General features: G+C 62.9%; 417 protein-coding genes, 12 tRNA genes, 6 rRNA genes and 3 pseudogenes (2 of these 438 cut by a window edge). 229 read left to right on the forward strand and 209 right to left on the reverse strand.

All coding sequences use genetic code 11. The annotated features are described in order from the left end of the window. Nucleotides 1-124 carry the start of a M20 family metallopeptidase gene (locus AB3G31_RS01565; RefSeq protein WP_367848484.1) on the reverse strand. It extends 1,355 nt beyond the left edge of the window, so only the first 124 of its 1,479 coding nucleotides appear in the window; it begins with the start codon at nt 122-124; the stop codon falls past the left edge of the window. A 30-nt stretch (nt 125-154) separates the two neighbouring features. Next, nucleotides 155-1,588, reverse strand: a complete 1,434-nt coding sequence (locus AB3G31_RS01570) for a methyl-accepting chemotaxis protein (protein WP_367848485.1) — start codon at nt 1,586-1,588, stop codon at nt 155-157. Between the two features lie 162 nt (nt 1,589-1,750). On the opposite strand from AB3G31_RS01570, the gene AB3G31_RS01575 reads away from it, so the two are divergent. Beyond that, on the forward strand, nt 1,751-2,176 hold the full coding sequence (locus AB3G31_RS01575) for an RbsD/FucU family protein (protein ID WP_367848486.1): 426 nt from the start codon (nt 1,751-1,753) through the stop codon (nt 2,174-2,176). Between the two features lie 27 nt (nt 2,177-2,203). On the opposite strand, the gene AB3G31_RS01580 is transcribed toward AB3G31_RS01575, so the two are convergent. Then, on the reverse strand, nt 2,204-3,703 hold the full coding sequence (locus tag AB3G31_RS01580) for a PLP-dependent aminotransferase family protein (protein WP_367848487.1): 1,500 nt from the start codon (nt 3,701-3,703) through the stop codon (nt 2,204-2,206). Between the two features lie 107 nt (nt 3,704-3,810). On the opposite strand from AB3G31_RS01580, the gene AB3G31_RS01585 reads away from it, so the two are divergent. Next, nucleotides 3,811-4,470: a pyridoxamine 5'-phosphate oxidase family protein gene (locus tag AB3G31_RS01585; RefSeq protein WP_367848488.1), complete on the forward strand. Its 660-nt coding sequence runs from the start codon at nt 3,811-3,813 to the stop codon at nt 4,468-4,470. Between the two features lie 90 nt (nt 4,471-4,560). On the opposite strand, the gene fusA is transcribed toward AB3G31_RS01585, so the two are convergent. The 3 genes from fusA to AB3G31_RS01600 all read right to left on the reverse strand — a co-directional run bounded on the left by fusA (nt 4,561) and on the right by AB3G31_RS01600 (nt 8,121). After that, nucleotides 4,561-6,555, reverse strand: a complete 1,995-nt coding sequence (fusA, locus tag AB3G31_RS01590; protein ID WP_367848489.1) for an elongation factor G — start codon at nt 6,553-6,555, stop codon at nt 4,561-4,563. Between the two features lie 393 nt (nt 6,556-6,948). Next, the gene (locus AB3G31_RS01595; RefSeq protein WP_315188151.1) at nt 6,949-7,623 is read right to left on the reverse strand and encodes a response regulator transcription factor; all 675 of its coding nucleotides are present in this window, start codon (nt 7,621-7,623) and stop codon (nt 6,949-6,951) included. Nucleotides 7,624-7,647: 24 nt separating this feature from the next. Then, complete coding sequence (locus AB3G31_RS01600) at nt 7,648-8,121, reverse strand: MarR family winged helix-turn-helix transcriptional regulator (protein ID WP_367848490.1); 474 nt, start codon at nt 8,119-8,121, stop codon at nt 7,648-7,650. Nucleotides 8,122-8,254: 133 nt separating this feature from the next. Between AB3G31_RS01600 and recA the strand changes: the two genes are divergently transcribed. Next, entirely contained in the window at nt 8,255-9,349 is a 1,095-nt protein-coding gene (gene recA, locus AB3G31_RS01605; protein WP_367848491.1) for a recombinase RecA, read from the forward strand. Between the two features lie 54 nt (nt 9,350-9,403). Beyond that, nucleotides 9,404-9,877, forward strand: coding sequence for a recombination regulator RecX (recX, locus tag AB3G31_RS01610; protein WP_367848492.1), 474 nt, complete (start codon nt 9,404-9,406; stop codon nt 9,875-9,877). Here recX and AB3G31_RS01615 read toward each other — a convergent pair. The 5 genes from AB3G31_RS01615 to AB3G31_RS01635 all read right to left on the reverse strand — a co-directional run bounded on the left by AB3G31_RS01615 (nt 9,874) and on the right by AB3G31_RS01635 (nt 15,825). Next, nucleotides 9,874-11,127, reverse strand: a complete 1,254-nt coding sequence (locus AB3G31_RS01615; protein WP_367848493.1) for a sugar ABC transporter permease — start codon at nt 11,125-11,127, stop codon at nt 9,874-9,876. The two genes, recX and AB3G31_RS01615, sit on opposite strands and share 4 nt — an antisense overlap. Nucleotides 11,128-11,136: 9 nt before the next feature. After that, nucleotides 11,137-11,946: an ATP-binding cassette domain-containing protein gene (locus tag AB3G31_RS01620; protein ID WP_367848494.1), complete on the reverse strand. Its 810-nt coding sequence runs from the start codon at nt 11,944-11,946 to the stop codon at nt 11,137-11,139. Nucleotides 11,947-11,964: 18 nt separating this feature from the next. After that, nucleotides 11,965-13,038: a sugar ABC transporter substrate-binding protein gene (locus AB3G31_RS01625; protein ID WP_367848495.1), complete on the reverse strand. Its 1,074-nt coding sequence runs from the start codon at nt 13,036-13,038 to the stop codon at nt 11,965-11,967. A gap of 109 nt (nt 13,039-13,147) precedes the next feature. Continuing rightward, nucleotides 13,148-14,728, reverse strand: coding sequence for an FGGY-family carbohydrate kinase (locus tag AB3G31_RS01630; protein ID WP_367848496.1), 1,581 nt, complete (start codon nt 14,726-14,728; stop codon nt 13,148-13,150). Between the two features lie 2 nt (nt 14,729-14,730). After that, nucleotides 14,731-15,825 carry an alcohol dehydrogenase catalytic domain-containing protein gene (locus AB3G31_RS01635; protein WP_367848497.1) on the reverse strand — a complete coding sequence of 365 codons (1,095 nt, stop codon included), beginning with the start codon at nt 15,823-15,825 and terminating at the stop codon, nt 14,731-14,733. Between the two features lie 173 nt (nt 15,826-15,998). Here AB3G31_RS01635 and AB3G31_RS01640 point away from each other — a divergent pair, with 173 nt between their 5' ends. Continuing rightward, nucleotides 15,999-17,009 (forward strand): LacI family DNA-binding transcriptional regulator, encoded by a 1,011-nt coding sequence (locus AB3G31_RS01640; RefSeq protein ID WP_367848498.1) that lies wholly within the window; start codon nt 15,999-16,001, stop codon nt 17,007-17,009. A gap of 124 nt (nt 17,010-17,133) precedes the next feature. Here the strand turns inward: AB3G31_RS01640 and AB3G31_RS01645 are convergent, their stop codons facing one another. The 6 genes from AB3G31_RS01645 to AB3G31_RS01670 form a co-directional block, all read right to left on the reverse strand. Continuing rightward, nucleotides 17,134-18,303: a phospholipase A gene (locus tag AB3G31_RS01645; RefSeq protein ID WP_367848499.1), complete on the reverse strand. Its 1,170-nt coding sequence runs from the start codon at nt 18,301-18,303 to the stop codon at nt 17,134-17,136. Then, complete coding sequence (locus AB3G31_RS01650; protein ID WP_367848500.1) at nt 18,300-18,749, reverse strand: hypothetical protein; 450 nt, start codon at nt 18,747-18,749, stop codon at nt 18,300-18,302. The genes AB3G31_RS01645 and AB3G31_RS01650 overlap by 4 nt, the downstream gene beginning before the upstream one ends. Continuing rightward, nucleotides 18,746-20,845: an ATP-dependent helicase gene (locus tag AB3G31_RS01655; RefSeq protein WP_367848501.1), complete on the reverse strand. Its 2,100-nt coding sequence runs from the start codon at nt 20,843-20,845 to the stop codon at nt 18,746-18,748. Before AB3G31_RS01655 ends, AB3G31_RS01650 begins: the two co-directional genes overlap by 4 nt. A gap of 174 nt (nt 20,846-21,019) precedes the next feature. Beyond that, on the reverse strand, nt 21,020-21,502 hold the full coding sequence (locus AB3G31_RS01660; RefSeq protein ID WP_367848502.1) for a hypothetical protein: 483 nt from the start codon (nt 21,500-21,502) through the stop codon (nt 21,020-21,022). Nucleotides 21,503-21,507: 5 nt separating this feature from the next. Beyond that, nucleotides 21,508-22,710, reverse strand: coding sequence for an MFS transporter (locus AB3G31_RS01665; RefSeq protein ID WP_367848503.1), 1,203 nt, complete (start codon nt 22,708-22,710; stop codon nt 21,508-21,510). 69 nt (nt 22,711-22,779) lie between these two features. Then, entirely contained in the window at nt 22,780-25,044 is a 2,265-nt protein-coding gene (locus tag AB3G31_RS01670; RefSeq protein WP_367848504.1) for an FUSC family membrane protein, read from the reverse strand. A 214-nt stretch (nt 25,045-25,258) separates the two neighbouring features. Here AB3G31_RS01670 and AB3G31_RS01675 point away from each other — a divergent pair, with 214 nt between their 5' ends. Both AB3G31_RS01675 and AB3G31_RS01680 read left to right on the forward strand, forming a co-directional pair. Then, complete coding sequence (locus AB3G31_RS01675; protein WP_367848505.1) at nt 25,259-27,013, forward strand: hypothetical protein; 1,755 nt, start codon at nt 25,259-25,261, stop codon at nt 27,011-27,013. Nucleotides 27,014-27,146: 133 nt separating this feature from the next. Next, complete coding sequence (locus AB3G31_RS01680; protein WP_367848506.1) at nt 27,147-27,248, forward strand: CDGSH iron-sulfur domain-containing protein; 102 nt, start codon at nt 27,147-27,149, stop codon at nt 27,246-27,248. 187 nt (nt 27,249-27,435) lie between these two features. Here AB3G31_RS01680 and AB3G31_RS01685 read toward each other — a convergent pair whose 3' ends face one another. Next, nucleotides 27,436-28,002 (reverse strand): YdeI family protein, encoded by a 567-nt coding sequence (locus tag AB3G31_RS01685; protein WP_367848507.1) that lies wholly within the window; start codon nt 28,000-28,002, stop codon nt 27,436-27,438. Between the two features lie 42 nt (nt 28,003-28,044). After that, on the reverse strand, nt 28,045-28,284 hold the full coding sequence (locus tag AB3G31_RS01690) for a hypothetical protein (RefSeq protein WP_367848508.1): 240 nt from the start codon (nt 28,282-28,284) through the stop codon (nt 28,045-28,047). A gap of 87 nt (nt 28,285-28,371) precedes the next feature. Here AB3G31_RS01690 and AB3G31_RS01695 point away from each other — a divergent pair, with 87 nt between their 5' ends. The 4 genes from AB3G31_RS01695 to AB3G31_RS01710 all read left to right on the forward strand — a co-directional run bounded on the left by AB3G31_RS01695 (nt 28,372) and on the right by AB3G31_RS01710 (nt 32,173). Further along, nucleotides 28,372-29,583 (forward strand): Fic family protein, encoded by a 1,212-nt coding sequence (locus tag AB3G31_RS01695; protein ID WP_367848509.1) that lies wholly within the window; start codon nt 28,372-28,374, stop codon nt 29,581-29,583. A gap of 122 nt (nt 29,584-29,705) precedes the next feature. After that, nucleotides 29,706-30,503 carry a tRNA-uridine aminocarboxypropyltransferase gene (locus AB3G31_RS01700; RefSeq protein WP_367848510.1) on the forward strand — a complete coding sequence of 266 codons (798 nt, stop codon included), beginning with the start codon at nt 29,706-29,708 and terminating at the stop codon, nt 30,501-30,503. Between the two features lie 244 nt (nt 30,504-30,747). Further along, complete coding sequence (locus AB3G31_RS01705; RefSeq protein WP_367848511.1) at nt 30,748-31,590, forward strand: transglutaminase family protein; 843 nt, start codon at nt 30,748-30,750, stop codon at nt 31,588-31,590. Between the two features lie 31 nt (nt 31,591-31,621). Further along, nucleotides 31,622-32,173, forward strand: a complete 552-nt coding sequence (locus AB3G31_RS01710; protein ID WP_367848512.1) for a DUF1439 domain-containing protein — start codon at nt 31,622-31,624, stop codon at nt 32,171-32,173. A 14-nt stretch (nt 32,174-32,187) separates the two neighbouring features. Here AB3G31_RS01710 and AB3G31_RS01715 read toward each other — a convergent pair whose 3' ends face one another. Continuing rightward, entirely contained in the window at nt 32,188-32,427 is a 240-nt protein-coding gene (locus tag AB3G31_RS01715; protein ID WP_367848513.1) for a hypothetical protein, read from the reverse strand. Between the two features lie 240 nt (nt 32,428-32,667). Here AB3G31_RS01715 and msrA point away from each other — a divergent pair, with 240 nt between their 5' ends. Together msrA and AB3G31_RS01725 are read left to right on the forward strand one after the other, a co-directional pair. Continuing rightward, the gene (msrA, locus tag AB3G31_RS01720) at nt 32,668-33,345 is read left to right on the forward strand and encodes a peptide-methionine (S)-S-oxide reductase MsrA (protein WP_367850274.1); all 678 of its coding nucleotides are present in this window, start codon (nt 32,668-32,670) and stop codon (nt 33,343-33,345) included. A gap of 136 nt (nt 33,346-33,481) precedes the next feature. Continuing rightward, nucleotides 33,482-34,174: a glutathione S-transferase N-terminal domain-containing protein gene (locus AB3G31_RS01725; protein WP_367848514.1), complete on the forward strand. Its 693-nt coding sequence runs from the start codon at nt 33,482-33,484 to the stop codon at nt 34,172-34,174. Here the strand turns inward: AB3G31_RS01725 and AB3G31_RS01730 are convergent. The 3 genes from AB3G31_RS01730 to tsaB are packed head-to-tail and all read right to left on the reverse strand — an operon-like array spanning nt 34,171 to nt 36,085. Further along, the gene (locus tag AB3G31_RS01730) at nt 34,171-34,911 is read right to left on the reverse strand and encodes a uracil-DNA glycosylase (RefSeq protein WP_367848515.1); all 741 of its coding nucleotides are present in this window, start codon (nt 34,909-34,911) and stop codon (nt 34,171-34,173) included. The genes AB3G31_RS01725 and AB3G31_RS01730 overlap by 4 nt on opposite strands. After that, nucleotides 34,908-35,384, reverse strand: a complete 477-nt coding sequence (rimI, locus tag AB3G31_RS01735; protein WP_367848516.1) for a ribosomal protein S18-alanine N-acetyltransferase — start codon at nt 35,382-35,384, stop codon at nt 34,908-34,910. The genes AB3G31_RS01730 and rimI overlap by 4 nt, the downstream gene beginning before the upstream one ends. Then, entirely contained in the window at nt 35,381-36,085 is a 705-nt protein-coding gene (gene tsaB / locus AB3G31_RS01740; protein WP_367848517.1) for a tRNA (adenosine(37)-N6)-threonylcarbamoyltransferase complex dimerization subunit type 1 TsaB, read from the reverse strand. The genes rimI and tsaB overlap by 4 nt, the downstream gene beginning before the upstream one ends. Before the next feature lie 81 nt (nt 36,086-36,166). On the opposite strand from tsaB, the gene dacB reads away from it, so the two are divergent. From dacB to AB3G31_RS01755, 3 genes are all read left to right on the forward strand, one after another. After that, nucleotides 36,167-37,606 (forward strand): D-alanyl-D-alanine carboxypeptidase/D-alanyl-D-alanine-endopeptidase, encoded by a 1,440-nt coding sequence (gene dacB / locus AB3G31_RS01745; RefSeq protein WP_367848518.1) that lies wholly within the window; start codon nt 36,167-36,169, stop codon nt 37,604-37,606. Nucleotides 37,607-37,720: 114 nt separating this feature from the next. Next, nucleotides 37,721-38,917, forward strand: coding sequence for an SGNH/GDSL hydrolase family protein (locus AB3G31_RS01750; RefSeq protein WP_367848519.1), 1,197 nt, complete (start codon nt 37,721-37,723; stop codon nt 38,915-38,917). 31 nt (nt 38,918-38,948) lie between these two features. Continuing rightward, nucleotides 38,949-39,617, forward strand: a complete 669-nt coding sequence (locus AB3G31_RS01755) for an OmpW family protein (RefSeq protein WP_367848520.1) — start codon at nt 38,949-38,951, stop codon at nt 39,615-39,617. Nucleotides 39,618-39,695: 78 nt separating this feature from the next. Here the strand turns inward: AB3G31_RS01755 and AB3G31_RS01760 are convergent, their stop codons facing one another. The 4 genes from AB3G31_RS01760 to purE all read right to left on the reverse strand — a co-directional run bounded on the left by AB3G31_RS01760 (nt 39,696) and on the right by purE (nt 43,412). Next, nucleotides 39,696-40,673 (reverse strand): GDSL family lipase, encoded by a 978-nt coding sequence (locus tag AB3G31_RS01760; protein WP_367848521.1) that lies wholly within the window; start codon nt 40,671-40,673, stop codon nt 39,696-39,698. Between the two features lie 77 nt (nt 40,674-40,750). Beyond that, on the reverse strand, nt 40,751-41,752 hold the full coding sequence (locus tag AB3G31_RS01765) for an L-threonylcarbamoyladenylate synthase (RefSeq protein ID WP_367848522.1): 1,002 nt from the start codon (nt 41,750-41,752) through the stop codon (nt 40,751-40,753). Next, nucleotides 41,752-42,912, reverse strand: a complete 1,161-nt coding sequence (locus AB3G31_RS01770; protein ID WP_367848523.1) for a 5-(carboxyamino)imidazole ribonucleotide synthase — start codon at nt 42,910-42,912, stop codon at nt 41,752-41,754. Before AB3G31_RS01770 ends, AB3G31_RS01765 begins: the two co-directional genes overlap by 1 nt. Then, the gene (gene purE / locus AB3G31_RS01775) at nt 42,909-43,412 is read right to left on the reverse strand and encodes a 5-(carboxyamino)imidazole ribonucleotide mutase (protein WP_367848524.1); all 504 of its coding nucleotides are present in this window, start codon (nt 43,410-43,412) and stop codon (nt 42,909-42,911) included. The genes AB3G31_RS01770 and purE overlap by 4 nt, the downstream gene beginning before the upstream one ends. 58 nt (nt 43,413-43,470) lie before the next feature. On the opposite strand from purE, the gene trxA reads away from it, so the two are divergent. After that, complete coding sequence (trxA, locus tag AB3G31_RS01780) at nt 43,471-44,430, forward strand: thioredoxin (protein ID WP_367848525.1); 960 nt, start codon at nt 43,471-43,473, stop codon at nt 44,428-44,430. Between the two features lie 552 nt (nt 44,431-44,982). Here trxA and phnE read toward each other — a convergent pair. The 6 genes from phnE to AB3G31_RS01810 form a co-directional block, all read right to left on the reverse strand. Then, nucleotides 44,983-45,804 (reverse strand): phosphonate ABC transporter, permease protein PhnE, encoded by an 822-nt coding sequence (gene phnE, locus AB3G31_RS01785; RefSeq protein ID WP_367848526.1) that lies wholly within the window; start codon nt 45,802-45,804, stop codon nt 44,983-44,985. Then, nucleotides 45,801-46,640: a PhnE/PtxC family ABC transporter permease gene (locus AB3G31_RS01790; RefSeq protein WP_367848527.1), complete on the reverse strand. Its 840-nt coding sequence runs from the start codon at nt 46,638-46,640 to the stop codon at nt 45,801-45,803. Before AB3G31_RS01790 ends, phnE begins: the two co-directional genes overlap by 4 nt. After that, entirely contained in the window at nt 46,631-47,458 is an 828-nt protein-coding gene (locus tag AB3G31_RS01795) for a phosphonate ABC transporter ATP-binding protein (protein ID WP_367848528.1), read from the reverse strand. Before AB3G31_RS01795 ends, AB3G31_RS01790 begins: the two co-directional genes overlap by 10 nt. A gap of 41 nt (nt 47,459-47,499) precedes the next feature. Continuing rightward, nucleotides 47,500-49,368: an ATP-binding protein gene (locus tag AB3G31_RS01800; RefSeq protein ID WP_367848529.1), complete on the reverse strand. Its 1,869-nt coding sequence runs from the start codon at nt 49,366-49,368 to the stop codon at nt 47,500-47,502. A gap of 102 nt (nt 49,369-49,470) precedes the next feature. Further along, on the reverse strand, nt 49,471-50,325 hold the full coding sequence (locus tag AB3G31_RS01805; protein WP_367848530.1) for a putative selenate ABC transporter substrate-binding protein: 855 nt from the start codon (nt 50,323-50,325) through the stop codon (nt 49,471-49,473). Nucleotides 50,326-50,384: 59 nt separating this feature from the next. Beyond that, entirely contained in the window at nt 50,385-51,227 is an 843-nt protein-coding gene (locus AB3G31_RS01810) for a nucleotidyltransferase domain-containing protein (protein ID WP_367848531.1), read from the reverse strand. Nucleotides 51,228-51,392: 165 nt separating this feature from the next. Here AB3G31_RS01810 and AB3G31_RS01815 point away from each other — a divergent pair, with 165 nt between their 5' ends. Next, on the forward strand, nt 51,393-51,953 hold the full coding sequence (locus AB3G31_RS01815; protein ID WP_367848532.1) for a hypothetical protein: 561 nt from the start codon (nt 51,393-51,395) through the stop codon (nt 51,951-51,953). Nucleotides 51,954-51,959: 6 nt separating this feature from the next. On the opposite strand, the gene AB3G31_RS01820 is transcribed toward AB3G31_RS01815, so the two are convergent. From AB3G31_RS01820 to AB3G31_RS01855, 8 genes are read right to left on the reverse strand one after another with little or no spacing between them, the layout of a single operon-like run. Further along, nucleotides 51,960-52,325 (reverse strand): ribbon-helix-helix domain-containing protein, encoded by a 366-nt coding sequence (locus tag AB3G31_RS01820; protein ID WP_367848533.1) that lies wholly within the window; start codon nt 52,323-52,325, stop codon nt 51,960-51,962. Between the two features lie 53 nt (nt 52,326-52,378). Then, entirely contained in the window at nt 52,379-52,960 is a 582-nt protein-coding gene (locus AB3G31_RS01825; RefSeq protein ID WP_315188062.1) for a DJ-1/PfpI family protein, read from the reverse strand. A gap of 60 nt (nt 52,961-53,020) precedes the next feature. Beyond that, nucleotides 53,021-54,232: a cytochrome P450 gene (locus AB3G31_RS01830; protein ID WP_367848534.1), complete on the reverse strand. Its 1,212-nt coding sequence runs from the start codon at nt 54,230-54,232 to the stop codon at nt 53,021-53,023. After that, the gene (bioD, locus tag AB3G31_RS01835) at nt 54,229-54,915 is read right to left on the reverse strand and encodes a dethiobiotin synthase (RefSeq protein WP_367848535.1); all 687 of its coding nucleotides are present in this window, start codon (nt 54,913-54,915) and stop codon (nt 54,229-54,231) included. Before bioD ends, AB3G31_RS01830 begins: the two co-directional genes overlap by 4 nt. Continuing rightward, a complete protein-coding gene (gene bioF, locus AB3G31_RS01840; RefSeq protein WP_367848536.1) occupies nt 54,908-56,113 on the reverse strand; it encodes an 8-amino-7-oxononanoate synthase in 1,206 nt (401 codons plus the stop codon). The genes bioD and bioF overlap by 8 nt, the downstream gene beginning before the upstream one ends. Beyond that, nucleotides 56,079-57,437 (reverse strand): adenosylmethionine--8-amino-7-oxononanoate transaminase, encoded by a 1,359-nt coding sequence (bioA, locus tag AB3G31_RS01845; RefSeq protein WP_367848537.1) that lies wholly within the window; start codon nt 57,435-57,437, stop codon nt 56,079-56,081. Before bioA ends, bioF begins: the two co-directional genes overlap by 35 nt. A gap of 10 nt (nt 57,438-57,447) precedes the next feature. Then, a complete protein-coding gene (locus tag AB3G31_RS01850; protein ID WP_367848538.1) occupies nt 57,448-58,341 on the reverse strand; it encodes a phosphoribosylaminoimidazolesuccinocarboxamide synthase in 894 nt (297 codons plus the stop codon). Nucleotides 58,342-58,399: 58 nt separating this feature from the next. Next, a complete protein-coding gene (locus AB3G31_RS01855; RefSeq protein ID WP_367848539.1) occupies nt 58,400-59,035 on the reverse strand; it encodes a LysE family translocator in 636 nt (211 codons plus the stop codon). A gap of 79 nt (nt 59,036-59,114) precedes the next feature. Here AB3G31_RS01855 and AB3G31_RS01860 point away from each other — a divergent pair, with 79 nt between their 5' ends. Continuing rightward, nucleotides 59,115-60,065: a helix-turn-helix transcriptional regulator gene (locus AB3G31_RS01860; protein WP_367848540.1), complete on the forward strand. Its 951-nt coding sequence runs from the start codon at nt 59,115-59,117 to the stop codon at nt 60,063-60,065. Between the two features lie 123 nt (nt 60,066-60,188). Here AB3G31_RS01860 and metW read toward each other — a convergent pair whose 3' ends face one another. The 3 genes from metW to AB3G31_RS01875 are packed head-to-tail and all read right to left on the reverse strand — an operon-like array spanning nt 60,189 to nt 62,521. Beyond that, on the reverse strand, nt 60,189-60,773 hold the full coding sequence (gene metW / locus AB3G31_RS01865; protein ID WP_367848541.1) for a methionine biosynthesis protein MetW: 585 nt from the start codon (nt 60,771-60,773) through the stop codon (nt 60,189-60,191). Continuing rightward, nucleotides 60,770-61,903, reverse strand: coding sequence for a homoserine O-acetyltransferase (locus tag AB3G31_RS01870; protein WP_367848542.1), 1,134 nt, complete (start codon nt 61,901-61,903; stop codon nt 60,770-60,772). Before AB3G31_RS01870 ends, metW begins: the two co-directional genes overlap by 4 nt. Before the next feature lie 3 nt (nt 61,904-61,906). Continuing rightward, complete coding sequence (locus AB3G31_RS01875) at nt 61,907-62,521, reverse strand: glutathione S-transferase N-terminal domain-containing protein (RefSeq protein WP_295953127.1); 615 nt, start codon at nt 62,519-62,521, stop codon at nt 61,907-61,909. A gap of 110 nt (nt 62,522-62,631) precedes the next feature. On the opposite strand from AB3G31_RS01875, the gene purB reads away from it, so the two are divergent. Then, the gene (purB, locus tag AB3G31_RS01880) at nt 62,632-64,035 is read left to right on the forward strand and encodes an adenylosuccinate lyase (RefSeq protein ID WP_367848543.1); all 1,404 of its coding nucleotides are present in this window, start codon (nt 62,632-62,634) and stop codon (nt 64,033-64,035) included. A gap of 73 nt (nt 64,036-64,108) precedes the next feature. Further along, the gene (locus AB3G31_RS01885) at nt 64,109-64,669 is read left to right on the forward strand and encodes a YaeQ family protein (protein ID WP_315227939.1); all 561 of its coding nucleotides are present in this window, start codon (nt 64,109-64,111) and stop codon (nt 64,667-64,669) included. 53 nt (nt 64,670-64,722) lie between these two features. On the opposite strand, the gene AB3G31_RS01890 is transcribed toward AB3G31_RS01885, so the two are convergent. Further along, nucleotides 64,723-65,157, reverse strand: coding sequence for a DUF3717 domain-containing protein (locus tag AB3G31_RS01890; protein WP_367848544.1), 435 nt, complete (start codon nt 65,155-65,157; stop codon nt 64,723-64,725). A gap of 281 nt (nt 65,158-65,438) precedes the next feature. Between AB3G31_RS01890 and AB3G31_RS01895 the strand changes: the two genes are divergently transcribed. Together AB3G31_RS01895 and AB3G31_RS01900 are read left to right on the forward strand one after the other, a co-directional pair. Beyond that, nucleotides 65,439-66,131 (forward strand): TerC family protein, encoded by a 693-nt coding sequence (locus AB3G31_RS01895; RefSeq protein WP_367848545.1) that lies wholly within the window; start codon nt 65,439-65,441, stop codon nt 66,129-66,131. Between the two features lie 41 nt (nt 66,132-66,172). Beyond that, on the forward strand, nt 66,173-66,505 hold the full coding sequence (locus AB3G31_RS01900) for a phage holin family protein (protein WP_367848546.1): 333 nt from the start codon (nt 66,173-66,175) through the stop codon (nt 66,503-66,505). Here the strand turns inward: AB3G31_RS01900 and AB3G31_RS01905 are convergent. Further along, nucleotides 66,502-67,914 carry a M48 family metalloprotease gene (locus AB3G31_RS01905; protein WP_367848547.1) on the reverse strand — a complete coding sequence of 471 codons (1,413 nt, stop codon included), beginning with the start codon at nt 67,912-67,914 and terminating at the stop codon, nt 66,502-66,504. The genes AB3G31_RS01900 and AB3G31_RS01905 overlap by 4 nt on opposite strands. Before the next feature lie 232 nt (nt 67,915-68,146). On the opposite strand from AB3G31_RS01905, the gene moaC reads away from it, so the two are divergent. Both moaC and AB3G31_RS01915 read left to right on the forward strand, forming a co-directional pair. After that, nucleotides 68,147-68,635 (forward strand): cyclic pyranopterin monophosphate synthase MoaC, encoded by a 489-nt coding sequence (moaC, locus tag AB3G31_RS01910; RefSeq protein WP_367848548.1) that lies wholly within the window; start codon nt 68,147-68,149, stop codon nt 68,633-68,635. 62 nt (nt 68,636-68,697) lie between these two features. After that, complete coding sequence (locus AB3G31_RS01915) at nt 68,698-69,780, forward strand: adenylate/guanylate cyclase domain-containing protein (protein WP_367848549.1); 1,083 nt, start codon at nt 68,698-68,700, stop codon at nt 69,778-69,780. Between the two features lie 38 nt (nt 69,781-69,818). Here the strand turns inward: AB3G31_RS01915 and AB3G31_RS01920 are convergent, their stop codons facing one another. From AB3G31_RS01920 to sucC, 10 genes are all read right to left on the reverse strand, one after another. Beyond that, nucleotides 69,819-71,330, reverse strand: a complete 1,512-nt coding sequence (locus AB3G31_RS01920) for a PglL family O-oligosaccharyltransferase (RefSeq protein ID WP_367848550.1) — start codon at nt 71,328-71,330, stop codon at nt 69,819-69,821. 11 nt (nt 71,331-71,341) lie between these two features. Then, nucleotides 71,342-73,006 carry a Wzy polymerase domain-containing protein gene (locus AB3G31_RS01925; RefSeq protein ID WP_367848551.1) on the reverse strand — a complete coding sequence of 555 codons (1,665 nt, stop codon included), beginning with the start codon at nt 73,004-73,006 and terminating at the stop codon, nt 71,342-71,344. 166 nt (nt 73,007-73,172) lie between these two features. Then, nucleotides 73,173-73,628 carry a pilin gene (locus tag AB3G31_RS01930; RefSeq protein WP_367850275.1) on the reverse strand — a complete coding sequence of 152 codons (456 nt, stop codon included), beginning with the start codon at nt 73,626-73,628 and terminating at the stop codon, nt 73,173-73,175. A gap of 226 nt (nt 73,629-73,854) precedes the next feature. Next, complete coding sequence (locus tag AB3G31_RS01935) at nt 73,855-74,646, reverse strand: 3',5'-cyclic-nucleotide phosphodiesterase (RefSeq protein ID WP_367848552.1); 792 nt, start codon at nt 74,644-74,646, stop codon at nt 73,855-73,857. 11 nt (nt 74,647-74,657) lie between these two features. Further along, nucleotides 74,658-76,868 carry a CHASE2 domain-containing protein gene (locus tag AB3G31_RS01940; RefSeq protein WP_367848553.1) on the reverse strand — a complete coding sequence of 737 codons (2,211 nt, stop codon included), beginning with the start codon at nt 76,866-76,868 and terminating at the stop codon, nt 74,658-74,660. Nucleotides 76,869-76,935: 67 nt separating this feature from the next. Next, a complete protein-coding gene (locus AB3G31_RS01945; RefSeq protein WP_367848554.1) occupies nt 76,936-77,631 on the reverse strand; it encodes an FHA domain-containing protein in 696 nt (231 codons plus the stop codon). A gap of 49 nt (nt 77,632-77,680) precedes the next feature. Continuing rightward, the gene (locus AB3G31_RS01950; RefSeq protein ID WP_367848555.1) at nt 77,681-78,466 is read right to left on the reverse strand and encodes a Stp1/IreP family PP2C-type Ser/Thr phosphatase; all 786 of its coding nucleotides are present in this window, start codon (nt 78,464-78,466) and stop codon (nt 77,681-77,683) included. Between the two features lie 236 nt (nt 78,467-78,702). Continuing rightward, a complete protein-coding gene (locus AB3G31_RS01955; RefSeq protein ID WP_367848556.1) occupies nt 78,703-79,404 on the reverse strand; it encodes a TerC family protein in 702 nt (233 codons plus the stop codon). Nucleotides 79,405-79,581: 177 nt separating this feature from the next. Then, nucleotides 79,582-80,478, reverse strand: coding sequence for a succinate--CoA ligase subunit alpha (gene sucD, locus AB3G31_RS01960; RefSeq protein WP_315188012.1), 897 nt, complete (start codon nt 80,476-80,478; stop codon nt 79,582-79,584). Nucleotides 80,479-80,487: 9 nt separating this feature from the next. Continuing rightward, nucleotides 80,488-81,657, reverse strand: coding sequence for an ADP-forming succinate--CoA ligase subunit beta (gene sucC / locus AB3G31_RS01965; RefSeq protein ID WP_367848557.1), 1,170 nt, complete (start codon nt 81,655-81,657; stop codon nt 80,488-80,490). 163 nt (nt 81,658-81,820) lie between these two features. Here sucC and argC point away from each other — a divergent pair, with 163 nt between their 5' ends. Beyond that, on the forward strand, nt 81,821-82,735 hold the full coding sequence (gene argC, locus AB3G31_RS01970) for an N-acetyl-gamma-glutamyl-phosphate reductase (protein WP_367848558.1): 915 nt from the start codon (nt 81,821-81,823) through the stop codon (nt 82,733-82,735). 62 nt (nt 82,736-82,797) lie between these two features. Here argC and AB3G31_RS01975 read toward each other — a convergent pair whose 3' ends face one another. After that, on the reverse strand, nt 82,798-84,330 hold the full coding sequence (locus AB3G31_RS01975; RefSeq protein WP_367848559.1) for a UxaA family hydrolase: 1,533 nt from the start codon (nt 84,328-84,330) through the stop codon (nt 82,798-82,800). A gap of 15 nt (nt 84,331-84,345) precedes the next feature. Next, a complete protein-coding gene (locus tag AB3G31_RS01980) occupies nt 84,346-85,056 on the reverse strand; it encodes a FadR/GntR family transcriptional regulator (protein ID WP_367848560.1) in 711 nt (236 codons plus the stop codon). Between the two features lie 168 nt (nt 85,057-85,224). Between AB3G31_RS01980 and AB3G31_RS01985 the strand changes: the two genes are divergently transcribed. The 10 genes from AB3G31_RS01985 to AB3G31_RS02030 all read left to right on the forward strand — a co-directional run bounded on the left by AB3G31_RS01985 (nt 85,225) and on the right by AB3G31_RS02030 (nt 96,052). Next, the gene (locus AB3G31_RS01985; RefSeq protein ID WP_367848561.1) at nt 85,225-85,959 is read left to right on the forward strand and encodes an SDR family oxidoreductase; all 735 of its coding nucleotides are present in this window, start codon (nt 85,225-85,227) and stop codon (nt 85,957-85,959) included. A gap of 18 nt (nt 85,960-85,977) precedes the next feature. Then, nucleotides 85,978-86,826: a fumarylacetoacetate hydrolase family protein gene (locus AB3G31_RS01990; protein ID WP_367848562.1), complete on the forward strand. Its 849-nt coding sequence runs from the start codon at nt 85,978-85,980 to the stop codon at nt 86,824-86,826. A 250-nt stretch (nt 86,827-87,076) separates the two neighbouring features. Continuing rightward, the gene (locus AB3G31_RS01995) at nt 87,077-87,736 is read left to right on the forward strand and encodes a TetR/AcrR family transcriptional regulator (protein WP_367848563.1); all 660 of its coding nucleotides are present in this window, start codon (nt 87,077-87,079) and stop codon (nt 87,734-87,736) included. A gap of 32 nt (nt 87,737-87,768) precedes the next feature. Continuing rightward, nucleotides 87,769-89,565, forward strand: a complete 1,797-nt coding sequence (locus AB3G31_RS02000; protein WP_367848564.1) for an acyl-CoA dehydrogenase C-terminal domain-containing protein — start codon at nt 87,769-87,771, stop codon at nt 89,563-89,565. A 119-nt stretch (nt 89,566-89,684) separates the two neighbouring features. Beyond that, nucleotides 89,685-90,113 carry a DUF2147 domain-containing protein gene (locus AB3G31_RS02005; RefSeq protein WP_367848565.1) on the forward strand — a complete coding sequence of 143 codons (429 nt, stop codon included), beginning with the start codon at nt 89,685-89,687 and terminating at the stop codon, nt 90,111-90,113. A gap of 15 nt (nt 90,114-90,128) precedes the next feature. Then, nucleotides 90,129-92,543 carry a 3-hydroxyacyl-CoA dehydrogenase/enoyl-CoA hydratase family protein gene (locus AB3G31_RS02010; RefSeq protein WP_367848566.1) on the forward strand — a complete coding sequence of 805 codons (2,415 nt, stop codon included), beginning with the start codon at nt 90,129-90,131 and terminating at the stop codon, nt 92,541-92,543. 64 nt (nt 92,544-92,607) lie between these two features. Then, nucleotides 92,608-93,033: an endonuclease domain-containing protein gene (locus tag AB3G31_RS02015; protein WP_367848567.1), complete on the forward strand. Its 426-nt coding sequence runs from the start codon at nt 92,608-92,610 to the stop codon at nt 93,031-93,033. Continuing rightward, nucleotides 93,030-94,235, forward strand: coding sequence for an acetyl-CoA C-acyltransferase (locus tag AB3G31_RS02020; protein ID WP_367848568.1), 1,206 nt, complete (start codon nt 93,030-93,032; stop codon nt 94,233-94,235). Before AB3G31_RS02015 ends, AB3G31_RS02020 begins: the two co-directional genes overlap by 4 nt. A gap of 4 nt (nt 94,236-94,239) precedes the next feature. Further along, on the forward strand, nt 94,240-95,001 hold the full coding sequence (locus AB3G31_RS02025; protein ID WP_367848569.1) for an enoyl-CoA hydratase: 762 nt from the start codon (nt 94,240-94,242) through the stop codon (nt 94,999-95,001). Between the two features lie 31 nt (nt 95,002-95,032). After that, the gene (locus AB3G31_RS02030; protein WP_367848570.1) at nt 95,033-96,052 is read left to right on the forward strand and encodes a Bug family tripartite tricarboxylate transporter substrate binding protein; all 1,020 of its coding nucleotides are present in this window, start codon (nt 95,033-95,035) and stop codon (nt 96,050-96,052) included. 63 nt (nt 96,053-96,115) lie between these two features. On the opposite strand, the gene gph is transcribed toward AB3G31_RS02030, so the two are convergent. The 3 genes from gph to ctlX are packed head-to-tail and all read right to left on the reverse strand — an operon-like array spanning nt 96,116 to nt 98,508. Continuing rightward, complete coding sequence (gph, locus tag AB3G31_RS02035; protein WP_367848571.1) at nt 96,116-96,814, reverse strand: phosphoglycolate phosphatase; 699 nt, start codon at nt 96,812-96,814, stop codon at nt 96,116-96,118. Further along, nucleotides 96,786-97,538 carry a dienelactone hydrolase family protein gene (locus AB3G31_RS02040; RefSeq protein ID WP_367848572.1) on the reverse strand — a complete coding sequence of 251 codons (753 nt, stop codon included), beginning with the start codon at nt 97,536-97,538 and terminating at the stop codon, nt 96,786-96,788. The genes gph and AB3G31_RS02040 overlap by 29 nt, the downstream gene beginning before the upstream one ends. A gap of 37 nt (nt 97,539-97,575) precedes the next feature. Next, complete coding sequence (ctlX, locus tag AB3G31_RS02045; RefSeq protein WP_367848573.1) at nt 97,576-98,508, reverse strand: citrulline utilization hydrolase CtlX; 933 nt, start codon at nt 98,506-98,508, stop codon at nt 97,576-97,578. Nucleotides 98,509-98,630: 122 nt separating this feature from the next. Between ctlX and AB3G31_RS02050 the strand changes: the two genes are divergently transcribed. Then, nucleotides 98,631-99,053, forward strand: a complete 423-nt coding sequence (locus AB3G31_RS02050) for an Lrp/AsnC family transcriptional regulator (RefSeq protein ID WP_315187978.1) — start codon at nt 98,631-98,633, stop codon at nt 99,051-99,053. 7 nt (nt 99,054-99,060) lie between these two features. On the opposite strand, the gene AB3G31_RS02055 is transcribed toward AB3G31_RS02050, so the two are convergent. After that, entirely contained in the window at nt 99,061-99,582 is a 522-nt protein-coding gene (locus tag AB3G31_RS02055) for a superoxide dismutase family protein (RefSeq protein WP_367848574.1), read from the reverse strand. 144 nt (nt 99,583-99,726) lie between these two features. On the opposite strand from AB3G31_RS02055, the gene AB3G31_RS02060 reads away from it, so the two are divergent. Further along, nucleotides 99,727-100,689 carry a GAF domain-containing protein gene (locus tag AB3G31_RS02060; protein WP_367848575.1) on the forward strand — a complete coding sequence of 321 codons (963 nt, stop codon included), beginning with the start codon at nt 99,727-99,729 and terminating at the stop codon, nt 100,687-100,689. Between the two features lie 17 nt (nt 100,690-100,706). Here the strand turns inward: AB3G31_RS02060 and AB3G31_RS02065 are convergent, their stop codons facing one another. Further along, nucleotides 100,707-101,888, reverse strand: a complete 1,182-nt coding sequence (locus AB3G31_RS02065) for an HPP family protein (protein ID WP_367848576.1) — start codon at nt 101,886-101,888, stop codon at nt 100,707-100,709. Between the two features lie 66 nt (nt 101,889-101,954). On the opposite strand from AB3G31_RS02065, the gene AB3G31_RS02070 reads away from it, so the two are divergent. After that, the gene (locus AB3G31_RS02070) at nt 101,955-102,389 is read left to right on the forward strand and encodes a MarR family winged helix-turn-helix transcriptional regulator (protein ID WP_367848577.1); all 435 of its coding nucleotides are present in this window, start codon (nt 101,955-101,957) and stop codon (nt 102,387-102,389) included. Here AB3G31_RS02070 and acnA read toward each other — a convergent pair. The 4 genes from acnA to AB3G31_RS02090 form a co-directional block, all read right to left on the reverse strand. Further along, on the reverse strand, nt 102,386-105,142 hold the full coding sequence (gene acnA, locus AB3G31_RS02075) for an aconitate hydratase AcnA (protein WP_367848578.1): 2,757 nt from the start codon (nt 105,140-105,142) through the stop codon (nt 102,386-102,388). The two genes, AB3G31_RS02070 and acnA, sit on opposite strands and share 4 nt — an antisense overlap. Nucleotides 105,143-105,211: 69 nt before the next feature. Then, on the reverse strand, nt 105,212-107,293 hold the full coding sequence (locus AB3G31_RS02080) for a protein-disulfide reductase DsbD family protein (protein ID WP_367850276.1): 2,082 nt from the start codon (nt 107,291-107,293) through the stop codon (nt 105,212-105,214). Between the two features lie 269 nt (nt 107,294-107,562). Then, nucleotides 107,563-107,874 carry a DUF167 domain-containing protein gene (locus AB3G31_RS02085; RefSeq protein WP_367848579.1) on the reverse strand — a complete coding sequence of 104 codons (312 nt, stop codon included), beginning with the start codon at nt 107,872-107,874 and terminating at the stop codon, nt 107,563-107,565. Nucleotides 107,875-107,884: 10 nt separating this feature from the next. Then, complete coding sequence (locus tag AB3G31_RS02090; RefSeq protein ID WP_367848580.1) at nt 107,885-108,523, reverse strand: LysE family translocator; 639 nt, start codon at nt 108,521-108,523, stop codon at nt 107,885-107,887. 208 nt (nt 108,524-108,731) lie between these two features. Between AB3G31_RS02090 and AB3G31_RS02095 the strand changes: the two genes are divergently transcribed. Continuing rightward, a complete protein-coding gene (locus tag AB3G31_RS02095; protein WP_367848581.1) occupies nt 108,732-109,325 on the forward strand; it encodes a CBS domain-containing protein in 594 nt (197 codons plus the stop codon). A 125-nt stretch (nt 109,326-109,450) separates the two neighbouring features. On the opposite strand, the gene AB3G31_RS02100 is transcribed toward AB3G31_RS02095, so the two are convergent. Continuing rightward, nucleotides 109,451-110,578, reverse strand: coding sequence for an alpha/beta fold hydrolase (locus AB3G31_RS02100; protein ID WP_367848582.1), 1,128 nt, complete (start codon nt 110,576-110,578; stop codon nt 109,451-109,453). Between the two features lie 206 nt (nt 110,579-110,784). Here AB3G31_RS02100 and argG point away from each other — a divergent pair, with 206 nt between their 5' ends. After that, entirely contained in the window at nt 110,785-112,122 is a 1,338-nt protein-coding gene (gene argG / locus AB3G31_RS02105) for an argininosuccinate synthase (protein WP_367848583.1), read from the forward strand. Here the strand turns inward: argG and AB3G31_RS02110 are convergent. Beyond that, nucleotides 112,119-112,499 carry a hypothetical protein gene (locus AB3G31_RS02110; protein WP_367848584.1) on the reverse strand — a complete coding sequence of 127 codons (381 nt, stop codon included), beginning with the start codon at nt 112,497-112,499 and terminating at the stop codon, nt 112,119-112,121. The genes argG and AB3G31_RS02110 overlap by 4 nt on opposite strands. Nucleotides 112,500-112,679: 180 nt before the next feature. Here AB3G31_RS02110 and AB3G31_RS02115 point away from each other — a divergent pair, with 180 nt between their 5' ends. Next, nucleotides 112,680-113,471 (forward strand): SDR family oxidoreductase, encoded by a 792-nt coding sequence (locus AB3G31_RS02115; RefSeq protein ID WP_367848585.1) that lies wholly within the window; start codon nt 112,680-112,682, stop codon nt 113,469-113,471. Nucleotides 113,472-114,405: 934 nt separating this feature from the next. Here the strand turns inward: AB3G31_RS02115 and AB3G31_RS02120 are convergent. Beyond that, a complete protein-coding gene (locus tag AB3G31_RS02120; RefSeq protein ID WP_367848586.1) occupies nt 114,406-115,875 on the reverse strand; it encodes an NAD-dependent succinate-semialdehyde dehydrogenase in 1,470 nt (489 codons plus the stop codon). 12 nt (nt 115,876-115,887) lie between these two features. After that, nucleotides 115,888-117,195, reverse strand: coding sequence for a 4-aminobutyrate--2-oxoglutarate transaminase (gene gabT, locus AB3G31_RS02125; protein ID WP_367848587.1), 1,308 nt, complete (start codon nt 117,193-117,195; stop codon nt 115,888-115,890). A 73-nt stretch (nt 117,196-117,268) separates the two neighbouring features. On the opposite strand from gabT, the gene AB3G31_RS02130 reads away from it, so the two are divergent. Next, the gene (locus AB3G31_RS02130; protein ID WP_367848588.1) at nt 117,269-118,756 is read left to right on the forward strand and encodes a PLP-dependent aminotransferase family protein; all 1,488 of its coding nucleotides are present in this window, start codon (nt 117,269-117,271) and stop codon (nt 118,754-118,756) included. A gap of 133 nt (nt 118,757-118,889) precedes the next feature. On the opposite strand, the gene AB3G31_RS02135 is transcribed toward AB3G31_RS02130, so the two are convergent. Beyond that, the gene (locus AB3G31_RS02135; RefSeq protein ID WP_367848589.1) at nt 118,890-119,270 is read right to left on the reverse strand and encodes a VOC family protein; all 381 of its coding nucleotides are present in this window, start codon (nt 119,268-119,270) and stop codon (nt 118,890-118,892) included. 122 nt (nt 119,271-119,392) lie between these two features. On the opposite strand from AB3G31_RS02135, the gene AB3G31_RS02140 reads away from it, so the two are divergent. The 5 genes from AB3G31_RS02140 (at nt 119,393) to AB3G31_RS02160 (ending at nt 122,501) form a co-directional block, all read left to right on the forward strand. Continuing rightward, nucleotides 119,393-119,818, forward strand: coding sequence for a DUF1801 domain-containing protein (locus tag AB3G31_RS02140; protein ID WP_367848590.1), 426 nt, complete (start codon nt 119,393-119,395; stop codon nt 119,816-119,818). A 117-nt stretch (nt 119,819-119,935) separates the two neighbouring features. Beyond that, entirely contained in the window at nt 119,936-120,409 is a 474-nt protein-coding gene (locus AB3G31_RS02145) for a hypothetical protein (protein ID WP_367848591.1), read from the forward strand. A 122-nt stretch (nt 120,410-120,531) separates the two neighbouring features. Continuing rightward, a complete protein-coding gene (locus AB3G31_RS02150; RefSeq protein ID WP_367848592.1) occupies nt 120,532-120,822 on the forward strand; it encodes a type II toxin-antitoxin system RelE/ParE family toxin in 291 nt (96 codons plus the stop codon). Further along, nucleotides 120,822-121,118, forward strand: a complete 297-nt coding sequence (locus AB3G31_RS02155) for an addiction module antidote protein (RefSeq protein ID WP_367848593.1) — start codon at nt 120,822-120,824, stop codon at nt 121,116-121,118. The genes AB3G31_RS02150 and AB3G31_RS02155 overlap by 1 nt, the downstream gene beginning before the upstream one ends. Before the next feature lie 909 nt (nt 121,119-122,027). Then, the gene (locus AB3G31_RS02160; RefSeq protein WP_367848594.1) at nt 122,028-122,501 is read left to right on the forward strand and encodes a hypothetical protein; all 474 of its coding nucleotides are present in this window, start codon (nt 122,028-122,030) and stop codon (nt 122,499-122,501) included. A 28-nt stretch (nt 122,502-122,529) separates the two neighbouring features. On the opposite strand, the gene AB3G31_RS02165 is transcribed toward AB3G31_RS02160, so the two are convergent. Then, entirely contained in the window at nt 122,530-123,459 is a 930-nt protein-coding gene (locus AB3G31_RS02165; RefSeq protein WP_367848595.1) for an HTH-type transcriptional regulator ArgP, read from the reverse strand. A gap of 99 nt (nt 123,460-123,558) precedes the next feature. Between AB3G31_RS02165 and AB3G31_RS02170 the strand changes: the two genes are divergently transcribed. Next, entirely contained in the window at nt 123,559-124,191 is a 633-nt protein-coding gene (locus tag AB3G31_RS02170; RefSeq protein ID WP_367848596.1) for a LysE/ArgO family amino acid transporter, read from the forward strand. A 103-nt stretch (nt 124,192-124,294) separates the two neighbouring features. Here AB3G31_RS02170 and AB3G31_RS02175 read toward each other — a convergent pair whose 3' ends face one another. From AB3G31_RS02175 to hemN, 3 genes are read right to left on the reverse strand one after another with little or no spacing between them, the layout of a single operon-like run. Continuing rightward, the gene (locus AB3G31_RS02175; protein ID WP_367848597.1) at nt 124,295-125,113 is read right to left on the reverse strand and encodes a creatininase family protein; all 819 of its coding nucleotides are present in this window, start codon (nt 125,111-125,113) and stop codon (nt 124,295-124,297) included. 10 nt (nt 125,114-125,123) lie between these two features. Further along, the gene (locus tag AB3G31_RS02180) at nt 125,124-125,801 is read right to left on the reverse strand and encodes a sulfite exporter TauE/SafE family protein (RefSeq protein ID WP_367848598.1); all 678 of its coding nucleotides are present in this window, start codon (nt 125,799-125,801) and stop codon (nt 125,124-125,126) included. After that, nucleotides 125,801-127,189, reverse strand: a complete 1,389-nt coding sequence (gene hemN / locus AB3G31_RS02185) for an oxygen-independent coproporphyrinogen III oxidase (protein WP_367848599.1) — start codon at nt 127,187-127,189, stop codon at nt 125,801-125,803. Before hemN ends, AB3G31_RS02180 begins: the two co-directional genes overlap by 1 nt. Nucleotides 127,190-127,316: 127 nt before the next feature. On the opposite strand from hemN, the gene fnr reads away from it, so the two are divergent. Continuing rightward, nucleotides 127,317-128,036 (forward strand): fumarate/nitrate reduction transcriptional regulator Fnr, encoded by a 720-nt coding sequence (gene fnr / locus AB3G31_RS02190; RefSeq protein ID WP_367848600.1) that lies wholly within the window; start codon nt 127,317-127,319, stop codon nt 128,034-128,036. On the opposite strand, the gene AB3G31_RS02195 is transcribed toward fnr, so the two are convergent. The 9 genes from AB3G31_RS02195 to AB3G31_RS02235 form a co-directional block, all read right to left on the reverse strand. Next, nucleotides 128,014-128,265 carry a hypothetical protein gene (locus AB3G31_RS02195; protein ID WP_367848601.1) on the reverse strand — a complete coding sequence of 84 codons (252 nt, stop codon included), beginning with the start codon at nt 128,263-128,265 and terminating at the stop codon, nt 128,014-128,016. The two genes, fnr and AB3G31_RS02195, sit on opposite strands and share 23 nt — an antisense overlap. A 9-nt stretch (nt 128,266-128,274) precedes the next feature. Beyond that, complete coding sequence (locus AB3G31_RS02200; RefSeq protein ID WP_367848602.1) at nt 128,275-128,532, reverse strand: FixH family protein; 258 nt, start codon at nt 128,530-128,532, stop codon at nt 128,275-128,277. 11 nt (nt 128,533-128,543) lie between these two features. Then, nucleotides 128,544-129,962: a cytochrome c oxidase accessory protein CcoG gene (gene ccoG / locus AB3G31_RS02205; RefSeq protein WP_367848603.1), complete on the reverse strand. Its 1,419-nt coding sequence runs from the start codon at nt 129,960-129,962 to the stop codon at nt 128,544-128,546. A gap of 3 nt (nt 129,963-129,965) precedes the next feature. Next, on the reverse strand, nt 129,966-130,874 hold the full coding sequence (gene ccoP, locus AB3G31_RS02210; RefSeq protein ID WP_367848604.1) for a cytochrome-c oxidase, cbb3-type subunit III: 909 nt from the start codon (nt 130,872-130,874) through the stop codon (nt 129,966-129,968). A gap of 15 nt (nt 130,875-130,889) precedes the next feature. Continuing rightward, nucleotides 130,890-131,027 (reverse strand): cbb3-type cytochrome oxidase subunit 3, encoded by a 138-nt coding sequence (locus AB3G31_RS02215; RefSeq protein WP_367848605.1) that lies wholly within the window; start codon nt 131,025-131,027, stop codon nt 130,890-130,892. A gap of 15 nt (nt 131,028-131,042) precedes the next feature. After that, nucleotides 131,043-131,732 (reverse strand): cytochrome-c oxidase, cbb3-type subunit II, encoded by a 690-nt coding sequence (gene ccoO, locus AB3G31_RS02220; protein ID WP_367848606.1) that lies wholly within the window; start codon nt 131,730-131,732, stop codon nt 131,043-131,045. Between the two features lie 9 nt (nt 131,733-131,741). Then, nucleotides 131,742-133,199: a cytochrome-c oxidase, cbb3-type subunit I gene (gene ccoN / locus AB3G31_RS02225; protein ID WP_367848607.1), complete on the reverse strand. Its 1,458-nt coding sequence runs from the start codon at nt 133,197-133,199 to the stop codon at nt 131,742-131,744. A gap of 61 nt (nt 133,200-133,260) precedes the next feature. Then, nucleotides 133,261-133,398 (reverse strand): cbb3-type cytochrome oxidase assembly protein CcoS, encoded by a 138-nt coding sequence (gene ccoS / locus AB3G31_RS02230; protein WP_315190988.1) that lies wholly within the window; start codon nt 133,396-133,398, stop codon nt 133,261-133,263. An 84-nt stretch (nt 133,399-133,482) separates the two neighbouring features. Next, nucleotides 133,483-135,729 carry a heavy metal translocating P-type ATPase gene (locus tag AB3G31_RS02235; protein WP_367848608.1) on the reverse strand — a complete coding sequence of 749 codons (2,247 nt, stop codon included), beginning with the start codon at nt 135,727-135,729 and terminating at the stop codon, nt 133,483-133,485. Between the two features lie 101 nt (nt 135,730-135,830). Here AB3G31_RS02235 and AB3G31_RS02240 point away from each other — a divergent pair, with 101 nt between their 5' ends. The 3 genes from AB3G31_RS02240 to AB3G31_RS02250 all read left to right on the forward strand — a co-directional run bounded on the left by AB3G31_RS02240 (nt 135,831) and on the right by AB3G31_RS02250 (nt 137,652). Next, a complete protein-coding gene (locus AB3G31_RS02240; protein ID WP_367848609.1) occupies nt 135,831-136,274 on the forward strand; it encodes a universal stress protein in 444 nt (147 codons plus the stop codon). A 171-nt stretch (nt 136,275-136,445) separates the two neighbouring features. Continuing rightward, complete coding sequence (locus AB3G31_RS02245; RefSeq protein ID WP_367848610.1) at nt 136,446-136,838, forward strand: DUF805 domain-containing protein; 393 nt, start codon at nt 136,446-136,448, stop codon at nt 136,836-136,838. Nucleotides 136,839-136,854: 16 nt separating this feature from the next. Continuing rightward, nucleotides 136,855-137,652, forward strand: a complete 798-nt coding sequence (locus AB3G31_RS02250; protein WP_367848611.1) for an NRDE family protein — start codon at nt 136,855-136,857, stop codon at nt 137,650-137,652. Between the two features lie 93 nt (nt 137,653-137,745). On the opposite strand, the gene AB3G31_RS02255 is transcribed toward AB3G31_RS02250, so the two are convergent. Further along, nucleotides 137,746-138,624, reverse strand: coding sequence for an MBL fold metallo-hydrolase (locus tag AB3G31_RS02255; protein WP_367848612.1), 879 nt, complete (start codon nt 138,622-138,624; stop codon nt 137,746-137,748). A 110-nt stretch (nt 138,625-138,734) separates the two neighbouring features. On the opposite strand from AB3G31_RS02255, the gene AB3G31_RS02260 reads away from it, so the two are divergent. Beyond that, complete coding sequence (locus tag AB3G31_RS02260) at nt 138,735-139,640, forward strand: LysR family transcriptional regulator (RefSeq protein WP_367848613.1); 906 nt, start codon at nt 138,735-138,737, stop codon at nt 139,638-139,640. A gap of 61 nt (nt 139,641-139,701) precedes the next feature. Here the strand turns inward: AB3G31_RS02260 and AB3G31_RS02265 are convergent, their stop codons facing one another. From AB3G31_RS02265 to AB3G31_RS02285, 5 genes are all read right to left on the reverse strand, one after another. Next, nucleotides 139,702-140,016 (reverse strand): YkvA family protein, encoded by a 315-nt coding sequence (locus AB3G31_RS02265; protein WP_367848614.1) that lies wholly within the window; start codon nt 140,014-140,016, stop codon nt 139,702-139,704. 91 nt (nt 140,017-140,107) lie between these two features. Next, nucleotides 140,108-141,040 (reverse strand): PhzF family phenazine biosynthesis protein, encoded by a 933-nt coding sequence (locus tag AB3G31_RS02270; RefSeq protein ID WP_367848615.1) that lies wholly within the window; start codon nt 141,038-141,040, stop codon nt 140,108-140,110. Continuing rightward, the gene (locus AB3G31_RS02275) at nt 141,040-142,212 is read right to left on the reverse strand and encodes a PLP-dependent aminotransferase family protein (RefSeq protein ID WP_367848616.1); all 1,173 of its coding nucleotides are present in this window, start codon (nt 142,210-142,212) and stop codon (nt 141,040-141,042) included. Before AB3G31_RS02275 ends, AB3G31_RS02270 begins: the two co-directional genes overlap by 1 nt. 37 nt (nt 142,213-142,249) lie before the next feature. Further along, nucleotides 142,250-142,840, reverse strand: coding sequence for a LysE family translocator (locus tag AB3G31_RS02280; RefSeq protein WP_367848617.1), 591 nt, complete (start codon nt 142,838-142,840; stop codon nt 142,250-142,252). A gap of 15 nt (nt 142,841-142,855) precedes the next feature. Next, complete coding sequence (locus tag AB3G31_RS02285) at nt 142,856-143,776, reverse strand: DMT family transporter (RefSeq protein WP_367848618.1); 921 nt, start codon at nt 143,774-143,776, stop codon at nt 142,856-142,858. Nucleotides 143,777-143,898: 122 nt separating this feature from the next. Here AB3G31_RS02285 and AB3G31_RS02290 point away from each other — a divergent pair, with 122 nt between their 5' ends. Continuing rightward, nucleotides 143,899-145,302 carry a PLP-dependent aminotransferase family protein gene (locus tag AB3G31_RS02290; RefSeq protein ID WP_367848619.1) on the forward strand — a complete coding sequence of 468 codons (1,404 nt, stop codon included), beginning with the start codon at nt 143,899-143,901 and terminating at the stop codon, nt 145,300-145,302. Between the two features lie 110 nt (nt 145,303-145,412). Then, on the forward strand, nt 145,413-145,991 hold the full coding sequence (locus tag AB3G31_RS02295; RefSeq protein ID WP_367848620.1) for a hypothetical protein: 579 nt from the start codon (nt 145,413-145,415) through the stop codon (nt 145,989-145,991). Here AB3G31_RS02295 and AB3G31_RS02300 read toward each other — a convergent pair. The 12 genes from AB3G31_RS02300 to flgB all read right to left on the reverse strand — a co-directional run bounded on the left by AB3G31_RS02300 (nt 145,988) and on the right by flgB (nt 157,667). Further along, nucleotides 145,988-147,199 (reverse strand): HDOD domain-containing protein, encoded by a 1,212-nt coding sequence (locus AB3G31_RS02300; protein WP_367848621.1) that lies wholly within the window; start codon nt 147,197-147,199, stop codon nt 145,988-145,990. The two genes, AB3G31_RS02295 and AB3G31_RS02300, sit on opposite strands and share 4 nt — an antisense overlap. A gap of 22 nt (nt 147,200-147,221) precedes the next feature. Further along, nucleotides 147,222-148,493, reverse strand: a complete 1,272-nt coding sequence (flgL, locus tag AB3G31_RS02305) for a flagellar hook-associated protein FlgL (RefSeq protein ID WP_367848622.1) — start codon at nt 148,491-148,493, stop codon at nt 147,222-147,224. Nucleotides 148,494-148,507: 14 nt separating this feature from the next. Then, the gene (gene flgK, locus AB3G31_RS02310; RefSeq protein ID WP_367848623.1) at nt 148,508-150,409 is read right to left on the reverse strand and encodes a flagellar hook-associated protein FlgK; all 1,902 of its coding nucleotides are present in this window, start codon (nt 150,407-150,409) and stop codon (nt 148,508-148,510) included. 9 nt (nt 150,410-150,418) lie between these two features. Beyond that, nucleotides 150,419-151,273 carry a glucosaminidase domain-containing protein gene (locus AB3G31_RS02315; RefSeq protein ID WP_367848624.1) on the reverse strand — a complete coding sequence of 285 codons (855 nt, stop codon included), beginning with the start codon at nt 151,271-151,273 and terminating at the stop codon, nt 150,419-150,421. Then, the gene (locus AB3G31_RS02320) at nt 151,273-152,409 is read right to left on the reverse strand and encodes a flagellar basal body P-ring protein FlgI (RefSeq protein WP_367848625.1); all 1,137 of its coding nucleotides are present in this window, start codon (nt 152,407-152,409) and stop codon (nt 151,273-151,275) included. The genes AB3G31_RS02315 and AB3G31_RS02320 overlap by 1 nt, the downstream gene beginning before the upstream one ends. 206 nt (nt 152,410-152,615) lie before the next feature. Continuing rightward, nucleotides 152,616-153,311 carry a flagellar basal body L-ring protein FlgH gene (locus tag AB3G31_RS02325; protein ID WP_367848626.1) on the reverse strand — a complete coding sequence of 232 codons (696 nt, stop codon included), beginning with the start codon at nt 153,309-153,311 and terminating at the stop codon, nt 152,616-152,618. A 10-nt stretch (nt 153,312-153,321) separates the two neighbouring features. Next, nucleotides 153,322-154,104 (reverse strand): flagellar basal-body rod protein FlgG, encoded by a 783-nt coding sequence (flgG, locus tag AB3G31_RS02330; protein WP_367848627.1) that lies wholly within the window; start codon nt 154,102-154,104, stop codon nt 153,322-153,324. Nucleotides 154,105-154,119: 15 nt separating this feature from the next. Continuing rightward, nucleotides 154,120-154,860 (reverse strand): flagellar basal body rod protein FlgF, encoded by a 741-nt coding sequence (locus AB3G31_RS02335; protein ID WP_367848628.1) that lies wholly within the window; start codon nt 154,858-154,860, stop codon nt 154,120-154,122. 17 nt (nt 154,861-154,877) lie between these two features. Then, nucleotides 154,878-156,101, reverse strand: a complete 1,224-nt coding sequence (flgE, locus tag AB3G31_RS02340) for a flagellar hook protein FlgE (RefSeq protein WP_367848629.1) — start codon at nt 156,099-156,101, stop codon at nt 154,878-154,880. Nucleotides 156,102-156,140: 39 nt separating this feature from the next. Continuing rightward, nucleotides 156,141-156,794: a flagellar hook assembly protein FlgD gene (locus AB3G31_RS02345; protein WP_367848630.1), complete on the reverse strand. Its 654-nt coding sequence runs from the start codon at nt 156,792-156,794 to the stop codon at nt 156,141-156,143. 43 nt (nt 156,795-156,837) lie between these two features. After that, nucleotides 156,838-157,242 (reverse strand): flagellar basal body rod protein FlgC, encoded by a 405-nt coding sequence (gene flgC, locus AB3G31_RS02350; protein ID WP_367848631.1) that lies wholly within the window; start codon nt 157,240-157,242, stop codon nt 156,838-156,840. Nucleotides 157,243-157,253: 11 nt separating this feature from the next. Next, nucleotides 157,254-157,667 (reverse strand): flagellar basal body rod protein FlgB, encoded by a 414-nt coding sequence (gene flgB, locus AB3G31_RS02355; RefSeq protein WP_367848632.1) that lies wholly within the window; start codon nt 157,665-157,667, stop codon nt 157,254-157,256. 181 nt (nt 157,668-157,848) lie between these two features. Here flgB and flgA point away from each other — a divergent pair, with 181 nt between their 5' ends. From flgA to AB3G31_RS02370, 3 genes are all read left to right on the forward strand, one after another. Then, nucleotides 157,849-158,556, forward strand: coding sequence for a flagellar basal body P-ring formation chaperone FlgA (flgA, locus tag AB3G31_RS02360; protein WP_367848633.1), 708 nt, complete (start codon nt 157,849-157,851; stop codon nt 158,554-158,556). 95 nt (nt 158,557-158,651) lie between these two features. Continuing rightward, a complete protein-coding gene (gene flgM / locus AB3G31_RS02365) occupies nt 158,652-158,975 on the forward strand; it encodes a flagellar biosynthesis anti-sigma factor FlgM (RefSeq protein WP_367848634.1) in 324 nt (107 codons plus the stop codon). Between the two features lie 49 nt (nt 158,976-159,024). After that, nucleotides 159,025-159,417 (forward strand): hypothetical protein, encoded by a 393-nt coding sequence (locus AB3G31_RS02370; protein WP_367848635.1) that lies wholly within the window; start codon nt 159,025-159,027, stop codon nt 159,415-159,417. 104 nt (nt 159,418-159,521) lie between these two features. Here the strand turns inward: AB3G31_RS02370 and AB3G31_RS02375 are convergent, their stop codons facing one another. The 9 genes from AB3G31_RS02375 to motA form a co-directional block, all read right to left on the reverse strand. Continuing rightward, on the reverse strand, nt 159,522-160,238 hold the full coding sequence (locus AB3G31_RS02375; RefSeq protein ID WP_367848636.1) for an RNA polymerase sigma factor FliA: 717 nt from the start codon (nt 160,236-160,238) through the stop codon (nt 159,522-159,524). Then, nucleotides 160,238-160,999 (reverse strand): hypothetical protein, encoded by a 762-nt coding sequence (locus AB3G31_RS02380; RefSeq protein WP_367848637.1) that lies wholly within the window; start codon nt 160,997-160,999, stop codon nt 160,238-160,240. Before AB3G31_RS02380 ends, AB3G31_RS02375 begins: the two co-directional genes overlap by 1 nt. Beyond that, the gene (gene flhF, locus AB3G31_RS02385) at nt 160,992-162,404 is read right to left on the reverse strand and encodes a flagellar biosynthesis protein FlhF (RefSeq protein ID WP_367848638.1); all 1,413 of its coding nucleotides are present in this window, start codon (nt 162,402-162,404) and stop codon (nt 160,992-160,994) included. Before flhF ends, AB3G31_RS02380 begins: the two co-directional genes overlap by 8 nt. Beyond that, nucleotides 162,401-164,482, reverse strand: coding sequence for a flagellar biosynthesis protein FlhA (gene flhA / locus AB3G31_RS02390; protein ID WP_367848639.1), 2,082 nt, complete (start codon nt 164,480-164,482; stop codon nt 162,401-162,403). The genes flhF and flhA overlap by 4 nt, the downstream gene beginning before the upstream one ends. Then, on the reverse strand, nt 164,479-165,636 hold the full coding sequence (locus AB3G31_RS02395; RefSeq protein WP_367848640.1) for a flagellar biosynthesis protein FlhB: 1,158 nt from the start codon (nt 165,634-165,636) through the stop codon (nt 164,479-164,481). Before AB3G31_RS02395 ends, flhA begins: the two co-directional genes overlap by 4 nt. A gap of 81 nt (nt 165,637-165,717) precedes the next feature. Continuing rightward, complete coding sequence (locus tag AB3G31_RS02400; RefSeq protein WP_367848641.1) at nt 165,718-166,338, reverse strand: protein phosphatase CheZ; 621 nt, start codon at nt 166,336-166,338, stop codon at nt 165,718-165,720. Continuing rightward, on the reverse strand, nt 166,335-166,733 hold the full coding sequence (gene cheY / locus AB3G31_RS02405) for a chemotaxis response regulator CheY (protein ID WP_367848642.1): 399 nt from the start codon (nt 166,731-166,733) through the stop codon (nt 166,335-166,337). Before cheY ends, AB3G31_RS02400 begins: the two co-directional genes overlap by 4 nt. Nucleotides 166,734-166,793: 60 nt before the next feature. Beyond that, a complete protein-coding gene (motB, locus tag AB3G31_RS02410; RefSeq protein ID WP_367848643.1) occupies nt 166,794-167,756 on the reverse strand; it encodes a flagellar motor protein MotB in 963 nt (320 codons plus the stop codon). 17 nt (nt 167,757-167,773) lie between these two features. Then, nucleotides 167,774-168,634, reverse strand: a complete 861-nt coding sequence (motA, locus tag AB3G31_RS02415; protein WP_367848644.1) for a flagellar motor stator protein MotA — start codon at nt 168,632-168,634, stop codon at nt 167,774-167,776. A 203-nt stretch (nt 168,635-168,837) separates the two neighbouring features. Between motA and AB3G31_RS02420 the strand changes: the two genes are divergently transcribed. The 8 genes from AB3G31_RS02420 to AB3G31_RS02455 are packed head-to-tail and all read left to right on the forward strand — an operon-like array spanning nt 168,838 to nt 180,176. After that, nucleotides 168,838-174,906 carry a tetratricopeptide repeat protein gene (locus AB3G31_RS02420; RefSeq protein WP_367848645.1) on the forward strand — a complete coding sequence of 2,023 codons (6,069 nt, stop codon included), beginning with the start codon at nt 168,838-168,840 and terminating at the stop codon, nt 174,904-174,906. Beyond that, nucleotides 174,903-175,673, forward strand: coding sequence for a glucose-1-phosphate cytidylyltransferase (rfbF, locus tag AB3G31_RS02425; RefSeq protein WP_367848646.1), 771 nt, complete (start codon nt 174,903-174,905; stop codon nt 175,671-175,673). The genes AB3G31_RS02420 and rfbF overlap by 4 nt, the downstream gene beginning before the upstream one ends. Next, a complete protein-coding gene (gene rfbG / locus AB3G31_RS02430) occupies nt 175,673-176,722 on the forward strand; it encodes a CDP-glucose 4,6-dehydratase (protein ID WP_367848647.1) in 1,050 nt (349 codons plus the stop codon). Before rfbF ends, rfbG begins: the two co-directional genes overlap by 1 nt. 57 nt (nt 176,723-176,779) lie before the next feature. Further along, on the forward strand, nt 176,780-177,361 hold the full coding sequence (gene rfbC, locus AB3G31_RS02435; protein WP_367848648.1) for a dTDP-4-dehydrorhamnose 3,5-epimerase: 582 nt from the start codon (nt 176,780-176,782) through the stop codon (nt 177,359-177,361). After that, nucleotides 177,354-178,193, forward strand: coding sequence for an NAD-dependent epimerase/dehydratase family protein (locus AB3G31_RS02440; RefSeq protein WP_367848649.1), 840 nt, complete (start codon nt 177,354-177,356; stop codon nt 178,191-178,193). The genes rfbC and AB3G31_RS02440 overlap by 8 nt, the downstream gene beginning before the upstream one ends. Next, a complete protein-coding gene (locus AB3G31_RS02445) occupies nt 178,180-178,935 on the forward strand; it encodes a cephalosporin hydroxylase family protein (protein ID WP_367848650.1) in 756 nt (251 codons plus the stop codon). The genes AB3G31_RS02440 and AB3G31_RS02445 overlap by 14 nt, the downstream gene beginning before the upstream one ends. Before the next feature lie 9 nt (nt 178,936-178,944). After that, nucleotides 178,945-179,691: a TylF/MycF/NovP-related O-methyltransferase gene (locus AB3G31_RS02450; RefSeq protein ID WP_367848651.1), complete on the forward strand. Its 747-nt coding sequence runs from the start codon at nt 178,945-178,947 to the stop codon at nt 179,689-179,691. Further along, complete coding sequence (locus AB3G31_RS02455) at nt 179,688-180,176, forward strand: DapH/DapD/GlmU-related protein (RefSeq protein ID WP_367848652.1); 489 nt, start codon at nt 179,688-179,690, stop codon at nt 180,174-180,176. Before AB3G31_RS02450 ends, AB3G31_RS02455 begins: the two co-directional genes overlap by 4 nt. Nucleotides 180,177-180,316: 140 nt before the next feature. Here the strand turns inward: AB3G31_RS02455 and AB3G31_RS02460 are convergent, their stop codons facing one another. Next, complete coding sequence (locus AB3G31_RS02460; protein WP_367848653.1) at nt 180,317-181,546, reverse strand: flagellin; 1,230 nt, start codon at nt 181,544-181,546, stop codon at nt 180,317-180,319. Nucleotides 181,547-181,787: 241 nt separating this feature from the next. Between AB3G31_RS02460 and AB3G31_RS02465 the strand changes: the two genes are divergently transcribed. From AB3G31_RS02465 to AB3G31_RS02480, 4 genes are all read left to right on the forward strand, one after another. After that, nucleotides 181,788-183,014 (forward strand): flagellin, encoded by a 1,227-nt coding sequence (locus tag AB3G31_RS02465; protein ID WP_367848654.1) that lies wholly within the window; start codon nt 181,788-181,790, stop codon nt 183,012-183,014. A gap of 181 nt (nt 183,015-183,195) precedes the next feature. After that, on the forward strand, nt 183,196-184,674 hold the full coding sequence (gene fliD / locus AB3G31_RS02470; RefSeq protein WP_367848655.1) for a flagellar filament capping protein FliD: 1,479 nt from the start codon (nt 183,196-183,198) through the stop codon (nt 184,672-184,674). Between the two features lie 108 nt (nt 184,675-184,782). Continuing rightward, nucleotides 184,783-185,193 (forward strand): flagellar export chaperone FliS, encoded by a 411-nt coding sequence (gene fliS / locus AB3G31_RS02475; RefSeq protein ID WP_367848656.1) that lies wholly within the window; start codon nt 184,783-184,785, stop codon nt 185,191-185,193. Between the two features lie 28 nt (nt 185,194-185,221). Further along, nucleotides 185,222-185,521, forward strand: a complete 300-nt coding sequence (locus tag AB3G31_RS02480) for a flagellar protein FliT (RefSeq protein ID WP_367848657.1) — start codon at nt 185,222-185,224, stop codon at nt 185,519-185,521. Between the two features lie 199 nt (nt 185,522-185,720). Here the strand turns inward: AB3G31_RS02480 and fliE are convergent, their stop codons facing one another. Further along, the gene (fliE, locus tag AB3G31_RS02485; protein WP_367848658.1) at nt 185,721-186,038 is read right to left on the reverse strand and encodes a flagellar hook-basal body complex protein FliE; all 318 of its coding nucleotides are present in this window, start codon (nt 186,036-186,038) and stop codon (nt 185,721-185,723) included. A gap of 230 nt (nt 186,039-186,268) precedes the next feature. On the opposite strand from fliE, the gene fliF reads away from it, so the two are divergent. From fliF to fliR, 13 genes are all read left to right on the forward strand, one after another. Beyond that, nucleotides 186,269-188,008 (forward strand): flagellar basal-body MS-ring/collar protein FliF, encoded by a 1,740-nt coding sequence (gene fliF, locus AB3G31_RS02490; protein ID WP_367848659.1) that lies wholly within the window; start codon nt 186,269-186,271, stop codon nt 188,006-188,008. A 9-nt stretch (nt 188,009-188,017) separates the two neighbouring features. Then, a complete protein-coding gene (gene fliG / locus AB3G31_RS02495) occupies nt 188,018-189,013 on the forward strand; it encodes a flagellar motor switch protein FliG (RefSeq protein ID WP_367848660.1) in 996 nt (331 codons plus the stop codon). Beyond that, nucleotides 189,000-189,743 carry a FliH/SctL family protein gene (locus AB3G31_RS02500; protein ID WP_367848661.1) on the forward strand — a complete coding sequence of 248 codons (744 nt, stop codon included), beginning with the start codon at nt 189,000-189,002 and terminating at the stop codon, nt 189,741-189,743. Before fliG ends, AB3G31_RS02500 begins: the two co-directional genes overlap by 14 nt. Continuing rightward, nucleotides 189,733-191,157, forward strand: a complete 1,425-nt coding sequence (fliI, locus tag AB3G31_RS02505) for a flagellar protein export ATPase FliI (RefSeq protein ID WP_367848662.1) — start codon at nt 189,733-189,735, stop codon at nt 191,155-191,157. Before AB3G31_RS02500 ends, fliI begins: the two co-directional genes overlap by 11 nt. A gap of 16 nt (nt 191,158-191,173) precedes the next feature. Next, nucleotides 191,174-191,647 (forward strand): flagellar export protein FliJ, encoded by a 474-nt coding sequence (gene fliJ / locus AB3G31_RS02510; protein WP_367848663.1) that lies wholly within the window; start codon nt 191,174-191,176, stop codon nt 191,645-191,647. Further along, on the forward strand, nt 191,637-192,896 hold the full coding sequence (locus AB3G31_RS02515; RefSeq protein WP_367848664.1) for a flagellar hook-length control protein FliK: 1,260 nt from the start codon (nt 191,637-191,639) through the stop codon (nt 192,894-192,896). The genes fliJ and AB3G31_RS02515 overlap by 11 nt, the downstream gene beginning before the upstream one ends. A 142-nt stretch (nt 192,897-193,038) precedes the next feature. Further along, nucleotides 193,039-193,611: a flagellar basal body-associated protein FliL gene (gene fliL / locus AB3G31_RS02520; protein ID WP_367848665.1), complete on the forward strand. Its 573-nt coding sequence runs from the start codon at nt 193,039-193,041 to the stop codon at nt 193,609-193,611. 22 nt (nt 193,612-193,633) lie between these two features. Further along, a complete protein-coding gene (gene fliM, locus AB3G31_RS02525; protein WP_367848666.1) occupies nt 193,634-194,641 on the forward strand; it encodes a flagellar motor switch protein FliM in 1,008 nt (335 codons plus the stop codon). Next, nucleotides 194,628-195,053, forward strand: a complete 426-nt coding sequence (gene fliN, locus AB3G31_RS02530) for a flagellar motor switch protein FliN (RefSeq protein WP_367848667.1) — start codon at nt 194,628-194,630, stop codon at nt 195,051-195,053. Before fliM ends, fliN begins: the two co-directional genes overlap by 14 nt. Nucleotides 195,054-195,064: 11 nt before the next feature. Continuing rightward, nucleotides 195,065-195,397, forward strand: a complete 333-nt coding sequence (locus AB3G31_RS02535) for a FliO/MopB family protein (protein WP_367848668.1) — start codon at nt 195,065-195,067, stop codon at nt 195,395-195,397. Beyond that, nucleotides 195,390-196,136 (forward strand): flagellar type III secretion system pore protein FliP, encoded by a 747-nt coding sequence (fliP, locus tag AB3G31_RS02540; protein WP_367848669.1) that lies wholly within the window; start codon nt 195,390-195,392, stop codon nt 196,134-196,136. Before AB3G31_RS02535 ends, fliP begins: the two co-directional genes overlap by 8 nt. 11 nt (nt 196,137-196,147) lie before the next feature. Next, nucleotides 196,148-196,417 carry a flagellar biosynthesis protein FliQ gene (gene fliQ, locus AB3G31_RS02545; RefSeq protein WP_367848670.1) on the forward strand — a complete coding sequence of 90 codons (270 nt, stop codon included), beginning with the start codon at nt 196,148-196,150 and terminating at the stop codon, nt 196,415-196,417. Nucleotides 196,418-196,433: 16 nt separating this feature from the next. Then, a complete protein-coding gene (fliR, locus tag AB3G31_RS02550; RefSeq protein ID WP_367848671.1) occupies nt 196,434-197,204 on the forward strand; it encodes a flagellar biosynthetic protein FliR in 771 nt (256 codons plus the stop codon). A gap of 73 nt (nt 197,205-197,277) precedes the next feature. On the opposite strand, the gene AB3G31_RS02555 is transcribed toward fliR, so the two are convergent. Both AB3G31_RS02555 and AB3G31_RS02560 read right to left on the reverse strand, forming a co-directional pair. Next, nucleotides 197,278-197,907: a response regulator gene (locus AB3G31_RS02555; protein WP_367848672.1), complete on the reverse strand. Its 630-nt coding sequence runs from the start codon at nt 197,905-197,907 to the stop codon at nt 197,278-197,280. Then, a complete protein-coding gene (locus AB3G31_RS02560; RefSeq protein WP_367848673.1) occupies nt 197,904-199,019 on the reverse strand; it encodes a response regulator in 1,116 nt (371 codons plus the stop codon). Before AB3G31_RS02560 ends, AB3G31_RS02555 begins: the two co-directional genes overlap by 4 nt. A 182-nt stretch (nt 199,020-199,201) precedes the next feature. Between AB3G31_RS02560 and AB3G31_RS02565 the strand changes: the two genes are divergently transcribed. From AB3G31_RS02565 to AB3G31_RS02595, 7 genes are read left to right on the forward strand one after another with little or no spacing between them, the layout of a single operon-like run. Then, nucleotides 199,202-199,648 carry a hypothetical protein gene (locus tag AB3G31_RS02565; protein ID WP_367848674.1) on the forward strand — a complete coding sequence of 149 codons (447 nt, stop codon included), beginning with the start codon at nt 199,202-199,204 and terminating at the stop codon, nt 199,646-199,648. Between the two features lie 51 nt (nt 199,649-199,699). Next, nucleotides 199,700-200,062, forward strand: a complete 363-nt coding sequence (locus AB3G31_RS02570) for a response regulator (protein WP_295954435.1) — start codon at nt 199,700-199,702, stop codon at nt 200,060-200,062. 24 nt (nt 200,063-200,086) lie between these two features. Further along, nucleotides 200,087-202,186, forward strand: a complete 2,100-nt coding sequence (locus tag AB3G31_RS02575; RefSeq protein WP_367848675.1) for a chemotaxis protein CheW — start codon at nt 200,087-200,089, stop codon at nt 202,184-202,186. 37 nt (nt 202,187-202,223) lie between these two features. Beyond that, nucleotides 202,224-202,706, forward strand: coding sequence for a chemotaxis protein CheW (locus tag AB3G31_RS02580; RefSeq protein ID WP_367848676.1), 483 nt, complete (start codon nt 202,224-202,226; stop codon nt 202,704-202,706). A gap of 14 nt (nt 202,707-202,720) precedes the next feature. Then, a complete protein-coding gene (locus tag AB3G31_RS02585) occupies nt 202,721-203,575 on the forward strand; it encodes a CheR family methyltransferase (RefSeq protein ID WP_367848677.1) in 855 nt (284 codons plus the stop codon). A gap of 49 nt (nt 203,576-203,624) precedes the next feature. After that, entirely contained in the window at nt 203,625-204,377 is a 753-nt protein-coding gene (gene cheD / locus AB3G31_RS02590) for a chemoreceptor glutamine deamidase CheD (RefSeq protein ID WP_367848678.1), read from the forward strand. 9 nt (nt 204,378-204,386) lie between these two features. Then, nucleotides 204,387-205,490 (forward strand): chemotaxis response regulator protein-glutamate methylesterase, encoded by a 1,104-nt coding sequence (locus AB3G31_RS02595; RefSeq protein WP_367848679.1) that lies wholly within the window; start codon nt 204,387-204,389, stop codon nt 205,488-205,490. A gap of 59 nt (nt 205,491-205,549) precedes the next feature. Here the strand turns inward: AB3G31_RS02595 and AB3G31_RS02600 are convergent, their stop codons facing one another. Further along, entirely contained in the window at nt 205,550-207,457 is a 1,908-nt protein-coding gene (locus tag AB3G31_RS02600; protein WP_367848680.1) for an ATP-binding cassette domain-containing protein, read from the reverse strand. A gap of 573 nt (nt 207,458-208,030) precedes the next feature. On the opposite strand from AB3G31_RS02600, the gene AB3G31_RS02605 reads away from it, so the two are divergent. The 10 genes from AB3G31_RS02605 to rrf (AB3G31_RS02650) all read left to right on the forward strand — a co-directional run bounded on the left by AB3G31_RS02605 (nt 208,031) and on the right by rrf (AB3G31_RS02650) (nt 219,140). Continuing rightward, nucleotides 208,031-209,567: ribosomal RNA gene (locus tag AB3G31_RS02605) — 16S ribosomal RNA — on the forward strand. Nucleotides 209,568-209,690: 123 nt separating this feature from the next. After that, nucleotides 209,691-209,767 (forward strand) — tRNA-Ile (locus AB3G31_RS02610). A gap of 27 nt (nt 209,768-209,794) precedes the next feature. Then, nucleotides 209,795-209,870, forward strand: a tRNA-Ala gene (locus AB3G31_RS02615). A gap of 397 nt (nt 209,871-210,267) precedes the next feature. Continuing rightward, a 23S ribosomal RNA gene (locus tag AB3G31_RS02620) occupies nt 210,268-213,149 on the forward strand. Between the two features lie 143 nt (nt 213,150-213,292). Further along, nucleotides 213,293-213,405 (forward strand): 5S ribosomal RNA (gene rrf, locus AB3G31_RS02625). Between the two features lie 360 nt (nt 213,406-213,765). Further along, nucleotides 213,766-215,302 (forward strand): 16S ribosomal RNA (locus AB3G31_RS02630). Between the two features lie 123 nt (nt 215,303-215,425). Continuing rightward, a tRNA-Ile gene (locus AB3G31_RS02635) sits at nt 215,426-215,502 on the forward strand. A 27-nt stretch (nt 215,503-215,529) separates the two neighbouring features. Further along, nucleotides 215,530-215,605: transfer RNA gene (locus tag AB3G31_RS02640), tRNA-Ala, on the forward strand. A gap of 397 nt (nt 215,606-216,002) precedes the next feature. Continuing rightward, a 23S ribosomal RNA gene (locus tag AB3G31_RS02645) occupies nt 216,003-218,884 on the forward strand. Between the two features lie 143 nt (nt 218,885-219,027). Further along, a 5S ribosomal RNA gene (rrf, locus tag AB3G31_RS02650) occupies nt 219,028-219,140 on the forward strand. Together the 16S, 23S and 5S rRNA genes with 4 tRNA genes alongside form the textbook arrangement of a ribosomal RNA operon. A 63-nt stretch (nt 219,141-219,203) precedes the next feature. Here the strand turns inward: rrf (AB3G31_RS02650) and AB3G31_RS02655 are convergent. Beyond that, nucleotides 219,204-219,377 (reverse strand): transposase, encoded by a 174-nt coding sequence (locus tag AB3G31_RS02655; RefSeq protein WP_367848681.1) that lies wholly within the window; start codon nt 219,375-219,377, stop codon nt 219,204-219,206. 718 nt (nt 219,378-220,095) lie between these two features. Between AB3G31_RS02655 and istA the strand changes: the two genes are divergently transcribed. After that, nucleotides 220,096-221,628 (forward strand): IS21 family transposase, encoded by a 1,533-nt coding sequence (gene istA, locus AB3G31_RS02660; protein WP_367848682.1) that lies wholly within the window; start codon nt 220,096-220,098, stop codon nt 221,626-221,628. Then, entirely contained in the window at nt 221,621-222,526 is a 906-nt protein-coding gene (gene istB / locus AB3G31_RS02665) for an IS21-like element helper ATPase IstB (RefSeq protein ID WP_367848683.1), read from the forward strand. Before istA ends, istB begins: the two co-directional genes overlap by 8 nt. Nucleotides 222,527-222,815: 289 nt before the next feature. On the opposite strand, the gene AB3G31_RS02670 is transcribed toward istB, so the two are convergent. The 26 genes and pseudogenes from AB3G31_RS02670 to AB3G31_RS02795 form a co-directional block, all read right to left on the reverse strand. Continuing rightward, nucleotides 222,816-222,891 (reverse strand) — tRNA-Phe (locus tag AB3G31_RS02670). A 23-nt stretch (nt 222,892-222,914) separates the two neighbouring features. Beyond that, the gene (locus AB3G31_RS02675) at nt 222,915-223,598 is read right to left on the reverse strand and encodes a response regulator (RefSeq protein ID WP_367848684.1); all 684 of its coding nucleotides are present in this window, start codon (nt 223,596-223,598) and stop codon (nt 222,915-222,917) included. 47 nt (nt 223,599-223,645) lie between these two features. Continuing rightward, nucleotides 223,646-225,934 (reverse strand): ATP-binding protein, encoded by a 2,289-nt coding sequence (locus AB3G31_RS02680; protein WP_367848685.1) that lies wholly within the window; start codon nt 225,932-225,934, stop codon nt 223,646-223,648. Continuing rightward, on the reverse strand, nt 225,931-226,449 hold the full coding sequence (locus AB3G31_RS02685) for a DUF4390 domain-containing protein (protein ID WP_367848686.1): 519 nt from the start codon (nt 226,447-226,449) through the stop codon (nt 225,931-225,933). The genes AB3G31_RS02680 and AB3G31_RS02685 overlap by 4 nt, the downstream gene beginning before the upstream one ends. A gap of 73 nt (nt 226,450-226,522) precedes the next feature. Further along, nucleotides 226,523-227,833 carry a 16S rRNA (cytosine(967)-C(5))-methyltransferase RsmB gene (gene rsmB / locus AB3G31_RS02690; RefSeq protein WP_367848687.1) on the reverse strand — a complete coding sequence of 437 codons (1,311 nt, stop codon included), beginning with the start codon at nt 227,831-227,833 and terminating at the stop codon, nt 226,523-226,525. 45 nt (nt 227,834-227,878) lie between these two features. After that, nucleotides 227,879-228,439 (reverse strand): LemA family protein, encoded by a 561-nt coding sequence (locus AB3G31_RS02695; protein WP_367848688.1) that lies wholly within the window; start codon nt 228,437-228,439, stop codon nt 227,879-227,881. Between the two features lie 134 nt (nt 228,440-228,573). Beyond that, the gene (gene rpoC / locus AB3G31_RS02700) at nt 228,574-232,797 is read right to left on the reverse strand and encodes a DNA-directed RNA polymerase subunit beta' (protein WP_367848689.1); all 4,224 of its coding nucleotides are present in this window, start codon (nt 232,795-232,797) and stop codon (nt 228,574-228,576) included. Nucleotides 232,798-232,823: 26 nt separating this feature from the next. Continuing rightward, a pseudogene (gene rpoB, locus AB3G31_RS02705) lies at nt 232,824-236,937 on the reverse strand (DNA-directed RNA polymerase subunit beta). Nucleotides 236,938-237,203: 266 nt separating this feature from the next. Beyond that, nucleotides 237,204-237,575 carry a 50S ribosomal protein L7/L12 gene (gene rplL / locus AB3G31_RS02710; protein ID WP_348113705.1) on the reverse strand — a complete coding sequence of 124 codons (372 nt, stop codon included), beginning with the start codon at nt 237,573-237,575 and terminating at the stop codon, nt 237,204-237,206. A gap of 92 nt (nt 237,576-237,667) precedes the next feature. Next, a complete protein-coding gene (gene rplJ / locus AB3G31_RS02715; RefSeq protein ID WP_367848690.1) occupies nt 237,668-238,216 on the reverse strand; it encodes a 50S ribosomal protein L10 in 549 nt (182 codons plus the stop codon). Nucleotides 238,217-238,451: 235 nt separating this feature from the next. Next, nucleotides 238,452-239,147 carry a 50S ribosomal protein L1 gene (rplA, locus tag AB3G31_RS02720; RefSeq protein WP_367848691.1) on the reverse strand — a complete coding sequence of 232 codons (696 nt, stop codon included), beginning with the start codon at nt 239,145-239,147 and terminating at the stop codon, nt 238,452-238,454. Further along, a complete protein-coding gene (gene rplK, locus AB3G31_RS02725; protein ID WP_315228776.1) occupies nt 239,148-239,579 on the reverse strand; it encodes a 50S ribosomal protein L11 in 432 nt (143 codons plus the stop codon). 142 nt (nt 239,580-239,721) lie between these two features. Then, complete coding sequence (gene nusG, locus AB3G31_RS02730; RefSeq protein ID WP_295960174.1) at nt 239,722-240,309, reverse strand: transcription termination/antitermination protein NusG; 588 nt, start codon at nt 240,307-240,309, stop codon at nt 239,722-239,724. Then, nucleotides 240,309-240,692, reverse strand: a complete 384-nt coding sequence (gene secE, locus AB3G31_RS02735; RefSeq protein ID WP_367848692.1) for a preprotein translocase subunit SecE — start codon at nt 240,690-240,692, stop codon at nt 240,309-240,311. Before secE ends, nusG begins: the two co-directional genes overlap by 1 nt. 109 nt (nt 240,693-240,801) lie before the next feature. Beyond that, nucleotides 240,802-240,877: transfer RNA gene (locus AB3G31_RS02740), tRNA-Trp, on the reverse strand. A gap of 6 nt (nt 240,878-240,883) precedes the next feature. Beyond that, entirely contained in the window at nt 240,884-242,074 is a 1,191-nt protein-coding gene (tuf, locus tag AB3G31_RS02745) for an elongation factor Tu (protein WP_367848423.1), read from the reverse strand. 88 nt (nt 242,075-242,162) lie between these two features. Beyond that, nucleotides 242,163-242,237 (reverse strand) — tRNA-Thr (locus AB3G31_RS02750). A 65-nt stretch (nt 242,238-242,302) separates the two neighbouring features. Then, nucleotides 242,303-242,376, reverse strand: a tRNA-Gly gene (locus AB3G31_RS02755). A 98-nt stretch (nt 242,377-242,474) separates the two neighbouring features. Then, a tRNA-Tyr gene (locus AB3G31_RS02760) sits at nt 242,475-242,560 on the reverse strand. A 127-nt stretch (nt 242,561-242,687) separates the two neighbouring features. Beyond that, the gene (locus tag AB3G31_RS02765; RefSeq protein WP_367848693.1) at nt 242,688-243,428 is read right to left on the reverse strand and encodes a uracil-DNA glycosylase; all 741 of its coding nucleotides are present in this window, start codon (nt 243,426-243,428) and stop codon (nt 242,688-242,690) included. Nucleotides 243,429-243,438: 10 nt separating this feature from the next. Further along, nucleotides 243,439-244,233: an indole-3-glycerol phosphate synthase TrpC gene (trpC, locus tag AB3G31_RS02770; protein ID WP_367848694.1), complete on the reverse strand. Its 795-nt coding sequence runs from the start codon at nt 244,231-244,233 to the stop codon at nt 243,439-243,441. Nucleotides 244,234-244,287: 54 nt separating this feature from the next. Then, complete coding sequence (locus AB3G31_RS02775) at nt 244,288-245,043, reverse strand: transglycosylase domain-containing protein (RefSeq protein ID WP_367848695.1); 756 nt, start codon at nt 245,041-245,043, stop codon at nt 244,288-244,290. 4 nt (nt 245,044-245,047) lie between these two features. Next, on the reverse strand, nt 245,048-245,872 hold the full coding sequence (gene aroE / locus AB3G31_RS02780) for a shikimate dehydrogenase (protein WP_367848696.1): 825 nt from the start codon (nt 245,870-245,872) through the stop codon (nt 245,048-245,050). Nucleotides 245,873-245,910: 38 nt separating this feature from the next. Further along, nucleotides 245,911-246,777, reverse strand: coding sequence for an energy transducer TonB (locus tag AB3G31_RS02785; protein ID WP_367848697.1), 867 nt, complete (start codon nt 246,775-246,777; stop codon nt 245,911-245,913). Beyond that, nucleotides 246,774-248,840: pseudogene (locus AB3G31_RS02790) on the reverse strand (ribonuclease catalytic domain-containing protein). The gene AB3G31_RS02785 and the pseudogene AB3G31_RS02790 overlap by 4 nt, the downstream one beginning before the upstream one ends. Before the next feature lie 31 nt (nt 248,841-248,871). Beyond that, entirely contained in the window at nt 248,872-249,486 is a 615-nt protein-coding gene (locus AB3G31_RS02795) for a YqiA/YcfP family alpha/beta fold hydrolase (RefSeq protein ID WP_367848698.1), read from the reverse strand. A gap of 112 nt (nt 249,487-249,598) precedes the next feature. Between AB3G31_RS02795 and AB3G31_RS02800 the strand changes: the two genes are divergently transcribed. From AB3G31_RS02800 to AB3G31_RS02820, 5 genes are all read left to right on the forward strand, one after another. Further along, a complete protein-coding gene (locus AB3G31_RS02800; protein WP_367848699.1) occupies nt 249,599-251,173 on the forward strand; it encodes a GGDEF domain-containing protein in 1,575 nt (524 codons plus the stop codon). Nucleotides 251,174-251,209: 36 nt separating this feature from the next. Further along, on the forward strand, nt 251,210-252,364 hold the full coding sequence (gene rodA, locus AB3G31_RS02805) for a rod shape-determining protein RodA (RefSeq protein WP_367848700.1): 1,155 nt from the start codon (nt 251,210-251,212) through the stop codon (nt 252,362-252,364). 61 nt (nt 252,365-252,425) lie between these two features. Then, nucleotides 252,426-253,898 (forward strand): metalloprotease TldD, encoded by a 1,473-nt coding sequence (gene tldD / locus AB3G31_RS02810; protein WP_367848701.1) that lies wholly within the window; start codon nt 252,426-252,428, stop codon nt 253,896-253,898. 226 nt (nt 253,899-254,124) lie between these two features. After that, the gene (locus AB3G31_RS02815) at nt 254,125-255,246 is read left to right on the forward strand and encodes a 3-deoxy-7-phosphoheptulonate synthase (protein WP_367848702.1); all 1,122 of its coding nucleotides are present in this window, start codon (nt 254,125-254,127) and stop codon (nt 255,244-255,246) included. 66 nt (nt 255,247-255,312) lie between these two features. Beyond that, nucleotides 255,313-256,323, forward strand: coding sequence for a hypothetical protein (locus AB3G31_RS02820; RefSeq protein ID WP_367848703.1), 1,011 nt, complete (start codon nt 255,313-255,315; stop codon nt 256,321-256,323). A 71-nt stretch (nt 256,324-256,394) separates the two neighbouring features. Here the strand turns inward: AB3G31_RS02820 and mpl are convergent, their stop codons facing one another. Continuing rightward, nucleotides 256,395-257,765 carry a UDP-N-acetylmuramate:L-alanyl-gamma-D-glutamyl-meso-diaminopimelate ligase gene (mpl, locus tag AB3G31_RS02825; RefSeq protein ID WP_367848704.1) on the reverse strand — a complete coding sequence of 457 codons (1,371 nt, stop codon included), beginning with the start codon at nt 257,763-257,765 and terminating at the stop codon, nt 256,395-256,397. Nucleotides 257,766-257,828: 63 nt separating this feature from the next. Between mpl and AB3G31_RS02830 the strand changes: the two genes are divergently transcribed. The 7 genes and pseudogenes from AB3G31_RS02830 (at nt 257,829) to AB3G31_RS02860 (ending at nt 262,804) form a co-directional block, all read left to right on the forward strand. Continuing rightward, on the forward strand, nt 257,829-258,419 hold the full coding sequence (locus tag AB3G31_RS02830) for a hypothetical protein (RefSeq protein WP_367848705.1): 591 nt from the start codon (nt 257,829-257,831) through the stop codon (nt 258,417-258,419). Beyond that, on the forward strand, nt 258,416-258,946 hold the full coding sequence (locus AB3G31_RS02835) for a TlpA family protein disulfide reductase (protein ID WP_367848706.1): 531 nt from the start codon (nt 258,416-258,418) through the stop codon (nt 258,944-258,946). The genes AB3G31_RS02830 and AB3G31_RS02835 overlap by 4 nt, the downstream gene beginning before the upstream one ends. A 137-nt stretch (nt 258,947-259,083) precedes the next feature. Next, a complete protein-coding gene (gene accB, locus AB3G31_RS02840; RefSeq protein WP_367848707.1) occupies nt 259,084-259,536 on the forward strand; it encodes an acetyl-CoA carboxylase biotin carboxyl carrier protein in 453 nt (150 codons plus the stop codon). A gap of 21 nt (nt 259,537-259,557) precedes the next feature. Continuing rightward, entirely contained in the window at nt 259,558-260,907 is a 1,350-nt protein-coding gene (accC, locus tag AB3G31_RS02845) for an acetyl-CoA carboxylase biotin carboxylase subunit (protein ID WP_367848708.1), read from the forward strand. 11 nt (nt 260,908-260,918) lie between these two features. Then, complete coding sequence (prmA, locus tag AB3G31_RS02850; RefSeq protein WP_367848709.1) at nt 260,919-261,803, forward strand: 50S ribosomal protein L11 methyltransferase; 885 nt, start codon at nt 260,919-260,921, stop codon at nt 261,801-261,803. Nucleotides 261,804-261,856: 53 nt separating this feature from the next. Beyond that, nucleotides 261,857-261,922 (forward strand): annotated as a pseudogene (locus AB3G31_RS02855) (zinc-ribbon domain-containing protein); the annotation flags it as partial. A gap of 285 nt (nt 261,923-262,207) precedes the next feature. Then, the gene (locus AB3G31_RS02860) at nt 262,208-262,804 is read left to right on the forward strand and encodes a DUF3426 domain-containing protein (RefSeq protein ID WP_367850277.1); all 597 of its coding nucleotides are present in this window, start codon (nt 262,208-262,210) and stop codon (nt 262,802-262,804) included. A gap of 54 nt (nt 262,805-262,858) precedes the next feature. Here AB3G31_RS02860 and AB3G31_RS02865 read toward each other — a convergent pair whose 3' ends face one another. From AB3G31_RS02865 to AB3G31_RS02900, 8 genes are all read right to left on the reverse strand, one after another. Beyond that, nucleotides 262,859-263,443 carry a histone gene (locus tag AB3G31_RS02865; protein WP_367848710.1) on the reverse strand — a complete coding sequence of 195 codons (585 nt, stop codon included), beginning with the start codon at nt 263,441-263,443 and terminating at the stop codon, nt 262,859-262,861. A gap of 173 nt (nt 263,444-263,616) precedes the next feature. Next, nucleotides 263,617-264,816 (reverse strand): ribonucleotide-diphosphate reductase subunit beta, encoded by a 1,200-nt coding sequence (locus AB3G31_RS02870; RefSeq protein WP_367848711.1) that lies wholly within the window; start codon nt 264,814-264,816, stop codon nt 263,617-263,619. Nucleotides 264,817-264,961: 145 nt separating this feature from the next. Further along, the gene (locus AB3G31_RS02875; protein WP_367848712.1) at nt 264,962-267,886 is read right to left on the reverse strand and encodes a ribonucleoside-diphosphate reductase subunit alpha; all 2,925 of its coding nucleotides are present in this window, start codon (nt 267,884-267,886) and stop codon (nt 264,962-264,964) included. Between the two features lie 376 nt (nt 267,887-268,262). Next, a complete protein-coding gene (gene ampD, locus AB3G31_RS02880) occupies nt 268,263-268,874 on the reverse strand; it encodes a 1,6-anhydro-N-acetylmuramyl-L-alanine amidase AmpD (protein ID WP_367848713.1) in 612 nt (203 codons plus the stop codon). Continuing rightward, nucleotides 268,855-270,240: a sigma-54-dependent transcriptional regulator gene (locus tag AB3G31_RS02885; RefSeq protein WP_367850278.1), complete on the reverse strand. Its 1,386-nt coding sequence runs from the start codon at nt 270,238-270,240 to the stop codon at nt 268,855-268,857. Before AB3G31_RS02885 ends, ampD begins: the two co-directional genes overlap by 20 nt. A 77-nt stretch (nt 270,241-270,317) precedes the next feature. Then, nucleotides 270,318-272,024 (reverse strand): PAS domain-containing sensor histidine kinase, encoded by a 1,707-nt coding sequence (locus AB3G31_RS02890; protein WP_367848714.1) that lies wholly within the window; start codon nt 272,022-272,024, stop codon nt 270,318-270,320. After that, nucleotides 272,021-272,242, reverse strand: a complete 222-nt coding sequence (locus AB3G31_RS02895; protein ID WP_367848715.1) for a PP0621 family protein — start codon at nt 272,240-272,242, stop codon at nt 272,021-272,023. Before AB3G31_RS02895 ends, AB3G31_RS02890 begins: the two co-directional genes overlap by 4 nt. Further along, the gene (locus AB3G31_RS02900; protein ID WP_367848716.1) at nt 272,239-273,039 is read right to left on the reverse strand and encodes an inner membrane protein YpjD; all 801 of its coding nucleotides are present in this window, start codon (nt 273,037-273,039) and stop codon (nt 272,239-272,241) included. Before AB3G31_RS02900 ends, AB3G31_RS02895 begins: the two co-directional genes overlap by 4 nt. A 123-nt stretch (nt 273,040-273,162) precedes the next feature. Here AB3G31_RS02900 and ffh point away from each other — a divergent pair, with 123 nt between their 5' ends. The 4 genes from ffh (at nt 273,163) to AB3G31_RS02920 (ending at nt 280,078) form a co-directional block, all read left to right on the forward strand. Continuing rightward, on the forward strand, nt 273,163-274,536 hold the full coding sequence (gene ffh, locus AB3G31_RS02905; protein WP_367848717.1) for a signal recognition particle protein: 1,374 nt from the start codon (nt 273,163-273,165) through the stop codon (nt 274,534-274,536). A gap of 419 nt (nt 274,537-274,955) precedes the next feature. Then, nucleotides 274,956-276,497: a methyl-accepting chemotaxis protein gene (locus tag AB3G31_RS02910; RefSeq protein WP_367848718.1), complete on the forward strand. Its 1,542-nt coding sequence runs from the start codon at nt 274,956-274,958 to the stop codon at nt 276,495-276,497. Nucleotides 276,498-276,850: 353 nt separating this feature from the next. Beyond that, entirely contained in the window at nt 276,851-278,431 is a 1,581-nt protein-coding gene (locus AB3G31_RS02915) for a methyl-accepting chemotaxis protein (protein WP_367848719.1), read from the forward strand. Nucleotides 278,432-278,509: 78 nt separating this feature from the next. Further along, nucleotides 278,510-280,078 (forward strand): methyl-accepting chemotaxis protein, encoded by a 1,569-nt coding sequence (locus AB3G31_RS02920; protein ID WP_367848720.1) that lies wholly within the window; start codon nt 278,510-278,512, stop codon nt 280,076-280,078. A 118-nt stretch (nt 280,079-280,196) separates the two neighbouring features. Here the strand turns inward: AB3G31_RS02920 and AB3G31_RS02925 are convergent, their stop codons facing one another. After that, on the reverse strand, nt 280,197-282,878 hold the full coding sequence (locus AB3G31_RS02925; protein ID WP_367848721.1) for a zinc-dependent metalloprotease: 2,682 nt from the start codon (nt 282,876-282,878) through the stop codon (nt 280,197-280,199). A 115-nt stretch (nt 282,879-282,993) separates the two neighbouring features. On the opposite strand from AB3G31_RS02925, the gene AB3G31_RS02930 reads away from it, so the two are divergent. Continuing rightward, nucleotides 282,994-283,599 (forward strand): tRNA-uridine aminocarboxypropyltransferase, encoded by a 606-nt coding sequence (locus AB3G31_RS02930; protein ID WP_367848722.1) that lies wholly within the window; start codon nt 282,994-282,996, stop codon nt 283,597-283,599. 61 nt (nt 283,600-283,660) lie between these two features. Here the strand turns inward: AB3G31_RS02930 and priA are convergent, their stop codons facing one another. The 5 genes from priA to apaG form a co-directional block, all read right to left on the reverse strand. Then, on the reverse strand, nt 283,661-285,760 hold the full coding sequence (gene priA / locus AB3G31_RS02935; protein WP_367848723.1) for a primosomal protein N': 2,100 nt from the start codon (nt 285,758-285,760) through the stop codon (nt 283,661-283,663). 301 nt (nt 285,761-286,061) lie between these two features. Beyond that, on the reverse strand, nt 286,062-287,150 hold the full coding sequence (gene hemE, locus AB3G31_RS02940; protein WP_367848724.1) for a uroporphyrinogen decarboxylase: 1,089 nt from the start codon (nt 287,148-287,150) through the stop codon (nt 286,062-286,064). A gap of 129 nt (nt 287,151-287,279) precedes the next feature. Beyond that, nucleotides 287,280-287,702, reverse strand: coding sequence for a CoA-binding protein (locus AB3G31_RS02945; protein ID WP_367848725.1), 423 nt, complete (start codon nt 287,700-287,702; stop codon nt 287,280-287,282). A gap of 43 nt (nt 287,703-287,745) precedes the next feature. Continuing rightward, on the reverse strand, nt 287,746-288,729 hold the full coding sequence (gene thiL, locus AB3G31_RS02950; protein WP_367848726.1) for a thiamine-phosphate kinase: 984 nt from the start codon (nt 288,727-288,729) through the stop codon (nt 287,746-287,748). A gap of 1 nt (nt 288,730) precedes the next feature. After that, the gene (gene apaG, locus AB3G31_RS02955) at nt 288,731-289,129 is read right to left on the reverse strand and encodes a Co2+/Mg2+ efflux protein ApaG (protein ID WP_367848727.1); all 399 of its coding nucleotides are present in this window, start codon (nt 289,127-289,129) and stop codon (nt 288,731-288,733) included. Nucleotides 289,130-289,178: 49 nt separating this feature from the next. On the opposite strand from apaG, the gene rpe reads away from it, so the two are divergent. Continuing rightward, on the forward strand, nt 289,179-289,862 hold the full coding sequence (gene rpe, locus AB3G31_RS02960) for a ribulose-phosphate 3-epimerase (RefSeq protein ID WP_367848728.1): 684 nt from the start codon (nt 289,179-289,181) through the stop codon (nt 289,860-289,862). Between the two features lie 34 nt (nt 289,863-289,896). Continuing rightward, the gene (locus tag AB3G31_RS02965) at nt 289,897-290,157 is read left to right on the forward strand and encodes a YfhL family 4Fe-4S dicluster ferredoxin (RefSeq protein ID WP_367848730.1); all 261 of its coding nucleotides are present in this window, start codon (nt 289,897-289,899) and stop codon (nt 290,155-290,157) included. Here AB3G31_RS02965 and pth read toward each other — a convergent pair. From pth to AB3G31_RS03000, 7 genes are all read right to left on the reverse strand, one after another. Next, nucleotides 290,154-290,765: an aminoacyl-tRNA hydrolase gene (gene pth, locus AB3G31_RS02970; protein WP_367848731.1), complete on the reverse strand. Its 612-nt coding sequence runs from the start codon at nt 290,763-290,765 to the stop codon at nt 290,154-290,156. The two genes, AB3G31_RS02965 and pth, sit on opposite strands and share 4 nt — an antisense overlap. Before the next feature lie 63 nt (nt 290,766-290,828). Then, entirely contained in the window at nt 290,829-291,479 is a 651-nt protein-coding gene (locus AB3G31_RS02975) for a 50S ribosomal protein L25/general stress protein Ctc (RefSeq protein ID WP_367848732.1), read from the reverse strand. Between the two features lie 97 nt (nt 291,480-291,576). After that, nucleotides 291,577-292,551 (reverse strand): ribose-phosphate pyrophosphokinase, encoded by a 975-nt coding sequence (locus tag AB3G31_RS02980; RefSeq protein ID WP_367848733.1) that lies wholly within the window; start codon nt 292,549-292,551, stop codon nt 291,577-291,579. 64 nt (nt 292,552-292,615) lie between these two features. Next, nucleotides 292,616-292,692 (reverse strand) — tRNA-Gln (locus tag AB3G31_RS02985). Between the two features lie 32 nt (nt 292,693-292,724). Continuing rightward, nucleotides 292,725-293,570 (reverse strand): 4-(cytidine 5'-diphospho)-2-C-methyl-D-erythritol kinase, encoded by an 846-nt coding sequence (gene ispE / locus AB3G31_RS02990; RefSeq protein WP_367848734.1) that lies wholly within the window; start codon nt 293,568-293,570, stop codon nt 292,725-292,727. A 2-nt stretch (nt 293,571-293,572) separates the two neighbouring features. After that, nucleotides 293,573-294,064 carry an outer membrane lipoprotein LolB gene (locus AB3G31_RS02995; protein ID WP_367848735.1) on the reverse strand — a complete coding sequence of 164 codons (492 nt, stop codon included), beginning with the start codon at nt 294,062-294,064 and terminating at the stop codon, nt 293,573-293,575. Next, nucleotides 294,061-295,788 carry a tetratricopeptide repeat protein gene (locus AB3G31_RS03000; protein WP_367848736.1) on the reverse strand — a complete coding sequence of 576 codons (1,728 nt, stop codon included), beginning with the start codon at nt 295,786-295,788 and terminating at the stop codon, nt 294,061-294,063. Before AB3G31_RS03000 ends, AB3G31_RS02995 begins: the two co-directional genes overlap by 4 nt. A 121-nt stretch (nt 295,789-295,909) precedes the next feature. Here AB3G31_RS03000 and mutM point away from each other — a divergent pair, with 121 nt between their 5' ends. Genes mutM through mutY form a run of 3 tightly spaced genes read left to right on the forward strand, consistent with a single transcriptional unit; the run spans nt 295,910 to nt 299,779 of the window. Then, nucleotides 295,910-296,725, forward strand: coding sequence for a bifunctional DNA-formamidopyrimidine glycosylase/DNA-(apurinic or apyrimidinic site) lyase (mutM, locus tag AB3G31_RS03005; protein WP_367848737.1), 816 nt, complete (start codon nt 295,910-295,912; stop codon nt 296,723-296,725). Nucleotides 296,726-296,769: 44 nt separating this feature from the next. After that, nucleotides 296,770-298,710: a dynamin family protein gene (locus AB3G31_RS03010; RefSeq protein ID WP_367848738.1), complete on the forward strand. Its 1,941-nt coding sequence runs from the start codon at nt 296,770-296,772 to the stop codon at nt 298,708-298,710. Between the two features lie 7 nt (nt 298,711-298,717). Then, the gene (gene mutY / locus AB3G31_RS03015; protein WP_367848739.1) at nt 298,718-299,779 is read left to right on the forward strand and encodes an A/G-specific adenine glycosylase; all 1,062 of its coding nucleotides are present in this window, start codon (nt 298,718-298,720) and stop codon (nt 299,777-299,779) included. Nucleotides 299,780-299,827: 48 nt separating this feature from the next. Here the strand turns inward: mutY and rapZ are convergent, their stop codons facing one another. The 3 genes from rapZ to AB3G31_RS03030 are packed head-to-tail and all read right to left on the reverse strand — an operon-like array spanning nt 299,828 to nt 303,281. Continuing rightward, entirely contained in the window at nt 299,828-300,730 is a 903-nt protein-coding gene (gene rapZ / locus AB3G31_RS03020) for an RNase adapter RapZ (RefSeq protein ID WP_367848740.1), read from the reverse strand. After that, complete coding sequence (recN, locus tag AB3G31_RS03025) at nt 300,727-302,370, reverse strand: DNA repair protein RecN (protein WP_367848741.1); 1,644 nt, start codon at nt 302,368-302,370, stop codon at nt 300,727-300,729. The genes rapZ and recN overlap by 4 nt, the downstream gene beginning before the upstream one ends. A 17-nt stretch (nt 302,371-302,387) precedes the next feature. Next, nucleotides 302,388-303,281: an NAD kinase gene (locus AB3G31_RS03030; RefSeq protein WP_367848742.1), complete on the reverse strand. Its 894-nt coding sequence runs from the start codon at nt 303,279-303,281 to the stop codon at nt 302,388-302,390. A 74-nt stretch (nt 303,282-303,355) separates the two neighbouring features. On the opposite strand from AB3G31_RS03030, the gene hrcA reads away from it, so the two are divergent. After that, entirely contained in the window at nt 303,356-304,360 is a 1,005-nt protein-coding gene (hrcA, locus tag AB3G31_RS03035; RefSeq protein ID WP_367848743.1) for a heat-inducible transcriptional repressor HrcA, read from the forward strand. A gap of 34 nt (nt 304,361-304,394) precedes the next feature. Continuing rightward, nucleotides 304,395-304,471: transfer RNA gene (locus AB3G31_RS03040), tRNA-Ile, on the forward strand. Nucleotides 304,472-304,521: 50 nt separating this feature from the next. On the opposite strand, the gene AB3G31_RS03045 is transcribed toward AB3G31_RS03040, so the two are convergent. Together AB3G31_RS03045 and AB3G31_RS03050 are read right to left on the reverse strand one after the other, a co-directional pair. Continuing rightward, nucleotides 304,522-305,529, reverse strand: coding sequence for a tyrosine-type recombinase/integrase (locus tag AB3G31_RS03045; RefSeq protein WP_367848744.1), 1,008 nt, complete (start codon nt 305,527-305,529; stop codon nt 304,522-304,524). After that, the gene (locus AB3G31_RS03050; protein ID WP_367848745.1) at nt 305,516-306,010 is read right to left on the reverse strand and encodes a hypothetical protein; all 495 of its coding nucleotides are present in this window, start codon (nt 306,008-306,010) and stop codon (nt 305,516-305,518) included. The genes AB3G31_RS03045 and AB3G31_RS03050 overlap by 14 nt, the downstream gene beginning before the upstream one ends. Nucleotides 306,011-306,323: 313 nt before the next feature. On the opposite strand from AB3G31_RS03050, the gene AB3G31_RS03055 reads away from it, so the two are divergent. The 11 genes from AB3G31_RS03055 (at nt 306,324) to AB3G31_RS03105 (ending at nt 313,978) form a co-directional block, all read left to right on the forward strand. Beyond that, the gene (locus AB3G31_RS03055; RefSeq protein ID WP_367848746.1) at nt 306,324-306,518 is read left to right on the forward strand and encodes a hypothetical protein; all 195 of its coding nucleotides are present in this window, start codon (nt 306,324-306,326) and stop codon (nt 306,516-306,518) included. A gap of 133 nt (nt 306,519-306,651) precedes the next feature. After that, the gene (locus tag AB3G31_RS03060) at nt 306,652-307,065 is read left to right on the forward strand and encodes a hypothetical protein (RefSeq protein ID WP_367848747.1); all 414 of its coding nucleotides are present in this window, start codon (nt 306,652-306,654) and stop codon (nt 307,063-307,065) included. A 4-nt stretch (nt 307,066-307,069) separates the two neighbouring features. Continuing rightward, a complete protein-coding gene (locus AB3G31_RS03065) occupies nt 307,070-308,254 on the forward strand; it encodes a phage/plasmid replication protein, II/X family (protein WP_367848748.1) in 1,185 nt (394 codons plus the stop codon). A gap of 10 nt (nt 308,255-308,264) precedes the next feature. Further along, nucleotides 308,265-308,585 (forward strand): single-stranded DNA-binding protein, encoded by a 321-nt coding sequence (locus AB3G31_RS03070; RefSeq protein ID WP_367848749.1) that lies wholly within the window; start codon nt 308,265-308,267, stop codon nt 308,583-308,585. Nucleotides 308,586-308,707: 122 nt separating this feature from the next. Then, nucleotides 308,708-308,884, forward strand: coding sequence for a hypothetical protein (locus AB3G31_RS03075; protein WP_367848750.1), 177 nt, complete (start codon nt 308,708-308,710; stop codon nt 308,882-308,884). 46 nt (nt 308,885-308,930) lie between these two features. After that, nucleotides 308,931-309,146: a hypothetical protein gene (locus AB3G31_RS03080; protein WP_367848751.1), complete on the forward strand. Its 216-nt coding sequence runs from the start codon at nt 308,931-308,933 to the stop codon at nt 309,144-309,146. 193 nt (nt 309,147-309,339) lie between these two features. Next, complete coding sequence (locus AB3G31_RS03085) at nt 309,340-310,653, forward strand: hypothetical protein (protein ID WP_367848752.1); 1,314 nt, start codon at nt 309,340-309,342, stop codon at nt 310,651-310,653. A gap of 7 nt (nt 310,654-310,660) precedes the next feature. After that, on the forward strand, nt 310,661-310,948 hold the full coding sequence (locus AB3G31_RS03090; protein WP_367848753.1) for a DUF2523 family protein: 288 nt from the start codon (nt 310,661-310,663) through the stop codon (nt 310,946-310,948). Between the two features lie 31 nt (nt 310,949-310,979). Next, the gene (locus tag AB3G31_RS03095; RefSeq protein ID WP_367848754.1) at nt 310,980-312,053 is read left to right on the forward strand and encodes a zonular occludens toxin family protein; all 1,074 of its coding nucleotides are present in this window, start codon (nt 310,980-310,982) and stop codon (nt 312,051-312,053) included. Beyond that, nucleotides 312,050-313,285: a type II secretion system protein GspD gene (locus AB3G31_RS03100; protein ID WP_367848755.1), complete on the forward strand. Its 1,236-nt coding sequence runs from the start codon at nt 312,050-312,052 to the stop codon at nt 313,283-313,285. Before AB3G31_RS03095 ends, AB3G31_RS03100 begins: the two co-directional genes overlap by 4 nt. A 189-nt stretch (nt 313,286-313,474) precedes the next feature. Beyond that, the gene (locus AB3G31_RS03105) at nt 313,475-313,978 is read left to right on the forward strand and encodes a hypothetical protein (protein WP_367848756.1); all 504 of its coding nucleotides are present in this window, start codon (nt 313,475-313,477) and stop codon (nt 313,976-313,978) included. A 301-nt stretch (nt 313,979-314,279) separates the two neighbouring features. Here the strand turns inward: AB3G31_RS03105 and AB3G31_RS03110 are convergent, their stop codons facing one another. Both AB3G31_RS03110 and AB3G31_RS03115 read right to left on the reverse strand, forming a co-directional pair. Further along, nucleotides 314,280-315,224: a retron St85 family RNA-directed DNA polymerase gene (locus tag AB3G31_RS03110; protein WP_367848757.1), complete on the reverse strand. Its 945-nt coding sequence runs from the start codon at nt 315,222-315,224 to the stop codon at nt 314,280-314,282. Further along, nucleotides 315,221-316,159 (reverse strand): retron St85 family effector protein, encoded by a 939-nt coding sequence (locus AB3G31_RS03115; protein ID WP_367848758.1) that lies wholly within the window; start codon nt 316,157-316,159, stop codon nt 315,221-315,223. The genes AB3G31_RS03110 and AB3G31_RS03115 overlap by 4 nt, the downstream gene beginning before the upstream one ends. A gap of 1,166 nt (nt 316,160-317,325) precedes the next feature. On the opposite strand from AB3G31_RS03115, the gene AB3G31_RS03120 reads away from it, so the two are divergent. Next, on the forward strand, nt 317,326-318,015 hold the full coding sequence (locus AB3G31_RS03120) for an NYN domain-containing protein (RefSeq protein WP_367848759.1): 690 nt from the start codon (nt 317,326-317,328) through the stop codon (nt 318,013-318,015). 101 nt (nt 318,016-318,116) lie between these two features. Continuing rightward, a tRNA-Ile gene (locus tag AB3G31_RS03125) sits at nt 318,117-318,188 on the forward strand. Nucleotides 318,189-318,892: 704 nt separating this feature from the next. On the opposite strand, the gene AB3G31_RS03130 is transcribed toward AB3G31_RS03125, so the two are convergent. Beyond that, nucleotides 318,893-320,038: an alkene reductase gene (locus tag AB3G31_RS03130; protein WP_367848760.1), complete on the reverse strand. Its 1,146-nt coding sequence runs from the start codon at nt 320,036-320,038 to the stop codon at nt 318,893-318,895. A 129-nt stretch (nt 320,039-320,167) separates the two neighbouring features. Here AB3G31_RS03130 and AB3G31_RS03135 point away from each other — a divergent pair, with 129 nt between their 5' ends. Then, entirely contained in the window at nt 320,168-321,043 is an 876-nt protein-coding gene (locus AB3G31_RS03135; protein WP_367848761.1) for a LysR family transcriptional regulator, read from the forward strand. Between the two features lies 1 nt (nt 321,044). Here the strand turns inward: AB3G31_RS03135 and AB3G31_RS03140 are convergent, their stop codons facing one another. Beyond that, the gene (locus AB3G31_RS03140; protein WP_367848762.1) at nt 321,045-321,755 is read right to left on the reverse strand and encodes a TetR/AcrR family transcriptional regulator; all 711 of its coding nucleotides are present in this window, start codon (nt 321,753-321,755) and stop codon (nt 321,045-321,047) included. A 269-nt stretch (nt 321,756-322,024) separates the two neighbouring features. Between AB3G31_RS03140 and AB3G31_RS03145 the strand changes: the two genes are divergently transcribed. Genes AB3G31_RS03145 through AB3G31_RS03205 form a run of 13 tightly spaced genes read left to right on the forward strand, consistent with a single transcriptional unit; the run spans nt 322,025 to nt 334,220 of the window. Next, the gene (locus AB3G31_RS03145; RefSeq protein WP_367848763.1) at nt 322,025-322,453 is read left to right on the forward strand and encodes a VOC family protein; all 429 of its coding nucleotides are present in this window, start codon (nt 322,025-322,027) and stop codon (nt 322,451-322,453) included. A gap of 45 nt (nt 322,454-322,498) precedes the next feature. Further along, nucleotides 322,499-323,617, forward strand: coding sequence for a sugar ABC transporter substrate-binding protein (locus AB3G31_RS03150; protein WP_367848764.1), 1,119 nt, complete (start codon nt 322,499-322,501; stop codon nt 323,615-323,617). A 48-nt stretch (nt 323,618-323,665) separates the two neighbouring features. After that, nucleotides 323,666-325,249: a sugar ABC transporter ATP-binding protein gene (locus AB3G31_RS03155; RefSeq protein ID WP_367848765.1), complete on the forward strand. Its 1,584-nt coding sequence runs from the start codon at nt 323,666-323,668 to the stop codon at nt 325,247-325,249. Beyond that, a complete protein-coding gene (locus AB3G31_RS03160; RefSeq protein WP_367848766.1) occupies nt 325,246-326,220 on the forward strand; it encodes an ABC transporter permease in 975 nt (324 codons plus the stop codon). Before AB3G31_RS03155 ends, AB3G31_RS03160 begins: the two co-directional genes overlap by 4 nt. Further along, entirely contained in the window at nt 326,217-327,173 is a 957-nt protein-coding gene (locus tag AB3G31_RS03165) for an ABC transporter permease (RefSeq protein WP_367848767.1), read from the forward strand. Before AB3G31_RS03160 ends, AB3G31_RS03165 begins: the two co-directional genes overlap by 4 nt. 37 nt (nt 327,174-327,210) lie before the next feature. Next, on the forward strand, nt 327,211-328,284 hold the full coding sequence (locus AB3G31_RS03170; protein WP_367848768.1) for an SDR family oxidoreductase: 1,074 nt from the start codon (nt 327,211-327,213) through the stop codon (nt 328,282-328,284). A gap of 19 nt (nt 328,285-328,303) precedes the next feature. After that, a complete protein-coding gene (locus AB3G31_RS03175; RefSeq protein WP_367848769.1) occupies nt 328,304-329,089 on the forward strand; it encodes an SDR family NAD(P)-dependent oxidoreductase in 786 nt (261 codons plus the stop codon). A gap of 11 nt (nt 329,090-329,100) precedes the next feature. After that, nucleotides 329,101-329,889 carry an SDR family NAD(P)-dependent oxidoreductase gene (locus tag AB3G31_RS03180; RefSeq protein WP_367848770.1) on the forward strand — a complete coding sequence of 263 codons (789 nt, stop codon included), beginning with the start codon at nt 329,101-329,103 and terminating at the stop codon, nt 329,887-329,889. Between the two features lie 49 nt (nt 329,890-329,938). Next, entirely contained in the window at nt 329,939-330,727 is a 789-nt protein-coding gene (locus AB3G31_RS03185; RefSeq protein ID WP_367848771.1) for an SDR family NAD(P)-dependent oxidoreductase, read from the forward strand. 19 nt (nt 330,728-330,746) lie between these two features. Next, nucleotides 330,747-331,550 carry an SDR family NAD(P)-dependent oxidoreductase gene (locus tag AB3G31_RS03190; RefSeq protein ID WP_367848772.1) on the forward strand — a complete coding sequence of 268 codons (804 nt, stop codon included), beginning with the start codon at nt 330,747-330,749 and terminating at the stop codon, nt 331,548-331,550. Between the two features lie 45 nt (nt 331,551-331,595). Continuing rightward, the gene (locus AB3G31_RS03195) at nt 331,596-332,702 is read left to right on the forward strand and encodes an S-(hydroxymethyl)glutathione dehydrogenase/class III alcohol dehydrogenase (RefSeq protein WP_367848773.1); all 1,107 of its coding nucleotides are present in this window, start codon (nt 331,596-331,598) and stop codon (nt 332,700-332,702) included. After that, nucleotides 332,702-333,592, forward strand: coding sequence for an S-formylglutathione hydrolase (gene fghA / locus AB3G31_RS03200; protein ID WP_367848774.1), 891 nt, complete (start codon nt 332,702-332,704; stop codon nt 333,590-333,592). The genes AB3G31_RS03195 and fghA overlap by 1 nt, the downstream gene beginning before the upstream one ends. Before the next feature lie 19 nt (nt 333,593-333,611). Beyond that, on the forward strand, nt 333,612-334,220 hold the full coding sequence (locus AB3G31_RS03205; protein ID WP_367848775.1) for a glutathione S-transferase family protein: 609 nt from the start codon (nt 333,612-333,614) through the stop codon (nt 334,218-334,220). 90 nt (nt 334,221-334,310) lie between these two features. On the opposite strand, the gene AB3G31_RS03210 is transcribed toward AB3G31_RS03205, so the two are convergent. Next, entirely contained in the window at nt 334,311-335,504 is a 1,194-nt protein-coding gene (locus tag AB3G31_RS03210) for an L-dopachrome tautomerase-related protein (protein ID WP_367850279.1), read from the reverse strand. A gap of 113 nt (nt 335,505-335,617) precedes the next feature. Here AB3G31_RS03210 and AB3G31_RS03215 point away from each other — a divergent pair, with 113 nt between their 5' ends. After that, on the forward strand, nt 335,618-336,517 hold the full coding sequence (locus tag AB3G31_RS03215) for a LysR family transcriptional regulator (RefSeq protein WP_367848776.1): 900 nt from the start codon (nt 335,618-335,620) through the stop codon (nt 336,515-336,517). 289 nt (nt 336,518-336,806) lie between these two features. Here AB3G31_RS03215 and AB3G31_RS03220 read toward each other — a convergent pair whose 3' ends face one another. Continuing rightward, a complete protein-coding gene (locus AB3G31_RS03220) occupies nt 336,807-337,697 on the reverse strand; it encodes an intradiol ring-cleavage dioxygenase (RefSeq protein ID WP_367848777.1) in 891 nt (296 codons plus the stop codon). 116 nt (nt 337,698-337,813) lie between these two features. Between AB3G31_RS03220 and AB3G31_RS03225 the strand changes: the two genes are divergently transcribed. The 11 genes from AB3G31_RS03225 (at nt 337,814) to galE (ending at nt 351,064) form a co-directional block, all read left to right on the forward strand. After that, nucleotides 337,814-338,737, forward strand: a complete 924-nt coding sequence (locus AB3G31_RS03225) for a LysR family transcriptional regulator (protein ID WP_367848778.1) — start codon at nt 337,814-337,816, stop codon at nt 338,735-338,737. A 332-nt stretch (nt 338,738-339,069) separates the two neighbouring features. Beyond that, complete coding sequence (locus tag AB3G31_RS03230; RefSeq protein ID WP_367848779.1) at nt 339,070-339,378, forward strand: Dabb family protein; 309 nt, start codon at nt 339,070-339,072, stop codon at nt 339,376-339,378. A 2-nt stretch (nt 339,379-339,380) separates the two neighbouring features. Then, nucleotides 339,381-340,442 carry a maleylacetate reductase gene (locus AB3G31_RS03235; protein WP_367848780.1) on the forward strand — a complete coding sequence of 354 codons (1,062 nt, stop codon included), beginning with the start codon at nt 339,381-339,383 and terminating at the stop codon, nt 340,440-340,442. A gap of 74 nt (nt 340,443-340,516) precedes the next feature. Continuing rightward, nucleotides 340,517-341,602, forward strand: a complete 1,086-nt coding sequence (locus tag AB3G31_RS03240) for a Gfo/Idh/MocA family protein (protein WP_367848781.1) — start codon at nt 340,517-340,519, stop codon at nt 341,600-341,602. Then, complete coding sequence (locus AB3G31_RS03245; RefSeq protein ID WP_367848782.1) at nt 341,599-342,477, forward strand: sugar phosphate isomerase/epimerase family protein; 879 nt, start codon at nt 341,599-341,601, stop codon at nt 342,475-342,477. Before AB3G31_RS03240 ends, AB3G31_RS03245 begins: the two co-directional genes overlap by 4 nt. A gap of 23 nt (nt 342,478-342,500) precedes the next feature. Then, entirely contained in the window at nt 342,501-343,496 is a 996-nt protein-coding gene (gene iolG / locus AB3G31_RS03250) for an inositol 2-dehydrogenase (protein WP_367848783.1), read from the forward strand. A 165-nt stretch (nt 343,497-343,661) separates the two neighbouring features. Continuing rightward, nucleotides 343,662-344,624, forward strand: coding sequence for a D-xylose ABC transporter substrate-binding protein (xylF, locus tag AB3G31_RS03255; RefSeq protein ID WP_367850280.1), 963 nt, complete (start codon nt 343,662-343,664; stop codon nt 344,622-344,624). Nucleotides 344,625-344,713: 89 nt separating this feature from the next. Next, a complete protein-coding gene (locus AB3G31_RS03260; protein WP_367848784.1) occupies nt 344,714-345,904 on the forward strand; it encodes a sugar ABC transporter permease in 1,191 nt (396 codons plus the stop codon). Next, the gene (locus AB3G31_RS03265) at nt 345,901-346,680 is read left to right on the forward strand and encodes an ATP-binding cassette domain-containing protein (protein WP_367848785.1); all 780 of its coding nucleotides are present in this window, start codon (nt 345,901-345,903) and stop codon (nt 346,678-346,680) included. The genes AB3G31_RS03260 and AB3G31_RS03265 overlap by 4 nt, the downstream gene beginning before the upstream one ends. 256 nt (nt 346,681-346,936) lie before the next feature. Beyond that, the gene (locus tag AB3G31_RS03270; protein ID WP_367848786.1) at nt 346,937-349,972 is read left to right on the forward strand and encodes a transglycosylase domain-containing protein; all 3,036 of its coding nucleotides are present in this window, start codon (nt 346,937-346,939) and stop codon (nt 349,970-349,972) included. Between the two features lie 75 nt (nt 349,973-350,047). Further along, nucleotides 350,048-351,064, forward strand: a complete 1,017-nt coding sequence (gene galE / locus AB3G31_RS03275; RefSeq protein WP_367848787.1) for a UDP-glucose 4-epimerase GalE — start codon at nt 350,048-350,050, stop codon at nt 351,062-351,064. Between the two features lie 139 nt (nt 351,065-351,203). On the opposite strand, the gene AB3G31_RS03280 is transcribed toward galE, so the two are convergent. Both AB3G31_RS03280 and metK read right to left on the reverse strand, forming a co-directional pair. Further along, nucleotides 351,204-352,427: a multidrug effflux MFS transporter gene (locus AB3G31_RS03280; RefSeq protein WP_367848788.1), complete on the reverse strand. Its 1,224-nt coding sequence runs from the start codon at nt 352,425-352,427 to the stop codon at nt 351,204-351,206. Between the two features lie 132 nt (nt 352,428-352,559). Further along, complete coding sequence (metK, locus tag AB3G31_RS03285; protein ID WP_367848789.1) at nt 352,560-353,747, reverse strand: methionine adenosyltransferase; 1,188 nt, start codon at nt 353,745-353,747, stop codon at nt 352,560-352,562. A gap of 136 nt (nt 353,748-353,883) precedes the next feature. On the opposite strand from metK, the gene AB3G31_RS03290 reads away from it, so the two are divergent. Beyond that, entirely contained in the window at nt 353,884-354,732 is an 849-nt protein-coding gene (locus AB3G31_RS03290; RefSeq protein WP_367848790.1) for a lysophospholipid acyltransferase family protein, read from the forward strand. 33 nt (nt 354,733-354,765) lie between these two features. Beyond that, the gene (locus AB3G31_RS03295; protein WP_367848792.1) at nt 354,766-355,632 is read left to right on the forward strand and encodes a lysophospholipid acyltransferase family protein; all 867 of its coding nucleotides are present in this window, start codon (nt 354,766-354,768) and stop codon (nt 355,630-355,632) included. 64 nt (nt 355,633-355,696) lie between these two features. Here AB3G31_RS03295 and yihA read toward each other — a convergent pair whose 3' ends face one another. After that, nucleotides 355,697-356,362: a ribosome biogenesis GTP-binding protein YihA/YsxC gene (gene yihA, locus AB3G31_RS03300; RefSeq protein ID WP_367850281.1), complete on the reverse strand. Its 666-nt coding sequence runs from the start codon at nt 356,360-356,362 to the stop codon at nt 355,697-355,699. 234 nt (nt 356,363-356,596) lie between these two features. On the opposite strand from yihA, the gene AB3G31_RS03305 reads away from it, so the two are divergent. The 5 genes from AB3G31_RS03305 to AB3G31_RS03325 all read left to right on the forward strand — a co-directional run bounded on the left by AB3G31_RS03305 (nt 356,597) and on the right by AB3G31_RS03325 (nt 362,536). Then, nucleotides 356,597-357,235 (forward strand): cytochrome c, encoded by a 639-nt coding sequence (locus AB3G31_RS03305; protein ID WP_367848793.1) that lies wholly within the window; start codon nt 356,597-356,599, stop codon nt 357,233-357,235. Between the two features lie 117 nt (nt 357,236-357,352). After that, nucleotides 357,353-359,473 (forward strand): cytochrome c biogenesis protein ResB, encoded by a 2,121-nt coding sequence (locus AB3G31_RS03310; RefSeq protein WP_367848794.1) that lies wholly within the window; start codon nt 357,353-357,355, stop codon nt 359,471-359,473. A 1-nt stretch (nt 359,474) separates the two neighbouring features. Beyond that, nucleotides 359,475-360,824: a c-type cytochrome biogenesis protein CcsB gene (gene ccsB, locus AB3G31_RS03315; protein ID WP_367848796.1), complete on the forward strand. Its 1,350-nt coding sequence runs from the start codon at nt 359,475-359,477 to the stop codon at nt 360,822-360,824. Between the two features lie 61 nt (nt 360,825-360,885). After that, complete coding sequence (gene msrP / locus AB3G31_RS03320; RefSeq protein ID WP_367848797.1) at nt 360,886-361,875, forward strand: protein-methionine-sulfoxide reductase catalytic subunit MsrP; 990 nt, start codon at nt 360,886-360,888, stop codon at nt 361,873-361,875. Nucleotides 361,876-361,882: 7 nt separating this feature from the next. Further along, nucleotides 361,883-362,536 carry a sulfite oxidase heme-binding subunit YedZ gene (locus AB3G31_RS03325; RefSeq protein WP_367848798.1) on the forward strand — a complete coding sequence of 218 codons (654 nt, stop codon included), beginning with the start codon at nt 361,883-361,885 and terminating at the stop codon, nt 362,534-362,536. Nucleotides 362,537-362,539: 3 nt separating this feature from the next. Here AB3G31_RS03325 and AB3G31_RS03330 read toward each other — a convergent pair whose 3' ends face one another. From AB3G31_RS03330 to AB3G31_RS03340, 3 genes are all read right to left on the reverse strand, one after another. Continuing rightward, nucleotides 362,540-363,802: an alanine racemase gene (locus AB3G31_RS03330; RefSeq protein ID WP_367848799.1), complete on the reverse strand. Its 1,263-nt coding sequence runs from the start codon at nt 363,800-363,802 to the stop codon at nt 362,540-362,542. 55 nt (nt 363,803-363,857) lie between these two features. After that, nucleotides 363,858-365,132: a diaminopimelate decarboxylase gene (gene lysA, locus AB3G31_RS03335; RefSeq protein ID WP_367848800.1), complete on the reverse strand. Its 1,275-nt coding sequence runs from the start codon at nt 365,130-365,132 to the stop codon at nt 363,858-363,860. Nucleotides 365,133-365,266: 134 nt separating this feature from the next. Beyond that, nucleotides 365,267-365,416 carry a lipoprotein gene (locus tag AB3G31_RS03340; RefSeq protein WP_367848801.1) on the reverse strand — a complete coding sequence of 50 codons (150 nt, stop codon included), beginning with the start codon at nt 365,414-365,416 and terminating at the stop codon, nt 365,267-365,269. A 62-nt stretch (nt 365,417-365,478) separates the two neighbouring features. Here AB3G31_RS03340 and cyaY point away from each other — a divergent pair, with 62 nt between their 5' ends. After that, nucleotides 365,479-365,808: an iron donor protein CyaY gene (gene cyaY, locus AB3G31_RS03345; RefSeq protein WP_367848802.1), complete on the forward strand. Its 330-nt coding sequence runs from the start codon at nt 365,479-365,481 to the stop codon at nt 365,806-365,808. On the opposite strand, the gene AB3G31_RS03350 is transcribed toward cyaY, so the two are convergent. Continuing rightward, entirely contained in the window at nt 365,809-368,202 is a 2,394-nt protein-coding gene (locus tag AB3G31_RS03350; protein ID WP_367848803.1) for a penicillin-binding protein 1A, read from the reverse strand. It lies immediately after the preceding gene. A 223-nt stretch (nt 368,203-368,425) separates the two neighbouring features. Between AB3G31_RS03350 and AB3G31_RS03355 the strand changes: the two genes are divergently transcribed. The 12 genes from AB3G31_RS03355 (at nt 368,426) to AB3G31_RS03410 (ending at nt 380,372) form a co-directional block, all read left to right on the forward strand. After that, nucleotides 368,426-369,505 carry a pilus assembly protein PilM gene (locus AB3G31_RS03355; protein ID WP_367848804.1) on the forward strand — a complete coding sequence of 360 codons (1,080 nt, stop codon included), beginning with the start codon at nt 368,426-368,428 and terminating at the stop codon, nt 369,503-369,505. Continuing rightward, nucleotides 369,502-370,116, forward strand: a complete 615-nt coding sequence (locus AB3G31_RS03360; RefSeq protein WP_367848805.1) for a PilN domain-containing protein — start codon at nt 369,502-369,504, stop codon at nt 370,114-370,116. The genes AB3G31_RS03355 and AB3G31_RS03360 overlap by 4 nt, the downstream gene beginning before the upstream one ends. A gap of 10 nt (nt 370,117-370,126) precedes the next feature. Further along, nucleotides 370,127-370,798: a type 4a pilus biogenesis protein PilO gene (locus tag AB3G31_RS03365; RefSeq protein ID WP_367848806.1), complete on the forward strand. Its 672-nt coding sequence runs from the start codon at nt 370,127-370,129 to the stop codon at nt 370,796-370,798. Then, entirely contained in the window at nt 370,795-371,340 is a 546-nt protein-coding gene (locus AB3G31_RS03370; RefSeq protein ID WP_367848807.1) for a pilus assembly protein PilP, read from the forward strand. The genes AB3G31_RS03365 and AB3G31_RS03370 overlap by 4 nt, the downstream gene beginning before the upstream one ends. A 26-nt stretch (nt 371,341-371,366) precedes the next feature. After that, nucleotides 371,367-373,478: a type IV pilus secretin PilQ gene (pilQ, locus tag AB3G31_RS03375; protein ID WP_367848808.1), complete on the forward strand. Its 2,112-nt coding sequence runs from the start codon at nt 371,367-371,369 to the stop codon at nt 373,476-373,478. Between the two features lie 27 nt (nt 373,479-373,505). Then, entirely contained in the window at nt 373,506-375,386 is a 1,881-nt protein-coding gene (locus AB3G31_RS03380) for a beta strand repeat-containing protein (RefSeq protein ID WP_367848809.1), read from the forward strand. Next, nucleotides 375,383-375,904 (forward strand): shikimate kinase, encoded by a 522-nt coding sequence (locus AB3G31_RS03385; RefSeq protein ID WP_367848810.1) that lies wholly within the window; start codon nt 375,383-375,385, stop codon nt 375,902-375,904. The genes AB3G31_RS03380 and AB3G31_RS03385 overlap by 4 nt, the downstream gene beginning before the upstream one ends. A 49-nt stretch (nt 375,905-375,953) precedes the next feature. Further along, the gene (gene aroB / locus AB3G31_RS03390; RefSeq protein ID WP_367848811.1) at nt 375,954-377,072 is read left to right on the forward strand and encodes a 3-dehydroquinate synthase; all 1,119 of its coding nucleotides are present in this window, start codon (nt 375,954-375,956) and stop codon (nt 377,070-377,072) included. 81 nt (nt 377,073-377,153) lie between these two features. Beyond that, nucleotides 377,154-378,275 carry a deoxyguanosinetriphosphate triphosphohydrolase gene (locus AB3G31_RS03395; protein ID WP_367848812.1) on the forward strand — a complete coding sequence of 374 codons (1,122 nt, stop codon included), beginning with the start codon at nt 377,154-377,156 and terminating at the stop codon, nt 378,273-378,275. Nucleotides 378,276-378,296: 21 nt separating this feature from the next. After that, entirely contained in the window at nt 378,297-378,947 is a 651-nt protein-coding gene (locus AB3G31_RS03400) for a hypothetical protein (protein ID WP_367848813.1), read from the forward strand. A gap of 2 nt (nt 378,948-378,949) precedes the next feature. Then, nucleotides 378,950-379,519 (forward strand): DUF1415 domain-containing protein, encoded by a 570-nt coding sequence (locus AB3G31_RS03405; protein WP_367848814.1) that lies wholly within the window; start codon nt 378,950-378,952, stop codon nt 379,517-379,519. Continuing rightward, the gene (locus AB3G31_RS03410) at nt 379,500-380,372 is read left to right on the forward strand and encodes an SAM-dependent methyltransferase (RefSeq protein ID WP_367848815.1); all 873 of its coding nucleotides are present in this window, start codon (nt 379,500-379,502) and stop codon (nt 380,370-380,372) included. Before AB3G31_RS03405 ends, AB3G31_RS03410 begins: the two co-directional genes overlap by 20 nt. Before the next feature lie 7 nt (nt 380,373-380,379). Here AB3G31_RS03410 and AB3G31_RS03415 read toward each other — a convergent pair whose 3' ends face one another. Then, complete coding sequence (locus AB3G31_RS03415) at nt 380,380-380,817, reverse strand: helix-turn-helix domain-containing protein (RefSeq protein ID WP_367848816.1); 438 nt, start codon at nt 380,815-380,817, stop codon at nt 380,380-380,382. A gap of 76 nt (nt 380,818-380,893) precedes the next feature. Here AB3G31_RS03415 and AB3G31_RS03420 point away from each other — a divergent pair, with 76 nt between their 5' ends. Both AB3G31_RS03420 and AB3G31_RS03425 read left to right on the forward strand, forming a co-directional pair. Continuing rightward, complete coding sequence (locus AB3G31_RS03420) at nt 380,894-381,886, forward strand: aldo/keto reductase family oxidoreductase (RefSeq protein WP_367848817.1); 993 nt, start codon at nt 380,894-380,896, stop codon at nt 381,884-381,886. A 9-nt stretch (nt 381,887-381,895) separates the two neighbouring features. Continuing rightward, a complete protein-coding gene (locus AB3G31_RS03425; protein WP_367848818.1) occupies nt 381,896-382,291 on the forward strand; it encodes a heme-binding protein in 396 nt (131 codons plus the stop codon). Between the two features lies 1 nt (nt 382,292). On the opposite strand, the gene AB3G31_RS03430 is transcribed toward AB3G31_RS03425, so the two are convergent. Continuing rightward, entirely contained in the window at nt 382,293-382,655 is a 363-nt protein-coding gene (locus AB3G31_RS03430) for a YXWGXW repeat-containing protein (RefSeq protein ID WP_367848819.1), read from the reverse strand. Between the two features lie 148 nt (nt 382,656-382,803). Between AB3G31_RS03430 and AB3G31_RS03435 the strand changes: the two genes are divergently transcribed. The 15 genes from AB3G31_RS03435 to hisD all read left to right on the forward strand — a co-directional run bounded on the left by AB3G31_RS03435 (nt 382,804) and on the right by hisD (nt 399,418). Continuing rightward, nucleotides 382,804-383,502 carry a transposase gene (locus AB3G31_RS03435; protein WP_367848820.1) on the forward strand — a complete coding sequence of 233 codons (699 nt, stop codon included), beginning with the start codon at nt 382,804-382,806 and terminating at the stop codon, nt 383,500-383,502. A 180-nt stretch (nt 383,503-383,682) separates the two neighbouring features. Next, entirely contained in the window at nt 383,683-388,413 is a 4,731-nt protein-coding gene (locus AB3G31_RS03440) for a glutamate synthase-related protein (protein ID WP_367848821.1), read from the forward strand. Nucleotides 388,414-388,429: 16 nt separating this feature from the next. Continuing rightward, the gene (locus tag AB3G31_RS03445; RefSeq protein WP_367848822.1) at nt 388,430-389,908 is read left to right on the forward strand and encodes a glutamate synthase subunit beta; all 1,479 of its coding nucleotides are present in this window, start codon (nt 388,430-388,432) and stop codon (nt 389,906-389,908) included. 304 nt (nt 389,909-390,212) lie between these two features. Continuing rightward, complete coding sequence (locus AB3G31_RS03450; protein WP_367848823.1) at nt 390,213-391,049, forward strand: ABC transporter ATP-binding protein; 837 nt, start codon at nt 390,213-390,215, stop codon at nt 391,047-391,049. After that, nucleotides 391,046-391,828: a lipid asymmetry maintenance ABC transporter permease subunit MlaE gene (mlaE, locus tag AB3G31_RS03455; protein WP_367848824.1), complete on the forward strand. Its 783-nt coding sequence runs from the start codon at nt 391,046-391,048 to the stop codon at nt 391,826-391,828. Before AB3G31_RS03450 ends, mlaE begins: the two co-directional genes overlap by 4 nt. 9 nt (nt 391,829-391,837) lie before the next feature. Continuing rightward, a complete protein-coding gene (gene mlaD / locus AB3G31_RS03460; RefSeq protein ID WP_367848825.1) occupies nt 391,838-392,329 on the forward strand; it encodes an outer membrane lipid asymmetry maintenance protein MlaD in 492 nt (163 codons plus the stop codon). A gap of 62 nt (nt 392,330-392,391) precedes the next feature. After that, nucleotides 392,392-393,060, forward strand: coding sequence for a VacJ family lipoprotein (locus tag AB3G31_RS03465; protein WP_367848826.1), 669 nt, complete (start codon nt 392,392-392,394; stop codon nt 393,058-393,060). 97 nt (nt 393,061-393,157) lie between these two features. Beyond that, nucleotides 393,158-393,799 (forward strand): phospholipid-binding protein MlaC, encoded by a 642-nt coding sequence (locus AB3G31_RS03470; RefSeq protein WP_367848827.1) that lies wholly within the window; start codon nt 393,158-393,160, stop codon nt 393,797-393,799. Between the two features lies 1 nt (nt 393,800). Next, nucleotides 393,801-394,073, forward strand: coding sequence for a lipid asymmetry maintenance protein MlaB (locus AB3G31_RS03475; protein WP_367848828.1), 273 nt, complete (start codon nt 393,801-393,803; stop codon nt 394,071-394,073). A 48-nt stretch (nt 394,074-394,121) separates the two neighbouring features. Next, the gene (locus tag AB3G31_RS03480) at nt 394,122-395,141 is read left to right on the forward strand and encodes an ABC transporter ATP-binding protein (RefSeq protein WP_367848829.1); all 1,020 of its coding nucleotides are present in this window, start codon (nt 394,122-394,124) and stop codon (nt 395,139-395,141) included. After that, on the forward strand, nt 395,138-395,893 hold the full coding sequence (locus tag AB3G31_RS03485) for an ABC transporter permease (protein WP_367848830.1): 756 nt from the start codon (nt 395,138-395,140) through the stop codon (nt 395,891-395,893). Before AB3G31_RS03480 ends, AB3G31_RS03485 begins: the two co-directional genes overlap by 4 nt. Before the next feature lie 5 nt (nt 395,894-395,898). Continuing rightward, complete coding sequence (locus AB3G31_RS03490) at nt 395,899-396,141, forward strand: BolA family protein (RefSeq protein WP_367848831.1); 243 nt, start codon at nt 395,899-395,901, stop codon at nt 396,139-396,141. Between the two features lie 21 nt (nt 396,142-396,162). Beyond that, a complete protein-coding gene (gene murA, locus AB3G31_RS03495) occupies nt 396,163-397,443 on the forward strand; it encodes a UDP-N-acetylglucosamine 1-carboxyvinyltransferase (protein ID WP_367848832.1) in 1,281 nt (426 codons plus the stop codon). Then, entirely contained in the window at nt 397,440-398,090 is a 651-nt protein-coding gene (gene hisG / locus AB3G31_RS03500) for an ATP phosphoribosyltransferase (protein WP_367848833.1), read from the forward strand. Before murA ends, hisG begins: the two co-directional genes overlap by 4 nt. Nucleotides 398,091-398,095: 5 nt before the next feature. Beyond that, nucleotides 398,096-399,418 carry a histidinol dehydrogenase gene (gene hisD / locus AB3G31_RS03505; protein ID WP_367848834.1) on the forward strand — a complete coding sequence of 441 codons (1,323 nt, stop codon included), beginning with the start codon at nt 398,096-398,098 and terminating at the stop codon, nt 399,416-399,418. An 89-nt stretch (nt 399,419-399,507) separates the two neighbouring features. Here hisD and AB3G31_RS03510 read toward each other — a convergent pair whose 3' ends face one another. Both AB3G31_RS03510 and AB3G31_RS03515 read right to left on the reverse strand, forming a co-directional pair. Beyond that, on the reverse strand, nt 399,508-401,187 hold the full coding sequence (locus AB3G31_RS03510) for an asparagine synthetase B (protein WP_367848835.1): 1,680 nt from the start codon (nt 401,185-401,187) through the stop codon (nt 399,508-399,510). Between the two features lie 25 nt (nt 401,188-401,212). Next, the gene (locus AB3G31_RS03515) at nt 401,213-402,367 is read right to left on the reverse strand and encodes a hypothetical protein (RefSeq protein WP_367848836.1); all 1,155 of its coding nucleotides are present in this window, start codon (nt 402,365-402,367) and stop codon (nt 401,213-401,215) included. A gap of 149 nt (nt 402,368-402,516) precedes the next feature. Here AB3G31_RS03515 and AB3G31_RS03520 point away from each other — a divergent pair, with 149 nt between their 5' ends. Next, nucleotides 402,517-403,749, forward strand: coding sequence for a glycosyltransferase (locus AB3G31_RS03520; protein WP_367848837.1), 1,233 nt, complete (start codon nt 402,517-402,519; stop codon nt 403,747-403,749). Here AB3G31_RS03520 and AB3G31_RS03525 read toward each other — a convergent pair. The 8 genes from AB3G31_RS03525 to argH all read right to left on the reverse strand — a co-directional run bounded on the left by AB3G31_RS03525 (nt 403,688) and on the right by argH (nt 412,127). Beyond that, nucleotides 403,688-405,025, reverse strand: a complete 1,338-nt coding sequence (locus tag AB3G31_RS03525; protein WP_367848838.1) for an ATP-binding protein — start codon at nt 405,023-405,025, stop codon at nt 403,688-403,690. The two genes, AB3G31_RS03520 and AB3G31_RS03525, sit on opposite strands and share 62 nt — an antisense overlap. Further along, the gene (locus AB3G31_RS03530) at nt 405,022-405,681 is read right to left on the reverse strand and encodes a response regulator (protein ID WP_367848839.1); all 660 of its coding nucleotides are present in this window, start codon (nt 405,679-405,681) and stop codon (nt 405,022-405,024) included. The genes AB3G31_RS03525 and AB3G31_RS03530 overlap by 4 nt, the downstream gene beginning before the upstream one ends. Before the next feature lie 39 nt (nt 405,682-405,720). Next, on the reverse strand, nt 405,721-406,164 hold the full coding sequence (locus AB3G31_RS03535; RefSeq protein WP_367848840.1) for a universal stress protein: 444 nt from the start codon (nt 406,162-406,164) through the stop codon (nt 405,721-405,723). 231 nt (nt 406,165-406,395) lie between these two features. Continuing rightward, a complete protein-coding gene (locus tag AB3G31_RS03540) occupies nt 406,396-407,007 on the reverse strand; it encodes a DUF2894 domain-containing protein (protein ID WP_367848841.1) in 612 nt (203 codons plus the stop codon). Then, nucleotides 407,004-407,660 (reverse strand): OmpA family protein, encoded by a 657-nt coding sequence (locus AB3G31_RS03545; protein WP_367848842.1) that lies wholly within the window; start codon nt 407,658-407,660, stop codon nt 407,004-407,006. The genes AB3G31_RS03540 and AB3G31_RS03545 overlap by 4 nt, the downstream gene beginning before the upstream one ends. Beyond that, entirely contained in the window at nt 407,657-409,876 is a 2,220-nt protein-coding gene (locus AB3G31_RS03550) for a DUF802 domain-containing protein (RefSeq protein ID WP_367848843.1), read from the reverse strand. Before AB3G31_RS03550 ends, AB3G31_RS03545 begins: the two co-directional genes overlap by 4 nt. Before the next feature lie 13 nt (nt 409,877-409,889). Then, nucleotides 409,890-410,654 (reverse strand): DUF3348 domain-containing protein, encoded by a 765-nt coding sequence (locus tag AB3G31_RS03555; protein WP_367848844.1) that lies wholly within the window; start codon nt 410,652-410,654, stop codon nt 409,890-409,892. A 69-nt stretch (nt 410,655-410,723) separates the two neighbouring features. After that, nucleotides 410,724-412,127, reverse strand: a complete 1,404-nt coding sequence (gene argH, locus AB3G31_RS03560) for an argininosuccinate lyase (RefSeq protein WP_367848845.1) — start codon at nt 412,125-412,127, stop codon at nt 410,724-410,726. Nucleotides 412,128-412,194: 67 nt separating this feature from the next. Here argH and AB3G31_RS03565 point away from each other — a divergent pair, with 67 nt between their 5' ends. The 6 genes from AB3G31_RS03565 to AB3G31_RS03590 all read left to right on the forward strand — a co-directional run bounded on the left by AB3G31_RS03565 (nt 412,195) and on the right by AB3G31_RS03590 (nt 416,685). Next, complete coding sequence (locus AB3G31_RS03565; RefSeq protein WP_367850282.1) at nt 412,195-413,229, forward strand: histidine kinase; 1,035 nt, start codon at nt 412,195-412,197, stop codon at nt 413,227-413,229. Continuing rightward, on the forward strand, nt 413,226-413,969 hold the full coding sequence (locus AB3G31_RS03570; RefSeq protein ID WP_367848846.1) for a LytR/AlgR family response regulator transcription factor: 744 nt from the start codon (nt 413,226-413,228) through the stop codon (nt 413,967-413,969). The genes AB3G31_RS03565 and AB3G31_RS03570 overlap by 4 nt, the downstream gene beginning before the upstream one ends. Nucleotides 413,970-414,050: 81 nt before the next feature. Beyond that, on the forward strand, nt 414,051-414,359 hold the full coding sequence (locus tag AB3G31_RS03575; RefSeq protein WP_367848847.1) for a helix-turn-helix domain-containing protein: 309 nt from the start codon (nt 414,051-414,053) through the stop codon (nt 414,357-414,359). After that, complete coding sequence (locus AB3G31_RS03580) at nt 414,359-415,729, forward strand: type II toxin-antitoxin system HipA family toxin (protein ID WP_367848848.1); 1,371 nt, start codon at nt 414,359-414,361, stop codon at nt 415,727-415,729. The genes AB3G31_RS03575 and AB3G31_RS03580 overlap by 1 nt, the downstream gene beginning before the upstream one ends. A gap of 13 nt (nt 415,730-415,742) precedes the next feature. Beyond that, nucleotides 415,743-416,132 (forward strand): VOC family protein, encoded by a 390-nt coding sequence (locus tag AB3G31_RS03585; protein WP_367850283.1) that lies wholly within the window; start codon nt 415,743-415,745, stop codon nt 416,130-416,132. A 13-nt stretch (nt 416,133-416,145) separates the two neighbouring features. Beyond that, a complete protein-coding gene (locus AB3G31_RS03590) occupies nt 416,146-416,685 on the forward strand; it encodes an NYN domain-containing protein (protein ID WP_367848849.1) in 540 nt (179 codons plus the stop codon). Nucleotides 416,686-416,743: 58 nt separating this feature from the next. On the opposite strand, the gene AB3G31_RS03595 is transcribed toward AB3G31_RS03590, so the two are convergent. Both AB3G31_RS03595 and norR read right to left on the reverse strand, forming a co-directional pair. Continuing rightward, nucleotides 416,744-417,229, reverse strand: a complete 486-nt coding sequence (locus AB3G31_RS03595) for an acyl-CoA thioesterase (protein WP_367848850.1) — start codon at nt 417,227-417,229, stop codon at nt 416,744-416,746. Between the two features lie 32 nt (nt 417,230-417,261). Next, the gene (gene norR, locus AB3G31_RS03600; protein WP_367848851.1) at nt 417,262-418,812 is read right to left on the reverse strand and encodes a nitric oxide reductase transcriptional regulator NorR; all 1,551 of its coding nucleotides are present in this window, start codon (nt 418,810-418,812) and stop codon (nt 417,262-417,264) included. 148 nt (nt 418,813-418,960) lie between these two features. Between norR and hmpA the strand changes: the two genes are divergently transcribed. The 3 genes from hmpA to AB3G31_RS03615 all read left to right on the forward strand — a co-directional run bounded on the left by hmpA (nt 418,961) and on the right by AB3G31_RS03615 (nt 423,515). Beyond that, nucleotides 418,961-420,142: an NO-inducible flavohemoprotein gene (hmpA, locus tag AB3G31_RS03605; protein WP_367848852.1), complete on the forward strand. Its 1,182-nt coding sequence runs from the start codon at nt 418,961-418,963 to the stop codon at nt 420,140-420,142. A gap of 103 nt (nt 420,143-420,245) precedes the next feature. Next, nucleotides 420,246-421,577: an NAD(P)/FAD-dependent oxidoreductase gene (locus AB3G31_RS03610; protein WP_367848853.1), complete on the forward strand. Its 1,332-nt coding sequence runs from the start codon at nt 420,246-420,248 to the stop codon at nt 421,575-421,577. Between the two features lie 102 nt (nt 421,578-421,679). Then, a complete protein-coding gene (locus AB3G31_RS03615) occupies nt 421,680-423,515 on the forward strand; it encodes a methyl-accepting chemotaxis protein (protein ID WP_367848854.1) in 1,836 nt (611 codons plus the stop codon). 87 nt (nt 423,516-423,602) lie between these two features. Here the strand turns inward: AB3G31_RS03615 and AB3G31_RS03620 are convergent, their stop codons facing one another. After that, nucleotides 423,603-424,397: an IclR family transcriptional regulator gene (locus AB3G31_RS03620; protein WP_367848855.1), complete on the reverse strand. Its 795-nt coding sequence runs from the start codon at nt 424,395-424,397 to the stop codon at nt 423,603-423,605. A gap of 144 nt (nt 424,398-424,541) precedes the next feature. Here AB3G31_RS03620 and AB3G31_RS03625 point away from each other — a divergent pair, with 144 nt between their 5' ends. Next, a complete protein-coding gene (locus tag AB3G31_RS03625; protein ID WP_367848856.1) occupies nt 424,542-424,991 on the forward strand; it encodes a type II 3-dehydroquinate dehydratase in 450 nt (149 codons plus the stop codon). Nucleotides 424,992-425,026: 35 nt separating this feature from the next. Next, on the forward strand, nt 425,027-426,169 hold the full coding sequence (locus AB3G31_RS03630) for an ABC transporter substrate-binding protein (RefSeq protein WP_367848857.1): 1,143 nt from the start codon (nt 425,027-425,029) through the stop codon (nt 426,167-426,169). 26 nt (nt 426,170-426,195) lie between these two features. Here the strand turns inward: AB3G31_RS03630 and recJ are convergent, their stop codons facing one another. The 3 genes from recJ to AB3G31_RS03645 all read right to left on the reverse strand — a co-directional run bounded on the left by recJ (nt 426,196) and on the right by AB3G31_RS03645 (nt 429,537). After that, entirely contained in the window at nt 426,196-427,920 is a 1,725-nt protein-coding gene (gene recJ, locus AB3G31_RS03635; RefSeq protein ID WP_367848858.1) for a single-stranded-DNA-specific exonuclease RecJ, read from the reverse strand. Nucleotides 427,921-428,157: 237 nt separating this feature from the next. After that, nucleotides 428,158-429,111: a phosphoglycerate mutase gene (locus AB3G31_RS03640; RefSeq protein ID WP_367848859.1), complete on the reverse strand. Its 954-nt coding sequence runs from the start codon at nt 429,109-429,111 to the stop codon at nt 428,158-428,160. 117 nt (nt 429,112-429,228) lie between these two features. Continuing rightward, nucleotides 429,229-429,537, reverse strand: coding sequence for a BON domain-containing protein (locus tag AB3G31_RS03645; protein ID WP_367848860.1), 309 nt, complete (start codon nt 429,535-429,537; stop codon nt 429,229-429,231). Between the two features lie 291 nt (nt 429,538-429,828). Between AB3G31_RS03645 and AB3G31_RS03650 the strand changes: the two genes are divergently transcribed. Beyond that, nucleotides 429,829-430,374 (forward strand): 2'-5' RNA ligase family protein, encoded by a 546-nt coding sequence (locus AB3G31_RS03650; RefSeq protein WP_367848861.1) that lies wholly within the window; start codon nt 429,829-429,831, stop codon nt 430,372-430,374. Between the two features lie 97 nt (nt 430,375-430,471). Here AB3G31_RS03650 and AB3G31_RS03655 read toward each other — a convergent pair whose 3' ends face one another. Further along, nucleotides 430,472-430,780, reverse strand: coding sequence for a BON domain-containing protein (locus tag AB3G31_RS03655; protein WP_367848862.1), 309 nt, complete (start codon nt 430,778-430,780; stop codon nt 430,472-430,474). Between the two features lie 337 nt (nt 430,781-431,117). Next, the gene (locus AB3G31_RS03660) at nt 431,118-431,759 is read right to left on the reverse strand and encodes a glycine zipper 2TM domain-containing protein (RefSeq protein WP_367848863.1); all 642 of its coding nucleotides are present in this window, start codon (nt 431,757-431,759) and stop codon (nt 431,118-431,120) included. 317 nt (nt 431,760-432,076) lie between these two features. Between AB3G31_RS03660 and AB3G31_RS03665 the strand changes: the two genes are divergently transcribed. The 6 genes from AB3G31_RS03665 (at nt 432,077) to AB3G31_RS03690 (ending at nt 436,044) form a co-directional block, all read left to right on the forward strand. Next, the gene (locus AB3G31_RS03665) at nt 432,077-432,763 is read left to right on the forward strand and encodes an SOS response-associated peptidase (protein WP_367848864.1); all 687 of its coding nucleotides are present in this window, start codon (nt 432,077-432,079) and stop codon (nt 432,761-432,763) included. Next, a complete protein-coding gene (locus tag AB3G31_RS03670; RefSeq protein WP_367848865.1) occupies nt 432,760-433,224 on the forward strand; it encodes a TIGR02594 family protein in 465 nt (154 codons plus the stop codon). The genes AB3G31_RS03665 and AB3G31_RS03670 overlap by 4 nt, the downstream gene beginning before the upstream one ends. Before the next feature lie 80 nt (nt 433,225-433,304). Then, nucleotides 433,305-433,895 carry an NAD(P)H-dependent oxidoreductase gene (locus AB3G31_RS03675; RefSeq protein WP_367848866.1) on the forward strand — a complete coding sequence of 197 codons (591 nt, stop codon included), beginning with the start codon at nt 433,305-433,307 and terminating at the stop codon, nt 433,893-433,895. A 67-nt stretch (nt 433,896-433,962) separates the two neighbouring features. After that, nucleotides 433,963-434,880, forward strand: a complete 918-nt coding sequence (locus tag AB3G31_RS03680; protein ID WP_367848867.1) for an L-lactate dehydrogenase — start codon at nt 433,963-433,965, stop codon at nt 434,878-434,880. Between the two features lie 222 nt (nt 434,881-435,102). Then, nucleotides 435,103-435,606 (forward strand): tetratricopeptide repeat protein, encoded by a 504-nt coding sequence (locus AB3G31_RS03685; protein ID WP_367848868.1) that lies wholly within the window; start codon nt 435,103-435,105, stop codon nt 435,604-435,606. Nucleotides 435,607-435,630: 24 nt separating this feature from the next. After that, nucleotides 435,631-436,044 carry a DoxX family protein gene (locus tag AB3G31_RS03690; protein ID WP_367848869.1) on the forward strand — a complete coding sequence of 138 codons (414 nt, stop codon included), beginning with the start codon at nt 435,631-435,633 and terminating at the stop codon, nt 436,042-436,044. Between the two features lie 134 nt (nt 436,045-436,178). Here the strand turns inward: AB3G31_RS03690 and AB3G31_RS03695 are convergent, their stop codons facing one another. Further along, complete coding sequence (locus AB3G31_RS03695; protein WP_367848870.1) at nt 436,179-436,802, reverse strand: 2-dehydro-3-deoxy-6-phosphogalactonate aldolase; 624 nt, start codon at nt 436,800-436,802, stop codon at nt 436,179-436,181. Nucleotides 436,803-436,804: 2 nt separating this feature from the next. After that, nucleotides 436,805-437,728: a 2-dehydro-3-deoxygalactonokinase gene (locus AB3G31_RS03700; RefSeq protein ID WP_367848871.1), complete on the reverse strand. Its 924-nt coding sequence runs from the start codon at nt 437,726-437,728 to the stop codon at nt 436,805-436,807. A gap of 187 nt (nt 437,729-437,915) precedes the next feature. On the opposite strand from AB3G31_RS03700, the gene AB3G31_RS03705 reads away from it, so the two are divergent. The 4 genes from AB3G31_RS03705 to AB3G31_RS03720 all read left to right on the forward strand — a co-directional run bounded on the left by AB3G31_RS03705 (nt 437,916) and on the right by AB3G31_RS03720 (nt 442,335). Continuing rightward, a complete protein-coding gene (locus tag AB3G31_RS03705; protein ID WP_367848872.1) occupies nt 437,916-438,716 on the forward strand; it encodes a FadR/GntR family transcriptional regulator in 801 nt (266 codons plus the stop codon). 105 nt (nt 438,717-438,821) lie between these two features. Then, nucleotides 438,822-440,552, forward strand: a complete 1,731-nt coding sequence (locus AB3G31_RS03710) for an IlvD/Edd family dehydratase (RefSeq protein WP_367848873.1) — start codon at nt 438,822-438,824, stop codon at nt 440,550-440,552. 10 nt (nt 440,553-440,562) lie between these two features. Next, on the forward strand, nt 440,563-441,324 hold the full coding sequence (locus AB3G31_RS03715) for an SDR family NAD(P)-dependent oxidoreductase (RefSeq protein WP_367848874.1): 762 nt from the start codon (nt 440,563-440,565) through the stop codon (nt 441,322-441,324). A 126-nt stretch (nt 441,325-441,450) separates the two neighbouring features. Beyond that, entirely contained in the window at nt 441,451-442,335 is an 885-nt protein-coding gene (locus tag AB3G31_RS03720; protein ID WP_367848875.1) for an SMP-30/gluconolactonase/LRE family protein, read from the forward strand. Here the strand turns inward: AB3G31_RS03720 and AB3G31_RS03725 are convergent. Next, nucleotides 442,332-442,688 carry a hypothetical protein gene (locus AB3G31_RS03725; protein WP_367848876.1) on the reverse strand — a complete coding sequence of 119 codons (357 nt, stop codon included), beginning with the start codon at nt 442,686-442,688 and terminating at the stop codon, nt 442,332-442,334. The two genes, AB3G31_RS03720 and AB3G31_RS03725, sit on opposite strands and share 4 nt — an antisense overlap. Nucleotides 442,689-443,091: 403 nt before the next feature. After that, complete coding sequence (locus tag AB3G31_RS03730) at nt 443,092-444,564, reverse strand: PLP-dependent aminotransferase family protein (protein WP_367848877.1); 1,473 nt, start codon at nt 444,562-444,564, stop codon at nt 443,092-443,094. 170 nt (nt 444,565-444,734) lie between these two features. On the opposite strand from AB3G31_RS03730, the gene AB3G31_RS03735 reads away from it, so the two are divergent. After that, on the forward strand, nt 444,735-445,076 hold the full coding sequence (locus AB3G31_RS03735) for a hypothetical protein (protein WP_367848878.1): 342 nt from the start codon (nt 444,735-444,737) through the stop codon (nt 445,074-445,076). Between the two features lie 11 nt (nt 445,077-445,087). Here AB3G31_RS03735 and AB3G31_RS03740 read toward each other — a convergent pair whose 3' ends face one another. Further along, the gene (locus AB3G31_RS03740; RefSeq protein ID WP_367848879.1) at nt 445,088-445,891 is read right to left on the reverse strand and encodes a class I SAM-dependent methyltransferase; all 804 of its coding nucleotides are present in this window, start codon (nt 445,889-445,891) and stop codon (nt 445,088-445,090) included. Nucleotides 445,892-446,072: 181 nt separating this feature from the next. Between AB3G31_RS03740 and AB3G31_RS03745 the strand changes: the two genes are divergently transcribed. Next, a complete protein-coding gene (locus AB3G31_RS03745; protein WP_367848880.1) occupies nt 446,073-446,381 on the forward strand; it encodes a BON domain-containing protein in 309 nt (102 codons plus the stop codon). A gap of 148 nt (nt 446,382-446,529) precedes the next feature. Then, nucleotides 446,530-446,949 carry the 5' end (the start) of a lipoprotein-releasing ABC transporter permease subunit gene (locus AB3G31_RS03750; RefSeq protein ID WP_367848881.1) on the forward strand. Its footprint extends 837 nt past the window's final position, so only the first 420 of its 1,257 coding nucleotides appear in the window; it begins with the start codon at nt 446,530-446,532; its stop codon lies off the right edge, out of view.

Genomic DNA, 446,949 nt, shown 5'->3' on the forward strand with positions numbered 1-446,949 from the left:
GCGATTTGGCGGGGATGGCGATGTATTCGCTGAGCTGGCGGACGATGTCACCGTCCCAGGCGGCCGTGGCGTGGGCCAGCACCTGGGCGGGGTTCAAAACAGAGGCGGGGACACGGGCGTTCATGGGGGCTTCCTGCAATGCAAAGCCCACAGCTTACGCCGATCGGAACACTTCCACCGCCTCCACCAGTCTTTGGGCCTGGTCGCGCAGGCTCTCGGCGGCAGCCGCCGATTGCTCCACCAAAGCGGCGTTTTGCTGGGTCATCTGGTCCAGCTGGGTGATGGCCTGGTTGACCTCGGAGATGCCGTCCGACTGCTCGCTGGACGCGGACGTGATCTCGCCGATGATGTCGCTCACCCGTTTCACCGACTGGACGATCTCGGCCATGGTGCTGCCCGCGTGGTGCACCAGCCGCGAGCCGGAATCCACTTTCTCGACCGATGCGCTGATCAGTGCCTTGATTTCCTTGGCGGCATCGGCGCTGCGCCCGGCCAGGGACCGCACCTCGCTGGCCACCACGGCAAAACCCCGCCCCTGCTCGCCCGCGCGGGCGGCTTCGACGGCGGCGTTCAGCGCCAGGATGTTGGTCTGGAAGGCGATGCCGTCGATCACGCCGATGATGTCGGCGATTTTTTTGGAGCTTTGGTTGATGTCGTCCATGGTGGCCACCACCTCGCCCACCACCGCACCCCCCCGTGCCGCGACGGCGGCGGCAGAGGCGGCCAGCCCGTTGGCCTGGTGGGCGGCATCGGCCGACTGTTTGACGGTACTGGTCAGGGCTTCCATGCTGCTGGACGTGCGCTGCAAGTTGCTGGCGGTCTGCTCGGTGCGCACGCTCAGGTCCTGGTTGCCGGTGGCGATTTCGCTGCAGGCGCTTTCAATGCCTGCAGTGGCACCGCGTACCGTGGACACCGCCCCGTCCATGCGTGCCAGCGCGGCTTGCAGGGACTGCGCCACCGGGCTGCGCAAGGCAAAGTGGCCCGCGCCCAGCGCGATGCCGTCGGCCCGGTCTACGCTGCCCACCAGCGCCACCAGTTCTTCGGCCTGGCGGGCGGTGCGGCCCATGCCCACGGCCAGCACCACCTCCAGCGCGGTCTGTATCACCACATAGGTGGCATGCAGCAGGATGCGCAAGAAGTCGGGGGCCGTGGTGCAGTAAAAGCCCAGGCCTGCCGCCTGCAGCCGGTCAAACACCACGTGGTGCACCGCAAACAGCGCCGCCCCAAAGACGATGGGTTTCCAGTCCAGGTACACCAGCAGCAGTGCCAGCGTGACGAACACGCCAAAGTGCAGCTCGATCATGCCGCGCGCCAGCTGGATGTGCAGGGCCACCAGTGATACCTGCACAAAGGCCAGCACCAGCCGCGAGGCCATGGTGCCCTTGGCGGTGGCATACGCCAACCCCGCCACCACCAGCAACAGCAGCGATGCCCCCATCGCCAGACCCGCATCGACAAACTGGAAGCCCAAAACAACAGCGGCGATGGCACTGAGTACGATCGCCGCCAACATGACCCTGTCGCCCAGCAGGGCCTGGGAAAGGTGTTGGGGGACCAGCGGGTGGTTTTGCGAGCGAATATCGGCCATGGGGCTCACCTTTATTGTTGTGATTTTGTAACGATACTCCCGCCTATTGCCATTAAGTGTAACTTTATGTATTAAAAATGCTGGGTTTACCCGCGCCCCAAGGCCGCTTGGATGCGCCAGTACAGGTTCTAACATCGGCTCTTTTCCCCAACGGTGTGCTCCATGCTTAAAAACCTTTCCCCTCTGCTCAGCGCCGACCTGCTGCACGTGCTGGCCTCCATGGGCCATGGCGACGAAATTGCGCTGGTGGATGCCAACTTTCCGGCCACCACCAATGCGCGCCGCCTGGTGAGCCTGCCGGGCGTGGATGCCACCCGCGTGCTGGATGCCGTGCTGTCGGTGCTGCCACTGGACGACTTTGTGCCCGACGCCGCCTGCACCATGCAGGTGGTGGGCGATGCCAGCGCGGTGCCGCCTGCGGTGCAGGATTTCGCCGCCACCCTGGCGCGCCACGGTGAAAAGCCCCCTGCCTCGCTGGAGCGCTTTGCCTTCTACGCCCGCGCCGCCCAGGCCTTTGCCGTGGTGGCGACGGGTGAGACCCGGCTGTACGGCAATATCCTGCTGAAAAAGGGCGTGGTGCGGTCTTGAAGGACTTGCTGCTTTTTTTGTAGCTGCTTACGCCCATTCCATCAGCGCCGGGGGGCGATTTCCTCCATAAGTTTGTGCGTGCACGATGCGGGCCAGTTTTTCCACCGCCGCATCCATGTGCTCGGCGGGCACCTGGGCATAGCCCAGCATCAGGCCATTCCATACCGGGCCGCCCGTGCCCACGGCATGGCTGCTCAAAGCGTGGGCCACGATGCCGTGCTGCAGGGCCTGGGCGCTGACCCGCACGTCGGAAACAGCGGCATCCAGCCGCAGTGCCAGGTGCATGCCTGCCGAGCCGCCCACCACCGCCACGTCCGGGCCAAAGTGCCGCAGCAGTGCGCTGCGCAGGGCATCGCGCCGTTGCCGGTACAGGCGGCGCATGCGGCGCAGGTGGGTGGCGAACTGGCCGCTGCGCAAAAACGCGGCCAGGGCCAGCTGGTCGGCGGCGCGGCCCTGGGGCACGGACGATGCCAGCAACCGCTCCAGCGGGGCCGCCAGGGGCTGCGGCACCACCATGAAGCCGATGCGCAGCGCCGGGAACAGGGTTTTGCTGAATGTGCCCAGGTACAGCACCGGAGCAAAGGGCAGCAGGCCCTGCATGGCGGCCAGGGGCGGGCCGTCATGGCGAAATTCGCTGTCGTAGTCGTCCTCGACCACCAGCGCGCCGCAGGCCTGGGCCTGGGCCAGCAGCGCCAGCCGCCGTGGCAGGCTGAGCACGCTGCCCAAGGGGTACTGGTGCGACGGCGTCGTGTAAATCAGCTTGGGCGGGTGCTGTTGCCAGTCGGCGGCGCCGGGGGCCAGGCCGTCGGCATCTACCGGGATGCCGTGCACCTGCAGCTCGGCGGCCTGGAAGGCGGTGAGCGCGCCGCGGTAGCCGGGGTTCTCCAGCCACACCGTGTCGCCCGCGTCGGCAAAGGCGTGGGCGCACAGGTTCAGGCTGCTTTGGGTGCCGTCGGTGATGAATACCTGGCGCGCGTCGCACACCACGCCGCGGGAGGCGCGCAGGTGCGCGGCAATGGCTTCGCGCAGCAGCGGCTGGCCTGCCGGTGCGCCGTAGTTGAGCTGCACCGTGGACAGGTTGCGCCAGGCATGGTCGACCTGCCTGCGCCAGGCCGCCAGCGGGAAGTCGGCCAGCGCGGGCACACCGGGCACGAAGGCGCCCATCCAGTGCGCCTCGGGTAGGGGTTCCAGCCGGGGCGGGGCGGGCTGGGCGCGCCGCGACAGCACGGGCGACGGGCCCGCAGGCAGGGCCCGCGCCGGGGTCGGCCGGGGCACCAGGTCGGCCACCCGGGTGCCGCGCCGGTCGGGCTGCACATAGCCTTCGGTGGCGAGCTGGGCGTAGGCATAGAGCACGGTGTTGCGCGCCACGCCCAGGTCGGCCGCCAGCTGCCGCGTGGCCAGCAGCCGTATGCCCGGGGCCAGGGTGCCGCTGCGGATGGCCGAGCGCAGGCAGGCATGCAGCTGCTGCTGGCGCGGGCCGCCTGGGTGGGCCTGGGTGTACTGGGCCAACAGCAGCGCGTAGTCCATAGGGGTGGGTTCTGGGTGGTTCTAAAAAATGCCTAGTTTATGGCTCTAACGGTAGGGCCAGGCAAACCTATAGTGCGCACACTTTCCACTGCTTCCGGATATTTGCCATGACCGCCTCCGCGCCCCCCACCGCCCGCACCCGCATCCGCCGCATCGCCGAAAACGCCGACTACCAGCGCAGCACGCTGCACGCCATCCTCGACGCGGCCTACGTGTGCCACGTGGCTTTTGCCGACGACAAGGGCACGCACAACATCCCCACCGCCTGCTGGCGCACGGGCGAGCACCTGTACCTCCACGGCTCCAACGGCGGGCGTTTGCTCAAGCTGCTGGCGGGCGGCACCCAGGCCTGCGTGGCCATCACCCATGTGGACGGGCTGGTGCTGGCGCGTTCGGCCTTCAACCATTCGATGAACTACCGCTCGGCGGTCATTTACGGCCAGTTCGAGCGGGTGGTGGCCGATGCCGACAAGCGCGCCGCGATGGACGCGTTCATGGACAAGGTCGCGCCGGGCCGCAACGCCGAGATCCGCCGGGGCAGCGACAAGGAGTTCGCCGCCACCACCGTGATGCGCATCGCGCTGGACGAGGCCGTGTGCAAGCTGCGCACCGGCCCGCCTGTGGACGACGCAGAGGACATGGGCATTCCGGTATGGACCGGCGTGCTGCCGCTGGTACAGACCCGTGCCGCGCCTGTGGTGGACGCACCGGGGCCGGGAACCGTGCCCGGCTATGTGCAGCAGTGGCAGGGGGTTGCTATTGTTTAAATAGCTGCTTACGCTCATCCAATAAGCGCCAGGCACCGATTTTGTATAAAAAAAGGGCGAACCCATGGGTTCGCCCTTTTCAGCGTGGCATCAGCCTTGCCGCGGTGCCACGGCGTAGTGGTCCAGCTGCATGGTGTAGCTGGCCCGGCCCGCGGTCAGGGCGCGCAGGCTGCCGATGTAGCCAAACAGCGTTTGCAGCGGCACCATGGCCTGCACCACGGCGGCGTTGCCACGCTGGTCCTGGTGGCGCACCTGGCCGCGGCGGCGGTTCAGGTCGCCGATCACGTCGCCCACATGGTCCATGGGCGTGGTCACTTCCACCGCCATCACCGGCTCCAGCAGCGTCGGCCCGGCTTCGCGCTGGGCCTGCATGAAGGCCTGCAGGCCCGCCACCTCGAAGGCCAGGGTGGACGAGTCCTTCTCGTGGAAGCTGCCGTCTTCCAGCACCACCCGCACATCGGTCACCGGGTGGCCCGCCAGCACACCCGCCAGGGCGGCACGGCGCACGCCTTGCTCCACGCTGGGGATAAATTCCTTCGGAATCGCCCCGCCGGTGATGGCGCTCTCAAACTGCAGGCCCGCACCGCGCTCCAGGGGCTCCACGCGCAGCGCCACCTCGGCGTACTGGCCGGGGCCGCCGCTTTGCTTTTTGTGCAGATAGCGCACGTGGGCCGCATGGGCGATGGTTTCGCGCAGGGCCACTTGCGGTGGGCCGGTGCGCACGGTCACGCCGAAGCGGCTGCGCAGCTTTTCCAGCGTCACTTCCAGCTGCAGTTCGCCCACGCCAGACAGCAGGGTCTGGCCGGTGTCGCCGTCCTGGCCCAGGCGCAGGCTGGGGTCTTCGTCCACCAGGGTGTGCAGGCCGCGCGAGAAGCTGTCCTGGTCGTCGCGCGAATGCGGCTCCACCGCCATCGACAGCACCGGCTCGGGCGCGTGGATTTCCTCCAGCACCACGGGCTGGGCCGGGTCGCTCAGGGTGTGGCCGGTCTTGCTGTTTTTCAGACCGGCCACGGCCACGATGTCGCCCGCCTGGGCCAGCGCCAGTTCTTCGCGGCGGTCGGCGTGCATTTGCACCACCCGCGACAGCCGCTCGCGCTGGCCGGTGTGGGTGTTCAGCACCGGGGTGCCCGCATGGGCTTCGCCGCGGTAGACGCGCAGGTAGCTCAGCGTGCCGTGCTCGTCGTGCACCACCTTGAAGACCAGTGCGGCAAAGCCGTCACCGGGCGGCAGCGCCAGCGGGCGGTCTTCGGGGGCGGGCAGGTAGTCCACCACCGCGTCGAGCAGGGGCTCGATGCCCTTGTTCTTCAGCGCGGCCCCGGCCAGCACGGGCACAAAGGCCCCTGCCAGCGTGCCCTTGCGGATGCAGGCGCGCAGCACGTCTTCCGGCACGGTTTGGCCGTCCAGGTAGGCGGTGAGGGCTGCGTCGTCCTGCTCCACGGCCAGCTCCACCAGGCTGCGGCGGGCGGCTTCGGCGGCGGCTAGCAGCTCGGCGGGCACGGCGGCGCGCGTCAGCGTAGGCTGGCCCCGGTCGTTGGGCGGCCAGTACAGGGCCTGCATGCTGAGCAGATCGACCACGCCTGCAAACCCGGCCTCCTGGCCGATGGGCAGCTGCAGCACCAGCGGGGTGACGGCCAGGCGCTCGGCGATCATGGCCACCACGCGGGCAAAGTCGGCCCCGGTGCGGTCCAGCTTGTTGACCAGCGCAATGCGCGGCACGCCGTAACCGTCGGCCAGGCGCCAGTTGGTCTCGGTCTGCGGCTCGACCCCGGCCACGCCGTCAAACACCACCACCGCGCCGTCCAGCACGCGCAGCGAGCGGCTCACCTCGATGTTGAAATCGATGTGGCCGGGCGTGTCGATCAGGTTGATCTGGTGGCCGCGCCAGGCCACGGTGGTGGCGGCGCTGTTGATGGTGATGCCGCGCGCCCGCTCCTGCGGGTCGTAGTCCATGGTGGCATTGCCGTCGTGCACTTCACCGGTGCGGTGGATTTCGCCGGTGGTGAACAAAATGCGTTCACTCACCGTGGTTTTGCCCGCGTCGACGTGGGCGATGATGCCAATATTGCGAAGTTTTCTCGTAGTCATACGATGTTCCTTAAAGACAAAAACCCTGGCCCGCATGCTGCTGACCAGGGTTTCAAAAGGCCTCACATCCGAGTGAGGCCCTTAAAAATTCCCGCAGCTAGGGAGTTATGTCTTGCGCCATGGATGCCGCACCAATGGACGAGCGCAAGCCCACCATCCACTGGTGCGGATGAATCGTGGCGATCAGCTTGTCATAGGTACGCATAAGAACTTTCAGGCTCCAGAAAACAAAAAACCCCGGTCAAACATCTTTGCCGGGGTGGGGGAGTTCGTTCCGGCAAGGCACAGCGCCTTCCGAATAATCGGAAGGTGTCTAAAGGATCAATGCTTTGTTTATCGATGTCATGGTGTCGATTATAAAAACTAAACTCTGCACTGTCCAGTGGCTGCCATTCACGGCGCAATTTTTTCCAGGCAATAGCCCAGCCCGCGCACGGTGGCGATGCGGATCGGGCCTTTTTCGATTTTCTTGCGCAGGCGGTAGATGTAGACCTCGATGGCGTTGACGCTGACCTCTTCGCCCCATTCGCACAGGCGCTCGATCAGCTGCTCCTTGCTCACCAGCCGCCCCACGCGCTGCAGCAGCACCTCCAGCAGGCCCAGTTCGCGGGCCGACAGCTCCAGTGTCTTGCCGTCGATGCTGGCCATGCGCCCGGCGTGGTCGTACAGCAGCGGGCCGTGCTGGATGCTGCTGCTGGCCCCGCCCGCGCCGCGCCGCGCCAGGGCGCGCACCCGGGCCTCCAGCTCCTGCAGGGAGAATGGCTTGGCCATGTAGTCGTCGGCCCCAAAGTCCAGGCCCTTGACGCGCTCTTCCACGCTGTCGGCTGCCGTCAAGATCAGCACCGGCAGCGACGAGCCGCGGGCGCGCAGGCGCTTTAAGACCTCCAGGCCGTGCATCTTCGGCAGGCCCAGGTCGAGGATCAGCAGGTCGAATTCGCGGTTGGTCAATAGCGCCGCATCGGCCTCGGTGCCGCTGGCCACGTGGTCCACCGCCGCCCCCGAGGCGCGCAGGCCGCGCAGCAGGCCATCGGCTAGTACCTGGTCGTCTTCTGCAATGAGGATGCGCATGCGTGTCTCCTTGTTTTTTCGCGATTATGTCGCGTAGGCTTCCAAACCCAGCGCTACCACCGTGGCTACTTCGGTGCCGACGGCCTGGTGGAACTCGTCCTCGGCCTGCGCCACCGCGTCCTGGAAGGCTTTCAGCCAGGCCAGCCCGGTGGCGGTAAACACCACCCGCCGGGCCCGCGCGTCCAGCGGGTCGGGCTCGCGGGCCACCATGCCCCAGGCGGCGCACTGGTCCACCAGGTCGCCCATGGCCTGTTTGCTCATGCCTGCCTGGGTGGCCAGCTCGGTGAGCCGCGCGCCTTGTAGCGGCAGGTGCCGGGTGATGTGGATGTGGGCCGCGCCCACCTGCGCCCGCGCCGCCAGGTTGCCCAGGGCCAGCGGCACGTCCACATTGCGGGCCATCAGCTCCAGCACGCGGGCATCGAAGCGGCGCAATGCGGCGGCCATCAAGCGGCCCAGATGGGTTTCGCGCCAACCTTGCTCGGCGGTCAAATTCAACATTTTTCGATAGTAAGCCAAACTGACTAAAAAATCTATTGCAGAACTATGGTGTCGCCGTAAACTACTGTTCAAGCATCCAGCCTGTAGTTAACCGCAGGCAATCCCGTCCTCCATTTTTTGAAAGACCCGCCGCATGAACGCCGTCGCCAAAGCCCCTCCCGTCGCCCCCACCCCCGCCGCGCTGGCCGAAAAAGCCAAGGCCCTGCAAGCTGCGCTGGCGCAGATCGAAAAGCAGTTTGGCAAAGGCACCATCATGCGGCTGGGCGAGGGCGAAGTCATTGAGGACATCCAGGTGGTGTCCACCGGTTCGCTGGGCCTGGACATTGCGCTGGGCGTGGGCGGCCTGCCCCGTGGCCGCGTCATCGAGATCTACGGCCCCGAGTCCAGCGGCAAGACCACGCTGACCCTGCAGGTCATCGCCGAAATGCAAAAGCTCGGCGGCACCTGCGCCTTTGTGGATGCCGAGCACGCGCTCGACACCCAGTACGCCCAGAACCTGGGTGTCAACCTGCAAGAAATGCTGATCAGCCAGCCCGACACCGGCGAGCAGGCCCTGGAAATCGTCGATTCGCTGGTGCGCTCTGGCGCGGTTGATCTGATCGTGGTCGACTCGGTGGCGGCTCTGACCCCCAAGGCCGAGCTGGAAGGCGAAATGGGCGACAGCCTGCCCGGCCTGCAAGCCCGCTTGATGAGCCAGGCGCTGCGCAAGCTCACCGCCCACATCAAGAAGGCCAACTGCATGGTCATCTTCATCAACCAGATCCGCATGAAGATCGGCGTGATGTTCGGCTCGCCCGAGACCACCACCGGCGGCAACGCGCTGAAGTTCTACGCCTCGGTGCGCCTGGACATCCGCCGCACCGGCACCATCAAGAAGGGCGATGACTCCATCGGCAACGAGACCAAGGTCAAGGTGGTGAAGAACAAGGTGGCGCCCCCGTTCAAGACGGCCGAGTTCGATATTTTGTTTGGCGAGGGCATCAGCCGCCAGGGCGAAATCATCGACATGGGCGTGGAAGCCAAGGTGATCGAAAAGTCGGGTGCCTGGTACGCCTACCAGGGCGAGAAAATCGGCCAGGGCCGCGACAACGCCCGCGAATTTCTGCGCGAGAACCCCGGCCTGTCCATCGAGATTGAAAACAAGGTGCGCGAGTCGCTGGGCATCCCGCTGGTGCCGGTGGCTGCCGAGCCCGCCAAAGAAGGCAAGAAGGCCAAGGTTGAGGCTTAAATCGGGCTCTGGCGCTTATTCCATCAGCGTGACAAGCTATTAGGTTTGTAGCAAATGGCTTTCGCACCGTCCAAGGGCCTGGTGCCCATCAGCCTCAAGGGCCGGGCCTTGCGCCTGCTCAGTGGCCGCGAACACTCGCGTGCTGAGCTGGAGCGCAAGCTGACGCCCTACGAGGAGGTGCCCGGCACCCTGGCCCAGGCGCTGGACGAACTCCAGGCCAAGGGCTTCATCAACGAGCAGCGGGTGGTGGATTCGGTGCTGTACCGGCGTGCCGCCAAGCTGGGCACGGCCCGCATCCGGCAAGAGCTGCAAAGCAAGGGCCTGGACCCCGGCATGGTGCTGGACGCGGTGGCCAGCCTGCAAGACACCGAGCTGGCCCGCGCCCGCGAGGTCTGGCGCAAGAAGTTCGGCACCCCGCCGCTGGATGCCGCCGCCCGTGGCAAGCAGCAGCGCTTTCTGCTGGCCCGGGGCTTCTCGGGCGAGGTGGTGCGCAAGGTGGTGGCGGGCGGGGATGACGACTTTGACTAAGCCCTGCCGTGGGATACGCGGGATTGGCGGGCCAGGGAATCGACGATCACCGCAATCGCCAGCACCGCACCGGTGATCATGTAGCGCAGCGACGACGACAAGTCCAGCAGCGTCAGCCCGCTGGAGATCGACTGGATCACGATGATCCCCAGCAGCGCCGAGTACGCACTGCCGCGCCCGCCAAACAGGCTGGTGCCGCCAATCACCGCAGCGGCAATCGCATTCAAATTCACATCACCCGTACCGGCCTGCTGGCTGGCCGAGGCCAGGCGGGCCGAGGCCATCACGCCGCCAAACGCGGCCAACGAGGCGCACAGCACGAACACGCTGGCGTAGATGCTGCGCACCTTGATACCGGCGCGGCGGGCCGCCTCGCGGTTGCCGCCCACGGCGTGGACCATGCGGCCCCACTGGGTGCGGGTGAGTGCGTAGTCCAGCCCCACCACCAGGGCGATGAAGATGCCAAACATCCACGGAATCCCCCGGTCCTGGTAGAAGTACAGCGCAATCAGCTCCAGCACCACGGTGAGCACGGCAGTGCGCAGCACCAGGCGGCCCATGGATTCGGCAGACAGACCGGCGGCGCGGCGGCGGGCGGCGGTTTTGGCACCCGCTACCGCCATCACCAGCCCGGCCATCGCCACCACGCCGTAGGCCACCCAGGCGGGCATGAACAGCGACTGGCCCAGGTTCACCAGTGGCGAGTCGTAGGGCAGGTTGATGGAGCCGGTGCCGCCCAGCACATACAGCTGCGCACCCAGAATGGCCAGCAGACCGGCCAGCGTGGACACAAAGCTGGGCATGCCAAAGCGGTTGAACAGCTGCGCGTAGACCAGGCCGATCACCGCGCCCGTGGCCACTGCCGCCGCCACCGCCCAGCCCACCGGCCAGCCGTGGTTGACCCACAGCACGCCGACGATGGCCGATGCAAAGCCGCTGACCGAGCCCACCGACAGGTCGATCTCGCCGACCATCAGGATGCAGATGATGCCGAGCGAGATCACCCCGATGGTGGATGCGTCGAACAGCATGTTGATCAGGTTGGTGCTGGACAGAAAGATCGGGTTGATGCTCTGGAACACCGTCCAGATGACGGCCAGGCCGACAATCACGGGCAGCGAGCCCAGATCCCCGGCTTTCACCTTGTCGATGAAGGTGCGGATAGCGCCGCCCACGCCGGTTTCGACCTGGTAGCGTTCGTCGCTGCGGTCCAGCAGCGGTGGGGCTTTCGCCACGGAGTTAGTGGACATGGGGATGCCTTATGCGGTGTGGGTTTGGAGGGTTTCACGTCGCGTGGAGCGGCGTGAAACAGAGTTGTCGGCAGCCCCGGTGATGGCTCCCACCAGTTCGTGGTTGGATGCATCGGGCAGGAACACGCCGTTGTTTTTGCCCAGGCGCAGCACCACGATGCGGTCGGCCACGGCGCGCACGTCTTCCATGTTGTGGCTGATCATGACCACGCCCAGGCCCTTGTCGCGTACCCGTTCGATCAGGTCCAGCACCTCGGCGGTCTGGGCCACACCCAGGGCGGCGGTGGGCTCGTCGAGCAGGATCAGCTTGGGCGAGAGCAGCAGCGAGCGGGCAATGGCCACCGTCTGGCGCTGGCCGCCCGACAGCGATGCCACCGGAATGCGCACGCTGGGGATGCGGGCCGACAGCTCGTTGAGCAGCTGCCAGGCCTTGACCTCCATGTCCACCTCGTTCAGGTGGAAGGGGCTGAGTTCCTTGCCCAGGAAGATGTTGGCCACCACGTCCAGGTTTTCGCACAGCGCGAGGTCCTGGAACACGGTGGCAATGCCCAGTGCCAGCGAGGCACCGGGGTCGGCCAGCGTGACCGGCTGGCCGCAAAAGGCCATGCTGCCGGAGGTCGGCTGGTGCACCCCGGACAGGATCTTGACCAGGGTGGACTTGCCGGCACCGTTGTCGCCCACCAAGGCCACCACCTCGCCCGCATGCACGTCAAGGTCGATATCGGTCAGCGCGGCCACGGCGCCAAAGCGCTTGGTGATGCCACGCAGGCTCAGGACCAGCTCGCGTGCTGGCGTAGTAGGGTTTGGTTGGGTTGTCATGGCGCTGTACCTGCAGGCTTACTTGGTGATGCCGAGCTTCTTGCAGCCGTCGGCGTAGCGGTCGACGCACAGCACGGCCGCGGTCTGGATCGGCTTGCCGCTGACCGACTTGTCGATGATTTCCGCCTTCAGGTTGTCGGCCACCACCACGGCGGGGGTGAACAGCTGCGAAGGGGTGTCGTACAGCATCATTTCGGCCTTGGGCGTTTCGCCTGCCAGCAGCTTGACCACGACCTGGGCGGCGGCGGCGGCCACGATTTCGCTGGGCTTGGAGATGGTGTTGTACTGGTCACCGGCAATGATGAGTTGCAGTGCGGCGATGGTGGCGTCGTTGCCCGACACCGGGGGCACGGGGTTCACGCCTGCGGCCTTGAAGGCGGCAATGGCGCCGCCACCGGTGCCGTCATTGGCGGCCACCACGCCCACGATCTGCTTGCCGAAGCGCGCAATCTGGCCGCTCACCCACTGCTGGGCCTTGGCGGGCACCCAGTCGGGGGTGTCGTACTCGGCCAGAATTTTGTAGCCGCTGTTGTCCAGCCCGGCGTGGATGCCCTTCTTGATCAGGCCCGCCGCCGCATCGGTGGGCGAGCCGTTGACCTGCAGCACACCGCCTTCGCCGGGCTTCACGCCTGCGGCCTTGAGGCGCGCCACCAGCGAGTCGGCAATGGCCTTGCCGATGCCTTCGTTGTTGAACGACACGTAGTAGTCGGCCTTGGCTGCGGGGATGGGGCGGTCATAGGCCACCACCTTGATGCCCTTGGCCTGGGCCTGCTTGACCAGCGAGGCGGCGGCGGTGGAATCCACCGGGTCCAGCACGATGGCTTTCACGCCCTGCGAGATCATGGCGTTGAACTGCTGCTGCTGGCGCGAGGCGTCGCCGTCGGCGTTTTGGTAGAGCACTTCGCAGGCGGCGCAGAGCTTTTTCATCTCGGCTTTGAAGCCGGGGCTGTCGTGCTCTTCGTAGCGGGTGGACGATTGGTCGGGCATCAGGAACGCCACCTTGGCGGGGGCGATGGTCTGGGCATACAGAGCCGTGCTGCCCAGGACGAGGGCGGTCAGGGATGCAAGGCGGGTCAGGGTACGAATGGTCATGTCTATCTCCGGTGATTTAGTTGGTTTTCTCAAAGGCGGTACGTGGGTTAGTCACTGCATGGGCGGGTCATTCCTTCCATAGTTGGGTAGTCGCACAATCGATTGAGCTTCAAGACAAAATAACGGGCTTGGCAGCGGTGTCCACACTGATCTGGCGCAGCTGGTGCATCACCGGTTTCAAGGTGGGGTACAGCGCCACATACAGCTGGAACAGGGCGGCGTAGGTGCTGCGGGCGGGCTCCTGCGGCTGGGCGCGGGGGGTCAGCTGCACCCAGCCCTTGCGCACCGTGGCGGCATCGATCAGGCCCACACCAAAAGCCGCCAGTTGCGCCGCCCCCAGCGAGGCTTCGACTTCTTCGGCGATGGTGAACACCGGGCGGCCGGTCACGTCGGCAATGATCTGCATCCACAGGTCGGATTGGCTGGCGCCGCCCACGATGGTGATGGCCTCGTCCAGCGGGTGGCCGTCCAGCGTGCCGGTTTCGATGTTGTGGTGCAGCGCGTAGGCAATGCCCTCCAGCACGGCGCGGTACAGGTGGGCGCGGCCATGGTGCAGGCCCAGGCCGATGAAGGCACCGCTGGCCTTGGCATCCCACAGGGGGCTGCGCTCGCCCATCAGGTAGGGCAAAAACAACAAAGCATCCGAGCCGCTGGGCAGGCCGCTGGCGGCGGCCTCCAGCAGCACGTGCGGGTCCACGCCCTGGGCGCGCCCGGCGGCGATCTCGGCCTGGCAGAAGTTTTCGCGGAACCAGCTCACGCTGGCCCCGGCGGTGATGGCGCCGCCAAACACGTACAGGTCTTCCATGCCGTTGAACACATGCGGCATGCTGATCAGGCCGTGGCGTGCGTCCACCTGCTGGCGGATGGTGCCCCAGGCCATGCTGGTGCCAATCATGCCGACGTGGTTGCCGGTTTGCGTGGCACCGGCGGCCAGGGTGGCCACGGCGGCATCCACGCCCCCGGCGATCACCGGCAATCCCACCGGTAAACCCAATGCTTCGGCCCAGTGGGGCAGCAGCGGGCCGACCACGTCGCTGGATGCCACCAGGCGGTCGGGCATCATGCGGCGCGGAATGCCCAGCATGGCCAGGGCCTCGTCGGACCAGCAGCGCTTGGCCAGGTCGTACACGCCGCCGATGTTGCCCGCCGAGCTGTGGTCTGCCGCCACCTGGCCGGTGAGGGCGGCGTTGATGAAGCTGTTGGGCGGCAGAAACTGTGCGGTGTGGGCCCACACCGCGGGTTCGTTGTCGCGCAGCCAAAGCATTTTGGTGTAGCCGTAGTAGCTGTCTACGCCGTTGCCGGTAATGTCGAACAGGCGCTCAAGGTCTACGTTGCCACGCACCCAGTCCACCTGTGCCTGGGCGCGGCGGTCCATCCAGATCAGGCAGGGGTAGAGGGCCTTGCCGTCGGCATCCACCGGGATTCCCGAGCCGCCGTACAGGCTGCTGATGCATATACTTTTGATAGCAGTCTGTGCGCTATCCACCTGCGCCAGCACCCCTTTGATGCATACAACCACCGCGTCCAGCCAGACGCTGGGCCACTGCTGCGCCCACAGCGGCGCGGGCGTTTCCACTTGGTAGCCCTGGCTGTGCGTGGCGACGATGTGGCCATCGGCGCGCACCAGCACGGCCTTGGTGCTTTGGGTGCCTACGTCGACACCGATGACGTACTGCTCTGGGTGCGCCATGCTCACACCTTGCCGGGTTGCAGCAGCACTTTGATCGAGTCCAGCGAGTTGGCCAGCGCAAACGCCGCCTCCCAGTCGCTGAGCGCAAAGCTGTGCGTGACGATGCCGCGCGAGGTGAGCAGGCCGCGCGCCATCAGGTCGATGGCCACTGGGTAGCAGTACGGGCCCAGGTGGGCACCGCGCACGTCCAGTTCCTTGCGGTCGCCGATGATGGACCAGTCGGCGCTGGTTTCCTTGCCAAACACGCTGAACTCCACAAACCGGCCCAGCTTGCGGATCACGTCCAGGCCCTGGGTCACGCCTGCGGGCACGCCCGTGGTTTCGATGTACACGTCGCAGCCGTAGCCTTCGGTCAGGCCGTGGATGATCTCCTTGGCGTTCTGGGTGGCGGGGTTGATCACCACGTCGGCGCCAAAGGCCAGGGCCAGCGCCAGCCGCTCGGGCACCAGGTCGATCACCACCAGCTTCCTGGGGGTCTTGAGCTTGGCCACCTGCACCATGCCCAGGCCCAGCGGCCCGGCACCGGCGATGACCACCACGTCGTCGAGCTGGATGTCGCCGCGGTTCACCGTGTGGATGGCGCAGGCCATGGGTTCGATCATGGCCGCGTCGTTGAGCGAAATGCCGTCGGGGATCTTGTGCACCCGGGCCGTGGCAGGCAGGCGCATGAAGTCGGCCATGCCGCCGTCGGCCACGATGCGCTGGAAGCCAAAGATGTTGTGCACTTCGCACATGTGGTACTTGCCCGAGGTGCAGTAGCGGCACTTGCCGCAGGGCACGATCTGCTCGGCAATCACCCGGTCGCCCAGGGCCACGCCAAAGTGGGCTTCGGCACCCGGCCCGGCTTCCACCACGTAGCCAAAGAATTCATGCCCGGCCACCACCGGCGGCTTGACCCACGACGGCTGGCCGTTGCCGCCCCAGAACATGGCCGCGCCCGAATGGCATTTGCAGTCGCTGGCGCAGATGCCGCAGGCGGCAATCTGGATCACCAGCTCGTGCGGACCTGCGGTGGGGGTGGGGATGGTCTCCAGGCGGTAGTCTTTGGGGCCGTGGCAGACCACGGCTTGCATGGCGGCGGGGGAGGGGTTTGTCATGGGGAACCTTTGGTTCGGGAGAGTTGCACAATCGATGGTGCAATCTTAGGCATTGCAACAATTTGTGCACCCGGCATTTACCCTTAGAGCCGAAAAATAGTTTCCCGCCGGGTTTTGGCGGGCTGCGCCGGGCAGGCGGTTATGCTCGAACCCGCCCTATCTCTGCACCCTCCATGGCCACCCGCAAATCCACCATCTACGACCTGGCCAAGCTGGCCGACGTGTCGGCCTCCACCGTCAGCGCCATCCTCAACGGCACCTGGAAAGAGCGCCGCATCGCCGCCAAAACCGTCGAGAAAGTGCAGCAGCTGGCGGCCGAGCAGCGGTACACCCTGAACCGCCAGGCCAGCGGCCTGCGTACCAGCAAGTCCGGCCTGATCGGCATGCTGATACCGCTGCACGACAACCGCTTTTTCAGCAGCATGGCGCAAACCTTTGAGACGCTGGCCCGCGCCCGCGGCCTGTACCCCATCGTGGTCAGCACCCTGCGCGACCCGGCACTGGAGGTGCAGACGGTGAGCGCGCTGATCTCCTACCGCATCGAGTCGCTGCTGGTGGTGGGCGCCACCGACCCCGACGCGGTGAGCCGCCTGTGCGCCAGCCACGATGTGGCGCACGTGAATGTGGACTTGCCCGGCACCCTGGCCAGCTCGGTCATCAGCGACAACTACTGGGGCGCGCAACAGCTCACCGCCTGCCTGGTGGCCCATTCGCAGCCGCAGCGTGCGGCGCGGCGCAACAAGCTGTATTTCTTGGGCGGTGTGGCCAGCGACTACGCCACCCGCCGCCGTATCGACGGCTTTACCGACACGCTGGCGGCCGAGTTTGGCCCCGTGGACCCGGCGCAGATCGTGGCCTGCGGCTACGAGGCGCACCTGGCCGAAGCGGCCGCCCGCGCCCTGTACCAGCGCCTGGGTGGCCTGCCGCGGGCGCTGTTTGTCAACTCGACCATCGCACTGGAAGGCGTGACGCGTTTCCTGAAAACCCTGCCCGATGCCGAGCTGGCGCGCAGCACCTTTGGCTGCTTCGACTGGGACCCGTTTGCCGCCTACCTGAGCTTTCCGCTGTGGATGGTGCGCCAGGACATCGAGGGCCTGCTGGGAGGGGCGTTCGAGATTCTGGACGCAGGCAGCTACGCCGAGGGGCGGGTGGTCGAGATCAAGCCCGCGCTGCTGAGCATGTAGATGCTCCATTTTTGGGCCATTTTTCAGGCACCAAAACGGCTGCTAGCGCTTATTTAATAAGCGTGAGCAGCTCCTGTTTTTAACTATCAAAACAGAAGCAAACCCTGGTTTGAGGTCCCGGCGCTTAAAAGTCCACCAGGCTCAGGCCCACGCTCAACACCGTGCGCCGCACGTTGTAGTCGATCAGGCTGTCGCCGTAGCCGCTGAACACCTGGGTGTGCAGGCGCAGGGCGTTTTTGTGGCCGCCGTCGCCGGCCAGGGTGCGCAGCCATTCCAGCCGCACCGAGCCGCGGCCATCCTGGCGCAGGGCGTGGCGCAAGGTCATGCCCAGGGTGTTGTCCTTGTTCACGTTCCAGCCCACGGTCAACTCGCCGCGGCCGATGTAGTCGGCGATGTCGGGGTTGTCGTCGTTGCCGTCGCTTTCGTGGATGCGCTGCCAGGCGCGGGCCTGCACGCGCCACTGGTCGGCTTTTTCAAACCCGGCCATCACGTAGACGCGGTTCCAGCTGCGCGACAGCGGCAGGTTTTGGCCGTTGGACTGGTGCACCAGGCCCACGCCGGTGTAGCGCAGCTTCCAGTCCCCGGGCAGGGCCAGGGTGCTGGGGTAGACGTAGATGACTTCGGGCGTGTGGTCGGTACTGCGGAAAGGGCGCGACAGGTCGGGGCTGAACAGCTGCCAGTACGACTGCTGGGTGTAGCCAAACCACAGCGAATCCTTCAGGCCGGGGCTGCCCTGGGTCAGCAGGTTCTGGGCGACCTTGGTCCGCATCGACACCTGGATGCGGGTTTCGGTGCGCTTGTAGTCGATGGCCGTGGCGGCGGTGTGGCCTGCGGCGGGGCTGCTGGGCTGGTCATTGACGCTGCTGCGCCCCACCAGCGACAGGCTGATCGGGTGGAAGCTGCGGATGCCAAAGGTGCCGCAGTCGCTGCCTTCTTCCAGTTCCCAGAAGCGCGAGGTTTCCGAGTAGCGGGTGTCCTTGCAGCCCTGGTCGGCGGCGAGGGCCAGGGCCACGGCCACGGGCTGGGGCGGCACCACCGGCAGCGCGGCGGCGGCGGTGGTCAGCAAGGCAGGGGTCGGGGCGATGGGGGCGGTGGTCTGCTGCGCCAGTTCGTCAAAGCAGGCCAGCCGGGCGGTCTTGTCGTTGGTCAGGCGGCTGCAGGCCAGCCAGGGGGCCGATGCGGTGGCCTTGGCGATGGCCGTGGCCGTGTCGGTGGCACTGACCAGCTGCGCCTGCGCGCCGCCGCACAGGGTGGCCACCAGCAGGCTGAAGGCAAGCCGAGGGTGAGAACTCATTCCCAGCCCCCCTGTTTGCGCAGCACGAAGGGGCGCGTTTGGTCGGTGAGTGCGTTGGTCCATATTCCCTTGATTTCTTTACCACATGAGGCCGCTACGACCTGGCCGCTCCAGGTGGCGCTGATGCGCACACCGTCGTCGGATTCTTCCAACTGAAAGTCGCCGTGCTGCAGGTCGCCCGCCAGCAGGGCCGGTTTGGCCTTCGCCCCATCGCGCTGGATGCTGCCCACCAGGCTGTCGTCCTGCTCGGGGTCTTTTTGCAAGCGCACGCTGGCGCCGCCCGGTTCGCCGTCGATCTCGGCGCGCCACAGGCCGTACAAATGCACGGCGCCCAGGGCTTCCGGTGCCAGGCAGGGGGCGGGGGTGGATTTAGAGGCGTTTTGGGCGTTGACGCCCGTGCAGAGGGCGCAAGCAGCTATTAAAAGTGTAGTGAAGCGAAGTGTCATGGATTCTGCGCGGCCCGGGCGGCGGCGGCATTGACTTGCGATTTCTGGGCGAATTCGGCGCGCAGCGCACGCAGCTTTTCGCGCGGATCCTCTTTGACCGTGGCCTGGTCCAGCCCCATCTCCTTGATGAAGCGGCTGGGCTGGGCGGCCACGGTTTCGCGGCCTTTTTTCTTCTTTTTGGTCCAGCTCACGGCCAGGCTGCGCTGGGCGCGGGTGATACCCACGTACATCAGGCGGCGCTCTTCCTGCAGGCGCTGGGTAATGTCATCGGCCACCACCTGCTGGCGGCCTTCGTCGTCGTCCAGCTTGAAGGGCAGCATGCCCTCGGTCACGCCCGCCAGCATCACGTGTGGCCATTCCAGCCCCTTGGAGGCGTGCAGGGTGGAGAGCGTCACCACGTCGGCATCCTTTTCGCGCTGGTTGATGGTGGACAGCAGGGCGATGGTCTGGGCCACTTCCAGCAGGCTCTTGGTTTCACGGATGGTGGTGGTGCCCGAATCTTCGTCGGTCTGGCCACCGGCGCGGGCGGCCATCCAGTCGCAAAACTCCAGCACATTGGTCCAGCGGGCGGCGGCCACCTTTTCGCTGTCTTCACCGTCGTACAGGTGCTTCTCGTAGTCGATGTCCTTGAGCCACTGCAGCATGAAGGCCAGCGAGTCTTCGGCGCCGATGGTGCGCCGGGCCTGGTATTCCAGATCCGTCACGTAGCGGCCAAATTCGTGCAGGCCGTCCAGCGCCTTGGCGGGCAGCAGCGCGCCCAGCGACGCGGTGAACAGCGACTCGAACAGGCTCAGTTTGTACTGCGTGGCAAATTCGCCCAGCTTGCCCAGCGTCTGGTGGCCAATGCCGCGCTTGGGCGTGGTGATGCAGCGCAGAAAGGCCGGGTCGTCGTCGCTATTGATCCACAGGCGGAACCAGGCGCACAGGTCCTTGATCTCGGCCCGGTCAAAAAAGCCGGTGCCGCCGGACACCTTGTACGGAATCGCCGCTTTGCGCAGCGCCTTCTCAAAGGGCTTGGCCTGGTGGTTGGCGCGGTACAGGATGGCGAAGTGGCGAAACTCCTGGTACTGCGGCCCCTGCACCACCGCCGCCGTACCGGCGCGCAGGCTCTGGATGCGGGCCACGGCGCGCTCGGCCTCGTGCTCTTCGTTGTCGGCATCCACCACCCGCACCGGCTCACCTTCGCCCAGCTCGCTGAACAGGGTTTTGGGGTACAGCTTGGGGTTGGGGCCGATCACATTGTTGGCCGCGCGCAGGATGGCGCTGGTGGAGCGGTAGTTTTGCTCCAGCGTGATGACTTTCAGCTGCGGAAAGTCGATGGGCAGCTTCTTCAGGTTGTCCAGTGTGGCGCCGCGCCAGCCGTAGATGGACTGGTCGTCGTCGCCCACGGCGGTGAAGTGCGCGCGTTCGCCCACCAGGTACTTCAGCACCTCGTACTGGGTGGCGTTGGTGTCCTGGTATTCATCGACCAGCACGTGGTTGAGCACGCGCTGCCACTTGGTGCGCACCTCTTCAAAGTCGCGCAGCAGGCGCAGCGGCAGGCTGATCAGGTCGTCAAAGTCCACGCTCTGGTAGGCGGTGAGGCGCTCTTCGTACAGCGCCATCACGCGGGCGGTAATGGCTTCGCTGTCGTCCGCGGCCTGGGCGGCGGCCTGCTCGGCGTTCAGCCCCATGTTTTTCCACTTGCTGATGGTCCACTGCCAGGTGCGCGCCGTGGCCACATCCACACTGCCACCGGCGTCTTTCAAAATGCCGGTCACGTCGTCGGCATCCAGGATGCTGAACTGGGGCTTCAGGCCCAGCAGCTTGCCGTCTTCGCGCACCATGCGCACGCCCAGGGCGTGGAAAGTGCTGACCACCACGTCCTTGGCATCGCGCCCGATCAGCGCCTTGGCCCGGTCGCGCATTTCCATCGCCGCCTTGTTGGTAAAGGTGATGGCCGCAATGCTCTTGGGCGGCACGCCGGATTCGATCAGCCGCCCGATCTTGTGCGTGATCACCCGCGTCTTGCCCGACCCCGCCCCCGCCAGCACCAGGCAAGGGCCGTGCAGGTAGTTCACAGCTTCTTGCTGGGCGGGGTTCATTCCGGCGGACATGGTGTGGGGGGAGGCTTTAGACAAAGCGGTGGATCATACAGAGCGGGGCTGGCGGGGCGGGGTATGGGGTTATTTTTTGGATGCAAAAAGTGCTGCCGGTGCTTATCCAATAAGCACAAGAAGCTATAAATTTAGTAGTGGTGGTAAAGGCGCTACGGACGGTAGCCCAGTGGGCTACCGCGGCTTCGCAAACCCACCATCGGCCCACGCCACCGCCGTGCTGCGGTTCAGCTTGAAGCTGGCCGCCACCTTGACTTCCGCCAGGGTTTCGCCGCCGTCGTCTTGGGCACTCAACATCGCGTAGGGGTTGTCGTCGTCGGGCACGATGTCCAGGTTCACCGTGACGCGGCCTGCCTCGGCCGTCACGGTAATGCTCTGGTGCAGGGTGGCGTGGAGTTGCTGCTCGTGGCGGCGCACGAACTCGTTGGCGGTTTTGACCAGGGTGCTGAAGGCGTTTTGGTCCAGCGGCTTGGGGTTTTTCTTGTCGCGGCCCATGGTCCAGGGCCCCACCAGCGCGGGCTCGGGCTCGCCGTCTTTCACCATCGCCACCGCCCAGCCGTCGTCGTCTTCGTTCTTGATGACCCGCGCCGTCCAGCCGTCGCCGGTCCACAGGCGGGGTTCCTGGATTTTGGGGGTGTCTTCGGGGGTATCGGTCAAAGCAGTCAATCAGGGGGAGGGGGGCGCGATTTTAAAGGCCGCCAGGCCAGCACCAGCAGCGCCAGCCCACACAAGCCCGCCCCGGCGTAGAACGTGGCCGACGCGCCCAGCCGGTCCCACAGCAGCCCGGCCAACACGCTGGCCAGCAGCAGGGCCAGGCCGCTGGCCAGGTTGAAGAAGCCGTAGGCCGTGCCGCGCAGCGCGGGCGGGGCGGTGGCGGCCACCATGGTGGCCAGCAGGCCCTGGGTGATGCCCATGTGCACGCCCCACAGGGCCACACCGGCCAGTACCACGCCCCAGTGGCTGCTATAGGCCAGTACCAGGTCGGCGGCCACCAGCACCACCAGGCCCAGCGCCAGCAGTTGTGTGTGGCCCATGCGGTCCGACAGCTTGCCAAACGGGTAGGCCGAGGCGGCGTAGACGATATTCATGGCCACCATCACCAGCGGCACCAGGGCCAGGGGCATGCCGCCCTGCTGCGCCCGCAGCACCAGAAACGCCTCGCTGAAGCGCGCCAGCGTGAACACCGCGCCCAGGCCCACTACCCACCAGTAGGCCGGGCCCAGGCTGCGCAGGTTGTGCCGGGTGATGGGGTTGCTGCGCTGGGCTCCTGCCTGCGCGGGCGGCTCGTGCAGGCCGAAAAACAGCAGCGCCACCGCCAGCAGGCCCGGCACCACCGCCACCCAGAACACCGCCCGGAAGTCGTTGGCCCACAGCAGCATCAGCCCCACCGCCAGCAGCGGCCCGGCGAACGCACCCACCGTGTCCAGCGACTGGCGCAGGCCAAAGGCGGCACCGCGCAGGTGGGCGGGCGCGATGTCGGCCACCAGCGCATCGCGGGGCGCGCCGCGGATGCCCTTGCCCACCCGGTCCAGCAGCCGGGCGGTGAGCACCATGCCCATGCCGGGCGCGATGGCAAACAGCGGCTTGGTCAGCGCGCCCAGGCCGTAGCCCAGCAGCGCCAGGCCCTTGCGGCGGCCCAGGTAGTCGCTCAGCGTGCCGGAAAACACCTTGACGATCAGCGCCGTGGCCTCGGCCAGCCCCTCGACCACGCCCACCAGCAAGGCGCTGGCCCCCAGCGTGGTCACCATGAACAGCGGCAGCAGGCTGTGCACCATCTCCGACGAGATGTCCATCAGCAGGCTCACAAACCCCAGCACCCAGATGCCACGGGGAATCTGGCGCAAAGTACTGTGGGATGGGGCCATGGTGGATGTATAAAAAATAAGCCGCTTGTGCTGATGGGACGGGCGTAAGCAGCTACTGATTCAATAGCGTCAGGCTTGTGCCTTGCGCTGTTGGGCCAGGCTGGCGGCCTGCTGCAACTCGCGCGCCATGGCCGTGGCCAGGGTCAGCCGCCGCAGCAGCCAGGGGGTGAGGTCGTCCACCGCCGTGGGGTCGGGCCGGGGCTGGAAGGGCTGGGCGGCGGCGGAGGGCACCTCCTCATCTACCTTCACTTCCTGCCAGGCCGGGGCGGTTTCCTTTTTGGGCGCGGCGGTCAGCTCCAGGGTGATCTGCCGCGCTGCCTCTTGCAGCGCCGGGGTGGCCACGGCCATGTCGAGCTGGCTGCGGCGCAGCAACAGCAGCGACTTGATGGCCGTCAACTGCGCCAGCAACTGGTAGCTGCGCGCCTGCACTGCCTCCAGCGGGGCCAGCGGCGGGCGCACCTCGTCGGGTTCGGCCAGGCTGCGCTGGGTGGCCAGGGTCAGGGCCGACAGGCTGTCGTAGGCCTCGCGCCGCGCCAGCCGCCAGGGCAGGTCGGATGCCTGCGCGGGTTCGCCCAGCTCCAGCGCCAGCTTGGCGTGCTGCAGTTGCGCCTGCAGGCTGCGCCGCACCAGGCCCGGCAGCTGGCTGCGCTCCCAGGCGGGCAGCACGTAGCTGAACAGCCAGGCCAGGGCCGCGCCCAGCAGCGTGTCGCCCAGCCGTTCAAAAATCGCAAACGTGGGGGCCACGCCCACCAGCAACAGGTGCGCCTGCAGCAGCCCGGCCAGCGTGGCAAAAATGCAGGTGAACAGGTAGCGGCGCAGCGCAAACGCGTGGGCCAGCCCCATGCTCAGCGCAATCACCAAAAACAGTGTGCGCGCACCGGGGTGGGTGGCCAGCAGCGCCATTACCAGCACACAGCCCAGCAGCGTGCCCGCCACCCGCGCGTCGCGCCGCTGCAGCGTTTGCGCCAGGTTGCCGCGCATCACCACCACGATGGTGGTCAATATCCAGTATTTGTGCGCCGCCCAGGGCAGGTGCAGCGACACCAGGTAGCCCGCCGCCATGGCCAGCGTGGCCCGCAGCGCGTAGCGCAGGGTGGGCGCGCGCCAGCCCAGTTGCCCCAGCAGCGGTGCCCAGGCCCAGCGCGTGGGGCTCACAAACAGCTGCCACTGTGTGCGCACCGCCGCCAGCTCCGGGCTGGCATCGCCCCGCGCCAGCGCGGCCAAGTGCACGGCCTCGTCATTGATGTGGCCAATGCGGTCGGCCATGTTGTGCAGCAGCGCGCTGGTGTCTGGCGTGCCCACGGCCAGCGGCTCGGGCAGGGGTTGGGCCTCGGGCCGCAGCGGCAGCACCCCGGCCAGGGCGGCGCGCAGGTTGGCAATGGGTGCAATCGCCTGCATGCTGCGCCCCAGCAGCAGCGACAGGCTCAGCGCCTCCAGTTGCTGGGCGGTGGTGTTGAGCACGTGCTGCAGCGCGGGCAGGGTGGCGCTGCTGCCGGGGTGCTGCAACAGTGTGTCCAGGTCCAGGTCGCAGGCCAGTTGGTGGTCGCGCGCCTCCAGCAGGCCCAGCAGCATGGCCGCCAGCCGCGTGCGCGCCGGGGTGGTGGGCGACTCCAGCACCACGTCGCGGGTGCTTTGCAGATAGTCGGCAAAGGTGGCCTGCTGCTCCAGCATCCGGGCCAACAGCGCTTGCGGGTCGGCATGCGGCGCAAAACGCTGCGCCTGGGTGCGCAAAATCTGCGCAAAACTGTGCAGGCACTCGGCCAGCAACTGGGTGCGAAAACGGTTGTTCAGCCAGTGCGTGGTCAGCACGCCCCACAGCAGGTACAGCCCCGCCCCCAGCGCAAACCAGCCACCGTGCTCGGCAATCATCTCCAGCGACGCAGGGGGCGGGGCCGCCATGGAGAACAGCATGGAAAACAGCAGCGCAAACGTGATCGGCCCGCCGCGCTTGCCCCAGGCCATCACCATCACCGCCAAAAACGTGCCCGCCACAATCACCACGCCCAGCAGCAGCACATCGGCCCGCACTAGCTGCACCAGCATGAACAGCGGTATCCCCAGCAGCGGCGCAGGCAGCATCTGCATGAACTTGCGCCGCCGCGGCGCCGGCACGTCCGGCATGCTGGTCACCATCACCCCCAGCGCCGCACTCGACGCCCCCGCCAGCCCGGCGGATTCGAACACCAGCAGCATGATCACCACCAGGCCCAGGGTGACGCTGAGGCCGTTGGTGACGTACTGGCTCAGGGCGACGCGGAGGAAGCGGTCGGTGTGGGCGAGGAGGCGGTCGGCTAGGGTGGGCTTGGTGGGGGCTAGGGGGCGTGCTGGGGGCATGCGGGGCAATTTAGCAGAGTGGGGTGAGGGCGTGCATTTTGGCTATAGCAATTTAGGAGCTTCATGCATTTTGGGGATAGAGGTATTAGGCGTTCTTGGAGTTAGAGTGCAAAATGTAACGAAATATGTCATTATTAACTCGCTAAATTAGGGTTTTGTGGTAAGTGATGGTTTAGGTTTTATGAGTTCTGAAAAATAACACGATTGATTAAAAATGAATTTCGATGAAAAATCTGATGACAAATTTATTGCGGCAGGAATTAATAAGGTTTTCGAGCATAGAAAAAATTATCTTGTTATTGGATTCACTGGGCGAACGGGAAGTGGCTGTTCGACTGCAGCTCAAGTTCTATCCACTAAGATTTTTTCTGGGCTGAGACTGCCAACAATTAAAAATCCGCCCATACACCATGAAGATCGAAAACTACGAATCGTGAAAATTTGGGCGGAAAAGCATTGGCAGCCTTTTGTGATAGTTGGTGTCACTGCTTTAATACTTGCACTTGCTCTTGAGGAAGGGGTGGAGTCCTTTATCGGAATAATAAAGGAAATGGACGAAAAACATGATGTGAATGAGTTGCGATTGAAGTTGTCTGATTTTGAGGTAAAAGTAAAAAAAGCTTTTTCTATCGCAAGAAATGTGCGTGACCAGTCTGATGATTTAAGTGATATTACGGAAGCGGTTTGGGTATTAACGGAGGGATCTAAAGAGGCACTTTCTGTTGTCAAGAGTGCATTTGGGGTCGGAAGTGCAACTTATACGAAGCTTTTTCAAAAGCTTGGAAATAATGTTCGGCGCTCCGGCTCACCAACTAGGGGGGATATAGATTCTGAAAAAATATTTACAATTCCGGAAACTATAGAGGTAACGATAAGACTAATCAGACGTTCATTTGAACTGAGCGGTGTGGAGCAAAAATATATTGCAATTGATGCACTCAGGCATCCGTATGAAATTAGATATTTACGAGAACGCATCTCGTCTTTTTATACCGTTGCAGTAAGCACAACAGAGCAAGAGCGGATTAGACGACTTCATAGTTTGCAGTTTACTGACACTGAAGTTAAAGATTTGGATGCGCTTGAGTATCCGAATGCTATTGCTAAAAGTAAAGATTACTCACATCTCGTAAAGCAGAATATCCAAGCGTGTTTGGAGTTGGCTGATATTTATATTTCGAATGCAGGTCATGGCGAGGAAAGTAAGCAAGAACTTTCTCGTCAGATTGTGCGTTATGTTGCACTAATGCAGCACCCGGGATTGATCACTCCAACAGCGGTTGAGAGATGCATGCAAGTGGCAATTGTTGCAAAAGTAAATTCTGGTTGTATATCTAGGCAAGTTGGTGCCGTTGTAACTGACTCTAGCTACTCCGTAAAAGCTATTGGTTGGAATGACGTACCTCAAGGGCAAGTTCCATGTGTTTTGCGAAATGTTTCACATTTAACTCAGGGAAATTATGATGTCGATGCATACAGTGAATATGAAAGTACAACGCAGAAATTTAAAGATACTGTCGTAAAAACTTACGGATTTAATGAAAATATCGATAATTTTGAGGGAAGAAATCTAAGTTATTGTTTTAAATCTGCATACAATAAATTGGAGAATGTTGATAATCAAGTTCATACCCGATCTCTTCATGCCGAAGAAAATGCATTTCTTCAAATAGCAAAGTATGGTGGGCAGTCAATATTTGGAGGAAATCTATTTACTACCGCTAGCCCGTGTGAGTTGTGTGCAAAGAAGGCATATCAACTTGGCATTAAAAAAATATACTATATTGATCCCTATGCGGGAATTGCTACAAATCATGTATTGGCTTCAGGTACGGCAAAGCCAGAGTTGAATTTATTTGAAGGCGCAATTGGAAAGTCTTATCATGATTTATACCAGCCGGTAATGGCCTATAAGGACGAATTGCCTAAGCTTCTTGCAGGGGCTCGAGGTAGTAGGGATATTGATTAGTAATCAAAGCCAATGTCCTTCGAGTTGCGGCACATTTATTGAAAAATTGCACGTCGTGTGGTGCCTCGGCAAGGCCATGCGCTATGTGGCGACTCTTCGCGACGGGTCGAACCAGAGCGGCCCATTCAGTCCCATGAAGTACAGCGTCACCACCAGCCATGAGGTGTACCTCTGCGACTGCAAGGAGTCCGCCTACAAGCCGCTATGCGACGGCAGCCACAACCAGCGGGTTTGAATTCACCGAAGACCCACCCGGCTGGCGCGATGGCTCGGTGGGCTAGCTCTACCTACCCTACCTGCGCTCCCTGCCCAAGGCATGACGCTACTTATTCAATAGCTGCTTGAGCGTATTCCACATGAGCTGCACGGCAATTGGGCTCACAAAACTAGCGCATACACGCCCCTCGCGCTGACCGCAAATTTCAAGGACTTTCGCCGCGCCCCAACTTCGCCAGCAACTCCACCATCCGCCTCTGCCGGGTTTCGGGGCGCTTGGCGCTGTGCAGCCGGTGGTAGATGGTGAACAGGCTCTGCCGCTTGAGGGTGGCGTAAAAAGCGTGGGCAACGGGGTCTTGTCGCAGCGCCGCCAAAAAGTCTTCGGGCACCACCATGGTGGCGCTGCCGGCGTAGGCGGTGGCCCAGCGGCCATCGCTGCGCGCGGCCTCTACGTGCGCCAAGCCGGCGGCTTGCATGTGCCCTTGCGCTATCAGCCGTTCGGCATGCTGCACGTTTTTTTGCGACCAGTTGGAGCGTGCGCGGCGTGGGGTCAGGCGTTGCAGAAACGAGGTGTCGTCCAAGGCCTTGCGCAGCCCGTCGATCCAGCCCCAGCAAATAGCGGCCACCACGCAATCGTCCCAGGTGACGGAGGGCTGGCAGGTGGCCTTTTTGAAGATGCGCACCCACAGCTCGGTCTCGCTGGCGTGGTTCACCCGCAGCCACGCGTGGAGCTGCTCAGACGTTTCAAAGGTGTGGTGCGATGGTTTGCTCATGATTTGATAGCCGCCAGAGGATATTTCACCTGCGCTAGCGGCCTATTGGACTTGTAGCGCATACCCCGTGTTCCTTCCCTCACCCGCCAGCCTGCGCAGCACCCTCCGCTCCACCAAATCATTGATATCCCGTAGCGCCGTATCCGCCGAGCATTTACCGACGGCGGCCCATTTCGCATTCGTGAGCTTGCCGTCCATACCGTCCAGCACGTGGTTCAGCACCAGGGTTTGCCGGGCGTTCATCGGCGTGCCTTTGGCGCGGGCCAGGGCCATGTCACCCACGGCGCGGCTCCCAGTGCATATCCACCATGGGCCGTAAATTCCAAAATACGGCTCAAATATTGAGTCGTATTGTCTAAAATGAGGCTCATGCCCTCTTCGCATCCCCCCTCACGCCAGCCCCCGTTCATCTGGCAGCACGCCGACTGGCCCACGCTGCGCGTGGACTTGTCTGCGCTTGCCCCCGCGCTGGAGTCAGCACGGCTGGAGCAGGGCCGCTTGCTAGGCTTGCTGGATGCCATCGGTCTGATGCCAGCGCAAGAGGTAGCGCGTGAACTGTGGGTGCAAGAGGCGCTGGCCACGGCGGAAATCGAAGGGCAGCGGCTGGACCTGGCGGCGGTGCGGTCGTCGGTGGCGCGGCGGTTGGGGTTGGACGTAGCGCCTGGTCCGGCCAACCGCTCGGTGGATGGGCTGGTGGATGTGATGCAAGACGCCGTGCTGCATTGCGCCGCGCCGCTGGATGCCGACCGGCTGGGGCGTTGGCAGTCGGCCTTGTTTCCAGGGGGAACCTCGGGCGTGCAGCGGATTGTGGTGGGACGCTGGCGCGAGCACTTGGACCCTATGCAGATCGTCAGCGGCACGCTGGGCCGCGAGGTGGTGCACTTTGAAGCGCCTCCTTCGCAGCAGGTGCCTGCCCAGATGGCGCGGTGGCTGGCCTGGTTTGAAGCGACCCGTCCGTTGTCGGGTGAACCTGCTGCGCTGAATGGTCTGGTGCGTGCAGCCCTGGCGCATCTGTGGTTTGAAACCGTGCATCCGTTTGAAGACGGCAATGGCCGCATTGGCCGGGCGGTGGTGGACATGGCGCTGGCGCAAGACCTGGCTGCGGGGCACGCGCTGCAGTTTTCGGCACCCATTTTTGGCATGGCGCGGCGCATGTTGGCGCAGCGGGCGGCGTATTACGACGCGCTGAATGCCGCACAGCGCGGCAGTTGCGATGTCACACCGTGGGTGCAGTGGTTTGTGCATGCTTTTGCGCAGGGTTGCGTGGCGTCGCAAGCTGTGGTGCGGCAGGCGGTAGACAAGGCGGCCTTTCGCGCCCGCATGGCCGGGGTCGGCGCGAACCCCCGGCAGGCCAAGGTGCTAGAGCGCTTGCTGGCTGCGGGCAGTGTGGAGCTAGGTGGTGTTTTTTTGGGCGGGCTCACCGCCGACAAGTACACCAAACTCGCCAACACCAGCAAGCCGACTGCCACGCGGGATCTGACCGATTTGGTAGCCAAGGGCTTGCTGCAGGTTACCGGGCAGGGTAAGGGGACGCGTTATGCGATTGCCGTACCAGGGTGGACGCAGCCTGTGGTGGAGTAGCGTTGTCGTGCGGCCTGTGTAGCACTGGCGAACCAACTGCGCAGGCAGTCAGAGGGGTGTCACCGGTGGATGTCTTCCGTGCGGCGAATAAGCAGGCCCACCACCGCAGGGACAATACTCCCATGCCCCACGCCACATCCCTCGCCTCACCTCACGCCCCCCACGCCGTCTCCCGCCTGCGCACCGCTCGGCTCGCGCGCAGCGCCAAGCCCTTTCTGGCCCGGGGCGGCTCCAAGGTGGAGCGCTGCACCGGCTGCCGGCTGGCACCCAGCCACTGCATGTGCGCGCTGCGGCCGGTGCTGCCCCGGCTTGCGAACCAGGCCGGGGTGTGCCTGCTGATGGCTGATATTGAGCCGCTCAAGCCCAGCAACACCGGCTGGCTGATTGCCGACGTGGTGGCCGACACCTGGGCTTTTGGCTGGGCCCGCACCGTGGTGGACCCGGACCTGCTGGCGCTGCTGGCCGACCCGCAGTGGCAGCCGTACCTGGTGTTTCCGGGTGAATTTGTGGCCCCCGAGCGGGTGGTCACGGCGCTGTTGCCACCCGTGGGCCCCGCCGAGGGCAAGCGCCCGCTGTTTGTGCTGCTGGACGCCACCTGGCCCGAGGCGCGCAAGATGTTCCGCAAAAGCCCCTACCTCGACCGGCTGCCGGTGCTGAGCCTGCAGGCCGACCGCATCTCGCAGTACAAGCTGCGCCGGTCGCGGCGCGACGACCACTTTTGTACCTCCGAGGTGGCCGCCCTGTGCCTGGAGCTGGCCGACGAGCCGCACGCCGCGCAGACGCTGGAGGCCTATCTGGACATCTTCACCCACCGCTACCTGCAGGCCAAACAGCAGGTGCCTGCCGATGCCGACAACGCGGCGCACCAGCGCTTGCGCGGCCTGCAGGCCGTGGGTGCCGCTGCACCGATTAAAAAATGATAGCTGCCAGCGCTGGTGCTGTCTGCGCTGGCGGCTGTTTTTGTGGAAATGGGCCCATCGGGCCGGCCGACATGGCTTACAACTTGCGTAGGCGTTGTCTGGCACGATAGCGCTTACTCTCTGACAGGGCTACGGGCCCCCGGCCGCTACTTTGGGGTGGCGCATCCCGGCACAGTGGGTGGTATGGCTTTGAATTTTTTGAGGCCGCAATCCATCTTCCCTCTGACTTCTGACCGGACTCCCCATGTACATCAAAATTGGTTTCGACATCGAGCTCGCCATCTCCGCACCGATGGCCCTGATCCACCTGCTGCATGTGCATCCGTCCCGGCGCGGCGATCTGCTGGCGCCGCAGGTGGTGGAGGTGCTGCCAAACCTGGCGGTAGAGGATTATTTTGATGGCTTTGGCAACCTGTGCAGCCGGGTGAATGCGCCCCTGGGCGTGACGCAGGTGGGGTTTCGCAGCGAAGCCATCATCCGCGACTCGGGCCTGCCCGACGAGGTGAACTGGGGCGCCTGGCAGCACGACCCCACGGTGCTGCCGTCGGCCACGCTGACCTACCTGCTGCCCAGCCGCTACTGCGAGGTAGACAGCGAGCTGCTGCAATTTGCCTGGAACCAGTTTGGCAGCACGCCGCTGGGCTGGGCGCGGGTGCAGGCCATCTGCGATTTTGTGCACAACCACATCCGCTTCGACTACATGGCTGCCCGCGCCACCCGTACCGCCGTGGAGGGCTTCCGCGAGGGCACCGGCGTGTGCCGCGACTACACCCACCTGGCCGTCACGCTGTGCCGCTGCATGAACATTCCGGCCCGCTACTGCACCGGCTACCTGGGCGACATCGGCATACCGCCAGTGCGCTACCCGATGGACTTCAGCGCCTGGTTCGAGGTGTTTCTGGGCGACCGCTGGTACACCTTTGACGCGCGCCACAACACGCCGCGTATCGGCCGTGTGGTGATGGCCCGGGGCCGCGACGCGGGCGACGTGCCCATCACCATGGCCTTTGGCCCCAACACGCTGCAGAAGTTCGAGGTCACCACCTACGAGGTGGATGCCTTCGGCAACGCCATCTTCACCGTGTAACCGGTGGATGGCGGGAGCACAATGCCGCCCCATGCAACGTAGACTTTTATGGCATGCCCTGCTGGCCGGTACGGCGCTGCTGGCCCTGCCCGCCCAGGCCCAGCCGGGCTACACCGTGTCTGCCGCCCAGTTGCAGCAGGCCGTGGCCCAGCGCTTTCCCCTGCGCTACCCGGTGCCCGGCGTGCTGAACCTGGACCTGCAAGCCCCGCAACTGCGCCTGCTGCCCGCCCAGAACCGCCTGGCTGCGCAAATGGCCGTGGAGGCCGCGGGCCCGGCCCTGCGGCGCAGCCACAGCGGCAGCATCACGGTGGACTTTGCCCTGCGCTACGAGCCCAGCGACCGCACGGTGCGCGCCGTGCAGCTGCACTTCCAGAACCTGCAATTCCCCAGCCTGCAGCCCGCCGTGGTGGAACTGCTGACCACATACGGCCCGGCCCTGGCCGAGCAGGCGCTGCAAGAGGTGGTGCTGCACCAGCTCAAGCCCCAAGACCTGGCCCTGCCCGACACCATGGGCCTGCAGCCCGGCAGCATTACCGTGACAGAGCAAGGGCTGGTGGTAGGGTTTGTGAATAAGCCGCTGTAGGCAACAGGGCTGGGTTACTTCTTCATGGCTTCGCCGGCCATGTCGTCTTTTTTCATCACCATGTCGTCCTTCTTCACCATGGTGTCCTTTTTGGCCATGGCGTGCTTCTTCATGGGGTGTTTTTTGGCCATGGCGTGGGGGGCCATGCCGTCTTTCATCATTTCGTCTTTCTTCATCATGCCGTCTTCGGCCATGGCACCGGCGGTGGCGGCCAGCAGGCAGGCGGTGATCAGGGTGGTGGTAAATGTACGCATGGTGTTTCCTGGAGGTTGTGGGTTGTGTTCCAAGCGCGGCCACGGCGTGGCCACTGCTTGTACGCTTTGGTCGGCTGGGCCACAAAAACCTTACAAGCCCGGCGCGTTATTTTTTTGGCGTAAGGTTCGGCGCGGTGGACCGACCAACTACAAATCCACCCCCCAAGGACACACACCATGACACGCTCCGTTGCCCCGCCCACTTCCCGTTTTTCCCGCATCAAGACGAACCTGCTGCTGATGGCCGGTGCGGTCGTTGTGGCGGCGCTGTATTGGAGCCCGAACGCGGTGGCCGAAAAGGCGGTGGCGATTCCGGCCCCCTCGGCCCAGGCCCTGGCGGGCATCGCCCCCAGCACGCAAGCCACCGAGACGGTGGTGTTTGCCGGGGGCTGCTTCTGGGGCATCCAGGCGGTGTTCCAGCACACCAACGGCGTGCTGGAAGCCGTGTCGGGCTACGCGGGCGGCAAGAAGGGCGATGCCCAGTACGAGACCGTCAGCGGCGGCGGCACCGGCCATGCCGAGGCGGTGCAGGTGCGGTTTGACCCCACATTGGTGAGTTACGCGCAGCTGCTGCAAATCTACTTCTCGGTGGCCCACGACCCGACCCAGCTGAACCGCCAGTACCCCGACGTGGGCCCGCAGTACCGCTCGGCCGTGTTCACCACCACGCCGGCGCAGAAGCAGCTGACCGAGCGCTACATCGCCGAGCTGAACGCGGCCAAGGTGTTCCCGGCCAAGATCGTGACCCAGCTCGGTGCCCTCACGGCTTTTTACCCCGCCGAGAAGTACCACCAGAACTACGCCACCCTGCACCCGGACGCACAGTACATCGCCCAGTTCGACCTGCCCAAGATCGCCCACCTGAAAGAAATGCTGCCCGCGCTGTACCGTGCGCAGCCGGTGCTGGTGGCCAACTGAGCGCCAGGAGATTTGCTATTGAAATAAGAGCTGCTTACGCCTATGCCATGCGCGTGGGAGGCCAATTGGGCTTACAAGCAGCAGGGATGGCCGGTTGCGGTCAAAATGCCGCAGCGCTTCATTCCCAAGGAACCCCATGACCCACCCGATCCAGCAAAAATGGCCCGCCCAGCACCCCGAACGCCTGCAGCTCTACTCGCTGCCCACGCCCAACGGCGTGAAGGTGTCCATCCTGCTGGAAGAAATTGGCTTGCCCTACGAGCCGCACCTGGTCAGCTTCGAGACCCACGACCAGATGTCGCCCGCGTTCTTGTCGCTCAACCCGAACAACAAGATCCCGGCCATCCTGGACCCGAACGGCCCCGGCGGCCAGCCGCTGGCGCTGTTTGAGTCGGGTGCCATCCTGCTGTACCTGGCCGAAAAAACCGGCCAGTGCATCCCGCAGGACGCGGCGGGCCGCTACGAGTGCATCCAGTGGCTGATGTTCCAGATGGGCGGCATCGGCCCGATGTTTGGCCAGCTGGGCTTCTTCCACAAGTTTGCAGGCAAGGACATTGACGACAAGCGCCCGCGCGACCGCTACGTGGCCGAGTCCAAGCGCCTGCTGGCGGTGCTGAACCAGCGCTTGACCGGGCGGGCCTGGATGATGGGCGATGCCTACACCATTGCCGACATCGCCATCTTCCCGTGGGTGCGCAACCTGATCGGCTTTTACGGCGCGGGGGACCTGGTGGGTTTTGCCGACTACCCCGAGGTGGCACGGGTGCTGGCGGCCTTTGTGGAGCGGCCCGCCGTGGTCAAGGGCCTGGGGATTCCGGCCCGGGGCTAAGCCACCACGCCCAACGCCAGGCACAAGTCCGCCCAGGCCTTGGCCTTTTCCGGACGGTTGCGCAAAAGCGTGGCGGGGTGGTAGCTCACCACCACCGGTACGCCGTGGTAGCGGTGCACCCGGCCCCGCATCTGGCCCAGCGGGGTGCTGTCTTGCAGCAGCAGCTGGGCCGCAAACGGGCCCAGCGCCAGAATGACCTTGGGCTGCAGCAGGGCCACGGCGCGGCGCAGGTGGGGGGCGCTGTCGGCCACCGGGTCGGCGTTGGCATCCAAACGCAGCTTTTGCACGCTGGTGATGCAGGCCGAGGGCGCGCCTTCCTTGCGTGCCGGGGTGATGCCCACGGCGTGCAGCATGTTGCCCAGCAGTTGCGCTTCGGGCGCATCCGGCACCGCAAAGGGCCGGGCCGCGTCGTCGGCAATGCCCAGCGCCTCGCCCAGCACCAGCCAGTCGGCCGGGCCGCCGGGGGCGGCGTTCAGCCACACGCTGGCCAGTGCCGCAGGCCAGTCCAGCGTGGCAGTGTTTTCAGTGACATTTGTGCTGCCAGCGCTGATGGAATGGGCGGGAGAAGCTACTAATTCAGGAGTGCGGTCCAGCACCTGGGCGATGCTTTGCGGGGCCGACTTGCGCGGCGCGGGGGCTTCTACCGGTGGGGCCTCCGCTTCGGGCTCTGCTTGCGGCCACCACACGGGGCTGTGCATCTCGGCCAGCATGGCGCGCTGGCGGGGGTCCAGGCTCATAGGGGCATGCTCATGACGATGGCGTGTTCGCGCTGGCCGGGGCCGTTGGGGTAGTAGTCTTTGCGCATGCCCACGCGGTTGAAGCCGTAGCGGGTGTAGACGTGCAGCGCGCGGTGGTTGCCCACGCGGGCTTCCAGCCACAGCCACTGGGCTTTTTGGCCGCGCGACCACAGGGCCAGCGCATCCAGCATCAGGTGCGACCAGCCCTGGCCCTGGTAGGCGGGGGCCACGGTGATGTTGAGCAGGTGCACCTCGTCCACGCCCTGCATGGCCACGAAGTAGCCCAGAATGGTGTCGTCCGCCAGCAGGATTTGCGCCTGGTAGCCTGCGGCCAGTGCGTCCTGGAAATTGGCCCGCGACCAGGGGTGGGCGTAGGCCGCCTGCTCCACCGGCAGCACCGCGTCCAGCCAGTCCGGGGTGAGCGTCTCGAAGCGCACCTCGGAGGCGTCGGGCGGGGCCAGCAGGGCGCTCATGGTTGGGCGGCCACCAGGGCCAGTGCCGCTTTTTCGGCCATGCGCTCGTCGGTGGTTTTGGCCACTTTGTCGCGGATGTAACGCGGCAGCGCCTGGTCGGCGGGCACGGCACCACCGGCGGCCAGCAAGGCCGGGGCCAGGCGCAGCATGGCCGTGGCGGTGGGCAGGGCGGTGGTGCGCAAGCCGTCGCTGGCAGGGATGCGGTCAACGTACACGGTGAATGGATTGCCCGCCTGGGCCCAGCCGGCCTCGTGTTGCAGATGCTCGGGCCGCAGCAGCTGGAAGTCGTCGCGCTGGACCCATTGGCCGTCCTGGTAGCGGTAAAAGCCGGTATAGACCTCGTCCATGCGCGCGTCCAGCAGCGCCTGCACCTGCAGCACACCGTGCTGGTGCCGGGCTTCTTCGGCCACGGCCATCAGGGTGTCAATGGGCAGCACCGGCACATTCGCCCCAAACGCCAAGCCTTGCGCCACCGAGCAGGCCGTGCGCAGCCCGGTGAACGAGCCGGGGCCGCTGCCAAAGGCGATGGCTTCCAGCTGGTCCAGCCGCAGCCCGGCCTGGGCCAGCAAGGCCAGAATCGCCGGGATCAGCGTGCTGGAGGCCTGCGCCCCGCCCGGCCCGGCGTGCTGCCACACCTGCACGCCATCGGTGGCGGCGATGGACAGGGTGTCGGTGCTGGTGTCGAAGGCTAACAAGTTCATGGGGCAGATTTACATAAGAAAGTGGCTGTCAGCGCAGGATTATCTAGCGCAATCAGCTACCATTTCTATAGCTGATAACCTATGACCTATTCCACACACTCCCCCCGATTCTGGCGCAGCCTGTGCGCTCTTGCTTTGTGGGCCGCATCCAGCCTGGCGCTGGCCCAGCGCCTGCCGCCCGATGTCGCCAACGCCCTGGCCCGGGCCAAGGTGCCGCAAGACGCCGTGAGCCTGTATGTGGCACGCGCCGATGGGTTGGGCTCGCCGCGCCTGAGCCACCGGGCCAGCGTGCTGGTGAACCCGGCCTCGGTCATGAAGCTCGTCACCACCTTTGCCGCGCTCGACACGCTGGGGGCCGACTACACCTGGAAAACCCGCTTCTACGCCGACGGCCCGCTCAAGGACGGCGTGCTCTACGGCAATTTGTACATCCAGGGCGGTGGCGACCCCAAGCTGGTGCTGGAGCGCATTGCCGCCACCTTTGCCGCCCTGCAAACCCGCGGCGTGCAAAAAGTGCGCGGCGACATCGTGCTGGACCACCACCTCTTCGAGCCCGAAGCCCGCGACCCGGCCGAGTTTGACGGCCAGGCGCTCAGCCCCTACAACACCGCCCCCGACGGCCTGCTGGTCAACTTCAAGTCGCTGATCTTCACCTTCACCCCCGAGCCCGACAGCGGCATTGCCCGCATCCGCAGCGAGCCGCCGATTGCCGACGTGCAAATGGACGCGCAGGTGCCGCTCAGCACCCAAAGCTGCAACGACTGGCGCGGCGCGCTGCAGGCCGAGTTTGCCAACCCGGACCAGGTGCATTTCGGGGGCAGCTACCCGGTCAAATGCGGCGAACGCGTCTGGCCCGTGGCCTACACCGACCCCGCCAGCTACGCCCGCCGGGTGCTGCAGGCCATGTACCTGGGGCTGGGCGGCAGCTTGACCGGCGTGGTGCGCGATGGCCGTACGCCAGGAGACGCCACCTGGCTGATGGACGCGCCCTCGCTGCCGCTGGGCGAGCTGATCGCCGATGTCAACAAATTCAGCAACAACGTAATGGCGCAGCAGATGTTCCTGACGCTGGGTCTGCAGGCGGGCCGACCCGGCACCTTTGCCGCGTCGCGCGCCGCCGTGGCCGCCTGGTGGCCGCAGGCCATTGGCCGCAACGTGCCCGTGCCCACGCTGGAAAACGGCTCCGGCCTCAGCCGCGACGAGCGCACCAGCGCCAGCGCCCTGGGCCAGTTGCTGCGCCGCGCCGCCGCCCACCCGCAGGCGGCGGTGTTTGCCCATTCGCTGTCCGTGGCCGGGGTCGACGGCACTGCCCAGCGCATGCGCGACCGGGGCCTGGCCCCCGAATCCATCGGCAACGCCCAGCTCAAAACCGGCACCTTGCGCGACGTGGCCTCGGTGGCCGGCTATGCCACCGGGCGCAGCGGCCAGCGCTACGTGGTGGTGGGCATCGTCAACCACCCGCTGGCCCCGGCGGCGCGCCCGGCACTGGACGCGCTGGTGGAGTGGGCAGTCAAAGAGTAACAAATGTTATTTATCTCTGCGCGTTGGTAGTAACCCTTTGTGACTCGCGCGGGCTCCGGCGTACCATTTTAGTTACAAACGAACGACCGTTCTTTTTTTAAACAGGAGTGAAAAATGCGTTGGATGCCCACAAAAATGGCTGTGCTGGTGGCTTCGGTCTCGGCGGCGTTGGTTTTGTCTGCCTGCGGAGGCGGCGGTAGCGACACGTCCACCAGAGTCACCTACACCTCGCTGGTGTCCTTCGGCGACAGCCTCAGCGATGTAGGCACCTACAAGGTGGGGGCCATTGCCGCCGTGGGGGGCGGCCGCTGGACTGTCAACGGCACCACCACCGGCCCGGTCAACTGGACCGAGCTGCTGGCGGGCGAGTTCAGTGTGGCGGCGCCCTGCCCGGCCCAAACCGGTTTGCTGTCCAACGTCCCGCAGATTCCGCTGGTGGCGGTGGTCAACAATGCGAACTGCACCAACTACGCCCAGGGCAGCTCGCGCGTGAGCCTGCCCTTTGGCCCCAACGCGGTGGCATTGCAGCCCTACATCGCCCCGGCCACCAATATCGGCCTGATGGCCGTGCCGGTGAAGACCCAGTTCACAACCCACCTGGCGGCGCATGGCAACTACACCGGCAACGAGCTGGTCACCGTCTTGGCCGGTGCGAACGACATCTTCATGTATGCCAATGCCGTGTCCGCAGCGGCGGCCGGGGGCGCGGGCGCGGTGGGCGCCGCCGCGCTGGCGGGCTGGACACCGACCGAGCAAAACGCGGTTGCCGCTGGCGGGGCCGCGGCCGTGAACGCCGCCGCCACCGCCGCCGTGACCCACGCGGCCCAGGATGCTGCCGTGCTGGCCACGGCCATCAAGGATTCGGTGACCGGCATGGGTGCCAAGCATGTGGTGGTGGTCAATGTGCCCAGCATCGAGTTCACGCCGTTTGGCCAGGGCTCCGGCGCGGGCGCGTTGCTGCGCTCCATGGTGACCACGTTCAACGGCACCTTGAAAAACGAATTGGCCGGTGTGTCCACGGTGCTGATAGTGGATGCCTACACCCAGGGTATCGCCCAGTACAACGACCCGGCACCGTACGGCATCAAAAACGTGACCGATGCGGCCTGCAGCAGCGACGCCCCCAGCGCCACCAATCCGGCGGGCAACATCCTGCTGGGTTCCTCCCTGGCCTGCACCGTCAACAACACCCTGGCCGGAAAGGATGTCAGTGCCTACTTCTACGCCGACTCCGTCCACCCCACGCCCGCAGGCTACAAGTTGTTGTACCGCTACGTTGCCAAGCAAATGGCTATTGCTGGCTGGCTCTAATTGGTTGGATGAAGCCCTTTAAGGACACATGATGAAATTTAACTCTCTTGGCATGGCCTGTGCCCTCTTGTTGGCTGCAGGCGCAGCCCACGCCCAAACGGCAGGCACCTGGATGCTGCGTGGCGGCCTGATGAATATCACCCCCAAGGTCGATAGCGGCGACCTGTCGGCGTCCAGCCTGCCGGGTACCAAGATCGACTCCAACGGCAACACCCGCCTGGCGGGCGGCATCACCTACATGGTTACCGACCAGTGGGCGCTGGACCTGCCCCTGGCTTTGCCATTCAAGCACACGCTGACCGGTGCCGGGGCCATCCAGGGCGTGGGCAAGATTGGCGAAACCAAGGCGCTGCCCATGTCGCTGTTTGGGCAGTACCGGTTTGGCGAAGCCAGTGCCCAGTTTCGCCCGTATGTGGGCGCGGGCCTGACCTATGCCAAGTTTTTCAAGGAGCGCGGCAACGCCACCCTGACGGGCATCACCGGCGGCACCGCCAGCAACCCGACCACGCTGAAGCTGGAATCCAACCTGGCCCTGTCCATCCAGGCCGGTGCCACCGTGGCCCTGAACGACCGCTGGTTTGTGGAAGGCTCCGTGGTCAAGACCTTCCTGAAAACCAAGGGCACCTTGTCTACCGGCCAGACGATCGACGTGACCCTCAACCCCCTGACGCTGGCCTTGAGCCTGGGCTACCGCTTCTAAGCCGCCCACGCGCCCATTAAAAAACCGACCCTTGGGTCGGTTTTTTGTTGCGTCGGGTTTTAACCCACCGCCCCGCGCTTACCAGCGCAGGTGGATCCGGCCATAGGCGTACAGGCCAAACAGGCGCTGCGCAATCGGCGTGAAGTACAGGTTGTCGGCAAACAGGTACTGGTCATAGGTCACACCGGCCGAATTGGCGGTGATGGCCGGGTTGAGGGTGCTGGGGGAGCACTTCGAAGCGTTGACCTGCCCCGTGCCGGTGCCGATGCCCGCACCCGAATCCACCGAGCTGCAGGCCAGACCGGTGACGTTGGAGATCGCGTAGTTGTTGTGGTCGGTACCGGCCAGCAGGTTGAAGTAGTAGGCCGCGTCGATGTAGAGCACGTTGGCACCCAGGTCAGCGACAGACACCAGCATGGCATTGTTGAAGTTGCTACTGGCGCTTTGCAGCAGTCCAGACTGGTTCAGCGAAGCCGCCCAAGGGTTGACTCCCAGGTTGTAGGTTCCCACCACCACCACGTGCTTGCCACCAGCGGCCACCAGGCGGCGCACTTGCGCGCCCAGGTCCTTGCCGTACTGGGTGGCGTTGGCCACCATCGTGGCCGAGGTTTCGGTGCCTGCGTTCACGGCATTCATCTCCACCACCAGGTCGCTGATGCCGGCGTTGATGGTCACGATGTCGTTGTCGCCCAGGGCCACGCCACTGGCCAGGAAGGTGTCGATCTGCTGCGTCACGGTTTGGGTGGTGGTGCTACCGGCGGCATCGGGCGTGAGTTTGATGCGGGCATTGGGCTGCGCGTACACATAGCCGCCGCTGGCCACGGGCGCCACGGTCATGCCGTAGCTGCTGGCGATTTGGCCCAGCCAGGTATTGATGGCGGAGTCGTTGACGGTGAAGCTGGCGCCGGGGGTGACCACGCTGAAGGCATCGCCAAACGCAATGATGCGGTTGGGCTTCAGCTGCGACTCGACGCTGCTGGAGCCGCAGGCGGCCAACAAGACGGCCGAGGCGCAGGCCAGCCCCAAAACGGCGCGGCGCAAGCTAAAAACGGACATAGGTAACTCCAAAAAAAACAATAGATAAGTTTAACGAGGCAATCCAGCCGCGCCGGGTAAAGAAGCGTAAGCCCTCTTTATGCGACCGAAGCGCGCTGCAACCGGTCGCGCACGCCTTCCCATTCGGGGGTGTCGGGGGGCGTTTCCACCCAGATCAGGCGCACGCCCAGGGCATCGAAATCGCGCAGCGCGGCAAACAGCGCCTGGGCCGCGGCGGCAGCGTCCGTGGGCATGGGCTTGCACACCACCTGGGCCGAGCGGCTGCGCATCGGCTGGCGGGCGTACACGGCAATCGCTACCGACTGGCCGTCCAGGCCGGTGCCCAGGAGGTCCAGCGCGGTTTGCAGCGCGGCAGCGGTCATCAGCCGCACTTTGGCCGTGGGCGCGTAATGCGCCTCCAGCGTGCCGGAGGCGCGCGGGGCGTTGGCTACCGCGTCCTTGTCGCGCAGCGGCTGGCCGCAGGCGGCTTCGATCTGTTCGCGGCCAATGCTGCCGGGGCGCAGCAGCACCGGCACGCCCCGGGTGCAGTCCACGATGGTGGACTCGATGCCCATGGTGCACGGCCCGCCGTCCAGTACCAGCAGGTCGGGGCCGAACTCGGACTGCACATGGGCCGCCGTGGTGGGGCTGACGCGGCCAAACTGGTTGGCGCTGGGGGCTGCCAGCCCGGCCACGCCCAGGGCGGCGCAGGCTTGCAGCACTGCCTGGGCGACCGGGTGGGCCGGGCAGCGCAGGCCGATGCTGTCTTGCCCGCCCGCCGCCGCGGTGCCCACGCCAAGACGGCGCGGCAGGATCAGCGTCAGCGGGCCGGGCCAGAACGCGTCCATCAGCGCCTGGGCAAAGGCGGGTACCTGGGACGCGAAATGCGCCACGCCATCCCCGCCAGAGGCGATGTGCACGATCAGCGGGTGGTCGCTGGGGCGGCCCTTGGCGGTGAAGATCTTGGCCACCGCCGCGTCGCTGGACGCGTCAGCCGCCAGCCCGTACACCGTTTCGGTGGGCAGGCCCAGCAGCGCACCGTGGGCCAATGCCTGGGCGGCTTGCTGGATGGCCGCGGGGTCCTGGCCGGACAGCAGCATCAGAACGCCTCGATGCCGAGCAGCGCCGCGGCCTGCAGGGCGGTGGCGCGCACGGCGGACGCGGTGGGGCCGGTCAGCGTCAGGTGGCCCATTTTGCGGCCCTTGTTGGCGCTGGCCTTGCCGTACAGGTGCAGGTGCGCGCCGGGCAGGGCCAGCACGTCCGCCCAAGGGGGCGTGGCGGCTTGCTCGGAGCGCACAAACCACAGGTCGCCCAGCAGGTTCAGCATGATGGCCGGGCTGTGCTGGCGCGGCTGCACCAGCGGCAGGCCGGTGAGGGTGCGCACCTGCAGCTCGAACTGCGACACATCGCAGCAGTCCATGCTGGCGTGGCCGCTGTTGTGCGGGCGCGGGGCGATCTCGTTGACCACCAGGCTGCCGTCTTGCAGCACGAAAAACTCTACGCACAGCACGCCCACGTACTGCAACTCGTTTGCTATGGATTTTGCAGCTGCTACCGCTTGTTCCATCAGCGGTAGAGGCATATTTTCTTCATAGACTTCGGTGACGGCCAGAATGCCGTCGCGGTGCAGGTTGCGCTGGGGTGGCAAGTGCACCATCTGGCCGTCGGCACCGCGCGCCACGATCACCGAGCACTCGGCCTCCAGCGGCAGCATTTTCTCCAGCACGCAGGGCACGCTGTGCATGTCGGCCCAGGCCGCGGCCAGCGCGGCGCGGTCGGCCACGCGGGCCTGGCCCTTGCCGTCGTAGCCCAGGCGGGTGGTTTTCAGGATGCCGGGCAGCAGCGTTTCGTCCACTGCAGCTAGTTGCTCTGGCGTGTCGATCACCGCATAGGGCGCGCAGGGCACGCCGCAGCGCACGAAATGGGCTTTTTCGGCCGCGCGGTCCTGGGCGATGGCCACGGCCGACGCCGCGGGCGACACCGTGGTGTACACCGCCAGGCGGGCCAGGGCCGACGACGGCACATTTTCAAACTCGGTGGTGATGGCGTCGCAGGTCTCTGCCAACTGGCCCAGGCCCGGCGCGTCCAGGTAGCCGGCCTGGATATGGTGGTGGCTGACGCGCCCGGCCGGGCTGGCCGGGTCCGGGTCGAGCACGGCGGTGAAATAGCCCATGCGCTGGGCCGCGTGGATGAACATCCGGCCCAGTTGGCCGCCGCCCATCACGCCCAGCGTGGCCCCGGGAAGGATGGGGCCGCTCATAGCACGGGCGGTGCAGGCGGCACGGTCATGTTGCGGGCCACCTCGGTCTGCGCAGCGCGGAAGGCTTCCAGTTGCGCGCGCAGGGCCGGGTTTTCATTGGCCAGCAGGGCCACGGCAAACAGGGCGGCGTTGGCCGCGCCCGCGTTGCCAATGGCAAACGTGGCCACCGGGATGCCCTTGGGCATCTGCACGATGCTGTACAGCGAATCCACGCCGCTCAAATGCTTGGTACCCACCGGCACGCCCAGCACCGGCACGGTGGTTTTGGCCGCCAGCATGCCCGGCAGATGGGCGGCACCTCCGGCACCTGCGATGATGGCCTTGAGCCCGCGCCCGGCGGCGGCTTCGGCGTAGGCAAACATATCGTCGGGCATGCGGTGGGCCGATACGACGCGTGCCTCATGCGCAATGCCAAACTGTTGGAGAATCTGCACCGCATGCTGCATGGTGTCCCAGTCGGAGCTGGAACCCATCACCACACCAATTTGAATAGAAGTCATAGGGCTTTGTTCTGTTTAACCCCGAATTTTACTTTTTGCCTTGCGGCAACACCCCAAAATGATCGACGTTACCTTTGCCAACTTTGAAACCGAGGTCATTGCCGCCTCCATGACCACCCCGGTGCTGGTCGATTTCTGGGCCCCGTGGTGCGGTCCGTGCAAGGTCATCGGCCCCATGCTGGAGAAGCTGGAGGCCGACTACGCGGGCCGCTTCAAGCTGGTCAAGATCGACTCCGACCAGGAGCAGCAACTGGCGGAAGCCTTCGGCATCCGCAGCATCCCCACCTGCATTTTGGTGGTCAACGGCCAGCCGGTGGACGGCTTCCAGGGCGCGCTGCCCGAGGGCAAGATCAAGGAATTCCTCGACAAGCATGTGCCCGAGGGCGCGCCGCTGGATGCCGAGCCGTCTGAGGCCGAACAAGCCCTGGCCCTGGCCGAGGCGGGCGACACCGACGCCGCCCTGGCCAAGCTGGCCGATGCCCTGGCGCTGGACCCGGCCAACGACGATGCCCGCTTTGACTACGTCCGCCTGCTCACCCAGGCCGGCCACCTGGAAGAGGCCGAAGCCGCACTGCAACCCACCCGCAAATACATCCCCTTGCAGTTGCGCTTTGAAGCCCTGTTACAGTGGATTGGTGCTCTTAATTTCGCAGCTATCCACGCCGATGGAACGGGCGATACAGCCGAATTTGACGTAAAAATCGCCGCCAACAAGCGCGACTTCGATGCCCGCTTTGCCAAAGGCCGCATCCTGATGGCCCAGGGCGAATGGACCGCCGCCATGGACGAGCTGCTGGAAATCATCATGCGCGACAAGAAGTGGAACGACGAAGCCCCCCGCAAGGCCTTCATCGCCATCCTGGAGCTGCTCACCCCGCCCAAGCCCAAAGCCAGCGCGGATGCAGGCAACAAGACCGCAGGCGGGATTGAGCTGTCTGGCAACTCCGTAGCAGCCCAAGACCCGCAGGCGCAGTTGGTGGCTACCTATCGTCGGCGGCTGAGCATGGTGCTGAATTGAGGGCTGTTTGACGTGTGGATAGCGCCAAGGGTGACTGCAATTTTGAGTTCTGTTTTATCTGTTGCTGCATTTGCGGCAGATGCATGTCCACCCTCACCAGCAAGTGGATTGGCTTTTCAGTTCGAGATTCGAGAAGGGTATGCAAATGACCTTCAGTCGGGTCTTGTGCCTGCGAGCCAACGTGGTTGCGCCCATGTCAGTAGCCCGTTTGTTGTGGAATTGCGCAACACCAGTGCCGTCTTGCGGGAGTTATCTGGCTACAACGCGAGAGCTCATGGTTTTTCTATGGCGTATACCCCGACCGTTCCGCTGGGTTCATATCGCCTCCAGCTCTGCTTGGCTGAGCTGCCTCGGACGGTGAACGGGTCATCCCCGCTCCGCGTTAGTGCGCTTGAAGTCAACAAACCACCAGGGGTATGCGGCAAAGTGGATGGGCAGGTGTTTGTTGAGCGTAATCAATGGCAGAGCATTGCAAGCGAGATGGATGCGCGTGCTGAAGCTCCAGAGCGCGGGGCATATGCTGTCCAGTTCCGGCTAGTGTCAGATTAGGTTTTAACGCATCAACACCCAGCGCACGCCGCTGCTCAGCCCGTCCACCAGCGCCACCAGCACCAGCATGGCCACCAGCACCGTGCTGGTCTCGGGCATCTGGAACAGGCCCATGTGGAAGGCCAGCATCTGGCCCAGGCCGCCCGCGCCCACCACGCCCAGCACGGTGGCGGCGCGGATGTTGTTTTCCCAGCGGTACAGGGTGTAGCTCACTAACTGCGGCAGCACCTGGGGCAGGCAGGCGTACAGCAGCACTTGCACAGCACCCACACCACGCGCGCGCAGGGCCTGGGCCGGGCCGTCGGGGGCGTTCTCCAGGCTCTCGGCAAACAGGCGGCCTAGCACGCCGGTGGTGTGCAGGGCCAGCGCCAGCGTACCGGCAAACGGCCCCAGCCCGGCGGCGACCAGCAGCAGCGTGGCCCACACCAGCTCGGGGATACTGCGCAGCGCATTCAGCAGCGCCCGCGTGGGGCCGCGCCACAGCGCCTTATCCTCGGCGTGGGTTTTGCTGGCGGGCAGGGCCAGCGCCAGGCCGCAGACCACCGCCAGCAGCGTGCCCAGGGCCGACATGGCCAGGGTCTCCAGCGTGGCGGTCAGCAGCTTGCGCAGAAAGGCCGGTGTGGTGTTGGGCACCAGCAGCTCGGCCACAAAGCGGCCCATGCGCTGCAGCGCGTCGGTGGAGAGGAATTTGGCCCACTGCAAATCCAGCGTGGCAAAGCTGGCCCCCACCAGTGCCACCACGCCGAGGACGAACCACAGGGCCTTGGAGCGGGCGTGGAACAGTGCCGGGGGCAGCTTGTAAGTCTCGTTGGCGGCAAGTTTCACGCGAGCCCTTTGCGCAACCACGCACTGGTGCAATCCGCCAGCCACACCAGCACCATGAACACCAACAGCATGGTGCTGACTTCGGAGCCGTTGAACATCTTCATCGACGCGTCCATGTGCTGGCCCAAGCCGCCTGCGCCCACAAAGCCCAGCACGGCAGACGAGCGGATGGCGCACTCCCAGCGGTAGACGGTGTAGCTGGTCAGCTCGCCCGCGTTTTGCGGCAGCAGGCCGTAGAAGAAGGCTTGCAGCCGCCCGGTGCCATGGCGCAGCAGGGCCTGGGTGGCGGCGGGCTCACCGGATTCCAGAATCTCGGCGTAGACCTTGCCCAGCATGCCCGCGTAGGTCAGCGCAATGGCCAGCACGCCCGAGGTGGGGCCCAGGCCCACCACGCGCACAAACACCAGCGCCCAGACCAGCTCGGGCACGCTGCGCAGCAGCACCAGCAGCCAGCGCACCGCCAGCCGCACGCCCGCGCCCAGCGGAGCCATGCGGCCCGTCAGCGCAGAAATCGACAGCACCCGTACCGATAGCAGCGTCAGCGGCACCGCCAGCAGCAGCGCCAGGGTGATGCCTGCGGTGGCCATGGCCACGGTGCGCCAGGTTTCCTGGGCCACGGTCCACAAAAAGGCGGGCTCCAGCTTGGGCGGGAAAAAGTCGCCCACGAAGCGCAGCGTGGGCCGCAGGCTGTCGGGCTGCAGCAGCACCCAGGGCTGGAATTCGGTGAGCACCAGCAGCGGCCACAGCAGCACGGTGGCGGCCAGCAGCCAGAACAGGCGGCTGTGCCAGGCGGGGTCGCGGATGGAGTCGCGGGGAAGATGGGGGCTTATCGGCAATGCATCACCACCGGGGCACTGACCAGCGCAGGCATAGGCTCGGGCGCCGGCCCGGTCAGCTCGTCCAGGTGCTGGGCGTACAGCCTGTGCAGCCGTTCGCGGTTCACCTGCGCGGCGGGCAGGTCGAACACGATGGCCCCCTCGCGCAGGCCCAGGATGCGCGGGAAGTGCGCCAGCGCCATGTCCACGTGGTGCAGGCTGGCCACCAGCGTGGTGCCGCGCGCCTGGGCGGCCTGGGTCAACGCCAACATGGCCTGCTCGGCACGGGCCGGGTCCAGGGCCGACAGGGGTTCGTCCACCAGCCACAGCCGGGCGTCGGCCACCAGTGCCCGGGCCAGGCCCACGCGCTGGCGTTCGCCACCCGACAGGCGGTCTACCCGCTCAAACAATTTATCGGCCAGGTCGAACTGCGCCAGCGCCGCCTCGGCCGCCGGAATGTCCACCGGGTAGAACAGGCTGCGCACGCTGCGCCACAGCCCCATGGACGGCAGTTGCCCGGCCAGCACGGCAGTGACGACCCGCTGGCGCGGCGGCAGCGGCGGCACCTGCGGGGCGATGAACAGCTGGCGGCGCAGGCCTTGCAGCTGGGCCCGCGCCAGCGCCCAGGGGTCGCGCCCGTCCAGCAGTACCTGACCCACAGCGGGCCGCAGCGCGCAGCCCAGCACGTGCAGCAGCGTGGTCTTGCCCGCCCCTGATGGCCCGATCACCGCCATCTGTTCCCCGGCGGCCAGCGCCAGACCGACCGCACGCAGAGCGGCAGGGGCGTGCGCGGCAGCAGCAGGGTGGCGGGCCGAGGTGTCCAGGAGTTGGAGTTGCATATAAAAAGAGCCTCTAGCGCATGTACTACCTGCGCGAGCAGCTATTTATTTTGTAGTGTTAAGTCAGGCAGGGTGTAACGCTGATCTGGATGGTTTTCCATGGCGGGGATGGTGTAGGCCAAAACGCCTTCGGCCACCATGGGGGTGAGGTGGTTGCGCAGGATTTTCTTATGGTCTTGCTTGCCCAAAATAAAGGCAATTTCACGGGAACTTGACGGCTGCCACTGGCATATATCCGTAATCAATGATCGCAAAATCTCTTTTCTGGGGCGCATCCCCGTCGCCGCAATGCGGGCTTTGAGTCCATCCGGGAGTGAGGGGGACTGGTGCCCATCCGTGAGGGGGTGGTGCCCATCCGTGAGGGGGTGGTGCCCATCCGCTGTGGACTGATGCCCATCCGCGGGCATCAGCATCACATCCCCTGGCACGTAATACGTACGGCTGCCACTGCCTTTCATATCCACCAAACCCAGGTCGCGCAGTCGGCGTAGATGGGCTGAGGCGTTCAGGGTGTCGGTACGATTAATGGCGCGGTAGGACGAATTGTCGATGGCCCCCACCTCACGCACAAAAACCAGCGCGCGGGCTTCTTCGTCTGAGATGGTCTCGCTGGTCAGGCGGCGCAGCCACACCAGATCATCGGGACCTAAAAAGTGGTGGAACAGAAAGGTGGCCACGAATTGGTCGGGCCTGCGTGACGACTCCAACGTGGGCGGTAACAGGTCGTGGCTCAGCATCAGTTCGCGCATGGCGCGGATGCCACTGCCCTTGGTTTCTGCCATATTGACTTCGTGCAGTACAGCGGCAATGTGGGGGTTGCGGGTTTCCGAACCTGGCTCACCCAGTTGCTCCTCTGCTTTGATGGAGTGGCCGGGGTTACGGATTTCCAGCCGATTGGCGTAGCGGATGATCTGGATGGCACCATGAATGCGGTAACTGCGGTGCATTACCGCGTTGACAATCGCCTCGCGAATCACCCGCAGAGGCAAAGTAGGCGCATCTTCTCGCACCAAAGAACCTTCGGGCACGGTGCCGGACTGCAGCAACTCGTCGCGCACGGTGTTGGTGGCACGGCGAATGGCCGTGAACAAGGGTGCGCGTATTTCCAGCGTATCGAAACGGTGGTTGGGGTCTTCCACCCATGTTCTTCCCGCTACACGGATGTAGTCGATGCGCATCATCGGAAAGCAGCGACGCAACGCCAAAGCGGTACCAAACAACAAGATGCCTGCGACGGTGGGCAAGAGCCGGATGCCCGCACGGGTGTTCTGATTTTTAACGCAGCCTAATGCACGCAATAAATCGGGGTCGGTCCAGGTCAACTCTTCGGCACTGGGGTTGATTTGGCCGCGCAGCTTGCGATAGTCCTCGATGGCCAAGGGGTCGATGTCTTCCAAACTGGCATCTTCCAGTACCACTGCATCGTAGGTATCCACTTGGTGGCCTGCATACAAGGCGATGAGGTCGTCTTCCGTACCCTCTTGGTCGGTCGGGCCAATGCGCCGGTACGCACCACGCGGCAGGCCCAAATTTGACAGATAAATAGGCTTGTCAGCGGGGGCTGCCTCGGGAACAAAAACCACGACAACCGTTTTATCACCTAGTGTCTCCACCGAAATGCGGGGTCGCACGGGCCGATTAAAAACACTGGCGCATTGGCTCGCCAAGTCGGATTGCAACTTGTCCGGATTGGCGATGCCTAGGGCTTGGTAGGCATTGCCGAAAAGGTCCTGTGGGTCACGCTCCACACCCAGCAGCAAGTAGCCGCCTCCCAGACCAGGCTCATTGGCAAAGGCACATACGGTTTCCATGACCGAGCGATCCACCTGCGTGCAGCGCTTGGCCTCGATGCCGTGTGATTCATCGAGGGCAAGCAACTCTTGCATCAAGTCTTCGGCAGTGCGCATCATGGCGCAGACTTTCTGGGCGGGTGATAGAGCATGGGTTTATATAAAAAGAGCCTCTTGCGCTTATTCCATCAGCACGAGCAGCTATTTATTTTGTAGTGCGGCCTATTTCAGCAAACCGGCGCTGCGGGCTGCGGCTTCGATGCCCTTGTAGTTGGCGGGCTGGGTGGGGATGAAGCGGGTGGCGCGTTGCAGTTCCAGCACTTCTTTGCCCTCGGGGGTGGCGCTGCTCAGGTCCAGAAAGGCTTTGGCCAGCTTCTCGCGCAGGGCCACGGGCATGTCGGCGTGCACGCTCCAGTTGTAGTCGAAGTAGGGCGGGGTGGTGTAGAACACGTGGACCTTGACGGTGTCGACCTTTTTGTCGGCCACAAACTTGTCCCACACCGAGATGTTGAGCGCGCCCGCGTCCACTTTGCCCGCAGCCACGGCGGCGATGGTGGCATCGTGTGCGCCCGAGAAGGCCAGGCGTTTCAGGTCCTTGTCGGGGTCGACCTTGGCTTCCAGCAAAAAGCTGCGCGGCATCAGGTGGCCGGAGGTGCTGGACGGTGCGCCAAAGCTCAGGGTGTGGCCTTTCAGGTCGGCCAGCGCCTTGATGGCCGGGTCGGCGGTGATGAAGACCGAGCGGAATTTGGTGTCCTCCTCGCGCTGCACCAGCGGGATGATCTTGCCGCCCGAGCGCTCGTTGGCCTGCACAAAGGTGAAGCCGCCAAACCAGGCCACGTCCACCTGCTTGTTGACCAGCGCCTCGACCGCCGCCGCGTAGTCGCTCACCGGGGTGAACTCGACCTTCATGGAAAGCCGGCCCTCCAGGTACTTGACCAGCGGCGCGGCCTTGCGGGCCAGCTCGGTGGGGGCTTCGTCGGGGATGGCCGTCAGGCGCAGCACCTGCTGGGCGCTGGTCAGCCCGGCAAAGCACAGGGTGGCCACGGCCAGGGCGGTTTGGAGGAAAGAGCGTTTCATGGGGCGGTACCGGGTGGATGGGGGTGGGTGCGAAACCCGGTATTAGACCCCAGCGCCCTTCAGTCCAATTGCAGCAGCTGCGCAAACCCCTGCGTCCGCAACAGCGCATCCAGGCGGTCCAGCAGGCGGGCCACTGGGGGCAACACCACCGTGTCACCCTGGCCTGCGGCGGCCAGCACCGCGTGCACATCGGCCTCCATCGTCTGCGGCAGCAGGGCGCAGCGCTGCTGGGCGTGGGCCAGCAGGCGCTTTTCGCCCGGGTGCAGTTGGCCATTCAGCGCAAAAATAATGTCGAAATAGCTGGCCAGCAAGGCTGTGGTTCGGTGGTGCACGCTGAAGGCGTCGCCGCGCTGGCAGGCCTTGGCCAGTTGGTTGGCGTAGCTGGGCATGACCCGGCGCAGCACGGCGTGGTTTTTCACCAGGATCGCGTCGCGCAGGGCCGCAGGATAGGCACCGCCAAAGCGCTGGCGCAGGTCGGCGAACCAGCCCGACCGGTCCCACAGCACGGTGGAGCGCTGCACCGTGTGCCAGTGCGCCGTGCTGTAGCCCAGGCTGGCACGGTGTTGGTGGGCCACCTGCTCCAGCAGCCCTTCGATCCAGTCCGTGCCCCAGTACATCGCGTCCAGATGGATGCCGGTCTGGGTATCGACCCACTCATCGCCCACGTCCCAAAACCGCATGTCCAGCTCCGCGTGCTGGGTGCCCAATGCCTGCACGATGGCCTGGCGCTGGCCCAGCGGCACTTCGGCAGTGGTGTAGATGTACAGGTCGATATCTGACAAATCGTCGTTGAGGCCGGTGGCCCGTGAGCCTCCCATGGCGATGGCCTGGACCATGGGAAGCTGGGAAAAAGCGGTGGCTATGCGCTGGGTGAGTGCCGCGGGCGTGTGGTTGAAGGTCATGGAATAGGGCGTGAAACTGGGCTGTAGAACGGGAATACCCCATAGGGCGTTACCCGTGAGCGTGGTGACCGCATCATAAAAATGAAAATATAATTGTATACAAAGATTTTGGATTTATAAATACAGGCTAGCTTACTTGTAACAATTCGTAGAGACCCAGACACCATGTCAGAACTCCATTCGCTGTATGTCCGCGTCCATTTATCCAAAAGGGCTTACCAAAAATTCATGGACAGCCGGTGTGCCAACGCCAATGTCTTTGGCGACTGGATGGAGTGGCTTGGCGGTATTGAGCTGGTGAGCGGCCCCATGACCCCAAAGCGGGTGGCCGAGTACGCCCGGCGCGGGGGGCCAGACGTGTCGGTGGGTACCTTTGTCGCACAGTGGTGTGCCGAACCCGAGAACGCCGCGGCGTCCCGCTATGACGAGGCCACCGAGACCTGGCAGTTCTGCGTACTGCAGTTTTCCGAGAACTACGGCGAATTTCTGGAGTTTTTGCCCTCGATGCGGGCCGCCTGCTTCTTCAAGGACCGCCCGGGCGACGACTTTCTGGTGGTCTACCCGTTTATCTGGGATACCGGCCACACCGTTTGTTTCAGCATCGACAGTGGTCACAGCCGTTTTTTGCCCGATTTCGCCCCCGCCTGGCACACCGAGGCCAATACCGAGTTAGGCGCCCTGATGGACGATCTGGGGGTAATGGGTTCCGACTTCGTGGATCTGTAGCCCCCGCTACGCCGCCCGCGCCAACAGGCTGCGGTGCCCCTCGGTGGCCAGCACCTGCTGGGCGTTCAGGCTGCGAATGGAAATGCTGGCATCTTGCGGAATGCCGCCCGACAGCTGCAAGGCCAGGTAGCGGCCACAGCTGACGCGCAGGAACGAGGCAAAGTTGTCCACCTCGCCGCGCTGCGCCACCAGCTCGTCGTACAGCTTGGCACACAACTGGGGCACGCCCATGCCGTCGCGCTGGGCGATCTCGGTCAGCACCTGCCAAAACAGGTTTTCCAGCTTGATGCTGGTTGCTACGCCATGCAGCCGCACCGAGCGGGCGCGGCTGTCGTACAGGTGGGGGTCGGCGCTGATAAATACTTGGCACATGGCGATTTCCGGTGGGGAGCAATCTGCCATCATCCGACGGCAAGCCACCCGTGTCAAAGGCTGATTTTGGTGCCCAGAAGGGTCAAAAACTGCGCAATCCAGGCCGGGTGGGCGGGCCAGGCGGGGGCGCTGACCAGGTTGCCCTCGGTGATGGCCGCGTCGATGGCGATCTCGGCATAGGTGCCGCCCGCAATCTCCACTTCCATGCGGCAGGCCGGGTAGGCCGAGCAGGTACGGCCCTTGAGCACACCGGCCCCGGCCAGCAGCTGGGCACCGTGGCAGACGGCAGCCACGGGCTTGTTGGCTTCAAAGAAGTGCTTCACCGCCGACACGACCGCCGGGTAGGTGCGCAGGTACTCGGGGCCACGGCCACCGGGAATGACCAGCGCGTCGTAGCTGGCGACATCCAGGCCCGCAAAGGTGGCGTTCAGGGTGAAGTTGTGGCCGGGCTTTTCGCTGTAGGTCTGCGCGCCTTCGAAGTCGTGGATGGCGGTTTTGATGTGGTCCCCGGCCTTTTTGTCGGGGCAGACCGCGTGCACCGTGTGGCCCACGGCCAGCAGCGCCTGGAATGGCACCATGGTCTCGTAGTCTTCGCAGTAGTCGCCGCAGATCATCAGAATCTTTTTCGCTGCCATGGCTGTCTCCTCAAAGGTAGTTGGTAAGCCATTGTGGGCAGCGAAAAGAGGTGGTGGGTGTTAGCCGGTTACTACATCCAGCGCCACCAGCCCCCGGTAGGCCGGGTTGTCGGCCCATTGCGGCGGCGCATCGGCCAGGCGCAGGTTGGGCCAGCGCTGCAGCACCTGGCGAAAGGTGATTTCGGCCTCGATGCGGGTCAGCAGGGCGCCGATGCAAACGTGGGCGCCGCTGCCGAAAGAGATGGAAGCACCATCGCGCCCGGCCACATCCAGCTTATCCGGCTCGGGGTGGCGGGCCGGGTCGCGGTTGGCGGAGCCGATCAGGGGCACCACCAGGTCGCCCCGGCACAGGGTGTGACCGTGCAGTTGCAGATCGGTGGCGACGCGGCGGCCTGTGTACTGCACCGGGCTGTCGAAGCGCAGCAGCTCGCGCACGGCACTGGGGACCAGGCTGGGGTCTTGTTGCAGGCGCTGCCACTGGTCCGGGTGGGCCAGCAGGGCCTGCAGGCCGTTGCCCAGCAGGTTGCGGGTGGTTTCATGGCCCGCAAACAAGAGCATGGCGCACTGGGCCAGTAGCTCGGCGTGGTTGTGCAGCGCGCCATCGGCCTCGGCCTGCAGCAGGCGGCTGACCAGGTCGTCGCCAGGGTTCTTACGGCGTTCGGCGATTAATTTCTCGAAATACCGGCCCATGGCCAACAAACTGGCCTGGGCGCGGCGGGCTTGCTGGTGGGTGGCCAGCGGTGCGCCGATAAACACCGCCAGGTCGTCGGACCAGACCGCAAAGTCGGCATTGGCCGCCTCCTCGATACCCATCATCTTGGCGATGACGCGGGTGGGCAATTGGCGGGCCACGGCCTGCATGAAGTCGAAACGGGGGGCATCGCCCACCGCGTCCAGCAGTTCGGCCACGGTTTGGGCGATGAACGGCTCCAGCGCCTGGATCTGGGCGGGTTTGAAACCGGCGTTGAGCACCTTGCGGATGCGGGTGTGGTCGGGCGCGTCCAGGAACAGCATGGCGCGGGCAAATAGCTGCTGGAAACCGGCCAGCTCGCCCTTGGTTTCCTCGCGGTCGGTCACCCAACCGCCTGTGCGCTGGGCCGAAAAGCGCGGGTCGCGCAGCACCTGCTCCACGTCGGCATGGCGGGTCAGCAGCCAGGCCCCGCCGAAGAATTCGGTGCTCCAGTGCAGCGGCCCGGCCTCGCGCAGGGCCTGGTAGGCCGGGTAGGGGTTGGCCAGAAAGGCGGCATCGACAAAGGGGGCGGTGGCATTCATGCGGTAAAGATCTTGTGCAGGGCCGCAGCATCCAGATAGGTGGTGGCAGATGCGTTACCAATCAGACGCGGAACCACGCCCAGGCAGGGAGCCTGGTGGCGGCGCTGGAATTCATGGCGCAGGGTGTCGATATTGGCTTGCAGCTGGGCCATTTGCGGGTCGATGGTGTTGGCGATCCAGCCCGCCAGCAGCAGGCCGCGTGCGCGGATGGCCTCGGCCGTCAGCAGCGCGTGGTTGATGCAGCCCAGGCGCAGGCCGACCACCAGGATGACGGGGTAGCCCAGCGCCACGGCCAGGTCGGCGGTGTCTACCTCCGGCCCCAGCGGCACGCAGAAGCCGCCCACGCCTTCCACCACCAGCACGTCGGCGCGGGCAGCCAAGGCCCGGGCTTGTTGCACCAGCGTGGCCATGGCTATGGTTTGTCCTTCGAGCGCCGCCGCGATGTGTGGGGCGCAGGCTGCCTGGAACTGCAGCGGGCCGACTTCGGCGCGGGTCAGGGGCAGCGAGCTGGCAGCGAGCAGCATTTGCACGTCTTCGTTCACGCCGTCTGCGTCCAGCCCGGCGGCCACCGGCTTGAAGCCTGCGCTGCGCCAGCCTTGTTGGGCGCACCAGTGCAGAAGAGCGGCGCTGCAGCAGGTTTTGCCGACTTCGGTGTCGGTACCGGTGACGAAGACGTTACGCATGCAACTCCTTCGCGGCCACGGCCAGTCCGTCGACCAGGCGCTGCACGTCCTGTGCGCTGTGGGCGGCGCTGAGTGTGATGCGCAGCCGCGCCGTGCCCACGGGCACGGTGGGCGGGCGGATGGCGGGCACCCACAGGCCTTGCGCGTCCAGCGCGGCAGACAGGGCCAGCGCGGCGGCGTTGCTGCCCACGATGAGCGGCTGGATGGCAGTAGCTGAATCGGCCAGAGACCAGCCCAGATCGGCGTGGGCAGCTATTAATTTTGACAACTCACCGCGCAGTTGGGCGACCAGCGCGTGCAGGTGGGCGCGGCGCTGCTCGCCCTCGGGCCCAGCGATCAGTTGCAGGCTGGCGCTGAGCGCATGCGCGATGGCGGGCGGCGCGGCGGTGGTGTAGATATAGGGCCGGGCGGTTTGCACCAGCCACTCGATGATGGTGGGGTGCGCGGCCACAAAGGCACCGCCCACGCCTGCGGCCTTGCCCAGCGTGCCCATGGTAATCAGCCGTTCGCTGCGCAGGCCGAAGTGCGCCAGGCTGCCCCGGCCCTGGGTGCCGAGCACGCCGAAGCCGTGTGCGTCGTCCACCACCAGCCAGGCATCGAACCGCTCGGCCAGCGCCAGCAGAGCGGGCAGGTCGGCCAGGTCGCCGTCCATGCTGAAGACGGCGTCGGTGACGATGAGTTTGATCTCGGTATCGCAGGCACTGAGTTGCCGCTCCAGCACCGCCAGGTTGCGGTGGGCGTAGCGGTGCAGCCGGGCCTTGGACATCAGCGCGCCATCGACCAGCGAGGCGTGGTTTAGCTTGTCTGCAAAAATCGTAGCGCCTTGTGCAGACAGGGCGGGCACAAGCGCCATATTGGCCATAAACCCGGTGCAGAAGTACAGCGCCCGCGCATTGGGGATGCAGGGGGCCATCCAGGCGGCAAGCTCTTCTTCCAGCGTGGCATGCGCCCGCGAGTGGCCGCTGACCAGGTGGGATGCGCCGCTGCCCGCGCCAAAGCGGCGCGCGCCCTCGGCCAGGGCCTCCACCAGCGCGGGGTGGTGGGCCAGGCCCAGATAGTCGTTGCTGCAAAACGCCAGCAGGTCGCGGCCATCCACTGTTTGCCGCGGCGCGCAGGGCGACTCGGCAGTGCGGCGCGTGCGGGTCAGGGCCTGGTCGGCGCGCTCACGCAGTTGGCGGTTCAGGTGGTCTATCAGCATCGGTGGGGGCTTGGTTCAGGGTGTCGTCCAGCGTGGCCAGGACCTGGCGGGCCAGCCATTCTGAAAGTGTGGCCTCCAGCAAATACGGCGGCAGCAGATAGACGGTGCGGCCAATCGGGCGGATCAGCAGCTCGCGGGCCCGGCCCGCCAGGTGGAAGCGCTCGGCAAAGCGTGGCCCGGGGTCTTTGACATCAAAGGCCCAAATCATGCCGACGTGGCGGAAGTTCTCCACCCGCGGGTCGGACTGCAGCGGGGCCAGCGCCGCGCTGAGGGTCGCCGCCTGCAGGCGGTTGTGGGCCAGCACGTCATCGAAGTCAAACCGGTCCAGCACCGCCAGCGCGGCACGGCAGGCCAGGGCGTTGCCGGTGTAGGAGTGCGAGTGCAGAAAGCCCCGCGCCACGTTGTCGTCCAGAAAGGCCTCGTACACGCTGTCGCGCGACAGCACCAGCGACAAAGGCAGGTAACCGCCGCTGATGCCCTTGGACAGGCACAGCAGATCCGGCCAGATGCCGGCCTGCTCCACCGCGAAAAAGGTGCCGGTGCGGCCACACCCCACGGCGATCTCGTCGGCGATCAGCAGCACCTGGTACCGGTCGCACAGCGCCCGCACGGCCTGCAAATACACCGGGTCGTACATGGCCATGCCCGCTGCGCCCTGCACCAGCGGCTCCAGGATGAGGGCGGCGATCTGGCCGTGGCGGGCTTGCAGCAAGCTGTCGACTTCGGCGGCGGCACGCCGGGCCACGTCGGCGGCGGTTTCCCCGGGCAGGGCCTGGCGCGCATCGGGCGACATCACCTGGTGCGAACGCATCAGCAGCGGGTCGTAGGCATCGCGGAAGATCTGCACGTCGGTCACGGCCAGCGCGCCCAGGGTTTCGCCGTGGTAGCCCTGGCGCAGGCAGACGAATTCGCGCTTGTCACCCAGGCCCCGGTTGCGCCAGTGGTGGAAGGCCATCTTCAGCGCAATCTCCACGGCAGACGCGCCGTCGCTGGCAAAGAAGCAGTGGCCCAGCACGCCGCCCGTGCGGGCCGACAAACGTTCGGCCAGTTCCACCGCCGGGGCGTGGGTGCAGCCCGCCAGCATCACATGCGGCAAGGTGTCGAGCTGGTCCTTGATGGCGGCGTTGATGCGCGCATCGGCATGGCCAAACAAATTGACCCACCAGGAGCTGATGGCATCGAAGTAGCGCTTGCCATCTTCGCCATAGAGCCACACGCCCTGGCCGCGCACGATGGGCAGTGGCGGCACCTCGGCGGCGCGCTGCATCTGGGTGCAGGGATGCCAGATGTGGGCCAGGCTGCGGGTGACGAGGGAGGAGGTCATAGCCAGAGGCCTACGCCGTCAACCGCTCCAGCGCCTCCTGGTACTTGGCGGCGGTCTTGGCGATCACGTCGGCGGGGACGCGGGGCGCGGGTGGGGTTTTGTTCCAGGGCTTGCCGTCGATCTGCACCTGCTCCAGCCAGTCCCGCACGAATTGCTTGTCGTAGCTGGGGGGATTGCTGCCTTCCACGTAACCTTCCACCGGCCAGAAGCGCGAGGAGTCGGGGGTCAGCACCTCGTCCATCAGCACCAGGGTGCCGTCGGTGTCCAGGCCGAACTCGAACTTGGTGTCGGCAATGATCACGCCCTTGGTCAGGGCGAAGGCGGCGGCTTCTGAGTAGATTTGGATGCTCAAATCGCGGATGCGCCCGGCCAGGTCGGCGCCAATCATCTCCACGCTGCGAGCGAAGGTGATGTTTTCGTCGTGGTCGCCCACGGCTGCCTTGGCCGCCGGGGTGTAGATGGGGGCGGCCAGCTTGGAGGCGTTGCGCAGGCCCGCAGGCAGGGGCACGCCGCAAACCGATTGGCTGTCCTGGTACTCCTTCCAGCCGCTACCGGCCAGGTAGCCGCGCACCACGGCCTCGATGGGCAGGGGCTTGAGGCGCTTGACCAGCATGGAGCGGCCGGTGACCTGGGGTACTTCTTCCGGCAGCACGGCGCTCTCGGGGGCTTCGCCGGTGAGGTGGTTGGGGCAGATGTGGCCCAGCTTGGCAAACCAGAACAGCGCCATTTGCGTCAGCAAAATGCCCTTGCCGGGAATCGGCTCGCCCAGGATCACGTCAAAGGCACTCAGACGGTCGCTGGCCACCATCAGAATGCGATCGGTCCCCACGGCATAGTTGTCGCGAACCTTGCCGCGCGCCAGCAGGGGCAGGCTGTGGATGGAGGAAGTGTGGACTGTGGTCATGGGGGCGTTCTCAAGAGGAAATTGGGCGGGGCGCAACCCTAGAGTGTAAAACGCCACGCTAAATGGAGTTCCATCCCTGCACCGCCGTCCAGACCGCCCCCAGCACCAGCACCCCGCCCACGCCACGGGCCATGGCGTTTGCGGCGCGGGGGCGGGACTCCAGCCAGGCCCGCGAACTGCCCGCCGCCAGCGCCCACAGGCCGTACACCACGGTTTGCGTCAGCGCGATGATGCCGCCCAGCACCACGGCCTGTACTGCTATGGACCCATATTCCACGCGCAAAAACTGCGGAAAGATGGCCAACATGAACAAATAAGCCTTGGGATTCATCAGGCAGGTCAGCAGGGCCCGGCGAAAAATCACCCTGGGCGGTGGCGTGCCGACGGCGGGCAATGGCCCGATGGCTGACGCACTGCGCAACACCGCCACGCCAATCCAGGCGATATAGGCCGCCCCGGCCTGCAACAAGATGTTCAGCAGGCCCGGCACCCAGCGCAGCACCAGCCCCAAGCCCAGCACCCCGGCGACCACATGGCACACCCCACCGGCCACGATGCCCGCCACCGCAACCAGGCCGGATGTACGCCCTCCCACCAGGGCATTCGACAGCACAAAGGCCATGTCCATACCGGGCAGGGCAATGATGCCGAATACCATCAAGAAGAAGAGCCAAAGGTGGGCGTAGTGGGTCATGGTGCAGGGTCTCGGTGGATGCTAAAACCCCACTCTAAAACCGTATCCGGGCGGTATTGGCCCTGATTAAACTCAGACCATGTATTCACCCACCACCCGCGTGTTGGCCGTGCTGGAACTCCTGCAGGCCCATGGCCGCCTGAGCGGCCCGGACCTGGCCCAGCGGCTGGCGGTGGACGGGCGCACGCTGCGGCGCTACATCCGCCGACTGGAAGACCTGGGCATTCCCGTGCTGTCCGAGCGTGGGCGCTACGGCTGCTACAGCCTGATGCCCGGCTTCAAGCTGCCGCCCATGGTGTTCACCGACGACGAAGCGCTGGCCATCGCCTTGGGCCTGGTGGCAGCCCGTGGGCTGGCGGTGGCGGGCGCGGCGGTGGAAAGCGCGCAGGCCAAGCTGGAGCGGGTCATGCCTGGCCCCTTGAAGCAGCGCGTGCGGGCCCTGGGCGAAACCGTGGCCCTGGACCGCCAGCCCTCCACCCCCCTGCAAGACAGCCAGACGCTGATGGCTTTCAGTCTGGCCTGCTACCAATGCCAGCAGGTGCATGTGCACTATGGTTCGGCGCAGTTGGAGACCACGCAGCGGGATTTCGACCCCTACGGCCTGGCCTACCGGGGCCACCGGTGGTACGTGGTGGGTTACTGCCATTTGCGCGGTGCGCTGCGCTCTTTGCGGCTGGACCGGGTACAGGCTATCGAGCCGCGTGCGCAGCGCTTTGTGGCCCCGGCCAACTTTGATGCGGTGCGCCATCTGGCGCTGGGCGTGGCCAGCATCCCCCGGGCGGTCCAGATCGAGGTGCTGCTGCACACCGACATGGAGACGGCGCGCAGGGCGCTGTTTGACAGCATCGGCCTGCTCCACCCTGCCGACGGCGGTGTCGTGCTGCACAGCCAGGCCGATGATGTGGACTGGTTCGCCCGCGAACTGGCACGCCTGCCGTTTAGTTTTGAGATCCGCCAGCCAGCGGCCTTGCGCGCCGCCCTGGCAGCATGGGCGCAGCGCTTGCAACAACTAGCGGCGGTGGTGCCGTAGAGCAGGAGAGATGCAGCGCTATGCTACGATTTTTAGCATCAAAATAAATAGCTGCTCACGCCCATTCCATAAGCACAGGCTGCCATTTTCATGCTGAAAAAATGCCCTTGCCGGGCGGCACACTCAGCCCTTTTGGAACTTGAACACCGCCGTGCCTGCCAGCATGTTGGGCAGGAAGCGCACCTCGCGGCCCTCTTGCAGGCCGAAGGCATCGAGGATGTGCAGGTCGTTCTTGCCGGCCAGCACCTCGAAGTCCTTGAAGGTGCCGACGCGGATGTTGGGCGTGTCGTACCACTGGTAGGGCAGGCGCTTGGTGACCGGCATGCGGCCGCGCAGAATGCTCAGGCGGTTGGGCCAGTGGGCAAAGTTGGGAAAGGCCAGCACGCCCATGCGGCCCACGCGCGCAGTTTCGCGCAGCATGACTTCGGCGTTGCGCAGGTGTTGCAGGGTGTCGATCTGCAGCACCACGTCAAACGACGCGTCTTCGAACAGGGCCAGGCCCTCGTCCAGATTCAGCTGCACCACGTTCACGCCGCGCTGCACGCACTTGAGCAGCTTGGCATCGTCGATTTCCACGCCGTAGCCGGTGCAGCCGCGGGTGGCCTGCAAATGGGCCAGCAGCGCGCCGTCGCCGCAGCCCAGGTCGAGCACGCGCGAGCCCACGGGCACCAGGCGGGCAATGGATTCGAGCATCGATTGGGCGCTCATGGCATCACCTCCGCCGCGATGCGGTCAAAGTAGGCGCGTACGGCGGCCATGTAGCGGGCATCGTCGAGCAAAAACGCATCGTGGCCGTGGGGCGCGTCGATTTCGGCGTAGCTCACGGTGTGGTGGTGGTCGAGCAAGGCTTTGGCGATTTCGCGGCTGCGCTGGGGCGAGAAGCGCCAGTCGGTGGTGAAGCTGACCAGCAAAAACTTGGCCTTGACCTGGGCAAACGCCGCGCTCAGGCTGCCGCCGAAATTCCGCGCCGGGTCAAAGTAGTCCAGCGCGCGGGTGATCAGCAGGTAGGTGTTGGCGTCGAAGTATTCGCTGAACTTGTCGCCCTGGTAGCGCAGGTAGCTTTCGATCTGGAACTCGGCGTCCTGCGTGGTGTAGCGGTAGTTGCCATGGATGAGCTGGCGGCCGAACTTGGTGTTCATCACGTCGTCGCTCAGGTAGGTGATGTGGCCAATCATGCGGGCGATGCGCAGGCCGCGCTGGGGCACTACGCCGTGGCGGTAGAAGTGGCCGCCGTGGAAATCGGGGTCGGTGGTGATGGCGCGGCGGGCAACTTCGTTAAATGCGATGTTCTCGGCGGTGAGGTTGGGCGCGCTGGCAATCACCACCGCGTGCCGCACACGCTCTGGAAATTGTAGCGTCCAGCCCAGCGCCTGCATACCGCCCAGGCTACCGCCCATCACGGCGGCGAGGGTCTGGATGCCCAGCTGGTCGAGCAGCCGGGCCTGGGCGTTGACCCAGTCTTCCACGGTGACCACCGGAAAGTCGGCACCGTAGACCTGGCCGGTGTCGGGGTGGATGTGCATTGGCCCGGTGGAGCCAAAGCAGGAGCCCAGGTTGTTCACGCCGATGACGAAGAAGTGGTTGGTGTCCAGCGGCTTGCCGGGGCCGACCATGTTGTCCCACCAGCCTGCCGATTTAGGCTGGCCTTCGTAGGTGCCCGCCACGTGGTGTGAGGCGTTCAGCGCGTGGCAGACCAGCACAGCGTTGGAGCGGTCGGCGTTCAGCGTGCCGTAGGTCTCATAGGCCAGGTCGTAGGCGCGGATGGAGCCGCCGCCTTGCAGGGGCAGCGGGTCGGCAAAGTGGTGGTATTGCGGTGTGGCGATCAAGGGCTTACCCACGCCCTAAACCGGCTTTGTGTCGATAAAACTCTGGCGCTGCATCAGCTTGTCTTGCAGCTTGGCGAGGTTGGGGTGGCGGCTGCGCCAGGGCAGGTCGGGGAAGCGGAAGTCGAGCCAGCCCAACGCGCAGCCCACCGAAATGTCCGACAGGCTGAGGTGGATGCCGCTGCAGTAAGGCTTTTCGGCCAGGCCGCGGGCCATGGCCTTCAGGCTGGCATCGACCTTGCCCATCTGGCGGTCGATCCAGGCCTGGCTACGCTGCTCCACAAAGCGCTCGACCCACACCGACTCCATGCGCGCCAGGATGCCCGCGTCGGACATACCGTCTGCCAGGGCTTCCCAGGTTTTGACCTCGACCCGCTCGCGGCTTTGCGACGGAATGAGCTTGCCCACCGGCGACAAGGTGTCCAGGTACTCCACGATCACCCGCGAATCGAAGATCGCCTCGCCCGCTTCCATCACCAGGCAGGGCACTTTGCCCAGCGGGTTGGATTCGGCGATCACGGTGCCGGGTGCCCACACGTCGTCCAGCACAAACTGGTAGTCGAGCTTTTTTTCGGCCATCACGACGCGCACTTTGCGCACGTAGGGGCTGGTGAGAGATCCGATAAGTTTCATGGGCACGGTGGTTCTGGGGCAAGGATCTGGGGATGCTTCCATTCTAGCGATTCACCCCTGCCAAGAAGGCCCGGTTTGCCAAGGGTGGCGCGCATCCTACAATTCGCAACATGAATCTCTCTACGATCTCGGCCCTGTCGCCACTGGACGGTCGCTATGCCGCCAAACTCGCCCCCCTGCGCCCTTTGATGAGCGAACTGGGCTACATGCAACGCCGCGTCCAGGTGGAAGTGGCCTGGTTCATCGCCCTGAGCGATGCCGGTTTTGCCGAATTCAAGCCGCTTACGCCGGGCGCGCGCACCTATTTGCTGAACCTGGTCACCAAGTTCAGCGAAGCCGATGGCAAGGCCATCAAGGACATTGAAAAAGTCACCAACCACGACGTCAAGGCCGTCGAATACTGGATCAAGTCCAAGTTCGAAGCCCGCCCCGAGCTGGAGCACGCCAGCGAATTCGTCCACTTTGCCTGCACCAGCGAAGACATCAACAACACCAGCCACGCGCTGCAGCTCAAGGGCGCCCGCGACCAGGTCATCCTGCCCGGCCTGGACGCCCTGATCACCAAGCTGCGCACCATGGCCCATGCCTTCGCCGACGTGCCCATGCTCAGCCGCACCCATGGCCAAACCGCCAGCCCCACCACCGTGGGCAAGGAAGTGGCCAACGTGCTGGTGCGCGTGGTCGCCGCCCGTGACAAGATCGCCAAGATCCCGCTGATGGCCAAGATGAACGGCGCCGTGGGCAACTACAACGCCCACCTGTCCGCCTGGCCCGACTTCGACTGGGAGGCCTTCAGCCGCAAAGTCGTCGAAACCCCCGAGCACGGCCCCGACACCGGCATCAACCCCTGGGGCCTGGGCCTGACCTTCCAGCCCTACAGCATCCAGATCGAGCCACACGACTACATGGCCGAGCTGTTCGACGCGATGGCCCGCACCAACACCATCCTGATCGACTGGTCGCGCGACGTGTGGGGCTACGTGAGCCTGGGCTACTTCAAGCAGCGCCTGAAAGACGGCGAAATCGGCTCCAGCACCATGCCGCACAAGGTCAACCCCATCGACTTTGAAAACGCCGAAGGCAACCTCGGCCTGGCCAACGCCCTGCTGCGCCACCTGAGCGAAAAGCTGCCCATCAGCCGCTGGCAGCGCGACCTGACCGACTCCACCGTGCTGCGCAACATGGGCGTGGCCGTGGGTTACGCCGCGCTGGCCTACCAGTCGCTGCTGACCGGGATGAACAAGCTGGAGCTGAACGAAGAAGCCCTGGCCGCCGACCTCGATAGTTCATGGGAAGTGCTGGCCGAGCCGATCCAGACGGTGATGCGCCGCTTTGGCGTGTCGGGGGCGTACGAGCAGCTCAAGGAAGTCACCCGCGGCAAAACGGTCACCGCCGAAGCCCTGCACGGCCTGATCAATTCCCTGGCCATTCCCGATGCCGAAAAGCAGCGCCTGCTGGCCATGACGCCGGGCAGCTACACCGGCATCGCCGCCGACCTGGCCCGTCGCGCGTAATTTTCTCAATGAAATAGCCTGCCTGTGCTTATCTGATAAGCGCAAGCAGCTATAAAAACAATAGTATTCAGGCATGGCCCTCAAATCCACGATCTTCAAGGCCAACCTGCAAATTGCAGACATTGACCACGGCTACTACGCCGACCACGCCCTGACCCTGGCGCGCCACCCCAGCGAAACCGACGAACGCATGATGGTGCGCCTGGTCGCCCTGGCGCTGAACGCCTACAAACTGCAAAGCGAGCTGGGTGGCGATGGCGTGCTGGCCTTTGGCGCGGGCCTGAGCAACCCCGACGACCCCGACCTCAGCCTGCGCGACTACACCGGCCGCACCCGACTGTGGGTGGAAGTGGGCCAGCCCGAAGACAAACCGCTGATCAAAGCCTGCGGCAAGGCCGACCAGGTGCTGCTGTACCCGTTCAGCTCGTCGGCCGACGTGTGGTGGCGCACCATGGAAGCCAAGCTGGCCCGCCCGCAAAACCTGCAGGTCTGGCGCGTGCCCACCGACGCATCCCAGGCCCTGGCCGCCCTGGCCGAACGCAGCATGCAGCTGCAGGCCACGGTGCAGGAAGGCAACCTCACCTTGGGCAGCGAAAAAGGCAGCGTGGATGTGGAGTGCGTCCGCTGGAAGTAATTTGGCGGATCTTTTAGGCCGCTGGCGCTTATTCCATAGGCGCAAGCAGCTACTTAATCAATAGCAGGCATGCGCCCTTCGGCGGCGCGCTCGGCATAGCGGTTGAAGCGCCAGGAATTGCCTTCCAGCGTGATGCGCCGCCAGGTGGCGCGCTTGTCGGCCGGGCCCATGGCGGGCCAGTGCTGGACTTCTTCAAACGTGCGGCCGCAGCCTTTGCAGATGGCATCGCCCTGGAACGTGGAGCAGATGGCGATGCAGGGCGTGTCGGGCGTCGTCTCGTACCAGGTCAGCCAGGCAGCCCACGCCTCGGGGGCGTTTGCGGCCATGGACGCAGCGTCCACCGTGTCTTCGTGGTGGTAGACCATCAGCGCGTACACCTCGGCCAGCGCGCGCAATTCGGCGCACAGGGTGAAGCCGTCGGGGGAGGGCTTTTGGGCACGCCAGTAGTTGATGGCGGCTTCGATGTCGGTGATGTGGAGTCCGGCCATGGCGGGGAAGAATGCGAAAGGAGGCCGATTGTGCTCTAATTGCGTCCCTGAAGGGGAGTAGCTCCCGCCCGCCATCCTGGTGGGCATCCACTGGTCGTCAATACGTTGCCCCGCGCGGGCAACCGGGCAGTGGGGCAGTGGTGAACATGTTTCACCACGCCGAGCAAGACCTTCGATGTCCATCTGCCAAGGTGGGTTTCGAAGCGTGCTTGCTGGCCACCACACCATCTGCATCCCGATTCCCGCCTTTGCTGTTTTTCAACTGCAAAGGAGTGTTTTTCATGGAATTTTTATCCGCCCCCTGGTGGTCTGCCCTGCTGGCGATCATTTTGATCGACCTGGTACTGGCGGGCGACAACGCCATCGTCATCGCCCTGGCGGCGCGCAGCCTGCCGCCGCATCTGCAAAAGAAAGCCATCCTGTGGGGCACGGTGGGTGCCATCGCGGTGCGCTCGGTGATGACCATCGGCGTGGTCTGGCTGCTGAAGATCCCCGGCCTGATGCTGGTGGGGGGCTTGGGCCTGCTGTGGATTGCCTACAAGCTGCTGGCCGACCAGGGCAATGAAGACGGGCACGACGGTCCGGTGGTCAGCACCTTCTGGGGTGCGATGAAGACCATTCTGGTGGCCGACGCGCTGATGGGCGTGGACAACGTGCTGGGCGTGGCCGGTGCCGCGCACGGCGCGTTTGACCTGGTCATCATCGGCCTGCTGGTCAGCGTGCCCATCGTGGTGCTGGGCAGCACGGTGGTGTTGAAGCTGGTGGAGCGCTTCCCGGCCATCATCCAGATCGGCGCTGCGGTGCTGGCCTTTACCGCTGCCAAGATGATCGTGGGCGAACCGGTGCTGGCCAGCGTGTTTGGCCCGGACGCCCCCTGGAGCACTGCCGCCCACTGGGGCTTGTATACGGTGGCCGTGGCCGGTGTGCTGGCAACCGGTAGCTGGGCCGCGCGCCGCAAAGTGTCGGCAGCGTGATGGCGGGGCGGGGGTAGCGTAATCGCGCTATCCTTGCCCGCATGAAACTCATCCTCAAATGGCTGCTCAGCGCAGCCGCATTGCTTCTGGTGGCCCATTTGTACAGTGGGGTGCAGGTGCAGAACTTCACCACCGCGCTCATCGCCGCGCTGGTGATCGGCCTGCTCAACACGGTGCTGCGGCCGGTGCTGGTGCTGCTGACGCTGCCGGTGACCGTGCTCACGCTGGGGCTGTTCTTGTTTGTGGTGAACGCGCTGATGTTCTGGTCTGCCTCGGGCCTGCTGGCGGGCTTCCACGTGACCGGGTTTGCCGCCGCCCTGATCGGCTCGCTGCTGTATTCGGCCGCCGGTATCGTGATCGACGCCGTGGTTTAGTTGTTGGCTTTGTCCAGGGCCTGTTCTTTGAGCAGGGCCTGGATTTGGCGCGTGCGGGTGTCGATGATGGAGGCCTCGATGTCGTCCACCGGTCCGCTGCCCGGCGGCGGCTTGCGCACAAAATCTTGCGCGGCGCGGAAGCGGTCCATGGCCCCGGCATAGTCCAGCCGGGCCACCTGGGCTTCGGCTTCGGCCCGGATGGCGCGCAGCGTCTGGCCCTGGGCGGTGTAGGCACTGGCCAATAGCTGCCAGGCCGTGCCGTCGCGCGGGTGCAGGGCCACCCAGGGTTGCAGGCGGGCCATGGCGTTGGCCGCCTGGCCCATGCGGATACGCACCTGGGAGCCCAGCACCAGCTCGGGTCGGCCCGGGGCTTCTAGCTCCAGCAAGGCGGCGGTGGCGGGCGCGTCACCCGCCGTCCATTCGATTTCGGCGGCCAGCAGGCGGCTGGTGCGGGCCAGTGCCGGGTCGGTACCTGTGAGGGCCTGCAGCCGCGCCACCAAGGTGCGGGCCATGGGAACGTCGCGCTGCTGCAGCGCCGCCAGCGTGCCGGCGTACAGCACGCCGACACTGCGCACGTCCAGGGCCGGGCCGCTGGGGTGTACGGCCCGGGCCTCGGCCACCCAGGCGCGCAGCATGTCCACGCCGGGGTTGCCCAGCACGCGGGCCCGGGCGGCCATCATGGCGTGCAGGGCATTGGGCGGGGCGTGCACAGGGCGCGCGTCCAGCGCCTGGCGCGACTGCATGTCGGCAATCCGCTCGGTGGTCAGCGGGTGGGTGCGCAGGTAGGGCAGCGAGCCGTTGTCGCCGATGCGGGAGGCCTGCTGCAGTTTTTCGAACATGCTGACGAAGCCGATGGGGTCATAGCCCGCCTGGGTCATCACGCCGTAGCCGATGCGGTCGGCCTCGCGCTCCATGTCGCGCGAGAAGTTGAGCTGGTTTTGCACCGCCGCCGCCTGCCCGCCGACGACCATGGCGTTGGCCGCGTCCGGGTTCTTGCTGGCGGCCAGTGCGCCCAGAATCATGGCCCCGATCATCCAGGGCATGGCCTTGCTTTGCGATTCCATCATCCGCGAAATATGCCGCTGGGTAACGTGGCTGAGCTCGTGGCCCAGCACCGAGGCCAGCTCGTCCGGGCTGGTGACCACGCCCACCAGGCCCAGGTGCAGGCCCAGGTAGCCGCCGGGCAGGGCGAAGGCGTTGATGGTGCGGTCGGCCCCCATCAGCACCTCCCAGGCAAAGCGCTGGTCGAGCTCATCGGTGAGCTCACCGCGCTGGCGGGCGGCGGCCAGCAGCGGCTGCCAGATGCTTTGCACGTATTCGACCAGCACCGGGTCGTCCACGTAGTCGGGGTCGCGGTAGATTTCACGGGCGATGCGTTCGCCCAGGCGGCGCTCGGCGCTGGTGGTCATGCTGCTGCCGTCGCCCAGCTGGGGCAGTTGCGACGGTTGAGCCGTGGCCGGGATGCCTGCGCTGAATGCTATTAAAATTAGAGCTGCTGTCGCTGATGCTATAAGCGATAGGCCCTGTTTTTTTATAAATTTTTGCTGCAATTGGGTTCCCATGGCATGGCGCTGTGGAGGGGAGGGTGTCCGTATGATGCGGCTCCACCATAAACGTTCTGTAAATAGGATTGTGACCCGCATGTCCACCCTGACCCATTTTGACGCGCACGGCCAAGCCCACATGGTCGATGTGGCGGCCAAGGCCCACACCCACCGCACGGCGGTCGCCACCGGCCGCATCGAGATGCTGCCCGCCACCCTGGCGCTGATCGAGAGTGGCACCGCCAAAAAAGGCGATGTGCTGGGCATTGCCCGCATTGCCGGTATCCAGGCCGCCAAGAAGACCAGCGACCTGGTGCCCCTGTGCCACCCACTGGCGCTGACCCGGGTGGCGCTGGACTTTGCGGTGGTGTCCGAGCCTGCCGCCGTGGTGTGCACCGCCACCGTAGAAACCGTGGGCCCCACCGGCGTAGAGATGGAAGCCCTGTGCGCCGTCCAGGTCGCCTTGCTGACCATTTACGACATGTGCAAGGCAGTCGACCGGGGCATGGCCATCACTGGCGTGCGGGTGGTGGAGAAGCACGGCGGCAAGTCGGGCAGTTTTGTGGCGCAGGTACCGTCCCGGTAGCCCTCTTTGGATGGCCCACTGTCTGGTATTCTGTTACGACTTTCTACCGCCAGAGGCTCCCTGTGAAGCACGTCAACCGGCAAGAACTCATCGCGCGGCTTGTCGCCATCTGTGATCCCGCCAACCCGGCTGCTCCTCTGAGCGCCGAAGGCCGACAGCAGGCGATTACCGAAGCCATTGACGACGCCACCCAGCACGCCACCGACAGCGAAACCCGCCGGGTGACGATTTTGCTGTCCGACCTGCGCGGCTTTACCGCGATTGCCGAGAAGTTCTCGGCCATGGAGATGGTGGCTGCGCTGAACCGCTACCTGTCGCGCATGACCGAAATCATCCTGCGCCACGGTGGCAGCATCGACAAATTCATGGGCGACGCGATCATGGTGTTGTTTGGGGCACCCCACGCCCTGCCCAACAGCATCGAGTCCGCGCTGGCCTGCGCCATCGAAATGCAGCTGGCCATGGACGAGATCAATTCTGAAAACAAGCTGCATGGCATGGCCGCGCTGTACATGGGCATTGGCATTAACACCGGCGACGTGGTGGTGGGCCACCTGGGCTCGCGGCTGCACAGCGAGTACACCGTGATTGGCGACCAGGTGAACCTGGCCTCGCGGGTGGAGGCGCACAGCCTGCGCGGGCAGATTCTGCTCAGCGAGAGCACCTACCAGCAGGCCCGGGACTTCATCGACATTGGCGACATCAACGAGGTGCAGGTCAAAGGTAAAAAGGGCTGCGTGCGCATGGTCGAGCTGCTGGCGCTACGCGGCAGCCACCCGCTGATAGCGCCCAAGCGCGAGGTGCGCAACAGCCCCCGGGTCGAGGTGGACCTGCCGCTGGTTTTCCAGATACTGCAAGGCAAATCCGTCCTGCCGCAGGAGCATGTCGGCCAGATAGTGGACATGGGCTACGGCGGCATGTTCGTCGTCAGCCCGGTGGCGCTGGCCCCGTTTGACGATATCAAGATCACCCTCTCTTTGTCCCTGATGGGCCGCGAACTGACCGAAATTTACGCCAAGGTGCTGCGCGTGACCGAGGTCCACGGCGAATACAAATGCCCGGTGGAGTTCACCTCTATCGAGACCAAGGCCGCGCAGACCATCAAGGAGTTTGTCGACGGCATTGTGGAGTTCAACCAGCACTGACTTGCATGGACCAGGATGCAGATCCCGAGCACTGAACGTTATTGCACGTTATCCCGGCGGCGGGAAGCCACCCAGTCGGCAAAGGCTTCGGGAAAAGCCGCTTTGAAGCGCAGCATGTGGAACACCGCCACATCGTCCAGGCCCAGCAGCATGGCGCTGTCGATCACCCGTTCAATCACCCGGTGCTCGGGCGAAAAATGCAGCAGCGCCAGCGCCAACTGGTATTGCGCCCGCGCATTGGCCTGGGTCAGGGGCGTAGTGCTGAGCTCGGCAAACTGCACCTGGTTCTGGAACAAAAAGCTGCTGCGCGCAGCGGCCAGCGGGTCGTCCCGGTAGGCCGGGTCGCGCGCCGCAGGTGGCATGTAGACCTGGCTGGCGCGCCGGTAGTCCCAGGCCGTGTACAGGCATGTTGCTATTAAAAACAGAGCTGCTAGCGCGTATGGAATAAGCACGGGAGCCTGTTTTCTTATAGGGGCCGGTTGCGGGGTTCGCCACAGCAAAACCACGCACAGACCTACGGCGATCTGGAACGGTCCGTACCACAGTGGGTATTCCAGCAAGCTGTGCAAACCCACCACCGCCAGCACCGTCCAGGCCATGCGGCGGCTGGCATCCGTCTCGGCCCAGGGTTGGCTGCGCAGCACCCACCAGACCAGCAGGCCGCACGCCGCCACCGCCATAGGCACACCTAGCTCCACCGCCAGGTGCAGCGGCAGGTTGTGCGCGTTGTCCAAAATGTCACAAAACCGCGGGCCGTCGTATAGGTGGATGTAGTGCGCGTAGTCCAGTTCGCCCCAGCCCCAGCCCAGCCAGGGGTGCTGGGCGACCAGCGTGAGCACGTTGTGCCACAGCGTCAGGCGGCTGGAGCACAGCGCATCGCCCTCGCGCAGCCGCGCCCAGGCCCCGGTGTCCAGCCCCACCAGGCTCGGCAGCAGCAGCAGGCCCAGCCCGTAGGCCAGTACAAATGCCAGCAGCACCCGGCGTACCGCCGCGTCGCGCCACCCCCCCCAGACCGCTGCCAACGCCACCACCAGGGCCGTCTGCACCAAGCCAGTGCGAGACGACGACACGGCGTTGCCCACCGCCAGCAAAATGGCCAAAGCCACGGCCAGATTCCGCGCCGCGTGCCGGGCCACCGCAGGCCGCACCTGCACCACCCACCACAGCAAAGCGGCCAAGGCGATATGGACCAGGCTGGCAAACTGGTTGCGCTGGCGCAAATTGGCAAACGCCTCGCCCAGTGGCGTGGTGTTGACCCACGGGGCCAACGCCGGGCTCACGCCGAAGTACTGGACCATGCCTATGGCACAGCTCAGCGCCCCTGCCACCAGCCAGCCACCAGCGGCAGCACCGGCCCAGCCAGAGGCGCCCGCCCGCCGGGCAGGTTGCCAAATCGCCTGCACCGCCAAAAGCCCCGCCACTGACGCCAGCGCCACCAGCCAGGGCACCATCGCCGCCATCGGGCCGGGGGCGAAGGGGTTGAGCCAGGGGAGGGCGAGGAGGAGGGTGGCGATGCCGGTCGCTGCGGGGGACGTGGCGGCTGGGCGCATGGCAGCAAAGATTAAGGTTGTTGCGCGCTGGGGGCCGCCGGTGCGTCGTCGGTTTCAGGCCACTGGACCGCCGCCATGGCCGGTTGGGTGGCCGCTTGGGCCTTCCAGGCGCGGCGCATGGTCACGTTGAATTCAGCCGGCTGCACCTTCAGCACCTTGGCGATCCAATCTGTGGCCGCTTCTGGCTCGTGGCGAAACGCCAAGGCCTTCGCGAAATTAAACAAATTGCTGGGATTGGGAAAGCTGGTGGTCAAACTACGCAACTTCTCCAACTCAGCTGCGCTGATTGTGGGTTGGACTTCAAGTCGGGCATTGACAATAAATTCCCGCATTTGGTTCAGTACCAGGACATCGGGTGGAAGCCCAGGCGGTAGAGTTCCAATGTGTGCGGCATCCAGCCTGAAAGTTCTAAAACTACTGTCTACGCGCAAATAGTCGCTAATGATGGTTCCCAGCAGCACGCTGGTGCCCAGCCATAAAACCAAGACGCTCCAGCGATTGCAACTCCACGCCACCCACCGGTGCTGGCGCTGGTTCAACATGCCCATTACCAGCCCTGTGGGCAACAGGAAATATGCGTAGTGCAGGGGCAGCTCCACCATGGCATGTAGCCCAACGACCATTATGAACAGCACCAGCACCATATCTTCGCGGGAATTTACCTTCCAGGCTGCACGCAAAATCCAGCCCACCAAAGCCAAAATAACCACGCCGCCAATGGGAATGCCGCACCACAGCACCAAGTCCAAAAACAAGTTGTGCGAATGCTGGAAAAATGATGACAGCGTTCCATGGTTCTGTGCCACTGCCAGCTGCGCCACGGCGAGCTGGTCCCAGCCAAAACCCCACCAAGGGCGCTGAGAAACAGCGTCTAGAAACAAGCGGTAGGCTTTGAGCCGCAATTCGGTGGAGCCTCCACCCAGGGAGACGGACCGAATCTGCACATCCAGACCAAACAGGTCGCTGAGGTGCTGCAGGGACAAGGCGCACACCAAGAAATACACACAAAGCAGCGTCACCACCCAAGGACCACGGGACGGTAAAAACCGCCGCCAAGCCCAGGCGCACAAGGTGATCAGCAGGATGGCCATAAAGGCAACACGCGACTGTGTTAGCGCTACACCAAACAGAAGAAACATGGTGGCCAAGACGGCATACCCGATCCGTGCCTGCTTGCGTAACACGGCCCACGCGCAACCCAGCACCGCCCACAGCAACAGGGTCGCCAATTGGTTCGGTTGCCCTAAATTAGCAGAAGGCCGCCCAGGTGTGAACTCGGCAGTCCAAATCGTCATCTCGACACCGTCTTCCGCCAACCCAAACCACTGGCGTAGCTGCATCCCCACCGAGGCAAGTGCTGCGATTCCAATGGCTAAAAACAAACCATCCGCCGCTTTCCCAGGCGTCGCTGCCTCCCATCCAGCCCCCACCAACAAGGCCATCAGCAGACCCAACACAAACGCGGTGTAGAGCCAAGCTTGTCCACTGAACGGCAGCAATCCTGTAGCAAACTGCACAAAAGGCATTGCCGCCAACAAAGCCATCACCACGGTAATTCCATGCCATGCGACAGGGGCAGGGGACCGCATCAACACCGCTGCTCCCGCTATCGCCAGCATGACCGCTACCCAAGCATCCGAATGAAAAGCAGGCCAAGGGAAGTAGTGGTTGGGCATCACCCAGGCAATGGCGAGCAATGGTGCCCATAAGCCTAACCATAGCGGTGGAAGCGGATGTTTTGAAAGCACTAGATCAAACCCCTTGAAAACCCATGAGCCTCGCCATTGAGAGGAGGCATAAAAAAAGCCCCCCGAAGGAGGCTTTTTGATCGTACCCGCAATATTAGCCTTGGCAGCTTGCAGGGCGGTATTTGGATGCAATGGTTCCAGAGCATACCCAGACAACCTGGCCGTTACCCTGGATGGTACCTGTCAACACAATCGTTCCGGCGGTACTGCCCGTACCACCTGCCGCCAATTTGGCTTCGCGAGCAATACTGGCAGTAGCAGTGATAACGCCGACCGATGAATTAGTTTGGGCATAACTGACCGAGGCCACGTATGTGGATGCTTGCGTATCGACCGTCACGCTGTTAGTTCCCGGCATCTGACCAAGTGTTTGGGCCGCTTCAGAAACGCTGGTCTTTGGCGAAGAGGCCGCCAAGATCACTTCCGTGGCCTTTGCGCGCACGGTGTAGTCCTGGTATGCAGGCAAGGCTACAGCCGCCAAAATACCGATGATCGCCACGACGATCATCAATTCGATCAAGGTAAAGCCTTGTTGCAGTGAACGTTTCATTTTCATGGAGTACTCCTAGGGTGAACGGTTAAGACACAGCTGTAACGCAGGTTGCGTGCCAGCGCGCTTTGGTGCAAAGGCTCGTGAAATTTGCCACAAATTGGGTTGATTTGTAACTTTTTCTTGCATTCTCGCGCGGAGAGAGGCGCATTTTTGTCAACTTGTCTTCAGGGAAATGAAGGTCGCGACATTTTTGTCACCCGCCAAAGTCCGTCGCCGCGCTAAGTCAGACCTCAAACGCTTGCCCGGCCTTGAGCCACCGGATGTCATGCGGTACGTGCCGTCCCGCCGGCAATGCGCCATCAAATTCGGCGATCTCGTCCATGATCAGCTCTGTCTCGAAGGGTTTGGTGTGGGTAATGAAGATGGGGAATTGTTTCCGGGGGTTAATGCCTTCGAGCTCCTCGGCCAGCGCTACCGGCGACAGGTGCAGGCTGCGGCGGGCGAGGTCTTTTTCGCGGTTGCTGAAGGCGGTTTCGATCACCAGCATGGCCACGTCGAGTTGCTCCAGTCGCTGCCAGAACGCCGGATTGCGTTCGGTGTCGCCGGTAAACACCCAACAAGGGCCACCTGCCGAAACAGCGTAGCCCACCGCAGGCACGGTGTGCACAGCAGGCAGCGCTTCGATGGTTTTGCCGGTAATCAATGTGGTTTCACCCACGGTGATTTCATGGAAGGTGATGAATGGCGCAGCAACGGTGGGGATGACGCTGAAGTCGGGCCAGATCACGTTGTTGAAAATATGCGTTTTCAGCGCGGCGATGGTGCCGGCGAGCGCGTAGATTTTGAGGGGAGCGGTGCGTTGGGAGGCGACGGCGTCCACCATCAGCGGCAGCGCGGCAACGTGGTCGAGGTGGGAGTGGGTCAGAAAGACGTGGTTGATGGCGCACATCTCGTCCAGGGTGAGGTCGCCCACGCCGGTGCCGGCATCGATCAGTACATCGGCATCGACCAGGAACGATGTGGTTTTGCAGTCTTTAGCGATGGCACCAGAGCATCCCAGCACGCGGACTTTCATGACGACACCCTTTATTTGGTTTCAAAATTGGTAGCACCATCCCATGTGGGATCGGACGGTAACACGCGCATGGTAGCAACTCGTTCGGCATAGAGGCGGTAGAGGTATTTTGTCGCATCCATGTTTTGCAGTTGCAGTATTTGCGGTTCGCATGCCGTCCAATTTTGGGTACGGTAGTGGCCCAGGAAGCGGTCCCAGAGCTGGAGTTCGTCCGCCAGCAGGGGGGAAGTGGGGTTTGCGGCTGCCAGGGGCGTGTAAATGGCCACGGCCTGTTCTTTGCCTTTGACGCGGACTTTGTCGAGTTCTTGCCATACACATTCGGGCGCCTGCGCGCGGGTGGAGGCGCTGACGACGATGGCCACACCGTATATTTTGCTCAAACCTTCCAGCCGGGCCCCAAGGTTGACGGCGTCACCGATCACGGTGTAGCTGCGCCGAATATTGGAGCCCATGTCGCCAACGCACATGCTGCCGGTGTTCAGGCCTATGCCGATGCTGATTTCGGGAATGCTGCGGCTGCGGTGCTCTTCGTTCAATTGCTCTACGGCCTGCACCATGGCCAGTGCGGCTTGCACCGACAATTGGGCGTGGTCGGCAGTGGCCACTGGTGCGCCCCAAAAGGCCATCACGCAGTCGCCCATGTATTTGTCGATGGTGCCGCGGTGGGTACGTATCTGCGCGGTGAGTTGGCTGAACACGCCGTTGAGTACCGCTTGCAATTGCAGCGGCTCCATGTTCTCGGACATTTGGGTAAAGCCCCGGATGTCGCAAAACATCACCGTCAGCTCCTGGTTGCTGGCGCGCATGGTGTAGCTGTCGGGGTGCTTGAGCATCTCGTCGACCAGCTCAGGTGGTACGTAGGTACCGAACAGGTGGGCCAATTCGCGTTTGGAGCGGCTTTCGACAAAGTAGCCATACGCCATGTTCAGCACCGACGCGGTCACCACCATCCACAATGCGGCGGCCAGCGGCAACACCAGTCCATGGCCAAGGTACAGCGCTCCGTTCAGGCCCACCACCGACAGCAGCACGCCTGCGCTGAGCGCCACTGCGCGCAGGGCGGACAAGCGCGGCAGAGCCCAGGCCAGGGTCAGTCCGGCCAACAGCAGCACCAGGATGTCGTAGCCCACGGCATAGTCGGGTTTGACCGCGATGTTGCCGTCCATCAGGCCGGACAGAACGTTGGCGTGGATCTCCACTCCGGGGTAGGTTTCGCCCACGGGGGTGACACGCAGGTCGAGCAGCCCGGGCACCGTGGTGCCCACCAACACGATCTTGTCTTGCAAACTGCGGTCGGGCAGGCGGTGGGCCAGGACATCGGCGGCGGAAACGTAGCGGTAGGAGTTGCCCTGGCCGTGGCTGGTACCACCTGCGCCACGAAACGGCACCAACACGGCACCGCGTGCATCCATGGGTATGGCCTGCTGCTGGTTGCCATGTTGGAGCAGCAGGCTTTCCTGCTGGGATGTTCCAAAACTGTCTTTCGAGAAGCCGGGCGTGACGCGGGGTAGGCCCGTCAGCATGCGAAACATGCCCAGTGACAAAGACTCGTAATCGCGGCCCTGGTGCTCGGCCAGCAGCGGCAGGGAGCGGACTACGCCGTCTGCGTCGGTGATGGCGTTAAAGAATCCGGCGTTGGGTGCGGCGGTGGCAATGCTGTCGATGTTGGAGTTGTAGCCGCTCCAGACGGTTAACCCCAATGGACGCTCTTGGATAACCTTTGCATCCACCACCGGAGCGGGCAAGGTGCCCGAGGTGCGTCCGTCGCGGTCGCTGCTGAAGTAGTAGCCCAGCACCACCGGCCGATTGCGCAGCGACCGTGCAAAGGCCGCGTCAAAGTCCAGCGTGCTGCGCAGTTGCTGCACGGCTTCGGCAAAACCGGGTTGGTCGCGCAACTGGTGGCGTGCCAGTTGTTGCAACTGGGCCAGGCCCGAACTTTCGTCTGTTTCGGCAAACACCACGTCAAAACCCAGCAGGCGGATTTTTTGGCGTTCAAACAGGGTGTTGACCAGTGCGGCGAGCTTGTTGCGGCTCCAGGGCCAACCCAGTTCGGTCAGACTCTTTTCATCCAGGTCCACGATGACGATGCGCTCGTCCAGGGTGCGGGGCATGGTGGCCCGCAGGCGTGCATCAAAAATGATGTTATCCAGGTGCTGCAAAACGCCCAGTTGCAAGATGCCTGCAGCATGCAACAAGGCAAAAATGACCGGAATGAGGGTCACAAGCACCCGGGGCCAGTGTTGCACCAGTGCTCGCATCAGCCGCCCCTCCCGCGGCGGCACAGCCTGGTCACGGCTGGATAAATTGCATTTGTGTGCCCGCCAGTTGCAATACGTCACCATGCTTGAGTGCCACTGGTGTTGCGCCGATCGGGGTGGCGTTCAAGGTGGGAAGTTCTGCACCCTCTACATGTCCCACCACATAACCGTGGGGGCGGCGGGTAATGGCGGCGACTGCCACGCCCGGCTTGCCCAGCGTGGTGACCACTTTGGTCAGTGTGACTTCGCGTCCGGCAGCGGCACCCGTCAGTACCTTGATCGCTGCATGGCTCAGGGTGATGGTCTCCGTACCCGCCAGGGGCATGGCGGCCGAGTGGTCGGTGGCGCGCCGGTTCAGGTTGCCCGAGCCCGATGGCACTGGGGGGGTGCCCAACATGCCGGGCCGGGCCATGGTGGTCTTCTCGAAGCCGGTTTCGGTGGCCTCGTTGATGAACTTGAGCTTGTACTTGCCCACCTCCACCAGATCGTTGTTTTGCAAAATCTGCTTGCGTGCAGCCTTGCCGTTGATGTAAGTGCCGTTGGTGCTGTTGAGGTCTTCCAGGTGCACCTCGTGCCCCACCATCAACACCACGGCATGCTCGCCACTGACCGCCAAGTTGTCGATAACGATGTCGTTATAAGGCCGCCGACCCAAAGTCGTCCGATCTTTGGTCAGCTGCACTTCCTTGATGACCACACCGTCGATCGACACGATCAGTTTCGGCATGCTCGGCTCCTGTGACGGTTCATAGACTAGGCAATCGTAATAAGAGGGGCTAGTTGCCCAGCAGGCGAGACATTAACCCCCGTTTGGGAATTCCTGCAACTGCGTGGGCCAGCAATACTGTAATGTTATCCCGTCCGCCGTGGGCGTTGGCGATGCTGATGAGTTGGCGGGCTTTTTGTTCAAGTGGCGCGTCGGTTTCCATAATACGGGCGATCGGCACATCGTCCACCATGTCGGACAGCCCGTCGGAGCACATTAAATACACATCTCCCTCTTCGACGTTGTGTTCGTGCACCTCCAGCATCACAGCTTCTTCAATGCCCAACGCCCGGGTGACCAGGTTCTTGTTGGTCGATACCGCCGCCTGTGCCGGGGTGATCAGGCCCGCGTCCAATTGTTCTTGGAGCAACGAGTGGTCCTTGGTGATTTGTACCAGGGTCTTGTCCCGGAAGCGGTAGCAGCGCGAATCGCCAATATGGCCCACCACCACACGGGAATCCTGGAACACGCCGACCACCAAGGTGGTCCCCATGCCTAAGAACTCGTCGTGCGTATTGGCCGCAGTAAACACGGCCAGATTGGCGTTGTGCACGCAAATGTCCATGGCGCGCCGGATTTCCTTGCCATTGGCTTGCTGCCCGGCGTCCAGTAGCCAGCGGCCCAATTCTGTTTGGATAAAGGCGGTTGCCATGCTGCTGGCGACTTCACCTGCGTTGTAGCCGCCCATGCCGTCGGCCAATACAGCCACTCCACTGGGGGCATCGAATGCCACGGCATCTTCATTATTTTCACGCAATAAACCAGCGTGGGTTTGCGTGCAGAACTCGTACATCATCTTTGAGCGGGCTAACTTCGTTGGAACAGTGGCCGTGGAGGGTTATCAGTCGGGAACGGTGGAAGGAGTCCATTTACATGCCCCAAGGCTACGCATCTGCGCAGTCTCCAACCGTAGCTGAGGGGTATACCCGCAACAAGAGACTTTTGCACACTTTGGACGTATTTTGTTACAAATTGCGGGCAAAAATAGCCCCGTAGAGGCTATTTTCGAGCGACTGCCAACCCCGAACTGTATCAAACGCTGGAAGTTGCCGACTTGCGCTGCATCCATTTTCCCACGGCCAGTACCAGCAGTGCCCCGGCGACACCAAAGACATAGCTTGTGGTTTTATCTTGCGGCAGGTAAGCCGCCAGCGCGGGGTCGGAGTGTGCCATGGTGCCGGCAATCCATCCCAGCAGCATGCCGCCCAGGGTGATGATGATCGGGAAGCGGTCCATCAGCTTGAGGACGATCTGGCTGCCGCCAACGATGATGGGAATGCTCACCAGCAAGCCGAAGATCACCAATGGCAACTGGTGCGTCTCACCGGCTCCTTGCGCCGCACCGGCGATGGCAATGACATTGTCGACGCTCATGACCAGATCGGCCACGATGACGGTCTTGACCGCGCTCCACAGTTTGTCGCTGGCCTGGATGTTGTCGTGTCCGCCGTCATCTTCGGGTACCAGCAGTTTGATGCCAATCCATAGCAGCAAAATAGCCCCGACCAGCTTCAGGTAAGGCACCTGCAGCAGCGAGAGCGCAAATGCGATCAGCACTACGCGCAAAACAATGGCGCCCACGGTGCCCCACAAAATACCTTTGGTGCGCTGGGAGGGGGCCAGTCCTCGGCAAGCCAGTGCAATCACCACCGCGTTGTCGCCGCCCAGCAAGATGTCGATCATGATGATTTGGCCGACAGCCAGCCAGAAATGGGCGGTGAGGAATTCTTCCATGGTGGTCCTTAGGGTGAAATAGCGCACAGGGCTGTCAGTAACAGGCGCGCTTTACAAAAGTTAATATTTTCGCCCAAAAAAACGGCCTGGCACTGTGGATAACCGCAATGCCAAGCCGATGGGGAGAGCCGGGCCCGGCACACCGCGTGGTGCCCTGGGCCTTGGCGCAAAAACGTGTTACTTCAGCAAAGCCTTCAGCAGCTTGGCCATCTCAGACGGGTTGCGCGTGACGGTGAAGCCACACTCTTCCATCACTGCCAGCTTGGCATCGGCCGTATCAGCACCGCCAGAGATCAGCGCACCGGCGTGGCCCATGCGCTTGCCGGGGGGCGCGGTCACGCCTGCGATGAAGCCGACGATGGGCTTCTTCATGTTCAGCTTGCACCAGCGGGCGGCTTCGGCTTCGTCCGGGCCGCCGATTTCGCCGATCATGATGACCGCGTCGGTATCAGGATCGTCGTTGAAGGCCTTCATCACGTCGATGTGCTTCAAACCGTTGATCGGGTCGCCACCGATGCCGACGGCGCTGGACTGGCCCAGGCCGATTTCGGTCAACTGTGCCACCGCTTCGTAGGTCAGCGTGCCGGAGCGCGAAACCACGCCAATCCGACCCTTGCGGTGGATGTGGCCGGGCATGATGCCGATCTTGATTTCTTCGGGCGTGATCAGGCCGGGGCAGTTGGGGCCCAGCAGCAGGGTCTTCTTGCCGCCAGCGGCTTCCTTGGCCTTCATGCGGTTGCGCAGTTCCAGCATGTCCTTGACGGGGATGCCTTCGGTGATGCAGATCGCCAGGTCCAGGTCGGCCTCAACGGCTTCCCAGATGGCGGCAGCGGCACCGGCGGGCGGCACGTAGATCACCGACACGGTCGCGCCGGTATCGACAGCCGCTTCTTTGACGGAGGCAAAAATCGGGATACCGAAAATCGACTCGCCCGCCTTCTTGGGGTTCACGCCGGCGACGAAGCAGTTTTTACCGTTGGCGTATTCCTGGCACTTTTCGGTGTGGAACTGGCCGGTCTTGCCGGTAATACCTTGGGTGATGACCTTGGTGTCTTTGTTGATGTAGATGGACATAAAGGTTCCTTACGCAGCAGCTTTAACAGCAGCCACCACTTTTTCAGCCGCTTCGGCCATGGTGTCTGCACTGATGATGGGCAGGCCGGACTCGGCCAGCATCTTCTTGCCCAGGTCTTCGTTGGTGCCCTTCATGCGCACCACCAGTGGCACGGACAGGTTCACGGCCTTGCAGGCGGTGATCACGCCGGTGGCGATGGTGTCGCACTTCATGATGCCGCCGAAGATGTTGACCATGATGGCCTCGACCTTGGGGTTCTTCAGCATGATCTTGAAGGCTTCAGTGACCTTCTCGGGGGTGGCGCCGCCGCCCACGTCCAGGAAGTTGGCCGGCTCGGCGCCGTACAGCTTGATGGTGTCCATGGTGGCCATGGCCAAACCAGCGCCGTTCACCAGGCAGCCGATGTTGCCGTCCAGGCTGATGTAGGCCAGGTCGAACTTGCTGGCTTCGACTTCGGCTGCGTCTTCTTCGTCCAGATCGCGGTAGGCCACGATTTCGGGGTGGCGGAACAGCGCGTTCGGGTCAAAGTTGAACTTCGCGTCCAAAGCCTTGATGTTGCCGTTGCCTTCCAGGATCAGTGGGTTGATTTCCACCAGGGACGCATCGGTGTCCATATAGATCTTGTACAGCTTTTGCAGCACGTCCACGGCCTGGGCGGTGGAGCCAGCGGGCACGCCAATCGCGTCAGCCAGCTTCTTGCCTTGCGCATCGGTCATGCCGGTCGCAGGGTCAACAAACTCGGTGATGATTTTTTCAGGGGTCGAATGGGCCACTTCTTCAATGTCCATACCGCCTTCGCTGGACACGATGAAGGCAACCTTTTGGGTCGCACGGTCGGTCACAGCCGACACGTAATATTCTTTTTTGATGTCGGCGCCGTCTTCGATCAGCAGGCGACGGACCTTTTGGCCTTCGGGGCCGGTCTGGTGCGTGATCAGCTGCATGCCGAGGATTTCGGTGGCGAGTTGCTTGACTTCGTCGATCGAGCGGGCCAGCTTCACGCCGCCACCCTTGCCGCGTCCACCAGCGTGGATCTGGGCCTTGACCACCCACACGGGGCCGCCGAGTTTCTGGGCGGCTTCCACCGCTTCTTGCACGGTGAATGCCGGAATGCCCTTGGGCACCGGGACACCAAAATTGCGCAAGATTTCCTTGCCTTGGTATTCGTGAATCTTCATGAGGGCTCTCTCAGGAATGGATGGATTTTTGCCCGTCTGTACAGGTAAAACCGCACAAAAGGACCCCGTTCTGTCAACCTAGGAATGTATCATGCTGCAGTGCAACGAACTGACCCGTCGCTGACGGCGCGGGCCTGCCTCTCCACCTACTGACTGCCTTTTTATGCCCAAAGTCTTTATCGACGGTGAAGCCGGAACCACCGGTTTGCAAATCCGTGAACGCTTGCAAACCATGCCGCAGATCGAGGTGGTCAGCATCGACCCCGCGCTGCGCAAAGACCCCGAGGCCAAGCGCGCGCTGATGGCCGGCGTCGACCTGGTCATCCTGTGCCTGCACGACGATGCCGCCATCGCATCGGTGGCCATGATCGACAGCCTGCCCGGCAAAAAGCCCAAGATCATCGACGCATCCACCGCCCACCGCACCGCACCGGGCTGGGTGTATGGCTTCCCGGAGCTGGCTGCAGGCCAGCAGGAAGCCGTGGCCCGGGCCGACCGCGTGGGCAACCCCGGCTGCTATGCCACCGGTGCCATCGCGCTGATCCGCCCCTTGGTGGATGCCGGTTTCATCGCCCCGGACAGCGCCCTGGCACTGCCTTCGGTCAGCGGCTACTCGGGCGGCGGGCGCAGCATGATGGAGGCCTATGAAAAGGGCGAAGCCCCGCTGTTTGAAACCTACGCACTGGGCCTGTCGCACAAGCATTTGCCAGAAATCATGCGCTACACCGGCCTGACCCGGCGGCCGATTTTTGTGCCCTCGGTGGGCAACTTCGCGCAGGGCATGCTGGTGCAATTGCCCCTGCATCTTGATTTGCTGCCCGGCCAGCCCACGGCACAAGACCTGCACGATGCCCTGGCCAAACACTACGCCGGCAGCACCTGGGTCACGGTGGAAGCCCCGGGCGACAGCGGCAAACTCGATGCCACCGCCCTGGTCAACACCAACAAGATGGAATTGCGCGTGTTCGGCAATGCCGAGCACCACCACGCCGTGCTGATCGCCCGCCTGGACAACCTGGGCAAGGGCGCCAGCGGTGCCGCGGTGCAGAACCTGGAATTGATGCTGGGCTTGAAATAGCAGGTTGCTATTTGTTTTATAGCTTCTTACGCTTATGGAATAAGCGCTAGCGGCCTAAAACACTACATAACCGCACCCACCTGCCAGGGCACGAATTCGTTCTGGCCGTAGCCATGCTGTTCGCTCTTGCTGTGCGTGCCGGAGGCGGTAGCCAGCATCAGCGCAAAGATCCGCGCGCCCATGGCCTGCACCGTGCTGCTGCCGTCGATGATCTCGCCGCAGTTGATGTCCATGTCTTCCTCCTGCTTCTTCCACAGCGCGGTGTTGGTCGCCAGCTTCAGCGACGGGGTGGGCGCGCAGCCGTAGGCGCTGCCGCGGCCGGTGGTGAAGCAGATCAGATTCGCCCCGCCCGCCACCTGGCCGGTAGCGCTGACCGGGTCGTAGCCGGGGGTGTCCATGAACACAAAGCCGTGCGCCGTCACCGGTTCGGCGTACTCGAACACGCCCTCCAGGTTGGTAGTGCCGCCCTTGGCCACCGCGCCCAGGGACTTTTCCAGGATGGTGGTCAGCCCACCGGCCTTGTTGCCGGGGGAGGGGTTGTTGTTCATCTCGCCGCCGTTGATCTGGGTGTAGTGCTCCCACCAGTGGATGCGTTCGATCAGCTTTTCGGCGATGGCGGGGGCCACGGCGCGGCGCGTCAGCAGGTGCTCGGCGCCATAGACCTCGGGCGTTTCGCTGAGGATGGCGGTGCCACCATGGGCCACCAGCAAATCGACGGCCGCGCCCAGGGCCGGGTTGGCGCTGATGCCCGAATAGCCGTCGGAGCCGCCGCACTGCAGGCCGATGGTGAGGTGCGAGGCGCTACAGGGCTCGCGGGTGACGGCGTTGGCGCTGGCCAGCATGCCGGTGACCAGGGCAATGCCTTTGTCCACCGACTGCCGGGTGCCGCCGGTGTCCTGGATGTTGAAGGTGCGCAGGGTATCGCCCTCGCGCAGGCTGCTGTGGGCCAGCCAGGCGCTGACCTGGTTGGCTTCGCAGCCCAGGCCCACGACCACTACCGCACCGAAGTTGGCGTGGCGGGCATAGCCTGCCAGCGTGCGCTCCAGCAGCTGCAGGCCCAGGCCTTCGCCGTCCATGCCGCAGCCCGTGCCGTGGGTCAGGGCCACCACGCCGTCGATCTGCGGATAGTCGGCCAGCGCCGCCGGGTTCGTCTGGCGCGAGAAATGCGCGGCAATCGCCCGGGCCACGGTGGCCGAGCAGTTGACGCTGCTCAGGATGCCGATGTAGTTGCGCGTGGCGACCCGGCCATCGGCGCGGCGGATGCCCATGAACGTGGCCTCTTGCCGGGGCGCCGCGGGTTTCACGTCGGCACCAAAGGCGTAGTCGCGGGCAAAGTCGCCTTTGTCGGGCCCCATGTCCAGGTTGTGGGTGTGCACATGCTCGCCAGGGCCGATGGCGCGGCTGGCGAAGCCGATCACCTGGTTGTAGCGGCGCACCGGCACGCCCGCGGCAATGGCGTGGGTGGCGATCTTGTGGCCGGGCGGCACCATGCCTTTGACGGCGACGCCCTCCACGGTGGCACCGCTGAGCAGCTGGCTGCGGGCGATGAGCACGTCGTCGGCGGGGTGGAGGCGGATGAAAGGGGCGGTGGTCATGGTGGGGTGCTCTGGTTAGGTCGGATTGGCGCTGTGCCAACTGGCGTTGAGGCGGTGGTGGGATTTGTCCATGTGGGCGTGCATGGCGGCACGGGCGGCAGTGGGGTCCTGGGCGCGGATGGCGGCCAGGATGGTCTGGTGTTCTCTCAAAGCGGTGCGCCAGGAGCGCGGGGTTTCAAAATAGCCGCCCAGCCGGGTGAAAAGGGGGCCGCGCCGCGCGTCCCAGAAGCTGTGCACCGTCTCCACCAGCACGGCGTTGCCGCAGGCCTGCACGATGGCCGAATGGAAGGCCCGGTCGCCCTCCAGCGGGGGCTGGCCCAGGGCGGCCTCTTCGCGCATGGTCTGCAAGGCCTGGTCCATGGCCGCCAGGTGCTCGGGCTGGGCCAGGGTGGCGGCCAGGGCGGCGGTTTCGCCCTCCACCACGCGGCGGGCGCGGATCAGCTCCAGCGGTCCCCATTCGGCAGCGGCCACGGGCGTGCCTTTGCTGCTGTGGACGCGTTCCAGCACGTAGATGCCCGAGCCGGTGCGCACCTCGACCCAGCCCTCCACCTCCAGCGCAATCAGCGCCTCGCGCACCGACGGACGGCTCACGCCCAGCAGCACGGCCAGCTCGCGCTCGGCGGGCAGGCGGCTGCCCACGGCGTATTCGCCCGACAGCATGCCGGCGCGCAGTTGGTCGGCAATCTGGCGGTACAGGCGCTGGGGTTCCAGGGGTTGCAGGGGCATGGGATGCAAATTTAAGGGTTAGCCTTAATTGGTAAAGTGGTAAGGCCAATTCATAATCCCACAGATTGTCCCACTGCCCATCGGGCAAAACCCCAACTTCATGGACCCAGGTGCAGAGGCACCCCGCGCCATGAACGTTGTTTCACGTTCACTCTCTGGAGCTAAAGCATGCGACTTTCAGGAAAAACCGCGCTGGTCACCGCCGCCGGGCAAGGCATTGGCCAGGCCGCCGTGCTGGCCATGGCGGCCGAGGGGGCCCAGGTATGGGCCACCGACGTGAACCCGGCCCTGCTGGCCAGCTACGAGGGTGTGGCCAACGTGACCGCGCTGCCGCTGGACGTGCGCGACCAGGTCGCCATCCAGGCGCTGGTCGCCAGCATGCCGCGCATCGACGTGCTGTTCAATTGCGCAGGCGTGGTGCACAACGGCACCGTGCTGGAAGTGCAAAACAGCGACCTGGAATTTGCCTTCTTGCTCAATGTGCAGGCGCAGATGTGGGCCATCCAGGCGGCGCTGCCGCGTATGCTGGCCCAGGGCGCGGGCAGCATCATCAACATGGCCAGCGTGTGCAGCAGCATCAAGGGTCTGCCCAACCGCTGCGTCTATGGCACCACCAAGGCGGCGGTGATCGGCCTGACCAAAAGCGTGGCCGCCGACTTTGTGGCCCAGGGCATACGCTGCAACGCCATCGCCCCCGGTACGGTCGACACCCCTTCGCTGGCCGACCGCATCAACGCCAACGCCGACCCGGTGGCCGCCCGCAAGGCCTTCATCGCCCGCCAGCCCATGGGGCGGCTGGCGCAGGCGCATGAGATCGTGCCCATCGTGGTATTTTTGGCCAGCGACGAATCCATTTTCACCACCGGCCAAGCCTACTCGGTGGACGGCGGCATGACCATTTAACCCCCAGCAAAGGACTTTATGAAACTCGTTCGTTACGGCAAGCCCGGCAAGGAAAAGCCCGGCCTCATCGATGCCGAAGGCAAGCTGCGCGACCTGAGCAAAGAGCTCAAGGACATCGGCCCCGACCAGCTCGGCGATGCCGCCCTGGCCAAGATCGCCAAGCTCAACACCGCCAAGCTGCCGCTGGTCAAGGGCAAGCCGCGCATGGGCAGTCCGGTGGCCCACGTGGGCAAGTTCATCGCCATTGGCCTGAACTACGCCGACCACGCCGCCGAATCCGGTCTGCCGATCCCGGCCGAGCCGGTGGTGTTCATGAAGGCCACCAGCTGCATCCAGGGCCCGAACGACCCGATCATGCTGCCCAAGGGCTCCAAAAAGACCGATTGGGAGGTCGAGCTGGGCGTGGTCATCGGCACCCAGGCACGCTACGTGTCGCAAAAGGACGCGCTCAACTTTGTGGCCGGCTACTGCACCATCAACGACATCAGCGAGCGCGAATACCAGCTCGAGCGCGGCGGCACATGGGACAAGGGCAAAGGCTGCGACACCTTCGGCCCGCTCGGCCCCTGGCTGGTCACGCGCGACGAAGTGCCGAACCCGCAAAAACTCGGCATGTGGCTGGACGTGAACGGCCAGCGCGTGCAGACCGGCAACACCAAGACCATGGTGTTTACCGTGGCCAAGATCGTCAGCTACGTCAGCCAGTTCATGACCCTGATGCCCGGCGACGTGATCACCACCGGCACCCCGCCCGGCGTGGGCCTGGGCATGAAGCCGCCCAAGTTCCTGAAGAAAGGTGACACCATGGCCTTGGGGATCGATGGCCTGGGCGAGCAGCACCAGGAAGTGGTGGCCTTCAAGCTGTAACCACTGGCTCAATGCCTTTGAGGCTGCTGATGCTTATGGAATAAGCGTGAGAAGCTATTGAATAAATAGCAATTGCTATTGACAAACACAAAAAGACCGCCGCTTTGCTGCGGTCTTTTGCGTGGTGGCGCCATGGGTTTACCCTGTCGCACAGGCGCAAAAAATGCGGTCCCATCGGTAGACTTTTGAAACCCAATCTGGTTAAATTCGAAAAAATAGCACGATCGTTCGTATTTTTCACTTGACACCCATGGCCCTCACTGAACACCCCGCCAAAGTAGCCCGCGACGCGTCCCTGGATGGGCGCGCACTGCTCAAGGGCCGCCAGACCAAGGCCTCCATCATCGAGGCCGCCTTGGGCCTGGCCAGCCACATCGGACTCGAAGGCCTGAGCATTGGCGCGCTGGCCGAAGTCACGCAAATGAGCAAGTCCGGCGTGTTTGCCCATTTCGGCTCGCGCGAAGAGCTGCAAATCTCCGTCATCCGCGAGTACTACCGCCAGTTTGAGGCCGAGGTGTTCTACCCCGCCATGCAGGCCCGGCGCGGCCTGCCCCGGTTGCAGGCGCTGTTTGCCAACTGGATGCAGCGCGTGGCCATCGAGCTGCAGTCGGGCTGCATTTTCATCAGCGGCGCGGTCGAGTTCGACGACCGGCCCGGTCCGGTGCGCGACGCGCTGGCCAACTCGGTCCAGGCCTGGCTGTCAGCGTTTTGCCGCGCCGTGGTGCAGGCCAAGGAAGTCGGCGACCTGCGTGCCGATGCCGATGAACGCCAAGTCGCCTTCGAGATACACGGTTTGATCTTGTCGCTGCACTATGAGCACCGCTTTCTGAAGAACCCCGGCGCAGTCGACCGTGCCAACACCGGTTTTGCCCACCTCCTGGCGCGCTACGGACAGCCTGCCAACCCCTGAAAACAGCCTTTTAAAAATTCCAAGGAGCCCCCATGCCGATCTATTCCCCACCGCTGCGCGACATGCAATTTGTGATGCACGAAGTGCTCAAGGTCACCGACGACCTGAAGCTGATGCCGCAGCACGTGGACACCGATGTCGACACCATCAAGGCCATCCTGGAAGAGGGCGGCAAGTTCGCCGCCGAGGTGGCTTTCCCGCTGAACATCAGCGGCGATGCCGAGGGTTGCACGCTGGACAAGGTCAGCCACGAAGTCACCGCTCCCAAAGGCTTCAAGGAAGCCTACGCCCAGTACGTGCAAGGCGGCTGGGCGGCACTCAGCTGCGACCCGGCCTACGGCGGCCAGGGCCTGCCCTTTGTAGTGAACCAGTGCTTCTACGAAATGCTGAACTCGGCCAACCAGGCCTGGACCATGTACCCCGGCCTGTCGCACGGCGCCTACGAGGCCCTGCACGCCCACGGCACCGAGGCGCAAAAAGCCCTGTACCTGCCCAAACTGACCAGTGGTGAATGGACCGGCAGCATGTGCCTGACCGAACCACACTGCGGTACCGACCTGGGCCTGCTGCGCACCAAGGCCGAGCCCCTGGCCGACGGCAGCTACACCATCACCGGCAACAAGATCTTCATCAGCGCCGGTGAGCACGACCTGGCCGCCAACATCGTCCACCTGGTGCTGGCCCGCCTGCCGGACGCGCCGGTGGGCAGCAAGGGCATCAGCCTGTTCGCCGTGCCCAAATACATGGCCAATGCCGATGGCACGCTGGGCCAGCGCAACGGCATCTATTGCGGTGGCATTGAGCACAAGATGGGCATCCACGGCAATTCCACCTGCCAGATGGTGCTGGACGGCGCGAACGGCACCCTGGTCGGCCAGCCCAACAAGGGCTTGGCCGCCATGTTCGTGATGATGAACGCCGCCCGCCTGGGTGTGGGCAACCAGTCGCTGGGCCTGACCGAAGTGGCCTACCAGAACGCCCTGGCCTACGCCAAGGACCGCATCCAGATGCGCTCGCTGTCGGGCACCAAGGCCAAGGACAAGGCCGCCGACCCCATCATCGTGCACCCCGACGTGCGCAAGATGCTGCTTACCGCCAAGGCCTACGCCGAAGGGGGCCGTGCCCTGGGTATCTTCTGCGGCGCGCTGCTGGACAAGGAACACAGCCACCCCGATGAGAAAGTGCGTGCCGACGCCGCCGACATGCTGGCCCTGCTGACCCCCATCGTCAAAGCCTTCATCACCGACAACGGCCACATTGCCACCAACGCCTGCATGCAGGTCTTCGGCGGCCACGGCTTCATCAAGGAATGGGGCATGGAGCAGTACGTGCGCGACAACCGCATCAACATGATCTACGAAGGCACCAACACCATCCAGAGCCTGGATTTGCTGGGCCGCAAGGTGCTGGGCAACAACGGTGCCACGCTCAAAAAGTTTGGCAAGCTGGTGGCCGCGCTGGTGGAAGAAGAAGGCGTGAACGAGAAGATGGGCGAGTTCATCACCCCCATCGCCATTCTGGGCGACCAGGTCACCAAGCTCACCACCGAGTTGGGCTTCAAGGGCTTCCAGAACGCCGATGAAGTGGGTGCTGCCGCCGTGGACTACCTGCGCGTGGCCGGTCACCTGGTGTTTGGCTACTTCTGGGCCCGTATGGCGCAGGTGGCACTGCGCGAAATCGCTGCAGGCAACACCGACGCCTTCTACCTGGCCAAGGTGCAAACCGCACGCTTTTACTTCGCCAAGCTGTTCCCCGAGACCGCGACGCTGATGCGCACGGCCCGTTCGGGCAGCAAGGCGCTGATGGACACCGATGCCGCCTTGGCCTGAGGACGCACGGACACCGGCACCCCGACAGAAGCGGTTTTTTTGATGCAATTGAAACGCTTTCTTACGGGCTGCTATGGGTCCAGGGTGGTTACCCTCGTTCCTTTTACCGGAGATCCAAAATGAAGAAAATCGTAGCACTTACCGCTGGTCTGATCTGCGCAAGCGCCGTATTCGCCCAAATGACCCCCGAAGGCCTGTGGCGCAGCATCGACGACAAATCGGGCCAGCCCAAGGCCGAGATCCGTATCACCGCCAATGGCGGCGTGCTGTCCGGCGTGGTCGAAAAGTCCCTGATGCCCAGCAATGAAACGCATTGCACCGCCTGCACCGACGACCGCAAGGACAAGCCCAAGCTGGGCATGGAAATCATCCGCGGCGCCAAGAAAGCCGACGGCAAGGACGTGTGGGAAGACGGCAAGATCCTCGACCCCGACAACGGCAAAAACTACACCCTGCGCCTGGAGCCGCTGGAAGACGGCAAGAAACTCCAGGTGCGTGGCTATATCGGCCCGTTCTACCGCACCCAGGTGTGGCAACGCATACAGTAATTTTGAAAGAAGCCCATGTCCCGATTCCCGATTAAAAAAGTTGCCGTGCTGGGTGCTGGCGTGATGGGTGCACAGATCGCTGCGCACCTGGTCAACGTCAAAGTGCAAGTGGTGCTGTTTGACCTGAAAGCCAAGGAGGGCCCGGCCAACGGCATCACCGCCAAAGCTATTGCCAACCTGAAAAAGCTCAAACCCGCGCCCCTGGGCGTGGCCGACGACGCAGCCCTGATCCAGGAGGCCAACTACGACGACCACCTGGAGCAATTGAAGGACTGCGACCTCATCATCGAGGCGATCGCGGAACGCATGGACTGGAAGCTCGATCTGTACAAAAAGATCGCGCCCTTTGTGGCCCCGCACGCGCTGGTGGCCTCCAACACCTCGGGCCTGTCGATCACCAAGCTCAGTGAAGCGCTGCCCGAGGAAATCAAGCCGCGCTTTTGCGGCATCCATTTCTTCAACCCGCCGCGCTACATGTACCTGGTGGAGCTGATCAACACGCCCACCACCCGGCCCGAAGCGCTGGACCAGCTCGAAGCCTTCGTCACCACCAGCCTGGGCAAGGGCGTGGTGCGGGCCAAGGACACGCCCAACTTCATCGCCAACCGCGTGGGTATCGCCGGCATGCTGGGCATCATCGGCGAGACGCAAAAGTTTGGCCTGACCTATGACGTGGTGGACGACCTGACCGGCAAGCGCCTGGGCCGCGCCAGCTCGGGCACCTTCCGCACCGCCGACGTGGTGGGTCTGGACACGATGGCCCACGTGGTCAAGACGCTGCAAGACAACCTGAGCCTGGAAACCGACCCGTTCTACGGCAGCTACGGCACGCCGCCGGTGCTGGCGCAGTTGCTGGAAATGAAGAACCTGGGCCAGAAAACCAAGGCCGGTTTCTTCAAGAAAGTGGGCCGCGATGTGCTGCGCTTCGACGCGGCCAGTGCCACCTACGTGCCCGGCGGCGAAAAGGCCGACGAGGTCTATGGCCGCATGCTCAAGAAGCCCGCCGCCGAGCGCCTGGCCCTGCTGCGCAGCAGCGAAGGCCCGCAAGGTCAATTCCTGTGGGCCATCCTGCGCAACAGCTTCCACTACGCCGCCGTGCACCTGCAAACCATCGCCGAAACCGCCCGCGATGTCGATCTGGCCATGCGCTGGGGCTTCGGCATGCAGCAAGGCCCGTTCGAACTGTGGCAAGAAGCCGGTTGGCTCACCGTGGCCAACTGGATCAAGGAAGACATAGAGGCTGGCAAAGCCCTGAGCAATGCGCCCTTGCCCGACTGGGTGTTCAAGGGCCCGGTGGCCGAGGCCGGTGGTGTGCACACGGCAGAAGGTTCGTGGAACCCGTCTACTTCAAAATTTGTAGCGCGTCACGCCCTTGCTGTCTACGATAGGCAGCTGTTTCCTGAAAAAATATCCGGCCACACCCAAGGCCTGGGCCTGGGCGGTGGATTCGAGACGGCGGGCGCCACGCTGTTCGAAGACAAGGCGATACGCCTGTGGACGCTCGATGACCAAGTGGTCATCGCCAGCATCAAAACCAAGATGCACGCCATCAGCCCCGAAGTTTCCGAAGGCCTGGCCCGTGCGGTCGATCTGGCCGAAAAGGATTACGCCGCCGTGGTGGTCTGGTCGGGCGACGAGCCCTTCAGCGCCGGTGCCGACCTGCAGGCCATGCTGCCCGGCTTCATGATGGGCGGCGCGGCTGCCATCAATATCGCCGAGAAGGCCCTGCAAAGCGTGATGCTGAAAATCCGCTACGCCAACGTGCCGGTGGTGTCTGCCATCCGGGGCCTGGCCCTGGGCGGCGGCTGCGAGCTGGCGGTGCATTCGGCCCGCCGCGTGGTGGCGATGGAAAGCTACATCGGCCTGGTGGAAGTGGGCGTGGGCCTGGTGCCCGGCGCGGGCGGCCTGACCTATATCGCCCGCCGGGCCGCGGAAAACGCCGCCCTGTCGGTGCACAAAGACCTGCTGCCCTTCCTCACCGAAGGCTTCACCGCCGCCGCCATGGCCAAGGTGGGCACCAGCGCGCTGGAGTCGCGCAAGCTGGGCTACCTGCTGGACAGCGACGTCATCGTGCCCAACAAGGACGAACTGCTGTTTGTCGCCCTCAATGAAGCCAAAGCCATGGCCGCCAGCGGGTACCGCGCCCCGCACAAACGCACGTTCCCCGTGGCAGGCCGCAACGGCAAGGCCACCATCCAGGGCCAGCTGGTCAACCTGCGCGACGGCGGTTTCATCAGCCAGCACGACTTCCACATCGCCAGCCTGATCGCCGGTGTGGTGACGGGCGGCGACGTGGACAACGGCACCCTGGTCACCGAGGAATACCTCATGGCCCTGGAGCGCAAAGCCTTCTGCAGCCTGCTGGAAAATGCCAAAACGCAGGAACGCATCATGGGTATGCTGAGTACGGGTAAGCCGGTACGCAACTAGCGGCAACGGACCCTCGACTTCCTCCTTCCCCCTTCGGGGGAAGGCCGGGATGGGGGCACGCACCATGCACAACCACGCCACACCCGCCGCCAACACCCATGCCCGTCTTTTGCGGGCAGGAATGACCGATTCCGAGCGGCGGCTGTGGTCGCGTTTACGCAGGGAGCAGTTGGGAGTGAAGTTTCGCCGCCAGCATCCGCTGGGCAACTTCATTGCCGACTTTGCGTGTCTGGCCCCCAAGCTGGTGGTCGAACTCGACGGGTCTCAGCACGCCGACCATGCTGCGTACGACGCGCGCCGAGAGGCGTTCATACGCAGCCAGGGTTTTACCGTGCTGCGCTTTGCGACCGACGCGCCTTTTTCCAATCTCGAAGGGGTGTTGGTGGTGATTTTGGAAGCACTCGCTGCCGCCTCCACCAGCCCCCATCCCAGCCTTCCCCCGGAGGGGGAAGGGGCGAATACCGCACACATTTCCAGGAGCCCTCCATGAAACACATCCAAGACGCCTACATCGTCGCCGCCACCCGCACACCCATTGGCCGCTCGCACAAGGGTTATCTGCGCAACACCCGGCCCGACGAGCTGCTGGCCACCACGCTGCGGGCCGCCCTGGCCCAGGTGCCGGGCCTCGACCCGGCCAGCATCGAAGACGTGATCTGCGGCTGCGCCATCCCCGAAGCCCAGCAGGGCCTGAACGTGGCGCGCATCGGCGCGGTGCTGGCCGGGCTGCCAAATTCGGTGGGGGGCATCACCGTCAACCGCTTCTGCGCCTCGGGCATCAGCGCGGTGCAGATGGCGGCTGACCGCATCCGCGTGGGCGAGGCCGACGTGATGTTTGCCGCTGGTGTGGAAAGCATGAGCATGGTGCCCATGATGGGCAACGGCCCCAGCCTGTCGCCCAATATCTTCAGCAACACCGACGACGTGGACAACTACGGCATCGCCTACGGCATGGGCCTCACCGCCGAGAAAGTGGCGCAGCAGTGGAAAATCAGCCGCAGCGCGCAAGACGAGTTTGCCTACGCCTCGCACATGAAGGCGCTGGCAGCGATGAAAGCTGGCTATTTCAGCGACGAGATCACTCCCATCACGGTGGACGACCGCAGCGTCGACCTGGACAGCGCCAAGGTCAGCATCCACCAGCGCACCGTCAGCCTGGACGAAGGCGTGCGCCCCGAGACCACCGTGGAAGGCCTGGGCAAACTGAAGACGGTGTTCTCGGCGCGTGGCTCGGTCACGGCCGGCAACAGCTCGCAAACCTCGGACGGCGCAGGCGCGCTGATTTTGGCCAGCGAGTCGGCCGTGAAGCGCTTTGGCCTGACGCCGCTGGCCCGCTTCGTCAGCTTTGCCAGCAAGGGCGTGCCGCCGCACATCATGGGCATCGGCCCGATCGAGGCGATTCCCGCCGCGCTGCGCTACGCCGGGCTGAAGCACCAGGACATCGACTGGTTCGAGCTGAACGAGGCTTTCGCCGCCCAGTCGCTGGCGGTGATGAACACCCTGGGCCTGGACCCGTCCAAGGTCAACCCCATGGGCGGCGCGATCGCCCTGGGCCACCCGCTGGGCGCCACCGGTGCCATCCGTGCCGCCACCGTTATCCACGCGCTGCGCCGCAACAACCTGAAGTACGGCATGGTGACCATGTGCGTCGGCATGGGCCAGGGCGCAGCAGGCATTTTTGAGCGGGTTTAACACCATGACCGACATCCTGACCCACACCGAAGACGGCATTCTGACCATCACGCTGAACCGCGTGGCCAAGAAGAACTCCCTCACCGCCGCCATGTACACCGCGATCTCCGACGCGCTGGAGGCGGCGCAGGCCGACCCGGTGGTGCGGGTGGCGGTGGTCCAGGGGCACGAGACCATCTTTTCGGCGGGCAACGACATCGGCGACTTCTTGAAGGCGCCGCCCAGCGCCGACTCGCCGGTGATCCGCTTCCTGCGCGTCATCAGCAGCTTCCCCAAGCCGTTGATTGGTGCGGTGTGCGGCGCGGCGGTGGGCGTGGGCACCACGCTGCTGCTGCACTGCGACCTGGTCTATGCGGGTGACAACGCGGCGTTTTCGCTGCCGTTTGTCAACCTGGGCCTATGCCCCGAGGCTGGCTCCAGCTACCTGCTGCCGCGCCTGATGGGCCACCAGCGTGCGGCCGAAGCGCTGCTGCTGGGCGACCCGTTCACCGCCGAGACGGCGCTGGAAGTGGGCCTGATCAACCGCATCGTGCCGCCCGCCGAGGTGCACGCCCTGGCGCACCGCCAGGCCCAGCGCCTGGCGGCCAAACCCATGGCTTCCCTGGTGGCCAGCAAACGCCTGATGAAGCAGGAGCAGGCCGCCCCGGTGGCTGCGCGCATCGACGAAGAAATCGCCATCTTTGGCCGCATGCTGCGCGAGCCTGCCGCCAAAGAGGCGCTGACCGCATTCATGGAAAATCGCCGCCCGGATTTCTCCGCTTTCTGATCCAGTGCGTGCATAGAATCCACGCTTTCCCATGAAAGCCTCTATGCACGCTGGATACCCGGTCCGTCGCTCCGTTCTTGCCTGCCTGGGCGGCGTGCTCACCGGGCTCTCGCCCGCGCTGCACGCCCAGAACCTGCCCCCCTTCAAAAAGCTGCCCACCAAGCCCTTGGCGGCGCGCATGCGCATCGTCATCCCCGCCAATGAAAACGGCGGCTGGGACCAGACGGGCCGGGCCCTGGGGGCGTCCATGGTGGCCGCGGGCCTGTGCGAGCAGATTGATTTCGAAAACCTGGGCGGCAAAGGTGGCACGCTAGGTCTGGCTGCATTTGTGCAAAAGTACGGCCAGGATCCCAACGCCTTGCTGGTCGGCGGCGCGGTGATGGTGGGGGCTGTGGCCCTGCAGCGGCCGGTGGTCGACCTCGGCCAGGTACAACCCCTGGCGCGCCTCACCAGCGACTATCTGGTCATGGTGGTCAAGGCCGACTCGCCCATCCAGACGGTCGCCGACCTGGTAGCGCTGGCGCGCAAAGACATCAAGGGCGCGCCTTTCGCCGGGGGCTCTGCGGGCGGGATCGACCATATTTTTTCGGGCCTGTTCGTCCGCGCTGCCGGGGCTGCGGTGGGCGATCTGGTCTACCAACCGTTTGCCGGGGGCGTGCAAGTGGCCGATGCCGTGCTGTCGGGCAAGGCGGTGGTGGGGGTGTCGGGCTACAGTGAGTTTTCCGATCTGCTGGCAGGCAGCAAGCTGCGGGCGATTGGTGTGTCGTCACGCAAGACCACGTTCGGCATCCCGGCCATCCGCGACCAGGGCGTGGATGCGGTGATGTCCAATTGGCGTGGCCTGCTGGTCGGCAACGGCGTGGGCCCCGCGCGCCTGGCCGAGCTGCTCGATGGTGTGCACCGGGCTACCGCGCACCCGTCCTGGCTGCAAAGCCTCAAGGCCAAGCGCTGGGATGCCGCGTGGCTGGCGGGCGACGATCTGCGCAGTTTCATGGACATGGACCGCACTACGGCGGCGGCCATGGCGTATCTGTTGAAGCTAAAGGCTTAATAGTCTTTTGACCTGCTAGCGCTTATTTGGTAAGCGTAAGCAGCTACTAAATGCATAGCGCTGCTAAATATCTACCAGCGCATCCAGAAACCCATCGCAATCCACCATGCGCACCGGCTCACCGTGGTTGTAGCCGTAGGTCACCAGCAGCACCGGGCAGCCCGCAGCCCGGGCAGCCTGGGCATCGTTGCTGGAGTCGCCCACCACCAGGGTGTGGGCGGGCAGGGTGCCCAGGGCTTCGCAGGTTTTCAGCAGCGGCAGCGGGTCGGGCTTTTTGCGGTCAAACGAATCCCCGCCAAACACCTGGCTGAAAAAACCGCCCAGCCCCTTGGCCTGCAGCAGCGGCAGGGCCAGGGCGATGGGTTTGTTGGTCACGCAGGCCAGCTTCCAGCCGCGCTGCTGCATGGCCTGCAAGCCGGCCACCACACCGGGGTACAGCTGCGAAAACTGCCCGTTGATGGCCCCGTAGTGGTGCTGGTAGCGCGCGAACGCCCGGTCGAACAACGCTTCATTATGGATAGCAGCTTGTGCCGATGGAATAAGCGCCAGCACATGTTTAAGCACTGAATGGATGAGGTTCTCAGAGCCCTTGCCCACCATCGGTTCGATGGCGCTGGGGGCGATCGCGGGCAGGCCCAGGTCGACCAGCATGCCGTTCAAGGCGGCCGCAAAGTCGCCCAGGGTATCGACCATGGTGCCGTCGAGGTCGATGATGGCGGCGTGGATGGCGGGCTTAATACAGCACCCGCCGAAACATGCCAATCGCCATCTGGTAGCCCAGCAAGGCCAGCTCCGCGTCATAGCGCTCGCCCTCGTCGCGCATGAAGGCGTGGACGCCGTTGAATTCGTGCCAGGTGAAGCGCACGCCCTCGTCGCTCAGCTTTTGGTAGACCAGGGCCCGGCCTTCTGCGGGGATGTGCGGGTCTTGCTTGCCCCAGACCATTTGCAGTTCGCCTTTGATTTCGCCGGTGCGCGCCAGGCTGGCGTTGCCGGGGCGGGATGGGACCATGCCCGAGTGGATGTCGGTGGCGTAAAAGCAGGAGGTGGCGGCGATGGCGGGGTTCAGCGCCGCGCGGTAGGCCAGGCCGCCGCCCAGGCAAAAGCCCATGGCCCCGACTTTGCCGGAGTAAAAGTCCAGCGTGCCCAGGTAGTCGATGATGGCTTGCGCGTCACTGTCATGGGCTTCCAGGGTTTTGGCCACCTTGTCGGCATTGCCCTTGTCGCGCCCCGCGTCGTCGTAGCCGAGCACGGTGCCGATGGGGTTGAGCTCGTGGAACACCTCGGGCACTACCACCACAAAACCGTGGCCCGCCATGGTCTGCGCGCTGCGGCGGATAGGGCCGGTCTGCTGAAAGATCTCGGAGTACAGGATCAGCGCCGGGTACTTTTTGGGGACCGCGCCCGCCTCGGCTTTTGGGCGGTACACATAGCAGCGCATGGTGCCGGTGGGGGTGGGTAGATCGACTTCGCTGGCTTGGATTTGCATGGTGTTTCCTCGTCTGCGCAGTGTAGCTACCCCGGCCTTAGCGCCGCGCCAGGTGGATGCCTGCCAGCATGCAGCGCACCGAGCCGCCCGCCATTTCAATCGTCGGCACGACCAGCGGCACGGTCTGGGCGTGGCGGGCGATCACCTGCTTTTGCGCGGCGGTCAGGCAGGCTTCGGCGCGGGCCGAAAGCGCCAGCAGCCGCCCGTCGCGGCCCGTCAGCTCAATCGCGTTGCCCGCGAAATCGGCGATCTGGGCCTGGCTGAGCGCCACCACCTCCCGGCCCGACTGGGCCAGCCGGGCGTGGATTTCGGCGCGCCGCTGCGGGTCGGTCAGGGTGTCAAAACCCACCAGGCAGAAGTCGGTGGCAATGCACATCAGCACATTGGTGTGGTAGACGGGCACGCCTTGCGGGTCGGCGGCATCGAACACCATGGGTTCAAAGTTGAAATGGGTGGCAAAGCGCTCCAGCGCCACCGGGTTGGCGCGGTGCGAGCGGGCGGTGTAGGCCACGCGCTCGGCATGGTCCAGCACCATGGCCCCCGTACCTTCCAGGAACAGGCCGTCGGGCTCCAGGCCCGAGTAGTCAATCACGTCCTGCACCCGGTATTCGGCCTTCAGCATCTCGATGACGTCCTGGCGGCGCTCGCGTCGGCGGTTGGGTGAGTACATCGGGTACAGCGCGACATGGCCGCCCGCGTGGGTGGAAAACCAGTTATTGGGAAACACCGCGTCCGGCGTGTCGCGCTCACCCGTGTCGTCAAACAGGTGCACCCGCACGCCGTGGCGCTCCAGGGTGGCGGCTGCGGCCGTCACTTCGGCATAGGCCGCTGCTGCCACGGCACTGGCGGGGGTGCCGTCGGTCGGGCGCTGGAAGCGGTTGTCGGCGGCGGTTTGCGGGTTGGGCGTGAAGGCGTGGGGGCGCACCATCACGACGGCATCGGGGGCTTGGACAGAACGGGGGCTGGGCATGGGGACTCCTGGGGTAGAGCCCAAATTCTCCGGGGACCCTGCGCCAAGCAAAAGAGCACAAGTTGGCACATTTTGTGTTGCACCAGCGCAAAATGTGCACCACCACTTGCCAATATGACCCTATGGACGATACCGACCGTGAACTGATCAGCCTGCTGCGCGACGATGCCCGCATGCCGGTGGTGGCGCTGGCCAAGAAGCTGCGCATCGCCCGGGCCACGGTGCAAAACCGCCTGGCCCGGCTGGAGCAGGCGGGCACCATCCAGGGCTACACCCTGCGCCTGATGCCCGCGGCCGAGGGCTACCGCATCCGCGCCCTGATGATGGTGGCGGTAGAGGGCAACCGCGCCGCCGAGGTGTTGCAGGCGCTGCGTGGCCACCCGAACGTGTTTGGCCTGCACACCACCAACGGCCGCTGGGACATGGTGGCCGAGCTGCGGGCTGACACGCTGGAGGCGTTTGACAAGGTGCTCAATGCCATCCGCCGTACCAGCGGCATTGCCACCACCGAGACCAGCATCCTGCTATCGACCCACAAGCTGTAACGCGAAGCTAGTCTTTCGTGACGACCGCGCAGGCCAGCCGCGCGCCCGAATTGCCGGTGGGCTGGGTGGTGAAGTCGTCGGGGTCCTTGTGCACGATCAGGCCGCGGCCCACCACGTCGTTCGGGCCGCTGCCCACGGCCAGGTCGGTGGTTTCAAAATTGATTTTTGCGCTGCCGCTGGCATCGGCCTGCAGGCTGGGCAGGTCGCCCGCGTGGTGCAGGGGGCCGCTGGCAGCCCCGTGCGCATGGGCCGTGGGGTTGAAATGGCCGCCGGTAGACATGCCGTCGCCGCTGGAGCAGTCGCCTTTTTCATGGATGTGGAAGCCGTGCACGGTGTTGGGCAGCAGGCCATGCACCTCGCCGCGCACCAGCACCTTGCCGGGCAACTGGACGAACTGGATGCTGCCCGTGGCGGCGTTGCCGGTGGTGGACGCCAACTTCGCCGTGGCCGATGGACCCGCGGAGGGCGTGGCGCAGGCGGCGAGCAGGACGGACAGGGCCAAAGGGGTGAAGGCGTGGAGGGTGCGCATGGGGTTCCTAGGGCGGTACAGAGAACCCAACATACCCTAATTTGCTCTCACGTTGTGCGGTCTCGGCGGTTTTCGTTTCCGCCGCGGAGATGGCCTGCTACTTGCGTCGCGCCTGTTAATTCTGTTGTTTAGGGGGAACCAGCCATGTCTTCTGCATCCACGTTCATCCAGGCGGTCGAGTTGTGGGCCCCCAGCGCCGATGGTTACCTGCTGGAATTCCAATCCGGGATCTTTGGGGCACCAGCGTGGGGCTTTGCCACGTTGACGCGGTCGATGTGCTTTGGCCGCGGCGAGGGCCTGCCGGGCCGTGCCTGGGAGCAAGGGCTGCCGATCCTGCTCAACCAGCTGCAGGGCGGCTTTTTTCGCCGCAGCGCCGCCGCCACCTCGCTCGGATGGACCTGCGCGGTGGCGGTACCGTTCTTCGCGGACGGCAACATCCAGTCGGTGCTGGTGTTTTTCTGCGGCACATCGCCCACGCAGGCGGGGACGCTGGAGCTGTGGCAGGCGCAGCCTGGTTTGGACGCCAGCCTGACCCTGGTGGATGGAGCCTTCGGGCCGGACGCACAGGCCCTGGAGGCCTTTACCCGGGGCGTGACCCTGGCCCCCGGCGCGGGGCTGCCAGGTGCGGCGCACCACAGCGGCACGGCCAAATTCATCGATGACCTGGGTGCCGCACAAGACGGCTTTGTGCGTGCCGCGCTGGCCGCCGACCAGGGCCTGGTGCGGGGCCTGGCGATTTCCTGCGGGCAGCACCACGGCGTGGACTATGTGCTGGCGTTCCTGGCGAGCCAGCGCTTGCCTTTGGCCCAGCGCGTGGAGCGCTGGGCGCTGGACGCCACCGGCAGCCGCCTGCAACGGCTCTTTGCCTTCAGCGAGCTCAACGGCGGCTATGCGCCGGTCATCGCCACCATGCCGGTGCCCACCAGCGTGTCGGCTGGTGCCATCGCCAAGGCCTGGCTGGGCGGGTTGCCGTCTATCAATGACCACCCCATCAGCGAACCCGGCCCGCCCTCCGCGGCCGCCAGCGGCCTGGGCGCGACCGGTCTGCTGGCCGTGCCGTTCCGGCGGGATGGCCAGGTGGTCGAGGTGCTGGTGCTGTACCTCTGAGCCTGGATCCGACCGGTCTAGCCCAGATGCGCCAGGCTGGTTTCATACAAGGTGGCCATCAGATCGGTCTGCGTGACCATGCCGACCAGCCGCCGCTCGGCATCGACCACGGGCACATGGTGCATGCCCGCATCGACCATCCAGGGCACCAGCTCGACCAGCGGGGTGGTTTCAAAGGCCGTTTTGACCGGCGATGCCATGATCTGGCCCACCACCTCGGGTTTGCGGGAATGGCTGAACGGCGTGCGTTGCAGCAAAGCGCGCAGGCGCGTGCCCAGGGTGCCCAGTGCAGGGTGGCCGTCTGCTTCCAATTGGCTCAAAAAGTGGGAGCGGGTGACGATGCCGATCACCCGCCGGGCCCGGTCGATGACCGGCAAGGCCTGCACGCGGTGGGTGTGCATCAGGTGCCAGGCCTCGTCAAGTTCGGTGGCAAATTCCACCGCCCGCACGTCGCGGGACATCGCATCGCCGCACAGCGTGGCACCAAAGCGGCGGCGAAAGGCCTGGGTTTCGGTGCGGTGGAACAGCAGTTCCAGGTCGTCGAAGCTGATGTCCAGCACCTGGTTGTAGTCTTTCAGCACCGCCTGCAGGTCTGCGGTGGTAAAGCCCAGCCGGGTGGTGGGTGGCGTGTCCTGGGTCTGGTGCGGATGGGGTATTTCGGCGCGCTGGGCGTGCGGGTAGCGGCGGCCGGTGGCGTTGTTGTAGAGCAGCGCGGCCAGCAGCAGCACGGCGGTATTCAAGGCCACCGGTGCGGCGATGAACCCGTAACCCGCTGCGTGGATCTGCGGTCCCCCGAGCACGGCGGTCAGGGCGATCGCGCCGCTGGGTGGGTGCAGGCAACGCAGCCAGAACATGGCCCCGATGGAGAAGAAGATGGCCGCGGCAGCCGCGGGTACCGGTGCGGGCAGCAGCTTGGCGCAGCTCACGCCAATGCAGGCTGCCACCAGGTTGCCGCCCACGATCGACCAGGGTTGGGCCAGCGGGCTGGCGGGCTGCGCGAACAGCAGCACGGCCGATGCGCCCATGGGGGCAATCAACCACACGGTCGCCAACGTTAGCCCCATCGCTTGCGCACTGAGCCAGCCTGTCAGCGCAATGCCTAGCAAGGCCCCCAGGCAGGCGCGCAGCCGTTCCACGCGGTTGACCGAGGTGCTTGGCGGGTACAGGTTCAACAGCCACAAAGGAGGGGACAGCTTCATGCGGTGGGCGGCACACAAAGACCGCAATTACATCACACTGTGATGTAATAAACGGATTTTTCTGCCATGTCGAACCGTCCCACCCCCCTTGCCAAAGCCGACTATGAAGCCCTGTCGGAGTTCCGTTACCAGCTGCGCCGGTTCCTGCGCTTCAGCGAAGACGCCGCGCAGGCCGAAGGCCTGACCCCGCTGCAGTACCAGCTGTTGCTGCACATCAAGGGCTATCCGGGGCGGGAATGGGCCACGGTGGGTGAGCTGGCGCAGCGGCTGCAGACGCAGCAGCACGGCGTGGTGGCGCTGGTGTCGCGCTGCGAAGCCGCCGGGCTGGTGGAGCGCACCGCTAGTGCGGCAGACCGCCGCCAGGTAGAGGTGCGCCTGACCCCGGCGGGTGACACCTGCCTGCAGCGCCTGGCGCAGTTGCACCACACCGAGCTGCGCTCGCTCACCGGCGGCTTCCAGGTGGCGAATATCTCGGCCTTCAACGACCGGGCAAGCTCTTAGTCCGCCAGCAGCTGCCGCAGCACAAACGGCAGGATGCCGCCGTGCTGGTAGTAGTCCACCTCGATCGGCGTGTCGATGCGCAGGCGCACCGTGACCTCTTGCTGGGTGCCATTGGCGCGGTGGATGACCAGGGCCACGTCCATCTGCGGCTGCAGGGCGGCGCGGACCACCACGTCAATGGTTTCATCGCCGCGCAGGCCCAGGCTCTGCCAGCTGTCGGTGCCCAAGAACTGCAACGGCAGCACGCCCATGCCCACCAGGTTGGCCCGGTGGATGCGCTCAAAGCTGCGCGCCACCACCGCCTTGATGCCCAGCAGCTGGGTGCCCTTGGCGGCCCAGTCGCGCGACGAGCCGGTGCCGTATTCCTCGCCGCCAAACACCACCGTGGGCACCCCGGCGGCCAGGTACTTTTGGGCTGCGTCATAGATGGGCATCTTCTCGGGCGCGCCCTGGGCGGGGTGGTACAGGGTGAGGCCGCCTTCTTCTTGCGAGCCGGTGGCATCGGGCGGCAGCATCAGGTTCTTGATGCGCACATTGGCGAAGGTGCCGCGCACCATCACGTCGTGGTTGCCCCGGCGCGAGCCGTAGCTGTTGAAGTCGGCGCGGGGCACGCCGTGGGCCAGCAGCCACTGCCCGGCGGGGGAGGCCTCGGCGATGGAACCGGCGGGCGAGATGTGGTCGGTGGTGATGGAGTCGCCAAACAGCGCCATGGTGCGCGCGCCGCTAAAGCCTACCGCGGCCGCCTGGTGCGCCTGGGTGAAGCCGCCAAAGAACGGCGGCTCGGCGATGTAGGTGGACTGCGGCCAGTCATAGACCTGCCCCGTCGTGCCCTGGATGCTGCGCCACAGTGCGCCGGGGTCGGACTTGATCTTGTCGTAGTTGGCACGGTAGGCCTGGGCGTCGGTGGCGAAGCGCAGCTGGGCTTCGATCTCGTCCATGCTGGGCCAGATGTCGGCCAAAAACACCGGCTTGCCACCCGTGCCTCGGCCCAAGGGCTGGGTGGCCAGGTCGGTCATCACATTGCCCGCGATGGCGTAGGCCACGACCAGCGGCGGCGAGGCCAGGAAGTTGGCTTTCAGGTTCGGGTGGATGCGCGCCTCGAAGTTGCGGTTGCCCGACAGCACGGCCGCGCAGACCAGCTGGTTCGCAGCAATGGCCGCGTTGATCTCGGGCGACAGGTCGCCCGCATTGCCGATGCAGGTGGTGCAGCCGTAACCGGCCAGGTAAAAGCCCAGCTTTTCCAGGTAGGGCAGCAGCCCGGCTTTTTGCAGGTATTCGGTGACGATGCGCGAGCCCGGGGCCAGCGAGGTCTTGATGTGCGGCAGCACCGTCAGGCCAGCCTCCACGGCCTTCTTGGCCAGCAGGCCTGCGGCCAGCATCACGCTGGGGTTGGAGGTGTTGGTGCAGGAGGTGATGGCCGCGATCAGCACGTCGCCATTGCCGATGGTGGTGTCGTTGGACGGCAGCGGATGGCGCAGCGCCAGCGTGTTGGCCGGGCGGTTGAAGCCATTGGCGGCGTTGGGCTGGCTGTACAGCGTGGCGAAGGTGCTGGCCAGCTGGTCCAGGGCGATGCGGTCCTGCGGGCGCTTGGGGCCGGCCACGCTGGGCACCACGGTGCCCAGGTCCAGCCGCACGATTTTGGTGTAGTCGATGTCGCCGGGGTTGGGCATGCCGAACAGGCCCTGGGCTTTGAAATAGGCCTCGAAGCGTTCGATCTCCTCGGCGGTGCGGCCCGTGTTGCGAAAGTAGGCAATGGTCTTGTCGTCCACCGGGAAGAAGCCCATGGTGGCGCCGTACTCGGGGGCCATGTTGCCGATGGTGGCGCGGTCGGGCACGGGGATGGACGCCGCGCCGGGGCCAAAGAACTCCACAAACTGGCCCACCACCTTTTCGGCGCGCAGGATGTTGGTGACAAACAGCACCAGGTCGGTGGCGGTGACACCCTCGCGCAGCGTGCCCGACAGCTCGAAGCCCACCACGTCCGGCGTCAGCATGTAGACCGGCTGGCCCAGCATGGCCGCCTCGGCCTCGATACCGCCCACGCCCCAGCCCACGACGCCAATGCCGTTGACCATGGTGGTGTGGCTGTCGGTGCCGACCAGCGAGTCGGGGTAGTACACCGGCACCGGCCCGGTGTCTTGCGGACTCTTGTACACGCCGCGGGCAAAGTACTCCAGGTTGACCTGGTGCACGATGCCAAAGCCCGGCGGAACCACGCGGAAGGTGTCAAACGCCTGCATGCCCCATTGCATGAACTGGTAGCGCTCGTGGTTGCGCTGGAATTCGAGCTGCATGTTCAGGTCCAGCGCCTGGGGTGTGCCGTAGTAATCGACCATCACCGAGTGGTCTACCACCAGGTCTACCGGCACCAGGGGCTCGATGGTCTTGGGGCTTTTGCCCAGCGAAGCCGCCACCGTGCGCATCGCCGCCAGGTCGGCCAGGAGCGGAATGCCGGTAAAGTCCTGCAGCACCACGCGGGTCACCACGAAGGGGATTTCCGCGGTGCGCTCGGCGTTCGGCTGCCAGTGGGCCAGTTGCTCTACATGCTGGGGCGCGACCTTCTTGCCATCGCAATTGCGCAGCACCGATTCGAGCACGATGCGGATGGACACCGGCAGGCGATTGATGCCGGGGTACTGCTGCGCCAGCAGGGGCAGCGACCAGTACTGGCCGGTGCTACCGCTGGCCGTGGTGAAGGTTTGCAGGGTGGTGGCAAACGCGTGGGGTGTTGGGGTGGGCATGGGGGCGGTCATGGGGACTCCTTGGGTTTGCCATCCAAGATAGCAGGCTTGGATGAACCTGGCTGTCAGTGGGGGTGCCGTTTACAGCTTGCCGATCGCCGCCCGCAGGTCGTCCACGTTCAGCACCTCCGACAGCACCTGCGGCGCGCTGCCCGCCTTGTACAGCACGTACACCGGCACGCCGTTGCGGCCCAGCTGGCCCAGGGCGGCGGTGATGGCAGGGTCGCGGCGGGTCCAGTCGGCGCGCAGCAACTGCACGTTCTTGGCCTCCAGATCGGCCAGCACCGCGGGGTGGGACAGGGTGGTTTTCTTGTTGTACTGGCAGGTGACGCACCAGGCGGCGGTGAAGTCCACCATCACCGGCTGGCCGGTGGCCAGGGTTTGCTCCACGCGGCCCGGCTCCCAGGGCTGCCAGCGCTCGGTGGCGGCCACGGCGCCCGATGCAGGAATCAGTTTGGTAATGTTTGGGCCCGTAGCGCTTATGACACCGGCGAGAGCAGCTATGGAAAGCGTAGCAACCACCCAGCGCGTGCGCCCGGCCAGGCCCAGCGCCCACAGCACCGCCGCCAGCGCCACCAGCATCGCCAGCAGGCTGCCCGCGCCGTCGATGCCGCTTTGCTGGCCCAGTACCCAGACCAGCCAGGCCACGGTGGCAAACATCGGGAAGGCCATCAGCTGGCGGAAGGTGGCCATCCACGCGCCAGGCCGGGGCAGCCGCCGGGCCAGGGCTGGGCTCAGGCTGGCCAGCAGGTAGGGCAGGGCCATGCCGAAGCCCATCACCGCAAAGATCGGCAGCGCCTGCGCCACCGGCAGGCCCACCGCCAGCCCCAGCGAGGCGCCCATGAACGGCGCGGTACAGGGCGAGGCCACGGCAACGGCCAGCACGCCCGACAAAAACGCGTTCAGCGCCGGGTTGCGCGCCTGCAGCGTGGCCACGCGGCTGGGCAGAAACTGGCCAAACTCGAACAGCCCCGCCAGATTCAGCCCCACCACGGTGAACAGCACCGCCAGCCCCGCCACCACCGCAGGCGACTGCAGCTGAAAGCCCCAGCCCAGCTGCTCGCCCGCCGCGCGCAGGCCCAGCACCAGCCCTCCCAGCGCCAGAAACGACAGCACCGCCCCGGCGGTGTAGGCCAGGCCGTCCACGCGGTGGGCCTGTTTATCGTCCGCATGCTGCGCAAAGCCCATCAGCTTGATAGCGAGCACCGGGAACACGCAGGGCATCAGGTTCAAGATCAGCCCGCCCAGCAGCGCCCCGAGCAGAGCAGCGGCCCACGACAGGCTGGGCGCGGCCGGGATTTGGGATGCCGCGCTGTTGGCGCGCAAGGCGGCTTCCAGGGCGGGAGACATCGTGGGCGGGGCGACGGTGCGCGGCCAGGTGCCTTGCACATCGGCCACTGTGCGGAAACCCGCGCCGTCGGCCGTGGCCAGCACCAGCGGCATTTCGGTGGGGCTTTGGCTGCGCATGGCCGTCAGCGTGGCGGTGGCGGACCAGGTGGTGCCGTCCCAGCGCTGGGTGATATCGGCGGCGGGGGCGGTGATCTCTGGCGTTTCGGGAAACAGCTCCAGGGTCTTGCCGCGCAGCGCGGCGGGCAGGTCGGCCACGGTGATTTTGAGCTCGGGGCCGTCCACCTGCACCTGGCTGCGGGCCTTTAAATCGGTGGGCTGGGCGGCCAGGGCGGCATCGAACGCGGCGGCGTGCATGCCGGTGGAGCTTTTGACCGGCAGCTTCAGCACGAAGTCGCCCTCTTCGGGAATGCATTCCTTGCGGCACACCAGCCACACCGCGTGCAGCTTCACCTCCAGCTCGCTGGCGAGCAGGCTGGGTTTGAAGTCCGGCGAAATCGTCAGCGGCACCGGCAGCAGCAGTGTGCCCTCAAAGCCGTAGTTGGCCAGGGTGCCGATGCGGATCTTGTGCGGCACCGGCCAGGCGATGTCGCCCGCCGTCACACCCGGCGGCAGCGTCCAGACCAGGCTGGTGGCCAGGCCCGAATCGCCGGGGTTCTTCCAGTAGGTGTGCCACTCGGGCTGGTGTGCGATCTGCAAGCCCACCCACACCGGCTGGCCGGTCACCACGCCTTGCGGCGCATGCGCCAGCAGTTCAGCGCGCACCTGCGGCGTGGTCACGACAGAATTTATGCTTTTTTGGGCGCTGGCGCCCATGGGAAGGGCGTAGGCAGCTATTAAAAGCAGAGCGGTAAGAAAACGGTGCAGCATGGTGGGGCTAGAGTGGTGTTGCGTGCTGGATGGAACAAATAAAACCGATGGATTTTTGGTCAGGATTAGGCGGAAACCACAGCAATAGCTCCGCTATTGCGCGGATTTGCAACGACATCATGGACAAAAAGACGCGGTTTTATGTTCCAGATAGCGCGCAACACCACACTCCAGTATGCGGGGTGGGAGCCGGGGCGGCGTTGCAAAGTTCCAGCTCAGGGTGGCGTGAATACCGCAGGCAGCTTCTTGGGGGCCTTGATGCGCAACTGCTTGTGGATGCTTTCGCGCCCAAACACCACCTCGATATCGGCCACCGCCACGCCAAACAGGGGTGCCAGAAAGCGCACCATGTGGTCGGTGGCCTTGCCGTTCTTGGGTGTGGCGGTCACGCTGACCTTGAGCTGCGTGCCCATGGGCTTGGCAATGGCGTCGCAGCAGGCCGAGGGCTTGCCCAGGATGTTGACGACCAGCACGTCGCCGTCCCAGGCAAAAAAGGAGTCGCCAGTGGCGTTGCGGGGCGCGGCCATGCAATCTGGTTCAGTTCGGGTTCTTCAACCGCAGCAAGCCCAGCCCCAGCAGGCCGAAGGCACCGCCCGTGACCCGGTTGAACGCCTGGGCCCGGCGTGGGGTGGAGAACCAGCCCTGCAAGCGCGTGGCCAGCAGCGAATAGACCACGTGCGAGGTCAAGGCGCAGGCGGTGAAGGTGCTGGTCAGCGCCAGGAACTGCGGCAGCATGGGCGCGTCCAGGTGCAGGAACTGCGGAAACAGCGCGGTGAAGAACAGAATGCTTTTGGGGTTGGTCAGCGACACCAGCAGGCCCTGGCGGGCCAGTGACAAGCGGGATTTGTCGGCTTGCTCCACGACCTGTGCTGTCTTGCGGAACACCGAGCCGGGGTTGGTCCACTGGCGGTAGCCCAGGTACATCAGGTACAGCGCCCCGGCGGTCTTCAGCCCGGCAAACAGCCATGCCGAGGTATGCAACAAGGTGCCCAGCCCGGCCATGGCAATGCCCGACACCACAAACACCCCTACCGCGCTGCCCACCGAGCTGCCCAGCAGCGTCTTGCGCAGGCCCCAGGCCATGGTGTTGGACATGGCCAGCAGCACGGCCGGGCCGGGGGTGAATGCGGTGACCAGGGAAATGGTGATGAACAGGAGCCAGGCGGAGGTTGTCATGGGACGTGTACGGTGCGGTGGGGAACGGTAAATCTACCCTATCCGCCTGGCCCCCTGGGCCGAGCCCATTGCAAACTGCCGGTAAAGCCAGGGACAAACCCGGTAAAACCGCTTGTGACGCCCGCGGGCCAGACCTATAAGGGGGGCGGTTGCACCGTTTTGACACCCACGCAACCGAACTCCCTGGGTGTGGTTTTGAAAGGTTTCCATGTCCGACGGCCCCCTCCCCACCTTCCGCTTCCCTGCCAGCACCCACATCGTCCAGGTCCAGCCGCCGCAGCACGGCCCGGTCACCCTGGGGTCGCCCGCGCTGGAGGTGTTTACCGACCTGGCGCAGACCCGCGCCGCCACGGTGCAGCCGCAAACCAGCCTGGGCCAGGCCGAGCTGAAGATGATCTACCAGGGCGTGCGCCTATTGTTCGTGGTGTCCGACATGCCCTCGGTGGACGGCATCCTGACCGCCGCCGACATCGCCGGAGACCGCCCCATGCGCCTGGTGCACCAGCGCCAGGTCAAGTACCAGGAACTCACCGCCGCCGACGTGATGACCCCGCTGTCAGCCATCGACGCGATCACCTTTGCCTCGCTGCAGCGCGCCACCGTGGCGCAAGTGGTGGCCACCCTGGTCCAGCGCGGCCGCCCGCACCTGCTGGTGGTCGATTCCGAAACCGCCGACGGCTCCCCGCGCATCCGCGGCCTGGTCTCGCAAACCCAGGTGGAGCGCCAGCTGGGCCACCCGCTGCCGGTGACGGCTATGGCGCAGACGTTTTCGGAGCTGGAGCAGGTGCTGGCCGGGCATTAGGACAAAGGGGTCCTGTTTGTGGATCAAATCGGCCTCTAGCGCGCTATCTATCGGCAGTACAAGCTACTAAAAATGTAGCGGCTCATTCCTGCCGTGGCCGCATGCTGGGGCCCCGGCTGCAACGCTCAGTTGCGCAGGAACGGCAGCAGCGCCGCGTTGAACGCGTGGGCGTGCGACAGGTTCAGCCCGTGCGGCGCACCGCCTACGGTCACCAGTTGGCTGTGCTGCACGGCACGGTGGGTGCGCAGGCCAGAGCCTTCGATGGGCACGATCGCATCCGCCGCGCCGTGCACCACCAGCGTGGGCACGGTCACCCGCTGAAGGTCAGCGCGGAAGTCGGTCGTGGCGAATGCGTCCATGCACGCCAGGGCCGCATGCGGCGCCGACTGGTGGCACAGGGCGATCGCTTCGGTACGCTGCGCCTCGGTGACCTGCAGCACACCCTGGGCCGAGAAGAAGTCGCGGGTGAACTGGTCGAAGAAGGCACTGCGGTCCTGTTCCAGCGCCTTTTTGTTCTGTTGCGCCTTCTCGGGCGTGAGCGGGCCGTCGGGGTTGTCGGCCGTCTGCATCAGGTACGGAGGCACGGCGGCGGCAAACACCACGCTGCGCAGGCGCGATTGCCCATGCCGCGCGATGTAGCGTGCCACCTCGCCCCCGCCCATCGAGAAGCCCACCAGCGTCACATCCTGTAGGCCGCAGTGGTCCAGCACGCGCTGCAGATCGTCGGCCAGCGTGTCGTAGCTGTAATCGGACTCCGGCTTATCAGACCGGCCGAAGCCCCTGCGGTCATAGGCCACCACCCGATAGCCAGCAGCCTGGAGCGCCGACATCTGGGGCTCCCAGGCCTGGGCCGACAGCGGCCATCCGTGGATCAACACCAGCGGCCGACCACCGCCACCGTTGTCGTCAATGTGCAGGCGCACCGCGGCCGTAGGCACGGCGCCGGTGTGGGCTGTGGTGCCAACGGCGGCGCCACCCAGCGCGCCCGCAACGGCACCCAGCGACGCCCCCACCACCACACCTACCGGGCCAGCGACCCCGATGCCGATGGCGGCACCCATGGCCATACCGGCCACCATGCCGCCGCCGACCAGCGTGGACTTGGCTTCGCGCTCCGCGTCCTGGGCGTCCAGTGCCGTCTGCGCCGCAGGGTCCGGGTCCTGCGAGGGAATGCCGTGGCCGGGAAGGGCCTGCGCGGCAAGGTCTTCGTCCACGGGGACGGTGCCGGACGGCGAGGTGGTGGGGGTTTGCATGTGTCTCTCCTGGTGGGCTTGACAGTGGAGCGCGCTGCTCCTGCGCGTTGTTAGATGCATGGTGGTGGCGGAACGCGGCCGGGTCTGTACGCCAGCGCACACAGCCCGCATACCGGCCCGCCATTTGTCCAGATGTCGGGCGCAAGCCGCGCAGCGCTGCCCGCGTCCATTAACATCGAAGGTTTCGCACTGACCCAGAGAACACCATGGTTGCCAATATTCTGCAAAAACTCCCCGCTGGCGAACGCGTCGGCATCGCTTTCTCCGGGGGGCTGGATACCAGCGCCGCCGTGCACTGGATGCGGGCCAAGGGGGCGATTCCCTGCGCCTACACCGCCAACCTGGGCCAGCCCGACGAGTCTGACTACGACGAAATCCCGCGCAAGGCATTGGCCTACGGTGCCGAAATGGCGCGTTTGGTCGATTGCCGCCCGCAGTTGGTGGCGGAGGGCATTGCCGCCATCCAGGCCGGGGCTTTCCACATCAGCACCGGTGGCGCCACCTACTTCAACACCACGCCGCTGGGCCGGGCCGTGACCGGCACCGCACTGGTGGTGGCCATGCGCGACGACGGCGTGAACATCTGGGGCGACGGCAGCACCTACAAGGGCAACGACATCGAGCGCTTCTACCGCTACGGCCTGCTGTGCAACCCCGAGCTGCGCATCTACAAGCCCTGGCTGGACCAGCTGTTCATCGACGAGCTCGGTGGCCGCAAGGAAATGAGCGAGTACCTGGTAGCCCACGGCTTCGACTACAAGATGAGCGTGGAAAAGGCCTATTCCACCGACTCCAACATCCTGGGCGCGACCCACGAAGCCAAGGACCTGGAGTTCTTGAACGCGGGCATGCACATCGTCAAGCCCATCATGGGCGTGCCGTTCTGGCGCGACGACTGCGTGGTCAAGGCCGAATCGGTCACCGTGCGTTTTGAAGAAGGCCAGCCGGTTGCGCTGAACGGCCAGACCTTCCCCGATGCCGTGGCCCTGATGTACGCCGCCAACGAGATCGGTGGCCGCCACGGATTAGGCATGTGCGACCAGATCGAAAACCGCATCATCGAAGCCAAGAGCCGCGGCATCTACGAAGCCCCCGGCATGGCGCTGCTGCACATCGCCTACGAGCGCCTGGTCACCGGCATCCACAACGAAGACACCATCGAACAGTACCGCGCCAACGGCCGCAAGCTGGGCCGCCTGCTGTACCAGGGCCGCTGGTTCGACTCGCAAAGCCTGATGCTGCGCGAAACCGCCCAGCGCTGGATCGCCCGCGCCATCACCGGCGAAGTGACTTTGGAACTGCGCCGTGGCAACGACTACTCGCTGATGGACACGGTCAGCCCCAACCTGACCTACCACCCCGAGCGCCTGACCATGGAAAGCGGCGCCGGTGGCTTCACCCCCGCCGACCGCATCGGCCAGCTCACCATGCGCAACATGGACATCGCCGACACGCGCCAAAAGCTGGCGGTGTACACCCAGGCTGGGTTGCTGGGCACCAGCGCGTCCAGCACCACGCTGATCGCCAACCCCGGCGCGGCCTAAAGCCCGGTTTTGAGGGCGTAGGCCACCGCCAGCACCACCAGCACCACCAGGGCTGCGCTCACCCAGCGCAGCTGTACGCGGTTGGCCTCCACCCGCTGCACCAGCTCGGTGTTTTGCGTGGCCAATGCCTGGATCAGCTCGCTGGAGGCGCGCATCTGAGTGTGCAGCTCGGCGCTGCTGGCCTCCAGGGCAAGGATGCGGCCCTGCAACTCGGCCACCACCAGGTCGTGGGTGGGCAGCACCGGGGCCGGTGGTGGCGTGGGCGCGGCGGGCGCTTTTTTCGCCACGCTGTCCCAGAGCTTTTTGGCCCCCTGTGCCACCAGCGGCGCGGTCGAGATCACCTCGGTCCAGGGAACGGTCTTAAGCAGAGAAAACAAGCCTAAACCCATGGGGGCCTTTCAAAGAGGGCAGACGGCATGCTATTTTTTACATAGCTGCTTACGCCGATGGAATAAGCGCCAGAGGCCTATTTTCCCTAAAGAGCAGGGCCTGGCGGTCGCACTAGCTTACATGGGCGCGGGCGCGGTGGATGCAAGTGCTGGCGTAGAGTGGCGCTTATGCAAACACCCCACACCCTTCCCCCCGCACTCGCGGCTTTTGACCTGACCGGGCGCACCGCGCTGGTCACCGGTTCCAGCAGCGGCATCGGCTTTGCGCTGGCCTGCGGCCTGGCATCGGCCGGGGCCCACGTGCTGCTCAATGGCCGCGATGCTCCCCGGCTGGCCGAGGCCGCGCACAAGCTGCAGACCCTGGGCTTCACCGCCACCAGCCTGCCGTTCGACGTGACCGACCCCGCCGCTGCCGCCTTGGCCGTCGACGGCTGGGAGCGCGAGCACGGCCCCATCGACATCCTGGTCAACAACGCAGGCGTCCAGCGCCGCGCGCCGCTGGAAACCTTCCCGCTGGAGCACTGGGCCGAGCTGATGCGGACCAATGTGGACAGCGTGTTCTATGTAGCCCAGCCCGTGGCCCGCCACATGATTGCCCGCGGGCGCGGCAAGATCATCAACGTCTGCTCGGTGCAAAGCGAGCTGGGCCGCCCGAACATCGCCCCCTACACCGCCACCAAGGGCGCGGTAAAGATGCTCACCAAAGGCATGGCCATCGACTGGGGCCCGCACGGCCTGCAGGTCAACGGCCTGGGCCCTGGCTACTTCAAAACCCCGCTGAACCAGGCCCTGGTAGACGACCCCGCCTTCAGCGCCTGGCTGCTCAACCGCACCCCCTCGCGCCGCTGGGGCGACGTGGAAGACCTGGTGGGTGCCGCGATCTTCCTGGCCAGCGACGCGTCGCGGTTTGTGAACGGGCACATTTTGTATGTGGATGGCGGGGTGACGGCGGCGCTGTGAGTTTTGGGGTTTTTAGGTCTTTTTTTGGATGCCTCAATGGCTGCTTGCGCTGATGGGATGGGCGTGAGCAGCTTCTGTTTTTAACTATCGAAAGAGTAGCGATTTGGGGCGACTGGGTTTCATTGGCATCGTCGGCCGGGGAGTGCGCCCGGCAGCGCAGTAACTTTCTTTTGTGTGGCCAAAAGAAAGTCACCAAAGAAAAAGCCACCCCCACTGCCAGCGCCCCGTCGCTCCCGCGCCGGGGAACCTGCGGTGCTCGCTACCGATGGGGTCTGGCTAAACTCGCTGCGCTCAAACAACGCCAGCCCTGGTCCATCGCTAGCTGCGCTCCTCGGCGCATTGCAGAGGGGGACCCCGGGGAGCGAGATCGGCCCGGCGCAGCCGGGCATCGCGCCTAGGGCGCGAGTTTTGGGGTGGCGTTAGCGGCGGTTAAATCTGGTTGAATGCAAGCTGGCAGGCCTACCCAGCTTCGTGCTCTAGGCACGATGGGGCGCTGCGCGCCCCCGATCCCGCATTCGGGGTCCCCCTCTGTCGCAGCCGAGGAGCGCAGCTTTGGGCGGAAAAGGGCTGGCGTTGTTTGAGCGCAGCGAGTTTAGCCAGACCCCGCACAAAGTGAGCACCGCAGGTTCCCGCAGCGACAGCGGAGGGCGGAGACAGTGGGGGTGGCCTTTCTTTTGGTGCCTTTTCTTTGGCCACACAAAGAAAAGGTACTGCGCCGCCGGGCGCAACTCCCGGCCGGGGATGTAGACAGGCACCCAGAAAACGCCAACGCCAACCCGCCAATAGGGGTCGGAGCCCAAATGCGGGGTACATCCCTCTCCAACCGCCAACTTTGATCGCGCAATTGGGATCCGACCCCCATTGGCTACGATTGCGCGTTTCCCGCCAGCACCCGTAGCGCAATGGGGATCTGGCCCCACCAGGCTACCAAACCTCAGCGGTCCAGCCCGCCCAGGCAGATGTACTTCATTTCCATGAACTCATCCAGCCCGTACTTGGAGCCTTCGCGCCCCAGGCCCGACTGCTTGACGCCGCCGAACGGGGCTTCGGCGGTGGAGATCAAACCGGTGTTTACGCCCACCATGCCCGACTCGATCTGCTCCGACACGCGCATCACGCGGCCGATGTCGCGGCTGTAGAAGTAGGCGGCCAGGCCGAACTCGGTGTTGTTGGCGCGCTCGATGACCTCGGCTTCGGTGTCGAACACGAAGATCGGGGCCAGCGGGCCGAAGGTTTCGTCTTGGGCGAACAGCATGTCTTCGGTGGCGCCGCCAATGACGGTGGGCTCAAAAAACAGGCCGCCTAGCGCGTGCGGCTTGCCGCCGGTCAGCACCTTGCCACCCTTGGCGATGGCATCGGCGATGTGCTCTTTCACCTTGGCCACGGCCTTGGCGTCGATCAGCGGGCCCTGGGTGCTGCCCTCAATCACGCCGTTGCCCACCTTGAGCGCCTGCACCTTGGCCACCAGCTTGGTGGTGAAGGCTTCCAGCACGCTGCGCTGCACGTAGATGCGGTTGGCGCACACACAGGTCTGGCCGGTGTTGCGGTACTTGGAGATCATCGCGCCGTCCACGGCGGCATCCAGGTCGGCATCGTCGAACACGATGAACGGCGCGTTGCCGCCCAGCTCCAGCGACAGCTTCTTGATGGTGTCGGCCGACTGGCGCATCAGCGTGCGGCCCACTTCGGTGGAGCCGGTGAAGGTGAGCTTGCGCACGATGGGGCTGCGCGTCATCTCGCCGCCGATCTGGCTGGCGGAGCCGGTCAGCACCGACAGCAGGCCCTTGGGCACACCAGCGCGGTCGGCCAGCTCGGCAAAGGCCAGGGCCGAGTAGGGCGTTTGCGTGGCGGGCTTGACCACCATGGAGCAGCCTGCGGCCAGCGCCGGACCGGCCTTGCGGGTCAGCATGGCGGTGGGGAAGTTCCAGGGCGTGATGGCCGCCGTGACGCCGATGGGCTGCTTGATGGCCAGCAGGCGGCGGTCGCCGGTGGGGGCGGGAATGGTGTCGCCGTAGATGCGGCGGGCCTCGTCGGCAAACCACTCGATGAAGGATGCCGAGTAAACGATCTCGCCCTTGGCTTCGGCCAGGGGCTTGCCCTGCTCGGAGGTGAGGATCAGCGCCAGGTCGTCCTGGTGCTGCAGCATCAGGTCGTTGAGGCGGCGCAGGATGGCGGCGCGCTCTTTGCCCGACATATTGCGCCAGGCGCGCTGGGCCACTTCGGCGGCGGCAATCGCGCGCACGGTTTCGGCGGTGCCGCACATCGGCACGGTGCCCAGCACCTCGCCGGTGGCGGGGTTGGTCACCGGCACGGTTTCGCCGTTGTCGGCATCGACCCAGGCACCGGCGATGAAGGCCTGCTGGCGCAGCAGGGTGGGATCTTTGAGGTTCAGAGTGGTGGTCATCAGGTGGTTTCTTTATGCGGTCATGGCTGCGGCGAGGATGTCGAGGCCTTCGGCCAGCACGCTGTCTTCAATCGTCAGCGGGAACAAGAAGCGGATCACGTTGCCGTATACGCCGCAGGTCAGCAGCAGCAGGCCGGCTTTCTGGGCGCGCTGCACGATGAGCTTGGTGAAGTCGGTGTCAGGGGTGCCGTCGGCCTTGGCAAATTCCACGGCGGCCATGCAGCCCAGGCCGCGCACGTCGCGGATCTGCGGCACGGTGGCGCGCAGGCTGTTGAGGCGGTCGGTCAGCACGGTCCCTAAGCGCTCGGCGCGGGCGCAGAGCTGCTCGTCGGCAATCACGTCCAGCACGGCGTGGGCCGAGGCGATGGCCAATGGGTTCCCGGCGTAGGTGCCACCCAGGCCGCCGGGAGCGGGCGCGTCCATGATCTCGGCGCGGCCACACACGGCCGACAAGGGCATGCCACCGGCCAGGCTCTTGGCCATGGTCATCAGGTCGGGCACCACGGTGTGGTGGTCCATGGCAAACAGCCGGCCGGTGCGGGCAAAGCCGGTCTGGATCTCGTCCGCAATCATCACGATGCCGTGCTGGTCGCACAGGGCGCGGATGGCGACCATCAGCGCCGGAGGCATCACGTAGAAGCCGCCTTCGCCCTGGATGGGTTCGATGATGATGGCCGCCACCTGGTCGGGCGCGATGTCGCACTTGAACAGGTTCTGGATGGCGTGCAGCGTGTCGTCCACCGTCACGCCGTGCACATCCATGGGGGCGGGCACGTGGTAGATGCTGCCGGGGAAGGGGCCAAAGCCCACCTTGTACGGCACCACCTTGCCGGTCAGCGCCATGCCCATGAAGGTGCGGCCATGGAACGCGCCGGTCAGCGCAATCACGCCGGGGCGGCGGGTGTGGGCGCGGGCGATCTTGATGGCGTTTTCGACGGCTTCCACACCGGTGGTGAAGAAGGCGGTTTTCTTGGCGTGGCTGCCGGGGGTGAGGGCGTTCAGGCGCTCGGCCAGGTAGACCGAACTCTCATAGGGGATGACCTGGTAGGCGGTGTGGGTGAAGTGGTCCAGCTGCTCGCGGATGGCGGCAACCAGGCGCGGGTGGCGGTGGCCGGTGTTGAGCACGGCAATACCGGCGGCAAAGTCGATGTAGCGGTTGCCTTCCACGTCCCAGATTTCCGAGTTCAACGCGCGGTCGGCGTAGATGGGGAAACCAATGCCCACGCCGCGCGGAGCGGCCGCGGCACGGCGCTGGTCGAGCTGGGCGTTGGTGGGGATGGCGGATTGGGTAACAGCAGAGGGGGCGACGGCGGTGTTCATGGGGTGTCCTTGAGTGGAACCCGCAGTTTAAAATTTATTTGGCTCCACAAATGGAACCAATTACAGTTAGTTTATGGAACCAATTCACCCGCCAAACTACCAGCCGGAAGCCCTGCCCGACTTCGTGCAGCGCCAGTTCGACGCCGCCAGCCCGCACAACGACCACCGCCAGCTCTACGGCATCTTGCAGCGCGGCATCCGCAGCGGCGTGCTGGCCGCAGGCACCCAGTTGCCGCCCAGCCGCGTGCTGGCCCAGGCGCTAAAAATTGCCCGCAACACCGTGGTGCACGTGTACGAGCAGTTGGCGCTGGAAGGCTATGTGCAGGCGGGCGTGGGCCGGGGCACCTTTGTGGCCGCCGTGGGCCCGCGCCTGGCCGACCGCAGTGCCGCGCCCCGCCAGGCCCGCACGGCTTTGCTGTCGCGCCGCGGCAGCCAGCTGGTGCGCGAGGCCGGGGCCGCCCCCCTGCAGTGGGGCGCGTTCACCCCCGGCGTGCCCGAGGTACGCATGTTCCCCACCGCCATCTGGAGCCGCCTGCAGGCCCGCGCCGCCCGCAGGCAAACCCCGGCGCAGCTCACCTACGCCACCGGCCCGGGCGATGCGGGGCTGCGCCAGGCCGTGTCGGACTACCTGCAGGGCACGCGCGGCGTGGTGTGCAGCCCGGAGCAGGTGGTCATCACCAGCGGCACCCAGCAGTCGCTGCACCTGGTGGCCCAGTTGCTGACCGACCCCGGCGACCGCGTGTGGCTGGAAGACCCCGGCTACTGGGGTGCGCGCAGCGTGTTCCGCGCCCACGGGCTGGACCTGCAGCCGGTGGCGCTGGATGCCGAGGGCATGGCCCCCAGCCCGGCGCAACTGCGCCAGCCGCCGCGGGTGATGTTCCTCTCGCCCTCGCACCAGTACCCGCTGGGCGCGCTCATGGGCCATGGCCGCCGCCAGCAGCTGCTGGACTACGCGGCCGTGCACGGCGTGTGGGTGGTGGAGGACGATTACGACAGCGAATTCCGCTACGGCACCCGCCCGCTGCCCGCGCTGCAGGGCCTGGATACCCAGGGCCGCGTGGTCTACCTGGGCACGTTTTCCAAAACCCTGTACCCGGCCCTGCGCATCGCCTACCTGGTGCTGCCGCCCGACCTGGTGGACGGCTTCGCGCAGGCGCTGAACGAGCTGTTTCGCGAGGGCCAGACGGTGCAGCAGGCGGTGCTGGCGCAGTTCCTCAGCGAGGGCCACTACGCCACCCACATCCGCCGCATGCGCGCCATCTACAGCGCCCGCCACGACGCGCTGATCCACGCCATCGGGCAAGAGTTCGGCAGCCAGCTGCCCATCCTGGGCGGCGATGCGGGCCTGCACCTGGTGCTGGGCCTGCCCCCGCAGGTAGACGACGCCGCCGTGGCCCAGGCCGCCCTGCGCGCAGGCATCAGCACCCGCCCGCTGTCGCTGTACCACCTGCGCCAACCGGCGGCGACCAAAGGCCTGTTGCTGGGCTACGGTGCGGTGCCGGAGGAAGACATTGGCCCCAGCTTTGCGCGGCTGGCGCAGGTGGTGCGGGGGTTTTTGTAGGGTGCGCACAGTTGGCCAAAATGGGGCCATTTTTTGGCATTCAAAATGCCTTCTTGCGCTTATTTGGTAAGCGCAAGCAGCTCCTGTTTTTAACGATAAAAAACGGAGCAATTCACGCCGGTTGCGCGTAGGTTCAGGCCAGGTCCTGGTGGAGACACAGGTAGTTGCCCTCGGGGTCCTTGAACCAGGCGGCCTTTTCTGCGCCCAGCACGCACACATGGTCTACCGTCTTGAATCCGGGCAGGTCGTAGTCTTCGAACACCACACCGGCCTGCTTCAACGCGGCGACGCTGGCGGCGATGTCGGGAACCTGGAAGCTGATGGCGGTGTGCTCGGCTTTGGTGCCCTCCGGCTTGGGAAAGAGGGCCAGCGTACTGCCACCCACCCGGTAGATGAACTTGCCGTCGGGCCGCAAGCCGCTGGGCGCTAAGCCGAGACAGCGTTCGTAAAACGCCCGGGCGCGGTCCATATCGACCACGGGGAGCATGGTCGTCACAGAGGCATTGGCTAGCATATGCAGTCCTTTCGCTCAATCCCCTTTAGCATAGGTGCCCGCGCGGCAAAGTGCCAATCCGACAGGGGGCCCACCGCCCACGCCGCAGGTATTTCCACTTCGACCCAGGTCCAGGAGGCCGCATGCCCAAAGCCACCCCGCCCCGGCTCCTTGCAGGCGGCAATCCGCAGATCGCCAAGGCCGACGGCGACGCCCCCGTGCAGGCCTACATCGCCGCCCTGAACGGATGGCAGCAGGACGTCGGGCAGCGCCTGGACGCCCTGATCACCCACAGCGTGCCCGGCGTGCACAAAGCCGTGCGCTGGAACTCGCCCATGTACGGCATGCCCGGCCAGGGCTGGTTCGCCAGCGTCCACGTGTTCACGCACTACGTGAAGCTCACGTTTTTCAAAGGCAGCTCCTTGCAGCCCGCTCCTTCGGGTGGCACGGCCAAGGAAGCCCGCTGGGTGGACATCCGCGAGGGCCAGCTTGATGCGCCGGAGCTGGAGGCGCAGTTGGCGCAATGGGTGCAGCAGGCGGCGGCGATGCCGGGCTGGGGCAAGGCCTAGGGCCGGAGCGTACCCTGCCACGGAAATGTTTTGCCAGCCCAGGTCCAAACCACCGCCACCTCTGCCCGCCGCCATGGGCTTTGGCGGGAACTTCCTTACATCTACGAGACCCACGCCATGACCTTGGAGCAGCAAAAAGACAATCTCCGGCGGATGGCCCGCACCGGCATCCTGCGCGGGTTCACGCTGCTCTGCGCCACCGCCACCCTCGGCGCGCTGGTCGGCGGCCTGCTCACACGGCATCCCGTGTACGGGATGGTGGCTGGCGTGGCCGGGGTGCTCTGGTATGCCGCGCACAGCACCCGAGCGCACATCCAGCACGCGGCCCAGGCCCTGGACCTGGGCGCGACCGAGCCAGGCCGGGTGCACATCGAGATCACCTGCTGGTCGGATTCCGACACCTACCTGGCGAAGACGGCGGGCACGCGGTCAGGCACATGGCAGTTCCCGTTCATCCCCCAGGGCTGGGTGCCACAGGCAGGTGCGTTCGATGCCACATGCTTCTTGCTGCCCGGGCTGCCGTGGCCAGCCCTGGTGCTGGTTGATGGGAATATCTGCCACCCCCGGGAGACGCCAAAGCGGGTGGCGTGATGGCCGCAATGCCCAGGCTAGGGGCGCCCGTTGTCGGTGGATAGGCCGGCACGGAGCCAGTGTCCTATGGCCAGCAGCAGTCTTTAATGCCATATTTGTAGCCAATTGGCTACAATCGACGCATGTACAGCGTGATTGAAACTGAAGCATTCAGTGACTGGCTCGGTGGGCTGAAAGACCGTGCCACGCGGATTCGGCTTGGCCGCCGTTTGGACAAGGCCCGACGTGGCAATTTGGGTGATGTCAAACCTGTGGGCGAGGGGGTGTTTGAGATGCGTGAATTCTTTGGCCCTGGCTGGCGCATGTACTACGTAGAGCAGTCGGGGGCGATTGTTCTCATGCTGGGTGGCGGCGACAAGGCCAGCCAAAGCAAGGATATTGAACGTGCCATCAACATGGCGAAGGAGCTGTAATGGGCAAACTGAAAACCCGGCCTTTCGATGTGGCCAACTACCTTGGCGACGATGAGGATGTCGCCGAGTACATGCGCCAAGTACTGGAAGACGGTGACCCCGCAGAGTTGGGCGCCGCACTGGGGGCCATTGCCCGCGCCCGCGGGATGGCGCAGTTGGCCAAAGACACGGGCTTGTCCCGCGAAAGTCTGTACAAAAGCCTGTCGGGTGAGCGGGCTCCCAGTACCGATACGCTGTTCAAAGTACTGCGCGCGTTGGGGTTCAAATTGTCGGTGCAGATTGCGACCCCGGGTTGAGGCTGCATTGAGCGTACCCACGGGCGGATGTGGGCATCCATAGTCTAGAAAGTCGCCGTGCCATACGGCTTGGGTATCAATCTGTGAACTACAGCGTTACCCGGTCGAGTGCCCCCATCCCCACCTTCCCCTGGCGGGGGAAGGAGCAAGGCAGTGAACGCCCGCACATACCGTGGTGCTCACCGGTATTTCTCCCTCCCCCACCGGGGGAGGGCCGGGGTGGGGGCATATCGCGACTGGCGCGATGCCCGGCATCGCCGGGCCGATCCCGCTTCCTGGGGTTCCCATCTGTATACGCCGAGGAGCACAGCTTTGGGCTGAAAAGGGCTGGCGTTGTTTGCGCAGCGAGTTTAGCCAGACCCCGCCCAAAGCGCCCTCCGCAGGTTCCCGTAGCGCCAGCGGAGGGCGCAGACAGTGGGGGCTACGCATCGATGGTTACTTTCGGTGTTCAGGTAACTTTGCTTCGCAAAGTGAGTGAACCCCGCGCGCAGAGCACGCCATTGCGCAAAAGAACAAGTGACTGTGCTGCCGGGCGCATCACCCGGCCAGCGGCGACTGCGGCATCCAGCAATGCAGCGCCCCACGAAACTCCATTAAAACCTTTAAGAAAAAAGAGGCTCTAGCGCTTTTTCTAAAAGCGTAAGTAGCTATCGAAAGAAGAGCGTTGCACACCTTCAGCTTACGAAGGAGAGATACCATTGTGCGACGGTCGGAAGGCTTCGCCGGGCTATAGTGGGCCATCGGCTCGTTATGGGGTTTGTCGAAATTTTTATACCTATATAGAAACTGGCTCACCCTACGAAAGACCGGCCCGTAAGCCATTTTCAGGAAAATTCGATGGGTGATTTAAATCGCAGGATTGGGCGCACAAATCAAGTCAGCGGTCTCATGAATGATCGAATTAGGTGCATGTACAGCGAAGCCCAGGATCGGCTGCACGATGCCGACCTCCTAGCCGCATCGCTGAACAGAATGTCCAACTCCGAATCAATCATCCGGATCCTTGCCTTTGAAGTTCTTCTGAAGGCAGCACTTCTCGTTTCAAGGCAAGAGCCAAAGCAAAGCCATAACTACAGAACTCTTTGGCTCGGAATGCCTGGTTACGCTCGGAAGGAAATTCTTGCATTTGCGTCGGAGCGTATGCCTGGGCTTGCAAACTTATCCCAAATCGAGAAATTTCTATTCTGGTATCAGTACATTTTTGAGAAATCTCGTTATCACTATGAGCTTTACGACGGTTATACACTTGCCGAGCAAAACGAGCTTGGGCAGTCTTGGCTTGAAACCGGCGCCCGCACAGAGGATGCAGTAGTTCAGTACTACCCACTTGAACTTGAATGCTTAATTGCGGGTCTCAAGGCTTATATCGAAAATGCCCTCTAACCTCGAACTGACAGCATGCTGGCTCTCGTCATCGACTCAGCTCGAGTGTTAACCCCAACCCCCCCCCCGCCGCCCCCTTCACCGCCCCCGTCAACCGCTGCGCCACCAGCGGCTCCCGCTCCCAGTGGTGCCAATACAGCGCCACCTCCACCGCACTCCCTGGCAGCAGCTCCTCCAGCGGCAGCCGCCCCTCGCGGTGCACCAGAAACTGGTCGGGCACCATCCCCCAGCCCATGCCATGGGCCAGCGCGCTGTCGTACGCATCCACCGCAGGTACGAAATGCCGGGGGTATTGCGGGGCGGTGAGGGCGAAGTGCTGGGCCAGAAAGGCGTCTTGCAGGCCGTCTTTGCGGTTGAAGATGATGGCGGGGGTGGCCAGCAGGCGGTGCACCGAGACGGCCCCGGTTTTGGTGCGGCACTGCTGCGCCAGGGCGGGCGCGGCTACGCAGCGGTAGCGCATGACACCCAGGGGCTCGGCCAGGCAGCCGCGCATGGGCTGGGCCAGGGTGCTGACGCAGCCGACCACGTCGCCGTTTTTGAGGGCCTCGTGGGTGTGGTCCTGGTCGTCGATCACCACGTCGAGCAGCAGGCGGTGGCGGGCCAGGCTGGCGGCCACGCCGGGCAGCAGCCAGCTGGCCAGCGAGTCGGCGTTGACGGCCACGCCCAGGGTTTGCCAGGCGGGCGCGCTGCCTTTGGCGCCCCGGGTGGCGGGCAGGCCGCCCAGCAGGTCGGCCTCCATCATGCGCAGCTGTTTGATGTGGGCCAGCAGCGCCTGCCCGGCGGGTGTAGCGCGCACGGTTTTGCCGCGCACCAACAGGCGCTGGCCCATGGCGGCCTCCAGGCCCTTGATGCGCAGGGAGATGGCGGCCAGGGTGAGGTTCAGCGCCTGGGCGGCGGGGCCGAAGCCGCCGTATTCGAGTACGGCGGCCAGGGCTTCCAATTGGCGGGCATCGAGCATGGTTAAGTATTTCTTGTGTGATGCAAGTTTAATTTAGTTAACTTTAAGTAGTGGCGCAAAACTTCGACACTCTGGGCATTCCTTTTTGAGAGCCCCGCCATGTCCAGCTTCTTCCTCGCCCCTGCCTTCAGCGCCGGTTTGCTGCTCAGCCTGTCGCTGATCGTGGCCATTGGCCCGCAAAACGCCCACGTGCTGCGCATGGGGCTGCGGGGGCAGCATGTGGGGCTGACGGTGGCGGTGAGCATTGCGTCCGACGTGGCGCTGATCGCGCTGGGGGTGCTGGGCCTGTCGCAGTTGGGCGGCTTGCCGCGCGGGGTGCAGGCGGCGATGGTCTGCGGTGGCGTGGTGTTCTTGCTGTGCTATGGCTGGAAGGCCTGGGGCCGCTTTCGCGCCGGGTCGGCGGCGCACCAGGCCGTGGGGGCGCCGGTGGCGGCCATGAGCCGCCAGCAGGCGGTTGGGGCGGCGCTGGCGGTGGCCTGGCTGAACCCGCACGCGCTGGTGGAGACGCTGGTGCTGATCGGCACGGCCTCGCTGGCCTGGGGCTCGCCGGGCAATACCGTTTTTGGGCTGGGCGCGGCCAGCGGGTCGGTGCTGTGGTTTGTGGGGCTGGGGCTGAGCGCCCTGGTGCTGGGGCAGCGCCTGCAGTCGCCCGCCCTGTGGCGTGCGCTGGACGGGCTGGTGGCCCTGATGATGTGGGGCACGGCAGGCATGCTGGCCTATGGTTTGCTGTGAACGGATGCTCTTGTTTTTGATGTCAAAAATAGGAGCTGCTCACGCTGATTGAATAAGCGGCAGGGGCTGATTTAATGCCTAAAAAACAGGCCTAAATCCTGGTTTAGCCCAGATCCGGCCCGTCCACCAGGGTGGACAGCGGCAAATCGGCAATCTCTTGCAGCAGCAACGCCAGTTGCTGGCCCGAAGCCGCCACCAGCGCCTGGCCTTTTTCTACCGTGGCAGCAGCCGCGTTGCCTGCCGCGCCGGTAGGGTTGTAGTCTTGCATTTGCCAGCCCAGCTTGGCGCTTTTGCCATTGCCTAGGATGGGGTACTGGGCGGCGCGGTCTTGCGAGGTGGATGGGAAGTTGAGGGCCAACTCCATGCGCACGGTGTGGGGGCGCAGGGCCCGCATCATCGACGTTTCTGTGTCGCCCGCGTGGATGCCGAAGCGGTGTTCTTCGGGGCTGAACAATGCGTTCGCATCAATCAGCGGCAGGTTGAACCAGCTGGCGCTGTAGACCAGCAAGCCGTGCTCGGTGCGCAGGGTGCGGGCCACGATGTCCATCAGGCTGACTTGGCCGCCGTGGGCATTGAAGATCAACAGCTTTTTGACCCCGCTGCGGGCCACGCAGGCGCCTAGCTCGGTCCAGACGCGGATGAGGGTTTCGCTGGACAGCGTGAGCGTGCCCGGAAAGCGCACATGCTCGGGGCTGAAGCCCACCTGCTGGGTCGGCAGCACCAGCACCGAGGCATCGGTGGGCAGCAGCGGCAGCGCGGCGGCAATCACGCCATCGACCAGGGTGGTGTCCACGCTCAGCGGCAGGTGCGGGCCGTGTTGCTCGGTGGCGGCCACGGGCAGCACGGCCACGGTGCGGGCCGGGTCGAGCAGCGCGAAGTCGCGGGTGGTGAGGTCGGCCCAGAAGCGAGGTGGAGTGTGCATGGGGCGAATTTCACCACAGGCTTCGGCAGAACTCCAAAACCCGCGGGTCCATGTCGTGCACCAAAGCCCATACGGCCACGCCTGCCAGCGATGCACCTGCCGCCCGCATGCCCCATTCTTTGCGCTGGGGGCTGCGCCAGGCCTGCAGGCGCACCCACAGCCAGGGCCCGGCCACCAGGGTGATGCTGCTGCCCAGGGCAAACAAGGCCATGCACAGTGCGCCATCCAGCGGCCCGCCGCTGAGCGAGGCGACCAGCAGCGCCGAGTACAGCAGGCCGCACGGCATCAGCGCCCAGGCGGCCCCGGCCACCAGGATCCACGACCGGCCCGCTACGCGGGGGCGCAGGCTGGCCCACAGGTTGCGGCCCAGGCCATCCACCCACATGGGTTGCCGCGCCAGCACCAGCAGCGTGCCGCCCCAGACCAGCACGGCCACGTGGAACAGCGTCCACACCGGGCGCAGCGCGGCGGCGGGGGCGGTGAGCCAGGCGAGCGTGTTGACGGTGGCGGCGGCCAAGGCACCCGCCAGCGTGTAGCCCAGCAAGCGTCCGGCCTGCAGTTGCAGCATGCCCTGGCGGGCACCCGCTACCCGCACCACGCCCGCACAGGCTGCGCCGCACATGCCCGCGCAATGCGGGCCACCGGCCAGGCCCATGAGCAGAGCGGTCCAGGCCAGGGTGGAGACCATCAAATGATCCGTGAAAAGCGGGCGCGGTTTTGGTCAGCCTGCAGGTAGCGGTCGAACACCATGGCCACGGCGCGCACGAAGAACCAGCCGGTGGCGGTGACCTGGATGCTGGTGGCATCCACCGTGACCATGCCGGCCTCCACCAGGGGCTGCAAGGCCAGCAACTCGGTGGCAAACGTGGCCCGGAAGTCTACCAGGTAGGCCAGCTCGATGGATTCGAACTGCACCGCACCCTGGCACATGATGGCCATGATGACGGCGCGGCGCACCAGGTCGTCGCGGCCCAGGGCCAGGCCGCGCACCACGGGCAGCTGGCCCTGGTCGATCATGTCGCAGTAGGCCTCCAGCGTTTTGGCGTTCTGGCTGTAGGTGGGGCCGATGCGGCCAATGGCCGACACGCCCAGGCCGATCAGGTCGCAGTCGGGCTGGGTGCTGTAGCCCTGGAAGTTGCGGTGCAGCCGCCCCTGGCGCTTGGCCACCGCCAGTGCGTCATTGGGTAGGGCGAAATGGTCCATGCCCACGTAGACGTAGCCGGCCCCCATGAGGGCCTCCAGCGCCTGCGACAGCATGGCCAGCTTGGCGGCGCCACTGGGCAGGTCGGCATTCAAAATGCGGCGCTGTGGCTTGAAGCGTTCGGGCAAATGGGCGTAGGCGTACAGGGCAATGCGGTCGGGGCGCAGCTCCACCACCTGCTCGAGGGTGCGGGCAAACGAGGTGGGCGTCTGGCGCGGCAGGCCGTAGATCAGGTCGGTGTTGATGGAGTCGAAGCCCAGGCGGCGTGCCTCGGCCACCAGGTCGAACACCTGCTGTGCGGGCTGTACGCGGTGCACGGCTTTTTGCACGTCGGCATCGAAGTCCTGCACGCCAAAGCTCAGGCGGTTGAAGCCCAGCGCGGCCAGGGCCGCCAGCCGTTCGGCATCCACGGTGCGGGGATCGACCTCGATGGCGTATTCGCCGCCGGGCGCCAGGTTGAAATGGCGGCGCAGCAGCACCATCAGCTGGGCCAGCTCGCCGTCGCTCAAAAAAGTGGGGCTGCCGCCGCCCAGATGCAGCTGGCTGACCGCCCGGCCCACGCCCAGTTGGGCGGAGTGCAGGGCCATTTCGCGCTCCAGGTACTGCAGGTAGGCGGCACCGCGCTCATGGCGCTTGGTGATGATCTTGTTGCAGGCGCAGTAGTAGCACAGCGACTCGCAAAACGGGATGTGCACGTACACCGACAGCGGCAGGGCGGTGGCGGTGGCCCGGCGCAGGCGCAGGGCGCGGGCGTAGTCTTCGCCGGTGAAGGCTTCGACGAAGCGGTCGGCGGTGGGGTAAGAGGTGTAGCGGGGCCCCGGCACGTCGTAACGCTGCAGAAGTTCGGTGGCAACACGGGGTAAAACACGGGTCATGGCGAGCGCTTTTGTTGCATGCCTGCAATGTGCCGTGAACGGTCCTGGCCTCCATTGATGTGGATCAAACGGCATGCAGATGTGGGTGCCAGAAAATAGTGACTTAAAAAAAGTTCATACTACGCCCATGACCCCAATCGCCATCAAAGCCGCCTGTTCGAACTGCAATCTGCGCGAATTGTGCATGCCGCTCGGTCTAAACCAGGAGGAATTGGAGCGAATTGATGGCCTGGTGGCCTTGCGCCGCAAGGTCAAACGCGGCACCACGCTGTTCCGCAATGGCGAGGCATTCACCGCGCTGTACGCCATCCGCACCGGGTTTTTCAAAACCTCCATCACCACCGAAGACGGGCGCGACCAGGTCACGGGCTTCCAGATGGCGGGCGAGATCATCGGGCTGGACGGTATCGTCAACGACCAGCACACCTGCGACGCGGTGGCGCTGGAGGATGCAGAGGTCTGCGAAATGCCGTTTGACCGCATCGAAGAGCTGTCGCGCGAAGTCAACGCCCTGCAGCGCCATGTGCACAAGATCATGAGCCGCGAGATCGTGCGTGAACACGGCGTCATGCTGCTGCTGGGCAGCATGCGGGCCGAGGAGCGGCTGGCGGCCTTTTTGCTGAACCTGGTGCAGCGCCTGCACGCGCGCGGCTTCTCGCCGCTGGAACTGGTGCTGCGCATGACGCGCGAAGAAATTGGCAGCTACCTGGGCCTGAAGCTGGAGACGGTGAGCCGCACTTTCTCCAAGTTTGCCGAGGACGGCGTGGTCGAAGTCAAGCAGCGCCACATCCGCATCCTGGACACCGAAGCGCTCAAGCGCATCGTCAATCTTCAACCCTGTTTATAGTCGCTTCGCCCACCGGCTGGCCCACCAGCAGGGTCAGGCTGCTGATCATCGCCGCCACGGTCCAGAAGGCAAAGAAGGCTAGGCTGTAGACCCCCTGGCGTGACAGGTCCAGAGGCTGGCCCAGCCAGTGCAGGCTCGTCGGATCGACTACCGCAAATACCAGGCCTTCTAGCAGACACGCCCCCAAAAACCCCGACCACAGCACGCTGGTGATGCGTTGCACTGCCATGCCGCGCTCCTACTTCTGCCGCACCGCGCCGGGGGGCGTGGCCGCATGGTTGCGCCCCAGCTCGGCCGGGGCCAGTGTGCCCTGCAGGGCCAGGGTTTTGTTGATTTCCTGGCCCTGGCGGTAATAGTCTTGCGCCAGTACCGGGTCTTGCCGGGTGAAGGCCAGCCAGGCGGTGACCAGTGCCGCCACCACCACCAACAGCGGGCCGGAGATGACCAGCCACACGTGGCCATATTTCCACCAAGGTTGTGGGATTTTTTCAGACATGGGTCTTCTCCTTATCGGGGCACGATGAACGTGGATTTTTCGGATACGCGGTCTTTGCCGTCGGCACTCTGGATGTCAAACACCACCGGGTGCGAACCGGGCGTGGCCGAACCGTAGGGGATGTGCAGGCGTACCGCGACCCAGCGCGACTGTATGGCACCCACTTCCACTTCCGTCTCCGATGCCACCACCAGCCCGTCCAGCCCGTGGGCCGACAGGGTGTAGCGCTGCGGTGCCTCGGTGGCGTTCATCACCTGCAGGCGGTAGACGTTCTCCAGTTGGCCACCGCCCACAATGCGCGACAGGGCGGCGCGGTCGCGCACCACGTCGACCTTCAGCGGGGTGCGCAGCAGCAGCGTGGCCAGCAGCACGGCAGCGATGGTCCACAGCAGTGCGGTGTAGATCAGCACCCGGGGTCGCAGCACCCGGCGCAGAATCTGGCGCGCATTCCAGCCCCCGGCAATGCCGTTCTGGGTGGCAAAGCGGATCAGGCCCCGGGCGTAGCCCATTTTGTCCATCACGCCATCGCACACGTCCACGCAGGCGGCGCAGTTGATGCACTCGTATTGCAAACCCTGGCGGATATCGATGCCGGTGGGACAGACCTGCACGCACAGAGTGCAGTCCACGCACGAGCCCAGGCCCAGCACCGCCGGATCGGCCTTGCGGGAGCGGGCACCACGCGGCTCGCCGCGGCGGGTGTCGTAGCTGACGATGAGCGTGTCCTTGTCGAACATGGCGCTCTGGAAGCGGGCGTAGGGGCACATGTATTTGCACACCTGCTCGCGCATGAAGCCTGCGTTGCCATAGGTGGCCGCGCTGTAGAACAGGCCCCAGAAGACCTCCCAGGAGCCAAAGTTCAGGTGCAGCGACTCTTGCAGCAGCTCTTGCGTGGGGGTGAAGTACGACACAAAGGTGAAGCCGGTCCACAGCGACAGCAGAATCCACACCGCGTGTTTGGCCCACTTTTTTCCCAGCTTCTGGGCCGACAGGGGCGCGCCGTCCAGGCGCATGCGTGCGCCGCGGTCGCCCTCGATGTGGCGCTCGATCCACATGAAGATTTCGCTGTACACCGTCTGCGGGCAGGTAAAGCCGCACCACAGCCGTCCGGCCACGGCGGTGAACAAGAACAGAGATAGCGCCGACACCACCAGCAGGCCCGTCAGGTAGATGAAATCCTGCGGGTACAGCACCAGGCCAAACAGGTAAAAGCGCCGCGCTGCCAGGTCCAGCAGCACCGCCTGGCGCTCGCCGTACTGCAGCCACGGCAGGCCGTAGAACACCAGTTGCGTGAGGAACACCATGCCCCAGCGCCAGCGGGCAAACAGGCCCTGCACCGAGCGCGGATAGATTTTGGGCTGGGCCGCGTACAGCGACACCAGCTCTTCGCCATCGGCGACTACCGGTGTGATGGGGATGGTTTTACGCATGGCCTACGGCGTCGGCTTGTTCGATAAACCCCATACGTAGCTGGTCAGTACATGGATTTGTGCCTCGGTCAGCTTGTCTTTCTGGGCGGGCATCTGGTTGGTTTTGCCGTTGTTGACCATGGCGATAATGGCGGCTTCGCCCCAGCCATGCAGCCAGATATCGTCCGACAGATTGGGTGCACCCAGGGCCGGGTTGCCCTTGCCGCCCACGCCGTGGCAGGCCGCGCAGGCCGAAAACTTGGTCTTGCCCAGGGCCGCCCGCAGCGAATCGTTGGGGCTGCCCGACAGGCTGAGCACGTAGTTGGCCACGTTCTTCACGTCGTCGGGCGTGCCCACGGCGGCGGCCATGGGGGGCATCATGCCGATGCGGCCGTGGGTGAGGGTGAGCTTGATGATGTCGGGCGTGCCGCCGTGCAGCCAGTCGCTGTCGGTCAGGTTGGGAAAGCCTTTGCTGCCGCGTGCGTCCGAGCCGTGGCACTGTGCGCAGTTGTTCATGAACAGGCGCTCGCCCACCGCCATGGCCTGGGCGTTACCGGCCAGCTTCTCGGGGGGCAGGGCGGTGAACTGGGCGTACAGCGGCTCCAGTTCGTGGTTGGCCTTGGAGACTTCGGCATCGTATTCGCCCACCTGGCTCCAGCCCAGTGTGCCCTTGAAGCTGCCCAGGCCGGGGTAGGCTACCAGGTAGCCGATGGAGAACAGCACCGTCAGGATGAACAGGCCGACCCACCACAGGGGCAGGGGGTTGTTCATCTCGCGCAGGTCGTCGTCCCACACGTGGCCGGTGGTGTTGTCGGCCTGGAACGGCACCTTCTTACGGGCCGTGATCCACAGCAAGAGCAGGCAGGCGGCGATGCTGACGACCGAGACCGCGCTGACGAAAATCGACCAGAAGTCGCTATTGAAATCGCTCATAAAAATCCTTCGGGGTCAGTCCTGTAAAAAGGGAAGCTGCGCCGCATCGTCAAACTGGGCTTTGTTGCGGCGCGAATAGGCCCACACGATGATCCCGATGAAGGTGATGAAGCTGCAGACCGTGGCGGCAATGCGTAAGGTAGTGACGTCCATAAGTGGCTTTCGGGTTCAGGGAGCCGGTGTGGGAGGCGCGGGAGGAACCGTCTCGGCGGCCTTGGCCGCCAGCTGGTCGGTCAGGGCGCGGCCCATGATCTGCAGGTAGGCGATCAATGCGTCTTGCTCGGTCTTGTCTTTCACCGCCGCTGCGCCACCGGCGATCTCGGCGTCGGTGTAGGGCACGCCCACGGTACGCAGGGCCCGCATGCGGGGGGCTACGACGGTGGGGTCGACCAGGGCGGTCTCCAGCCAGGCGTAGCTGGGCATGTTGGACTCGGGCACCACGTCACGGGGGTTGTGCAGGTGGATGCGGTGCCATTCGTCGCTGTATTTGCCGCCCACGCGCTGCAGGTCGGGGCCGGTGCGCTTGCTGCCCCACTGGAACGGGTGGTCGTAGACGAACTCACCAGCCACCGAGTAGTGGCCATACCGCAGCGTTTCGGCGCGGAACGGGCGGATCATCTGCGAGTGGCAGTTGTAGCAGCCCTCGCGCAGATAGATGTCGCGGCCGATCAGCTGCAGCGGGGTGTAGGGCTTGAGTCCGGTGACGGGCTCGGTGGTGGACTTCTGGAAGAACAGCGGCACGATCTCCACCAGCCCGCCCACGGCGACCACCAGCAAAATCAGCACGATCATCAGAAAGTTGTTCGTCTCGATCTTTTCGTGCGAGAAGAATGGAATGGGTTTGTTGTTGTCAGCCATGGATATCTTTCAAGCGTGGGCCAGTGAAGAAGCAGGCACGGGCACCAGCACCGAGCGGCCACGGGTTGCCGTCATCCACACGTTCCAGGCCATCACCAGCATGCCGCTGAGGTACAGCAGGCCGCCCACCACACGCACCACGTAGAACGGGTAGGTGGCTTTGACGCTTTCGACAAAGGTGTAGGTCAGGGTGCCGTCGGTGTTGACCGCGCCCCACATCAGGCCCTGCATCACACCGGCAATCCACATGGCGGCGATGTAGAGCACGATGCCCACGGTGGCCAGCCAGAAGTGCAGTTCGATGGCGGGCACGCTGTGCATCTTCTTGCCGCCAAACATGCGCGGAATCAGGTGGTACAGCGAGCCCATGGACACCAGGCCCACCCAGCCCAGGGCACCGGAGTGCACGTGGCCCACGGTCCAGTCGGTGTAGTGGCTCAGCGCGTTGACGGTCTTGATGGCCATCATCGGGCCTTCAAAGGTGCTCATGCCGTAGAAGGACAGCGAGACGATCAGGAAGCGCAGGATCGGGTCGTCACGCAGCTTGTGCCAGGCGCCCGACAGGGTCATCACGCCGTTGATCATGCCGCCCCAGCTGGGGGCCAGCAGAATCAGCGAGAACACCATGCCCAGGGACTGGGTCCAGTCGGGCAGGGCGGTGTAGTGCAGGTGGTGCGGACCGGCCCACATGTAGGTGAAGATCAGCGCCCAGAAGTGCACGATAGACAGGCGGTACGAGTACACCGGCCGCTCGGCCTGCTTGGGGATGAAGTAGTACATCATGCCCAGGAAGCCAGCGGTCAGGAAGAAGCCCACCGCATTGTGGCCATACCACCACTGCACCATGGCATCCTGCACCCCGGCGTAGGCCGAGTAGGACTTCATCCAGCCCGCAGGCACTTCGGCGCTGTTGACCACGTGCAACAGGGCCACGGCGATGATGAAAGCCCCAAAGAACCAGTTCGCCACGTAGATGTGCTTGACCCGGCGGCGGCCCACGGTGCCAAAGAAGACGATGGCATACGACACCCACACCAGCGTGATCAGGATGTCGATGGGCCATTCGAGTTCGGCGTATTCCTTGCCGGTGGTGTAGCCCATGGGCAGGGAGATGGCTGCGGCCACGATCACCGCTTGCCAGCCCCAGAAGACGAAAGATGCCAGTGGTGGGCAGAACAGCCGGACCTGGCAGGTGCGTTGCACCACGAAGAAGCTGGTGGCCATGAGGGCGCAGCCGCCAAACGCAAAAATCACCGCATTGGTGTGCAGGGGCCGCAAGCGGCCGTAGCTGAGCCAGGGGATGCCGAAGTTCAGTTCGGGCCAGGCCAGTTGCGAGGCGATGATCACCCCCACCAGCATGCCCACCACCCCCCAGACCACGGCCATCAGGGAAAATTGTCGTACGACTGTGTCGCTGTAGACCTCATTGATCCCGGGTGGGTCGGTCTGTGTATTCGTATAAGCCATGGGCACCTCTTTGTGTTCATGGCAGTGTCGAAGCGATGGCCGCACCGCACCTTGATGCAAGTCAATCGTTGTGCAGAATCCGCTCGCCTTCTTGCTCGACCGACTCAAACTGGCCTTGAAAAATGGCCCACCACAGTCCGCCCAGGATCAGCAGCACCAGCACGACAGACAAGGGGATGAGCAGGTACAGGATGTCCATCAAGAGGCTCCGGGTGGGTTGCTATTTATTCCATAGCTTGTTACGCCCATGGAATAAGCGCAGGAGGCTGTTTTCATATAAACCTTAGTTGCGAGACAGTCGGGCGGCATTCAGCACCACCAGCAGCGAACTCAGCGCCATGCCCAGTCCGGCCAGCCAGGCGGGCAGCCATCCGGCCAGCGCCAGCGGCACGCAGACCGCGTTGTAGCCCGCAGCCCAGGCCAGATTTTGCCGCACCACCCGCAGTGTGCGCCGGGCCATCAACAATGTCTGCGGAACCCGGCCCAGGGTGTCGCCTGTGACCACCAGATCCGCCTGCCGCTGCGCCAGCGGAACGGCCTGGCCAAAGGCGAAGGACACGTGGGCCGCCGCCAGCACCGGGCCGTCGTTGAGTCCATCGCCGACCATCGCCACGTGGCGGCCCTGGCGCTGCAAAGCCTGCAGGTGCAGCAGCTTGGCGGTGGGCGTGCAGCCACCGCGCGCCACCGTGATACCGACTTGCTCGGCCACCCGCTCGGCGGCAGCGCCCAGGTCGCCCGACAGCAGTTCCACCCGCACCCCGGCGGCCTGCAGCGCCTGGATGGCCTGGCGCGCGTCGGGCCGCACGTCCTCGGATAAATCAAAGGTGGCCAGCCAACCCAGCCCGTCGCCCAGATAAACCTGCCGCAGCGTCTCGTTGACTTCGAAGCCCGTGGGCACGCTGCACCACGCGGCGGACCCCAAGGTAACCCGCCCCAAGGCGTCCATGCCGCGCATGCCTTGCCCCGCTACTTCCTCCACCTGGCGGAGTTGCTCTGGCACCACCCCCTGGGCCTGCGCGGCCGCCACCACCGCCCGCGATGCGGGGTGCAGCGATTGCCCTGCCAGCCCGGCGGCCAGCCCCAGCGCCACGGCGGGCGGCATGCTGCCCCGGGTACGGATGGCCACCACCGCCATGCCGCCCTGGGTGAGGGTGCCGGTTTTGTCAAAAACCACCGTGTCCACCTGCGCCAGGTTTTCCAGCGCCTGTAGGCGGCGCACCAGAACGCCCGATTGGGCCAGGCGACCCGCCGCGGCCAACAGCGCCGCCGGGGTGGCCAGCGACAACGCGCACGGGCAGGTCACTACCAGCACAGCCACGACCACCATCAGTGCATGGCCGGGGCCGGACGGCCACCACAGCACACCCGCCAGCGCCGCCGCCAGCAGCACGCCAACCAAAAAGGGCCGCGCCACCCGGTCGGCCAGCTGCGCCAGCCGGGGTTTCTGGCTGGCAGCCTGCGCCATCAGTGCCACGATCTGGGCGAAGCGGGTGCTCTCGCCCAGGCGGTCCACGTGCAGCTCCACCGGGGCGCTGAGGTTGTAGCTGCCCGCCAGCACCGGCTCGCCGACGGCCCGGCCCAGCGGGGTGGATTCGCCGGTCAGCAGGGCCTCGTCCACCTGGGTGCGGCCTTGCAGCAGGGTGCCGTCGGCAGGAAAGGCCTCGCCGGGCAGCACGCGGATGTGGTCGCCCACCCGCAGCCGCCGCACCGCGACGCGGGTGAAGGCGGTGCCGTCCCAGCGCTCCACACTGTCGGGCAGGCGGCTGATCAGCGCCTCCAGCGCCCCGGCGGTGCGGTCCCGCAGGCGCAGCTCCAGCCAGCGGCCTGTCAGCAGAAAGAACACGAACATGGTGAGCGAGTCGAAGTACACCTCGTGCCCCAGCACACCCTGCGGGTCGAAGGTGGCCGCGGTACTGACGGCAAACGTCACCGCCATCCCCAAGGCGGCAGGCAGATCCATGCTGACGCGGTGGTGCCGCACGTCGCGCCAGGCATTGGCAAAGAACGGCCCGCAGGAAAACACCAGCACCGGCAGCGTCAGCACCCACGAGGCCCAGCGCATCAGCTGTGCCATGTCGTCCGTCATTTCGCCGGGCCCGGCCACGTAGGCGGGCATGGCGTACATCATCACCTGCAGCATGCAAAAACCGGCCACCAGCCAGCGCCACAGGGCCCGGCGCTGCTCTTGCTTGCGGCGTGCCCGCTCGGGGCCATCGAGTGCGGGGATGGCGTTGTAGCCAGCGCGTTCCACCGCCGCCAGCCAGGCCGAAGGCTGGGTGTGCGCCGCCGACCAGACCACCCGCGCGCGGCGCGAAGCGGCCCCCACCTCGGCGAGTTGCACTCCGGGCACGGCGCGCAAAGCCTGCTCGACCGACAGCGCACAGGCTGCGCAGTGCATGCCGTCGATCAGCAGGTGCGATTCCTGGCAGTCGGGCCATTGGGGCGACGGCTGGGTGAAGGTGGCCCATTCCGTGGGATCGTCCAGCCACACCGGGGCTGGCGGAAGGGGAAACGCGAGGTTGGCAGACATGCGCCAAGCCTATCGGTGTAGGACAGCACCGCGTTTGACAAAGATCAACGCCAAAGCCAATATATGCGACTAATCTGCGGGCTCAACTCTAGGAGATCGCCATGTACACCAGCATTCTTGTGGCCACCAATGGGGACGAACTGTCCCACAAAGCCGTGGTCAGCGGTATCGATCTGGCTGCTCTCACCGGGGCGGCCTTGTTTATCGTCAAGGTGGTGCCGCACTATGCCCGTAGCTACTACGAAGGCTCCATTCCGGTCAGCATGGACGACTCGGCCCGTATCGAACAGCAGTGGATCGACGACGGTCAGCGCGTGGTCGATGCCTACAAAGGCGAGGCGCAGGCCAAGGGCGTGAACGTGCAGACCGTGGTGGTGCAGTCGGACCAGGTGGCCGAAGGCATCATCAACGCCGCCACCAAGTACCACGCCGACCTGATCGTCATGGCCTCGCATGGCCGTAAAGCCATCAAGCGCCTGCTGCTGGGCAGCGAAACCCAGCATGTGCTGACGCATTCGCACACGCCCGTGCTGATTTTGCGTTGAGCTTCGCAGGTTGCTAGTGAGATAGCCCGCTCGCGCTTATCCCATAAGCGTGGGTAGTTATTTCTTTGATAGCGAATAAGCCCGGGGCTATGGTCACACGTCACATAAAACGTCGCCCCAACCCGCCATAATTTCAACCGGCATGTCGCCACGTGGAAGCGGGAGAAAACGATGGATTGGTTTGTCGAAGCCCTGAAAAAATACGCCGTGTTCTCCGGACGCGCGCAACGTAGCGAATACTGGTATTTCTTTCTGTTTTACGGCCTGATTTCCATCGTATTGGGCATTGCCGACGGCCTGGCGGGTTCGTACAACCGGCATGCAGGCATGGGCGTGCTGTCGGGTATTTTCAGCATCGGCATGCTGCTGCCGTCGCTGGGGGTGTCGGTGCGGCGGCTGCACGATGTCGACCGCAGTGGCTGGTGGCTGCTGATTGCGTTCATTCCGATCGTCGGCGCCATCGTGCTGCTGGTGTTTTGCGTGCGCGACAGCCAGCCCGGCACCAACCGCTTTGGCCCCAACCCCAAAGAAGCCTTTCCCGGGGATCGGTTCTCGCTGACCTGAGGCCCGCCGCCCCGCCATGTGCCTCCTCGCCTTCCAATGGCAACCCGATGCCCCTGCGCCGCTGACCCTTGCCGCCAACCGCGATGAGTTTTATGCCCGGCCCACCACGGCGCTGCATGTCTGGGCCGACGGCCACACGGTGGCGGGCCAGGATTTGCAGGGCGGTGGCACCTGGATGGGCGTGCACCAGCCCAGCGGGCGGCTGGCGGCGCTGACCAATGTCCGCGACCCCTCTGCCATGCGTGCCGATGCGCCGTCGCGCGGCGGCATCGTCACGGCGTTTCTGCGCAGCCACCTGGGCGGGGACGATTTTGCGCAGCAGTTGGCCGAGACGTCCGATGCCTTCAACGCTTTCAACCTGCTTCTGTTCGACGGCCAGCAGCTGGTGGCGTATGAGAGCCGCCATAAGCGGCACTTCCATCCTGCGCCCGGGGTGTGGGCGGTGTCGAATGCAGACTTCAACACGCCGTGGCCCAAGCTGGTGCGCTTGCGCAGCAGCCTGGAGAGCACACTGCACACCCACCATGTGGCCGAGTCGCCCGGCATTGGCCCGGCGCTGGAGGCCGATCTGTGGTCTCTGCTGGCCGACACCCGCGTGGCCGCCGATGCCGAGCTGCCGGTGACCGGGGTCAGCCTGGAGCTGGAGCGCACCCTTTCGGCCACCTTCATCTGTACGCCGCACTATGGCACCCGCGCCAGCACGCTGGTGCAGCACGCGCGCGATCGGGTGCAGATCATCGAACGCAGTTTCGGCCCGGGCGGGGTACTGGAGCCCACGGGCACGGTGCGTCTCACTCTAGCCTGCGGTACATAAGAAAATAGCCTGTCGCGCTTATTCCATCAGCATGACAAGCTATATTTTTAGTAGCTAGTGGTGGATTTTCGGCCGGACTTCAGCCGGGCCGGGTCACCACTTCATTTCGCCTTTGGCAACTTTGGCGCTGAGTTCCAGCGAACTTACTTCGCCCGCCGTGGGAAATTCCTTTTTCATCGCCTCGATCAGTTCCGCCGAGTTCTTGGATTTGGCGGTGTGCCTGTCGAAAGCCCGGATGTAGCTTGCCGTGTACTTGGGTGCATTCAGCGATGGGGAGGGGCCTTCCAGGTAATGGCCGGGCACCACCACCTTGGGCTTGAGCTTCTGGATCTGGTCCAGCATGGCCAGCCAGCCGATGTGCGAGGCGGGTGTCTGGGTGTCGGCCATCCACACATGCAGGTTGTTGGCCAGCGGAATGCCGCCCACCACGGCCTTCAGCGACGGAATCCACACAAAGCTGCGGTCGGGCTGGGCATCGCCCTTGATCTCCAGCTTCTTGCCTTCCAGCATCAGCGTGTGGCCCATCAGCACTTCGGGCAGCAGGGTGGCGCTGGGTGCGTCGGTTTTGAGGATGGGGCTCCAGTAGGCCAGCTTGCCTGCGGCGCTCTCTTTGATGTGCGCCACGGTGTGCGCGGTGGCCACGATCTTGGCCGCCGGGAAGGCTGCGTGGATGGTTTCCAGGCCGAAGTAGAAGTCCGGATCGCCATGGCTGATGTAGATGGTGGTCAGATTCTTGCCGCTGGCGCGGATTTTCTCCACCACCTGGGCGGCTTGCGATGCGCCGAATTGGGCGTCGATCAGCACCGCGTCCTTGTCGCCGGTGACCAGCACCGACGAGACCGGGAAGATCGCGTCATGGCCAGGGTTGTAGATGTCCAGCTTCAGCGGGCCAGCGGCCACGGCGGGGGCGGCCACGGCAGCGGCGGCAATGGCGGCAAGGGCCCAGCGGGCGGCGGTAGAGCGTGTGGTCATGGGGTATTCCAAACAGGTATGTGTTGTGATGGATGGAATGTTAGTTGTGCTTATTGAATGGAAAAACCCTAGAATTCGCCCTAGTTTGTTTCTAAAAATGGTCGAATAGTATGGATACCTTGAAAGCCATGCAGGTGTTTGTGGCCGTGGTGGACGCGGGCAGCCAGACGGCGGCGGCCGATACCCTGGGCCTGTCGCGTCCGGTGGTGTCGCGGTTTATCGCCGAGCTGGAGAGCTGGACCGGGGCGCGCCTGCTGCACCGCACGACCCGCAAGCTCAGCGTCACCCCGGCGGGCAGCGAGACCCTGCAACGCTGCCGGGCGGTGCTGGCATTGACCACCGACATGCAGCAGGCGGTGGCGGTGCCCGAGACCACGCCCCAGGGGCTGCTGCGCATCACGGTCAGCACGTCCTTCGGCCAGATGCAGCTGGCGGCCGCGGTGGCCGACTTTGTGAAACGCTACCCGGCCGTGTCCGTGGATCTGGTGCTGCTGGACCGGGCGGTGAACCTGGTGGAGGAGCGCATCGACCTGGCGGTGCGCATCAGCTTCGAGCTCGACCCGAATTTGATCGCCCGGCGGCTCACGGTATGCCGCTCCATGGTCTGCGCCGCACCCGAGTACCTGCGCATGCACCCGCCCATCCGGCGCATGGAAGACCTGGGCGCGCACAACTGCCTGACGCACTCGTACTACGGCAAGACGCTGTGGCATTTTGAACTGGACGGCCAGCCGTCGTCGGTGGCGGTGGGCGGCAACCTCAGCGCCAACGAATCCACCTCGCTGCTGCAGGCCGCCGTAGCCGGGGTGGGCGTGGCGCTGTTGCCCAGCTTCATGGCCGCACCGCTGGTGCACAGCGGCCAACTGGTGGCCCTGCTGCCTGCGGTGCAACAGCGCGAGCTGGGCATCTACGCCGTCTACACCTCGCGCAAGAACATGTCGGCGGCGCTGCGGGCCATGCTGGACTTTCTGGCCGAGCGCTTTCCGCCCGAGCCGCCATGGGACGCGGTAGCGTGATTGCTATGGAATAAATAGCTGCTTACGCCCATGCGATAAGCGCTGGCTGCCCAAAAGCCTGTTAACGCGGCTTGCGGACCACCTTGGTTGCAGCCGTGTCGCCGCCACGGGCGCGGCGGGTGATGTCGTCCACAATGTGGGCTGGCAGCTTCTTCAGCAGCCAGGCCATGGCCAGCGGCACCAGCACCAGGTCGTCCAGCAGCCCGGCCACCGGGATGAAGTCAGGGATCAGGTCCATCGGCGACAGCAGGTACAGCACGATGCCCGCCGCGCCCCACTTCAGCCATGGCGGCGACTGCGGGTGCTGCAAGGCCAGCCACAGCAAGCGGGCATCGCCCCGGGCGGCAGACCAGACCAACGAGACACGTTTCCACATCGCGGCATCCTTTTCAATTCGGCAAGTGCGCCAGGTGGGACCATAACGCCGGGTGGGGCTGGCGGATGACAGATTTTTGAAAGCAAATGTGCTACAGCAACACGCTGCCGCTGATGCAGGTGACCGATGCGCCGCCCACCCACACCTGGCCTTGCGCATCGCGTTCGATGTGCACCCGGCCTGCGCGGTCCAGGCAGGTGCCCTGGCCCACCAGGTACTGCTCGGGCGCATAGCCGTCTGCAATCAGCCACTGGGCCAGGCTGGCGTTCAGGCTGCCGGTCACCGGATCTTCCAGCACGTCCACGGCGGCGGCAAATGCGCGCACTTCCATCTGCGGCTCGGGGGTGTCGTCCACCGGCGCGCTGCGGCCAAAGGCGCGGGCTTCGCGGCTGGAGCGGGCGATGAGCTGGGGGGCATCGTCTTGCGGGTAGAGTCCGGCCACGCCGACCACCAGGCCGGTGTTCTTCAGCGCCAGGTGGTCGGGTTTGAGCTGCAACACGGTTTGCGGGCTGTCGAGCAACAGACCTAGCCAGGGCAGGCCGTTGTCCAGCATCTGCGCGGCCACCACGTCGCGCGGCTTCAGGCCCAGCGCGGCGGCTACCTGGGCCAGCACCATGGCGCTGGGGGCGCTGCGCTTGAGCGGCGGGGCGGCGAACAGCAGGCGATCATTTTCGCGGCGGATCGGCACCAGTCCTACCACGCATTCCTGCACCACCATCTTGGCCGCACGCGGCTGCCCGCCCGCCTGCAGCCAGGCGTGGCAACTGCCCAGCGTGGGGTGGCCGGCAAAGCGCAGCTCGCTTTTCGGGTCGAAGATGCGGACCCGGTAATCCGCCCCCGCCGCCCGGCCCGCGTCGGTGGGCGGCAGCAGAAACGTGGTTTCCGACAGGTGCGTCCAGTTGGCAAAGCGCTGCATCTGCGCGTCGCTCAGGCCCGCGCCGTCCAGCACCACCGCCAGCGGGTTGCCCTGGTAGGGGGTGGGGGTGAAAACGTCGACTTGCTGGAAGGGGCGGAGGGTCTGCATTACAGCGTCTTGATGGCGTCGGCCAGGGCCTTGATGCCGATGTTGATCTGCTCCACGCTGGCCGTCACAAACGACAGGCGGATGGTGTGCGGGTCGGCGTTGTCGGCGTAGAAAGCGGTGCCGGGCACGAAGGCCACGCCCTTGTCCACCGCCTTGGGCAGCAGGTCCACGGCGTGCACGCCTTCGGGCAGGCGGGCCCACAGGAACATGCCGCCGTCGGGCACGTTCCAGTGCGTGCCTGCAGGCATCTCGCGGGTCAATGCGGCCAGCATGGCATCGCGCTGGGCCTTGTACAGTGTGCGGATGGTGGGTACGTGGCGGGCCAGGAAGTTGTCGTGCATCACCGCCACCACCATGCGTTGGTTGAAGCTGGGGCTGTGCAGGTCGGCGGCCTGCTTGGCCTGCAGCAGTTTGGGCATCATGGCCTTGGGGGCGATCATGTAGCCCAGGCGCAGGCCGGGGGCCAGCACCTTGGAGAACGAGCCCATGTAGATGCAGCCCTCGGGGTTGCGGCCCGTCAGCGGTGCGGGCGGGGGGGTGTCAAACCACAGGTCGCCGTAGGGGTTGTCTTCCACCAGCGGCAGGCCCAGGGCGGCGGCGCGCTCGATCAACGCGGCGCGGCGGGCTTCGGGCATGGTGCGGCCGGTGGGGTTCTGGAAGTTGGGCAGCACGTACAGAAAACGACCACCGGGGGCTTTTGCACTGAGGTCGTCCAGGTCCACGCCCTCATCGTCGCAGGCCACGCTGACCACTTTGGGCTCCATGGGCGCAAAGGCCTGCAGCGCGCCCAGGTAGGTGGGCGTTTCCACCAGCACTTTGCTGTCCTTGTCGATCAGCACCTTGCCAATCAGGTCCAGCGCCTGCTGCGAGCCGGTGGTGATCAGCACCTGGGCGGGTTCCACCTTCCAGGGCAGTTGGGCCGCCACGATCTCGCGCAGCGGGCCGTAGCCTTCGCTGGCGGCGTACTGCAGCGCGCCCTTGCCGTCTTCGCGCAGCACTTTTTCGCAGGCCGCCGCAAACTCGGCCACCGGAAAGGTCTTGGGCGAGGGCAGGCCGCCGGCAAAGCTGATGATGCCGGGGCGCTCGGTGACCTTGAGGATTTCGCGGATGGCCGACGAGTTCATCTTGTGGGTGCGGGCGGCGAGGGTCCAGGGGTTGGAAGGGGTGCTCATGGGGATTGGTGCAATTAGGTTGGAGTTGGATTGTCAGCTAAGCCAGCATGGGCACGAGCGAGGCGACCAGTAAAACCGCCATGGCGCCGTTGAAAATCCGGCGGTAGCGCGGGATGCGCAGCCAATGGCGCAGGCGGCTGCCGCACAGCGCCCACAGGCTGATGGCCGGGATGCCGATGACGGCAAACCACGCTGCAGCCCCCACCACCAGCGCACTGCCGCTGTGGGCGGGCACATAGCTGCTGAACGCGCCCACGGCCATCACCCAGGCCTTGGGGTTGACCCACTGGAAGCCCGCCGCGCCCCAGAAGCCCAGCGGCTGGGTGGCCTCGGCATCTTTCGGCTCTCCGGCGGTGGCCACGCCCCAGGCCAGAGTCAGCAAATAGGCCGCGCCCAGCCATTTCAGCACCAGGTAGAGCTGCGGCAGCTGCGCAAACAGCAGGCCCAGCCCCAGGCCCACCGAGGCCAGCAGCACAAAGAACCCGGTCGAAATGCCCGCCATGTGCGGCAGCGTGGCGCGAAACCCATGGTTCACGCCCGAGGCCAGCAGCATCAGGTTGTTCGGGCCGGGGGTGATGGAGCTGACGAAGGCAAACAGCGTCAGCGCGGCGAAAAGTTGGGTGTCCATAAAAGCTGCTGGCCATCAACGAACGGGCATGCGTTTGCTGGCAAACACGGTGGCAATCACCGCCAGGCCAAAGCCCAGCGTCACCGCGTCCAGCGTCTCGCCCAGCAGGGGCACGGCAAACAGCATGCTCAAAAAGGGCTGCACCAGTTGCACCTGGCTGACGCGCACCGTGCCGCCCAATGCCAGCCCCCGGTACCAGGCAAAAAAGCCCAGCCACTGCGAAAACACCGCCAGGTAGGCAAAACCGGCCCAGGCATGCAGCGGCACCGCCTGGGCGGGCTGGGCCCACAGCGCAGCGGGCAGGGTGATGGGCAGGGCCAGCACCAGCACCCAGCAAATCACCTGCTCGCCGGGCATGCGCTGCGCCAAGCGCCCGCCAAAGCCATAGCCCACGGCACCCAGCAGCATGGCCAGCAGCAGCAGGCCGTCGGCGGGCTGGAGGTGCAGACCGGCTTGCCCCGAATGCAGCATGGCAAACGCAATGACCATCCCGCTGCCCAGTACGGCGCACAGCCAGAAGCCGGAGGATGGGCGCTGGCGGTGCATCAGCGCGCCCACCACCGCCGTGGCCAGTGGCAGCACGCCGATGATCACGCTGGCGTGCACCGCCTCCACGTGCCGCATGGCAATCGAGGTGAGCAGCGGGAAGCCAAACACCACGCCCGAGGCGGTGCACAGCAGCGGCACCCAGTCCTGCCGCTGGGGCCAGGGCGCGCGGGTGGCGAACAAGAACAGCGCCGACAAGCCGCCCGCCAGCGCGGCCCGGCCCATGGCCACAAACACCCCGGACATCTGTGGGTCGGCAGGGGTGCCCACCGCCAGCCGCGTCATCGGCAGGGTCAGCGCAAAAATCACCACCCCCAGCAGGCCCAGCCACAGGCCGCGGCGTTCGGTGTTGCGCATCGGTACAGACAAGGCGGCGGTGTGGGTGGTCATGGCGGACTCTTTGAAAAGCAGGGGTTCACTGTAGTGACAATACCAGCACACTGGCAGTACACTTTAACCATTCAGTTTTAATACTGTATTGCTGCTGATGCCAGCACACCCGAGGACCCGCCATGTTGATGAAGACCGCCGACCAGACGCTGACCGAGCAGCTTGCCAGCCATTTCGCCGAGCGCATCCGCAGCCGCCTGCTGGCCGCCGGTGCGCGCCTGCCCTCGGTGCGCCAGTGCGCGCAACAGCACCAGGTGAGCGCCTCCACGGTGGTGGCCGCCTACGACCGGCTGCTGGCGCTGGGCCTGGTGGAGGCCCGCAAGAACCGGGGGTTTTATGTGCGAGAAATGGCTCCCGTGCAGGATCTGTATGCGCGAGAAGCTACACAAAATATAGCAAACCCGGCGCGCCGCCCCATCGACGCCACGGCCCTGATGCGCGGCATGTTCCAGGGCGACAGCGACACCCCCCAGCCCGGCATGGGGGTGCTGCCGCCCGACTGGCTGGCCAACAGCTTCATGCCTGCCGCGGTGCGCCGGGTGGCGGCTGGCACGGCCGACTTCTCGCGCCGTTACGGCGACCCGGCGGGCGACCTGGGCCTGCGCCAAAGCCTGTCGAAGAAGCTGCTCGGCCTGCACGTACCCGCTGCGCCAGAGCAGATCATCACCACCGTGGGGGCCACCCACGCGCTGGACATTGCCAGCCGCACCCTGCTGCGCCCCGGCGACAGCGTGATGGTCGAAGAGCCCGGCTGGGCGGTGGAATTTGCCCGGCTGGAGGCCATGGGCATGCGCATCCTGCCGGTGCCGCGCAATGCCGACGGGCCCGACCTGGAGGTGATGGCGCGCTACTGCGAAGCGCACAGCCCGAAGCTGTTTGTGAGCGTGAGCGTGCTGCACAACCCCACCGGCTTTTGCCTCACCCCCGGCAGCGCGCACCGGGTGCTGACCCTGGCCAACGCCCACGACTTCTACATCGTGGAAGACGACACCTACAGCCACCTGGCCCCCGAACACGCCACCCGCCTGTGCGTGCTGGATGGCCTGCAGCGCACCCTGTACGCCAGCGGCTTCTCCAAAATCCTGGCCCCTGGCTGGCGCGTCGGTTTTCTGGCCGCGCCCGCCGCCCTGGTGGACCGCCTGACCAACACCAAGCTGCTGGCTACGCTGACCACCCCGTCCCTGCTGGAAAAAGCCCTGGCCTGGTGCATCGACCAGGGCCAGCTGCGCCGCCACTCCGAGGGCGTGCGCGCCCGCCTTGACCAGGCCCGCACCCGTAGCACCAAGCTGGCCCTGGCCGCAGGCTGCAGCTTTGCCTCCGAGCCCGCAGGCCTGTTCGGCTGGGTCGAGACCGGCGTGGACACCGACGCCCTGGCCCAGCGCATGCTGGACGAGGGCTACATGCTGGCCCCGGGCGCCCTGTTCCACGCCAACCGCCAACCCAGCAGCCTGATGCGCATCAACTTCGCCAACACGCAGGACGCGGTGTTCTGGAAGGTGTTTGCGCGGGTGCGGGACGGTGCGTAGGCGGTGCTTGTAAATCGCCGGATTTGCCGCTATTTTCACTAGAGCACATGGGGAGTGCAGGAACCGCAGACATGCCGGTTTTCGCCATGCCAGGCGGCACAGGAGGGCTTATGACGCTTGTCGATCTGTTGTCCATCGTCAGCAGCGTGGCCGCTTCGGCCGCCGCGGTGATGGCCTACCTGGGCAAGGAGGCCGTGGGGGTGCTGCAGAGGCAGCACGACTCGGCGTTGCGGCAGATCGAAGAGTCGCACAAGACAGAGCTGGCCAAGCAACTGGAGGATTTCAAGAAGTCGCTGGCCTTCTTTGGTGCCGTGGACACCGAACTGCGCAGCATGCGGATCCGGTCCTACAGCGCGCTCTGGCAGCAGACCCGGGTGCTGCCCAAGTGGCCCAAGGATGCCTCGGTGGGTTACCAGGCGTTGACCGAACTCTCGGCAGCACTGCGCGGGTGGTACTTTGGCGGCAACGACACCGTGCCCGGTGGCATGCTGCTGACGGTCGACGCCATGAACGCCTACAAGGCGCTCCAGTCCCAGATTGCCGAGGTGGTCTCGGTATACGGCATTGCCCACGATACCGATCAGGCGCTGGCCCCTGGGGACTACGAAGCGGTGCGCCGGTGTGCCAGCGCGCTGCGCACCGAGCTCACCAAGGACCTGCTGTCCCGCCGCGAAACCCCGGGAAGCTAGCCCGTCAGGGTGCGCAGCAGTGCCCGGTTGATGTCTCCCAGCTCCATGCCGTGTTCGTGGCCCAGGGCGCGGATGGCGGCACCGTTGTCGACTTCCAGGGCGCTGGCGATGTGCAGCAGGGGGGCGTAGGGGCCGGTGTTGCGCACGGTGGCGTTGTAGATGCGGCTGCTCAGGGGGACGCGGTGCAGGGCGCTGCCCAGGGGTTCGCCCATCAGCACGTCGATCTGCGAGAACAGGCCGCAAAGATAGATTTCACGGGCCAGCTGGTGTTCGGCGCCGGAGTCCATCAGGTTTTCCATCAGCCGGGCGCGCAACACCATGGCGGCCTTGACCGGGCGCAGGTTCGGGTCGCGCGAGGCCTGGGGCAGTTGGTCGACCAACCAGCGTTTGAGATGGCTGGTGCCCAGCAGCATGAGGCCATGGCGCAGCGATTCGACATCGTTGCGCAAGCCCACGGCGGCCGAGTTGGCGTAAGCCAGGAAGCGGAAGGTCAGGATGGGTTCCATACCCAGCAGGGCCTCGATTTTTTCGACCGGCAGGTCGTCGTCTACAGCCTGCACCAGCTGCACCATGGCACGGTGGTCGGGGGCGGTGGCCTGGCGCTGCAGGGCGTGCAGGATGTCTTCGTCGGGCCAGCCCAGCAGGGCGGTGGCGTGCTGCTGGTCCAGGCAGTGCTCCATCAGCAGGCGGCTGGCAATGCCTTCATACAGCATGCCGGGCTGTACCGGGCTGACCCCGGTGGGCGTGCCTGCGCGGGCGCGGGCGGCCGCCTGCAGAGCGGCCAGTGCCGCCTGGGGCGACAGGCGCAGCAGGCGGGTAAAGAAGCAGGGCGCCAGCTCAGGGACCGGAGCCTGGTCGGATTCGGCCCGCCACACCAGGCGCAGGCCGCGCTTGTGGGCGCTTTGCACCCGCTGCGGCATGGCGTGGCTGCCCATCCACTCGCTGCGTACCTCGATCCAGTAGGGGGCTGCAGAGCGCGCCGGGGCGTGGTCCAGCAGGTCGCGCAGCAGGGCGGGGGACTTGACCGACAGCAGCAGCGGCGGTGCGTCGGGTTTGCTCTGGTCTTGCAGGCTGCCGATCAGGCGTTCGGAATCGATGCTGGCATCGGCCTGGCCATCGATGAACAGCTGTACTGCTGCGATGCTGCGCGCAGCATTCCACAGCGGGCGATAGCCCAGCGTAATGCTGCCGAGGACGGAAGTGGCCATGTCGGACGCGGAAAAGCCGCGTTTAACTGATGAAGTTAAACAATGATAGCTTCTGGATCGAGGCGTAGGACTTCAGCGCGGCCTGGTAGGCGGTTTGCTGGTTGCTCTGGTCGGCGGCGGCGGCAATCATGTCGATGTCTTCGGCGTTGGTTTTGTCGGTCTTGGCCTGGATGGTGTTGTCAGTCTGGGTGCTGGTGATGCGGTCGGCGCGGGTCAGCAGGTCGCCCGCCTTGCCCCGGCTGGCGCTGATTTTTTCCAGGCTGGTGTCAATCTGGGCCAGTGAAATTGCCTGCTCCTGGTTGAAGTTGGCGTCGTTGCTGTTGGCGCCAACGGTGGTGGAGCCCACGGCATACATACTGGTGATGGCGCGGTCCAGCACGTCGAAAATGCTGGGTCGGTTGGCGGTGGCGTTGGGGTTGACTTCCAGCTTGTCGCCATTGGCCGGTGTGCCGCGCACCACCATCGAGATGCCGCCCATCACGATGGACTGGCCCTCGGTGTAGGTCTGTGCCGCCGAGGTGGTGGCGGTGGTGTTGTTGGTGATGGTGTAGGTGGTGGCCCCGGTGGCCGGTGGAACGGGCGCGGTGAAGTTCACCGTGAAGTCCGTGCCTTGGGTGGCCATCAGCGAGGCATTGGTGACCACGCCGATATCGGTGAATGCCCGTCCGGTGTTGGCCGGATCCAGGCTGACGTTGAACACGCCATTGCCCTCGGGCACGTCCATCCAGGCGGCGCGGCCGTCCAAGGTGAACGGTATCGCCACGGTGCTGGCGGCGGTCTGGCCGGGCAGGCCGTTGTAGCTGTAGTCGGGGTCGGGCGCTACCCCGTTGGCGCTGGTTTCAAAGGGGGCCGAGGTACTGCCCAGGCCATTGAACAGGGGCATGCCGTTGCTGTCTTTCTTATTCGCCAGGGTCAGCAGTTCCTCGCGGATGCTGACCAGCTGCTTGGCAATGGTGTCGCGCTCGACCGGGCTGTTGGCACCGTCGCCCGCCTGCACCACCAGGGTGCGGAATTGGGTCAGCAGGTCGGTGGCGTTGCCCAGCGTGGATTCGGCCTGGGTGATGGCGCTGACCTGGGTGTCCAGCGCGCGCTGCTCGGTCTTGATGCGGTCGATGCGGGTGTTGGCGCGCTCGGCCTGGGCTGCGCCGGTAGGGTCGTCGCTGGAGCGCAGGATTTTCTTGCCGGAGGTCATGTTTTCCTGCAGCGCCGACATGGTGGCGTACCGGGTGGTCAAATTGCGCAGCGCGTTGTCGTAGCCGGTGGCGCTGGCGAGGCGGGTGAAACTGTTACTCATGGTGATCTGCTCCGCTAGCGGCCGACACTGGCCATCAGGCTGTCAAAAATGGTCTGGGCGATCTGCACCATCTTGGCCGATGCCTGGTAGGCCTGTTGGTACTGCAGCAGCTTGGCGGCTTCTTCGTCCAGGTTGACGCCCGAAACCCCGGTGCGCGAGGTCTCCAGGTTGTCGGCAATCGATTTGGACACTTCGGCGGTGTACTGCACGCTTTGCACTTTCACGCCCACCTGGGACATCAACGCGGCATAGCCGTCGGCCAGGCTGGAGCCGTCGAATAGGGCCAGGTCCCGCAGGTCCAGCAGCGCGTCGGCGTTACCGGCGTTGAGCTTGGTGTAGGCCAGGTTGGCCGGGCCCAGGGTGATGGTGTCGCCGTTCTGGGCGGCACCCGAGAGGTTCAGCGACCAGCCCGAGGCCAGGTTGGCCGGGTCAAAAGCGATCGGCGTACCGGGGCTGTAGGTGTAGACCGTGGCTCCGGTGTCGCTGCGGGTGTAGGTATTGGAGCCGGTGAAGTTCAGCGTGATATTGGCCGGGATCGGCACCGATTTGGCCGCCAGATTGGCCACCGCCAGGCTGCCGGTGTTGGTGCTGCCCATGGCCGCCTGCACCGGGCTGGACACGGCCAGCTGGCGCGGCGAACCGAAGGCGGTGGTGATCTTGTTGGCCACGGCGCGGAAGGGCTGGAGCAAAAAGCTGTCGCCCGAGACCGGTACGCCACCCACTGCGATGGCCAGGCCGTCGAAACTGCCGGTGACGGGGTCGGGCGCGACCATGGTGTTGTCGGACAGGCGCTGCACGGTGAACGTCGCGGCCGAGGTAAAGGTGACCTTGTAGTCCGAGGCCTGCAGCTTGGCCACAGTGGCGGCGTTCACGCTCACGCCAACGGTACCCGTGCCGGTGTTGGACGGGGCGGCCGCTCCAGCGGGCATGCTCACCGCGCTGAACAGGTTGCCTCCGGCGTTGCCGTCCAGGTCCAGCCCGAGCTGGTGCTGGGCGTTGACCACGGTGGTCATGCTGGCGGCGATGCGACCCAGCAGGTTGAAGCCTTGGGCCAGGTCGTCATTCTGGAACTTCAGCAGCCCGGCAATCGAGCCGCCGCCCATCATGCCTTCCGACAGCACCACGGTCTGGCTCCCCAACACCATGGCAATCTGGCTTTGCGACGCATCCTGGGGGTTGGGCTGTACCTGCAGGGCCGTGGCCTTGGTACCCAGCACCAGCGGCTGGCTGCTGGCGGCAAACACCGTGATCGTGCCGTCGTCGGCATCCACCTGGGTGGTCTGGATGTACTGGTTGAGCTGGCTGATCAGGTTGTCGCGCTTGTCCAGCAGGTCGTTGGGTGTCTGTCCGTTGCCCCGGGCCAGCTGGATCTGCCCGTTGACGGCGGCCAGGTTGGTGGTGATGGTGTTGACCGCCGCCGCGGCATTGTTCAGCTCGGTCGTCAGGCCGGTCTGCAAATTGTTCAATTGGGTGGCGGCATCGTTGAAACGGGCCGCGGCCTCGTCGGCACGGGTCAGCACCACGGTGCGGGCGGTCAAATCGGTGGGTGCGCTGGCCACGTCGGAGAACGCGTTCATCATGTCGGTGACGGCCGCGCCCAGGCCGTTGGTGCCGCCTTTGAAGATGTCTTCCAGCTGCAGCAGCTTGTTGGCGCGGCTCACGTCGGAGGCCGCGACCGACTTGGACAGCGCGGCCTGGCGGGTCAGGTATTCGTCGTGGTTGCGCAGAATGGTTTGGACATCCACCCCCTTGCCGATATAGCCGCCACCGGTGAATTGGCCCTCTACGGTTTGCAGCACCACGGTCTGGCGCGAATAGCCTACCGTGCTGGAATTGGCGATGTTGTTGCCAATGGTCTGCAGGGCCACTTCGTTGGCCAACAGGGCCCGCGCGCCAACGTTGAGGAGGTTGCTCATGGCGTGCTCTTAAGCGTAGGCCCGGCGCAGCTGCTGGGTCACGGTGATGGCCCGGTTCAGCTTGGCGGCGTAGTCGGGGTCGGTGGCGTAGCCCGCGCGCTTGAGCTCGGTGGCATAGGCCTGCGACGAGCCGGTCTGCTGGCGCGCCTGGGCGTAGCGCGGGCTGTTGTTGATCAGGTTGGCATAGTCGTTGAACGACTCCTGGTAGGAGTCGTAGGCGCGGAACTTGGCGCTGACCTTGCGGGTTTCACCGTTGACCACCTCGTGCGTGGTCACCGTCGTGGTCTTGCCGGTCCAGCCCGCACCGGCCTTGATGCCGAACAGGTTGAACGAGGTGCTGCCGTCGGCATTCTTGATTTCCTTGCGGCCCCAGCCGGTTTCGTGCCCGGCCTGGCCCAGCATGTAGCTGGCGGGGATGCCGGTGGCCCGCTCCACCGCGGTGGCGGCGGTGTTGTGTTGCTCGACAAAACCGGTCTGGCTGACGCTGGCGGGCTTGATGGCGGCGATTGGCGCGGCGGTGGGGGCGGCTATTTTGGGCGCTGCACCATCGGCGGGTACCGTCTGGCGGCTCAGTTGGCGCACGATGGCCTCCGACAGGCCGCCGGGCTGGCCCGACATGGTGACCGACAGCTGCTGGTCCAGCAGGTCGCTGCCGAGATCGCCCTGGGGGCTGTCGAAGAGCCCGGATTTGGTGGTGGCCTCGCGCATGCTTTTGATCAGCTCGCGCATGAACAGCGACTCCAGCTGCTTGGCGGTCTCCTTGATGGCGGCGGGGCTGTCCTGCCCGGCCTGCATCTTCAGCGCGTTCAGCGACTTGGCATCGGCGGCCAGTACGTTGCTGTTGGAAACTTGGGTCAGTGCCATCAGATCACCTCCAGTTCAGCGTTGAGGGCTCCGGCAGCCTTGATGGCCTGCAGGATGGCCAGCAGATCCTGCGGCGTGGCGCCCAGGGCGTTCAGGGCGCGCACCACGTCGGCCAACTGGGGCGCGGGCGGCACCTGGATCAGGATGCCGGGCTCTTGCTTGATCTGGATGTTGCTCTTCTCCGTGACCACCGTCTGCCCTTGTGACAAGGGGTTGGGCTGGCTGACCGAGGGCGTGGTGCTGATGCTGATGGACAGGTTGCCGTGCGCAATGGCGCAGGGGCCCAGCGTGACCGACTGGTTCAGCACGATGGAGCCGGTGCGCGAGTTGATGACCACCTTGGCCGCCGGTGCCGAGGATTCCATGGTCAGCTCTTCCAGGTCGGCCAGAAAGTTGACGCGGGCATTCGGGTCGTTGGGGGCGCGCACCCGTACCGTGCGGCCGTCCATGGCGTTGGCCAGGCCGACGCCCATTTTGTTGTTGACGGCGGCGGCCACGCGGCGGGCAGTCTGGAAGTCGCTGGAGTTCAGGTCCAGGGTGATGAAGTCGCCATCCTGCAGCGGCGTGGGTACGCTGCGTTCCACCTGCGCGCCGCCGGGAATGCGGCCCGCGCTGAGGTGGTTGATCTGCACCTTGCTGCCCCCGGCAGCGGCGCCGGCACCGGCCACCACCATATTGCCCTGGGCCATGGCGTAGATTTCGCCGTCGGCCCCGCGCAGCGGCGTGGCGATCAGCAGGCCGCCCTTGAGCGACTTGGAGTTGCCCATGCTGGCGACGTTGATGTCAATCGCCTGGCCCGGCTGGGCAAAGGCGGGCAGTTGCGCGGTGACGATCACCGCCGCCACGTTTTTCAGCTGCAGGGAAGAGGCCAGATTGGCCGGCAGGGTAATGCCCATCTGCTGCAAATAGCTCGACAAGCTCTGCGAGGTGTAGGGCATCTGGGTGGTCTGGTCCCCCGTGCCGTCCAGTCCCACCACCAGTCCGTAGCCGGTCAATTGGTTGCTGCGCACGCCCTGTACGGCGGCGACTTCCTTGATGCGCAAGGCCTGGGCGGGCAGCGCCGCTAGCAGTGCCAGGCACAGCCCCATGCCCCATGTCGCGGCACGGCGCATTGGCAGGAGGCGGAAAAATGGCATGGCGAACAACCTGTTCTACGTCTGGTTCGGCCGGAATGGCGGAACCTTTAGCATTATTTTGCGGCGCGCCCGGGCGTTGGAACGGCGGAAAAGGCGGTGGTTTCCGGTCAATTGGGTTTGCTATTATTTCAATAGCTGCTCACGCCTATCCCATCAGCACGGGGTGCCGATTTTCTTTAAAAGTCTCAACAGAGCCTGGGGAAGGCTTAGAACGGCATCACGTTCATGAAAAAGCGCCCCAGCCAGCCCATGGCCTGGGCCTCGCCCTGCTGGCCGCGGCCTTTGGACTCGATGCGCGCATTGGCCACCTGGGTGGAGGAAACCACGCTGCCCGGCTGCACCGCGCGTGGGTCGACCGTGCCCGAGAAGCGCAGCACGTCCACGTTCTGGTTCACGCCGATCTGCTTTTCACCGGCCACCACCAGGTGGCCGTTGGACAGTACTTCGATGACGGTGACGGTGATCGCCCCCGAGAAGGTGTTGGCACTTTCCGTGCCGCCCTTGCCCGAGAAGTCGTTGCTGGACGTGGCGCCGATGCCGAACTTGTCCAGCAGCGGGGTCTTCAGGAAGGGGATGCCGGTGATGCCTGCGGCCTCGGCGGCGGTGCGGTTTACCGTGCTGGTCGATTTTTGGCTGGCACTGACGTTTTCCACGATCTGGATGGTCAGGTTGTCGCCCACCAGGCGCGGGCGGCGGTCTTCGAACACCGGGCGGTAGGCCGCCGAGGCAAACAGGCTGCCGGTGGGCCGGGCGTTGGTGGCCACGGTGGCCGGTGGCAGTTGGCGGGGCCCGGTGGATTCGGCGAAATCTACCCGGGGCGAGGGGGCCAGGGTTTCGCAGCCGCTCAACAGGCCCAGAAGGCAAAGCCCAGCGACGGCAGCAGCAGTGGTGGCGGCGCGCATGCTCAGTCTCCTACAGCTGGGCCAGCTTCTGCAGCATCTGGTCCGAGGTCTGCACGGCCTTGGAATTCATCTCGTAGGCGCGCTGGGTCTGGATCATAGTGACCAGTTCCTGCACCACGTTGACGTTGCTGGTTTCCACGAAGCCCTGGCGCACCACCCCCATGCCGCTCACGCCCGGCGTGCCGGTGGTGGGCTGGCCGGAGGCGGCGGTTTCGGCGTACAGGTTGCCGCCCTTGGGCTCCAGGCCGGCCGGGTTGATGAAGTTGGCCATGGCGATATTGCCCGCCGGTTGGGGTGTGGGGTTGCCCGGCAGCATGACGGTGACAGTGCCGTCCGTGCTGATGGTGACGCTTTGGGAATTGACGGGAATGGTTACGCCGCTGGCCACCGTCAGCCCGGCAGAGGTGACCAGCCGGCCCTGTGAATCCACCTGGAACGAGCCGTCGCGGGTGTAGCCGATGGTGCCGTCGGGCTGGTTGATCTGGAAGAAGCCGTTGCCGTTGATCGCCACGTCCAGCGTGTTGCCCGACTGCTGCAGGCTGCCCTGGGCAAACGAGCGGGTGGTGGACACGGTGCGCACGCCCAGGCCCAGGTGCAGGCCGGTCGGGAGCTGGTTTTGCTCGGTGCTGTTGGCCCCGACCTGGCGCAGGTTTTGGTAGATCAGGTCTTCAAACACCGCGTTGGCACGTTTGTAGCCGGTGGTGGAGACGTTGGCCAGGTTGTGCGAGATCACGTCCAGCTGGGTTTGCTGGGCTTCCATGCCGGTCTTGGCGATCCAGAGTGAATTAATCATGGTGTTTCTTTCAAATTAGCCTTGGACGTTCAGCAACTGGCTGGCGCTTTTGTCATTGGTTTCGGCGGTTTGCAGCAGGCGCATTTGCGTCTCAAACTGGCGGGCGGACTGGATCATGCCGACCATGGTGGCGACGGCGTTAACGTTGGAGCCCTCGATCGCGCCGCCCAGCAGCTTGGCGTTGGCATCTTGTGGCAGCGGGTCGCCACTGGTGCCGCGGAAAAGCCCGTCGTCGCCACGCTTGATGGGGTTGTCGGCATCGGGGGTCACCATCTTCAGCCGACCCAGGCTGGTGGAGGCCTGGCCGGGCACCTTGGCGCTGATGGTGCCGTCGGTGCCCAGGGTAATTTCCGAGCCCTGGGGCACGTCGATGGGGGCGCCGCCGTCAGACAGCACCGGCAGGCCGGTAGGTGTGACCAGGGTGTTGGTGGACGATATTTCAAAAATACCGCTGCGGGTATAGGCCTCGGTGCCGTCCAGACCCTGCACGGTGAACCAGGCGTTGCCTTGGGCCATGGCGTCCAGGTTGCGCCCCGTGCGCTGCACCGGGCCGGGCAGGTTGGAGTGGCCGGTGGTGGTTTCCAGCGCAAAAACACGGGTGCTGGAGCCGGGGCCGTTCAGCGGCACCGAGCGGTAGGTGGCCAGCTCTTCGCGGAACCCGTTGGTGGAGACGTTGGCCAGGTTGTTGGCCAGCACGGCCTGCCGGTTTGCCGCCGTGTTGGCCCCTGACATCGCCGTGTAAATGATGTGGTCCATGGCGGCGGCCTAGGGGGTTAGCGCAGGTTGACCAGGGTGGACATCACCTGGTCTTGGGTTTTGATGGTCTGGGCATTGGCCTGGTAGGCGCGCTGGGCAGTCATCATGTTGACCAGTTCCTTGGTCAGGTCGACGTTGGAGTCTTCCAGCGAGCCCGAGCGCAGCCCGCCCAGGTTGCCGGTGCCGGGCACCCCTTTGGCCGACGGGTCGCCGCTGGACGGGGTCGATAGCCAGTAGTTGCCGCCGATCGGGGCCAGGCCCTGCACGTTGGTAAAGGTGGCCAGCTGGATCTGCCCGGCAGCCAGGGATTTGCCGTTGGAATAGGTGCCCTGGATGATGCCGGTTTCGTCGATGGTGATGGCCGTCAGGGTGCCGGGTGCCTGGCCGTCCTGGGTGGCTTTGGCAATGGAGAACTTGGCGCCGTACTGGGTGGCATCCTTGACGTTCAACGCCACCGTGAAGTTGCTGGCCGGGTTGGTGGGCGAGGGCAGGCTCAATGAGCCGATGGTGGCGTTGGCCGTGCCACCCGTGCCGGTGAAGGTCAGGCCGGTGGTGGTCAGGGCGGGGGTGCCGCCGTTGACGCTGGAGTAGACATCCCAGGTGTTGAGCGCTGTTTTGGTGAAGTAAATGCTCACCGGTACGGGCACGCCCTGGCCGTCGTAGGCGGTGATGGACGTGCCATAGGTGGCCAGTGGCGGCACCAGCCCTGCGGGGGCGACCCCGGTGGCCACCACGGCCTCGGCATCCAGGTTGAAGCTCAGGTCCATTTTGCTGGTCTGGATGGCTGCAATTTCGCCGCCTGCGGGCAGGGTCAGCGCGCCGACCGCGCCGCCGGTGGGGATCGAGCCATCGGCCGCGGCAGTAATGCCCATCAGGTGGGCTCCGGTATTGGTGATGAGCTCGCCTTCCTTGTTCAGCTTGAAGGCCCCGTCGCGGCTGTAGGCCAGGTTGCCATTGGGCAGCTCGACCTGGAAGAAGCCGTTGCCGTTGATGGCCACGTCCAGCGCGTTGCCGGTGATGCTGATGTTGCCCTGGGTGAACTGCTGCGACACGGTCTGCACTTCCACCCCGATGCCCTGGCTGATGCCGCCCGAGCTGCCCAGCGACGATGCGTACAGCTCGGCAAACTCGGCCCGCGAGGCCTTCATGCCGGTGGTGTTGGCATTGGCAATGTTGTGGCCGATCACGTCCAGATTTTGGCTGGAGGCGTTCAGACCGGAAAGACCTTGTTGAAAGCTCATGGAGGGCTCCTAAAAAACGGATGGCGGGTGCGGTGGGGCTTACAAAATGGCTTTGACGGTGCTGTAGGCCACCGAGGCGCCGTTTTGCAACTGCAGATTGAGGACGTTGTTCTCGTTGCTGACCGACACCACCTTGTTGCGCTCCAGTGCGGTGGTGGTCACGGCGGTGGCACCCTTGGTGGCGATCACCTTGAAGCTTAGGTCGCCCGAGTTGGTGTACTTGGACGCATCCCAGGTGACAGCCTGGCGACCGGCTTCCAGCGCGCCCAGGTCTTGCGTGCCCAGCAAGGTGCCACCGGCGGTGCGGATCTCGACCTTCACCGCATCGGCAGCGCTGCTCAGGTCAAACGCGCCCTTGCCCACACCGTCGGTGATGCTGAGGGTATTGCCCTCGGTCAGCACGTCGTGGCCAATGGTGGCGCTGCCTTGCAGCGACTGCAGGGCGGCGATCTGGGTGGCCATGCTCTTCATGGTGTCGTTCAGCGTCTGGATGCCCGAGACCGTGTTGATCTGCGCCAGCTGGCTGGTCATCTGCGCGTTGTCCATCGGGTTCATCGGGTCTTGGTTGTTCAGCTGGGCGACCAGCAACTTCAGGAACCGGTCTTGCGAGGCTTCTGCGCTCGTGCTGTTGGTCGTGCTGGTGCCCGCCAGCGAGCTGCTGGCGGCGTTGAGGGCGGTGACATCCAAGGCCATGGCGTGCTTTCAGGTGGTGGGGACGTTCAAATGTCCTGTGGGTTCATTGGCCCATTTGCAGCGTTTTCAGCAGCAGGGTCTTGGCGGTGTTCATCACTTCTACGTTGTTCTGGTAGGAGCGGGAGGCGGAAATCATGTTCACCATTTCATCCACCGCGTTGACGTTGGAATGGGTCACATAGCCGTCGGCATCGGCCGACGGGCTGGTGGGGTCGAGCACTTTGCGGCCCGGTTGCTGGCTTTCGGTGATCTCTTTCACCCGCACCCCGGCGGCGCTTTCGGCCCCCAGCAGCGTGGTCTGGAACACCACCTGGCGGGCCTTGTAGGCCTGGCCATCGGGCCCGGCCACGGCATCCACGTTGGCCAGGTTGCTGGCCACCACGTTCAGGCGCTGCGACTGGGCGCTGATGGCGCTGCCGGACACCCCGAAGATCGAAAACATGGACATGGTGTGCTTCCTTATTGGCCCGTAATGGCGCTGAGCATGGTTTTGGCCGTGCCATTGATGAAGCGCAGGGTGGCCTCGTAGCGCACCGCGTTGTCGACAAAGTTGGCCCGCTCTCGGTCCAGGTCCACCGTGTTGTTGTCCATATTGGGCTGGCTTTGCACGCTGTAGCCGCGCTTTTGGGCGTTGCCCAGGCTGCCGCCTTCCAGGTCGGGCAAATTCATGTGCCGGTTGTCGGTCTTGTTGCCGACGATCAGGCCTTGGCTGGCGGTGGCGGCGCTCATGGCTTCCTTGAAGTTGAAGTCGCGCGCCACGTAGCCAGGGGTGTCCACGTTGGCAATATTGCTGGCGATGGTGCGCTGGCGTTCTGCGCGCAGCACCAGGGCCTTGCTCTGAAAGTCCACAGCACCGACCATTTTGTCCAACATGCAACACCCCGCTTGGTAATCAAATGCGAAACCTCCGGTGCCATCCCGGATCTCGCTTTGGCAAATTATGGAAAAACTGAAGCTTTTTGAGCCCCGGAAGAACAGGGTGATTGCGGCGCAGTTCGCGGCTTTGCCTGGGGCCCTCCGGCTTTAGTCTTCCGGGTAGGAAATTGGAGGTCTTATGCCGCTCTTGCTACGAACCATGGTTTGCGCCGCCGTTGTGCTGTGCGCAACAGGTGCGCGTGCCCAGGCCGAGGCCGATATGGTCGGCACCAGCCAGCGCTGGCTGGAATCGGCCATGGTGCAGGTGCCGCCGGTCAATGGCCAGGCGCTGCGCATGGAGGTCTCGGTGGGGGCGCTGGACCCGCGCTTGCAGCTGGCGCCCTGCGCCAAGGTGGAGCCGTACATGCCACCGGGCACCCGCTTGTGGGGCAAAAGCCGCCTGGGCCTGCGCTGCCTGGCCGGTGCCACGCGTTGGAATGTGTTCATTCCGGTCACGGTCAAGGCCATGGGCCGGGCCTGGGTGGCCAAGACCAATGTGGTGGCCGGCAGCGTGCTGACCGCCGCCGATGCCATGGAGGCCGAAGTTGACTGGGCCGATGACGCCTCGCCAGTGGTAGCCAACCCCGAGCAGTGGATGGGCCAGGTGGCCGCCCGCTCCTGGGTCGCAGGGCAAACCGTGCGCCAGGCCATGGTCAAACCAGCCCAGGTGTTCCAGGCAGGCACCCAGATCCGGGTGTTGGCCCAGGGCACGGGCTTCCAGGTCCTGTCTGACGGGCAGGCCGTCACCTCCGGCGTGGTGGGCCAGCCCGCCAAGGTGCGCCTGGACAGCGGTCGGGTGATGTCCGGTGTGGTGCAAGACGCACGCACCATCCTGGTTGAGATGTAACAGCTGGTTTTTTAGCCATATAACATTTAAGAAAATGCCAAAGCTGCCGAAACCATTGCTACGATGCCTTAACGTCAAGGCTGCTGGAGAGCATGATGAAAATTGGACAAGGGATAGATACCACGGCCGCGCTGAATGCCGCTGTGCTCAAGAAAGCCGATCAGGACAAGGAAGCTGCGCCCGCTGGTATGGCGCAGAAGGGTGCGCGCGCCATTCCAGCCGCCGGGGCGCAGGTGTCTGTTTCCACACTGGCGCGCACGCTGGAGCAAAACGACCGGGCCGTCGGTTCCGACTTCGACAGCAAGAAAGTAGCCGACATCAAGGCTGCCATCAAGAACGGCACGTTCAAGATCAACCCCGAAGCGATTGCCGACAAGATGCTCGACAACGCACAAGAATTGCTCAGCGTCACCCGGTAATCGGCGTTTTCTCTCTCCATCCGTCCGTTCCCGCACCGGAGCAGTTCGCATGACGGCCCGCCCAGCCAATCACAGCCTGGAAGCCAGCCTGCAGCGCGTGGAACAACTCCTCGAAGAAGTGTCTGTGGCCCTGATTGCGGGCGAACCTGTTGTTTTAGAGGCCGCCAGCACCGCGCTGCGCCAGGCCATGGCCGATATGGCGGTGTGGGGCCGCACCCCCGGCGGCATGCAGTCGCTGGACGCGGGCATGCGCCGCCGGCTGGAAAAAGTCTCCTTGACCCTGTCCCAACAACGCGCCAACCTGGCCCGCCGCGCCGTGGTGGTCGACCGGGCCCTGGCTACCGTTTTGCCCCAGGCCCAGCAACCGGGCACGTACTCGGGTGGCAAAGCCGGGACATACCGGGGCGGTGCGGCGCGCATTTACGCGTCGGTGGCGAGCTAAAAATCCAATTTTAGGCCTTTTTTAAGGCATCAAATCGACTGCTCACGCTACAGCCATAAGCGTGAGCAGCTATCAAAATCTACTTCAAATACGATAGCGGCCCGCTAGTGGCTCCGCATTTTGGCCCGCAGGCGGGCAATCGACTGGCTGTGCAACTGGCAGACGCGCGATTCGGTGATCTCCAGTACTGCCGCAATCTCTTTGAGGTTCATGTCGTTTTCGTAGTACATGCTCATGATGTACTGCTCGCGGTCGGGCAGGGTCTTGATGGCCTCGACCAGCGACGCGCGCAGGCGGTGGTCGCGCAGCAGGTTCACCGGGTCGGCAGCATCATCGGCTACGTGCCGGTCCAGAAAGCCCGCGCCTTCTTCCGAGTTGCCATTCATGTCTTCCAGGTACACCAGCTGCGTGCCGCGGACCTTGCCGAGCAGTTCCTGGTAGTCGGGCAGGGTCATCTCCAGCTCGGTGGCGATCTCGGACTCCAGCGGGCTGCGGCCCAGCTTCTGCTCCAGCCGCTGCACGGCGCGCTCGATCTCTTTCTGGCTCTTGCGCGAGCCGCGTGACATCCAGTCGCCCTCGCGCAGCTCGTCGATCATGGCCCCGCGGATACGCTGGGTGGCAAAGGTCTCGAACTGCACGCCCTGGGCCACCTCGTAGCGGGTGAGCGCCTCGGACAGGCCGATCATGCCCACCTGGATCAGGTCGTCCAGCTCGATGTTCGGCGGCAGCTTGGCGATCATGTGGTGCGCCAGGCGACGTACCAAGGGCACATACTGGCGCAGCATGTGCTCGCGGTCCATATGGCCTTTGGCGGTGTACATCAGCGGCTTCCCACCCCATGGGCCATCGGGATGGCACTGGCCATCAGGCGCAGCGCGATCTGGTGTGCGTCATCCCAGCGCGCGTGCTGCTGCGGGAACGAGCGTACGGTCATGAAATCGGTTTGGCAGTCCAGGTGCAGGTGCGCGCAGTTTTGCAGCGCCCGACCGGTGGATTTGGCCAGCAGCTCGGCGTTCTTGAAGGGCGCGGTGACGACCGAGGCAATCAGCGGCACCAACCGGGCCTGTAGCAGCAGTTTCTTGAAGTTTTGGTAGGCCCCGATGATGGAGGCGCGCCGCGGCGTGACGGCCAACAGAGGGCGCACCTGGCTGCCCGGCATCAAGGTGGCCAGCAGCTGGGCATCGGCATACACCACGACCAGGTCGCAGCTGCGGAACAGGTGGCTGAGGGCTTGGAGTGGTGGGGGTGACATGGGGGAATCCTGGCGGGTCTGCAGTGCCAGACGGCTCAGCCCCAAACGGGCGGGCACGATGTGCCACGGGGGCGCGTCAAGGTCTGCATCTTCCAGCCAGTGTGCGTGGTCCAGCAGGTTCTGTAAACCTGGATTGTCTTCCGTTTCTGCCGAGCTTGCGTCCAATACGGTGATGCGCAGGCTAAAACTTTGCAAGGCCGCGCAGATCTGCCAGAGCAGCGGCAACTCGGTGGCAGTGTCGCCCCGGGTCACCATGGCGATCACGCTCCAGGCGGCTTGCGGCGCGATGCGGCGCAGGCTTTCGCCTTGGTCGACGCTGGTGTCAAGCATGCGCCCGTTCCTGGCGGCTGGAATCCATCGGTGCCGGGGTGAAGAAGAAGTTCAGATCGGCGGCCTTGGGGTCGAATGCCGACTTGGTGGTGGAGCGCATCGAGGCACGCACCAGCTTCTTGGCATCGGCCGGTTCCCAGTCTTCGGGTACGCGCTGGCCGTTGCACACACCGCGCAGCACCAGCTGGTGGCGGATGATGGCGTCCAGCGCCGGGCCCAGCTTGGCCGCTTCGTCGATTTTGGACAGGATGGCCTGTTGCACGCCCCGGGTCTTGAACGAGGTGAGCACTTCGTCCATGGTGTCGCCGTGGCTGCCTGCATTGAGCACCAGCAGGCGGTTCACGCCGGGCAGGTCCAGCACGTCCATCATGTCGCGCTTGCGCGGGTCTTTGGGGGCGATGCCGGTGGTATCAATCAGCACCATGCGTTTGTTGCCCAGCAGACCCAGCAGGTCTTGCAAGGCCGCGCGGTCGTGGGCCAGGTGGGCTACCACGCCCAGCATGCGGCCAAAGGCGCGCAGTTGCTCGTGGGCGGCAACCCGGTAGGTGTCCAGTGTGATCAGTCCCACGCTGTTGGGGCCATGTACCCGGGCGCAGTGCGCAGCCAGCTTGGCCGCGGTCGTGGTTTTGCCTACGCCGGTGGCACCCACCAAGGCAAATACGCCGCCTTGCTCAAAGATCGGCTTGCTACCGGCATCGGTGCGCAGGTTTTGCTCTAGCACGCCCATCAGCCAGCGGATGGCCTCGGCGGGCGTGGCATCTTCGGGCAGGCGTTCCATGACGGCGCGGGCCAGGTCGGGCGAGTACCCGGCGCGGATCAGCTTGAGCATCAGGTTGGACTGGATCGGGTCCTGCTTGGTCTTGCCCAGCCAGGCCATGGTGTTGAAGCGCTCTTCAATCATGTCCTTCATGGCCTGCAGTTCGTCCACGATGCCCTTGGAGTTGATGGTGGCGGCTGCCGGGGCGGGCTTGGGGCGGGCGACAGGTGGCGCAAACGGCACTGCGTGCACCACGGGCTTGGCGCGCTGTGGGGCCTGGGGCATGGGCGCGGCCTGCACCGAAGTTTTGGCTGGGAAGATCTCGTCGCGCAGGTCGGGGCTGCTTTCGTGGCGGCGGCGCAGCATGCGTTCACGCACGTAGTCCTGGAACGACAGCGTGCTCATGGCCAGTTGCTCGGTGTCTTCCTCCACCGGGATCTGCGCCATGGCGATGGTGGCCGCCGACGCAGGTGCCGGTGCCACGCTGGGCCGGTCCAGCGACGACAGCGAATCTTCCGCGGTGGCCACCACTTCCACGCCGTTGGGCGTGGGGCGGTTGGACAGAATCAGCGTCCCTTCACCAAAGACCGCACGGGCCTTGGCCAAAGCTTCGCGGGACGTGGCAGCGTGAAAGCGTTGGATGTTCATGTCAGTGCACCTTTGAGGATAGGGCCAATGCGGATGGTGTGGGTTTCAGGTATTTCGCTGTGCGCCAGCACCTGCAGCCGGGGGGCTACGCGGCGCACCAGCCGGGAAATGGCGTTGCGGATCTGGTCGGGCACCAACAGGCAGGCCGGCACGCCCAGCTCTTCCTGTTGCAGGGCCACGTCGGCCACGTTGCGGGTCAGCAGTTCGGCCACGCCGGGGTCCAGTGCCGGACCTGCGGCATTGCCCAGGGCTTGCACCAGCATGCGCTCCAGGCTGGGCTCGATGGCAATCACGTTGAGTTCGCGGGTGGGGCCGTAGATTTGCTGCACGATGGCCGGGGCCAGGGCGATGCGCACCCGGCGGGCCAGGTCGGCGGGGTCGGTGGTGGCCACGGCGTGCTCGGCCAGGCATTCGACGATGGTGCGGATATCGCGGATGTGCACAGACTCTTCCAGCAAGAGCTGCAAGACTTTCTGGAACGTGGCGATAGACACCATTTTGGGAACCACTTCTTCAATCAGTTTGGGGGCCAGTTTGCTGACATGCTCCACCAGTTGCTGTGTCTCGGTACGGCTCAGTAAGCGGGCCGCCTGCACTTGCATCAAGTGTGACAAATGTGTGGCCATCACGGTTTCCGAATCAACCACGGTAAAACCTGCCATTTGTGCCGCTTCCTTCTGGCGTTCATCGATCCAGTGGGCGGGCAGGCCAAAGGCCGGGTCGGTGGTGGCCGTGCCGATCAACGGGGTGGTGATGCCGCCCGGGTTGATAGCCAGGTACATGCCCGGGAAGGCCTCGCCTTCGCCCACCACCACGCCGCGCAGGGTGATGCGGTAGCCGCTGGGCTTGAGTTCCAGGTTGTCGCGCACGTGCACCGGTGGGGGTAGAAAGCCCACTTCCTGGGCAAATTTTCGGCGTACGCCCTTGATGCGGGTCAGCAGGTCGCCAGGGCGGGATTTGTCCACCAGGGTGATGAGGCGGTAGCCCAGTTCCAGACCCAAAAGGTCAACAGGCTGCAGGTCGTCCCACGTGGCTTCGCCGTCGGTCGGGGGTGGGCCGACGACCAGGGTGGGGTCTTGCGGCACGGGCCGCTGCGCGATGGCCCACGCGCCGTAAGCCAGTACTGCCGCCATCGACAGGAACACCACGTGCGGCATGTTGGGGATGATGCCCATGACCGCCATGATGCCCGCCGTGATACCCAGCACTTTGGGCGAGTCAAACAGCTGGCCGATGATCTGCTTGCCAATGTCGTCGTCCTTGCCCACACGCGACACCACCATGGCGGCCGCAATGGAGATCAGCAGGCCGGGGATCTGCGCCACCAGCGCATCGCCTACCGCCAGCAGGATATAGGTGTCAGCCGCTTTGGCCGCGGTCAGGTCGTGCTGCAGCACGCCGATGGTGAAGCCGCCCACGATGTTGATCAGCAGGATCAGGATGCCGGCAATCGCGTCGCCGCGCACAAACTTGGAGGCACCGTCCATGGAGCCGAAGAAGTCGGCTTCTTCGCCCACTTCGGCGCGGCGGCGCTTGGCTTCTTTTTCGTTGATCAGGCCGGCGTTCAGGTCGGCATCCACCGCCATTTGCTTGCCGGGCATGGCGTCCAGGGTGAAGCGGGCCGACACCTCGGCAATCCGCTCGGAGCCCTTGGTCACCACCACGAAGTTGATGACCACCAGGATCGCGAACACGATCAGGCCGACTGCGAAGTTGCCACCGATCAGGAAGTGGCCAAAGGCCTCGATCACCGCTCCCGCGGCCCCTGCGCCGGTGTGGCCTTCGAGCAGCACGACGCGGGTGGAAGCCACGTTGAGCGACAGGCGCATCAGCGTGGTGAGCAGCAATACCGATGGAAAAGCGGCAAAGTCCAGCGGACGCACCATGTAGGCGGCCACCATCATCACCATCAGCGCCACGGCGATATTGATGGTGAAAAACGTGTCCAGCAGCCACGCGGGCATGGGCAAGACCATCATGGCCAGGATGATCACCACCATCACGGGGGCCGAGACACCTTGCAGCAGCTTGCGGTTGGTGTTGAACCACTGCTGTGCGGATTTGAGCTGGGGGTTCATGGGGTCGCCTCAGCCAGGATGGTGTTGCTCAGCGGGTCCAGTTCGGGCGGAACATCGGGCTGCGGGAAGCTGTCGGGCATCTGGCCCTCGCCGCGCATGGCGGCTTTCACGCGGTACACATAGGCCAGCACCTGGGCCACGGCGGTGTAGAGGGCCGACGGGATTTCGCCATTGATCTCGGCGTGTGCGTACAAGGCGCGCGCCAGCATGGGCGACTGGAATACCGGGATGGCGTGGCTTTTGGCCACGTCGCGGATCTTCATGGCCACCAGGTCGGCACCCTTGGCGATGACCTGCGGGGCGCGCATGGTTTTTTCGTCGTACTTGAGGGCCACGGCGAAGTGGGTGGGGTTCATCAGCACAAAGTCGGCCTTGGGCACGGCGGCCACGCTGGTGCGCTGGGCAATCTCGCGGGCCCGGGCGCGCATCTGGCCCTTCATCTGGGGGTTGCCGTCGGATTCCTTGTGCTCCTGCTTCACCTCCTGGTGCGACATTTTCAGACGCGACTTCATCAGAAAGGTTTGCAGCGGCACGTCGATGGCCGCCACGGCAAATACCACCAGCAGCAACAGGCTCATGCCCGAGGTGATCCAGTTCGCCACGTGCTGGATGGAGGCTGCGGAGGGCTGCAGCACCAGCTGCGCGACCGACTGCAGGCTGTTGGACAAATAGGTCCAGGCCACCGCGATCAGTACGGTGGTGATGACCAGCAATTTGAGGATGTCGGTGGCTTGCTCTTTGGAAAACAGGCGGCCGAACCCCGAGATGGGATTGATGCGGCTGAAGTCCGGCATGATGGGTTTCAGGCTGGCCACCCAGCCGCCCGATGCCACCGCACTACCGATGGCCGCGGCCAACACGATCGCCGCGAACACGCTGCTGGCCACCATGCCGACCAGCACGACGTCCTGCAACCGGTCCAGCATGCTGCCGTTTTGCGCCAACGTGGCCGCATCAAACGACAGCTGCTGGCCCAGAACCCGCTTGAAGTGCTCTAAAAAAGAGGGGGCCAGCACCAGCACCGCAACGGAGCCCGTACCCAACACCGCCAGATGGGACAAGTCCTTGGAGCGAGAGGCCTGCCCATCCTTGCGCGCTTGGTCGAGCTTGCGCTGGGTGGCGGGTAGGTCTTTGTCTTGGCTGGATGATTCCATGGCAATGGGGTTTTAGGAATCCCCATTGTCGGCACCGAGCCGCTGCGCTAAAGCCTGATAAACAGGCTTTAGCGTGGCTTATTAAAAGCCTAGGCTGGCGAGCAAATCATCCACTTGCGACTGGTCCGTCACCACATCGGTGCGGTTTGAAGCGTCGACCACCGGGCCTGCCAGTCCTTCCAGGACTTTGGGCTGGATCGGCGAAGGACTGGGCGCGGTCTGGATCAGCAGCTCGATCAGCTGCTTTTCGATCGTCGACGTCAGGTTCACTACCCGCGCAATCACCTGGCCGGTCAGGTCGTGGAAATCCTGCGCCATCATGATTTCGGTCAGGTGCATGTCGATTTCTTTGCTGGCGCGCTCGACGTCGGCCACAAAGTTGTACACCGCGCCGGTGGCGACGGCAGCCACCGGGTCCTTGACGATGAACGCGGCCAGCTTGCTGGTTTCCGCGGCAATGAAGTCGTGCTGGATTTTGGCCAGGTCGACCCGGCTGAGCACCTTTTCAGCCGCTTCGCCGGTCAGGCGAGCGATGTAGGTCAGGCGGCTTTGTGCGTCGGGTAGCTCTTCGGCGCTGCCCTTGAGTTTGTCGGTATAACCCAACTCGTTGAGCGAATTGTGCAGTTGGCGTGTCAGCATGCCCAACTTCTGGTGCACCGCTGGCTGCAACTCTCCATCGGCGGGTAGGGCAGCGGCGGTCATGCTGGAATCAGCCCGTTCTTTTTGAGAATGTGCGTCAGCTTTTCTTCCAGCGTGGCCTTGGTAAACGGCTTCACGATATACCCGGCAGCGCCACCTTGGGCGGCGGCCACGATATCTTCCTTGCGGGCTTCGGCGGTCACCATCAGCACCGGCAGGTGCTTCAGCTTTTCGTCGCCCTTGATTTCGGCCAGCAACTGGAAGCCGTTCATGTTGGGCATGTTGATATCGCTCACCACGAAATCAAAATGCACGCCACTGCGCAGCTTTTGCAGGGCGGCCAGACCGTCTTCGGCTTCATCCGCATCGGGATAACCGCTTTCTTTGAGCAGGTTACGCACGATGCGGCGCATGGTGGAGAAGTCATCCACGATTAAAAAACGCAGGTCATTTGCCACGGGTGACCCTTTCGATGAAGGTTGCAGGAATAGAGCGCATTTTGAAGGTTCTCGGCGATATCATGGTTTGGGTACACCCCGTGCGGGCGTTGGAACGGCAGTCTGCTCGGGTTCCGGCGCTGTTTCATTTGTTACAGAAGATGCTATTGTGGCATTGCCCATCAGCCGCGCCTCCGCTTCTCTGGTCATGATCGTAATGCTGATGCGCCGATTCACCGGGGCGACCGGTGTTTTGGGGTCCAGCAGGCTGCTGGCTGCCAGGCCCACCACGCGGGCCATTTTTTCATCGGGCATGCCGGCTGCCACCAATTCGCGGCGCGAAGCATTGGCCCGGTCCGCGGATAGTTCCCAGTTGCTGTAGCCCCGCTCACCATTGCCATAGGGCGTGCTGTCGGTATGCCCAGCCAGGCTGATGCGGTTTTCGACCCCGTTCAGGGCCTCGCCGATCGCCCGCAAAATATCGCGCATATAGGGTTTGACCAGGGCGCTGCCGCTGTCGAACATGGGGCGGTTTTGCTCGTCCACAATCTGGATCTGCAATCCGTCGGGGGTGGTTTCCATGCGGATCTGCGAGCGGAATTCAGCGAGTTTCGGGTTGTTGGTGATCAATGCGTCGATCTTGTCGCGCAAATTCTTGATGCGCGAAGCATCCTGCTTGGCAATTTCGGCCTTGGCTGCGGCTTCGTCCATCTTCTTTTTGACCGGGTCATCGCCCGTGCCGCGGGTGCCTTGCCCGGCCGTCTTGGTCAGGTCGGAGCCGCCGCCCGACAAAATGCTGTTACTCGCCCCCGCGCCGCTGCCGCCTTGCATGGCCACCTTGAGCGGGGTGTTGAAGAAATCGGACAGGCCTTTTTTGTCGCCTTCCGATGTGGAGCCCAGCAGCCACATCAGCAAAAAGAAGGCCATCATGGCCGTTACAAAGTCGGCGTAGGCGATCTTCCAGGCACCACCATGCACGGCGTGGCCACCTTTTTTGATCTTCTTGACGATGATCGGTTGGAGCTTTTTGCCTTCCGTCGCCATATCAGTCTGCTAAAGAATTACTTCTTGCCACGCACATGGCCTTCCAGTTCTGCAAAGCTGGGTCGGTCGCCCGAGAACAGCACCTTGCGGCCAAACTCGATGGCGGTGGCCGGGTTGTAGCCCTGCATGCTGGCCAGGAGCGTGGTTTTCATGCACTGCAGTTCCTTGGCACTGTCTTCGGTTTTTTGCTCCAGCAGGCCGCCCAGCGGCTCCACCACGCCATAGGCCAGCAAAATCCCCAGGAAGGTTCCCACCAGCGCCGACGCAATCATGCCGCCCAGCACCGATGGTGGCTGTCCCACAGAGCCCATGGTGTTCACCACCCCCAACACCGCAGCCACAATCCCGAAGGCGGGCAGCGCGCCGGCCAGCCGGGCGATGGCCGCAATCGGGGCGTGGGCTTCAGCGTGGTGGGTGTCGATCTCGCTGTCCATCAGCGACTCGATTTCGTGGGCGTTCAGGTTGCCCGACACCATCATGCGCAGATAGTCGGTCATGAACTCCACCACATGGTGGTCGCTGCCCACCGTGGCGTACTTTTTGAAGATTTCGGAGTTCTCGGGCGACTCCACGTCGCCTTCGATCGCCATCAGGCCTTCCTTGCGGGCTTTTTGCAGAATGTCATACATCAGCGACAGCAACTCCATGTAGCGCGTCTTGGTGTATTTGGAGCCTTTGAGCGCCTGCGGCAGCAGGGCCATGGTGGCTTTGAGCACTTTGGGCTGGTTGTTCACCGCAAACGCGCCCAGCGCACCGCCGAAGATGGTGATCAGCTCAAACGGCAGGGCGTGCAAGATCACTGAAATGTTGCCACCGTGGAAGATGTAAACACCAAAGATGCAACCCATGGAGACGGCATAGCCGATGAGAACAATCATGTTTGGATGGTGGCAGTCGTTAACGGGGGAGTTATGGCGGTGGGCGCGGCTTGGCGCTGGTACGCTGTGTGTAAATGTATCGGATTTATGGGCGCGTGCACCAGAAGAAGAGGCCCAAAACGACAGCTAATCGGGCTTTGTGGTTGCCGAGTCGTCGTTATCCTTGACCATCAGACACTCCCTGCGCTCCAGGCAGCAAGACCATGATCGACGCAAGTACCGAGACATCCAGCCCGCAGCACACCGACACCACGACCGTGGACAGCCTGCTGGAGCAGGCTATCGAGGCCCACCGGGGCCTGGACTTCGTCGCAGCGGAAACGGACTACCGTGCTCTACTGTCCCGTGAGCCTGAACATGCCGATGCGAGTCACAACCTGGGCGTGTTGCTGGCGGTGCAATTGCTGAGGCCCCAGGAGGCCTTGCCTTATTTTGAGGCGGCGCTGAATGCTGATGCCGAGCGGCCCCAGTTTTGGTTCAGTTACATCGACTGCCTGGTGCGCTGCGAGCACTTCGACCTGGCCCGCCAGGTCTTGCCGTTGGCCCAGGGCTTGTCGGTGGGCATGGTCAATGCGCTGACCGAGCGGATGCCGCGGCTGGCCGACACATCCACCCCTGTCGCTATCCCCGAGCCGGAGCGGGAACCCAACCAGACGGAAAAGCAGGCCCTGGTGAGCCTCTTTCAGCAAAAAAAATACGAGCAAGGCGAAGCGCACGCCCGCAAGCTGGTGCAGCGCTACCCCGAAAGCGGCTTCGCCTGGAAGGCGCTGGGCACCATGCTGCAGCCGCAAGGAAAGAAAGAAGAGGCCCTGGAAGCCAAGAAAAGGGCGGTGCAATTGCTGCCTGACGACGCTGAGGGTCTGTGTAACCTGGGGCGCTCGTACTTTGAGCTGGGCCTGACGCTGCAGGCTATTGAGGCCCTGCGGACCTGCGTAGCCACCAAGCCAGACTATGCCGAGGCCTTGAACAATTTAGGTTTGGCGTTGAATGCCAATGGCCAGGTGGATGAAGCGCGCCAATGTTTTGAGCGTGCGATAAAGATCAACCCCCAATTTGCAGAGGCACTCAACAACCTCAGCGGCTTGTTCACATTGAATGGGCAGATCGACGAAGCTATTGCCGTCTTGCAAAAAGCCGTTGCAGCCAAGGCCGATTACAAAATTGCTTTTGACAATTTGCTGTTCGTGGTGAATTACCACCCCGACCGCAGTGCCGAGGAGATATTCAAAAGTTACAGCGAGTACGAACGGCGCTTTGGTGCGCCAGCACGTGCCGAGTGGGTGCCTCACCAAAACCCGCGCAGCACCCAGCGGCGCTTGAAAGTGGGCTACGTGTCCCCCGACTTCAGGGGCCATGCCTGCACCTATTTCATGGAGCCCTTGCTGGCCCGGCATGACCGACAGGTGGTGGAGCTCTACGCCTACGCAGAGTTGACGCATGAAGATGCCGTCACCCAGCGGTACAAGCAGTATGTTGAGCACTGGGTGCCCACCCGGGGCATGAGCGACGTGGCCCTGGCGCAGCGCATCCGGGCCGATGGCATCGACATCCTGGTCGATCTGGCGGGTCACACTGCGGGCAACCGCCTGGGCGCGTTTGCCCGCAAACCGGCGCCGGTGTCGATGAGCTGGATGGGATTTGGCTATACCACCGGCCTGCGGGCCATCGACTACTACCTGACCGATGCCGTGTGCACGCCCGCGGGCAGCGATCACCTGTTCTCGGAAGAACCATGGCGCCTGGACGGCACCTGCTTTACGGCCTACCGCCCCGGCCCCGGCATGGGCGAGGTCAATGCCTTGCCCGCCGCGCAGCGCGGCTATGTCACGCTGGGCACTTTGACCCGGGGCGTACGCATCAACCACCACAGCCTGCGCGTGTGGGCCAGCATCTTGTTGCGGCTGCCCACGGCCCATTTGGTGATCGACAGCCGGTCGTTCCTGGACGCCACGGTGCAGGCCGACGCGGTGCAGAAGTTTGCCGCCTACGGCATCGCTGCCGAGCGCCTGCACATCGGCTTTAACAGCCCACCGTGGGACGTGCTGCGCGGCATTGACCTGGGGCTGGACTGCTTTCCGCACAACAGCGGCACCACCCTGTTTGAAACCCTGTACATGGGCATCCCGTATGTGACCTTGGCGGGCCGCCCCAGCGTGGGCCGCATTGGCAGCAGCATCCTGCACAGCCTGGGCCACCCGGAGTGGATTGCCCACAGCGAAGACGACTACATCGAGAAGGTCGTCGCCCTGGCCTGTGATCTGCCCGCCCTGGCCCGGCACCGCGCCAGCCTGCGTGCCGAAATGCAGGCCAGTGTGCTGATGGACGAGAGCGGCTTTACCCGCAAGGTCGAGCAGGCCTATGCCCAGATGTTTGCCCGCTGGGCCAGCACCGCCCCGCAAGCCACCCAAAAGGCGTCTCCCGTGGCGCGCCGCAGCCAGCCCAGCGCCGATGAAATGAAGTTGGTTTCCTCGCTTTTCCAATCCCGCGACTTTGTGGCGGGTGAAGCCGCCGCCCGCGAGTTGGTGCGCTTGTACCCGCAGCACGGTTTTGGCTGGAAGGCTCTGGGCATCATGCTGCACCCTTTGGGTCGTGCCGAAGAGTCGTTGCAGGCCAAGAAGCAAGCCGCGCACCTGATGCCGCAGGATGCCGAGGCCGCCTGCAACCTGGGCCAGTCCCTGCAAGACATGGGGCAATACGCGCTGGCCGAAACGGTCTTGCAGCGGGCCTTGGCGCTCAAGCCCGACTACGCCGAGGCCTACAACAACCTGGCCATCACCTACCAAAAAATGGGGCGCATCCCCGAATCGGAGGCCAACTTCCAGGCAGCTTTGGCTCTCAAACCCCAAAGCATCTGGATTTTTGACAACCTGTTGTTCACGCTGAACTACCACCCCGACCACAGTGCCGAGGAGATATTTAAGAGCTACTGCGAGTACGAGCGCCGATTTGGCGATCCCTACCGGAGCGCCTGGAAGCCGCACACCAACCAGCGCACCCCGGGGCGGCGCTTGAAGGTGGGCTATGTGTCGCCCGATTTTCGCAGCCACGCGTGCAGCTACTTTCTGGAGCCCTTGCTGGCCCGGCATGACCCGGCGCTGGTCGAGGTCACCGCCTATGCCGACCTGAGCATAGAAGATGCGGCGAGCCAGCGCTACAAGGGCTACGTGTCCCATTGGGTGCCCACCCGGGGCATGAGCGACGCGGCCCTGGCGCAGCGCATTCGGGCCGATGGCATCGACATCCTGGTTGATCTGGCAGGTCACAGCACAGGCAACCGCCTGGGCGCATTTGCCCGCAAACCGGCGCCCGTGTCGATCAGCTGGATGGGCTACGGCTACACCACCGGCCTGCGTGCCATTGACTACTACCTGACCGATGCCGTGTGCACGCCCGCGGGCAGCGAGCACCTGTTCTCGGAAGAGCCATGGCGCCTGGACGGCACCTGCTTTACGGCCTACCGTCCCGGCCCCGGCATGGGCGAGGTCAATGCCTTGCCCGCCGCGCAGCGCGGCTATGTCACGCTGGGCACTTTGACCCGGGGCGTGCGCATCAACCACCACAGCCTGCGCGTGTGGGCCAGCATCTTGTTGCGGCTGCCCACGGCCCATTTGGTGATCGACAGCCGGTCGTTCCTGGACGCCACGGTGCAGGCCGACGCGGTGCAGAAGTTTGCCGCCTACGGCATCGCTGCCGAGCGCCTGCACATCGGCTTTAACAGCCCACCGTGGGACGTGCTGCGCGGCATCGACCTGGGGCTGGACTGCTTTCCGCACAACAGCGGCACCACCCTGTTTGAAACCCTGTACATGGGCATCCCGTATGTGACCTTGGCGGGCCGCCCCAGCGTGGGCCGCATTGGCAGCAGCATCCTGCACAGCCTGGGCCACCCGGAGTGGATTGCCCACAGCGAAGACGACTACATCGAGAAGGTTGTCGCCCTGGCCTGTGATCTGCCCGCCCTGGCCCGGCACCGCGCCAGCCTGCGGGCCGAAATGCAGGCCAGTGTGCTGATGGACGAGAGCGGCTTTACCCGCAAGGTCGAGCAGGCCTATGCCCAGATGTTTGCCCGCTGGGCCCACCAGACCGCGGTGGATGCGGTAGAAGCCACGCCGAGCGTGGACGAGATGAATGCCCTGGTGCGTCTGTTCCAGGACCAGGCGTTTGCCCAGGGCGAGGCGGCAGCGCAGGCCCTGGTGGCGCGCTACCCGCGCCATGGCTACAGCTGGAAGCTGCTGGGTTCCTTTTTGCAAAAGCAGGGCCATGTGGAGGCCGCTTTGCAGGCCAAGCAACGTGCCGTGCAGTTGCTGCCCGACGACACCGAGGCCTTGTTCAATCTGGCGCTGGCCTATGAGCAGCAGGGCCTGATGGCCCAGGCCGAGCCCTGCTACCGCGCCGTGATTGCCCAGCACCCGGACGATGCCGACGCCCACCACAATCTGGGCAACACCCTGGTCGGACAGGGACAGCAAGCGCAGGCCATCCCCTGTTACCGCGAAGCCCTGCGCTTGCAACCGCAGCTGGAGAGTGCCTACGACAGCCTCGGCGGGCTCTTGCAAGACGCGGGCTTCCTGGTGGAGGCCGAGTCGGTGTGGCGCCGGTTTTTGCAGGTCAAGCCCGGTCATATGCAGGCGGTCATACAACTGGGGCGCAATCTGCAACGGCAAGGCCGCCGTGCCGAAGCAGAGGCCTGCATGCGCAGTGCCGTGGACGTGAAGGAAGACGACCTTGCCGATTACTTCACCCGCGCCAACCTGCTGGGCGAGCTGGGCCTGTACGCTGATGCCGAGGCCGATTTCCGTCGGGCGCTGGACATCAACCCCAAAGCCCCTGAAATCTGGTGCAATCTGGCCGCCAATCTCAAAGAACAAGGGCGGCTGACCGAGGCCGAAGCCTGCGCGCAACGGGCCTTGGACATCCAGCCTGAACTGGTGGTTGCGGTGACCAACCATGCCGTGATCTTGATGACCCAGGGGCGGTTGATCGAGGCGGAGGCCGGTTTCCGCAAGGCTTTGGAGCTGATGCCGGACAACCAAGGCATTTTCTCCAACATGCTGTTTGCGCTGAACTACGACGCAGACAAAAGCGCCGAGGAGATCTTCGAGGCGTACCGTGAATTTGACCGACGGTTTTGCAGCGTCCACCGGGACACCTGGACCCCCCATACCAACGTCCCGGCGGCTGGGCGGCGGCTCAAGGTGGGCTACGTGTCGCCAGACTTCAAGAACCACTCGTGCATCTTCTTTATGGAGCCCCTGCTGTCACAGCACGACGCCCAAGTGGTCGAGCTGTACGCTTACGCCGACCTCACCCAGGAAGACCACGCCACCAAGCGCTACAAGGAGTACTTTGAGCACTGGGTGCCGATACGCGGCATGTCGGACGTGGCCTTGGCGCAGCGTATCCGGGCCGATGGCATTGATATCTTGGTGGACATGGCAGGCCACACCTCGGGCAACCGCTTGTGCCTGTTTGCCCGCAAGCCTGCCCCGGTGTCCATGAGCTGGATGGGCTATGGCTACACCACCGGCCTGCAAGCCATTGACTACTACCTGACCGATGCCATCAGCGCGCCACAGGGCAGCGAACACCTGTTTGCGGAAACCCCCTGGCCCCTGCCCGATACCTGTTTTACCGCGTACCGCCCTGGCACATCGATGGGCGAGGTGAACGCCTTGCCCGCGCTGCAGCGGGGTTATGTGACGCTGGGCACGCTCACGCGGGGCGTGCGCATCAACTACCGCACCATCCGCGTGTGGGTGCAGATCTTGCAGCGCCTGCCCACGGCGCGCATCGTGATCGACAGCAGTTCCTTCAAAGACCACGACGTGGCGCAGGCCCTGCTGCTGCAATTCACGGCGCAGGGCATTGCGCAGGAGCGTGTGTACGTCGGCTACAACAGCCCCCCGTGGGACGTGCTGCGCGGTATCGACATCGGGCTGGACTGCTTTCCGCACAACTCCGGCACCACGCTGGTGGAGACCCTGTACATGGGCATTCCCTATGCCACCTTGGCGGGCCGGCCCAGCGTGGGGCGCATCGGAAGCTCCATCTTGCACGCCGTAGGCCACCCAGAGTGGATTGCCCAGACCGAAGACGAATACGTCGACATCGTGGTCGCCCTGGCCCATGACCTGCCCGCCCTGGCCGCGCACCGCGCCAATTTGCGGGGTGAGATGCAGGCCAGCACGCTGATGGACGAGCCCGGCTTTGCCCGCAAGGTCGAGACCGCCTACGCACAGATGTTCCAACGCTGGGAGGAGTCGCAAACATGAAAGCCGTCATTTTGGCCGGGGGCCTGGGCACCCGCATCTCGGAGGAAACCCACCTCAAACCCAAGCCGATGATCGAGATCGGTGGCAAGCCCATCCTGTGGCACATCCTGAAGATGTACTCCGCCCACGGCGTGAACGACTTCGTGATCTGCTGCGGCTACAAGGGCTACATCATCAAGGAATACTTCGCCAACTATTTCCTGCACATGTCTGACGTGACCTTCGACATGGCCAACAACCGCATGGAAGTGCACCACAAGCACGCCGAGCCCTGGAAGGTGACCCTGGTGGACACCGGCGACGACTCCATGACCGGCGGCCGCCTCAAGCGGGTGGCCGACTACCTGCGGGGTGAAGAAGCCTTTTGCTTCACCTACGGGGACGGCGTGTCGGATGTGGATATTGGTGCATCCATCGCCTTCCACCACCGGCACGGCAAGCTGGCCACCGTCACCGCGGTGCAGCCCCCGGGCCGCTATGGCGCGTTGAACATGCGCGGTGCGGTGGTGCAGGGCTTCACCGAGAAGCCGCGTGGCGATGGCGGCTTGATCAACGGGGGCTTTTTTGTGCTCTCGCCCCAGGTGCTGGGCCGCATTGCCGACGACCACACCAGCTGGGAGCAAGAGCCGCTGACGGGCCTGGCCGCCGAAGGCCAGCTCATGGCTTTTGAACACACCGGCTTCTGGCAACCCATGGACACGCTGCGTGAGAAAAACCTGCTCGAAGAGCTGTGGCTGTCGGGCAAAGCCCCCTGGAAAACATGGTGATGTGGTCTGACACCCCGGTTTTTCTCACCGGCCACACCGGCTTCAAAGGCGGCTGGCTGGCCCTGTGGCTGCACGCGCTGGGGGCCAAGGTGCACGGCTACGCGCTGGACCCGAACACCACCCCCAACCTGTTTGGCGCGGCGCGTGTGGCCGAGGTGCTGGCCAGCGACGCGCGCGCCGATCTGGCCGACCGCACCGCGTTGCAGGCCGCGTTGACCGCCGCCCAGCCCCGAGTCGTATTCCACCTGGCCGCCCAGCCCTTGGTGCGCGCCAGCTATGCCGACCCGCTGGGCACCCTCGCCACCAACGTCATGGGCACCGCCCACCTGCTGGAGGCCGTGCGCCAGGTGCCCAGCGTGCGCGCCGTGGTGGTGGTGACGACCGACAAGGTCTACGACAACCGCGAATGGGTCTACCCCTACCGCGAAAGCGATGCACTGGGCGGGCACGACCCCTACAGCGCCAGCAAGGGCGCGGCGGAAATCGTGGCCGCCAGCTACCGCGCCAGCTTCTTCCACACCCCCGGCGCGGCGCAGATCGCCACCGCCCGCGCGGGCAACGTCATCGGCGGCGGCGACTGGGCGGCCGACCGGCTGGTGCCGGATTGTTTGAAGGCCTTTGCGCATGGCCAGCCGGTGCAGCTGCGCTTTCCCGGTGCGGTACGGCCCTGGCAGCACGTTTTGGAGCCACTGTCGGGCTATTTGCGCCTGGCCCAGGCCCTGCAGGACGGCCCCGCTGCCGCCAGCGCCTGGAACTTCGGCCCCGATGCCCGCGGCGAGGCTACCGTGGGCCAGGTCGCCCAGCGGCTGGCCGTGCTGTGGGGGCAGGGCGCACGCGTCGAATTTCCCGAGGGTGGCAGCCACCCGCACGAGGCCGGCCAGTTGCGCCTGGACATCACGCGCGCCCGCGCCGCGCTGGGCTGGCAACCGCGCTGGAGCCTGGAGGAAGCCCTGGCCCACACGGTGGCCTGGCAGCGTGCCTGGCGGGCCGGGGACGACATGGCGGTGGCCTGTCGGGACCAGATAGCCGCATTTGGTGGCGTGGAGTAAATGCTATGTTATTAGTAGCTTCTCACGCTCTATCCATAAGCGTTGGAGGTCGTTTTGATGCTTGAAGTCGCCACACCGCGTTTTCATTTCCAGCCCACGCCCCTGGCCGGGTTGTGGCTGGCGCAGCGCCAGCCCATCCGCGACGCGCGGGGTTTTTTTGCCCGCTTCTACTGCGCGCAGGAGTTTGCCGCCATCGGCGTGGTGCAGCCCTTGGCGCAGATCAACCATTCGTTCTCCCACCAGCCCGGCACGCTGCGCGGCCTGCACTTCCAGCACCCGCCGCACGCCGAAACCAAGGTGGTCAGCTGCCTGAGCGGCCGCATTTTTGACGTGGCGGTGGATTTGCGCAGCGGCTCACCTACCTTTTTGCAGTGGTTTGGCGTGGAGCTGTCGGCCCAGGCGCAAAACAGCCTGGTGATCCCTCCCGGCTTCGCCCATGGTTTCCAGACGCTGGAGCCTGACAGCGAAATTCTCTACCTCGTCACCACCGCCTACAGCGCGGAATTCGAGGACGGCCTGCACCCGCTCGACCCGGCGCTGGCCATCGACTGGCCCCTGCCAGTGGCCGAAATATCGGCCCGCGATGCCCAGCGCCCGCTGCTGGATGTGGCCACCTACGCGGGTGTTCCCCATGTCTGAAGCCCCCTCCATCACCGTGCTGGGCGCGGGGGGCTTTATCGGCCAGCACTTGGTGGCGCACTTGCAGCGGGCGGGCCACGCCTGCTATGCCCCGGTGCGGGGCGACCCGGCGGTGTTCACCCGGCCGCTGGGGCATGTGGTCTACGCCATTGGCCTCACGGCCGACTTTCGCAGCCGCCCGCTGGACACGGTGGAGGCGCATGTGTGCTTTTTGCGGCAACTCCTGCAACAGGCGCAGTTCACGTCGCTGACCTACCTGTCGAGCACCCGCGTTTACGCCGGTGCCACCGATACGCGCGAATCGGCCCGCCTGCACGTCAACCCCAACGATGCCAGCGACCTGTACAACCTGTCCAAGCTGATGGGCGAGTCGCTGTGCCTGCACGGCGGCCATGCGGGCATGAAGGTGGCGCGTCTGTCCAACATCGTCGGCCTGCGGCCCGACCCCGACATTTTTATCGACCAGCTGCTGGCCGAAGGCTGCCGCACCGGCCATGTGCACCTGCACACCGCGCTGGCGTCCTGCAAAGATTACCTGTCCATTGGCGACGCGGTGGAGCTGTTGACCCGCATCGCCCTCAGCCCCGACACCGGCATCTTCAACCTGGCCAGCGGCGAGGGCGTGGCCAACCAGCAGGTGGTTGAAGCCCTGCAACGCCACATGGGCTTTACCGTGACGGTGGCGCCGGAGGCCCCGGTGTGGGACTTTCAGCCCATCGACACCCACAAGACCCGCGCTCGCTTTGGCCTGGTGCCCCAGCCATTTGCCGATTACTTTCCCCATTTCCTCCAGCAATACCGACAACACAGGAGTCTGCATGCCCTACCTTGAAACCACCCCCTCGGCCCACCCCGATTACCAGCTGGAAAAGCAGCAGCGCATTGCCGCCTTTGCCGACGATGCCGAGTTTCGGGCGCTCTCCAACCAATGGCGTGCCATGGCCCTGGAGCGCAAGTACATGAACAACTTCTCCTGGCTGGGCCGTCCGCTGATCCAGCTGCCGATGGACGCGATGGCGCTGCAAGAGATCATCTGGGCCGTGAAGCCCGACCTCATCATTGAAACCGGCGTGGCCCACGGCGGCTCGGTGGTGCTGTCGGCCTCGATGCTGGAGCTGCTGGGCCACGGCGAGGTGGTGGGTATCGACATCGACATCCGCCCGCACAACCGCCAGGCCATTGCCGCCCACCCCATGGGCCATCGCATTTCGCTGATCGAAGGCTCCAGCGTCGCCCCCGAGGTGGTGGCCCAGGTCAAGGCGCTGGCGGCGGGCAAAAAGAAGGTGCTGGTGTGCCTGGACTCCAACCACACCCACGCGCACGTGCTGGCCGAGCTGAACGCCTATGCCGAGCTGGTCAGCGTGGGCAGCTACTGCATCGTGTTTGATACGTTTGTGGAAGACATGCCTGACGACTACGTGTGGACCGACCGCCCCTGGGGCAAGGGCGACAACCCCAAGACGGCCGTGTGGGAGTGGATGAAGCACAACCCCGGCTTTGTGATCGACAAGTCGGTGGAAGACCGTTTGCTGGTCACCTCTGCGCCCGACGGGTTTTTGCAACGCATCGCCTGAGGTAGCGCCATGAACTTTCTCTCCAGCGTGTTTTTTGGCATCCAGGCCGAGGGCTTTGTGCAGGGCGTGCAAAAGACCATCGACAGCATCCCGCACAAAGACGGTATCTTCACCGGCGACAACCTCATCACCTTCGGCCGCAACCTGGGCTTCTTCCAGGATGAAAAATTCATGGCGGCGTGGCGTGGCAATGTGGAGACGCCGGTCGAAGAAGCCATCGTCTGGCGCCTGGCCGTGCTGGCCTGGGCCGCCAAAAGCGTGATCGCCCGCAAGATACCGGGCGACTTTGTGGAATGCGCCTGCTACAAGGGCATTACCGCCCGCATCTTGTGCGAGTACACCGACTTTGCCCAGCGGCCCGACCGCAGCTACTACCTCTACGACCTGTTCGAGCACGACGACAGCATGCTGCACCATTCCATGGCCGAGCACAGCACCACCCTGTTTGACAAGGTGACCGCGCGCTTTGCCGACCACCCCAATGTGCAGGTGGTGAAGGGCAGCATCCCCGAGGTGCTGCACCAGGTCAGCCCGGAAAAAGTGGCCTTCCTGCACATCGACCTGAACAACGCCCCGGCGGAGATCGGCGCGCTGGAGGTTTTGTTCGACCGCCTGTCGCCAGGGGGCATTTTGGTGCTGGACGACTATGGCTGGCTGGCCTACCGGGCCCAAAAGCTGGCCGAAGACCCCTGGCTGGCCGAGCGCGGCTACCAGGTGCTGGAGCTGCCTACGGGGCAGGGGCTGGTGTTCAAGTGATCACCATCCACCCCCAAGCCCAGGTATCGCACCTGGCCGATATCGAAGACTCGGTGCGCGGCACCCGCATCGACATTGGTGCCCACACCGTGGTGGACAGCTTCGTCAAATTCAAGCCTGCAGGCGGCACTGGCGACGTGGTGGTGGGCGAGTGGTGTGTCATCAATAGCGGTTGCGTGCTCTACACCGGCAACGGCATCCATATCGGCAACCAGGTTGCGATCGCCGCCAACTGCACCTTTGCCCCGGTCAACCACGCCTACCAGGACCGCCACCGTCCCATCCGCGAACAGGGCTTCATGCCCAGCAAGGGCGGCATCGTGGTGGAAGACGACGTGTGGATCGGTGCCAACGTTGTGCTGCTGGACGGCTGCATCCTGCGGCGGGGCTGCGTGGTGGCGGCGGGCTCCATCGTGCGGGGCGAGGTCGCGGCCTACTCGGTGGTGGCCGGACAGCCGCTGCGCGTGGTGGGCATGCGGCAGTAGGCCGATGGCCTGAAGGGGCTGGTTTGCTATGTAATTTGATGTCAAATTACATAGCTGCTTACGCTGATCAAATAAGCGCAGGCACCTTCTTTGGTGCATAAAAAAAGGCCTCGAAAGGCCTTTTTTTATGCGGGGGAGGCTTACTGCTGCAGCAGCGACAACACACCCTGTGGCAGCTTGTTGGCCTGGGCCACCATGGCTGTACCGGCCTGCTGCAGAATTTGGGTGCGTGACAGGTTGGCCGTTTCCTGGGCAAAGTCGGCATCCACGATCCGGCCCTTGGCGGCGGCCAGGTTTTCTATCTGGATGCTGATGTTGCTCACAGCGCTTTCAAAGCGGCTTTGCAGCGCACCCAGGTTGGCGCGGGCCGAGTTCACCTGGTCGATGGCCGCGTCGATCTTCTTCAGGGCCACCCAGGCATTGCGCTGGGTGTCCACGGTCAGGGTGTCGATGCCCAGCGCGTCGGACGTGGTGTTGACGGCATTGATCGTGGAGCCCATCGCCGCAATCGAGGTCAGGCCGGTGGTCGCGGCGGTAAAGCCGGTGAGCGCCACCACGGCGGCATCGCCGTTGGAGTCCAGCTTGGCCGACATCAGGTCGATGCGGTACGTTTGGTCCAGGTTTTGTGACAAGAAGGCGGTCACGCCGGTGTCGGTGGATTTGCGGTTAAGCGCCTCTACCACCTGGCCCATGCGCTCCGAGCCTGAGCTGGCGGCCGCCAGAGGGCCCAGGTCGAAGGAAAACGTGCCGGCCCCGGTGACCGATATCGACAAAGTCCCCGCGCTCAACGCGGTCAGTGAATTCACCGACGAGGCCGCCACCTGGCTGGCCGACTGGTCATAGCCGTAGGCGATGTCGGCCAAGCCGACGGCGGTGGAGTTGGTCAGTGCACCCAGCGATGCCACGTCGCCCGAGTTGGCCCCTACCTGGAACACCGCCCCGGCAAACGAGCCGTCCAGAATCTTTCGACCGTTGAACGAGGTCTGCTTGGCGACCCGGTCGATTTCATCGGTCAGCTGGCCGACCTCGGCCTGCAAGGCCTGGCGGTCCGCGGCGCTGTTGGTGGCATTGCTGGCCTGTACCGCCAGTTCCCGCATACGTTGCAGCATGTCGCCCACCTTGCCCAACGCACCTTCAGCCGTTTGCGCCAAGGAAATGCCATCGTTGGCATTGCGGGCCCCCACCGAGAGGCCGCGCAACTGGGTCGTCATGCGTTCGGCGATGGCCAGGCCAGCGGCGTCGTCCTTGGCGCTGTTCACGCGCAGACCAGAGGACAGGCGCTGCATGGATGTGGCCAGCCCCATCGCACTGGTTGCCAGATTGCGCTGGGCGTTGAGAGAATTGACGTTGGTATTGATCGTGGCAGCCATTGCGAAGCTCCTTTAAGGAAAGATGTTGGCCAAAGCCGGTTGTGGTCAGCTCTGCTGGCCAACGACCATGAGCGGTAAGTAAATTGTGGTCATTTGGGTTTTTGGCGTTGCCGCGATAAGCGGCAAGAAAACCCCGGTTATTTACGCGTTAGCCCTAAAGTTTTGGCGCGGACACCCGAAAACCTATCCAACGGGCCTTTTCACTGGTTCGTCATTGGACCCACACCTTAGGAGCTTTGAAATGACCACCACTATCAATACCAACGTAAATTCGCTGAATGCGCAGCGCAACCTGATGGCTTCTGGCGGCTCGCTCGCCACCTCCATGCAGCGCCTGTCCTCCGGCCTGCGCGTGAACAGCGCCAAGGACGACGCCGCTGGCCTGGCTATTGCCGAGCGCTTTTCCAGCCAGATCAAGGGCTTGACGGTTGGTGCACGTAACGCCAATGACGGTATTTCGCTGGCGCAAACGGCTGAAGGTGCGTTGGGCAAGGTGGGCGACATGCTGCAACGTATGCGTGAACTGGCCGTGCAGTCCAGCAACGCCACCAACAGCGCTGCTGACCGCAAGGCTCTGCAATCCGAAGTGAGCCAGCTCACCGACGAAGTGGACCGTATCGCCAAGCAAACTTCGTTCAACGGCAAAAAGGTGCTGGACGGCACGTTTGCTGGTGCGGTGTTCCAGGTGGGTGCGAACTCTGGCGAAAACATCACGGTGGGTGGCCTGACCAATTCCACCGCTGCCGGGTTGTCCAAGTCCGCCTATTCCTACGACCAGTCGAACAGCTCGATCACGGCTTCTTCTGTCAATTCGCTGACCGCCCTGTCCGCAGGTACCCTGACGATCGCCGTAACAGGCGCCGGGACGACCACCATCAAGCTGGATGCCATTGCCGCCGCCTCGTCGGGTTCGGAGCGCATGGGCCAGGTGGTGGAAGCGATCAACCGCAAAACTGCCGATACCGGTGTGACCGCCTTCTTGTCGCAAAACGCAGACCAAAGCTACCGCATCGACATCATGAATGAAAACTTGACCACCGCAGGCGACTCCGCCGTGGTCAGTTTCACGGGCTTTACCGCGGCTACCACGGGCTTGGTCTTGGCGGGCGATCTGGCTTCGAAGATCGATGCCACCAACACCACCAGCGACGCACTGGGCATTGACACGCTGAGCATTGATACCCAGCGTAACGCCTGGGTGGCCATCAAGAAGCTGGACGCGGCCATCAACCAGGTCAACTCGGCCCGCGCCCAACTGGGTGCTCTGCAAAGCCGGTTTGAAAGTGCCACCGGCAATATCGCCATCAACGTGGAGAATCTGTCTGCTTCCCGCGGCCGGATTGTGGATGCCGACTTTGCGCAAGAAACTGCCAATCTGTCGCGTACGCAGATCCTGCAACAGGCCGGTACCGCCATGGTGGCCCAGGCCAACAAGCTGCCACAAAGCGTGCTGTCGCTGCTGCAATAAGACGCAGAAGCACCGCCCCTTGCGCGCCGCCTAAGGTTTGCAAGGGCGTCAATAGGTGCTAAAACGCAAAGGCGGATAAAGGAACCCCCTTTATCCGCCGTTTTGCCTTTTGGAATGCGGATACAAACACGGGTATTCGCAGCCACCGCCACGGTGGTACGTTATTGTTCTGGAGAACATCATGGGTATTTCATCTACCGGTATTGGCAGTGGTTTGAATGTCGAGAACATCATCACCAAGCTGGTCGCACTGGAAACCCAGCCCCTGACCTCGCTGCAGCTCAAAGCGACGATCATCCAGACCAAGATTTCCGATTACTCGCAGATCAAATCGCTGGTATCCACCCTGACAGACACCGCGTCCAAGCTGTCGCTCGACAGCGGCTGGAACACGGTGGCCGTCTCCTCTTCCAACAGCGCGGCGGTGTCTGCCACCGTGACCGGCATTGCCAGCGCCACCAGTTTCAGTGTGGGCGTGTCGCAATTGGCCAAGGCGCAGTCCAGCGTCTCGGATGCCGTCACGGCCGGTGCCGCGGTGGGCTCGGCGGGCACCTTGACCCTGCAACTCGGCACCTGGGGCCCCGCCCGGGCCAACGCCACCGGTAGCCTGTTTACACCCGGCAGCGCGGCCAGTGTGAACGTCACCGTGGCCGCCAGTGACACCCTGGCGCAGATTGCCGCCAAGATCAACGACGCGGGCTCCGGCGTGGTGGCCACCGTGCTGACCGATGCCTCGGGTGACCGCCTCATGCTGCGCTCCGCCAGCACCGGCGAGGCGCAGGGGTTCCGGGTGCAGGCCAACGATACCGGGGATGGCAACAACACCAACGACAGCGGCCTCTCGGCCCTGGCCTTCGATCTGGACCTGGACCCCGGCAACACTGCGGCGCCCACCGTGGCTGCCTATGGCATGGGTGCCAACACCTACCAGGCCGGGCAAAACGCCAAGGCCACTATCAACGGAATTGCCGTTACCTCGGCCAACAACAGCTTCAAAGACGTGGTGGCGGGCTTGACCATTACCGCGTCCGCGGTGACCACCAGCGACGCAGAGCTCATCACCACCAATGACAAAGCCGCGCTGACCAAAAATATCCAGGCCTTTGTAGATGCCTACAACGCCGTCAACAAGTACCTGGCCGATGCCACGTCCTACGACGACGCCACCAAGAAATCGGGCGACCTGCAGGGTGACTCCACGGCCATCGGCCTGCGCAATTCCTTGCGTTCCCTGCTGGGCACCGGGGTGGTGGGGGGCAGCTACAAGCGCCTGTCGGACGTGGGTCTGAGCGTGGCACGCGACGGCAGTGTGACGGTGGATGCCACCAAGCTGGGCACGGCCCTGGACAACCCTGCCAATGTGAAGATTCTGTTTGCCCAGAAAAACACCGATGCCAGCACCAACGGCATTGCCCGCAAGGTCAAGACTTTCGCCGACGGCTTACTGGCTTTCAGCGGGGGGCTGAACAACAAGGCGGACTCCTTGGCTGCGGAAACCAAGCGCAACATGGCCAACCAGGACAAGGTGACCGCCCGGGCTGCGGCCGTGGAAAAGCGCCTGCGTACCACCTACACCGCGCTGGACACCAAGATGGCCGGGCTGACCGCCTTGAGCACCTACATCACCGACCAGGTGGCGGCATGGAACAACAACAAGTAGGCGGTGGTGCGGACCACACAGCTTTGCGATATTTCAACCATTGAGGGCTTGAGTTTTTGAGTGCACTGCCGATAACTAATACATCAAGTTCAAATGGATGCCCCCACCATGTTTACACCCGTAAGTGCCCGTGCAGCCTCCGCTTACAAACGCGTGGGCGCCCAGACCAGCATCGAAGGCGCAAGCCCCCACCAGGTGATTTGCCTGCTGTTCGAAGCGCTGGTGCAGTCTTTACACGCTGCCCGTGGCTGCCTGGCCCGTGGCGATATCGAAGGCAAAGGCCAGTCGATTGGCAAGGCGGTACGTATTTTGGAAGAAGGCCTGAAAGCGGCGCTGGACATAGAAGCTGGCGGCGAGCTGGCGGTGAACCTGCGCGGTGTGTACAACTACAGCATTCTGCGGTTGACCACCGCAAACTTGAACAACGACATCACTTTGATTGAAGAGGTAACGCAGTTGATAGTGCCCGTATTCGATGCCTGGAAAAGCATCCCTCTGCCCCCTGTCGGCAATGCATAAGCCCCACCCACCTTGCCGGACCCAGACCATGTCGCAAACTCTGATTGACTACTACAAAGCCATTGAAGACAGCAGCTTCAAGATGCTGAAGGCCGCCCAGCTGGAAGATTGGGACGAAGTGGTGCGCTACGAAGGTGCCTGCGCCGTGCTGATCGAGCAACTGCGCCACCAGTCCTTGGCCGACCAACTGACCCCCGAGAACAAGACCGAAAAAGCCCGCATCATGCAACGCATCTTGCGCAACGATGCGCAGATCCGCTGCCTGACCGAGCCCTGGATCCAGCAGTTCGAGCAAATCCTGGAGCGCAAGCCACAGTTGCTGCACTGATGAAAAATGGTAGCTGCCAGCGCTTATCAAACAAGCGCTGGAGCTTCATTTGACCCATAAAAAAGCCCCAGAAATGGGGCTTTGTGCATGGTGCAAACCGTCAAACGGCAGGTGCTATTTATTTGGGAGCTGCCTACGCTGATGGAATAAGCGTAAACCCCTTAAAAGATCTACAAGACACCGATGCTGTGCGGTGCTTCTAGACTTGCATGTTCATGATGTCGCTGTACGCCTGCACCATGCGGTTGCGTACATGCAAGGTGGCTTGAAAGCCGATCTGGGCTTTCTGGATCGCCACCATGGTTTCTTCCAGGCTGACGTTCGGGTTCTCCATCTGCACCTCGTTCTGCAGCCGGGTGGACTCGTTTTGCGCTGCGCTCACTTCGGCCAAGGCGCCCTTGAGCGCGGTGGAGAAACCGGGCCCTTTGGCATCCGCGATGGCAGAGGCAGAGGGGCGCTGCACCATGCCCGTGCGGGTGGGCAGGGGGGTGGAAACGGGAGATAAGCGGAGATCCATGACAGTTCCCTCCAGGGGATGGATACGAATGCGCCAATCGTAGTAGGGTGCCGTCGGTGTATGGTGCTGAAAAGGCGGCCAAAACCCCGGCTTATCAGGGCGATGCCTGGGCGGCTTGCCGGAATAATCAAAAGCGTTAATTGATACAACCTGCCTGCCCCAGGGTGCTCTGCATCCGGGTCCATGCAAGTTGATGGAGCAAGCTCGCGCCATACCACCCGGAAAGCATGATGTCTGCAGTCGCCGAAATACCCGCACCGACCCTCTCGCCGTTGACGCAGCGTCTGTCCAACCTGGACCGCGCGCAGCGCATGCGCCTGGGTGCGGGCATTGCATTGCTGGTGGTGGGGGCCTTGGTCGCCGTGCTGATGGGGCGCCAGCCCGACTACAAGGTGCTGTATACCAATCTGGCCGACAAAGACGGTGGTGCCATCGTGGCCCAGTTGTCGCAGATGAATGTGCCCTACAAGTACACCGAAGGCGGCGGTGCCATCATGGTGCCGGCCGAGAAAGTGCACGACACCCGCTTGCGCCTGGCCTCCCTGGGCCTGCCCAAGGGCTCGGTGGTGGGTTTCGAGCTGATGGAGGCGAACCGCTTCGGCATGACGCAGTTCCAGGAGCGACTGGCCTTCCAGCGCGGACTGGAGGGCGAACTGACCCGCTCCATCCAGGCTTTGTCTTCAGTGTCCAGCGCCCGGGTGCACCTGGCTCTGCCCAGCCAAAACGGATTTTTCAGAGAGCAGCAAAAACCCTCGGCCTCGATCCTGGTGAGCTTGCAGCCTGGCCAGTCGCTGGACCGCACACAGCTGGCGGGCATCGTGCACCTGGTCGCCTCCAGCGTGCCTGAGCTGCTGCCCAGCGCCGTCAGCGTGCTGGACGACACCGGCAAGCTGCTGTCGCAGTCGCCCGATGGTGCCAGCGGCGCCGATGCCGAGCAACTGCAGTATGTACAGCGCATCGAGCAGCAATACAGCCGCCGCATCCTGGACATGCTGGAGCCCATCGTAGGCCGCCAGAACGTCAAGGCCCAGGTCACGGCCGAGGTCGATTTCTCGCAGGTCGAATCCACCGCCGAATCGCACCGGCCCAACCTGGCCAGCGATGCCAGTGCCGTGCGCAGCCAGCAGGTGGTGGAAACCGGTGGCGGGGCCCAGGGTGCCGCCTTGCCCAGCGGCATCCCCGGTGCCACCACCAACCAGCCGCCGGCTTCGGCCACCGCACCTATCAACGGCCCCGCCGTGGCCTTGGCGGCTGCAGGCTCGGCCAGCGCCGCGGCCGCTGCGGGCGGCCCGGCAGCGGGTGCAAAGCGCGAATCGGTGACCAATTACGAGGTGGACAAGACGGTGCGGGTGGTGCGCGGCGGCTCCGGCTCCATCAAGCGGCTGAGCGCCGCCGTGGTGGTCAACCATGCCGTGGCTGCCGACGAAAAGGGCCAGCCCACCACTAAAGCGTTGACCGACCAGCAAATCGAGCAAATGACCGCTCTGGTGCGCGAATCCATCGGCTTCAACAAAGACCGGGGTGACTCGGTCAACCTGATGAACGCCCCGTTTCTGGTGGACGTGCCGGTGGTGGACAACACCCCGCTGTGGAAGCAGCCCGAAACCCTGGAGATGGCCCGCAACCTGGCCTGGCCCGTGGGCACCGTGCTGCTGGCACTGCTGGTGGTTTTTGGCCTGGTGCGTCCGGCCTTGAAAGCCATGGCCGAGCCCAAGCTTGTGCCGTTGGAGCCCGCAGCCCTGGGCCCGGATGGACAGCCATTGGCGGTGGGGATGGGCCCGCTGGGCGGTCCTTTGGATGCGCTGGTGGCGGGCGACACGCCGCGCGGCACCATCATCGGCCCCGATGGCATCCAGATTCTGGCCCCCACCGACCACCAGTTGCGGCTGGAGGATGCGCGCCAGCTGGCCCGCACCAACTCGACTGCGGTGGCGAATATCGTGAAAAACTGGATCAACGGCGAAGACTGAGGCAACCCCATGGACGAACAAGGTCTTACCGACGCGGCAATTTTTCTGATGTCCCTGGGCGAGGAGGAGGCCGCCGAGGTCTTCAAACACCTGTCGCCCAAGGAAGTGCAGAAGCTGGGCGAAACCATCGCCAAAACCAAGGTGGTCACCCGCGAGAAGGTCGACGAGGTGCTGGTGCGCTTCACCAATGCCGCGGCGGCCCAGAGCCTGCTGGTCAACGACACGGCCGACTACGTCAAGGCCGTGCTGCGCCGGGCGCTGGGCGACGACAAGGCCTCGCTGCTGATCGACCGCATCTTGCTGGGCGGCGACGTATCGGGCATTGAAAGCCTGAAGTGGATGGACCCGCTGTCGGTGGCCGAGCTGCTGCGCAACGAACACCCGCAGATCGTGGCGGCCATTCTGGTGCACCTGGACTACGAACAATCCGCCGCCGTGCTCAAGCAGCTCACCGAACGCCAACGCAATGAAGTGCTGCTGCGGGTGGCCACGCTGGAAGGCATCCAGCCCACGGCCTTGAAAGACCTGAACGAAGTGCTCTTCAAGGTGCTGGCCGGGGGCGACAAGATCCGCAAATCCTCGCTGGGCGGCGTCAAGGCGGCAGCGGAAATCATCAACTTGCTGGGCGCCAACATCGAAGGCACGGTCATCGAATCCATCAAGGGCTTCGACTCCGACCTGGCGCAAAAGATCGTGGACAAGATGTTCGTCTTCGACGACGTCGCCAAACTGGACAACAAGTCCATCCAGCTGGTGCTCAAGGAAGTGGCTTCCGAAACCCTGGTGGTGGCGCTCAAGGGCGCTTCGCCCGAGCTCAAGGAGAAAATCCTGGCCAATATGTCCAGCCGTGCCGCGGAATCCATGCGCGAAGACCTGGAGTCGCGCGGTCCGATGCGCCTGTCCGAAGTGGAAGCGCAGCAAAAAGAAGTGCTCAAGATCGTGCGCCGCCTGGTAGACGAAGGCCAGGTCGTGTTGGGCGGAGGAGGCGACGATGGTTTTGTCTAACAACCGCAGTTCGTCCCGCGCCCACTCGCGCTTCATCCGCAGCGAAGAGCTGGGCGAGGTGTCCGAGTGGCGCTTTGGCGCGGTGGGTGGCGTGGTGCCGACGGCACTGGAGCTGCTGCCCGAACCCGAGCCCGAGCCGGAACCCGTTGAGCACGAGCAGGTCCGCCTGGACCGCGCCTGGGCCGACGGCCATGCCGCCGGTCTGGCCCAGGGCCTGGCCGAAGCCACCCTGGAAGGCAACCAAAAGCTGGACGATTTCGTGCAAGGCCAGGGTGTCGAAACCGCGCAGAACCTGGCCGACATGTTCGCCGCCATGCAGGCCCGTCTGGCCCAGCTGGAGCAAGACATGGCCCAGCAGGTGCTGGCCCTGGCCTGTGGGCTGGCGCGCCAGGTGGTGCGCCGGGAGCTGAGCGTGGATGCCTCCGCCCTGGAGCCGGTTATCCGCGAAGCACTGGGCATGCTGGTGATGGACGGCAAGGCTGCCGTCATCAAGCTGCACCCCCAGGATTGGGAGGTCTTGCAGGCCCCATTGAAGGCGGCTTTTCCCCTGCCCGCGCTGACCTGGCTGGCCGATTTGGCCGTAGAGCGCGGAGGCTGCCTGGTCGAATCGGGCGGCACGGTGATCGATGGCACCCTGTCCAAGCGCTGGGAGCGGGCGGTGGCCAATTTGGGCTTGGCCTCTGCCTGGACGGATCCGGTAATCGACGCGGATGGGGAAGATGGAAGCTGAGCGCTCCCCGGATACCGATGTCTGGTCCCAGTTCATGGCCGATGCGCAGCAGCGCGTCGACACCGGCAGCACCCTGGAGGTGCGCGGCACCCTGACCCGCCTGGCGGGTTTGGTGCTGGAGGCCGCGGGTGTGCGCAGCGCCGTGGGTTCGCAGTGCCTGGTGTCCATGCCCGGCCGGCCCTCGGTGCTGGTGGAAGTGGTGGGTTTTTCCAACGACAAAGCCTTTTTGATGCCTGCTGGCGACGTGCACGGCCTGCGCAGCGGGGCCAGCGTATTGCCGGCACCGCCGTTTGTGTCGGTGCCCCGCCTGGGTGACGCACGCCGCGACAAGGCCGCCGGTGTGGCGGGCGTGTTGCGCTTGCCGATTGGCGACGGCCTGTTGGGCCGGGTGGTGGATGCCCAGGGCGCACCGCTGGACCACGGCGGCCCGATCCGCAATGTGCGCTCGCAGCCTTTGGACCGCAGCCCCATCAACGCCATGGACCGCGACCCGGTGCGCGAGCCGCTGGATACCGGCGTGCGCGCCATCAACGGCATGCTGACCGTGGGCCGGGGCCAGCGTATCGGCTTGTTTGCGGGCTCTGGCGTGGGCAAGAGCGTGCTGCTGGGCATGATGGCCCGCTACACCCAGGCCGACGTCATCGTGGTCGGCCTGATCGGCGAGCGGGGCCGCGAAGTCAAAGAATTTGTGGAAGATATTTTGGGCGAGGATGGCCGGGCCCGTTCGGTGGTGGTGGCCGCCCCGGCCGACGCGCCGCCGCTGCTGCGCCTGCAAGGGGCCGCCTACGCCACCGCGGTGGCCGAGTATTTCCGCGACAAAGGCCAGCACGTGCTGCTGCTGATGGACTCGCTTACCCGTTTTGCCATGGCCCAGCGTGAAATCGCCCTGGCCATTGGCGAGCCCCCGGCCACCAAGGGCTACCCGCCCTCGTGCTTTGCCAAGCTGCCGCAGTTGGTGGAACGCAGCGGCAATGGCCTCAACGGAGTGGGCTCGATCACCGCGTTCTATACCGTGCTGACCGAGGGCGACGACCAGCAGGACCCGATTGCCGATGCCGCCCGGGCCATTCTGGACGGCCACATCGTGCTGTCGCGCGCGCTGGCCGAGGCCGGGCACTTCCCGGCCATCGACATCGAGCAATCCGCCTCGCGGGTCATGCACAACGTGGTCAGCCCGGCGCATTTCGAGGCGGCACGGCGCTTTCGCATGGTCAACTCGCGCTACCAGAAGGGCCGTGATCTGGTGCAGATCGGGGCCTATGCCGCGGGCTCCGACCCGGGGCTGGACGAAGCCATTCGCCTCAGCGGCGGCATGGCGGCGTTTTTGCAGCAGGGCATGTTTGAAGCATCGCCTTTGCCGCGCAGCCTGGCCGAGATGGAGCAAAGCATTCCCAAAGCCGCAGGTGCACGATGACTAGCGGGAAGTTCGTATGTCGCTGTTAAGAACCCTGGCTTTGGCCGTGGAGGTGGCCAGCCGCAAGCGCGATGCGGCCCACCGCGCGCTGGGCCAGGCGCAGCAAAAGTACATTGCCGCGCACGACCAGCTCACCCAGCTGGAAACCTACGCCGCGGAAACCGAGACGCGCTGGATGACCCAGGCCCAGACCTGTGCCGTGCCCGAGTTGATGCAGCACCACTACCAGTTCATGGAGCGCTTGGCGCAGGCCATCCAGATGCAATTGGGCATCCTGGCCGACAACGCCCGCTGGGTCGAGACAGCCAAAAAGCAGCTCGCCGACACAGAAATCCGGGTGGCCACCCTGCAACAGGTGTGCCGCAACAAGCAACTGGAAGCCAACCGGCTGCAAGACCGACGTGAGCAAAAGCAGATCGACGAATTTGCAGCGCAGCGGTTTGGTAAATCCATAGACCAACAATTTGGCGAGGACCCCCATGGCCATTGAATCCTTTCCTGCCACCTTGGTCCCCGCCAAGGCGGCCACGCCCGCCGCGGCGACCCCGCAAGGCACCGGCAAGCCGACCGTGGAAAACAAGGCTGCCGACCCGGCGGACAAGGCGTTTCGCCGCGTGCTGGAGGAGCTGGACTCTGCGGAGGATGTACCTGCCGATGGCGCACCGCCAGAGCCGGATGCCGCCGCCACCGAGGATGCCCGCCCGGGCCTGAAGAAACTGTCCGCCGCCGCCAAGGCCACGGCGACCAGCACGACCAGCGCCGATGCCGCCACCTGGATGGCCGCCTATTTGCCACCGCCACCGGCCCCCTTGGCCCCCCCGGCGGGCGGCACTGCCGTGTCCGGCGCACCCGGGGCCGCGGATGCGCTGCCAGGCACCGGGCCGTTGACCGCATTGAAATCCGATGCCGCCAATGCGGCGGCTTTGGCGGCACCGGCCGATGCGCGGGCCCAGTCGGTCAGCCTGGCCAACTATGCGTCGGTGTTTGAACAGATCCAGAGCCGGTTGGCCAACGGCGGCACGGGTGCGCCCGATGGGGCCGGATCGGGCACCAAAGGCCTGGCCAAGCCAGTGTTGGGCACCGCGGCTGCCGACGCGCGGGCCGACCAGATGGCCAGCCTGGCCAGTGGCGGCGTGTGGACCCTGCCGGTCACCGAGGCCGCCGCCTTGCAAGCCTCCACCAGCGCAACCGAGGCCCAACAACTGGCCGTGCGCGAAACCGGCGACCAGCGCGAAGGCCTGGCGACCGACAAAGTGCCCGAGGGCGGCGTAGCGCACCACCATTTCACGCCGACCGTCCATTTTGAGAGCGCCACCGCCCGCGTGGATGCCAGCCAGCCCGCTCCCGAGGCCGCCGTGGCCGACCAGGTCAGCTACTGGATATCGCAAGGCATCCAGAATGCCGAGCTGACCTTCGACGGGGCCGATGCCCAGCCGGTACAGGTCAGCATCAGTCTGTCGGGTAACGAGGCGCACGTGGAGTTCCGGACCGACCAGTTGGAAACCCGCGATCTGCTCACCGGTTCCGCCGCACACCTGAAAGACTTGCTGCAAAGCGAGGGCATGGTGCTGTCCGGGTTGTCGGTGGGGTCGTCGGGAGCGGGTGGGACGAACGCTCGGGAGCGCCGGGCTCCTTCCGAGGGGCAACACGCTACGGCCAGGGCGGCGCCTGAAGTGGCCGCGGTGCGCCCGACGGCACCCAAAGGGTCTTCGGGGCGGTCGGTCGATCTATTTGTGTAGGGTGGGCAAGCCAGCCGAATACGGCGGTTTTGCACCGCTTATCTGGCTATTATCAAACCCGTCCGGGTGAATAATCCGGACATGGGCTTTGAATTGATGGCGAACGTGGGCTGCAATCTGCCCCACCCCGGAAGGAATTATTGTGTCTGCACCTGCTGCCGCTGAAGCGTCTGCTCCCCCCAAGGCCAAGGGCAAGAAAATGCTCGTCATCATTGTGGCGGTCGTTTTGCTGCTGGTGCTGGGGGGTGGGGGCTGGTTCTTTTTCCTGCGCCATCCGGCCACTGAAGACGGGGAAGATGCGGCACCCGCGGCCCATGCGTCGGCCAAGTCCACAACGCCCCCTGTGTTTTTGCCCATGGACAACATGGTCGTGAACCTGGCGGACGCCGGGGGCGAGAAGTTTGCGCAGGTCGGCATCACCATCGGTGTGGTGGACCAGCACACCTCGGATGCCGTCAAGGCCAATTTGCCCACCATTCGCAGTGCCGTCCTGCTGTTGATTTCGCAGCGGACTTCGGAAGAGCTGCTGACCAAGGAAGGCAAGGAGAAGCTGGCCCACGAAATTCTGCGCGAGGTGTCCACGCCGCTGGGCTACGAAGTCGAGGACGCCGATGCGGAAGAAGACCCCGCACCCAAGAAGAAGGCCAAAAAGAAGCACGTTGCAGCGGCCAGCCCGATCTTGAGCGTGTTGTTCTCCAGTTTCATCATCCAATGACGACACACCATGGAGTCGCTTCATGAGTGAATCATTCCTCTCCCAAGAAGAAGTCGATGCCCTGCTTGAAGGGGTCACCGGCGAGAGCCAGAAAACGGTAGAAACCGTTTTCGAGACCGGAGAAATCCGCAACTACGACATCTCCAGCCAGGAGAAGATTGTCCGCGGTCGGATGCCGACCATGGAGATCGTCAACGAGCGCTTTGCCCGCAATTTCCGCATTGGCCTGTTCAATTTCATCCGCCGCAGCCCCGAAATATCGGTGGGCACGGTGACGGTGCAGCGCTACAGCGCCTTTTTGCGCGAGCTGGCGGTGCCCACCAATTTCAACATCATGGCGATCCGGCCGTTGCGCGGCAGCGGCTTGATCGTCTGTGAACCTTCGCTGGTGTTCGGGGTGATCGACACCTTGTACGGCGGTGTGGGCAAGTTCCAGACCCGTATCGAAGGACGCGAGTTCTCCATGACCGAGCAGCGGGTGATCAACCGCCTGGTGGATGTGGTCTGCGCCGAGTACAAAAAAGCCTGGCACGGCATTTACCCGCTGGAGCTGGACTACCAGCGCTCCGAGATGCAGCCGCAGTTCGCCAACATCGCCACGCCCAGCGAAATCGTGGTGTCCACGGTGTTCCAGCTGGAGATTGGCGACATCACCGGCGCGATCCACATCTGCATGCCCTACGCCACCCTGGAGCCGATCCGGGACGTGCTGTACTCCAGCACCCAGGGCGATTCGGTCGAGGTAGACCGCCGCTGGATCACCCTGCTGAGCCGCGAAATCCAGTCCGCCGAGGTCACGCTGGTGGCCGAGCTGGCCCGGGCCGATGCCACGGTTGAGCAGCTTTTGAGCATGAAGCCCGGCGACTTCATCGAGCTGGAGCGCGAGCCGCGCATCCGGGCCTCGATCGGGGGCGTGCCGATATTTGACTGCCAGTACGGAACCCACAATTCCAAATACGCCATCCGCATTGAAGAATGCCTGCGCAAGGAAGACGGCAATCACCAGGGAGAAATGAATGGCAACGGATAAGAAAACCGACGACGAAGAAGACCCGATGGCCGCCTGGGCCGAGGCCCTGGAAGAGCAAAAAGGCGCCGAGGCCAAGCCGGAAGACACCAGCCAGGGCGGGCCCCTGTTTGGCAACAGCCCGTCGTCCAAAGACAAAGACCTGGGCTCGCAAGACATCAACATGGTGTTGGACATCCCCGTCACCCTGTCGGTGGAGTTGGGCCGCACCAAGGTGCCGATCAAATACATCTTGCAGCTGGCACAGGGCTCCGTCGTGGAGCTGGACGCCTTGGCGGGCGAGCCCATGGATGTGCTGATCAACGGCTACCTGATCGCCCAGGGCGAGGTGGTGGTGGTGAACGACAAGTTCGGTATCCGCCTGACCGACGTGGTCACGCCGTCCGAGCGGCTCAAACGCCTGAGCAAAGGCTGAACCCGATGGTCATGGGGCAGACTTTGCTGGTGGTGGTGCTGTTTGTGGCCGCAATGGCCATGCTGCCGCTGGCGGTCAAATGGATCCAGCGCCGCGCCCAGGGGGGCGGGGTGGCTGCGTCGGGCAATGCCCGCGTGGTGTCGGCCGTGGGTGTGGGGCCGCACCAGCGCGTGGTGACGGTGGAAGTGGGCCCCGAGGGCGCGCGGACCTGGCTGGTGCTGGGCGTGACCGCGCAGTCCATCACCTGCCTGCACACCGCCCCCATTGCTGTCGCGCCTTCGCCATCCCCCTCGTCTTATGCCGCTGTGGCCGCCAAGTTGGAAGACGGGAGTTTGCATGTTTAACCGTTTGCGCTGGGGGCTGCCTGCGCTGGCCGGCCTGGTCCACGCGCCTGTATTTGCGCAGGCGGCGGGCACCTTGCCCCTGCTGATTGGCGCGGGCGGGCAGGGCGTGAGCTACTCGGTGCCCATTCAGACGCTGCTGTTCTTTACCTCGCTGTCGTTTTTACCGGCTATTTTGCTGATGATGACGGGCTTTACCCGCATCGTCATCGTCTTGTCTTTGCTGCGCCAGGCGCTGGGCACGCAGTCTGCGCCGCCCAACCAGATCGTGATCGGCCTGTCGCTGTTCCTGACCTTTTTTGTGATGGGCCCGACCTTTGACCGGGTGTACAAAGAGGCCTACGCCCCCTATACCGCCAACACCATCAGTTTCGAGCAGGCGCTGGAGAAGGGCGAAGCCCCGGTGCGGCAGTTCATGCTCAAGCAGACCCGGCAGTCGGACTTTGCGCTGTTTGCGCGGCTGGCCCGGCTAGAGACCGGCGTGACGGCAGAGACCGCCCCGCTGCGGGTGCTGGTGCCTGCGTTTGTGACCAGCGAGCTGAAATCGGCGTTCCAGATTGGTTTCATGATCTTCATCCCGTTTCTGGTGATCGATATCGTGGTGGCCAGTGTGCTGATGTCGCTGGGCATGATGATGCTGTCGCCGGTGCTGGTGGCGTTGCCGTTCAAGCTGATGCTGTTTGTGCTGGCCGACGGCTGGAATCTGCTGATCGGCTCCCTGGCCGCCAGTTTTGTCCAGTAACCGGGGGCACCATGAATTCGCAAATGGTATTGACGGTGGGGCAAGAGGCCATGTGGCTGCTGCTGATGGTGTCGGCCCCGATTTTGGTCACGGTGCTGGTGGTGGGCTTGCTGGTGAGCGTGTTCCAGGCCATCACGCAGATCCATGAGGCCACGCTGTCTTTTGTGCCCAAGCTGATTGCCTGCATGCTGGTGTTTGCGCTGGCCGGGCCATGGATGCTGGCCACGCTGGTGGACTACATCCGCCGCACCATCGAATCCATCCCGACGCTGGTTCTGTAGCGACAGACGGCCTGCGGTGTTCACTTTTACCGAAGCCCAGATCGCCGAGTGGCTGTCGCCCATTCTGTGGCCGTTCTTGCGGGTGTTGGCCATGTTCAGCGTGGCGCCGGTGTTTTCGCTCAAATCCATCCCGCAGCGGGCCAAGATCGGCCTGGCCTTTTTTGTAGCCCTGGCCGCCCAGGCCAGCCTGACCAACCAACCCCAGATCAGCATGAACAGCCCGCAGGCGTTTGGCGCGGTGGTGCAGCAGGTGGGGGTGGGCATGTCCATCGGCTTCGCGGTGCGGCTGGTGTTTGCCTCGGTGGAGCTGGCGGGCGAGCTGGTGGGTTTGCAGATGGGGCTGAACTTCGCCTCGTTTTTCGACCCCGGCAGCAACACCCAGGTCAGCGCCGTGGCGCGCTTTCTGGGCCACATGTCGATGCTGTTGTTTGTGGTGATGAACGGGCACCTGATCGTGCTGATGGCGGTGGTCAAGAGCTTTGACAGCTTTCCGGTGGACGGCAACTTCCTGGAGTTTCTGGCCCAGGTCAAGCTGTACGCCCTGGGTACCCAGCTGTTTGCCAGCGCGCTGTGGATGGCCTTGCCCATGGTGGCCATGCTGCTGTTCGTCAACTTGACCATGGGGGTGATCTCCCGCGTGGCCCCGCAGATGAATATCTATGCGATTGGCTTTCCGGTCACCCTCACCATGGGCCTGGTCGGGGTGACCGTGACCCTGCCGATGATGGACCAGCCGGTGATGGCGCTGATGGAGCGCGCCATCGACCTGTTTGCGGCCCAGCGCTAGCATTTTTACGGCTTTTTTAAGGCGTTAAATCAGGTTCCTGTGCTTATTAAATAAGCGTGAGCAGCTACAATTTTTATACCAGATTATTGCGAATTGCGTAGACGGTGAGTTCGGCGTTGTTGGCCAGTTTGAGCTTTTCCAGCACCCGGGTGCGGTACACGCTGACGGTCTTGGGGCTGAGCAGCAGCTCCTCGGCAATGTCGGACAGGCGTTTGCCCGAGGCAATTTTCAGCAGGGTCTGCATTTCGCGCTCGGACAGGGCCGCGTGCGGCACCTCCAGCGCGGGCTTGGACAGGCTTTCCACCAGCATCTGGGCCACCTCGGGGGTGACGTATTTGCGCCCCTGCATCACGGTGCGCACGGCCAGCACCAGCTCTTCGGGGTCGCCTGCCTTGTTCAAATAGCCTTGCGCCCCGGCGCGCAGGCAGCGGATGGCGTATTGGTCTTCTGGAAACATGGACACCACCAGCACCTTGATGGGCGAGTCGGTCTCGCGCAGGCTGGCCAATACCTCCATGCCGCCGCGGCCCGGCATGCTCAGGTCCAGCACCAGCACGTCGCAGGCGGCGGTACGCAGCAGTTCGCGCACTTCGGCATAACCCGAGGCCTCGCCGGTGACCTGAATGTCCACCGCCTCCGACAGCATGTTGCGGATGCCGCGCCGCACCATGGCGTGGTCGTCGCATAAAACTACGTGGATCATGGGGGGGGTTCCGGGGTGGAGGCATCGGGGACAAGCGGAACTAGCGGCACCGACAGGATGATGGAGGTGCCCACCCCGCCCTGGTTGCTGATGTCCAGCCAGCCGCCGACGGTCTTGGCCCGCTCGTGCAGGCCGCGCAAGCCAAAGGCCTTGGGTTTGTCGAGTTGGGCCTTGCCCAAACCGCGGCCATTGTCGGTCACTTCCAGCGTCAGCACGCCTTCGCTGTCGGTCAGTTCGATGCTGACCGCGCTGCATTCCGCGTGTTTGGAGATGTTGGTCAACGCTTCTTGCGCGGTGCGGTAGGCCACCAACTGGATGGCTTTGCTGGTGCTGAGCGGGTCAAAGGTGGCGTGGAAGCTGGTGGCAATGCCGGTGCGCTTCTGGAAGCTTTGCGCCAGCCACTGCACAGCGGCGGTAAGCCCCTGGTCCAGAATGGGCGGACGCAGGTCCATCATGATGCGCTGGCTGGCCCCCAGGGCGTGCTGCAGCATCTCCAGCGCCGAGCCCAGGTGCGCGGCCGATGGCGCGTCCTTGTGGTGGCGCGCCAGCCAGGCCAGGTCCAGCTTGACGGCGGCCAGCGAGCCGCCGATGTCGTCGTGCACCTCGCGGGCTATGGCGGCGCGCTCTTGCTCGATCGAGCTTTGCAGGTGCTCGGCCAGCTCGGCCAGGCGGCGTTCGGATGCAGCCAATTCGGCATCGGCACGCTCCTTGGCCTGGCGCACTTCGCGCACCTCGATGGCGCGGGCAATCACGTGCGCCAGCTTGTTGATGTCGTCTTTGAGCAGGTAGTCGCTAAAACCCAGCCGGATGGCATCTACCGCCGCGGCTTCGCCAATGGCCCCCGACAGCAGCACGAAGGGCGGTTGCTGGGCCTGCTGTTGCAGCGCATGCCAGGCATCGATGGCGGTGAAGCCGGGCAGCCGGTAGTCGGCCAGAATCAAGTCAAACTGCGTGCTGCCGGTCAGCTCGGTAAATGCCGCCAGTGTTTCCACCCGCTGGATGGTGCAGGCCAAACCTTGCTTGTGCAAGGCGCGTACGACGATCTGGTGGTCTATGAGCGAGTCCTCCAGATGCAGGATCTGGATCGCCTTGTTCTTTTGCCAGGGGCTCATGTGCGCTCCTGAGACGGGCTGGCGTGAGCTACATAAATGGCGATTGTCTGCATGGTGGGCTTGGAGATACAGGGCGAAGGCAGTCGATTTCGCAGATTGTTCGTAACAGGATGTGAAATAGAATTAACATTCGCGTAAACGAGGCAATTTGTCTTGGGCTTTCCTGCAGCGATGGAGAATACATGCAAACAGAGCCAACCCCACCGACAGGACCCGTAGTGCAACTGCCGGTCATGCTGGTTGCTGAGTTGCAGGATTCCCTGATGGTGGTGATGCACGATTTAAGCCGCCTGGAAAGCCTGCTCAGCCACACTATGGACAATCTGATGGCCCGCTTCAACAGCGTCAACCTGGGACTCCAGGGTGAGGCTCTACCGAATTCGCTGGCCATGGACGCAGTGCGCAGCGACCTGCGTGCCGCCGTGACCGAGCTGCAATTCCAGGACATGGCTTCGCAGTTGATTGTGCACACCACCTTGATGCTGCAAGGCTGCGCATTCCGCCTGGCATCGGAGACCATGGGGCAGGACGAAGGCGAAGAGCCAGCGCCCTACGCAACCATGGTGCCTGACCGACCCAATCCGGTGACCCAGAGCGAAATGGACGCAGGTTCCATTGAGCTCTTCTGACAAGCCCGTCCCCCCTATTCACGCGCCTTTCATCTTTAGCTGGAGCTTTTCATGCATTCGATTCTTGCCGTTGACGACTCACCCTCGATGCGAAAGATGGTCTCCTTTACCCTGACCGGAGCGGGCTACCAGGTCATCGAAGCGGTGGACGGGCAGGATGCTTTCGAGAAGGCCCAGTCGCATTCCATTGACCTGGTGCTGGTCGACCAGAACATGCCCCGGCTCGACGGCATTGGCCTGACGCGCCTGCTGCGCGAGCACCCCAAGTACAAGACGATTCCGATTTTGATTTTGACCACCGAGTCCAGTGACCAGATGAAGCAGGCGGGGCGTAGTGCCGGTGCCACGGGCTGGTTGGTGAAACCGTTTGACCCCGCCCGGTTGATCGAGGTCATCCAAAAAGTCATCCGCTGAACCCCGGCAACCCAAGGAGCACACATGGCCGAGACACATAGCGACAGTTCAGGTTCAGGCGCAGACTTTGACCTGACCCAGTTCTACCAGATCTTTTTTGAAGAAGCGGGTGAAAACCTCGACCAGATGGAGCAGATGCTGCTCGACCTGGACCTGGCCAATACCGACGACGAAGAACTCAACGGCATCTTCCGTTGCGCCCACTCCATCAAGGGCGGCGCCGCCACTTTCGGCTTTTCCGATGTGGCCGAGCTGACCCACCAGATGGAGTCGCTGCTGGACAAGCTGCGCCGCCATGAGCTGAAGCTGATTCCCCCCATGGTCGATGCGTTGCTGGAGTCGGCTGACTCCTCCCGCAGCCTGCTGGCGCGCCACCAGGCCGGCGGTGAGGGCGAGGCCATCAACACGTCGGCCCTGGTCAAACGCATCAGCGTGCTGGCCTCGGGCACCATGCCTGCGCCAGCACCGGTGCCAGCGCCCGCGCCGGTTGTGGTGGTGGTCGCCCCGGTCGCGGCCCCTGAGCCCAGGGCTGCGGGAGTGCGCTCGCTGGTGATCCAGATCGGCCCGCTGGACAAGCCGGAGCAGGCCGATGCGGTGAAAGAGCTGTTCCGCGACATTCCGGGCCTGGGCACGGTCACCGCGATGCCCAGCGAAAGCGCCAACATCCGCGTGTTCGCGGTGGAAACCACGTCGACCGACGAGGATCTACTCGACCTGTTCGTGTTCCATGTGTCCAAGGACGTGGTGCGCATCCGTGATCTGGATGCTGAAGCCACCCCCGTTGCGGCGGCAGAAGCTGCCGTCCCGGAACCCGTCGCCGCTGTGGTGGCGCCGACCGTGTCGGTGGAGGAAGAATACGGTTTCTTCGCCGGATCGCCCGGCCACCCTGGCGAGCACCCGGTGCCGACCCCCGCTGCCGTGGCCGCCAAGGCCGAGAAAGCCGCTGGCCAGACCCCGCTGGAGGCCACCACCATCCGGGTCGACATCAAAAAGGTCGACCAGCTGATCAACCTGGTCGGTGAGCTGGTGATCACCCAGGCCATGCTGGCGCAAAACAGCCAGGGGCTGGAGCCCGCCATGCACCAGCAGCTGTTTGCCGGCCTGGCCGACCTGGACCGCAACACCCGCGATCTGCAGGAATCGGTCATGTCGATCCGCATGATCCCCATGTCCATCGTTTTCAGCCGCTTCCCGCGCATGCTGCGCGATCTGGCCAACCGCCTGGGCAAAAAGGTGGACTTCGTGACGCAGGGCGAATCCACCGAGCTGGACAAGGGTCTGGTCGAGAAGATCACCGACCCGCTGACCCACCTGGTGCGCAACAGCTGTGACCACGGCATCGAGATGCCCGAGGACCGCATCGCCGCAGGCAAGTCGGAGAACGGCACCATCACCCTGTCGGCGGCGCACCAGGGCGGCTCCATCGTGATCGAAGTGCGCGACGACGGCAAAGGCATGTCGCGCGACAAGATCCTGCGCAAGGCCCGGGAGCGCGGCCTGGACGTGAGCGATGCCATGAGCGATGCCGAGGTCTGGCAGCTGATTTTTGCCCCGGGCTTCTCTACCGCCGATGTGGTGACCGATGTGTCGGGCCGGGGCGTGGGCATGGATGTGGTGAAGCGCAATATTGCCTCGCTCAATGGCACGGTCGACATCGAATCGGTCGAGGGCCTGGGCATGAAGGTGTCGGTGCGCTTGCCGCTGACCCTGGCCATCATGGACGGTATGTCGGTCAGCGTGGGCGACGAGGTCTATATCCTGCCGCTGTCGTCGGTGGTCGAGTCCTTCCAGGTCAACGATGAATCCGTCAGCACCGTGGCCCAGGGCTCGCAGCTGGTCAAGGTGCGTGAAGAGTACATGCCGGTGATTGCGCTGGAGAAGATTTTCCAGGTGCCGATTGCCGATGCCGAAAAGGCCAACAACATCATGGTGGTGGTCGAGTCCGAAGGCAGCCGCGTGGCCTTGCTGGTCAACGAGTTGCTGGGCCAGCACCAGGTGGTGGTGAAAAACCTGGAGTCGAATTACCGCAAAGTGTCCAACGTGTCGGGTGCCACCATCATGGGCGACGGCAAGGTGGCGCTGATTCTGGACATTGGCGCGCTGGTGCGCCGCTCGCGGCACTAAGCCACCGTTCTACAGTTTGAAGTTGAAGGAGATGGTTATGGGAGCAATGGAACGTTCGGGGGTTTTGACCACCACCGCGGCCAGAGAATATTTGACCTTCCGCCTGAGCCAGGAAGAGTACGGCATTGATATCCTGAAGGTGCAGGAAATCCGCGGCTACGAGCCACCGACACGTATCGCCAACGCGCCCCCCTTCATCAAGGGTGTGGTCAATCTGCGCGGCACCATCGTGCCGATCGTGGACATGCGCCTCAAGTTCAACTGCTCCGAGGCCGAGTACAACAGCTTCACCGTGGTCATCATCCTGAATCTGCGCAGCCGCATCGTCGGCATCGTGGTGGATTCGGTCAGTGACGTGCTGGAACTGCAGCCCGAGAGCGTCAAAGCCGCCCCCGATATCGACAGCATTGTCGACAACAGCTGCATTCTGGGCCTGGGCTCGGTCAGCGACCGTATGCTGATCCTGCTGGACATCGAGCGTCTGATGTCCGGGCCGGACATGGGCCTGTCTGCCGACTGAGCGCACGCTTCTCCATGCGCCCATCCTCCGCTGTTGCCGCGACCGGTCCCGTGCTGGAAGGCCGCGAGTTTGTCTGGACCGATGCCGACTTCGAGCGCGTCCAGTCGCTCATCTACAAGCATGCCGGTATCAAACTGCACGACGGTAAGCACGCCATGGTGTACAGCCGCCTGTCGCGGCGCCTGCGCGACACCGGACACAACAGTTTTCGCGAATATTTGGGCTGGTTGGAGCACTCTACCGATGGGCCCGAGTGGCAAGAGTTCGTCAATGCGCTGACCACAAACCTGACAGCCTTCTTCCGCGAGCAGCACCACTTCGAGATACTGGCCACGCTGCTGCGGTCCAAGCCCGCCAGCACGCCGTGGAATGTGTGGTGCAGCGCATCCTCTACCGGCGAAGAACCGTATTCCATCGTGATGACGGCGCTGGAGAGTTTGGGTGCCAACGCGTCTTTCAAGCTCACCGCCAGCGATATCGATTCCAAGGTGCTGGCCTCGGCGGCTCAGGGCATCTACCGGCTGGAAAATCTCAAGGGGCTGGACCAGGGGCGGATGCAGAAGTTCTTGCTGCGCGGCAAGGGCGACAACGCCGGGCTGGTGCGTATCAAGCCTGAATTGCGCCGCATGATTGATTTCATCAGCGTCAATCTGATCCGGGACGACTGGCCGTTTCGCGAGCATTTCGATGTGGTGTTTTGCCGTAACGTGATGATTTACTTCGATGCCGCCACCCAACGGGCGGTGCTGGAGCGCATCCACCGGGTGATGAAGCCGGGGGCTACCCTGTTTGTTGGCCATGCAGAGAATTTCAGCGAATCGCGTGACTTATTCATCTTGCGGGGGAAGACCAGCTATGAACGTTGCTAATTCACCCTTTCGCAAGCCGCTCGGCTTTGGCGTGCGCCCTTAAAAAATTATGGACATCCCCAGAACCACTGGCCCCACGTTGTACCAACGCATGGCGGCGGGCGCGCTCCCGGTCGGTGGCGATACCGACCGCCGCCGGGCTTCCCGGGTCGGCGCTCTCCCCGGCGGGCGACCCGCCAGCGAGCGCCACAGCACCATTGAAGAGCTCAAGGCCCGCCCACGCAAGCCGGGGGAGGCTTCGTTTTTTTACCCGGACCACCATTTCCAGTACAACGCCGTCAAGGTGCTGCCCGGTGAGTACTTTGTATCGGACGAAAACCTGGTCATCATGACGGTGCTGGGCTCCTGCATTGCCGCCTGCCTGTGGGACACGCGGGCCCAGGTAGGCGGTATGAACCACTTCATGCTGCCCGACGGTGAAGACGGCATTGGCGCGGGCCGCTATGGGTCGTATGCCATGGAGCTGTTGATCAACGAAATGCTCAAGATCGGGGCGCGCCGCGAAACCATGCAGGCCAAGATTTTTGGCGGTGGCCAGGTGATGTCCAACTTCACCACCATGAACGTGGGTGAGCGCAACACCAAGTTTGTCATCGACTACCTGCAAACCGAGCGCATCCCGCTCCTGTCGCAAGACGTACTGGATATTTACCCGCGCAAGGTCTGCTTTTTCCCCCTCACCGGCAAGGCCATGGTCAAGCGGCTGGCCCACGCCCATCCCGACCAGGCTGCCAATGAGCGGCGTGGCAATGTGGCAACGGTGGTGCAATCGACGTCCGGCGGTTCGGTCGATCTGTTTTAAGTGCGTGCTGTGATGAAGAAAATCCGTGTTCTGGTAGTGGACGACTCGGCGCTGGTGCGCAGCCTGTTGACCGAGATCATCAACCGCCAACCCGACATGCAGTGCATTGGTGCGGCCAACGACCCGTTGATCGCCCGCGAAATGATCCGCGATCTGGATCCCGATGTCATCACCCTGGACGTGGAGATGCCGCGCATGGACGGCATCGACTTCCTGGGCCGCCTGATGCGCCTGCGCCCCATGCCGGTGGTGATGATCTCCACCATGACCGCGCAGGGGGCTGAGGTCACCTTACGTGCGCTGGAGTTAGGGGCGGTGGATTTTGTGGCCAAACCCCGCATTGGCCTGGCCAATGGCCTGCGCGATCTGGCGACAGAAATCGTCGACAAGGTGCGCGTGGCGGCGGTGGCCAAGTTCCGTCGCCCGTTGCTGCCTGCGGTATCGCCGCCCGGCACTGCAGTGGTGCCGCCAGCCTCCGCCGTGCGCTCCACCAATGCCTTGATCGGCCGCTTGTCGACCGAAAAGATGATCTGCATCGGCGCATCCACCGGTGGCACGGAGGCCATCAAGGACATTTTGGTCCACATGCCCGCCGACTCGCCCGCCATCGTCATCACCCAGCACATGCCGCCGGGCTTTACCACCAGCTTCGCAGCACGCCTGAACAGCCTGTGCCAGATCACCGTCAAGGAAGCCGTACACGGCGAGCGCATCCTGCCCGGCCATGCTTACATCGCGCCGGGCGGCAAGCAGTTCCGCATCAACCGCAGCGGTGCCAATTACGTGGCCGTGGTGGAAGAGGGCGAACCGGTGAACCGCCACCGGCCATCGGTGGAAGTGCTGTTCCTGTCCTGCGCCGAGATGGTGGGCCGCAACGCCTACGGCATCATGCTCACCGGCATGGGCAATGACGGAGCCCGTGCCATGCGCGAAATGCACGACAAGGGCAGCTACAACTACGTGCAGGATGAAGCCAGTTGCGTGGTCTTCGGCATGCCGCGCGAGGCCATTGCCCACGGCGCAGCCGATGAGGTGCTGCCGCTGGACAAAATTGCCCCCGCCCTGCTGGCCAAGCTGGGTGCCAGCGGCGACCGCCTGCACAATCGCATTTAAAGAAAATAGGCTGCTAGCGCCCATGGAATGGGCGTAAGCAGCTATTTAAACGATAGCGATCACGCGCTCAGCATTTCCCAGCGTTCCAATGCAGCCAGCAGCTGCTCGTCAATGTGCGCATTGCGCTGGCCCAGGGTGGTGGCGCGCGCGGCATCGGTGGCGTAGATGCTGCCATCGGCCAGGGTGGCGGTGATCTCGGCTTGCTCTTTTTCTAGCGCCGCGATCTGTTCTGGCAGGCCATCGAGCTCACGCTGCTCCTTGAAGCTGAGCTTGCGGGCCTTGGGGGCCACGGCGGCGGTGACCGGCTTTTGCTCTGTATTTGATAGCTTCTCCTGCGCTTCTGGTGGGCGCTGGGGCGTATTTTTCCTATTGGTTTCTGCAATCAACTTGGCACGCTTGCTCTGGATCAGCCAGTCCTGCACGCTGCCTTCGTATTCACGCCAGAAGCCAGGCCGCTCCTCGGGTTCGTGGGCAATGATGCTGGTGACCACGTTGTCCAGGAAGGCCCGGTCGTGGCTGACCAGAAACACCGTGCCGTCGTAGTTCTGCAGCAGGTCTTCCAGCAGTTCCAGCGTGTCGATGTCCAGGTCATTGGTGGGTTCGTCCAGCACCAGCACATTGGCCGGGCGGGCAAACAGGCGCGCCAGCAGCAAACGGTTGCGTTCACCACCCGACAGCGAGCGCACGGGCGAGTTGGCACGTGCCGGGGAAAACAAGAAGTCGCTCAGGTAGCTTTTGACGTGCTTGCGCTGGTTGCCGATTTCAATCCACTCGCTGCCCGGGCTGATGAAGTCCTCCAGCGTGGCGTCCAGGTCGAGCGCATTGCGCATCTGGTCGAAGTAAGCCACCTGCAGGTTCGCACCCTGGCGGATCTTGCCGCTGTCGGGCTGGATCTCGCCCAGGATGAGCTTGAGCAGGGTGCTCTTGCCCGCACCGTTGGCCCCCAGAAAGCCGACCTTGTCGCCGCGCAGAATCACGTCGCTGAAGCCCTGCACGATGACCTTGTCGCCAAACGCCTTGCTCACATTGGTCAGTTCGGCCACGATCTTGCCACTGGACTGGCCCGAGGCCACATCCAGGTTCACGCTGCCCTGGGCATCGCGGCGGGCGGCCCGGCTGGAGCGCAGCGCTTCCAGGCGTACCACGCGGCTTTGGCTACGGGTACGGCGCGCGGCCACACCCTGGCGGACCCAGACTTCTTCCTGCGCCAGCAGCTTGTCGGCCTTGGCGGAGATCACCGCTTCCTGCGCCAGTTGTTCATCTTTTTGCAGTACATACTGTTCAAAGTTGCCAGGATACGAGTTGAGCTTGCCCCGGTCGAGTTCCACAATGCGGGTCGCGACGCGGTTCAGGAAGCTGCGGTCATGGGTGATGGTGATCAGGCTGCCCTTGAAGTCGATCAACAGGTCTTCCAGCCATTCGATGGAATCCAGGTCCAGGTGGTTGGTCGGCTCATCGAGCAGCAGCACGTCGGGCTTGGCCACCAGGGCCTGGGCCAGTGCCACACGCTTCTTGGTGCCGCCCGACAGGGTGCCGACAATCGCCTCGGGGTTCAGATGCAGGCGGTGCAGGGTTTCTTCGACGCGCTGCTCCCAGTTCCAGGCATCGAATGCCTCGATCTGCGACTGCAAGGCATCCAGATCCACGCCGTCGGCACCCGACAGATAGAGGTCTCGCGCAGCTATGACGCTGGCCAGGCCCACGCTGGCAGACTTGAACACCGAGTCTTCGGGGTTCAACACCGGTTCCTGGGCCACGTAGGCAATGCGCAGACCTTGCTGCACGTGCATTGCACCGTCATCGGGCTTTTCCAGGCCACCCAGGATCTTGAGCATGGACGACTTGCCCGCTCCATTGCGGCCAATCAGACCCACACGCTCCGTGGTTTCAAGGGAAAAAGCGGCTCTATCGAGAAGTGCGACGTGTCCAAAAGCCAGTTGGGCGTCGAGTAGGGTAATAAGTGCCATGTTGGGGGGATTATCCGGCCTGCGGGTTTCATCCCTTGGAGGCCGACCAGGGGAGGTGGCGTCTTTCATCGACAGGGTGGGCCGTTTCGGCGTGGAGCCAGTGCACCGCGGGCAATGAACTCGTACGGTTTGCGGCGTTGTCCAACTTTTAATTGCTGGTCGGCAAGAGATCGGTACAAACCATGCTAAAGTCTAAGGCTGCGCTGATGAAACACAGCAATGTGCAGAATGCGAAAGCAAGGTTTGGGTTTATTCTCAAACGCACTGCAGCAGGCAGGCAAGAAAGTTAAATTTCTTGCAGGATGCTCTAAAAAGCATGCTAGAATACAAGGCTTCGCTGATCACAGCGAGTTGGACAAAGTGGTGTAAAAGCTGCGATGTTGATCCTTAAAAATATACAGCCGATAAGCGTGGGCGTTTGAATGCGATTGCCAAGTTCTTCGGAACTAGTGCTTAGCACTACAAACGCTCATGAAGTAAAAGAAGATGTGAATATCAGAAATGAAGTTCATGTCAATTCCAATTTATGAGTGGCCCCTGGTGGTAAAAGTCAGGGGCAAAAAATTCAAGATCGAACTATAGAGTTTGATCCTGGCTCAGATTGAACGCTGGCGGCATGCCTTACACATGCAAGTCGAACGGCAGCACGGGAGCAATCCTGGTGGCGAGTGGCGAACGGGTGAGTAATATATCGGAACGTGCCCAGTCGTGGGGGATAACGCAGCGAAAGCTGTGCTAATACCGCATACGATCTCTGGATGAAAGCGGGGGACTCGCAAGAGCCTCGCGCGATTGGAGCGGCCGATATCAGATTAGCTAGTTGGTGGGGTAAAAGCCCACCAAGGCGACGATCTGTAGCTGGTCTGAGAGGACGACCAGCCACACTGGAACTGAGACACGGTCCAGACTCCTACGGGAGGCAGCAGTGGGGAATTTTGGACAATGGGCGCAAGCCTGATCCAGCAATGCCGCGTGCAGGATGAAGGCCTTCGGGTTGTAAACTGCTTTTGTACGGAACGAAACGGTCTGCCCTAATACGGTGGGCTAATGACGGTACCGTAAGAATAAGCACCGGCTAACTACGTGCCAGCAGCCGCGGTAATACGTAGGGTGCGAGCGTTAATCGGAATTACTGGGCGTAAAGCGTGCGCAGGCGGTTATATAAGACAGATGTGAAATCCCCGGGCTCAACCTGGGACCTGCATTTGTGACTGTATAGCTAGAGTACGGTAGAGGGGGATGGAATTCCGCGTGTAGCAGTGAAATGCGTAGATATGCGGAGGAACACCGATGGCGAAGGCAATCCCCTGGACCTGTACTGACGCTCATGCACGAAAGCGTGGGGAGCAAACAGGATTAGATACCCTGGTAGTCCACGCCCTAAACGATGTCAACTGGTTGTTGGGTCTTCACTGACTCAGTAACGAAGCTAACGCGTGAAGTTGACCGCCTGGGGAGTACGGCCGCAAGGTTGAAACTCAAAGGAATTGACGGGGACCCGCACAAGCGGTGGATGATGTGGTTTAATTCGATGCAACGCGAAAAACCTTACCCACCTTTGACATGTACGGAAGCCTTTAGAGATAGAGGCGTGCTCGAAAGAGAGCCGTAACACAGGTGCTGCATGGCTGTCGTCAGCTCGTGTCGTGAGATGTTGGGTTAAGTCCCGCAACGAGCGCAACCCTTGTCATTAGTTGCTACATTTAGTTGGGCACTCTAATGAGACTGCCGGTGACAAACCGGAGGAAGGTGGGGATGACGTCAAGTCCTCATGGCCCTTATAGGTGGGGCTACACACGTCATACAATGGCTGGTACAAAGGGTTGCCAACCCGCGAGGGGGAGCTAATCCCATAAAACCAGTCGTAGTCCGGATCGCAGTCTGCAACTCGACTGCGTGAAGTCGGAATCGCTAGTAATCGTGGATCAGAATGTCACGGTGAATACGTTCCCGGGTCTTGTACACACCGCCCGTCACACCATGGGAGCGGGTTCTGCCAGAAGTAGTTAGCCTAACCGCAAGGAGGGCGATTACCACGGCAGGGTTCGTGACTGGGGTGAAGTCGTAACAAGGTAGCCGTATCGGAAGGTGCGGCTGGATCACCTCCTTTCTGGAAACTGCAGTCAAATTTGAATGCCCACACTTATCGGTTGTTGGAAGGTTGTCGCGAGGACAATTGTGGGAAAAAGGCCATTGGTCAGATTCTCGGAGTTGCTCTGAGAGCGACCGGCTTGGGTCTGTAGCTCAGTTGGTTAGAGCACCGTCTTGATAAGGCGGGGGTCGTTGGTTCGAAACCAACCAGACCCACCATCCATTCAACAACACTGCCGTTTTTGTGGGGGTGTAGCTCAGCTGGGAGAGCGGCTGCTTTGCAAGCAGTAGGTAGCGGGTTCGAGTCCTGTCACCTCCACCAATAATTTGGTGCTTATATATTCAACACCAAAGTGGCTTTTAACGAGGCTACTTTGTTGTTGATCAATATCTATTGATCGATATAAATTAACCGTAAGGTTAATCGGCTGTTCATTAAAAATTCATAGAGTTTAATCAGCGTTGCTAACCGTTTAGCTACCTCTGGGAAACTGCACATTCGTAAAGGTTTAGTGCAGACCGTGCCCGGTGGTGGTGGTTAGTGACAAATTTTTGATTGCGTCAAAACGAATATCAGACTTTAGTTTGAAATTCAAAATTAACGATGAAGACTCGAAAGAGTTGTAGTTGTTTACGGCATAACGCGATTGGTGAAAGACCAATCAGACATTCCTTGAAGACAATGGCGATGTTTCTGTAAGGAGACGTCAAAGTTATAGGGTCAAGTGAATAAGAGCATGTGGTGGATGCCTTGGCAATGATAGGCGACGAAAGACGTGATAGCCTGCGATAAGCTTCGGGGAGCTGGCAAATTAGCTTTGATCCGGAGATTTCTGAATGGGGAAACCCACCCTTAGGGGTATCGCATGATGAATACATAGTCATGCGAGGCGAACCGGGTGAACTGAAACATCTCAGTAGCTCGAGGAAAAGACATCAACCGAGATTCCGAAAGTAGTGGCGAGCGAAATCGGAAAAGCCTGTTAGTGATAGCGCGACTGTTAACGGAATAGCTTGGAAAAGCTAGCCATAGCGGGTGATAGCCCCGTACGTGAAAACAGACGCGTGGTACTAAGTTAACGACAAGTAGGGCGGGACACGAGAAATCCTGTCTGAATATGGGGGGACCATCCTCCAAGGCTAAATACTCATCATTGACCGATAGTGAACTAGTACCGTGAGGGAAAGGCGAAAAGAACCCCGGGAGGGGAGTGAAATAGATCCTGAAACCGCATGCTTACAAAAAGTAGGAGCCTTGAAAGGGGTGACTGCGTACCTTTTGTATAATGGGTCAGCGACTTACATTCAGTGGCAAGCTTAACCGAATAGGGAAGGCGTAGGGAAACCGAGTCCGAATAGGGCGATTCAGTCGCTGGGTGTAGACCCGAAACCAAGTGATCTATCCATGGCCAGGATGAAGGTGCGGTAACACGCACTGGAGGTCCGAACCGACTAGTGTTGCAAAACTAGCGGATGAGCTGTGGATAGGGGTGAAAGGCTAAACAAACTTGGAAATAGCTGGTTCTCTCCGAAAACTATTTAGGTAGTGCCTCAAGTATTACCGTCGGGGGTAGAGCACTGTTTTGGCTAGGGGGTCATGGCGACTTACCAAACCAATGCAAACTCCGAATACCGACGAGTACAGCTTGGGAGACAGAGCACCGGGTGCTAACGTCCGGACTCAAGAGGGAAACAACCCAGACCGCCAGCTAAGGTCCCTAAAATTGGCTAAGTGGGAAACGAAGTGGGAAGGCTAAAACAGTCAGGATGTTGGCTTAGAAGCAGCCATCATTTAAAGAAAGCGTAATAGCTCACTGATCGAGTCGTCCTGCGCGGAAGATGTAACGGGGCTAAGCCAGTTACCGAAGCTGCGGATTTGCAATTTATTGCAAGTGGTAGGAGAGCGTTCTGTAGGCCTGTGAAGGTGGCGGTGTAAACCCTGCTGGAGGTATCAGAAGTGCGAATGCTGACATGAGTAGCGTTAAAGGGGGTGAAAAGCCCCCTCGCCGTAAGCGCAAGGTTTTCTACGCAACGTTCATCGGCGTAGAGTGAGTCGGCCCCTAAGGCGAGGCAGAGATGCGTAGTTGATGGGAAACAGGTCAATATTCCTGTACCGATGTGTAGTGCGATGTGGGGACGGAGAAGGTTAGCTCAGCCAACTGTTGGATATGTTGGTTCAAGCCTGTAGTCGTGCCTGGTAGGTAAATCCGCCGGGCTTAGATGAGGGGTGATAACGAGGCTGCTTGCAGCCGAAGTGAGTGATACCCTGCTTCCAGGAAAAGCCACTAAGCTTCAGCTACACACGACCGTACCGCAAACCGACACTGGTGCGCGAGATGAGTATTCTAAGGCGCTTGAGAGAACTCAGGAGAAGGAACTCGGCAAATTGACACCGTAACTTCGGAAGAAGGTGTGCCTCTAGTAGGTGAAGTCCCTTGCGGATGGAGCCCAACGGGGTTGCAAAAAATCGGTGGCTGCGACTGTTTATTAAAAACACAGCACTCTGCAAACACGAAAGTGGACGTATAGGGTGTGACGCCTGCCCGGTGCTGGAAGATTAAATGATGGGGTGCAAGCTCTTGATTGAAGTCCCAGTAAACGGCGGCCGTAACTATAACGGTCCTAAGGTAGCGAAATTCCTTGTCGGGTAAGTTCCGACCTGCACGAATGGCGTAACGATGGCCACACTGTCTCCTCCTGAGACTCAGCGAAGTTGAAATGTTTGTGATGATGCAATCTCCCCGCGGAAAGACGGAAAGACCCCATGAACCTTTACTGTAGCTTTGTATTGGACTTTGAACAGATCTGTGTAGGATAGGTGGGAGGCTTTGAAGCAGGGTCGCTAGATCTTGTGGAGCCAACGTTGAAATACCACCCTGGTGTGTTTGAGGTTCTAACCTAGGTCCATTATCTGGATCGGGGACAGTGCATGGTAGGCAGTTTGACTGGGGCGGTCTCCTCCCAAAGCGTAACGGAGGAGTTCGAAGGTACGCTAGTTACGGTCGGACATCGTGATGATAGTGCAATGGCATAAGCGTGCTTAACTGCGAGACTGACAAGTCGAGCAGATGCGAAAGCAGGACATAGTGATCCGGTGGTTCTGTATGGAAGGGCCATCGCTCAACGGATAAAAGGTACTCTGGGGATAACAGGCTGATACCGCCCAAGAGTTCATATCGACGGCGGTGTTTGGCACCTCGATGTCGGCTCATCTCATCCTGGGGCTGTAGCCGGTCCCAAGGGTATGGCTGTTCGCCATTTAAAGAGGTACGTGAGCTGGGTTTAAAACGTCGTGAGACAGTTTGGTCCCTATCTTCCGTGGGCGCTGCAGATTTGAGGAAGCCTGCTCCTAGTACGAGAGGACCGGAGTGGACACACCTCTGGTGTATCGGTTGTCACGCCAGTGGCATTGCCGAGTAGCTAAGTGTGGAAGAGATAACCGCTGAAAGCATCTAAGCGGGAAACTCGTTTCAAGATGAGATCTGCCGGGGCCTTGAGCCCCCTAAAGAGTCGTTCAAGACCAGGACGTTGATAGGTCAGGTGTGGAAGCGCAGTAATGCGTTAAGCTAACTGATACTAATTGCTCGTGCGGCTTGACCCTATAACTTTGATTCCAAGCAATTGGTTTGAAGGACTAGTTATGCCAAGTGACGCATTCAAAAACATATCCGGTGAGATGCCGGAGCTGATTAAATCTCTATGAATTCGTTGTCCTGACGCATGTCAGGGCGGCAACAAGTTATGCCTGATGACCATAGCGAGGTGGTACCACTCCTTCCCATCCCGAACAGGACAGTGAAACGCCTCTGCGCCGATGATAGTGCGGGTTCCCGTGTGAAAGTAGGTCATCGTCAGGCTATTACAGCAAGAAACGCCCAGTCCAGCGGACTGGGCGTTTTCTTTAGTGCTACTTGGCAGCACTAAAGAAAACGCAAAACGTTTTTATGTGTGCTAAAAAGCATGCTAGAATACAAGGCTTCGCTGATCACAGCGAGTTGGACAAAGTGGTGTAAAAGCTGCGATGTTGATCCTTAAAAATATACAGCCGATAAGCGTGGGCGTTTGAATGCGATTGCCAAGTTCTTCGGAACTAGTGCTTAGCACTACAAACGCTCATGAAGTAAAAGAAGATGTGAATATCAGAAATGAAGTTCATGTCAATTCCAATTTATGAGTGGCCCCTGGTGGTAAAAGTCAGGGGCAAAAAATTCAAGATCGAACTATAGAGTTTGATCCTGGCTCAGATTGAACGCTGGCGGCATGCCTTACACATGCAAGTCGAACGGCAGCACGGGAGCAATCCTGGTGGCGAGTGGCGAACGGGTGAGTAATATATCGGAACGTGCCCAGTCGTGGGGGATAACGCAGCGAAAGCTGTGCTAATACCGCATACGATCTCTGGATGAAAGCGGGGGACTCGCAAGAGCCTCGCGCGATTGGAGCGGCCGATATCAGATTAGCTAGTTGGTGGGGTAAAAGCCCACCAAGGCGACGATCTGTAGCTGGTCTGAGAGGACGACCAGCCACACTGGAACTGAGACACGGTCCAGACTCCTACGGGAGGCAGCAGTGGGGAATTTTGGACAATGGGCGCAAGCCTGATCCAGCAATGCCGCGTGCAGGATGAAGGCCTTCGGGTTGTAAACTGCTTTTGTACGGAACGAAACGGTCTGCCCTAATACGGTGGGCTAATGACGGTACCGTAAGAATAAGCACCGGCTAACTACGTGCCAGCAGCCGCGGTAATACGTAGGGTGCGAGCGTTAATCGGAATTACTGGGCGTAAAGCGTGCGCAGGCGGTTATATAAGACAGATGTGAAATCCCCGGGCTCAACCTGGGACCTGCATTTGTGACTGTATAGCTAGAGTACGGTAGAGGGGGATGGAATTCCGCGTGTAGCAGTGAAATGCGTAGATATGCGGAGGAACACCGATGGCGAAGGCAATCCCCTGGACCTGTACTGACGCTCATGCACGAAAGCGTGGGGAGCAAACAGGATTAGATACCCTGGTAGTCCACGCCCTAAACGATGTCAACTGGTTGTTGGGTCTTCACTGACTCAGTAACGAAGCTAACGCGTGAAGTTGACCGCCTGGGGAGTACGGCCGCAAGGTTGAAACTCAAAGGAATTGACGGGGACCCGCACAAGCGGTGGATGATGTGGTTTAATTCGATGCAACGCGAAAAACCTTACCCACCTTTGACATGTACGGAAGCCTTTAGAGATAGAGGCGTGCTCGAAAGAGAGCCGTAACACAGGTGCTGCATGGCTGTCGTCAGCTCGTGTCGTGAGATGTTGGGTTAAGTCCCGCAACGAGCGCAACCCTTGTCATTAGTTGCTACATTTAGTTGGGCACTCTAATGAGACTGCCGGTGACAAACCGGAGGAAGGTGGGGATGACGTCAAGTCCTCATGGCCCTTATAGGTGGGGCTACACACGTCATACAATGGCTGGTACAAAGGGTTGCCAACCCGCGAGGGGGAGCTAATCCCATAAAACCAGTCGTAGTCCGGATCGCAGTCTGCAACTCGACTGCGTGAAGTCGGAATCGCTAGTAATCGTGGATCAGAATGTCACGGTGAATACGTTCCCGGGTCTTGTACACACCGCCCGTCACACCATGGGAGCGGGTTCTGCCAGAAGTAGTTAGCCTAACCGCAAGGAGGGCGATTACCACGGCAGGGTTCGTGACTGGGGTGAAGTCGTAACAAGGTAGCCGTATCGGAAGGTGCGGCTGGATCACCTCCTTTCTGGAAACTGCAGTCAAATTTGAATGCCCACACTTATCGGTTGTTGGAAGGTTGTCGCGAGGACAATTGTGGGAAAAAGGCCATTGGTCAGATTCTCGGAGTTGCTCTGAGAGCGACCGGCTTGGGTCTGTAGCTCAGTTGGTTAGAGCACCGTCTTGATAAGGCGGGGGTCGTTGGTTCGAAACCAACCAGACCCACCATCCATTCAACAACACTGCCGTTTTTGTGGGGGTGTAGCTCAGCTGGGAGAGCGGCTGCTTTGCAAGCAGTAGGTAGCGGGTTCGAGTCCTGTCACCTCCACCAATAATTTGGTGCTTATATATTCAACACCAAAGTGGCTTTTAACGAGGCTACTTTGTTGTTGATCAATATCTATTGATCGATATAAATTAACCGTAAGGTTAATCGGCTGTTCATTAAAAATTCATAGAGTTTAATCAGCGTTGCTAACCGTTTAGCTACCTCTGGGAAACTGCACATTCGTAAAGGTTTAGTGCAGACCGTGCCCGGTGGTGGTGGTTAGTGACAAATTTTTGATTGCGTCAAAACGAATATCAGACTTTAGTTTGAAATTCAAAATTAACGATGAAGACTCGAAAGAGTTGTAGTTGTTTACGGCATAACGCGATTGGTGAAAGACCAATCAGACATTCCTTGAAGACAATGGCGATGTTTCTGTAAGGAGACGTCAAAGTTATAGGGTCAAGTGAATAAGAGCATGTGGTGGATGCCTTGGCAATGATAGGCGACGAAAGACGTGATAGCCTGCGATAAGCTTCGGGGAGCTGGCAAATTAGCTTTGATCCGGAGATTTCTGAATGGGGAAACCCACCCTTAGGGGTATCGCATGATGAATACATAGTCATGCGAGGCGAACCGGGTGAACTGAAACATCTCAGTAGCTCGAGGAAAAGACATCAACCGAGATTCCGAAAGTAGTGGCGAGCGAAATCGGAAAAGCCTGTTAGTGATAGCGCGACTGTTAACGGAATAGCTTGGAAAAGCTAGCCATAGCGGGTGATAGCCCCGTACGTGAAAACAGACGCGTGGTACTAAGTTAACGACAAGTAGGGCGGGACACGAGAAATCCTGTCTGAATATGGGGGGACCATCCTCCAAGGCTAAATACTCATCATTGACCGATAGTGAACTAGTACCGTGAGGGAAAGGCGAAAAGAACCCCGGGAGGGGAGTGAAATAGATCCTGAAACCGCATGCTTACAAAAAGTAGGAGCCTTGAAAGGGGTGACTGCGTACCTTTTGTATAATGGGTCAGCGACTTACATTCAGTGGCAAGCTTAACCGAATAGGGAAGGCGTAGGGAAACCGAGTCCGAATAGGGCGATTCAGTCGCTGGGTGTAGACCCGAAACCAAGTGATCTATCCATGGCCAGGATGAAGGTGCGGTAACACGCACTGGAGGTCCGAACCGACTAGTGTTGCAAAACTAGCGGATGAGCTGTGGATAGGGGTGAAAGGCTAAACAAACTTGGAAATAGCTGGTTCTCTCCGAAAACTATTTAGGTAGTGCCTCAAGTATTACCGTCGGGGGTAGAGCACTGTTTTGGCTAGGGGGTCATGGCGACTTACCAAACCAATGCAAACTCCGAATACCGACGAGTACAGCTTGGGAGACAGAGCACCGGGTGCTAACGTCCGGACTCAAGAGGGAAACAACCCAGACCGCCAGCTAAGGTCCCTAAAATTGGCTAAGTGGGAAACGAAGTGGGAAGGCTAAAACAGTCAGGATGTTGGCTTAGAAGCAGCCATCATTTAAAGAAAGCGTAATAGCTCACTGATCGAGTCGTCCTGCGCGGAAGATGTAACGGGGCTAAGCCAGTTACCGAAGCTGCGGATTTGCAATTTATTGCAAGTGGTAGGAGAGCGTTCTGTAGGCCTGTGAAGGTGGCGGTGTAAACCCTGCTGGAGGTATCAGAAGTGCGAATGCTGACATGAGTAGCGTTAAAGGGGGTGAAAAGCCCCCTCGCCGTAAGCGCAAGGTTTTCTACGCAACGTTCATCGGCGTAGAGTGAGTCGGCCCCTAAGGCGAGGCAGAGATGCGTAGTTGATGGGAAACAGGTCAATATTCCTGTACCGATGTGTAGTGCGATGTGGGGACGGAGAAGGTTAGCTCAGCCAACTGTTGGATATGTTGGTTCAAGCCTGTAGTCGTGCCTGGTAGGTAAATCCGCCGGGCTTAGATGAGGGGTGATAACGAGGCTGCTTGCAGCCGAAGTGAGTGATACCCTGCTTCCAGGAAAAGCCACTAAGCTTCAGCTACACACGACCGTACCGCAAACCGACACTGGTGCGCGAGATGAGTATTCTAAGGCGCTTGAGAGAACTCAGGAGAAGGAACTCGGCAAATTGACACCGTAACTTCGGAAGAAGGTGTGCCTCTAGTAGGTGAAGTCCCTTGCGGATGGAGCCCAACGGGGTTGCAAAAAATCGGTGGCTGCGACTGTTTATTAAAAACACAGCACTCTGCAAACACGAAAGTGGACGTATAGGGTGTGACGCCTGCCCGGTGCTGGAAGATTAAATGATGGGGTGCAAGCTCTTGATTGAAGTCCCAGTAAACGGCGGCCGTAACTATAACGGTCCTAAGGTAGCGAAATTCCTTGTCGGGTAAGTTCCGACCTGCACGAATGGCGTAACGATGGCCACACTGTCTCCTCCTGAGACTCAGCGAAGTTGAAATGTTTGTGATGATGCAATCTCCCCGCGGAAAGACGGAAAGACCCCATGAACCTTTACTGTAGCTTTGTATTGGACTTTGAACAGATCTGTGTAGGATAGGTGGGAGGCTTTGAAGCAGGGTCGCTAGATCTTGTGGAGCCAACGTTGAAATACCACCCTGGTGTGTTTGAGGTTCTAACCTAGGTCCATTATCTGGATCGGGGACAGTGCATGGTAGGCAGTTTGACTGGGGCGGTCTCCTCCCAAAGCGTAACGGAGGAGTTCGAAGGTACGCTAGTTACGGTCGGACATCGTGATGATAGTGCAATGGCATAAGCGTGCTTAACTGCGAGACTGACAAGTCGAGCAGATGCGAAAGCAGGACATAGTGATCCGGTGGTTCTGTATGGAAGGGCCATCGCTCAACGGATAAAAGGTACTCTGGGGATAACAGGCTGATACCGCCCAAGAGTTCATATCGACGGCGGTGTTTGGCACCTCGATGTCGGCTCATCTCATCCTGGGGCTGTAGCCGGTCCCAAGGGTATGGCTGTTCGCCATTTAAAGAGGTACGTGAGCTGGGTTTAAAACGTCGTGAGACAGTTTGGTCCCTATCTTCCGTGGGCGCTGCAGATTTGAGGAAGCCTGCTCCTAGTACGAGAGGACCGGAGTGGACACACCTCTGGTGTATCGGTTGTCACGCCAGTGGCATTGCCGAGTAGCTAAGTGTGGAAGAGATAACCGCTGAAAGCATCTAAGCGGGAAACTCGTTTCAAGATGAGATCTGCCGGGGCCTTGAGCCCCCTAAAGAGTCGTTCAAGACCAGGACGTTGATAGGTCAGGTGTGGAAGCGCAGTAATGCGTTAAGCTAACTGATACTAATTGCTCGTGCGGCTTGACCCTATAACTTTGATTCCAAGCAATTGGTTTGAAGGACTAGTTATGCCAAGTGACGCATTCAAAAACATATCCGGTGAGATGCCGGAGCTGATTAAATCTCTATGAATTCGTTGTCCTGACGCATGTCAGGGCGGCAACAAGTTATGCCTGATGACCATAGCGAGGTGGTACCACTCCTTCCCATCCCGAACAGGACAGTGAAACGCCTCTGCGCCGATGATAGTGCGGGTTCCCGTGTGAAAGTAGGTCATCGTCAGGCTATTACAGCAAGAAACGCCCAGTCCAGCGGACTGGGCGTTTTCTTTAGTGCTACTTGGCAGCACTAAAGAAAACGCAAAACGTTTTTAATCAATCTGATCTGCTTCTCAATCCAATTGTTGCCCACTGTAACTTGCGCGTGACCTGGGAACAGGGTCAGCGCTTCCCAACTCCGAACGTTGTGGTCCAGTGCTTTAGTCGTCGCGGATCCATCGGGCACCTGCTGTCGCTGCAGCATAGGCGCGCGGCAATCCCCTGTTGACCACGGGCGAAGGCCATGGTTGATGTCAAAGAGTGATGGGCTGCCAGCGATGCAGCACCAAGTCTTCCACTCGGCCGGCCCTGTGCATTGGCAGCCCAAGTCAGCACATCCTTCAGGTAGGCATAGGGGTCATGCCAACTCATGCGTGTTGACTACACTAGACTCATCATCACCGCCGTAGCCAGTTGGCCCGCGGTATGCGTACGGCCAACTCATCTTGATTGTAAGCGCGCGGCGAACCCATCTTGATGTGAGTGCAGCGCTCTCGCAAGATCGTGTGCACGCAACAGATCGTGCACACCATGCTCAAAGAATCGGAGGCTTCCAGATATTCCACTCGGCGCACGCATCGGACACACACACGCCGGAGTTCAAGGCCGAGTTGGTGAGGGCTTGCCAACAGCCTGGTACCTCCATCGCGGCATTGGCGGGGGAACATGCAATGTGCTGCACCGCTGGCTCAAGGAACACCAGCGCAGTGGCTGTCATCAACTGGCCAAGCCCCGCATGCCCACCATCGCGCAGGACCCATCCCCGGCTCCCGCCTTCATTGCATTGGCGTTGCCCCCCGTAACTCCTATGTGTTAGTGCCGATCCAAAACTGACCAGCTAAACCGCAAAGTGCCAATCCAAAATTGACCAGGGTGTTCCACTGACCTGCTGAAACTTTCAGCAGGGATTCAAGGTGATCACCATGGACATGATTGGCAAGGTCAGGCGCATGAAGTTGCGCGACCAACTCTCCCTTAGCGAGATCGCGAAGCGCACAGGTTTGTCGCGTAACACGGTCAAGAAGTGGCTCAAGGTGCCCCGCGAGGCCGTCCCAAAGTACGAGCGGGGCAAGCAGGAAGGCAAGCTCACTTCCTTCGAGGCCACCCTGCACCAGGCCCTCACGACCGACAGCCATCGCCCCAAGCAGGGCCGGCGCAGTGGCCGGGCCCTGTTCGCCCAGATCCAGGCCCAGGGTTACCGCGGCGGCTACAGCGCCGTCACCGACTACATCCGCCGCTGGCGGATCGAGTCGGCATCCAGTCCGACCAAAGCCTTTGTCCCGCTCAGTTTCGAGTTGGGCGAAGCCTTCCAGTTCGACTGGAGCGACGAGGCCATGGTCGTCGGCGGCGTGTTCTACAACGTCCAGGTGGCCCACCTGAAGCTGTGCGCCAGCCGGGCCTTCTGGCTGGTGGCCTATCCCAGCCAAGGCCACGAGATGCTGTTCGATGCACACACGCGGTCGTTCCAGGCGCTGGGTGGCGTCACCCGGCGTGGCATCTACGACAACATGCGCACCGCCGTGGACAAGGTGCAGCGCGGCAAGCAGCGCATCGTCAACGCCCGCTTCGCCGCCATGTGCAGCCACTACCTGTTCGACCCCGACTTCTGCAACGTCGCCTCGGGCTGGGAGAAAGGGGTGGTCGAGAAGAACGTGCAGGACAGTCGGCGCCGCATCTGGATCGAAGCTGGCACCCGGCGCTTCGGCTCCTTCATCGAGCCCAATGCCTGGCTGGGCGAGCGTTGCCGTTCCGTCTGGGCCGATACCGCGCACCCGATTCACCGGCAGTTCACAGTGGCCGAGATGTTGGAGCTGGAGAAAGTCCACTTGATGTCCATGCCGGCCCCGTTCGATGGCTACGTCGAGCGGCTGGCCCGGGTCAGCAGCACCTGCCTGGTGGCGGCCGCCCGCAACCGTTATTCCGTGCCCTGTGAATGGGCCGGCCACATCGTCAGCACCCGGGTCTATCCTGGCCGGATCGACGTAGCCACGGCCGACGCCGTTGTGGCCAGCCATGCCCGGCTGCCCGGCAGTGGCCAGACCAGCTACGACTGGCAGCATTTCATCGAGCTGGTGCAGCGCAAGCCGGGCTCCTTGCGCAACGGCACGCCGTTTCTGGACCTGCCGGCGCCACTGCTGCGCTTGCGCCAATCCCTGCTCCGCCATCCGGGCGGCGACCGGGCCATGGACCAGGTGTTGGCAGCCGTGCCACAGGCAGGATTGGAGGCTGTTCTGGTGGCCGTCGAACTGGTGCTTGAAGGTATGGCGCCCAGCGGCAGCATCAGCGTCGAGCATGTGCGCAACGTGCTAGCTCGGTTGAAAAACCCCATCACCCCGGAGCAGGCGCAGACCTCGCTGCGACTCAGCCAGGTGCCGATTGCCGACACGGCACGCTACGACCGGCTGCGACCGACCCATCTGGATCGTCTGGACGGACAGGAGGTCGGCCATGCGTGACACCACCACCGATGTGCAGGCGCAACTGAAGGCGCTGCGGCTCAACGGAATGGCCGCGGCCTGGGCCGACCTGACCGAGCAAGGGGGCGATACCACCCTGGCCGCTTCCCGCTGGCTGGTGGAACACCTGCTACAGGCCGAGGATGCTGACCGGGCCATGCGTTCGATTACCCACCAGATGAAGTCGGTCCGCTTCCCCATACACCGTGACCTAGCCGGGTTCGACTTCGCCGTCTCGCAGGTCGACCAGAGGTTGGTTCAAAAGCTGGCCGACCTGGCGTTCACCCAGGATGCGCAGAACGTGGTGCTGGTCGGTGGGCCGGGCACCGGCAAGACCCATCTGGCCACAGCGTTGGGCATCTCGGGATTGACCCGGCACGGCAAGCGGGTGCGCTTCTACTCGACGGTCGACCTGGTCAATGCCCTGGAGCAGGAGAAGTCCCAGGGACGCGCTGGGCGCATTGCCATGAGTCTGGTGCGCATGGACCTGGTGGTGCTGGATGAATTGGGTTACCTGCCGTTCAGCCAGGCTGGTGGAGTCCTCTTGTTCCACTTGTTGTCCAAGCTGTACGAACACACCAGCGTGATGATTACCACCAACCTGACGTTTGCCGAGTGGTCCAGTGTGTTCGGCGACGCCAAGATGACAACGGCCTTGCTCGACCGGCTGACTCACCACTGCCACATCATCGAGACCGGCAACGAGTCCTACCGGTTCCGGCACAGCACGCATGAAGCCAAGGGACGCATCAAGACGCGGGAGCAAGCCAGGAAGGAGGAGGCCAGTCGAGGAACACAAGCCCGCGATACCGTGGAGGAAGGGGCCTCGCCTGACGGCTCGGGAACAGAACAAACCAATGCAAGAAAAGGAGGCCCAACCGAGGCAGACAGCCTATAGTTATCCACAGTCGGCCTTCACGGAGGCCGTTCTAGCACCTGGTCAAAATTCGATTGACACTGGTGGTCAAGATTGGATCGGCTCTAACAACATCGCCTTGATGGCTAGCCACGATGTCCAAGTCCTTGAGGTGGACTTGGACGCAATGACGCAATCAACGGCCATCCTGGCGCAGTGGACTTCTGACACGGGAGCCAGAAACTACGCCAGAAAACAAAAAAGCAGCCTGTTTTACGGGCCGCTTTTTTGACTACTCCCTGCTAACCTGTTGATTAGTAAGAAGATTTTTTGGTGGCCTGGGGCGGAATCGAACCACCGACACAAGGATTTTCAATCCTCTGCTCTACCGACTGAGCTACCGGGCCAAGACTTAAATTATATACCGAAATTACCCCCGTTTTCCACGGGCGAGATCAACTCCGAGTTGTTTTAATTTGCGATATAGATGTGTGCGCTCCAGGCCGGTTTGTTCTGCAACACGGGTCATGGATCCACCTTCTTGGGCAAGATGAAATTCGAAGTAGGCCTTTTCAAAACCATCGCGTGCTTCCCTTAGCGGTTTGTCCAAGTCAAAGGTCTGCTGTGACTGGGGGCCAAGGAGGCTGGTGCTGGAGAGGGCACCAGGCATGCTGCTGAGCATTTCCAAGGGGACGACCCGGTTGTCCGAATGGGCTTGCAAGACAGGTACCGGCGCGGCTTTGCGTGTGGCGTTGCGCGTCAGCGCTTGCTCGACTGCTTTCAACAGCTTTTGCAGGGTAATGGGCTTTTCCAAAAACGAGAAGGCCCCGATACGTGTGGCTTCTACCGCAGTGTCGATGGTGGCATGGCCACTCATCATGATGACGGGCATCGTCAAGGCACCTGCGGCGGCCCATTCCTTGAGCAGGGAGACACCATCGGTGTCGGGCATCCAAATGTCTAGCAGCACCAAGTCAGGGCGGGATTGCAACCGGGCGATACGTGCCTCTGCCGCATTTTCTGCCAGTTCGACGTTGTGCCCTTCATCATTCAGGATTTCAGAAAGCAGGTCGCGAATACCGAGTTCATCGTCAACTACCAGAATGTTTGCCATGATTGAAGCGCGGGTCCCCGGATGAAAATACAGCGGTGTGGCCGTTGTTAAGTTGCCACTTTAAGGTGGATGCTGAATGATAACGATACTTGCGCACCATCCACCACGCCATTGACGATACGGTTTGATAAGTCGATGCGCGCACCGTGCTCATCTGCGATTTTTTTCACCACAGCCAGCCCCAATCCCGTGCCGCGGCTCTTGGTGGTGACGTACGGTTCAAATGCACGCTTGAGGATATGCTCGGGAAAGCCTGTACCTTGGTCTAGCACCACGAGTCGCACACGCTGTGACGCTGAGGCCCATTGGGTGCGTACGACGACACTCGGAGTCGTACCGGGCCGGTGGGCTGCTTCAGTAGCATCCTGTGCGTTTTGCAGAAGGTTATGAATGACTTGGCGTAACTGCTCCGCATCCCCCAGAATCCACGGGCAGCCGCTTTCGAGTTGCGCAACCACAGTGATCGGTGCAGTTTCGTGCTCATAGAGCTGCAGCACGTCCTGGACGAGTGAGTTGAGATCCAAAGGCTTGAGGTCTGCGGCTGGAAGACGGGCATAGTCACGGAATTCATTGACCAGGCGCTTCATGGCATCGACCTGGTCTACGATGGTTTTCACAGACTTTTTAAGCAGTATCTGCTCGGGCTCGCCGACTTTATTCAAAAGCTTCATTTCCAGCCGTTCCGCAGAAAGCTGGATGGGTGTCAGTGGATTTTTAATCTCATGCGCCAGACGACGCGCTACTTCACCCCATGCCTGGGCCCGCTGGGCCGATACGATCTCAGAAATATCATCAAAGACCAATAGGCGGTTGCTGCCGGGCAGTTCAGCACCTCTAGCTACCAAAGTAATAGCATCTTGGGAGAAAGGTGATGGGGTGGCGTTCAGCTCGAAAGATTGCTGCCAATGGTCGAGTCCATGGTGGATCTGCTCACTCAAAAATGCCGAAAATTGCGCGTGCACACCTTTGGCGAATTCGCCCATGCCGTCAATGTCGGCCAGCGCTTTGCCTTCAAGAGCCGCCAGGGGGACGCGCAAAATACGGGTGGCACCGGGATTGCTGGATTGGATGGTGCCCTTGGCATCCAGAACGATGACGCCGGAGGTCAGGTTGTCCAAAATTGTCTGAAGGTTGGCCCGGGCGGCGCTGACCTGCGACATGCTTTGGTCTACGGCCGAGCGGGCATCGGATAGCTGCTGGGTCATGTCGGCGAAAGAGCGGGTGAGGCCACCCAATTCATCGCGACCCTGCCATACGGCTTTTGGTGTCAAGTCACCGGCAGCGACCTGGCGCACGCCTTCGGCCAGCAGCAGCAGCGGTCGAGCGAGCTGGTTGCCCAGTAGCACGGCCAGCAGCACGGCCCCGAAGACAGCAAGAAACAGGCTTAAAGTCAGCGTGCCGATATACATGCGCTTCAGTCCCGTGCGGGCCAGCGCCCGTTCCTGGTATTCCCGGTTGGCGGTTTGTACCGCCATGGCATTGGCCACAAGGGGTGCGGGCAGGCTTTGCACGACTTGCAAAAAACGCGGCTCGGCCAGCAAGCCTACGCCTTTGCTGGACACCAGTGCCAGGGCCTTGATGTGGGCCATGGGCGGCTCCGCCCCAGGGGTAAGACCCAGATCATCCAGGCCTTCGATGACCGCTACCGCACGCTGTGTGCGCACATTGCGCAACTGCTGGGGACTGGGCCGCTCAGGGTTGAGCAGGAAGCGTGATTGGCCGACGCTGGCAATCAGCTGTCCACCTGCGCTCCACAACATCACATCGCTCACATCCAACTGGTCCCGAATGTGTTCCAGGGTGAGGCCGGAAGCCGCATCAGGCACTCCGGACAACTGCCCGCTGGCGTTGCGGGCTTTGTCCGCCAGGTCATTGGCCAGGATATCGAGCGTCGCGCGACCCAGGTTGACCCCCGCGTCCAGGGCGGTTTCCACTTTGACATCGAACCAACTCTCGATGGACCGGGATACGAATTGGTACGACACCACATAGATTAGCAAGCCCGGCATCAAGCCGACCAACGCGAAAATAGTGGCCAATTTCACCAGCAAACGGCTGCCGAACTTGCCGCGCCGCAAGCGCATCCATAGCCGCACTGCCATCCAGGAGATCACTGCCAGCAACACGCCGGCCACCACCACGTTCACCGCAAACAGGCGTGCATAGTTGCGTTCGTACATCTCTCGGTTGTTGGTGGACTGGGTCAGCAGTAGCAGCAGAATCAGGCCAATCGCCATGACCACCACTGCTCCGACAATCCAGGCCCAGCGCAATGCCCGCGGGTTGGCAAAGGTTCGGTACCTGGATGCCGGCGCCTCAGCAGGTTGTTGGCTCACTTGGCTGCATCCGGTGAGAGGCGCAGGTTGCGGCTGCCGGACAGGCTCCAGTCGGATTGGCCCATGGCGCCAATCTGGAAAGGGCGTGGGAGCTGCGATACGTCGAGTCGAAAGCTGAATTCGGCGTGGGTCTTGCCGTCAAAGTCGACATCGGTGGCATCGGCGATGCGCCAGCGTGAAAACCGCTGTATGTTGGCCAGGGCGTCGGCGAGCGACTCGAAGTTCTGGTTCAGCACCACACCCAAGCCGCTATTGCCCATGGCGGAGGGGCCGACATTCAGGCGCCAGCGCCGGGTTAGCGGTTGGTAGGCCAGTCGCATGTAGCGGGCCTGGCTGGCCACGGCTTTGTCCGACCAGTACCAGCGGTCTCGTAGCACCTCGATCTCGGCCACGAAAAACATCGGAATGCCTTTGTGCAGCGCATCTTCCACCAGGCTGGGGAGTTCGAACTTCAAATTGGCAGAAAAAAACACCCCTGAATCATTGCGCTCGATTTGCATCTGGTTGATTTCCACCAGTGTGCTCTGCGCCCGAGCAAAGGGCAAATAGCACAATAAAAGGTAGACGCACCAGCGCACCACGGCCCATTTAGGTCGCATTTTTTTCCAGTAGGGCGTAAAAGAATCCATCGTTGTCACGGATACGATTGTCCGGGACTGCTTCGTCCAAATCCCATGTACGGGGCAGTAAATGGCCGGGAGACGGTAGCAAACGGGCATCGGTGTGGTGTGCAAGAAACGTTTCGATCTGGTCTTGCCCCTCGGCACGGAATACCGAGCAGGTGCAATACAGCAAACGACCACCGGAACGTACCAGCGGCCAGAGTTGTCGCAAGAGGCTCGCCTGCAGGCGGGCCAATTGGGCAATATCGGTTTCGCGGCGCAGCCAGCGTACATCGGGATGGCGGCGCACGATGCCCGATGCCGTGCACGGTGCGTCGAGCAAAATGGCATCAAAGGGGCGTCCATCCCACCAGGTTGCAGGCTGGTTGGCATCGGCCACCAGTACCGTGGCCTGTAGGCCCTGTCGCTCCAGATTGCGCTGGACGCGCTCGCAACGGATGGGGTCGATGTCGAGCGCCGTCACCTCGGCCGGGACTATTTCAAGCAGATGGACCGTTTTACCGCCAGGAGCGGCGCAGGCATCCAGAATACGCAAGGGCTGGCGCGTGTCCATACCGTCGAGAAGCAGCGGCGCCGCCATTTGGGCGGCTGCATCCTGGACCGATATAGCACCGTCGGAAAATCCTGGAATGTCTTGTACCGATCTGGCGCGGGCCAAGGCCAAACCCGAGTCTCCCACCAAGCTTGCTTCAATATTGATAGCTGCTAGCGCTGATTGAATAAGCGCAGGAGTCGTTTTTCTTACATTAACCCGTAACGTCATAGGCGCATGCTGGTTGTTTGCCTGCAGGATCTCCTGCCAGCGTTGCGGCTGTTCATTTTTCAGCCGCTGTATCCACCACCGGGGGTGGTTCCACACAGCGACCGGGTCGCGGTCGGTGGCCGCCACCAGCGCTTCGCGTTCCCGCAAAAATCGGCGCAGGCAGGCATTGATAAAACTCGCTTGGGCTTTGGCTGGGCCCCGGTTGGCGGCTTCCACGGTTTGGTCCACCAGGGTGAATGCTTCGTAGGGTGCATCGGACTCTTGCCATGCCAGAGCCAGAGCCGTGCACAGCAACGCGTCGGCAGCGGGCGGGGGCGGGCGCTTGGCCAACTGCGCGCGCAAGGCTTCGGCGCGGCCGAGGTTGCGCAAACTATGGAATACCAGGGACTGCACACCTGGACGCAACGGACCTTCTACAGCCGCCAACGCCGGTGTGGCGGAGGCTCCGTTGCGGATGGCATGCAAAACCTCTGCTGTTGCCAGTAGCTGACGCCAAAGGGGGATCTGCGCCATGTGACCGCTGGGGAAGGGCGCGCTTGGGCGGGGGACGGGTCATATTCAGGGGTCGGTAGGAAGTGATGTTGCAGTGCGAAAGCCGAACAGCCAGGCCAGCAGCATGGCGGGAAATTGGTTGATGGCGGCGTTGTAGCTGTGGACGGCCTGTGCAAAGCTCTGGGCGGCCGGGCGGATCTGTTGGCGCGCCTCATTCCATTGGGCTTGCGCAGTATCGGGCAAAACAGGCCCGGTGCCGGTAGCTCCTTCGGTCGCAACCCGCAACCAGGCCATTTGCAGCACCGTGTCGGCCGCCGCCAAAGCGTTGATAGCGGCACCATCCAACGGTCGGCTGCGTGCCACCGCCAACGAGGCGGAAAACTGGGCCTGGGCACCTTGCAGTCCCGCCCATGCTTGTGTGGGCGCTATGAACGCGGTGTCTGCAGGGCTCACCGGGATGGCAGAACCGAACTGCACGATTTCAGCATAGCGCTGCATGGGCGTGGCCAGAGCGGAGAAGCTGCGCAAAGCAAGAGAACGTAGCCGCACCAGCCGGTTATAGGCGCCCACCGACCAGAACAGCAATACCGCAGCCAAGCTCCACCACAGAAAGGATTCGGAGATCACAGGTAATCTTGTAGAAAGCGATTTGCCCCATGGGGCACACATAAAAAAACACCCCAAGTCCACCAGCGATGGACTTGGGGTGCCTGTGTCACCTAAGGAGTTTATGTGACATGACGCAGCGCTCGCGGCCTGCGTTATTCGTGGGCCGAGCCTTCATTGGCTTCCGACATCGACGTGGCCTCCTGCGCATCCGCCAGTTCTGCAGCTTCAGACTCAGCGATAGCGCGGCGCTCGGCGTCGTCCATCAGGTCCTTGGCCAGGCGGGCTTGGTGGTAAGCCATGCCGGTACCAGCGGGGATCAGACGGCCAACGATCACGTTTTCCTTCAGACCACGCAACTCGTCGCGTTTGCCCATGATGGCAGCTTCGGTCAACACACGCGTGGTTTCCTGGAAGGACGCTGCGGAGATGAAGCTGTCGGTGGACAGCGATGCCTTGGTGATACCCAGCAACAGGTTGGTAAAGACAGCGGGGATCTTGCCTTCGGCGCGTAAAGCGTCGTTGGTGTCGAGCATTTCGCTGCGTTCGACCTGTTCGCCATTGATGTAACCGGAGTCACCGGCGTTCTCTACCACCACACGGCGAAGCATCTGGCGCACGATCACTTCAATATGCTTGTCGTTGATCTTCACGCCTTGCAAGCGGTACACGTCCTGCACTTCGTCCACGATGTAGCGGGCCAGTTCTTCCATGCCCAGCAAGCGCAAGATGTCTTGTGGGTCGGCCGGGCCGTCCACAATGTTTTCGCCCTTGTTGACCACTTGGCCTTCGTGCACCAGGATGCTCTTTTCCTTGGGAATCAGTTCGTCCCAGACCGTACCTTCGGGGTCGGTGATCTGCAGGCGAACCTTGCCCTTGGTTTCCTTGCCGAACGACACGGTACCGGTCATTTCGGCCAGCATGCCCTTGTCTTTCGGCGTACGGGCTTCAAACAGCTCTGCCACCCGTGGCAAACCGCCGGTAATGTCGCGCGTCTTCTGGCCTTCGATCGGGATACGGGCCAATACTTCGCCGCGGCCTACGTCCTGGCCGTCGCGCACCTGGATCAGTGCACCGATAGGGAAGCCAATGGTCACCGAGTGGTCGGTGCCAGTGATCTTCACTTCGTTGCCGTTCGCGTCGATCAGCTTGACCTGCGGACGGATCACCTTTGCTGCGCCACGGCGCTTCGGATCAATGACCACCATGGTGGACAAGCCGGTGACTTCGTCCACCTGGCGAGCAACCGTCAGGCCTTCTTCCACGTTCTCGAATTTGCTCATACCCGCAAACTCGGTAATGATGGGACGGGTCAACGGATCCCAGTTTGCCAGGATAGTGCCGGCCTTGACCACCTGGTCGGCCGTGACCGACAGGATGGCACCGTAAGGCACCTTATGGCGTTCACGTTCGCGGCCATGCTCAGTGATGATAATTTCACCCGAACGGGCAATCACGACCAGCTCGTTCTTGCTATTGGACACATAGCGCATCGTGGCGTTGAAGCCGATCGTGCCGTTGGACTTGGCTTCGACGCTGGAGGCAATGGCGGCGCGGGATGCCGCACCACCAATGTGGAAAGTCCGCATCGTCAGCTGGGTACCGGGTTCGCCGATGGACTGGGCAGCAATCACACCCACAGCCTCGCCACCGTTGATCAAACCACCACGGCCCAGATCGCGGCCATAGCACTTGGCGCAGATGCCGAAGCGGGTGGCGCAGGTCAGTGCCGTACGCACCTTGACTTCGTCCACACCAGCGACTTCCAGGATGTCGATGGCATCTTCGTCCAGCATGGCACCGGCAATGGCCAGCACCGAGCGGTCTTCGGGGTGCAGCACGTCTTCGGCTGCAGTACGACCCAGGATGCGGTCGCGCAGCGATTCGATGACTTCACCGCCTTCGACGATGGCGCGCATCAGGTAACCATTGGCGGTGCCGCAGTCTTGCTCGGTCACAACCAAGTCTTGTGTCACGTCCACCAGACGGCGGGTCAGGTAGCCCGAGTTGGCCGTCTTCAAAGCCGTATCCGCGAGACCCTTACGGGCACCGTGGGTGGAAATGAAGTACTCCAACACGTTCAGACCTTCGCGGAAGTTGGCGGTAATGGGGGTTTCAATGATCGAGCCGTCTGGCTTGGCCATCAAACCGCGCATGCCAGCCACCTGGCGAATCTGGGCTGCGGAGCCGCGGGCACCGGAGTCGGCCATCATGTAGATGGAATTGAACGACTCCTGCTCGACTTCCTTGCCATGGCGATCGATGGTCTTCTCTTTGGAGAGCTGGGCCATCATTACCTTGGAGACTTCGTCACCGGCTTTGCCCCAGATGTCCACCACCTTGTTGTAGCGCTCGCCCGAGGTCACCAGACCCGACACATACTGGTTGGCGATTTCTTTGACTTCCTTTTCAGCCCGGGCAATGATGCCGTGCTTTTCCTGCGGCACCAGCATGTCGTCGATGCAGATCGAAATACCGGCCTTGGTGGCCAGACGGAAGCCGTTTTGAAGCAGCTTGTCGGCGAACACCACGGTCTCTTTCAAGCCGCACTTGCGGAACGACACATTGATCAGCTTGGAGATTTCCTTCTTCTTCAACGCCTTATTGATGTTGGAGAAGGGCAGACCCTTGGGCAGGATTTCCGACAGCAGGGCCCGGCCTGCGGTGGTTTCCCACAGCTTGGTCGATGGCTCGAACTCGCCCGTTTCCTTGTTCTTGGTGTACTCGGTCAATCGCACGTTGATGCGGGCGGTGAGTTCAACCTCACCCGCGTCGAATGCGCGCTGTACTTCGCCGGTGTCCGAAAAAATCAGACCTTCGCCTTTGCCGTTGATACGGTCGCGGGTCGTGTAGTACAGACCCAGCACCACGTCTTGCGACGGCACGATGGAAGGCTCGCCGTTGGCAGGGAACAAGATGTTGTTCGAAGCCAGCATCAGGGTGCGGGCTTCCATCTGCGCTTCAACCGACAGCGGTACGTGGACGGCCATTTGGTCACCGTCAAAGTCGGCGTTGAATGCCGAGCAGACGAGCGGATGCAGCTGGATGGCCTTGCCTTCGATCAGAATCGGCTCAAAAGCCTGGATGCCCAAACGGTGCAGCGTAGGTGCACGGTTCAGCATCACCGGGTGCTCTTTAATCACCTCTTCCAGAATGTCCCAGACTACCGGCGTGCCGGATTCAACTTCTTTTTTCGCCGCCTTGATGGTGGTGGCGATGCCCATGGCTTCCAGGCGCGAGAAGATGAAAGGTTTGAACAATTCCAACGCCATCAGCTTGGGCAAACCGCACTGGTGCAGCTTGAGCGTTGGGCCCACCACAATGACCGAACGGCCAGAGTAATCGACGCGCTTGCCCAGCAAATTCTGGCGGAAACGACCGCTCTTGCCCTTGATCATGTCGGCCAAGGACTTGAGTGCACGCTTGTTGGCACCCGTCATCGCTTTGCCGCGGCGGCCGTTGTCCAGCAGCGAATCGACCGCTTCCTGCAGCATGCGCTTTTCGTTGCGAGCAATGATTTCTGGAGCCTTCAACTCGAGCAAACGGCGCAGACGGCTGTTGCGGTTGATGACGCGGCGGTACAGGTCGTTCAGATCGGAGGTGGCGAAACGGCCGCCATCCAGCGGCACCAGCGGACGCAAATCCGGTGGCAGCACGGGCAGTACGTTCAGCACCATCCATTCGGGCTTGATACCCGACTTCTTGAACGCTTCCAGCAGCTTAAGTCGCTTGGAATTCTTCTTGATCTTGACTTCGGAGCCAGTCAGGTCACCGCGCAGACGCTCGATCGATGCATCGATTTCGATGGCTTCCAGCAGGTCCTTGATACCTTCCGCGCCCATCTTGGCCACGAATTCGTCACCGTACTCTTTGGTCTTGGCGTCAAAGTCGTCTTCCGACATGATCGCGAATTTCTTCAGCGGGGTCATGCCAGGGTCGGTGACCACATAGGCTTCAAAGTACAGCACGCGTTCAATATCGCGCAGGGTCATGTCGAGCACCAGGCCCAGACGCGACGGCAGCGATTTCAGGAACCAGATGTGGGCGCAAGGCGCGGCCAGATCGATATGGCCCATGCGTTCGCGGCGCACTTTGGTCTGCGTGACTTCAACGCCGCACTTTTCGCAGATCACACCGCGGTGCTTTAGGCGCTTGTACTTGCCGCACAGGCATTCGTAGTCTTTGATAGGGCCAAAAATCTTGGCACAAAACAGGCCATCCCGCTCGGGCTTGAAGGTGCGGTAGTTGATGGTTTCCGGCTTTTTCACTTCACCGAAAGACCATGACCGAATTTTTTCGGGGGAGGCCATGCCGATCCGAATCGCATCGAAATGCGAATCGGGCGTGAACTGCTTGAACAGGTCGAGTAATGATTTCATGTGTTAAATCCTTTTCTTGTCCGCAATTAGCTACGCTCGAGCTCGATGTCCAGGCCCAAGGAACGGATTTCCTTGACCAGCACGTTGAACGATTCGGGCATGCCCGCTTCGATGGCATGCTCGCCCTTGACAATGCTTTCGTACACCTTGGTACGTCCCACCACGTCATCTGATTTGACCGTGAGCATTTCTTGCAGCGTGTACGAAGCGCCATAAGCTTCAAGCGCCCACACTTCCATCTCACCGAAGCGCTGCCCACCAAACTGGGCTTTACCGCCCAGTGGCTGTTGGGTCACCAAGCTATAAGGTCCGGTAGAGCGGGCATGCATTTTGTCGTCCACCAAATGGTGCAACTTCAAGAAGTGCATATAGCCAATCGTTGTTGGACGCTCAAACGGCTCACCTGAACGGCCGTCAAACAAATGGGCTTGGGTACGCGTTGCGTTCAATCCCTTGTGCTTTGCGACGTTCTCTGGGTATGCCAGCTGGAGCATGCCCCGAATCTCTTCTTCCGAAGCGCCATCAAACACCGGCGTTGCAAAAGTGACCCCTTGGGCCATATTGGCCGCCATGTTGAACACTTCGTCGTCGGTGAGCTGGCTCAGATCTTCTTTACGGCCCGAGCCGTTATAGAACGAGTCCATGAAGCTGCGGACTTCGGCCACTTTAGCCTCAGCTTGCAGCATGTCGCCAATGCGTTGGCCGATGCCCTTGGCCGCCCAGCCCAAGTGGACTTCCAACACCTGGCCTACGTTCATCCGCGAAGGAACGCCCAATGGGTTCAAACAGATATCGCAGGGAGTGCCGTCAGCCATGTAAGGCATATCTTCGACCGGAACGATCTTGGATACCACACCCTTGTTGCCGTGGCGACCGGCCATCTTGTCACCAGGTTGCAAGCGGCGTTTGACGGCCAGGTACACCTTGACCATCTTCAGCACACCGGCGGGCAACTCATCACCTTGCGTCAGTTTCTTGCGCTTTTCTTCAAAAGCCAGGTCGAAGCTGTGGCGGGTTTGCTCCAGCGAGTTCTTGATGGATTCCAGTTGGGTGGCGACTTCGTCATCGGCAGGGCGGATGTCAAACCAGTGGAATTTCTCCACAGAAGACAAATAGGCCTTGTCTAGCTTGGTGCCCTTGGCCAGCTTTTGTGGGCCGCCATTGGCGACCTTGCCGGTCAACAGCTTCTCGATACGGTCAAATGCATCGGCTTCCACAATCCGCAGCTGGTCATTCAGATCCAGGCGGAAGCGTTTGAGCTCATCGTCAATGATCTGCTGCGCACGCTTGTCGCGCACGATGCCTTCACGGGTGAAGACTTGCACGTCGATCACCGTACCTTGCGAGCCTTGGTCCACGCGCAGCGATGTGTCCTTCACATCGCTAGCCTTTTCACCAAAGATTGCACGCAGCAGTTTTTCTTCGGGCGTCAGCGTGGTCTCACCCTTGGGTGTGACCTTGCCCACCAGCGTATCGCCGGGTTGCACTTCTGCACCCACGTAGATGATGCCGGACTCGTCGAGGCGGTTGAGTTGCTGTTCGCTCAGGTTGGGAATATCGCGGGTAATCTCTTCGGCACCAAGCTTGGTGTCGCGGGCCATCACCACCAGTTCCTCGATGTGAATCGAGGTGTAGCGGTCATCTGCCACGACGCGTTCGCTGATCAAAATCGAATCTTCGAAGTTGTAGCCGTTCCAAGGCATGAAGGCGATCAGCATGTTCTGCCCGATCGCAATTTCACCGAAATCGGTGGATGCACCATCGGCGATCACATCGCCCTTGGCCAGACGGTCGCCCTTTTTGACGATGGGGCGCTGGTGGATGTTGGTGTTCTGGTTGGAACGCTGGTACTTGATGAGGTTGTAGATGTCCACACCCACTTCACCGGCGGCCGCTTCAGCATCGTTGACGCGAATCACGATGCGGGTCGCATCGACGTAGTCCACCAAACCACCACGGGTGGCGGTTACCACGGTGCCAGAGTCCACGGCGGCTACGCGCTCGATTCCGGTACCCACCAATGGCTTTTCGGGGCGCAGCACAGGCACGGCTTGGCGTGACATATTCGCACCCATCAATGCGCGGTTTGCATCATCGTGTTCCAGAAAGGGAACGAGCGAAGCTGCCACCGACACGATCTGGGCTGGGGACACATCCATGTACTGGACACGCTCGGCACCCACCAGAATGGATTCGCCTTTTTCGCGGGCGGACACCAGATCGCCGGACAGCTTGCCGTCCTTGTCCAGCGCAGCATTGGCCTGGGCGATGACGTACTTGCCTTCTTCGATAGCCGACAGGTAGTCGATTTCTTTGGTGATCTTGCTGTCAATCACTCGACGGTAAGGCGTTTCGATGAAACCGTATTCGTTCAAGCGGGCATACAAGGCCAAGGAGTTGATCAGTCCGATGTTTGGACCTTCTGGCGTCTCAATCGGGCATACCCGACCGTAATGGGTCACGTGCACGTCGCGGACTTCAAAGCCGGCACGTTCGCGGGTCAAACCGCCCGGGCCAAGGGCCGACACGCGGCGCTTGTGGGTGATTTCTGCCAGAGGATTGGTCTGGTCCATGAACTGCGAAAGCTGCGATGCACCGAAGAACTCTTTGAGCGCTGCAGAAATGGGCTTGCTATTGATCAGGTCGTGCGGCATGAGTGGCTCTTGCTCGGCCTGGCCCAGACGTTCTTTGACGGCCTTTTCAATCCGTGCCAAACCGGCACGGTATTGGTTTTCTGCCAGTTCGCCAACGCAACGTACACGGCGATTTCCCAAATGGTCGATGTCATCGACCTCACCACGGCCATTGCGGAGATCCACCAGGATTTTGACCACGGACAAGATGTCTTCGTTGGTCAACACCATGGGACCGGTGGACTCGTCGCGGCCCATCTTGGCGTTGAACTTCATCCGGCCCACGCGCGAGAGATCGTACGTGTCGGGGTTGTAGAACAGGCGCTGGAAAAGTGCTTGCACAGCATCTTCTGTCGGTGGCTCGCCAGGGCGCATCATGCGGTAGATGGCGACGCGCGCAGCGAATTCATCCACAGTCTCATCGCTACGCAAGGTTTGCGAAATGTACGCACCTTGGTCGAGTTCGTTGGTGTAGATGCATTGCAAGTCTTGCACGCCTGCAGTGCGCAATTTCTTGAGCAGCAGTTCGGTCAGCTCTTCGTTGGCCTTGGCAATGATTTCACCGGTGTCACCGTCGACGATGTTCTTCGCTACGACGCGGCCAACCAGGAAGTCTTCGGGCACGCTGATGTGGGTGGTGCCGGATTGTTCCAGATCCCGGGTGTGGCGGGCGGTGATACGCTTGTCTTTGGCTACTGCAACCTTGCCGTTCTTGTCCGTGATGTCAAAGCGCGCGACTTCGCCGCGCAGACGCTCTGCCACAAACTCCATTTGCGCGCCGCTGTCCATCAGGCGAAAGTTATCGTTGACGAAAAAATTCGCCAAGATGGATTCTGGTGTCAGGCCAATGGCCTTGAGCAGAATGGTGACCGGCATTTTGCGCCGGCGGTCTACGCGGAAATACAGCACATCTTTGGGATCGAACTCGAAATCGAGCCACGAACCGCGATAGGGAATCACACGGGCAGAAAATAGCAACTTGCCCGAGCTATGGGTTTTTCCCTTGTCGTGTTCGAAAAATACGCCCGGGAGAGCGGTGCAATTGCGAAACGATCACGCGCTCGGTGCCGTTGATGATGAAGGAGCCCTTTTCCGTCATGAGCGGTACTTCGCCCATATAGACTTCTTGTTCTTTTACTTCCTTGACAACCTTGGACTGCGATGTCGAAGACTCGCGGTCGTAAATGATCAGCTGCACCTTGGCGCGCACAGCGGAGGCAAATGTCAGGCCCCGAGTCTGGCATTCGCGTACATCAAAAGCTGGCTTGGCGAGGTTGTACTCCACGTACTTCATCTCGACAAAACCATTGTGCGAGACGATCGGGAAGGCGGCATCAAATGCGGCTTGCAAACCTTCCACCGTGCGTTTTTGAGGCGCGAGATCTGCTTGCAAAAATGCGGTGTACGCATCTTTTTGCATCTGCAACAGGTAGGGGACTTCGAGCACGCTGTCGCGGCTGCCAAAATTTTTACGAATGCGTTTGCGTTCGGTGTACGTATAAGCCATGAGATCTCCGGGGGCAAGGACTTGGGAATCCTGGGGGGCCTGTCAACTGTCGTGTTGCACATCATGCGCAACGAACTTGGCGGTTGGCCACTACCAACCATGGCGGACGATTGCGCATTGCACGCAATCCGAACCAAGGCATCTTCTGCAGTCGGGGCCAGAAGACACTGAAAAGGAGGTAATGCGACCTGCTTTTCAGTGTGCTCTTACAAGCACGAAAGGCTGGGAGCTCCTTTAGGAGTTCCCAGCCCTCGTTTGCGATTGAATTACTTCAGTTCGACTTTAGCGCCAGCATCAACCAGCTTCTTCATGGCTGCATCAGCATCAGCCTTGGAGATGCCTTCCTTGACTGCCTTAGGAGCACCGTCCACCAGGTCCTTGGCTTCTTTCAAGCCCAGGCCGGTGATTTCGCGAACTGCCTTAATGACCGACACCTTTTGGGCGCCAGCTTCAACCAGAACGACGTTGAATTCCGTCTTTTCTTCGGCAGCGGCGGCAGGGCCAGCAGCAGCGGCAGGGCCAGCCATTGCAGCTGCGCTTACGCCAAATTTCTCTTCGATGGCTTTCACCAGGTCGTTGAGTTCCAGGACCGTCATGCTGTCAAGCGCGGTCAAAAATGCGTCTTTATCGAATGCCATTTTGATTTCCAGTTTTTTCAGTTGGGGACAGACCGAGCATATGCAAGCGACTGTCCAACAAAGTTTTTGTCAATACCGACCGTAACCTGTGGTTACGCCGGAGCAACTTCGGCAGCCGCTTCCGGGGCCGCTTCGGCTGCTGGTTCGGTAGAACCTGCGCCCTTTTGTGTCGCCAATGCGGCCAGCACACGTGCCGTACGCGAAATCGGGGACTGCATCAAGCCCAGCAACTGCGCCAACAAAACTTCCTTGGAAGGGATGCTTGCCAGTTGCTTAACGCCGTTCACGTCCAGAACTTTTCCACCGAATGCGCCACCGCGAATCACCAACTTGTCGTTGGTTTTCGAGAATTCAGCTACTACCTTGGCAGCAGCTACGGCATCCACAGAAAAGCCATAGATCAGCGGACCGGTCATCTGGTCGGACACGATTTCAAAAGCACTGCCTGCGACAGCACGGCGGGCCAAGGTGTTTTTCAACACGCTTAAGGTCACGCCATTGCTACGCGCTGCTGAGCGCAATTTGGTCATGTCAGCGACCGTGATACCACGGTATTCCGCCATCACGAGCGTTTGAGCTTTAGCGGCGAGGCTGGTCACATCGGTAATGACCGCTTCTTTCTCACTGCGATTAAGACTCAAGGTCTACTCCTTAAAATGTGTTGTCCGGCTCACGGCCATTCAACACGCCACTTTGCAGCGACCAACTGTTTCGGGAAACTTATTCCATCTGCAGCGGGATCGCCATCTGCGTTGGTTTTCACTGATTAAGTGCAGACAAGCTGCACACCAACGGTCTTGGATGGCTCGCTAAAGTTTTGAGACTCCAGCGACCCACCACGTTAAAGCCTCATGATCGAAGCTTCAAATTTTGCAATTACGCTGCGATGGTTTGCGTATCGACGCGAACGCCCACACCCATCGTGCTCGAAACCGCGACTTTACGTAAATACAGACCTTTGCTCGAAGCGGGCTTGGCTTTGGCCAAGGCATCGATCAAGGCTGCCAAGTTGCCTTGCAACTTGTCAGAGTCGAACGAGCGACGACCAATCGTGCTGTGCACGATACCGGCCTTGTCCACACGGAACTGCACCTGACCTGCTTTGGCGTTCTTAACAGCCGTAGCAACATCGGGAGTGACCGTGCCAACTTTTGGGTTAGGCATCAGGCCGCGCGGGCCCAGAATCTGACCCAAAGTACCCACAACGCGCATGGCGTCGGGAGCGGCGATCACGATGTCAAATGGCATATCGCCTGCTTTGATCATGGCTGCCAGATCGTCCATGCCGACGATGTCTGCACCAGCGGCCTTGGCTTCTTCAGCCTTGGCACCTTGGGCAAATACCGCAACACGCTTGGTCTTGCCGGTGCCGTTAGGCAATACGACAGCGCCACGGACCACTTGGTCCGACTTCTTAGCATCGATACCGAGCTGCACAGCCACGTCGATGGACTCATCGAACTTGGCGTTGGCGCACTCTTTAATGATTACCAAGGCATCAGCCAATGGATACAGCTTGTTGCTGTCAATCTTGCCAGCAAAGGCTTTCTGTTTTTTGGTCAGCTTGGACATTTACACGCCCTCCACATTCACACCCATAGACCGGGCAGTACCAGCAATCGTACGGACGGCAGCATCCAGATCGGCGGCCGTCATGTCTTTCATCTTGGTCTTTGCAATTTCTTCGAGCTGGGCACGGGTGATCTTGCCGACTTTCGCGCTGTGCGGTGTCGAAGAACCCTTGTCGAGCTTGATGGCTTTCTTGATCAAAACGGTCGCTGGAGGCGTTTTGATAATGAAGGTAAAGCTTTTATCTGCAAATGCAGTGATCACCACTGGCAATGGCAGACCTGGCTCAACACCTTGGGTCTGCGCATTGAATGCCTTGCAGAACTCCATGATGTTCAAACCACGTTGACCCAATGCAGGGCCGATCGGGGGGGATGGATTGGCTTTACCGGCTGGTACTTGCAGCTTGATAAACCCGACGATTTTTTTCGCCATTATTAGCTCCTTGCGGGTCTTAACGCTTGCGTCTGCCGACATTGGCGGACGTTTGCTCCCCGGGGTTGCGACTCACTGACAACATCCACGCTGAGTCGAAAAACGTGGAATTTACTCAATATAGAAATTAGGTCTTTAAGACTTATGTCTTTTCGATCTGGCTAAATTCCAGCTCGACAGGTGTGGCGCGGCCAAAAATAGTGACCGAAACACGCACTTTGCTTTTTTCGTAGTTCACTTCTTCTACAGAGCCATTGAAGTCTGTAAATGGACCTTCTTTAACCCGGACAAATTCGCCCACCAAGAATTCAACCTTATGGCGCGGCTTGTCGGTGCCTTCTTGCATTTGGCTCACGATTTTCTGCACTTCTGCTTCTGAAATCGGAGCAGGGCGATTCTTTGCGCCACCTACAAATCCGGTGACCTTATTGGTGTGCTTCACCAAATGCCAGGACTCATCGTCCATCACCATTTCGACAAACACATAGCCAGGGAAAAGACGACGCTCGGTTGTCTTGCGTTGGCCATTTTTGATTTCAACAACTTCTTCGGTAGGCACCAGGATGCGGGCAAATTTTTGCTGCATGCCGGACTGAAGAATCCGTTCGGTAATATTGCGCTCGACTGCTTTTTCCATTCCGGAATAAGCGTGCACGATGTACCAACGCAAATCAGGATTCACAGGAGTCGCCGACGGTTCCGCCGCGCTCATTTCTACAACATCAGTCATTACTTTTTCCAGCCCAGAATCAAGTCATAAAAAACCCATTCCAGCGTCTTGTCAGTGAGCCAGAGGAACAAGGCCATAAGTACTACGAAGCCGAAGACGTACAAAGTCATCTGTGTGGCTTCCTTGCGTGTGGGCCAAACAACTTTTTTGACTTCACGCCAGGCATCTCGACCAAAAGCGACCAGTTGCTTGCCGGGCTCGGAGGACAAAAACACCACGACTGCTGCGGCTACGCCCACAATCAAGGCCGCCCATTGGGCAATCTGCCCTTGCTTGCTCAGCAGATAAAAGGCGGCTAACGCACCCACCACCAAAACAGCAGACAAACCCAATTTGGCTTTGTCTGCGTTGGTGTTGATCGTCTCAACTTGTGAAGTGGCCATTTTTGGCGGTTTCCTGCTTCAAATACATGGTGTCTCTTGAGACACAGAAGCCCGTCAGGTCATGACGGGCTTGTTTGGACTAACTATGTGCCACCTTGAACTTATCAGGTGGCAGGGGCGGAAGGAATCGAACCATCAACCTTCGGTTTTGGAGACCGACGCTCTGCCAATTGAGCTACGCCCCTACAAAATTAAGCAATGATCTTGGCAACCACACCGGCGCCGACGGTCTTGCCGCCTTCGCGGATAGCGAAGCGCAGACCTTCTTCCATGGCGATGGGGTTGATCAGCTTGACGGTGATCGACACGTTATCGCCAGGCATGACCATTTCCTTGCCTTCTGGCAACTCGATCGCACCGGTCACGTCCGTGGTACGGAAGTAGAACTGGGGACGGTAGTTGTTGAAGAAAGGTGTGTGGCGGCCGCCTTCGTCTTTGCTCAGCACGTAGATTTCGGAGGTGAAATGCGTGTGTGGCTTGATCGAGTTGGGCTTGCACAGCACTTGGCCGCGCTGCACGTCTTCACGCTTGGTGCCGCGCAGCAAGATGCCGACGTTGTCGCCAGCCTGGCCTTGGTCCAGCAGCTTGCGGAACATTTCCACGCCGGTGCAGGTGGTCTTCTGGGTCACGGTGATACCGACGATTTCGATTTCTTCACCGACCTTGACGATACCGCGCTCCACGCGACCGGTCACCACGGTACCGCGGCCAGAGATCGAGAACACGTCTTCCACGGGCATCAGGAATGCGCCGTCAACTGCACGCTCAGGCATGGGGATGTAGGTGTCGAGTGCTTCGGCCAGCTTGATGATGGCTTCTTCGCCCAGGGGACCCTTGTCGCCTTCCATGGCCAGCTTCGCCGAACCGTGGATGATGGGGGTGGTGTCGCCAGGGAAATCGTATTTGTCGAGCAGCTCGCGCACTTCCATTTCAACGAGTTCGAGCAGTTCGGCGTCGTCGACCATGTCGCACTTGTTCAGGAACACGATGATGTAAGGCACGCCCACCTGGCGGGCCAACAGGATGTGTTCGCGGGTCTGGGGCATGGGGCCGTCAGCAGCCGAGCACACCAGAATCGCGCCGTCCATCTGGGCCGCACCCGTGATCATGTTCTTCACATAGTCAGCGTGGCCTGGGCAGTCGACGTGGGCGTAATGGCGGTTGGCGGTTTCGTATTCGACGTGGGCGGTATTAATGGTAATACCGCGCGCTTTTTCTTCGGGCGCTGCGTCGATCTGGTCGTACGCCTTGGCTTGGCCGCCGAACTTGGCTGCCAGCACGGTGGTGATGGCGGCGGTCAGCGTGGTTTTGCCATGGTCAACGTGGCCGATCGTGCCCACATTGACGTGGGGCTTGGTACGTGTGAACTTTTCTTTTCCCATTTTTCAACTCTCCAAGGAGCTCCGAAAAAAATAAACCAAATTTACCCAACCATCGGCACCTACTGGATTCGGCGCACTTTCAAAATACTGGTGCCCATTCCGGGAATCGGACCCGGGACCTCTCCCTTACCAAGGGAGTGCTCTGCCACTGAGCCAAATGGGCACTTGTTACATTGCTGCGGAAGACCCGAAGCAACACAACCTAAACTTGCTACTGACAAACGCCTTTGGAGCGGGAGACGGGAATCGAACCCGCGTCATTAGCTTGGAAGGCTAGGGTTCTACCATTGAACTACTCCCGCATTCTGGTGCCGAGGCACCCGAGGCGAAACATTCACGCCAAACCCAAAACCCGCTTGTCAATACTTTCAAAAACTGGCTGTCATTGCTGACGTTTCGCTGGTGGAGAGGGCTGGATTCGAACCAGCGTACTCGTAAGAGGGCAGATTTACAGTCTGCTGCCATTAACCACTCGGCCACCTCTCCGGCGAAGCCTTAAATTATAGCACAGAGTTTTTTGCTCAGTGCCTAGGCTGTACGTTAACAGCTTTTGATCATACCGCGTAATGGTGGCACTTGCCTTCGCGGTGGTGAAAATTTCCTACGTCGCGGGTTAGGCCGTACGGGACCAGTCGATGGCGGTAGCGCCTGACCGGGCCAGGAAGTCGTTGGCACGTTGGAAGTGCCTGTTTCCTATGAACGGGTTGGGTGGGCGCAATGCCGAGAGCGGGGAGGGATGGTTGGACTGCAGCACCAGAATGCTGCGGCCATGGGCCGCAGCGACTTGCTGAATCAACGGCGCTTTGCTCTGGGCATGGGCCCCCCACAGCAGGTAGGCGCACACCGGAGCGGTTTGTGCGACCTGCATGACGACCGCGTCCGTCAAGGATTCCCAGCCGCGTTTGGCGTGGCTGGCGGGGAGTCCGTCCTCGACGGTTAGACAGGTGTTGAGCAGCAACACGCCTTGTTCGGCCCAGCCCACCAGCGACCCACCCTGGGCGCGCGCTGGCATGCCTTCTTGCTGGAGTTCTTTGAAGATGTTGCGTAGCGAGGGGGGCGGCTGGATGCCGGGCGCCACGGAAAACGCCAGCCCCTCAGCCTGACCGGGGCCGTGGTAGGGGTCTTGGCCCAGGATGACAACCTTGACCGTGCCCAGCGGCGTGAGGGCCAAGGCGCGTAATGGCTGAGGGGGGTAAATCGTAACTTTTTGCGCCAGGCGCTGGTTCAGAAACTGGCTGAGTCGTTGGCCATGCGCCGAAGCCAGAAAGTCCGCCGCGCATGGCTGCCAGTCGGGTGCAACACTGGCGACAAGCGGTGGCCAGCCTTGCAGGCAGTCCGCTTGAAAAAGAGCCATGGCGGGTGTTTTACGGAGTGGCAAACAGGCTGGCCAGCGCCACGCCGGGGTCGGCGGCCCGCATGAAGGCTTCGCCGACCAGGAACGCGTGGATGTTGGCGTCCCGCATGCGCTGCACATCGGCCGTGGTCAGGATGCCGCTTTCGGTGACCAGAAGACGGTCCACGGGCACATCTTTTTGCAGCGCCAGTGTGGTGTCCAGGCTGACTTCGAAGGTGCGCAGGTTGCGGTTGTTGATGCCGATCAGCGGGGTTTTGAGTTTCAGGCCGCGTTGCAACTCGGCGGCATCGTGCACTTCCACCAGTACCGCCATGTCCAGTGAATGGGCGATGGCCTCCAGCTCGACCATGTGGCTATCCTCCAGGGCCGCGGCGATCAGCAGGATGCAGTCGGCACCCATGGCCCGCGACTCATAGACCTGGTAGGCGTCGACGATGAAGTCTTTGCGCAACACTGGCAGCTGGCAGGAGGCGCGTGCCTGTTTCAGGTAGTCCACCTGGCCTTGGAAGAACTGTTTGTCGGTAAGTACTGACAAACAGGCTGCGCCGTATTCGGCATAGCTTTGGGCGATGTCGGCGGGAATGAAATCGGCGCGCAGCACACCTTTGGAGGGGCTGGCTTTTTTGATCTCGGCGATGACGGCAGCCTGTCCGGCGGCGATTTTCTTGCGCATGGCGCCTACAAAATCGCGGGTGAGTACGCGGGATTCCGCGTCGGCGCGCATGTCTGCGAGGGAGGTGCGGCGCATCGCGGTGGCGATTTCGGTGCGCTTGACTGTGATGATTTGTTCGAGGATGTCAGACATGGAGGGGCTCAGGCGGTTTCGGCAGGAATGCCCCTGCATTATCCATCTCGCCCATCAAGGTAGCTCGGCGCTGGGCATGCGGGCCACGATGGTGGCGGCGCGGCTGCCCAGGTAGCCGGAATTGGGCAGTTTTTCGAAATACTTGGGCCGGGGCAGCATCACGGCTAGCCGGGCGGCCTCGAACGCGCTGAGGCGGGACGCGGGTTTGCGGAAGTAATGCTGGGCGGCCGCCTCGGCACCGAACACGCCTTCGCCCCATTCCACGTTGTTCAGGTAGATCTCGAGGATGCGCTGCTTGCCCAGCAGGTGCTCCAGCAGCATGGTCAGCACGAATTCCTGGCCCTTGCGCAGCAGCGTGCGTTCGCCCGACAGCAGCAGGTTTTTCGCCAGCTGCTGGGTGATGGTGGAGCCGCCGATGACTTTGGGTGGTTTGACCGGCTTGGCCGGGGCGGTCGCCTTGGCTTTGGCGGGCGCGGCCAGTTTGGCGGCGCGTTCCTGGGCTTTTTCGTTCTTGTCCCAGGCTTTTTCCAGGGCTTCCCAGTCCACACCGTCGTGGTTGGAGAAGCTGCTGTCTTCCGAGGCGATGACGGCGCGTTTGAGGTTGTCCGAAATCTGGCTGTAGGGCACCCATTCCTGCCGCCAGCGCAACGGGGTGTCGGCACCGGTCAGCAGCCGCCAGGCTTCCGAGCGTTCAAACGCCGTGGATTGCGGCGCCAGCACCAGCATCAGGGCGATGCGGCCCACAAAAAACAGTTGCAGCGCCAGCGTGGCGAACGCCACCAGCACCAGCCAGCGCAGCATGGAACGCATGCTGTCAACCCAGGCTGGCGCGCAACTCGGCCAACACCTGTGCGGACGGGGGGCGCACGCCGCGCCAGAGCAAGAAGGCCTCTGCCGCCTGCTCGACGAGCATGCCCAGGCCGTCGCGCGGCGTGGCTTGGTGCGTGCGGGCCCAGTCCATGAAGCCCGCCGCTGCAGGTCCGTACATCATGTCCAGTGCCAGCGCACCGGGTTTGAGTACGCTGGGTGACACGGGCACGCCCGCACCGCTGAGGCTGCTGGCGGTGGCGTTGACCACGATGTCATACGGCATTTGCACTGCGGCCAGCTCGGCGCTGTCTACCTGCACGCCGTGTGACTGCGCCAGCGCTGCGTGGCGCGCCACCAGCGCTTCGGCTTTGCCCAGCGTGCGGTTGGCCACGGTGATGCGGCGGGCCTGGGCGGCGATCAGCGGACCCAGTACCCCGGCGGATGCACCCCCGGCACCGATCAGCAGCACGTCGCACCCGGCCAGGGCCACCCCGGCGTTGTTCTGGATGTCGTTGACCAGGCCGGCGCCGTCGGTGTTGTCGGCATGGATGCCGTCGGCGCGAAAATGCAGGAAATTGCTGGCCCCGGCCAGTTGGGCGCGCGGGGACTGGTGATTGGCCAGTTGGGCGGCCTCAAACTTGAAGGGCACGGTGATGTTGCAGCCCAGCCCGCCCTCGGCGCGAAAGGCGGCCACCGCCTGCGCAAAGCCATCCAGCGGCACCAGGCGCTTGTCGTACTGCAGGTTGTGGCCTGACAGGGCAAACCGGGCATGTATCCACGGCGACCGGCTGTGTTCTATCGGGTTGCCCATCACGCAATAGCGGTCCATACACGTACTTTCTGTGTCAAAAAAAGGAGGGGCGGGGGTCAGGGGGAAGTGCCGCCTTTGGTTTCCAGCGTCTGGTCGCGGGTGAAGCGAAAGCGCGACACCACCACCAGCTGGTCGACTTTAGCCCGCATCGCATCGCTGAACAGGCCAAACGGACCGGCATTGCGCACGATGGCCTCGGCCCGCCGGTCCAGCGTGCGGTTGCCCGAACTTTCGGCGATTTGGGTGGCCAGCACCTGGCCGTCGAAGTTGACGGTGACGATCATGGTCAGCGCGCCATAGAGTTTTTTGCCTGCCAGTTCGGGGAAGTTTTCGGTGCCCCGGTCTTCCACCCGGCGGCGCAGGTTGTCGTAGTACACCGCATACACCTCTTCGCGGGTGGCGGGGCTGACGTAGCGGCGCTTGGGGCGGGCGTTTTCCTGGTTGATGCGCCGTTCGATCTCGGCCAGCAGGTTGAGCAACTGGCGGCGTTTTTCTTCCTGCGCAGCGGCTTCGGGGGAGTTACTGGCCTTCTTGGGGTCTGGAATGGGCAGGCTCGCCAGCTGCTGGGTGACCTGCGCCAGCAGCATGGTTTGCTGCTGCTGCATCGCGTCCATCTTGCGCTGCGTGGCCTCCATGGTTTCACCCAGATCGGTGATGGCCGAAGGCGGCAGCGGCGTGGTGGCGCGGCCCGCATTGGCCTCGCCGCCCCCGGCCAGCGATGCCTGGGCGATGGCCGTGGCGCGCTCGGGCGGGGTGGTGGACTTGGCGTTGACCAAAATCACCTCCAGCGGCGTGTCCTGGAACACCCGATTGAAGGACTCGGGGTCGATGAAGCGCAGCGTCAGCAGCACCGCGTGCAGGGTGATGGACACCCCGAGTGCGATCTGCAGGGCGGTGAAGTTGCGTAGGAAGCGCCAGGTCACGGTGCGGGTTCGACGGCGGATGCGGCGGCGGCTTCGGGCTCGTCCATATCGACGGCGATGGCGATCGGCCCGGCGGCGGTGTCGTCCTCGTCGTCTTCGGTTTCTTCTTCGGCGGCTGCGTCCGATGCCACTTCGACCGGCGTGTCCAGCCGCTCGACCACGGTACCGTGCACATCCAGGGTAATTTCGTCGATGTCGCCCAGCTTGACCCGCACCTTGGCGCCGCGTGGCGCATCGCCCATCACCGGCAGTACCAGCGGTAAATCGTCCGCGCGGACCATGCCGTCCTTGAAGACGGTGCCGACGATTTCGGTGATGCCGTTTTGCTGCAGGTACTTGAGCGTCCAGAAGCGCTCCATCGCGCCCTGGTAGCCGTTGTAGGTGGCGTAGGCCGCGTCAAACATCGAGATGATGGAGAACAGGTCGGCATCCTTGGGCTTGAACGGCGCGGCCAGGGCGGCGGTCTTGCCGTGCCGCGCGCAGGCGATGATCTGCCACTGGTTGACCAGGTCGGTGTAGCGGCGCAGGGGCGAGGTGCTCCAGGCATAGCTTTTCACCCCGATGCCCGCGTGCGGCAGCGCCTTGGTGCCCATGCGCACCTTCACGCCGGGCAGCAGGCTGGCCTGGCTGCGGTAGATGCCGGGCACACCGTTCTCGGCCATCCACTGGCCCCAGGTACTGTTGGCCAGGATCATGGCCTCGGCCACCATCAGGTCCAGGGGCGCGCCACGTTGGCGGGTGGTGATTTGCACCTGCTCGTCGCCCACCGGCTCGTCGGCGGTCTTGCCCAGCAGCTTGAAGTTGTAGTCGGGCCGGTTGAAGTTCTCGGGCTTGCCCCGCACCACTTCGCGCTGGGCTTTCAGGTGTTTCGCCAGTTTATACAAAAATGATAGCTGCTCACGCTCAATGGATAAGCGTGGAATGCCAATTTCATGCTCAAATCAGGGTTCTCCAGCCACTCTGCCGTGACCAGCGTATCGAGCTGGTCGTGGCGCAGATTGGCGGCAATGTGCACCCGCTCCAGCTTCGTCTCGGTGGCGGTGATCTCCAGCGTGGCCTCATCCAGCGTGGCGTACAGCGACACGGCGGGGCAGTCGCGGCCCTCTTGCAGGGTGTAGTTTTGCACCACCGCGTCGGGCAGCATGGTCAGCTTGTAGCCGGGCATGTAAACGGTGGACAGGCGGGCACGGCCCAACTGGTCGATGGCGCTGCCCGGCGTGATGGCCAGGCCGGGCGCGGCAATGTGGATGCCCAGCGTCACCGTGCCCGTACCCAGGCCCTGCACCGACAGCGCATCGTCGATTTCGGTGGTTTGCGAATCGTCGATGGAAAACGCCTGCGCGGTCGACAGCGGCAGGTCGTCGTTGATGAGCGGTGCGTCCAGGTTCTGGAAGCCCGTGCCCTTGGGGAAGTTTTCCAGCAAAAACCGCCGCCAGTGGAACTGGTAGGGCGAGTCGATGGCACCGGCGTGCTGCAGCAGTACCAGCGGCGCCTTGTGGGTGGCACGCGAGGCCTCCACCACGGCCTTGTATTCGGGGCCGTTTTTATCGGGTTTGAACAGTATTTTGTATAGCTGCTCACGCACAGCTGGCGGGCATGAGCCCTGGCTGAGCTCCTTCTGCCCAACGTGCAATTTGGATAGCAAGCTGCTGCTTCTTCTCGATGGCGGCCAGCGCCAGTTGCAGGATCTCGGCCGAGGCCTTGCGAAACCGCCCCTTGCCCGCGCGGCGGAAGTAATGCGGTGCGTCAAACAGGCGCAGCAGCATGGCGGTTTGCTGCTCCAGCGTAGCGTTAACGCTGAAATAGTCGCGCGCCAGGTCGGCAAAGCCAAAGTCTTCCTCGGGGGCGAACTCCCAGGCCATCTCCAGCTCGATGTCGGCGGCGACCAACTGGGCACCCTGCAACAAAATGGCGGGCGTGGGCTTGTCGAACTTCAGCAGCAGGTTGGCGGCCTTGACCTTGACCCGCTTGCCACTGTCGAGCTCGACCTGCGCGGAGGACTCCGCTTCGGACAAGATGCGTCCGGCCATGAATTTTCCGGCTTCTTCAAATAATGCAAACATGGGCTGAATTCTCCCATGCTGGGCGGCCTGTTTATTTGGGCGATGGGCCAGGCAATAGGTTGAGAAAGCGAAACACGCCGTCGATGTGCGCATCGAAGTCGCTCAGGGCGTGGTCGCCGCCCTCCAGCAGCGTGGGCTGGGCGCTGGCGTAGCGGGCCGCCATCTCGCGCCAGTCCAGCACCTCGTCGCCCTTGGCGATCAGCACCCGGTAGCGCTCGGGCGGGGGCTGGTTATGCAAGGTCAGGGCCTGCAATTCGCCGACGAAGGCGGGTTCAAAATAAAAGCGCTCCTGCGGGTTTTGCCAACTGGTTTGCTCACCGATGTACTGGGCCAGGTCCCGCGCCGGGTCTACCGCGGGGTTCAGCAGCACCGCTTTGCAGCCAGTGTGCTCGGCAATCCAGGTGGCGTAAAAACCGCCCAGCGACGAGCCCACCACGGCCATCGTCGTCCAGGGCCAGTCGGCAATGCCCTGGCGCAGCAGCGCGATGGCTTCCCGCGGCGAGGGCGGCAGCTGCGGGCACCACCAGGTTACTCCAGGGTGCTGTGCGTGCACACGGGCAGCCACCTGCTGCGCTTTGGCCGACTGCGGCGACGAGCGAAAGCCATGGAGATACAGCAGATGGGTAGCAAAATGGGGCGTAAGCATGCGAAGATGCTATCAAATCCGTATGCACTCGCGGCTTGGAAATAGCGGGTTGAGCCATTACGATAGCCGTTTTTGGGGGACACACGTCCCAACAGATTAACTACAGAGCTCCATGGCTGAACGATCCCCTGCCGAAATCGCCCGTGAAACCTTTAGGCTGCTCAGCGTCAAAAAGCTGGCCCCCACGCCTGAAAACTACCAGATTCTGTACCACGAGGTAGCGGGCACCATGGTGCCTGCGCACTTCCCGTTTGAGCGCTTGCGGCTGATTGCGGCAGCCTTGCCTGCAAAAAACCCCGGCCAGCAAAAACAGTGCGGTCTGCTCGAATCGGCCATCACCCAGCGCAGCTGGGACGGCGTACAAAATGCTTTGGTGGGCTATGCCGGATTTGGCATGCTCGGCGCGTCCTCCAGTGGTAACTCGGGTTTTGGAGAGAGTGGCTTTGGGGCTCCGGCCAGCGCAACAGGCTCGGCCAGCGGTCAAGGCAACCCGGCGCTGACCCCCGAGTTCATGGAGCAAATCGCCCGCCTGATCGACAACTCCTTGCCCGCCCTGGGTAACGATGATCCCCGATTTCTGGAGCAGGCCCGCGAGCTGTTGGGGTTTATCCGCCAGCCGGTGCCGGACCTGCCGCGCGCCAAAACCATGCTGGCCAATTTCACCCACCGGCTGTCGTTCACGGCCGAAGACCAGTTCGAGATCAAAAATGCCTTGCTGCAGTTGCTGCACCTGGTGTTCACCAATATTGGCGAGCTGTGCCTGGACGACCAATGGCTGCGCGGCCAGATTGATGCGCTGGTGCTGGCATCCACCCCGCCGCTGAGCCTGCGCCGCCTGGATGATGTGCAGCGGCGGCTGGTGGACGTGATTTCCAAGCAGTCCGAAGCCAAGGCCCGGGCTTTTGAGGCGCAGACGCAAATGCGCCAACTGCTGGCCGCATTTGTGGACCGGCTGTCGCTGATGGGCGAATCCAGCGGTGTGTACCACAGCAAAATTGAGGAGTGCGCGCGCAAGATCGAGCAGGTACAGACCATCGAAGAGCTCGGCCCGGTGCTGCAGTCCGCCCTCAGCGCGACCCGCAGCATGGCCTTGGACACGCAGAATTCGCGCGACCAGCTGCAGGCCATGCGTGCAAAAACCGAGCAGGCCGAGGCCGAAATCAGCAAGCTGCACCTGGAGCTGGACCGGGTCAGTGCCCAGGCTCGGCACGATCCGCTGACCGGCGCACTCAATCGGCGGGGCATGGACGAAGCTATCCAGCGTGAAATCGCCAACGCCCGGCGCAAGGGCACGCCGCTGTGCCTGGCGCTGTTGGACATCGACAACTTCAAAAAGCTCAACGACGACCTGGGCCACGAGGCCGGGGACGAGGCTCTGGCCCACCTGGCCACCGTCACCCGCGAATCCATGCGGCCCCAGGACACCCTGGCCCGCTACGGCGGCGAAGAATTTGTCATTGTGCTGCCCGACACCCTGCTCGATCTGGGCGTGGGGGCCCTCACCCGGCTGCAGCGCGAGCTGACCAAGAAGTTCTTTTTGCGCGACAACCAGAAGGTGCTGATCACCTTCAGTGCCGGGGTGGCGCAACTCGCCGAAAGCGAGTCGGGTACCGACTGCATCAAACGCGCCGACCAGGCCATGTACCTGGCCAAGCGCAACGGCAAGAACCGCGTCCTGGCGGGCTAGCCCAGACCAACCCCTTGCAGCCGCGATAATCGCGGGATGTCTGTTGTTTTTGAAAAACCCCCGCTGTGGCAGCGCATTGGGCCGCTGTTTCGCGGCTTTGACGGCCCTCTGGCATTTGCTGTTTTCATGCTGGTCTGCGCGGGCCTGCTGACCATGTATTCCTCGGGTTTCGACCACGGCACACGCTTTGTGGACCATGGCCGCAACATGCTCTTGGCGGGGACCATCCTGTTTGTGGTGGCGCAAATCCCGCCGCAGCGGCTGATGGCGTTTGCCGTGCCGCTCTATACCGTGGGCGTGGCCTTGCTGATCGCGGTGGCCATTTTTGGCGTGACCAAAAAAGGGGCCCGGCGCTGGCTCAACCTGGGCATCACCATCCAGCCCAGTGAAATTCTCAAAATTGCCATGCCGCTGATGCTGTCTTGGTGGTTCCAGCGGCGCGAAGGGCAGTTGCGGCCACTCGACTTTCTGGTCGGCGGCCTGTTGCTGGCGGTGCCGGTAGGGCTGATCGTCAAGCAACCGGACCTGGGCACCGCCATTTTGGTGATGACCACCGGCCTGTCGGTGCTGTTTTTTGCCGGTCTGAGCTGGAAACTCATCGTGCCACCGGTGCTGCTGGGGCTGGTGGCGATTGGCCTGGTGGTGTGGAACGAACCTGCGCTATGCGCCGACGGCGTGCGCTGGGTGGTGCTGCACGACTACCAGCAGCAGCGCATCTGCACCCTGATGGACCCCAGCCGCGACCCGCTAGGCAAAGGCTTTCACATCATCCAGGGCATGATCGCCATTGGCTCGGGCGGGGTGTTGGGCAAGGGCTTCATGCAGGGCACCCAGACCCACCTGGAATTCATTCCCGAGCGCACCACCGACTTTATTTTTGCGGCGTTTTCCGAAGAGTTTGGCCTGATCGGCAACCTGCTGCTGATTTCCGGCTTTCTGTTTCTGATATTGCGCGGCCTGGTGATCGCCATGGACGCGCCGACCCTGTTCTCGCGCCTGCTGGCGGGCAGCGTGACACTGATTTTCTTTACCTACGCCTTTGTCAATATGGGCATGGTCAGCGGCATCTTGCCAGTGGTCGGCGTGCCGCTGCCTTTTATCAGCTACGGCGGCACGGCCATGGTCACGCTGGGGTTGGGGCTGGGCATTCTGATGTCGATCGCCAAATCCCGCCGGCTGGTGCAGTCTTGACGCGGGCAGGGGGATCGGCGACAGCCCGGCGGGCCCTGTGATCCAAGCCTAAAATGGCCCGATGATCTCTCGCGAACCCACCCTCGAACGCCTCGCCATTGCCCAATCGCTCTTGCTGGAGCCTTTTGGCCTCACCCCCGCTCACCTGGGCCGGGCGCTAGCCGAAATCACCGCGCACAAAGTGGACGATGCCGACCTGTACTTCCAGTACACCCGCAGCGAGGGCTGGAGCCTGGAGGAGGGCATCGTCAAAACCGGCTCCTTCAGCATTGACCAGGGCGTGGGCGTTCGCGCAGTAAGTGGCGAGAAAACCGCCTTTGCCTACTCTGACGACATCTCCGAAGCGGCGCTGCTTGACGCGGCACGCACTGTGCGGTCCATTTCGGCTGCTGCGCAGAACAGACGGGCGAAAGTAGCTACACAAAAAGTAGCAAAAAGCCGCAGCCTGTACCTGGGCGTAGACCCCATCGCCACGCTGGACAGCACCGCCAAAGTCAAGCTGCTGGAACGGGTGGAAAAGCTGGCCCGTGCCAAAGACCCGCGTGTGGCGCAGGTCATGGCCGGTTTGGCGGCTGAATATGACGTGGTGATGGTTGCCCGTGCCGACGGCACCCTGGCCGCCGACGTGCGCCCGCTGGTGCGTTTGAGCGTCACAGTGATCGCCGAGGCCACCGTCAAAGGCGTGGTGCGCCGCGAAATGGGTTCGGGCGGCGGTGGCGGGCGTTTCGGCCTGGCCTACTTCGACGATGCCATGCTCAATGAATACGTGGATGCGGCCGTGCACGCCGCCTTGACCAACCTCGAATCCCGCCCCGCCCCGGCCGGTGTGATGACCGTAGTGCTGGGTTCCGGCTGGCCCGGCATCCTGCTGCACGAAGCCATCGGCCACGGGCTGGAAGGCGACTTCAACCGCAAGGGCTCCAGCGCCTTCAGTGGCCGCATCGGCCAGCGCGTGGCCGCCAAGGGCGTGACCGTGCTGGACGACGGCACCCTCAGCGACCGCCGTGGCTCGCTGAATGTGGACGACGAAGGCTGTGCCAGCCAACGCAATGTGCTGATCGAAGACGGCATCCTGAAAGGCTACATCCAGGATGCCATGAATGCCCGCCTGATGGGTGTCAAGCCCACTGGCAATGGCCGCCGCGAGAGCTACGCCCACATCCCCATGCCGCGCATGACCAACACCTACATGCTGGGTGGCGACAAAGACCCGCAGGAAATCATCGGCAGCATCAAAAAAGGCCTGTACGCCAGCAACTTTGGCGGTGGCCAGGTGGACATCACCTCGGGCAAGTTTGTGTTCTCGGCCAGCGAAGCCTACTGGGTGGAAAACGGCAAGATCCAGTACCCGGTCAAGGGCGCGACCATCGTGGGCAGCGGCCCCGAGTGCCTGAAGAAGGTCAGCATGATCGGCAACGACATGAAGCTCGACCCCGGTGTCGGCACCTGCGGCAAAGAGGGCCAGAGCGTGCCGGTCGGCGTGGGGCAGCCCACCTTGCGCATCGACGGCCTGACGGTCGGCGGTACGGCCTGACTTTCTAGTTCGGTGCCTGTGGTACATTGAGCCGCTATGCATCAAAGCGTGTTTGCCTACTTTTACTTTTGGTTCTCGGTCCCCGGCGGATGAGAGGCTAAGTTGTAGACAAGCAAGCCCTTCATGAAAACCGCCGGAGCCTCAGCTCTCAGGCGGTTTTTTTTCGTCCTTTTTCGATCCCTTTCCGTTGCCTTTCCCTCATTTATAAAACCCACAGGAGCAGCCCATGAATGCCAAACCCCACCCTGCCAGCGACAACTGGTATGCGAGCGTCGAAAAAACCAGCAAAACCGACGACGAACGCATCAAGGACATCACCGTGCTACCCCCTCCAGAACACCTCATCCGCTTCTTCCCGATCAACGGCACCCCGGTCGAGACGCTGATTTCCACCACCCGTAAAAACATCCACAACATCATGGCGGGCACCGACGACCGCCTGCTGGTGGTGATCGGCCCCTGCTCCATCCACGACCCAGCCGCCGCCATGGACTACGCCCGCCAACTGATGGTGCAGCGCGAAAAGTACGCCGACACGCTGGAGATCGTGATGCGCGTGTACTTCGAGAAGCCCCGCACCACCGTGGGCTGGAAGGGCCTGATCAACGACCCCTACCTCGATGAAACCTACCGCATCGACGAAGGCCTGCGCATCGCCCGCCAGTTGCTGATCGACATCAACCGCCTGGGCCTGCCCGCCGGGAGCGAGTTCCTGGACGTGATCTCGCCCCAGTACATCGGCGACCTGATCGCCTGGGGTGCCATCGGCGCGCGCACCACCGAAAGCCAGGTCCACCGCGAACTGGCCTCCGGCCTGTCGGCGCCCATCGGCTTCAAGAACGGCACCGACGGCAACATCCGCATCGCCACCGACGCAATTCAGGCGGCGGCACGCGGGCACCATTTCCTGTCGGTGCATAAAAACGGCCAGGTCGCTATCGTGCAGACGAACGGCAACAAAGACTGCCACGTCATTCTGCGTGGCGGTAAAGCACCCAACTACGACGCCGCCAGCGTGGCCGCAGCCTGTGCCGAACTCAGTGCCGCCCAGATGCCCGCCACCCTGATGGTCGATTGCAGCCACGCCAACAGCAGCAAAAAGCACGAAAAGCAAATCGAAGTGGCCCGTGATATCGCTGGCCAAGTGGCCGGTGGCTCGCGCCAAGTGTTCGGCCTGATGGTCGAAAGCCACCTGGTCGAGGGCGCACAAAAGTTCACCCCCGGCAAGACCGACCAGAAGTCGCTGGCCTATGGCCAAAGCATCACCGATGCCTGCCTGGGCTGGGACCAATCTTTGCAGACGCTGGAAATTTTGTCTGCCGCAGTCCAGTCCCGTCGGGTAAGCTGATGCTGCATGAGCGTGCCCGCGCCCACCGCGGTGCAGGCACGTTGTTTTTGTCAATGGAGCAGCAGCATGGCACTGGAGCGACCTATTTTCTGGCTGGGTTTGGCGGGTCTGTCGCCGCAGCAGCGGGCCGCTTTGGTGGCCGTCTTGCCCTACCAGCCCACCAGTCTGCCTGCCTGGCGGGTGGCCAAATTCTCTGAAGCCGACGCCTGGTGCATCAGCGGTGGTGCCGCCCGGTTGCACGACGACGGCACCCTGACCGTTCCCGACAGCCGCAGCGCTGAATCGGAAATGCTGCTCCATCTGGACCAGGTAGACCGGCCACTGGCCTTCACCAGGCCTCTGTCGGCCCCCGAGATCGAGCCCTTGACCACTTTCGAGCCCGAGTCGGAGCGCGCGGTGCGCATGGTGCTGAAAAAATTTGAAACCTGGCTGCAGCCGTTACGGGCGCAGTATTTTCTGGGGGCTTTGCTGCACCAGCGGTTGGGCAGTTTGCCGCTCGTGGCCTACGATCTGACGCACCAGGGCGTTCTGTTGGCAGTGGTGGATATTCCCAAGCGCCGTATCGATTATTTGGGAGATGCCAGCCCGGTGCAGTTGGAGCAGGCGGTGTGGGAGGTGCGTGGGCCCAGCGCGGAGCCCCTGCCATCCCGGTTCCAGAAAGTGGGTTTGCGGGAGGTGATGTGGCAGTTTGCCCAGCACTCTGCGGCCGATCTGCTGCCCGCCGTGTTCAAAACCGAGGCCCTGCGGCGGCTGCGCCAGCCCCTGGTGCCCGAGGCCTGGCTCAAGGACTCTCAGCGCACCGTCTTGCGCGCCCTGGAAATCGGCCCCTGCAGTCTGGAGCACTTGCTGCAAAGCGGCCTGAACCCAGAGCAACTGGGCCGGGACCTGGTCAGCCTGTATTTTGACGGGGCGCTGTCCACGGTTTCGGGCGAAGTGAACTGGCTATCGTCGGCCAACCAGAGGCCCTCGGTGTTCGACCCGTCATCACTGACCGAGGCCACCGCCAGCGCCCGCCTCGCAGCGGGTTCGCGTTACTCAGCGCCTTTTGCCGGGGGTGATACCACCATTCCGGAATAGGCATCTCGGGCGTATTTGGATTTATGGGTAAAAAGTGGCTCTCACGCTTATGGAATAAGCGTGAGAAGCTACTAATTTTGTAGCGATCTCAAAAGTTTGGCGTGGATACCGCCAAAGCCGCCGTTGCTCATGCACAGGATATGGTCGCCCGGCTGGGCGGCTGCCACCACCTGCGCCACCAATGCATCCACCGTGTCGGCCACCTGGGCCCGCGCGCCCATGGGCTCCAGCGCGCTATGGGCATCCCAGCCCAAGCCGCCACTGTGGCAAAACGCCAGGTCGGCATCTTCCAGGCTCCACGGCAACTGGGCCTTCATGGCGCCCAGCTTCATGGTGTTGCTGCGCGGCTCGAACACCGCCAGGATACGCTGGTCGGGCCCAATACGGCGGCGCAGGCCGTCCACCGTGGTACGGATGGCGGTGGGGTGGTGGGCAAAGTCGTCGTACACGGTGATGCCGCGCACGCTGCCAATCACTTCCATGCGCCGCTTCACATTCTGGAACCCGCCCAGCGCCCGCGCTGCCACGTCGGCGGGAACGCCCACATGGTCGGCGGCAGCGATGGCCGCCAGCGCATTGAGCTGGTTGTGCACGCCCCCCAGCGCCCATTCCACCGTGGCCACCGGCTTGCCGTGCTGCAGCACCTGGAAGTGGTGCGGTTCGCCCTGGGCGGTGAAGTCGCTCACCGCTGCGCCAAAGCTGCGCACTTCGCTCCAGCAGCCCTGGTGGAGTACGCGGGCCAGGCTTTCTTCCAGCCCGTTGGTGACCACCCGGCCGGTGCTGGGCACAGTGCGCAGCAGGTGGTGGAACTGGCGCTCGATGGCGGGCAGGTCGTCAAAAATATCGGCGTGGTCGAATTCCAGGTTGTTCAGCACCGCCGTGCGCGGGCGGTAGTGGACAAACTTGCTGCGCTTGTCGAAGAAGGCGGTGTCGTACTCGTCGGCCTCGATCACAAAGGTCTTTCCCGCACCCAAACGGGCCGATACCCCGAAATTCAGCGGCACGCCACCGACCAGAAAGCCCGGCTGCAGCCCGGCGTGTTCCAAAATCCACGCCAGCATCGCCGTGGTGGTGGTCTTGCCGTGCGTGCCCGCCACCGCCAGCACATGGCGCCCTTGCAACACGTGCTCGGCCAGCCACTGCGGCCCGCTGGTGTAGGGCAGGCCTGCGTCCAAAATGGCCTCCATCAGCGGAAATTTCGGCGCGCCATCGGCGGCGCGGGCGCGCGACACCACGTTGCCGACCACGAACATGTCCGGCTCCAGTGCCAACTGGTCGGCCGAGAAGCCTTCGATGAGCCCGATGTCCAGTGCGCGCAACTGGTCGCTCATGGGGGGGTAGACCCCCGCATCGCAGCCCGTCACCCGGTGCCCAGCCTCCCGCGCCAAAGCGGCCAAACCTCCCATGAAGGTGCCGCAAATACCCAAAATATGAATGTGCATGCGGGGATTTTAGGGGTGCCCTTGTTTCTAACCTGGATCGGCAAAAAGGGCAGAATCACAGGCATGGACGCATTGACCTTAGAGATCGCCGAGACCGCCGCCCGCATGGTGGTCGAAGAAGGCCTGGAATACGGCCCGGCCAAGCGCCGCGCCGCCGCGCAACTGGGCGCTGGCCGCGCGGCTTTGCCTGGTAACGACGCCGTGGAAGACGCCGTGCGGGTCTATCTTGACCTGTTTTGTGGCGACACCCAACCCAGTGAGCTGCGCGCCTTGCGCCAACTGGCCCTGACCTGGATGGAGCGCATGGACCGGTTCCGGCCGCATTTGTGTGGCGCAGTGTGGCAGGGCACGGCGACGCGTCTGTCCGACATCGCGATCCAGCTGTTCTGCGACGACTCCAAGTCTGCAGAAATTGCGCTCATCGACCACCGCGTGCCCTACACCCCGGCCACCGTGACCGGGTTTCGCGGTGAAGCGGTCGAGGCGCTGAGTTTTGCTTGTCTGAGCCCTGAGTTGGGCGAGACGGTGGGTGTGCATCTGATGGTTTATGACTTGGACGACCTGCGCGGGGCCCTGAAGCCCGACTCCAAAGGCCGCACCCCCCGGGGCGACGCTGCCGCCGTGCGCCGCTTGCTGGCAGAGGATGCGCCATGAGGGCGGCCACTTCGCGCCGTCGGCTCATGGCCGGGGTGGCGGCGGCGGCCGGACTGGCGGGCGCGGGTGTGGCCTGGTGGCAGTACCAGCCCGCGCCTATGTTGTCGGGGGTGGAGGACGCGCTGTGGCGGCTCAGTTTTGACACGCCGCAAGGAACCCCTCTGGCCATGCAGAATTTGCGGGGCCACCCCGTGCTGCTGAACTTCTGGGCTACCTGGTGCCCGCCCTGCGTGGAAGAAATGCCCATGATCAACCGCTTCTTTCAAGAAAATGCCTCTAACGGCTGGCAAGTGCTGGGCTTGGCGGTCGACCAGCCCAGCTCTGTTCGTACGTTTTTGCAGAAGACACCGGTGACCTACCCCATCGGGATGGCCGGTTTGGGCGGCACGGAGCTGGGTCGCTCGCTAGGTAATCTGGCCGGTGGATTGCCTTTCACGGTGGTGCTAGGATCCGCCGGGACCGTGCTTCGCCGTAAAATGGGTAGGGTTAGCCCTGCTGATTTACAGGAGTGGGCGGGGTTGAAATAGCGCATTCGGTGGCAGACTTGCCCCATGTGGACTGTGTTTTACGGCAGTCTGTCTCACGTAATTAAAAGAAATAAACGATCGTTGTGTGAAATTAGGGTAGATTCCACCCCTTTTCGTACATCGTGGCTGGAGGTTTTATGGATTTGCGCAAACTCAAAACGTTGATCGACTTGGTGTCTGATTCCAACGTGTCAGAACTTGAAATTACCGAAGCCGAGGGCAAGGTCCGCATCGTCAAGGGTGGCGGTGCGATGGTGTACCAAGCTGCCCAGCCCGCCATGGTGGCCGCTCCGGTGGTCGATGTCACGCCAGCGCCGATTGTTGCGGCGGCACCGGCTGCCCCTGCGGCCCCAACAGGCCATGTGGTCAAGTCGCCGATGGTGGGTACTTTTTACCGTTCGTCCAGCCCTGGTGCCAAGTCCTTTGTGGAAGTGGGCAGCCAGGTCAAGGAAGGCGACACCATCTGCATCATCGAAGCGATGAAGATATTGAACGAAATCGAAGCCGATAAAGCGGGCACCGTGGTGCAAATGCTGTGCGAAAACGGCCAGGCCGTCGAATACGGCCAGCCTTTGTACGTGATCGAGTAAACCCACGGAGTTTGGTGGCGCATGTTTAAAAAAATATTGATTGCAAATCGGGGGGAGATCGCCCTTCGCATCCAGCGTGCTTGCCGTGAAATGGGCATCAAGGCCGTCATGGTGTATTCCGAGGCCGACCGGGACGCCAAATACGTCAAATTGGCCGACGAAGCCGTGTGCATCGGGCCTGCGGCTTCGGCCTTGAGCTACCTGAACATGCCCGCGCTGATTTCGGCGGCGGAAGTGACCGATGCCGAGGCGATCCACCCCGGCTACGGCTTCCTCAGCGAAAACGCCGACTTTGCCGAGCGCGTGGAAAAAAGCGGTTTCCAGTTCATCGGGCCCACGCCTGAGAACATCCGCATGATGGGTGACAAGGTATCGGCCAAGCAGGCCATGATCAAAGCCGGCGTGCCCTGCGTGCCTGGCTCCGAAGGCGAGTTGTCGGACGACCCAGTGGTGATCAAGCGCACGGCCAAAGCAGTGGGCTATCCGGTCATCATCAAGGCCGCAGGCGGAGGCGGTGGCCGTGGCATGCGCGTGGTGCATACCGAGGCGGCGCTGATCAATGCGGTGCAAATGACCAAGGCAGAGGCCCTGGCGGCCTTCAGCAACGGCGCGGTGTACATGGAGAAATACCTCCAGAACCCCCGCCACATCGAAATCCAGATCCTCGCCGACAAATTTCGCAATGTGGTGTACCTGGGCGAGCGCGATTGCTCCATGCAGCGCCGCCACCAAAAGGTGCTGGAAGAAGCGCCCGCGCCCGGTATCCCGCGCAAACTGATCGAGCGCATTGGCGAACGCTGTGCGGCCGCCTGCAAGAAAATTGGCTACCGAGGCGCCGGTACGTTTGAGTTCCTGTACGAAAACGGAGAGTTTTATTTCATCGAAATGAACACCCGCGTGCAGGTCGAGCATCCTGTGACCGAGCTGATTACAGGTGTGGATATTGTGCGCACCCAGATCATGGTGGCAGCGGGCGAAAAGCTGCCCTTTGCCCAGCGCCAGATCAGCATCCATGGCCATGCCATCGAGTGCCGGGTGAATGCCGAAGATCCGTACAAATTTACGCCTTCGCCTGGTCGCATCACCATGTGGCACCCGCCCGGTGGTCCGGGTGTGCGCGTCGATTCGCACGTCTACACCAATTACTACGTGCCGCCGAACTACGACTCCATGGTCGGCAAGATCATCGTGCACGGCGACACGCGGGAACAGGCGATGGCGCGCATGCGTACGGCCTTGCTGGAAACCGTGATCGAAGGCATCAACACCAACATCCCGCTGCACCGCGAGTTGATGGTGGATGCCAAGTTCATGGCCGGTGGGACCAATATCCATTACCTGGAAGAGTGGCTCTCGCAGCACAAGCGCTAAATATTTGAATAATGTTTGAAATCAGTTTGATGTGCCCGCAAGACCGGGTCGAGATGGTCAGCGACGCGCTGGATGCCCTGGATGCCCTGAGCGTGAGCGTGGAAGACGCAGACGCGCAGACCGATGCCGAGCAAGCGCTGTTTGGCGAACCCGGCATGCCACCACCCAAAGACGGCTGGCAGCGGTCCCGCATCCAGGCCCTGTTTGCCACCGAGGCCTTGGCGCGCGATGCGGCAGGTGTTTTGGCGGTGCAGGATTTTTTTGCGGGTTGCGACCTGCTGGGCATCGTTCCAGTGCCGGAGCAAGACTGGGTCCGTCTGACCCAGTCGCAGTTTGCGCCGGTGGACATCACCTCGGATTTCTGGATTGTGCCCACCTGGCACGAACCACCGGCCCAGGCGACACGGGTGATCCGCCTGGACCCGGGTCTGGCCTTTGGTACCGGTACCCATCCCACCACCCGCATGTGCCTGCGCTGGATTGCCCGGCAGGATGCGGGCGCATTGGCGCGGGTGCTGGACTACGGCTGTGGTTCGGGTATTTTGGCGATTGGTGCGGCCAAGTTCGGTGCGACCGATATCGATGCGGTGGACATCGACGACGCAGCGGTGCAGTCCACCGTGCTCAACGCCCATGCCAACCATGTGCAGCTCAAGGCTGGTTTGCCGGACCAGGCGCAAGGCCTCTACGGCACCGTGCTGGCAAATATTCTGGCCACGCCGCTGAAGGTGCTGGCCCCGCTGCTGTGCGCCCATGTGGCCCCTGGTGGCTCCCTGGTATTGGCCGGTATTCTGGAGCGCCAGACCGACGAATTGAAAGAGGCTTACGCCCCCTACGCCGCACTGGAAGTATCGGATACGCAAGACGGCTGGGTCTTGATGACCGCCCGGCTTTAGGCCGCTGCTCTTACGCTCCGTCTTGTTAGGCCCGTGTACGAAACCCGCAGACCATGGCATTGATCACGCGTTGCCCGGTATGCGGAACCCTGTTCAAGGTGGTTCCTGACCAGCTTCGCATCTCTGAAGGCTGGGTGCGTTGCGGCCATTGTGCGGAAATATTCGACGCATCCGGTGATTTGCAGCAAAGCGATGCAGTGCATCTGGAGGTGCAGTTGGTGGGTGCCTTGCCCGACATACCGCCGCCGCAGCCTGCTCCGCCAGTGGTAGAGCCGGCTCCAGAGCCCGTCAGCATGCCTGAACTGGTGCCAGATGCTCCGGAGCCAGCCCCACTCGCCGAGGTCGAACCCGAGGTGGTACCACTTTCGGAGCCTGAGATACGGGAGCAGCCGCTTGCCTTGCCCGTGCCTGTGCTTACGGTCGACGATGTACCGGACAGCCTGCCTGCCCAACCGCCCGAACCGGTGGCGGACGGTGGTTATTCTTTTACCCATGAGCCGCTCTCCCAGGGTGTGCCACCGCACCCTGCACTGCGAAGAGTGTGGGTGGCTTCGGCGGTGCTGCTTGTCGTGGCCCTGGGCCTGCAAGGGATTTTCCAGGGACGCGACCGACTGGCGGCCACCTGGCCAGAGACCCGGCCCTGGTTGCAGGCCGCTTGTGCCCGGCTGGGGTGCACGGTCCAGGCTTTGCGGTACATCGAGGCCATCGTCATCGACAGCTCCACCTTGAGCGCCCTGCCAAACGAGGATGCCTACCGGCTGAACCTGGTGCTCAAAAACCAGGCAACGCTGGATCTGGCGATGCCCGCGATCGAATTTGTGCTGACCGATACCGACGAGCAGGCGGTGTTTCGGCGGGTGCTGACCCCGGCCGAGCTGGGAGCGGCTTCCCGGGTGCTGTTTGCGGGGCGCGAATGGGCTACCTCGGTCGATCTGCGGGTCATCGACAACCCCAACAAGGGGCGTATCGTCGGCTACCGTCTGTTGGCTTTTTACCCATAAAAAAAGGCTCGGTACCTTGCGATACCGAGCCTGATGCGGATCAAACGTATCCGGTCAGGGCTTGTTGGCAGTTGGGAATGGCCAGGCAGCTTGCGGATTGAGGGTCGTTTGGGCTGACGCTGCAGCTGGTGCAGAGGCGGGCTTGGCTGCAGGTGCCTTGGCGGCGGTCTTCTTGGCTGCGGCTTTAGGGGCTGCGGCTTTCTTGGCGGGCTCTGCCTTGGCAACGACCACTGCCTTCTTGGCTACAGCCGCTTTTTTGGCGGGTGCGGCGGCTTTGGTTGCTGCCTTCTTGGCGGCGGGAGCCGCTTTTACGGGCGCTGCTTTGGCCACAACAGCCTTGGCAGCCGCAACTTTTTTCGCGGGCGCGGCCTTTGCCGCGGCTTTGGCCGGTGCGGCCTTCACGGGAGCCGCTTTGGCAGGAGCTGCTTTGACTGCTGCTACTTTCTTGGCGGGTGCCGCCTTTTTAGCGGGAGCAGCAGCTTTCTTGGCCGGTGCCGCCTTGGCGGGCGCAGCCTTTACGGCGACAGCTTTGGTCGCAGTTTTAGCGGGAGCTACTTTTTTCGCCGCGACGGCCTTGGTGGGGGTTGCCGCCTTTGCGGGGGAGGCCTTTTTTGCGGCCGGTTTTTTTGCAGTTGCCATTATTTTCTCCTTGATCTGTTTACAAAGAGCACTTTATACCGATTGTTAGGCATAGAGCGATGCATGGTGTTGGGCGGCTGCCCAGCACCATGGACTCGGGGGCGCAAAACTTGCCCGCACCTGCGTGCAGGTCGGGGTTTGCGCGGTATTTAAAAGCATGGACGTGATGGCGTTCAGTCCCAAGAAAGCGCACCGCCCGATTGGTATTCAATCACGCGGGTTTCGAAGAAATTGCGCTCTTTCTTCAGGTCAATCATTTCGCTCATCCACGGGAACGGATTCTCTTCGTGCGGGAAGCAGGCTTCCAGGCCGATCTGGGTGGCGCGGCGGTTGGCGATGTAGCGCAGATAGCCCTTGAACATGGATGCGTTCATGCCCAGCACGCCACGCGGCATGGTGTCTTCTGCGTACTGGTATTCCAGTTCGACGGCCCGCATGAACAGGTCTTTGATCTCGGCCTTGAAGTCGGCTGTCCACAGGTGCGGATTTTCCAGTTTGAGCTGGTTGATCAGGTCGATGCCGAAGTTGCAGTGCATGGACTCGTCGCGCAGGATGTACTGGTACTGCTCTGCCGCACCGGTCATCTTGTTTTGGCGGCCCAGGGCCAGGATCTGCGTGAAGCCCACGTAGAAGAACAGGCCTTCCATCAGGCAGGCAAACACGATCAGCGACTTGAGCAGTGTCTGGTCGGTCTCCGTGGTGCCGGTGTGGAAGTTGGGGTCCATGATCGCTTCGATAAAAGGGATCAGGAACTGGTCTTTGTTGCGGATCGACGCGACTTCGTTGTAGGCGTTGAAGATCTCGCTCTCGTCCAGACCCAGTGACTCCACGATGTACTGGTACGCGTGGGTGTGGATGGCTTCTTCAAACGCCTGACGCAGCAGGAACTGGCGGCATTCGGGAGCGGTGATGTGGCGGTAGGTGCCCAGCACGATGTTGTTGGCGGCCAGCGAGTCGGCGGTGACGAAGAAGCCGAGGTTGCGCTTGACGATGCGGCGCTCGTCTTCGGTCAGGCCGTTCGGGTCTTTCCACAGGGCGATGTCGCGGGTCATGTTGACCTCTTGCGGCATCCAGTGGTTGGCGCAGGAGGCCAGGTACTTTTCCCATGCCCATTTGTACTTGAATGGCACCAACTGGTTGACGTCGGTCTGGCCGTTGATGATGCGCTTGTCGGCAGCGTTGACGCGGCGCGCTGCGGTGGCTTGCACAGCCACGTGGGCGGTGGCCGTGTCCATCGCCGAGGGGGCTGCGGAAGGGGGCGCCGAGGGTGTTTCTGCCGGAAAAACTGCGTGGGGTTCCACACGGCTGGTGGGTAAACCGAGGGGAGCTGCAGATAGCGGAGAGGGCTTGACTTCTTCGTCCCAGGTCAACATAAATTTTCCAATGCTAGGATTATGAGAGCAGCACTGAAAAATGAAAAGTATTCATTTCCAATGCGGCTATTTTCAGGGGGTTTGTTGCTCAATCGCATCGTAAAAACAGGCTTTTTACGATGCGATGGCCGATCGACCAACAGGCTTACTGGCAGGCTTCGCAACCCGGGTCATCGATCGCACAAAACTTGATGTCCGTGGCGGGGTTGGCGCTGAGGGTATCGGCGTTCATTTGCTGGCGGGCGGCCATGGCGGCGGTGTCAATGGTGCTCATTTTTTGGCCGGGTGCCTGCCCCGATGACACGGCGTTCATGCGGCCTGCAGCCACGGTCGATTTCTCGACGTGGGTGGCGCTGCGGGTGCGCAGGTAGTAGGTGGTTTTCAGGCCACGCGTCCAGGCCAGTTTGTAGGTGTCGTCGAGCTTCTTGCCCGAGGCACCGGCCATGTAGATGTTCAGCGACTGGGCCTGGTCGATCCACTTCTGGCGGCGCGACGCGGCTTCCACCAGCCAGGTGGTTTCCACTTCGAATGCGGTGCGGTACAGCGCCTTGATTTCATTGGGCACGCGGTCGATGGACTGCAGCGAACCGTCAAAGTGCTTCAGGTCCATCAGCATCACGTTGTCCCACAGGCCCAGGCGTTTCAGGTCGTGCACCAGATAGCTGTTGATGACGGTGAATTCACCCGACAAATTGGACTTGACCGACAGGTTGCCGAAGCAGGGTTCGATCGACGCATCCACGCCAATGATGTTGGAAATGGTGGCGGTGGGGGCAATGGCCACGCAGTTGGAGTTGCGCATGCCGTCCGCCTGGATTTTCTGGCGCAGGCTGCCCCAGTCCAGGGTGGACGAGCGGTCCACATCCACATAGCCACCACGGGCCTGCGACAGCAGGTCCAGGGTGTCCAGCGGCAGGATGCCCTGGTCCCACAGCGAACCCTTGTAGCTGGAGTACTGGCCGCGTTCTTTGGCCAACTCGCTGGAGGCCCAGTAGGCGTAGTAGCAGATGGCTTCCATCGAGGTGTCGGCAAAGGCCACGGCGGCCTCGCTGGCGTAGGCGATACGCAGCGCGTACAGGCTGTCCTGGAAGCCCATCAAACCCAGGCCAACCGGGCGGTGCAGCATATTGGAGGTGCGGGCCTTGGTGACGGCGTAGTAGTTGATGTCGATCACGTTGTCCAGCATGCGCATGGCCGTGGTGATGGTCTTTTGCAGCTTGGCATGGTCGAGCGCGCCATTGGCAATGTGTTGCAGCAAGTTGACCGAGCCCAGGTTGCAGACGGCCGTTTCGGTGTCGCTGGTGTTCAGCGTGATTTCCGTGCACAGGTTGCTGGAGTGCACCACACCCACGTGCTGTTGGGGGCTGCGCACGTTGCAGGCATCCTTGAATGTGATCCAGGGGTGGCCGGTTTCGAACAGCATGGTCAGCATCTTGCGCCACAGGTCGCTGGCGGGCAGGGTGCGCGAAGGCTTGATTTCACCGCGCTGGGCACGGGCTTCGTAGGTCACGTAGGCGGCTTCGAATTCGGCACCGAACTTGTCGTGCAGGTCGGGCACGTTGTTAGGCGAGAACAGGGTCCAGCTACCGCCTTCCATGACGCGACGCATGAACAGGTCGGGCACCCAGTTGGCGGTGTTCATGTCGTGGGTGCGGCGGCGGTCGTCGCCGGTGTTCTTGCGCAGCTCCAGGAACTCTTCGATGTCCAGGTGCCAGGTTTCCAGGTAGGTGCAGACTGCACCCTTGCGCTTGCCGCCCTGGTTCACGGCCACGGCGGTGTCGTTGACGACCTTCAGGAACGGCACCACGCCTTGGGATTCGCCGTTGGTGCCCTTGATGTGGCTGCCCAGGGCGCGCACACGGGTCCAGTCGTTGCCCAGGCCGCCGGCAAACTTCGACAGCAGCGCGTTTTCCTTGATGGATTCGTAGATGCCGTCCAGGTCGTCGGGCACAGTGGTCAGGTAGCAGCTGGAGAGCTGGGGCCGCAGCGTGCCGCTATTGAACAGCGTGGGCGTGCTGGACATGAAGTCGAACGACGACATCACTTCGTAGAACTCGATGGCGCGGGCTTCGCGGTTCGTCTCATTGAGCGCCAGGCCCATGGCCACGCGCATGAAGAAGGCCTGGGGCAGCTCGATGCGGGTCTTGCGCACGTGCAGGAAGTAGCGGTCGTACAGGGTTTGCAGGCCGAGGTAGTCAAACTGCAGGTCGCGCTGGGGCTTCAGGGCGGCAGCCAACTGGGGCAGGTCGTAGGTCAGCAGGGCGGCATCCAGCAGCTCGTTGTCCACACCCTTCTGGATGTACTGGGGGAAGTAGTCCACATACTTCGCGGCCAGTTCGGCCTGCGTCAGGTCGGCACCCAGCACCTCTTTGGCGATGGTGTGCAGCAGCAGGCGGGCGGTGGCGTAGGTGTAGTCGGGATCGGTTTCGATCAGGGTGCGGGCGGCCAGGATGGCGGCCTTGTAGACCTCTTCCATGGGCACGCCGTCGTACAGGTTGCGCATGGTCTCGGCCACGATGGGCGCAGCGGTGACTTCGCTGCCCAGACCGGCGCAGGCCTGTTCGATCAGCTGTTGCAGGCGGGCGGTGTCCAGGGCTACACGTTGGCCGTCATCCAGCACGTGCAGCACGGGGGCGGCAGGGGTCTGCTCGGCGACCTGCTTGGCGCGCTCTTGCGTGTGGCGCTCACGGTACAGCACATAGGCGCGGGCGATTTCATGGTGGCCACCACGCATCAGGCCCAGTTCGACATTGTCTTGCACGTCTTCGATGTGGAAGGTGCCGCCACCGGGACGCGAGCGCACCAGCGCGCGCACCACGCCTTGCGTCAGCGTATCCACCACTTCGCGCACGCTGGCCGAAGCCGCGCCCTGCGTGCCATGCACGGCCAGGAAGGCTTTCATCATGGCGATGGCAATTTTGCCCGGCTCGAACGGCACCACGGCGCCGTTGCGGCGAATGATCTGGTAGTGCGCCAGCATTTCGGGGGCGCTGGTGTCACTGCGGTCGCCAGGGCGCAGGGTCGGTTGCAGCGGCGGGACGGCGGAGGGGGTGTTCAATGCAGGTTGCATGGTTTCCTTGGGGGGGCTGACGGTAGGAGTGAAATGGGCGGGCTGAAACTGGCGAGGGATCTCTGCAAAAAGCAAGAAAGAACCCCTCGATGCCATGGAATGGGGGGACTTTGCAATGCAAGTCAGACACTATATATAGGGTCTGAACTCAATTCAAGCCACTACCGCTAGTGTATCTCGGCCTGGATGGCGACTGTGGCCGGGGGGCTTTGCAGACCAGGCGATGGCAATCGCCCGGTAAGCGTTGTCCCATCAGGCAGGCGGTATGCGCACCCAGTAAACAAGCGGCTTGGCGGGGCATTTGCCCTGCAAAACGGCGTAATGCCTGGCTTTTGCGTTGCGGGGGCTGCGCCAAAGGGCCTGCATTGTTACATTTTTATTTTTGGACTTCCGGTGGAAAGCAACGCGCGTCCCAGCCAGTGCCGCGCTGCACGGTCTGCCAGCTGAATCCGGCCCCTGGATCGTGCTTGCGGCCCGGCGCGATGTGCTCGTGGCCTGCCACATGGCGGATGGGGTAGGCGGGCACCAGCGCGGCCAGCAGGCTGACCAGGGTGTCGTACTGTTCCGGTTCAAAGGGCTGGCCCTCCAGGCCTTCGAGTTCGATGCCGATGGAGTCGTCGTTGCAGTTGCTGCGGCCCCGGTACTGCGAGGCACCGGCATGCCAGGCCCGGTCGTCGGCACTGACGAACTGCCACAGCTCGCCCTGGCGGCGGATATAGAAGTGGGCCGATACTTGCAGGCCGCGGATGCTTTCAAAGTACGGGTGGGCGCTCCAGTCCAGGGTGTTGCCAAACAGGGCCTGCACCTGGTCACCGCCGTATTGGCCCGGCGGCAGGCTGATGGAATGCACCACCACCAGGTCGGTGCGCGCACCAGTGGGCCGGAGGCCGAAGTTGGGCGACGGCTGTGGGTGCGCAAACCGATACCAGCCATTGCGCCACAGCGGGGCTTGCGGTGTGCGCGGTGTCTCAGAGGTCTTGGGGTTCATTGTCTTGCGGGGTGGCGATGTTCAGGCGCTCAATGCGGTAGCGGATCTGGCGCAGGCTCAGGCCCAGGCGTTGGGCCGTGGCGGTGCGGTTGAAGCCGGTGTCCAGCAGCACCTTGACCAGAATCTCGCGCTCCTGCTGGTCCAGAAAGGCCTGCAGGTCGCTGGGGATCTCGGCGCAGGGCGCGGCAGCCGCCAGCAGGCTGCTCTGCGCCAGCGGTGTGGGCTCGGTGGCATCAAAGTCGGCATTGAAATCGACGTGTAAGGCATCGCCGTCACCCATGGCCACGGCGCGGTGCAGCAGGTTTTCCAGCTCGCGCACATTGCCGCTCAGCGGATGGCTGGCCAGTTGCGCCAGCAGTTCGGGTGACAGCAGCGGCACCGGCATGCCGGACTCCAGGGCGATGCGGGCCAGCAGTGCCTCGCACAGCGCGGGCAGATCGCCCCGGCGCTCACGCAGCGGGGGCACGGCGATTTCAATCACATTCAGCCGGTAGTACAGGTCTTGCCGGAAGCGGCCGGCCTTCACATCGGCGGCCAGGTCCTTGTGGGTGGCGCTGACGATGCGCACGTCCACCGCGTCCTCCTGGGTGGAGCCCAGCGGGCGCACACTGCGCTCCTGGATGGCGCGCAGCAGCTTGGACTGCATGGCCAGCGGCAGGTCGCCAATCTCGTCCAGAAACAGCGTGCCGTCGCGGGCCGCCTGGAAGTAGCCCTGCCGGTCTTGCAGTGCGCCGGTGTACGAGCCCTTCTTGGCCCCAAAGAACTCCGCCTCCAGCAGGTTCTCGGGGATGGCGCTGCAGTTCACCGCCACCAGCGGCCCGGCGGCGCGGTGGCTGTTGGCGTGCAGGGCCTGGGCCACCAATTCCTTGCCGGTGCCCGATTCGCCGCGCACCAGCACCGGTGCCATGCTGCGCGCCACTTTCACGATGCGCTGCTTGACGCCTTGCATGGCCTCCGAGCTTCCTACCAATTTTTGTAGCGCTCCCTGCCCACCAGATAAGCGCAAGGAGGCTTTTTCGTTAGTAGTTGCGGCGCGTGCGGACTGGCTGGTGTCCTGGATGGCCGAGGCCACCACGGCACGGAATTGTTTCAAATCCACCGGCTTGGTCAGGTAGTCGAAGGCCCCGGCCTTCAGCGCCTCGACCGCGTTCTCGGCCGAGCCATAGGCGGTCATGACGATGACGCGCTCTGGCCGCTGCTGGGCTTTCAGGCCATGCAGCAGGGCCAGGCCCAGGCCGTCGGGCAGGCGCATGTCGGTGATCACCACGTCAAACCGCTTGCGCTCCAGCAGTGCGCGGGCTTCCTGCAGGTCGGCGGCGGTGTCGATGCGGTAGCCCTCGCGCAGCAAGGTCAGCTCGTACAGCATGCGCAGGTCGGGCTCGTCGTCCACCACCAGGACGGATGCTGCCAAGATTGAAGGGGGCTGGGCCATAGGTAGATGGGTCAGACCGGTTGGATGTCAAAAGGGCGCGCCACCAGGGTGCTCGGCTTGGGCGGACGAAACTGCACAAAAAACTCGTTGCCCTGCACCGCCAGGCCGCCGCGCTCGCGGCTGGTGCGCTGGTAGCCGATGCTGGCGCGGTGGCGTTCGCACAGTTCCCGGCAAATATACAGACCCAAACCGCTGGATCGGCTCTCTGAGCTGAAAAAAGGCTCGAACAGGTGCTGCTCCACCGTGTGCTCCATCGGCGGGCCATCGCTCCATACCAGCAGGCTGGATTGGCGGCTGGGCAGCAGCCGGGTGCCAACCTGGACGGCCCCCACCTGCCCGCTCTCGTAGCGCAGGGCGTTGTCGAGCAGATTGACCAGCACGCGGCGCAGGTGGTCGGGATCAAAGTCCACCGGCAAACCCAGGGTGCCCAGCACCACCTGCACCTTGCGCCGGGCCGGGTCCTGTTGCAACCAGTCGCGGCAGATGCTGTCCACCGCCTCGTCCAGCTTGATTTGCAAGGGCGCGCTGTGGAGCCCGGAGCGCACCGGCACCCGGGCAATCTCCAGCACCTCGTCGACAATTTTGGCCAGGCGCTGGGCGTTGTGCCGCACCATGGTGGTCAGCCGCTGCTGCGCCGGGTCGCTAAGTTCCTCTTCCAGCAGGGCGTTGGCCTGGGTGATGGCCGCCAGCGGGTTGCGGATTTCATGGGCCACGGCGGCCGACATGCGGCCCATGGCGGCCATTTTTTCGGTGCGCAGCCGGGCCTCCATTTCGCGCAGATCGTGCAGAAACATCACGCACAGGCTGTCGGTCTGCCCCTCGATGGCCTCCGTCATGCGGGTGCGCACCCGCACCCGGCGCGGGCTGCGGCCGGTGTGCTGGATGCGGATGTCGGCCTGCTGCGGGTTGTCTTCGGCAAAGGTCTTTTGCGCCAGCGCCAGCAGCGCCTGCCAACCGGGCTGGCTACCCAGCTGCAACGGTGCCAGACCCTGGCGGCTGTCGGTGCCCAGCAGCAGACGGGCCGCCGGGTTGGCCGCACGGGTGCTGCCGCTGGCATCGACCACCAGCACGCCATCGGTCAGGGTTTCGATCACCAGCTCGTTGACCCGGGTTTGCAGCTGCGCGTCTTGCTGGCTGCGCTGCGCCAGCTGCTCTTCGCGCTCCAGCCGGGCGGCCAGCTGGTTGACCAGAAAAGCCGCCACAAAATAGCCCATGCCGGTCAGGCCGCTTTGCATGAAAAGGGCGGCTTCGTCACCCGCCTGGCGGGTGTACAGCTTCCAGATGTCCAGCAGCAGCAGCAGCAGGGTCATGCCGGCCGCCGTGCCCAGGGCGATGGCGCGCCGGCCCAGCACGGCGGCCAGCAGCACCGGCAGGCCCAGCAGCGGGCTGTAATTGACGCTGCCACCCGACTGCATGAGCTGCAGGGTGGAGAACACCAGGGCGTCCACCCCCACCGTGCCGATCCAGAAGCGTTTGGCGGGTTGCTCGGAGTGGCTGGGCCGCCCGGTCAGGCGCAGTGTCAGGGCGCTGGCCAGGTAGCCGCTGCAAAACAGCAGCAGCCAGGGCGACACGGCCTGGCCCAATGCCAGCAGCGCGCCATGCCAGACCAGAATGGCCAGGGCAATCGTCACCCGGGCCGTCATGAAGCCGTACCAAATCCGCGCCAGGGCGAGCGGGTCGGGCTCTGCCAAGTGCGCGGCGGGGCTGGCGGGCGTCACCGTGGGGCCTGCTCCGCCTGCGCGCGGTGGGCCGGGCTGCAGTAGACGCCATGCGCAGTGGTCAGGGCCTCGGTTTGCGGCAACAGCAGGCCGCACACCTTGCAGGGCACCATTTCCTGCAATGCCTGGGTGGGCTTGGAGGGTTTGGCGGGGGGCCGCCGCGAGCGCCACAGCCACACGCCCAGCAACACGGCCAGCAAGACGATCAGCAACTTCATGTGACCCGCCCCAGCACCACTTCCAGCACAAAACGCGAGCCCACATAGCCCAGCAGCAGCAGCCCGGCCCCGGCATACAGCACCCGCACGGCCTTGCGGCCACGCCACCCAAAGCGGCTGCGGCCCAGCAGCAGCACCGCAAAGGTCAGCCAGGACAGCACCGAAAACACGGTTTTGTGGCTCCACTTCCAGCCGTGGATGCCGTAGAGCTGTTCGCCAAACAGCCAGCCCACCAGCAGCGTGGCCGACAGCAGCACAAAGCCCGCGCTCACCAGCCGAAACGTCAGCCGCTCCAGCGTCAGCAGCGGGATGCCACTGGGCGAGTCGGCCGCCAGGCGCATCTGGCGTTCGGCCCGGGTCATCAGCCAGGCATGCAGTACCGCCGCCGCAAACAGTCCATACGAGGCAATGCCCAGCGCCCAGTGCAGCGGCAGCCAGGGCGAGGCCATCTCGTGCAGCGGCGTGCCCGGAAACAGCAGCGCCAGCAGCACCGCCACCGCACCCAGCCCGGCCAGTGCCCAGCGGGCCCGCAGTTGCGGGAACACATGGCTTTCCACTGCGTACACCGTCAGTACGAGCCAGGCCGTGACCGACAGCGCCGGGGCAAAGCCAAACCGTGGCGGCGTGCCAAACAGGCCCAGGCTCAGCACCAGGGCGTGCAGCAACCAGGCCAGCCACAGGGCCCCCCGGCTGGCGCGCATGCTCAGGGCACCGGCGCCCACGGCAGGCACGGCATAGGCCAGTGCCGTGGCGGCAAACAGCAGCACGGTGGCCAGGGGCGCGGTCGTTAAAATCATGGGCGAAGTTTAGCGTTTCACCCTTTCCCCTTTTTTCGCCCACCTAACTTTCATGGACTCGGGTGCAGGGCACCCCGAGCCACGACAGTCGTTTCACGTTAACCCTCCCCGGACACTTCTTTTATGGCCTCCGCTCTTACCGACAAACTCTCCCGCCTGGTCAAGGAAATCCGGGGCCAGGCCCGCATCACCGAGTCCAACGTGGCCGACATGCTGCGCGAAGTGCGCATGGCCCTGCTGGAGGCCGACGTGGCCCTGCCGGTGGTGCGCGACTTCATTGCGCGGGTGAAAGAAAAAGCCCTGGGCCAGGAGGTGATGGGTTCGCTGTCGCCCGGCCAGGCGCTGGTGGGCATCGTCAACCGCGAACTCAGCCGCACCATGGGCGAAGGCGTCAGCGACATCAACCTGGCCACCCAGCCGCCCGCCGTGATCCTGATGGCCGGTCTGCAGGGCGCGGGTAAAACCACCACCACCGCCAAGCTGGCCAAGCACCTGATCGAGAAGCGCAAGAAGAAGGTGCTCACCGTGTCGGGCGACGTGTACCGCCCGGCCGCCATCGAGCAGCTGAAGATGGTTACCAAGCAGGCCGGGGCCGAGTGGTTCCCCAGCACGCCCGACCAGAAGCCGCTGGACATTGCCGCCGCCGCCATCGACTACGCCCGCAAACACTATTTTGATGTGCTGCTGGTCGACACCGCGGGCCGCCTGGCCATTGACGAAGTGCTGATGCGCGAAATCAAGGACCTGCACGCCTTCCTCAAACCCGTCGAAACCCTGTTCGTGGTCGATGCCATGCAGGGCCAGGACGCGATCAACACCGCCAAGGCCTTCTCCGATGCGCTGCCGCTCACCGGCATCATCCTCACCAAGACCGACGGCGACTCGCGCGGCGGTGCGGCCCTGTCGGTGCGCCACGTCACCGGCGTGCCCATCAAGTTTGCCGGTACCAGCGAAAAGATCGACGGCCTGGAGGTGTTCGATGCCGAACGCCACGCCGGGCGGGTGCTGGGCATGGGCGACATCCTGGCCCTGGTCGAGCAGGTCACCGCCGGTGTCGACATGGCGGCGGCGCAAAAGCTGGCCGCTAAGGTCAAAAGCGGCGAAAGCTTCGACCTGAACGACTTCCTCAGCCAGATCCAGCAGATGAAGCAAATGGGCGGCCTGTCCAGCCTGATGGACAAACTGCCCGCCCAGATGGCCGCCAAGGCCGGCTCCATGGACATGGACAAGGCCGAGCGCGACATCCGCCGCAAGGAAGGCATCATCTACAGCATGACCCCGCTGGAGCGCCGCAAGCCCGACCTCATCAAAGCCACCCGCAAACGGCGCATCGCCGCCGGTGCCGGCGTCCAGGTGCAAGAGGTCAACCGCATGCTCAACGAGTTCAGCCAGATGCAGGACATGATGAAGAAGATGAAGGGCGGCGGCATGATGAAGATGATCAAGCGCATGGGCGGCATGAAGGGCCTGGGTGGCGGCGGCATGCCCAAGTTCTAGGCATCTCTTCTTACTAATAAATTAGGCTGCCAGCGCTTATTCCATCAGCACGAGCAGCTACTTATTCGATAGCATTTCGGTATTTTTCAGCCACCGGGCAAACACCGCCCGGTAGGCCTGTTCCACCGCGCGGGCAAAGCCGGGCTCGTCCACCCGGGGGCTGGCCTGCATTGGGCGGCGTAGCCCGGGCGGCCTATGCCGGGGCCTTTCGTGCGCAAAACCCGCCCCATTGAAAATAGTAGATATTTTCAGCCATTCGCGCTTATTCCATCGGCACAAAAAGCTATCTTTTGCATAGCAAATTCCAGAGGCCGGTCGGGCATCCGGTTAAACCCTAGGCGGGCAGCTTTACCCGGTTGTAGCGGGGATATTGGGTTATTCTTAACAATTACTTACATTTTGCGGCAGAGACCCAGCTCATGAAAAACCTGAAAATTTCGACCCGGCTGCTGGTGCTGGTGGGGGTGTTGTCGGCTTTGCTGGTGGCGGTGGGGGCGCTGGGGTTGCTGGGCATTGCCAAATCCAATGCGGCCATGGAGTCGATGTACCGCAACCGCATGCAGACCCAGAGCGCGGTGGCCGAATTCCAGTTTTTGACCATGCGCAACCGGCAACTGATCTCCAACGCCTTGCTGTCGCCGGTGCCCGAGAAGATTGCCAAGGCCACGGCCGAGGCCGAGGCCAATATCCTCCGGGTGAATAAGGTCTGGGCCGCGCTGGAGGCGACCCCCATGGGCCCGGGCGGCGATACCCTCGTCAAAGCCATTGCCGCCAAACAGCAAAAAATCATGCAGGAGGGTCTGCGCCCCGCGCTGCAGGCCCTGGCCGATGAAGACGTCGCCACGGCGCGCGTGCTGGCGGTGCGCAAGTTTGGCGATTTGTTCGACCCCATCTTTATCGATATCAGCGGCCTGCTGGGGCTGGCCCAGGCCGATAGCCAGCGCGACTTCGAAGATGCCGTGGCCCGCTATGCCGCCATCCGCGCCACCTCGATTGCGTCCATCCTGGCGGGTATCGTGTTTGCAGCCCTGTTTGGCTACACCCTGATGCGCGGCATCACCGGGCCGCTGTTGCGGGCGGGCGAAGTGGCCAACGCGGTGGCGCAGGGGCATTTGAACCAGGCCATCGACACCTCGGGCAAAGACGAAGTCGCGGTGGTGATGCAGGCCCTGGCCGCCATGCAGGCCAGCCTGTCGCAGGTGGTGGCCACGGTGCGACAGGGTTCGGAGAGCGTGTCCACCGCCAGCGCCGAAATTGCCCAGGGCAACCACGACCTGAGCGCCCGCACCGAACACCAGGCCAGCGCGCTGGAGCAAACTGCAGCCAGCATGGAAGAGCTGGGCTCTACCGTGCGGCAAAACGCCGACAGCGCGGCCCAGGCCAACCAGCTGGCCCAGCGCGCCAGCACCGTGGCGGTACAGGGCGGCGCGGTGGTGGCCGAGGTGGTGACCACCATGCGGGGCATCAACGACAGCTCGAAAAAGATCTCGGACATCATCGGCGTGATCGACGGCATCGCCTTCCAGACCAACATCCTGGCCCTGAACGCCGCCGTGGAAGCCGCCCGGGCGGGCGAGCAGGGCCGGGGCTTTGCGGTGGTGGCCAGCGAGGTGCGCTCCCTGGCCGGGCGCAGCGCCGATGCGGCCAAGGAAATCAAGCTGCTGATCAGCGCCAGCGTGGACCGGGTGGCCCAGGGCACGGTGCTGGTGGACAAGGCGGGCACCACCATGGCCGAGGTGGTGTCTGCCATCCGCAGTGCCACCGACATCATGGGCGAGATCAGTGCCGCCAGCCGCGAGCAAAGCCTGGGGGTGTCCCAGGTGGGCGAGGCCGTGACCCAGATGGACCAGGCCACCCAGCAAAACGCCGCGCTGGTGGAAGAAATGGCGGCCGCCGCCAGCAGCATGCGGGGCCAGGCGCAAGACCTGGTGGACGCGGTGGCGGTGTTTGTACTGAAGTAAAGGCACAACGCCAGGCTCAGCGCTGCGCATGTCTATCTGCCCACCTTGCAGGCGCAATGCCTGCGGTTTGGCCGCGCTGGCATCCTGGTGCCGCAGGAAGCACCGTCTTTGCGTCTGGAGTGCCTTTTAGGCATCTAGCGCTTATCCAAAGGGCGTAACCAGCTATTTTTTATATAGCTTTTGGGTGGCTGGCATGGGATGAAAAATTGGTGTAAAAAGACACCATTCCGTAGCCAAAGCTACCCACAAAATAGTTACTATCAGTTACGGGTCGCAGATGGGGAGTTACAGGCTGGGCCTGTGCCGCACATCTTTGCGGACGGCTTCTGCCCCGATTGAAAGGACTCTCTGCCATGCAACTCTCCGCATTGAAGGTCAGCACCCGCTTGAACCTCGGTTTCAGTCTGGTGGTGGTGCTGTCGCTGCTGTCGGCGGGGCTGGCCCTGTACAAGCTGTCCGCCGTGGCGAGCGACCTGGAGACCGTGGTCACGGTCAACAACGCCAAGATTGCGTTCAACACCAGTTTGTCGCAGGACGTGCATGTCGTTGCCCGCGTCATCCGCACCATTGCGCTGCTGGACGACAAAGCCGCCAAAGACCGGGAGATGGGCAAGATCGCCGAGGCGCGTGACGGCTACGACAAGGCCTGGCAGGCACTGCAAAAGTTTCCGCCCAGCGAAAGCGGCAAGGCCTTGCGCGCCAAGATTGCCCAGGTCGCCCAGACCGCCCGTGCGCTGAACAACCAGGTCCTCGCCCTGGGCATGGCCGACAAGCCTGCCGAGGCCACCGCGCTGCTGCTCAAGGAGGCGGGCCCGGCCACCACGCAGTGGCAGGAGGCGATTGCCGACAACATCCGCCTCCAGCAGGAGGACAACGACGCAGAATACCGCGGGGCGATGGACGACTACCACCAGGCGCGCAATCTGCTGATCGGCTTTGGGCTCTTCAGTGTGCTGTTGGCCGCGGCGGTCGGCACGCTCATCAACCGCTCCATCTTGCGCCAATTGGGCGCCGAGCCCGCCACTGCCACCGCCCTGGCGCAGAGCGTGGCCGCGGGCGATCTGGGTGTGCAGATCCAACTGCGTGCGGGTGACGCCACCAGCCTGATGGCGCAATTGCAAAGCATGCAGGCCAGCCTGGTGCGGTTGGTTACCCAGGTGCGCGTGGGTTCGGAAAGTGTGGCCACCGCCAGCGCCGAAATTGCCCAGGGTAACCACGACCTCAGCGCCCGCACCGAGCAACAGGCCAGCGCACTGGAGGAAACCGCCGCTTCGATGGAGCAGCTCAGCGCCACCGTGCGGCAAAACGCCGACAGCGCGGTCCAGGCCAACCAGCTGGCCCAGCGCGCCAGCACCGTGGCCGTGCAGGGCGGCGCCGTCGTGGCCGAGGTGGTGACCACCATGCAGGGCATCAACGCCAGCTCCCAAAAGATTGCCGACATCATCGGCGTGATCGACGGCATCGCCTTCCAGACCAACATCCTGGCCCTGAACGCCGCGGTGGAAGCCGCCCGCGCGGGCGAGCAGGGCCGGGGCTTTGCGGTGGTGGCCAGCGAGGTGCGGTCGCTGGCCGGGCGCAGCGCCGATGCGGCCAAGGAAATCAAGCTGCTGATCAGCGCCAGCGTGGACCGGGTGGCCCAGGGCACGGTGCTGGTGGACAAGGCGGGCACCACCATGGCCGAGGTGGTATCTGCCATCCGCCGGGTCACCGACATCGTCGGTGAGATCAGCGCCGCCAGCAACGAACAAAGCGCAGGCGTTGCGCAGGTTGGCGAGGCGGTGGTCCAGATCGACCACGTGACCCAGCAAAACGCCGCCCTGGTGGAAGAAATGGCTGCCGCGGCCGGCAGTATGAAGACGCAGGCAGAGGATCTGGTGGCCTCGGTGGCGGTGTTCACGCTGCCCCACGGCGTGGATCTGCCAAGGCTGCGATAGGCGGGAGATGCCAGGCCGGTGGGGCCTCAACACCACCACGGAACCAGCTTTACCGTTGACCAACCGATGAGGATCTTGATGCGCAACAACCAACCCATTCTGAACCAGGAATATCCCTTCCCCAGTGGGCAGACCTTGGTGTCTACGACCGATCTGCAGGGCAACATCCGCTACTGCAATCCGTACTTCATCGAGGTCAGCGGCTTCAGCCGCGACGAGTTGCTGGGGCAGCCGCACAACCTGATTCGCCACCCGGACATGCCCGAAGAGGCCTATCGGGACATGTGGGCCACCATCAAGAGCGGGCGGCCCTGGTCGGCGATGGTGAAGAACCGGCGCAAGGACGGCAGCTACTACTGGGTGCGGGCCAACGTCACGCCGCTGATGGAAGGCACCCAGCCCACCGGCTACATGTCGGTGCGCACCGAACCCCTGCGCGCCGACATCGACGCCGCCACCGCGCTGTACGCCCGCATGCGCGCCGAAAAGGCCCAGGGCCAGCGCATCACCTGCCTGGACGGCGGCCATGTGCGGGTCAACAGCCTGGCCGGGCGTATCGCCACGGCGCTGAGGCTGGGGCTGGCGGGCAAGCTGACCCTGGCTGCCGGGGCCCTGGCGGCCCTGGGCGTGGCCGCAGGGGTGGCCATCGGCGGGGCCTCGGTGGGCTCCATGGCGCTGGTGGCGGTACCCACGGTGCTGGTGTGCGGGCTGGTGGGCGGCTGGCTGCTGAAGACCTTGGCCATTGATCCGCTGCTGAGCCTGGTGGCTTTCTCCAACCGGATGGCCGCCGGGGACCTGACGCAGAGCCTGCAAAGCCAGGGCACCGATGCCATGGGCAGCCTGTCGGCGGCGCTGAACCAGCTCAACGTCAACCTGCTGTCCATCGTGCGCGATGCACGCACCGGGGTGGAAAACATGTCGATTTCCACCCAGGAGATTGCGGCGGGCAACAACGATCTGTCGCAGCGCACCGAAAGCCAGGCCAGCAACCTGGAGCAAACCGCCGCCTCGATGGAGCAACTCACCGCCACCGTACGGCAGAACACCGACTCCGCCATCCAGGCGGCCCAACTGGCCGCGCAGGCCGATGCCGTCACCCGCCGCGGCGGCGAGGCGGTGCAGGACGTCACCCGCACCATGCGCGAGATCAGTGCCTCGTCGGCCCGTATCGGCGAGATCATCCAGGTGATCGACAGCATTGCTTTCCAGACCAACATTCTGGCCCTGAACGCCGCCGTGGAAGCGGCCCGTGCGGGCGACCAGGGGCGGGGTTTTGCGGTGGTGGCCTCGGAGGTGCGGGCGCTGTCGCAGCGCACGGCCTCGGCCGCGCGCGAGGTCAAGACCCTGATTGCCGAGTCTGCCGCCACGGTGGACAGCGGCAGCCGCCTGGCCGACGCCGCCCAGGTCACCATGGGCGACGCCCTGGCCTCGGTGAGCCGGGTGACTTTGCTGGTGAATGAAATCAGCGCCGCCTCGCGCGAGCAGCAGGAGGGCATTGCGCAGGTGAATGACGCCATCACCCAGATGGACAACATCACCCAGCAAAACGCCGCGTTGGTCGAGCAGATTGCCGCCGCGGCCACCGCGCTGCACGGGCAGTCGGAGGCGGTGTCGGAGAGCGTGCGGGTGTTCCGGCTACAGCGCTAACCGCCCCAGGCGGCAGTCCAGCGGCGTTCCAACAGACTGGCGTGGCCGCTGGATTTATAAGATTTAACGGGTTTGCGCCCATGGATAGGGCGTAAGCAGCTATTTTTTTTAATAGCAACTAGCTGCTGGACCGGACCAGCTTGGCAGACAGGGCGTTGCGCAAGGTCAGGGCGTTGTCGGCCAAGTGCTGCTGGATATCGGCGTTGTTGCCACGGCGCTGCTGGGCGGCGCTGATGCGTGCCAGCAAGGCCATGGCCTGCCCGCGCACCATGCTGCGGGCGTCGGCGCGCGTGGCACCGGAGGGGCGCAGCACCAGGGCGGCCAGGCGCTCGGTGTAGGCGTGTTGCAGCTCGCGCTGTTCGGCGTTGGGGGCGGCGGTGTCGGTCCAGACCTCGGCTTCCACCCGGCGCACCAGCTCGGGCAAGCGCAGCGCGGCCTCCGAGGGGGCCAGGCGGCTGTCGTTGTCCAGCAGCTTGCCCGCCAGCGCATCGCCCATCAGGCTGTTGAGCACCAGCAGGCGCAGGCCAAACACCTCGCGTGCCAGGGGCAGGTCGCCCGCGCTGGCGGGGGCTTCGGCGCGGGCCAGGTAGTCGGGCACCAGGCGGCGTTGGAGCTGGGGCGAGACGGCAAAACTGCGGGTGGCCAACACCTCGTGCAGCAGCAGATCGAGCGCGGCGCGTTGGTCGGCGGCGGGGGTGTTTTGGGCCGGATCGCGCCCGGTGTTGGCAAAGTCACGCAGCATGCGCACCCCGCCCAGCTGGCGCAGCAGAATGCCGGTGGCCGCGCCTGCATCCGACAGCGATTCGCGCAGCAGGCGGCGCACGCGGCTCCAGTCCTGGTCGGGCAGGGGCTGCAGGGTTTCCAGCCGCTGGAACACGCCGTGGGCAATGGCGAAGCGCTGGCGGGCGTAGGCCACCGGGTTGTCGCCCAGGTCGCGCTGCAGGGTTTCGGGGTCGGCCCCAAGGTAGAAGTCTTCGTCGGTGCCAAAGGCCAGTGCAGGCTCGGCGCTGCGGCTGGCAATCTGCGCCAGCGTGGTGGCTTCCGCCGCGGGGGCAATGGGACGGTAGGCGTAGTCGATGGCCCAGTAGTCGTACGGGCCCAGCGTGGTCTGGACGGCCACCGGGCGCGGCTGGCCGGGCAGGCCCGGGCCGATGGGAAGGTTGATCGGCAGGTAGTCCATCACCGAGCCACTCAGGCCCTGCGCCTGGGTGAAGGCCGGGTCGGCCAGCTGCGCCTGGGTGAACAGCCGCGAGGCGCGGAAGTTGTGCCGCAGGCCCAGGGTGTGGCCCACCTCGTGCACTGTCAGGCTGGTGATGTAGTCGCGCACGAATTGCTCGGCTTGCGGGCTGTCCGGGGCCATGTCGCCCTGGGTGCTGAGCAGGTCCATCGCGTAGGCCAGCTGCTCGCCCGCTTCTGCGCCAATGTCGCAGTCCTGGCTGGCCTGCGAGGCTTCCAGGGCGGTGGGTTCCAGGCGGCGCACCGCGGAGGCGCGGGTGGCGCGCACGCTTTGGCTCTCGATGCGGATGTCGGCGTCCAGGATTTCACCGGTGCGCGGGTCCACGTGGCGCGGGCCGATGGCGGCAAAGCCGGTGCTGTTGTTGGTGGACCAGCGCACCGAGGCGCGGCCAAAGTCCAGGGTGTCGAAGTCCGCGTCGTCGGCCTGCTGCTCTACCCGGATCGCGTTGTGGAAGCCGATCCGCTCAAACGCCGGGTTCCACGCCAGGATGCCCGCGCGGATGGCGTCGCGGTATTTCACCGGCACGCTGCGGTCGATCCAGTAGGTGATGGGTTTTACCGGCTCGGACAGCTCGGCCTGCGGGTCCTGCTTTTCCAGCCGCCAGCGGGCGATGAAGCGCTGCCGGGCAGTGGGGGCCAGGTCGTCGCCAAAGTTTTCCACCGACTCCACAAAGTGGCCGATGCGCGGGTCGGCCAGGCGCGGGGCCATGGTCTGCGCAGGCAGGCGCGCCAGCGAGTAGTTGATCTGGATGAACATGCTGCGCGGGTCCACCAGGTTCTGCGGCGTGCCGGGCAGGTTGCTGCCAGGCGCAGGCAGGGCGATACCGGCGGTGGCGTAGTGGTTCATCACCTCCAGCACCAGCAGGTCGGGCGTGCCGCGCACCTTCAGGATGGCCGAGTTGCGCATGTCCACGCCGTAGTTTTGCCGGTAGGTGTGGGCCAGCGTCTGGGCCACGCCGCCCATGTCGTTGATGAACAGCGCACCCGCATCCACCAGCACGCTCTGGCGGTTCGGGTGGGGCTGGCTGGCCACCGGGGTGCTGCCCAGCAGGCTGGGGGCGTAGGCGGCGGCCACGGCGCGGGCCTCGGGCGTGCCGGGCGGGGCCACGAAGTCGGTGTTGCGCGCCACCAGCTGCACCACGTTGTGCACGCGGCGAAATTCCACCAGGCGGGGCGCCAGCATGCGGCCACCATACAGCCCGCCTTCGCCAATGCCATTGGCCATCTTGGGCGATAAAAAGAAAGGCTTGCCAAAGTCGTCCGGCCCCAGCTCCAGCCAGAAACGCTCGTCGCGCTGGTACATCGAAAACAGCCCGATGCTGCGCTGGGTGCCCTGCAACACGCTGGCAAACAGCGGCAGGGGCGAGGGCGGCGCACCGGGGGCCCGGGGCGCGCTGGCGGCCGATTGCGCCGCCACTGCTGCGGTGGTGGCCACGGTGGCCGCCGCCTGTGCCGTCTGGGCCGCTGCCGCGGCCACTTCCAGGTTGATTTTGGTGGTGGGGGTGGCGCAACCTGACAGCACAAAGGCCAAGGTCAACGTGGCGCGGAGTCGATGCTGGGTCATTGCGCTTTGTCTCTATCTTTTATAAAAAAAGCGGCCTGGCGCAGATCCTGTTGGCGTCGGCGGCTATCCAAACCATCGTACCTGATGCGTGTGAAGTCGCTCCCTACAATGCCCCATGGTTTTCGTCACCCATCGCCCCGTGTGTGGCCTGTGCCTGCGTCCGCACCGCACCTGCATCTGCCAGTGGGTGCGCCCCACGGCCCACGCGGTGGAGGTGCTGGTGCTGCAGCACCCGCTGGAAGTGCACCAGGCCAAGGGCAGTGCCCGCCTGCTGCACCTCAGCCTGCCGCACAGCCGGTTGCTGGTGGGCGAGGCGTTTGCCGCGCCGGTCTGGCCGGTAGATGGCAAAAACACGCTGCTGCTGTACCCCGACACGCCGCTGGACACCGCCCCCGACCTGTTGCCCCCGCCCCCGCTACCGCCCGAATGGCTGCAAGACCCATCGCGCCTGCGCCTGGTGGTGCTGGACGGCACCTGGCGCAAAAGCCGCAAGATGCTGTACAGCAGCCCGCCGCTGCAAGCCTTGCCCCGCCTGGCCCTGCGCGGCCTGCCGCCGTCGCACTACCGCATCCGCAAGGCCCATCTGCCGGACCAGCTGTCTACGCTGGAGGCCACCTGCGCGGCGCTGGCGCAGCTGGAGGGGGATGCCGAGCGGTTTGCGCCCTTGCTGGCCGCGTTTGACGGGTTTGTGGGGCAGCAGGCGGGCTACCTGCCGGGCTAGGGGTGCTACTTTTTCAATAGCTGCTTGCGCCGATGGAATGGGCGCTGGAGCCCGATTTCTCTTAAATACCCAGTGGATCCACGTCGATGGCCCAGCGGATCAACCCCTTGGCCTCGGGCTGGCTGCGGGTGGCGCGCAGCACGGCTTGCCAGGCCAGCAGGAAGCGCTGCAGGGCCTGGCGGGACGGGCTTTCCACCAGCATCTGGGCGCGTTCGATGTTGGCCACGCGCTGCACGCCCATGGGTACGGCGGGGTAGAGGGTGACGCGGTCCACGTCGGGCACGTCGCAGGCGGCCGCACTGGCCAGCGTCAGAAAGGCCTGGGCGGCTTCTTGGGTGCGGGCCTCGGCGCGCACCAGGGCCTGGAAGCTGAACGGCGGCATGCCCGCAATGCGGCGCTCTTCGAGTTGGCTGGCGGCAAACGCCGGGTAGTCGTGCTGGCGCAGCGCGGCAAACAGCGGGTGCTGCGGGTGTTCGGTCTGCACCCACATCTCGCTGGCCGCGCTGTGGGCGGCATCGCGGCCTGCGCGGCCCCCGGCCTGCATCAGCAGGGCAAACAGGCGCTCGGGTGCGCGGAAGTCGCTGGAGAACAGCGCGCCGTCGGGCTGGATGGCGGCCACCAGGGTGATGCGGCGGAAGTCGTGGCCCTTGGCGATCATCTGCGTGCCCACCAGCACATCCACCGCGCCGGTGTGCACCTCGGCCAGCTGGGCTTCCAGCGCGCCCTTGGCCTTGGTGCTGTCGGCATCGATGCGGGCCACCACCACCGGGCCGCCGTCGGGGCGGCGCACGGTGGCGAGCAGCTCGGCCAGGTGTTCTTCCAACCGCTCGGTGCCGCGGCCCACGGGGGCAATGTCGGGGTTGCCGCAGCTGGGGCAGGCGCGCGGCACGGGTTCGGCGTAACCGCAGTGGTGGCAGCGCAGGCTGCGGTCGATCTTGTGGAACACGCGGTAGGCGCTGCAATGCGGGCATTCGCTCTTCCATTCGCAGCTGCCGCAGGCCAGCACCGGGGCGTAGCCGCGCCGATTCAAAAACACCATGCTTTGCTCGCCACGGGCGATGCGCTGCTGGATGGCGGCCAGCAGCTGGGGCGAGAACACGGTTTTCTTTTGCTGCAAGCCCATATCGACCAGCCGCACCTTGGGCAGCGCGCCCGCGCCGATGCGGCTGGGCATGGCCAGGCGCACGTAGCGCCCACCCTCGGCAGCCGGGCGGCTGTGGTGCCAGCTCTCCAGCGACGGGGTGGCCGAGCCGAGCAGTACGCGGCAAGGTTCGGGGTCTGTGGATAAACGGGTTTCCAGCTGGCTGCGGTACACGGCCAGGTCGCGGGCCGAATAGCGTGCGCCTTCTTGCTGCTTGTAGCTGGGGTCGTGTTCTTCGTCGACCACGATGAGCTTGAGCCGCGGCATGGACGCAAACACCGCCATGCGCGTACCCAGCACGATGCGCGCTGTGCCCCCGTGGGCGGCCAGCCAGCTTTTCAGGCGCTGCGGGGCGGTCATGCCGCTGTGCATGGACACCACGGCCGCCGCGCCGAAGCGGGGCTCGAAGCGTGCGCGGAAGCGGGCTTCGAGCTGCGGCGTGAGGTTGATCTCGGGCACCATCACCAGCGCCTGGGCGGTGGGGTCGCGGGCCAGCAGGCGCTGCACCAGTTGCAAGTACACCTCGGTCTTGCCGCTGCCGGTGGAGCCAAACAGCAGAAACGGGCCATTTTGGGACTCAAAAGTGGCAATGGCGCTTATTTGTTCGGCGCTGAGTGCTTCGGAAACTATAGCGGCTTCCAGCTGCGCATCCGCGCCTTTGGCCGGCCGCTTGAGCCGCCGGGTGAGCTGCGCCGCGCCCAGTTCGCGCAGTTGCGGGGGCAGGGCGGCCAGGGCCACTTCGCCCACCGCTCGCTGGTAGTACAGGGCGGCAAATTGCACCAGGCCACGCCAGGCGGCGTTCAGCGGTGGCAGGCCGTCGAGTGCGGCGCTCAGGGGGCGGACCTCGAAATGGGATTCTTCCGGTGTGCCATCCCACACCACGCCCAGCGTCTCGCGCGTGCCCAGCGGCACCCGCACCAGGCTGCCCGGCGGCAGGGCGGCGCTGTGGCTGTAGGTGAGCGGCCCGGCGATGGCGCTGTGGGCGGGGGTCTGGACGGCGACGGAGAGCCGGTACGGCATTTGTGTGTGTTATTTCACGTGAACTAGAGGGAAAGCGGCTAAGTGCTTGATTTGCAACTGATTTAAAAGGTATCCCAGGAATCTGTGGATAACTTTGTTGATATCTCTGCAGGGCGGGCCGCAAAGCCCGGTAAATCAAGGCTTTCGACGGATTGCCTCTAAAAAAAGCAATTTCAGATGACTATATAAATCAAGGACTTACGATCGCTATGGGTTTCATAGCGGGTCGTGTCGCCCCCCAAGGGGCCTACCACAGTGCACCCCAGATTTTGTGCATAAGTGGTGCATCCCAAAATTGTTTTCAGGCCCGAATCTGCCGGGAAGCCCGGTGCACGGCCTCTACCAGCGCGGCCACGTGCTCGGGCGGCGTGTGCTGGCTGATGCCGTGGCCCAGGTTGAAGATATGCGTGGGGCCGGTGCCTGCGCCCTGGTGCGGCACGCCAAAGCTGTTCACCACGCGCTCCACTTCCGTGGCGATTTGCGCGGGCGGGGCAAATAGCACGTTGGGGTCGATGTTGCCTTGCAGCGCCTTACTGTGGCCCACCAGCGCGCGGGCCTTGGCCAGGTTGACGGTCCAGTCCAGGCCCAGTACTTCGCAGTCCAGGCCGGCCATTTCGTCCAGCCACAGGCCGCCGCCCTTGGTGAACACCAGGCGCGGGATGCGCTGGCCGTTGTGCTCGGTTTTGAGCTTTTGCAGTACCTGCTGGGTGTAGGCCAGGCTGAACTGCTGGAACGCGCCGTCGGCCAGCACGCCGCCCCAGCTGTCAAAAATCATCACAGCCTGGGCCCCGGCTTCGATTTGCGCGTTGAGATAGGCGGCGACCGCGTCGGCATTCACCTGCAGCATGCGGTGCATCAGGTCGGGGCGGCTGTACAGCATGCTTTTGACCAGCCGGTAGTCGTCCGAGCCCTTGCCCTCCACCATGTAGCAGGCCAGCGTCCAGGGGCTGCCCGAGAAGCCGATCAGTGGCACCCGGCCATTCAGTGCGCGGCGGATGGAGGTCACCGCATCCGTCACGTAGCGCAGCTTGTCCATGTCGGGCACTTCCAGCTTGGCCACGGCGGCCTCGTCTCGCACCGGGTGGGCAAAGCGCGGGCCTTCGCCCGTGGCAAAGCTCAGGCCCAGGCCCATGGCATCGGGCACGGTGAGAATGTCGCTGAACAAAATCGCGGCATCCAGCGGGAAGCGCTCCAGCGGCTGCAGGGTGACTTCGGTGGCGTAGTCGGTATTGGTGGCCAGCCCCATGAAACTGCCCGCCTTGGCCCGGGTCGCCAGGTATTCCGGCAGGTACCGGCCCGCCTGGCGCATCAGCCACACGGGGGTGTGGTCGGTGGACTGGCGCAGGCAGGCGCGCAGAAAGCTGTCGTTTTGGAGGGGAGCGAAGGACATGGCGGCGCAGACTGGGAAACTGGTGAGCTTACCGCACCGTACTTTCCCCTCTGCCCATCTGGGAACGGATGCTATGTATTTGGTAGCTGCTTGTGCCCGCGGAATAAGCGTGAGCGCCCTTATTTGCCGCTATATGACCCCACGTGCCGACAACACGGCGTGTTCGGTTTTGATGCACTTGTTTTGCACCACCCGCAGCCCGGCGGCCTGGGCCTTGAGGGCCGCCGCGGGGTGGGAGACGCCGAGCTGCATCCACACGGCTTTGGCCTTGATGGCCAGGGCTTCGTCCACGATGTGCGGAATCTCCCGGCTGCGGCGGAAGCAGTTCACCACCTCGATCACCTGCTCCTGTGCGGCGTCGGTCAGGCTGGGATAGGCTTTTTCGCCCAGGATTTCGGTCGCGTTCGGGTTGATGGGGATGATGCGGTAGCCACGCGCCTGCAGGCTGCGGGCCACCTGGTGGCTCGGGCGCGCAGGGTTGGGCGACAAGCCGACCACCGCGATGGTACGGGCGTGCGTCAGGATTTGGCGTATGGCATCGGCTTCATTCATAACGCATTAGTTTACGCAAGCTTGGCGCCGCAGCCTAGTAGGTTCAGGCAAAGTGGTCGAACCCGGCAAAGGTGCGCAAGACCGGCGCGCCCTGGCCGTCGATGAGGCGGATGGGGGCGTCGGCCTGGCGGCTTTCGATCTGGCCAATGCGCGCCACAGGCGTATCGGCCCGGGCGGCGGCAGCGGCCACCGCCTGGCGGGCCGCGGGCGGGGCGGTGAAGACCAGTTCGTAGTCGTCTCCACCGGCCAAAACGCAGTCCAGCAAATGTTCTGCATCAAAAATGGCTCCCGTGCTCTTCATATAAGCATGAGCAGCTACTAATTGAATAGCAATCGAGGTGTCCACTACCGCACCCACCCCAGACGCCCGCAGAATGTGCCCCAGGTCGCCCAGCAGGCCGTCGCTGATGTCGGCCGCCGCCGTGGCCACGCCGCGCAGCGCCAGCCCCAGCGCGACGCGGGGCGTGGGCCGTTCCAGCCGGGTACGGGCCTGGGCAAAGGCGGCTTCGGGCAACGACAGCGTGCCGCGAAACACCTCCAGCGCCAGCCGCGCATCGCCCAGGGTGCCGCTGACATACAGGTCGTCGCCCACCTGCGCGCCCGAGCGCAGCAGGGCCTGCCCGGGCGGCACTTCGCCGAACACGGTGATGCAGATGTTCAAGGGGCCCTGGGTGGTGTCGCCGCCCACCAGTTCGCAGCCATGGGCATCGGCCAGTGCCAGCAGGCCTTGCGAAAACGGCTCCAGCCAGGCCGCATCGGCACGCGGCAGGGCCAGCGCCAGGGTGAAGGCCAGTGGCTGCGCGCCACAGGCGGCCAGGTCGCTCAGGTTCACCGCCAGCGCCTTGTGGCCCAGCGCGGCGGGTGGCACGGTGCTGAGAAAGTGGCGGCCCTCGACCAGCATGTCGCTGGAGATGGCCAGTTGCATGCCGGGCCGGGGCTGCAGCAGAGCGCAGTCGTCGCCCACGCCCAGCACGGCGCGCGGCGTAGGGCGGGTGAAGTAGCGCCGGATCAGGTCGAATTCGCCCATCTCAGTGGAGCGTGTGGCTGGCCGGTGGCAGGTGGTTGCCGGTGGCATCCAGCACAAAGGTGGGGATGGGGGCTTCAAAGCGCTCGCCGTCTTCGGCCACGCAAAAATAGCTGCCGCGCATGGCGCCGGTGCCGGTGCGCAAACGGCAGCCGCTGCTGTACTGGAACGAGTCGCCCGGCTTCAGCAGCGGCTGGTGGCCCACCACGCCCAGGCCTTTGACCTCTTCGATGTGGCCATGCGCATCGCTGATGGTCCAGTGGCGGGCAATCAGCTGGGCGGTGGTGTCGCCGGTGTTCTGGATGGTGACCGTGTAGGCAAAGCTGTACACGGCCTGGGTGGGGTCGGACTGCTCGGGCAGGTACTGCGGCAAGACTTCGACGGTGAACTGGTATTTGGGCATGGGCAGGATCGTACAGCGCCTGCATACACGGTCTGCGAAAATACGGCCCATGAAAAATTTCCGTATTGCCCCCTCGATCCTCGCTGCCGACTTTGCCCGCCTGGGCGATGAAGTGAAAAACGTCATTGCTGCCGGTGCCGACTGGATCCACTTCGATGTGATGGACAACCACTACGTGCCCAACCTGACTTTCGGCCCCATGGTCTGCAACGCCTTGAAGCCGTATGCCAAAAAGCCCGACGGCACGCCGGTGCCCATCGACGTGCACCTGATGGTGCAGCCGGTGGACGCGCTGGCGGCCTCGTTTGCCGATGCAGGCGCGTCGCTGATCAGCTTCCACCCCGAAGGCACGGGCCATGTGCACCGCAGCGTGCAGGCCATCCAGTCCAAGGGCTGCCAGGCCGGGCTGGTGTTCAACCCCGCCACGCCGCTGGACGTGCTGGACTGGGTGATCGACGACATCGACCTGATCCTGATCATGAGCGTCAACCCTGGCTTTGGTGGCCAGAGCTTCATCGACTCGGCGTTGCGCAAGGTGGAGCAGGCCCGCAAGCGCATCGAGGCGTCGGGCAAAGATATCCGCCTGGAAGTAGACGGCGGCATCAAGACCGACAACATCGCCCGTGTGGCATCGGCCGGGGCAGACACCTTTGTGGCGGGCAGCGCGATTTTCGGCAACCCTGATTACAAGGCGGTGATCGACGCGATGCGCAGCGCCCTGGCCACGGTGTGACCTACCATTCGCCCATGACTTCCCGGAGCGCGCCATGGCATTGACCATCACCGACGAGTGCATCAACTGCGATGTCTGCGAGCCCGAGTGCCCGAACGACGCGATCTACCTGGGCGTGCAGATCTACGAGATCGACCCGCACAAGTGCACCGAGTGCGTCGGCCACTTTGACGAGCCGCAGTGCGTGCAGGTCTGCCCGGTGTCGTGCATTCCGGTGCACCCCGAGCATGTGGAAGACAAAGACAGCCTGTGGGCCAAGTACCGGCGCCTGCAGGCGGAGATCGTGAAGCCCTAAACCGGCTCGGCTGGCCGTACCGGCTTGGGCCGGGGCGGCTTGGTGGTGTGGATGGCCATGGTGGCCTTGTCCATATCGCCCGCCATCAGTGCGGGCACCGCCAGGATGGCGCGGGTCATGCTGTCCTCAATCGCGGTGCGGTGCTCGGCAGACGGCTTTTTCAGCACCCAGTTCAGCACCTCATCGCGCGCACCCGGGTGGCCGATGCCGATGCGCAGCCGCCAGTAATCGGGGCTGCCCAGCTGGGCGTGGATGTCGCGCAGGCCGTTGTGCCCCGCGTGGCTGCCGCCCAGCTTGAGCTTGGCCTGGCCGGGCACGATGTCCAGTTCGTCGTGCACCACCAGGATCTCACCGGGCTGGATCTTGAAGAAGCGGGCCAGCGCGCCCACCGATTTGCCCGACAGGTTCATGAAGGTCTGCGGCTTGAGCAGCCAGCGCGGCTCGCCGTCCACCACCACGCGGGCCACCAGGCCGTAGTAGCTTTTGTCGGGCTGCAGGCTGGTTTTGAGTTCGCGCGCCAGGGCGTCGATCCACCAGAACCCGGCGTTGTGGCGGGTGGCTTCGTACTCGGGGCCGGGGTTGCCCAGGCCAACAAACAGTTTGATCATGGTGGGGATTATCCAAAAACAAAAAAGGCCCACCGAAGTGGGCCTTTTGCATGCACCAAAGAATTACTTCTTGGCAGCAGGCTTGGCAGCGGGAGCCTTGGCACCGGCTTTGCCCTTGGCGGGAGCAGCGGCTGCGGGATCCACAGCGACTTCTTCGGCCAGCGCAATCACGGACACCAGGGCGGGGTTTTCCTTGCCCTTGGTGACAACCGACACGCCCTTGGGCAAAACCAGGTCCTTGGCGTGCAAAGACGAGCCTTTGGTCAGGCCGCTCAGGTCCACCGCGATGAATTCGGGCAGGTCTGCAGGCAGGCAGGAAATTTGCAGTTCGGTCGCCACGGGGGTGACCATGCAGTTTTCCGTCTTGACGGCAGGCGACACGTCCTGGCCGCTGTAGTGCAGAGGCACCTTCATGGTCAGCTTGGTGTTGGCTTCGACGCGCTGGAAGTCAGCGTGCAAAATCAGTTGGCGGAAGGGGTGCATTTGCACATTGCGCAACAGCACTTTGCTTTCCTTGCCAGCCAGTTCCATGTCCAGGATGGTGGAGTGGAAGGTTTCTTTTTTCAGAGCGTGCCACAGAGCGTTGTGGTCGATTTCGATCTGGGTTGCGGGTGTTTCACCACCGTAGACGATGCCGGGGGTACGGCCAGTAATGCGGAGACGGCGGCTCGCACCCGTGCCCTGCTTTGCGCGCTCAAAAGCGACGAATTTCATAATCAACTCCTGTGAGAGTGCACCGCGACCAGTGTCACTCCGATTTAAAAAGGCCCGCGCGCAGTGTGCGCACGGGCCTGCTTTTTTGTTCTTTGGCCTAGAAAAGGTTTTCCTGGTCCGAGAACAAACTCATGACCGACTCGCCGTTGGCAATCCGCTGGATCGTTTCGGCGATCAGGGGGGCTACGGTGAGTTGGCGAATTTTGGGGCATGCCATCGCAGCGGCGCTGAGAGGAATGGTGTTGGTCACGACCACTTCGTCCAGGGCCGAACCGTTCGCAATGCGTTCGATGGCCGGGCCGGAGAAGATGGGGTGGGTGCAATAGGCGTACACTTTTTTCGCGCCGCGCTCTTTCAAGACTTCGGCGGCTTTGACCAGCGTGCCTGCGGTGTCGATCATGTCGTCCATGACCACGCAATTGCGGCCATCGATTTCGCCGATCACGTGCATCACTTCGCTGACATTGGCCTTGGGGCGGCGCTTGTCGATGATGGCCATGTCGCAACCGAGTTGCTTGGCCAGCGCACGGGCGCGCACTACACCGCCCACGTCGGGCGACACCACGATCAGGTCTTCGTAGTTCTTTTGGCGCAGGTCGCCCAGCAACACCGGCGAGGCGTAAATGTTGTCCACCGGGATGTCGAAGAAGCCCTGGATCTGGTCGGCATGCAGGTCCATGGTCAGCACGCGGTCCACGCCCACGGCTTGCAGCATGTTGGCGACCACCTTGGCGGTGATGGGCACACGGGCCGAGCGGGGTCGGCGGTCTTGGCGGGCGTAACCGAAGTAGGGAATCACGGCGCTGATACGCTCGGCAGAGGCGCGCTTGAGCGCGTCCACCATGATCAGCAGTTCCATCAGGTTTTCATTGGTGGGGGCGCAGGTGCTTTGCACCACAAACACGTCGCGGGCCCGCACGTTCTGGTTGATTTCCACGGTGACTTCACCGTCGGAAAAACGGCCCACGCGGGCCGCACCCAGGGCGATGCCCAAGTGCTTGGCAATCTCGGCGGCCATGCCAGGATTGGCATTGCCCGTGAAAATCATGAAATCAGTGTGGTGGGGCTGCATGAGCGTCTTTTGCGATGAAATAACTGTGTGTGAATATTCCGGATATCAGCGTATCCAGAATATTTGGCAGGGGAAGAAGGACTCGAACCTTCGCATGCTGGAATCAAAATCCAGTGCCTTAACCAACTTGGCGACTCCCCTACACGGGTCCACAGCATGAAGCTGCAAACCGATTAACCATCGCTGGAGGCCCAACCCTTGAGAGGGTGAACGTCCATATTGCTGCATTTGCGAACCTGCCAGGTACCAGGTACATCTGACAAACTTACATCGCTCAGCATTTGCGCAAACACCGCGCTACCTGAGCCAGTCATTCTAGCATTTAAACCTTTGCCTTCAAGCCACGCAAGGACTTGATTTACAGCAGGGCAGAGGTTTTGCGCGACTGGCTGCAAGTCATTAGTACCGAAGTAATAAGGCTGTGCAGCAAAGCCTGCGAGTATAGCACTATCTGAATCGCGTTTTAAATCTCTTGATGAAAAAATGAGTTTGGTGTCCAGCCCCTCGGGCGGTTTGACCACCGCAAAGCGGGCCGGTGGCAGCGAAATCGGGGTGATTTTTTCGCCAATGCCCTCGACCCAGGCGTTGCTGCCGCCCAGGAAAAACGGCACATCGGCACCCAGTTGCAGGGCTATGGTGTGCAGCTGCGCCAGCGGCAGATTCAGCTTCCACAAACGGTTCAGCGCCAGCAGGCAGGAGGCTGCATCGGACGAGCCACCGCCCATGCCGGCCTGTGCCGGGATGCTTTTGAGCACACCGATGTGCGCGCCCTGGGGGGTGCCGGTGGCCGCTTGCAACGCACGGGCGGCGCGCAGCACCAGATCGTCTGGCGGCAGCGGAGTGCTGAGGTCTTCGCGGCTGAGCTGGCCATCGCTGCGCAATTCAAAGTGCAGGGTGTCGCACCAGTCGATCAGCATGAAGACCGATTGCAGCAGGTGGTAGCCATCCGCGCGGCGGCCGGTGATGTGCAGAAAAAGATTCAGCTTGGCCGGGGCGGCCACGTCGTACAGGGCTTGCATGCTTATTTGTCGAGAACGAGGCGCAGGGTGGCCGTGGGTTCGGGCTGGCTGCGCACCGCGATCAGTCGGCCATCGTTCAGGCGGGCCAGATCGGCCTGCCAGCCCGGCACCGGCGTGTTGCTACCGCGCAACCAGTCGAACAGCGCCGCCAGCGGCAGCGGCGCGCCAGTGGCCTGTGCCACCAGCGCTTCCAGCGACTCAAAAGGCCGTATTTCGCCGTTGGCGTGCAGGGTGGCCGATCCGGGTTGCCATTGCATGCGCGCCACGGTGCCGCCCAGCGGGTTGAAGAGGATGAGCTCGCCAGATTCTGCCGAGCCCTTGAGCTCAAAGCTGGCGGAAAAAGACTGCGCCGCCGATCCATCGACCTGCAAGGCCAGGCGGCCGCTCCAGAAGGCAGACAGGTCGGCGTTTTGGCGACCACTGTTCAGGTGCGCACACCCGGCCAGCAGCAATGCGCACGCCATGAGCGCCCCGCGGCGGGCCAGAGCGGTCACAGCTTGACTTGCAGGCGCTTGAGGGTGCCCAGCAGGGTTTCGTTGTCGCCATTGATCTGCATGCCTTCTTTCCAGATGCTCGTGGCGCGGTCGCGTTGGCCCAGGGCCCACAGCACCTCGCCCAGATGGGCGGCAATTTCGGCATCCGGCTTGGCCTTGAAGGCGCCATCCAGCACGCGCAGGGCTTCGTCGTTATTGCCCATGCGGAACTCGACCCAGCCCAGGCTGTCGGCGATGAAGGGGTCGTTCGGTACAAATTCCAGCGCCTTGCGGATCAATGCGCGGGCTTCGGGCAGGCGCACGTTGCGCTCGGCCAGCGAATAGCCCAGGGCGTTGTAGGCATGGTGGTAGTCGGGTTTGCTGGCGATCAGTTTGCGCAGCAGCCGCTCCATTTCGTCCATCTTGTCGAGCTTTTCGGCCAGCATGGCCTGGTCGTACAGCAGGTCGGCATCGTCGGGATGGTCGGCCACCGACTTGGCCATCAGATCGTAGGCCGTCTGGTACTGTTTGTTGTCGCGCAACAACTGCACTTCGGCCGACAGTTTCATGCGGGCATCTGCGTCTGTGCGCTCGGGCAGGGCTTGCAGCAGGGCGCGGCCCTCGGCCAACTTGCCTTGCTTGGCCAGCAACGAGGCCCGGCGGCCTTGCACGGACAGCAGTTCTTCGGCGTTGGCAATTTTTTGCAGCCAGGCGGAGGCTGCGGGGTAGTCCTTGCGGTTCTCGGCCACCTGCGAAAGGGCCATATACGCCGATGACAGGCCCCGGGTGCGCCCTTCGCCGGGTGGCAGGGGTTCGGCCAGGGCAATGAAGCGCTGCAGCGAAAGCTCGGCGGCGCTGAGCTGGTTTTCCTGGACCTGCAGGCTGCCCTGCACCAACCAGGCATCGGGGAAATCCGGGTTCTGGCTGGTCAGAAGCTTGAGCTGCTGGGTGGCTTCGCCGTAGCGCTGGGCCTCCAGCAGCGCGCGCACGTAGGCCATGCGCAGTTCGGGCAGGGGCTTGCCACCCAGGTAGTGCAGTACCAGGGGCTCGGCCAGCGGGACTCTTGGGCCCATCATTTCCAGGGCTAGCTGCACCGGGCCGGGCGCGGTAATCGACAGTGCCTGGCCGCTACGGGCCGCCTCCAGTGCGCCCGAGGTATCGCCCGCCGCCAGCCGCATGCGGCCCACGGTGGTCCAGGCCGCGGGGCCGACAACCCCGTCCTTCAGGTAGCTGCCCAGCACTTGCTCGACCACCGAGGCCGCCTGGCTTTTGTCGGAGATCTGTGCATAGGTGGGTGGTATGGCGGAGATGGCGGCTGCGCGGTCGGACTCGGTGGCCATCGCCAGCTCGGTCCTGAGCGGCTCGGCCGTGTCGGCCACGCGGTTCAGCGCCAGCAAGATTTGCAGCACGTAGCGGTTGGCATCGCGCGAGGCGGGTTCGGCCTTGCTCCAGACGCGGGCCGCTTGCAGTGCGGCATCGCCGGAGCGCGATTGCAGGGCAATCTCGACCGCGCGGCGGTAGAGGCTGGGGTCGTTGGCCTTGCGGGCACCTTCCAGGTACAGCTGGTAGGCAATGCCGGGTTCGCCGCCTGCGGCATTCAGCTCGCCCAGCAGCACGATGTAGAACAGCTCCCCGTCCAGGGCCGACTGCTCTGGCGTGGCTTCTGAAGCGCTGGGGGCTGCGGCCTCGGGGGCTGCCTGCGCAAATGCGTGCAGGCTGCCCGCGGCCAGAGCCAAAGTTGCCAATCCGTGGGTAGCCAGTCTGATATATCGCTTCATCGGCTCATAATAATCCAAGCCCATTAACGTACGCGATGTAAGGGGCGAAGCCCTCGGTAACGCGATTCCCCTTCTTTACAAGCCCACCATGCCCGAGCTACCCGAGGTTGAAGTCACCCGACTGAGCTTTGCCGACCGCATCCAGGGCGCGCGCATCCATAGCGTGCGCCTGGGCAAACCACTGCGCTGGCCGCTGGGCTACGACCCTGCGCTGCTGGCGGGCCGCACCGTGCTGCAAGTGCGCCGCCGGGGGAAATATTTGCTGTTGGACCTGGATGCGGGTCTGCTGCTGCTGCACCTGGGCATGTCGGGCAGCCTGCATTTCGCGCCCCAGCAGCCCGAGCCGGGCGTGCACGACCACTGCGATGTGGTCACCCACCTGGGCACGTTGCGCCTGCACGACCCGCGCCGATTTGGCGCGGTGGTGTATGCCGACAGCCAGGACGCCCCCGCAGCTGCCAAGCTGCTGGGCCATCTGGGCATGGAGCCGCTGGACGATGGATTTTCTTTACCGGCTTTTTACGCAGGGCTACAGGCGCGCAAAACCGCCATCAAGCAGGTGCTGCTGGCGGGCGAGGTGGTGGTGGGCGTGGGCAACATTTATGCGTCCGAGGCGCTGTTCATTGCCGGTATCCGCCCCACCGTGCGGGCCCACAGCATCAGCAAACCGCGCGCCGCCAAGCTGCATGCCGCCGTGCGCAGCGTGCTGGCCCGGGCGGTACTGAAGGGCGGCAGCACCCTGCGGGACTTCTCCAACGCCCATGGCGAGAGCGGCTACTTCCAGCTCGAAGCCATGGTCTACGACCGCCAGGGCCTACCCTGCCGGGTGTGCGGCACGCCCATCCAGCAAATACGCCAGGGCCAGCGGTCCACCTACTTTTGCCCGGTGTGCCAAAAGCGCTAGTGCTATATTGATTTTTTGTACTTTTATTACCGATCGATCCCTCTGTGGCGACCTCCTTCAATGACCAACTAGGCCAGCATGGCGCGTGGCGGCGTGAGCTGGCGCTGCGCTTGAAGCTGCTGTCGGCCTGGATGAAAGAGCACGCGCTGATGGATGCCGGGGTGGAAGCCCGGCTGCGGCGGCTGGAAGACCAGATGCGCAGCGACAAAGTGATGGTCGCCTTTGTGGCCGAGTTCTCGCGCGGCAAGTCGGAGATGATCAACGCGGTGTTCTTTGCCGGTTACGGCCGCCGCATCATGCCTGCCAGCGCGGGCCGCACCACCATGTGCCCCACCGAGCTGGGCTATGACGCAGATGTGCCGCCCAGCCTGCGGTTGCTGCCCATCGAGTCGCGCCTGCACCCCCAGTCGCTGGCCGACTGGCGCCAGGCCCCGGAACAATGGACCCATATCGCCCTGGACGTGAACGACGCGGCCCAGCTGGCCCAGACCATGGAAAAGGTCACCGAGGTGCGCAGCGTGAGCCAGGAGGAAGCCCGTGCGCTGGGCTTCTGGCACGACCAGGAACCCGACGACAACCCGCCGCTGGATGCCGAGGGCCGGGTCGAAGTGCCTCGCTGGCGGCATGCGCTGGTCAACATGGCGCACCCGCTGCTGCTGCAAGGCCTGGTGATTCTGGATACGCCGGGGCTGAATGCCATCGGCGCCGAGCCCGAGCTGACCGTCAACCTGATCCCCCAGGCCCACGCGGTGGTCTTTATCCTGGGGGCCGACACCGGGGTCACCAAGTCCGACCTGTCCGTCTGGCGCGACCACCTGCGCCCCGCGACCGACGCCATGGAGACCCGGTTGGTGGTTTTAAACAAGGTCGATACCCTGTGGGACGCGTTGAGCACGCCCGAGCAGGTGCAGCTGCAGGTAGACCGCCAGCGGGTTGCCTCGGCGGCGCTGCTGGGGGTGCCCGCGCAGCGGGTACTGGCGGTGTCGGCGCAAAAGGGCTTGGTGGCCAAGATCACCGACGATGGGCCCCTGCTGCATGCCAGCGGTCTGCCCGCGCTGGAAGTGGTGCTGGGCCAAGGCATCCTGGGCCAGCGGCAGGACATCCTGCGCTCCGCCGTGGCGCGCGGCATCACCGACCTGCGCACCGAAACCAGCCGCGTGCTACACGTGCGCCGCCGCGACCTGGCCGAGCAAAAAATGGAGCTGCAGGGCCTGGGCGGCAAAAACCTGACCGTGGTGAAGAACATGCGCCAGCGCATCGAACAGGAAAAGCACGAGTTCGACATGGGCAACGCCAAGGTCCACGCCGTGCGCGCTATCCAGCTCAAGTTGCTGGGCGAGGCCTACGTCTTGCTGGGCAGCCGCACCCTGAAGGCCGAGATGGCGGTGCTGGCCGCGGCACTGCAAAAACCCGGCTGGAAGCGCGGCGTGAAAGGCGTGTACGCCGCCACCTTTGCCCGGCTGCGCGATAACCTGGCCAAGGCCTATACCGCGGGGGAAGAAATCCACAGCATGCTGGCCGCCACCTTTGGCCAGCTCAACACCGAATTCGGCTTCTCGCTGCTGCTGGCCGACGCACCCGATGCGCAGCACTTCCAGGCCGAGCTGGCCGAGATTGAAGCCAGCCACGTACAGTATCTGAGCCTGCGCAACGCCCTGAAGCTGGCCCAGCCCGAATTTGCCGAACGCCTGGTGCGGGCACTGCGCTCGCGGCTGCGCGGGGTCAACCAGTCGGCCTTTGACGAGCTGGAGCTGTGGAGCAAATCGGCATCCGCCCAGCTTGAAGACCAACTCAAGGAGCGCCGCAAAAGCTTCACCCGCCGCCTCGAAGGCATCGACCGCATGCAGACCGCCGCCGGGGGGCTGGATGCGCAGGTGGCCGAGATCGAGGACCAGGAGGCCGTGCTGGGCCAGTTCGAATCCCGTTTGCAGCTGCTGACCTCGTATTTTTTGACCACCGCCGCACCCCGGCCCTCTTTGGAATGAATCCGGTATGACTTTAGCGGCAGCGTATGCGGCCCCCCAGGCGGTCGCCACCGCCTTCGCCTCCCAGGTGATCCATTGGCAAAAGACCCACGGCCGCAACAGCCTGCCGTGGCAGAACACCCAGGACCCGTACCGCGTGTGGTTGTCGGAAATCATGCTGCAGCAGACCCAGGTGAGCTCGGTGCTGGAGTACTTTCCACGCTTTCTGGCCCGTTTTCCCGATGTGCGAAGCCTGGCCGCCGCCAGCCTGGACGATGTGCTGGCCCTGTGGAGTGGCCTGGGCTACTACAGCCGCGCCCGCAACCTGTACCGCTGCGCCCAGCAGGTGGTGGAGGTGCATGGCGGGCGCTTTCCGCCGACCGCCGAGCTGCTGCAAACCCTGCCCGGCATTGGCCGCTCGACGGCTGCCGCCATCGCCTCGTTTTGCTATGGCGAGCGCGCGGCGATTCTGGATGCCAACGTCAAGCGCGTGCTGACCCGGGTGCTGGGATTTGGGGCCGATCTGGCCGTGGCCGCCAATGAGCGGGCCCTGTGGGAGCAGGCCACCGCCTTGCTCCCGGCCCAGGCCGGGCTGGACACCATGCCGCGCTACACCCAAGGTCTGATGGACCTGGGCGCCACCGTCTGCGCGCCGCGCCAGCCCACCTGCCTGCTGTGCCCGGTGCAGCCGGTGTGCCTGGCCCAGCGCGAGGGCGCACCCGAGAAATACCCGGTCAAAACCCGCAAGCTCAAGCGCAGCACCGAATCCTGGTGGCTGCTGTGGGCGCAAGACGGTGCCGGGCGCGTGTGGCTGCAGCGGCGCCCCGACGCGGGTGTGTGGGCGGGGCTGTACTGCCTGCCGGTGTTTGACAGCCGCGAGGCCTTGGCGGCATCGGTGGGCGCAACGGTGCTGGACGACCTGCCGGTGTTTCTGCACGTGCTGACGCACAAGGACTTGTACCTGCACCCGGTGCAAACCCAGTGGCCGCAAGACGCCCGCCCCGGCCCGCACGGCGACTGGGTCGAGGCCCAGCGCTGGCCCGACATGGGCCTGCCCGCACCCATACGCAAGCTGCTGTCTGCTATATAATCAGTAGCTGCTCACGCTGATGGAATAAGCGCTAGAGGCCAAAAAGTCTTAAAAAACGGTGGCGCCACCTGAGATGGGTGGCAGGTCGCCCCGTGCATCCAGTTCGCGGTGCCGCTTCAGCGTGACCCAGCGTTTGCTGAAGGTGGCGGCCAACTGCTCCACCAGGTAGACCGAGCGGTGCTGCCCGCCGGTGCAGCCTATGCCCACCGTGACGTAGCTGCGGTGGTCGCGGGCCAGCGGCTCCAGCCAGTGGGTTAAAAACTTCTCGATGTCGTTGAACATCTGCGCCACGTCGGGGCTTTGGCGCAAAAACGCCGCCACCGCGTCATCGCGCCCGGTCAGGGGGCGCAGGTCGGGCTCGTAGTGCGGATTCGGCAGCATGCGCACATCAAACACAAAGTCGGCATCCACCGGAATGCCGCGCTTGAAGGCGAAGGACTCGAACACCAGCGTCAACTGCGCCTCGGGTGCGGCGATCAGCGACTTGATGTAGCCCTGCAACTGCGAGGCGCGGATGAAGCTGGTGTCCAGCACATGGGCTTTTTCGCGCAGGTCGGCCAGCAGCTCGCGCTCCAGCTCGATGGCTTCGACTAGGGCGTGCTGCTGGTCGGTGCGCTCGGAGCGCGACAGCGGGTGCTTACGCCGCGTCTCGGAGTAGCGGCGCACCAGGGTGTCGGTGGCCGAGTCGAGGAACAGCGATTTGATGTGCACGCCCTGCTTGCGCAGCGTCTCCAGATGCTGCGGCACCAGGGGCAGGGCGGTGGCGCTGCGCACGTCCATGGCGATGGCCACCTTTTTCGCGCCCTGGGTTTGCTCCAGTTTCACGAAGTTCAGCAGCAACTCGGGTGGCAGGTTGTCCACGCAGTAGTAGCCCGCGTCTTCCAGGGCGTGCAAGGCGACAGATTTGCCCGAACCGGACATGCCGGTAATCAACACAATTTCAAGTTTCATAGCTCGCCTAGCATCTCCTTGGCATGCGCCAGCGTGGTGCCGGACAGTTTTTCACCCCCGAGCATGCGCGCAACTTCGGCCACACGCTGTTCGCCCAGCACCAAGGCCACGCTGCTGACTGTGCTTTTGCCGTCGCGCAGCTTGGCCACCACCAGGTGGTGGTCGGCGCAGGCGGCTACCTGGGGCAGGTGGGTTACGGCCAGCACCTGGCGGTCGCGGCCCAGCTGTTTCATCAGGCGGCCTACGGTTTCGGCCACGGCACCGCCCACGCCGGAGTCCACCTCGTCAAAGATCAGGGTTTGCGCCGTGCCCAGCGCGCTGGTGGTGACGGCAATCGCCAGCGCGATGCGCGACAGCTCGCCCCCAGAGGCGACCTTGCCCACCGGGCGCGGCGTGCTGCCCGCGTGCCCGGCCACCAGAAACTGCACTTCTTCCAGCCCGCTGGCGCTGGGCTCGGTCTTTTGCAGCGCCACCTGGAACTGGCCGCCCTGCATCCCCAGGCCCTGCATCGCCAGGGTGATGGCCTTGGCCAGCCGGGGGGCCGCCAGCGCGCGGGCTTTGCCCAGTACGGCAGCCTCGGCACGGTAGGCGGCCTGGGCCTTGCGCTCGGCGGCTTCCAGGGCTTGCGCATCGGCGGCGGCATCCAGCCGGGCCAGCTCGGCCTTCCAACTGGCCAGCAGCGCGGGCAGCTCGGCGGGCGTGCGTTTGTAGCGCCGGGCCAGCGACACCCACTGCGACAGGCGGTCGTCCAACTCGCCCAGGCGTTGCGGGTCCAGCTCGGTTTTGCGCAGGGTGGTGTGCAGCGAATGCGCGGCATCCTCGGCCTGCGCCAGACTGGATGCCAAAACCTCGGCCAGCGCAGCATACTCGGGCGCAATGTGCTCTTGATTGTGTAGCGCGGTGTGGGCGCGGGACAACCCGGCCAAGGCGCCGGATTCTTCGCCCTCCAGCGCGTCGATGGCGGTTTGCACCGCATCCAGCAGGGCCTGGGTGTGGGAGAGGCGGGTGTGCTCGGCGTTCAGCTCGGCCCACTCGTCGGCGCCGGGGTTGAGCTTGCCCACCTCGCCAATCTGCCAGGCCAGCCGCTCCTGCTCTTGCTGCAGCGAGTCTCGCGCAGCCTGGGCATCGGCCAGGGCTTTCTGGGCGCTGCGCCACTGGGTCCATAGCGCCTCTAAAGTACGGGTGCTGGTGCCTGCGTAGGCGTCCAGCAGGCCACGTACGGTGTCCGGGCGGGTCAGGCTTTGCCAGGCATGCTGGCCGTGGATGTCGAGCAGCTGGTCGCCGATTTCGCGCAACTGGGTGGCGGTGGCCGGGCTGCCGTTGATCCAGGAGCGGCTTTTGCCCTGCGCATCCACCGTGCGGCGCAGCAGCAGGCTGTCGCCCAGGTCAAACCCGGCCTGTTCGAGCCAGGTGCTGACGGCCGCCGGGCTGTCGAATTCGGCGCTGATGTCGGCCCGGGCCGCGCCCTCGCGCACCGTGCCCGCATCGGCGCGGCTGCCCAGGGCCAGTTGCAGCGCGTCGATCAGGATGGATTTGCCCGCGCCGGTTTCGCCGGTGAGCACGCTGAAGCCGGTGTCCAGCTCCAGGTCCAGCTCGCGCACGATCACGAAGTCGCGCAGGGTGATGCGTTTTAGCGCCATGTGTTCAGTACCATAAATCAGGTGCCTTCGTTCCAATGGAGTTTGCGCCGCAGGGTGTCGAAGTAGCTCCAGCCCTGGGGGTGCAGAAAGCGCGCCCGGTGCTCGGAGCGCCGCACAATGATGCGGTCGCCATGCTGCAGCGAGGCCAGCGACTGCATGTCGAAATTTGCGCTGGCATCCCGGCCTGCTACTAATTCAATAGCTACTTCCGCCGCATCGGCAAGCACAATCGGCCTGTTTGTCAATGTATGCGGGGCAATGGGCACCATCACCCAGCCGGGAATGGACGGGTGCATCAGCGGCCCGCCCGCCGACAGCGAATAGGCCGTGGAGCCGGTGGGCGTGGCGATGATCAGGCCGTCGGCCCGCTGGTTGGCCACCAGGCGGCCATCCACTTCGACCCGCAACTCCAGCATGCCCGAGGTGGCACCCCGGTTCACCACCACGTCGTTCAGTGCCAGCGCGTCAAACACGCACTCGCCCGCGCGCATCACCTGGGCGTGCATCAGGCTGCGGTGGTCTTCCTCGAAAGTGCCTTGCAGCATCGGCAGCAGGGTGGTGGCATAGGACTCGATCGGAATGTCGGTAATAAACCCCAGCCGCCCCTGGTTGATGCCCATCAGCGCCACCCCGTAGCGTGCCAGTTGGCGGCCAATGCCGAGCATGGTGCCGTCGCCACCCACCACCAGCCCCAGGTCGCAGCGCTGGCCAATCGCCGCGATATCCAGCGCCGGGTAGCCGCTCAAGCCGGTGTTGGCCACGGTTTCCGCATCCACCACCACCTCGCAGCCCTGGCTGGTTAAAAACTGCGCAATTTCTTCCAGCACCTTGCGCGACGAAGCGTTGGCCGCATAGGTGCCCGGCGCGGCGTATTTGCCGAATAGCGCTACGTGGCGGAATTGTGATTTCATTCACAAATTACAACACGACTTGTGCTGCATCCAGAGGGTGCGGCCAGGACTATCAATGCCCCTAAAATGGAGCCATGCTCGATGAACGCGCCAAGTTGTTAATGAAAGCGCTGGTCGAGCGCTATATCGCCGATGGCCAGCCCATAGGGTCGCGCACGCTCTCCAAAGCCTCGGGCCTGGACCTGTCGCCCGCCACCATCCGCAACGTCATGTCCGACCTGGAAGAGATGGGTCTGATCGTCAGCCCGCACACCTCGGCCGGGCGCATCCCCACAGCGCGCGGCTACCGGCTGTTTGTGGACACCATGCTCACCGCGCAGCCGGGCCCGCTGGTGCCCCCGAAGCTGGTTGCCGAGCAGCCGCAGAAGGTGATCGTCAACGCCGCCAACCTGCTCTCCAGCCTGTCGCAGTTTGTGGGCGTGGTGATGGCACCCCGGCGCACCTCGGTGTTTCGCCATATTGAATTTTTGCGCCTGTCGGAAAAACGCTTTCTGGTCATCATCGTCTCGCCCGAGGGCGACGTGCAAAACCGCGTCATCTTTACCGAAGTGGACTACACCTCGTCCCAACTGGTCGAAGCCGCCAACTACCTCAACGGCCACTACGCCGGCCTGTCCATCGAACAGGTGCGCGAACGCCTCAAGAACGAGGTCGAAACCCTGCGCGGCGAGATCGCCAGCCTGATGCAAGCCGCCGTCAACGCCAGCTCCGACGCCCTCACCCGCGAGCAGGACGAGGTGGTCATCTCCGGCGAACGCAACCTGCTGGCCGTGAGCGACTTCTCCAGCGATATGGGCCATCTGCGCCGCGCGTTTGACCTGTTCGAGCAAAAAACCCAGATCATGCGGCTGCTGGACATCTCCAGCCAGGCCGAAGGCGTGCGCATTTATATAGGTGGCGAAAGCCAGGTTGTGCCGTTCGAAGAGCTCTCCATCGTCAGCGCCCCCTACGAGGTCGACGGCCAGATCGTCGGCACCCTGGGCGTGATCGGCCCCACCCGCATGCCCTACGACCGCATGATCCAGATCGTAGACATCACCTCCAAGCTGGTCAGCAACGCCCTGAGCCACCAGAAGTAGCCGGTTTTTCGCACAGTAGAATGCCGGGTTGTGTGGGGCGTTAGCTCAGTTGGTTAGAGCAGAGGACTCATAATCCTTTGGTCGAGTGTTCAAGTCACTCACGCCCTACCATTCAAATCAACAACTTAGCGCAATTTTTGCGTCTTGGTTTCAGTCAACTGTCAACGAAGTGTCAACGCAGAAATTGGGTTGAGCTTCACCACCTCTTGCAGGTGGTCAGGTGCCAGGTGCGCATAACGCATCGTCATGGTCAGGTTCGCATGACCCAAAGCACGTTGCAGCACAAGAATATTGCCGCCACCCATCATGAAATGTGATGCGAATGAATGGCGCAGTACGTGCGTGAGCTGACCGTCGGCCAACGTGATGCCCGCCCGGTCCACGCCATCCCGAAAAGCGGAGTATGCGTAGGCAAACAGGCGCTGGCTCGTTTCCTTCTTGTCGTGGTGAGCCTTCAGGTCTTTCTCGAATTGCTTTTCAATAGGAACGGTTCGGATGCGCCCTGACTTCGTACCGACAAACTGAATTTGCGCGTTGCGTACGTGTTTGAGCTCAAGGTTTTCAGCCTCGCTCCATCGCGCACCAGTAGCAAGGCAAACTTTGGCAATCATCACCGTGTGACGGTTCGATCCAACCGCCAGGTGTTCAAGCAAGTCGCTGATCTGCTCCAACGTGAGGTATTCCCGTTCTTTCTCTTCGATCTTGAACTGTCGCAGTTCGGCGAGGGGGTTGGGTTTCTTCCATATGCCCAGTCGCCGTAGCTCGTTAAAAACGGCTCGCAGGTACGCATGTTCACGATTCACACTGTTTGGAGTGATCCCCGCAGCAAGTCTCGTCGTTCGGTACGTTGCGAAGGTGCCAACGGTGAAACGATCTGCGACAGGATTGCCCATTGCTTCGCAAGCCAGCTTGAGACGGCTGTATGTGTTTGCGCCAGCTTTCAAGCCTGAGCCATGGTGTGAATACCAGAGGTCTATCAGCTCACGGAGCTTCCGCGTGTCGCGCTTCTCAGGCTGCCATTTCTCATTCTGATTTACCTGGGTGGTGAGCCAGGCCTCATAGGCCTTTGCTTCTGCCTGTGTTTTAAATGTCTTCCGAAACCTTTTACCACCACGTCCTCCTGGTTGACTGTCAACTAACCAGCCGTTGTTCGCCTTATTTATTGCCATGATTTTTAGGGCGCACCTTCTGGGGTTCTTCCGCTTCTATGCCGAGTCCTTGCTCAAGCGCGATTCTCTTTTCTGACATCGTTGCCGACGTTGCTTCCTCAGCAGTTTCGATACCGTGATCAAGAGTTAGGCGGTCTGCATATCTGTTCAGAACGTCCGTTTGCGCCGCCGGAGCGTTTTCTAAGGTGTCAAGCAGGGTCTGAAACCAGTCAGGATCGCTCGGGTCCAGTTGTATGAGTGTTCGCCCGCTTCCAGTCACCATCCACGATAGGAAGAACGGGTAGACGGTTGCCATGGCGGCCACCATTTCGATGCTTGGCTGCTGAACGTGATTGCAGACGTTTTGCCATTTGCGAGCGCTTATTCCGAACCGTTCTTCAAGAACCTTGTATCGGGTGGGCCTTCCGGCGAAATTCCTTATCACCCAGATAAAGCGTTCTCTGAAGTCTGTTGCGTCGCCATCAAAGCGTTCTGGTGTCATTTTACTATTTTTAGGTTTGTTGCTTACTATTTTTTGGTAAGATGATGCCTTACTAAATTTTGGTAAGAGTGAGGCTAATTATGGGCGCGGTAGACAACTTTTCACAGATGCACGCATTGCAAGCTTCTGCTGCTGCCTTGGTATCTGTGCCTTTGATGACCCGTGCTGCATTTTCTGCTGCGATAGGTTTACCGGAGACGGTGTTAGTTGCCCAGTGTGATAGAGGCTACTGGCCGCAAATCACCGTAGGAAAACGAGTTTTTATAAATCTCGAAGTTCTTCGTTCGCAGTGTGCTGCGAAGGCGCTCACGTGATGACCGATCAAATGGTGTCTGTTTCGGTTGTTCTTGTGCACACCGAAGCCGTGGCATTAGCTCAGTTCGTGAAACGTGTCGGCTGGTCAGAGATGCGAGTCAATGCCATTGACGATCAAGAGGCTTGCGACATTCGTGCAGCCATTCAGTCTCTTCGTACCGCGCTCAGTGAAGCCGGTTTTGCACCGCGATGAATGCGCATTCCTACGTGTTCACCTTCGCCATGTCCGCCGTTGGCGCGATGCTGGTTCCGCCTGCCTGGAGCGAAGCGAAGCCAGCCGGAACCAGCAACGTCGCCTGCACGAACACACGCGAGAGGGTGAAGTCGTGAGCTACAGCAATCAGCCGTATACCCATTCAGACCACGCCACAGCCTGCCATGCGGCCGCCCAGCGCGGCATTGTCCTTTCGGGCAAGTTCGTTCAGGTTCGCAAAAACACCGTTACCTATTGCGCCCGCATCGTCAACGCCTGGACGACTCCAAGCGGCCTCGATTGCTGGACGGTGGAATCTCACATGCCTGAGTGCGCTCGCTTTACCGTTTCCTGCAAGAACACCCGCGAATGCGGATTGAGCGACTGCTCGTGCGCAGCCGAATTGCGTGCCCAGGTGGAGCAGTTCGAGGCGACAAAAGCGGCCAATTTCGCCAACGGCCTGCCCCCGGTTTTTTGTCAGGCGGGCGTGGTAGCACCGCCTGACAGTCTCAATTTTGAGACTTCTTCTGTTTCACGCCCTGCTTGAACCCATGGCCTACGACACCATCAAAATTAAGAGCCCGCACATGGACCGCGACTTCATCCGCGCCGTCGAGCAAAAGTGCATTCTGAGGTCTGGCGTCGATTTGAATTCGGGCGAAATGCTCTATGAGTTGCACACGGGGCAGCTCTTAGGCAGTTGGGATGCCCGCATTTCGGTGATTCCGAAATACGAAGACTGGTTTGCTGACCGCAACGGAACGCCCCGGCTGCAACCCTGTGAACCGTACATCTTGGTAGAGGCCAGCGTCCACAAGGTTTTACTCGGTCACAACGTCTACGGCGGTCCGACCGACTTTTTAAAAGCCGCCCGCGATTTGGTGGCCTTGGTCGAAAAGCTGCTGGAGATCGATTTACCTGCCGCAGACATCTGGACGGTCCACCGCGTGGACGTGGCCCATGTGTATGCCTTGTCGAAAGCCGCATGCAAACAGTTCTTCGACACGATGCAGTTGGTGAATTTTCCGCGTCGCCAGCGCAAGGCCGGGAAATACAACATGGCCGTTCACTTCCCAGGCAAAACCACCACGGTGAAGTTCTATCACAAGGGCGAAGAATTCCGCGTCCATGAGATTTCACGGCTGAGGATATTTTTCAGAAGCCTATTTAAGCACCTGCATGGTGACGATCCGCGAAATATGGAACGCGTCGAATCAAAGATCGGCGCACTACAGCGGCTTGCAGATAAACGCCTGCGCGTAGAGGTCGGCATCAATAGCGACAAGCTGCAGTACGACTTCGGAAAGCACCCCGAAGTCAAAGACCTGACTGACGAGTATCTAGAAACGCTACACGACAAAGAGATTGAACGGATTCTCCGAGAAGGGAAACAAGGTATGGACACCGTACGAACGACCGACGCGGTTTGCAACAGATTACAGAACGAATATGGCCGCCTCACAGGCAACCGTTTGTACGGATTCTGGCAATCCCTGTGCACCTCGGGTGATGACAAAACCAAGGACCGTTACACAAAACCCACGTACTACCGCAATCGCAAGATGCTGGAAGACGTGGGCGTGAGCTGGATTGGCTCCGACATTGTCATTGTGGCCAATGACTCACTTATTCACGATTTCATTCCTATGCGGATGGATAGGCGCTTCTGCTTCGCCCCGGCGCGGAATCGGCCTGAGTACAACGTTAGCCGGGAACTCATGCCGCTTGCGGCCTAAAGGAAAAACCATGTCTGCTGTTCCAGTTTCTTCAATCTCTCAAGCCAAAGCCATGCCGATGGAAGTCATCGTCAAGGGCAAGATCGACGCGCGTCGCCGGTACGAGTCCAGCACCTATACCCGGATGATCACGCCCGCTGCAGATGCCTATTCCCGCCCGGCCACCGTTGAAATCCGCAGCAAGGGCAAGCTGGGCGAAGTCGGTGAAGAGGTGTCAGTGGTGTGCAAGCTGGGTGGCTATTCCCGCAAGCCGTACCGCGTCACCGATAAAGACACGGGCGAAACCTCCATGGTGATCCCCGTCGATATGACGTTGGATGCGGTCGAGTAACTGTTGCTTGGGAAATCATGGCGCTCGGCGGTCTTCAGCAAGTCATTGTCTGCGTCCCGGCTACGACCGGGGCAACCGCAGCCCCGTGCCAGACCGTGGCTGGTGTCCGCTACCGCCCCGCAATGAAGTCGGTTTACGTGATCGACCCTGCCAATTCTGCATTTCTGGATATGGTCATAGAACCGCTGGACAGCGCTTCCGTGGTCGCCGTGTTCACCCTTGCTTTTTCTACCGTCGTGTTCTGCTTTTTGCTGGGGCGCGGCGTAGGTGTCGTATTGAGTCTGATCCGCCGTGGATAAGACCAACCGTGTCGGGCGGCTCCCGTCATTTTTCCAAGGAAATCAAATGAAGTTTTTCAAACAAGCACTCAAGTACGGTTCTCCCGCCGCACTGCTGGCCGCTGGCTCGGCGCATGCCGCGTTGGACCTGACCCCGATGACGGGTGCTTTCACCTCGGCCGACATCGTCACGGCGATTTTGGCAATCGGTGCCACCTTGGCCGTGGTTTACGTGGCCTATAAGGCGACTAACATTGTTCTTGGCATGTTGCGCGGCCGTTAATCCGATGCTTCACGCATGAATCTGGCAGGACTGATCACCCTGCCATTTTTCTGAAAGCAACAGCCATGACCTCCTCACAACTTTGGTATTTGTTCATTTTCGCCTGGGGCATCGTTTGCGCTTGGGCCGTCATCACGGGGCTGGAATGAACGCAATTAGATACATCATTTGCTGGGTGGTTGCATGTGCTTTGATGCTGTCAATTCAAAGTGCATTTGCACTTGATCCGCAAGCCAAGCCGGATAACGTTAGCCGAGCGATGACAGGTGCGCTCATGTCGCGGTTACAAAATAGCGGATTCAATCCGAATGACCCGCGATACGGCAACACGCTTGCCAGAATATCTCCACAATTGTCCGGGGTCGCAGGCACCGCAGCGGCTGTGACAGTCGGCACAGTTACGGCCCCAGGATGGGCATCTGTCGCTTTAGCCGTCGGCGTTGGTGCAGTAATTACCTATGCGGTCAATTTGGGAATCGACTCCCTGGTTAGATGGCTCTTTCGCAACGACGGGAAGATTGATGAGTCGGGTGACTCATTGCCGATCCAAACGTCCACAGCCATGACTATTGGCGGTGCTTACTGGAAAGTATCCTTTCACTCTGGAAACATCAACATTGAACTGGCTGGTGGAGATGGTGAAGCGATTGCGCGGCAAGGATATTTTGAATATTTGAGCCAAACAAATCAGAATACGTCTTCAACTCCAAATTGTTCACCCTCAACTAACCAGGTCGCGTGTGGAGTCATCTTTGCGTTGAGACAGGCTTCGGGTGCACCTACGTCATGCCCGGCTGGATCGATGTTTAAGAACGGGATGTGCAGCGCATACACGTTCGTATCGCCCGCCGCCGTTCCTCAAAAAACTGCACTTACGCCACAGCAGGCGACGAACGACATTCCTGCGGTCGATTTAGAGAAAAAGCTGAACCCTGCAATCGTTGCCGCTTTGGTAAATAAGGCCTGGCAGCAAGCTGCTGCCCAACCCGGTTACGACGGCTTGCCATATCCGCAGTCCAAACCGATCACGGCAACAGAAGCTGCGACGTGGACCGCACAAAATCCAGACTACGCACCGACCATCCGCGATTTCACCGCGCCCAATCCGGCAACCACAGCGAGCCCGCAGCCGTGGGCATTGCCGCAAAACCCGACGGCAGCTACCACTACGCCAGCGACTACACCCAACGCCAATACGACAAACCCCGCGGCAAGCAACGCGCAGGAAAATCTTGGTGCAGACCCGGCCATAGGCGCACCGACGTTGGAGCAAACACCCACGGCGCAAATGATTCTGCAGCCGATATTGGACCTGCTGCCAGACTTGAAGAATTTCAGCCCCACGATGGCAAGCGGAATCTGTCCACGCCCGACCTTGAACCTGTTTGGTCATACACAGACATTTGAGGCGCACTGCGCGATTCTGGACAACAACCGCGACGTTATCCGTGCAGCTATGGTACTGGCCTTCACCCTGTCTGCTTTGCTAATCATTCTTTCTGCGTGAGGTCGCTATGTTTGGAATCTTGATAAGCGCCTTCAACAGCATCCTGGCTTGGCTTGTTCGTTCCGTACTGGTGAAGTTCTGCGTGTACTTCGCTCTGTACTTCATCACGACAGAATTCATTTCGATCATCGCCAGCCTCCTGCCCTCGGCCAGTTCGCTCAATGGCGCGCTGTCGGGTATCGCATCCAACACTGCGTACTTCTTGGACGTGTTCGCCTTGCCTTCCGGCCTGTCCCTGGTGGTGTCGGCCTACGCCACCCGCTTCATCATCCGCCGTATCCCGGTAATTGGTTGATTTTCGCGTCCGCGAAACTGAGAAACCTTCCATGCCAATCAATGCATACACCGGCCTCATGGGCTCCGGCAAGTCGTTCGAATGTGTCGTGTCCGTCATCCTGCCCGCCCTGGTGGCCGGTCGCCGGGTGGTCACCAACGTGGACGGCATCGACAACGATGCATGCCGAGCCTATTGCGCAGAAAAGTTCGGCATCGAACTGGCGCAGCTGGGCCATGTCATTCACTGCAAAAACGAAGACTTGAGCGGTCCAAATTTTCTGCCCCATGGCACCGATGCGCAAACGCTGTGCCAGCCGGGCGATATGGTGTGCATTGATGAGGCTTGGCGCTTCTGGGGCACAGACTGCAAGATTTCTAAAGAACATGCGATTTTCTTCCGGGAGCATCGGCACTACGTGGACCCTCTCACGAAGGTGTCGTGTGACTTGGTGTTGATGGTGCAAGACATCACAGACCTGCACCGCCAGTTAAAAGTGGTGGTCGAGCTGAGTTTTCGCACTACCAAAATCAAATCTCTCGGTCTCAACAAAATTTACCGTGTAGAGATGTGGGAGGGTTACAAGCTCACGGCCAAGGCCCGGGTATCGGTCGAAAACAAGAAGTACGACCCCAAAATATTTCCGCTGTATTCCTCGTATGTTGGTGGCAAAGGCAAAGAGCTGCAGGTCGACAAGCGGCAGAACATCCTGAACAGTAAAAAGCTGTGGGCGATGGTTGTGGGAATGATTGCTCTCGGTGGAGTGTCGCTGTACGGCGTGCTGCACTTCTTCGACCCCACCCGATACGACAAGAAGGATGCTGTCAAGGCGCAAGCTAAAGCGGGCAGTACCGCCCAGGTTGTCGGTATGCCGTCGAACGCGGCACAGCCCGGCAAAGCGGCTGCAGAGAGTGTGTCCGAGGTCTGGCGCATCACCGGCACCTACCAACTCGGCGGCCAGGCCTATGTGGTGCTGGCCAACACTCTCGGCCGTGTTCGCTTGGAACACCCTTCGGCCTTCCAAAACCAGGGCCTCGCCATGGTTGGTGAAGTCGATGGTGAGCGTGTTATGGCCTGGAGCGGTGTTTCTGCTGCGGCTGGCATGCAGCCAGGAGACAAGAAATGAAACGTGTCGCTCTCCTGTTTTTGCTGTGTCTGTCGATGGGCCAAACATGGTGCCAGAGCGCCCCCAAACCCGTCAGGTTCGATTTTCAGTCGATCAATGTGGCGCAGGTACTCCAACTTATTTACGGTGAGGTGCTGGCCTCGCCATATGTAATCGATCCTGATGTATTGACCGATGCGCGGGCGGTGTCGTTTCGGTACTCCAGCGAGAAGGGCGACATACGCGTTTTCTTGAAAGCCTTTTTGGCTTCGCTCGGGCTGGTGGTTGAAACCCGTAACGGCATCGATTTCATTGCTAGGACCAAGCTGGAAGAAAAGGCAGAGCCCGATACCGAAAGCTTCGTCTACCGCCCTCTGCACCGCGATGTGCACTACATCGCCCGGCTGCTCTCACCGCTGTTCAAAGGCAGCTTTTCGGTGAACCGTTCTGCTGCTGCCTCGCAAGGCACCAAGACCGATAAGCCGGTTCCCGATGGTTCGGCGGCATCGCTGATCGACCAGACCGCCGATGCGCTGGTGTTCTCTGGCACTGACAAGGAAGTCGAAAAACTCAAAGAGCTGCTGCCGCAAGTCGATTTCGCACTAGGTGAGGTGGTCGTGCGCGGCGTGGTCTACGAGGTCAGCACCTCCGACAAAGACGGCTCAGCTTTCGGTCTGCTGGCCTCGTTGCTTGGTGGCAAGCTGTCTATCGGTATCGGCAGCACCGACCCAATTGGCAGCTTTGTCCGGTTCAAGAATGCCAGCCTGGACGGCATCTATTCGGCACTGAGCCAGGACAGCCGATCCAAGGTGGTGTCTAGCCCTAGCCTGCGCATTCGTTCGGGTGATAACGGTACGTTCTCGGTCGGCCAGGATGTCCCTGTGTTGGGTTCCGTCAGCTACACCACAAACGGTCAGGCTGTGCAGAGCGTGGAATACCGCTCCAGCGGTGTGATTTTCAACATCCTGCCTACGGTGCGCGAAGGCGGCATTGATCTGAACATTGACCAGCAACTGTCCAACTTCATCGCCACCACTACGGGCGTGAACAACTCGCCCACCCTGACCAAGCGTGCGCTGAAAACCAGTGTGGGCATGCAGGATGGAGACTTGATCGTCTTGGGCGGTTTGACGGAAAACAAAGACAGTAAGAGCCGTGATGGCCTGTCATTTCTGCCGAAATTCATGCAAACGACGGGTAACGAAACTAGCCGCTCAGAAATCTTGTTGGTGCTGCAGGTTCAGCGGATTTGAACCGTTTCATAGGAGAAAGACATGATTCGTGAAATTTTGATTGACGGATGCCGCATTGCTGCAGGCATTGGAGCCACCCTTGTAACGCTCTCGCTGCTATGGCTTCACTTCATCGCGTGAGGATTTTCGCGTCCGCGAAAAGTAACGCACCCTCCATTTTTACTTACCGTTCGTCAAGGAGTTTTCTATATGCAGGCAATCCAGCCCGTTGCCATTCTTTCCACAGAAGATGGCTTTTTCACATTCTCGATAAACCATCTTGAAGCTAACTCAGGCCCTTGCTCTTCAGGCCAAGCTGCGTTTGACGTTGTGCTCAAGGCTATTCGGGACTGGGCGCTGAGCATGACGCTTGATATTACCGCCTTGACGGGGCGGGCATATTCGTCACCATCTGTTATCGGCACACGCACTATCGGTACCAGCGCAGGGGCACCAGTATTGCGAGGCTTGCTGGATAAGTATGGGGAAAAAACGAATCGACAACTTGCGGAAGCAATCGGCCTTACTGATTCACATGCTGTCTCGGCATCTACGTTTTCTAATGCACTTGCTGGGAAAGGCTCCAGATTTGTACGATGCGTTATCGCTTTGGGACTAGAAGAATTCCCTTCGAAAATTTGGCCGCATCTGTCAGAAAAAATACTTCGAAACGACGATGAAGTATATTTTTCGCTACTTGTCAGAGAGCCCTGAATACCCTTTTCATGATCTATTATTTTTACTTTACTCGGTGCCCCGGTCAAATCTTGTTTAATACCATTTGGCTCTATTGAAAATCCGTTGATTCGGATTGATGTGTATTTGGGCTTTTATATGCATCAATTGCAGAGACGTCTATTGCCGTGGTTTCCCCTCGAACCATCTGGCCGATTGACTCTACGATTTCGAACTCTATATCACGTGTTGCCTCCCACACAGCCAAGTTTTCATCATCCAATGGTTTTGTGATTTTGCTTGTATTCATTGAGTGTGCTACTTGAAAGGGCAAGATAAATTAGTCAATTATTCGAATGGATAGTATTCCATCGACTACTTGACTGCCATATTTTTTCTTCATACTTTTTATGAAATCTGGTTCAATATCTTTCGAAAATCCAATTAGACCTTGCAGTTGGAATATATCCTGATTTTGTAGTTTTCCAAGCGTAAATTTATGTATTAAAGAGCTGATAAGCCGCTTTCTATCTCTTCCAATCGATAATTGGCCATCGTTGTTTATTATTACGCCTGTTATTCTTCGTTGGAATTTTTTAGAAAGATGAATTGTTTTGTTGCTGTTTAGCTTCAAGCTTGGGTAGGATATATTTTCTGTAAATTGTTGTATTTTTAATTCAATTTCTGCAGAGGCATTCTTCGTGTTTGTTGAGAATGTCATGTCGTCCGCATAACGGGTGTATGTTATTTTTTTTGTTTTGCACCAGTTGTTAACTTGAGTGTCAAATTCATGCATTATGGAATTCGAGAGTATGGGGGAGCTCGGCGCTCCAATACTAAGACAAAGAACTCCCCCTCCTTTAGGCCGGATACAGCATAAACGAGTAACGGTTTTTATATCATCGGGGTGAATATTTTTCTCAAGATGATTTTTGAAATGTTTTGTTAAGTCGCTGTGTTTTATCGAGGGGAAAAAATTCTCAAAATCAAATTTTGATATGTACTCATTTTCCTTGTGTGCATTCGCATTGCTCTTGATGCTTGCACCTGTTTTGTATGCTGACGCACAATCGTGGATTGGAAGCTTTGAAAAAACATTCTCAATCAACCAGCGTTGCAGAAACTTTATTTCTTTAGCTGGCTGGGCGATTGTCCGCACTCCGCCCGATTTTTTCGGTATTGTGTAAATCTTGTATGAGTGCGGTGATCTTGTAACTAAGCGGTCAAAGTTTTCTTCACTTAAACCAAAGGTGTCAAACATAATTTGGGCGAGTCTTGCTGTCATCGATACGCCCCTTTAGATGCCTGGGCTATAGCCCTATTTCTATTTCTTTGTTTTGAATTGCTTTTGTAATAGTCTAAGCATTGCACTTCAACTCGGAGGATGTCGACTTTTGCTGGAAGACGAATTTTATGAAAGGTATTTTGCGTTCGCATGAAGAACAGTGCGTCGCTATAGTCCTGTGTTTTTACTAGACGGAATTCTTTTAGTAAGAATAATTTGCGCTTTAAAGATTCTTTTGTTATATCTGCGCCGAGAATTTTTAGATACTCAAGTATTTCTGTTTCTTTTAGCGCAGTGAAGTATCTTAATAGTTCACACACCAATACCATGATATGTGAATTATCCATTATCTTAAATACTTGACTTTTTGGGGCCTCGTTTAGTTCTTGCTGGATATCAAGAATTAAGTCATTTGTTATTTCTTGGCTTATTGTGCTTTCGTTGCCAATGGACCATGGGTAACTTTTTACGCTTGATGGATTCTTGTCTGATATAAATCTAAGAATTCCATGATTTACAAATGATGTTTGATTTGTAAACTCTGATGAGTGAATGGCAATAAGTTTTCTGCTCAATTCCGGTAGTTGAGAGAATGCTCCTAATTCTACGAGTGCTCCTGCGCTTTCTAGGATTATTACGACGAGGCCGCAAACACTTGCCAGCTCTGCTTCGAAGCTCATTAAATCCGTGAAAATTCCGTCAGAGGACCAGTTTTGAATTTCTTCTGGTCGAAATACCTCAAACGCAGGATATGCGTTTGTGATAGCGTGACGGAGCGACTTAATTGGGGGAGGGGGGGCGTTGACGTGGGCTTTTATTTCCACCTTGCCACCGCATAAAAGAACTATGGGTGTGCTAGACAACTCTATACGAAGACTGGATAAATCAAGATTGGATAGAAAAACTGGTCTAGGGTCTTGATCGTCTGCCGACATGAAAAGGTTCTTTACCAAGAATCAGCCGCAGATAAGATCTGCGGGCCGGAGTGAGCCAGCGGCGAGCGTAGGCCCGCAGAGCTTATCTGCGGAATAAAACCAAGCAATAAAATAGAGTCTGGCTAAGCGCCCGACTAAGCTTTAAAAGTTGTTAGCTAAAAAGCTCTATTCGCGTAAAGAACATCATTATTATCGTATACGCATCTTTTTTCTGTCAACAGGATGTCGATAGTGGTCTTTTCGCATCGTTTTTGGGGCTCATTGTTCTGGAGCATGCGTGGGTCTAGGTGCGCGAGTAGTGCCGCGTAAGCCGACGACGTGGGGTCTGGCGTCGAATAGCCCCATGGTTCACCGCTTAGCCATGCCGGGCCCGTGGTTCCAGGGCCGCTAGGGCCATGGCGCTTGATTGTTGATGGCGGTCGCGTTGCGCGTTTGGAGGTAGGGACTTTCCCCGAAACGCCCTTGCAGAGCCATCAGAACGGGGTTTCAGTCACTTAAGCCTGACAATGGGTTGTGGCGGGGCGAGACTCTGGGAGAAAGTTGCAAGTACAACACCCCCATGGCCCACGATCACCCCCGTTAAGGCGCAGATCAGTGTTCTTGCCTCACGCCCTGCGGCTTCTCGCTTCGCTTGCGTGGTCTTGCGGTCACCGAAGAGCTAAGCACCCGGGCTCAAAAAAGAAAAAAGGACCCGGAGGTCCTTTTCTTGATAACTGTTACCAGTCATCGCTGCGAGGCTCTGTTACCCCTGCTGGTGTGCAGGACCTAGATTTCTCTAGGCAGCTAGTCCGTATACACACTCGCTCTCGAACTGTTTTATAAGTTGAATAATTGTAGTTGTTGCGGATGCTGTCGGTTGGAGTCATCGCTAGATGGCTAGCGGGGCCCCAAGCGCACGAATAGTGCCGCGTAAGCCGAAGGCGTGGGGTCGGGGGGATGGGGTGAAAAGCCCCATGGCCTACCGTTTGGTTGTGCTGTGCCCATGATTCCATGGCCGCTAGGGCCATGGCGCACGCACCCTAGGTAGCTGCTGACGATAACTGACGGTTCCGTCATTAGGGTGTACAATTAAGCCTATACAATCCCTTCGCGGTGTCATTAAATTGGCTCATGCTTAGGGCGAAAAGGCCACCGCAAGGTGGCTTTTTCATTTGTGGCGCTCGAAATTGAAGAAAACAACTATATATATCGACGGCTACAACCTGTACTACTCCCGCTTGAAGGGGACGCCGTACAAGTGGCTAGACATTGTTGCGCTCTTTCGTGATCGCATCTTATTTCCGCAGGACCCCACTGCCGAGGTCGTGTGCATCAAGTACTTCACAGCGCCCGTCAAGGCTTCTTATGCTCAGCATGGCGAAGCATCTAACCATGCGCAGACCCAATATTTACGAGCACTGGAGTCTAAGTACGGTGGCTTGGTTCAAGTGATCAAGGGTTTTCATATCTTCGAACCCACCAGGTTGCCAACCCATCAGCCTGGTGTTGACCCGAACAAAAGTAGCGTTTCACCAGTCTGGATGATCGAAGAAAAGCAGACAGACGTAAACATTGCCTTGCATGCCTACCGTGATGCTGTTCGTGGTGATGCTGATCAAGTGGTGATCTGCTCCAACGACAGTGACATGGAGCCGGCTATGCGCATGATCCGTGAAGACGTGCCTGGTGTAGCTATTGGGCTGGTGATGCCTCTCCGGGATACCTCGTCTATGGCGGGAAAGGTGCCGAACAAACGCTTGACGAAGCAAGCACATTGGGTTCGCCATCATATTCGTGACGATGAGTTGGCGTTGTCCCAACTACCTCAGAATGTGCCGACCAAGAAGAAGCCAGCCTGCAAACCGGTGCACTGGTGATGGGTCATTTGAACGTCAACTAAGTGTCAACGGCATAGCTGGATATAGCCCATACAATGCAGGCTTAGAGGCGTGTAAGTGCTTGATGTGCTGGGCAATGCAGGTCTAAAGCGGGTAGTTTGGATGGACTCATAATCCTTTGGTCGAGTGTTCAAGTCACTCACGCCCTACCATTTTCTTCAATAATGACAATGAATTAGGTGGTGTTCCGGATTCTGCCGGATACTGTCGAAACGCTTCATTGCCAGTCAGTCCTTTTTTGCTACGTCAGAGGGGGCGGACGGCGCACTTTGATGCCTTCCAATCTGCTGGAAAAAACATGAGTTTTTTTGGGGGGCTGCTGAAGTAATCCAAGCGTCCTGTTTGGTGTTTGACAAGACCGGGCATCACTTCGACTTCTGCTGAAGGCGTCCGCATGGCGGGTGACGATGGAGCCTTCAAGACACGTGGTGGATGGCGCTATTTGACCCGATGATCCAGTTTGTCGAGTAGTGCTACCGCCGATGCCGACCGGCTTGTCTTGACCCCTGAAATGCGCAGGGGGTCAACGGGGCACCTTGGCCCCTTTGCATGCACTTTCTCGGTAGGGTTCTCTACACGCCACTGTCCCGCCAACCCGTGGCAAGGTGGCGGTACGCTGGCTTGACCGCTGAAAAGCGTGGATCCGTATGACTGGATTCACAAGGTATGGTCTCTGGGTAGACGCGCTTCGCGTGACGCATCTACCCATTCCACGACCGTCAGGAATGTGCGATAGCACTTCCAAGTTGGCTCTATCTCGGAATCCATTGTTGGTTTGTACGCCAATGTGTCCTCAATCCTGGTATGCCAAATCGGTGGCACTGCTGTTGACTGCGGTGCCGCCGGGCGATGCCAGTCAGAACTCGTGTGATGGTTGGTCCGAAAATGATAATTTCGCCGACCCAGTACCGACCTCTGCGTAAGCGGGGTAGTCGGTATAGCCCTTTCCATCGCCGCCGTAGAACGTCGCGTGTGCGTCGTAGTTCACCGGTGTGAGTTCGAACCCTTGCTGGATTCGCGCCACGAAATCAGGGTTTGTGATGAATGGTTGACCAAATGCCACTAGATCGGCGAGGCCACTTTCCAGCATTGCCTGCGCGGTTTCATGCGTGTACTTCCCGGCGACCATGATCGGGTTGCGATAGACCTCGCGAACCCTTTGTCGATACTCCTCGGGCATGGCGGTATATCGGGAGATGTTTTCCGAAAAGTGGATGTAGGCCAGGTCCAGAGGTGCTAATGCCTCGAGGGCTTTCAATGTCACAGCAGGAATCTCTGGATCCACTTCCGCGTAGCCCTCAGTCACAAATGGCGATACGCGAATTCCTACCTTGTCGGCACCGATCGCGCTGACGACGGCTTCGGTGATCTCCACAAGTAAGCGAATCCGCTTTTCCTGGCTACCACCGTAGCCGTCGGTCCGGGTGTTGCTTCCAAGTCGCATGAATTGGTCAATCAGATAACCGTGAGCCGCATGCAGCTCTACGCCGTCAAAGCCGGCCTCCATGGCGTTTTCGGCTGCCGCCACAAAGTCCTCGATGGTGTCCTCGATATCCGCGAGGGTCATTGCGCGAGGTTTCTCAGTCTCGATCATTCCAAAGCCACCGGTGGGTAGAGGTCCGTAGACCTTGTCCGGATCCTTTGCCGAGGACGCGGACACCGGCGTAAACCCCGAAATTGACGAATGGGAGCGACGACCCACGTGCCACAGTTGTACAAAGATCTTCCCGTTGTTGCGGTGCACCGCGTCGGTGACTTGCTTCCAGCCCGCTACCTGAGCGGGTGTGTAAATGCCCGGCGTCATGGAATAGCCTCGACCCACCTCTGAAATCGGGGTTCCTTCGCTAACGATCAGGCCGGCACCCGCACGCTGCGCGTAGTAGGTTGCCATTAGTGCGTTGGGCACATCGCCGGGTTGGTCTGCCCGTGAACGGGTCATGGGGGCCATAACAACGCGGTTTTCAAGCGTAAGTCGACCAAATTGATGGGGGGTGAATAGCACGTGGAACTCCTTGTTGACGAATGATGGCAACTCTATGGGGTTCCCGTTATGCACGCTAGACTACCGACTGGAATAACATCTGTGAAATAGATTCATATGGGTCGTCAAGACATAAACCGGTCTGCCGAGATGGAGGTGTTTGTGCAGGTCGTGGAGTCCCAGAATTTCTCTGCGGCCGCAAGGCGGCTGTCCATGACTCCGTCGGCTGTGAGTAAGTTGGTCGCTCGGCTGGAAGCGCGCCTTGGCGCACGTCTGTTGGTGCGTTCGACACGTGGCATTTATCTGACCCCGGAGGGGGCCAGTTTTGAAGCCCGCGCCAAGGAAATTCTGGAATCGATAGCGGTAGCCGAAAGGGAAGCATCTCGCACATCGACACCGAGAGGTAAGGTTCGCGTCAACGCAAATGTGCCTTTCGGTAGGCACTGCCTTATTCCACTCATTCCCACGTTGCTTCAGCGCTATCCCGACATCCGCCTGGACTTGGTGCTAAGCGATCAGGTCGTCAATGTGCGTGAGGAAAAAACGGACATAGCCATCCGAACTGGGCCGCTAAAGGACATGAGCCTGGTGAGCAGGGATCTGGGTTCAAGCCAGTACGTGGTGGTGGCCTCGCCAGAATATCTCCGGCGCCATGGAGTTCCCACCGAGCCGGCTAGCCTTGCGGCCCACAATTGCCTGGAGTTCGGATTTTCCCGCCACACCCGGACGTGGCCTTTCACTGATGCAGGTGGTCGCGCTGCCGTGGTTCCTCTGGGGAATCTTCAGGTCAGCGACGGAGAGAGCATGCGTATGCTGGCACTTGAAGGGGTTGGCATTGCACGCCTCGCCCATTTCCACGTATCTCAGGATATCGTTGCAGGGAGATTGATTCCGTTGTTCGAACAGTTCAATCCTGGCGATGTCGAGGCAGTCCACGCGGTCTTTGTGGGGCCTGGACTGGAGTTGCCCGCCAGGGTTCGTGTGGTGCTCGACTTTCTGTACGAAACCGTGAAGATTGAGCCTTGACCTAAGTGCGGCCGCTTCGCGATTCCTTCAGCACAGCGGGGGTACCGCCAAGGAACGCATCCACTCGGAATGCAATGGCCCGTTCCAGGTTCTTCGGGACGGGTTGCTCATAAACCCATTTGCGAACCCCGATGTAAAAGACGCTGGAATGCATGGCCCAGACGAGCTCCAGTTCATCCTCTTCTTCCTGGGCATTTGCGGGGTCAGGGATGCTGAAGGAGTGCCGCATCTCGCGGGCAATCACCTTGAAGTGCCGTTCCCGCAGCCGCGAAAGGTATTTTTGGTTAATCCCTCCGCGCGTTAAGCCTGCGAACATAAAGATACGAACCCACTCGCTACGGAGAATGAATCGGGCGTAGTCCTGTAGGTACTTTTTGAGCCTATCTCCCAGCACCATAGAGCGGTCCGCAAGCCACTCCTCCCATTCAGGATTCCAGCGCCGAACAAAGATCTCCTCATACACGCGCTCCACCAACGCATCTTTCGTTGGGAAGTAGCGGTAGAGCAGTGACTGCGTGATCTCCAGTTCTTTGGCGAGGTCTCGCGTGCTCGCTTCGAAGCCGTGATTCGCAAAAAAAGCGATAGCTTTCTGAACGATCAAATGTTCACGGTCCTCCGGTGCCAGACGACGGCGCACCGACGGAGCCACCGCCTCCACAGCAACTACGGTTGTCATCGGTTGGCCACCATCGACATTGGTTTTATTTTTCATTGATGATCAATTGAACATTACTGAGGGTGGGGTTTTCTCGGCTGGCGTACAGGAAGAAAGGTTGCGTGTATGCATGTTAGGCGATCTTGCAGCTTAAGCATGATTCCAGAGGAGATTCCTCTTTGGGGCGGACGAGAGGAATCGTCTTCCAGAGGGAATGGAAAAACTGTGGAGCCTGGTACGAACATAGGATGACTAGGGAAAACCATATGGGAAAACTTTTTCTTTAAACTTACTATTGATCAATCGATCACTTAAAAGTTTGAAAAATGTCCATCTCAAAACTAGGCCACTACTCGGTACGAACTGCGGACCTCAAGGCGGCCGTGCGGTTTTACACGCGTGTATTGGGATTACGCGAGGGCTTCCGTCCAGCCTTCAATTTTCCCGGTGCGTGGCTGTACAACGGCGCTGACGAAGCGGACTTTGGGGTGGTCCACCTCATTGGGGTAGATCCAGGCAGCCCGCAGGGCCTGCTCGACTACCTCGGTGACAAGGCTGACACGACCGGAACCGGTGCGATTGACCATCTTGCCTTCATCGCCACCGACGTTAGAGGTTTCAGAGCACGTCTGGAGCTTGATGAGATAGCTTTTCGGGAGCGCACCGTTCCCGGGCTTGGGTTGCACCAAGTCTTTTTCGAAGATCCGTCAGGGGTGACGATCGAAATGAATTTCCCCGCCCATGAAGTCGCCTAGCGACTCCATTTCCCCACTGCCTTTTAAAAAAACTGGAGACATACCATGACCCCCAAGCTGAACAATTACCTGCTTCGCTCCTTGCCTGCAATTGCATGCGTTGCCGTGGCTGCAACCGCATCGCTTACCTATGCTGCGGATACCTTCCTGCCCGCGTGTTACAAGCCTGCCGCTGGTGTGACATCGACCATTAGTTACCCGGCGCGCAAGGGGCCTTACCGCGTGGCCTTGGTTAATGGGCATACCGGGATTCCATGGCGGATGCAGATGATCCAGCAGACCCGTGCTTGGGCTGCTCGGCCGGATGTTGCAAAGGACATCAAGGAGTTGAAGGTTGTCAGCACCGGGGCTGATGTCGCCAGCCAAATAGCGGCAATCGATAACTTCATCCAGGCGGGCTACGACGCCATTGCGTTTATCGCGGTCAATCCGAAAGCGTTCGATGCGGTGATCCGCCGTGCAAAGAAAGCTGGCACCGTACTGGTGTCGTTTGACAACCCAGTGGATAGCCCTGACGTTGTGCGGATCACACCCGAGTGGATCGAGTTCGAGGGCGATATCAAGACCAAGGCTGTTGTCGACTTGATGCCTGTGAAGAAGGGGCGGGTACTCGAAGTTCGGGGGCTACCTGGAAATTCAACCGATCGTGATCGCCACGCAGGCGTACGCAAGATTCTGGACCAATACAAAGATATTTCGGTGACTGAGGTAACCGGGAATTGGGATACCGGAACCGTGCAGAAAGTCGTCGCTGACGCAATAGCCGTCAACGGGAAGTTCGATGCCGTGGTGTGCCAACACGGCTGTCGAGGGGTGACCAATGCGATGAAGGCGGCGAATCATCCGCCGGTTCCAGTTGGCGGCGATGCCGAGAACGGCTTTGTCAAGGCTTTGGTCGATCAGAAGATTCCTGGCATTTCTGTATCCACGTCCCCCGGCCAAGGGCCCGTTGCGATGAATGCGGCTATCGCTTTGCTTCAAGGGAAGGCTTTGCCTTCTCTCGTGAACCTGCCGACTCCTAACGTTCTGACCAAAGACATGAAGCCGAACGTCAACTACTTCCCGGATCTTCCCGATAGCTACGAAACGGTGTCCAGCTATGGCAGTTGTGGGATCAGCTTTACACCCGACGAAATCAACAAGTTCAACCCCGACAACAACTGAGCTCAGGATTTTGAAAAACCTGGACGAACCACCGAAGTGGAGATACGTGTGAACACGAACTACCTGCAGTTGATAGGGGTAAGCAAGCGGTATGGAGGCATTACGGCGCTCAGCGACGTTTCCTTCCAAGCCGCGAGTGGCTCCATTCACGCCATTCTTGGAGAAAACGGCGCTGGCAAGAGCACGCTGATGAAGACGCTGGCTGGGGTTGTGCGGCCCGACACCGGTGTGGTGCGTCTAGATGGGACTGAACTGAGTATGTCCGGCCCTCTGCAAGCGCTTGATCACGGCATTGTCTGCATATTCCAGGAACTATCCTTGGTTCCGCATCTGAGCGTAGCCGACAACATATGCCTTGCGAACCCGCCCCGGAATGTCCTCGGACTCATAGATCGCCGCAGGCAGCACGAGCTCGCCAGGGAGGCGTTAGCCCAGATCGGTTGTGACCGGCAGATAGATCTGCAGGAGCGTTGCATCGATCTGCCACTTTCACAGCGGCAGATCGTTGAAATCGCCAAGGCCATTATTCGCCGACCACGTGTACTGATTCTCGACGAGGCAACGTCTGCGCTGACGGCCGAGGATGTGGAGAAGGTGATGCAACTGTTGCGCAAACTGCGTGATGCGGGCACCTGCGTGCTCTTTATCTCGCACCGCATGCACGAAGTCGACGCGCTTGCGGACACGTGTTCCGTGTTTCGTAACGGAGAGCATGTGAGCACCTTCCCTGCAGGTTCAAAGCCGCACGAGGAAATCGTCCGCCTCATGATTGGACGTCCCATCGCGCAGGTCTATCCGGCCAAACCTTTGCCACCGGCCGTCGCATCGGCGCCCTACCTTGAAGTGCAGGATCTTCGCTTCGGGACGCAACTGAAGGGCGTCAACCTTTCGGTGCGTCCCGGCGAAATCGTCGGTCTAGGTGGGCTGGACGGCCAGGGTCAGCGTGAGCTGATGCTGGCACTAGGTGGGCTGCTGAGGGACGTACGCGGACATATCCGTGTGGGCGAGCAACACACAGCACCGAGTGGCCCACGAGGAGGTAAGCAGCAGGGATACCGCATGGCGTTGATTCCTGAAGATAGAAAGACCGAGGGCCTGATGTTGGCCCAGTCAATTCACGATAACTTGGGTATCGCGGCACTGGACCGTGTCAGCCGCTGGGGCGTTGTCGATCAACGAGAGGAAACGACGCTGATAGGCAACTTGGTGAAGACGCTTCAGATCAAGGCCCCCGATACCGGGATCGCTGTTTCAACTCTATCGGGAGGGAATCAGCAGAAAGTTGTTCTCGCCAAATGGTTGGCGACGGAGCCGCGGTTGCTGTTGCTTATGGATCCGACGCGCGGCGTAGATGTCGGGACCAAGCAAGAGATCTATCGCCTGTTCCGCGATCTTGCGGCGAAGGGCCTAGCGATCTTGTTCTATTCCACCGACTGCGATGAACTCATTGGCCTGTGCGACCGGGTCTTGGTGATGTACGACGGCAAGGTTCAGGCTTCGCTGACTGGTAGCGAACTGAACGAGGAAAAAATCCTCATGCACGCCATGAATTTAGAGCAACCGCGGGCCCCGGGGCACGCATCGGCGAACGACAGTCCGACACACGCTACCAATTGGGAGTGCGCAGCATGAAAAATCCAAGCCTCTATGTGCGACACAACGCAAGAACGCTTCTAGCGTTGGTGCTGTTGGCAGGACTGCTGGTTGCGTTCTTGATCATTCATCCACGCGGAGTATCGCCAAGCGTGCTCACAGCATGGTCGAACCAAGGTGTGGCCCTGGCATTGGTCGCAATTGGCCAGACGATTGTGGTGCTGACCAGTGGTATCGACATCTCCATCGGCGCCATCATGGCTTTGAGCAACTGCGTCGCGTCGGAACTGGTGCAGGGCGATCCCACCCAGGTGGCATTGGGGGTTGTTGCGGTGCTGCTGGTTGGTACGGTGTGTGGCATGGCGAACGGACTCATCATTGTCTACGCCCGGATCCAGCCGATTGTCGCCACCCTTGCGACGGGGACGATCTACACCGGAGTTGCGCTGCTGGTAAGACCTACGCCAGGTGGAGATGTCAGCGGTGCTCTCAGTGATGCCATGACGGGCACTTTGGGGGATCTCATTCCCACTTCGTTGGTGGCTTTAGCTGTGGCTGTTATTTTGGTGTGGGAGCCGCTTCGCCGATCTCTGACCGGGCGCACGCTATTTGCCCTCGGGTCCGCGGAGCAAGCGGCATATATGTCCGGGCTCTCGGTCGACAAAGCCAAGGTTGTGGCCTATGCAGCAGCCGGTCTGTTTGCTGCGATGGCAGGACTTTTCCTGGGCTTCCAGACGGCCAGTGGCGACGCCGCTGTCGGTCTTCCTTACACGCTGAATTCCGTCGCCGCTGTAGTGCTCGGTGGCACTGCACTCAGCGGTGGCGTCGCCAGCGTCATCGGAACGATCGCCGGGGCATTCATGCTTCGCACCATTGGCAGCTTGATGTTCTTCACGGGTGTCCCGCCTTTGGCGCAGCCTCTATTTGAAGGATTGGTGTTGATCTGCGCTGTGGCTCTCGGGTCCTTCCGACTGCTTCGCATCCGTAACCGCCTGGAGATATTTAAATGATTACCCTGCCCATGCAACGTCACCTTAAGACCCCAACCGGTGCGGTTCTCGTAGCGCTCATGGTGCTCCTCCTTTTGGGTGGAGCTATCAACAGCCAATACTTCTCGCCGACGTATTTGCTTCTGCAACTGCAAAGCGGTGCATTTCTCGGGGCTATCGCTGCAGGCGCAACACTGGTCATCTTGCTGGGGCACATCGATCTGTCGGTACCTTGGACACTGACTGTGGCGGCCACCGTTGCCACGTCGGTGGCACGTGCCCACGGCGGAATCTGGGCAGAGCTTGGACCCCTTGCAGGACTTGCTGCTGGTGCGTGCATCGGTTTGCTCAACGGGGTAGGGGTTGCGTACTTGCGTATCCCCTCGCTAATCTGGACTCTGGCGGTCAACACCATCTTGCTCGGTGCCGTGGCGTTCTACGCCGGGAATACCGTTGTGTCCAGCGCGCCTTCGCCGGGAATGGCCCTTCTTGGAGCGGGCAAGATTTTCGGCGTTGTTCCCAACGCGGTCTTGGTATGGATCGTCGTGTCCATAGTGATTGTCTGGGTCTTGCGGCGGACCCTGATGGGTCGCTATATCTATGCGGTCGGCACCCGCGAGATAGCCGCCCACATGTCTGGGATCAACACACGCCAGGTCATCCTGGGAGCATTTGTCGCATCTGGTATTTGCAGTGCTATGGCCGGGCTGCTTCTCGCGGGCTATGCCGGCCAGTCATACCAGCGTATGGGAGACCCTTTTCTGTTGCCCGGTATTGCCGCGGTGGTCGTGGGCGGCACCAGCATTTTGGGTGGACGGGGGCGTTACAGCGGTACGGTCGCAGGCGTCCTGCTCATCACACTGATGAGCAGCATGTTGTCGCTTCTACGTGTGCCTGAGGCGGTGAAGCAGATCTCCTATGGACTGGTCATTCTTGCCATGGTCGGCCTGTATAGCCGCAAGCAAGGTGCCTGAGCACCACGGTTGTTCTCCTGTTTGAGAAGGATTTTTTATGTTCAAGAAACGTGCACTTATTGTCGGCGTCACGGGGATTGTGGGAAACAACCTCGCGCGCCAGCTTCTGTCCGAGGGGGGGTGGGAAGTCCATGGAATTTCCCGTAAGCCGCCCAAAGGGCTATCGCAGCTCCGGCATATCGCAGTCGATGTGTTGGATGCCGAAGCAACGCGCAACGCACTTGCAGAGGCCCGCGTCACCCATGTCTTCTTTTGCACTTGGACTCGGATGCCCACCGAGGTTGAAAACTGCAGGGTCAATGGTGCAATGGTACGTAACGTCCTACAAGCAGTCTGCAGCGCCAAGCACGCCACAGTGCAACACGTGGCATTGGTCACCGGCACGAAGAACTATCTTGGTCCATTCGACATGTATGCGCGGAACAAGCCTGAGACACCGTTCCGTGAAGACCAGCCCCGCCTGCCTATCGACAACTTCTATTACGTCCAGGAGGACGTTGTATTCGAGTTGGCGGAGCGCCACGGCTATGGATGGAGCGTTCACCGCCCACACACCATCGTCGGCTACGCGGTGGGCAATGCCATGAACATCGGAGTCACTCTAGCGGTATACGCCTCGGTTTGCCAGGCGACCGGGCGGCCTTTCATCTTTCCTGGTTCCCCGACGCAGTACGCAGGGCTGTCCGATGTCACAGATGCACGGCTTCTGGCCAAGCATCTTGTGTGGGCGGCCGTAACGCCAGAGGCTCGCAACGAAGCATTCAATGTGGCCAATGGCGATGTGTTTCGCTGGCAAAGGCTCTGGGGTGTCATAGGGAACTACTTTGGAATGGACGCCGCCCCCTATCCCGGCCAACCGGTGCCATTGCAGCAACAGATGGCGGACATGGAGCCACTGTGGGAGCAGCTTGTGCAGACGCAGCGCCTGCAGCCCAACCGTCTTGGTGAACTAGCGTCTGCCTGGCATACGGATCTGGATCTAGGCCGTCCTATGGAGTGCGTCAATGACATGAACAAAAGCCGAAATTTTGGTTTCCTGGGCTTCCAGGACACGCAGCGTTCGTTCCTGGATCTGTTTGACCAGTTGCGACATGAACGAATCATTCCCTGATAACTAAACGGAGATAAAAATGGATAAAAGTATGAACGGCCGTGTCGCGATCGTCACAGGCGCGGGCGCAGGTATTGGATTCGAAACTACGCGGCAATTTCTTGCCGAGGGCGTACGAGTGGTTGCAGCCGACCTTGACATCTCTGCACTCAATGCGCAGCCGAACGACAGCCTGCACGCCGTCAAGCTTGATATGCGTGAAGCCGCCGCCGCTGAAATGCTGACACATGAGGCTTTGCAGCGTTTTGGGCAGATTGACATCCTCTTCAACAACGCCGGTGTTGCGACTGCGCGGGATGGGTTCTTGAAGATCAGCGACGACGACTGGCAGGCGACCTTCAACCTCAATTTGATGGGCTATGTCCGCATGAGCCGTGCAGTCTTGCCCCATATGCTGGAGCGCAAACGTGGCGCGCTCATCCATTGCGCATCCGAGACCGGGCGCATTCCCCACCCACTTTTGCCCGACTACAGCGTTTCTAAGGCCGCGATTCTGATGCTGTCGAAAATCTTGGCAACTGAGTTCACCGGCCAGGGCGTGCGCTCGAATGTCGTTTCGCCCGCACATGTGCGTACGGCCTTGTGGGACCGACCTGGAGGGTTCCTTGATTCTTTGGCGGCCAAGTATGGTTCTGGCCGGGAGGAGGCGGTAGAAATTTTTCTGAAGACCGCAAACATTCCTTCCGGTCGCCTCGGCCGCCCCGAAGATGTCGCCGCGGCGGTTCTTTTTCTTGCCTCGGATCAGGCTGACTTCATTACCGGGGTTGAGCTAGCGATCAATGGTGGCGTCACAAAGTTTGTGTGAGGAATCGCAACATGGATCGGTTTCATCAGCGGGTTGCGCTCGTTACTGGCGCGGGCTCTGGCATTGGAGCGGCGATCGCAACCCGCCTTGCACAGGAAGGCGCGGTCGTGGTCGTTGCTGATCGCGATTTTCCTGCCGCGCTCGCCATCTCGGCTGGGCTGGATGCCAGAGGCTTCGTGGCTTTTGCGGTCGAATTAGACGTTACGAGCGACGAGCAGATTCGCCGTGTCGTTGAAGAAGTTAGTGCACGGCACGGACATCTCGACGTGCTTGTGAATAACGCGGGAATCCATTGCGGTGGCAGCTTCGAAGATACAAGCTTGGCCAATTGGCGGCAACTCATGGCTGTCAATGTGGAGGGCACGATGCGCCTTTCGCTCGCCGGATTGCCCTTGCTCAAGGCTAGTCGTCGGCCCACGGCGATTGTCAATCTCTCATCGATTTCGGGGTTGGGGGGGGATTTTGGCCAGGCAGCCTATGCCACGAGCAAGGGGGCCGTGAGCCATCTCACGCGCAGTATGGCCTTGGATCTCGCGAAGTTTGGTATCCGGGTGAATGCGGTGTGCCCCGGGTCGGTCAGAACGCCCATGTTTGAAGCGGCCGTTGCCAAGCTCGATCCGAATCAAGTCGACGAAGCTTTCGCTAAGGCCTATCCCATGGGGCGTATCGCAGAACCAGCGGAGGTTGCCTCAGCCGTGGCCTTCCTCGCATCGGATGACGCATCGTTTATCAGTGGGGTCAACCTACCGGTCGACGGCGGGTTGACAGCGCACAACGGTGCCCCGCGATTCGACGGCTGATAGCTCAAACGTCTTTCAACACTTATCTAACTTTGAAGGTAAAAAGATCATGGATCTCGGACTTAATGGCCAGCGCGCTCTGGTGACAGCGTCCACCGGCGGCATCGGGCGGGAGATCGCCCGAACACTGGCGCGTGAAGGCGCTACCGTCTACGTGAGTGGGCGGACTGCGCAAGCGGTAGATGCTGCTATCAATGACATACGTACGAGCGTATCCGGTGCCCACCTGGAAGGCATCGTGTCAAACAATGGCGATGCCCATGGCTGCGGCGAGACGATCGCCTTGCTACCCACTGTCGACATTCTCGTGAATAACCTCGGTATCTATGAAGCCGTTCCATTCACGGAGACGACCGATGCGCAGTGGCTGGAAACCTTCGACGTCAATGTAATGAGCGGTGTAAGGCTGAGCCGGCACTACATCCAGGGCATGTTGAAGCAGGGACGTGGCCGTATCGTTTTTCTGGCGAGTGAGGCCGCAATCGCACCGGCACCGGAATTGCCACACTACAGCGCATCAAAGGCTATGGAGCTTTCCGTCTCCCGTGTGCTGGCAGAACTGACCAAGGGGACTTCCGTTACGGTGAATGCCGTCGTACCGGGTTCGACTCGGACCGATGGGGTGCGTACGTTTGTTCAGGGTTTGTTTCCCGAGCTTCCGTATGAAGAGGCCGAGCGGCGTTTCGTTGCCGAAAACCGCAGCACGTCAATCATTGCTCGGCTCATTGATCCGGTCGAGGTGGCCGATCTGGTTGCGTTTGTCTGCAGTCAGAGAGCAAGTGCGATCAATGGTGCCGCATTGCGTGTGGACGGTGGAATCGTCCGATCCATCTACTAGACCGAACGTGACCCCGTCCATGCATAAACAGCCTTCTTACCAACAGCGACCGTATGTTCCATTGTTGGACCTCCTTGATCTCAGCGGTAAGACTGCCGTAGTGACAGGCGGGGCCGATGGCATCGGGCTTGCCATCGCACGCCGGTATGCCGAGGCGGGTGCCTGTGTAGTAGTGGGAGATCTCCAGCCCGGACGTATTGGAACCCTCGCAGACGAAGGCTTTGACGTGCGCTATCTGCGCACCGATGTGACCCGTGAGGTTGACCTCGAAGCCCTGATCGATACGGCCATTGGCGCGCATGGATCTGTTGATGTCTTTGTGAACAACGCCGGCATTTATCCGTTGCGGCCTATAGATGAAATCGATGAGGCTTTCTGGGATCGGATGTTTTCCGTCAACACCAAGGCCATGTTCTTTGGCGCGCGTGCTGCCGGGCGGCGGATGAGGGAGCAGGGGCGCGGTGGCGCGATCATCAACTTGTCGTCGATTTGCGCACATAAGCCTATGGCTAACCATTGTGCTTACGACGCCTCCAAAGGCGCAGTGATTGCGATGACGCGCAACCTTGCGATAGCGCTTGCACCCCACGATATCCGGGTGAATTCCATTTCTCCGGGCTTGACCGCTACACCGGGCAATCTCAAACCGGAGTTATTTCGGCAGTTGGAGGACAGCGGTGTGTTGAACAACATTCCCCTGCGCCGACAAGCTGAGCCCTACGAAATCGCCAACACGGCGCTCTTCCTGGCATCTCCCATGGCTAGCTATATGACCGGAACCGACCTGTTGGTCGACGGAGGCTGGTTTCTCCACGGCATCTAGTTATCCACATATTTCCACTCAACCCCAACCAAACACTCGAACACTATGAAAACCAAAGCCGCCGTCGCCTGGAAAGCAGGCGTCCCCCTGACCATCGAAACCGTGGACCTGGAAGGCCCCAAGTTCGGCGAAGTGCTGGTCGAGATCAAGGCCACCGGCATCTGCCACACCGACTACTACACCCTCAGCGGCGCCGACCCCGAAGGCATCTTCCCCGCCATCCTGGGCCATGAAGGCGCAGGCATCGTGGTCGACGTCGGCCCCGGTGTCACCACCCTCCAAAAGGGCGACCACGTCATCCCCCTGTACACCCCTGAATGCCGCCAGTGCAAGTTCTGCCTGAGCCGCAAGACCAACCTGTGCCAGCTCATCCGCGGCACCCAGGGCAAGGGCCTGATGCCCGACGCCACCAGCCGCTTCAGCCTGGATGGCCAACCCATCTTCCACTACATGGGCACCTCCACCTTCAGCAACTACACCGTGGCCCCCGAGATCAGCCTGGCCAAGATCCGCAAGGACGCCCCGTTTGACAAGGTCTGCTACATCGGCTGCGGCGTCACCACCGGCATCGGTGCCGTGCTGTTCACCGCCAAGGTCGAAGCCGGGGCCAACGTGGTCGTCTTCGGCCTGGGCGGCATCGGCCTGAACGTCATCCAGGGCGCCAAGATGGTGGGGGCCGACAAGATCATCGGCGTGGACATCAACCCCGAGCGCCAGGCCATGGCCCGCCAGTTCGGCATGACCCACTTCATCAACCCCAAAGAGGTCCCGAATGTGGTCGATGCCATCGTGCAATTGACCGACGGCGGCGCCGACTACAGCTTCGAGTGCATCGGCAACACCCAGGTGATGCGCCAGGCGCTGGAATGCACCCACAAGGGTTGGGGCCGCAGCATCATCATCGGCGTGGCCGAAGCCGGGGCAGAGATCAGCACCCGACCCTTCCAACTGGTGACCGGGCGCAAATGGGAAGGCTCGGCCTTTGGCGGCGCACGCGGGCGCACCGACGTGCCGAAGATCGTGGACTGGTACATGGAGGGCAAGATCAGCATCGACCCGCTGATCACCCACACCATGCCGTTGGAAGATATCAACAAGGGGTTTGATTTGATGAAAAGTGGTGAATCGATCCGGGGTGTGGTGCTGTTCTGATGGGATTGCCAACTACTCTTTCCGAGCACGGCTGTTTTGGTGGGGTGCAGGGCTTCTTTCAGCATGATTCGATCGAGATCGGTTTGCCGATGAAGTTCTCGGTCTACCTGCCGCCGCAGGCGACCGAAGGTCGCGTGCCTGCGCTACTCTATCTTGCTGGCCTAACCTGCAATGAAGAGACGTTCACCACTAAGGCTGGGGCGCAGCGCTTGGCGAGTGAGCTAGGTTTGGCATTGATTGCACCGGATACGAGCCCGCGTGGCCCAGAGCTGCAAGCATTGCCGGGAGCCAGCGATAGCTGGGAATTTGGCATCGGCGCGGGGTTTTACATCGACGCAACCCAACCACCCTGGTCCACGAACTGGCGAATGGAGAGCTACCTCGTTCATGAATTGCTGCCATTGTTGGTGCGAGCATTTCCAGTAGATGGCGACAGGATTGGACTTTTAGGGCATTCGATGGGCGGGCACGGGGCGTTGACCATAGGGCTCAAGTACCCCGGCCGGTTCAAGTCGTTGTCGGCGTTTGCGCCGATCTGCGCGCCGACGCAGTGCCCATGGGGTGAGAAAGCCTTCACCCAATACCTGGGCTCCGACCGCACATCGTGGCGGGCACATGACGCAACCGCCCTCATGCAGTTGCAATCTGAGCCGCCATATCCGCAAGGCATCCTGATCGACCAAGGACTGGCCGATAAATTCCTGGCAGACCAACTGCATCCTGATCTGTTTGAAGCGGCTTGTTTGGCCGTCAACCAGCCGCTCACACTGCGAAAGCACAACGGATATGACCACGGCTACTACTTCGTTCAAAGTTTTATCGCCGATCACCTGAAGCACCACTACCTCTCCCTGGCTGAAACGTGCACAGCCAATACCAATTCCCTTTAACCACCACTGAAAAATGACTATGCCTAAACTCTATGACTGCGATATCTCCGGTAGCTGCTACAAGATTCGCCTATTTCTGAATATTCTCGGCGTTGACTACGACGCTGTGAAAGTTGATTTTGTAAACAAGGAGCACAAGAACCCAAGCTATTTGGCACTCAACCCCTTCGGTGAAATTCCCATTTTTGAGGACGGAGACCTGCGCCTGCGGGACGCACAAGCTATCTTGATCTATATCGCAGGGAAATATGATCCATCGGGGTTGTGGTTTCCCAAAGACGCGAAAGCGCAAGGGCAGATTGCCCAATGGCTCTCTACGGGTGGCGGTGAAATCATGAACGCTGCCGGTGCGCGGTTGGTCAAGGTTCTGAATTACCCCATGGATCTCGAGAAACTTCATGCTGGCGCCAATCGCGTTTTCAAGATCATGGATGACCATCTTGCCAACCGCCAATTCCTGGAGTTGGGGCGCCCCACAATTGCCGATATTGCCTGCTTCCCATACACGGCACTGGCTGGTGAAGGCGGCATCGACCTGTCACCATACAAGAACGTCGTCGCCTGGATTGAGCGTATGAAGCATATTGAGGGCTTTGTTCCTATGCCGGGCATTCCAAGCGCTGCGTAAATTTAGTTCGTCCGTTCACGCAGGCTCCCAACGACAGACCAAGTTGAGTCTGTATTTGGGAGTTCTCCTGCAACGGGATTTCTAGAGGAATCAGCGCTTCAGCGGTAGCCGCCATATCTCATAGCGCTCCTCACCACTTTTTACCGCTCCAGCGAAGTGTTGGTTCAAGGCACTGGAGGTAAAGAATAGATCGCCGTTTGGGCCGATGGCCGGTGTATCGGGCCAGAAAACTCCATCGTCAGCGGCCAGCAACGACATCTTCCCTGTGCCGGGTTGGTATTGCACGATTCCATTGCGGCTGACGTCGGTGATGAACAGATTGCCACGTGCGTTGGCGACGATGCCATCGGTATTGCCTCCCACAGCGCCTAGGTTCACGATCTTGGTGGAGATCTGGGCGTCGCTCGCGTTTGGCTGGCGCAGCACAGCGGTGGAGACTGCATACGCATGGGTGCCGGTGGTCACCGTCCAATACAGCCTATCGCCAGTGGGTGACAGCGCGATGCCATTGATACCAATCAACAAGGGTTGGCCCGGCCAGACTTCGGCTCCGTGGGACATGACCTGCACGCCGGCCTCGACCTGCAGGCTGGGGTGGCGGTCCAGCACCCGACGGACCTTGCCGGAATCAAAATTGACCACGATCAAACCGACCTGGTTGTGCGGGGCGCTGCGCATGCCGCTGTCGGCGATGTATGCCACGCGCCGGCGTTCATCCACGGCAATGTCGTTGAGAAAGCTGCCTGAGCGGTCGGCAACGCTATCCAACGGAAATCGCTTTACGGTTCGGCCTGACGCCAGATCAAGCACCAGCACCTTTTGGCCACCTTTTGGGGCCTCGGCCTCGCCGGCGACAAAGCCCATGTCCAGTGCCCATAGCCAACCATTGCGGTGGTCTACATAAAAGCCAAGCACGTTGCGCAGGCTCAGCTCTGGCGGACCGTCCACGGCATTGCTCTGCGTCGATGGAAATGCCGTGAGCTGAGCGGGTCCTTGCTTGATGGCGGTGTTCAGCCGGCTGAGTGTTGCGGGCGCGCCTGGTGCCACCAGGCGCGGCGTGCTGACATAGGCCGTGCCGCGGGAGTCGAAGTGCAAACCGGCAATCGGCGCGTTGACCGAGGCGGCGAAAGGGGCGGGTATGTTGCCATCTTTGGGTACTTCCCATGTGACCCCGGCATAGGAGCGCCAGCGTTCGAGTTGCAGGCCTTCCGACGCGTGGGTGGCCTGGGATGCGAGTAAGGAGGCCACGGTGAGAGCGGCGGCGCGGGTGAAGTGATGAAGCATGTTGCGGCTGGATAAGTAAAACACAGACGCCACGATATTCGGATTAAATAAATAGATAAAGTGGCATGGAGTGCATAGACTCTGCACTATGGGGAAACAATAGGTTTAATTCCATGGACCGCTTTGATACTTTTCGCTTGTTCATCCGATTGATTGAACTGGGCAGCTTTTCGGCCGCCGCTGCCGAGCGGGGCATCTCACCATCCGCTGCCAGCAAGGCCATCAATCAGTTGGAGGCGTCACTGGGAGCGAGGCTGGTACATCGGACTACGCGCCGCGTATCGCTGACCGAAGCTGGCACGCGCTATATCGAGCGAGCGCGCGCTGTATTGCTCGACGTCGAGGAAGCGGATGCCGAAGCCGCCGGCTTATCTACCGCCGCATCGGGCCGGCTGCGTTTGAATGTACCGATGGCACTAGGCTTGGCCGATCTGGGGGAGGCCCTCACCGACTTCGTGGCGGCCCACCCTCAGGTGGATCTGGATGTGGAATTGGGCGACCGGCATATTGATTTACGGGCCGATGGTTTTGACCTTGGTTTGCGTGCCACCACCGACCCCAAGGACTCCAGCTACACCGCACAACGTATCGCTGCATTTGCTCTGCACGTGTGCGCTACCCCCGCCTATCTTGCGCACCACGGCCATCCGGCATCACCGGACGAACTGGCACATCACGCCTGTTTTGCATATGCCTACGCTTCGGCGGGGGCCCGATGGCCTTTGCGTTGGGAGGGTCAAACGCATATTGCGCTTGCGCCGCGCATGCGCGCGAACAATACGCAGTTTTTAAAACGCCTGGTCATGGCGAACCTGGGTATCGCAGTGTTGCCTAGCTTTGTTGCTCAGCCAGAGATCGACACGGGGGCGCTGGTAGCACTATTCACTAACGTGGAGCGTCCACCGCTGGTGCTGTATGCCATGTACCCTGAGCGGCGTCTGACACCGCACAAGGTCGCGGTCTGTGTGGCATTTTTGAAAGACTGGTTTGCGACACGGCAGCGTGCCTGGTAGTGTCGCAGCCGATCAGAAATTGACAATGGCCGCGCTGTGCTTAGGCCTCATGATCCTTTGGCCCAGTGTTCAAGCGACTCACGCCGCACCATTAAGTTATGAAAATACCAAGGACTTGCGTGAGCAGGTCCTTTTGCATTGGGGGACGGGCGGTTAGCCATGAAAATCTCGGTCCAATGCCGCTTCCCTGGAGGCAACATACCGGAGGCACCGAGGCCGTCGTTCAGTTCGGTGGCCCCCTTCTGGGTACCTGACAATGCCTCGGCCGGCGATCTGGTAATTTTGTTGATTAGGGTTGCGCGCTTGCTTTGACAGGGTTGAGGACAAAGTCGTAATCCAAGGTGTAAAACGGCCGGTCTACCAAAGAACCATCGGGAGCGGTTCCGGCTTCGTGTCGGACCCAGTCCGCAATCAAGGTAGACCGGACTCCAAATACGGCGTCGGAATCAAGATACCTATCCTGGTCCCGGAAAACGTGGGTGATCAACCGTTCAAAGCCGTGTGCTACCAGCATGAAATGCAGGTGGGCCGGACGCCAGGGGTGGCGTCCAAGTGCTTCCAGCATTTTCCCGACTGGACCATCATGGGGAATGGGATAGGGCTGCGCCAGGATAGATCGGAAGTGGTAGCCGCCATGCGCATCGCTGATGAATCGCCCCCTGGCCCGGTGCTCATGGTGACCGCTTTCTGTTCGAGGAAGCTGGACATCGTAGTGCCCGTCCTCATCCGATTGCCAGACATCCATGGAAACCCCGGCCAGTGCAATTCCTTGTGGATCGGTGATTTTTCCCTGTACAAAGCAAGGCTCTCCACCGGCTCCATTCGCCATATCTGCCCCAAGGGGGTAGGTGGGAGCATCTTCGACAAAAAAGGGACCAAAAACGGTGGCCTCGGTGCAGCCTTCTGGTTTGATGTTGTTTTGCGCGGTGACCAAGGTCGAGAGTCCCAATACATCCGATAGAAGAATGAACTCTTGTCGGACGTCGTCGGTGATGTGGCCTGTGGCGGTCAGGAACTGGATCCCTTTAAACCACTCGTCCTCGGTGAGGTTAATTTCCCTTGCGAAAGAATGAAGGTGCTGTACCAGGCTGGTCATGACCTGTCGAAAGCGTTCATCCTTGCAGTTGGTGATGGATGCCAGGACGGCTTGCGTGATGGTGTCTTCGTTGATGTTGCGCATGGGTTTTGTCTCCATTGGGGCGTGTACATTTGGGCAGACAATACGTTACTACTGCGCCTTATGGAAAAAAATGCTCTATAGTGAAATGAGTTTTCCGCTGGATGGGGTAATAGACCATGGACCGTTGGGCCCAAATCGAATTTTTTGTACAAGTCGCTGAACTGGGAAGTTTGTCGCGCGCTGCGGAAAAGCTGGGTATGTCCAATGCGGCCGCAAGCCGCACGCTGCAAGCCCTGGAAGAACGTCTTGGCGCCCGCTTGGTGGAGCGGACGACGCGGCGTTTATGGCTTACCGAGGTGGGAACAGCCTTTCATCGCCGTTGTGTGGCCATGATGGCTGACATGGCCGAAGCCGAGGCGGTGGTGCAAGAAACCAGCTTACAGCCCAGCGGAGTGTTGCGCGTGACCAGTTCTGTGTCATTTGCGATGATGCATATCGCACCAGGTTTGCCCGAATTTAGTGACCGCTTCCCACAGTTGGCAGTGCAAATCGTAGCGGCAAATCGGTATCCGGACTTTATTGAAGCGGGCATCGATGTGGCCATTCGCACGCGCGAGTATGAAGGCGACTCCGGGATTACGGTCCGCCGTCTCGCGCATACCCGCCGTGTTCTTGCCGCGTCTCCTGGTTACTTGACGGAAAACGGGGTGCCCAAGACCCCGGAAGATTTGAAGCTCCACCGCTTGCTTGTCTACAACCTTGCCAATGACCCTTACGTGCTGCACTTCAGCCGCGGCGACGAAAAGAGAAGCACGCCCATTACAAGCATCTTGGATTCGAATGAAGGCCAAGTAATCTGCGCGGCGGGTCTCGCAGGGCTCGGGTTGGTCATCCAGCCGCTCTACATCATCTACGATGAAATTGTGGCCGGTCGGTTGGTGCCAGTGCTGACCGACTGGGAGCTCCCTTCCTTGACGATTAATTTCGCGTACCAAAGCAGGCGCCACCAACCGGCCAAGATTCGGGTCTTCACAGAGTTCTTTCTGAAGCGGTTTGAAGACCAGGAACTTGGCAAGAAGTGGTCTTCTTCGTTCCGCTAGCCCACGGCGCGTAAGGCCTCTGGCACAGGCTAAGGCCATTCGCGCCGCAAGGCACTTTGTCGCGACCACCAACGCGGTGGGACGCCACCGCCTCGTCGCAGGACGGTCGAAAATTCGGACACCGATTTCCAGGTAGAAGTGGCCGGTTAATTATTCCATTTACTGGAAAAGATATTTCCTATATCACTCTTTTTTGCCGCTGGGTGTGAATATATAGTTGCCTCCAAGGTCGGTCATAAAAGCCGAAAGTCAGGAGACACGGAACCCGCTTCCGAGAAAAATGGAAAACCGAATGATTCAAGTTGTGTTGATGCCAAACGCTGGGGCAGACCATGATTAAACACATAGTCATGTGGAATGTTCGTGGCGAAACCGCCCAGGAGCGAGACGAATCGGCGCTGTTTGTCAAATCGCGATTTGAGGCCTTGGCCGGATTGATACCGGGAATGCGCTGCCTGGAGGTCGGTGTGGATGTGAGTGGCGTCGACTACGCGTGCCACGTCGTTCTCTATTCTGAATTTGAGACCCAGCAAGCCCTGGATGCCTACGCTTCGCACCCTGAGCACCTGCGCATCCGCCAAGAACTCGGCGACATCCGCATCACTCGCCACCAAGTTGACTACATCCCACAGGGGGTCTGACGATGCAAGACTTTGTTTTCATGGCCCAGCCTTCACGGGTGGTTTTCGCCAGGGGGAGTCTGGGACTTCTGGCCAACGAGGTGAAGGCCCTGGGCGCCCGTCGCGCTTTGGTGCTGTGCACACCGCAACAACGCGAGCAAGCGCAGCGGGCGAGCGATTTGCTCGGCGAGATGGGCGCGGGGATCTTTGACGGCGCGCAAATGCATGTGCCGATTGAAGTGGCTCGCAGGGCCCGTGAATATGCCAAAACGATTGATGCTGATTGCGCGGTGGCTTTGGGTGGTGGATCCACCATTGGTCTGGGAAAGGCCATTGCGCTGGAGTCTTCGCTGCCGATCATTGCCATACCCACCACCTACGCTGGTTCCGAGATGACGCCGATTTATGGCCTCACCGAAGCTGGCGCGAAGAAAACCGGGCGCGATATCCGAGTGCTTCCAAAGACCGTGCTGTATGACCCTGAACTCAGCACCAGCCTGCCTGTTGGGATGTCGGTTGTCAGCGGGATCAATGCCATTGCGCATGCTGCAGAAGGCCTGTATGCCAAAGATGGAAATCCGGTGATGTCATTGATGGCAGAAGAGGGCATTCGAGCCTTGGCTGGCGGGCTGAAGGGTATCGTTTCGAGCGCTTTCGATAGCGACGCACGCAGCGAATGCCTGTATGGCACCTGGTTGTGCGGATCGGTGCTGGGGCATGTGGGAATGGCCCTGCACCACAAGCTGTGCCATGTTCTGGGGGGGAGTTTCAACCTGCCCCATGCCGAAACACACACCATCGTCTTGCCCCACGCGCTGGCTTACAACGCAGAGGCTGCGCCAGATGCGATGAGACGTATCGCCAGGGCCCTGGGCGTCCCGAGCGCCCCTGAAGGGGTGTTCGATCTGACGAAGCAATTGGGTGCGCCCTTGGCGCTGCGAGATATTGGGCTGAAAGAGACGGATCTGGAGTCGGTCTGCCGGATCTCCATGTCCAACCCTTACTGGAATCCAAGGCCACTCGAAGAAGTGGCGCTGATGAAGCTCCTTCGCAACGCCTGGAGCGGTCAACGGCCCGCCACCTGAACCCAGGTAAAGGCTGGTCTAAGTGCATGCAGCGGGTAACACCCGCCAATTTTTGATTCAAAGAGGAGACAGACATGGGCAAGTTTATTGGAGACGGAACCACATTCGGGGTGGCATGCCTGGGTATCACCCATCCCCACACATCAGGCCGGGTCAGGGCCCTTCAGCGGCTGCCAAATGCCACCATGCTGGGGGCTTACGACGACAGTCCCCTGCTCAAGCCTTTTACCCAGGCGATGGGCATCGAAGCGCGCAGCAAGCAGGAAATTCTGGATGACCCGAATGTCCACGCTGTCTATGTGCACTCCAAAAGCAACAAGATGGCGGACTTGTCCATTGAGGCCCTAGAGGCGGGGAAAGCCGTCCTCTGCGAAAAACCCGCAGGACGCAACTCCGCAGATGCCCGGCGAATTGTCGAAGCAGTCAATCGCACCGACGGCATCTTGCAAGTGGGCTATTGCTGGCGTTTCTCTCCTGCAGTGGACGCCATGCAGCACGCACTGCAAACGGGTCGCCTGGGTAAGGTGCTGCAGGTGCGTGCGCATGGGGGCTGTTCGCATGACGAGGCCGACACCAACCATATGAAGCAACCCGAGGACATCGGCGGGGCGATGTTCGTCATTTCTTGCCATTTGTTCGATCGTGTCATCCACCACTTTGGCATGCCCCTTTCGGTGAATGCCCGGATCACCAAGTTTGCAGGCGCCATGGGACCCACCTCGCGGGAAGACGCGGCGGGCGCGGTTCTGAACTATGCCGACAAAATTGTCGTCGTGGACTTCTTTTCATGGGATCCACTACCTTGGCTGGAAACCTGGGACATCACGGCCTATGGCACCGAAGGGGTCATGCAGTCCTGCCCATCGCCCTCCAGCTATCGGATCTACGACAAAGGTAACCGGGGTATTCCCGAGGGCTGGACGGAGTGGAATGAAACCAGCTTCCCCATCAATTGGGCATCCAAGAAAACCGTGTACTCGCCCGAGCTGGCGGAAATCGGCAACCCGGTGTTCTTTGACCGAGAACTCGCCGCATTCAACCAATCTGTGCGCCATGGCGTACCGGTTGTCATCCCCGCGACGCAAGCGCTCAACATCAGCACACTGATCGAAGCCTTGTTTGCATCTTCTAAAAACTCTGGTGCAGAGGTATTGCTGTGAACAAAACCAACCCCGAACTACTTGCCGCCTATTGGACGCTGGCCGGTGATGTCTATCCCGGTGCGCCTACCGAGGTCAGCTCGTTTTCGCTACAGGAACGCGCTGCGGCTGCCTCTAAAGCAGGCTATACCGGGATGGGCATTGTCCATGCCGATCTGATGGCCAACGCCGCAAAGATGGGTTTTCCCGGAATCAAGGCGGTACTGGCGGACAACGGCATCAAACATGTGGAAGTCGAGTTTTTGTCCGATTGGTTCGTCGACCCAGCCGACCCGCGGCGCAAGGTGTCGGACCAGGTGCGCCGTGAACTATTCGAAGCCGCAGCCGCTTTGGGTGCCCGGAATTTCAAAATTTCGCCAGCTCTTTTTGAGGAGACACCTCCCGATGTTCCTCTGCTGCAACATGAGTTTGCACGCCTATGCGAAGAGGCGCGGCAAGTCGGAACCGACATCGTCATGGAGATGATGCCATTCACCAACGTGAAGACGATCGACACCGCGATGGCCATCATTGCTGGAGCCGATCAGTCCAACGGTGGACTCTTGCTGGACATCTGGCACCTGGAGCGCGGTGGCATGCATTGCAGTGAAATCTCCAAGATTCCCGCCCGATTCTTGAAAGCCATTGAACTCGATGATGCCAACAAGGAAGTGGTCGGAACGCTTTTCGAGGACACGCGCTTCAGCCGCCAACTTTGCGGCGAAGGAAGTTTCGACCTCGCTGGTTTCATCAAGGCCGTCCTTGCTGCGGGGTTTAACGCGCCTTACTACGGTGTGGAAATTATTTCTGAAACCTTTCGCAAACTACCGCTGGAAGTGATGGCACGCACTTCTTACGAAAGCACCATGCGGCAGTTCAAAAACCTGTCCATCTAATTTATACCCTGGAGACCATCAAAATGATTCGAGTTGCTGTACTTGGTGCGGGTCGCATCGGACAAATCCATGCGGCCAACGTTGCCGCCAGCCCCCGCGCGAAGCTGATCGCAGTGGTGGACCCCGTGGAGGCTGCAGCCGATGCCTTGGCTGCAAGACTGAACTGTGAAGCATCCACGAACGCCGAAGCGACCATCGCGCGCTCCGACGTCGATGCCATCGTGATCGGCACACCATCCGATACCCATGCTTACCTCATGCTGCTGGCGGCTCGGGCAGGCAAAGCGGTGCTGTGCGAGAAACCAGTAGACAACGACCTGGTCAAGGTCGATGCCGCGATCGCAGAACTCAACCAGTTGAATGCCAAGGTCATGATGGCCTTCAATCGCCGCTTCGATCCCAGCAACATCGAATTGCGCAAAGCCATGGATGCAGGACAGATTGGCGATGTCCGCCAAGTCATCATCACTAGCCGGGACCCAGGCTTGCCTCCCCGTGACTATGTCGCGCATTCCGGCGGTATTTTCCGTGACATGGCCATCCATGACTTCGACATGGCTCGTTTTCTCTTGGCCGAGGAGCCGGTCGAGGTATACGCCAAGGCCAGCCGCATCGTCAACAAGGCGCTGATGGAAGAGTTCAACGACTACGACACGTTGATGGTGGTCATGCAGACGGCTTCTGGCAAGCAATGCCACATCAATTGCTGCCGCGAGGCGGTCTATGGCTACGACCAGCGCTTTGAAATTCTCGGCTCCACAGGGATGCTGATGAACGACAACCTTCGGCCCAGCACCGTTCGCCGCTACAACGCGACCGAGACAGAGGCATTGCCGCCACTGTTGAATTTCTTCCTGCAACGCTATACCGATGCCTATCGCAACGAGTTGGATGCATTCCTGAAAGCGCTGCAAGACGGTACGCCGATGCCCACAACACCTTGGGATGGTCGGCAGGCGCTGCGCCTTGCCGAGGCGGCGATGGAGTCGGTGGCCAGCGGCCGCGCGGTCCAGGTCTAGACCCGCACTGAACCTTTTTCCGAATTACGCCCCGGGGGACGGCCCGGGGCGGGGAGACACCTGTCCCGTCCATAGCCATTACATCAAAACCATTTGGAGACACGTATGAAAGTCAATCGCAAAATCGTCGTCGCTGCCGTCTTGGCTGCAGCCAGTTCCGCCTCGATGGCGCAACTCGTCGGCGTAAGCTGGTCCAATTTCCGTGAGGAACGCTGGACCACCGACGAAAAGGCCATCAAGGACCAGTTGGCCAAACTGGGTGCCACCTATGTGGCGGCCGATGCTGCAGCATCGCCCGAAAAGCAACTGGCTGACATTGATGGCCTTATCAGCAAAGGTGCCAAAGTACTGATGATCCTGGCCCAGGACAAGGATGCCATTGCTCCGGCACTGGCCAAGGCCAAAGCCCGCGGTATCCCAGTCATTGCCTATGACCGCTTGTTTGAATCGCCTGAGGTCTTCTATATTTCCTTTGACAACAAGGAAGTGGGCCGTTTGCAGGCTCGGGCCATCTATGCCGTCAAGCCCAAGGGCAACTACGCCATGATCAAGGGCGCTTCCACCGATCCGAACGCCAACTTGCTGCGCGAAGGCCAGCAGGAAGTATTGGCCGAGGCCATCAAGAAGGGCGATGTCAAGATCGTTGGCGAAGAATACACCGACGATTGGAAGCCAGAAGCCGCCCAGAAAAACATGGAGCAGATCTTGACCAAGGCCGGTGGCAAAGTCGATGCGGTGGTCTCGTCCAATGACGGCATGGCAGGGGGTGTGGTGGCAGCATTGTCGGCACGCGGCTTGACCGGTGTTCCTGTGTCTGGCCAGGACGGCGACCATGCTGCTCTGAATCGCGTGGCACTGGGAACGCAGACCGTATCCGTATGGAAGGATTCGCGTGAGCTGGGTCGCGAAGCTGCAACCGTAGCAGTGTCCCTGGCCAAGGGACAGCCAGTCCAAGGCGCTTCGGTCTTCAACGGTGGCGAGAAGAAGGTCAGCATGAACTCCATCCTGCTCAAGCCCCAACCCATCACCAAGGACAAGCTGGACCTGGTCATCAAGGGTGGCTGGATCAGCAAGGACGTCGCATGCAAGGGCGTTGACAAGGCCACGGGGCCTGCCGCCTGCAAGTAACTAAGGAATTGCCTTGGCTGATGGCCTCGTGATTCGGATTGCGAACGCCATCAGCCACTTTCCATCTCTAACCAAATTGAGGCATCCAAATGCGATCCCTTCGCGAAAAACTACAAATCAGTACGCTTGATCTGCGGCTGCTCATCATGGCAGGCGTCTTGGTCGTCATGGCCGTGTCATTCCACGCGGTCACTGGCATATTTCTTACGCCAGAAAATCTCTACAACATTGCCCAGCAATCCGCGGTGGTTGGCATTGTTGCGGCGGCCGTCGGGCTGGTCATCGTCTCCAGGCAGATCGATCTATCGGTGGGATCCGTTATGGCGACGGTAGGCGTGGCCATGGCATTCCTGATGTACAGCAAAGGGTGGCACTGGGTGCCAGCGAGCCTGATTGGCTTGCTCTTGTCGTTGGCGATCTATTTGTACCAGGGGTGGCTTACCGCTTATCTCGGTGTGGCATCGTTTGTTGTGACCCTGGGCGGACTGGTCTCTTTTCGTGGCATCGCCTTTTTGTTTTCCGACGGACGCACCCAGCCCATCACGGACCCAACTTTTTTGCTGATCGGTGGTGGACTGGATGGTGCGATTGGCGCCACGGCCAGTTGGGTCGTAGGTTTGCTTGCTAGCGGTTTGATTATTTGGAACATGCTTCAGCGTCGTAGAGCCTCCGCAAAGCACGGACTTGCCACCCGCCCCTTTGTGGTGGAGTTTGCAATCGCAGCTTTCTTCGTAGTGGTGATATTGGGCTTTGTTGCGGTAATGTGTGCTTATCAGATCCCTAGCAAGAAGGCCCCACAAGGTATTCCCAACCCGGTCCTGATCTGGGCCATCGTGGTGGCGCTCATTGCGTTCATCATCAACCGAACGTCTTTCGGTCGCTATATCTACGCCATCGGCGGAAATCCTGAAGCGGCGACCTTGGTGGGCATCCCCGTCAAGTGGGTCACGCTCAAAACATTCTTACTGCTGGGCGTGATGACAACCATCGCGGCCATGGTGGCGATCTCCCGGCTCAACGCGGGAACGGCTTCCCTGGGAACCGGTATGGAGCTCTATGCCATTGCGGCGGCGGTGATCGGCGGCGTCGCACTGGCTGGAGGCAGCGGCACGGTGCTGGGTACTGTGCTGGGGGCACTCATCATCCAGTTTTTGGAAAGTGGCTTGCTGCTGCTCGACGTGGGTGTTGGTCAGCGGTTGGTCATCATCGGACAAGTGCTGATCGTCGCCGTCGTCTTTGATGTGGTCTATCGTCGTGCAACCGGAGAGCGTCTGTCATGAGCCAAACTATCCTTAACCCTTTGGTCGACATCATCAATGTCAGCAAAGCATTTGGCGGCGTACATGCTGTCGAGCGCGTGAGCGTCAAACTGTACCCGGGCGAAGTGGTGGCTCTGCTGGGCCATAACGGGGCGGGCAAATCCACCTTGATGAAAATGTTGGCGGGTGCTTACCCTATCGACAGCGGAGAAATATGCATCAATGGTGAAAAGGCCAGCATCGAGAGCCCGTCCGATTCGCAAAACCTGGGTGTTGAAACCATCTACCAGACGCTTGCGTTGGCGGACAATCTGGACAGCGTAGCCAATTTGTTTCTCGGTCGGGAGCTGAAAACCCGGTGGGGAACCCTCGACGACTACGCGATGGAAAAGGCGGCGCGTGAAGTCTTCCAGCAGCTCAATCCCAACTTCAAGAACATCCGGGTGCCCGTACGTTCGCTTTCCGGCGGACAACGCCAGGTTGTGGCCATTTCCCGCGCCATCTACTTCAAGGCGAAGGCCTTGGTGATGGATGAGCCTTGCGCTGCACTGGGGCCGGAAGAGACCCGCATGGTCCATGAACTGGTGCGCAAGCTCAAGGCCAACGGCGTCGGCATTTTCTTGATTTCCCATGACATGCCGGATGTGTTTGGATTATCCGATCGACTGTGCGTGATGAAAAATGGCAAGACGGTAGGCACCTACCGAACTGCCGATGTCACCGAAGACGAGGTACTGGGGATGATCATTGCGGGCAAGAAAGTGACACGCGTTGCTGAAACGCATGAAGCCGCTTAAACAATCTCGTATGCGGGCGCCTTCTCGGCGGCGATTTCAACCGTCCCATCAAAGGGCATCGTCGCCACAAATTTGATGACCGGCGTGCCAGCCAGTGACCATGCTCCGTACAGAAAGGCTTGCCAGCCTCGGGCACTTGCCAACTTTGGAGCTGGTCACCGTGCCTAGGGGATTTATCGGATTCGTCGCTCTCTTTGTGGATAGCGGAATAGCCTGATCCACCTGTCGGGCCAATAATGGGGTTCAGGTGGTGCATATGCGGGAAAAGCGGTTTTCATGGTGGGTCCGCAGCCGGATGCTATGGGCTGCCGTGGTCTTGGTCTTGCTGGTCTTGGCAGGGTTGTGGGTTGCCCGGGAAATGCAGACTTCTGCCTATCAGGCCCGTTTTTTTGCCGCACTGGCGCGCAAGGCTAGTTTTGACATGGCGGCCGGTCCCAGCCCGTCTATCCGCTTTCCCCAGCGCGCGCCGTATGACGACCGTCTGGGCTATTCGCAGTTGCCGGTGTTTTTGCAGCGCCTGCAGGCCCGTGATTTCAAGGTGGTTGCACAGGCGCGAATGTCCCCCACCATGGCCCAGATCGTCGACGCAGGCTATTTCGCGCCCTATGCGGAAAAGACCCAGGCCGGCCTGTGTGTCTTTGACCGCGACAGCCAACGCCTGTTCCAGGAGCGCTATCCGCAGCGGGTGTTTACGCGATTTGACGACATTCCGCCCCTGCTGGTGTCAAGCCTGCTGTATATCGAAAACCGGGAGCTGCTGGACCCGCAGCAGCCGCTGCGTAACCCCGCAGTGGAATGGGACCGGCTGGCCAACGCAGTGCTGAGCAGGGCCAAGGCCAGCCTGGCGGGTGACAGCCGTTCGCCCGGTGGCAGCACGCTGGCCACGCAGATCGAAAAATACCGCCATTCGGCCGAGGGTCGGACCTCGTCGGCCTACGAAAAACTGCAGCAAATGGTGTCGGCCGCCTTGCGTGCCTACCAGCTGGGCGAGGACACCAGCGCGGCACGGCGCCAGATCGTGCTGGCCTATATCAACACCATGCCGCTATCGGCCAAGGCCGGTTTTGGCGAAGTGCATGGGCTGGGTGACGGGCTGTGGGCCTGGTATGGGCGCGATTTCCAGGACGTGGGTGCCATTTTGGGCCCGCTGGGCGCCGAAGGGGCCGCGCCGCGGGACGATGGGACTGCCCAGGCACTGCTGTACAAGCAGGCCCTGAGTCTGCTGATCTCGCAACGCCGACCGTCCTATTATTTGGATACCGACGAGGCCGAACTGGAGCACTTGACGAATAGCCACCTGAACCTGTTGGGCCACGCTGGCGTGATCCCACCGGCCTTGCGCGATACGGCGCTGCGGGTGAAGCTGCAGCGGCGGTCCAACAAGCTGCCTGCTGCCACCGTGTCATTTGTGGCGCAGAAAGCGGCCAATACCGTGCGCACGCATTTGGCTGGGCTGTTGGGTGGCTACCGTTTGTACGACCTTGATCGGCTGGACCTCAGCGTGGTGAGCACGCTGGACGCGCCGGTACAGGCCGCGGTCACCCGCCTGCTGCGCGACATGCGCGATCCCGCCCATGTCAAGGCGGCCGGGCTGTCTGCCAAGCAACTGCTGGCGCGTGGCGACCCGGCCAAGGTGGTGTACAGCTTCACACTGTATGAACGCGGCACCGATGCCAACACCATGCGGGTCCAAACCGACAATTTCGACCAGCCGTTGAATATCAACGAAGGCATCAAGCTCGACCTGGGGTCTACCGCCAAGCTGCGCACGCTGGTGACCTATCTGGACATCATGGACAAGCTGCACCAGCAGCTGTCGCCGCTGGATGCCGCGCAATTGCGTGCGCTGGCCATCGACCGCCAGGATGTGTTGTCGCGCTGGGCCGCCGACTACCTGGCCACGGCTGCCGATAAAAGTCTGGGCGCGATGCTGGAGGCGGCGCTGGAGCGGCGTTACTCCGCCAGCCCCGGCGAGGGCTTTATGACGGGCGGTGGGTTGCACCACTTTGTGAACTTCAATGCGGATGACAACGGCCGGGTGCTGTCGGTGCGCGATGGCCTGCGCAATTCGGTGAACCTGGTGTTCATCCGGTTGATGCGCGATGTCGTGCGCCACTACATGTTCCTGACCCCGGGCTCCTCGGCCAAGCTGCTGCAGGATGCCGACGACCCGCGCCGCGCCGCCTACCTGGCGCGTTTTGCCGACCACGAGGGCCAGGTTTTCATGCGCCGCTTCCTGGTCAAATACCAGGGCAAAACCGCCCAGGAGGCGCAGGAGCTGCTCTTGGGCAACGTGCGGCCCACCGCCTCGCGGCTGGCGGCCATCCACCGCACACTTTTCCCGGCGGCCCCACTGGCGCAGTTCACCGCCTGGGTGCAGGACCATTTGCCGGACGGTACCGACCCGGCCGGGTCCAGGCTGGCCAGGCTGTATGCGCAGTACGCACCGGAGCGCATGTCGCTGGCCGACCGGGGCTACCTGGCGGGAGTGCATCCGCTGGAGCTGTGGCTGGTCGGCTACCTGCAAGCCCATCCGGGCGCGGGCCAGACCCAGGTGATGCAGGCCAGTGTGGCGGAGCGCCAGGCGGTCTATGCCTGGCTCTTGTCCACCCACCGCAAGCAGGCGCAGGACAAGCGGATTCTGGGCTTGCTCGAAGGCGAGGGTTTTCTGGAAATCCAGCGGCAATGGGCCCAGATGGGCTATCCCTTCGGCACGCTGGTGCCCTCGTACGCAACCGCGCTGGGCGCCTCGGCCGACCGCCCGGCGGCGCTGGCCGAAATGATGGGCATCCTGGTCAACGATGGGCTGCGCAAGCCCAGCACGCGCATCCAGTCACTGCATTTTGCGGCCGCCACACCGTACGACACCCTGCTGCAGTACCAGCCCACCCGGGCCGAGCGCGTGCTGGCGCCCGAGGTTGCACAGGCCGTGCGCGGCGCCATCCGGCGGGTGGTAGAGGACGGTACCGCCAAGCGGGTGAACCAGGCTTTTGTGCGTGCCGATGGCCACGTTCTGCCGGTCGGCGGCAAGACCGGCACCGGTGACCAGCGCTACGACACCTATGGCCCGGGCGGGCGGCTGATCCAGTCGCGGGTGGTCAACCGTTCGGCGACCTTCGTCTTCCATATCGACGAGCGCTTCTTCGGCACGCTCATCGCCTACGTGCCGGGCGCGCAGGCGGCCGACTACGATTTCACCAGCGCCTTGCCGGTGCAATTGTTGAAGCTGCTGGCGCCGCAGTTGATGCCCATGCTGGCCCGCGCCAATGCGCCCGTAGCCCCGCCACCCTGACCCGCATCGCCGCGAAATGGCACCCTACAATGCCTGCTCGCCTGAAGTTCGGCGCGTCTGCATGGAAAGATTCCTATGATTTTTGTGACCGGTGGCGCTGGCTACATTGGCTCCCACACCTGTGTTGAACTGCTCAACGCGGGCCTGGACGTCACGGTGTTCGACAACTTTTGCAACAGCCAGCCCGAGTCGCTGGCGCGGGTGGAGCGCATCACGGGCAAGAAGCCCCGGCTGATCGAGGGCGACATCCGCGATGTGGCGGCGCTGACGGTGGCGCTGCAGTCCAGCGGGGCCACGGCCGTCATCCACTGCGCGGGCCTGAAAGCCGTGGGCGAGTCGGTGGCGCAGCCGCTGCGCTATTACGACAACAACGTGGTGGGCACGCTGCGCCTGCTGGAGGCCATGGGCGCGTGCGGCGTGAAGACGCTGGTGTTCAGCTCGTCGGCCACGGTGTACGGCGACCCGCAGCGCCTGCCGCTCACCGAAGACCACCCGCTCTCCGCCACCAACCCCTATGGGCGCAGCAAGCTGATGGTGGAAGACCTGCTGCGCGACCTGCACCGCAGCGATGCGTCGTGGCGCATCGGCATCCTGCGCTACTTCAACCCGGTGGGTGCGCACGAAAGTGGCCTGATTGGCGAAGACCCGCGCGGCACGCCCAACAACCTGCTGCCGTTTGTGGCCCAGGTGGCCGTGGGGCAGCGGGCCTTTTTGAATGTGTGGGGCGACGACTACGCCACCGCCGACGGCACCGGCGTGCGCGACTACATCCACGTGGTCGACCTGGCCGTGGGCCACCTCAAGGCGCTGGAACGGCTGCAGGCCGTGCCCGACTTTTTGACGGTCAACCTGGGCACCGGCATCGGCTACAGCGTGCTGGACATGGTGCGCGCCTTTGAAAAAGCCAGCGGCAAACCCGTGCCCTACCAGGTCGCGCCTCGGCGCCCCGGCGACATTGCCGCCTGCTACGCCGAGCCCACTGCCGCCCTGGAGCTGCTGGGCTGGCGCGCCGAGCGCGGGCTGGATGCCATGTGCGCCGATGCCTGGCGCTGGCAGAGCACCAACCCCACCGGGTTCAGCGCGGCGGGCTGATCTGCCTGTGCGATTTTGGAATATCTAAACAGTATTTCGTCGCAGGTGTTTTTGGCTGTTAGTGCTTATGAAATGAGCGTGAGAAGCTCCTGATACCGTAGCGTGGGTCGTGAGATGGTATGCGGTTTATGCACAGCATCTACACCACCCGCCCCACCTCTGGCCAGCGCCGGTGCAGCCAGGTCCAGGACAGCAGACCAATGCTGAGCAAGGCCGCAGAGGCCAGCGCCAACGCAACCGCCGAATGCATCACCAGCGGGGCCAGCACCCCGGCCACCAGCCCGTTGGCAGTCGAGCCCAGGCAGGCCTGCAGGCTGGAGGCCATGCCGCGCCGCTCGGGCACCAGGTCCAGCACCAGCAAGGTCACGGCGGGCACCATCATGGCCCAGCCAAAGGCGAACAGCGCGACCGGAATCAGCGCCCAGCTGACATGCGCGGTGAACAGCAAATTGGCCAGCACATTCGCCACCGACACCAGCACCATGATCACAAAGCCGTGGCGGATCTGCGTCTTGGCCGGTACCTTGCCCGCCATGCGGCCACTGCACCAGGCCCCGGCCATGATGCCGCTGATGGTCAGCACAAAAAACCAGAAGAACTGCGTCGGCCCCAGCCCCAGCAGGTGCCCTAAAAACTCGGGGGCCGACAGCACATACAAAAACATCCCGTTGAACGGCACGCCGCTGGCCAGCGCCAGCAGCACAAAGCGCGGGTTCGAGCACAGCTGCCAGTAGCCGCGCAGCAGGTGGGGGGCGTGCAGCGATTGGCGCTGGGTGGGGTGCAGGGTTTCTGGCAGAAACCGGAAGTTGGCCACCCACAGCAGCACACCAATGCCGGTCAAAAACCAGAAAATGCTGTGCCAGCCCAGGTGCACAAACAGCCAGCCGCCGATGATGGGCGCAATCGCCGGGGCCACACCGAAGTAGATGGTGATCTGGCTCATCACCTTTTGCGCGTCCGCCGGGGCAAACATGTCGCGCACCACCGCCCGCGACACCACAATGCCCGCGCCGGTGGACAGGCCCTGCAAGGCGCGAAAAAACACCAGCTGCCCGATGCTTTGCGACAGCGCACAACCCGCGCTGGCCAGGGTAAAAATGGCCAGGCCGGTGAGCACCACCGGGCGGCGGCCAAAGCTGTCCGACAGCGCGCCGTGGAACAGGTTCATGAACGCAAAGCCAAACAGGTAGGCCGACAGCGTTTGCTGCATCTCGGCCGGGGTGGCGTTCGTGGATGCCGCAATCCCCGCAAACGCCGGGATGAAGGTGTCTATGGAAAACGGCCCCAGCATGCCGAGCAGGGCCAACAAGATAGCCAATGCCCAGCGTGGCGCGGGCCACAACTGGGCGGCGTTTGGATTCATTACAGGAAGCGGGGTGGTAAGCCCACCAGTATCCCCGCTAACCGAATTACGTGCTTATTTCAGGCCTGCTGCATTCCGCAGCAGTTGGGCCTTGTGCCTGCGGCGCAACGCCCATAGCCCTGCTGCGCAGCGCTAGCCTTTCAGGCCTGCTGCGTTCCGCAGCAATTGGGCCTTGTCAGTCCGCTCCCAGGTGAATTCAGGCTCTTCCCGCCCAAAGTGCCCGTAAGCCGCGGTCTTTTCGTAGATCGGGCGCAGCAGGTCCAGCATCTGGATGATGCCCTTGGGACGCAGGTCGAAGTGGGCCTTGACCAACTCGGCGATCTGCTCGTCGGGGATCACGCCCGTGCCTTCGGTGTAGATGGTCACGTTCATCGGGTGGGCCACGCCAATCGCGTAGGCCACCTGGATCTGGCATTGGCGCGCCAGACCGGCGGCCACGATGTTCTTGGCCACGTAGCGTGCGGCGTAGGCGGCCGAGCGGTCCACCTTTGTCGGGTCTTTGCCGCTGAATGCGCCGCCGCCGTGCGGGCAGGCACCGCCGTAGGTGTCCACAATGATCTTGCGGCCGGTCAAACCGCAGTCGCCTTGGGGGCCGCCGATGACGAAGCGGCCGGTGGGGTTGATCAGGTACTTGGTGTCTTGCAGCCACTCTTTGGGCAGCACGGGCTTGATGATTTCTTCGATCACCGCCTCGATGAAGGATGCCTTCATCTTAGTGGGCGTTTCCGACTGGTCGGGGTGGTGCTGGGTGGACAGCACCACGGTGTCGATGCTGTGCGGCTTGCCGTCCACGTAGCGCATGGTCACCTGGCTCTTGGCATCGGGGCGCAGGAACGGCAGGCGGCCATCCTTGCGCAACTGGGCCTGGCGCTCCACCAAACGGTGGGCGTAGTAGATGGGCGCGGGCATCAGCTCGGGCGTCTCATTGCAGGCGTAGCCAAACATCAGGCCCTGGTCGCCCGCGCCGGTGTTGAGGTGGTCGTCACTGGCGTGGTCCACGCCCTGGGCGATGTCGTTGCTCTGCTTGTCATAGCAGACCATGACCGCGCAACCCTTGTGGTCGATGCCGTATTCGGTGTTGTCGTAGCCGATGCGCTTGATGGTGTCGCGTGCCACCTGGATGTAGTCCACGTGCGCGTTGGTGGTGATTTCACCGGCCAGCACGACCAGGCCGGTGTTGGTCAGCGTTTCGGCGGCCACGCGGCTTAAGGGGTCTTGCTTGAAGATCGCGTCCAGAATCGCGTCCGAGATCTGGTCGGCCACCTTGTCGGGGTGGCCTTCGGAGACAGATTCGGAGGTGAAGAGAAAGTCGTTCGCCATTTTGTAAACTCCTGTGTTGGTGATGGCGCGTTGCCAGCCTGGGGAGCTTTGGCGAACGCTTTAGCAGATGTGTTTAACGTCGCCCTGCAAGTAGTTCAGTTAACTCAGCGACCTTTGAATTCTACCGTTACCCAATATGTCCTTGTTGTTCCGATGGTCCGCCCACCTGCCACTGGCGGTGCTGCACATGCTGGGTGCGCTGCTGGGCTGGCTGGCGTATCTGGCGTCGCCCACCTACCGCAAACGCTTCAATGAGAACGTAGCCCAGGCCGGCATCGCCCCGCGCCAGGCCCGCCGCGCCATTGCCGAAGCCGGCAAGCTGGCCACCGAGTTGCCCTGGCTGTGGCTGCGCCCCCGCGCCCAGAAGCTGCCCAAGATCCAGTGGCAGGGCGTGGAGCACCTGGAGGCTGCGCTGGCGCTGGGCAAGGGCGTGGTTTTCATGACGCCGCACGTGGGTAGCTTTGAGGTGGTGCCCCAGGCCCACGCCGCCCGCTTTAGCGAAAAGTATGGTGCCATGACCATCCTCTACAAGCCGTCCAAGTTCGCCTGGCTGGATGATTTACTCAAGGCCGCCCGCTCCGCGCCGGGGCTGGAGGCCGCGCCCACCACCACCGGTGGCGTGCGCATGATCCTCAAGTCGCTCAAGCAGGGCCGGGTGGTGGGCATGCTGCCCGACCAGGTGCCGGGTGAGGGGCAGGGCGTGTGGGCCCCGTTTTTTGGCCGCCCGGCCTACACCATGACCCTGGCCTTGCGCCTGGCCCGGCAAAGCGGTGCGCCGATGCTGGTAGCCTTGGGCGACCGTTTGCCCTGGGGGCGCGGCTATGTCATCCATGTGCACCCCCTGCATTTGCCGCTGGACCAGGGCGATGCGGTGGCCGCTGCGGCGCTAAACGCGGCCATGGAAGACCTGATCCGCCAACGCCCCGGCATGTACCTCTGGAGCTACGCGCGCTACAAGCAGCCGCGGCCAGAAGCCCGCCCCTGATTCCCGTTTTTCCCGTTTTAGTTTGGATTTTTGATGCTGTCCCAAGGATTGATTGTGTTCATGCGCCTGCTGGCGCGCCTGCCGCTGGCCTGGGTGCGCGGCGTGGGCTGGGTCCTGGGGATGGTGTTGTACGGCCTGTTGGGTAGCCGGCGGGCCATCGCCAGCACCAATCTCAAGCTATGCTTTCCAGAGCAGTCCGCGCAGGAGCGGCGCGCGCTGGTGCGGCAAATCTTTGTGTATTTCACCCAGGCCTGGCTGGACCGAGGCTGGCTGTGGCACGGCGCGCCCGAGCGCACCCTGCAGCGGCTCAAAATTGTGGGCGACGTGGCGCAACTCAGCGGCGATACCCCCACGGTGCTGTTTGTGCCGCACTTTGTGGGGCTGGACGCGGGGGCTACCGCCTTGTCGCAGCAGATCCCGCGCGACTTCAACACCATCTTCACCCCGCAAAGCAATCAGGTGATGGACGCCTGGATCGCCCAGGGCCGCCGGCGCTTTGGCAATGCCCGCCTGTTCGACCGCCGCCAGGGCGTGAAGGAAATCGTCGCCTCGCTGCGCCAGGGCCAGCCGCTGTACCTGCTGCCCGACATGGACTTTGGCGCCAAAGACGCTTTTTTTGTGCTGTTTTACGGCGTGCCCGCCGCCACCGTGCCGTCGCTGTCGCGCTTCGCCCGCCTGGGCCGCGCCAAGGTGGTGCCGGTGCTGACCCGCATGACCGACTGGGGCTACGAGGTCGAGGTGCTGCCCGCCTGGGAAGACTTTCCCAGCAATGATGCCGAAGCCGACACCGCCTTGATGAACCGCCGCCTGCAAGACTACATCGCCACCATGCCCGCGCAGTACTTCTGGGTCCACAAACGCTTCAAAACCCGGCCACCGGGTGCGCCCGAAGTGTACTGAGGTTTACTATTGTTTTAGGAGCTGCTTGCGCTTACGGAATAAGCGCTAGAGGCCTAAAACACCCTTAATCTTCGTCCAGATTCTCCGGCTCGTCGACCACCGGTGCGGCGGGCTTGGGTGCGGGGGTATCCGTGCCTTCGGGGTGGGCCCACTGCCACAGCAGTTGGCTGGCCTCGTCGATGCCCTGCTTCTTTAAGGCCGAGAACAGTTTGACCTCGCCGCCACCGGCCTGCAGGCGGGCGATCGACAGGGCCTTGGTGGCTTCTTCGCGGTTGAGCTTGTCGGACTTGGTGAGCAAAATCAGAAACTTCAGGCCTTCGGCCACCCGGGGGCGCACGATGTCGAGCAGGATTTCGTCCAGCTCGGTCAGGCCGTGGCGCGGGTCGCACATCATCACGATGCCGACCAGGTTCTCGCGGGTGACCAGGTAGTTGGCCATCACGCGCTGCCAGCGGATCTTGTCGGCCTTGGGCACCGCCGCGTAGCCGTAGCCGGGCAAATCGGCCAGCACTGCGTCGGTCACGCCTTGTTTGCCCAGGCTGAACAGGTTGATGTTTTGCGTGCGGCCCGGTTTTTTGGAGGCGTAGGCCAGCTGCTTTTGCTGCGTCAGGGTGTTGATGCAGGTGGATTTGCCCGCGTTGGAGCGGCCCACGAAGGCGATTTCCGGCACGCTCAGCGGCGGCAGATGGTGCAGTTGCGGCGCGGTGGTCAGGAACTTGGCGGTGTGCATCCAGCCCGCAGCGATGACCGCCGGGCTTTTGGCGGGCGGCAATTTGGGCAAGGGCGCGCCGTCGGCTGCCGGGGGAGAGGTAGGAATCATGGGATCTTCGGAGGACAGGGTGCAGGTTCTGCGCCCGTCGTGTTCAAGGGGTTCTCGCAAAGAGAGCCGGGCCTGCATTGTAGAATCATCGGCTTGTGCGCCCCAGAATCGCCCTGAAAAGACAAATCAATAGGCCCCCCGAATATGAAGCTACTTGTCTCCCTGTTGACCGCCGCCGCGCTGGCGAGCCCTTTTATGTCGGCTTCGGCCAACGAAGAAAAACCTGCAGCGCCTATGGCCGCCAAGCCCGATCTGGTCAAAGGCGAGGCCAGCTTTACCGCGGTGTGCGCCGCCTGCCACGGTGCCGACGGCAATTCGGGCATTGCCGCCAACCCCAAGTTGTCGCAGCAGCATCCGCAGTACCTGGTGAAGCAATTGCAGGAATTCAAATCCGGCAAGCGCAACAACGCCATCATGAAGGGCTTTGCCACCGCCCTGAGCGACGACGATATGCGCAACATCGCCTACTGGGTCACGTCCAAGCCGGTCAAGCCCGGCTTTGCCAAAGACAAAGAGCTGGTGGCGCTGGGTGAACGTATTTACCGCGGCGGCATTGCCGACCGCCAGATCGCCGCTTGCGCTGGTTGCCATAGCCCCAACGGTGCGGGCATTCCGGCCCAGTACCCGCGCCTGGGTGGCCAGCATGCCGATTACGTGGCCACGCAACTGACCACCTTCCGCGATGGTGGCCGCAAGAACAGCGCCCAAATGACCATGGTGGCCGCCAAACTGAACGACCGCGAAATCAAGGCGGTAGCCGATTACGTCGCTGGCCTGCATTGAAATGGCACAAGGGCCGGGTTCTTTAGGGAACCAATGGCCCCGTTGAACACCCTTAAAAGGGCGGGCCCATCAATGATGGCCCGCCCTTTTTTATTTTTGCCTTGAGCTTTTTTCCCCATGTCTGTTAGCACCCACGGCGTTCGCGTCAAAACCCGCTCCCATGCCCTGCGCGCTGCGGTGGAGCTGTTTTCGTCGATGCGGTTCTCGATTTCGCTGCTGACGGTGATCTGCATCGCCTCGGTCATCGGCACGGTGCTCAAGCAGCAGGAGCCGCTGGTCAATTACGTCAACCAGTTCGGGCCGTTCTGGGCCCAGGTGTTTGCCGCAGCCAGCCTGACCACGGTGTACAGCGCCTGGTGGTTCATGCTGATTCTGGCCTTTTTGGTGCTCAGCACCTCGCTGTGCATTGCGCGCAGCACGCCCAAGATTTGGGCCGACTTCAAGATCTATAAAGAGAACATCCGCGCCCAAAGCCTCAAAGCCTTTGCCCACCATGCCCAGGCCACCCTGGCCGAAGCGCCCGAGGTGGCGGCCCGGCGCATCGGCCAGACCCTGGCCAGCGGTGGCTGGAAGGTCAAGCTGCAGCAGCGGGACAATGGCTGGATGGTGGCCGCCAAGGCCGGTGCCGCCAACAAGCTGGGCTATATCGCCGCCCACAGCGCCATCGTGCTGATCTGCCTGGGCGGCCTGTTCGACGGTGACCTGGTGGTCAAGGCGCAGATGCTGCTCAACGGCAAGTCGGTCTTCAAGGGCGGCGGCTTGATTGCCGACGTGCCGGCCGATTACCGCCTAGGCCCCAACAACCCCACCTTTCGCGGCAACATTCTGGTGGCCGAGGGCTCGCGCAGCAGCACCGCCATCCTGAACCAGTCCGAGGGCGTGGTGCTGCAAGACCTGCCGTTTGCCATCGAATTGAAGAAGTTTGTGGTCGAGTACTACTCCACCGGCATGCCCAAGCTGTTTGCCAGCGACATCGTCATCCACGACAAGGAAACCGGCGCCGCCATTCCAGCCCGCGTGGAGGTCAACCACCCGGCCAACTACAAGGGCGTAGAGATCTACCAGTCCAGCTTTGACGACGGTGGCTCCAAGGTGTCGCTGCGGGCCGTGCCCATGGGGGCGGCCACCAAGCCTTTCGAGATCGAGGGCACCATTGGCGGCACCTCGCAGTTGACCCAGGGGGCTGGTGGCGAAAAGCTCACGCTGGAGTACACCGCCCTGCGCATCATCAACGTGGAAAACTTTGGGGCCAATGCAGCCGCTTCGGGTGCGGACGTGCGCAAGGTGGACCTGCGCCATTCCATCGACTCGCGCCTGGGCGCGGCCAACAAGACCCAGACCCAGAAGGTGCTGCGCAATGTCGGCCCCAGCATCACCTACAAGTTGCGCGACGCCGCGGGCCAGGCCCGCGAGTTCCACAACTACATGCTGCCGGTGGATACCGGCGACGGCGTACCGGTGTACCTGCTGGGCATGCGCGAGAACCCGGCCGATACCTTCCGCTACCTGCGCATCCCGGTGGATGCCGAGGGCAGCATCGACAGCTTCACCCGCCTGCGCAGCGCGCTGCTGGACCCGGCGCTGCGCGCCCAGGCGGTGCAGCGCTATGCCGCCAAGGCGGTAGACCCGTCGCGGCCCGAGCTGGCGCAGCAACTCAACCTGTCCGCCAACCGTGCCCTGGCCCTGTTTGCCGGAGCAGAACCTGGCGGCAAAAGCGCCAAAGGTGGGCTGCAGGCGATTGCCGACTTCATCGAAGCCAATGTGCCCGAGGCCGAGCGGGAAAAAGCCGGTTCGGTGCTGGTGCGCATCTTGAACGGCGTGCTGTTCGAGCTGCTGCAAACCGCCCAGACCCAGGCCGGGCTGCCGCCCCTGGAACCCTCGGAAAAGACCCAGGGCTACATGACCCAGGCCGTACTGGCGCTGAGCGACGTGCAGTTCTACCCCGCGCCCATGGCCTTCGAGCTGACCAACTTCACCCAGGTGCAGGCCAGCGTATTCCAGGTGGCCCGCGCACCCGGCAAGAAGGTGGTGTATCTTGGCTGTGCGTTCCTGATCCTGGGCGTGTTTGCCATGCTGTACGTGCGCGAACGCCGCGTCTGGGTCTGGCTCAGCCAGGTAGACGGCGAAGGGCAGGGGCGCACGGAGGCCAGCATGGCCCTGTCCACCAACCGCAAGACGCTGGACGGCGACCACGAATTTGACCACCTCAAAAGCAAACTGATTGGGGCGAAAGACTGATATGACGACGACCACCACCTCTTCCCCGGCCACCATCCAGCTCAACGAAGCCTATTGGGGCCGCCGCAGCCTTTTCGACTGGCTGTTTGCCGCCCTGGTCGTGGCCGGTGGCCTGTTTGCGTTCAGCCGCTACATGGATTTCATGGACGTGTACGAAAAGGGCATCTTGCTGGCGGCCATGCCCGCCGCCATCTGGATCGGCTGGTTCTGGCGGCCTTTGCGGGTGCTGATGCTGGGGGTGGCCGCGCTGTCGCTGCTGGCGATCTGGTCCTACCAGGTGGACGGGCAGGGCAGCCTGCCGCGCTCGGAAACCGTGTTCTGGCTGAAGTACTTTTTGTCCAGCCAGTCGGCCATTCTGTGGATGAGCGTGCTGTTCTTCATGGCCACCATTTTTTACTGGCTGGGCGTGGCCACCTCGGGCAGCAACAGCGCCAGCATGGAATCCATCGGCAGCCGCATCACCTGGGCCGCGGTGACCATGGCCCTGGTGGGCACCATGGTGCGCTGGTACGAGAGCTACCTGATCGGCGCCGACGTGGGCCACATCCCGGTGAGCAACCTGTACGAGGTGTTTGTGCTGTTTTGCTGGCTCACCGCCACCTTCTACCTGTACTTTGAAGCCCAGTACAACACCCGCGCCATGGGCGCGATGGTGATGCTGGTGGTCAGCGCTGCGGTGGGCTTTTTGCTTTGGTACACCGTGGTGCGCGAGGCCCATGAGATCCAACCCCTGGTGCCCGCGCTGAAAAGCTGGTGGATGAAACTGCACGTGCCCGCCAACTTCATTGGCTATGGCACCTTCTCGCTGGCCGCGATGCTGGCCTTTGCCTACCTCATCAAGCAGCAGGCCGCCGAGACCCGCTGGCACAAGCTCACGCCGCTGTGGCTGCTGGGCGTGGTGCTGTGCTTTATTCCGCTGGTGTTCCGCAAAACCACCGCGGACGCGGGCGGCAGCTACTGGGCCGGGTACCTGCTGGTGTCGGCCCTGATCATGGGCACCATTTTGTGGGGCCGCCAGCGCATTGCCTCGCGCCTGCCGAGCCTGGAGGTGCTGGACGATGTGATGTACAAGTCCATCGCCGTGGGCTTTGCCTTCTTTACCATCGCCACCGTGCTGGGCGCCCTGTGGGCGGCCGAGGCCTGGGGCGGCTACTGGAGCTGGGACCCCAAGGAAACCTGGGCGCTGATCGTCTGGCTCAACTACGCCGCCTGGCTGCACATGCGCCTGATGAAGGGCCTGCGCGGCACCGTGGCGGCCTGGTGGGCGCTGGCGGGTCTGGGCGTGACCAGTTTTGCGTTCTTGGGCGTGAATATGTTTTTGAGCGGCCTCCACAGCTACGGAACCTTGTAAGACTTTTGCGTCTCGCACGACTGACTCTTACGCCATCCCGCGCTACGTTAAGGATTTCACCATGCTGATCAAGACCCACTCCGACGGTTTTCTCCACCCCTCGTCCAGCGAGATCACGCCGCAGCGCGTCTACGCCGGGCGGCGTGACATGGTCAAGCTGATGGCCAGCGGCGTCGCCGGGGCGGCGCTGGCCACCTGGGCGGGCCGTGAAGCCCTGGCGCAAGGTTCTGGCAAGCTGGCCCCATTGGTAGGTGCCAAGTCGGCAGTGGCCGGGGCTGCGGTGATGGAGAAAATCACGTCCTACAAAGACGCATCCACCTACAACAATTTCTACGAGTTCGGCACCGACAAGGCCGATCCGGCGCAAAACGCCCACACCCTGAAAACCACGCCCTGGACGGTGGAAATCGAAGGCCTGGTTAAAAAGCCGGCCAAATACACGCTGGAAGATCTGCTCAAGCTCGCCCCCATGGAAGAGCGCATCTACCGCCTGCGCTGTGTGGAGGGCTGGTCCATGGTGATTCCGTGGGTGGGCTACTCGCTCAGCGCCCTGATCAAGGCGGTGGAGCCCACCAGTGGCGCCAAGTTTGTCGAATTCGTCACCCTGGCCGACCCCAAGACCATGCCGTTTGTGGGCTCCCGCGTGCTGTCATGGCCCTACGTGGAAGGCCTGCGCATGGACGAAGCCATGCATCCGCTGGCGCTGCTAACCTTTGGCATGTATGGCGAGGTGCTGCCCAACCAGAACGGCGCGCCCGTGCGCATGGTGCTGCCCTGGAAGTACGGCTTCAAGAGCGGCAAGAGCATTGTCAAGATCCGTTTCACCGACAAGCAGCCCGCCACCGCCTGGAACAAGGCCGCCGCCAACGAGTACGGCTTTTATTCCAACGTCAACCCCAATGTGGACCACCCACGCTGGAGCCAGGCCACCGAGCGCCGCATCGGCGAAGACGGCCTGTTTGCCAAGAAGCGCAAAACCCTGATGTTCAACGGCTACGAGGCCCAGGTGGGCCAGCTCTACGCCGGGCTGGACCTGACCAAGAACTTCTGAGACGGCCATGAAAAAGCTGCTTCTCCACCCCGCTGCCAAGCCGGGTGTGTTCGTGCTGTGCCTGCTGCCTTTTCTGTGGCTGGCATGGAACACTTTCCAGGCCCAGTTGGGGAATGCCAACACACTGGGGGCCAACCCTGCCGAGCACCTGATCCGCGCCACTGGCGACTGGACACTGCGCTTCATCTGCATTGTGCTGGCCGTCACGCCCCTGCGCACCCTCACCAACACGCCCGCACTGGCGCGGTTTCGGCGCATGCTGGGGCTGTACGTGTACTTCTACGTGGTGCTGCACCTGCTGAGCTACAGCTGGTTCGACATGGGCTTCGACGTGCCGGACATTGCCAAGGACATCGCCAAGCGGCCTTTCATCCTGGTGGGTTTCCTGGCCTTTGTGCTGCTCACGCCGCTGGCTGCTACCTCGTTCAACCGCGCCATCAAGGCCCTGGGCGCCAAGCGCTGGCAAACCCTGCACAAGCTGGTCTACGGCATTGCCGGGCTGGGGCTGTTGCACTTTTTCTGGATGCGGGCAGGCAAGAACAACTTTGCCGAAGTGGCGGTGTACGCCGCCATCATCGCCGTGCTGCTGGGTTGGCGTGTCGCCCAGTATCTTAAGAAAAAAGGGCTCCAGCGCTTGCCAGATAAGCGTGTGGTGCTATAAAAATCAGAATTCGGTGTGGATGGCGCCGGTGACGCGGCCGTCGTCTTCCACCACCGCCATCCAGCGCCATTTGTCAAACGTGGTGCAGGGGTGGGAAATGCCCAGCACCACCCGGTCGCCTACCTGGGGCACCACCCCGGCGGGATCAAAGCGCAGGTAGGCGTGCTGGTCGTTCAGTGCGCTGACGTGCCAGTCGGGCGGCGTTGCTATATTTTTGGTAGCTGCTCGTGCCCCATACATAAGCGGTAGCGGCATTTCCAGGTCATAAGAAATATCGCGGCGGCCACAGGTGAGCAGGGCCAGGCCGGGCTCGGGTACCGACTGCACCAGCGTCCACACCGACAGGGCGGCGCGCAGGGAGCTGTCCAGCCCTTCGCGCTGCTCCAACATTTTCAAGTACCGGGCGTAGTTGCCGTGGTCGTGGGTGATGTAGCAGCCCGAGCGCAGCACGCCGGTGAACGGGCGCGACAAGCCCTGGGTGCGCAGCAGCGGCAGCACCAGGTCAAACACCGCCGAGCCCCCGGCGGACACCAGCAGCTCCTCGCCTTGCCACAGGGCTTCGGCATCCACCGCCCGCACCACCTCGGTGACGCGGCGCAGCAGGTTGGTGACCTCGCGGGCATCGTGGGCGCTGTCGCAGCGGGCCACGCCGCCCTCGTAGCACTCGATGCCGCCCAGGCGCACCGCCGGGGAGGCGGCCAACGCCCGGGCCAGCGCCAGGGCCTGCTCGGCAGTGCGGCAGCCGGTACGCTGGCCGGGAATGCCCATTTCCAGCAGCACATCGAAGGGTTCCGCGGCTTGGCGTTTCTGCGCCCAGTCTTCAATCAGCCCCAGTTGCGCCAGCGAATCCACCAGAAACCAGACCTTGAGGCCGGGCTCCGCGGCCAGCAGCGCCGCCAGCGCATCAAAGTCGGCATCGCACACCACCTGGTTGCAAATGACGATGCGGCGCGCCCCGGCGGCCACGCCCACCCGGGCCTGGTACACCGTGGCAAAGCTCAGGCCCCAGGCCCCGGCGGCCAGTTGCTGGGCAAACAGCTCGGGCGACATGGTGGTTTTGCCGTGCGGGGCCAGCACCACGCCCTTGCGCTCGGCATAGGCCTGCATCCAGGCAATGTTGTGCGCCAGTGCGGACCGGTTCAGTACAGCCAGCGGAAACGCCAGGTCGTTGGCCAGCAGGTTCCAGCCCCGACCCGCCAGGTCGCGGGCATCCACCGGCGCGGTGGCCGGGAAGCTCTTCAAGTGCGTGTCAAGGGTGAGAGGCATGAAATACCGGTCTTGTGCTGATGGGATGGCTGTTTTATGCTATCAAAACAATAGTCTAGGCGACCAGCTTTTCAAACCGGATCTGGTCGGCAATCGATTCGCGGGTGCGGATGAGGTGGGCCTTGTCGCCATCCACCAGCACTTCGGCAGCGCGGCCACGGCTGTTGTAGTTGCTGGCCATGCTCATGCAGTAAGCGCCTGCCGACAGGACCGCCAGCAGGTCGCCGGGCTGCACCGCCAGGTCGCGGTCACGGCCAATCCAGTCGCCGCTTTCGCACACCGGGCCGACCACATCGACCAGCGTGGTGGCATCCGCACGCGGGGCCAGCGGAGCGATGTGGTGGAAGGCCTGGTACATCGCGGGGCGGGGCAGGTCGTTCATGGCCGCGTCGATGATGGCGAAGTTCTTTTGTTCACCGGGCTTGAGGTAGAGCACCTCGGTGACGCACACGCCTGCATTGCCCACCAGCGAACGGCCGGGCTCGACCATCAGCTGGCGCTGGCCGTAGCCGCGCGCGTCCAGCTTGGCCAGCAGCTTGTGCCACAGCGCGTCGGCTGCGGGCGGTGTGTCGTCCTGGTAGTTGATACCCAGGCCGCCGCCAAAGTCGATGTGGTGCAGGGTGATGCCGGCGGCTTCAATCGCGTCCACCAGGTCCAGCACACGGTCCATCGCGTCCAGGTACGGGGTTTCCTCGGTGATCTGCGAGCCGATGTGGCAGTCGATGCCGACCACGCGCAGGCCCGGCAGGCTGGCGGCGCGCTGGTAGGTGGCCAGTGTTTCTTCGTGGGCAATGCCAAACTTGTTGCCCTTGAGCCCGGTGGAGATGTAGGGGTGGGTCTTGGGGTCGACGTTGGGGTTCACGCGGATGCTGACGGGCGCGCGCAGGCCCATGGACAGGGCGACTTCGTTCAATACCTCCAGTTCGGCGGTGCTCTCCACGTTGAAGCAGCCGATGGCTACGCCCAGCGCATGGCGCATTTCGGCCCGGGTCTTGCCCACGCCGGAGAAGATCACCTTGGAGGCCACCGCACCAGCCGCCAGCACCCGCGCCAGTTCGCCGCTGGAGACGATGTCAAAGCCGCAGCCAGCCTGGGCAAACACCTGCAGCACGCCCAGCGACGAGTTGGCCTTCATGGCATAGCAGATCTGCGCCTTGCGGCCCGCGAATCCCCGCTGGTAGGCCGCCAGGGCTTCCAGCATGGAGGCTTTGGAGTAGACGAACAGAGGCGTGCCGTGGGTCTGGGCCAGCGCGGCCAGCGGCTGGCCTTCGATGCACAAGGCATTGTTGTGGTAGGCGATGTGGGGGTGGCCGGGCAGAGGGGATGTCATGGGTGTGGGGGCAAAAAAAGTTTGCGCAATGGTAGTGCGGTGGGCCGCGCCCATCCATAGCAAATGCACGGTGCTTGCTGCGGATGGCCGGGGTTTTGCAGGGATGGGCCTGCCAACGCCTGCAATTTAAATAATCAAGGTGCCGAGGCCGGGCTGGCGGGTTTCAGGACTTCCGGCGTGAGGGTTTCGGGCAGCGTGGCGCGCCGCGCCGCAGCCGGTTCGGTGGGGTGGTAGAGCACGCCTTTTTGCCCGCAGCCCCCCAAAAAGGCAAGGCTTGCGACCATGGTGGCGGCAAGGGCGGGGCGGCTGACTAGAATTTGGCTTAACTTCAACATGGCGAAATTGTATGACCGACCCCGAATTCATGGACCGCGCAGAAATTTTGCTCAAAGCCGTGGAGGCTTGCTGCGACCGTATCAACGACCGCACCGATGCCGATATCGACAACCAGCGCACCGGTGGCATGGTCACCCTGACCTTCCCGAACCGCAGCCAGATCATCATCAACCTGCAAAAACCGCTGCAAGAGGTCTGGCTGGCTGCCAAGTCGGGCGGCTACCACTACCGGTTTGATGGCGCTCAGTGGATGGACACCAAGGGCCAGGGCGAGTTTTTTGCCAGTTTGACTCGCGATGCCAGCGCCCAGTCGGGGTTGCCGCTGGAATTCAAGGCCTGACTAGTTTTTAAATAGATCGATGATGCGGTTGCGTTCCTCATTGGCGGGGGGCGCGGGTGTGGCGACGCCGTTGCCGCCATTGCCCGGGGCGGCCTGCGCATCGTCTACCCCCAGGCTGGTCACGCCGGTGCTGCGGCCGTACTCGGAGTAGAACCAGTCGCCCCCGGCGTTGGTGACGCCTTCGGGCGGCACGGGCACCACCACCGGCACGCCGTTCAGGGCGGTTTCCATGAAGTTGATCCACACCGGCAGGGCCAGGCCACCGCCGGTTTCGCGTGCGCCCAGGTTGCGCGGCGTGTCATAGCCGATCCAGGTGATGGCGGTCAGCGTGGGTTGGTAGCCCGCAAACCAGGCATCGATGGAGTCGTTGGTAGTACCGGTTTTGCCATACACGTCGGGGCGTTTGAGGATGCGCTGGGCGGCCGCCGCCGTGCCGCGCAGGGTCACTTCACCCAGCAGGTTGGTCATCATGAAGGCGTTGCGCGGGCTGATGGTGCGCACCGATTCGTCGAGCACGGGGGCTTTGGTCTCCACCAGCACTTTGCCCCGTTGGTCGGTGACCTTGGCCACCAGCCAGGGGTTGACGCGGTAGCCGCCGTTGGCAAACACCGCATAGGCCGAAGCCATTTGCATGGGGGTGACCGATCCGGCACCAAGCGCCATGGTCAGGTAGGCGGGGTGTTTTTCCGGGTCAAAGCCGAAGTGGGTGATCCATTCCTGCTCTTTCTTGGGGCCGATGGCCTGCAGCAAGCGGATGGACACCATATTCTTGGATTTGGCCAGCGCGGTGCGCAGCGTCATCAGGCCTTCAAATTTACCGTCGTAGTTTTTCGGTTCCCAAGGCTGGCCACCGGTCACGCCGGCATCGAAGAACAGCGGGGCGTCGTTGACGACGGTGGCGGGGGTAAAGCCATTTTCCAGCGCGGCTGAATAAATAAAGGGTTTGAAGCTGGAGCCCGGCTGCCGCCAGGCCTGGGTGACGTGGTTGAACTTGTTCTTCTGGAAGTCGAAGCCGCCCACCAGGGCCTTGATGGAGCCGTCGCGCGGGTCGAGCGCCACAAACGCACCTTCCACCTCGGGCAGTTGGGTGATTTCCCAGGTGCCTTTGGTGGTCTTCATCACCCGGATGATGGCGCCGCGCCGGATCTTGATATTGGGCGGGGCCTTGTCGGCCAGGCCCGACTGCGCGGGCTTCAGGCCATCGCCGGTGATGTCCACGGTGTCGCCGTTCTGGCGCACGGCGCTGATCTTTTTGGGGTTGGCGTCCAGCACCATGGCCGACATCACGTCGCCATTGTCGGGGTGGTCTACCAGGGCTTCGTCGATCGCGTCGTCCAGATCCGCCGGGTCGGTGGGCAGAGTGACGAACTTTTCCGGGCCGCGGTAGATCTGGCGGCGCTCAAAGTCCATCAGCCCGCGGCGCAGGGCCTTGTAGGCGGCATCCTGGTCGCTGGCCTTAAGCGTGGTGTAGACGTTCAGGCCGCGGGTGTAGGTTTCTTCGCCGTACTGGGCAAACATCAGTTGGCGCACGGTTTCGGTGACGTATTCGGCATGGATGCGGTCGCTGCCATTGCCGGAGCGCACGTGCAGTTCTTCCTTGCGGGCGGCGTTGGCCTGGTCTTCGGTGATGAAGCCGTTTTCTTCCATGCGGGTGATGATGTGCTGCTGCCGGATCTTGGCCCGGGTGGGGTTGGCGATCGGGTTGTAGGCCGAGGGGGCTTTGGGCAGGCCTGCGAGCATGGCGGCTTCGGCGATGCTGAGGTTCTTCAGTGGTTTGCCGAAGTAGGCTTCTGCCGCCGAGGCAAAGCCGTAGGCGTGGTTGCCCAGGAAAATCTGGTTCATATAGATTTCCAGAATCTGGTCCTTGGTCAGCGCGTGTTCGAGCTTGAAGGTCAGCAATATCTCGTAGATCTTGCGGGTGTAGCTCTTTTCGGCCGACAAATACACATTGCGCGCCACTTGCATGGTGATGGTGGACGCACCCTGGCTTTTCATGCGGCCCATATTGGCTACGGCGGCCCGCACCATGCCCTTGTAGTCCACACCGCCATGCTGGTAGAAGCGCGCGTCTTCAATGGCCAGCACGGCATCCTTCATGACCTGGGGAATGTCTTTGATGGGGGTCAGGCTGCGGCGTTCTTCACCAAACTCGGCCAGCAACATGCCTTCGGCCGAGAACACCCGCAGCGGCAGCTTCGGCCGGTAGTCCGAGAGCTCGGAAATATCGGGCAAATTGGGGTATGCCACTGCCAGTGCAACACCGATCACCATGGCCAGCGCCACCACGCCTGCCAGCGCCAAGCCCAGTCCCCATCCCAGCAGACGCAGTGACCAGGCCAGAATCCGCGAGCCTGGAGCCGCTGGGGAGGTATTGGACGGAGGTTTTGAAGGCATAGGTCACAGCGAACAGAAAAAGAAAAAAGGGAGGGCGGTATCCGCAAATCGCCCCCATTTTGCCCTTACGCTCAGGGCTCTTCGTCAAGCGGGCGCGTGTACTTTTGGCAACGCTCTGTAGATTTACGTTTGGAAATATGCTTTGCTGGGGGTTAGTCTTGCTGATAGCATCCCCTTCAAATGTTAATTTTTGTAGCATTCTGCTCAGTACCGGGAGAAAGATTTGATCTCATTGGGATCGTTGTTCAGTCGCAAACCCCAGCCTTTGCTGGGTCTTGACATCAGTTCGTCCAGTCTCAAGCTGGTCGAACTGGACCATGATGCGGTCGGAAACCTGGTGCTTAAGCGTTGTGCAATTGAGCCTTTGGAACGTGGCTGGATCACCGACGGCAATATCGAAAAATTCGACGAAGTCGCTGAGGCCATGCGCCGGCTGGTCAAGAAAAGCGGTACCCGTACCAAAAATGTGGCCATGGCCCTGCCTCCGTCTGCGGTGATTACCAAGCGCATTGTTTTGCCGGGTGGACTGTCGGACATGGAACTGGAAGTCCAGGTCGAGTCGGAAGCCAACCAATACATCCCTTTTTCGCTCGACGAAGTGAGCCTCGATTTTTGTGTGGTGGGCCCCAGCGCCAGCTCGGCCGGCGATGTTGATGTGCTGATCGCTGCTTCCCGCAAGGAAAAAGTGCAAGACCGCCAGGGCCTGGCCGAAGCCGCCGGTCTGAACCCCGTGATTCTGGACATCGAATCCTATTCGGCGCGGTTGGCCACCTCGCGCCTGATTGAGCGCATGGCCAACCGGGGCGCGGATGCCTTGGTGGCGCTGTTTGAAGTGGGGGCGCTGGCCACCAGCATGCAGGTGATCTGCAACGACGAAGTACTTTATGAGCGCGACCAGGCCTTTGGCGGTGCCCAACTGACCCAGCTGATCGTGCGGCAATACGGCTTTTCGCAAGAAGAAGCCGAGAGCAAAAAACGCAGTGGCGATCTGCCTGAAGACTATGGCACTGTGGTGCTGCAGCCGTTTGTCGAAAGTTTGGCCCAGGAAATTGGCCGCGCCTTGCAGTTCTTCTTCACCAGCACGCCACATAACAAAGTGGACCATGTGCTGCTGGCCGGGGGCTCGGCTGCCTTACCTGGTTTGACGGAAGCAGTGACCCAGCATGCATCGTTTGCCTGTAGCTTGGTCAACCCTTTTGAAGGCATGGAAATGGGTAACGATGTCCGCCTGAAAAAGGTGCTGCGTGAAGCGCCTTCGTACCTCACCTCGTGTGGGTTGGCCATGCGGAGGTTTCTGCAGTGATCCTGATCAATCTATTGCCGCACCGGGAGGCGGCGCGGGCACGCAGGCGTGAAACCTTCCAGGTGATGCTGGCGATTTCCGTTTTGCTGGGGGCCTTGCTCATCGGGGCCGGGTTTCTGTGGTTCGAGGCCCAGATCTCGGGCCAGCAGGAGCGCAACGGAATTCTGACCCAGGCAGTTTCGGTTCTGGACGGTCAAATCAAGGAAATAGCCAATATCGAAGCGGAAATCAAGGCCCTGACTGAACGCCAAAAAGCCGTAGAAGACCTGCAAGCCGACCGCAATCTGCCGGTTCATTTGCTCAATGAACTGGTGAAACAGCTGCCAGATGGAACTTACATCACCAGCCTAAAGCAGGAAAATCAAAGCGTCACCATCCAGGGCGTGGCCCAGTCGAACGAGCGTGTATCCGAGCTGTTGCGCAATTTGGCCAATAACACGCCTTGGCTGTCCAAACCTGATTTGGTGGAGATTGTGGCCAGCAACGTGAGCTTGACTGCGCGAGACCAGCGGCGAGTGGCCAAATTCAATTTGCGGGTGCGTCTGATGCGTTCCAGTGAAGTGCAAAAAACCATTGAATCGGCGGCATCTGCTGCGGTCGTCAGCCCCTAGCAAAAGTGTCATGGCTACAAAAAAAACCTCATTGAATGTCGACTTCAAGGCCATGCAGGAGTCGCTGCAAAAGCAGTTCCGCGACCTGAATCCCAACGATCCCTCGGTGTGGCCCACAGTGCCGCGCTACCTGTTGTTCTTTGTGGTGGTTTTGGCGGTGGTCGCCGGTCTTTGGTACACCTGGCTCAGCAGCTACGAAGAAGAATTGGTCGTCGAGCAAACCAAGGAAACCCAACTTCGCGAGACCTACACGGCCCGGTTGGGCAAGGCCGTCAATCTGGAGGCGCTTAAAAAGCAGCGCGAACAAGTCCAGCAGTACGTGACCCAACTGGAAAAGCAGCTGCCCAGCAAAGCCGAGATGGCTGCCTTGCTGTCGGATGTCAACCAGGCCGGTTTGGGCCGCAGTCTGCAGTTTGAATTGTTCCGCCCGGGCCAGGTGGTGGTTAAAGACTATTACGCCGAGCTGCCCATTTCCGTCAGGGTCACCGGCAAGTACCACGACATGGGGGCTTTTGCCTCCGATGTGGCCAATTTGTCCCGTATCGTGACGCTCAATAATTTGTCTATCAGCCCATTGAACGCCAGCCAGGACGGCATGCTGTCCATGGAAGTCACCGCCAGAACCTTCCGCTACCTCGATACCGAAGAGATTGCTGCGCAGAAGCCGGGAGCCAAAAAATGAGATGGGTTCCATGTGTGGTTTTGGGTAGTCTGGCTGCAGCCCTGCTGGCGGGGTGCAGCATCTCTGGAGAAGACGAATTACGCCAGTGGATGAGTGACCAGCGCAACCAAGTGCACCCCCGTGTCATCCCCCTGGTGGAGCCCAAGAAATTTATTCCGCAAGCCTATACCCAGGAAGGCTCGGTGGACCCGTTCAGTCTGCAAAAGCTGACGCAGGCACTCAAGCGTGATGCCACCCAAAGTGTTGCCAACACCGCCTTGATTGCGCCTGAATTGGCGCGTCGCAAAGAGGCGCTGGAAGCCTACCCAGTGGACTCCATGGTGATGGTGGGCAGCTTGAGAAAAGCCGGTCAGCCCGTGGCTTTGCTCAAAATCGACAACTTGCTCTACCAGGTGCGTGTGGGCAACTATCTGGGCCTGAATTACGGCCGGGTCATGAAGATTGACGAATCAGAACTTACGTTACGGGAAATTGTGCAGGACTCGACCGGAGACTGGATCGAGCGGCCCGCTAGTTTGGTGCTACAAGAGGGAGCGAAATGAATAAGCAGAATCGAATGGGGTGGCACATGCTAGACCGATTGGCAGCAGCGCTGGTATTTGCGCTTACCTCGGTGGCCGCGCACGCGCAAGCCACCATTGAGTCCGTGACCGGCTCCATCCAGGGGGGCACCGAGGTTATCCGCATCGACCTCAGTGAGCCTTTGGTGGCCCTGCCGTCGGGGGTGTCCATCCAGTCTCCCGCCCGCATTGCGCTGGATTTTCCGGGTGTTTCCAACGGCATTGGACGCTCGTCGATCGATGTGAACCAGGGCAATCTGCGTTCCGTCAATGTGGTGCAGGTCGGGGACCGCTCGCGCATTGTGCTCAACCTGAAACAGGCCACCTCGTACAAGGCCGAACTCAAAGGCAAGTCGATTCTGGTGGTGCTGGATGCCGTGGCCGCTCCCGCGCCCATGGCCAGTGCAACCCCTACTTTTGCCGACACGGGTAGCCGTGACAAGGCACCTCTGCGAGACATTGACTTCCGCCGCGGCGACGACAACGCAGGGCGCATCATCGTGGCCTTGCGCAACACCCAGGTGGGTGTCGATGTGCGCCAGCAAGGGCAAAACCTGGTGGTCGAATTCCTGAACTCCAGCCTGCCCGAAGGCCTGCGCCGCCGCCTCGACGTGGCCGATTTCGGCACCCCCGTGCAAAACATCACCACCACCCAGGTGGGCGACCGCGTGCGCATGCTCATCGAGCCCAAAGGCGCTTGGGACCACAGCGCCTACCAAAGCGATGGCCAGTTTGTGGTCGAAATCCGGCAACAAAAGACCGACCCGACCAAGCTGGTCCAGGGCACGGGCTACGCCGGTGAAAAACTGTCGCTGAACTTCCAGAACATCGAAGTTCGCGCGCTGCTGCAGGTCATTGCCGATTTCACCAATTTCAACGTGGTCACGTCGGATTCCGTCACCGGCTCCGTCACCCTGCGACTGAAAGACGTGCCTTGGGACCAGGCCTTGCAAATCATCATGGACTCCAAAGGCCTGGGCATGCGCAAGTCGGGCTCGGTACTGTGGATTGCCCCCAAGGATGAAATCGACGCCCGCACCAAGAAAGACCTGGAATCTGCCGCGTCCATGCAGGCCCTGGAGCCCTTGGTAACCCAGTCGTTCCAGCTCAATTACGCCAAGGCCGGTGACATCGTGACCCAGCTAGGCGGCTCGGCCACCGGTACCAATAGCAATATGCCCCGCTTCCTCAGTGTGCGCGGTACCGCGATTTCCGAGCCTCGCACCAACCAGATTTTTGTCAACGACATCCCCAGCCGCATCGCCGCAGTGCAGGACCTCATCAAAAAGCTGGACATCGCCGTGCGCCAGGTGCTGATCGAGGCCCGCATCGTGGAAGCCTCGGACACCTTCGGCAAGTCGCTGGGTGTCAAGCTCGGCAGCACCGCTGGCAGCTCCACCACGGCAGGCGTGGCCGCTGGCAGCGTAGGCTTGTCGGGCAACACGCGGTTCACCGTGGGCACCAGCTACAACAATGTGGTCGCCAGCAACGGCTCCAGTGGTTCGGCGGTCGATACCACCAGCAACTTTGTGAACATGCCTGCGGTAGGCCAGGGCGGATACGACGCAGCCGCCTTCGCCCTGTCGATCTTCAGCAGTGCCGCCAACCGCTTCCTGAACCTGGAAATCTCTGCCCTGGAAAATGACGGCAAGGGCAAGCTCGTTTCCAGCCCGCGCATCGTTACCGCCGACCAGACCAAGGCCCTGATCGAGCAAGGTACCGAGTTCCCCTACCAGCAAGCCACTTCCAGCGGTGCCACATCGGTGGCCTTCCGCAAAGCGAATCTGAAGCTGGAGGTCACCCCCCAGATCACCCCCGAGGGCAACATCATCCTCGACCTGGACATCAACAAGGACAGCCGTGGCGAGACAACCTCGGCCGGTATCGCCATCGATACCAAACACATCAAGACACAAGTTTTGGTAGAAAACGGCGGTACAGTGGTGATTGGCGGTATCTTTACATTGGACGAGACCGATAGCATTACCAAGGTGCCGGTGCTGGGCGATATTCCTTATTTGGGCAACCTCTTCAAGTCGAAATCGCAAGCCAGCACCAAGAAGGAAATGCTGGTCTTTATCACGCCAAAAATGATCGTGGAACGCGCAGGCTCGCGCTAAGAAATACTGACAACGGAGCAGGGAAAAATGATGCGTTATTTAAAGGTATGGCTGGTGATGTTGCTGACGTTGGTAGTGGCGGCTTGTGGGGGAGGGGGAAATCCGGGAAGTACGACACCTGTTACGACAGCTCCGGTGGCGACTACGGTCACCTCCATTGAGTTGCTGGCATCTTCGACAACGCTGGATTCGGCTGACAGCACAACGGGTGTCACTATTACTGCGGTTGCTAAAAATGCCTCGAATGTTGGAGTGCCTTCCCAAGCCGTGGCGTTTGCGGCTAGTTCGGGTGTGCTGGGTAGCGTTACTGCTGCAAGTAATTCCCAGGGCAATAGTACGGCAGTGCTTACTACCGGATCGGATCATTCCAATCGGAGTATTACGGTGACGGCGACAGTTGGCACAGTATCCAAGTCAATTGTTATCGATGTTTCAGGAAGCAGCGTGACCATTTCTGGCAGTGCGTCCTTGTTGCTCGGCGCAACTTCCACATTTTCGGTGACTTTGAAAGACAGTGCTGGTAAAGCAATTTCAGGTTCTACATTGACGGTGACTTCTACTTTGGGTAATGCGATTACACCCGCTGCCTTGACCACTAATTCCGCAGGGGCCGCATCTTTTTCGTATGTTGCATCCAAGTCTGGAAACGATGTGGTTACAGTATCGGGTGCCGGCGCTACTGCCACCTATCCAGTGGTTATCAGTAGTACAAATTTTGCGTTTATAACGCCTGCCGACGGCACTAGTATTCCAATTGGCGCCTCGCAGGTTGTAGCGGTTCAATTGTTGCCTGCTGTGGCCGGGCAATCAATTTCTTTTAGCTCTACGCGTGGTTTGGTAACTGGTTCGCCAGCATTGACCAATGCTAGCGGCATAGCTTCTGCAACTGTATCTTCTACTACAGCGGGCGCTGCAAATGTGACTGCACAGGCACCGAATAGTGCTCAAACCCGACGAGCGGTCAGTTTTGTTGCAGATGTAGCATCGGCTGCCTCTGTGGTTTTGCAAACTAATGTCAGTGCTATTGCGCCAAACGCCGCAGGCTCATCGACAAACGGTGTCATATTGACTGCTACTGTTAAGGATGCAAATAGTAATGTGGTGCAGGGAGCAACTGTTAATTTCTCATTGCTGGCAGATACGAGTGGCGGTTATATCGGCTCTGGAACAGGTGTGACTAATGCGAATGGAGTTGTAACAGATACATTTATTCCTGGCGCGTCGTCAACGGCAGCGAATGGTGTGCAAATAATGGCGACCATTGTAAATACCTCTTTGTCCAATGTGGCGACCGTAACGGTAAATACGCAAGCCTTGTTTATTACTATTGCAACAAGTAATACTATTGCGAATCTTGATCCCAATACCTACAGTAAACCTTTTTCGGTATATTTGACCGATGCAAATGGGGCTCCAGTAGCGAGTAAGGAAATTATTCTGTCTGTTTATCCACTTTATTACATCAAAGGTGAACTTGTTTTTTCGAACGGGTCTTGGGGGCACAGTAATACAGATACAGTATGTGTAAATGAAGATGCAAATCGAGATGGCATCATGCAGGGAACCGAGGATGATGGTCGAAATGTAGGGGCATCAACGATTGTTTTGACAGGGGCCGGGAACGGTGATGGTGTGTTGACACCAGGGTTGCCTGGCTTTGTCAGCCCATCGTCGATAACCACGGATAGCACTGGATTGGCTACATTCAATTTGAACTACGGTGAGCAGTACGCACCTTGGCTTTACTTTGAAATCAAAGCGCGGGCATCTGTGTCTGGTACGGAATCCAGCAAGATTTACTACTTTTCTGCTGCTGGTGTTGCTAGTGATTTCACCAACTCCACTTTGCCTCCAGCTGGCGTAAACAGTCCATTTGGTCTTGCGACGAATTGCAAAAATCCCGATTGAGCATCTCTCTCGTCGGCCTCCCCGGCTCCGGTAAATCCACCGTCGGCCGCCAGCTTGCCCGGCGGTTGCAGGTTCCTTTCATCGACTCTGACCACGTGATAGAGCAGCGCATTGGCTGCTCAATCCGTGAGTTTTTCGAGCGCGAGGGGGAGCCGCGTTTTCGCGATGTCGAGGCCGAGGTGATCGAGGCGTTGACTCTGAATGGCCCAGGTGTGCTGGCCACGGGTGGTGGCACGGTCCTGCGGCCCGCGAACCGGGAGGCGCTGCACAGCCGCGGCCAGGTGGTGTATTTGCGCTCCAGCCCCGAAGAGGTTTTTCGCCGGGTACGCCACGACGTGAACCGGCCCTTGCTGCAGGTAGCCGACCCCCTGAACCGGCTGCGCGATCTGTTCGCTATCCGTGACCCGCTGTACCGCGAAACTGCGCACTTTGTGATCGAAACCGGGCGGCCGTCGGTGTCTACCCTGGTCAACATGATCATCATGCAACTGGAACTGGGCGGCACTCCTCCAACTTGAGTACGTGGGGGGGCACCAGCGCGCGGGCTTCCCCTTAAACTGTGTGGCTATGCCCGCATCACCACAGACCATCGCCCCCCAAACCGTCCACATCGCCCTGGGCGACCGCAGCTACCCGATCGCCATCGGCACCGGCCTGCTGGACAACCCGGCCACCTGGGCCGACCTGCCGCGCGCAACCACGGCACTGATTGTCACCAACACCACCGTCGGCCCCCTGTACGCCCAGCGGCTGCAGACCGCGCTGCATGGCCATTACGCCACCATCCACACCGTGGTGCTGCCCGATGGCGAGGCGTACAAAACCTGGGAAACCCTGAACCTGATTTTTGATGCGCTGCTGGGCCATGGCTGCGACCGCAAAACCGTGCTGTTCGCCCTGGGCGGCGGCGTGGTGGGCGACATGACTGGCTTTGCCGCCGCCAGCTACATGCGCGGCGTGCCCTTTGTGCAGGTGCCTACCACGCTGCTGGCGCAGGTGGACTCCAGCGTGGGCGGCAAAACCGCTATCAACCACCCACTGGGCAAGAACATGGTGGGCGCGTTCTACCAGCCCTGCAAAGTGGTCTGCGACCTGGACACCCTGGCCACCCTGCCCCCGCGCGAGCTCAGCGCCGGGCTGGCCGAGGTCATCAAGTACGGGCCCATTGCCGACATGGCTTTGCTGGACTGGCTGGATACGCACATGGATGCCCTGCGTGCGGGCGATGTGGCCGCCTTGGCCCATGCGGTGCGGCGCAGCTGCGAGATCAAGGCCCATGTGGTGGGCCAGGACGAGCGCGAAGCCGGGTTGCGTGCCATTTTGAACTTTGGCCACACCTTCGGGCATGCCATCGAGGCGGGAATGGGCTATGGTGCGTGGCTGCACGGCGAGGGCGTGGGCAGCGGCATGGTGATGGCCGCGCATTTGTCGCAGCGGCTGGGCCTGATCGACATGGCTCTGGTGCAACGCCTGACCCAGCTCATCCAGCGCGCAGGCCTACCCACGGTGGGCGCGGTGCTGGACGCCGGCGACAACGCAGGCCGTTACCTGCAGCTGATGCGGGTGGACAAAAAATCCGAAGCGGGCGAAATCAAGTTCGTGCTGATTGGCCCACCCGGCAGCGCCACCGTGCGCGGTGCGCCCGATGCCTTGGTGCGTTCCGTAGTCGATGCCTGCTGTGCGTAAACCGATGGCCATGTTTGCTATAGATGTGGTAGCTGCTTACGCCCTTGGAATAAGCGCTAGAGGCCTATTTCTTATAAATCCATGCCACTAGCCGCTTACGCCTGCGACCCGGCCCACACCCGGGGCCGCCGCTTCTTTGAAGCCGCTGCGCCCACGCGCACCGAGTTCCAGCGCGACCGCGACCGTATCGTCCACTCCACTGCGTTCCGCCGCCTGGTCTACAAAACCCAGGTGTTCCTGAACCACGAGGGCGACCTGTTTCGCACCCGGCTCACCCATTCGCTGGAAGTGGCGCAACTGGGCCGCTCCATCGCCCGCGCGCTGGACCTCAACGAAGACCTGGTCGAGGCGATTGCCCTGGCCCACGACCTGGGCCACACCCCGTTTGGCCACGCCGGGCAAGACGCGCTGAACGCCTGCATGGCCGCGCACGGCGGCTTCGAGCACAACCTGCAAAGCCTGCGCGTGGTGGATGCGCTGGAAGAGCGCTACCCGCTGTTTGACGGCCTGAACCTCACGTTTGAAACCCGCGAGGGCATCCTCAAACACTGCTCCCGCGCCAATGCCGAGCCACTGGGCGATGTGGGCCAGCGCTTTCTGGACCGCACCCAGCCCAGCCTGGAAGCCCAGCTCTGCAACCTGGCCGACGAGATCGCCTACAACGCCCACGACATCGACGACGGCGTGCGCTCCGGCCTGATCACGCTCGACCAGCTGCAAGACGTGCCGCTGGTGGCCCATTTCCACCAGCAAACCCTGGCCGAGCACCCGCATCTACAGGGCCGCCGCGTGCTGTACGAGTCCATCCGCCGCATGCTCAGCGCCCAGGTCTACGACGTGATCGCCGCCACCCAGGCCGCCCTGCAGGCTGCCCGTCCGACCAGTGTGGATGCCGCCCGCCAGTGCGCGCCATTGCTGTGCTTCAGCCCGGCCATGCGCGCGCAGTCGCTGGAACTGAAGCGTTTTTTGATGAAGAACCTGTACCGCCATCCGCAGGTGATGGCCATGACCACGCAAGCGCAAACCATGGTGCACGAGCTCTTCAACGCCTACCTGGCCGCACCGCAGGAAATGGCCCCGGGCTTTGCCGCCCGGGCTGCCTCCAATGCCCCGCGCGCCGTGGCCGACTACCTGGCCGGCATGACCGACCGCTTTGCTGCCCGCGAGCATGAGCGCCTGACCGGGCAAAAATTACTTGGATAGACAACAACAACGAGACCTCCCGTGAGCTTCCTCAACCAACTCAAGACCCAAGCCCACGCCCTGCGCAGTCAGAAAAATGCCGCCCAGATGTCGGCCGAAGCGCGCGTGGCGCAGACCGAAGCCGCCTGCCAGACCGTAGCCGCCTACCTAGCCGACCTGGCCCAGCAGCTCAACGTCATTAACCCGCCCGCGCCCGCCTTCACGCTGGACGGCAAAACCCCCTGGCCCGCGATGAAGATGGCCGACTTTCGCTGCGACGTGCGGCAAAAGCGACTGCGGGGCGTCGACGTGACCGACTACATCGGCATGGGCTGGCGGGTGCAACCCCAGGACGGGCCGCCGGTGAAGGCGGCCGTCAGTGTCAACTTTCCGCCCGAGCTGGAGCGCGTCGAGGCCCGGCTGGCGCTGGGCCATTTGAAGCACGACCGGCGGGAGCAGCGCCACCCCGACACCAACAAGCTGCTGGCCATCCGTTTCGAATACACCACCGAACTGCTGGGCAGCGTGCGCATCACCCCCGACCACGACCAGTCGCGCGTCGCATTCCGCATCAGCAACGCCACCGGCTTTGAGGTGCACACCACCGAGCTGGCGGCGGCCGACATCGGCCCCGCCGTGCTGGACGAACTGGCCCGCCTGCTGGTGGCCCAGCCTAGCCGTTTTCTGCGCTAAGCATGGCCACCGACGCTACGGTGATCGACGACATGCGCCGCTGGCTGGAGCGCGCTGTGATCGGCCTGAACCTGTGCCCCTTCGCCAAAGCCGTTCACACCAAGGGCCAAATCCACTACGCCGTGAGCGCCGCCACCGATGCCGAAGGCTTGCGCCAGGACCTCATTTTTGAGCTAAAAGAGCTGCTAGCCCAGGAACCATCGGCACGAGATACTACGCTTTTGATAGCGCCAAAAGTGCTGACCGAGTTTCTGGATTTCAACCACTTTCTGGGCATTGCCGACCGGGTGCTGCGCAAAATGAAGCTCGACGGCACGCTGCAGATCGCCAGCTTCCACCCCGACTTCCAGTTCGGCGGCACGGACGCCGACGACATCACCAACTACACCAACCGCGCCCCGTATCCCTGCCTGCACCTGCTGCGCGAGGCCAGCATCGACCGCGCCGTGGCGGCCTTCCCCGAGGCCGAAATGATCTTTGAGCGCAACATGCAAACCCTGGCGTCGCTAGGGCAGGGCGGCTGGGATGCCCTGGGCGTGGGAAAATCGCCCGATGAAGACCCCCAAAAATAAGCCGGTAGCCACGCCCACGCTGCCGCCCGAAATCGATCCCGCCCAGTCCGTCGAGCTGCTCAAAGAGCTGCACATCCTTACCCGCGACGGCAAACTCAACCAGGATTCGCGGCGCAAGCTCAAGCAGGTCTACCACCTGTTCCAGTTCATCGAGAAGCTGCTGGGCGAGCTGCCCGCCAGCAGCACCGGTCTGACCCTGGCCGACCACGGCGCGGGCAAGTCCTACCTGGGCTTCATCGTCTACGACCTGTATTTCAAGGCTCTGGGCGCGGGACACATCTACGGCATCGAAACCCGGGCCGAGCTGGTCACCAAGTCGCAAGAACTCGCCGCCCGCCTGGGTTTTGAGCGCATGTCCTTCCTCAACCTGAGCGTGGCCGAGTCCACCCAGTCCGCCCTGTTGCCCGCGCGCATTGACGTGGTCACGGCCCTGCACGCCTGCGACACCGCCACCGACGACGCGATTGCCTTTGGCCTGGAAAAGAACGCCCGCGCCATGGTGCTGGTGCCCTGCTGCCAGGCTGAAGTGGCAGCCTGTCTGCGCCAGAACAAGGCGCTGAATGGCAGCAAAACCCCGCTGTCCGAACTCTGGCGGCACCCGCTGCACACCCGCGAAATGGGCAGCCAGATCACCAACGTGCTGCGCTGCCTGTACCTGGAAGCCTGGGGCTACCAGGTCACCGTGACCGAGCTGGTCGGCTGGGAGCACAGCATGAAAAACGAACTCATCATCGCCAAGCACACCGGCCAGAAAAAGCGCGCTGCCGCCGAGCGCCTCACGGCCCTGCTGGCCGAGTTTGGCCTGTCGGCCCTGTTGGCGACGCGGTTCAAGTTGCCCGACGCATCGGTGTGATGGTCTGCTAACTGCAAAGCCCCATCAGATAACGTGAGAAGTCGCGCGCGGCCACCGCATCAAAGCTGCCGTCAGCGCGCTTGGTGGCACGCAGGTACTGGTATACCGCGATCAAGAGCTTGAGCGCCTTCTCGTTCGATAGTTGCACTTCGGCCGTGTCCAGCTGTTCCAGCGCCAAGGCCAGGGCCAGTTCCACGGCGGCCATATCCACCACCTCGGCCTGGCGGTACTGGTAGCCCTGGCCGGTCGCCAGCCACTCCAGCGAGCAATTGGCGCTGCGCGCAATCTGGTTGGCCCGCGACAGTGTGGGCTCGCTACCCGCCAGGTATTTGCGCACCATGGCCTCGCTGATGCCCACACGCCGCGAGAACGCCGATACCGACTCGCGGCCAATCAAGGTACGCAGGCGGTCGGAGAAGAGGGGGGTCTCAGGCGTATCGGACATGGGGAAAGTAAAAGTACAATTGTGCTGAAATTCGTACTATTATGCGAATTCCATATTTTTATAGAGATCCCCGAGTATGCCTGCTGCCACCCTCCCTATTCCCGCCGTGCCTTTGCAGCGCTTTTTGCCGCAGGCCAGCCCGCTGGTGCTCGGCTGCATGGGCCTGGGCGGCGGCTGGAACGCGCAGCCGCTGTCTGAATCTGATGTAGACAAGGCCCAGGCCGCCACCGAGGCCGCATTGGCAGCGGGCATCACCCTGTTTGACCATGCCAACATCTACACGCTGGGCAAGGCCGAGGAAAGCTTTGGCCACCTGTTCCAGCGCCGCCCGTCCCTGCGGCAAAGCCTGTTACTGCAGTCCAAATGCGGCATCCGGTTCGCCGATGCGCAAGGGCCCAAGCGCTACGACCTGTCGGCGCAGCACATCGTGGACAGCGTGGACGCGATTTTGCGCAGGCTGCAGACCGACTACCTGGACGTGCTGATCCTGCACCGTCCCGACCCGCTCATGCAGCCCGCCGAGGTGGCCCAGGCCTGGCAACAGATCAAGGCCGCGGGCAAGGCGCGCTTCCTGGGCGTATCGAACATGCACGCCGCCCAGGTGGCCTGGTTGCAGCAGGCGCTGGACGAGCCTCTGGTGGTGAACCAGCTGGAGATGAGTCTGCTCAAGCGCGACTGGCTAGAGTCTGCCACTTGCTTCAACGACGGGCAGGGCGCATCGTCGCTCGCTTGGGACGGCACCTTGGAATATGCGCAGCAGCACGGTCTGCAGTTACAGGCCTGGGGGGCGTTGGCCCGCGGCTGGTTCAGCGGTGCCGCGCCGGCCGATGCGCCACCCGCGGTGCGCGGGGCGGCAGATTGCGTGCAGCAACTGGCCCACACCCACGGCGTGGCCGCCGAGGCGATTGTGCTGGCCTGGCTGATGCAGCACCCTGCGCGCATCCAGCCCGTGGTGGGCACCACCGACCCGCAACGCATCCGTGCCTGCGCGCAGGCCGCGCAGGTCGCCCTCAGCCGCGGCGAGTGGTACCAACTCTATGAGGCCGCCCGGGGCCGCGAACTTCCCTGAAAGCACACCATGTTGACCTCAGAAAACGCCTTGCGCGCCCTCCAATGGGCCACTGCCGAACAAGCCGGTAAGCAACAGCCCGTGTCCATCGCCATAAGCGACAGCCATGGAGAACTTCTGGCGTTCGTCCGCATGGACGGTGCCAGCCTGCACAGTGGCGTGGTGGCCCAGAATAAGGCCTACACCGCCGCGCGAGACCGGCAGGCCACCGCCGACCTGGGCGCCTGGAGCCGCAGTTCCGGGCGCAGCATGGGCTACTGGTCTGACCCGCGCTTTACCGGCTTTGGCGGCGGACTGCCTTTGCGCGTCAATGGCGAGGTCGTGGGTGCGGTGGGGGTCAGCGCCTTGAGCGAAGACGAGGACGTGCTGGTTGCCCAGGCGCTTATCAGCCGTCTATTGCCGTGAACTAGCGCCTTTGCGCCCAGAAACCGCCGCGCAATTGCCAACCGCGGCCGCTGGGCACCCACTGGTGGGGTGCCCACTGGTAGCCGGGGCGGTGTGCCTCCCAGTGGCCTGGGTGCCATACATGGCGGCCGCCTTCCCAAAACCAGGCCCCTGACAGCCAGAAATAGCCCGGCGGTGCCACACCAATCACCTCTTGCTGCGGTGGTGGCGGTGCCATGTCGGCATAGATGACCTCGGTTTGCACCTGTGGAGGTGGTGTCGCGCGGTACACCACCTGCTGGCGCGGCGGTGCCACCACGCAGCCGGACAGCGCAACGGTGCCTAAAAGGGCTGCCAGCGCGACAGTGGTAGGGCGAATAGACATGGATGCCTCCCAAGTGGAAAAGTTAAAGGTCTCCCACCTACAACCCGCCAGCCGCCCCGCCAGGTGACATCACCGGTGTAAGTCTGCGTAAAGAAAAATAGGGGTCAGAACCCGATTAATATCGCGCATCCACTCCCAGGTTGCGCACATGGCCCGGCTTCCCCGACTCACCGTTCCCGGCTACCCCCACCACGTGATCCAGCGCGGCAACAACCGCCAGCCTATTTTTGCCAGCCCGGGCGACTACGCGCTGCTGCTGGGCCTGCTGACCGAGAACGCCAAGAAATTTGGCGTGCAGGTTCACGCCTATGTACTGATGCCCAACCACTTCCACCTGCTGGCCACACCCGCCACGGCCGAGGCCCTGCCGCAGATGATGCAGGCGGTGGGCCGCAGCTATGTGCGCTATTTCAACGATGCACAGGGCCGCACCGGCACCCTGTGGGAAGGGCGCTACAAGTCGACCTTGGTACAAACCGACCGCTATCTGCTGGCCTGCATGGCTTACATCGACCTGAACCCGGTGCGGGCCGGGCTGGTGGCCGACCCGCGTGACTACGGCTGGTCCAGCTACGGCCACCATATTGGCCAGCGGGCCGACAAACTGGTCACGCCGCACCCGCTGTGGTGGGCGCTGGGCAACACACCGTTTGCACGCGAGGTGGCCTACGCCAAATTGGTGCATGCAGGCATCACGGCGGAGCAACAGCAGCAACTCACCCAATCGGCCTTGCGTGGCTGGGCTTTGGGCGATGCAGGTTTTGTGGCGGATTTACAAAAGCAGACCGAACGCCGCGTGGCCAAAGCGGTGGCTGGGCGGCCACCTTTACCAAAAAAAACAGAGTAAAAAATGCCCTCTGCGCTTATTCATACAGCGTAAGCAGCTACTATTTTTGATGTGTCCCCATTTAACTACGTGGTGTTTTTGTCAAGAATTAATTGGAATCTGACCCCTATTATTCTGCTTGGCATTGTTGTTGCTGTGCTTTATGCTTCGATCCCCCGCGAAACACTATAGGAGAGCGCCATGACAACGGCTGCCGAGATCCAATATCTCAAAGACCACGGTTTGTATTCCTCCAGCAACGAGCACGATGCTTGTGGCCTGGGTTTTGTGGCCCATATCAAGGGCGAAAAGCGCCACGATATCGTTACCCAGGCGCTCAAGATCCTGGAAAACATCGACCACCGGGGTGCCGTGGGTGCCGACAAGCTCATGGGCGATGGCGCGGGCATTCTGATCCAGATCCCTGACGCGCTCTACCGCGAAGAAATGGCCAAGCAAGGTGTGACCCTGCCGCCCGCCGGTGAGTACGGCGTGGGCATGATCTTCCTGCCCAAAGAGCACGCCTCCCGCCAGGCCTGCGAGCAGGAGATGGAACGCGCCATCAAGGCCGAAGGCCAGGTGTTCTTGGGCTGGCGCGATGTGCCGGTGGACAAAGACATGCCCATGTCGCCCACGGTGCGCAAGACCGAGCCGCTCCTGAAGCAGGTGTTCATTGGCCGCGGCGACGATGTCATCGTGCAGGACGCGCTGGAGCGCAAGCTGTACGTGATCCGCAAGACCGCCAGCGCCAACATCCAGAACCTCAAGCTCAAGCACAGCAAAGAGTATTACGTGCCCAGCATGTCCAGCCGCACGGTCATCTACAAGGGCCTGCTGCTGGCCGACCAGGTGGGTGTTTACTACAAGGATTTGTCTGACGAGCGTTGCATCTCGGCCATCGGCCTGGTGCACCAGCGTTTCTCTACCAACACCTTCCCCGAGTGGCCACTGGCCCACCCGTACCGCTACGTGGCGCACAACGGTGAGATCAACACCGTCAAGGGCAACTACAACTGGATGAAGGCCCGCGAAGGCGTGATGGCCTCGCCCGTGCTGGCCGCCGACCTGGGCAAGCTGTACCCGATCAGCTTCCCCGGCCAGTCCGACACCGCCACCTTCGACAACTGCCTGGAACTGCTGACCATGGCCGGCTACCCCATCAGCCAGGCCGTGATGATGATGATTCCCGAGCCCTGGGAGCAGCACACGCAGATGGACGAGCGCCGCCGCGCCTTCTACGAATACCACGCCGCGATGATGGAGCCCTGGGACGGTCCGGCCTCCATCGTGTTCACCGATGGCCGCCAGATCGGCGCCACGCTGGACCGCAACGGCCTGCGCCCCTCGCGCTACTGCGTCACCGACGACGACCTGGTCATCATGGCCTCCGAGTCCGGCGTGCTGCCCGTGCCCGAGAACAAGATCGTCCGTAAATGGCGTCTGCAACCCGGCAAGATGTTCCTGATCGACCTGGAACAGGGCCGCATGATCGACGACGACGAGCTCAAGGCCAACATCGTCAACACCAAGCCCTACAAGCAGTGGATCGACAACCTGCGCATCAAGCTCGACAACGTGCCCGCCGACGCGACCGCCGCCACCGTCAGCTCCACCGCGCTGTTGGACCGCCAGCAGGCCTTTGGCTACACCCAGGAAGACATCAAGTTCCTGCTGTCCCCCATGGCCCAGGCCGGGGAAGAGGGCATTGGCTCCATGGGCAACGACAGCCCCTTGGCTGTGCTCAGCGACAAGAACAAGCCGCTGTACAACTACTTTCGCCAGATGTTCGCCCAGGTGACAAACCCGCCGATCGACCCGATCCGCGAGGCCATCGTGATGTCGCTGGTGTCCTTCATCGGCCCCAAGCCCAACCTGCTGGACATCAACCAGGTGAACCCGCCGATGCGCCTGGAAGTGGCCCAGCCGATTCTCGACTTTGCCGACATGGCCAAGCTGCGCGACATCGAGCGCCACACCCACGGCAAGTTCCGCAGCCACACGCTGGACATCACCTACCCCGCCGCCTGGGGCCGCGAGGGCGTGGAAGCCAAGCTGGCCTCGCTGTGTGCCGAAGCCGTGGACGCGATCAAGGGCGGTAAAAACATCCTGATCGTCAGCGACCGCAACGTCAGTGCCACCCAAATCGCCATTCCCGCCCTGCTGGCCAGCAGCGCCCTGCACCAGCACCTGGTGACCCTGGGCCTGCGCACCACCACCGGCCTGGTGGTGGAAACCGGCACCGCCCGCGAGGTGCACCACTTTGGCGTGCTGGCCGGCTACGGCGCCGAAGCTATCCACCCCTACCTGGCGATGGAAACCCTGGCCGACCTGCACAAGGACCTGTCCGGTGCGCTGTCGCCCGAGAAAGCCATCTACAACTACGTCAAGGCCATCGGCAAGGGCCTGTCCAAGATCATGTCCAAGATGGGCGTGAGCACCTACATGAGCTACTGCGGTGCGCAGCTGTTCGAGGTGATTGGCCTGAACCAGGAAACCGTGTCCAAGTACTTCACCGGCACCTCCAGCCGCGTCGAAGGCATTGGCGTGTTCGAGATTGCCGAAGAAGCCCTGCGCATGCACAAGGCCGCCTTTGGCGACGACCCGGTGCTGGCCACCATGCTCGATGCAGGCGGTGAATACGCCTGGCGCGTGCGCGGCGAAGAGCACATGTGGACCCCCGATGCCATCGCCAAGCTGCAGCACAGCACCCGTGCCAACAACTGGAACACCTACAAGGAATACGCCCAGCTCATCAACGACCAAAGCCGTCGCCACATGACCCTGCGCGGCCTGTTCGAGTTCAAGATCGATCCGGCCAAGGCGATTCCGGTGGAAGAAGTCGAGTCGGCGAAAGAAATCGTCAAGCGCTTCGCCACCGGTGCCATGTCCATGGGCTCCATCTCTACCGAAGCCCACACCACCCTGGCCGTGGCCATGAACCGCATTGGCGGCAAGAGCAACACCGGCGAAGGCGGCGAAGATTCCAACCGCTACCGCCAGGAGCTCAAGGGCATCCCGATCAAGCAAGGCCAGACCCTGCGCGAAATCATCGGCCCTGAAGTCGTGGAAACCGTCAACTACCCGCTGCAAGACGGCGACTCGCTGCGCAGCCGCATCAAGCAGGTGGCTTCGGGCCGCTTCGGTGTGACCGCCGAGTACCTGGTTTCCAGTGACCAGATCCAGATCAAGATGGCCCAGGGTGCCAAGCCGGGCGAGGGTGGTCAGCTGCCCGGCGGCAAGGTGTCCGAGTACATCGGCAAGCTGCGCCATTCGGTGCCGGGCGTGGGCCTGATTTCGCCCCCGCCGCACCACGACATCTATTCGATCGAAGATCTGGCCCAGCTGATCCACGACCTGAAAAACGTGGCACCGCACGCCAGCATCAGCACCAAGCTGGTGTCGGAAGTGGGCGTGGGCACCATCGCCGCAGGCGTCACCAAGTGCAAGAGCGACCACATCGTGATCGCCGGGCACGACGGCGGCACCGGCGCATCGCCCTGGTCGTCCATCAAGCATGCCGGTGGTCCGTGGGAAATCGGCCTGGCCGAAACCCAGCAGACCCTGGTGCTGAACCGCCTGCGCGGCCGCGTGCGGGTGCAGGCCGACGGCCAGATGAAGACCGGCCGAGACGTCGCCATCGGCGCGCTGCTGGGTGCAGATGAATTCGGCTTTGCCACCGCCCCGCTGGTGGTGGAGGGCTGCATCATGATGCGCAAGTGCCACCTGAACACCTGCCCCGTGGGTGTGGCCACGCAGGACCCGGTGTTGCGCAAGAAATTCCAGGGCAAGCCCGAGCACGTGGTGAACTTCTTCTTCTTCATCGCCGAAGAAGTGCGCCAGATCATGGCCCAGCTGGGCATCCGCAAGTTCGACGACCTGATTGGCCGCGCCGACCTGCTCGACACCCGCAAAGGCATCGCCCACTGGAAGGCCAGCGGCCTGGACTTCAACCGCCTGTTCGCGCAGCCCAATGTGCCGGCCGACGTGCCGCGCTACCACGTGCAAGACCAGGAGCATGGCCTGGAAAAATCGCTGGACAACGTGCTGATCGAAAAGGCCCAGCCCGCCATCCTGCGCGGCGAGAAGGTCAAGTTCATGGAAGTGGCGCGCAACGTCAACCGTTCGCTGGGGGCCATGCTCTCGGGTGCGCTGACCAAGGCCCGCCCCGAAGGCCTGCCCGACGACACCATCCGCATCCAGCTCGAAGGCACGGGCGGCCAGTCGTTTGGCGCCTTCCTGGCCAACGGCATCACGCTGTACCTGATTGGTGACGCCAACGACTACACCGGCAAGGGCCTCTCCGGCGGCCGTATCGTGGTGCGCCCCAGTATCGACTTCCGCGGCGTGGCCACGCAGAACACCATCGTCGGCAACACGGTGATGTACGGCGCGACCAGCGGCGAGTCCTTCTTCAGCGGCGTGGCCGGGGAGCGCTTTGCGGTGCGCCTGTCGGGTGCCACCACGGTGGTGGAAGGCACGGGCGACCATGGTTGCGAGTACATGACCGGCGGCACGGCATTGATTCTGGGCAAAACCGGGCGCAACTTTGCGGCCGGCATGAGCGGCGGCATCGCCTACGTCTATGACGAAGACGGCCAGTTCGCCAAGCGCTGCAACATGTCCATGGTGTCGCTCGAAAAAGTGCTGCCCTCGGGCGAACAGCAGGGCCTGGGCGTGGCCGACCAGTGGCACAACGGCCAGACCGACGAAGTCCAGCTCAAGAAGCTGCTGGAAGACCACAACCGCTGGACCGGCAGCAAGCGCGCCCGCGATCTGCTGGACAACTGGACCGAAGCGCGTGGCAAGTTCGTCAAGGTGTTCCCGCTGGAGTACCAGCGCGCCCTGGGCGAAATTCATGCACGAAAAGTGGCTCTAGCGCAGGCTGAATCAGCACAAGCAGCTACTAAAGATGTAGCGGTTGCAGCCAAGTAAAGAATAGGAACGAATCATGGGTAAAGTCACAGGCTTCATGGAATACGGGCGGCTCGAAGAGGGCTACAAGCCCGCCGCCGAGCGCGTCAAGCACTACAAGGAGTTCGTCGTCGGCCTCGACGAATCGCAGGCCAAGATCCAGGGCGCACGCTGCATGGACTGCGGCATTCCGTTCTGCAACAACGGTTGCCCGGTCAACAACATCATTCCGGACTTCAACGATCTGGTGTACCGCGGCGACTGGAAGAACGCCTTCTCCGTGCTCGACTCGACGAACAACTTCCCCGAGTTCACCGGCCGCATCTGCCCCGCGCCCTGCGAGGCGGCCTGTACGCTGAACGTGAACGACCTGCCGGTGGGCATCAAGTCCATCGAGCACGCCATCATCAACCGCGCCTGGGACGAGGGCTGGGTCCAGCCCCGCGTGGCCCCGCACAAGACCGGCAAGAAAGTGGCCGTGGTCGGCTCCGGCCCTGCCGGTCTGGCGGCGGCCCAGCAACTGGCGCGCGTGGGCCACGACGTGACGCTGTTCGAAAAGAACGACCGCGTCGGCGGTCTGCTGCGCTACGGCATTCCCGACTTCAAGATGGAAAAGACCCACATCGACCGCCGCGTGGCGCAGATGCAGGCCGAAGGCGTGACTTTCCGCACCGGCGTGATGGTCGGCGCGGCCAAAGACCCGCTGGGCAAGGGCTCCAAGGTCACCAACTGGGCCAAGGAAACCATCACCCCCGAGCAGCTGCAAAAAGACTTTGACGCCGTGGTCCTCACCGGCGGTGCCGAGCAGTCGCGCGACCTGCCTGTGCCCGGCCGCGAGCTGGACGGCATCCATTTCGCGATGGAATTCCTGCCCCAGCAGAACAAGATCAACGCGGGCGACAAGCTCAAAGCCCAGCTGCGGGCCGACGGCAAGAAGGTCATCGTCATCGGCGGCGGCGACACCGGCTCCGACTGCGTGGGCACCAGCAACCGCCACGGCGCGGTCAGCGTGACCCAGTTCGAGGTGATGCCCCAGCCGCCCGAAGAAGAAAACCGCCCCATGACCTGGCCCTACTGGCCGATCAAGCTGCGCACCAGCTCCAGCCACGTCGAAGGCTGCGAGCGTGAGTTCGCCATCTCCACCAAGGAGTTCATCGGCGAAAAAGGCAAGGTCACCGGCCTGAAGACCGTGCGCGTCGAGTTCAAGGACGGCAAGCTGGTGGAAATCCCGGGCACCGAAGTCGTGATGCAGGCCGATCTGGTGCTGCTGGCCATGGGCTTCGTCAGCCCCGTGGCCAACATCCTGGATGCCTTTGGTATCGAGAAGGATGCCCGTGGCAACGCCAAGGCCCACACCGAGTTCACCGGCGGCTATGCCACCAACGTGCCCAAGGTGTTTGCCGCAGGCGACATCCGCCGCGGCCAAAGCCTGGTGGTCTGGGCCATCCGCGAAGGCCGCCAGGCCGCACGCGCGGTGGATGAATTCCTGATGGGTTTCAGCGACCTGCCTAGATAAGGGCTCATCCCCAGGCTGCAGAGCTTCGTTTCTTTCGCCAACCCCCTGCCAGGGGGCAACACCAGTGGCCTGGCACAGCCAGTTCCACGGTGTTTCTGGAAGAGGTGTCTGTGCCTTGGTTTATGTGCTTTTTCAGGGGTTTGCGCTTATCCGATGGGCGTGAGTAGCTCCTGAATCCATAGCATGGAGTGGAAACTCTAATACATACATCCGGGTATGTTTGTATTTCGCGACACTGCCGGTCCGACCATGGGGACTTTCCCTTATCATGCAAAAGCCGGAAGTGTTCCGGCTTTTGTTTTTTATGACCTCCTCCGCCCCAGACAACCTTGTTGACATTCGCCAGCTCACCTTCGGGTACGGAGATCGTCCGGTGCTGGACGGCATCACGCTGAGCATTCCGCGCGGCAAGGTGACGGCGCTGATGGGGGCTTCGGGCGGCGGCAAGACCACGGTGCTGCGCCTCATCGGCGGGCAGATCAAGGCCCAGCAGGGCGAGCTGCTGCTGGACGGCCAGAACGTCGCCCAGTTTGACCAGGCCGGCTGGTACGCCGCGCGCCGCCGCATGGGCATGCTGTTCCAGTTTGGCGCCTTGTTTACCGACATCAGCGTGTTCGACAACGTGGCGTTTCCGCTGCGCGAGCACACCGATCTGTCCGAGGCGCTGGTGCGCGACATCGTGCTGATGAAGCTGGGCGCGGTCGGCCTGCGCGGTGCGCGCGACCTGATGCCCAGCGAAGTTTCGGGCGGCATGGCGCGGCGCGTCGCCCTGGCCCGCGCCATGGCGCTGGACCCGGAGCTGCTGATGTACGACGAACCCTTTGCCGGGCTGGACCCGATCTCGCTGGGCACGGCGGCCCGGCTGATCCGCGATCTCAACGACACCATGGGCCTGACCAGCGTGGTGGTGTCGCACGACCTGGACGAAACCTTCCACATTGCCGACAAGGTGGTGATCCTGGCCAACGGCAAAATTGTCGCCCAGGGCACGCCGGAGGAGGTGCGCGGCAGCACCGACCCGCTGGTGCACCAGTTCATCCACGCGCTGCCCGATGGCCCGGTGCGCTTCCATTACCCCGGCCCCACGGTCGAGCAGGATTTTGGCGCCGGCCTGCAGCCGCCCAAAGGCGGTGCCGCATGACCTGGTACAAACCGGCCGACGTGGGGTTTGCGCTGCGCAGCAAGCTGGCCGATATCGGCCGCGCCACGCGCCTGTTTGTGCGCCTGGTGGCCCTGGTGGGGCCGACGCTCAGGCGTTTTGGCCTGGTGCGCGACCAGATCCACTTCCTGGGCAACTATTCGCTGGCGCTGATCAGCGTGTCGGGCCTGTTCGTCGGCTTTGTGCTGGGCCTGCAGGGCTACTACACCTTGCAGCGCTACGGCTCCAGCGAGGCCCTGGGCCTGCTGGTGGCCTTGAGCCTGGTGCGCGAGCTCGGCCCGGTGGTCACGGCCTTGCTGTTTGCCGGGCGCGCGGGCACCTCGCTCACCGCAGGCATTGGCCTGATGAAGGCGGGCGAGCAGCTCAGCGCCATGGAGCTGATGGCGGTGGACCCGGTGCAGCGCATTCTGGCCCCGCGCTTTTGGGCCGGGGTCATCACCATGCCCTTGCTGGCGGCGCTGTTCAGCGCGGTCGGTATCGTGGGCGGCTGGGTGGTGGGGGTGCTGATGATCGGGGTCGACGCGGGCTCGTTCTGGAGCCAGATGCAGGGCGGCGTGGATGTGTGGCTCGACGTCGGCAACGGCGTCGTCAAAAGCATTGTGTTTGGTTTTACGGTGAGCTTTGTGGCGCTGCTGCAAGGCTATGAGGCCCAGCCCACGCCCGAAGGCGTGTCGCGGGCGACGACGCGCACGGTGGTGGTGGCCTCGCTGGCGGTGCTGGCGCTGGACTTCCTGCTCACGGCCACCATGTTCTCAATCTAAGGTTTCGCTATGCAACATTCCAAAAACGATATCTGGGTGGGCTTGTTTGTGCTGCTGGGGGCGGCTGCGCTGCTGTTTTTGGCGCTGCAGTCGGCCAATCTGCTGTCGCTGAACTTCCAGACCGGCTACACCGTGTCGGCCAAGTTTGACAACATCGGCGGGCTCAAGCCCAAGGCCGCCGTCAAGAGTGCCGGGGTGGTGGTGGGCCGGGTGGAAAGCATCACTTTTGATGACAAAAGCTTCCAGGCCCGGGTGTCCCTGGCCATGGATCCGCGCTACGCTTTCCCCAAGGACAGCTCACTGAAGATTCTGACCAGCGGCCTGCTGGGTGAGCAGTACATTGGCATCGAAGCCGGTGCCGATGCCAAGAACCTGGTGGCGGGCGACACCATCGCCGCCACCCAGTCGGCGGTGGTGCTGGAGAATTTGATCAGCCAGTTTTTGTACAGCAAGGCCGCTGATGGCCCGGATACCCCCGCTGCTGCTCCCGCTAAAAAATGACTACTATGAAAACTATAACTAGATACGCAACCCTGGCCTGCGCAACCGGCGCTTTTGTTCTGATGTCCGGCTGCGCCACAGGCCCGCAGGCCAACCCGCGTGACCCGCTGGAGCCGATGAACCGGCAGATCTTCGGCTTCAACGATGTGTTGGACAACGCTGTGGTCAAACCCGTGGCCAAGGCCTACACCAAGGTGGTGCCGTCGCTGGTGCGCCAGGGCGTGACCAATTTCTTCTCTAACCTGGGCGAAGTCTGGAGCACGGCCAACAACGTGCTGCAGTTCAAGGGCCGCGAGGCTGCCGAGAGCTGGATGCGCTTCACCATCAACAGCGTGTTCGGCCTGGGCGGCGTCTTTGACCTGGCCACCGACATGGGGCTGGAGCGCCACAAGGAAGACTTCGGCCAGACGCTGGGGGTCTGGGGCGTGGCCTCGGGGCCGTACCTGGTGCTGCCCTTGTTCGGGCCGTCTACCTTCCGCGACACGGCGGCGCTGCCCATCGACATGCAGGGCAACATGCTCAACGCCGTGCCGCACTCGGGCGACCGCGACCGCCTCACCGGGCTGAACCTGGTCGATAGCCGCGCCAACCTGCTGCGTGCCACCGCCGTGCTGGAAGATGCCGCGCTGGACAAGTACACCTTTACCCGCGACTTCTACCTGCAACTGCGCCGCAGCGAGATCTACGATGGCAATCCGCCCGATCTGCCCGTGCCAGACGCACCCAAGTAAAAACTTGCAACGCTGGCTTGTAACTTCAGCCTCCGCGTCAACCTGCGGGTGCCCATTTCCATTATTGCAAGGCGGGTTTCCCGCAGAGAGAGTTCGTATGAAACGTCGTTTGTTAGGCCAGTTGGCCGCCGGTTTGCTGTTTTCCGTGGCGGCAGTCACGTCCATGGGGGCCATGGCCGCCGATGAGGCACCCGATGCACTGGTCAAGCGCATCTCCACCGATGTGCTGGACACCATCAAGGCCGACAAAACCCTGCAGCAGGGCAATGTGAACAAGATCATGGCCCTGGTAGACACCAAGATCATGCCCAACGTGAACTTCCAGCGCATGACGGCCTCGGCCGTCGGCCCCGGCTGGCGCCAGGCCACGCCCGAGCAGCAAAAGAAGCTGCAGGACGAGTTCAAGACCCTGCTGGTGCGCACCTACTCGGGCGCTTTGGCCCAGGTCACCAGCGACCAGGAAGTCAGCCTGAAGCCTCTGCGTGCGGCAGCGGAAGACAAAGAGGTGCTGGTGCGCACCGAAGTCAAAGGCCATGGCGACCCCATCCAGCTCGACTACCGGCTGGAGAAAACCCCGGGCGAAGGCGCTGGCTGGAAGATCTTCAACCTGAACGTGCTGGGCGTGTGGCTGGTGGAAACCTACCGCAGCCAGTTCGCCAGCGAAATCAACGCCAAGGGTGTGGACGGCCTGATCGCCAGTTTGACCTCGCGCAACCAAGCCAACGCCAAGAAAAACTGACATGCTGGTGCTGCCCGCCGAGTTGACCCACGCCCAGGCCACGGCCTCGCTGCGCATGCTGCTGCAGGGCCTGCGCTCCCAGGCGGGCGCGGCAGTGGTGGTGGATGCCACCGCGCTGGCCCGGTTTGATTCGTCGGCCCTGGCGGTGCTGCTGGAATGCCGCCGCGAGAGCTTCAGCCTGGGCCGCTCGTTTGCGGTGCGCGGCCTGCCCCAGCGGTTGGCGGCGCTGGCGGGCCTGTACGGGGTGGCCGAGTTGCTGCCTGCGGCTGCCTGAAAACCCCACCGGGCGGCATCTGGGGCCTGCCGTTAAAATCACCGGCCCATGCCCGCCATATCCTTCCAGCAGGTCTCCAAGACCTACCCTAGCCCCCACGGCTCCCAAAAACCCCCACTTACCGCCCTCGACAGCGTCAGCTTCGATATCGCGCAGGGGGAATTTTTTGGCCTGCTCGGCCCCAACGGCGCGGGTAAAACCACGCTGATCAGTATTCTGGCGGGCTTGAACCGCGCCACCGGCGGCAAGGTGCTGGTGCACGGCCATGACGTGGCCAAAGACTTCGCCCAGGCCCGCCGCCAGCTCGGCGTGGTGCCGCAGGAACTGGTGTTCGACCCGTTTTTCAACGTCCGTGAGGCGCTGCGCATCCAGTCCGGCTACTTCGGCGTGAAGAACAACGACGCCTGGATCGACGAGCTGCTGGAAAGTTTAGGCCTGACCGACAAGGCCAACGCCAATATGCGCCAGCTCTCCGGCGGCATGAAGCGCCGCGTGCTGGTGGCCCAGGCCTTGGTGCACAAGCCGCCGGTCATCGTGCTCGACGAGCCCACCGCCGGGGTCGATGTGGAGCTGCGCCAGACCCTGTGGCAGTTCATCGCCAAGCTCAACAAACAAGGCCACACGGTGCTGCTCACCACCCACTACCTGGAAGAGGCCGAAGCCCTGTGCTCGCGCATCGCCATGCTGAAAAAAGGCCGCATCGTCGCCCTGGACCGTACCAGCGAGCTGCTGAAAAATGCCTCCAGCAATGTGCTGCGCTTCAAAGTTGATAGCGAACTTCCTATCGCCCTCGCGCAGCAGGCCCGTATTACAGGCCGCATCGTGCAATTCCCCGCACACAACGCCGCCGAGATCGAACGCTACCTGGCGGCGGTGCGCGAAGCCGGTTTGACCGCCGAAGATGTGGAGATCCGCAAAGCTGATTTAGAGGATGTTTTCTTGGACGTGATGACCAACGGCTATGTGGCCAGCGAGGTGGTGAGCGACGCAGGGCCGCCCCAAGGCGCGAAAGCCCCCGTGGGGGGCAGCGCAGTACGCGCAGCGACAAGCGTGGGGGCCAATTTATGACCGGCTGGCAAACCCTGCTCTACAAAGAATCGCTGCGTTTCTGGAAGGTGGGTTTCCAGACCGTGGGTGCGCCGGTACTGACTGCCGTGCTGTACCTACTGATCTTTGGCCACGTGCTCGAAGGCAAGGCGCTGGTGTACGGCACGATCAACTACACCTCTTTTCTGGTGCCCGGCCTGGTGATGATGAGCGTGCTGCAAAACGCGTTTGCCAACAGCTCCTCGTCGTTGATCCAGAGCAAGATCATGGGCAGCCTGGTGTTTGTGCTGCTGTCGCCGCTGTCGCACTGGGACTGGTTCTGGGCCTACGTGGGCTCGGCCATCGCGCGCGGCCTGCTGGTGGGCGTGGGTGTGTTTGCCGTCACCGCCATCTTCACCGGCGCCAGTTTTGAGGCCCCGCTGTGGATCATCGTGTTTGCGGTGCTGGGCGCGGCGCTGATGGGCACGCTGGGCATCATCGCCGGGCTGTGGGCCGAAAAGTTCGACCAGATGGCGGCGTTCCAGAACTTCGTGATCATGCCCATGACCTTTTTGAGTGGCGTGTTCTATTCCATCCATTCCCTGCCACCTTTCTGGCAAACCGTGAGCCACCTGAACCCGTTCTTCTACATGATCGACGGCTTCCGCTACGGCTTCTTTGGCGTAAGCGACGTCTCGCCCTGGCTCAGCCTGGGCATCGTGGGCGCGGCCCTGCTGGTGGTGAGCGCCATCACCGTCAACCTCTTGCGCATCGGCTACAAAATCCGCGGATAACAAAAATGACTGCTGAAGAACTCCAAACCATCATCCAATCGCACCTGCCCTGCGAGCACATCACCCTCGAAGGCGATGGCCGCCACTGGTACGCCACCATCGTATCCAGCGAGTTTGAAGGCCGCCGCGCCATCCAGCGCCACCAGCGGGTGTACGCCACGCTGGGCGCCAAGATGCACACCGATGAAGTGCATGCGCTGTCGATGAAGACCTACACGCCTGCTGAGTGGGCCGCACTGCCCCGCTAAACTTTTTTAGAAGAATTTTCCATGGACAAACTCCTCATCCGCGGTGGCCGTAGCCTGCAAGGCCAGGTCCGCATCTCCGGTGCCAAAAACGCCGCCCTGCCCGAACTCTGCGCCGCCCTGCTGACGGCCGAGCCGGTCACCCTCACCAACGTGCCACGCCTGCAAGACGTGTCCACCATGCTCACGCTGATCCGCAACATGGGCGTGACGGCAGACCGCACGGAGGACGGCACCGTCACCATCAACGCCAGCGATCTGTCGTCGCCCGAAGCCCCGTACGAGCTGGTCAAGACCATGCGCGCCTCGGTGCTGGCCCTGGGCCCGCTGCTGGCCCGCTTTGGCGAGGCCACGGTGTCGCTGCCCGGCGGCTGCGCCATCGGCTCGCGCCCGGTGGACCAGCACATCCTCGGGATGCAGGCCATGGGCGCCGAGATCGTGGTCGAGCACGGCTACATGATCGCCAAGCTGCCCGCAGGCCGCACCCGCCTCAAGGGCTGCCACATCACCACCGACATGGTTACCGTGACCGGCACCGAGAACTTCCTCATGGCCGCCACCCTGGCCGAGGGCGAAACCATTCTGGAAAACGCCGCGCAAGAGCCGGAAATCAGCGACCTGGCCGAAATGCTTATCAAGATGGGTGCCCAAATCGAAGGCCACGGCACCCACCGCATCCGCATCCAGGGCGTGGAAGCGCTGCACGGCTGCACGCACCAGGTGGTGGCCGACCGCATCGAGACCGGCACCTTTTTGTGCGCCGTGGCCGCCACCGGTGGCGATGTGCTGCTGCAGCATGGCCGCGCCGACCACCTGGACGCGGTGATCGACAAGCTGCGCACCGCCGGTGTCACCGTGACCCCCGAGGCCGACGGCATCCGCGTGCAGTCTGCGGGCCCGGCCCACACGCACCTGAAGGCGCAGAGTTTCCGCACCACCGAATACCCCGGTTTCCCCACCGACATGCAGGCCCAGTTCATGACGCTGAACTGCGTGGCCCAGGGCCCGAGCAAGGTGACCGAGACGATTTTTGAAAACCGCTTCATGCACGTCAACGAGCTGGTGCGCCTGGGCGCGCACATCCAGATCGACGGCAAGGTGGCGGTGGTCGAAGGCATTGCCAAGCTGTCCGGTGCGACCGTGATGGCCACCGACCTGCGCGCCTCCGCCAGCCTGGTGATTGCCGGCCTGGTGGCCGAGGGCGAAACCGTGGTGGACCGCATCTACCACCTGGACCGCGGCTACGACCAGATGGAAGCCAAGCTGCGCGGCATCGGTGCCGACATCGAACGGGTGAAGGCATGATCACCTTAGCCCTCTCCAAAGGCCGCATCTTTGACGACACGCTGCCGCTGTTGCGCGCTGCCGGTATCGAGGTGCTGGACGATCCCGAAAAATCCCGCAAGCTGATCCTCGACACCAACCAGCCTGGCGTGCGCGTGCTCATCGTGCGTGCCTCCGACGTGCCCACCTACGTGGAAAATGGCGGCGCCGACCTGGGCATCACCGGCAAAGACACGCTGATCGAACACGGCGGCCAGGGCCTGTACCAGCCGCTGGACCTGCAAATCGCCCAATGCCGCATCAGCGTGGCGGTGCGCAACGACTTTGACTACGAGCGCGCCGTCAAGCAGGGCTCGCGCCTGCGGGTGGCCACCAAGTACGTGGCCATCGCCCGCGAATTCTTCGCCGCCAAGGGCGTGCACGTCGATCTGATCAAGCTCTACGGCAGCATGGAGCTGGCCCCGCTGACCGGCCTGGCCGATGCCATCGTCGACCTGGTGTCCACCGGCAACACGCTACGGGCCAACCATCTGGTCGAAGTGGAGCGCATCATGGATATCAGCTCGCGCCTGGTGGTGAACCAGGCCGCGCTCAAGCTCAAGCAAGCCCCCATCCGCGCCATGATCGACGCCTTCGCAGCGGCAGTCGCCGAGCGCGCAAAAACTTGAATACTATGACTTTTGTAGCTACTCCCGCCCGTCTGGTAAGCACAAGCAGCAATTTCGAGGCTGAATTCAAAGCCCGCCTGCACTGGTCTGCCGAGGCCGACACGGCGATTGAAACCACGGTGGCCAACATCCTGGCCGATGTGCAGCAGCGCGGCGACGTGGCGGTGCTGGAGTACACCAACCGCTTCGACGGCCTGCACGCCAACACCCTGGCCGAGCTGGAGCTGACCCAGGCCGAGCTCAAAGCCGCCTTCGATGCCATCCCTGCCCAGCAGCGCGAAGCCCTGCAGGCCGCCGCCGCCCGCGTGCGCACCTACCACGAGGCGCAGAAAAAGGCCTCGGGCGAGAGCTGGAGCTACCGGGACGCCGACGGCACCCTGCTGGGCCAAAAGGTCACGCCGCTGGACCGCGTGGGCATCTACGTGCCCGGTGGCAAGGCCGCCTACCCCTCCAGCGTGCTGATGAACGCCATTCCCGCCCACGTGGCGGGCGTGGGCGAGATCATCATGGTGGTGCCCACCCCGCGGGGTGAAAAGAACGCCCTGGTGCTGGCCGCCGCCTATGTGGCCGGTGTCACCCGTGCCTACACCATCGGCGGCGCGCAGGCCGTGGCCGCGCTGGCTTACGGTACGGCCACCATCCCCAACGTGCACAAGATCACCGGCCCCGGCAACGCCTATGTGGCCGCCGCCAAGCGCCGTGTGTTCGGCACCGTGGGCATCGACATGATTGCCGGGCCCAGCGAGATTCTGGTGCTGGCCGACGGCAGCACCCCGCCGGACTGGGTGGCCATGGACCTGTTCAGCCAGGCCGAGCACGATGAGCTGGCGCAAAGCATCCTGCTGTGCCCCGATGCCGCGTATATCGACCAGGTGCAGGCGTCCATCAACCGCCTGCTCAATGAAATGCCTCGCGCCGAGATCATCGCCAAGTCGCTCACCGGCCGCGGCGCGCTGATCCAGACCCGCAGCATGGAAGAGGCCTGCGAGATCAGCAACCGCATCGCCCCCGAGCATTTGGAGGTGAGCAGTACCGACCCGCACCGCTGGGAGCCGCTGCTCAAGCACGCCGGAGCCATCTTTCTGGGGGCCTACACCTCGGAGAGCCTGGGCGACTACTGCGCCGGACCCAACCACGTGCTGCCCACCGCAGGCACGGCGCGCTTCTCCAGCCCGCTGGGCGTCTACGACTTTCAAAAGCGCAGCAGCCTGATCGAAGTCAGCCAGGCCGGTGCCCAGGAACTGGGCCGCATCGCCGCCGAGCTGGCCTACGGCGAAGGCCTGCAGGCCCACGCCCGGGCCGCGGAAATGCGCTTAGACAAAAAATAAGCCTTTTTTCAGGCATAAAAATAGCTGCTACCGCTTATTTAATAAGCGTGAGCAGCTATTTTTTTTGATGTTAAAAACGATAGCGAGTCTTAACCGGGCATCTTGTACTCTGGCGCATGCGCCTGCAGCCACTGCTCCAGCATCATCAAAATCCACACCATTTCACCAAAATAGCCGGGGTGCTCCTGCAGCCGCTCGGTCAGCAGGCTGCGGATGAACTCGGGGCGCACGATGTTGCGGGTGGCCAGGCTGTTGAGGGAGTCGGTGGCGACTGCTCTGAGGCCATCGTGGCGGGTGGCCCACACGCCGAAGGGCAGGCCGAAGCCCTGTTTTTTCTTGGTCAGAATTTCGTCGGGCAGGAAGCCGCGCAGGGCTTCCTTGAAGAACCAGCGCAGCTTCAGGCCCTTGAGCTTGTACTCCAGCGGCAGCTTGAGCGAGAAGTCCAGCAGCGCTTCGTTCAGCATGGGAAAGCCCACGTTTAGACCGGCCAGCCGGGTGGTGCCGCAGACCTTGGGCAGGTCGCTTTCGGCCAGGGTGTAGCGCCAGTCGAAGGCCAGCATGCGGTTGAGCTGGCTGCCGGTGGTAGGCAGGTTCCAGATGCCGCGCTGCTGCTCGGCCGGGCCCTGGATGTTGACCTGGCTCAGGAATGCCGGGGTCAGCACATCGTTCACGCCCAGGCGCAGCAGCAGGTTGTACATCTGCAGGCGGTCGGGCAGCGGCACCTTGGCCTGTTCCACATAGCTGGAGGCTTTGCTGAGCAGAGAAATGCTGCTCTCGGCGGTTTGGGCCAGCACCGGCTCCATCAGGCCCTTGCGGATGCCGCTGGGCAGCATGTCGTACCAGCCGAACACGCGCTGCTTGGCGTAGCGGCTGTTGCCGCCAAAGAGTTCGTCGCCGCCGTCACCGGCCAAAATTTTGGTCACACCGTCGTCCTTGGCCTTGCGGGCGCAGTAGTACGAGGGCAGGGCGGACGAGTTGCCAAACGGCTGGTCGTAGGAGCGGGCCACGTCGGCAATGCTGGCCACCAGGTCGTCGGGGGTGACGTAGTACTCGTGGTGCTCGGTATTGAAGTGGCGCGAGGCCAGCCGGGCGTATTCCATCTCGTCGTAGCCCTCGGCATCGAAGCCGATGGAGTAGGTGGCAGCCTTCTGGCCCTGCTTGCCGCCGATCTCGCTGAGCATGCCCGCCACGGTGGAGCTGTCGGTGCCGCCGCTTAAAAAGCAGGCGGCGGTGCCGCCGTCGAGCTGGGCGCTGACGGCGCTGCGCACCAGGCCGCGGAACTCCTCGCGCAGGCTGTTGAACGAGGCGCTGCGCGGCTCGATGAAGGTGGGGACCCAGTAGGGTGCTACCGTCAGTTTGCCGTGCTCAAACAGCGCGTAGTGGCCTGGCGGCAGGCGGAACACGCCTTTGAAGATGGTGCGCGGCGAGGGGATGGCGTGGAAGTACAGGTAGTCGAAGATGGCCTGCGGGTCGATGTCGGCCCCATCGGCAAGTGCATCGGCGCGGCCCGCAAAGCGGATCTGCCCGTCCACCACCCGGTAGCACAGGCTGCGGATGGCAAAGCGGTCCACCGCCAAAAACGTGCGGCCCGAGGGCTCTTGCAGCCCCACCGCGAAGTCGCCCGTGGCCTGCAGCGCAGCGCTGCTGGCATCGGCGGCGCAGGCGGCTTGCCAGGCGGCCAGCGGGCCCTCGGAGCTTGCGAGCGCGGCCAGGCGGGCATCGGTGAAGCGGGGGCTGCCGAGAACCAGGGAGGGGGTGTGTGAGGACATAGTGGGGGCGTAAAAAGCAAAAATATCAGGGCTGGCGCGCCAGCAGGCGCTGCATCGCACCGGGATTATGCGGGGCAATGTCGAGCGCAATGCTCTTGGCGGTGTGACTATATTCACGCTGCGCTTGCAGGGTTTTGTCCAGGGCGATGGCTTTGCCCCGCAGCGGCGAGCCCGTCCGCAGCCGGTAGTCGCCGCCGGGTGCCAGGCTGCCGCGGTCGGTGGTGAAATTGTTGCGGAAGTCGCCCGGCGTGGTGGCCTGCAGCGGCGCGGTACCGACCAGCAGGTTGTTCACGGCCAGCACGGCATCGGCCCCGGGTTTGACCTTCAGCCAGACACCGCCCTGGGGCAGGTCGTCCACCAGGGTGTTGTAGGCCAGGCTGAGCTGGTTGACCGGCCAGGTGTAGCCCTCGGCCCCGAAGGAGATGAGCACCGGGTTTTCGGTCAACGGGCCCTGCTGGATGGTGTTGCCCACCACCACCGCCACGCCGCCGTTGGGAAACTCCAGCTCGTAGCTGGCGCTGCCGCCGTCGTCGGTGAGGCGGTTGTACAAGATGTTGCTTTGCGCGGCGCGGCTTTTCAGCAGGTGGCCGGTGCGGGCGTGGTGCAGGTAACTGCCGGTAACAGTGGCCCGGGCGATCTGGCCGATGTAGAGGTTGTGGTTGTGCCCGTCGGGGCGCATGTTGTAGGCGAATTCGCTGTTTTCCACCTCCAGCACGGCGTGGGGGTCGTTGCCGGTGAGCAGGCCCATTTCGTTGTGCGTGAAGCTGCAGTTGCGCACCACCAGCCAGCCGCTGTCGAAGCGGATACCCGCGCCATTGCGGCCCGCCACCTGCGCGCCTTCAAAGTCAAAGCCTTCCACGGTGAACTTCGGGCTGCGCACCACCCAGATGCCTTTGTCTTCTGCCGCCGCACCGTTGGCCAGCAGGCGTACCCGGCCGCCCACCGCACGCAGCGTCAGGTTGGGCTGGGTCCACACGGCCACGTCGCCCAGGTAGTCGCCCGCATCCACTTCGATCAAGGTGTCTGCGCCCGCCACACGGGCGGCAGCAGCTATTGTTTTGATAGTTCGCGAGGGACCGACCTGCAGCGTGGTGGGCGCACTCTGGGCCAGCGCCGCACTGCACAGCAGCAGCCACAGGGCTAAAAAACGGACGTAACGCCAAAGTTGGAAGGTTGTCATAGGTGCAGGGCATTCTGCCGGATGCCGTGTCACGCTTCTCCCCGTATGATCTCGCAGCAGAAATTAACCGAGGACTTACGCAGCCTCCCCTGTGTTGCCCTCTGGGCGCACAGGGGAGGCTGCGCAAGCCATGTAACCAAGGTCCCCGTGTGAAAACAGTTTTGATGATCGCCTACCACTTCCCGCCGCTGGCGGGCAGCAGTGGTATCCAACGGACCTTGCGTTTTGTGCAGCACCTGCCCGCGCTGGGCTGGAAGCCGGTGGTGCTGACCGCCGACCCGCGCGCCTACGAGCGCACCAGCCCCGATTTGATGCGCGACGTGCCCGAGGGCACCGTGGTGCGCCGCGCCTTCGCCCTCGACACCGCGCGGCACCTGAACATCCAGGGCCGCTACATGGGCTGGATGGCCCGGCCCGACCGCTGGATCAGCTGGCGGTTTGACGCGGTGCGCCAGGGCCTGCAACTCATCAAGCAATTCAAGCCCGACGCGATCTGGTCCACCTACCCGATTGCCACCGCCCACGTGATTGCCCAGCAGTTGCACCACAAGACCGGCCTGCCCTGGATTGCCGACTTCCGCGACCCGATGGCGCAAGACGGCTACCCCGCCGACCCCGTCACCTGGCGCAGCTACCAGCGTATCGAGCAAGAGGCGGTAGAGCAGGCCAGCCGCAGCGTCTTCACCACCCCCGGTGCCGCGCAGATGTACCGCGAGCGCTACCCCCAGGCCGCCAGCCGCATCACCGTGCTGGAAAACGGCTACGACGAGGAAAGCTTTGCCAACGCGCCCCGCGCCCCGGTGCGTGCGCTGACCGACGACCAGCCCGTGGTGCTGCTGCACAGCGGCATCGTCTACCCGTCCGAGCGCGACCCGACCCAGCTGTTCCAGGCCCTGCAGCGCCTGAAGGCCAGTGGAGCGTTGACCGCCCGGCAGCTGCAGATCCGCTTCCGCGCCTCGGCCCATGACGACATGCTGACCCAGTTGGCCACCCAGCACGGCGTGCAGGATTTCATCGAGCTTAGCCCCGCCGTGCCGTACCGCGAGGCGCTGGCCGAGATGCTGTCGGTGGATGCCTTGCTGGTCATGCAGGCCAGCAACTGCAACGCCCAGATTCCGGCCAAGATCTACGAGTACCTGCGCGCTGGCCGCCCCATCCTCGGCCTGACCGACCCGGTGGGCGACACCGCCGGTGTGCTGCGCGGTGCCGGGCTGGAGGCCATGGCGCGCATCGACTCGGCCGACGAGATTGCCGCCCTGCTGCCGCAGTTTGTGGCCGCCGTGCGGGCCCAGGCGGTGCGTTTGCCCGACCCCGCCGCCGTCAAGAACGCTTCGCGCCAGGGCCGGTCGCAGGCGTTTGCGGAGTTGCTGGCGGGTTTGTAAACACCAGCGCCGCCCGCAGCCCGCCCAGCGAGGGCGAGGTGTCCAGGCGCAGTGCCGCTCCGTGTGCCTGCGCAATCGTCTGGGCAATCGCCAAACCCAGCCCGCTGCCACCCGCCGTGGCCTCGGGGCTGCGGTAGAAGCGGTCAAATACCTTTTCCAGATCGGCGGGCGCAATGCCGGGGCCGGAGTCTTCCACGGTCAGCACGGGCGCGCCGTGGTCCGAGGCGATGGCCACATCCACCCGGCCGTGCGCGGGCGTGTATTTCAGCGCGTTGTCCAGCAGGTTGCGCAGCAGGATGCGCAGCGCGTCGGGGTGGCCCTGCACCACCACCGGGCCGCTGGGGGCAACACCCAGGTCGATGTGGCGCTCTTGCGCCTGCGGCAGCGCTTCTTCCACCGCCAGGCGCACCAGGTCGTGCAGGGGCACGGGCTCGGGCGGGGTGCCCGCGGCGGACTCCTGGCGGGCCAGCACCAGCAGCTGGTGCATCAGCCGCACCGCGCGGTCGATGCCCTGGTGCAGGCGGGCAATGGCGACACTGCGGCTGGTCGCATCGGGCGCGCGGTCCAGTGCCTGGGCCTGCAGTTTCAGGGCCGTGAGCGGTGAGCGCAGCTCGTGCGCGGCGTTGGCGACAAAAGATTTTTGGGCGGCGAAGGCGGTGTGCACGCGGCCAAACAGCAGGTTCAACTCGCGCACCAGGGGCAGCACTTCGTCGGGCAGGTCGGCTTCGGGCAGGGGCGACAGGTCATCGACCGCACGGGCGGCCACCTGCTGGCGGGTGCGCTCCAGCGGCTTCAGGGCGCTGCTGATGGCCCACCACAGCGCGACCATCAGCAGCGGGACCATGGTGGCCATGGGCAGCATGGCGCGCACTGCCAGGGCGCGGGCGCGGGCCTGGCGGGCACTCAGGTCCTGCGCAATCTGGATAGTCTGCGCCGGGGTCTGGATGGAGTAGACGCGGTAGCGCGTGCCGTTTTGTTCCACATCCGAAAAGCCCAGCACGGCCTGGGGTGGCAGGCGGTTGCGGTGCGACTGGAACAGCTGCACGCCGTTGGCGCTCCAGATCTGCACCTCGTAGTCGGCTTCATCGGGGGCCTGGGGCGCGCTTTGGCTCAGGGCCCCATTGCGCAGCGCAAAGGCCATTTGCTGCAGGTGGTAGTCGAACATTTCGTCGGCCTGCTGCAGCGCGCCGCGGTAGGCGGACGCCGCCTGGAACAGTGCAGCCACCACGATGGCGGTCATCACCGAGCCCAGCAGGCGGCGGCGTATCGAGTTCATGGGCGGGGCATCACATAGCCCAGGCCGCGCACGTTCTGGATCAGCTCGGCACCCAGCTTTTTGCGCAGGCCGTGGATGTAGACCTCGACGGCGTTGCTGCTCACGTCGTCTTTCCAACTGTAGAGTTTTTCTTCCAGCTGGGCCCGCGAGAACACCACGCCGGGGCGGGCCATCAGCGCCTCCAGCACGGCCCATTCGCGGCCGGACAGGGTGACGGGCTGGCCGTCGCGGGTGGCTTCGTGGGTGGCGGGGTTCAGGCGCAGGCCGTGCGCTTCCAGCACGGGGTCGGCGCGGCCTGCGCTGCGCCGGGTCAGGGCGCGGATGCGGGCCAGCAGCTCGTCGATGTCGTAGGGTTTGAGCACGTAGTCGTCGGCCCCGGCATCCAGCCCGGCAATGCGCTCGGCCACCGCGTCGCGGGCGGTGACCACCAGCACAGGGGTGCTGTCTTTGCGCTGGCGCAGGGCCTTGAGCACCTCCAGCCCGTCGCGCCGGGGCAGGCCCAGGTCGAGCAGCACCAGGTCGTAGGGGGCGCTGCGCAAGGCGGTGTCGGCCATCTCGCCGTCTTTCACCCAGTCCACGGCAAAGTGCTCGGCGCGCAGTACGTCGAGCACGGTTTCACCGATCATGGGGTCGTCTTCTACCAGTAACAAGCGCATGGGGGGAGTATGCCCATGCGGGGCTTAGGCGAAGCTTAATTACCGGGCAACCAGCACCGGCAGCGTGGATTCGGCCAGGATCTTGGTGGCGATGCTGCCCAGCACCATGCGGGCCACGCCAGTGCGGCCGTGGGAGCCGACGACGATCAGGTCGGCCTTTTCAGCCTGGCCGTAGCCCACGATGCCCGACACCACATCGCGCTCTTCCAGCACCACGGGGTTGAAGACGACCGGCGTGCCTTGCTGGCACAGCGCGGCGACCTTGGCATGCGCCGATTCGGCCTCTTCCTGCGCGGCCTGCTTGTAGTAGCTGAGCCCCAGGCTGCTGACTTCGCCCATGCCCATGCCCAGGTAAGGGTAGGGGTCGACCGCGTACAGCGCGGTCAGTCTGGCCCCCAGGCTGCGGGCCAAATCCACCGCCATGGCGGCTGCATGGTCAGACGCTGCCGACCCGTCGGTGGCTAACAAGATGTGTTTCAGCATGGGGAGCCTTTGCGCAAAGTGGGTTGAGGAAACCCCATTGTGCGACCGGTACCGCAAGGCGGCCCTTGATGTGCCTCAAGGGTCGGTGTGGTTTCTTGGATTTGAAAAAAAAGAGCCGTCTGTGCTTATTCCATAAGCATGGAAAGCTCCTTATTTGATAGCAATCGAGGTGCGGAGCCTGCTAGCCCAAACGTGCCTGGTACCGCGCAACTTGCGCGCTCCACCGCCGGCTTATTTCTTGGCCCGGCTCCGACGTGCTGGCTTGGCCTCTGCCGGTGTGTGTTTCTGGTTTTCCTGGTCCAGCCACAGCAGCGAATCCACATGCGACAGAAAACGCTGCAGGTAGTCGGGCGATAGCTGGCGCATCAGCGCCAGGGAGCGCAGCACCAGCATGTGGGGATTGAGCGGACCGGCGTTTTCGGGGCCGCGCACCATCGCCTGGTCCATGTGGTCGATGGCGGCGATTTTGGACCACACTTCGCGGAAACCGCGCACGCTTTTCAGCTCTGGCCGGGGCCCGTGGTGGTGGCCTTGCTGTGTGGTGTGGCGGATGTAGTGGTTCAGTTCCGCCAGGGCTCCAAGGCCGTTGTTCGGCACGGCTTGCGCACCGGGTGGGCGCGGGCCCCGCGCTTGCCCCATGCGCTGGCTGTAGTCGGCCAGTGCCGTGGCCAGCTTGGTCTGCAAAATGGGCTGCAGCGCACCCGTGGCTGCGCACGCGCGGCGCGACAGCACTTCCAGGTAATGGAAGCGGGCGGGGTCGAAGTGCTGGGCGTCGGCACTTCGTAGCGCTACCAGCGACGGCGGCGCGGTGTCCATACCGTCCATCCGACCCGCCTCGCTCATGGCTTGGCAGAGCGGGGCACCGGGGCCATTTCCACGCGCCGGTTCAGTGCGCGGCCCTCTTCGCTGGTGTTGGAGGCCACCGGCTGCTCGGCACCGAAGGCCGCAGAAAACACCTTGGACGACGGCATGCCCACGTCGATCAGCGCACGGGTCACCTTGAGGGCGCGCTGGGCCGATAGCTCCAGGTTGTCGGCAAATTGCTGGTTGCCACCAACGATGGGTTTGTCGTCGGTAAAGCCGCTGACCATCAGCATGTCGTCGCGCTCACCCAGGACCAGCTGCAAGGCCGGTACCAGGCTTTTCAGCAGTTGCTGCCCTTCAGGGCGCAACTGGTCGGAATTGACCGGGAACAGCACATTGCCGCTGATGCCGATGCGGCCATTGTTCAGCGTGACCCGGCCCGCCGCCAGCGGAATGGCCAGGGCTTTTTCCAGTGCCATGCGGCGCTGCTCTTCCGCCTGGCGCTTGCCTACTTCGGCCTGCAGGTTGGCCACCAGGTCCATCTGCACCACCAGCACGCCCACCAGGATGAGCACAAACGCGCCCAGCAGGCCCGCCATCAGGTCGCCAAAAACTGCCCATACCGGCGCGGCCTGCGCAATGCCGTCGTCGCCCATGCCATTGAGGTCGTCCAGGCCATCGGCGCCGGTCATGCCATGCTCTCTTTGGCCATTGCGGCGGGCTTGCTGCCGCGACTGCTGCCACGACTACGCAGGTCTTCCACCAGCCCCTGCTGTGAGCTGATGCTCAGGTCGATCACCTCGCGGGCCTGCGCCACGTAGTAGGCGAGTTGCTCGTCGCTGCGCGCCACCGACTGGCCGATGCTGCCCTCCATGCGGTGCAGGCTGTCCATCAGCTTCTCGTTGCTGGCGCTGAACAGCTGGACCCCGTGGCTGAAGGCTTCGCCCAGGCTGGCCAGCTCTACCGCGCTGCCTGCCACATGGGCGGCCACGTCCGCCGCCTGGCCCGCGTGGGTGCCCAGGGTGTTGGCAAACTGCTGGGCGGCCTGGTCCAGCACCGTGGCGGCCGAGGCCACCAGCGACTCGATCGCCGTCTGCTGCGCCCCCGAGGCCTGGTTCAGGTGCAGCAGCAGCGTGCTGATTTTTTCCAGCAGGCTGGAGCGTTCTTCAAAAGCCAGGTTGTCGCGCTCGCTGAGGCGGGTCATTTCCTGGCGCAGCTGGGTGATCACGCCCGCGGCCGCTTGCGGCACTTCGGCGGCGGTTTGCATCAGCCGGGTCATGGGGGCTTCCAACGCCGTGCCCAGCGTGGCGAGATGGCTGGCCAGTGCGGTCTGCAGTGCGTCCAGGCGCTCTACGGCGGCCACGCCACGGCTGGCTTCTTCGGCCCGCAGCGCACCGAGTTCGCTGCGCCACAAGGCCGCCAGTTGGTCCATGCGCTCGCCTTGCTGCGCGGCCCAGCGGGCTTCCGTCTCGGTGCGCGACTGCACTAGGACTTCGGAGCGGGCCAGCACCCCGGCCACCCCCATCAGCGTCTGGCCGACCTGCTGGCTGGCACGGTCGGTGATGTCGCTGGCGGTCTGTGCCAGCGACAGGCTGGCGGAGCGCTGGTCGGCCAGGGTTTGGGCACCCACGCGCTGCCATTCGCCCTGCAGTTGGGTGGCCATGGCTTCCAATGCCTGCGTCCAGCCCTGCAGCCGTTGCTGGTCGGCTGCCACCTGCTGGCTTTGCGATGCGGCGGCGGCCTCGTGCACGGTGGCCAGCAGCGTTGCGGAGCGCTGTTCAAACGTGGTGCTAAAGCTCTCCAACGCCTGGCCCAACTGGGCGACCTGGGCTTCGCTGCCGCGCGCATGCTGCTGCAGCGCCGTGGCCCAGCCATCGCCCACGCTGCGCGCGGTGGTGCCGAGCTCAAAGGTCAGGCCGCTGATTTGCGCCTGGGTGGCGTCCAGCACGCGCTGGTGCACACGGTTGGATTCCTGCGCGATCTCTGCCATGGCGGCCTGCACCACCGGCCGCAGGCTCTCGCCCGCCGCTTTGGCCCCGGCCACCAGGCTGTCTTGCAGCGAGGTGCCCACGGACTGGGCCAGTTGGGTGTAGACCCCGCTGACATCGCGGTGGAACTGGTCCTGTTGGCTCAGCAACTGCGTGCTTAAGCGTTCTTGCTGCTCTTGCAGCTGGGTGTTGAGTTGCGCGCTGCGGCGTTCCAGCCCGTCCACCATGGCCTGCAGGCGGTCTACCACTTCGGGCAAAGCCTGGGCCTGGGTCTGCATCGCCTTGAAGGCTTCCTGGCGCTGGTGGGCCAGCGATAACGGGCGGAAAACCGTGGCCGCCAAGCTGTCGAGCTGGCGCACCACGGCCAGCCGCTCGCGCCGCCCCAGGGTCGACAACAGGCCCAGCATGGCCGAGGTGGCCACCCCGGCCACCGAGGTGCCAAACGACAGCCCCAGCCCCTTGATGGGTGCCGCCAGCGCCGTACGGATGGCTTGCAGGTCGGTAGAGCCTTCGAGGGCAAAAACCGCCCCCTTGAAGGTCACCACCATGCCCAGAAAGGTGCCCAGCATGCCCAGCATCACCAGCAGTCCCACCAGGTAGGGCGTGAGCGCCAGGCCGGGCAGGGCGGCCCGTTCACCCTCGATGCGCAGGCGCACCGGGTGGCGCAGGGCCGCAGGCACACGTTCCAGCCAGGCGGCCACACCCGGCGCTGTCGGTTCCGCCACATGGGCCAGCGCAGCCGCCAACGCCGTGGTGGTTACCCGGTAGCGCTGGACTTCCCACGCCCCCAGCACATACACCGCGGCAATCGCCACGGTCATGGCCAGGGCCAGCCAGCTCACGCCGACAAAACCCATCCCCACCCAGGCCACGGTCGCCAGACCGATGGCGAAGGCCATTGCAAAAACAATTCTGTTCATTGGTACTTCTTCATTAACCTTGTTGTTCAGCGTTGCTGAATGCGTCTATCAGTCCCCACACCGGCTCCAGCCGCACGTCCAGTTCGGCCCGCAAAACCGCTTGCAGCTCCTTGCCGAAGCCATGCAGCCAGCCGCCCGGTTGCCGCCACAGGGATGCGTCTTGGGCCGGGGGCTGCGTATGCAGCTTGCGCAATTGCTCGAAGCGCCGCTGCAGCCGCACCGGCACGGTCGCCATCAGTTTTTGCGCGTGGCCCTCCAGCAGTTGCTCCCACACTGCGTCCAAAGTTGCCAGCTGCCGCAGCGCGGGGGACGCCTGGGCCAGGGTCTGGCGTACCTGGTGGCGCAAGGGGCCGACCACCAGCTTCATGCTGCGTTGCTGGTCGAGGTAATGCTGGCGGTACGGGGCAAAGTCCACTTCAGCGTCCGGGGGCGGCTCGGGTTGGTTCAGCGGATGGCGGCCACGCCGGGCTCCGGTATCCGCCGCCTCGGGCTTCTCGATGGCGCGCACCAGCGTTTGTTGCACCTGGCGGCACTGCGCCTGCAAGGTGGCAATCTGGTCTGGCGACACGCACTTGGCATCGGTCTCTGCCACCGTGCCCACTGCCTGGTGCGCCGCATGCAGTGTGACCGACTCGAACACGCCCACCCACTGGCTGAGTTTTTGCGCAAAGTCCTGGCGTGGTACGTCCCCCGCGCCCGCGACCGCAGCCTCGGGGTTATCGAGGTCACCAAGCCAGCGGACGAGTGGGGAACTGCTGAAATTCCTGTGCAGAGACATTTATACGGTAATTTAGGCCGCCAGCGCTTATTGAATAAGCGTGAGCAGCTATCAATTACGTAGTGATACTTATGCGGCCAGGCGCGCCCGGTGCCGCGCAATCTGCGCCCGTACCTGCGCCCAGGCGGTGCCGCCCAGGATATTGCGGGCGTTCAGCGAGCCGCGCAGGCTCAAGCACTCGTACACATCTTGCTCGATCTTGGCGTTGAAGCCTTGCAGCACGTCCAATGGCAGCTCGGACAGGTCCACGCCCTTGGCAATCGCTGCCTTGACGGCGTGGGCCACCACCTCGTGCGCGTCGCGGAAGGGCAGGCCTTTCTTGACCATGTAGTCGGCCAGGTCGGTGGCGGTGGCGTAGCCGCGCAGGGCGGCGCGCTCCATGGCTTCGGGCTTGACGGTGATGCCGCCCACCATTTCGGCAAAGATGCGCAGCGTGTCTTTGAGCGTGTCCACGGTGTCGAACAGCGGCTCCTTGTCTTCCTGGTTGTCCTTGTTGTAGGCCAGGGGTTGGCCCTTCATCAGGGTGATCAGGCCCATCAGGTGGCCGACCACGCGGCCGGTTTTCCCGCGCGCCAGCTCGGGCACATCGGGGTTTTTCTTCTGCGGCATGATGCTGGAGCCGGTGCAAAAGCGGTCGGCAATGTCGATGAAGCCAAAGCTCTGGCTCATCCACAGCACCAGCTCCTCCGACAGGCGGCTGATGTGCACCATGGCAATGCTGGCGGCGGCGGTGAATTCGATGGCGAAGTCGCGGTCGCTCACCGCATCCAGGCTGTTCTGGCACACGCCCTCCATGCCTAAGGTTGTGGCCACGCGCTCGCGGTCCAGCGGGTAGCTGGTGCCGGCCAGGGCGGCGCTGCCCAGCGGCAGGCGGTTCACACGTTTGCGCACGTCTTGCATGCGCTCGGCATCGCGGGCGAACATTTCCACATAGGCCAGCATGTGGTGGCCAAAGCTCACCGGCTGGGCCACCTGCAGGTGGGTGAAGCCGGGCATCACCACTTCCACGTTTTTCTCGGCAATGGCCACCAGGGCCAGTTGCAGGTCGGTCAACAGGCCGTTGATCAGGTCCATCTCGCCGCGCAGCCACAGGCGCACGTCGGTGGCCACCTGGTCGTTGCGGCTGCGGCCGGTGTGCAGGCGCTTGCCCGCATCGCCCACCAGCTGGGTCAGGCGGGCTTCGATGTTCAGGTGCACGTCTTCCAGGTCCAGCTTCCACTCGAAGTTGCCGGACTCGATGTCGCCGCTGATCTGCGCCAGGCCGCGCTGGATGTCGGCATGGTCTTGCGCGGCAATGATGCCCTGCGCGGCCAGCATCTCGGCGTGGGCCAGGCTGCCCGCAATGTCGGCCTGCCACAGGCGCTTGTCAAAAAACACGCTGGAGGTGTAGCGCTTGACCAGATCGCTCATGGGCTCGGAGAACAGCGCCGACCAGGCTTCGGATTTTTTGTCGAGTTGGTTGTGGGAAGACATGGAGGATTACCAGATGGGAAGAGGTGGCGTACCGGCGGGGATGAACTTCCCCAATAATCGGGCCGATATGCAAGAGTCGCAAATTTTATCGGGCTTCCAGCCGCTGGCCGACGTGCCGCCTCCGCCGCCCCGTACGGCGCTGGTGTTCGACGCCTGCCAGGCGGGCGTGATTCTGCGCGCGGTGCTGTTTGTAGAGGTGGCCGTGGCGGTGGCGGCCTTGTTTGGGGCGCAAAACGCCTGGGACTGGCTGGCCCGGCTGGCGCTATGGACCGGCGGCGCACTGCCCGCGGTGCTGGTGTGGCTGCTGGCCGCGTGCAGCCTGAAGCGCCCGCTGGCGCGCCTGCCGCAGCTGGCGCAAAACCTGGCTGGCGTGGTGCTGGGCGCGCTGGCCGGGCTGTACGGCTGCGGCATGCTGGCCTTGATCGGTTTGCTCGACCCCGTGCCCTGGCTGGCCAGTGCGGCGGCCGGGGCCTGGCTGTCGGCGCTGGTGGTGGCGGGCTTGGTGCTGCGCGCCCGCGCCCGCACCCCGGCGGCCACCACGGCGCGGCTGGGCGAGCTGCAGGCCCGTATCCGCCCGCATTTCCTATTCAACACCCTCAACAGCGCCATCGCCCTGGTGCGCGCCGAACCCGCCAAGGCCGAGGCCCTGCTGGAAGACCTGAGCGACCTGTTCCGCCACGCGCTGGTGGACCAGGGCGAAGCGGTCACGCTGGCGCAAGAGACCACGCTGGCCGAGCGCTACCTGTCCATCGAGCAGGTGCGCTTTGGTGACCGCCTGCGCATCCACTGGGCGCTGGACCCGCGCGCCGCTGGGGCCCAGCTGCCGCCCTTGCTGCTGCAGCCGCTGGTAGAGAACGCGGTGAAGCACGGCGTGGAGCCCAGCGCCACCGGGGCCGACGTGCACATTTCCACTGAGTGCCGGGGTAGCACGGTGGTGATCAAAATCTCCAACACCGTCCCTGGCGGCCAGGGCGTGCCCGGCCACGGCCTGGCGCTCAACAATGTGCGCGACCGCCTGGGCCTGCTGCACGACGTGCAAAGCCAGTTCCGGGTGACTTTCAAGGACGGCGTCTACCTCGTGCGTATCGAGATTCCCCTATGAAGACCTTGCGCGTGCTGGTGGTGGACGACGAGGCGCTGGCCCGCGCCCGCCTGCGCACCCTGCTGGGCGACTGCACCGCGCCCGCTGCTGAAGTGGCGGGGGAGGCGGCCAACGCCGAGCAGGCCCTGGCGCTGTTGCAGACCCAGAGCGTGGATGTCGTGTTGCTCGACATCCACATGCCCGGCATGGACGGCGTGCACCTGGCCCAAGAGCTGCGCAGCCAGACCCAGCCGCCCGCCGTGGTGTTCGTCACCGCCCACGCCGGGTACGCGCTGCAGGCCTTCGAGGTGGAGGCGGTGGACTACCTGACCAAACCCGTGCGCCTGGAGCGTTTGCAACAGGCACTACAAAAAATAGAGCGCCTTACGCCCATGAATAGGGCGGTAGAGCCCGATTTGGCCGATGAATTTTTGCTGATCCACGACCGGGGCCGCACCGAGCGGCTGCCGCTGGCCAGCGTGCTGTACCTGAAGGCCGAGCTGAAATACATCACCGTGCGCACCGCCACCAGGCACTTCGTCCTGGACGGCGCGCTGGGCGAACTGGAGCAGCGCCATGCCAGCGTGTTCATCCGCATCCACCGCAACGCGCTGGTGTCCCGGCGGGCCCTGCGGTCGCTGGAAAAACACTTTGACCCCGAGGAGGGCGAAGGCTGGGCGGTGCGCCTGCAAAGCCTGGACGAGCCGCTGGCGGTGTCGCGGCGGCAACTGGCGGCGGTGCGGGAGGCAATGGGGGGGTAATATGCTTAATTGGGAGTATTGTGCCTTTATGCTTAATCAGGCATGTTTTGCGTAAATGCTGAATAACGCATAAAATGCAGCATGGCTTACGCAATCCAAACCCCTCCGCAGCTATCGACCCATCTGCGGGCGCTTCGACGTGCCAAAGGTTTGAGTCAGTCGGATCTCGGTGCCAAACTCGGTCTGAGCCAGGCCCGTGTGGCCCGCATCGAAGGAGACCCGCTTTCCATCAGCGTTGAGCAGTTGCTGCGGGTATTTGCTGCTCTGGGCGTGCGCATGGGCTTGGAGGAACTGCCGTCAACCGCTGGCGATACCACGGTGCCGAGCGCACCTTTTGTCAGCGAACCGCTTGCCAAGCCTCCCATCGCCAGCCAAGACGGTGACTGGTAATGGCTGCACTCCATCTGTGGATGAACGGCCGCTATGTCGGCGTGTGGTCTACCTCGCGCAACGGGGTGCAGACCTTCCAGTACGACGGCCTTTGGACCCGCGCCGTATGGGGGCGGGCCCTGTCCTTGTCGCTGCCGTTTACCGAGGGCAATGGCGAACACCGGGGCGCAACGGTGGCCCATTATTTCGAGAACCTGCTGCCCGACAGTCTGGACATCCGCAAGCGCCTGGTGTCACGCTTCAAAACCAAGTCCACCCAGGCTTTTGACCTGCTGGCCGCCATTGGCCGCGACTGCGTAGGGGCGGTGCAAATCCTGCCCGAGGGTGTGCAGCCCCAGGACTGGAACCGGGTGGAGTGCGAGCCGCTCACCGAGTCCGATGTCGAACGCATCTTGCGTACCGCTACCACCGATGCCCCTCTGGGCCAGCACCAGGACGATGGCGACTTTCGCATCTCCATCGCCGGGGCGCAGGAGAAAACTGCCTTGCTGCGGTTTGGAGGAGCGTGGCAGCGCCCACTGGGTGCCACGCCCACCACCCACATCTTGAAATTGCCTCTGGGCCTGGTGGGCAATATGCGGGCCGACATGCGCGATTCGGTCGAAAACGAATGGCTGTGCGCGCAGATCGTGGCGGCGCTGGGCTTGCGCGTGGCCACTACCGAGATGGCCCGGTTTGGCACCCAAAAAGCCTTGGTGGTTGAGCGCTTTGACCGGCGCTGGCAAAACCTGGAGGCCGGGCAACAGAACCGCCCTGGCTTCACCCCACCCCAAGGAGCCTGGATTGCCCGGCTGCCCCAGGAGGACCTGTGCCAGGCCACCGGCACATCGCCCTTGAAGAAGTACGAATCCGACGGTGGCCCCTCGATGCGCAACTGCCTGGACGTGCTGGCGGGCAGCGCGCAGGCCGCAGACGACTGCGCCCATTTCGCCCTGACCCAGCTTGCCTTCTGGCTGCTGGCCGCCACCGACGGGCATGCCAAGAACTATTCGTTGTGGCACCGGCGCGGCGGCACATTTGGCCTGACCCCGCTGTACGACGTGCTGTCGGCCTGGCCCATCCTCGGCGAGGGGCCCAATTGGGTGTCCGAGCACAAAGCCACGCTGGCGATGGCGCTGCGGGCTAAAACCAAGCACTACAAGCTGGGTGAAATCCGCGTGCGGCATTGGCAAGCCCTGGCGCAAAGCTGTGGCGCGCCGAAGGTGTGGCAGCAGATGCAAGGCATGGTGTGGCGTGTGGATGCGGCCCTGGTGCAGGTGCAAGCCCAGTTGCCCCCAGACTTTCCAATGCGCGTGTGGGACGCGGTGCAGTCCGGTGTGCGCAAGCACGCCACCCAGTTTTTGCGCGAAGCCGACACCGTAGCGCGGTAAGCTCCCACCCATGATGCACCTTGCCCGCCTCCACCACGCCGCCATCATCTGCTCGGACTACGCCCGGTCCAAGGATTTCTACACCCGCATCCTGGGGCTACGGGTCATCGCCGAAAATTTGCGGGTCGAGCGGCAGTCGTACAAGCTGGATCTGGCGCTGGCCGATGGCGCGCAGATCGAGCTGTTTTCGTTCCCCGCGCCGCCGCCGCGCCCGTCCCGGCCCGAGTCCTGCGGGCTGCGGCACCTGGCTTTTGCGGTGGCCGATCTGGATGCCAACATTGCCAGCCTGCTGGCCGATGGCGTCGTGGTCGAGCCCGTGCGGGTGGACGAATTTACGGGCCGCCGCTTCACCTTTTTTGCCGACCCCGACGGCCTCCCCTTAGAACTTTACGAATTGAATTGAACCCGTGACCCCCATGAAGACTGTCTGGATCGTCGATGCCGCCTACCTGTACAACTTTGGCCGCTCGCGTCCCAACAGCTTTGACTACCTGAAGCTGAAGAATGAGCTGGTCCGGGCCAATGGCGGCCCGATTTACGAGAGCTACTACCTCAACTCCACCGGCGACCCCAATGCCGAGGCGCAAAACGCCTTCCACACCTGGATCAAGTCGGCGCCGCCCAAGGGCCCGCAGATGCGCGTGCAACTCTACAAGCTCAAGGAGCAGCACAACCAGTGCCCGTCGTGCGGCACGCGGTTTGACCGCACGGTGCAAAAAGGCGTGGACGTGGCGATTGCCACCCTGATGATCAAGCTGGCCGCGCAGGGCATTTACGACCGGGTCATCTTGTCGGCGGGCGATGGCGACTTTGAAGACGCCATCTCCTACCTCAAGTCCGACCTGCGCAAAGAGGTCTGGATCAACGGCGCGCAGGCCACCTTGTCGGCCGATTTGCAGTGCTACGCCGACCGCGTGCTCTGGCTGGACGACATGGGTAGCAGCATCGACAAATAGCGTTTGCTACTATTTCAGTAGCTGCTTGCGCTGATGGAATAAGCGCAAGCGCCTGATTTCATTCGTGGGTGTCTTTGATCGACTTGAACCGGTTGCGCAGTTCGTGGCGCAGGTTCTTGCGCAAAATGGCCTGCTCAAAACGGCGCTTTTCATCCGGCGTGGCGGGCAGCAAGGGCGGCACGGGCGCGGGTTTGCGGTCGTCGCCCACGGCCACCATGGTGAAAAAGCAGCTGTTCACATGGCGCACGCTGTGGGTGCGGATGTCTTCGGCCACCACCTTGATGCCGACCTCCATCGACGAGGTTCCTGCATGGTTGATGCTGGCCAGAAAGGTCACCAGCTCTCCAACGTGGATGGGCTGCAAGAACATCACCTGGTCCACGCTCAGCGTGACCACGTAGCGCCCGGCGTAGCGGCTGGCACACGCATAGGCCACCTGGTCGAGCAGGCGCAGCACTGCGCCGCCGTGCACGTTGCCCGAGAAATTGGCCATGTCGGGGGTCATCAAGACCGTCATGCTGAGTTGGTGCAGGGGGAAGTCCATGGGGGGCTTTCTGAATAAATTTGGGCGCTATGTTAGCGGGCGCGCAGGCCCAGCCGGCGCGCCAACCGCACCAGATTGGCCCGGTGCAGGCCCAGTTCGCGGGCGACCGAAGCCCAGTTGCCGTCCAGGCGCTGCAGGCTGGCGGCGATGCGCTGGCGCTGGTGGTCGTCCACCGAGGTGCGCAAATCGACCGGGGCTGCCGCGTCTGCGGGCAGGCTGGCCCGTTGCAATTCTGGTGCCAGGTCCTGGCCCAGACCCAGGTGCGCCGCCGTCACGCTGACGATGCGCGCCCGGGGGGCGGCACCCTGCTGGGCTTTGAGCGCGCTGCGGGCAATCAGGTGCTCCAGCTCGCGCACATTGCCGGGCCAGGGGTGGGCCAGCAGGGCCGCCTGGGCATCGGCATCCAGGCGCAGGCTGCCCAGGCCCAGGCGCGAGCGGTTCAGCTCCAGAAAATGCCCGGCCAGCAGCAGCGCGTCGTGCCCGCGCTCGCGCAGCGGCGGCACCGGTAGCGGGTAGACGCTGAGGCGGTGGTAGAAGTCGGCCCGGTAGCGGCCCGCGCGCACCTCCTGCGCCAGGTCGCGGTTGGTGGCGGCAATCACCCGCACGTCCACCCGGTGCTCGCGGTCCGAGCCCAGGCGCTGCAACTGCCCGCCCTGCAACACCCGCAGCAGCTTGGCCTGCACCGCCAGCGACAGCTCGCCCACCTCGTCCAGAAACAAGGTGCCACCATCGGCCAGCTCGAACTTGCCACGCCGGTCGGCCACCGCACCCGAGAACGCGCCGCGCACGTGGCCAAACAGTTCGCTTTCCACCAGCGACTCGGGCAGGGCCGCGCAGTTCAGGCTGATCAACGGGCGGGCCGCACGCGGCGAGGCGGCATGCAGCGCCTGGGCCACCAGCTCTTTGCCCACGCCGGTTTCGCCGGTGACCAGCACCGTCAGGTCGCTGTTGCCCACGGTGGCAATGTCGGCCAGCAGGCGCTGGTGGGCCGGGCTTTGGCCGATCAGCATGGGGGTGGGGTGGTCCAGTGCCAGGGCGCGGTAGCTTTCGGCCCGCAGGTGCTCGGTTTGCGCGGTGTGGGCCAGCCCGGCAATGCGCTGCACCACGCTGACGGTAGCGGCGGCCAGGCTGGCAAAGGCCTGCAGGTCGCCCAGGTCGACGGTGCTGAAACGCTCTTTGTCCAACGCATCCAGCGTCAGCACGCCCCAGGGGGTGTCGCCCAGCAGCACCGGGCAGCCCATGCAGTCGTGCACCTCCAGTTGGACACCGGGGATGAGCCCGTCATACGGGTCGGGCAGGGGGCTGTCGGGCGGAAACCGCAGCGGGCCGGGGGCTTGCAGCAGAGCCTGCAGGCGCGGGTGCTCGACCACCTGGAAGCGCCGCCCCAGGGTGTCGTGGCTCAGGCCGTTGACCGCCAGCGGCACCAGCGTAGCCCCGTCCAGTCGTAACAGCGCTGCCGCGTCGCAGGGCAAAAGCGCGCGCACGGCCTCCAGCAGGCGGCGGTAGCGCTCGCCGTCGGGCAGCTCCCGGGCCAGGTCGTCCACCAGGGGGACAATGGTTTGCAGCAGGGATTTGGTAGTCATTTTGATATGGTTATGGATCATTATGACTGTGTCAATTGGATGCTGCAACCGCGTAAGTCCTTGATCTGTATCAACCGCCAGCCGGGCATGGATCTTGATAAACCGGTTGCAGCAGTGCGCCGCCCTGCATTCCATTGAGAGCCCACCCATGCTGACCCCCGAACAACGTGCCATCGTCAAGTCCACCGTGCCCCTGCTGGAAAGCGGCGGCGAAGCGCTGACCACGCATTTCTACAAAATTTTGCTGGCCGAGCACCCCGAGGTGCGCCCGTTCTTCAACCAGGCCCACCAGGCCAATGGCGACCAGCCGCGCGCCCTGGCCAACGGCGTGTTGATGTACGCCCGCCACATCGACCGGCTGGAGCAGCTGGGCGGCTTGGTGTCCACCATCATCAACAAACACGTCTCCTTGCAAATTGAGCCCGGCCACTACCCGGCGGTGGGAGCCTGCCTGCTGCGCGCCATCCGCGAAGTGCTGGGGGCCGAGATTGCCACCGATGCCGTTATCAAAGCGTGGGGCGCGGCCTACGGCCAGCTGGCCGACATCCTGATCGGTGCCGAAGAAAAAATCTACGCCGACACCGCCGCCGCCCCCGGTGGCTGGCGCGGTACGCGGGCTTTCCGTGTGGTCCGCAAAGAGGCCGAGAGCAGCGAAATCACCTCGTTCACCCTGCAGCCGCAAGACGGTGGCGCGCTGGTGGACTTCGCGCCCGGCCAGTTCATTGGCCTGCGCCTGGTGGTGGACGGCAATGAGATCCGCCGCAACTACTCGCTGAGCGCCGCACCCAACGGCACGGACTACCGCATCAGCGTCAAGCGCGAGCCCGGCGGCGTGGCGTCCAACTACCTGCACGACAGCGTGCAGGTGGGCGATCTGCTGGATCTGGCCCCGCCCGCAGGCGACTTTGTGCTGGCCACGGGCGAGCGCCCGGTGGTGCTGATCAGCGGTGGGGTCGGCATCACGCCCACGCTGGCCCTGCTGGACCAGGCTTTGCAAGGCACGCGCCCGGTGCATTTCATCCACTGCGCGCGCAACCGCCATGTGCACGCCTTCCGTGCCGCCATCGATGCACGGGCGGCACGCCACCCGCAGCTCCAGCGCTTTTATGTGTACGACGAGCATATGGGCGCCGACCACGCACCGGACGCCGTAGGCCACCTCAGCACCGCCGACCTGGCCCGTTGGCTGCCCATGTCCAAGGACGTGGATGCCTACTTCCTGGGCCCCAAGCCCTTCATGCGCCACGTGAAGAAGCAATTGCGCGAGCTGGGCGTGCCCGAAGCGCAAACCCGCTACGAGTTTTTTGGCCCGGCCAGCGCGTTGGACTGAGTTTTTGCAAAAATGAAACAAATGGCCCCACCTGGGGCCCGCCATAAGCGCAATATCGGTGATTACGTATAGGCGGTGAAAAGCTGCACCGTAAAATTTCCGCATGCGCACCCCTACACCCAACCCTTCGGCCCACCGCATCGTCATCGTTGGAGGCGGGGCTGCTGGTCTGGTACTGGCCACCGGCCTGGGTAATTCGCTAGGCCGCAAGGGCTTGGTAGACATCACCCTGATCGACAAGGCCCGCACCCACATCTGGAAACCCAAGCTGCACGAGATCGCTGCGGGCAGCATGGATGTGGGCCGCCACGAGCTCAACTACCTGGCGCAGGCGCACTGGCACCATTTCCACTACCGGGTGGGCGAAATGAATGGCCTGGACCGGACCAACAAGCTGGTCCACGTGGCCCCGTTCGTCGACGAAGACGGGGTGGTGGTCACCGCCCAGCGCAGCTTTCCCTACGACACCCTGGTGATGGCCGTTGGCAGCCGCAGCAACGACTTCGGCACCCCCGGTGTCGACCAGCACGCCCTGAAGCTGGAGACCCTGGCCGATGCCGAGCGATTCCACCGCCGCATGCTCGACGCCTGCGTGCGCGCCAACGCCCAGGAAACCCCGCTGCTGCCTGCGCAGCTGCAGGTGGCGGTGATCGGGGCCGGGGCCACCGGCGTGGAACTGGTGGCGCAGCTGCACCGCACCACCCGCGAAGTGGTGGCCTTCGGGCTGGACCGCATCAACCCCGAGCGCGACATCAAGCTCAACCTGATCGAAGCCGCCGACCGCATCCTGCCCGCGCTGTCGCCGCGCCTGTCCACCGGAGCCCACAACCTGCTCAACAGCCTGGGCATCAAGGTGCACACCTCGGCCCGCGTGTCGGGCGTGGGGGCCGACAACGTGCAACTGGCCAGCGGCGAGGTCATCCCGGCCGAGCTGGTGGTGTGGGCGGCGGGCATCAAGGCACCAGGCTTCCTGAAGGACATCGACGGCCTGGAAACCAACCGCATCAACCAGCTGGCGGTGCAGCAAAACCTGCTCACCACGCGCGACGACAGCATCTTTGCCCTGGGCGACTGCTCCGCCTGCCCCTGGCCCGAGAAAGGCGGCTTTGTGCCGCCGCGCGCCCAGGCCGCCAACCAGCAGGCATCGCACCTGGTCAAGCAGATCAAGCGCCGCCTGGCGGGCAAACCGCTGGAGCCGTACCGCTACCGCGACTTCGGCTCGCTGGTGTCGCTGGGCGACTACAGCGCGGTTGGCAGTCTCATGGGCGGGATCATGGAAGGCAGCCTGTTCATCGACGGGCTGGTGGCGCGGGTGATGTACACCTCGCTCTACAAAATGCACGAACTCGCCCTGCACGGCATGACCAAAGTCACGCTGGAAACCCTCACCCGCGCTATCACCCGGCGCACCGAATCGCACGTCAAGCTGCATTGAATGTGGCGTCCCCGGCGGGCGCGGGCGTGTTTAGATGTAGCATCCGGTTACTTTTTGGCCGCTTCTGGCCAGGGGTTCCCGTGATGCAACCAGAGACACACCATGAAATTCAATGACATACGGGTATCCCACAAGCTGTGGGGCACGATTCTGGGTTTGCTGTTGGCAATGCTGCTGGTCACGGTGTGGACCCAGTTGCAGACCCGCGAGGTCAACGAGACCGCCGACCGACAGGTGGCGCATTACGAGAATGCCATCACCTCCGCCACCGGCTGGCGCGGCATGGTCGAGATGGCGGTCAGCATGAACATCTACAGCGTGCTCACCACCGACGAGGCGCAAAGCAAGGTCTTCGAAGCCCGCGCCGCCGAGCTCACCGCCAAGATCAACCCGATCCAGGAGCGCATGAACAAGGCCGCCTTGGCACCGTCGGACAAGGCCGCACTGGACCGCATTACCAGCACCCGCGCCGATATCCGCGGCCTGAGCGACAAGGTCAAGCAGCTGAAGGAAGCACGCGATGCCGAGGCCAGCCAGGCCTTCATCGACAAAGACTACAAACCCCGCGCCGCGGTGTACCTGGAGGCGATGGACACCTTCATCGCCCAGCAGATCCAGCAGCGCGATGCCGCCAAGCTGGCCGCGCAAGAGGCCGGTAAAAACGTGGCCCTGGTGGCCGTGGCCTGCGTGGCGGTGGTGTTTGCACTGGGCGTGCTGCTGGCGCAATGGCTGGTGCGCTCCATCACGCTGCCGCTGGCGCGGGCCATGGCCGTGACCGATGCCATCGCCGCGGGGGACCTGTTGCAGGAGGTGCAAGACCCACGCAAAGACGAGTTCGGCCACTTGCTGCGCTCGCTGGGTGGCATGGTCACCAAGCTGCGTGGCCTGGTGGCCGAGGTGCGCACCGGCGTGGATGCGGTGTCTACCGCCTCCCACGAGATCGCCACCGGCAACCACGACCTGTCGGAGCGTACCGAGCAAACCGCCTCCAACCTGCAGCAGGCCGCCGCCAGCATGGAGCAGCTGACCAGCACCGTGGCCCAGGCCGCAGACACTGCCCGCCAGGCCAACCAGCTGGCCACCACGGCCGCCCAGGCCGCTACCCGTGGCGGCGAAGCGGTGGCGCAGGTGATCGGCACCATGCAGCACATCAGCACCTCGTCCAAGCGCATTGCCGACATCATCGGCACCATCGACGGCATCGCCTTCCAGACCAATATCCTGGCCCTGAACGCCGCGGTGGAAGCCGCCCGCGCCGGGGAACAGGGCCGGGGTTTTGCCGTGGTGGCCAGCGAAGTGCGCAGCCTGGCGCAGCGCAGCGCCGAAGCTGCCAAAGAGATCAAGACGCTGATCGGCGCGTCGGTGCAAACCGTCGAGGCGGGCACCCAGCAGGTCAGCCGGGCGGGTGAAACCATGGGCGAAATCGTCAGCAGCGTGGGCCGCGTGAGCGACCTGATCGGTGAGATCAGTGCCGCGTCGACCGAGCAGCGCGACGGCATTGCCCAGGTCAACCAGGCGGTGAACCAACTGGACCAGATGACCCAGCAAAACGCCGCCCTGGTGGAGCAGTCTGCCGCCGCAGCGTCCGGCCTGCGCGACCAGTCCCAGCGGCTGGCCGAAGTGGTGTCGGTGTTCAACGTGGGCGGCCACACCGCCAAGCTGACGGCGCCGGTGCCACGCGCCATGGCCGCGCCCATGCGCCCGGCCATTGCGGCCCGGCCAGCCGTGGCCAAAGCCTTGCCCGGGAAATCCTCTAGACCCGCTCAACCCGCCATCCAGCACACGGCGAAAGCTCTGGCCCGCACCCCGGTGCCCGCCAAGCCCGCCCCGGCCCTGCGCCGCCCGGTGGCCATTACCGCCAAACCGGCGCCCGCCCGGCCTGCGCTGGCGCGGCCTGCGGCAGCCAAGGGCGGCGAGGGTGACTGGGAAAGCTTCTAAATCCTTTTGCTATTTATTTAGTAGCTGCTTACGCTCTATCCATCAGCGTAAAAGGCCTAAATGGCTTAAATGGCCAACAAGCCTGTTTCAGCCCTTGCCCAGCGGGGTTTTTGAAAACAAGCCCGAGGCACTGCTCTCTGCCGCCAGTTCTTCGGTGGCCGCCAGCAGCGCGGGGGCCAGGGCCTGGATGCGCGCGGCGGTCAGCCGCTGCCGTGGCCCGGCGATGCTGATGACGGCCATGGCCGGGCGGCCCCGGCGCTGCACCGGCGCGGCCACCGCCGCCATGCCGGGGGCAAACACCTCATCGATCATCGCGTAGCCGCGCACCCGGGCGGCATGCAAAAAGCCCAACAGCGCCTTCACCGTGGTGGGGGCTTTGGGCCCGTATTCCCTGGGCGAGCCAAAACCCTGCTTCGACACCAGGGCCACCGCGCGTTCGTCGCTCAAGGTCAGCATCCAGGCGTGGCCGGACGAGGTGCAGGACAGGCGTGCGTCCATGCCCATGTCGGGGTCGTAGCGGAAGCCCTTGCGCCCGCCCTCGGCCTTGGCCACCCAGGTCAGGCGGTCTTCGTCCACGATGGACAGGCGGGCCAGCTCGCCCGAGGCCTCGGCCAGGCGCTCGATCAGTGGCTGGGCAATGTCCACGATGCCCGAGCCGCTCAGAAACCCCAGGCCCAGCGCCGCCACCTTGGTGGTCAGCACATAGTCGCCCTGGGCATGCAGCTGCTTCACGTAGCCGCGCGCCACCAGCGCCAGCAGCACCCGGTGGCAACTGCTCTTGGGCATGTTGGCCGAGTCGGCAATCAGTGCCAGGGGCAGGCCTTCGGGGTGGCCGGCCAGGTGTTCCAGCAGGTCCAGTCCCCGGTCGAGTGCAGCGGTCATAGGTGGGCCGGGTGTAGCAAATTCCATATTGTAGAAAGAGATTCCGGTTTAGAACGGGGTGTTTCTACTGGTTCCAAGATGCGGTCTGGCGCGGCCCATTCCAGGGGCCGCCCGCCCACATTGCCCTTTGGAAGGAAACCCCGTATGGCCCACCCCCTGTTTGTTCTCAATGGCTCCAACCTCAACATGCTCGGCAAGCGCGAGCCGCATCTGTACGGCACCACTACCCTGGCCGAGGTCCAAAGCCGCACCGAAGCCCTGGCCGCCCAGTTGGGCCTGGACTGCGACTTTCGCCAGACCAACCACGAGGGCGTGCTGGTGGACTGGATCCAGGAGGCGTACGAGAAAGATGCCGCCGTGGTCATCAACCCGGCCGGTTTTTCCTTCCACTCCATCCCGGTGCTGGACGCACTCAAGCTGCTGCGCAAGCCGCTGATCGAGGTGCACATCTCCAACATCCACCAGCGCACGGCGCAGTACCAGCATTCGCTGGTGTCGCTGGTGGCGCAGGGCGTGATCTGCGGGCTGGGCGTGGGCGGCTACCTGCTGGCCGTGCGCGCCGTGGCCGACGCGCTGGCGACCGACCCGCTGTAAATCGTTATTCCTATTTGAATCCGGAGACACAAACCATGAAAACCATCCACCACGCCCTCACCGCCCTGCTGGTCAGCGCCGCCTGCGCCGCAGCCGCCCAGACCGGCCCTGTCAAGTTCGCGGGCATCATGGAGCTGTCGGGCAGCGGTGCCACGCCGGGCACCAATTTCAACAACGGCGTGAAGCTGGCGGTGAAAGAAATCAACGCCAGTGGCGGCATCCTCGGGCGGCAGATCGACTACCAGCCCGCCGACTCGCAAACCAACCCCGCCGTGGCCAAGGCCCTGGCGCAAAAGGCGATTGACGGCAATGCCTACGTGGTGCTGGGGCCGGTGCATTCCGGCTCCATGCTGGTGACGATGTCGGAGACCCAGCGCGCCAATGTGACCAACTTCACCGGCGGCGAGGCGGCGGGCATCACCCAGCAGGGCAACCCGTATGTGTTCCGCTCGTCGTTCACGCAGCTGATCTCCATGCCCAAGGTGGCGCGCTACATCAAGGATTCGGTGAAGGCCGGCAGCGTGGCGGTCATGTACACCAACAACGACTACGGCAAAGGCGGCCACGATGCCATGCTGAAGGCACTGGAAGCCCAGGGCATCAAGGTCGCCGCAGACGTGCCCACCGACCCGCAGCAGATCGACTTTTCGGCCGCTGTGCTCAAGGTCAAGCAGTCGGGTGCGGACGCGCTGTTTTTGTACACGCTGGAGGAAGAATCCGCCCGGGCGCTGCGCGAACTGCGCAAGCAGGGCTATGCCAAGCCCATCATTGGCGAGACCACCGCCGTGAGCCAGAAGACCATCGAGCTGGCGGGCGAGTCGGCCAACGGCATGCTGGGCCACGTGGGCCTGACGGTGGACGCGCCCGAGCCGCGCATCAAGGCCTTTGATGCCCGCTTCCAGAGCGAATACAAGTACAAGAGCGAGCACAACGGCATGAAGGGCTACATCAGCGTCTACGTGGTCAAGGCCATGACCGAAAAGCTCGGCAAGTTCGACTCCAAGCTGCTGGCCGAGTCGCTGCACGGTGCCAAGATCTTTGCCGCGCAAAACCCCGGCGTGCTGATGGACCTGGCCTTCGACAAAAACGGCGACCTGGACCGCGAAAGCTTTCTGATCCGCGTCGAGCAGGGCAAGCAGCAGGTGGTGCAGATCCTGCCCGCCATGTCCGCCAAATAGCCGGGAAACAGCGGCGAAAGGGGCCGCTAGTCGGCCACCCCTTCCACCAGGAACTGCACCCGCCGCTGGCCCTGCCACTCGTTCACGTCCAGGCGGAACGCCAGCGTCACCTTGTTGGGCAGGCTTTCGGTGTGGCCGAACCAGATGCCGTCTACCGGCTGGCCCTGGTGCTTGAGCTTCAGCGACAAATGCTTTTCGCCCACCAGGCGCTGCGACACCACTTCCAGCTCTTCGCTGAAGGTGGGCGGCGCAAAGCCCTGGCCCCAGACCTCCTTGTGCAGCACGTCCACCAGCTCGGCGCGGCGGTATTCGGGCGCCAGTGGGCCGTCGGTTTCCAGGCGGCGCGTCAGGGTGGCGGCATCCAGCCACTCCAGTGCCACCTGCTGCAGGCCTTGCTCGAACGCGGCCAGGTGGTCTTCGTGCACCGTGCAGCCCGCCGCCATGGCGTGGCCGCCAAAGCGCAGCAGCACGCCGGGATGGCGCTTGGCCACCAGGTCGAGTGCGTCGCGTAGGTGGAAGCCGGGGATGGAGCGGCCCGAGCCCTTGAGCTCGTGCTCTTTGCCCGGGGCCTTGCTGGCGGCGAACACGAAGGTGGGGCGGTGCAGCTTGTCTTTGAGGCGGCTGGCCACGATCCCCACCACGCCCTCGTGGAAGTCGGGGTCGAACACGCAAATGGCCGGGGGCGGCTCTTCCGATTCGTCAAACAGCGACTCGGCCACCAGCATGGCCTGCTCGCGCATGCCGCCCTCGATCTCGCGGCGCTCGCGGTTGATTTTGTCAAGCAGGGTGGCCAGCTCGGTGGCACGGGCCGGGTCGTCGGTCAGCAGGCATTCGATGCCCAGCGTCATGTCGGCCAGGCGGCCTGCGGCGTTAATGCGCGGGCCCAGGGCAAAGCCGAAGTCGAAGGTGGTGGCCACTTTGGCGACACGGCCTGCTGCTACAAATAACGCAGCTAGTCCCGCCGGTTGCGCCTGCGCGCGCAGCCGTTTGAGCCCTTGGGCTACCAGGCGGCGGTTGTTGGCATCGAGCTTGACCACATCGGCCACCGTGCCCAGGGCCACCAGGGTCAGCAGCGGGTCCAGCTTGGGTTGCGTCTCGGCGGTAAACACACCGCGTTGGCGCAGCTCGGCCCGCAGCGCCAGCAGCACGTAAAACATCACGCCGACCCCGGCGATGGATTTGCTCTCGAAGCTGCAGCCGGGCTGGTTGGGATTCACGATCACGTCCGCATTCGGCACGGCGATCTGGCCGTCGCGCATGGCGGGCAGGTGGTGGTCGGTCACCAGCACCTGCAGGCCCAGGGCCTTGGCCTCGGCCACGCCTTCGAAGCTGGCAATGCCGTTGTCCACCGTCACCAGCAGGTCGGCCCCGCTGTCTTTGACGCGGCGCGAGATGCTGGCGGTGAGGCCATAGCCGTCCACCACCCGGTCGGGCACGATGTAGTCGGCGTGCCGGGCCCCCAGCAGGCGCAGGCCGCGCACACCCACCGCGCAGGCCGTGGCCCCGTCGCAGTCGTAGTCGGCCACGATGCAGATGCGCTTGTTCGCCGCAATCGCATCGGCCAGCAGGACGGCGGCGGCTTGCGTGCCCAGCATGCTGGCGGGCGGCAGCAGGCGGCCCAGGCCGTCGTCCAGCGCGTCCTTGTTGTCCACGCCGCGGGCGGCGAACAGGCGGGCCAGCAGGGGGTGGACACCCGCTTGCTCCAGCGCCCAGACGGCGCGGGGGGGAATGTCGCGTGCTGTTATTTTCATCCTAGATTCCGTGGTTGGACGCGCCCGAGTGTGCCGCTGGGGGCGTGGCTGGGTAGGCGCGACAACGCAGCGGGCTCATGCCCGCCAGGCGGAGTAACAACCCCAGACGTGGCTCCAGTGGTGCAATCGGGTGTGTAGCGCGGTTCAGTCAAGAGATGCGCGACGAGAGGTTTGCAGAATTCAATGACCATGCGATGTTCCAAGTGATAACAAGCGGTCAACTACGGAATCTAGGATTCACAGCTGCTCCAGCACAGTGGATAAGCGCTGGGGGCTTAAAAAGTTGGATATTTTTTGCATGAGGCCGCGCGGTGCCAGTTCAAAAGTATGGGCATTGCTTTCGCCGCACAGGGTGAGTTGCACGGCCTGGCCCTGGTCCAGCGCGGCCAGCAGTTCGGCGCAGGCGGTGCTGTCGATGTGCTGCCAGGCGGCGGTCCAGGCTGCCCAGTCTTCCATCTGCGCGGCCTGCAACAAGGCCAGCGGCATGGTGGGTGCAGGTTTGGGTGCGGGCGGCGATGCAGGTGGGTGGGGCAGGGCCCCGCTGCCGCTGACCCAGAACGAATTGATCGCGAACAGGCCGCGCTCGGCCCGCGCATCGCTCACTGCATGGGTGTAGAGCAGCATCTGCATCTCGCTCTGCAGCCGCCGCAACGGGCCGCCCTGGGCGGTGGGCGGCATCCATTCGTCCACATTGCGTGCGCCCACGCCGCTGACCACGCGGTCCAGCGAGGCGGTGGCCAGACCGCGAAAGATCTCGCCCTGCGCCCGCCAGCGGGTGGGTGCCGCGTAGGTGAGGGTGATGCCGTCTTCCTCAAAAAACGGTTGCATGGTGGCCAGCACGGCGCGGGACTCGGCCTCTTCCAGCCCCAGTGCGTCGGGCGGGGCCATCACGATGTGGTCGGTCATCACCTGCCAGTGGCAAGGCGTGACCCAGGCCCAGGCACCGTCTTGTGCCGCCTCGTGGGCCGCCCAGGGGATGAGCCCGTCGGCCACCGGCAGCCCGTAGTGCCGCGCCAGGGCGCGTTCGTGCGGCGGCGACAGGCTGGTATCTTGCCCGTCGTCGCGCAGGGTGGGGGTGAGGCGCTGGAGCAGGCGCTCCAGGTTCGGCAGGCGCAGCGTGGCCAGCGCCGTGCGGCAGCCTGGCGACGCGCTGGCGGCCAGAGGAATCAACACATGGGGGAGGGTGGGCATGCGGCTATTGTCCCGGATGGGCTGGGCCCCAACGCAAAAGCGGTGGCAGCTATCTTTTCAATAGCTGCCACCGCTCTACGGATAAGCGCAAGAGGGCTAAAACGCCCTCAGAGGTGTTTATTCGTTACTGTCGCTGGAGAAGACACGCACGCTGCTGTAGGCATTGGTCACACCGGGCACGGTGCTGGCGATGTAACGGGCCTTGGCGTCCTCTTGGGGGCCTTGGGCCCAGCCGTGCAGGGTCACGGTGCCATTGCTGGCGGTGACGGTCAGGTCCTTGACATCGCTACCCAGCTGGGTGCTGATGGCGGACTGGACCGAGTTGGCCAGGTCGGCGTCGTTGGTGGCAGCGTGGGCGGGGAGGAAAGCGCCAGCGGTCAGGGCGAACAGGGCGGAAGCAGCGATGCGGTTGAAAGAGCGGGTCATGGTGGGGTCCTTTGGGTTGTAGCACCAAGACTGGTGCAGTGTTTTGCGATGGGCTGATCTTCCCAAGCGGCGGCGGCTTGTGTGTGTCGGCAAGCCGGTGGCTGTGTTGCAACTGCAATCCTGGGGTGAACCCTGGGTTTTGTGAATGCTATGTTTTGGATAGCTGTATGTGCAGGTACCATTTGCGCTAGAGGACTAGAAAGATAGGAGATATCCATGGAAGATTGGGGCCGCAGCAGCCGATGCAAACCGCAGGTTTTGCGGTTTTTACCTTGTTAGAAATCTCAGCGTATGCCCCAAACAGGCCTCATCGTTCGCGTCGCCGAAGCCGAGCCGCACGTCGCGCATTTGCGTGATCGCTTCCACCCCGTGGCCAAGCTCGGCGTTCCTGCCCACATCACCGTGCTGTATCCGTTCATGCCACCCGAGCGCATTGACAGGGACGTGGTTCAGCGAATTCAGGACGCCATCGCCGGCATCGCGGCCTTCCCGTTCACGTTGGGCGTGGTGGGGCGCTTCCCGGCCACGGCCTACCTGGCCCCAGAGCCTGCCGCTCCGTTCATTGCGCTCACCCAGTCTTTGGCCCAGGCGTTTCCCGACTATCCACCCTTCGGGGGCGAGTTCGAGACCATCATTCCGCATCTCAGTGTGGCGCATGGCAGCGCCAGCGATGCAGATACCGCGCAAGCCGAGTTGTCGCAGGCCCTGGCGGAAAAGGGTCCTATCCACTCCGTTTGCAGCGCGGTTGTTCTACTGGAGAATGCGTCCGGCGTTTGGAAGCAAATGCAGGTTTTTCCGCTCGCGCCCAGCCCAGCGGCCGACGGGCCCCCTCGGTAACTCCACGCCAAAACCAAAAACGGCTGCAGCTATCTTTTGAATAGCTGCAGCCGCTGTATGGAAGCGCGGGAAAGGGCTAAAAGCCCTTGTTGCTGGCTCAGTCGTTGCTGTCGCTGGAGAAGACACGCACGCTGCTGTAGGCATTGGTCACGCCGGGCACGGTGCTGGCGATGTAGCGGGCCTTGGCGTCTTCTTGGGGGCCCTGGGCCCAGCCGTGCAGGGTCACGGTGCCGTTGCTGGCGGTGACGGTCAGGTCCTTGGCATCGCTACCCAGCTGGGTGCTGATGGCGGACTGGACCGAGTTGGCCAGGTCGGCGTCGTTGGTGGCAGCGTGGGCGGGGAGGAACGCACCGGCAGCCAGGGCGAACAGGGCAGAAGCAGCGATGCGGTTGAAAGAGCGGGTCATGGTGGAATCCTTTGGGTTGTAGCACCAAGACTGGTGCAGTGTTTTGCGATGGGGTGATCTTCCCAAGCGGCGGCGGCTTGTGTGTGTCGGCAAGCCGGTGGCTGTGTTGCAACTGCAATCCTGGAGGAGCCCTGGTTTTTGGATGACCAGGCCTTTTTTTGACCGTAAAAATGGCCGCTAGCGCTTATCGGGTAAGCACAGGCAGCTCCTGTTTTTTACTATCCAAAGAGAAGCATTGTGTGCAGCCCACCTCTGGCGGATGGGCGTTGCGGGGAGCCAGCCAGCAGCGATGGCGGTACCGGCCCGAATGGATCTGGCTTGAATCGCTGCAACGCGCTTAGCCGATGGAGCGCAATGCGCCGTTGACCACCTTCACCCGGTCACCGGCTTGCCAGGCGGGCTGCGCGGACTGGTGCAGGGTGCGGGTGGAGCCGTCGTCCAGGCGCACCACGATCTCGTAGCTGTGCGAGGCCTTCACCTGGCCTTCGATGTGGTTACCGGCAAAGGCACCCCCCAGGGCACCGAGCACGGTGGCCACGTCGCGGCCCCGGCCGCCGCCGACCTGGTGGCCCAGCACGCCACCCACTACGGCGCCGCCCACCGCGCCCACACCACTGCCTGGGGCGGCGGTGGTGATTTCACGGGTGGACTCGACCACGCCGCAGTTGCTGCAAATGGCGGCCTGCTGCCGGGGCTCGGTGTGGAGGGTGGTGTTGCGCACCGGCGCTGCCGCCATCTGTGGGGACGTGGAGGGGGCCCGTACAGGGGCGCGCACGGGGGCTTCCACCGGGGCGGTGGCGGGTGCCATCACCACCGGTTGTGCCAGGTTGCTGGCGTCCGTGTTGCGGGCCGCCGAGCTGGGAAGCCAGCCCATGATGGCGGCCGTGCCCACGGCACAGACCAGCACGATGGCCGAGCAGGCGGCGATGACCATGGGGTGCAGGCGGGGTTTCGAGAGGGAATCGGTAGGTGTGTGCATGGTGGTATTTGGGTGTATGGGGTAAGAGAGGGGAGGCCGGAGGCCTCATGGGGGGCCAGAAAGGGGACGCTATGGGTTTTCAACGCCACAGTCTTTTCGGTGGTTGACCTGGGCCTGCACACGGCGGCGAGTTTGCCTGCGCCGTACCCGGCGTAATTGCTATTTATAATATAGCTTATTATGCTGATGGAGTAAGCGCCAGGTGCCTAAAAGATACTGAATTTTTGAGGGGCTGCCCGCAGTCTTTCGGTGGGCGTGCCCAGGTTGGCATCTGCCGGGCTTGCCGGGCCTGGCACGACCAGCGCTACCATCCCCGCATGACCACCCACTACGAATCCTTGCAACAAGCCGCCACCTACCAGGATGCCTTCGGCGTCGAACCGCCCAGCGCCCTGGGCGAGCGCGACATGTGGCCGCGCAAGCCGGGGTTTTGCATCCGGCCGGTGGCGGCCGAGGGCGATGCGCCTGCGTCGCGTGTCTTGACCCCCGCCCAGTGGGGCCTGGTGCCGCACTGGGTCAAGTCGGTGTCCGACGGCAAGCTGCGCGCGCCCAAGCTGGTCAACGCCCGCTCCGAGACGGCCAGCACCACGCAAAATTTCCGCGATGCCTGGCTGCAAAACCAGCGCTGCATCGTGCCCATGCAGGCGTTTTATGTGGATGACTGGCGCAGCGGCAAGGCCGTGCCCACGCGCATCTCGCGTATCGACGGCAAGCCCATGGGCGTGGCCGGGCTGTGGGCCAGCTGGACCGGGCCCGACGGCGTGCCCTTCCTTAGCTACACCGTGCTGACCGTCAACGCCAACAACCACGCCCTGATGCGCCGCTACGGCCCCGAAGGCAACGACAAACACATGCCGGTCATCCTCAACGAAGGCGCGGTGGACGCCTGGCTCACGGTGCGCATCGAAAAAGCCAAGGAATTCATGCGCCAGTACCCGGCCAACTGGCTGGCTGCCAACCCGGTGGAGACCAAGGCCGACAAGGTGCCGCAGGGGCTGTTTTGACGCCCCTGCCTTTCGCTACGTCGGCATCCACCGCCACCTGGATGCGGGTGGCCGCCAGCGAGCAGGGCGTGCGCACCGCCCCGCCCGGCCAGAGCAACCCGCGCATCACCGCCTACCACGCAGGCACCAACATCGCGGGCTATGACGACAAGGCGGCCTGGTGCTCGTCGTTTGTGAACTGGACGCTGGCCCAGGTGGGCATACCCGGCACCGGCTCGGCCCTGGCCCGCTCGTGGCTGGACTGGGGCCAACCGCTGGACGCGCCCGTGCCCGGCTGCATCGTGGTGCTGACCCGCGACAACCCCACGGGCTGGACCGGCCATGTGGGCTTTTACCTGCGCACCCAGGGCGACCAGGTGCTGCTGCTGGGCGGCAACCAGCTGGACTGCGTGTGCGAAAACAGCTACCCGCTGGCCTCGGTGCTGGGCTACCGCTGGCCTGCAGGCGTTTCACCCGGCTAATCCCGGCGGGCTTGACGTGTGTCAAGCCGCTAGTCCGTGGCCATGCCACCATGGGCTTTGGGCTACAGCAGGAGCAGCTTATGGACGCACGGCGTATCGTTTTCATCGAAGGCCACCCCGACGACACGCAAGAGCACCTCTGCGGAGCCCTGGCCAATGCCTATGCCGCAGGGGCCGAGGAGGCCGGGCACACGGTGCGCCGGGTTCGGGTGGCGGACTTGGACTTTCCGCTGCTGCGCCGCCAGCAGGATTGGGCGCATGGCGCGCTGCCGCCCGGCCTGGCGACCGCGCAGGCCGACATCGCCTGGGCCGAACACCTGGTGCTGTTTTTCCCTCTGTGGCTGGGCGATATGCCAGCCTTGCTGAAAGGCTTTTTGGAGCAGATTGCCCGGCCCGGGTTCGCCTTCAACGCCAGCAACGGCAACCCCTTTGGTGGCAAGGGGCTGACGGGGCGTTCGGCCCGACTCGTGGTGACCATGGGCATGCCGGCCCTGGTGTACCGCTACTACTTCCGGGCGCACAGCGTGCGCTCGCTGGAGCGCAATATCCTGGGTTTTGTGGGCATCGCACCGATCCATGAAACGCTGATCGGCCAGGTCGAACAGCTGGGTGAAGACGGCGTGCAAGACTGGCTGTTGAAGCTGCGCAAGATGGGGGCGTTGGCTGCTTGATGCGCTAACGCACAGAGCTGCAGCCAACCACGGTGTAGGCTGGGGCCTTTCACAGCAAAGGAAACCCATGCGCACACCTTCCATTGGCATCATCGGCACCGGCTGGGTCGGCGCCAGCGTGGCGATATCGGCCTTGCAGGCGGGGGTGGCGCAAGAGGTGTTGTTGTTTGATGCGCGCGACGGCCTGGCCGAGGGCGAGGCCATGGACCTGGCACACGGCGCGGCCTACTACCCGTCGGCCCAGGTGCGGGCCGGGTCGCTGGCCGAAATGCGGGACACCCAGGCCATCGTCATCACTGCCGGCAAAGGCGGCGCACCCGGCCAGTCGCGGCTGGATTTGCTGAAAGAGAACCTGGGCATCCTGCGCAACATCGCCCTGCAGCTGCGCGGCTACCAGGGCATCGTGGTCATTGTCAGCAACCCCATCGACGTGCTGGTGTTTGACTTTACCCAGGCCTCCGGCCTGCCGCCTGAGCGCGTCATTGGCACCGGCACCATGCTGGACACGGCGCGGCTGCGCCAGATCCTGGGCCAGCGGCTGGCGCTGGACCCGCGCTCCATCCATGCCCAGCTGGTGGGCGAGCATGGCGACTCGGAAGTGGTGCTGTGGTCGGGTGCCGAAGTGGGCGGCGTGGCGCTGCGCCGCTGGGCGGGCTGGACGCCCGCCGACGAGGAACACATCGCCCACCAGGTGCGCCGCGCCGCCTACGAAATCATCCAGCGCAAGGGCTCCACCAACCACGCCATCGGCCTGGTCACCGCCGACCTGCTGCACGGCATGCTGCACGGCGAGCGCCGCGTGCTCACCGTCACCCGCGTGCAGACCGGCGCACTGGGCCTGCATGGCGTGGCCTTGTCGCTGCCCACCATCGTCAGCGCCGAGGGCGCGGTGCAGGTGCTGGAGCCCGCCATGGATGCCCAGGAGCGCGCAGCGCTGGAAAAGTCGGCCGATGTGCTGCGGGCGGCGATCGCGTCGGTGGCGTGAGGGGGCTGGCCCGGCGTGGAACGCAGACCCGGGTCGGCAAACGGGTCCTATAAATCACCGAACATGCGCCACCAGGAAAAACGGGTGAACGTGCCTTTCGATTGGTAAAAATCTCGAGGCGACCGAAGGGGCGTAGTGGATGCCTGTTTGCCTTATTCCGCGCGAAAACTAGAATAAATACCTGTGTGAACTCTTCCACGCTGGGAAAGGCAGGTTAGCCCAATGAGACCCACATTACGTGCGCTTGGTATGGTGGTGCTGGTCCTCAGTTCGGTCGCCTATGGCGCCGGTGGGGGCGGTGGCGGTGGCAGTTCTGGGGGAGGCGGCAAGTCCTCTGGCGGCGACGTGGTGAAAGACCCCGTCATTCGCGCCGCGAAAGACGGGATTGCCAAACAGGACTGGGTTGGAACCCAAGCTTTGCTGAAGAAGGCCATTGCATCCACTCCTGGCAACGCCGACTACCACAATCTGCTCGCGTACACCACGCGCAAAGGGCCTAACCCCGACATGTCGCTGGTGTTTTCAGAGTACGCGGAGGCACTGCGCATCGACCCCAAACACCGTGGCGCCCATGAGTACCTGGGAGAGGCCTACCTTCAAATCAACGATGTCCCCAAGGCCAAGGAGCAACTCGCATCGCTCAGCAAGCTTTGCACCTTTGGTTGTGAAGAGTATTCTGATTTGAAGCAGTCATTGAAGCAGTACGAATCAACCCACCCGCAGTAGCACTGCTTTCGGCAGAAAGCGCGTATGGGCAACAATCTACAAAACGCGCTGGCGCTTGCGGGAAGATTGCTTTTTGTGGCGCTGTTTCTGCCCGAGGGCATCGGAAAAATCAATGACTTTGGTGGCATTGCCGAGTACATCGGCTCGGCTGGGCTGCCCTTTCCCTCGCTCGGCGCCGGCATTGCCATTGCAGTGGAAGTGGGCGGTTCACTGGCCCTATTGGCAGGCCTTCAAACGCGTCTGGCCGCCGCAGCCATGGCCATCTTCACCGTTGCCGCAGCAGTCTTTTTTCACAAATTCTGGGCCCTGTCGGGCAACGACGCCATGGTCGAGCACATCATGTTTTTCAAGGACCTGGCCATTGCGGGTGGCTTGTGCCTGTTGGTGGCATTTGGGGCGGGCGAATGGAGCATGGATAGCAAGTTGAATCACCGATAGCCACCCCTGCAATCATGGCGCCACGCATTCCGCCCGGGATGCGGATGTGTTTTCTTTTGTAGGTTGAGTTGTGGATGTTTTAGGCTTCCCATGCTTATCCCATAAGCACAAGAAGCTACGTATTCCATAGCAAATCACCCCACCCGGCAAGCCTTCCAAGCCGCCACAAACCCCTCCGCGCGCGCCTTCACCTGGTCGGCAGGCGTGCCCGGCGCGTAGAGCTGGCCGCCGATGCCGAAGCCGGTGGCGCCTACCTTGACCCAGGTGGCCATGCTCTCGGGCGTGATGCCGCCTACGGGCCAGATGGGGGTGCCGCTGGGCAATACCGACAGCAGGGCTTTCAGGCCCGCGGTGCCGACCTGCTCGGCGGGGAAGATTTTCAGGGCGTGGGCACCGGCTTCCAGGGCGGCGAAGGCTTCTGTGGGAGTGGCGATGCCGGGCGCGCTGAACAGGCCGTGGGCCACGCTGTGGCGGATCACTTCGGGGTTGCAGTTGGGCGAGACGATCAGTTTGCCGCCTGCGGCCTGCACCGCGTCCACGTCGGCCACGCGCAGTACCGTGCCTGCGCCCACCAGGGCGTCGGCCGGGGCGATGCTGGAGAGGATGGAGATGCATTCCAGTGCGCCGGGGCGGTTCAGCGGCACTTCCAGGATGCGGAAACCGGCGCTGAACAGGGCCTGGCCCACGGCTTCGGCGGAGTCCACGTCCAGGCCGCGCAGGATGGCGACGAGCGGGAGGCGGGGGGTATGGATCGTCATGGTCAGGCCTTGTGGGTTTGGATGTAGTGGAAACCGCTGAGGATCACGTCGCGCGGCGACAGCAGGGTGAGGGCGCTGCCCAGTTGGCGGGCGGCGACCTGGTAGGCCTCGGCCAGGGCGGGGGAGCCAATCAGGTGGAATGGGTTGCTACCTGCGTTGCCCAAATCTTGCAGCACGTCTTGCAGCTCGCTGCCGATCAGCAGGCCGCTCAGGTAGGCCAGGGCCTGGCTGGCGGGCATGGTGCCGGTGACCACGCGGGCGCGGCAGGCAAACAGCTGGTGCGCCAGCGCGCCGGGGGCTCCGGCGGCCACGCCGTCGGCAAAGGCGGGCTGGCTCCACAGGGGCGCGGTGCTGGCAGGCTGGGCCGTTTGGGAGGCCGCGGCCAGGGTGCCGTTGGTCGACAGCAGGGCGAACAGTTCGCCGGTCATGTAGGTACGCAATTGCTGGATGCGGCCATCGTGCAGCAGCACCCATTTGCTGTGCGTACCGGGCAGCACGAACCAGCCGTTGCGCAGGCCCATGGCCACCGCGCCGAGCAACTGGGTTTCTTCGCCGCGCATCACGTCGGGCTGGCCTGCCACATCACGCACGCAGTAGCCGGGCACGATGCTGCGGTGCGGGTCGCCGCCAATGTGCACCAGGTGTTGCGGCAAGGCCTCCAGCGGGACCTCGGGGCCAAGGTAGGGGGCTTCTTGCCAGCCAAAGGCGCTGCCCACCATGCCGGACATCACCACCGGGCAGTCGGCGGGTGCATGCAATGCAGGGAGCCAGGCGGCCAGGGATTCGGCGTGACGCCCGCGGGTGGTGAGTGCGCCCTGGTCGTCGCTGGCTTCGGTGGTGCAGGTACCCAAGGCATCGAGTGCGTAGCCACGGCGGTGGGTGGTGCCCCAGTCCACGCCGATCCAGGGGGTGTATGTTGCTGTCATGAGTGTCGAGGGTGAAGCCTTGGGCATTGCCGGGCAGGGTCGAAGACGTTTTGGGGGCGTTGGCCCGCCATAAGGTGGTTGATTGTATGATTTATTATTCGGTTGTGGTGTCACAATGCAGCTGCGTTAGTGCCCAATGTGGCCAATGTGCGTGGCAGCCCACGCGGCTTTCCTTGGAGTGATGTTGATGCTGATGCGGTCTCCCTCGAATCAAAGTGTCTCGGCTACCTACTCGGGGCGGAATCTGCACGGGCAGGTGGTCAAGTCCCTGGGCCACGCCGTGGTGGGTGGTGCCTACCCGGCGGGTGAGTTGCTGCCCAACGAAGAGGTGCTGTGCCGTACGCTGGACGTGAGCCGCACCGCGCTGCGCGAGGCCATCAAGGTGCTGGCCGCCAAGGGCTTGCTGGAGTCGCGCCCCCGGGTGGGCACCTGGGTGCGCCCGCAGGTTAGCTGGAACATGCTCGACCCCGATGTGCTGTCCTGGCGCTGCGCCACCGGGCCGGACCCGCAGTTCCTGCGCCACCTGACCGAAATGCGCGAAATCATCGAGCCCGCCGCTGCCGCCCTGGCCGCGCGCAGCCGCAGTGCCGAGCAGTTGACCGTGCTGGAAGAGGCTTTTCACGCCATGGAGGGCGCCAGCAATGTGAACGAATGGGTGGAGGCCGATCTGGCCTTCCACAGCGCCATCCTGCAGGCCACTAACAACCCGCTGCTGGTGCCGCTGGCCGCCATCATCGGCAGTGCGCTGGAGGCCTTGCTGGGCATTTCTGCGCGCAAGGCGGGCGATTTCCACGACGCGCTGCCCGACCACCGCAAGGTGCTGGACGCCATCCGCGCGGGCGACGCGCAGCGGGCCCTGCACCGTATGGCGGTGATGCTGTCGGACACCCGCGACCTGATGCAGCGCTCGGCCATGCTGTCCGACGGCCCAGCCGAGGCGGTGCCTGCCGCAGGCCATGTGGCCCATTCTTCGGGCCCATCGGTGTAACAGCAGGGGCTGTGGGCGGCCCCAAGGGTTTGTCCTGATCGTAGAATGCAGCCGCATTTGTATGATTTATTAATCCGCGACAGCGCATTCCCCCATACCACCGCCATGACCACCGAATCCCCTAAAAAACGCCGTTCCCAACACTGGTTTGGCGGCACCAGCAAAGACAACTTCATCCACCGCAGCTGGATGAAAAGCGAAGGCCTGCCCGACGACAGCTTCGATGGCCGCCCGGTCATCGGCATCTGCAACACCTGGAGCGAGCTCACCCCCTGCAACCAGCATTTCCGCCAGATCGCCGAGCGGGTGAAGCACGGTGTGCTGCAGGCCGGGGGTATTGCCGTCGAATTCCCGGTGTCGTCGCTGGGCGAGACCCTGATGCGCCCCACCGCCATGCTGTACCGCAACCTGGCCAGCATGGACGTGGAAGAGGCCATCCGCGCCCACCCGCTGGACGGCGTGGTGCTGCTGGCGGGCTGCGACAAAACCACCCCCGCCACGCTGATGGGCGCGGCCAGTGTCGACCTGCCCACGCTGGTGGTGTCGGGCGGCGCCATGCTCAACGGCAACTACCGCGGCGAGCCCATCGGCTCGGGCACCCACGTGTGGAAGTTCTCCGAGGCTGTGAACGCAGGCAAGATGACCCTGCCGCAGTTCATGCAGGCCGAAAGCTGCATGTCGCGCTCTGCTGGTGTGTGCATGACCATGGGCACGGCCAGCACCATGGCCAGCATGGTTGAGGCGCTGGGCGTGTCCCTGCCCACCAATGCCGCCATTCCCGCCGTGGACTCGCGCCGCCTGGAGCTGGCGCAGCGCTCGGGCCGCATGATTGTGGACATGGTCGAGCGCGATATGCGCCTGTCCCACGTGCTGACCCGCGAAGCTTTTGAAAACGCCATCCGCGTCTGCGGGGCCATTGGCGGCTCGACCAATGCGGTGATCCACCTGATTGCGATTGCCGGGCGCATGGGCGTGCCGCTGTCGCTGGACGACTGGGACCGCCTGGGCCGCGACATCCCCACCATCGTCAACCTCATGCCGTCGGGCGAATACCTGATGGAAGACTTCTACTACGCCGGTGGCCTGCCGGTGGTGATGAAGCGCCTGCTGGAAGCTGGCCTGCTGCACGGCGACGCCATCACCGTCAATAACCGCACCCAGGCGCAAAACATCGAGCACGCCGAGTGCTTCAACGACAAGGTGATCCGCCCGCTGGACAAACCGCTGGTGGAGCAGGGCGGCCTGGCCGTCCTGCGCGGCAACCTGGCCCCGCAGGGCGCGGTGATCAAGCCGTCTGCCGCCACGGCCCGCCTGCTGCAGCACCGGGGCAAAGCCGTGGTGTTCGAGAACATCGAACACTACAAAGAACGCATCATGGACCCGGACCTGGACATCGACGCCAACAGCGTGATGGTGCTGAAGAACTGCGGCCCCAAGGGCTACCCCGGCATGGCCGAGGTGGGCAATATGGGCCTGCCGCCCAAGCTGCTGCAGCAGGGCATTACCGACATGGTGCGCATCTCGGACGCGCGCATGAGCGGCACCGCCTTTGGCACCGTGGTGCTGCACGTGGCGCCCGAAGCCGCCGCCGGTGGCCCGCTGGCCTTGGTGCAAGACGGTGACGAGATCGAGCTGGACGTGGCGGGCCGGGGCCTGCACCTGCACGTGAGCGACGCAGAACTCGCCCGCCGCCGCCTGGCCTGGGTGGCTCCGCCCGAGCCTGCCTCCGGCTACGTGCGCCTGTACCACCGCCACGTGCTGCAAGCCGACCAAGGCGCAGATTTGGACTTTCTGGTGGGCTGCCGTGGCGATGCCGTGCCCCGCGATTCACATTGAGGAGGCCTGCATGAAAACTGCCCACTACCCCAGCCTAGAGGGCCGCAGCGTGTTCATCACCGGCGGCAGCTCCGGCATCGGTGCCGACATGGTGGTGGGCTTTGCCCGCCAGGGTGCCAAGGTGGCCTTTACGGGCCGCAACGCTGCATCGGCCGCCAAGGTGCTGGCCGAAGCCAGCGCAGTCGGCCCCGCACCGCTGTTTTTGCAAAGCGAAGCCAGCGACGTGGCTGCGCTGCAGGCCGCCATTGCCCAGGCCGCCGCCGCGCACGGTGACATCAGCGTGCTGGTCAACAACGTGGCCAACGACCAGCGCCACGACATCATGGATGTAACCCCCGAAGACTTCGACTGGCGGGTGTCCATTAATCTGCGGCCCGCCTTCTTCGCCGTCCAGGCCGTGGTGCCCGGCATGCGCCGCATGGGCGGCGGGGCCATCGTCAACCTGGGCTCGGTGAGCTGGATGATCAAGGGCAAGGGCTACCCCTTGTACGCCACCTGCAAGTCAGCCACCGTGGGCCTCACGCGCAGCCTGGCCCGCGACCTGGGCCCCGACAACATCCGCGTCAACACCCTGACCCCCGGCTGGATCATGACCGAGAAGCAGCTCACCCAGTGGGTCGATGCCGAGGGCGAGCGCCTGATGGACGACAACCAGTGCCTGCCGGGCCGCGTGGTCGGTGCGGACGTGGCCCACATGGCGCTGTTTTTGGCAGCCGACGACAGCCGCATGGTCACCGCCCAGGACTTCGTGGTGGACGCGGGCTGGACCTGAGCCCTGCGGAAAGCCATTTTTAGGTTTTAGGGCCAAGATTTCACCTGAAAATAAGCTGCCAGCGCTTATTCCATAGGCGTGAGCAGCTACAGTTTTTTAATTAAAAATAGATAGCGAGCATCCACCATGCCTTTGCCCTGCACTGTCACCCCGATCTGGCCCGCCACCCTGCAACTCGGCGAGGGCACGCTGTGGCATGCCGCCAGCAGCCGCTTCTTCTTTGTGGACATCCGCGGCCAGGCGGTGCACAGCTGGTCGCCCACCACCGACGTGCGCCAGAGCTGGCAGATGCCCGAGATGGTGGGCTGGCTGGTGCCTTGCGCCGACGGCCAGGGCTTCATCGCCGGTTTCCAGTCCGGCTTTGTGCGCCTCACCCTGGAGCCCGCGCTGAAGATCGAACGCCTGGGCTCCCCGCACCCTGACCAGCCTGGCCTGCGCCTCAACGATGCCAAAGCCGATGCCGGTGGCCGCATCTGGGCCGGCTCCATGCACCATGAAAACCCCCAGCTGCCCCTGGGCCAGCTTGCCTGCCTGCACCCCGATGGGCGCATCGAGGTGGTGGAACAAAACATCCACATCGCCAACGGCCCCGCCATCTCGCCCGACGGCAGCGTACTGCTGCACACCGACAGCCTGCTGCGCAGCATCTACTGCTACCGGCTCAGCGCCGACGGCCAGCTGCACAACAAAAACCTCTGGAAAACCTTCGCCCCCGAAGACGGCGAGCCCGACGGCATGACCTTCGACGCCGAAGGCCATGTGTGGGTGGCCTTCTGGGGCGGCAGCTGCCTGCGCCGCTTCAACCTGGCCGGCGACGAGCTGCAACGCATCGACATGCCCGCCAGCCAGATCACCAACGTGGCCTTTGGCGGCGAGAACCTGGATCTGATGCTGGTGACGAGTGCGCGCGTGGGCTTGTCCGATGAACAACTGGCCCAGCAGCCGCTGGCGGGCTCGGCGTTTGTGCTGCGCACCGGCGTGCGCGGGGTGGTGCCGGGGGTGTGGGGCTAGGCGCGCGCGAACAGTCTTTTGACCAGGGATGAGAAGCCGCTTCGCTTCTCGTACTGGCTCAGGGCCAAGGTGTGGCTCTCGAGTGCATCGATACGCCCGCCCAGGAAGCGGCTGGCAACATCAAAAACCAGGTCTCCGCCATAGCCCTCTTCATCCACGTTTTCGATGGAGCACATGTCTAAAACGCGTGACTCTTCGGGCAATGGCGCCCCGATATTGGCAAACAGGCCGTCATCGGATGCCCCGGCGGCAGAGCGCACCAGTTGCCCCTGGGCATACAGGCTGTAGCCCCAGAGGTTTACGACGCTGTGCAACACGATCGCCAGCACCTGGCCCGTGGGATAGAGGTTCAACAGCTGGGTCTTGACGTCTGGCCGTTGGACCTTGGCTCCCTGGATGGCTTGGCGGGCTTGGGTGTCAAAAAAAAGACCCGGCAGGTCCCTTTCGCAGACGATAGTTCCATGGGGATAGGCCCCTACCGAGAGTACCCCTGACGAGGGGTACAGGGCGGATACGAGATCCGATTCACCGCTGCGTACGTAGCCCGCTAAACCGAGCTGGTGGCATAAGGCATCGGCCCGTTGTGGTTGGTGTTGGGGCTTGGTACCGAAGTAACCCGGTTCCGCGCTCGCAAAAATCGCACATGCTTTCCATCCCATCAAGAATCTTTCGAAAAAATGGCTTCGGTCAGACGCAGTTTCAGGTGAATTTACACAAACCGCCCATTCTTCCTGAAATCCCTTTCATATCATCGGCTTAGGGTGCTTTTGCCAACTCCCCCACCAGCTCCCCCAGCCGCGCAAACGCCCGGTCCACCTCGGGCGTGAAGGGCCAGCCGCAGTTGACGCGCAGGTGGCTTTCGAAGCGGTTGGAGTTGGTAAAGATGGTGCCGGGGGCGATCACCGTGTTCTCGGCCAGGGCGGCGTGGAACAGGGCGGTGGCCGACAGGCCGTGGGGCAGCTCGATCCACAGCGACAGGCCGCCGCGCGGCACGGTGAGGCGGGTGCCGGGCGGGAAGTAGGTGGCCACGGCCTGGGCGGTCTGGGTGCGCTGGGTGGCCAGGGTGGCGCGCAGGTGGCGCAGGTAGCGGTCAAAAGCCGGCGAGGCCATGAAGCTGGCGGCGGCGCGCTGGGCCAGGCGCTCGTTGCTGCGCGAGGCGGCGAACTTGAGCATCTCCACCCGGGTCTGCCAGCGCCCGGCGCTGATCCAGCCCAGGCGCAGGCCGGGGGCCAGGCATTTGTGCAGCGACGCGCAATACACCACATGGCCGCTGTCGTCCCAGGACTTGATGGCGCGCAGGGGCTCGTCGCGCAGCACGCTGTCGTCTACCAGGGCGCTGTAGGTGTCGTCTTCCACCAGGGCGACGTCGTGCTGCTGGCACAGGCGCAGCAGGGCTTGTTTGTGGGTGCTGGGCATGATGCTGCCGGTGGGGTTTTGCAGGTAGGGGATGACCACCACGGCCTTGATGCCCGGGGTGTTGCGCAGGGCCAGTTCCACCGCGTCCACCGAGATGCCGGTGCGCGGGCTGGTGGGGATTTCCAGCGCTTTCAGGCCCAGGCTTTCCAGGGTTTGCAGCAGGCCGTAGAAGGTGGGCGACTCCACCGCGATGGTGTCGCCGGGCTGGGCCACGGCGCGCAGGGCCAGGTTCAGCGCCTCGGTGCAGCCGTTGGTGACCTGGATGTCGGCCGCCGACAGCCGCATGCCCGCCAGCAGCGCGCGCTGGGCCAGTACCTCCCGGAACTCGATGCAGCCCTGCGGCGGCGCGGCGCGCACCAGTTGCTCGGGGTCCAGGCGCAGGCTGCGCTGGGCGGCTTGCTGCAGGGCTTTGGCGGGGTAGAGCTCGGGGGCACAGCGGGCGGTGGACAGGTTGGTCTTGAAGCGCTGCATGCGCCCCAGCGCCAGAAATTCAGACACCTTGGTGTGGATGCCCACGTACTGCGCCGGGTCGGGCGCGCGCTGCATCGGTGGGTCGTTCACCGGGGCCAGTTTCGCAGTCGCCGGTGCCTGGCGCACAAAGTAGCCCGAGCGGGGCCGCGCCTCCAGCCAGCCTTCGCTCTCCAGCAGGCGGCACACCTGCATGGCGGTGGACAGGCTGACCGTGTGCTGGCGCACCACTTCGCGCAGCGACGGCATGCGGTGGCCGGGCAGCAGGCTGCCTGCGTGGATGGCGCTGCGGTAGTGCTCGGCGAGGTGCTGGTATTTGGGCTGGGTGGGCATGGACGTGGACATGGCGCATGGTGCGGCATGGCGCGCGGGCTGAACAGGTACAGACGGCGGTAAAACAGACCATAACAGATGCCAATCTTCTGCACTGTTACGGTACAGATGGGTGGGGTCTGTGGCTGTTCGGCGCGGGCTGGATTTTTTACGCTACAGGCTCTTTCACCAAAAGGTCTTGTATGTCCACCCTTGTTGCGCCAGAACCTCTGTTCACCCTGCACTTGCAAGCCGCCCAGCGGGCCTGGGAGCGCCTGCCCTGCGGGGCCGAAATTACCGTGCAGCAGGGCGCGGTGCGCCTGCATGTGATGGCCTACATGGCGGGGATGTGGGTGGAGCTGCCGGTGCTGCTGAGCGCTGGGGAGCGGCACCGGGTGGAGCTGGCGGGATGGATGCAGATGGAGGCCGTGGGCGCAGCCCAGGTCAGTGCAGTGGCACGGCCCGGTTGGGGGGTGCTGCCTTGGCTTTATTCCTGTTTTGATAGCGCCTTGTGCTTATTCCGTAAGCGTAGGGGCCAGTTTTAGCCTTTAAATATTTACCGGGCTTGCGCACGCGTCAGCAGGTAGTCCTGGTGCACGTGGTTGTCGACAAAGTAGTCGGCGGCAATGGCTTCGAACTCGGCGCGGAACTGCTGCAGCTGCGCGGGCGTGCTGGCCAGTCTGGCGACGAGTTTTTGCATCGGCCCGATGGTCTGCTCCAGAAACAGGCGGTAGTGGGGGATGCTGAGGGCGGGCAACTGCATGGCGCCGCGCGCGAAAAACGGCGGGCTGAACGCACCGCCCAGGCGCTCGGCGATGGTGGCGGGGTGGCCCCACTGCGGTGGCGGTGAGGCCCCTTCGGGCAACGGCGGCGCGTGGCGGCCAAGGAAAGCCAACATCTTGCCAACCATGTGCTCGGGTGGCCAGGTGGCAAAGGCGATACGGCCCTGGGGTGTGAGCACGCGGCGCATCTCGGCCACCACCCGGGCGGGGCGGGGGGCAAACATGTGGCCAAACTGGCTCAGCACCACGTCAAAGGATGCGTCGGGGTAGGGCAGTTGCTCGGCATCGCCCTCGGTCCAGACGATGTCTTCACAGCGGGCGATGGCGGCGTTGTCGCGCGCCTGCACCAGCAGCTCGGGCGTGAGGTCCAGCGCCGTGACCCGTGCGCCCGCGCGGGCCGCCGTGAGGGCGACGATGCCGGTGCCAGTGCCCACGTCCAGCACCGCCTCCCCCGCCTGGATGCCCGCAAACCGCACCAAGTGCGCCGCCACCGGCAGGGTGAACACGGCCATGGGTGTAAACGATGCCCAGATGGCACGCTGTTGCTGCTTCCAGTCTTCCAACGGGCCGTTTGCCATGGGGCGTTCCTAAACGCCAAATACTAGTGCGTACCGACCAAAAGACAAGCGCAACACGAGGGATTGCAGTTGCAACACAGCCACCGGCTTGCCGACACACACAAGCCGCCGCCGCTTGGGAAGATCACCCCATCGCAAAACACTGCACCAGTCTTGGTGCTACAACCCAAAGGATCCCACCATGACCCGCTCTTTCAACCGCATCGCTGCTTCCGCCCTGTTCGCCCTGGCTGCCGGTGCGTTCCTCCCCGCCCACGCTGCCACCAACGACGCCGACCTGGCCAACTCGGTCCAGTCCGCCATCAGCACCCAGCTGGGTAGCGATGCCAAGGACCTGACCGTCACCGCCAGCAACGGCACCGTGACCCTGCACGGCTGGGCCCAGGGCCCGCAAGAAGACGCCAAGGCCCGCTACATCGCCAGCACCGTGCCCGGCGTGACCAATGCCTATAGCAGCGTGCGTGTCTTCTCCAGCGACAGCAACGAATAAACACCTCTGAGGGCGTTTTAGCCCTCTTGCGCTTATCTGTAGAGCGGTGGCAGCTATTGAAAAGATAGCTTCCACCGCTTTTGGCGTTGGAACAGGTCGGTACGGCCAAGCTGCCACAATCACCCCCGTCTCCTCTCTCACCTGCTCCATGCAAATCCCTTACGAACTCCTGGTCGGCTGGCGCTACACGCGGGCGGGCCGGGCCACCCGGCGCAACGGCTTCATTAACTTCATCTCGGGTGTGTCCATGCTCGGCATTGCGCTGGGCGTGGCGGCGCTGATCATCGTGCTCAGCGTGATGAACGGCTTTCAGAAAGAGGTGCGCGACCGCATGCTGTCGGTGGTGGCGCACATTGAAATCTTCGCCCCCAATGGCGAGGCGCTGCCCGACGTGGCCAAGACCCTGGCCGAGGTCAAGCAGAACCCCGCCGTCATCGGTGCTGCACCTTTTATAGCTAGCCAAGCCCTGCTGGCGCGCGGTGAGGACATGAAAGGCACGATAGTGCGCGGCATCGACCCGGCGCACGAGGGCGAGGTCACCGACCTGGCCGTGGCCCTGCCCAAGGAA

It is taken from the genome of Rhodoferax sp. WC2427 (assembly GCF_040822085.1).
Classification (GTDB): domain Bacteria; phylum Pseudomonadota; class Gammaproteobacteria; order Burkholderiales; family Burkholderiaceae_C; genus Rhodoferax_B.

What these genes read in the sequence shown, in the direction of transcription:
- bioA (WP_367848537.1), bottom strand. Translation starts at nt 57,437, where the DNA reads ATGACCTCCTCCCTCGTCACCCGCAGCCTGGCCCACATCTGGCATCCC.
- AB3G31_RS02235 (WP_367848608.1), bottom strand. Translation starts at nt 135,729, where the DNA reads ATGTCTGCCAACCTCGCGTTTCCCCTTCCGCCAGCCCCGGTGTGGCTG.
- AB3G31_RS01995 (WP_367848563.1), top strand. Translation starts at nt 87,077, where the DNA reads ATGGCCCTCACTGAACACCCCGCCAAAGTAGCCCGCGACGCGTCCCTG.
- dacB (WP_367848518.1), top strand. Translation starts at nt 36,167, where the DNA reads ATGACCTATTCCACACACTCCCCCCGATTCTGGCGCAGCCTGTGCGCT.
- AB3G31_RS03730 (WP_367848877.1), bottom strand. Translation starts at nt 444,564, where the DNA reads ATGTCCACGTCCATGCCCACCCAGCCCAAATACCAGCACCTCGCCGAG.
- tuf (WP_367848423.1), bottom strand. Translation starts at nt 242,074, where the DNA reads ATGGGAAAAGAAAAGTTCACACGTACCAAGCCCCACGTCAATGTGGGC.
- AB3G31_RS01830 (WP_367848534.1), bottom strand. Translation starts at nt 54,232, where the DNA reads ATGAATGCCACCGCCCCCTTTGTCGATGCCGCCTTTCTGGCCAACCCC.
- AB3G31_RS03270 (WP_367848786.1), top strand. Translation starts at nt 346,937, where the DNA reads ATGCGGGAAAAGCGGTTTTCATGGTGGGTCCGCAGCCGGATGCTATGG.
- AB3G31_RS01580 (WP_367848487.1), bottom strand. Translation starts at nt 3,703, where the DNA reads ATGGACTACGCGCTGCTGTTGGCCCAGTACACCCAGGCCCACCCAGGC.
- AB3G31_RS02930 (WP_367848722.1), top strand. Translation starts at nt 282,994, where the DNA reads ATGGTTTTCGTCACCCATCGCCCCGTGTGTGGCCTGTGCCTGCGTCCG.
- AB3G31_RS02775 (WP_367848695.1), bottom strand. Translation starts at nt 245,043, where the DNA reads ATGCGTTCCATGCTGCGCTGGCTGGTGCTGGTGGCGTTCGCCACGCTG.
- metW (WP_367848541.1), bottom strand. Translation starts at nt 60,773, where the DNA reads ATGAGCGCCCAATCGATGCTCGAATCCATTGCCCGCCTGGTGCCCGTG.
- AB3G31_RS02335 (WP_367848628.1), bottom strand. Translation starts at nt 154,860, where the DNA reads ATGGACCACATCATTTACACGGCGATGTCAGGGGCCAACACGGCGGCA.
- AB3G31_RS01650 (WP_367848500.1), bottom strand. Translation starts at nt 18,749, where the DNA reads ATGACACTTCGCTTCACTACACTTTTAATAGCTGCTTGCGCCCTCTGC.
- AB3G31_RS03685 (WP_367848868.1), top strand. Translation starts at nt 435,103, where the DNA reads ATGAGACCCACATTACGTGCGCTTGGTATGGTGGTGCTGGTCCTCAGT.
- AB3G31_RS03705 (WP_367848872.1), top strand. Translation starts at nt 437,916, where the DNA reads ATGCTGATGCGGTCTCCCTCGAATCAAAGTGTCTCGGCTACCTACTCG.
- AB3G31_RS02290 (WP_367848619.1), top strand. Translation starts at nt 143,899, where the DNA reads ATGTTGATGAAGACCGCCGACCAGACGCTGACCGAGCAGCTTGCCAGC.
- aroB (WP_367848811.1), top strand. Translation starts at nt 375,954, where the DNA reads ATGCCCGCATCACCACAGACCATCGCCCCCCAAACCGTCCACATCGCC.
- AB3G31_RS01625 (WP_367848495.1), bottom strand. Translation starts at nt 13,038, where the DNA reads ATGACCATTCGTACCCTGACCCGCCTTGCATCCCTGACCGCCCTCGTC.
- AB3G31_RS02260 (WP_367848613.1), top strand. Translation starts at nt 138,735, where the DNA reads ATGGATACCTTGAAAGCCATGCAGGTGTTTGTGGCCGTGGTGGACGCG.
- fliM (WP_367848666.1), top strand. Translation starts at nt 193,634, where the DNA reads ATGAGTGAATCATTCCTCTCCCAAGAAGAAGTCGATGCCCTGCTTGAA.
- AB3G31_RS02580 (WP_367848676.1), top strand. Translation starts at nt 202,224, where the DNA reads ATGGGAGCAATGGAACGTTCGGGGGTTTTGACCACCACCGCGGCCAGA.
- AB3G31_RS02655 (WP_367848681.1), bottom strand. Translation starts at nt 219,377, where the DNA reads ATGCTGCAGCGACAGCAGGTGCCCGATGGATCCGCGACGACTAAAGCA.
- AB3G31_RS02815 (WP_367848702.1), top strand. Translation starts at nt 254,125, where the DNA reads ATGAATGCCAAACCCCACCCTGCCAGCGACAACTGGTATGCGAGCGTC.
- AB3G31_RS03425 (WP_367848818.1), top strand. Translation starts at nt 381,896, where the DNA reads ATGTTGACCTCAGAAAACGCCTTGCGCGCCCTCCAATGGGCCACTGCC.
- AB3G31_RS03540 (WP_367848841.1), bottom strand. Translation starts at nt 407,007, where the DNA reads ATGAGCGAGGCGGGTCGGATGGACGGTATGGACACCGCGCCGCCGTCG.
- fliD (WP_367848655.1), top strand. Translation starts at nt 183,196, where the DNA reads ATGGGTATTTCATCTACCGGTATTGGCAGTGGTTTGAATGTCGAGAAC.
- AB3G31_RS03235 (WP_367848780.1), top strand. Translation starts at nt 339,381, where the DNA reads ATGCAAGACTTTGTTTTCATGGCCCAGCCTTCACGGGTGGTTTTCGCC.
- AB3G31_RS02830 (WP_367848705.1), top strand. Translation starts at nt 257,829, where the DNA reads ATGGACGCATTGACCTTAGAGATCGCCGAGACCGCCGCCCGCATGGTG.
- AB3G31_RS01665 (WP_367848503.1), bottom strand. Translation starts at nt 22,710, where the DNA reads ATGGCCCCATCCCACAGTACTTTGCGCCAGATTCCCCGTGGCATCTGG.
- flhF (WP_367848638.1), bottom strand. Translation starts at nt 162,404, where the DNA reads ATGAACATCCAACGCTTTCACGCTGCCACGTCCCGCGAAGCTTTGGCC.
- AB3G31_RS02570 (WP_295954435.1), top strand. Translation starts at nt 199,700, where the DNA reads ATGCATTCGATTCTTGCCGTTGACGACTCACCCTCGATGCGAAAGATG.
- AB3G31_RS01955 (WP_367848556.1), bottom strand. Translation starts at nt 79,404, where the DNA reads ATGGAAGAATTCCTCACCGCCCATTTCTGGCTGGCTGTCGGCCAAATC.
- AB3G31_RS02345 (WP_367848630.1), bottom strand. Translation starts at nt 156,794, where the DNA reads ATGGCCTTGGATGTCACCGCCCTCAACGCCGCCAGCAGCTCGCTGGCG.
- AB3G31_RS02005 (WP_367848565.1), top strand. Translation starts at nt 89,685, where the DNA reads ATGAAGAAAATCGTAGCACTTACCGCTGGTCTGATCTGCGCAAGCGCC.
- AB3G31_RS02555 (WP_367848672.1), bottom strand. Translation starts at nt 197,907, where the DNA reads ATGATCCACGTAGTTTTATGCGACGACCACGCCATGGTGCGGCGCGGC.
- AB3G31_RS03365 (WP_367848806.1), top strand. Translation starts at nt 370,127, where the DNA reads ATGGCTACAAAAAAAACCTCATTGAATGTCGACTTCAAGGCCATGCAG.
- motA (WP_367848644.1), bottom strand. Translation starts at nt 168,634, where the DNA reads ATGATTGTTCTCATCGGCTATGCCGTCTCCATGGGTTGCATCTTTGGT.
- AB3G31_RS03510 (WP_367848835.1), bottom strand. Translation starts at nt 401,187, where the DNA reads ATGTCCTCACACACCCCCTCCCTGGTTCTCGGCAGCCCCCGCTTCACC.
- mutY (WP_367848739.1), top strand. Translation starts at nt 298,718, where the DNA reads ATGACTTTAGCGGCAGCGTATGCGGCCCCCCAGGCGGTCGCCACCGCC.
- AB3G31_RS02320 (WP_367848625.1), bottom strand. Translation starts at nt 152,409, where the DNA reads ATGCCATTTTTCCGCCTCCTGCCAATGCGCCGTGCCGCGACATGGGGC.
- AB3G31_RS02215 (WP_367848605.1), bottom strand. Translation starts at nt 131,027, where the DNA reads ATGGACGTCACTACCTTACGCATTGCCGCCACGGTCTGCAGCTTCATC.
- metK (WP_367848789.1), bottom strand. Translation starts at nt 353,747, where the DNA reads ATGGCGAACGACTTTCTCTTCACCTCCGAATCTGTCTCCGAAGGCCAC.
- AB3G31_RS03110 (WP_367848757.1), bottom strand. Translation starts at nt 315,224, where the DNA reads ATGACAGCAAGACTCGCCCAAATTATGTTTGACACCTTTGGTTTAAGT.
- AB3G31_RS02160 (WP_367848594.1), top strand. Translation starts at nt 122,028, where the DNA reads ATGTACAGCGAAGCCCAGGATCGGCTGCACGATGCCGACCTCCTAGCC.
- rplL (WP_348113705.1), bottom strand. Translation starts at nt 237,575, where the DNA reads ATGGCATTCGATAAAGACGCATTTTTGACCGCGCTTGACAGCATGACG.
- AB3G31_RS03745 (WP_367848880.1), top strand. Translation starts at nt 446,073, where the DNA reads ATGACCCGCTCTTTCAACCGCATCGCTGCTTCCGCCCTGTTCGCCCTG.
- AB3G31_RS02765 (WP_367848693.1), bottom strand. Translation starts at nt 243,428, where the DNA reads ATGGCTCTTTTTCAAGCGGACTGCCTGCAAGGCTGGCCACCGCTTGTC.
- AB3G31_RS02030 (WP_367848570.1), top strand. Translation starts at nt 95,033, where the DNA reads ATGAAAGCCTCTATGCACGCTGGATACCCGGTCCGTCGCTCCGTTCTT.
- AB3G31_RS01705 (WP_367848511.1), top strand. Translation starts at nt 30,748, where the DNA reads ATGTACATCAAAATTGGTTTCGACATCGAGCTCGCCATCTCCGCACCG.
- acnA (WP_367848578.1), bottom strand. Translation starts at nt 105,142, where the DNA reads ATGACCGCCCCCATGCCCACCCCAACACCCCACGCGTTTGCCACCACC.
- AB3G31_RS02565 (WP_367848674.1), top strand. Translation starts at nt 199,202, where the DNA reads ATGCAAACAGAGCCAACCCCACCGACAGGACCCGTAGTGCAACTGCCG.
- AB3G31_RS02240 (WP_367848609.1), top strand. Translation starts at nt 135,831, where the DNA reads ATGTACACCAGCATTCTTGTGGCCACCAATGGGGACGAACTGTCCCAC.
- AB3G31_RS01935 (WP_367848552.1), bottom strand. Translation starts at nt 74,646, where the DNA reads ATGAAAGTCCGCGTGCTGGGATGCTCTGGTGCCATCGCTAAAGACTGC.
- AB3G31_RS03690 (WP_367848869.1), top strand. Translation starts at nt 435,631, where the DNA reads ATGGGCAACAATCTACAAAACGCGCTGGCGCTTGCGGGAAGATTGCTT.
- AB3G31_RS03370 (WP_367848807.1), top strand. Translation starts at nt 370,795, where the DNA reads ATGAGATGGGTTCCATGTGTGGTTTTGGGTAGTCTGGCTGCAGCCCTG.
- AB3G31_RS03550 (WP_367848843.1), bottom strand. Translation starts at nt 409,876, where the DNA reads ATGAACAGAATTGTTTTTGCAATGGCCTTCGCCATCGGTCTGGCGACC.
- AB3G31_RS03230 (WP_367848779.1), top strand. Translation starts at nt 339,070, where the DNA reads ATGATTAAACACATAGTCATGTGGAATGTTCGTGGCGAAACCGCCCAG.
- AB3G31_RS01640 (WP_367848498.1), top strand. Translation starts at nt 15,999, where the DNA reads ATGGCCACCCGCAAATCCACCATCTACGACCTGGCCAAGCTGGCCGAC.
- AB3G31_RS02910 (WP_367848718.1), top strand. Translation starts at nt 274,956, where the DNA reads ATGAAAAACCTGAAAATTTCGACCCGGCTGCTGGTGCTGGTGGGGGTG.
- pilQ (WP_367848808.1), top strand. Translation starts at nt 371,367, where the DNA reads ATGCTAGACCGATTGGCAGCAGCGCTGGTATTTGCGCTTACCTCGGTG.
- AB3G31_RS03440 (WP_367848821.1), top strand. Translation starts at nt 383,683, where the DNA reads ATGACAACGGCTGCCGAGATCCAATATCTCAAAGACCACGGTTTGTAT.
- AB3G31_RS03615 (WP_367848854.1), top strand. Translation starts at nt 421,680, where the DNA reads ATGAAATTCAATGACATACGGGTATCCCACAAGCTGTGGGGCACGATT.
- ccoN (WP_367848607.1), bottom strand. Translation starts at nt 133,199, where the DNA reads ATGGCTTATACGAATACACAGACCGACCCACCCGGGATCAATGAGGTC.
- AB3G31_RS02895 (WP_367848715.1), bottom strand. Translation starts at nt 272,242, where the DNA reads ATGAAGTTGCTGATCGTCTTGCTGGCCGTGTTGCTGGGCGTGTGGCTG.
- AB3G31_RS01795 (WP_367848528.1), bottom strand. Translation starts at nt 47,458, where the DNA reads ATGCAACTCCAACTCCTGGACACCTCGGCCCGCCACCCTGCTGCTGCC.
- AB3G31_RS03715 (WP_367848874.1), top strand. Translation starts at nt 440,563, where the DNA reads ATGAAAACTGCCCACTACCCCAGCCTAGAGGGCCGCAGCGTGTTCATC.
- msrA (WP_367850274.1), top strand. Translation starts at nt 32,668, where the DNA reads ATGGCCGGTGCGGTCGTTGTGGCGGCGCTGTATTGGAGCCCGAACGCG.
- AB3G31_RS03435 (WP_367848820.1), top strand. Translation starts at nt 382,804, where the DNA reads ATGGCCCGGCTTCCCCGACTCACCGTTCCCGGCTACCCCCACCACGTG.
- AB3G31_RS02450 (WP_367848651.1), top strand. Translation starts at nt 178,945, where the DNA reads ATGAACTTTCTCTCCAGCGTGTTTTTTGGCATCCAGGCCGAGGGCTTT.
- AB3G31_RS03195 (WP_367848773.1), top strand. Translation starts at nt 331,596, where the DNA reads ATGAAAACCAAAGCCGCCGTCGCCTGGAAAGCAGGCGTCCCCCTGACC.
- AB3G31_RS02245 (WP_367848610.1), top strand. Translation starts at nt 136,446, where the DNA reads ATGGATTGGTTTGTCGAAGCCCTGAAAAAATACGCCGTGTTCTCCGGA.
- hemE (WP_367848724.1), bottom strand. Translation starts at nt 287,150, where the DNA reads ATGTCCTTCGCTCCCCTCCAAAACGACAGCTTTCTGCGCGCCTGCCTG.
- AB3G31_RS02400 (WP_367848641.1), bottom strand. Translation starts at nt 166,338, where the DNA reads ATGACCGCCGCTGCCCTACCCGCCGATGGAGAGTTGCAGCCAGCGGTG.
- AB3G31_RS03050 (WP_367848745.1), bottom strand. Translation starts at nt 306,010, where the DNA reads ATGACACCAGAACGCTTTGATGGCGACGCAACAGACTTCAGAGAACGC.
- AB3G31_RS03610 (WP_367848853.1), top strand. Translation starts at nt 420,246, where the DNA reads ATGCGCACCCCTACACCCAACCCTTCGGCCCACCGCATCGTCATCGTT.
- hisD (WP_367848834.1), top strand. Translation starts at nt 398,096, where the DNA reads ATGACTTTTGTAGCTACTCCCGCCCGTCTGGTAAGCACAAGCAGCAAT.
- AB3G31_RS03265 (WP_367848785.1), top strand. Translation starts at nt 345,901, where the DNA reads ATGAGCCAAACTATCCTTAACCCTTTGGTCGACATCATCAATGTCAGC.
- AB3G31_RS02020 (WP_367848568.1), top strand. Translation starts at nt 93,030, where the DNA reads ATGAAACACATCCAAGACGCCTACATCGTCGCCGCCACCCGCACACCC.
- AB3G31_RS02560 (WP_367848673.1), bottom strand. Translation starts at nt 199,019, where the DNA reads ATGAGCCCCTGGCAAAAGAACAAGGCGATCCAGATCCTGCATCTGGAG.
- AB3G31_RS01595 (WP_315188151.1), bottom strand. Translation starts at nt 7,623, where the DNA reads ATGCGCATCCTCATTGCAGAAGACGACCAGGTACTAGCCGATGGCCTG.
- AB3G31_RS03565 (WP_367850282.1), top strand. Translation starts at nt 412,195, where the DNA reads ATGCAAGAGTCGCAAATTTTATCGGGCTTCCAGCCGCTGGCCGACGTG.
- motB (WP_367848643.1), bottom strand. Translation starts at nt 167,756, where the DNA reads ATGGCGACGGAAGGCAAAAAGCTCCAACCGATCATCGTCAAGAAGATC.
- AB3G31_RS01860 (WP_367848540.1), top strand. Translation starts at nt 59,115, where the DNA reads ATGTATTCACCCACCACCCGCGTGTTGGCCGTGCTGGAACTCCTGCAG.
- ffh (WP_367848717.1), top strand. Translation starts at nt 273,163, where the DNA reads ATGGCCTCCGCTCTTACCGACAAACTCTCCCGCCTGGTCAAGGAAATC.
- AB3G31_RS02875 (WP_367848712.1), bottom strand. Translation starts at nt 267,886, where the DNA reads ATGCAACCTGCATTGAACACCCCCTCCGCCGTCCCGCCGCTGCAACCG.
- AB3G31_RS01575 (WP_367848486.1), top strand. Translation starts at nt 1,751, where the DNA reads ATGCTTAAAAACCTTTCCCCTCTGCTCAGCGCCGACCTGCTGCACGTG.
- AB3G31_RS03210 (WP_367850279.1), bottom strand. Translation starts at nt 335,504, where the DNA reads ATGCTTCATCACTTCACCCGCGCCGCCGCTCTCACCGTGGCCTCCTTA.
- fliN (WP_367848667.1), top strand. Translation starts at nt 194,628, where the DNA reads ATGGCAACGGATAAGAAAACCGACGACGAAGAAGACCCGATGGCCGCC.
- AB3G31_RS02800 (WP_367848699.1), top strand. Translation starts at nt 249,599, where the DNA reads ATGGCTGAACGATCCCCTGCCGAAATCGCCCGTGAAACCTTTAGGCTG.
- rpe (WP_367848728.1), top strand. Translation starts at nt 289,179, where the DNA reads ATGAAAAATTTCCGTATTGCCCCCTCGATCCTCGCTGCCGACTTTGCC.
- recA (WP_367848491.1), top strand. Translation starts at nt 8,255, where the DNA reads ATGAACGCCGTCGCCAAAGCCCCTCCCGTCGCCCCCACCCCCGCCGCG.
- AB3G31_RS02915 (WP_367848719.1), top strand. Translation starts at nt 276,851, where the DNA reads ATGCAACTCTCCGCATTGAAGGTCAGCACCCGCTTGAACCTCGGTTTC.
- recJ (WP_367848858.1), bottom strand. Translation starts at nt 427,920, where the DNA reads ATGAAAATAACAGCACGCGACATTCCCCCCCGCGCCGTCTGGGCGCTG.
- AB3G31_RS03115 (WP_367848758.1), bottom strand. Translation starts at nt 316,159, where the DNA reads ATGTCGGCAGACGATCAAGACCCTAGACCAGTTTTTCTATCCAATCTT.
- AB3G31_RS01680 (WP_367848506.1), top strand. Translation starts at nt 27,147, where the DNA reads ATGAAGTACAGCGTCACCACCAGCCATGAGGTGTACCTCTGCGACTGC.
- AB3G31_RS01695 (WP_367848509.1), top strand. Translation starts at nt 28,372, where the DNA reads ATGCCCTCTTCGCATCCCCCCTCACGCCAGCCCCCGTTCATCTGGCAG.
- AB3G31_RS02920 (WP_367848720.1), top strand. Translation starts at nt 278,510, where the DNA reads ATGCGCAACAACCAACCCATTCTGAACCAGGAATATCCCTTCCCCAGT.
- AB3G31_RS03740 (WP_367848879.1), bottom strand. Translation starts at nt 445,891, where the DNA reads ATGGCAAACGGCCCGTTGGAAGACTGGAAGCAGCAACAGCGTGCCATC.
- ccoG (WP_367848603.1), bottom strand. Translation starts at nt 129,962, where the DNA reads ATGCGTAAAACCATCCCCATCACACCGGTAGTCGCCGATGGCGAAGAG.
- fliS (WP_367848656.1), top strand. Translation starts at nt 184,783, where the DNA reads ATGTTTACACCCGTAAGTGCCCGTGCAGCCTCCGCTTACAAACGCGTG.
- AB3G31_RS02285 (WP_367848618.1), bottom strand. Translation starts at nt 143,776, where the DNA reads ATGACCACCCACACCGCCGCCTTGTCTGTACCGATGCGCAACACCGAA.
- cheD (WP_367848678.1), top strand. Translation starts at nt 203,625, where the DNA reads ATGGACATCCCCAGAACCACTGGCCCCACGTTGTACCAACGCATGGCG.
- fliG (WP_367848660.1), top strand. Translation starts at nt 188,018, where the DNA reads ATGGACGAACAAGGTCTTACCGACGCGGCAATTTTTCTGATGTCCCTG.
- AB3G31_RS03095 (WP_367848754.1), top strand. Translation starts at nt 310,980, where the DNA reads ATGCCAATCAATGCATACACCGGCCTCATGGGCTCCGGCAAGTCGTTC.
- AB3G31_RS02165 (WP_367848595.1), bottom strand. Translation starts at nt 123,459, where the DNA reads ATGCTCGATGCCCGCCAATTGGAAGCCCTGGCCGCCGTACTCGAATAC.
- AB3G31_RS03680 (WP_367848867.1), top strand. Translation starts at nt 433,963, where the DNA reads ATGCGCACACCTTCCATTGGCATCATCGGCACCGGCTGGGTCGGCGCC.
- AB3G31_RS03675 (WP_367848866.1), top strand. Translation starts at nt 433,305, where the DNA reads ATGGACGCACGGCGTATCGTTTTCATCGAAGGCCACCCCGACGACACG.
- AB3G31_RS03140 (WP_367848762.1), bottom strand. Translation starts at nt 321,755, where the DNA reads ATGAAAAATAAAACCAATGTCGATGGTGGCCAACCGATGACAACCGTA.
- tsaB (WP_367848517.1), bottom strand. Translation starts at nt 36,085, where the DNA reads ATGAACTTGTTAGCCTTCGACACCAGCACCGACACCCTGTCCATCGCC.
- AB3G31_RS01990 (WP_367848562.1), top strand. Translation starts at nt 85,978, where the DNA reads ATGAAACTCGTTCGTTACGGCAAGCCCGGCAAGGAAAAGCCCGGCCTC.
- AB3G31_RS02500 (WP_367848661.1), top strand. Translation starts at nt 189,000, where the DNA reads ATGGTTTTGTCTAACAACCGCAGTTCGTCCCGCGCCCACTCGCGCTTC.
- tldD (WP_367848701.1), top strand. Translation starts at nt 252,426, where the DNA reads ATGATCTCTCGCGAACCCACCCTCGAACGCCTCGCCATTGCCCAATCG.
- istA (WP_367848682.1), top strand. Translation starts at nt 220,096, where the DNA reads ATGGACATGATTGGCAAGGTCAGGCGCATGAAGTTGCGCGACCAACTC.
- AB3G31_RS02325 (WP_367848626.1), bottom strand. Translation starts at nt 153,311, where the DNA reads ATGCGCGCCGCCACCACTGCTGCTGCCGTCGCTGGGCTTTGCCTTCTG.
- AB3G31_RS02090 (WP_367848580.1), bottom strand. Translation starts at nt 108,523, where the DNA reads ATGACAACCTCCGCCTGGCTCCTGTTCATCACCATTTCCCTGGTCACC.
- recX (WP_367848492.1), top strand. Translation starts at nt 9,404, where the DNA reads ATGGCTTTCGCACCGTCCAAGGGCCTGGTGCCCATCAGCCTCAAGGGC.
- sucD (WP_315188012.1), bottom strand. Translation starts at nt 80,478, where the DNA reads ATGTCCATCTACATCAACAAAGACACCAAGGTCATCACCCAAGGTATT.
- AB3G31_RS01770 (WP_367848523.1), bottom strand. Translation starts at nt 42,912, where the DNA reads ATGAGCGGCCCCATCCTTCCCGGGGCCACGCTGGGCGTGATGGGCGGC.
- hmpA (WP_367848852.1), top strand. Translation starts at nt 418,961, where the DNA reads ATGCTGACCCCCGAACAACGTGCCATCGTCAAGTCCACCGTGCCCCTG.
- AB3G31_RS03470 (WP_367848827.1), top strand. Translation starts at nt 393,158, where the DNA reads ATGAAACGTCGTTTGTTAGGCCAGTTGGCCGCCGGTTTGCTGTTTTCC.
- fliJ (WP_367848663.1), top strand. Translation starts at nt 191,174, where the DNA reads ATGTCGCTGTTAAGAACCCTGGCTTTGGCCGTGGAGGTGGCCAGCCGC.
- ccsB (WP_367848796.1), top strand. Translation starts at nt 359,475, where the DNA reads ATGACGACGACCACCACCTCTTCCCCGGCCACCATCCAGCTCAACGAA.
- AB3G31_RS02055 (WP_367848574.1), bottom strand. Translation starts at nt 99,582, where the DNA reads ATGCGCACCCTCCACGCCTTCACCCCTTTGGCCCTGTCCGTCCTGCTC.
- AB3G31_RS03480 (WP_367848829.1), top strand. Translation starts at nt 394,122, where the DNA reads ATGCCCGCCATATCCTTCCAGCAGGTCTCCAAGACCTACCCTAGCCCC.
- AB3G31_RS03430 (WP_367848819.1), bottom strand. Translation starts at nt 382,655, where the DNA reads ATGTCTATTCGCCCTACCACTGTCGCGCTGGCAGCCCTTTTAGGCACC.
- AB3G31_RS03160 (WP_367848766.1), top strand. Translation starts at nt 325,246, where the DNA reads ATGAAAAATCCAAGCCTCTATGTGCGACACAACGCAAGAACGCTTCTA.
- AB3G31_RS01715 (WP_367848513.1), bottom strand. Translation starts at nt 32,427, where the DNA reads ATGCGTACATTTACCACCACCCTGATCACCGCCTGCCTGCTGGCCGCC.
- rpoC (WP_367848689.1), bottom strand. Translation starts at nt 232,797, where the DNA reads ATGAAATCATTACTCGACCTGTTCAAGCAGTTCACGCCCGATTCGCAT.
- flgB (WP_367848632.1), bottom strand. Translation starts at nt 157,667, where the DNA reads ATGTTGGACAAAATGGTCGGTGCTGTGGACTTTCAGAGCAAGGCCCTG.
- AB3G31_RS02945 (WP_367848725.1), bottom strand. Translation starts at nt 287,702, where the DNA reads ATGAATGAAGCCGATGCCATACGCCAAATCCTGACGCACGCCCGTACC.
- rsmB (WP_367848687.1), bottom strand. Translation starts at nt 227,833, where the DNA reads ATGGCGCAGATCCCCCTTTGGCGTCAGCTACTGGCAACAGCAGAGGTT.
- AB3G31_RS02025 (WP_367848569.1), top strand. Translation starts at nt 94,240, where the DNA reads ATGACCGACATCCTGACCCACACCGAAGACGGCATTCTGACCATCACG.
- nusG (WP_295960174.1), bottom strand. Translation starts at nt 240,309, where the DNA reads ATGACTGATGTTGTAGAAATGAGCGCGGCGGAACCGTCGGCGACTCCT.
- mpl (WP_367848704.1), bottom strand. Translation starts at nt 257,765, where the DNA reads ATGCACATTCATATTTTGGGTATTTGCGGCACCTTCATGGGAGGTTTG.
- AB3G31_RS03180 (WP_367848770.1), top strand. Translation starts at nt 329,101, where the DNA reads ATGGATCGGTTTCATCAGCGGGTTGCGCTCGTTACTGGCGCGGGCTCT.
- hisG (WP_367848833.1), top strand. Translation starts at nt 397,440, where the DNA reads ATGATCACCTTAGCCCTCTCCAAAGGCCGCATCTTTGACGACACGCTG.
- AB3G31_RS03595 (WP_367848850.1), bottom strand. Translation starts at nt 417,229, where the DNA reads ATGGACTTCCCCCTGCACCAACTCAGCATGACGGTCTTGATGACCCCC.
- AB3G31_RS03445 (WP_367848822.1), top strand. Translation starts at nt 388,430, where the DNA reads ATGGGTAAAGTCACAGGCTTCATGGAATACGGGCGGCTCGAAGAGGGC.
- AB3G31_RS01570 (WP_367848485.1), bottom strand. Translation starts at nt 1,588, where the DNA reads ATGGCCGATATTCGCTCGCAAAACCACCCGCTGGTCCCCCAACACCTT.
- AB3G31_RS03585 (WP_367850283.1), top strand. Translation starts at nt 415,743, where the DNA reads ATGCACCTTGCCCGCCTCCACCACGCCGCCATCATCTGCTCGGACTAC.
- rfbC (WP_367848648.1), top strand. Translation starts at nt 176,780, where the DNA reads ATGCTTGAAGTCGCCACACCGCGTTTTCATTTCCAGCCCACGCCCCTG.
- AB3G31_RS02065 (WP_367848576.1), bottom strand. Translation starts at nt 101,888, where the DNA reads ATGAAGCTGTCCCCTCCTTTGTGGCTGTTGAACCTGTACCCGCCAAGC.
- rodA (WP_367848700.1), top strand. Translation starts at nt 251,210, where the DNA reads ATGTCTGTTGTTTTTGAAAAACCCCCGCTGTGGCAGCGCATTGGGCCG.
- AB3G31_RS03395 (WP_367848812.1), top strand. Translation starts at nt 377,154, where the DNA reads ATGCCACTAGCCGCTTACGCCTGCGACCCGGCCCACACCCGGGGCCGC.
- AB3G31_RS02200 (WP_367848602.1), bottom strand. Translation starts at nt 128,532, where the DNA reads ATGTCTGAAAAAATCCCACAACCTTGGTGGAAATATGGCCACGTGTGG.
- AB3G31_RS01800 (WP_367848529.1), bottom strand. Translation starts at nt 49,368, where the DNA reads ATGATGCGCACTGCCGAAGACTTGATGCAAGAGTTGCTTGCCCTCGAT.
- AB3G31_RS03090 (WP_367848753.1), top strand. Translation starts at nt 310,661, where the DNA reads ATGTTTGGAATCTTGATAAGCGCCTTCAACAGCATCCTGGCTTGGCTT.
- prmA (WP_367848709.1), top strand. Translation starts at nt 260,919, where the DNA reads ATGTTTGAAATCAGTTTGATGTGCCCGCAAGACCGGGTCGAGATGGTC.
- AB3G31_RS03665 (WP_367848864.1), top strand. Translation starts at nt 432,077, where the DNA reads ATGACCACCCACTACGAATCCTTGCAACAAGCCGCCACCTACCAGGAT.
- fliE (WP_367848658.1), bottom strand. Translation starts at nt 186,038, where the DNA reads ATGGATCTCCGCTTATCTCCCGTTTCCACCCCCCTGCCCACCCGCACG.
- trpC (WP_367848694.1), bottom strand. Translation starts at nt 244,233, where the DNA reads ATGTCTGACATCCTCGAACAAATCATCACAGTCAAGCGCACCGAAATC.
- AB3G31_RS02250 (WP_367848611.1), top strand. Translation starts at nt 136,855, where the DNA reads ATGTGCCTCCTCGCCTTCCAATGGCAACCCGATGCCCCTGCGCCGCTG.
- AB3G31_RS02130 (WP_367848588.1), top strand. Translation starts at nt 117,269, where the DNA reads ATGGAACCAATTCACCCGCCAAACTACCAGCCGGAAGCCCTGCCCGAC.
- AB3G31_RS02480 (WP_367848657.1), top strand. Translation starts at nt 185,222, where the DNA reads ATGTCGCAAACTCTGATTGACTACTACAAAGCCATTGAAGACAGCAGC.
- AB3G31_RS03205 (WP_367848775.1), top strand. Translation starts at nt 333,612, where the DNA reads ATGCCTAAACTCTATGACTGCGATATCTCCGGTAGCTGCTACAAGATT.
- AB3G31_RS03720 (WP_367848875.1), top strand. Translation starts at nt 441,451, where the DNA reads ATGCCTTTGCCCTGCACTGTCACCCCGATCTGGCCCGCCACCCTGCAA.
- AB3G31_RS03290 (WP_367848790.1), top strand. Translation starts at nt 353,884, where the DNA reads ATGTCCTTGTTGTTCCGATGGTCCGCCCACCTGCCACTGGCGGTGCTG.
- AB3G31_RS03305 (WP_367848793.1), top strand. Translation starts at nt 356,597, where the DNA reads ATGAAGCTACTTGTCTCCCTGTTGACCGCCGCCGCGCTGGCGAGCCCT.
- norR (WP_367848851.1), bottom strand. Translation starts at nt 418,812, where the DNA reads ATGACTACCAAATCCCTGCTGCAAACCATTGTCCCCCTGGTGGACGAC.
- AB3G31_RS03105 (WP_367848756.1), top strand. Translation starts at nt 313,475, where the DNA reads ATGCAGGCAATCCAGCCCGTTGCCATTCTTTCCACAGAAGATGGCTTT.
- AB3G31_RS03185 (WP_367848771.1), top strand. Translation starts at nt 329,939, where the DNA reads ATGGATCTCGGACTTAATGGCCAGCGCGCTCTGGTGACAGCGTCCACC.
- AB3G31_RS01820 (WP_367848533.1), bottom strand. Translation starts at nt 52,325, where the DNA reads ATGTGCCAAGTATTTATCAGCGCCGACCCCCACCTGTACGACAGCCGC.
- AB3G31_RS03080 (WP_367848751.1), top strand. Translation starts at nt 308,931, where the DNA reads ATGAAGTTTTTCAAACAAGCACTCAAGTACGGTTCTCCCGCCGCACTG.
- AB3G31_RS03630 (WP_367848857.1), top strand. Translation starts at nt 425,027, where the DNA reads ATGAAAACCATCCACCACGCCCTCACCGCCCTGCTGGTCAGCGCCGCC.
- AB3G31_RS01600 (WP_367848490.1), bottom strand. Translation starts at nt 8,121, where the DNA reads ATGTTGAATTTGACCGCCGAGCAAGGTTGGCGCGAAACCCATCTGGGC.
- flgM (WP_367848634.1), top strand. Translation starts at nt 158,652, where the DNA reads ATGAAAATTGGACAAGGGATAGATACCACGGCCGCGCTGAATGCCGCT.
- priA (WP_367848723.1), bottom strand. Translation starts at nt 285,760, where the DNA reads ATGCCGTACCGGCTCTCCGTCGCCGTCCAGACCCCCGCCCACAGCGCC.
- argC (WP_367848558.1), top strand. Translation starts at nt 81,821, where the DNA reads ATGCCCAAAGTCTTTATCGACGGTGAAGCCGGAACCACCGGTTTGCAA.
- flgG (WP_367848627.1), bottom strand. Translation starts at nt 154,104, where the DNA reads ATGATTAATTCACTCTGGATCGCCAAGACCGGCATGGAAGCCCAGCAA.
- flgL (WP_367848622.1), bottom strand. Translation starts at nt 148,493, where the DNA reads ATGAGTAACAGTTTCACCCGCCTCGCCAGCGCCACCGGCTACGACAAC.
- AB3G31_RS02095 (WP_367848581.1), top strand. Translation starts at nt 108,732, where the DNA reads ATGTCCGACGGCCCCCTCCCCACCTTCCGCTTCCCTGCCAGCACCCAC.
- AB3G31_RS03175 (WP_367848769.1), top strand. Translation starts at nt 328,304, where the DNA reads ATGGATAAAAGTATGAACGGCCGTGTCGCGATCGTCACAGGCGCGGGC.
- AB3G31_RS02145 (WP_367848591.1), top strand. Translation starts at nt 119,936, where the DNA reads ATGACCTTGGAGCAGCAAAAAGACAATCTCCGGCGGATGGCCCGCACC.
- AB3G31_RS02465 (WP_367848654.1), top strand. Translation starts at nt 181,788, where the DNA reads ATGACCACCACTATCAATACCAACGTAAATTCGCTGAATGCGCAGCGC.
- flgK (WP_367848623.1), bottom strand. Translation starts at nt 150,409, where the DNA reads ATGAGCAACCTCCTCAACGTTGGCGCGCGGGCCCTGTTGGCCAACGAA.
- AB3G31_RS02315 (WP_367848624.1), bottom strand. Translation starts at nt 151,273, where the DNA reads ATGGCACTGACCCAAGTTTCCAACAGCAACGTACTGGCCGCCGATGCC.
- thiL (WP_367848726.1), bottom strand. Translation starts at nt 288,729, where the DNA reads ATGGGCGAATTCGACCTGATCCGGCGCTACTTCACCCGCCCTACGCCG.
- fliP (WP_367848669.1), top strand. Translation starts at nt 195,390, where the DNA reads ATGTTTAACCGTTTGCGCTGGGGGCTGCCTGCGCTGGCCGGCCTGGTC.
- AB3G31_RS01875 (WP_295953127.1), bottom strand. Translation starts at nt 62,521, where the DNA reads ATGAAACTTATCGGATCTCTCACCAGCCCCTACGTGCGCAAAGTGCGC.
- AB3G31_RS01985 (WP_367848561.1), top strand. Translation starts at nt 85,225, where the DNA reads ATGCGACTTTCAGGAAAAACCGCGCTGGTCACCGCCGCCGGGCAAGGC.
- AB3G31_RS01815 (WP_367848532.1), top strand. Translation starts at nt 51,393, where the DNA reads ATGTCAGAACTCCATTCGCTGTATGTCCGCGTCCATTTATCCAAAAGG.
- AB3G31_RS03645 (WP_367848860.1), bottom strand. Translation starts at nt 429,537, where the DNA reads ATGACCCGCTCTTTCAACCGCATCGCTGCTTCCGCCCTGTTCGCCCTG.
- AB3G31_RS02795 (WP_367848698.1), bottom strand. Translation starts at nt 249,486, where the DNA reads ATGCTTACGCCCCATTTTGCTACCCATCTGCTGTATCTCCATGGCTTT.
- AB3G31_RS03710 (WP_367848873.1), top strand. Translation starts at nt 438,822, where the DNA reads ATGACCACCGAATCCCCTAAAAAACGCCGTTCCCAACACTGGTTTGGC.
- AB3G31_RS02295 (WP_367848620.1), top strand. Translation starts at nt 145,413, where the DNA reads ATGACGCTTGTCGATCTGTTGTCCATCGTCAGCAGCGTGGCCGCTTCG.
- AB3G31_RS03055 (WP_367848746.1), top strand. Translation starts at nt 306,324, where the DNA reads ATGACCGATCAAATGGTGTCTGTTTCGGTTGTTCTTGTGCACACCGAA.
- AB3G31_RS02375 (WP_367848636.1), bottom strand. Translation starts at nt 160,238, where the DNA reads ATGTACACCGCCAAAGGCCATATGGACCGCGAGCACATGCTGCGCCAG.
- AB3G31_RS01755 (WP_367848520.1), top strand. Translation starts at nt 38,949, where the DNA reads ATGAAATTTAACTCTCTTGGCATGGCCTGTGCCCTCTTGTTGGCTGCA.
- AB3G31_RS03280 (WP_367848788.1), bottom strand. Translation starts at nt 352,427, where the DNA reads ATGAATCCAAACGCCGCCCAGTTGTGGCCCGCGCCACGCTGGGCATTG.
- AB3G31_RS02140 (WP_367848590.1), top strand. Translation starts at nt 119,393, where the DNA reads ATGCCCAAAGCCACCCCGCCCCGGCTCCTTGCAGGCGGCAATCCGCAG.
- AB3G31_RS03150 (WP_367848764.1), top strand. Translation starts at nt 322,499, where the DNA reads ATGACCCCCAAGCTGAACAATTACCTGCTTCGCTCCTTGCCTGCAATT.
- accC (WP_367848708.1), top strand. Translation starts at nt 259,558, where the DNA reads ATGTTTAAAAAAATATTGATTGCAAATCGGGGGGAGATCGCCCTTCGC.
- AB3G31_RS01630 (WP_367848496.1), bottom strand. Translation starts at nt 14,728, where the DNA reads ATGGCGCACCCAGAGCAGTACGTCATCGGTGTCGACGTAGGCACCCAA.
- AB3G31_RS02445 (WP_367848650.1), top strand. Translation starts at nt 178,180, where the DNA reads ATGCCCTACCTTGAAACCACCCCCTCGGCCCACCCCGATTACCAGCTG.
- AB3G31_RS01855 (WP_367848539.1), bottom strand. Translation starts at nt 59,035, where the DNA reads ATGACCCACTACGCCCACCTTTGGCTCTTCTTCTTGATGGTATTCGGC.
- flgA (WP_367848633.1), top strand. Translation starts at nt 157,849, where the DNA reads ATGCCGCTCTTGCTACGAACCATGGTTTGCGCCGCCGTTGTGCTGTGC.
- AB3G31_RS03215 (WP_367848776.1), top strand. Translation starts at nt 335,618, where the DNA reads ATGGACCGCTTTGATACTTTTCGCTTGTTCATCCGATTGATTGAACTG.
- AB3G31_RS01710 (WP_367848512.1), top strand. Translation starts at nt 31,622, where the DNA reads ATGCAACGTAGACTTTTATGGCATGCCCTGCTGGCCGGTACGGCGCTG.
- AB3G31_RS01675 (WP_367848505.1), top strand. Translation starts at nt 25,259, where the DNA reads ATGAATTTCGATGAAAAATCTGATGACAAATTTATTGCGGCAGGAATT.
- AB3G31_RS01890 (WP_367848544.1), bottom strand. Translation starts at nt 65,157, where the DNA reads ATGGCCGGACTCCACATCACCGACATCGAAGCCGCCATCAACTACTGG.
- fnr (WP_367848600.1), top strand. Translation starts at nt 127,317, where the DNA reads ATGACCCCAATCGCCATCAAAGCCGCCTGTTCGAACTGCAATCTGCGC.
- AB3G31_RS03340 (WP_367848801.1), bottom strand. Translation starts at nt 365,416, where the DNA reads ATGGTCGCAAGCCTTGCCTTTTTGGGGGGCTGCGGGCAAAAAGGCGTG.
- AB3G31_RS01950 (WP_367848555.1), bottom strand. Translation starts at nt 78,466, where the DNA reads ATGATGTACGAGTTCTGCACGCAAACCCACGCTGGTTTATTGCGTGAA.
- argH (WP_367848845.1), bottom strand. Translation starts at nt 412,127, where the DNA reads ATGTCTTCCCACAACCAACTCGACAAAAAATCCGAAGCCTGGTCGGCG.
- AB3G31_RS02060 (WP_367848575.1), top strand. Translation starts at nt 99,727, where the DNA reads ATGTCTTCTGCATCCACGTTCATCCAGGCGGTCGAGTTGTGGGCCCCC.
- AB3G31_RS03415 (WP_367848816.1), bottom strand. Translation starts at nt 380,817, where the DNA reads ATGTCCGATACGCCTGAGACCCCCCTCTTCTCCGACCGCCTGCGTACC.
- AB3G31_RS02180 (WP_367848598.1), bottom strand. Translation starts at nt 125,801, where the DNA reads ATGGTCTCCACCCTGGCCTGGACCGCTCTGCTCATGGGCCTGGCCGGT.
- rplK (WP_315228776.1), bottom strand. Translation starts at nt 239,579, where the DNA reads ATGGCGAAAAAAATCGTCGGGTTTATCAAGCTGCAAGTACCAGCCGGT.
- mlaE (WP_367848824.1), top strand. Translation starts at nt 391,046, where the DNA reads ATGACCTGGTACAAACCGGCCGACGTGGGGTTTGCGCTGCGCAGCAAG.
- AB3G31_RS01655 (WP_367848501.1), bottom strand. Translation starts at nt 20,845, where the DNA reads ATGTCCGCCGGAATGAACCCCGCCCAGCAAGAAGCTGTGAACTACCTG.
- iolG (WP_367848783.1), top strand. Translation starts at nt 342,501, where the DNA reads ATGATTCGAGTTGCTGTACTTGGTGCGGGTCGCATCGGACAAATCCAT.
- AB3G31_RS02015 (WP_367848567.1), top strand. Translation starts at nt 92,608, where the DNA reads ATGCACAACCACGCCACACCCGCCGCCAACACCCATGCCCGTCTTTTG.
- istB (WP_367848683.1), top strand. Translation starts at nt 221,621, where the DNA reads ATGCGTGACACCACCACCGATGTGCAGGCGCAACTGAAGGCGCTGCGG.
- fliQ (WP_367848670.1), top strand. Translation starts at nt 196,148, where the DNA reads ATGAATTCGCAAATGGTATTGACGGTGGGGCAAGAGGCCATGTGGCTG.
- AB3G31_RS02135 (WP_367848589.1), bottom strand. Translation starts at nt 119,270, where the DNA reads ATGCTAGCCAATGCCTCTGTGACGACCATGCTCCCCGTGGTCGATATG.
- AB3G31_RS02300 (WP_367848621.1), bottom strand. Translation starts at nt 147,199, where the DNA reads ATGGCCACTTCCGTCCTCGGCAGCATTACGCTGGGCTATCGCCCGCTG.
- AB3G31_RS02575 (WP_367848675.1), top strand. Translation starts at nt 200,087, where the DNA reads ATGGCCGAGACACATAGCGACAGTTCAGGTTCAGGCGCAGACTTTGAC.
- AB3G31_RS03465 (WP_367848826.1), top strand. Translation starts at nt 392,392, where the DNA reads ATGTCCGGCTGCGCCACAGGCCCGCAGGCCAACCCGCGTGACCCGCTG.
- AB3G31_RS03570 (WP_367848846.1), top strand. Translation starts at nt 413,226, where the DNA reads ATGAAGACCTTGCGCGTGCTGGTGGTGGACGACGAGGCGCTGGCCCGC.
- AB3G31_RS03625 (WP_367848856.1), top strand. Translation starts at nt 424,542, where the DNA reads ATGGCCCACCCCCTGTTTGTTCTCAATGGCTCCAACCTCAACATGCTC.
- AB3G31_RS03660 (WP_367848863.1), bottom strand. Translation starts at nt 431,759, where the DNA reads ATGCACACACCTACCGATTCCCTCTCGAAACCCCGCCTGCACCCCATG.
- ctlX (WP_367848573.1), bottom strand. Translation starts at nt 98,508, where the DNA reads ATGCCCAGCCCCCGTTCTGTCCAAGCCCCCGATGCCGTCGTGATGGTG.
- AB3G31_RS03650 (WP_367848861.1), top strand. Translation starts at nt 429,829, where the DNA reads ATGCCCCAAACAGGCCTCATCGTTCGCGTCGCCGAAGCCGAGCCGCAC.
- AB3G31_RS02155 (WP_367848593.1), top strand. Translation starts at nt 120,822, where the DNA reads ATGGGCAAACTGAAAACCCGGCCTTTCGATGTGGCCAACTACCTTGGC.
- AB3G31_RS02380 (WP_367848637.1), bottom strand. Translation starts at nt 160,999, where the DNA reads ATGCTTGACACCAGCGTCGACCAAGGCGAAAGCCTGCGCCGCATCGCG.
- AB3G31_RS02535 (WP_367848668.1), top strand. Translation starts at nt 195,065, where the DNA reads ATGGGGCAGACTTTGCTGGTGGTGGTGCTGTTTGTGGCCGCAATGGCC.
- AB3G31_RS03405 (WP_367848814.1), top strand. Translation starts at nt 378,950, where the DNA reads ATGGCCACCGACGCTACGGTGATCGACGACATGCGCCGCTGGCTGGAG.
- AB3G31_RS03545 (WP_367848842.1), bottom strand. Translation starts at nt 407,660, where the DNA reads ATGACCGGCGCCGATGGCCTGGACGACCTCAATGGCATGGGCGACGAC.
- AB3G31_RS01635 (WP_367848497.1), bottom strand. Translation starts at nt 15,825, where the DNA reads ATGACAAACCCCTCCCCCGCCGCCATGCAAGCCGTGGTCTGCCACGGC.
- AB3G31_RS02820 (WP_367848703.1), top strand. Translation starts at nt 255,313, where the DNA reads ATGGCACTGGAGCGACCTATTTTCTGGCTGGGTTTGGCGGGTCTGTCG.
- AB3G31_RS02980 (WP_367848733.1), bottom strand. Translation starts at nt 292,551, where the DNA reads ATGCAGCCCCACCACACTGATTTCATGATTTTCACGGGCAATGCCAAT.
- hrcA (WP_367848743.1), top strand. Translation starts at nt 303,356, where the DNA reads ATGCTCGATGAACGCGCCAAGTTGTTAATGAAAGCGCTGGTCGAGCGC.
- AB3G31_RS01765 (WP_367848522.1), bottom strand. Translation starts at nt 41,752, where the DNA reads ATGCTGCTGTCCGGCCAGGACCCCGCGGCCATCCAGCAAGCCGCCCAG.
- AB3G31_RS03260 (WP_367848784.1), top strand. Translation starts at nt 344,714, where the DNA reads ATGCGATCCCTTCGCGAAAAACTACAAATCAGTACGCTTGATCTGCGG.
- AB3G31_RS02050 (WP_315187978.1), top strand. Translation starts at nt 98,631, where the DNA reads ATGGACGATACCGACCGTGAACTGATCAGCCTGCTGCGCGACGATGCC.
- purB (WP_367848543.1), top strand. Translation starts at nt 62,632, where the DNA reads ATGAATCTCTCTACGATCTCGGCCCTGTCGCCACTGGACGGTCGCTAT.
- AB3G31_RS03450 (WP_367848823.1), top strand. Translation starts at nt 390,213, where the DNA reads ATGACCTCCTCCGCCCCAGACAACCTTGTTGACATTCGCCAGCTCACC.
- AB3G31_RS03475 (WP_367848828.1), top strand. Translation starts at nt 393,801, where the DNA reads ATGCTGGTGCTGCCCGCCGAGTTGACCCACGCCCAGGCCACGGCCTCG.
- AB3G31_RS03145 (WP_367848763.1), top strand. Translation starts at nt 322,025, where the DNA reads ATGTCCATCTCAAAACTAGGCCACTACTCGGTACGAACTGCGGACCTC.
- accB (WP_367848707.1), top strand. Translation starts at nt 259,084, where the DNA reads ATGGATTTGCGCAAACTCAAAACGTTGATCGACTTGGTGTCTGATTCC.
- rimI (WP_367848516.1), bottom strand. Translation starts at nt 35,384, where the DNA reads ATGAGCGCCCTGCTGGCCCCGCCCGACGCCTCCGAGGTGCGCTTCGAG.
- AB3G31_RS02900 (WP_367848716.1), bottom strand. Translation starts at nt 273,039, where the DNA reads ATGATTTTAACGACCGCGCCCCTGGCCACCGTGCTGCTGTTTGCCGCC.
- AB3G31_RS02150 (WP_367848592.1), top strand. Translation starts at nt 120,532, where the DNA reads ATGTACAGCGTGATTGAAACTGAAGCATTCAGTGACTGGCTCGGTGGG.
- AB3G31_RS01905 (WP_367848547.1), bottom strand. Translation starts at nt 67,914, where the DNA reads ATGACCACCAGCGCCGAGCGCCGCCTGGGCGAACGCATCGCCCGTGAA.
- AB3G31_RS01750 (WP_367848519.1), top strand. Translation starts at nt 37,721, where the DNA reads ATGCGTTGGATGCCCACAAAAATGGCTGTGCTGGTGGCTTCGGTCTCG.
- AB3G31_RS02085 (WP_367848579.1), bottom strand. Translation starts at nt 107,874, where the DNA reads ATGGCCGCGCCCCGCAACGCCACTGGCGACTCCTTTTTTGCCTGGGAC.
- AB3G31_RS02265 (WP_367848614.1), bottom strand. Translation starts at nt 140,016, where the DNA reads ATGTGGAAACGTGTCTCGTTGGTCTGGTCTGCCGCCCGGGGCGATGCC.
- AB3G31_RS02925 (WP_367848721.1), bottom strand. Translation starts at nt 282,878, where the DNA reads ATGACCCAGCATCGACTCCGCGCCACGTTGACCTTGGCCTTTGTGCTG.
- yihA (WP_367850281.1), bottom strand. Translation starts at nt 356,362, where the DNA reads ATGCACACCGCCAAGTTCCTGACCACCGCGCCGCAACTGCACCATCTG.
- AB3G31_RS03070 (WP_367848749.1), top strand. Translation starts at nt 308,265, where the DNA reads ATGTCTGCTGTTCCAGTTTCTTCAATCTCTCAAGCCAAAGCCATGCCG.
- AB3G31_RS03655 (WP_367848862.1), bottom strand. Translation starts at nt 430,780, where the DNA reads ATGACCCGCTCTTTCAACCGCATCGCTGCTTCTGCCCTGTTCGCCCTG.
- AB3G31_RS01805 (WP_367848530.1), bottom strand. Translation starts at nt 50,325, where the DNA reads ATGAAACGCTCTTTCCTCCAAACCGCCCTGGCCGTGGCCACCCTGTGC.
- AB3G31_RS01850 (WP_367848538.1), bottom strand. Translation starts at nt 58,341, where the DNA reads ATGACCACAGTCCACACTTCCTCCATCCACAGCCTGCCCCTGCTGGCG.
- AB3G31_RS02965 (WP_367848730.1), top strand. Translation starts at nt 289,897, where the DNA reads ATGGCATTGACCATCACCGACGAGTGCATCAACTGCGATGTCTGCGAG.
- AB3G31_RS01925 (WP_367848551.1), bottom strand. Translation starts at nt 73,006, where the DNA reads ATGCCCAACCACTACTTCCCTTGGCCTGCTTTTCATTCGGATGCTTGG.
- ccoP (WP_367848604.1), bottom strand. Translation starts at nt 130,874, where the DNA reads ATGAGCGATTTCAATAGCGACTTCTGGTCGATTTTCGTCAGCGCGGTC.
- AB3G31_RS03330 (WP_367848799.1), bottom strand. Translation starts at nt 363,802, where the DNA reads ATGCCTCTCACCCTTGACACGCACTTGAAGAGCTTCCCGGCCACCGCG.
- AB3G31_RS02585 (WP_367848677.1), top strand. Translation starts at nt 202,721, where the DNA reads ATGCGCCCATCCTCCGCTGTTGCCGCGACCGGTCCCGTGCTGGAAGGC.
- sucC (WP_367848557.1), bottom strand. Translation starts at nt 81,657, where the DNA reads ATGAAGATTCACGAATACCAAGGCAAGGAAATCTTGCGCAATTTTGGT.
- AB3G31_RS03045 (WP_367848744.1), bottom strand. Translation starts at nt 305,529, where the DNA reads ATGGCAATAAATAAGGCGAACAACGGCTGGTTAGTTGACAGTCAACCA.
- AB3G31_RS01895 (WP_367848545.1), top strand. Translation starts at nt 65,439, where the DNA reads ATGGAATTTTTATCCGCCCCCTGGTGGTCTGCCCTGCTGGCGATCATT.
- AB3G31_RS03165 (WP_367848767.1), top strand. Translation starts at nt 326,217, where the DNA reads ATGATTACCCTGCCCATGCAACGTCACCTTAAGACCCCAACCGGTGCG.
- AB3G31_RS02100 (WP_367848582.1), bottom strand. Translation starts at nt 110,578, where the DNA reads ATGCAAACCCCCACCACCTCGCCGTCCGGCACCGTCCCCGTGGACGAA.
- AB3G31_RS03030 (WP_367848742.1), bottom strand. Translation starts at nt 303,281, where the DNA reads ATGAAATCACAATTCCGCCACGTAGCGCTATTCGGCAAATACGCCGCG.
- AB3G31_RS02515 (WP_367848664.1), top strand. Translation starts at nt 191,637, where the DNA reads ATGGCCATTGAATCCTTTCCTGCCACCTTGGTCCCCGCCAAGGCGGCC.
- AB3G31_RS03530 (WP_367848839.1), bottom strand. Translation starts at nt 405,681, where the DNA reads ATGCGCTTGTTACTGGTAGAAGACGACCCCATGATCGGTGAAACCGTG.
- AB3G31_RS02835 (WP_367848706.1), top strand. Translation starts at nt 258,416, where the DNA reads ATGAGGGCGGCCACTTCGCGCCGTCGGCTCATGGCCGGGGTGGCGGCG.
- moaC (WP_367848548.1), top strand. Translation starts at nt 68,147, where the DNA reads ATGTCCACCCTGACCCATTTTGACGCGCACGGCCAAGCCCACATGGTC.
- AB3G31_RS02115 (WP_367848585.1), top strand. Translation starts at nt 112,680, where the DNA reads ATGCAAACACCCCACACCCTTCCCCCCGCACTCGCGGCTTTTGACCTG.
- AB3G31_RS02865 (WP_367848710.1), bottom strand. Translation starts at nt 263,443, where the DNA reads ATGGCAACTGCAAAAAAACCGGCCGCAAAAAAGGCCTCCCCCGCAAAG.
- AB3G31_RS01825 (WP_315188062.1), bottom strand. Translation starts at nt 52,960, where the DNA reads ATGGCAGCGAAAAAGATTCTGATGATCTGCGGCGACTACTGCGAAGAC.
- rfbF (WP_367848646.1), top strand. Translation starts at nt 174,903, where the DNA reads ATGAAAGCCGTCATTTTGGCCGGGGGCCTGGGCACCCGCATCTCGGAG.
- cyaY (WP_367848802.1), top strand. Translation starts at nt 365,479, where the DNA reads ATGACCGACCCCGAATTCATGGACCGCGCAGAAATTTTGCTCAAAGCC.
- AB3G31_RS01900 (WP_367848546.1), top strand. Translation starts at nt 66,173, where the DNA reads ATGAAACTCATCCTCAAATGGCTGCTCAGCGCAGCCGCATTGCTTCTG.
- AB3G31_RS02975 (WP_367848732.1), bottom strand. Translation starts at nt 291,479, where the DNA reads ATGAAATTCGTCGCTTTTGAGCGCGCAAAGCAGGGCACGGGTGCGAGC.
- ccoS (WP_315190988.1), bottom strand. Translation starts at nt 133,398, where the DNA reads ATGGACATCCTGTACCTGCTCATCCCCTTGTCTGTCGTGCTGGTGCTG.
- AB3G31_RS02460 (WP_367848653.1), bottom strand. Translation starts at nt 181,546, where the DNA reads ATGGCTGCCACGATCAATACCAACGTCAATTCTCTCAACGCCCAGCGC.
- AB3G31_RS02070 (WP_367848577.1), top strand. Translation starts at nt 101,955, where the DNA reads ATGTCGAACCGTCCCACCCCCCTTGCCAAAGCCGACTATGAAGCCCTG.
- AB3G31_RS03065 (WP_367848748.1), top strand. Translation starts at nt 307,070, where the DNA reads ATGGCCTACGACACCATCAAAATTAAGAGCCCGCACATGGACCGCGAC.
- lysA (WP_367848800.1), bottom strand. Translation starts at nt 365,132, where the DNA reads ATGACATCCCCTCTGCCCGGCCACCCCCACATCGCCTACCACAACAAT.
- AB3G31_RS03170 (WP_367848768.1), top strand. Translation starts at nt 327,211, where the DNA reads ATGTTCAAGAAACGTGCACTTATTGTCGGCGTCACGGGGATTGTGGGA.
- AB3G31_RS02120 (WP_367848586.1), bottom strand. Translation starts at nt 115,875, where the DNA reads ATGACCACCACTCTGAACCTCAAAGATCCCACCCTGCTGCGCCAGCAG.
- AB3G31_RS02255 (WP_367848612.1), bottom strand. Translation starts at nt 138,624, where the DNA reads ATGACCACACGCTCTACCGCCGCCCGCTGGGCCCTTGCCGCCATTGCC.
- AB3G31_RS01810 (WP_367848531.1), bottom strand. Translation starts at nt 51,227, where the DNA reads ATGACCTTCAACCACACGCCCGCGGCACTCACCCAGCGCATAGCCACC.
- gabT (WP_367848587.1), bottom strand. Translation starts at nt 117,195, where the DNA reads ATGAACACCGCCGTCGCCCCCTCTGCTGTTACCCAATCCGCCATCCCC.
- AB3G31_RS03580 (WP_367848848.1), top strand. Translation starts at nt 414,359, where the DNA reads ATGGCTGCACTCCATCTGTGGATGAACGGCCGCTATGTCGGCGTGTGG.
- AB3G31_RS01885 (WP_315227939.1), top strand. Translation starts at nt 64,109, where the DNA reads ATGGCCCTCAAATCCACGATCTTCAAGGCCAACCTGCAAATTGCAGAC.
- flgC (WP_367848631.1), bottom strand. Translation starts at nt 157,242, where the DNA reads ATGTCCATGTTTTCGATCTTCGGGGTGTCCGGCAGCGCCATCAGCGCC.
- AB3G31_RS02280 (WP_367848617.1), bottom strand. Translation starts at nt 142,840, where the DNA reads ATGGACACCCAACTTTTCGCCGCGCTGACGCTGTTTGCCTTCGTCAGC.
- purE (WP_367848524.1), bottom strand. Translation starts at nt 43,412, where the DNA reads ATGACTTCTATTCAAATTGGTGTGGTGATGGGTTCCAGCTCCGACTGG.
- ispE (WP_367848734.1), bottom strand. Translation starts at nt 293,570, where the DNA reads ATGCAAGCCCTGTACGACGTGGCCGCCCCGGCCAAGCTGAATCTTTTT.
- AB3G31_RS02080 (WP_367850276.1), bottom strand. Translation starts at nt 107,293, where the DNA reads ATGGGCGCCAGCGCCCAAAAAAGCATAAATTCTGTCGTGACCACGCCG.
- AB3G31_RS03225 (WP_367848778.1), top strand. Translation starts at nt 337,814, where the DNA reads ATGGACCGTTGGGCCCAAATCGAATTTTTTGTACAAGTCGCTGAACTG.
- rapZ (WP_367848740.1), bottom strand. Translation starts at nt 300,730, where the DNA reads ATGAAACTTGAAATTGTGTTGATTACCGGCATGTCCGGTTCGGGCAAA.
- recN (WP_367848741.1), bottom strand. Translation starts at nt 302,370, where the DNA reads ATGGCGCTAAAACGCATCACCCTGCGCGACTTCGTGATCGTGCGCGAG.
- mutM (WP_367848737.1), top strand. Translation starts at nt 295,910, where the DNA reads ATGCCCGAGCTACCCGAGGTTGAAGTCACCCGACTGAGCTTTGCCGAC.
- AB3G31_RS01920 (WP_367848550.1), bottom strand. Translation starts at nt 71,330, where the DNA reads ATGCGCCCAGCCGCCACGTCCCCCGCAGCGACCGGCATCGCCACCCTC.
- rplA (WP_367848691.1), bottom strand. Translation starts at nt 239,147, where the DNA reads ATGTCCAAGCTGACCAAAAAACAGAAAGCCTTTGCTGGCAAGATTGAC.
- argG (WP_367848583.1), top strand. Translation starts at nt 110,785, where the DNA reads ATGGTTGCCAATATTCTGCAAAAACTCCCCGCTGGCGAACGCGTCGGC.
- AB3G31_RS02275 (WP_367848616.1), bottom strand. Translation starts at nt 142,212, where the DNA reads ATGAGCACCCCTTCCAACCCCTGGACCCTCGCCGCCCGCACCCACAAG.
- AB3G31_RS02675 (WP_367848684.1), bottom strand. Translation starts at nt 223,598, where the DNA reads ATGGCAAACATTCTGGTAGTTGACGATGAACTCGGTATTCGCGACCTG.
- AB3G31_RS01670 (WP_367848504.1), bottom strand. Translation starts at nt 25,044, where the DNA reads ATGCCCCCAGCACGCCCCCTAGCCCCCACCAAGCCCACCCTAGCCGAC.
- AB3G31_RS03515 (WP_367848836.1), bottom strand. Translation starts at nt 402,367, where the DNA reads ATGACAACCTTCCAACTTTGGCGTTACGTCCGTTTTTTAGCCCTGTGG.
- secE (WP_367848692.1), bottom strand. Translation starts at nt 240,692, where the DNA reads ATGGCCACTTCACAAGTTGAGACGATCAACACCAACGCAGACAAAGCC.
- AB3G31_RS03555 (WP_367848844.1), bottom strand. Translation starts at nt 410,654, where the DNA reads ATGTCTCTGCACAGGAATTTCAGCAGTTCCCCACTCGTCCGCTGGCTT.
- AB3G31_RS03640 (WP_367848859.1), bottom strand. Translation starts at nt 429,111, where the DNA reads ATGCCCACCCTCCCCCATGTGTTGATTCCTCTGGCCGCCAGCGCGTCG.
- AB3G31_RS02000 (WP_367848564.1), top strand. Translation starts at nt 87,769, where the DNA reads ATGCCGATCTATTCCCCACCGCTGCGCGACATGCAATTTGTGATGCAC.
- AB3G31_RS02370 (WP_367848635.1), top strand. Translation starts at nt 159,025, where the DNA reads ATGACGGCCCGCCCAGCCAATCACAGCCTGGAAGCCAGCCTGCAGCGC.
- aroE (WP_367848696.1), bottom strand. Translation starts at nt 245,872, where the DNA reads ATGGACCGCTATTGCGTGATGGGCAACCCGATAGAACACAGCCGGTCG.
- ampD (WP_367848713.1), bottom strand. Translation starts at nt 268,874, where the DNA reads ATGAACCCCAAGACCTCTGAGACACCGCGCACACCGCAAGCCCCGCTG.
- AB3G31_RS02270 (WP_367848615.1), bottom strand. Translation starts at nt 141,040, where the DNA reads ATGCAGACCCTCCGCCCCTTCCAGCAAGTCGACGTTTTCACCCCCACC.
- AB3G31_RS01930 (WP_367850275.1), bottom strand. Translation starts at nt 73,628, where the DNA reads ATGAAACGTTCACTGCAACAAGGCTTTACCTTGATCGAATTGATGATC.
- AB3G31_RS02440 (WP_367848649.1), top strand. Translation starts at nt 177,354, where the DNA reads ATGTCTGAAGCCCCCTCCATCACCGTGCTGGGCGCGGGGGGCTTTATC.
- AB3G31_RS03295 (WP_367848792.1), top strand. Translation starts at nt 354,766, where the DNA reads ATGCTGTCCCAAGGATTGATTGTGTTCATGCGCCTGCTGGCGCGCCTG.
- ccoO (WP_367848606.1), bottom strand. Translation starts at nt 131,732, where the DNA reads ATGGCTGACAACAACAAACCCATTCCATTCTTCTCGCACGAAAAGATC.
- AB3G31_RS03100 (WP_367848755.1), top strand. Translation starts at nt 312,050, where the DNA reads ATGAAACGTGTCGCTCTCCTGTTTTTGCTGTGTCTGTCGATGGGCCAA.
- AB3G31_RS03350 (WP_367848803.1), bottom strand. Translation starts at nt 368,202, where the DNA reads ATGCCTTCAAAACCTCCGTCCAATACCTCCCCAGCGGCTCCAGGCTCG.
- AB3G31_RS01760 (WP_367848521.1), bottom strand. Translation starts at nt 40,673, where the DNA reads ATGTCCGTTTTTAGCTTGCGCCGCGCCGTTTTGGGGCTGGCCTGCGCC.
- AB3G31_RS03220 (WP_367848777.1), bottom strand. Translation starts at nt 337,697, where the DNA reads ATGCGCAACATCAACGAAGACACCATCACGCAAGCCGTCCTGGCATCC.
- AB3G31_RS03700 (WP_367848871.1), bottom strand. Translation starts at nt 437,728, where the DNA reads ATGACAGCAACATACACCCCCTGGATCGGCGTGGACTGGGGCACCACC.
- AB3G31_RS01585 (WP_367848488.1), top strand. Translation starts at nt 3,811, where the DNA reads ATGACCGCCTCCGCGCCCCCCACCGCCCGCACCCGCATCCGCCGCATC.
- AB3G31_RS03075 (WP_367848750.1), top strand. Translation starts at nt 308,708, where the DNA reads ATGAAGTCGGTTTACGTGATCGACCCTGCCAATTCTGCATTTCTGGAT.
- msrP (WP_367848797.1), top strand. Translation starts at nt 360,886, where the DNA reads ATGCTGATCAAGACCCACTCCGACGGTTTTCTCCACCCCTCGTCCAGC.
- AB3G31_RS03420 (WP_367848817.1), top strand. Translation starts at nt 380,894, where the DNA reads ATGCCTGCTGCCACCCTCCCTATTCCCGCCGTGCCTTTGCAGCGCTTT.
- fusA (WP_367848489.1), bottom strand. Translation starts at nt 6,555, where the DNA reads ATGACTACGAGAAAACTTCGCAATATTGGCATCATCGCCCACGTCGAC.
- AB3G31_RS03525 (WP_367848838.1), bottom strand. Translation starts at nt 405,025, where the DNA reads ATGAACTCGATACGCCGCCGCCTGCTGGGCTCGGTGATGACCGCCATC.
- AB3G31_RS03135 (WP_367848761.1), top strand. Translation starts at nt 320,168, where the DNA reads ATGGAGGTGTTTGTGCAGGTCGTGGAGTCCCAGAATTTCTCTGCGGCC.
- AB3G31_RS01620 (WP_367848494.1), bottom strand. Translation starts at nt 11,946, where the DNA reads ATGACAACCCAACCAAACCCTACTACGCCAGCACGCGAGCTGGTCCTG.
- trxA (WP_367848525.1), top strand. Translation starts at nt 43,471, where the DNA reads ATGATCGACGTTACCTTTGCCAACTTTGAAACCGAGGTCATTGCCGCC.
- AB3G31_RS03620 (WP_367848855.1), bottom strand. Translation starts at nt 424,397, where the DNA reads ATGACCGCTGCACTCGACCGGGGACTGGACCTGCTGGAACACCTGGCC.
- AB3G31_RS02195 (WP_367848601.1), bottom strand. Translation starts at nt 128,265, where the DNA reads ATGGCAGTGCAACGCATCACCAGCGTGCTGTGGTCGGGGTTTTTGGGG.
- AB3G31_RS01945 (WP_367848554.1), bottom strand. Translation starts at nt 77,631, where the DNA reads ATGCCGAAACTGATCGTGTCGATCGACGGTGTGGTCATCAAGGAAGTG.
- AB3G31_RS03485 (WP_367848830.1), top strand. Translation starts at nt 395,138, where the DNA reads ATGACCGGCTGGCAAACCCTGCTCTACAAAGAATCGCTGCGTTTCTGG.
- bioF (WP_367848536.1), bottom strand. Translation starts at nt 56,113, where the DNA reads ATGCTGATAGACCACCTGAACCGCCAACTGCGTGAGCGCGCCGACCAG.
- AB3G31_RS02175 (WP_367848597.1), bottom strand. Translation starts at nt 125,113, where the DNA reads ATGCACACTCCACCTCGCTTCTGGGCCGACCTCACCACCCGCGACTTC.
- AB3G31_RS01615 (WP_367848493.1), bottom strand. Translation starts at nt 11,127, where the DNA reads ATGTCCACTAACTCCGTGGCGAAAGCCCCACCGCTGCTGGACCGCAGC.
- AB3G31_RS01975 (WP_367848559.1), bottom strand. Translation starts at nt 84,330, where the DNA reads ATGACCACCGCCCCTTTCATCCGCCTCCACCCCGCCGACGACGTGCTC.
- AB3G31_RS03240 (WP_367848781.1), top strand. Translation starts at nt 340,517, where the DNA reads ATGGGCAAGTTTATTGGAGACGGAACCACATTCGGGGTGGCATGCCTG.
- flhA (WP_367848639.1), bottom strand. Translation starts at nt 164,482, where the DNA reads ATGAACCCCCAGCTCAAATCCGCACAGCAGTGGTTCAACACCAACCGC.
- AB3G31_RS03590 (WP_367848849.1), top strand. Translation starts at nt 416,146, where the DNA reads ATGAAGACTGTCTGGATCGTCGATGCCGCCTACCTGTACAACTTTGGC.
- hemN (WP_367848599.1), bottom strand. Translation starts at nt 127,189, where the DNA reads ATGACCCGTGTTTTACCCCGTGTTGCCACCGAACTTCTGCAGCGTTAC.
- AB3G31_RS02010 (WP_367848566.1), top strand. Translation starts at nt 90,129, where the DNA reads ATGTCCCGATTCCCGATTAAAAAAGTTGCCGTGCTGGGTGCTGGCGTG.
- xylF (WP_367850280.1), top strand. Translation starts at nt 343,662, where the DNA reads ATGGCGCAACTCGTCGGCGTAAGCTGGTCCAATTTCCGTGAGGAACGC.
- AB3G31_RS03085 (WP_367848752.1), top strand. Translation starts at nt 309,340, where the DNA reads ATGCTGTCAATTCAAAGTGCATTTGCACTTGATCCGCAAGCCAAGCCG.
- AB3G31_RS03735 (WP_367848878.1), top strand. Translation starts at nt 444,735, where the DNA reads ATGTCCACCCTTGTTGCGCCAGAACCTCTGTTCACCCTGCACTTGCAA.
- fliF (WP_367848659.1), top strand. Translation starts at nt 186,269, where the DNA reads ATGTCTGCAGTCGCCGAAATACCCGCACCGACCCTCTCGCCGTTGACG.
- murA (WP_367848832.1), top strand. Translation starts at nt 396,163, where the DNA reads ATGGACAAACTCCTCATCCGCGGTGGCCGTAGCCTGCAAGGCCAGGTC.
- AB3G31_RS02870 (WP_367848711.1), bottom strand. Translation starts at nt 264,816, where the DNA reads ATGTTGACCTGGGACGAAGAAGTCAAGCCCTCTCCGCTATCTGCAGCT.
- bioD (WP_367848535.1), bottom strand. Translation starts at nt 54,915, where the DNA reads ATGCGTAACGTCTTCGTCACCGGTACCGACACCGAAGTCGGCAAAACC.
- AB3G31_RS01685 (WP_367848507.1), bottom strand. Translation starts at nt 28,002, where the DNA reads ATGAGCAAACCATCGCACCACACCTTTGAAACGTCTGAGCAGCTCCAC.
- fghA (WP_367848774.1), top strand. Translation starts at nt 332,702, where the DNA reads ATGGGATTGCCAACTACTCTTTCCGAGCACGGCTGTTTTGGTGGGGTG.
- AB3G31_RS03535 (WP_367848840.1), bottom strand. Translation starts at nt 406,164, where the DNA reads ATGCTGAAACACATCTTGTTAGCCACCGACGGGTCGGCAGCGTCTGAC.
- rfbG (WP_367848647.1), top strand. Translation starts at nt 175,673, where the DNA reads ATGTGGTCTGACACCCCGGTTTTTCTCACCGGCCACACCGGCTTCAAA.
- fliI (WP_367848662.1), top strand. Translation starts at nt 189,733, where the DNA reads ATGGAAGCTGAGCGCTCCCCGGATACCGATGTCTGGTCCCAGTTCATG.
- AB3G31_RS03190 (WP_367848772.1), top strand. Translation starts at nt 330,747, where the DNA reads ATGCATAAACAGCCTTCTTACCAACAGCGACCGTATGTTCCATTGTTG.
- AB3G31_RS01645 (WP_367848499.1), bottom strand. Translation starts at nt 18,303, where the DNA reads ATGAGTTCTCACCCTCGGCTTGCCTTCAGCCTGCTGGTGGCCACCCTG.
- AB3G31_RS02040 (WP_367848572.1), bottom strand. Translation starts at nt 97,538, where the DNA reads ATGCAAATCCAAGCCAGCGAAGTCGATCTACCCACCCCCACCGGCACC.
- AB3G31_RS02885 (WP_367850278.1), bottom strand. Translation starts at nt 270,240, where the DNA reads ATGCTGTACGAGCTGACCTTGCTGCGCGAGGGCTACCGCATCGACACC.
- AB3G31_RS01725 (WP_367848514.1), top strand. Translation starts at nt 33,482, where the DNA reads ATGACCCACCCGATCCAGCAAAAATGGCCCGCCCAGCACCCCGAACGC.
- AB3G31_RS02600 (WP_367848680.1), bottom strand. Translation starts at nt 207,457, where the DNA reads ATGGCACTTATTACCCTACTCGACGCCCAACTGGCTTTTGGACACGTC.
- galE (WP_367848787.1), top strand. Translation starts at nt 350,048, where the DNA reads ATGATTTTTGTGACCGGTGGCGCTGGCTACATTGGCTCCCACACCTGT.
- AB3G31_RS02395 (WP_367848640.1), bottom strand. Translation starts at nt 165,636, where the DNA reads ATGGAATCATCCAGCCAAGACAAAGACCTACCCGCCACCCAGCGCAAG.
- AB3G31_RS02420 (WP_367848645.1), top strand. Translation starts at nt 168,838, where the DNA reads ATGATCGACGCAAGTACCGAGACATCCAGCCCGCAGCACACCGACACC.
- AB3G31_RS03410 (WP_367848815.1), top strand. Translation starts at nt 379,500, where the DNA reads ATGAAGACCCCCAAAAATAAGCCGGTAGCCACGCCCACGCTGCCGCCC.
- pth (WP_367848731.1), bottom strand. Translation starts at nt 290,765, where the DNA reads ATGATCAAACTGTTTGTTGGCCTGGGCAACCCCGGCCCCGAGTACGAA.
- AB3G31_RS03490 (WP_367848831.1), top strand. Translation starts at nt 395,899, where the DNA reads ATGACTGCTGAAGAACTCCAAACCATCATCCAATCGCACCTGCCCTGC.
- AB3G31_RS02170 (WP_367848596.1), top strand. Translation starts at nt 123,559, where the DNA reads ATGTCCAGCTTCTTCCTCGCCCCTGCCTTCAGCGCCGGTTTGCTGCTC.
- AB3G31_RS03325 (WP_367848798.1), top strand. Translation starts at nt 361,883, where the DNA reads ATGAAAAAGCTGCTTCTCCACCCCGCTGCCAAGCCGGGTGTGTTCGTG.
- AB3G31_RS03575 (WP_367848847.1), top strand. Translation starts at nt 414,051, where the DNA reads ATGGCTTACGCAATCCAAACCCCTCCGCAGCTATCGACCCATCTGCGG.
- AB3G31_RS01730 (WP_367848515.1), bottom strand. Translation starts at nt 34,911, where the DNA reads ATGAGCCTGGACCCCCGCCAGCGCGCCATGCTGGCCGAGATGCACAGC.
- AB3G31_RS03380 (WP_367848809.1), top strand. Translation starts at nt 373,506, where the DNA reads ATGATGCGTTATTTAAAGGTATGGCTGGTGATGTTGCTGACGTTGGTA.
- mlaD (WP_367848825.1), top strand. Translation starts at nt 391,838, where the DNA reads ATGCAACATTCCAAAAACGATATCTGGGTGGGCTTGTTTGTGCTGCTG.
- AB3G31_RS01980 (WP_367848560.1), bottom strand. Translation starts at nt 85,056, where the DNA reads ATGCCCCTGCAACCCCTGGAACCCCAGCGCCTGTACCGCCAGATTGCC.
- apaG (WP_367848727.1), bottom strand. Translation starts at nt 289,129, where the DNA reads ATGCCCAAATACCAGTTCACCGTCGAAGTCTTGCCGCAGTACCTGCCC.
- AB3G31_RS03310 (WP_367848794.1), top strand. Translation starts at nt 357,353, where the DNA reads ATGTCTGTTAGCACCCACGGCGTTCGCGTCAAAACCCGCTCCCATGCC.
- flgE (WP_367848629.1), bottom strand. Translation starts at nt 156,101, where the DNA reads ATGAGCTTTCAACAAGGTCTTTCCGGTCTGAACGCCTCCAGCCAAAAT.
- AB3G31_RS03695 (WP_367848870.1), bottom strand. Translation starts at nt 436,802, where the DNA reads ATGACGATCCATACCCCCCGCCTCCCGCTCGTCGCCATCCTGCGCGGC.
- AB3G31_RS01700 (WP_367848510.1), top strand. Translation starts at nt 29,706, where the DNA reads ATGCCCCACGCCACATCCCTCGCCTCACCTCACGCCCCCCACGCCGTC.